Below are 458,399 nucleotides of genomic sequence, written 5' to 3'. Positions count from 1 at the left end.
CAAAAACCAACAGCGACAACCCCGTCCACACCGTGATCGGCGGCAGCCAGCCGTACACCAGGATCACCAGCCCATACGCGACGACCGTGGCCAGCGCCGTACCGATCGCCAGATCGCGCTTCCGCGTGGGCCCCATCAGGGCACCAGCACCAGGTCCGTGCGGCGCACGCCGTCGCGATCGCCGGCAGCCAGCGCAGCCAGCAGATCGGCGACCGGCACCGGCTGCCCGGCCACCGTCAGCACCGCGTCGGGTGCGGCGGCCAGCCACGGCACCAGCACGAAGGCGCGTTGATGCGCCAGCGGGTGTGGCAGCGTCAGGACCGGATCGTCAGAGCGCACTTCGGCATCGCCGTCGTGGCAGCTCACGATGTCGACATCGAGAGTGCGTGGGCCCCAACGTTGTTCGCGCACCCGGCCCGCGGCGTTCTCGAACTCGTGGGCCCGGCGCAGCCAGCCCGGACCGTCGAGGTCGGGAGCGTCGGCCAGTAGCACGGCATTGAGGAACGGCCCCTGCTCGACGCCGCCCCAGGCGTCGGTCTCGTAGACCGGGGAGACGGCCCGGACCGCGCCGCGCAGCCCAGAGACCACCGACTGCAGACGGGCGAGCCGGTCGCCCAGGTTGGAACCGATGGAAAGCACGACGCTAGCCACGACCAGCCCGCCTGGACCGGCGCGCCACTACTGCAACATCGTTGAACGTCAACGGGATCGGCGCACTGGGCTTGTGCAGCACCACCTCGACGGCATGGACGCGCTGATCGGTCATCACCGAATCGGCGATCTCGGCGGACACCGTCTCGATCAGATTCCGCGGCGGCCCCGCGATGATGTCCGCCGCCTGCTGCGCCAGCGCGCCATAGTCCAGGGTGTCCGACAACTCGTCGCTCAGCGCGGCGGCAGCCAGGTCGATCCACACCGTGATATCGACGACGAAGTCCTGCCCATCCCGGCGCTCATGGTCGAAGACCCCATGATTCCCGCGAACGGTCAAGCCCCGCAGTTCGATTCGATCAGCCATGCCAGGCCCCCACCACTTTCACCGCGTCCACCGAGGCTTGCACATCATGTACCCGCACCCCCCATGCACCGTGCTGCGCGGCCAGCGCCGAGATCACCGCCGTGGCCGTCTCCCGGCCGTCGGGCTCGCGCGGCGTGCCGTCGGCATCCGCCAGCAGGGTGCCGAGGAATCGCTTGCGAGACGCCCCGACCAACACCGGGATGCCGGTGGCGACCAGCTCGGGCAACGCCCGCAGCAGAGCCCAATTGTGTTGTGCCGACTTGGCGAAACCCAGACCCGGATCGATGATCAGGTGCTCCGGTTCCACCCCGGCCGCGACGGCGTCGTCGACCGCGGCGAGCAGTTCGGCCCGCACGTCGGCCACCACGTCGGAGTACTCCGGAATTCGGTGCGGCTGCGCGGCGTCGACCTCGCGCCAGTGCATCAGGACCCATGGCACCCGAGCGCCGGCCAGCAGCGGCGCCATGTTCGCGTCGGCCCGTCCGCCGGACACGTCGTTGACGATGTGGACGCCACATTCCAGGGCGGCCTCGGCCACGTCGGCGTGCATGGTGTCGACGCTGACTGTGATGCCCTGGGCGACAAGCTCTTTGATCACCGGTAGCACCCGGCCGCGTTCGACCTCCGGGTCCAGCCGGGCCGCACCGGGCCGCGTCGATTCCCCGCCGACGTCGATGATCTGCGCGCCCTGGGCAGCCAACGCCAGACCGTGCTCGATCGCCCGATCGTGGTCGAGGAACCGTCCCCCGTCGGAGAACGAATCGGCGGTGACGTTGACCACGCCCATTACGCGCGTGCGGACGGGATTCACTTCCGCAGGATCAGGTCCAGCGCCTCGGCTCGTGACGAAGCGCAGGTCTTGAACTGGCCGCGCACAGCCGAGGTGGTGGTCACCGCGCCGGGCTTGCGCACCCCGCGCATCGCCATGCACAGGTGCTCGGCCTCGATCACCACGATGGCGCCCTGCGGGTTCAGCTTGCGCATCAGGGCGTCGGCAATCTGGCCGGTCAGCCGCTCCTGCACCTGCGGCCGCTTGGCGTACAGGTCGACCAGGCGGGCGATCTTGGACAGCCCGGTCACCCGGCCGTCCTCACCCGGGATGTACCCGACGTGCGCGACGCCGTGGAACGACACCAGATGATGCTCGCAGGTCGAGTACATCGGGATGTCCTTGACCAGCACCAGCTCGTCGTGACCCTCGTCGAAGGTGGTGTTCAGCACCGAATCGGGGTCGGTGTAGAGCCCGCCGAAGATCTCCTCGAAGGCGCGCGCCACCCGGCCCGGCGTGTCCCGCAGCCCGTCCCGGTCGGGATCCTCGCCCACCGCGAGCAGCAGCTCGCGCACCGCGGCCTCGGCTCGATCATGATCGAACTTCGGGGCGGTGAGCCTGGCCGAATGGATCTGCGACCGCGTCATCTGTGCGCCTACTCGTCGTTGGGCTTGGCCGCCGGCGGCGCCGGTTGCTGCGGGTAGGGCTGGTAGCCGGGCGGCGGAGTGGGCTGGCCCCAGCCCTGCTGCGGGTACCACTGGCCCTGCTGGGGGTGGTGGCCATGCTGAGGCGGTCCCTGCGGCGGCCAGCCCGGGGCCTGCCAGCCCGCGGGTGCGCCGTAGTTCGGCTGGGTCTGGCCGTGCTGCGGCTGACCGTTCGGCGCGGCATGCACGCCGTTGGTGCCGTTCACGGTGCCCGCGGCCTGGCTGGCCGCAGCGATCGCCGCCTTGAACGCCGGCTCCTCGACGGGCGGCGGCCACGGCTCACCGCGCTCGATGGCCAGCTCGCCGGGCGTCTTGATCGGCGGCTTGTCGGACGGCACGCGGCCACCGAAGTCGTCGAACAGGGTCAGGCGAGGACGCTTCTCGACGCCGGCCAGAATGACCTCGAGATCAGCCCGGTGCAGCGTCTCCTTCTCGAGCAGCTCGCCGGCCAGCTTGTCCAGGACGTCGCGGTAGTGGGTCAGCACATCCCAGGCCTCGGTGTGGGCGGCCTCGATGAGCTTGCGCACCTCGTCGTCGATGAGCTGTGCCACCTCGTGGCTGTAATCGGCCTGGGTGCCCATGGTGCGGCCCAGGAACGGGTCGCCGTGTTCGGTGCCGTACCGGACCGCGCCCAGCCGGGCACTCATACCGAACTCGGTCACCATGGCGCGGGCGATCTTGGTGGCGTTCTCGATGTCGGACACCGCGCCGGTGGTGGGCTCGCGGAAGATCAGCTCCTCGGCGGCCCGTCCGCCGATCGCCATCACCAGTCGGGCGATCAGTTCGGAGCGGGTCTGCATGCCCTTGTCGTCCTCGGGGACGGCGACGGCGTGCCCGCCGGTGCGGCCGCGCGCCAGGATCGTCACCTTGTAGACCGGGTCCAGGTGCGGCATGGCCCAGCCGGCCAGAGTATGCCCGGCCTCGTGGTACGCGGTGATCTTCTTCTCGTGCTCGCTGATGATGCGACCCTTGCGGCGCGGACCGCCGATGACGCGGTCGACGGCTTCTTCCAGCGCCGGCCCGGTGATCACCGTGGCGTTCTCGCGAGCGGTCAGCAGCGCGGCCTCGTTGATCACGTTGGCCAGGTCGGCGCCGGACATGCCGACGGTGCGCTTGGCCAGGCCGTCGAGGTCGGCGTCGGGGGCAATCGGCTTGCCGGCCGAGTGCACCCGCAGCACGGCCTTGCGGCCCGCCAGGTCGGGTGCGGACACCGGGATCTGCCGGTCGAAGCGGCCGGGACGCAGCAGCGCCGGGTCCAGGATGTCGGGCCGGTTGGTCGCGGCGATCAGGATGACGCCCTGGCGGTCGCCGAAGCCGTCCATCTCGACCAGCAGCTGGTTCAGCGTCTGCTCGCGCTCGTCGTGGCCGCCACCCAGGCCGGCACCACGCTGACGACCGACGGCGTCGATCTCGTCGACGAAGATGATGCACGGGCTGTTCTGCTTGGCCTGCTCGAACAGGTCGCGCACGCGGGAGGCACCGACACCGACGAACATCTCGACGAAGTCCGAGCCGGAGATGGTGAAGAACGGCACGCCGGCCTCACCCGCGACGGCACGCGCCAGCAGCGTCTTACCCGTTCCGGGCGGGCCGTAGAGCAGCACGCCCTTGGGAATCTTGGCGCCCAGGGCCTGGTAGCGACTCGGGTTCTGCAGGAAGTCCTTGATCTCGTACAGCTCTTCGACTGCCTCGTCGACACCGGCGACGTCGGCGAACGTCGTCTTCGGCATGTCCTTGCCGAGCAGCTTCGCCTTCGACTTACCGAAGCCGAAGCCCATCCGGCCGCCGCCCTGCATGCGGGAGAACATGAAGAACAGGCCGACCAGCAGCAACAGCGGCAGCAGGTAGATCAGCAGCGAGCTGAGGATGCTGCCCTGGTTGACCACCGTCTTGGTCTTGACGTTCTTGCCGTTGAGCGCGTCGAACAGCGGCACCGCGTAGCCGGTCGGGAACGACGTGATGATCTTGTTGCTGTTGTCCGTGTCCGGGGTGACGCTCTTCAGATCAAGCCGGACCTGCTGTTCCCGGTCGTCGATCTGGGCGCCGGTGACGTTCCCGGAGTTGATCTGGGCGACCGCCACCGAGGTGTCGACCTGGTGATAACCACGGGTGTCATCACTGAAATAAAAGAAAGACCAACCCAGCAGCAACACGACCGCGACGACGGTCAGGGTGCGGATGACGTTTTTTCGCTTCATCGACATATTTCGGCCGGCGAATACTCGTCGGCCAGGTCCTTCCGATACACAGATGCGGGATAGTTCACAGGTTACCGCTATGCAAACGATCGGCAGTTCCCGGCAGGGATACCTCCTTCCGGCCGGACCGCCGCTGTGCTTTGGTGAGACCGTGATCACGTCCACCAAGCGGTTAGTCGAAACCAACGGCGTGCAGTTGCAGGTCACCGAAGCCGGCGAGCGCGGCGCCCCGGTGGTCGTGCTGGCGCACGGCTTTCCCGAACTCGCGCATTCGTGGCGGCACCAGATCCCGGCCCTGGCCGGGGCCGGCTACCACGTCCTGGCCCCCGACCAGCGGGGCTACGGCGGCTCGTCACGCCCGCCGGCGGTCGAGGACTACGACATCGTCCACCTCACCGCAGACCTGGCCGGGCTGCTCGACGACGTCGGGGCCGAGCGCGCGGTGGTCGTCGGACACGACTGGGGCTCGCCGGTGGTGTGCAACTTCGCGCTGCTGCACCCCGACCGGGTGAGTGCGGTCGCCGCGCTGAGCGTGCCGCCGGTGCCGCGCGCGGCTGCCCCGCCGACCGAGATCTGGCGCCGGCGCGTCGGCGACAACTACTTCTACATGCTGTATTTCCAGGAACCCGGCGTCGCCGACGCGGCGTTGGGTCGCGATCCGCGGAGCACGATGCGCCGCATGATCGCGGAGGAGGGCTTGTCCGCACCGCCGGACGCACTCGCCGATGACCCGCTGCCGCCGTTGCCGGACTGGCTCACCGCAGACGAATTCGAGCCGTACGTAACAGCTTTCACCGAGAGCGGCTTCACCGGTCCGCTGAATTGGTACCGCAACTTCGACCGGAACTGGGAGCTGACGGCGACCACCCCCGCCCCGGACATCACCGTTCCGACGCTGTTCCTGGCCGGCACCGCCGACCCGGTGCTGAGCTTCACCCCGCGCGACCGGGTGCGCGACGTGGTCGCCGGCGACTACCGCGAGGTGATGATCCCTGGTGCCGGGCATTGGTTGCAGCAGGAGCGCCCCGACGAGGTCAACGCCGCACTCATCGAATTCATCGAAGGACTGAAATGACGGGTCGCCCACTGGATTTCGGCGCTTTCATCACCCCGTTCCACCCGGTCGGCCAATCTCCCACCACTGCACTGGAATACGACCTGGAACGCACCGTCAAGCTGGACCAGCTGGGTTACGACGAGGTGTGGTTCGGCGAACACCATTCCGGCGGTTACGAATTGATCGCCTGCCCCGAGGTGTTCATCGCCACGGCAGCCGAACGCACCAGGAACATCCGGTTCGGCACCGGCGTGGTGTCACTGCCCTACCACCACCCGCTGATGGTCGCCGACCGCTGGGTGCTGCTCGATCACCTGACCCGCGGCCGCGTCATGTTCGGCACCGGTCCGGGGGCATTGCCGTCGGACGCCTACATGATGGGCATCGACCCGGTGAACCAGCGGCCGATGATGCAGCAGTCCCTCGAAGCCATCCTGGCCCTGTTCCGGGCCGCGCCCGACGAGCGAATCTCGCGGGAGACCGACTGGTTCACCCTGCGCGACGCCGCGTTGCACATCCGGCCGTACACCTGGCCTCATCCCGAGATATCCACGGCGGCAATGGTTTCCCCGTCAGGGCCCCGGCTGGCCGGGCAGTTGGGCACGTCGCTGCTGTCGCTGTCGATATCGGTGCCCGGCGGTTACGCCGCGCTGGAGACCACCTGGGACCTCGTGTGCGATCAGGCCGCGAAGGCCGGCCGGCCCGAGCCGGACCGAAAGGGCTGGCGGGTGCTTGGTGTGGTGCACCTGGCCGACACCCGCGAGCAGGCCATCGAGGACTGCACCTATGGCCTGGAGGACTTCTCGAACTACTTCGGCGCGGCCGGGTTCGTGCCGCTGGGCAGCCAGACCGGCCCGGCGCCGACGTCCCGGCAGTTCGTCGAAGATTATGCGGCCAAAGGCAATTGCTGTATCGGCACACCCGCCGACTGCATCGGCTACATCCAGGACATGCTGGACCGCTCCGGCGGCTTCGGCACGTTCCTGATGCTGGGCCACGACTGGGCGCCACCGGCCGCCACCATGCACTCGTACGAGTTGTTCGCCCGCGAGGTGATCCCCCACTTCAAGGGCCAGCTCACCGCGCCGCACGCCTCGCACGAATGGGCCAAGGGCATGCGCGACCAGCTGTTCGGCCGGGTCGGCGAAGCCGTCATCAACGCGATCGCCGAGCACACCAGCGACTCCTGAACGATGGGTACGGTGGACGTCATGCCACTTGCGACCCGACGTACCGCCGCCCTCACCCTCGCCGGACTTGCTATCGCCGGCGCCGTCGGCGTGGCCGGCTGTGGCTCCGACTCCGATGCCAAACCGGCCACCCGCGAAGTCACCGTCGTCGGCAGCGGCAAGGTGCAGGGCACGCCGGACACGCTGAACGTCACCGCCTCCATCGAGGCGACGGCGCCGGACGTCACCGCCGCGATGAACCAGACCAGCAGCCGCCAGCAGGCCGTGATCGACGCACTGGCCGGCGCCGGCATCGACAAGAAGGACATCGCCACCAAGCAGGTCGAGCTGCAGCCCGACTACCGCGACTCCGTCATCACGGGGTACCGGGCCAGCAACACCATCGACATCAAGGTCCGCAAGCTCGACACCGCATCACAGGTGTTGGCGAAGATCGTCACTGCCGGTGGCAATTCCACCCGGATCAACAGCGTCGCCTACTCGATCGACGACGACTCGCAGCTGGTCAAGGATGCCCGCACCCGCGCCTTCAACGACGCCAAGGACCGCGCCCAGCAGTACGCCCAGCTGTCCGGGCTGAACCTGGGCAAGGTGGTCTCGATCTCCGAGGCAACCGGCGGCACCACCCCGACGCCCATGCCGGCCCCGAGGATGGCCATGGCCGAAGCCGTGCCGCTGTCCCCCGGCCAGCAGACCGTCAACTTCTCGGTGACGGTGATCTGGGAGCTCGCTTAGCGCGTCAGTTCGCCAGTGATGTCGGTGGCCGTGAATGCCGACCGATCAGTTCGGTGGTCGAAGGTGTCCTGGCACTCGGTGTAGACGTCGATCATCACGTGGGAGTTCGGCGGTTCGCCCGGATCGGGTGGCGGTATCACCCACACCTTCACCTTCAACCCGTCACGCTTGAACGCCATCGCATGCGTGTGATAGTTCGGGTCGACATCCCAACCGTGTTGGCGCAACCGCGTCACCACCGACTCAGCCGTCACCTCGCGCGACCGATCCGCCCCCGGCATCCACACCCCCAGGTGGGCATGGCCCTGGAACGGCGGCGTGCCATTGACACCGCAGGAGTCGTAACCGAACTGCGCATCAGCCACCTGGCCACCGAGATCAGACACGATCTGCCGGGAAACCTCGATGGCCTGACGGCGCGTCTCCTCAGGAGAAACCGAATTCCTCACTGGCTCAGAACACCCCACCAACGTCAGTAGCACTGTCCACAGCACAGCGAATCGAATTCTCAATAGTCCCAGCCCCCGTCATCTCGACCTCATCGCTAGTGGTGGTGTTCATTGTTCGAGGGGTGCACCAACTCCGGATCGACCACCACCGAAGGCGGCCCCGGAAAGGGGAACGGCAGACTCGGCGTCTTCACCCGATGATCGGCCGTCATCCCGTGCTGCTGCAGCTGGTCGCCGTGGCCGGACACGATGTCGGCGATGCTGTACAACGACTCCGACCCCTCCACGAAGTACGAGGTGTGCTCATCGAGCGGGTTGAAACCGACCTTGGCCACCTCGGCATGGAACCGCGTCGAGCCGTACCCGTCCATCGAGGGATCGTTGCCGAGCCCGACCCCTGGAATGTTCATGTGCTCGCGGCCGAGACCCGTGACGAAATCCGTGGATGCCGAGCCCACATACAGATGGCCGTCGGGCGGCAGGTGGAAGTCGGCAGCCGAGCGCGCCAAATCCGTTCCCGGACAACCCACCAGCACGATGTCGTCGGCCCGCATCCCGTAGCCGGCGGCGGCGTCGGCGACCGTCGTCGAGCCGTAAGAATGCCCGATCACCGTGGTATGCGCGGGATTTCCCTCGTGGGTGACAGCGAGAGCATTCACATCGGGGGCCAGCAACTGTGCACCCGCACGCGCCATGAACGGCTCACTGACACCGATGGCATTGGTGTCCAGGTCGAGGTCGATGTCCGGCGCGTTGTAACCCATCCACTGCACCACCGCGGTCGAATTGTTCGGATCGGCGAGATTCGCCTCGTTGTACACATTGACCCCGCTGCCATCGGACAACGTCCCGCCCGCGACCGATGTCGTCAACCCCGACACCATCACCGTGGTGTTCGCGGCCTTGTCCGGATTGCCGATCGCGATGGCGGCGGCGCCCTCGCCGTCGAATGCCTCCGGGTCGTACTTCATCAGCAGAATCTCGGGGCGGCGATTCTTGGCGTCGCGCGCGTCCTTGGCATCCTTGTCTAGGGCCTCTTGAACCTTGAGTGCATTGTTGTACCTGGTCATCATCTGCCCAGCCATGCCGTACTTCTCGGGGTGGGCCAGCACTTCCTCTTTGGTCACCCCACGCGCGGCCGCCACCTGAGCGGGGCGATCGAGATCCTGCTGCAGGATGGTCTTGTTCGCGGTGCTCCGATCAGCGACCGGAACCCCGTTGAGGTTGCCCAACTTGTCCGGCCAATGTTGCAGGTAATAGTCCTTCTTGTCCTGCGGCAGCGACTTCCACCACCTATCGACCTCCTCAGCGCTCTTACCCTCGGGGATCTCGGCGCCGGTGTCGTAAGGCACGTCCTGCGGGAGATCACCGATCCCCGACGACCGGGGCATGTCCCCCAAACCCGCGACCGCGCGGCGCAAGTTCCGGTCGAGTTCCCGGTCGGTGGTGTCGAACTCCGCCAACCGCATCTTGAGGTCCACGGAGTTGGCCGCGGCCAACTGCAACACCTGCATCGCGGCGACCGGACTCATCCTGGCGAACTGGTCGAGCGGACCACCTGGCCGCACCGACACGGAGCCGTCCGGCGAAACCTGCCAACCCTGGCTCTGCAACTGCGAGACGGCACCGAGCAGGCCGGTCCGGGTCTGGCCGAGTCGGCCGCCACCGTCACGCAGCACCGGTTGGGCCCGGCTCAACGCATCGTGCACCTGCCGCATCCGTGCCAGTGTCGGTTCGGCTTTCGCGGCCGCAGCGTCCGACGCGGTGCCGCGCCACCGCGTCCGCAGCCCGTCGATCGTGGCGCGTTGGGTGTCGATCTGCGTGGCCAAACCCGAAGCCTTCTGACCGAGTTCGCCGGCCGCTTCGGTCAGGGCCTCGGGGCGAGAGGCTTTCACCTGGGGAATGGTCACCGGCATGACACCGGACCCGTCACCGGATGAGCCTGCCGATGCGCTGACCGCCTCGCTCGTCGCCCTGCTGATAGAGATCGGCGGCGCGCAGCAGTTTCTCCGAATGGACGGTCAACTCGTCGCCGACGGTACCCAGCGCAGTGTCGATGACTGTCCCCACGAACTCGCAGGCTCCCGCACATGCCAAACCGGGCACCCCGGTCCCCGCGGCGGACATCGACGTCCCGACACCCATGCCCGAGACAGCCGCACCGACGTCTGTCTGTGCCCGCGCCGCGTCACGCAGCGAGCCCGGGTCGACACGCAAAGTTCCCCCCATGCAAGCAATTTACCCGCGTCGGTACTCAGCCAGCTGCAGAAATCTCCACCGGAATCCCGTTGAGCACCGCGGTACCCGACAGCCGGTCCAGGTGAGTACCGTCGTTGAGCTGGTTCACGTTGACCCCGGGATGGCTGTTCGCGAGCTGCTGACCGGTGCCGCCACGGTTGTGGCCCCAGCCGTGCGGCAGCGACACCACGCCGCGTCGCATCACGTCGGTCACCTCGATCGGGGCAAGCAGTTCACCGCCCGGACCCTTGATGATCGCGATGTCGGTGAGGCCCAGGTCGGCGGCATCGTCGGGGTGGATCTGCAGCGTGCACCGGTTGGACCCGCCGGACAGCGCCGGCAGGTTGTGCATCCAGCTGTTGTTGGAACGCAGATGCCGCCGGCCGATCAGCAGGAAACCACCGGCCGAGCGGCTGAGCGCATCCCGGAGCCGTGCCACGTCGGTGACGACGGGCTCGGGCGCGAGTTCGATTCTCCCGCTTGGGGTTCGCAGCACTTCCGGAATCCGCGGCCGCAGCGGCCCCAGATCGATGCCGTGCGGGTTGGCCTTGAGCTTCTCCAGCGTGAGCCCGTCGGGCCTGGTACCGAACCCATCGCCGTAGGGGCCGAGCCGCAGCATCATGTCGAGCCGGCGTTCATATCCGGGGCCGGTACCGAGCATCGCGGTCAGTTCGTCGACGTCCCGTCCGGCGACCGGAGAATCCGGGTCGGACACCTCCTTGGTCAGCGTCATCACGATCACCTGGGCGTCGACCAGGACGGGATCTGCTTGTACCCCAATGCCGTACAGCACCAGCGCGACGCGCGACAGGATCTCCGCCTCGTCCGGCCGATCCGCGAGGGGCAGCACTGGCGGTGAATAGCGCACGTTGTTGCGGACCGCCAGGTTGTTGAGCGCGAAGTCGAAATGCGGGCTCTGCGCGGGCGGAGGCGGCGGCAGGATGACGTCGGCGTGCCGCGTCGTCTCATTGAGGTAGGGGTCGACCGACAGCATGAATTCGACACTGTCCAAAGCCTTGTCGAGCCGGTCGCCGTCGGGCGCCGAGAGCACCGGGTTCCCGGCGATGGTGATCATCGCCTTGATCTGCCCGTCGCCCGCGGTGTCGATCTCCTCGGCGAGCGCGGCAGCCGGCAACTCGGACAGCACCTCGGGGTAGCCGGAGACCCGGCTGGCCCACCGTCCCGTCCGGAACCCACGACCGGGCTTGGGCGGCCGCGGCGCCGCTACCGCCGCGCCGAGCGGGAACATCACCCCGCCCGGCCGGTCCAGATTGCCGGTGAGCACGTTGATCACGTCGACCAGCCAGCTGCCGATCGTGCCGAACTCAACGGTGGACGTACCGATCCGGCCGTACACTGCCGCCGTCGGCGCTGCCGCGAGATCACGGGCCAGCTCACGAATTTCGTCGGCGCCGACCCCGCAGGCCTGCTCGACGGCTTCCGGCGCGAAGTCGACGGCCAGCGCCCGGACCTGCTCGACGCCGACGACGTGCTCGGCGACGCCACCGAGGTCCACCAGGTCCTCGTCGAACAGCACGTGGACGACGGCGAGCAGCAGCGCCGCGTCGGTTCCCGGGCGCGGGGCGAGGTGGCGGTCGGCGAGCTTGGCGGTCTGGGTGCGGGCCGGGTCGATGACGACGAGCTTGCCGCCGCGCTTCTTCAGCGCCCGCAGCTTACCGGGGAAGTCGGCGGCGGTGGTCACGCTGCCGTTGGACACCAGCGGATTGGCGCCGATGATCACCAGATAGTCGGTGCGGTCCAGGTCCGGCACCGTGAACGCGATGGGGCTGCCGTACATCAAGCCCAGCGCAACATGTTTCGGCATCTGGTCGAGGGTGCTGGCGCTGAACACCTGACGGGTGCCCAAACCTTTGAGGATCAGCGGCGCGTACAGGGCGCCCGCGACGGTGTGCGCGTTCGGATTGCCGAGGTACACCCCGACCGCCGCACCGCCGTGCGCGGCGATCACCGCACCGAGCCGTTCGGCGACGACGGCGTAGGCCTCGTCCCAGGTGGCCTCGGTGAGCACGCCGTCCCGGCGCACCAGCGGGCGCGTCAGCCGGTCGGGGTCGTTGTCGAGCTCACCGAAGCTGGCCCCCTTGGGGCAGATGAATCCTGCGCTGAACACGTCGTCGTGATCACCCCGCGCGCCGGTGACGCGGCCGTCGTCGATGGTGAGGGTCAGGCCGCAGGTGGCTTCGCAGAAGGGGCAGATCCGGAGCGCGGTAGGCATGGTTGCGATTCTGCGCCCCGCCGCGCCCGTTGGTAAGTGCCCGTTGGGATACCTGCGGCTCAGCCGGCTCGGCGAAGCTCGTACTCGCCGCCGAATTCGATCGACTCGATCCGATCCCCGCCGGCCCGTTTGGCTGTGTACATCAGCTGATCGGCGACTCGCAGCAGGTGTTCGGTGAACCATTCGGTATCACCGGTCTGACCGTCGAGCAGCGGGGCCGAAGCGATACCGAAGCTGGCCGTCAAGCACCACCGGGTATCGAGGAGCTGGCGGCGCACGTGTTCGGCGATGGTACAAGCAACGCTGCGATCACCCGCGTAGGCGACGATGAACTCCTCGCCGCCGATACGCGCGAATGTTGCGCTGCCGCGGCAGGCCCGCCGCAGAATCTCGCCGACCATGATGAGCACCTGATCGCCGACGGTATGGCCGAAAGTGTCGTTGATCGACTTGAAGCGATCCAGGTCGATCATCACGAATGACAGATCCGTGGTCCGGTCCGCAGTCGGGGCGCCGACCATCTGCCGTACCGCCCGATCGAACCCACGCCGGTTGAGCAGTGCGGTCAATGGGTCGAAGTCCGAATCGTCGGCGTCACTGCTGAGCAGATACACCATGTACTGAAAGCACAGTGGGGTGACCACGATCGCCACCAGGTAGAAGGCGCAATCGCTGAGTGCCCGGATCAGATCACCCTCCGCGGTCACCCGCACGAAGTACACGCCCGTGACCGCCACCCCGATCGCGATCGGCGCAGCCAGGAACCGGCGGGTGTGCACGCACGCCGCATAGCTGTTGACGAACAAGAAACCGACGATGCCGGCGCCGTCCACCGGGTGGGCCCGCTGGGAGAGAAACAGCAACGCGCCCAACACCGCCAATGCCAGGACAAAGGCCTTCGACATGGCGGCGCTGGGCCAGCACACCGCCCACAGGATGCTGAAACCGGTGCAGGTGATTGCGCTCCCGATCGCGACAGCGATCCCGAGCGGTGCCATGGCACGCGTCTCGCCGAACACCATCAGCGACCACAGCAGGGCGCACGCCAGGCACAGCGCTGCCGCCGAGTGCCGCGCCATCCGTTCCAGGCCGCGGGCTTCCAGGTAGTTACGCAACCAGTCGTACCGAATCGGCAGGCTGAACCAGTCCCGGAGCCAGGCCAGGCAGGTAGTCAGCCGCACATCTGGATGCTAGTGGAACAGCCACATCCAGCAAAGGATCATCTTTTTACGCTAACTGTTCACAGCGGGCACTTAAGTGCGTTGATGCCGAGAACAGTGCCTCAACCGCTAACTACGGCTAACTCAGCCGAGCGATGTTTCCGGGCTGTAGACCTTCGGATCGAGCGTGCCGATGTAGGGCAGGTCGCGGTAGCGCTCGTCGTAGTCCAGGCCGTAACCGACGACGAACTCGTCGGGGATGTCGAACCCGATGTGCGCGACGTCGATGTCGGCGCGCATGGCGTCGGGCTTACGCAGCAGCGTGCACACCCGCAGCGAACGCGGACCGCGCGTCGCCAGGTTGCGCAGCAGCCACGACAGGGTGAGCCCGGAGTCGATGATGTCCTCGACGATCAGCACGTCGCGGCCGTTGATGTCACGGTCGAGGTCCTTGAGGATGCGCACCACGCCCGACGACGAGGTCGACGACCCGTACGAACTGACGGCCATGAACTCGAGCTGGGTCGGCAGCGGGATCGCGCGGGCCAGGTCGGTGACGAACATGACCGCACCTTTGAGCACGGTGATCAGCAGCAGATCCTGGTCGCCGGAGTCGGCTCGGTAGTCCTCGGCGATCAGCGCAGCCATCTCGCCGATGCGCGCCTGAACCTGCTCCTGAGACAGGAGAACTGACTTGATGTCACCCGGATACAGCTCCACGGCAACAGCGTGCCATGCCGCCTGGCCCAGCACCAAGACCGTCCCGCTCGGCGGTCGCTCACACAGGTCGGGCAGCCACTGTGAGTAGTCCGGCGCGGCGGGTGACGACCAATCGCTGATACCGCAGCGAAGAGCTGACCGCACCGCCACCCTGCCCGTGCCAGTCCCCGACCAGCGCGTCGACGGCGCGCAGTTGTACGTCGGTGAGCGCCGTCGCCCCGACGCCCAGCAGCCAGCCGCGGATCACCCGGCGGCGCAGCGCGGCGGGGAGGTCTTCGAGCCCGGCGACCGTCAGGCCGTCGCCGGTGCGCAGGGCGGCCAGGTGCCCGGCGGCCAGGGCGTCGAGGGCGTCGTTGTCCTCCCGCAGCGCGGCGGCGGTGCGGGCCAGGGCCGGCGCGACGCCGCCCGCCAGCACGTCCTCCAGCAGCGGCAGCGCTTCGGTGCGCAAGCGGACCCGGGTGTAGCGCGGGTCGGTGTTGTGCGGGTCCTGCCATGGTGTGAGCCCGAGCTCGGCGCAGGCCGCCACGGTGTCGGCGCGCCGCATCTCCAGTAGGGGCCGTCCCCACGGCGGGTCCCAAACCTGCATGCCGGCAATGGATCTCGGGCCCGAACCCCGACCCAGCCCGAGCAGTACGGTCTCGGCCTGATCATCGAGGGTGTGCGCGAGCAGCACCGGCGCGCCGTCCCGCGCAGCATCCAGTGCGTCGTACCGCGCGGTGCGGGCCGCGGCCTCCGGGCCGCCGTCGGTGCCCACGTGCACGGAAATCACCTGGGCATCAACACAACCCAACTGCCTGGCTTGAGCGGCCGCAGTGGCTGCCACATCGGCCGATCCACGTTGCAGACCGTGGTCGACGATCAAGGCGGTGGTCGGCCTGAGGGCGGCGGCGACCGCGGTCAGCGCCAGCGAGTCGGCACCACCGGAAAGCCCGACGCACCACCGGTCGGCCGGATGCCGGCGCGCGAACGCCGTGACCGCAGGGCGCAGTCGACTCAGAGCACTCGATCGATCCATCGCCGCGGCTCGTCGATTTCGGTTGGCAGCGGCAGGGTTTCGGCATCGGTCCAGATCGCGTTGAACCGCTTCATGCCGACGGTCGACACCACCTCGTCGACGAACTTCTTGCCGCGAGTGTACTGGGCGATCTTGGCGTCGACCCCCAGCAGGGCACGGACGATCCGTTGCAGCGGAGACTGTTTGCGATGGCGGCGCTCGTCGAACCGGCTGCGGATGGCGGCCACCGACGGCACCACCGCCGGACCGACGGCGTCCATCACGTGATCGGCGTGACCTTCCAGCAGCGTCCCGAGCACCAGCAGTTGATCGAGCGCACGCTGCTGCTCATCGGACTGCATGATCCGCATGACACCAAGGATGCCTTGCGAATTCGGGTCGGACTCGCCGCCCCTCTGGGTCCGCACGTACTCGGCCAACCGGCCGGCGATGTCACCGGCATCCAGACCGGATTCGTCGGTCAGCACCGCCAGCGCCTGCGACATGTGCTCGGTGAGCCACGGGTTGGCGCGGAACTGTACGCGGTGCGCCACCTCGTGCAGACACACCCAGAGCCGGAAGTCAGCGGGGTCGACCTTCAATTGCCGTTCTGCGGCAAGCACATTCGGGGCAACCAGCAACAGCTCGCCACCATTGGCAGCAAAGGGGTCGTACTGCCCGAGGATGCCCGACGATACGAACGCCAGCACCGCGCCCGTCTGCGCGCCGGTGACCCGACCGGCCAACATCGCGGCAAGGCCTGTGGCACTTGACGTTTCACCGCCTGTCATGACCCGCATGGATTCGGTGGCGGCACGGACCCAGTCCTGGCGGTCGACGACGCGGGCTTCGGGCACCTCGGCACCTTCGTTGAGCAACGTCACCTCCCGCACCGGGAGCTCGGCCCGGCGCGCGGAATCGGCGAGCTGCTCACGCACCTGGTTGCGGGTGTAGTCGGTGGTCGCCGGTTCCGGGCGGGTCAGCTTGGCGCCGACCGTGGCGGCGAAGCCCCAGTCGACGGCGCGGCCGACGGTCGGCGTCCGGCTCACGAGCCGCACCCGCAGGGCCGCAACGCCGCGGCCAGCGCATCGAGCGCGGTACGCCCCTCCGGACCGGCGTTGTTCGAGATCAGCGCGAAGGTGAGGACCCGTCCGCTCTGGTCGGTGACGATGCCCGCCAGCGCGTTGGTCCCGGTCAGCGAGCCGGTCTTGGCCCGCAGATATCCGGCAGACGGAGTGTCGACGTAGCGGTTCCACAGCGTGCCGCTGCCGCCGGCGATCGGCAGGACGTCGAGCAGCGGCCGCAGCCGGGGCTCGCTGTTGCCCGCCGCGGCGTTGACGACGTCGTCCAGGACGGCTGCGGTGAGCCGGTCGTTGACCGACAGGCCGCTGGCGTCGAACAGCGTCGCGCCCGAGGTGGTCAGTCCCGCTTTCGACAACTGGCCGAGGACGGCACGTACTCCGCCGTCGAAACTCTCCGGCTGGTTCACCGCGGCGGCGACCTCACGGCCGATCGACTCGGCCATCACGTTGTCCGACGCCCACATCATCTCGCGCAGGCGCTCGATCAGCGGCGGGGACTGCACCGCACCGATCTGCTGGCCGGCAGCCGGTGTGGTGCGGACCGTCACGTTGGTGGGGTCGACCCGCAGCGCCGCGGCGAGGGCGCGGCCGGCGTCGAGGGCCGGGGTGGTCGACCGCTTGGACTCCACGGTCGTGGGCTGGACGCGACCGGCGTCGACCATCACCGACTGGATCGGGGCCCAGTCGCCGCCCTCGATATCGGCGACGTCCCAGCCCGGCGCCATCGTCGGGCCGGAGTAGAGGCTGACGTCGACCTGAACGGCGGTGGGGGTGACGCCCGCCTTGCGGACCTGGTCGGCCAGGTCAGAAATGCGGGCCGCGTCGCCGTACCAGGTGTCGGTGCCGGGCGGCGCCGCGGACAGCGTCGGGTCGCCGCCGCCCTTGAGGACCACCACGCCCGGCGTGTCACCCGACACGACCGTGGTGGTCAACCGCGCGTTGCGATCGAGGGTGAGCAGCGCCGCGGCCGCCGTCAGCGTCTTGTTGGTGGACGCGGGCTGCAGGGGAATGTTCGCGCCTTGCGCCCACAGCTGCGTCCCGGTCAGGGCATCGGTGATCCGGCCGCCCAGCATGCCGAGATTCGGGTTGGCCGCCAGCGGCGCCAGTACGGCGGCCAGCTGCGCGGGCACCGGTTGCGCCGCGGCGTCGGAGACCGGCTGCACCCCAGGTTGAGCCGTGACGAGCGCAGGTTGCGGCTTGACGGCCGATCCGGCCGCCGGGACGGCTTCATGCCGCGTCATCACCGCGGCCGCCGCCACCAGCGCGGCAACCAGCACCAGAACTGCCACACCGATCGCCAAGTGGGTCGATCGGCGCCACCGGGTGGGCCGCATGTTGCTCCTGAACTCGTACGGGTCACTGAGCAGGGTATCGCTCGTCTAAGGTGTACCCGGTTATCAGCACAGAGCTAAGGAGCCTCCCGGTGGAGCACGAAGTCGTCATCGAGATCCCCAAGGGTTCGCGCAACAAGTACGAAGTGGACCACGAGACCGGCCGAGTGAAGCTCGACCGCTACCTGTTCACCCCCATGGGCTACCCCACCGACTACGGGTTCTTCGAGAACACCCTCGGCGAGGACGGCGACCCGCTGGACGCGCTGGTGCTGCTCACCGAGTCGGTCTTCCCGGGCTGCATCGTCGACGCCCGCCCGGTCGCCATGTTCAAGATGACCGACGAGGCCGGCGGCGACGACAAGCTGCTGTGCGTGCCCGCCGGCGACCCGCGCTGGGATCACATCCAGGACCTGGGCGACATCTCGCAGTTCGAGCTGGACGCCATCAAGCACTTCTTCGTGCACTACAAGGACCTGGAGCCCGGCAAGTTCGTCAAGGCCGCCGACTGGGTCGGCCGTAAAGAGGCCGAAGAAGAGCTGGCCCGCTCGATCGCCCGGTTCGAGACCGAAGAGCACTGAGTTTCAGCGGGCCGCTTCGATCCGGCCCGCCAGCATCGCGGTCCAGTCCGCGATGTACTCCTCATCCGGGGTGTCCGCCTGCGGGGCATGGAAGACGACGCGCGTCGCCTGCTTGCCCAGCAGCGCGTTGACCCCGACCACTGCGATGCGCCTGGCCTCGGCCTGATCGAGGCCAGGCGCGCAACCCCCGATCCAGTCGGCCAGTTCGCTGTACAGGCCGTCGACCAGGGCGGCATAGGCGGCGTTCAGCCGGTCCGACCGGTCCGCCGGCGTGCGAGCCGCGACCTGCAGGAACTGGCTTTCCTGGTTCAGCACACTGAGCACATACCGGCCGAGCAGCGTGAGTTCTGTCCGCAGCTCCCCCTCACCGGCGAACAGCGCGCTGATGTCGTGCATCGCCCGCCGCCGGTCCAGCTGCCTGTCGATGCCTGCCGCCAGCAGGGCCTCTTTGGTTTTGAAGTGGTTGTACAGCGCGCCGCAGCCGGGCACCAGGCCGGCGGCTTTCTCGATCGCAGTGATGCTGGTGGCCTGGTAGCCCTGCTCACTGAACAGCCGCATGGCCTCGGTGACCAGACGTTCCCTGGTCCGTTCCTTGATCGAGGTTTCCACCATTGACTCCCACCATTGACTGCATATAAGAAGGGTCATATATTTCGTACTAGGTCACCATACAACGCTTGGAGGCGCAATGGCCGGAAATGTGCCGCGCGGACGTATCCGCCGCACCATGCCGGTCGCCGGCTTCACCGCCCGCGCCGCGGGTGGGCGGATGGTCGCGGCGTTGCAGGAGAGGGCCGGCAACACCGGCGCGGTCGAACGGTTCCACGAGCGCACCGCAGAGCAATACGCCGAACTCCTCGGCCACTCCAAAGGCGTGCTGATGAAGGCCGGCCAGCTGATGTCCATGGTCGACGCCAATGCCATTGGCGCGGGCGAACTCTCGCCGTACCAGCGGGCCCTGACCCGGCTGCAGGCCGACGCGCCGCCGATGGATTCAGCGCTGGCCCGGCGCATCGTCGAGGACGACCTGGGACGCCCGATCTCCGCGGTGTTCGCGTCGTTCTCCGACGAACCGATGGCGGCCGCGTCCATCGGACAGGTCCACCGGGCCGTCCTGCACGACGGCCGTGACGTCGCGGTGAAGATTCAGTACCCCGGTGTGGCACAAGCGATTCGCGACGATCTGTCGAACACCGAGTTGCTGGCGACCATGTTCCGGTTCGCGGCCGGCGCGGCCAGCACGCTCGGCACAATCCTGCCCGATGTCGCCCCGATCGCCGCAGAGATATCCGAACGCATCTCCGAGGAGATCGACTACCGCCGGGAAGCCGCCCACATCACCGCGTTCAGCGAGCTCTGGCGTGACCACCCCTACGTTCGCGTGCCCGAACTGGTCGGCGAGGCATCGGGCGACCGCGTCCTGACCATGACGTACCTCGACGGATTGAATTGGGGCGCAGCGCAAGACGCCGACCAGAATACCAAGGACACGTGGTCCGAGGTGATCGCGCGGTTCGTCACCGGCTCCTACCGGCACGGCCATCTGTTCCACGCCGACCCGCACCCGGGCAACTACCGATTCGGCCTCGACGGCACCGTCGGATTCGTCGACTTCGGTTGCGCGAAGATCCTTCCCGAAGGTCAGCGCCGGCGCATCGTGAACCTGATGCGCTGCGCGGTCGAAGGGCGCCGCGACGATCTGCGGTCGAGCATGGTCGAAAGCGGCTTCTTCGCAACCGATTCGGTACTGACCGCCGATGATGCCTACCGCTGGTGGGAGGGCATCATCTACGAGATCCTGGCGCCGCAGCCGGTGACCTACACCGACGAGGCATCGCGGCGCGCCATCGCCTCGATGCTGGACGTCCGCGAGGCGGACCATCCCATGCGGCACATCAGGGTGCCCGCCGATTTCGTGTTCTTCTCGCGCCTGAACCTGTCGATGAATGCGATTTTCACCGCACTGAACGCCACCTTCCACGCCCGCGGAATGCTGGACGAAATGGATGGCGTCGCAGCGCCTGTCACCGATCTGGGCCTCGAACACGAGGCGTGGGTCAAGCGCCGCGGACTGCCACACGGGACGGACGATCATGTCGCCTAACGACGTCGCAGCGGCCCGGCTGCCCTGGGACGCCGCTGATCCCTACCTCTTCTACGAGGCCCGCCGGCGCGACGGTGATGTCGTATGGGACAGCGTCGCCCAAGGTTGGCTGGTGCTCAGCTACGACGCGGCCCGACAGGTGCTCGGCGGGTCCGGCTGGACCAGCGATCCGCTGGCCAACCCGGTGGCGCGCGCATCGATGATGATGATGGCACCGGAATTCACCAAGGCCTCAATGCTTTTCACCGACGGCGCCGATCACGACCGGCTGCGCGGCGCGGTCCGGGACGCGTTCACGCGCAGCACGGTGGCCGGATTGACCGAGGGTGTGGAGACGATCGCCGCCGAGGTCATCGCACAGGCGCCCACCGGCGAGCCGTTTGATTTCATGTCGCAGATCGCGCTGCCCCTACCGATCGCGGTGGTCGGTGAATGGCTCGCACTCGATCCGGCGCACGCGGCGTCACTGCGTGAACTGTCGCCGTCGATCATCCGGATGCTCGGCACCCTCGCCGATCCCGTGGAGGTGGCAGAGGGGTTCGGTGCGGCCGCCGCGTTGATGGCGGAGTTCCTGCCACTCGCCGCCGACCGCCGGGCGCATCCCGGCGACGACCTGTTCAGCTTCATCGCCACCGACCCCGAGCTGTCCCTCGAGGACGTCGTGGTGACAGCCATCCTGATCGCGGTCGCCGGGCACGAGACCACGGCGAATCTCCTTGGCGCGGGGCTGATTCGGCTCGTGGATGAACGGGTCGACACCGTGGACGGGGCGGTGATCACCGAACTGCTGCGGCTCGACGGTCCCGTGCAGTCGACGGTGCGTACCGCCACCGAGGACCACCGACTGGGCGGCGTCGATATCGCGGCCGGAGACAGCGTCGTCGTGGTGGTGGCGGCCGCCAATCGTGACCCGGCGGTGTTCGAGGAGCCCGGCCGCTTCCGCGTGGACCGCACCGGCCCAGCACCCGTGGCCTTCGGATACGGAGCGCACTACTGCCTGGGTTCGGCCCTGGCCCAGCTGGAGTTGACCGTGGCGCTGCGGGAAGTCATTGCCCGCCAACCTGTTATGAGCGGGGCCGTTACCTGGCGGGATACGCCGGCCATCCGCGGGCCCCAGACGTTGCCGGTGGTGTTCCGCTGATGCGGGTGTTCGTGACCGGAGGCACGGGTGCCATCGGCACCCATACCGTCCCCGCACTGGTCGCTGCCGGCCACTCCGTCACCGCTCTGGCCCGCGGTGACGCCAAGGCCGCGGTGTTGCGGAGCCAAGGCGCCGAACCGGTTTCGGTGTCGCTGTTCGACCGCCGCGGATTGGCCGATGCATTCGCCGGCCACGATGCGGTGGTCAACCTGGCATCAGCGCTCCCTTCCACAACGGCGTTCATCCGCAAATCGGCGTGGGCAGAATGCGAGCGGGTGCGTTCAGAGGGCTCCGCCACCGTCGTCGACGCGGCCCGAGATGCGGGTGTACAGAGGATGATTCAAGAGTCTGTCGTGATGATCTACCGCGACGGTGGAAGCGACTGGGTCGACGAAGACCAGCCCGTCGACCACTACCCCATCACGCGTGGCAACCACGCCGCCGAAGCCAGCGCGCGACGGTTCGGCGAGCAGTCGACGATCCTTCGGTTCGGGGTGTTCTACGGTCCGCACGCCGCACACAGTGAACAGATCCTCGAGATGGCCAAGTGGCACATCGGGTTTGTCCCGGGCCGAAGCAGTACCTATATCTCGTCGATCCACGTCGCGGATGCGGCGAATGCCGTCGTCGCGGCGCTCGCGGTCCCCGGTGGCACGTACAACATCGTCGACGACAGTCCGCTGACCAAACGCGAATATGCGGACGCCTGCGCCGCGGCCGTCGGGCACCGCATCTGGATAACTGGGCCGGGACGAGTGGGACTTCTGCTCGGCGACCGACTTACGTCCATAACGCGATCACTTCGCGTGAGCAACAAGTGCTTTCGCGACGTTTCGGGCTGGCGGCCCCGGTACCCCAGCGCCGCCGAGGGATACCGCGCGATGGCGCAGCTAGGCTGAAACACACTCCGACGGCGCGGATTCGCACCACGGCGTGACGCCACGGAAGTGGTACCGATGCGTGGCGATCCAACGGTAGACACGCTCCTGGAGCGCACCGACTCCCGGAATGGCGTAGACCCACAACGGCAACCGAGTGCCCAGGGCCGCGGACAGTGCGGCGTTGGCAGCCTTCGCACCGCCGAACACTTCGCCGGACGAATCCAGCCACCACACCGATTCCATGAGATGTTCTGGTGCCACGCCGAGCCTCTCGGCTGTGCCGGGCTTCTGGAACGGTTCGGTACGGACCCGACCGGTGCGATTCATCCGCAGCAGCGCGTTACGCGCGCGGGTACACATCCCACACTTGCCGTCGAAGAACAGCACACCGTCCATGACCTCATCATGCGCTGGCGAGCGACATCCGCGGCCGTGAGTCGCCACACACCTGGCTAGGCGGCGGGATTGATCCGCGCGATGTGGACATCGTGGGTGAAGATGCGGAGGCCTTCGGGTGTCGGTGGCGCGGTGGAGGTGTACACCGCTCCTGATGGCGTGGTCAGCGCGATGGTGTGCCGGCCGTACCGGTCATAACTCGCCGCGGCCTGCCAACCCGGTTCTTCTTTGACGTAATTGCAGTGTTCACACAACCCATCCCCGTTGTGCGCACTGGTGGGCCCACTCTTGGCATGCGGGGTGACGTGGTCGGTGTGCCGAATCCGCGCATTGCAGAACGGGGTACGGCAGATCTGATCGCGCAGGCTGATGAACGTCGCGAGCGCCTTCGGAAACGCCCGCGACCTCGACTCCATCGCCACCAACTTGTTCGTCCCGGGCTGGGCGTACAAACGCCGCAACGCCGCCCCCACCGTCGCATCGGCCGCCGCGGCCAGCACCAAATCCCGGGCCACCGCCGCCGGGATAGGTCCGTAGCCGTCCAACTGCGCGGGCTGCTCACCCCCGGTCAGCAGCGTCTCATCCGAGAGCACCAGATTCACCGTCACCGGCACCGGCGACTCGACGGGATCGCGGCCGGTGACCCGCTCCACCACCACATCGGCCATCACCTGCGCACGGCTGCGCTCCGACCCCGCCGCCACCACCGACGCCGCCTCGTGTGCGAGCGTCTGGCGCACCAACTGCCCCTGGGCGGCCGGCAGTCGCACCGTCATCGACATCATGCCGTCACCGGTCACCCGGAACCGCACATGCCGCGTAGCCTGCGCCCGCGCCATCTTCTCCACCACGCTCTGCTGATCCAGCTCATAGGCGATCCGCGCGCCCTCCGCCGTGATCTCGGCGTTGCCCAACCCCGCCAACGGGCCCGGATCCCCACACAGCTCCACATCCAGCAGCTGACGATCCAACGGCGACAGGCACGCCGCTTCTTTGGTGATCAACTCGGTCCGATACTCCGACAGCACACCCGACTCCAACGCGGCCAACGTGCGCGGCATATCCGCGACCAGGATGCGGGCCATCGCCATCAACCGCTCACCCTTGTGTGGGGACTCCTGCCGAGCCAGGCCGACCTCCGAGCCCAACGCCGCCCGCGACACCCGCGGCCCACCCGCCCGTGCGGCCGCCACCCGCCGCGCCTCCAACGCCGCCGCCAGCCGCGCCTGCTCGGCTGCCGCAGCCGACTTCGCCCGCTCGAGCTCAGCCACGCGACCCAACAACGCCGCCTCATCGGCGCCGGGACCCAATGCTTCGCTCATATGTTCGAATATGCGCGTTTCTACTGACTCAAACTTTCTGGCAGGCGCCGACTGTGGATGAATGCGGATCTGTGAATAAACAGGGTCGCCTGCTACCAGTTTTCGCGGCTTTAACATGGAGAAAATCTGCACGTACCCTGCACATTCGATGATGTCCATGTGTTGATGCATCAGGGCATTGGTCTCGACGCGTTCAACGCCATGCCAAAGCAGCGGGCGGTGCACGCACTGTACGAATGCTGCTACAGCGTGCCCCTGGCCGGCAGCCTGGCCGACGGGCGAATCTACGACGACCACGACCATCTGTATCGGCGGGCCGACGACCTGCTGTTCGCGTTGGGTGACACCTCGGTGGATGCGATCCTGCAGGCCTACCCGCAGGTCGGACGCCGGCCGGGTAGCGCCCGCTCGCAATTCGAGCAGTGCGCCGTGTGCGACCGTGACCCGGGGCTGATGGCGACGCTGCAGACCAACGCATCGACCTACCGGGACCACTTCGGGTTCGATTTCGTGATGTTCGTCGGCGCCATGAGCGCCGACGAAGTACTGACCCACATGGCCGACCGGATGCACAACGACCACGAGACCGAGCGCAAGGTGGTCCGTAACGAGCTGGCCCGGATCAATCGGACCCGGCTGGAGCGCATGCTGGGACCCGAGGGCGGCTACAACAACTGGTAACGAAGCTGCCACGGCAAGCCCGCCGCCAGGAACAGTTCGCCAAGCCTTAGTAGTTTGTACCCGTGCATCAGGAGATCCCCCCGCAGTACGTGCGTTCAGCGAACGCACCGCAGGCCCGGACACTCATCGACATCCTCTACGCCACGGCCGCTCAATATCCCGATGCGCCGGCCATCGACGACGGCACCGTCCAGCTCACCTATGCCGAGCTGATCGCCGACGTCGAGGAAAGCGTGGCCTGGCTGGCCGCACGGGGCATCGGCCGCGGTGATCGCATCGGCATCCGCATGCCCTCGGGCAGCTACGCGCTGTACGTGTCGATCCTGGCGACCCTGGCGACCGGCGCCGCCTACGTCCCGGTCGACGCCGACGATCCCGAGGAACGCGCCGCGCTGGTCTTCGGCGAGGCCGGTGTGGTCGGCGTCATCACCGAAGAAGGCCTGGTCCGGGGACCCGGCTCGACCCGCGGCTGGCAGGCAGGCAGGCCGCTGACCCGCGATGACGCCTGGATCATCTTCACCTCCGGCTCCACCGGTACCCCGAAGGGCGTCGCGGTGACGCACCGCAACGCCGCAGCGTTCGTCGACGCCGAGGCCGAGATCTTCCTGAAGGACAATCCGCTGGGCCCGGGCGACCGGGTGCTGGCGGGACTGTCCGTGGCGTTCGACGCATCCTGCGAAGAGATGTGGCTGGCCTGGCGCTACGGCGCCTGCCTCGTCCCGGCGCCGCGCTCGCTGGTGCGCAGCGGCATGGACCTGGGCCCCTGGCTCGTCTCCCGTGACATCACGGTCGTCTCGACGGTCCCGACGCTCGCCTCGCTGTGGCCGGCCGAGGCCCTCGAAGCCGTGCGGCTGCTGATCTTCGGCGGCGAAGCCTGCCCGCCTGAACTGGCCGAGCGTCTGGCTGTCGAAGGCCGCGAGGTGTGGAACACCTACGGCCCCACCGAAGCCACCGTCGTCGCGTGCCTCGCGCCGCTGGGCGGCGGGCCGGTCAGCATCGGGCTGCCCCTGCCCGGCTGGGACCTGGCCGTCGTCGACAAGGACGGCCTACAGGTCGGCTACGGCGACGTCGGTGAATTGGTGATCGGCGGCGTCGGTCTGGCCCGCTATCTCGACCCCGAGAAAGACGCCGAGAAGTACGCCCCGATGGAGACTCTCGGCTGGGGCCGCGCCTACCGCAGCGGTGACCTGGTCCGGCTGGAGCCGGACGGTCTCTACTTCCAGGGGCGCGCCGACGATCAGGTCAAGGTCGGCGGCCGGCGAATCGAACTCGGCGAGGTCGACGCCGCACTCGTCAACCTGCCCGGCGTCAGCGGCGGCGCCGCCGCAGTGCGCAAGACGGCCACCGGCACTCCCCTGCTGGTCGGTTACATCGCCAGTGCCGACCCCGAATTCGATATCACCAACGCTCGCAAGACACTTGCCGAGTCGCTGCCCGCCGCGCTCGTTCCGCGGCTCGTCCTGGTCGACGAATTGCCCACGCGCACATCAGGAAAGGTCGACCGCAACGCCTTGCCCTGGCCCGTCGACTCCGCGGGCGATGACAGCCCCGATCTGGACGGCACCATGGGCTGGCTCGCCGGGCTGTGGCGCGACGTATTGGCCTCCCCCATCGACGGGCCCGGAGCCGACTTCTTCGCCCTCGGCGGCGGCTCGTTGTCCGCGGCACAGCTGGTCTCGCTGCTGCGCCAGAAGTATCCGCAGGTCACCGTCGCCGACCTCTACGACCACCCGCGGCTGGGCTCACTGGCCGGCTACCTGGACGAGCTCGACCCGCCGCCGGCAGTCGAAACCCGAAGCGTCACACCGGTTCCGCTGACGACCCAACTGATCCAATCCCTCGTCGCGATCCCGCTCGCCACCCTGGCCGGCATGCAGTGGGTGGTCTGGCTGGCAATCCTGAACAACATCGCCGCCGCTCTGCACCTGCTGCCCTGGGCCCACACCGTCAACTGGTGGGTGATCCTGGTCGGGTTCCTGGTGTTCGTCACGCCGATCGGCCGTATGGGTATCGCCGTGTTCTGCGCCCGCGCCCTGCTGTCCGGTCTGGAACCGGGCACCTACAAGCGCGGCGGCTCCGAACACCTGCGGGTCTGGCTCGCCGAACGCCTCGGTGAGGCCAGCGGTGCCGAAAACCAGGCCGGCGCACCGTGGTTGGTGTACTACGCCCGCGCCTTGGGCAACCAGGTCGGCAACGGCGTCGACCTGCACTCCGCCCCGCCGGTCACCGGCATGCTCTCCCTCGGGGACCGCTGCTCGGTCGAACCGGAAGTCGACCTCAGCGGGCACTGGATCGACGGCGACCTGTTCCACGTCGGCCCGATCAGCATCGGCAACGACGCCACCATCGGCGCCCGTACGACGCTGCTGCCGGGTGCGGTGGTCGGCAAGAACGCCGACGTCGCACCAGGTTCCGGCGTGATCGGCAAGGTCAAGGCAGGGCAGTACTGGAAGGGCTCACCGGCGGTGAAGTCCGGCAAGGCGCACCACCCGTGGCCCGACGAACGGCCGGGCCGCGCCCCGCAGTGGATCGCGATGTACGGGCTGACGTCGGTCCTGTTGGGTGGTTTGCCGATCCTGGCCCTCGCCGCGGGGCTGGCGGTGCTGATTCTGCCGGTGCGCCATACCCATTCGCTGCCGGAGGCGATCGTGCCGGTCGCGTTGTGGACGCCCGTCGCCGCGGTGGCCGCCATGGCGGTGTACGCCGCGCTGACTGTGATCGGGGTGCGCCTGCTGGCCCTCGGCCTGACCGAGGGCTACCACCCGGTGCGCAGCCGGGTCGGCTGGCAGCTGTGGGCCACCGAGCGGCTGATGGATGCCGCCCGCAACTACCTGTTCCCGATCTACGCGAGCCTGCTGACGCCGTGGTGGCTGCGGATCCTCGGCGCGAAAGTCGGTAAGGACACCGAGATTTCGACAGCGCTGTTGACGCCCAAGTTCACCGAGGTGCTCGACGGCGCCTTCCTGGCCGACGACACCATGGTGGCGTCGTACGAACTCGGCGGCGGCTGGATTCACGTGGCCAAGGCGACCGTCGGCCGCCGCGCGTTCCTGGGCAACTCCGGCATCACGCAACCGGGACGCCGCGTCCCCGACGACGGACTGGTCGCCGTGCTGTCGGCCACCCCGCACAAGGCCAAGGCCGGGTCGTCGTGGCTGGGCAGCCCGCCGATCCGGTTGCGCCGCCAGCCAACTGAATCGGACACGCTGCGCACCTTCCACCCGTCGCTGCGGCTGAAGATCATGCGGTCGACGGTCGAGACCCTGCGGATCGTGCCGGTGATGGTGACGTTCGGCATCGGCGTCGCGGTCCTCGGCGTCCTGCAGGCCCTGGCCGGCGAATTCGGTTGGCTGTGGGCAGCATTGGGCGCCGGACTGGTGCTGCTGAACGCGGGTGCGGTCGCCGGTGCCATCGCCGTGGTCGCGAAATGGTTGATGGTCGGGCGCATCCGGGCCGTCGAGCATCCGCTGTGGTCCCCGTTCGTGTGGCGCAACGAGGTGTCCGACACCTTCGTCGAAACCGTCGCCGGGCCGTGGTTCGCCCGCGCCGCCAGCGGCACCCCCGTGATGAACCTGTGGCTGCGGGCCCTCGGAGCGGCCATCGGCCGGGGTGTGTGGTGCGAAACCTATTGGCTGCCAGAGGCCGATCTGGTGACGCTGGGCCGGGGCGCGACGGTGAACCGGGGCTGCGTCGTGCAGACCCACCTGTTCCACGATCGCATCATGCAGCTGGACACCGTGGTGCTGGAGCCGGGCGCCACGCTCGGTACCCACTGCGTGGCACTGCCCGCGGCCAGTATCGGCGCCGGCGCGACGGTCGGCCCGGCGTCACTGGTGATGCGCGGCGACGCGGTGCCGGCGTCGACTCGCTGGCAGGGCAATCCGATTGCCCCGTGGGTCGGCAAGAAACGCAAGTCCGGCGGCCGGCAAAAGGCGCAGGCCGCATGACCCGGACGAACAAGAAGGACCGCAAAAGCGTTGCGCCGGTGATCGATCCATACCTGCCGAACAACGGCAACTTCGGCTTCCGGGTGTCCCGCTACGAACTGAGCCTCGAATACCGGGTGGAGAGCAACCGGCTGACCGGCATCGCCACCATCACCGCGGTCACCCTGGCGTCGCTGCACTGGTTCACCCTGGATCTGTCCGACGCGTTGGCGGTGGCCAAGGTCGAGGTGAACGGCCGTCGCCCCGCCAAGTACCGCACCGTCCACGGCAAGCTGCACATCACCCTGCCGAGCGCGTTGCCTGCCGGGGCCGCGATGACCGTGACGGTGCGCTACGGCGGCAACCCGCGCCCGATCAAATCCATCTGGGGCACGGTCGGTTTCGAGGAGCTGACGGAGGGCGCCCTGGTCGCCGGGCAGCCGAACGGTGCCGCGTCCTGGTTCCCATGTGACGACCACCCGAGCAGCAAGGCCAGTTACCGCATCGCGGTCAGCACCGACAGCCCGTACCGGGTTGTCGCCAACGGCGAGCTGGTGAGCCGCAAAACCCGTGCGGCACAGACCATGTGGGTGTACGAGCTGGCCGAGCCGACGTCGACCTACCTGATCACCCTACAGATCGGCCGGTACGAGTCGGTGCGGCTGTCGAAGTCGCCGGTGCCGATGTCCGCGGCCCTGCCGCAGCGGCTGATCCGCAATTTCGAGTACGACTTCGGCCGGCAGCCGCAGATGATGCAGCTGTTCACCCGGTTGTTCGGGCCGTACCCGTTGTCGAGCGGGTACAGCGTCGTGGTCACCGACGACGAGCTGGAGATTCCGCTTGAAGCGCAAGGCGTTTCGATTTTCGGCGCCAACCACTGCGACGGCCGCCGCAGCGCCGAGCGGCTGATCGCGCACGAGATGGCCCACCAGTGGTTCGGCAACTCGGTGACAGTGCGGCGCTGGCGGGACATCTGGCTCCATGAGGGATTCGCCTGTTACGCCGAGTGGCTGTGGGCCGAGGAGTCGGGCTGGCGGACCGCCGACCAACTGGCCGCGCACAACCTGCAGAAGCTGCGGGGCCTGCCGCAGAATCTGCTGCTGGCCGATCCGGGCCCGGAGGACATGTTCGACGACCGCGTCTACAAGCGCGGCGCCCTCACCCTGCACGCCCTGCGGCGCACCATCGGCGATGCGAATTTCTTTGCACTGCTGCGGGATTGGACGACCCGCTACCGGCACTCGACCGCGGTGACCGACGACTTCACCGGCCTGGCCGCGAACTACACCGACCAGTCCCTGCGCGGACTGTGGACCGCGTGGCTCTACACGGTGGAACTGCCGGCGCTGTGAATCCCAGCAGTGTGGCGCGGGTCGCAGTCGCGACGGTGCTCAGCGCGCTGTGCGGCTACGCGATCCTGTACCTCGCCGCACGCGACCTGGCCCCCGCCGGTTTCTCGGTCTTCAGCGTCTTCTGGGGCGCGTTCGGGTTGTTCACCGGAGCGGCCAACGGCCTGCTGCAGGAAGCCACGCGCGAGGTCCGCATCGCCCGCACCGCCGAGCCCCAGCCGGGGCCGCACCTGCAGCCCATCCGGGTGGCCGCGCTGGTGGCCGTCGCCGCGGGGCTGCTGATCGCCGGCACCGCCCCACTGTGGGCCGGCCACGTGTTCGTCGAATCCACCCCGCTGAGCGTGACGCTGCTGAGCGTCGGCCTGGCGGGCTTCTGCCTGCACGCCACCCTGCTGGGTGTCCTTGCCGGAGCGGACGGCTGGACGCAGTACGGCACGCTGATGGTGACCGACGCGGGCATCCGGGTCGCCGTCGCCGTCGCCGCGTTCGTCCTGGGCTGGGGGCTGGACGGTTACCTGTGGGCCACCGTCGCCGGCTCGATGTCCTGGCTGATCCTGCTGCTGGCCTCCCGCGTGGCCCGGTCCGCGGTCGCCATCCACACCCCCGGCACGCCCCGGACCTTCCTGACCGGGTCGGCACATTCGATCGCCGCCGCCGGCGCCAGCGCCGTCCTCGTGATGGGTTTCCCGGTGCTGCTACAGGCCACGTCCCGGGACCTGGGAGCCACCGGCGGCGTCATCATCCTGGCGGTGACACTGACCCGCGCCCCGCTGCTGGTGCCGCTGACCGCGATGCAGGGCAACCTGATCGCGCATTTCGTCGACAACCGGCGACTGCGAGCCCTGCTCACCCCGGCCCTGGTGCTCGCCGGACTGGGCGCGTTGGCGGTGCTGGCCGCCGGGCTGGCCGGGCCGTGGCTGCTGCGCACGCTGTTCGGTCCCGAGTACGCCGCAAGCGGTGCGCTGCTGGCCTGGTTGACGGCCGGCGCCGTCGCCATCGCCTTCCTGACGCTGACCGGGGCCGCGACGGTCGCCGCCGCGCTGCACCGGGCCTACGCGGTGGGTTGGGTGAGTGCCACGGTGGCCGCGGCACTGTTGTTGTTGCTGCCTTTGGACCTGCAGACCCGCACCATTGTCGCGTTGATGTGCGGGCCGCTGGTCGGCATCGTCGTCCACCTGGCCGCGCTTGGCGCGATCAGGCGCCGCTGAGCGTGTATTTTCGGCATCAACATGTCCTTGTATCGCGACGTCTGGATCGTCATCCCCGCCTACAACGAGGCGAGCGTCATTGCCGACGTCGTCGCTGATGTGCGGGCCGTCTTCCCCAATGTCGTCTGCGTCGACGACGGAGGCCGTGACGACACCGGCGACCGGGCCTTCGCCGCCGGCGCCCACGTGGTGCGGCACCCGGTGAACCTCGGTCAGGGAGCGGCCATCCAGACCGGCGTCGAGTACGCCCGATCCCGGCCTGGGGCAGAGGTTTTCGCCACGTTCGACGCCGACGGCCAGCACCGGGTCAAGGATGTCGTGCGGATGATCGAGCGGCTGCGGACCGAGGAGCTGGACATCGTGATCGGCACCCGGTTCGCCGACCAACCGCCCGAACGCATGCCGATCCTGAAGCGGCTGTTGCTGCCGATCGTCGCCAAGCTCAGCCGGTCCAGTCGCAAGCTGCACCTGACCGACGCCCACAACGGCTTGCGGGTGTTCAACAAGACGGTGGCCGACGGGCTGAACCTGACCATGAACGGCATGAGCCACGCCAGCGAATTCGTCTCCCTCATCGTGGAGAACCGCTGGCGGGTCGCCGAACAGTCGGTGCAAATCCTGTACACCGACTATTCGATGTCGAAGGGTCAACCGCTGGTCAACGGCGTCAACATCGTCGTCGACGGGCTGCTGCGCGGAAGGTTGCGCCGATGATCTGGACCAAGGCACTGCTGATCGGCGCGGTGGTCCTGCTGCTGGCCTACCTGTTCAGTTCCCGGCGCAACGCACAGTCGCGGGCGTGGGTGAAGGTCGGCTACGTGCTGTTCGTGGTCGGCGCCATCTACGCGATCCTGCGCCCCAACGACACCACGGTGGTGGCGCACTGGCTCGGCATCGGCCGCGGCGCCGATCTCCTGTTGTACGCGCTGGTCATCGCGTTCCTGTTCACGACGATCAGCGCATACATGCGGTTCAAGGACCTCGAACTGCGCTACGCCCAACTGGCCCGGGCGGTGGCGCTGGAAGGCGCGCGCGTCCCCGAGCCCGATCCGCCGACCCGTCAGGTCTGAAGGCTTCCCAGCATCGTGGCCAGCAGCTGGATGCGGCCGTCTTCGAGTTCGGGCTGCGGTAGCACGGCACGGATCAGCGCCGCACCGTCGAAGGTGTTGACCATCACGGCGACGATCAGCATCAGCAGTTCCGGCGGCAACTGATCCGCGCCGGGCATCTCCTGCGCCGTCTCGTAGATGTTGCGGCCGTACTCGACGAGGGCGCCCTGCAGCGTCGCCCGCAGCTTCTCGTCGGTGCGCGCCGCGACCATCAGCTCGTACATCACCGCGTTGGTGGCGTTGCCGCTGATGTCCCGCAGCGCGATCAACGCGCCTTCCAGAGCCGGCCGGTCCGAAGGGATTTCGGCGATCTGCTTGCTGAACTGCTCGAGCTGTCTACGCATGACCTCGAGCGCCGTCGCGGCCATGAAGTCGCCCATGGTGGCGAAGTGTTTGAACAGCGCACCGTCGGAGACCTCGGCACGACGCGCGATCACCGCCGCCGAGGCGCGGGCGTAGCCGACCTCGACGATGGTCTCGATCGCGGCGTCGAGGAGCCGAGCCCGCGTCTCTTCCCTGCGTTGCTGTTGCGTTCTGGCCATGTCAGACCGGCTGCGCCACCGGTAGTTTCGCCCCGCGCGCCGGCAGGTAGTGGCCGGACTTCACGGTCTGGCCGTAGCCGTCACGGAACTCACCGTCGCGGAACACCACCTGGCCACCCACACCGGTCGCCACGACGGCGGCGTCGCTGCGGTTGACCATGCGGCTCAGGCCGCCGTAGAACTCGACCGAATCCTCGTGGTACGCCTCGAGTTCGGCGTTGAGCCCGGCCGGGTCGATCACCACGAAGTCGGCGCGCTCGCCCTGCCGTAGGGTGCCGGCCTCCAGGCCGAACCAGTCGGCGACCTCGCCGGTCAGCCGGTGCACGGCATGCTCGGTGGTCATGAACGGCCGGCCACTCTTGTCGGCGTCCTGTACCCGGCGCAGCATCCGCAGCGCGTAGTTGTAGAACGCCATATTGCGAAGGTGCGCACCGGCATCCGAGAAGCCCATGTGGACCGCCGGCTCCGTGGCCAGCTTGTCGAGCTGCTTGGGGCGGTGGTTGGCCACGATGGTGGTCCAGCGGGTGTTGCGCTCGCCGTGCTCCACCAGGACGTCGAGGAAGGCGTCGAGCGGGTGGCTGCCGCGCTCGTCGGCGATCTGCCCAAAGCTCTTGCCGATCAACGACTTATCGGGGCACTCGACGATGGTCGAGTCGTGGAAGTCACGGTGCCACAGGGTCGGACCCAGCACCTTCTTGTCGAACGACTTACGGAACCGGCGCCGGTACTCCGGGTCGGCCATCAGCTTGTTGCGCTCCAACTGATCCTTCAGGTGCAGCGCTGCGGTACCCGCACCGAACTCCTCGAAAACCGGGAGATCGATTCCGTCCGAATACAATTCGAACGGCACCGGCAGATGCTGGAAGCGCACCTTCGAGTTCAGGACCTTGTTGGCCAGGCGGGTCACCGGGCCCAGGAGGTACACGGCGCCGGGCGAGGACTTGGCATCGGCGGCCACCAGCAGGCTCATCCGCACGCCGGCACGACGACCGAACCAGCCGCTGCTCTCGAGGAAGAAGTTCAGTGCCTCTTGCAGTTTGGCGACGTTGGGCGCGCTCTGCAGGATGCGGCCGCGCCCCCGCAGCACCTTGATCAGGCGGCGGCGTTCCCGCCAGGTGGCGAAGGTCGACGGCAGCGCACGGGACCGGAAGCGGTCACCGTCGAGCTTGTCGATCGCGGCGTCCATGCCGGACATGCCGAGCATGCCGGCGTCCAGGGCCGCCTCGAGCCGCGACGCCATGGTCTCCAGCTCGGCGTTGGTCGGGGTGACGTTCGGGGTCGTCGCGCGGTCCAGGCCCAGCACCGAGGTGCGCAGGTCCGAGTGGCCCAGCAGCGAGCTGACGTTGGGACCGAGCGGCAGCGCTTCGAGCGCCTGCACGTACTCGGCGGGTCCGGACCACGACCGGCTCTGCTCAAGCGCGCCGACGACGAACTTGCGCGGCACCGCCTCGACGCGGCTGAACAGGTCGGCTGCGTCCTCGTTCTCGGCGTACACCGTCGACAGCGAACACATGCCCAGCAGCACCGTCGTCACGCCGTGCCGGACCGACTCACGCAGGCCCGGGTCGAGCAGTACCTCGGCGTCGTAGTGCGTGTGGACGTCGATGAAGCCCGGCGTCACCCACTTGCCCTTGGCATCGATGACGTCGGGGCAGCCCGTCTCATCGAGCGGCTGCGCCGACACCGTCGCGACGACACCGTCGCGGATACCCAGATTGCGCGGTTGCGGCGTGCGGCCGGTGCCGTCGAACCACAGGCCGTCTTTGACGATCACGTCGTAGGTCATGACGTGACGCTAACCCAGAAAGTGAGTACTTACAATCTTTTTCTGCATACCCACAGGTCAGGCGCGGAAAAAGTCCACCGTCCGGGACACGCCCTCGGTCAGCGCCACCTTGGGACTCCACCCCAACACAGCGCCCGCCCGGCTGATGTCCAGGCAGGATTTACGCAGGTCGCCAAGGCGCGGCGGGTGGAACTCGGGCGCGTCGGGCACGCCGACGGCCGCGGCGATCGCCGTGTGCAGCTGCGCCACCGACGTCTCCACCCCGGTCCCGACGTTGAACCGCTGCCCGCCCCCGGCCTCCCCGCCGGCGCGGACGAAGGCGTCGACCACGTCGTCGACGAAGACGTAGTCACGGGTGTCACTGCCGTCACCGAAAATCTTGGTGGGCCGCCCGGCCAGCAGGGCCTGGCTGAAGATCGCCACCACACCGGCTTCACCGTGCGGGTCCTGGCGCGGGCCGTAGACGTTGGCCGGCGCGATGTGCGAGCAGTCCAGCCCGTACAGGTTGCGGAACATATTGAGGTAGACCTCGCCGCACACCTTGCTGGCGGCGTACGGGGACGACGGGTCCACCGGCATGTCCTCGTTGGTCGGGTAGCCCGGCGGGACGCCGTAGATGGACCCGCCCGACGAGGTGTGGACCACCTTGCGCACGCCGTTGCTGCGGGCCGCCTCGGCCAACCGCACGGTGCCGACGACGTTGACCCCGGCATCGAACGGCGCCTCGTTCACCGACCGCGCGACGGAGATCTGCGCGGCCAGATGGAAGATCACCTCAGGCTTGACCTCGGCGACGATGCCGTGCAGATCAGCGTCGACGATGTCCGCCTTGACGAACTGGAACTGGGCGTTGCCCTCGGCATCGGCGAGGTTGTCGACCTTGCCGCTGCTGAGATCGTCGAGCCCGACGACCTCGTGCCCTTCGGACAGAAGCCGGTCGACGAGCGTCGACCCGATGAACCCGGCAGCACCAGTGACAAGTGTTCGCACGGGGCAACCATACCGACGGTCACTGCCGACTGCCCCGTACAGTCGACAAGAGTGAACTGGGTCGCCCGAACCACCGCCGCACTGGTGGTGCTGCAGCTGATACTGCGGGCGGTTCTCGCTTTCGGCGGCTATTTCTACTGGGACGACCTGATCCTGCTCGGCCAGGCCGGCACCCATTCCCTGCTGTCGCCCGACTTCCTGTTCAACGACCACGACGGGCACGTCATGCCTGCCGGGTTCCTGTTGGCCGGAGCGCTGACGCGGCTGGCGCCACTGAATTGGTTCTGGCCGGCGCTGAGCCTGGTGCTGCTGCAACTGGTCGCCTCGCTGGCGCTCGTGCGCGCCCTGCGGGTGATCCTCGGCCGGCGTCCGGTGCTGCTGGTGCCGCTGACGTTCGCGCTGTTCACGCCCCTGGGCGTGCCGGCCTTCGCCTGGTGGTCGGCCGGGCTCAACGCGCTGCCGATGGCGGCGGCCATGGCGTGGGTCTGCGCCGACGCCATCCTGTTGGTGCGCACCGGAAATCCGCGGTACGTCTGGACCGGCTGTCTCGCCTATCTCGGCGGGCTGCTGTTCTTCGAGAAGTCCGCGGTGATCCCGTTCACCGCCTTCGCCGTGTGCTGGCTATTGATGTACGTGACCGGGACCCGGGTCTCCGTGTGGCGCACGGGTCTGCGGCTGTGGCTGGGGCTCCTCACCATCACGATCGGGTGGGTCGGGGTCTACCTGCTGGTGGTCAACCAGAAGCGCTGGACCCTGGACCTGCCGATGACGTGGGAGCTGCTGGCGCGTTCCGTCACGCACGGTCTGGTGCCGACGCTGGCCGGCGGGCCGTGGGACTGGCAGCGCTGGGCTCCCGCGTCACCGTGGGCGACGCCCGGCCCGGTCGTGATGGCGTTGGGTTGGCTGGTGTTGGTCGGCGTGGTTGCGGTGTCGCTGCTGCGAAAGCGGCGACTGGGACCCGTCTGGCTGTCCGCGGTGGGATACATCGTGGCGTGCCAGGTGCCGATCTATCTGATGCGGTCGTCGAAGTTCACCGCCCTCGAACTGGCGCAGACGTTGCGCTACCTCTCCGATCTGGTGGTGGTGCTGGCGCTGCTGGCCGCGGTCGCGTTCTGTGCGCCGAACCGCAGCACCCGGTTCGACGACTCCGTGCGCCGTCGTGTCGTGGTTGCTTGTGCGGCAACGCTATTCGTGGCCAGCAGCCTGTACTCGTGGGCGACCTTCCTGCCCAGCTGGCGCGACAATCCGACCCGCGCCTATCTCGTCAACGCCGAGGCATCCTTGGCCGCCGCGCCCCGCGGCGTGCCGCTGCTCGACCAGGAAGTCGACCCGCTGGTGCTGCAACGCGTGGCGTTTCCGGAGAACCTGGCCAGTCATATGTTCGCCCTCCTCCGCGACCGGCCTGAATTCGCTGCCAGCACAACGTCTTTGCAGATGCTCACCGCGACCGGACAATTGGTGCCGGCCAAGGTGACCTGGACCCGCACCATCGCCCCCGGCCCGGCACCGAACTGCGGCTACCTGGTGCAGACCGACGCACCGGTGACGATGCCGCTCGACGGCCCGCTGCTGCCGGCAGACTGGACCGCCGAGCTCAACTACCTGGCCAACAGCGACGGGTCCCTGACCATGTCCCTGCCCGAGGGGCGCGAGGCACGGGTGCCGGTGCACCCCGGACTGAACCGGGTGTTCGTCCGGCTGCCCGGTGCCGGGGCGTCGATTCAGGTGAAGGCCAACACGTCAGCGCTGTCGGTGTGCGTCGCGTCCGGGCCGGTGGGGTTCCTGGCGCCCAAGTGAGTGCTGCCACCCAACCTGCAACCGCGCGACCGGATAATGGTGCGCGATATCGACGGCATGCGGGCAGTGCAGCACAACGACGCCGACGGCCAGATCGCCGTGGGAATCTGGCTCCTGCTACCCGGCCTCCTGATCGTCGGCGCAGTAGGCGTCGCGACGCTCATCATCAGAGCCCGAAAATCATGGAGCCACCCAGGGGAATCGAACCCCTGACCTATTCATTACGAGTGAATTGCTCTACCGACTGAGCTAGGGTGGCGTGCCCCACCGAGGCGGGGCGGGACGAGTCTACGGGACGGCCCGCACGCCGCCAAAGTCAGTTCCGCCCTCCGGCCCGCAGGGCCTGTCCCATGGTCGCCACCATGGCGTCGACGGCGAACTTCGGCTTGACGTTGGTGGCCAGCGCCTCGCGGCAGGCCAGGACCGCCTCGACGCAGCGCAATAGCTGGTCGGCAGGCACGTGGGCGGCCATCGCCGCCGCCTTGTCGCTCATGTCCGGATGGTTGGCCGCCGCCACACCCGAGGCCCCGGACGAGATCACCAACGCGTCGCGGAAGTACGTGGCCAGGTCGATCAGCGCCCGGTCCAGGGCATCGCGCGACGCCCGGGTCTGCCGCGACTTCTGCCGCTTCTCCAGGTCCTTCAGCGCACCCGCGGCGCCCCGCAGCGCGCCCGCCGCACCCTTTCCGGTGCCACCGGCGCCCAGCGCCGTCCTGAGCTCCTCGGTCTCGGTCTCGTTGCGGCCGGCCGTCAGCGCCACCGCCTCGGCCTCGGCCGACGCGACGAGCTCCTCGACCGCGGCGTATGCCCGCGCCGGCGTCGCCGCGTCCCGGGCCAGGCCCAGGGCGCGTTCCCGGCGCGACCGGGCCTGCTCATCAGTGGCGAGCCGTCGGGCCCGGCCGACGTGGCCGCCACTGACCGACGCCGCCCAGCGCGCGTCGGACTCGGGCAGTCCGTCGTTGTCCATCAGCACCTGGGCGATGGCGTCGACCCGCGGCGTCGTCAATGCGACGTGCCGGCACCGCGACCGCAGCGTCACCGCGATGTCCTCGGGGTCCACCGACGGTGCGCACAGCAGGAACACCGTCGATGGCGGCGGCTCCTCGACGACCTTGAGCAGAGCGTTGGCCGCGCCCTCGGTGAGCCGGTCGGCGTCTTCGACCACGACGATCTGCCAGCGCCCGGTGCCCGGCCGCCGGGATGCGGTCTGCACGATGGCGCGCATCTCGTCGACACCGATGGACAGCCCCTCGGGAATCACGCGACGCACATCGGCGTGGGTGCCCGCCATCGTCGTCGTACACGCCCGGCAGGCCCCGCAGCCCGGACCGCCCTCGGCGGCCCCCGCGGTGCACTGCAGCGCCGCAGCAAAGCACACAGCAGCGATGGACCGGCCCGAACCGGGCGGCCCGGTGATCAACCAGGCATGCGTCATGCTGCCGGTTGTGACGCCGCTGTGAGCCGAATCACCCCGGGCCGCTCGCGCTGCGGCCACCAACTCGGCTTCCACGGCATCCTGGCCGACCAAACGCGAGAAAACTCCGCTCATCGGGCCCCACAGTAACCGTCGCCGGCGACACGAACCTGCGCGCAGCGGCAATATCCGTCGCCCCGGCCGGATACGGTTAGCGGGTGGCCACCGATGTGAAGAACATCGGGCGAATCAGGGGGTTCGTCCGGTGGGTGGCGCGCACGCCGTGGCCGGTGTTCACGCTGAGCCTGTTGCAGGCCGACATCATCGGCGCGCTGTTCGTTCTGGGCTTCCTGCGGTTCGGTCTGCCGGCCGAAGACCGCATCCAGCTACAGGACCTGCCGGCGGTGAACCTGGCGGTGTTCCTCACCGTCCTGTTCGTCTCGTTCGTGGTGGCCGCGTGGCTGAGTCTGCGGCTGTTGATCCCGGTGATCCGCTGGCAAAGGCGGGACACCCTGCACGGCGACGCCACCGACCCGGCATTCACCGAGCTGGCCCGGACCCGGGCGCTCAAGATGCCGTACTACCGGACCCTGATCAGCGTCGGAAACTGGTTCCTCGGTTCGGTGGTGTTCATCATCGCGAGCTGGCCGGTGGCCAGCCGCTCGGCGCCCTTCGTCGCGGTCGCGAGCGCGCTCGGTGCCACCGCCACCGCGATCATCGGCTACCTGCAGTCCGAGCGGGTGCTGCGGCCCGTCGCCGTCGCCGCGCTGCGCGACGGCGTGCCGGAGAACTTCAAGGCGCCCGGCGTCATCCAGCGCCAGGTGCTGACCTGGGTGCTGTCGACGGGCGTTCCGCTGCTGGCGATCATCGTGGCCCGCCTCGCCGGCCAGTACACGCCCTTCATCACCCAGAATCACCAGCTCGACACCCCGATCCTGCTGCTGGCGATCACCGCCCTGGCGGTCGGCCTGGCCGGCAACGTGCTGGTCGCCATGTCGATCGCCGACCCGCTGCGGCAGCTGCGGTGGGCCCTGGGGGAGGTCCAGCGCGGCAACTACAACGCGCACATGCAGATTTACGACGCCAGCGAGCTGGGCCTGCTGCAGGCCGGGTTCAACGACATGGTGCGTGACCTGTCCGAACGGCAACGGCTCCGGGATCTGTTCGGCCGCTACGTCGGTGAGGACGTCGCCCGCCGCGCGCTGGAGCGCGGCACCGAGCTGGGCGGCCAGGAACGTGACGTCGCGGTGCTGTTCATCGATCTGATCGGGTCGACGCAGCTGGCGTCGACGAGGCCCGCGGCCGAGGTTGTGTCGATCCTCAACGAGTTCTTCCGGATCATCGTGGACACCGTGAACCGGCACGGCGGGTTCGTGAACAAGTTCCAGGGTGACGCGGCGCTGGCCATCTTCGGCGCTCCCATCGAGCACCCCGACGCCTCGGGCGCGGCGCTGGCCGCGTCCCGCGAGCTGCACGACGAGCTGGTGACGGTGCTGGGCACCACGGAATTCGGCATCGGCGTCTCCGCGGGCCGGGCCATCGCCGGCCACATCGGCGCGCTGGCCCGCTTCGAGTACACCGTGATCGGCGACCCCGTGAACGAGGCCGCCCGCCTGACCGAGCTCGCGAAGCTCGAAGAGGGCCACGTGCTGGCCTCTGCGATCGCCGTCAGCGGCGCGCTGGACGCCGAGGCACTGTGCTGGGACGTCGGCGAGACCGTCGAACTGCGCGGCCGGTCCGCACCCACCCAGCTGGCGCGGCCGCTGTCGCTGGCCTCACCGCGACAGCTCGCCGACGGCGCGGCCTCATAGCGGGTGTCATCAATTCGGATGACACCCGATTCATCACGCGGTTAGCTCAAATGGCGGCTGCCGCCGAATCGCCCGCGGCAGCAGGCTCATTCACATGACTACTGCCCTCGTATCTCCCGCGGTCCCGGCCGCGGTCCTCGTCTTCCCCGGCCAAGGCTCGCAGTGGGCCGGAATGGCAACCGAGCTTCTGGACGCCGAACCGGTGTTCGCCGCCCGCTTGCGTGAATGCGACAGCGCGATAAGCGAATTCGCCGATTGGTCGGTCGAGGACGTGCTACGCCGACGACCTGGAGCCCGGGGATTGGATCGGGTCGAGGTCGTGCAACCGGCCTTGTTCAGCGTGCACGTCGCCCTCGCGGAACTCTGGCAGTCCCGCGGTCTGCAGGTGCGCGCCGTGGTCGGTCAGTCCCAGGGCGAGGTGGCCGCGGCCTGTGTCGCCGGAGCGCTGACGGTGCAGGATGCCGCCCGGGTCATCGTGGGCCGGTCCCAGCTGTTCGCCGACCACCTCGTCGGACTCGGCGGCATCGCGTCGGTCGATCTGCCGGCAGCCGAACTGGAGCCGCTGCTGGTGCCCTACGCGGGCGCTCTCGAGCTGGCCGGCGTCATTGGTCCGCACACCGCGACCGCGGCCGGGGCCGCGACGGCTCTGGCCAACCTCACCGCCCACCTGATCGAGCTCGGCATCACCGCCAAGGTCGTACCGGCGTCCATCCCGTCGCACTGCGCGTTCATCGAGCCGCTGCGGGCGCGCCTGGGCGCCTTGTTGTCCGGCATCCACCCGCGGGATGCCCATCTGCCGATCTACTCGACCACGGTGGGCGGGCCGGTCACCGGAACCGAGCTCGACGCCGCGTACTGGTATCAAAACGCCCGCAGGCCCGTACTGTTCGAGCCGGTGATCCGCCGGCTGCTCGTCGAAGGGGAACGGGTGTTCATCGAATCCAGCGCCCACCCGGTCCTCACGGCAGCGGTGTCCGATACCGCGGCGCGCGCCGGCGCGGCAGCAGTGGTGACCGGGACCCTCCGGCGCGGGCAGGGCGGCGCCGCGCAGTTCGAATCGGCGCTGGCCAGCGTGCTCCCGGACTACGCGCACGACGACGGTCGCGTCGCTAGACTCCCGATGTGCGCTCGGCGGTGAGCGGGTCCCCAGTCCCCCCGGCCCCGGACGACACCGTGCGGGCGATCTTCCGCACCTTCGACCGGCAGACCCGGCGACAACGCAGCATCCTGCGCCTGGCATTGGTCGCGCTGATGGTGCTGGCGGTCTGCAGCGGCACCCCCTCGGACACCTGGCAGGCCCAGCTCCTGTTGATCGCCGGCTACGGAGCGCTATCGGTGACCGCGGCGTGGCTGTGGCTGCGCCACCCGGAGCGGGCGCGCCGGCTGCGCAAACTCGAGCCCATGGTGACGGTCGATGTAGCGGCCTTGTGCGGCCTGCAATTCCTTTCCACCGGAAGCTATTTGGTGCTGGGCCTCCTGGCATTCCTGCCGTTCTTCATCGCCACCCAGACCGGCGCCCGCGCTGCCGTCGCATCCATCGGTGCGATCATCGCCGGCGCCATCGCGGTGGTGGCGGACCCGACTTTTCGCAAAGAGCTCTCCGCGCTGGAGAACCTGACCTTGCTGAGCATGCTCAGCCTGCTGTGTCTGTGCTCGTATACGGTGTCGCGGGTCCAGCAGCGCAGGCTGGTCAGCGTCGCCGAGCTGACCGCGAGCCGGTCGCTGCTCCTGGCTGATGTGATGACCGCCGAGGAACGCGAACGCGGACGCATCGCGGAGGCACTGCACGACGGGGCCCTGCAGACGCTATTGGTCGCGCGGCAAGACCTGCGTGATGTGCTGCGCGGCAAGGACCCTGCCGGGGTCGAGCGGGCCAGCGAACTGGTGGCCGACGTATCCGAGGAGCTGCGCCAGGTCACCCGCGAACTGCACCCGGCGGTACTGCACGAAGCCGGCCTGGGCGCGGCGGTCACCACTTTGGCGCACACCTTCACCGAACGCACCGGCGTGCCAGTGGAATTGGTGGTGGACTACCCGTTCAATCATCCCGACGACGCGATGCTCTACGGCGTCGCGCGCGAGCTGCTCAACAATATCGGGCGGCATGCCGGCGCGAGCCAGGTCAGGCTCGAGCTGCGCGACCACGGCGATGACGTGACATTGGTGGTGCGCGACAACGGCATCGGCATCGATCCGCGCGTACTGTCCAAGCGCCTGAGCGAAGGCCACATCGGCCTGGCATCGCACCGCGCCCGGGTCGAGACCATCGGCGGCAGAATCGATTTCCCGGCCATCGAATCAGGAACGACCGTGCGCGTGCAGATCCCGGCACGCTACGAAGACCTCCACCGACAGGAGACGTGATGGCAGATCGCAAGGTGCGGGTGCTGGTCGGCGACGATCATCCCCTCTACCGCGACGGCGTGGTGCGCGCCCTGGCGGGCAGCGGTCGCACCGAGGTGGTCTGCGCGGTGGGCGACGGCACCGCGGCACTGGCCGGAATCCGGGAGCACCTCCCCGATGTGGCGCTGCTGGACTATCACATGCCCGGTATCGACGGGATCGCCGTCACACACGCTGTGGTCAGGGACCGACTGCCGACCCGGGTGCTGCTGCTGTCGGCAAGCACCGAGGGCGCGGTGGTCTACCGGGCCATCCAGGACGGCGCGGCCGGCTACCTGCCGAAGTCGGCCGACCGTGACGACATCGTGGCCGCCGTGATCGCCTGCGCGCGCGGCGAAAGCGTGCTGCCACCGGAGCTCGTCACCACGCTGGCCACACAGGTACACCGCCAGGCCTCCGGCGACGCACCGGTGCTCAGCGACCGCGAACGTCAGATCCTGCGCCTCATCGCCGACGGGAAGTCGGTGCCCACGATCGCTGCCGAGTTGATCGTCGCGCCTGCCACCGTCAAGACCCACATCCGGCGCCTCTACGAGAAGCTCGGCGTGGCCGACCGGGGCGCGGCCGTCGCGGTGGCGATGCGTAATCAGCTGCTGGAGTAGCTGATCAGGCCTTCTTCGCGGCGGCCTTCTTCGCCGGCGCCTTCTTGGCGGCGGTCTTCTTGGCCGCCGTCTTCTTCGCCGGAGTCTTCTTGGCAGCCTTCTTCGCCGGGCCACGAGCCCGCCTGTCGGACAACAATTCCGAGGCCCGCTCATCGGTGATCGACATGACGTCGTCGCCCTTGCGCAGACTCGCGTTGGTTTCACCGTCGGTGACGTACGGACCGAAGCGACCATCCTTGATCACCATCGGCTTGTTCGACACCGGATCGGTACCCAGCTCGCGCAGCGGCGGCGTCGCCGCACCTTGGCGCCCACGACGTTTCGGCTCGGCGTAGATCTTCAGCGCCTCTTCGAGCGTGACGGTGAACATCTGCTCTTCGGTGGCCAGTGAACGAGAGTCGGTGCCGCGCTTGAGGTACGGGCCGTAGCGGCCGTTCTGCGCGGTGATCTCCTCGTTGTTCTCCGGATCGACGCCGACGACGCGCGGCAACGACAGCAGCTTCAGCGCGTCGTCGAGCGTCACCGTCTCCAAATCCATTGAGCGCAGCAGAGATCCGGTGCGCGGCTTGGGTCCGACGGGCTTCTTCGTCTTCTTCGCCCCGGTGCCGGCGTCGGGCTCCTCCGGCGGCGCAGGCAGCACCTCGGTGACGTACGGCCCGTAACGGCCGTCCTTGGCGACGATCTCGTGCCCGCTCGCCGGGTCGACACCCAGCACCCGGCCCTCTTGCGGTGTGGCGAAAAGCTTTTCAGCCAGTTCGAGGGTGAGCTCGTCGGGCGTCAGGTCGTCGTTGAGGTTGGCGCGCTGCGGTTTCAGCTCACCGGGGTTCTCCTCATCGGCGATCATCCGCTCCAGGTACGGACCGTTGCGTCCCACCCGGACGTTGATGGCGCGGCCTTCGGCATCGTCAAACAGCTTGATGGAGTTGACTTCTCGCGCGTCGATGCCTTCGAGGTTGACGCCGACCAGCTTCTTCAGGCCACCCTCGCGGGCGACCGAACCCTCGACGCCGTGCTCGCCGCCGAAGTAGAAGTTCGACAGCCAGTTGGTGCGCTGCTCGGTCCCGGCGGCGATGCCGTCGAGCTCGTCCTCCATCGCGGCGGTGAAGTCGTAGTCGACCAGACGGCCGAAGTGCTGTTCCAGCAGCCCGATGACGGCGAACGCCACCCAGGCCGGCACCAGGGCGCTGCCCTTCTTGTAGATGTAGCCGCGGTCCTGGATGGTCTTGATGATCGACGAGTAGGTCGACGGACGACCGATACCCAGGTCTTCCAGCGCCTTGATCAGCGAGGCCTCGGTGTACCGGGCCGGCGGGTTGGTGGTGTGCCCGTCCGCGGTGAGCTCGGCGGCATCCACCCGCTGGCCCTGCGTCAGGTTCGGCAGGCGGCTCTCGGCGTCGTCGGCCTCGCCGCCGGCCTGCTCGTCGAGGCTCTCGACGTAGGCCTTCAGGAAGCCGGCGAAGGTGATGGTGCGGCCGGAGGCGCTGAATACGACCTGCTCGCCCGTGCGGGCGGTGCCGGAGATGCGCAGCGACAGCGTCGTGCCGCGGGCATCGGCCATCTGGGAGGCGACGGTGCGCTGCCAGATCAGCTCGTAGAGCCGGAACTCGTCGGTGTCCAGGGCGCCGTGCAGCTGGCCAGGCGTCTGGAAGACGTCACCGGCGGGGCGGATGGCCTCGTGTGCCTCTTGCGCGTTCTTGACCTTGCGCGTGTACTGCCGCGGCGTCGGGTGGACGTACTCCTGGCCGTAGAGCTGCCCGGCCTGCGTACGCGCGGCGTTGATCGCCGACTCCGACAGCGTCGTGGAGTCGGTACGCATGTAGGTGATGTAGCCGTTCTCGTACAGCCGCTGCGCGATGCTCATGGTGCGCTCGGAGGAGAACCGCAGCTTGCGGCCGGCTTCCTGCTGCAGCGTCGAGGTCATGAACGGCGCGTACGGCTTGCGCGTGTACGGCTTCTGCTCCACCGAGCTGACGGTCAGCGACTCGCCACGCAGTCCGGCGGCCAGGGCGTCCGCGCCGGCCTCGTCGAGCACCAGCACCTCGTCGGGCTTCTTGACCGCGCCGAGGGAGTCGAAATCGCGACCGCTGGCGACCCGTCGGCCGTCGACGGAGTTGAGCTTGGCGGTGAACTTGGGCGGCGAGGCGGTCGCGTCGGACACGCTGGCGTCCAGCTCGGCGGTGACGTCCCAGTAGCCGGCGCTGCGGAACGCCATGCGTTCACGCTCGCGCTGCACGATGATCCGGGTCGCGACTGACTGCACGCGGCCGGCCGACAGCTTCGGCGCAACCTTCTTCCACAGCACCGGGCTGACCTCGTAGCCGTAGAGGCGGTCGAGGATGCGGCGGGTCTCCTGCGCGTCGACCAGGGCGATGTCCAGGTCGCGCGGGTTCTCGGCGGCCGCCAGGATCGCGGGCTCGGTGATCTCGTGGAACACCATGCGCCGGACCGGCACCTTGGGTTTCAGCGTCTCCAGCAGGTGCCACGCGATGGCTTCACCCTCGCGGTCACCGTCCGTCGCGAGGTAGAGCTCGTCGACGCCCTTGAGCAGGTCCTTGAGCTCGGTGACCGTGGCCTTCTTGTCCGGGCTCACGATGTACAGCGGCTCGAAGTTGTCGTCGACGTTCACGCCGAGGCGGGCCCACGCCTCACCTTTATATTTGGCCGGCACGTCCGCGGCGTTCCGCGGGAGGTCACGTATATGTCCGCGCGACGATTCAACGACATAGTTGGCGCCGAGGTAACCGGCAATTTTGCGCGCCTTGGTAGGCGACTCGACTATGACGAGTCGCCGGACCCGGCTGCCGCTACCGGCACCATCGAGGTCAGCCACCGTATCTATCCGCTCCACTTCTTGGTCTGCGTTACGACACCGAATGAATGCCTAACGGTCATCCGGTCCCAAGGCAAGTCACAATTTGACACTCCGCGCGAGCCTACGCAAACCGGTTGCGGCCAAAATATACGGTGTGCACCCACTAAGTCCGGGGCCATTGGAGAAACGCCTCGGTGAACCCGGGTGGCTCCCCCACGTTCTCTACCAGGCGTAACAGCCTCCGCCGGCCGCTAATCCGCAGGGCCGGATGATGGCCTCGGGTCCCGATCAAGGTTGGCGCGATACCGACTCGCATAAGTGCCGACGCCAACGCCGAATGAGTATCCGGTGCGTGGGGATCCAAACCCAACAAGTAGCCGTTCGGTTCCGCCATGCCCGCGGCCAGCACCCAGGCGCGCAGCTCCCGAGGGCCCGGCAACCACCCTTCGGGGACGGTTTTGACGGCTCCGCGAGTCCAGTCCTCCGCCATGGGCGCCAGCCTGGCGTCGGCTTCGGTGCGCACCAACGGGGTCTTCTCGTCGGTGTGGGTGATCTCCGGCTTCAAGCCCGTTTCGGCGATCATCTCGGCGAGCGCCTCGGCCCGCCACAACGCGTCGACGACGACGGACAAGCGGACCTTTCGGCCGTCCGCCGCATCGCCGGCCTGGACCAGCTGTCCCGGCGCAGCGAGCAACCCGGTCAGGTCGGCCACCTCGGGCGGCACCGACTCGGCCGAGAAGAAGGACAGCTGGCTCACCCTGCCGACAGTAGGCCAGCCCACAAAGAAAGGCGTGGAGGCAAAGCCGCGCGGCGATCAGGCGGCGCTATGCGAAACGCCCCCACTCCGTCACAGACGATGCGGGGGCGTTTGTCAGTCTCTCAGCCTCAGATGGGGCGGACGTTGAGAGCCTGCGGGCCCTTGGCGCCCTGCTCGACCTCGAAGTCGACCTTCTGATTCTCTTCCAGGGTGCGGAACCCGTTGGACTGAATCTGCTTGTAGTGGACGAAGACGTCGCCGCCGCCGCCTTCCTGCTCAATGAAGCCGTAACCCTTCTCCGGGTTGAACCACTTCACAGTCCCCTGTGGCATTTGTCGTTCATTTCCTTCTGTTACTGCGGGTGCGATCCACCGAGTCTTCCGATGTACCGGGAGCGCAACGACGTTCGCGGGTGTTGACACACGAATACAGCAGCTGCGACCGAGTTCAGTCAACCATGTCGGGCGCTGTCGCAACAGTCACACGACGATGTGTGGTTAACAATTCATCTTGGCGCGCTGCACCGGGCAGCAGCCATGGCTGAGAAGGGATCACAGTGACACACGCGGAGTCCGATGACGCTGCAGCGCAGCCGAACTTCGGGCGTGAACTGTTGTCCTCCGCACTCGACGGCACCCCGGCCGACGAGCAGCCGCTGCGGCACGTCGCCGACCTGGCCCCACGACAGGCTCGCCGAATGCCCTGGCCCACTTGGGTCGGCGACGACGTGGTGCGCGCTTTCACCGATCGCGGTGTGGCGCAGCCGTGGTCGCATCAGGTATCCGCGGCCGAGTCGGCGCACGCCGGCCGGCACGTGGTGATCGCGACGGGCACCGCATCCGGCAAATCCCTGGCCTACCAACTGCCGATCCTGCACGCGATGCAAACCGATGTGCACGCCCGCGCCCTGTACTTGTCCCCGACCAAGGCACTGGGCCACGACCAGCTCCGTGCCGCCCAGTCGCTGTGCGCCTCGATTCCCGGCCTCGGCAACGTCGCCCCGTCCGCCTACGACGGTGACAGCTCAACAGAGGCAAGGCAATTCGCCCGGGAACGGTCCCGCTGGATCTTCTCCAATCCCGATATGGTGCACCTGTCCCTGCTACGCAACCATTCCCGCTGGGCCGTGTTCCTGCGTCAACTGAAGTTCGTGGTGATCGACGAATGCCATTACTACCGGGGCATTTTCGGCTCGAACGTGGCGATGGTGCTGCGCCGGCTGCTGCGCCTGTGCGATCGCTACGGGTCGGCACCCACGGTGGTGTTCGCCAGCGCCACCACCGCCGCCCCGGCACAGACGGCGTCCGAGTTGCTCGGCCAGACGGTCACCGCGATCACCGAGGACGGGTCGCCGCACGGCGGCCGCACGGTGGCGCTGTGGGAGCCCGCGCTGCTCACCGATCTGGTCGGTGAAAACGGCGCCCCGGTCCGGCGGTCCGCCGGTACCGAGGCCTCACGGGTGATGGCCGACCTGATCGCCGAAGGCGCCCGCACCCTGACCTTCGTCCGATCGCGCATCGGCGCCGAGCTGACGGCGCTCGGCGCGCGGGCCCGGCTCGAGAACATCGCTCCCGACCTGGCCCCGCTGGTGGCGTCCTACCGTGCCGGGTACCTGGCCGAGGACCGTCGGGCCCTGGAACATGCCCTGACGGAAGGGGAATTGCGCGGACTGGCCACCACGAACGCGCTGGAGCTCGGCGTCGACATCGCCGGACTGGACGCGGTGGTGCTGGCCGGGTTCCCCGGCACGGTGGCCTCGTTCTGGCAGCAGGCCGGCCGTGCGGGGCGGCGCGGCCAGAGCGCGCTGATCGTGCTGATCGCCCGCGACGACCCGCTCGACACCTACCTGGTGCACCATCCCGCCGCGCTGCTGGACAAGCCCATCGAGCGAATCGTCATCGATCCCGCGAATCCGTACGTGCTGTCGCCACAATTGCTTTGCGCGGCAACCGAACTCCCGCTGACACCGGCCGAGGTGCGGATGTGGGACGCCGAGGCGGTCGCCGAAGCACTGGTCGACGACGGCCTGCTGCGCAAACGCCCCGCCGGCTATTTTCCGGCGCCCGGCGTGGATCCGCACCCTGCCGTGGACATCCGGGGTTCATCGGGCGGGCAGATCGCCATCCTGGAGTCCGGTACCGGACGCATGCTGGGCAGCACCGGTGCCGGACAGGCACCGGCCTCGGTGCACCCGGGCGCCGTCCACCTGCACCAGGGCGAGACCTTCCTGGTGGACGCCCTCGACTTCGAGGCCGGAGTCGCCTTCGTCCACGCCGAGAATCCCGGCTACACCACATCCGCCCGGGAGGTCACGGATATCAGCGTGAGAGGGACCGGTGAGATTCGCCGGTTCGGGCCGGTGGCCATCGGCCTGGTCCCGGTGTCGGTGTCCAACACCGTGGTGGGTTTCCTGCGCCGCGCCATGGACGGCACTGTGCTCGATTTCGTCGACCTCGATATGCCGACCCGCACCCTGGACACCATGGCGGTCATGTGCACGATGACCCCGGAAGTATTGCTCGACAACGGGATTGACCCACTACGGGTGCCCGGTTCGCTGCACGCCGCCGAGCACGCCGCGATCGGCCTGCTGCCGCTGGTGGCCAGTTGCGACCGGGGTGACATCGGCGGTGTGTCCACCGCATCCGGACCCGCACCCGGCGATTTATCCGGTCTGCCAACGATTTTCGTGTACGACGGCTATCCGGGCGGCGCCGGGTTCGCCGACCGCGGGTTCCGGCAGCTGTCCACCTGGTGGTCCGCCACGGCCGCGGCGATCGAAGCATGTGAGTGCCGTCACGGTTGCCCCTCCTGTGTGCAATCGCCCAAGTGCGGCAATGCGAACGATCCGCTGGACAAAGCCGGTGCTGTCCAGGTACTTCGCCTGGTTGTCCGCACTTTGGCGGCCCACGGAAAGTAGGCCGCCGCCCGACATCGGGCAGAGCAAAGCGCGCTGAAACGGATAAACTACGGCCATGACGGACGACTGGCTCCTCGTCGAGACCCTCGGCGCCGAACCTGCCGTCGTCGCGCAGGGGCAGCAAACCGTAGACATGGTGCCCATCAGCGCTTTTCTGCGGCGCAACTCCAGTCTGATGGCGATCCAGTCGGCGATCGGGGAAACCGTGCGCGCCGGTCTGCCGCTGACGAGCATCACGCCCAAGAGCGACCGGGTGATCCGGACCGAAGTGGTGCAGATGACCGACGGCCGCATCCATGGCGTCCACGTGTGGGTCGGCACGCCCGACGCCGATCCACCGGACCGGATCATCCCGGGCCCGCTGAAGTGGGACCTGACCAACGGCATCGCGACCGACACCATGGAGTCGCTGGCCAACAGCGGCCTCAACCCGGCCGCCGAGGCCACCCACGGCCGTGCTTTCGCCGACGACCTGCAGACCCGCAAGCTCAAGCCGAACGAGGCGCGGGTCATCTCGGCCGTGATCAAGCCCGAGCCCGGCCAAACCTTCACCAGCACTTGGGAGATGACCGACTTCCGGGGGCGCCCGATCTCGGTCGGGTTCGCCGCGCGGGTACTGAACGAGCCCGACGAAGACGGAGAGGACCAGCTCATCTGCCGGGCCATGAACTGGCGGGCAGTCCGAGACAATTCGTCTGCCACGCCGCTCGACCGGGCACGGCAGATCATGAACGGCCCGGCAGTGCCCGGGGTCTACCGCGCCATGGTCGACCTGAACAGCTGGAAGTTGATCAAGTGGATCGACGAAACCTGTCCGCTGTTCGACTGGAGCGCCGACAACAAGCCCGAATTGGTGGTGCACCCGAACGAGCTGCCCGAAATGGCCGTCATGACAGTCGAGTTCGCCAGCGGGCCGACGTCACGGGTACTGCGACTGCGTGCGCACGACGGCGGCTGGGTGCCGATTCACGTCACCGCGCACCGACTCGAAGTCGCCGACGACACCTTCGCCGGGCTGCTGTCGCTGCGATTGCCCACCTACGGCGAACTGATGGCCGCCGAAGACCGGCTGGCCGACGACGAGGTGCCCGAGTCCTGACGGTGTCGAAACCTGTTCGGCACCTGCCTAATTCGATTCGTCGATGGGCATCAAACGCCGCGCTCCCGGCCCTTCGGCGGCGAGCTCGTCCCCAGGGTTGATGACCAGGCAGTGGTTCAGAGAGATACACCCGCACCCGATGCACTGGTCCATCTCCGACTGAAGCCGCTCCAGCTCGAGCTGTCGCTCACGCAGTTGCGCACGCCATCTCTTGTTGAGCCTGGTCCAGTCCCGCAGTGACGGCATCCTGTCATCCGGCAGCGTCCGGAAGTGCTCGGCGACCTCGCTGAGGGGAATGCCGAGACGCTTGGCCACCTGGATGACGGCGATCCGACGCTCCAGGTGCCGTGGATAGAGCCGCGTCCCGCCAGATGTGCGCTCGGGATGGATCAGCCCTTTTCGCTCGTAGAAGTGCAGCGCCGACGCGGGAACCCCCGTCCGTTTCACGATCTCCCCGATGGTGAGCAGATCGGTCGGACCCATACGCTTGATCTCAACCATAGTTGAGATTCTACGGTGGTGACATGCGAAGTGACACAGCAGATCGGGCCGCGGTCAAACCCGGGTGGGGTGATGTGTTCTTCTGCGGCCTTCTGATCGTTGTGGCCACCGGACTGCCCTCAGCCTGGCCCGGCGCGGGCCCGGCCGTGCGCCTCGCCCAGGTGCCACCGGCCGAACCGCACCGGCACCTCCACGTCGACCACCACATCCAGCCGCTGCACCGAGCAGTGGTCAACCCGGCTGTCCATTGCTTCGGCGACGGCGGCGGCCCGGCGACAGGATTGGCCGGGTCCGGCGGCCAATGCGCCTGCGGCAGCCAGCGCGGCCAGGTCGGCCGCTGACTGCGCGCGGTGTCGGCCGATCACCGCGGTGCCCACGGCGGCCGCGCCGGTCATGATCCCGACGAGCACCACGATCAGCGCGACCGCGAACACCGTCGCCGTGCCCCGGTCGTCATGCGCCAGGTTCGGGCGCCGCCACCGCCTCCGCCCCCACCGTGACGCCGGGGAGCAGCGGGGCGGGAACACGGACCCGGGCCACGACCCGCCCGCCGTCGCGCCGCACCTCGACCGAGGCGCCGTCGGGTCCGGTACGCCGGGCCGTATCGACGGCGGCACGATCGTCGCCGCGGGCCGCGAGGCGGGCCGCTTCCCTGGCCGCGTCGATACAGCGCACCTGCATCGAGACCGCCGCCAGCCCGCCGATACCGAGGACCGCGACCGCGATGAGGGCGGCAACCGCGAACGCCGCCTCGACCGTGACGCCGCCGCGGTCATCCCTTGGTGGTGAGAGCACGGGAGATGATGCCCGTCAGGGCGCTGACGATCGAGTCCCCGGTGACCACCGTGTACAGGATGGCGCCGAAAGCCGCGGCCGCGACGGTGCCGATGGCGTACTCGACGGTGGACATGCCGCTCTCATCGGTGAGCAGCAGGGTCGCCCGAGCTTCCCAGTTGCGAAAGCTGTTGATTTTCATGGTTTTTCCTCCCCTTGTTGTGATCAGAACACCCCCGACCGGAACACGTCACCGGCCAGGCCGGCGACCACCGGCACAATGCCGAGACAGACGAATGCCGGCAGGTAGCACAGCCCCAGTGGACCGGCGATCAACACGTTGGCCCGCTCGGCGGCCGCGTCCGCCGCGTCACCGGCGTCGGCCCGGGCCTGCTCGGCCAGTTCGGCGACGCCCTGAGCCATCGCGGCTCCCGACGACGCCGACCGTCGCGCCAGCCGGAGCAGCGCGACCAGGTGCGGGTCAGTACCGCCACCCGGCTCCGACCAGGCCGTCGCCGGACTGGCGCCCAGGGCCAGGAGTTCGGCCGCACGCCGCAGCACGGTGGCCAGACCGGAAGGCGCTGACGACACCGCCGCCGCGGCCGCGGCACTGGTCGCCATGCCCGCCGACAGGCAGGCCGCCAGCACGTCCAAGCTCGATGGCACCGCCAGCGGGTCGTCGCGCGGCGCCGCCGGCGGGGACGACCGGTCCAGCAGACGGGGACGGATTCGGTGCACCGCTGGGCCGGGCAGCAGCAAGAGCGCGAACGCCATCAGGAAGATTCCGCTCATCGCTGCGCCCCTGCGATGATCCGGTCCGACCACAGCAGTCCGAGGCAGCACAGCACCACCCCGACCGCCAGCACGGCCGAGCCGTCGCCCAGCAGGAAGCGCACCGGATGCGCACCGATCAGCTGCCCCAGGACAATTCCGAGCGCGGGCAGTCCGGACAACACCGCCGCCGTCGTTCGGGCTCCGGCCATACCGGCCCTGATCCGCGATGAGAAACGTTCGCGCGCAACGACATCACGCTCGGCGGCACGCATCAGCGGGGCGATCGCCAGGCCGTGGTCGAGCGCCAGTTGCCAGTACACGGCGAGGCGCTGCCAGTGGGCGGGCAGTGCCGACGATCCCGCGACCGCGCGCAGACCGGCCGAGACATCGGCGCCCAGCCGGGCCCGCGCCGCGACCTCCCCCAACGCCGCGGCAACGGGTCCGTCCACTTCGTGGGCCGCGGCGTCGAACGCCGCCACCGGATGCGCCCCGGCCCGCAGTTCGCCGACCAGGATGCCGAGTGCGCCCTGCAGGGTCTGCGCTTCTCTGGCACGTTCCGCCGCCCGCCGCGACCGCTGCCAGCGGAGCCCGGCGGTCCCGACCACGGCCGCACCCGCCAGCGTCACCGGCAGCGGCAGGACGACCAGCGACGTCACTACGACCGCTGCCGCCACCAACCATGGCATCCGCGCTCCACCGCGAGACCCGAATTCCACCAACCGTTTTCGCTGCCCAAGGCGCCTGGCGCCGCCCGGCCCGGGCGCGACCAGCACGGCCAGTGCCAGCATCAGCGCCGGACTCACGACCGGCCCCGAGCTGCCAGCAGCTCACCCAGTGCGGGCCGCCCAGGGCCGAGGCCCCGGTCGACGTGCCATGCGGTCACGGCCGTCACGGTCCCGTCCGGGGCGCGGCGCAGCACCGCGATTTCGCTCAGGTGCCGTCGCCCATCACGGGCACGCGCGGTGTGCAGCACCACCTGGCACGCGGCTGACAGTTGCGAATGCAGCGCCGCCCGGTCCAACCCGCCGACCGCCGCCAACGCTTCCATGCGGGCAGGCACCTCGGCGGGGCTGTTCGCGTGGACCGTCCCGGCACCGCCCTCGTGGCCCGTGTTGAGTGCGGCGAGCAGATCCACGACCTCCGCACCGCGCACTTCGCCGACGACGATGCGATCGGGGCGCATCCGCAGGGCCTGCCGAACCAGGTCGCGCACCGTCACCGCGCCGACGCCTTCGACGTTGGCGCCGCGAGCTACCAAGCGAACCAGGTGCGGATGGCGCGGAGCCAGCTCGGCGGCATCCTCGACGCAGACGATCCGCTCGGCGGGATCGACGGCCCCCAGGAGCGCCGACAGCATGGTGGTCTTTCCGGCTCCGGTTCCGCCAGAGACCAGGAAGGCCAGCCGCGCCGCGACGATGTCGGTGATCAACGAGGCTGCGGGCGGCGCGATGGCCCCGGACCCGACGAGGCCGGTCAGGTCTTGGGTCGCGGGTCGCAGCACCCGCAGCGACAGGCAGGTGCCTGCCGCGGCGATCGGGGGCAGCACGGCGTGCAACCGCACATTCAGGCCGCCGCCGATCCCACCGAGGTGGCCGTCGACCCAGGGTTGCGAGTCGTCCAGCCGGCGGCCGGCAGCCAGCGCCAGCCGTTGCGCCAGGCGCTGCACGGCGGTCTCGTCCGGGAAACGGATCGTGCTGCGGCGCAACCCGTTTCCATCGTCTACCCACACTTGGTCGGGCGCGCTGACCAGCACGTCGGTGGTACCTGGTGCCCGCAGTAGCGGTTCCAGAATCCCGGCACCGGTCAGTTCGGTCTGCAGCAGCCGCATACCGGCGAGCACGTCGCTGTCGGCGAGCACACCGCCGGACTCGGCGCGGATGGCGGCAGCCACCGCGTTCGGATGCAGCGCACCGCTGGTCTGCGCGGCCAGTCGTTCCCGGACGCGGTCCACCAATGACGACGTCATGCCGCCTCCCCCGGCTGCTGGTGCAGCACCGCGAGTACGCGGCGGGCGGCCACGGCCAGCGGTGATCGACGCCGCTGACTACGACCGAGGCCGCCCCGCTCCAGCGCACCGTCGAGGTTGCTCTCCGCACGCATGGCCGCCAGCAGCGGCAGCCCCAGGATCGTCGCCATCTCGGCGGCGCGGAGGCCACCGGGCGCGGGGCCCCGGACCACCAGGCCGACATTCGGGTTGACCGCCGTCACCCAGTCGGCCACCACCCGGGTCGCCGCGCAGGACCGCAGCTCCGCCGGTGCCACCACGACCACGAGATCGGCTGCCGCCAGTACCGTCTCGGCCGCGGCCGACGACTGCCGCGGCACGTCGCAGATCACGGTGGCGCCGGCGCGGCTCCCGGCCTCGACCACCGCGGCGAGCGCCGTCGGCCTCAGCTCGACGCCGGTGCGTCCGGCCGACAGGACCACCACCCCGCGCCGGCGCGGCAGCGCATCACGCAAGGCCGGAAAGCTCAGCCGTCCGCCCGCTGCCACCAGGTCCGGCCAGCGCAGACCGATATCGCACTCGGCGCCGAGGGCCAGGTCGATGCCGCCGCCCCAGACGTCGACATCAACGAGCAGACACTCGCGGTCCGGTTCGGCCGCGGCCTGCGCCAACGCGATCGCAAACACCGATGCCCCGCCGCCCCCGCGGCCACCGATCACCGCGACGACGGCGCCGCGGCGCCCATCGGATTCGCCGGCCGCGGCGTCGGACAGGACACCGACCAGTCCGGACTCCTGGCCGGGCAAGGTGATGACCGCCTGCGCACCGATCAGCATGGCGGCCTCGAACTCGCGGGGCCCCGGCGTGTCGGCGGCGATCAAGAGCACCGCGGGCCGCCGTGGCATCCCCAGCTCGCGACAGCGCTGCGCTGCCTCCACATCGAGCAGCACCGCCGCGGCGCCGACCCATGTTTTCCGGCCGGAAGGCTCTGCCGCGTACACCACCCGGATCCCCGCCGCCGCGGCGATCCGCTCGATCTCAGCGCGCAGTCCGGCGTCGGAGATCAGCGCCAACGCCCCGGTGGTTGCCATGGGTCCACCGTGCTGCGCAGCAGGCCACAGCACCAGAGCGCGCATGCAAAATGTGGATGGATCGCAAACTGTGGACAACTTTATTGACGGACTCGTGAGAATGTCGTTCCGCAACTTTTCGCGGACTACCCGCAACGTTCGACGAACCGGGATTGCGGTGGTCGCGCCACACGCGGAAAAGAAGAGTCTGGCGCCGATACAAAGGCGCCGAAGAGGCCCCGCCTCGGGAAAATTCACCACCCCTGAAAAAGGGACGACCCCCGCCAGGGGGGGGAGGAGGCGGAGGTCGTCGTGGATCAGCCCCGGGGGGTCGGGCTGATGCACACCCGGCGCTAGCCGGGTAAACCCCACTATACACACGTCAACAGGGCTCTGCGCAACTGTTGATTGTCTGTGAAAGGGGCGTGTCAGCACGTCAATCGCCGCGACAGTCACGCCACCGGCGACCGACACGGCGACACCGTCGCCAACCCGGTACTGACGTTCCGGGGCATATGCTGGGAGCCGTGACCGCATCCGATCCGGCCGCCCAGGCCGCGGCCGCGCCGCGCCAGGAAGCTGAGTCGAGCGGTCCGGTGCGCACCGCTGCCTTCTTCGATCTCGACAAAACGGTGATTGCCAAGTCCAGCACTCTCGCTTTTAGCAAACCTTTTTTCAACCAAGGTCTGCTGAATCGGCAAGCCGTGCTCAAGTCCACCTACGCCCAGTTTCTGTTCCTGATGTCAGGTGCCGACCACGATCAGATGGACCGCATGCGGTCCTACCTGACCAACATGTGCACCGGCTGGGACGTGGAACAGGTCAAGTCGATCGTCTCCGAGACGCTGCACGACATCGTCGACCCACTGGTCTTCGCCGAGGCGGCCAACCTGATCGCCGACCACAAGCTGTGCGGTCGCGACGTCGTCGTGGTCTCGGCGTCCGGCGAGGAGATCGTCGCACCCATCGCCCGCGAACTCGGGGCCGACCACTCGATGGCCACGCGCATGGTGGTCGAGGACGGCAAGTACACCGGCGGCGTCGACTTCTACTGCTTCGCCGAAGGCAAGGTCCAGGCAATCGAGGAGCTGGCCGCCCGCGAAGGCTATGTGCTCGAGCACTGCTACGCGTATTCGGACTCGATCACCGATCTGCCGATGCTCACGGCGGTCGGTCACCCGGCGGTGGTCAATCCCGATCGCGCCCTGCGCAAGGAGGCCGTCGCTCGCGGCTGGCCGGTGCTGACCTTCACACGTCCGGTCTCGCTGCGGGACCGGCTGCCTGCTCCGTCCGGCGCCGCGGTCGCCACCACGCTGGCCGTCGGCGCCAGTGCCCTCGCCGCCGGCGCGGTGACGTACTCGCTGCTCCGCCGCCTGAACTTCTGAAAGCTACTGGCGAGTTGCTGAGTCCCTCGGAGTAACAATCACAAATCGCCGGTGATTGACCCTTGATGTGACTGCGGTCACGTAGTACAAAGGAAGCACGGAAGCCCCCAAGGCCAAGACCGAACCGGAAGAGAAGGTTCGACCTCCCGAAGCGGGCATCCCAGCACGGAATGCCGGCACCCACGCGGAGCACATACCGCGACAATGGTAAAAGCGTTGTGGGCCTGCGTAATTGCGAAGAGCGAACGGCTAAGAGAATTCCTTGGGTGGAGTTGTAGCCGCAGCGCATTGCAGGGACGCCGAGGCCACCCACACAACCCGACAAGCACGCTTGGTAACCGGGGTTCCGTGCTAGCGGGCGGCGAGCCGAGTCAGATGCACTCTGACGACGGAGCGCCGCCCGCTTTTATGTCTGCATGTTTGCTGGAGGGGCGGTCGCGCCGGGCCGCTACTTGGCGGAAGCCTGTGCGATCGACAGCGCTTCGCGAGCCCCGGAATGCAGACCGCGACTGCTGAAGATCAACCACGCGGTCAGCCCGTCAGCCGTCCCCGACGCGAAGCCCCGTGCCACGGCACGATATTGGCCGACCTCGCGCATCCAGTACATCTCGGGCACGCCGAGGCCGTGCGGATCCAGTCCACTGGACATGGTGATCAGCCGGGACACCGCGCGCGCCACCACACCGTCGGCCACCCCGAACGGAGCCAGGCTCAGGAGTTCGCCATGAGCGACGGCCGCGAGCACCGTCGCCGGCACCCGGCTCCCGCCACCCACGAGCTCGCCGAGCAGCTCCAGCCGCCGGCCCACGTCGGGGTCATCGGTACGGGGCCGGCCGAGCTGGTCCGCGTCGGTCAGATCCGCGGCCGCCAGCGAGTGCAACCGGGCCATCGCCTGCAGCGGCGCCCGCTGCCACACCCCGACCAGCGCTGTCGCGCCACCTTCGAGTGCCTCGGCCACCCGCAGCGCCCCGGCCAGCACCGCGTCGGCACGCTCGCCTTTCGCCGGGGCCTCGCCGTCTTTACTGAAACTCAGCGAGCCACCGTCGAGCACCGACGACGCCCGCGCAGCCCGCATCGAGGCCTCGGCCGCGGTGGCCGGCCAACCACGCAGGTTCACCTTGTGTCGATGGGCCCTGCCGAGCGCTTCACGCGCCTCGTCTCCGGCCTCGGCCACGCCGGGCAGTTCTGCCAAAGGAGCCAGCGGGTCAGGTGCAGCCACGACCGCACAGGGTAGTGCCACCAGGTGTCCACCACCAACGTCGTTGCAACCTGCCAGTGACTACGCTCACAGCCATGACACAAGACACCGCTGTGCCACAGGCTTACCCGCCGCCTGCCGAGTTCGCCGCGCAGGCCAATGCCACTGCCGCGCTGTACCAAGAGGCCGACGCCGACCGCCTGGATTTCTGGCGCCGCCAGGGTGAGCGGTTGTCCTGGGCGACCCCGTTCACCGAGGTCCTGGACTGGTCAGGCGCACCGTTCGCCACGTGGTTCGGCGACGGCAAGCTCAACGTCGCCTACAACTGCGTGGACCGCCACGTCGAGGCCGGCAACGGCGACCGTGTCGCGATCCACTGGGAAGGCGAGCCGGTCGGTGACGCCCGCGACCTCACCTACGCCCAACTCAAGGACGAGGTCAGCAAGGCCGCCAACGCCCTGACCGCCCTGGGCCTGAGCGCCGGTGATCGCGTCGCCATCTACATGCCGATGGTGCCCGAAGCCATCGTCGCGATGCTGGCCTGCGCCCGGCTCGGTGTCATGCACTCGGTGGTGTTCGCCGGGTTCTCGGCCACCGCGCTCGCCGCGCGCGTCGAAGACGCCCAAGCCAAGCTCGTCATCACCACCGACGGCCAGTACCGGCGCGGCCAAGCCGCCTCGCTCAAGTCCGCCGTCGACGAGGCCGTCGCGGGCCAGCCGTCGGTGCAGCACGTCCTGGTGGTCAAGCGCACCGGCATCGACGTCGACTGGACCGAAGGCCGCGACGTCTGGTGGCACGAGACCGTCGACGCGCAGTCAACCGAGCACACCCCCGAAGCGTTCGACGCAGAGCAACCGCTGTTCCTGCTGTACACCTCCGGCACCACCGGCAAGCCCAAGGGCATCGTGCACACCAGCGGCGGCTTCCTGACCCAGGCGTCCTACAGCCACCACAACGTCTTCGACATCAAGGCCGACGACGTGTACTGGTGCACCGCCGACATCGGCTGGGTCACCGGGCACACCTACATCGTCTACGGCCCGCTCTCCAACGGCGTGACGCAGGTGGTCTATGAAGGCACCCCCACCTCGCCGAACGAGCACCGGCACTTCGAGATCATCGAAAAGTACGGCGTCACCATCTATTACACCGCGCCGACGCTGATCCGCACCTTCATGAAGCTGGGCCACCAGATCCCCGAGGCGCACAACCTGTCGAGCCTGCGGGTGCTGGGCTCGGTCGGCGAACCCATCAACCCCGAGGCCTGGCGCTGGTACCGCGAACACATCGGTGCCGGCCAGACCCCGATCGTGGACACCTGGTGGCAGACCGAGACCGGCGCCATCATGATCTCCCCGCTGCCCGGCGTCACCGCCGCCAAGCCCGGCTCGGCCATGACCCCGCTGCCCGGCATCAGCGCCAAGATCGTCGACGACGACGGCAACGAACTGGTCCCCGGCGCCGACGAGGACGAGCACGTCACCGGCTACCTGGTGCTCGACAAGCCGTGGCCATCGATGCTGCGCGGCATCTGGGGCGACGACGAACGCTTCAAGGACACCTACTGGTCCCGCTTCGCCGAGCAGGGCTGGTACTTCGCCGGTGACGGTGCCCGCTACGACGCCGACGGCAACATCTGGGTCCTGGGCCGCATCGACGACGTCATGAACATCTCCGGCCACCGCATCTCCACCGCCGAGGTCGAATCCGCCCTCGTCGGGCACTCCGGCGTGGCCGAGGCCGCCGTCGTCGGCGCCACCGACGCCACCACCGGCCAAGCCATCTGCGCGTTCGTCATCCTCAAGGAATCGGCGCACGGCGGCAGCGACAACATCGTCGAGGAACTGCGGGCCCAGGTCTCCACCGAGATCTCCCCCATCGCCAAGCCGCGGGAAATCCACATCGTTCCCGAGCTGCCCAAGACCCGCAGCGGCAAGATCATGCGCCGCCTGCTGCGCGACGTCGCCGAAGGCCGCGACCTCGGTGACACCTCCACCCTGGTCGACCCCAGCGTCTTCGAGGCCATCCGCGCCAGCAAGTAGGTCCACGTGAAACGGCCCCTTCTCTGACGAGAAGGGGCCGTTTCACATTGCTGGGCTAGATGGGCTGGTAACCCGCACCCGGCCGGCTCTTGGCGTCGAGATCGGCGATCACCGCGTTGATCGACACCGTCACGGCCGGGGTGTGCAGCGGCACGTACTTGACGACGCACGTCGGCAGGTCGTCGCTGAAGGCCCCGTGGATCATGCCGACCAGCTTGTTGTTCACGGTGACCGGCGCACCCGAGTCGCCCGGCTGGCCGCACACCTGGTCCACGATGGTGCCCGGGTCCTGGCCCGGGCCCCAGGTGACACCGCAGGTGTAGCCGGTGGTGCGGCCGAGCTTGCACGCCACCTCACCGAAGGCCGGGTCGGGGCCGATGCCGTCGATCTGGAATCCGTTGACGTTGCCCAGGGGCTGCACCTTGGCCGGATCGAATTCGATGACGGCGTAGTCCAGGGGCTGGCTGCCGGCCACCATGACGCCCAGCGTGCCGCGGTTCTCCGCGCCCTCGGCCGACACCAGGTGGCCGGGACCACCGCAGTGCGCGGACGTGAAGCCGACCAGCTTGCCGCGGTTGTCGTGCCCGATCGTGGTCAGGGTGCAGAAGGTGTCGCCGTCCACGACGATGCCCGAGCCACCGCCCAACGGGACCGGTGCGTCCGCGTGGGCAGGCACCCCGACCGACGTACCGAACAGGGCAATGGCCATCCCAAACATCGAAGCAAGCACGGGTGCCGAACGCATCGGGGCAGTGTATCGCTGGCCCGGATCGTTAACCGGCGCCCTACGTGGCAACATATGCCAGGACTACACCGACGCCGGGAGGACGTGTTCGTGAGCAATGGCGATCGCAAGAATGGCGCAGTTCCAGCCACGGTGACCTCGATCCCGCTGGTGGATCCGCATGCGCCCAAGGCTGATCCGTCGATCGGCGATCTGGTCAAGGAAGCCACCGCGCAGATGTCGACGCTGGTGCGGGCCGAGGTCGAACTGGCGCGCGCCGAGATCACCGCCGATGTGAAGAAGGGCCTGACCGGCAGCGTCCTGTTCATCGCCGCACTCGTGGTGCTGTTCTACTCGACGTTCTTTTTCTTCTTCTTCCTCGGTTCGCTGCTGGAGCTGTGGCTGCCGAGCTGGGCGTCGTACCTGATCGTCTTCGCGCTCATGGTGCTGACGACCGGTGCGCTGGCGTTCGTCGGGTTCCTGAAGGTCCGCAAGATCCGCGGCCCACGGGACACCATCGCGACGGTCAAGGAGGCCAAGGTGGCGCTGACGCCTGGCCACGACAAGCCCTCGAGTCAGATCACCGCCCGCTCGGCCTCTAGCGACACCTCAGGCTGGTAGTGCCGCCACCTGATCCGTCGGTCGTCCGGATCGACGGTCCGTGGCGACACCTTCAGGTGCACGCGAACGGGATTCGCTTCCACGTCGTGGAGGCAGATCCGGGCTCAAGCCAGACCGGTTCGTCCAGCGAGCGCCCGCTGGTGATCCTGCTGCACGGATTCGCCTCGTTCTGGTACTCGTGGCGGCATCAGCTGCGCGACCTGCGCGGCGCCCGCGTGGTCGCGGTGGACCTGCGCGGCTACGGCGGCAGCGACAAACCGCCGACCGGCTACGACGGCTGGACGCTGGCCGGGGACACCGCCGGCCTGGTGCGCGCTCTGGGACACAGTTCCGCCGTGTTGGTGGGGCACGCCGACGGCGGCCTGGTCTGCTGGGCCACCGCGATGCTGCATCCGCGATCAGTGCGGGGTATCGCGCTGGTCAGTTCACCGCATCCGGTGGCGCTGCGGTCATCGACGCTGACCGATCGAGAACAGCGCGCGGCCCTGTTGCCCGCGATGCTGCGCAACCAGGTGCCATGGTGGCCCGAACATGTCCTCACCCGCCGGGGCGGCGCCGCCGTCGAGCAGCTGGTCCGCAGCCGCGCCGGCGCTGCCTGGCCGGCGTCGGAGGATTTCGCCCAGACCGCCGCGCACCTGCGCACCGCGATTCAGATCCCCTCGGCGGCGCACTCCGCGCTGGAGTACCAGCGCTGGGCGGCGCGCAGTCAGGTGCGCGGCGAGGGCCGGCGCTTCATGCGGGCGATGAAACAGCGCACCCCGGTACCGATCCTGCACCTGCACGGCACCGCAGATCCCTACGTGCTCGATGATCCGGTCCGCCGGACCCAGCGCTACGCCCCGCAGACCCGCTTCGTATCCGTCACCGGTGCAGGCCATTTCGCGCACGAAGAGCAGCCGTCGACCGTCACCTCGGAGCTGTCGACGTTCCTGCACCAGCTACCCGGCTGAGATGCACTTTCCGGTCGGCACCGCTTCGGAGTTGTCGACCTTGGCCATCTGCTTGGCCACCTCGTCGGCGGTGAGGACGAAGCCGGTATCCGCGTCGTCGACTGCGGCGCCGAACACGACACCGAGCACCTTGCCACTGCCGTCGATCAGCGGGCCACCCGAGTTGCCTTGGCGGACATTACCTCTGATGGTGTAGACCTCACGCGTGACGGTCGTGGAGTGGTAGATGTCCGGCCCGTTGAGTTTGATAACCTCGCGGATGCGGGCCGGGGTCGCGGCGAACTCGCCGCCGCCCGGGTAGCCCATCACCACCGCGCCGGTCCCGGTCGCGGCCTCCTGCATGTCGAACTTCAGCGGCGGTGCGGGCAGGTCGGGTGCGTCGAGAATCGAGATGTCGGCCTCGGGGTCGTAGGAGACGACCTTGGCGTCGTAGCTCTTGTCGTCGACCTGGACGGTGACGCTGTTGGAGCCGGCCACCACGTGGGCGTTGGACATCACCCGGCCGGGCGCGACGACGAAGCCGGTGCCCTCGAGCACTTTCTGGCAGCTCTGCGCGACACCGCGGATCTTCACGACGCTGCCCTTGGCCTCGGCCACCGCCGGATCGCCCACGAGCGCGGGATCAGGAGCCGAGACGCTGACGATCGGGGTGCGACCGAACGGTTGCAGCACCGACGGCAGGCCCGAGGTGTTCAGCAGCGCCGAGAGCCGTGTGGGCACGCGCTTCAGCCACGCCGGCGCGAGGTCGTTGACCTCCGAGAGCACCCGCGAGCCGTTCACCGCCGCAGCCAGATTCGGCTGGTCGGACGACGTCAGCGGCGTGGCCAGCAGCCAGGCGGCGACCAGCACCGCGACCAGTTGCAGGGCCATGCCCACGACCGAGTCGAGACCGCGCACCACCTCGTTGCGCATGGCGCCACGGACCGCGCGGCCCAGCACCACACCGGCGATCTCGCCGACCACGACCAGACCCAGGATCAGGAACAGCGCGATGAAGAGCTTGCTGCGGGCGCCGTCCACGTGCGCCACCACATGGGGCGCGAGCAGCACGCCGGCCACCGCGCCGAGCACCACACCGAGAAACGACAGCAGCGAGCCCAGCGCCCCGGACCGCCAGCCCGAGACGGCGGCGACGAAGGCGACGGACAGAACGGCCAGATCCAGCCATTGTGAAGATGTCATGGTTGATCCACACGGTAGCCGTTGGAGTCCCCCAGCAGCGCCATTGCCGCCTCGAGTTCGTAGTCCCGCTCGGCGTTCCAAGGCTGTGCCCAGCCCGCCACGTCCAGGATCGCCGAGATCACCTGAGCGGTGAAGCCCCACACCAGCATCTGGTTGAGCAGAAATGCCGGTCCGGCGAACCGCCGGGTGTTCTCCTTGCGGTACACCATCAACCGGTTCTCCGGATTGACGAAGGCGCGCACCGGAACCCGCGCCACGATCGCGGTCTCCGCCGGGTCGACGGCGAGGACCGGACCGGGATCGGGCGAGTACGCGAGCACCGGGACAACGTGAAAACCCGAGGGCGGGATGAACATTCGGTCCAGTGTCGCCAGCACCTGCAACCGGGACGTGTCGATACCGGTTTCCTCGGTCGCCTCGCGCAATGCGGTTCCGACGGGACCGTCGTCACCCGGGTCGGACGCACCGCCCGGGAACGCGGCCTGCCCGGCATGATGCCGCAGCGTCGAGGCGCGCACGGTGACCAGCAGGTCGGCATCGGGCGGCAGCGCACCGGCCGGGGCGTCCGGCGCCCCGGAGAACAGCACCAGGACGGCGGCGTCGCGCTTGTTGCCGGTCAGTGTCGCGGTGGCACCCGCTGCGGTGATCGCCGCGAGCACGGTCGCCGGCACCCGGCGGCGGTAGGCCTGCGGCAGGTCCGGTGCGTTGTCGACGAGTGGCCGCAGCCAGGCCGGGGCGGCCTGCGGGTTCGGCACGTTCACCCCGAAACTCCTAACTGTGGGTTCACTGCACTGGCGATCTCGTCGGCACTGGTGAACGGCCGGGGCAGGACCTGCGCCACGCTACCGTCCGGACGCAGCAGCACGGTCGCAGGCATGACGTTGGGCACGCGCAGTGCGGCCGCGATCAGCCGCCGGCCGTCCTGCAGCATCGGCAGCTTGACGCCGAGGTCAGCCAGCCGCAACAGGCCGGCGGTCTCGTTCTCGTCCTGATGAACCGTCAGCACCGTCACCTTGGCGCCCATGCGGCGCTGATACTCGGCCAGCGCGGGCAGTTCGTCGGCGCAGGGGCCGCACCAGTACGCCCACAGGTTCAGCACCACCGCGCGGCCGGCGACGGCCTTCGCGACGTCGACCGGCACACCGTCACCCGCGCAGTCGACGGTGATGCCCTGCAGGGCCTGCGGTCCCGGCCCCGTCTGCGGCGCGGGACACGGCGGCAGCGCCGCCGTGGCGCGCGGTCCGGCCAGTGCCGCCGGGGTGTCGGCGTCGCGATGGGCGCGGGTCCCGTTCAGCTGGCCGGTCTGCCGGCCCGACGGCCCGGATGCGGTCCGGTCGTCGCCGAGTTGACGCCACAGCGCCACACCGAGAACGACGAACACCGCCAGCACGACGACGGTCCAGCGGGCGGACCGACTCACTCGGTGATCCCGGCCAGCGCCAGCAGATGCTCCGTCTCGGGTCCCTTCACCAGGTCCGCGGCGGCCGCGAGGTCCGTCGGCCCGATGCCGTAGGACGGGCAGTCGCGGGCCAGCACGCACACGCCGCACGCCGGCGTGCGGGCGTGGCAGACCCGGCGCCCGTGGAAGATCACGCGGTGCGACAGCAGGGTCCACTCCTTGCGCGGGATCAATTCGCCGACCGCGAATTCCACCTTGACCGGGTCCTCTTCGGCGGTCCAGCGCCAGCGCCGCACCAGCCGGCCGAAGTGGGTGTCGACGGTGATGCCCGGGATGTCGAAGGCGTTGCCCAGGATGACGTTGGCGGTCTTGCGGCCCACCCCGGGCAGCGTGACGAGTTCGTCGAGGGTGTCCGGCACCTCGCCGTCGAAGCGGGCCACCAATTCCAGACCCAGCCCGATGATCGAGTTGGCCTTGTTGCGGTAGAAACCGGTGGGCCGGATCAGCTCCTCGAGTTCGGTCCGGTGGGCCTGCGCATAGTCCAGCGCGGTCGGGTATTTGGCGAACAGCGCCGGCGTCGTGAGGTTCACCCTCTTATCCGTGCACTGCGCCGACAGGATGGTGGCCACCGCGAGCTCCAGCGGATTGGTGAAATCCAGCTCGCAGTAGACGTGCGGGAACGCTTGCGCGAGTTCACGATTCATTCTCCGAGCGCGACGCACCAGACCCAGGTGGGTTTCGCGGTCGTATTTTGCGGTGGATCGTCGCGCAGGCACGCCGGTAAGCGTACTGAGAGAAGTCGGTAAGGATACTTTGACCGGCGTCGTTTCGTGATCACCCTGAGACATTCGGCGTGTTTACTTCTGCGTGTGTCCTGGTTGCTGGTTGTGTGCATTCCCGGGTTGCTGATGTTGGCAACCTTCGGGTTGAGCCGCCTCGAAGCCATGCTCGATACGTCCAAGGAGACGTACACCGCAGCCGACGTCAAAGCGTTCGTCGACAAGGTCAAAACCGCGTGGTCACAGCAGGCCGCAGCCGCGGACACATTGCCGCACCGATCGGCACCCCGTTTCGAGGAACCTCGCGCGCTGGCGGCCCCGTCGCCGACGCGGGACAACCCGCTCGGAGCCTTCGGTGAACCCGAACTACCCAGCCGCACCTATGCCCACTATGCGAGCAATCCGCAATTTCGCGAGACTCGCCAGGCGAATCGTGTGTAGCGTGGCTGGTTGCGAAACGGCTTACCACTAGACTGACTTTGTTAACCAGTTCACTGGCTAGCTTGCGCGCGTTTTTTATCACTCACCAGCCTTAGGGAGCAACGTGGACGAGATCCTGGCGAGGGCCGGAATCTTCCAGGGTGTCGAGCCCACCGCGGTATCCGCACTGACCAAACAGCTGCAACCGGTCGACTTCCCCCGCGGACACACCGTGTTCGCCGAGGGCGAGCCGGGCGACCGCCTCTACATCATCATCTCCGGCAAGGTGAAGATCGGCCGCCGGTCACCGGACGGCCGCGAGAACCTGCTGACCATCATGGGTCCGTCGGACATGTTCGGTGAGCTGTCGATCTTCGATCCGGGTCCCCGGACGTCGAGCGCCATCACCATCACCGAGGTGCGCGCGGTCTCGATGGACCGCGAGGCGCTGCGGGCGTGGATCGCGGACCGCCCGGAGATCGCCGAGCAGCTGCTGCGCGTGCTCGCCCGCCGGCTGCGCCGTACCAACAACAACCTGGCCGACCTGATCTTCACCGACGTGCCCGGTCGCGTGGCCAAGCAGCTGCTGCAGCTGGCCCAGCGGTTCGGCACGCAGGAGGGCGGCGCGCTGCGCGTCACCCACGACCTGACCCAGGAAGAGATCGCCCAGCTCGTCGGCGCCTCCCGCGAAACCGTGAACAAGGCGCTCGCCGACTTCGCGCACCGCGGCTGGATCCGGCTCGAGGGCAAGAGCGTGCTGATCTCCGACTCGGAGCGTCTGGCGCGCCGCGCCCGCTAGTTTTCCCGCCGAAACGGCATTCCAGCAGGGCAGTTCTCGAACTTCTCCTGCTGGAATGCCGTTTCGGCGTTTTGGGCTAAGCAGTCCGCAGGTAATCCAGCTGGGCCTGCACCGATTTCTCGGCGGCGTCCCACAGCTTCTGGTCGACGTCTGTGTAGACGTGTTCGACGACCTGCCGCGCCGACGCCTCGTCACCGAGCACCCGCAAGGCGCCGCGCACTTGATCCAGTCGTTCCTCGCGGTGTGCGAGGTACATGGCCGTCACCTCGGCGAGGTCGGCGAGGTCCGGACCGTGGCCGGGCAGGACGGTCCGCCCGCCCAGCCCCTGCAGTCGCCGCAGCGATTCCAGGTAGTCGCGCAGGCTGCCGTCCTCGTTGTCGATGACGGTTGTGCCGCGGCCCAGGACGGTGTCAGCGGTCAGCACGGCATCGTCGACGACGAACGACAGCGAATCCGCGGTGTGCCCGGGCGTCGCCATGACCTTGATCTTCAGCCCCGCCGCGTCGATCACCTCGCCGTCGGTGAGCGGTCCGCCCAGGCCCCGCAGAAACCCGCTGCCCACCGACCGCACCACTGCCCCGGTCAGGCCGACCAGCTTGTCGATGCCGCCGGTGTGGTCCTCGTGCTTGTGACTGATCAGCACCAGCGGAATCTTGCCCAGCGCCGCGATCCGCTCCAGGTGCGCATCGTCGTCGGGCCCCGGGTCGACGACTACCATCTCGTCGCTACCCGGCCCGCGCAGCACCCAGGTGTTGGTGCCGTCGAGCGTCATGATCCCCGGGTTGTCGCACAGCAGCACCGAGGCCGACTCCGTTACCGGCCGCAGCACGCCATACGCGGGATGGGTCATGCGACCTCGACGATGAGCTCCACCTCAACGGGAGCATTCAACGGCAACTCGGAGACGCCGACCGCCGACCGGGCGTGCGCGCCGGCCGGGCCGAACACCTCGCCCAGCAATTCGGATGCCCCGTTGATCACCGCGGGCTGGCCGTTGAAGCCAGACGCCGAGGCGACGAATCCGACAACCTTGACGATCCGCACCACCGAGTCGATGCCGACCAGCGCGTGCACGGCGGCCAGCGCGTTGAGGCCGCAGATCCGGGCCAGCGCCTTGCCGTCGTCCGCGGTGACCTCAGCGCCGACCTTGCCCTCGGCGGGCAGCTTGCCGCCCTGCATGGGCAGCTGGCCGGAGGTGTAGACGAGGTTCCCGGTCCGGACGGCGGGAACGTAAGCGGCAAGTGGCGCAACAACTTCCGGCAGCTCGATGCCGAGTTCGGCCAATCGGTCCGAGACGCTCACTTGGGCCGCTTCAGGTACGCGACGTGCTGCTCACCGCTCGGGTTGGCCAGTACCGAAACCAGCTCCCACCCGTCCTGGCCCCACTGGTCGAGGATCTGCTTGGTGGCGTGGATCAGCAACGGGACGGTGGCGTACTCCCACCGGGTCGGTTCGCTCATGTCGCCGAGCTTATCGGCCGAGGGGTACCGCATGGTTAACATGCTGGGGTGACCTCCGAATCCACGGGCCAAACCCATACCGGTTGGCCCGCGCGCCTGGACCAAGCGCGCCTCCATTTCGTCACCGGCAAGGGCGGTACCGGCAAAACTACGGTCGCCGCGGCGCTGGCACTGGCGCTGGCCGCCCGCGGCCGCAGCGTTTTGCTGGTCGAGGTCGAGGGACGCCAGGGCATCGCCCAGCTCTTCGACGTGCCACCGCTGCCGTACGGGGAACAGAAGATCGCCACCGCCGAGGGCGGCGGGCTGGTCAACGCGCTGGCCATCGACACCGAGGCCGCGTTCCTGGAATACCTGGACATGTTCTACAACCTCGGCATCGCCGGCCGCGCCATGAAGCGCATCGGCGCCGTCGAGTTCGCCACCACGATCGCTCCCGGCCTGCGTGACGTCCTGCTCACCGGCAAGATCAAAGAGGTCGTGGTCCGCAACGGCAAGACCGCCAAGGAACTCAAGGGACAGCGCCCTTACGACGCCGTCGTGGTCGACGCCCCGCCGACGGGCCGCATCTCCCGCTTCCTCGACGTCACCAAGGCCGTCTCGGACCTGGCCAAGGGCGGCCCGGTCCATTCGCAGGCCGACGGCGTGGTGAAGCTGCTGCACTCGGAGCTCACCGCCATCCACCTCGTCACGCTGCTGGAGGCGCTGCCCGTGCAGGAGACCCTGGAGGCCATCGAGGAGCTCCGCGAGCTCGAGTTGCCGATCGGCAGCGTCATCGTCAACCGCAACATCCCGGCGTACCTGTCACCGGACGATCTGGCGAAGGCAGCCGAGGGCGTCGTCGACGCCGACGCGGTGCGCGCCGGACTGTCCGACGCCGGAATCACGTTGTCCGACAGCGACTTTGCCGGACTGCTCACCGAGACCATCCAGCACGCGACGCGCATGATGGCGCGCGCCGAGAGCGCCGATCAGCTCGACGCCCTCGAAGTGCCCCGCCTCGAACTGCCCGCCCTCCCCGACGGGGTCGATCTGGGCAGCCTGTACGAACTCGCCGAAGCGCTCGAGCAGCAAGGGGTTGGCACCAAATGAGCGGCAAGCCCTTGAAGCTGGACATGCACGCGATCCTGTCGGACACCGCGAACCGCGTCGTGGTGTGCTGCGGCGCCGGCGGCGTCGGCAAGACCACCACGGCCGCCGCGATGGCGCTGCGGGCCGCCGAGTACGGCCGCACCGTCGTGGTGCTGACCATCGACCCGGCCAAGCGCCTGGCGCAGGCCCTGGGCATCAAGGACCTGGGCAACACCCCGCAGCGGGTGCCGCTGGCTCCCGAGGTGCCGGGTGAGCTCTACGCGATGATGCTGGACATGCGCCGCACCTTCGACGAGATGGTGGTGCAGTACTCCGGCGAGGATCGCGCCGACTCGATTTTGGAGAACCAGTTCTACCAAACCGTCGCCACGTCGCTCTCGGGCACGCAGGAGTACATGGCGATGGAGAAGCTCGGCCAGCTGCTGGCCGAGGACAAGTGGGATCTGGTCGTCGTCGACACCCCGCCGTCGCGCAACGCGCTGGACTTCCTGGACGCGCCGAAGCGGCTGGGCAACTTCATGGACAGCCGCCTGTGGAAACTGCTGCTGGGACCGGGCCGCGGCATCGGCCGTCTCGTCACCGGGGCCATGGGCCTGGCGATGAAGGCGCTGTCCACCGTGCTGGGTTCGCAGATGCTCTCGGACGCGGCCAGTTTCGTCCAGTCCCTGGACGCCACGTTCGGCGGATTCCGCGAGAAGGCCGACCGCACCTACGAACTGCTCAAGCGCCCCGGCACGCGGTTCGTCGTGGTCTCGGCCGCCGAGCCCGACGCGCTGCGGGAGGCGTCGTTCTTCGTCGACCGGCTGTCTCAGGAGCAGATGCCGCTGGCCGGCCTGATCCTCAACCGCACCCACCCGATGCTGTGTGAACTGACCGCGGACGCAGCCGACGAGGCTGCAGCCAAGCTGGAGAAGTCCGGTACCGACGGCGACGGCCTGGCCGCGGCGACGCTGCGGATCCACGCGAACCGCACCATCATCTCCAAGCGTGAGGTTCGGCTGCTGTCACGGTTCACCGGGGCCAACCCGCACGTGGCGTTGGTGGGCGTGCCGTCACTGCCGTTCGAGGTGTCCGACCTGGAGGCGCTGCGGGCCATCGCCGATCAGATCACCGGCGACATCGTCAAAGCCTGAGCGCTGGCGCCGTTCAGGTTCCGGCGCGCTCGACGGAGATTCCGGTGAGGCACTGTTCTTTCTCGCGGATCCCGAAGTTGAGACTGCCCCAGCCGTAGCTGACGCTCCACACGAACTCTTCGTACGCGGAGTGGCCGGTCGGTGCGTGCGTCTGTTCCGCAGCCGGATACCGCGCACGCACCATGTCCGTCGTGATGCACGGGTTCGGGTCGATGTCGACGGACGCGAACAGCCACCGCCCGTCGTTGATCGCGATCACCGACGACGACACCTGCAACGTCGGGCTCAGCTGCACCGGACCGCCGTTGAGCCGTACCGGATTCGCCTTGTCGGGCTGCAGGTCGGTGCCCAGCAACTCCGCGAACTTGTCTGCGGTGAGCGGCGTTCGGGCCACCATTTGCTCGGCCAATTGCCATACGTCCTGGGGTTTCGGCGCGGCCACGGCTACTCCCTGTGTCGGGTGTGAGCATGCGGCACCGAGCAGGACGCAGCCGAGCACAGCAATGAACGTTCTCACCGCGGTAGCCCGGGGCATGGCGTGATGGGCAGCAGAAAACCGCGGGGAACTGCGGTAATGCGTTGCGCTAGAAGAAAATTAGACCGCGTTGCGGTGCTTGCGCTGGGTGGCGAAGAACTCCGCCCAGGACACCACCTCGGGGTGCTGCTTGAGGAGGGCACGGCGCTGACGCTCGGTCATGCCGCCCCAGACGCCGAACTCGACGCGGTTGTCGAGGGCATCGGCACCGCATTCGACGATCACCGGGCAGTGCCGGCAGATGACCGCGGCCTTGCGCTGCGCGGCGCCGCGGACGAACAGCTCATCCGGGTCGGCCTGTCGGCATCGGGCCTGGGAAACCCAGGCGATTCTGGCTTCAGCTTCAGGTTGGACCACACCCTGCATCGCGCCGTTTCCGGCCTGGGGAGCGATAGTCGCGCGAACTACTGGCTGTGTACCTGCCACCAGCGATCCCTTCGTCACACCGTCTCCCGACGGCTGAGTCCTCCCGAGTAGACCACTGATGCGATCTACGCCACATTGCGGCTAGTAGTGTTACCTAGATCGCATTGTGTGTTCAAGTTAGGTGGTCAGGGGCCGATTGCGCAATGGGTCTGGGGCCGCTTTTTTGGGACGTGTGTCCAAACGTTAATTTTTGCCCGTGTCGCAGCCCCCTAGATGCCGTAAGGACGTGGTAATCGACCAGCACTCGGCCGCTGGCTACCACGGTCGCTAGGCTGTACCCCATGTCCGAGCGACCGCAGAATCGTCCGCCGACCGCGGTCACCGTCATCAAGATGACGTGGTGCTGCCTGCTCGCCAGCGTGGTCCTCGCCGCGATGATGTTCCCGCTCATCGGGGGTGTCGGCCTGATGTCCAACCGGGCATCCGACGTTGTGGCCAACGGTTCGGCCCAGCTGGTCGAAGGTGATGCGCCCGCCGTATCCACCATGGTGGACGCCAAGGGCAACCCCATCGCCTGGCTGTATTCGCAGCGTCGCTTCGAGGTTCCGGGCGATCAGATCGCCAACACCATGAAGCTGGCCATCGTCTCCATCGAGGACAAACGGTTTGCCGAGCACAACGGCGTGGACTGGAAGGGCACCCTGACGGGCCTGTCCGGCTATATGTCCGGGTCCGCCGATACGCGTGGTGGATCGACCCTCGAGCAGCAGTACGTCAAGAACTATCAGCTGCTCGTGGTGTCCCAGACCGACGCCGAACGGCGGGCTGCCATCGAGACCACCCCGGCGCGCAAGCTTCGCGAAATCCGGATGGCGCTGACCCTGGACAAGACGTTCACCAAGTCCGAGATCCTGACGCGCTACCTGAACCTGGTGTCGTTCGGCAACGGGGCGTTCGGCATCCAGGACGCCGCCCAGACGTACTTCGGCGTCAACGCCTCCCAGCTGAACTGGCAGCAGGCCGCGCTGCTCGCCGGCATGGTCCAGTCCACCAGCGGACTGGACCCGTACGTCAATCCCGACGGCGCCCTGGCACGTCGAAACCTGGTGTTGGACACCATGATCCAGAACGTCCCCCAGGAAGCCGAAGCGCTGCGGGCCGCCAGGGCCGAGCCGCTCGGCATCCTGCCGCAGCCCAACCAGCTGCCCCGTGGCTGCATCGCCGCCGGTGACCGCGCATTCTTCTGCGATTACGTGCTCGACTACCTGTCGAAGGCGGGGATCAGCAAGGACCAGGTGGCCAAGGGCGGCTACCTGATCCGCACCACCATCGACCCGGACATCCAGAACTCGGTCAAGTCGTCGATCGACGGCATCGCCTCCCCCGGCATCGACGGCATCGCCAGCGTCATGAGCGTCATCCGCCCCGGCAAGGACAACCACCAGGTGGTGGCGATGGCCAGCAACCGGACCTACGGCCTGAACACCGCGGCCGGGGAAACCATGCAGCCGCAACCGTTTTCACTGGTGGGCGACGGCGCCGGGTCCATCTTCAAGCTGTTCACCACGGCCGCCGCCATGGACATGGGCATGGGCATCAACGCGCAGCTGGACGTGCCCGGCCGGTTCGAGGCCAAGGGCCTGGGTAGCGGTGGTGCCAAGGGCTGCCCGAAGGACAAGTGGTGCGTCGAGAACGACGGCCGCTACCGGGGCACCATGAACGTCAGCGAAGCCCTCGCGACGTCGCCGAACACCGCGTTCGCCAAACTGATCTCGCAGATCGGCGTCGCGCGCACCATCGACATGGCGGTCAAGCTGGGTCTGCGGTCCTACGCCGCGCCGGGCAGTGCCCGCGCCTATGACCCCAACAGCAACGAGAGCCTGGCCGACTTCATCAAGAGGCAGAACATCGGCTCCTTCACCCTGGGGCCGTTCGAAGTCAACGCTCTTGAACTGTCCAACGTTGCGGCCACACTGGCGTCGGGCGGTACCTGGTGCCCGCCCAACCCGGTGGACAAGGTGTACGACCGGCACGGCAACGAGGTCTCGGTGACCACCCAGACCTGTGAGCAGGCGGTCCCCGAGGGCCTGGCCAATACCCTCGCCAACGCGATGAACAAGGACGCCGTCAGCGGGACCGGCGCCGCCGCCGCCCAATCGGTGGGCTGGTCCCTCCCGGTGTCCGGCAAGACGGGTACCACCGAGGCCCACCGGTCGTCGGCATTCCTGGGCTTCACCAGTGCCTACGCCGCCGCCAACTACATCTACGACGACTCGACCACGCCGTCCGACCTGTGTTCGTTTCCGCTGCGCCAGTGCGGCCGCGGTGATCTGTACGGCGGCCACGAGCCGGCCCGGACCTGGTTCACCGCGATGAAGCAGTTCACCCCGCCCAACGTGGTGATGCCGCCGACCGACCCGCGCTACGTGGACGGTGGACCGGGGTCGAAGGTGCCGAGCGTCGCGGGCATGGACATCGACCTGGCGCAGACCCGCGTGAAGGAGGCCGGCTTCCAGCTGGCCCCGCAGCCGTCGTGGGTCAACAGCGCGTCGCCGTCCGGTTCGGTGATCGGAACCTCGCCGTCGGGACAGACCATCCCCGGCTCGATCGTCACGATCCTGGTGAGCAACGGCATCGCGCCGCCTCCGCCGCCACCACCGCCAGTGGGGATTCCGGGCCTCGACGGCTTGCCGCCGGTGCAGATCGGGTCGACGGTCGTGGAGATTCCGGGCCTGCCGCCGATCACCGTGCCGGTGCTCGGTCCCCCGCCCCCATAGGCCCGGCCGAAACCTCAGAACGACCTAAGCCAACCCTGTGGGCTTTCTAACGATGACCAGCGACAACGGGCGAATTGCCGCAGTGAGCAAGTAGGCTGCCTGCATGTCTGCCATCGCCCGCAACGCTGCCGTCACAGTCGCCGGATCACTTGCTGCAGGCCTCGCCTACGCGTCGCTCATCGAGCGCAACGCGTTCGTGGTCCGCGAGGTCACCATGCCGGTGCTGACGCCCGGTTCGTCGCCGCTGCGGGTGCTGCATCTGAGCGATCTGCACATGATGCCGGCGCAGCGCCGTAAGCAGGCGTGGCTGCGCGAGCTGGCCCGCTGGGAGCCGGATCTGGTGGTCAACACCGGAGACAACCTCTCGCACCCGAAGTCGGTGCCGGCCGTGGTGCAGGCGATGGGCGATCTGCTGGCAGTGCCCGGCGTGTTCGTGTTCGGCAGCAACGACTACTTCGCGCCGAAGCCGAAGAACCCGGCCAACTACCTCTTCAGCAAGCACAAGCGGATCACCGGCCGGCCGCTGCCGTGGCAGGACCTGCGCGCGGCGTTCACCGAGCGCGGCTGGCTGGACATGACCCACACGCGGCGTGAGATCGAGGTCAACGGTCAGCTCATCGCCGTGGCCGGGGTCGACGACCCGCATCTGGGTCGCGACCGCTACGACACCGTCGCCGGACGGCCCAACCCCGCGGCCAATCTGTCGCTGGGCGTCACCCACGCGCCGTACACGCGCGTCCTGGACCGCTTCGCCGATGACGGCTACCAGCTGGTGCTGGCCGGACACACGCACGGCGGGCAGCTGTGCGTGCCGTTCTACGGCGCGCTGGTGACCAACTGCGACATCGACACCTCCCGGGTGAAGGGTCCGTCCCGCTGGGGCGCGCACACGCAGCTGCATGTGTCCGCCGGTCTGGGCACCTCGCCGTACACGCCGGTGCGCTTCTGCTGCCGGCCGGAGGTGACGCTGCTGACGCTGGTGGCCGCACCGACCGGTGGCGGGCACGCCGGCATCGGCGCCGACATGACGCAGCCGGCCGTCTCGGCACGGTGACCGCACCGGTGGCGTCGCGCAACGTCGACCGGGACTGGGTGGACAACGCTGTCCGCCTGATCGAGGCCGACGCCCGGCGCAGCGCCGACACCCATCTCCTGCGTTATCCGTTGCCTGCGTCGTGGAGCGCGGGCGTCGACGTCCAGCTGTATCTGAAGGACGAGAGCACGCACATCACCGGCAGCCTCAAGCACCGGCTCGCTCGGTCGCTGTTCCTGTACGGGTTGTGCAACGGCTGGATCGGCCCGCAGACGACCGTCATCGAGGCGTCGTCCGGGTCGACCGCGGTGTCCGAGGCGTATTTCGCGGCGCTGCTGGGGCTCGAGTTCATCGCGGTGATGCCGTCGTCGACCAGCGCGACCAAGATCGAGCTCATCGAAAACCAGGGTGGCCGTTGCCATTTCGTCGAGCAGTCGTCTCAGGTGTACGACGAGGCAGAACGGCTGGCGCGCGAGACCGGCGGCCATTACCTGGATCAGTTCACCAATGCCGAACGGGCCACCGACTGGCGCGGCAACAACAACATCGCCGAGTCGATCTTCTCGCAGCTCCGCGACGAGACCCATCCGATTCCGGAATGGATCGTGGTCGGCGCCGGCACCGGCGGCACCAGCGCCACGATCGGACGGTTTCTGCGCTACCGGCGCCATGCCACCCGGCTCTGCGTGGTGGACCCGGAGCATTCTGCGTTCTATCCGTCGTGGGCCACGGGCGACCGGGACGTGTTCACCGGAGCGTCGTCGCGCATCGAGGGCATCGGCCGGCCGCGGGTGGAGCCGTCGTTCCTGCCCGGCGTGGTGGACGCCATGGTGTGCGTGCCCGATGCGGGCTCAGTGGCCGCAGCGCGGCACGTGAGCAAGGTTCTGGGCCGCCGGGTGGGTCCGTCCACGGGGACGAATATCTGGGGTGCGTTCGGGCTGCTGGCCGAGATGGTGGCGCAGGGCCGCAGCGGTTCGGTGGTGACGCTTCTCGCCGACAGCGGCGACCGCTACGCCGACACCTACTTCGACGACGCGTGGGTCAGCAGCCGCGGACTGGACTCCACCGATGCCGTGGCGGCACTGACGGAGTTCGAGCGTTCCGGCCGCTGGGCGTGACCCTGGCGGCCGACCCAGGCCGTCCGGTAGTCAGAAGTCGCGAACAGCCACAGCGCTGCCAGACCGAAGAATCCGCAGTAGAGCAGAGCTCCCAATCCGGTCATGTTCGTCCCTCGCTTCGTCGCGTTCGGCGGTTGTTTCACCACAGTTACCGGATTAAACGCACGATGCGGGTAAATGCATCCCGATATCGGACGTGATCTTCGCCGCTAGCCCCATCTACCTGCGGCTACGTCACCCGGCAAGGGCCGTTTGGCTTCTGAGGGCACCGGTGCGATACGCTGTCGTGGCTTCACACGGGGTGTGGCGCAGCTTGGTAGCGCGCTTCGTTCGGGACGAAGAGGTCGTGGGTTCGAATCCCGCCACCCCGACAAGTGAGCAAGGCCCTGACCAGGGAAATCTGGTCGGGGCCTGCTTTGTTTCAGGACCTGGTTCAGCAGCTCGCGGTGAGCCTTATCTCTATATTGGGACATCTATGTCCTATTTTCGGTCACTCGTGCTATTTTTGACGCATGGCTGAACTGAAATCGCTCGACACCGGTGTGCGTTCGCGTACCCGGAAGGCGATCCTCGATGCCGCCACCGCCGTCCTGGCGACCAACCCCGCGGCGTCGTTGAGCGATATCGCCACCGCCGCGAACGTCGGCCGCAGCACGCTGCACCGCTACTTCGCCGAGCGCTCCGAGCTGATCCGCGCCGTCGCCCTGTACGTGCACGAGATATGTAACGCCGCCATCGACAAAGCCGAGCCGACCTGCGGCCCGCCGCTCGCGGCGCTGCGCCGCGTGGTCGAATCCCAACTGGACCTCGGCCCCATCGTGCCTTTCGTCTACAACGAGCCGACCATCGTCGCCGATCCGGAGCTGTCCGCGATCCTCGACACCGGCGACGAGGCGATAGCCGAAGTGCTGGCGCGGGTTTCGGCACGACCGCAGACCAGCCCACCGGAGTGGCCGCGCCTGGTTTTCTGGGCCCTGCTCGACGCCGGATACGAGGCACTGCGCCGGAACATCGCGCCGCGGGTCGAGATCGTCGACGCCATCATGGCCAGCCTGACGGCCGGCACCATCACCCCGGATCCATCCTGATCCGCCCGAATTTGCTTTCCCCTCAACAAGTTAGGTAACTCCCATGTCCATCAGTCTCGTCACCAACGAGGTGACGAACCGGACACCGCAACGCCATTGGTGGGCGCTGGCAGTGCTGATGCTGCCCGTGCTGCTGATCTCCATCGACAACACGGTGCTGGCCTTCGCGCTGCCCAGCATCGCCGCAGAGTTCCGCCCGTCAGCCGCCACGCAGCTGTGGCTCGTCGACATCTATTCCCTGGTGCTGGCAACACTTTTGGTGACCATGGGCAGCCTCGGCGACCGGTTCGGCCGGCGCCGGCTGCTGCTCATCGGCGCCGTCGGGTTCGCCGTCATCTCGGCCGCCGCGGCGTTCGCGCCCAGCGCCGGCTACCTGGTGGCCGCGCGTGCCGCGCTCGGTGTCTTCGGCGCCATGCTGATGCCGTCGACGCTGTCGCTGATCCGCAACATCTTCACCGAAGCCACGTCGCGCCGGCTCGCCATCGCCATCTGGGCGTCGTGCTTCGCGGCAGGATCGGCCCTCGGCCCGATCGTCGGCGGCCTGCTGCTGCAGCACTTCCACTGGGGCGCGGTCTTCATGATCGCCGTGCCGATCCTGCTGCCGCTGCTGGTGCTGGCGCCCAAGCTGGTGCCTGAATCGCGGGACCCGAACCCGGGCCCGGTCGACGCGCCCAGCGTGCTGCTGTCGCTGGCGGCCATGCTGCCGGTGGTGTGGGCGATCAAGACCGCCGCGCACGACGGCATCTCGGCTCTGACGCTCGCCGCCGTCGCCCTCGGCATCGCCGCGGGCATCTGGTTCGTGCGTCGGCAGAACAGCAGTGCCACACCGATTCTCGACATGCGATTGTTCGGTCACGGCCCCTTCACGGCGTCGATCCTGGCCAACTTCCTGTCGATGGTCGGCCTCATCGGGTTCCTGTTCTTCGTCTCGCAGCACCTGCAGCTGGTACTCGGGCTCGACCCGCTGACCGCTGCGCTGGTCATGCTGCCGGGTGCGGCGGCCTCGACGATCGCGGGCATCGGCGTGGTGCGGTTGGCCAAGCGGTTCGCGCCCCAGACGCTGATGGTGACCGGCCTGCTGCTGGTGGCCGCCGGCTTCCTGCTGATCCTGATGTTCCGCCACGACCTGACCATGGTCGGGGTCATCGCGTCGTTCACCGTGCTCGAGCTGGGTGTCGGTGTGTCGCAGACGATCTCGAACGACACGATCGTAGCGTCGGTGCCGCCCGAGAAGGCCGGCGCGGCGTCAGCGGTGTCGGAGACCGCCTACGAGTTGGGTGCGGTGATCGGCACCGCCGGGCTGGGCACCATGTTCACCGCGTTCTATCGCGCGAACGTCGAACTGCCCGGGGCCCTTTCACCCGGTCAGTCGGCCGACGCCGGGGAGAGCATCGGTGGCGCCATCTCGGTGGCCCGGACCCTGCCGACCGAGCTCGGCAACCACCTGATGGAGTCGGCACGCGTCGCCTTCGATTCGGGGATCGGCGCCACCGCGGCGACCGCCGCGGCGCTGGCACTGGTCGCCGCAGCGATCGTCGCCGCCGCCTTCCGCGGCCGGCAATAGTCACTGAACGTACTGTGGCCCCAACGCCTTTCGGCGTTGGGGCGACAGTCCGCTATTCGGTTACTTGCTGCTGCCGGTCTTGCCCTTGGGAGCCTTGGTGGCACCCTTGATCGCGTTGGTGATCGACTTCGCCACCTTTGACACGGGGTTCTGCGCCTTCTTAGTCTTGGGCGCACCGTCCTTGGGTGTCGTCACCTTGTCGGTGCCCTTGGTGTCAGTGCCCTTGGCATCGGCATCCTTGGTCGCACCCTTGGTGTCGGTGCCCGTGGCGTCAGCAGACTTGGCGTCGGCGTCCTTCTTGTCGGCGTCCTTCGCGTCGGTCGCCTTGCCATCAGCGGCCTTGGCGTCGGCTTCCTTGGTCGAGGTGTCCTTGGTCGAGGTGTCCTTGGTGGAGGTGTCCTTCGCCGAGGTGTCCTTCGCCGCGTCGGTGGCCGGTGCCGCCTCGGTCGAGGTCGCCGCAGTGGCCGTGGCCGCCTTCTTGGTCGTCGCCGGAGTCGGGTCTGCCGCCGAGGTGTCCGTCGCCGTCTTCGAGCTCTCGGCCGCCGTGCCCGCCGCCAGTGCCGCAACCGGCGCGGCGGCAAGAGGAACGGTCACGCCACCCGGAGCATTCGGGTTCACGTTCAGCGCCGTGATGATCCGATTCACGATGTACGGCACGGTGCCGGTTTCAAAATCCGTGACATTCTTCTGAATGTTCTGCACGAGGCTCACCACATTGTTGAGCACGCCGTTGTAGATCGTGCCCGGATTCAGGGTGAGCACCGACTGCAGAATTCCCGTCACACTCTTGACCACCTGCTGAACTACCGGAGTTGTTCCGAGGCAGGAGCCGCAACCGATGCCGACTGTCGAAATCGCCAGGCCGGCGACCAATGCGGTGACCGAATCAAGCACCGCGGGAACCAATGCCTCACCCACTGCCAACGGTTGCTGCAGGATGTTCTGCACCGGGCCGTTGATGCCGGTGATCAACTGCAGTCCGCCGGGAAGCAGACCACCCACCAGCGAGTCGATGGCGCCGTTGACGTTGAGCGTGCCGAGGTTCCCCAGCACATTGACGAGAGTGCCCGGCAACGCGCCACCGAGGGTGAACGTCGCGCCGGTGATGTTGCCGATCAACTGCATGCCCTGTTGCACGCCGTAGTTCGCATCGAGCACCACCTGGCGCACCAGCGGATTCACGCTGGTCTCCACCATGTAGCTGGTTTGCCCGACCGTCTCGGCGAGGGCGTTGTAGATGTTCCCCAGCGCCACGATCGGGTTGACCAAGGCTGTCAGGTGCACGTCGGATACCTGCACGTGAGGAACTGCCGGCAGGTGCGTTGCCGTTTGCGGCACCATCGGCGCCACAGCAATCACACTCGCCCCCGCGAGAGCAACGCCCGCAGTGAGATACGGCTTCATGGTGAGCTGCATTCGAATCCTCCCAGTTATCGCGACACCCGTGTGACGCAGAAACTTACCCCTAGTAAATGGGTGTTTTTGACGAACGCACACATTTTCCAGCTAACCAGAATCGATCGATCGGGAAATTGTCAATTGCGTTAGATTGCTGTTCCAACAGGCAACTTAGACGTGCTACAGAATCAGCAAATTTGGCCGGCAGGACCGCCCAAATTCGAATGGACCACGTCACCGCCACTTCACAACACAACGAGACCCACGTCACACCCACAATTGAGTGGCGGACCGCAAATGCGAGCCGTCGATAGATTGCGACTTCAGCAAATTTCGCTACGCGTAATTTTCGTAAGCGTCATTCATAGCCGCGGGCAACATTCCGGGAACGCTCGACGCCGGCCCCGCGTCCACATACTGAGACGGTGCGTCGAGCCCTACGGCGTGGCGAAATTCAGGCAGCGACAGTTTGCCGACGCTTGGCGATGCTGCCGGCAACGGACGTCGCCACGACGGTCAACAATGCGCCCAGAATCAGCGCCGACGGCTCCCCCGGACTCAGCAGGTGCTGCTGGGTACCCAACGTGGCAGCAGCCACCGGAACACCCAATTGCGCTGCCGCCAGGACCCCGAGCGACAGCGGTTGCCCGAACAGCCGGCCACTGAGATGCGCAAGCACCGCCCCCACGCCCAGCGCCACGCCGAGCGCGATCAGATCCGGATGCTCCCCGAGTTCCCGCACCTGCAATGACGCGCCGAGCCAGACGAAGAACAACGGCGCGAAGAACCCCTCGGTGATGCCGAACAGTTGGCGCGCCAGCCGACGGGGCTCGCCGACCGCCGAAAGGCACAGTCCCAGCGCAAAACCCGCGAGCATGATCGAGACGTGCGTCGACTTCGCCAGCGCCGCCAGGCCGAACAGCACGATCAGGCTGATCCGCAGTTCCAGCGCCAGGTGCCGGCTGTGTGAGTACTTGTGCATCCGCTTGAGCCATCCGCGCTTGGCTTCGTACTGCAGAAAGAAGTAGAGCAGGACCGCGCACGCGGCGATCGCCAGCGCCCCCACGGCCGCACGCGCAGCACCGGCCGGGTTGATGGCCAACGGCAACAACACAATCGACGCGGCGTCGGCGATCGCGATCTGGGCGGTAACGGACAGCACCGGGGGCCCCGTCAGACCCAGCGACTGGATGACCGGCAGCGCCAGCGCGGCCGACGACGAGGCCATGAGTACCGCGTACAGCGGGGCGTGCCCGGTGCCGAAGAGATGCGCGATGACGACACCGACCACCGCCGCGAAGGCACCCACCACGATCGCCCGCAGCAGCGCTTTGGGCAGGTCCCCGCGTAATGACTTGTCCCGCACCGGCACATGCGTGCCGACGATGAACATCACCAGCGCAAACCCGATGTCTGCCAGCATCACGAACGTCGGGTTGTCCGCGTCGACGATGCCGAACCCGGTCCGCCCCACGACGATTCCGGCCACGAGTTCGCCGACGATCACCGGCACCCGCAGCTTCGGCACCGCCGCCAGCAGCGGCCCCACCAGTCCGATGACGGCCAGCAGCGCCAGGGCATGGAATCCGAAATCGCCCATCGGTCAGCCGGTCACAACGCCATGGTCAGGACTGCCACGACACGAGCCGGCACGGGATGCCGGTGTTCTCGTCGGTCAGATAGCTGGCGCACACCCGGTGGTAGCCGTCGCCGATCTGCAATGGCGCCCCGCTGTGAACATCGCCGCGTACCAACAGGATCGGCGAGAGCTTCTTGCCGTCGCTGATCTTGCTCAGGTCGGCCCGCACATGGGCGTTCGCCTCCGGCAGCAACGGCAGTTGTGCCGCACGCAGGATGTCTTTCGCTTTCCGTGTCGTCGTCTTCGCCGTTTTCAGCGCTGCGACCACCTTGGCCACCTCGTCCTTGGAGGCCAGCATGGTCAGGTAGTCGGCCGCCGCGTCGTAGTCATGATCCTCGGGTTCGTTCAGCCACTGCACCGCCATCGCCACACCCTAATCGCGGCCGCGCCGGTGCGGGCTGCGCGCGGTGAACTCTCAGCGGACGGGCAGGCATCGGCGTACATCACAGCCCGACCTGTTGCCTTCCGATACTTTCCGATATATCGTTAATGCATCGGAGGCGCGCTAGGCGCCTCCCTCCCGAAAGAAGAACACATCTATGGACACCCCATTCACTCCACCTGGCCGCCCGTTCGACGGCGGCCCTTTCAATCGCCCGTCGCACGGCGGCGGTTTCGGTTTCGCACCCGGCGATCGTTCACCGTTCGTCGGCCCCGCTGACCGGCGCGCCCGGCACGACGAGCGCCGCGCAACCCGCAGGGACATGCGCGAACAGTTCCGTGACCACGTGCGGGAACACCGCGGCGAGGGCGGCCCCGGCTTTGGCTTCGGCCCAGGCTTCGGCGGCCCCGGATTCGGTTTTGGTCCCGGCTTCGGCGCGGGTCCCTTCGGACCGGGCGGTCCCCGCGGACGACGTCATGGCGGCCGAGGACGTCCCAGTGGCCGCAGCCGGCGTGGCGACGTTCGCGCCGCCATCCTCAAGCTGCTCACCGAGCGGCCGATGCACGGCTACGAGATGACCCAGGAGATCGCCGCACGCAGCGACGGCCTGTGGAAGCCCAGCCCCGGCTCGATCTACCCCACCCTTCAGCTCTTGGAGGACGAGGGTCTGATCACGCCCGCCGAAAGTCCCGGCAGCAAAAAGACTTTCGAGCTGACCGACGACGGCCGCACGGCCGCCGATGCGATCGAGACCGCTCCGTGGGAAGAGATCGCCGAGGGTGCCGACCCCGCCGCCATGAACCTGCGCAACGCGCTCGGACAGTTGTTCGGCGCGGTCGCTCAGTCGGTGCATTCAGCGAATGCCGAACAGCAGCAACGCATCCTGGACATCGTCAACAACGCCCGCCGCGAGATCTATCAGATTCTCGGCGAGTCCGACTAGCGTTAGCCTGGCTACATGACGACGTACGCGCTCGGTCAGTACCAGGTCCACCGGGTCGGATTCGGGGCCATGCAGCTGCCCGGGCCCGGCGTCTTCGGTCCACCACGCGACCGTGACCAGGCGATCGCCGTGCTGCGACGCGCGGTGGAGCTCGGCGTCAATCACATCGACACCGCGCAGTTCTATGGCCCCGATGTGGCCAACCAGCTGATCCGCGAGGCCCTGCACCCTTATCCGCAGGGCCTCGCTCTGGTCAGCAAGGTCGGCGCCCGCCGCGACCAGACCGGCAACTGGCTACCGGCACAACAGCCCGACGAGCTGCGGGCTGCCATCGAGCAGAACCTGGCGACCCTCGGCACAGACCGACTGGCAGCGGTGAACCTGCGGGTGATGGGCCCCGACGGTGATCCCAGCGCACCGGGCGAGGTCGACCGCGACCTGTTCGACCGCCAGCTCACCGCCATGATCGCCGCCCGCGACGAGGGATTGATCGGCGGCATCGGCCTGAGCAGCATCTCGCTCGAACACCTGGAGCTCGCGCTGCAGCGCACCGACATCGCGTGTGTGCAGAACGCATACAACCTGCTCGACCGCTCTTCGCAGCCGGTGCTGGACGCCTGCGCCGCGCGCGGCATCGCGTTCGTCCCGTTCTTCCCGCTGGGATCGGCGTTCAATCCGGAGAACCCCGTGCTCGGCCACCCCGAAATACGCCAGGCCGCAAGCGAACTCGGCCGCACTCCCGCACAGGTCGCGTTGGCCTGGACATTGGCGGCGGCACCCAACATGTTGCTGATCCCAGGCACGTCCTCTGTCGCGCACCTGGAGGAGAACCTCGCGGTGGCCGATATCGAGGTACCCGCCGCGCTGACAGCCGCGCTCGGATGAGCACCGACATCGATCGCATGCCGCGCGGCGGCCCGCAGGCGTCGTGCCTCGATCGGGCGTTGCAGACCGACCTGCCCGAGTATCTCGACCGCGACGACGTCGACCCCGCCGTCAAGCGCAGCGTGGTCCGCGCTCTGGAGCTCACCGGCAACTGGTTCGGCCTCCATGAGCGCTTCGCCCACATCGCGATGGAAGAGGTCGCCGACGTCCCGGACCCGCGCATCCTCGAGCTCGGGGCCGGCCACGGCGGGCTGTCGAAGAAGGTGCTGGAGATGCACCCCACGGCAATCCTGACGGTCACCGATCTGGAGCCTGATTCGGTTGCCGCCATCACCGCAGGGGACCTGGGTTCCGATCCTCGGGTGACGGTGCGCGACATGGATGCGACGGCCATCGACGCGGCCGACAGTGCTTACGCCCTGGCCGTTTTCGCGTTGTCGTTCCATCATCTGCCCCCGTCCGCCGCGGTCCGGGTGCTCGCCGAGGGCACCCGGGTGGCGGACAAGTTGCTCATCATCGACCTGCCCCGGCCACCGTCACCGCTGCACGTGATGCGGCTCGCCGCCATGCTCCCGCTGGCCCCGTTCGTGCCGTTCGTGCATGACGGCGTCATCAGCTCGTTGCGGGCCTACAGCCCCGCCGCGCTGCGGGCGCTGGCCGAACGAGCCGGCGTCGACATCGAGTTGCGCGGCGGCCTGTGCACGCCGCAAATCGCCATCGCCACCCGCAGGTAGGTCCGCGTACGTTGGAACCCATGACGGACTCCTCCAACGAAGTGATGGACTGGGACAGCGCATACCGTGAAGAAGGCGAATTCGAGGGTCCGCCGCCGTGGAACATCGGCGAACCGCAGCCTGAGCTGGCCGCATTGATCGCCGCAGGCAAGGTCACCGGCGAGGTACTCGACGCCGGGTGCGGCTACGCCGAACTGTCACTCGCGCTGGCTGCGGATGGTTACACCGTGGTCGGCATCGAACTCACGCCCACCGCAGTGGCTGCAGCGAAAAAAGCTGCCGCCGAACGGAATCTGACCAACGCCACGTTCGTCCAGGACGACATCACGTCGTTCACCGGGTTCGACGGCCGGTTCGACACCATCATGGATTCGACGTTGTTCCACTCCATTCCGGTGGAGGGCCGCGACGGTTATCAGCAGTCCGTGTTCCGCGCCGCCGCGCCGGGCGCCAAGTACTACATCCTCGTGTTCGCCAAGGGTGCGTTCCCCGCCGAGGCAGAACAGAAGCCGAACGAGGTCACCGAGGCCGAGCTGCGTGAGGCCGTCGGCAAGTACTGGGCGATCGACGAAATCCGGCCGGCGTTCATCCACGCCAGCATGCCTGGCCGAGCACCCGCTGGTCCCGGGCAGCCCACCTTCGAGATGCCGCCACACGCCCTCGACGAGAAGGGCCGCCTGAAGATGCCGGCGTTCCTGCTCACGGCGCACAAGGCCTGAGCGTCAGGTCGACGCGGCAGTCAACGCACCGGCGAAGGACGCCAGTTCTTCGCCGGTGACGTCGACGTGCGGCGATACCCGCAGCACGGGAATCTTCATCTCGTGCGGGGCCCGATCGATTCCCGCCACGGTCGTGACGATGCCGTGGTCGGCGATCAGTTTGGCCCGCACGACGTTCGGGTCGGCGCCGCGCGTCGGCTCCATCGTCGTGATGGCCGTGGGCTCATCGGCATTCTCGACCACCCGCCAACCCGGCAGGGCCGCCAGCGCGGTCCGCGTGAGCCGTCCCACCTCGGCCAACCGCGCCCGCACCAGTTCCGGCCCGGCCACCAGATGTTCCTCGAGCGCCGTTGAAAAGGCCACGCGGGCAGCCACATTGGCTTCGCCGAGGTCCAGCCGCTTCAGCACCGGCAACGGCGTACCCCATTCCGGCAGCGGAATGCGCGGCCGAAGCCGGTGCGACACAGACGAACTGATCGCCAGCACCCCGACCCCGCGTGGCCCGGCCAGCCATTTGCGCGACGACGCGTAGATGACGTCGGGTGACACCTCACAGTCCAGATGGCCCAGCGCTTGTGCCGCGTCGACTGCCACCGGCACGCCGATCGCGTGGCACGCCGGCACGAACTCGGACAACGGCTGGGCCACACCGCGGTGGCTGCCGAGCGCCGTCAGATGGGCCAGGGCCGGCGGATCGCTCTGCAAGAGCGCGACTGCCACCTCGACGTCGAGCCGCCCTTGTTCATCGACCGGTAGCTCGCGGACAGTGAACCCGTTGGCTGCCATCACCACCAGGTTCGGGCCGTACTCGCCCGGCAGGCAGGCAATGGTCTTCTCGCCATCCCAACTGCTGAGCAGCAGATTGAGTGCATTGGACGACCCGGTGGTGAACACGACGTCACCGGCGGACATCCCGGTCAGCGCGGCCACCGCGGCCCGCCCGGCTTGCAGGACAGGTTCCGCGGATTCGGCTGCGACATAACCGCCGACCTGCGCTTCCAGTCTGGCGTGCTGGGCGGCGGCGTCGATGACGGCGAAGCTCTGCCGCGAGCAGGCGGCGTTGTCGAAATGCAGGCCCAGCGGTTTGGGCCGGGCGGCACGCCACAGGCGCGCGACGGTGGGATCGGCCCCGCTCACGTCCGCAGGTCCGGCTTGACCGCCAGTGACAGCCCGAAGTCCCCGGCAGGGTCGGTCCACCACTCGGTCTGCTGCAGCCCGGCGGCCGCCAACTCGGCCGCGACGCCCTCGGGGCGGAACTTGCACGACACCTCGGTCAACATCTCCTCACCCGCCTCGAACTCCACCGACAGACCCAACTCGCGTATCTGAATCCGTTGCGCGGCAACGGACCTCAGCCACATTTCGATACGTTCGTATTCGGTGTTCCATCGTGCCACATGTTCGAAGCCATCGAGGTCGAAATCTGCGTCCAGCTCCCGGTTCACCACTGCCAGGACATTGCGGTTGAACTGCGCGGTGACCCCGGCGCCGTCGTCGTAGGCCGCGACCAACCGGGTGGTGTCCTTCACCAGGTCGGTGCCGAGCAGCAGCGTGTCGCCCGGTCGCATCGCCTCGGCCAGGCTCGCGAGGAACTCCGCCCGCGGACCGGCCGTCAGATTGCCGATCGTCGACCCGAGGAACACGATCAGCCGGCGGCCCACGACGGGCAGCTCGCCCAGGTGCTGCTCGAAATCGCCTCGAACCCCGCTGATCTCGACACCGTCATACTCGTCGGACAGCTGGGTGAGCGCCGCGCTGAGCACGTTCTCGTCGACGTCGAACGCCACGAATCGGCGCAGCGCGTCGGCGTCCCGGAAGGCGTCGAGCAGGATGCGCGTCTTTTCCGACGTCCCACTGCCCAGCTCGACCAGCGTGTCCGCACCGGATGCCGACACGATCGCACCGGCCGCCTCATGCAGTATGTGCGCCTCGGTGCGAGTCGGGTAGTACTCGGGCAGCCGGGTGATCTGATCGAACAGGTCACTGCCGACGCCATCGTAGAACCACTTGGGCGGCAAGGATTTCGGCGACTGCGACAGGCCGTCACGGACATCCCGCCGCAGGGCACGAGGTGCCCAATCGGCGGCGAGATGGTTGGTCAGCAGCGGTGCCGTCTTGCTCGGTGTCATTGTGGTCCTCTCCAGTTCATGCCAGTGCCGTCACCTCGACACCGGCGGCCGTCACCTCGACGAGGTGCCGGTCCGGGACGTCCTGCCAGTCCGGGTGGTCGTCATAGGGCTCGCTGGCCAGCACCACTCCATCAGGTCGGCGCAATACCGACAACGTGTCGCCCCATACGGTGGCCAGCATCCGAGAACCGTTGGCCACCAGGATGTTCAGCCGCGCCGACGGGTCTGATTCCCCGACTTTGCGCACGGTGTCCGCCAGGTTGTCCAGCCCCTCGGCGAAGATGTGGGCGGCCAGGATCGCGCTGTCCACCGTCGATTCAGCGGACCGTGACACCGGCAGCACCGCCCGGTCGACGACGCCGTTGTGCGACAACAGCCACTCGCCGTCGGTGAACGGCGCCGACGCCGACGGCTCGATGGGCATCCCGACCGTGGCCGAGCGGACGGCGGCCACCACACATCCGCTGCGCAACGCCGGCGCCACCGACGCCAGTGACGCATCGCCCCACAGGGGCGCCCCACTGCGCCAGCGTCGCGGTGTCGCGCCATCGAAGAACCCGACGCCCCAGCCATCGGCGTTGAGCAATCCGTGCTTCTGCCGTCGAGGCGAATAGGACTGCACCAGCAGGCCGTTCGCAGGTTCCAGGATCAGTGACGACACCGAGACAGGGTCGCCGAGCCAGCCCAGGTGACGACACATCAGTCGGTCACCGACCAGGCCAGCCGCACACCGGAGAAAATCTGCCGGCGGATCGGGTGGTCCCAGTTGCGGAAGCTGGGCCGCAGGATGTCGCCCGCCACCGCCCAGGAACCCCCGCGCAGGACCCGGTAGTCACCGCTGCCCGTGCCTTCGAAGAACGGCTGCGAGTACCGGTCGTAGATCATCGGGGTGAATCCCGGCCAGGGCCGCAGCGGGGACGTGGTCCATTCCCACACGTCGCCCAACATCTGCTCGACACCGTAGGCCGACGCGCTGTCCGGGTAAGCCCCCACCGGCGCCGGCCGCAGCGCGGCGCCGTCGAGATTGGCCCGGTTCCCGTCGGGTTCGGTTGCACCCCAGGGATATCGGCGCCGCACCCGCACAGCGGGATCCCAGACGCAGGCCTTTTCCCACTCGACTTCGGTGGGCAGCCGCGCACCGGCCCAGGCGGCGTAGGCCTCGGCTTCGTAGAAGCTGACATGCTGCACGGGTTCGTCGGCGGGCAGTTCCTCGACATGCCCGAACCGGACTCGTGTGGTGCCGTCGGCACTCCAGAACTGCGGCGCGACCAGGCCCGCCTGCTGCCGATGCTCCCAGCCGGCGGCGGACCACCATCGCGCCTGCCGATAACCACCGTCGGCGACGAACTCGCGCCATTCTGCGTTGGTGACCGGCACCCGGCCGATCCGGAAGGACGGCACATCGACGACGTGCGCGGGTCCCTCGTTGTCGAGCGCGAAAGGCTCATCGGATGCGTCGACGCCGAGCACGAACGGTCCGCCGTGCACCAGCACCGACGTGCCCGCCACCTCGGCGCGCCCTTGCGGCAAAACGGCGCCCGGGCCCAACAGCGGTGGCCCGCTGCGCAGACTCAGGGCCTGCAGCATCGTCTCGTCATGCTGATTCTCGTGACTGATGACCAGAGCGAATGGAAATTCTGCGCCGGCCTCGTCGGGCAGCCGGTCAAGGGCGTCAAGGGCTTTGGACCGGATGGTGCGGCAGAAGGCGCGCGCATCGGTCGGCGGTAGCAGCGGCAGGGACACCCTACTGGCGCGAGAATGCACGAACGCGTCGTACAAGCTGTCGACGTCCGGCGGCAGCAGCCCGGGACGATTCGGGTCGCCGCCGCGCAGCAGCCACAGTTCTTCCTGCTGGCCGATGTGCGCGAGATCCCAGACCAGCGGACTCATCAGCGGGTCGTACTGGCGCAGCAGTTCGGCATCGTCGAACTCGACCAGGGCCAGCGTCCGGTCCCGGGCTCGGGTCAGCCCTCGGGCCAACAGCTCGCGCGTACTCACACCCCACCTTTCAGCCGGTCATCAAGTGCCAACCCGGTGATCGCCGAATCGATTCCGTGCGCGACGACCCGGTCCGCGAAATCGTCGGCCGCACTACGCCCCTGCGTCACCTGCCGCAGCAGCCGGTCCATCGAGCCCGCCACACCAGCCGGCGCAATCTCGGCAGCCGCTTGCACGCATTGCACCGCCGAGGCCCGCAGCCGCGGATCGGCCAGCCCCACCCGCGCGGCCTGGTCCCACGCGGTGGCCACCGATTCCGTTGCTTCCCAAGCGATCTGCGCCAGCCGGGCGTCGTCGAGCAAGGACACCAAGGTGAAGACCACTGCCGGCCACAGGTCGTCGGACAGGGCGTCGAGGTAGCGGATCTCTAGCCAGCGCCGCGGCCGAACCGGCGGGAACAGCGTCGTCAGGTGGTAGTCCAGGTCGGCCTCGGTCGGCCGGCGGCCGCCGAGCAGCGCGCGGCCGTCCGCCCAGTCCGCGAACGGCACCCATTCGGTGACCGGTTCCGCCTCGGGTGTGTGCACGAGCATCACCGGCGCTTTGAGCGCATAGCGCGCCCAGTCGCTGGCGGGATCGTCACCGCTGGCGCCGAGGATCGGCCCGCAGCGGGCGGTGTCCAGCTGTCCCCAAATCCGCTGCCGGGTGCTCTGCCATCCGGTGAACTCACCGCCCAGCATGGGCGAGCTCGCCGACACGGCGATCATGGTCGGGCCCAGGGCGTGCGCCAGCCGGACGCGGTCAGCCCAACCGTCACGCGGGCCCGCGTCGATATTGATCTGCAGCGAGGCGGTCGAGGTCATCATCGCCGCCCCGGCCGCACCCGTCCCGCCGGCCGCGAAGAACGCCTCCATGGCCCGATAACGACCGCCGGGGTTCACCCGGGCCTGCGGCCGCAGCGGATCCACGCCGAGCGGCAGCAAGCCCAGTCCGCGGCGCCGCAACGATTCCCGCAGCACGGTCTGATCGGCCTGCATAGCCGCGATCGCGGCCCCGGCGCCGTCCAGAGGCGGCCCTGACAGTTCGATGGCGCCGCCGGGTTCCATGGTGATCACGCTGCCGCCGGGCAGCTGCGGAACGGCCGCCACGGCTTCGCTCAGTTCATCCCACCCCGGCCGCCGCGTCACGTCGGACAGTTCGAAGCAGTGCGCCTCGATTTCGAGGCCGACGCGGCCCACCGGCCCGTCCCGCAAGCACCCGCCGCCGGCCAGCAGGGCGGCGCCGTACGCGCTGGACAACTCGGGGTATTCGGCGTGCGGTCGACGCACGGCGGTAGCGGTGCCCATCTGAACATCCCCTTCCGAGATCCGGGTCGACCCCCGCATCCGTTGGTTGGTGTTCCCTAGTGTTCGTCCGACGATGCCATGAGGTACCGACAAAAATCTGTGCAATATATCCGCGCGGCCTGACTCACCCCGGCCACCGTCATTGCCCCAAGGCGTTCTGCATGGCCCCGGCCAGTACGTTGACCGCAGGACCGGCGTTGCCGGATTGGCAGACTTTCGCCTGCAGCAGAACGTTCTCCCGCAGCCGGGTCTGCACGAAACAACGCCGATCGGTGTCTGCCTCCTGCTTGACCCAGGCGACGTCGGTCGGGCCGGCCGGTGCGCCCGCGAAACTCCAGACCTCGGTCCGGCCGTCCTCGAGGTGCATCGCGGTGGTCTGCCCCGAACATCCGACGGTCCGGTCGACGACCCGGTGGAACGCGCGTGCAGCCGCCTCGGACGTGGCGAAGACGCCCACCGCCTGCTTGGCCGAGTGCCTGTCGTCGGTGGCCGTCGTCTGCGCCACGGCTCCGTTGAACGACGCCAGGTCGGGGTCGCCGTACACCTCGGGCAGCCCGATGTCGCCCCAGTTGTTGCACACCGGGAGGTCGACGAAGAAGCCCTGGTACGGCGTGGTGAAAGTGGACTCCCAGCCCATCGGGGCGCCGACCACATTGCCGACCGAGCCCTTGCCCAGGACCGCGTACGACACCGGGGTCCGACGGTCTGGCGGCCGCGGTCGGCGCCAGGGCGAGTGCAGCGGTGACGCAGGCTGTGAACCAGATCGGGCGCGCAGTCATGGTTCCGATGATGCCAGTTGCGGCCGGCGTGACCAGTCGCGTGATGTCAGCCGGTCAACCGGGCTGTGGCCCCCGCATCGACCGGCAGCACCGTCCCGGTGATGTGGGTGCTGTCGGGGTGCGCCAAGAACATCACCGCGCGGGTGATTTCCGCCGCCTTCAGGAAGGGGACCGGCTGAAGATGCAACGAGGCAAACACCGATTCGACGTCGGCCAACGTCGGTTGTGCCAGATCGGGACGCATGGCTCCGAACAGCGCATCGTTGAAGGTCATCGGAGTTTCGACGTTGCCGGGCGCCACGGCATTGACGGTGATGCCGTACCCGGCCAAATCGTGCGCGGCGACCTTGGTCAGCCCGATCACGCCCCATTTGGACGCGGCGTACGCGGCCTGCGCGAAATTGCCGCTGCGGCCCAGCATCGAGGACACGGTGACGATCCGGCCGAACCCGCGCGCGATCATCCCCGGCGCCACCGCGGCGATCGTGTTGAACGTGCCGGTCAGGTTGGAGCCGATCACTTCATCCCACTGCGCCGACGGAACATCGGGCAGCATCGCGATCGCACTGACGCCGGCATTGGTGACGGCGATGTCCAAGTGCCCGAACTCCGACTCGACGCGGGCCACGAACTGCTCCAGCGCGCCCCTGTCGGCTGTCGACAGTTTTGCTGTCAGACAACGCCTTCCGGTTGCCTCGACGAGTTCCGCAGTGGTGGCCAGATCCGCGTCCGTCGCCAACGGGTACGCGATCTGCTCGTTGTTCTCGCACCGGTCACAGATGGCGATGTCCGCACCTGCTTCGGCAAGTGCCACCGCGTGCGATCGGCCCATTCCTCGTGCCCCGCCGGTGATCAGCGCAACGCGGCCAGCAAAGTCGCCCATGTTTCTCCTAATCCGAGTCCGGCTTGCCGGTGACCACGCAGTGGGTATGGCTGTAGATGGTGGGCATGCACAGATTGCAGTGTGTGCAGCCCGATCTCACGGTTTTGTCGGCCTGGATACGGCCCAGCAGGTCGGGTTCAGCCAGCAGAGCCCGACCCATCGCGACGAACTCGAACCCCTCGGCCATGGCCAGGTCCATGGTCTCGCGGTTGGTGATCCCACCCAACAAAATCAACGGCATCGTCAGTTCCGCGCGGAACTGACGGGCCTGCTCGAGCAGGTACGCCTCCCGATACGGGTACTCGCGGAAGAACTTGTGCCCGCTGGCCCGGATACCCCAACTCAGCGGCGGCTTGAAGTTCGCGGCGAACTCCTTGACGGGGGCATCCCCGCGGAACAGGTACATCGGATTGACCAGGGAGCTACCCGCAGTCAACTCCAACGCATCCAGCGCCCCGTCCTCCTGCAGCCATCTCGCGGTCTGCAACGACTCCTCCACGGGGATACCGCCGCGCACCCCGTCACTCATGTTGAGTTTGGCGATCACCGCGATCTGCCCACCGACGGCCTCGCGCACGGCCTGCACCGTCCCGCGGGCCACCTTGGCCCGGTTCTCGAGCGAGCCGCCGAACTCGTCGCGGCGCTTGTTGATCAGCGGGGACAGGAATGAGCTGGCGAAGTAGTTGTGGCCCAGGTGCACCTCGACGGCGTCGAAGCCGGCCTCGATCGCCAACCGCGCGGCGTTCGCGTGCGCGGCCATCACCTCATCGATATCGGCGCGAGTCGCTTTCTTGGCGAACCGCATCGACAGCGGGTTGAAGAACCGCACCGGCGCCTGCGCCCGAGCCTTGTTGGTCCGCGGGTTCGCCACCGGGCCGGCGTGCCCGATCTGCGCACTGATCGCCGCTCCCTCGGCATGCACCGCGTCGGTCAACTTCCGCAGCCCCGGGATCGCCTCCGGGCGCATCCACAACTGCCACCCATCGGTACGCCCACCCGGGGACACCGCGCAATACGCCACTGTGGTCATCCCGACCCCACCGGCCGCCGGCAACCGGTGGTAGCGGATCAGATCGTCAGTGACCAGCGCATCAGGGGTCGCCGCCTCGAATGTCGCCGCCTTGATAACCCGGTTCCGCAACGTGATCGGACCGAGCTTGGCCGGCTGGAAGGGGTCGGGTGCCATGCTTTCCGTGGTCCTTTCGGTAAGTCTTGATACCGCAACGTCTTTCGGCTCGCCCGTCGTGGCGCGTTCAACGAGTCACCTTCACCACCGCGGTCATCGGGAACCCCATTGATTAGTGATCCACTGGCACCCTAATTGAGGTTGGCGTCGATGTCACGTCGGCCCCTCGGCTCCTGTGATGATGGAAGCGTGAGCACTCAGTCAGGCCCCGGACGGCCACGCGACGCGAGCATCGACGATCGCGTCCTCGCGGCGACCCGGGAGCTCCTGTCCGAGGGCGGGTTTCAGCAATTGAGCATGCGGCTCGTCGCGCAACGCTCCGGCGTCACGCGCGCGAGCCTGGCCCGGCGCTGGCCGTCGAAGGCCGCGTTGGTGATCGACGCGGTGATGGGCACGACACCCGACCTCACGCCGTTTGCCGGAACCGATGTCTACGGCTGGATCGATTTCGTGGTTCGGGGCAGCCGCGCACTGTTCAACCACCCGGACATGAAAGCGGCGGCGCCCGATCTGAGCCTGGCCCTACTCGAGGACAAAGAGCAGGGGCGGTCGCTGTGGAATCGGTTCACCGGCCCGGCGGTCGACCTGTTCGCCGACGACGTCGACGCACAGACCGTCGACGAGCGACGCAGCGCGGAATTGGATGCGCGCGCCGTGCTGATCATGGCTGCGGGTGCGGCGATGTACGTGTCCACCATCGCCGCCGACGACGATTCCGCCGAACTCGAAGAGCGGATGGTCGAACTTCTGACGGCCGGGTATCGAGCAGTGTCAGCCAACCGCGCGACGACCGACCAACAGCCGTAGCACAGACGACAGGCCGCACCCTGTACGGGCACGGCCTGTCGCTTGATGCAGGACTGGTTGGGTCAGCGGCCGGGTTGAGCCGGGCCGGGCTGGCCGGGCGCCTGTTGTCCGGGACCGCCGGGACCTTGTCCGCCGGGACCCTGCCAGCCTCCGTTGGGTCCCTGCCAGCCGGGGCCGCCGGGGAACATCGGATGCCACATGCCACCGCCGCGCGGCCCGTTGTGCCCCTCGCGGAATTCCGACATGTCATGGCCGCGGTGGTGCTTGTGCCAGCCGTGGTGGCCACCGCCGGAATGCGAGCCGAGGATGAAGCCGGAGAAGAAGATCGTCGCGACGATGAACACGATGCCGGCGACGATGCCGACCCATGCCAGCACCTTGTTGAGCTTGCTCGGCTTGTGCTCGGCGGGCGGCGCGGCCACTGCGGTGGCCGTTGCTACGGGCGGGAAAGAGTCCGTCGGGGTATCCGGCGTCTCTGGCGTTTCTCTAGGGGTTTCGTCACTCATGTCATCGATGATCCGTCCATCAACCACTGCCGTGGCTGGGTTGCGCGTAAGAATCAGCTATGAGGCTCACGGCGCGGTAGCGTGGGCTGTGTACCGGAGCGTCGGCCGGGCTTTGGGGGCCGGCCGAAGCTCCGATATCAGAACGCGGCAGAAAAGGTGCGATGTCCAGAACCACCCTGCGCGTCGCGGCCCTCGCCTGTGGCACCACGTTGCTGCTGACCATCACCCCGGGATGTACGAAGCAGTCGGCGGTGCTCACCGGGCCGGCTCCGACGGCGTCGCCGACAGCGGCCTCGCACGCGCCGCCCGCAGGGCCTTCGACGACGACCAAGAGCAAGTCCGGGCTGCCCGTCTGTCAGCTGTCGTCGCTGCCGGCCGAGGCCGGCAGCACCGTCGATCTGATCCACCGCGGCGGGCCGTTCCCGTACTCGCGCGACGGCATCGTGTTCGGCAACTTCGAGCGCCGGCTGCCCAACCAGCAGCGCGGTTACTACCACGAGTACACCGTGCCGACGCCGGGCGCGAAGACCCGCGGCGCCCGGCGCGTCATCACCGGCGGTGAACCGCCCGCCAACCCTCCGGAGTTCTACTACACCGGAGATCACTACGAGACGTTCTGCCAGATCGGAGGAGCGTGAAGACGTTCACCGTGCGAGGTGCGCGGATCCATTCCCGCGCAGACCTTTTCACCGAGCTGGGCCACGCGGTCAATGGCACCGGCGGTTATTTCGGCAGCAATCTCGACGCGCTGGCCGACTGCCTCGGTGGCGGCTTCGGCACCCCGGACGACGAGCCGTTCCGTTTCGTGCTGACCGACAGCTCAAAAGCCAAGAAGGCCTTGGATTCCCGTACCTGGAGCGGGCTGCTCGACGTGTTCGACAGTGCCGGCATCGACTTGGTGCTGCGCTGACCGTCGCCTACGGCTTCACCGGATTCACCGCGAACTGGATGACGCGGTACGGCGCGGTGTCGCGCGGCTTGGTGTTCCACTGACTGACCAGGATGCGCAGTTCGTCGAGCGTCGAGCCCGGCGAGATGTAGCCGCCGTACGGCTGGGCCAGCTGATTGTCTTGCGGCACAGGAAGTTCGTCGGCCTGCTCCGGCCAACCGCCGGCGACGACGACGGTGGTCACGGGTGCGGCACCGAACTCGGTCGGCGCATTCGCGACCCGGACCTCCATGTTGCCGGTGCTGCTGTTGAAGTAGGACAGCACCGTCTTGCCGTCGACCTGCTTCATACTCATCTCACCGATCAGGTTGCCCCACAACGGGGTTGGCGGCTTGCCCCAGCCGGCGGCCGCGGACCAGCCCTGCCAGCTGGACCGGTCGGTGAACGACTGCGGCGTGGCCCGGTACAGGAAGGGCGCGCTGCTGCGGTCAAAGTTGTTGGCGACGATGTACACCCAGCCGCGCGGCGAGTCGGCAGTGGGCACCGGGTCGTAGTAGCCCGTGATCTGGCTCTGCGCTCCCCCGGCGTAGCCGGCCGCCCGAACGGACCCCGGCACCGTCGGCCAGGACCCGCGCGCCGGGTCGGCCTTGACCAGTCGCGAACTCGCCGGCTTCAGGTCGCGCGTGGTGGTGATCAACAGGTAGTTCTCCCGGTTGATGCTCACCACCCCGGCCGGAAGTTGAGATGTGCCAGGAACTTTGGCGTCGGCCAGCAGCGGTTTGTCGACGCCCGTGACGCCGCGGTACCGAAGTCCGTCGGGTGAGTTGATGGAGTCGGTCTCGACGTGCAGCGCGACGGGCGCGTACCAGCCGCCGAATCCGACGCCCTGTCCCGCGAAGCTGTCGCCGCAGATCTGCAGGATGCCGCTGGGGAACTCCATGAACTCGCACAGATCGGTCGCCCCGATGCCGTAATCGGCTGTCGGTGTACCGGTTCCGGCCACCGGACCGATGCGCGTCACCTCGCCGACCGTCAGCGGTTTGAGCACCGGAGTGGGCACCGGCGCAGGCGGATCAGCCTGCGCCGCAGCGACCCCGAACGCCGCCAGCAACGTCGAGATCGACGCAATGGCCGCGAGCGCGCGCAAGATCAGCGTGCAGCGAGCAGTTCGGCGATCTGAACGGTGTTGAGCGCCGCGCCCTTTCGCAGGTTGTCACCCGAGACGAACAGCGCGAGGCCACGACCGTCGGGCACGCCCGGGTCCTGGCGGATACGGCCCACCAGCGAGTCGTCGGCACCGGCGGCAGCCAGCGGCGTCGGCACGTCGACCAGCGAAACACCGGCCGCGTCGGCCAGCAGCTCCCGGGCCCGCTCCACTGAAATCGGCCGGGCGAACTCGGCATTGATCGACAGCGAGTGCCCGGTGAACACGGGCACGCGCACGCAGGTTCCGCTGACCAGAAGCTCCGGGATGCCGAGGATCTTGCGGCTCTCGTTGCGCAGCTTCTGATCCTCGTCCGTCTCACCCGAGCCGTCGTCGACGAGCGAACCGGCCAACGGGATGACGTTGAAGGCAATGGGCGCAACGTATTTCACGGGTGCCGGGAACTCCAGCGCGGATCCGTCGTGCACCAGCTGCTCGGCACCGGCGATCACTGCGCGAGCCTGCGAGGCCAGTTCGTCCACCCCAGCGAGCCCCGAACCGGACACGGCCTGGTAGCTCGACACGATGAGACGGGTCAGGCCGGCCTCGTCGTGCAGCGGCTTGAGCACCGGCATGGCGGCCATCGTGGTGCAGTTCGGGTTGGCGATGATGCCCTTGGCAAGCTGCTTGCCGCGGACGTCGCGGTCGAAGTTGACCTCCGAAACCACCAGCGGCACATCGGGATCTTTGCGCCATGCCGACGAGTTGTCGACGACGATGGCTCCGGCGGCGGCGAAGCGCGGCGCCTGCACCCGCGACATGGTCGCGCCGGCGGAGAACAGGGCGATGTCCAGACCCGACGGGTCGGCGGTCTCGCTGTTCTCGACCTCGATCTCCTGGCCGCGGAACGTCAGCTTCTTGCCCTCGGACCGCGCCGAGGCGAAGAACCGCACGCTGGTAGCCGGAAAGTCGCGCTCCTCGAGGAGCCTGCGCATGACCTGGCCGACCTGACCGGTCGCGCCCACCACACCGATGTTCACCATGACTAACGCCCTGTCCCGCCGTACACGACGGCCTCTTCTTCGCCGGCGAAGCCGAAGGCCTCGTGCAGCGCCGCGACGGCCTTGTCCAGCTCAGTGTCCTTGACCAGCACCGAGATTCGAATCTCGGAGGTGGAGATGAGGTCGATGTTGACGCCGACCTCGGCCAGCGTCTCGCAGAACTTGGCGGTGACGCCTGGGTGGCTGCGCATACCGGCGCCGACCAGCGACACCTTGCCGATGTGATCGTCGTACAGCACCTGGGAGAAACCGATCTCGTCCTTGAGCGAGGTCAGCTTCTCGACGGCGCCCGGGCCGTTCTCGCGCGAACAGGTGAAGGTTATGTCGGTCTTGCCGTCCTCCACCTTCGAGATGTTCTGCAGCACCATGTCGATGTTCACGTCGGCATCAGCAACCGCACGGAACACCTTGGCGGCATATCCCGGAACGTCGGGGACGCCGACAACGGTGACCTTCGCCTCGCTGCGGTCGTGGGCGACTCCGGTGAGGATTGCGTCTTCCATGGGGATGTCCTCGATCGATCCTTTGACAATGGTTCCGGTCTTGTTGGAGTACGACGACCGGACGTGAATCGGAACGTTGTAGCGGCGGGCGTATTCCACGCAACGCAGCATCAACACTTTGGCACCGCAGGCCGCCATCTCCAGCATCTCCTCGAAGGAGACGGTGTCCAGGTGACGGGCATTCGGCACGATGCGCGGGTCGGCGGTGAAGATGCCGTCGACGTCGGTGTAAATCTCGCAGACGTCGGCGTTCAGCGCGGCGGCCAGCGCCACGGCGGTGGTGTCCGAGCCACCGCGGCCCAGCGTGGTGACGTCCTTGCTGTCCTGGCTGACGCCCTGGAAGCCGGCGACCAGCACGATCATGCCGTCGTCGAGAGCGTCGCGCAGGCGGCCCGGGGTGACGTCGATGATCTTGGCGTTGCCGTGCGTGCCCGTGGTGATCACGCCGGCCTGCGAACCGGTGAACGATCGGGCCTGCGCGCCGAGGGACTCGATGGCCATGGCGACCAGCGCGTTCGAGATGCGCTCACCTGCGGTGAGCAGCATGTCCATCTCCCGGGCAGGTGGCGCCGGGGAGACCTGGCGGGCCAGATCCAGCAGATCATCGGTGGTGTCGCCCATGGCCGAGACCACGACGACAACGTCATTGCCGGCCTTCTTGGTTTCGACGATCCGCTCGGCGACTCGACGGATTCGCTCGGCGTCCGACACCGAGGATCCGCCGTACTTCTGGACGACGAGCGCCACTGTTCGCGTTTCCTTCTCTGAATTGGCAGCAAGCATTCGCATCAATGCTGCTCCAAGGATAAGGGAGGGCCGAAGCCAATTTTGTTGCCCGGTCGTCTGCCGGACCTGCAACGCGCGAGACGTTCGTCACTCTCGCCCGCGTCAGAAGAGGTCGGTCAGCTTCCGCTGCGCCGGGCAGGCGTCGCTCAGCGCCTTCATCTGATCGGTGATCTGCGCGTTGATCGCCGACAGCTGGTAGGCCTCGGTCGGCGCGGGGGCGCCGGGTGCCCGGCCCTGCGCGGCGATCCGGTAGGAGTCCAGCGCCGAGGCGAACTGCGACGCCAGCGTCGCCAACTGCACCGCGTTGGCCGCGACCTTGTCGCCGGTCACCTTCTGCGCCCGCTCAGCCATACCGTCGGCCCAGGCCCGGTAGGCCGTCTCTTCGGCGATGGTCGGGACCCCGCCCGAATTCTTGTCGATCTTCGACTCGATCTGCACGGCCTGGGCCTTGTTGTAATCGAGCATGTCGCGCACCGGTTTGCACTCCGGCGTCGGCCCGCGGAACTCGGTCTGCCACACCACCAGGCCGATGACGACGGCGAGCGCGACCGCGATGCCGATCTTCCAGCTGCGGTCCAGGCTCAACAACCATCTCGTCAACACGGTCGAACTGTATCGGCACAGCCAGCACCATGCCCATTACGCCTGGCCAGGAGCTTGATCCCGGACAGCGCGACCGGGTTTTGGCGAACTACTGGACGGGAGTAAACTCGCCAGTGATGTTTATCGCGCGGGTGCTCCTCCTCGGACGCCGCGACGGGGTCTGATCCGACCGGCCTCCCGTCGCGGGGGTTTGAGATGCGCCGGTCCTGACCTTCCAGGTCCCATCCAGACAGACCGGAGCAAAAAACCGTGACCACTTACTCCCCCGATTCATCTGCCGACTCCTTCTCGTCGGTACGCGCCATCACCACCCCGTCCGGCCCGCGCCGCGAAGGCCAGCCGTCGTGGAACACCCAGCGCAACTCGTCGATGCCCGTCAGCCGGTACCGCTCGTTCGCCTTGGAAGTTCCAGGGGGCGAGCCATCTACGCAGTTTGACCGCACCTGGCCCGACAAGGTCGCCACCGTCGCACCCGGTTGGTGTGCGGTCGACCTGCGCGACGGCAACCAGGCCCTGATCGACCCGATGAGCCCGGAGCGCAAGCGCCGGATGTTCGACCTGCTGGTCCGCATGGGTTACAAGGAGATCGAGGTCGGCTTCCCGTCGGCCAGCCAGACCGACTTCGACTTCGTCCGCGAGATCATCGAGCAGGGCGCGATCCCCGAGGACGTCACCATCCAGGTGCTGACGCAGTGCCGGCCCGAGCTGATCGAGCGCACCTTCGAGGCGTGCGCCGGCGCCCCGCGCGTCATCGTGCACTTCTACAACTCGACGTCGATCCTGCAGCGCCGTGTGGTGTTCCGCGCGGATCGCGAGGCCGTCAAGAAGATCGCCACCGACGGCGCGAAGCTGTGCGTCGCGGAGGCCAAGAAGTACCCGGGCACGCTGTGGCGGTTCGAGTACTCGCCCGAGTCGTACACCGGCACCGAGCTGGAGTACGCCGTCGAGGTCTGCAACGCGGTCGCCGAGATCGTGCAGCCCACTCCCGACTGGCCGCTGATCGTCAACCTGCCGGCGACCGTCGAGATGGCGACGCCCAACGTCTACGCCGACTCGATCGAGTGGATGAACCGGCACCTGGCGCCGCGCGACTCGATCATCCTGAGCCTGCACCCGCACAACGACCGCGGCGAGGGCGTCGCGGCCGCCGAGCTGGGCTACCTGGCCGGTGCCGACCGCATCGAGGGCTGCCTGTTCGGCAATGGCGAGCGCACCGGCAACGTCTGCCTGGTGACGCTGGGCCTGAACCTGTTCAGCCGCGGCGTCGACCCGCAGATCGATTTCTCGAACATCGACGAGATTCGTCGCACGGTCGAGTACTGCAACCAGCTGCCGGTGGCCGAGCGGCACCCGTACGGCGGTGACCTGGTCTACACGGCGTTCTCGGGCAGCCACCAGGACGCCATCAACAAGGGCCTGGACCAGATGAAGATCGACGCCGACGAGGCCGATCAGGACATCGACGACATCCTGTGGCAGGTGCCCTACCTGCCCATCGACCCGAAGGACGTCGGCCGCACGTACGAGGCCGTCATCCGGGTGAACTCGCAGTCCGGCAAGGGCGGCGTCGCCTACATCATGAAGGCCGATCACGGACTGGTGCTGCCGCGCCGGCTGCAGATGGAGTTCAGCCAGGCCATCCAGAAGATCACCGACGGCGAGGGCGGCGAGGTCTCCCCGAAGGTCATGTGGGACGTCTTCAACGAGGAGTACCTGGCGCCCATCACGCCGCTGGAGCGCATGCGGCAGAAGGTCGACGCGTCCGAAGAGGACGGCGGCACCGACACCATCACCGCCATCGTCAAGATCGACGGGGAAGAGCGCGAGATCGTCGGCGCCGGTAACGGCCCGCTGGCGGCCTTCACCGATGCGCTGGGTGCCGTCGGCTTCCACGTCAACGTGCTGGACTACTCGGAGCACGCCATGTCGGCCGGTGAGGAAGCGCAGGCCGCGGCCTATGTCGAGGCATCGATCGGCGGCAAGACGGTGTGGGGCGTCGGCATCGCGCCGTCGATCACCACGGCGTCGCTGCGGGCCGTCGTCTCGGCCGTGAACCGGGCCGCGCGCGGCTAACCGAAGACCGTCGCGAGCATCCGCTCGATCAGACCGGCCGGGTCCCCAAGGCCCGGCTGGTCCGCGGTGAAGGTCAGGTTGCTGTAGGCCAGGCCACCCAGTAGCCGGGCGAGTTCACCGACCTGTTCATCGGAGGGCTCCAGGCCTGCCGCTTCGAGGATGATCCGCGCGAATCGCAGTGCGCCCGATTGCATTTCGGCGATCAACGGCCTTAGCTCGGGGCGTCGCACGCCTTCGTTGAACAGTTCGTAGCGAGCCAACTGCCGACGTCCGTTGGCGCCGGCGAGATCGGTGACCATGGTCGTCATCATCGTGGCCAGGGTGTCGCGGGTGAGTGGGCCGAGGCCCGCCTGCAGAGTGCCGACGTACTGCCACTGCAGGTCGACGATGCGCTGCGCCGTCGCCTCGAGAAGCGCGCTGCGCGTGCGGAAGTAGTTGGAGGTGGTGCCGGCCGGCTCGCCGGATCGGTCGTCGACGGCACGGTGGGTCAGTCCGCCGACGCCGGCGTCGCCCAGCACCTCGATGGCGGCATCGAGAAGCCGGGCGCGTCGTTCAGGGTTGGGAGCCATTGGTTAGTTCTTGTACCGCACCCGCCACAGCATCGCCAAGAACACCGGGTAGATGGCGCACAGCAGCAGATAGCTGAACCATGGCCCGGCCATCCCGACGTAGAACGAGACGTCCTTCATGACCAGCAGCACGTACAGGTGCAGCGGGACACTCAGGCTGATGTAGGCGATGGCGGCCGTCACCGCGATCATGTGCGGCCGGTTCACGAACACCATGCGCCGTCGGGTGAGGATGCCGGTGACGGCGGCATAGGTCATCGGCACGAGCAGGATCGCGTCGGTGAGCGGTGTCATGGCGTACCGCAGTGTGGCCGCGTCACCGCAGATGACGCGGAACAGATGCAGGCAGACGCCCATGGCGATGGTCAGCATCGCCGCTTCGCGGAAGAAATAGCCGCGGCGATGGCAGGCCTGCCGAAATGATCGATGTACTACATCGGTAGTGGTTGTCATGCGCTGACATTATCACTACGAACGTAGTGGTTACAAGAGTGAGTTGCCGCAGGACGTCAGTCCGGCGCGTCCGGCCCCTCGGCCACCCGGAGCACCCGGGCGCACCAGCTGACCGCCTGCTCCGCAAAGTCTTGTGCGGTAACGGTTTTCGCCTCGTCGAGGAGCCGCTCATTGATCAGGGTCGCGACCCCGCCGACGCAGAACAGCGCCGCGTCGCAGCTCTCCCGGTCGGCGTCGCGGTCGGGCTGCAGCAAAGCCAGGATTGCGGCGGCCACACGGTGTTGCGCGATCCGGATGTGCTCGGCCACCGATTCGATATGCCGGGCATCGGTCAGGAAGATCCGCACCGCAAGCGGGTCGCTCTCGGCGTGCTCGATGAACCCCGCCAGGCCGAGCGTCAGCCGCGTCTGGACGGTCGCCGACTCGGGGGCACTCCCGCCGGCCAGCATCGCGGCGAAGGGCCCCTCCAGTACGTCGTCGATCACCGCGCCGATGAGCGCGGCCAACCCCGCGAACTGCTCATAGAAGTAGCGGTCGGTCAGTTTGGCGCGCGCCGCGACGGCCCGGACACTCAGCGCCGACAGTCCGCCCTCGCGCCACAGCGCTTCGGCCGCGTCCAGCAGCAGCCGTCGCCGATCGGCGCGTCGCTGCTCCGCGGACCTGCCGGAGTACTTACGTTCCGGCGCGCTGCCCGATCCGTTATCAGCCATCTGGCGCAACCCCTCCCCCCGACTGGCTCATGATGTCAAAATCCGAGGAAGGAAGACGGACTCCCGTTTCAAACACCATCTTCTGGCAACATTACCGACGAGTAAGGTTCAGGCTTCATCTACACAGCGGGGTGGAACATGGCAGCACAGCTCGCCGGGCAGGTCACCGTAGTGGCCGCGGCCGGAACCGAAGGCGGGGGCGCGGCCCTCGACCAGGTCCTCGGGATGTCCATCGCGACCGGCATCATCACCGCCGGCCTGTTGTGGATCGGGTATCTGCATCGGCAACGCCGCATCACCTGGCTGCAGGACCTGGCCGAGGCGGCCGGCCGCAAGATGAACCGACCCAGCTGGGTGGCCCTGCCCTCACTGCTGTTCATCTCGACGATCATCTGCGCGATGTTCGGCTTCATCTGGGACGTCAGCCTGCACATCGGCAAGGGCCGCGACGCCGGGCCGCTGGCCAACCCGGCGCACTACTTCATCCTGGTCGGTCTGTTCCTGCTGTTCATCGCCGGATCGCTGTCGATCATCCTGCCGTACGACAAGCCCGGCCCGGCCGCCATCAAGATCACCAAAACCTGGTACGCGCCCGTCGGCGGCATCCTGATGGCCGGTTGCGGCCTGTACGCGCTGATCGGTTTCCCGCTCGACGACATCTGGCACCGCATCTTCGGTCAGGACGTCACCCTCTGGGGCCCAACGCATTTGATGCTCATCGGCGGCGCGGGCCTGTCCCTGGTCGCCATGCTGCTACTGGAGCGCGAGGGCGATATCGCCATGGGCGCCGACGCACCACCCGCCCGCAACAAGGTGCTGCCGTACTTCGCCTTCGGTGGTCTGGTGATCGGCCTGTCGGTGTTCCCGGTCGAATACGACTTCGGCGTCGAACAGTTCCGGCTGGTGCTGCACCCCATGCTGATCGCCGGCGCAGCAGCCATGTCGCTGGTGGCCACGCGGCTCACACTGGGCCGGTACTCCACCTTCGGCGCCATCGCCTTCGCGCTGTTCATCCGCGGGCTCGTCGCGCTGGCCGTCGGCCCCATCCTTGGCTCGCCGTACAGCTGGTGTGCGCTCTACCTCGGCTCCGCGATCGTCGTCGAGCTGATCGGGCTGACGCCACTGGTCAACCGCCCCATCCTGTTCGGCGCCGTGGCCGGCCTGGGCGTGGGCACTGTCGGTATGTGGCTGGAGTCGTTCTGGGTCGATGCCGTGTTCCGTACCCCGTGGCCCACCAGCATGTGGGGCGAGGCGCTGGCGATGTCCACACCAGTCGCCATCTGTATGGGCATGTGCGGCGCGCTGCTGGCCGTCGTCTTGTCCGGCCAGCGCCTGCCCGCGCGTCCGATCGGTATCGCCGTCGTGGTCGCGACGGTTCTGGTCGTCGGCGGCGCCGTCGCCAACGGCCTGACCATCACCGTCCCGGAGCACGCCCGGGCGCAGATCACCCTCACCGAGGCACCGAGCCCCGCCGGTCAGCGCCTGGTGAACGCCGACATCCAGATCACGCCCACCAACCTGGTCAGCGACAACCCCGAGTGGGTCAGCCTGATGGCGTGGCAGGGCAAGCTCGCCCATGACCGCGGCCTGGTGGTCGATCATCTGAAGCAGGTCGGCCCCGGCCACTACCGGTCCACCCGGCCGATCCCGGTGTGGGGCACCTGGAAGACAGTGCTGCGCGTGCAAGATGGACGCACCATGGCCGCTGTCCCGATCTTCCTGCCCGCCGACCCCGGCATCGGCGCCGAGGAGACGCCGGCGCTCTCGACGACCCGTGACTTCATGGAGGAGATCAAGGTCCTGCAGCGTGAGCGCAACCTCGACGTGCCGTCGTGGCTGTACTCCGCGGCCTCCTTGATCGTGCTGGTGTGCTCGCTGATCCTGATCGCGTTGCTGAGTTGGGGTGCGGGACGGATCAATTCGCGTGAGCAGTTCAGCCCCGCCGAGACGAAGGAACCCGTCGGACAGCCGTGACCTATCTGGCCGATCACTCGCTATTGTTGGCACTGCCGGCGTTTGCCCCTGCGTTCGTCGTCGCCGGGGTCGTGGCCTGGGTGGCCATGAAGGATCGACGAGCAGCAGACAGCGCCGGCTCCGACGGTGACGAAACCGATTCGGAGACAGCAGTTTCGACTGATGAGGATGGTTCCGCGTGACCTTTGTGAAGACCCTCGCCGCGGCAGGCGTCGTGGCCCTGGCACTCGCCGGCTGCAGCAACAAGGAGACGGCGCCCAGCGGCTCGTCGAGCGCCTCGGCAACGGCCACAACGCAACTGAGCAACCCGCAGGCCCCGCCCGCGCGCGTCTACATCGACGTGACCATCGCCGGCGGCACCGCGACACCGCTCAACCAGCAGATCGAGGCCAAGCTGGGCCAGCCGATCATCGTCCGCGTCAACAGTGACGCCGTCGACCAGCTGCACGTGCATTCGAATCCCGAGCACACCTTCGCCATCAAAGCGGAGAAGGATCAGCAGTTCCAGTTCACCGTGGACGTGCCGGGTAAGGTCGACGTCGAACTGCACCACCTGGACAAGACCGTCGCCACCATCACGGTGCAGTGACCTCGGCCGTCCTGGCGCACGGGCTGGGCGGATCCAGTGATCTTCCGATCCCGCTGACCTACGCCCTGATCGGCGCGGCGTGGGCGTTGACGTTCACCTTCGCGGTGGTGGCGCTGGCCTGGCGCAAGCCGCGATTCGATCCCGAGACACCCGGGCGGGCATTGCCGCGCTGGGTGACGACGGCCGTGGACGCGCCCGCCACCCGATGGACGGTCGGGCTGCTGGCGCTGGCGTTCGCGGGGTGGGTCATCGTGGCGTCGATCGTCGGGCCGCCCGGCTCCGGAAACCCGCTACCCGGCGTGTTCTACGTGCTGCTGTGGGTCGGAATCGTCGCGCTGTCAGTGCTTTTCGGGCCGGTGTGGCGGGTGCTGTCTCCGGTGCGGACCATCGCCCGGCTGCTGCGACTGAGCCGGGATGCGTATCCCGCCCGCCTCGGCTACTGGCCTGCGGCCGCCGGGCTGTTCGCGTTCGTCTGGCTCGAGCTGGCCAGCCCCGACCCGGGTTCTGTTGGCGCCGTGCGTATCTGGTTACTGGCCTACCTTGCGGTGACGTTGGCCGGGGCGGCGGCGTGCGGTACCCGATGGTGCTCACATGCCGACCCGTTCGAGGTGTACAGCGTCGTGGCCTCGCGGTGTGCCCCGCTTCGGCGCAACGCCGATGGCCAGATCGCCGTCGGCAATCCGTTCAACCACCTGCCCACGCTGCCCATCCGGCCCGCGACGGTGACGGTGCTCGCGGTGCTGCTGGGCTCGACGGCCTTCGACAGTTTCTCGGCGACGCCGGCGTGGCGGGGGTTCGTCGATGCGCACACCAACGGAGCTTGGCAAGCCACGGCACTCAAAACCGTTGGGCTGGCGGTGTTTGTCACGACGGTTGCGCTGTCGTTCAGCCTCGCCGCCCGTGCCACCGGCGGGGTGGACCGGGCGCGCCGCCGGCAGCTGCCAGGATTGCTGGCGCACTCCCTCATCCCGATCGTCATCGGCTATGTGTTCGCGCATTACCTGACCTATCTCGTGGAGAAGGGCCAGCAGACCGTCTACCTGCTACTCGGCCTGCACGACGCGCGTGTCTATTACGTACTGTCCCTGCACCCTTCGGTGCTGGCCACGACCAAGGTGCTGTTCGTGGTGGCCGGGCACATCGCCGGCGTCGTCGCCGCCCACGACTGTGCGCTGCGCATCCTGCCCAAGCGGCATCAGCTCACCGGGCAGCTGGCGATGATGCTGGTGATGGTCGGCTACACGTTCACCGGGTTGTACCTGCTCTTCGGCGGCTAGCTGCCCGCCCGCTCCGCCGAGTGGCCACCTATCGCACGAATCTCCGAGATTTCCGTGTCACAGGTGGCCATTCGGCGTGAAACCTTGACATCGTCGGGGCGCGACACGAAACTGAGGACATCCGTCCTCAGATTGGGGTTTGCATGACCGCCACCGTAGAGCCGACACTCAAGCAGCTGCACGGCCGTCCGTTCGAGTCCCTCTACGACGAAATGGACTACCAGGTCAAACGCGTCGACGGGACCTTGCCGGCCGACCTGACGGGCACCCTGTTCCGCGTCGGCCCCGGAAAGTTCGAGGTCGGCGACACCGTCCTCAAGACCATGTTCGACGGCGACGGCATGGTGTCGCGGTTCGTGCTCGACGGTAAGACCGTCCGCTTCACCAACCGCTACGTCCGCACGCGCCAGTACCGCAGCGGCAACCAGATGGGCCAGCGCGGCATCACCACCAACGCCCCCACGCTGCGCGGCAATCTCCAACCGCCGGCCAACACCGGCAACACCAACATGGCCAACATCTGCGGTGACCTGCTGGCCCTGTGGGAGGGCGGCCCGCCGTACAAGATCGATCCCGACAGCCTGGAAACCCTGGGGTACAAGCGTTTTGAGGGTGATCGCTTCGGATATCTCGGGGCGTTCTCCGCACATCCCAAATGGGATCCACGCACGGGCGAGGTGTTCAACTTCGGCTTCGACCTCTTGCCCACCCCACGGCTGCGGTGCTATCGCGTGGACGCGAAAGGCCGGAATACCGAGATCAATTCACTTCCATTGTGGGACTTCGTCTGGAATCACGACTTCGCCCTCACCGAACACAACCTGGTGTTCGTCCTGGATCCGTTGCGACCCAACATCCCTACGTTTCTACGGACCCGGTCGCTGGAGCAATCCCTGAGTTACCAAGCCCGCAACGGGTCGACGCGGTTCGCCATCGTGCCGCGTGATGGCTCCAAACCTCGCGTCATCGAGCACGAACCGATGGCACATATTCACGTCACCAATGCCTTTGAAGACGGCACGGACACCGTGGTCGAGTTCGTCCGGTTCGACGACCCGGACATCTTCGGGCAGCTGGGCAAGACATGGCAGGAACCGGCGGATCCGACCAACCCACGCGCACACCTGACCATCGATCAATGGCCCTCGGGGCGGCTGTCCCGATTCCGGATCAGCAAGTCCGGGCGGGTGACCGAGACCGTGTTATCCGAAAGTGCGCCAATGGAATTCCCGCAGTACGACTGGCGTCGGTCGACGCGCGAACACAATTTCACGTACGCCGCCGCAGCCACCGAGGACGTCGGCCACTACAACGCCGTGACCAAGTTCGACCACGCCGCCGGAACGCGGACGACCTTCGATTTCGGCCTGGCCCAGACCGGCGAGCCGTTGTTCGTGCCCCGCTCCCGCACCGCTGCCGAGGACGACGGCTGGCTGCTGGTGCTCAATCACGATCTGCCGAGCCACCGTTCGCAACTGGCGATCTTCGATGCCCGCACCATCGAGGACGGCCCGCTGGCCACCGCGCATCTGGAGCACCATCTGCCGATCGGGTTCCACGGCACGTTCAGCCGGTGCATCGCGGGCTAGATTCGTCGCGCCGAAACGGCATTCCGGCAGGCCACTACTCGCACTTTCGCTGCTGGAATGCAGTTTCGGCGAAGGCTAGAACAACATGAACTGGTCGCCGGCCGGTGTCCGGTCGACGAATTCCTCGACGTCCGAGCCGCCGACCACGTGGCCGAGCAGCCCCATGAAGTCCACGTCGGAGACGAGCGGCACACCGAGCTCCCGAGCCTGGTAGCCCTTGCCCTGCGCGGGCGCCGGGTCATTGCAGATGACCAGCGAGGTCTGCGCATCGACGCTGTCGGAGTAGGACAGTCCGGCGTGCACGATGCGCTCGATCACTTCTTCGTGGGTGCGCAGCATCTCGCCCGACAGCGCCACCCGCATGCCCTGCACCAACGGCTGTCCCGGCACGAATCGGCCGGGGTTGGCATAGGCGCATGGGAGCCGGGAAGCCAGGACCTTCAGCGGCCGGAGTTCATCGTGGGTGATGGCGCCGCTGGGCCAGCGCTTGCGGCCCACGTTGCGGATCGGCAGCCAACGCCGGTGCTCGCGCGCGGCGGCCAGCGCCGGCTTGAGGATTTGGGCCAGCACCATGGCGTCGTCCAGGGCATCGTGCGGGCGGATCTGCGTCGCGCCGTAGTGGGTCGCCAGGGTCTCCAAACGCAGGTTCTCGGTGCCCAGGTTGAGGCGGCGGGTCAGCTCGACAGTGCACATGACGTTGTCGACGGGCAGCACGGCGCCGACGCGCTCGCATTCGGCAGCCAGGAAGGCGTAGTCGAAGCCGGCATTGTGGGCGACCAGAGTACGGCCGGACAGCACGGCGGCCAGATCGCCGACGACCTCACCGAAGGTCGGCTGGCCGGCCAGCATCTCGGGGGTCAGCCCGTGCACGTGTGTGGGGCCGGGATCGACGCCCGGATTGAGCAGGCTGCTGAACGAGTGCTCGACGTTCCCGTCGTCCCCGAGGGCCAGCGCCGCGACGCTGATGACCCGGGCGTGCCCGGGATCGAAACCCGACGTCTCGACGTCGACGACAGCCCAACCCGCGCCCGGCTCGGTGGCCGGTCGGCCCCAGCCGAGGTTGGTTTCGTCCACGTGGCAAGGATGGCACGGCCCCCTGACAGATTCGGTGGGCACCGCAGCGTGTCGCGGCCCGAATCAGGCGATGCTCTCCGTCGACGACGTGGTCGCGGCTATCGTCACGGTCATGACCACGATCGACCCCGACGCCCCCGTCCTCGTCACGGGCGCCAGCGGGTACATCGGCAGCTGGATCGTCCGCTACCTCCTCGAAGCCGGTCACACCGTGCACGGCACGGTGCGCAATCCGCAGAAGCCAACCGGCCTGGAGCACCTGCACAAGCTGTCGGCCGACCATCCCGGCAAGCTCAAACTGTTCAAGGCGGACCTGCTCGATACCGGCAGCTTCGACGAGGCGATGGCCGGCTGCGAGCTCGTCATGCACACCGCGTCGCCGTTCCTGCTGCAGGGCGTCACCGATGCGGCCGAGGCGCTCGTCCGCCCGGCGCTCGAGGGCACCCGCAACGTGCTGGATTCGGTCAACCGCACCGAGAGCGTCAAGCGCGTGGTGCTGACCAGCAGCGTGGTGGCCATATACGGCGATGCCCGTGAATCACGCGAGGTGCCCGGCGGCGTCTTCACCGAGGACCAGTGGAACACCACCAGCAGCGTCGACCACCAGCCGTATTCGTATTCGAAGACCGTGGCCGAGCAAGAGGCCTGGCGGTACCAGCAGGCGCAGGACCGCTGGGACCTGGTCACCATCCACCCGGGCCTGGTGCTCGGGCCGTCGCTGACCAGCGCCAGCGACTCGGCCAGCCTGGCCACCATGAAGCAGTTCGCCGACGGCACCATGCTGACCGGCGCGCCGGAGCTGACCTCCGGCATCGTGGATGTCCGCGATGTCGCCGACGCCCACGTGCGCGCCGGCTTCACCCCCACGGCGCACGACCGCTACCTCGTCAACGCCGCCTCGCTGAGCCTGCTGGAGATCGGCCAGATCCTGCGCGGCAAGTTCGGCGTGCTGTATCCGTTCCCCTGGCTGAACGTGCCCAAGGTGGCCGTGAAGGCCGTCGCGCCGGTCATCGGGTTGACGCGCGAGTTCGTCGACACCAACGTCGGCTACCCGTTGGTCTTCGACGCCAGCCGCAGCCAGAGCGAGCTCGGGCTGGTGTACCGGCCCATCGAGCAGACCGTCACCGACCACTTCCAGCAGATGCTCGATGACGGCATCGTGCGGCGGCGGCCCAGCATCCGTCTGCCATAGGAGCGCGAGTGGGCGCCCTCACACGTGTCGTCACATCCGGGGCGGTCCTCCTAGAATTCCCGGGATGATCACCGCACGAGGACACGTCGCGCTGGGCGCGGGCGCCGCCGCCCGCTGGGCGTCGCGCGTGACGGGCCGCGGTGCCGGCGCCATGATCGGCGGGCTCGTCGCCATGAAGCTGGATCCGTCGATCCTGGGACAGCTGGGTTCCGGGCGGCGCTCGGTCGTCGTCACCGGCACCAACGGCAAGTCCACGACGACGCGCATGACTGCCGCCGCGCTGTCGACCATCGGGCCGGTGGCCTCCAACAGCGAGGGCGCTAACATGGACGCCGGGCTGATCGCCGCACTGGCCGGGTCGCGCAAGGCGACGCTCGCCGCGCTCGAGGTCGACGAGATGCACGTGCCGCACGTGTCGGACGCGGTGGACCCGTCGGTGATCGTGTTGCTCAACCTGTCCCGCGACCAACTGGACCGCGTCGGCGAGATCAACCACATCGAGCGGACCCTGCGGGCCGGGCTGGCCCGTCACCCTTCCGCTGTGGTGGTCGCCAACTGTGACGACGTGCTGGTGACGTCGGCGGCCTACGACTGTCCCAACGTGGTGTGGGTCGCCGCCGGCGGCGGCTGGTCCGGCGACTCGGTGAGCTGTCCGCGCAGCGGTGAGGTGATCGTCCGCGAGAACGGGCAGTGGCATTCGACCGGTACCGACTTTTCCCGGCCGACTCCGCAGTGGTGGTACGACGAGACGAATATCTATGGGCCGGAAGGCTTTACCGCGCCGATGACGCTGGCCCTGCCGGGCACGGTGAACCGTGGCAACGCGACGCAGGCCGTCGCCGCCGCGGTGGCGCTGGGTGCGTCGCCTGCGGCCGCGGTGGCTGCGGTGTCGACGGTCGACGAGGTCGCCGGCCGCTACCGGACCCTGCAGGTCGGCGAACACACCGTGCGCATGCTGCTGGCCAAGAACCCCGCCGGCTGGCAGGAGGCACTGTCCATGGTCTCCAGTGATGTTGCAGGAGCGGTCATTTCGGTGAACGGCCAGGTGCCCGACGGCGAAGACCTGTCCTGGCTGTGGGACGTGAACTTCGAGCACTTCGTCGACTTCCCGGCGCCCATCGTGTCGGCCGGCGAGCGCGGCACCGACCTCGCGGTGCGCCTGGGCTACGCGGGCGTCGACCACACCCTGGTGCACGACACGTTGGCCGCCATCAAGTCGTGCCCACCCGGGCATGTCGAGGTGATCGCCAACTACACGGCGTTCCTGCAACTCAATCGGGAGCTGGCATGACGGTGCAGATTGGCCTCGTCCTCCCCGACGTGATGGGCACCTACGGCGACGGCGGCAACGCCGTCGTGCTGCGACAGCGCTTGCGGCTCAGGGGAATTGACGCCGAGATCGTCGCGATCACCCTCAACGACCCGGTGCCGGACTCGATGGATCTGTACACGCTCGGCGGTGCCGAGGACTACGCGCAGCGCCTGGCGACCCGGCATCTGCTGCAGTACCCCGGCCTGCAACGCGCGGCCGAGCGCGGCGCTCCGGTACTGGCGATCTGCGCGGCGATCCAGGTGCTCGGGCACTGGTATGAGACGTCGTCGGGCGAGCGCGTCGACGGCGTCGGCCTACTCGATGTGACCACGTCGCCACAGCCCGAGCGCACCATCGGTGAGGTGACCTCGGTCCCGGTGATCGACGGGTTGTCCACCAAGCTCACCGGTTTCGAAAACCACCGCGGTGGAACCGATCTCGGCCCGCTGGCCAAGCCGTTGGCGCGGGTCGAGAAAGGCGCCGGCAACCGCGCGGGCTCGGGCTACGACGGCGTCGTGCAAGGCAGCGTGGTCGCCACCTATCTGCACGGCCCGTGCCTGGCCCGTAATCCGGAGCTGGCCGACTACCTGCTGGCCCAGGTGGTCGGCGACCTGCCGCCCCTGGAACTGCCCGAGGTCGACCTGCTCCGCACCGAGCGCCTCGCCGCGCCCCGTCGGGCCTGATCTCCGCCGAAACGGTATTCCAGCAGGCCTCTACTCGCACTTTTCCTGCTGGAATGCAGTTTCGGCGCGCGGCTAGCCAGCTTGATGCTCCTATTCATGTCAAGCCGCGTTGAGCCAGTTTCTGTAGGTGTCTGCGAAGGTGTCGTCGCGTTGTAGTCCGCGTTCGATGCGGGAGATCACGGTGGGCCAGACCCCGAAATGGTTGGCTGCGGCGGTCACGGTGATGTTCTTGGCTTGCCGAGCCGGGCGCAGGTCGGTGTACTCGGGCACGTCGATCTGGCGGGTCAGCAGGGTGAATATTTCTCGGGCGATGGCTCGTTTGAGCTTGCGCAAGATCTCCTTTTTGCTGTGCCCTTTTGTGACCTGGCGTTGCACGTAATCGCGGGTCCGATCGTGGTTGGACATCCGTACTAGTGCGATGCGGTGCAGTGCGCTGTTGGCGGCGCGGTCACCACCGCGAGAGAGTCGGTGTCGGTTGGTCTTACCCGAGGACGCCGGTACCGGCGCGGCCCCACACAACGCGGCGAACGCAGCTTCACTGTGCAGCCGGTGCGGGTTAGCCCCGGCAGTGATCAATAGCTGAGCGGCGGTGTCCGCGCCGACGCCGTGGGCCGCGCGTAGTGCGGGATTGGCCGCGGTGACGAATGCGTCGATCTGGGCGCCGAGTGCCTCGGCTTGGGTTTCGAGGAATTGCACGCGTTGGGCGAGCAGCTTGGCTGCGCTGAGCATCGACTGCGCCCACGGCTCGGGCTGGGTGTCGGGGCGGCAGCGGGCGATCGCCTCGACCATCTTCAATGTCGTTAAACCACGGTATTTTTCGCGTATCACATCGGGCGCCGATACCAGCATGGCTTTGATCTGGTTGATCACCGCGGTGCGGTGCTTGACCGCCGACCGACGAGCGACATGCAGGGCCCGCAGGCCGGCGGTGGTGTCGTCTTTCGGGGTGGCCAGCCCGTCACCGGCCAACGCGGTCCGCGCGGCGCTGTAGGCATCGAGCGGATCAGATTTGCCTCTGAGGCGGCGAGTGGATTTAACCGCCCGGGTCACCTCGACGACCTCAACGCCAGCCGCGGTCAGCACCCGGGTGAATCCGGCACCATAGCTGGCGGTGCCTTCCACACCGATCCGTTCAACCTGACCCAGTGAGGTCAGGAAGCCGATGGCCGCGCTGTATCCGGCGCGCGTGGTCGGGAACTCCCGATCATCAACAGCGGCACCAGTCATGGTGATCGCGGCGACATGGATCGTGTCGGCATGGGTGTCCGCACCGGCAACGATGCGCGCAGATTCTGTCAAGATGATGGTGTCCCTTCTGACCAGCATTAGGTGGGGCACACCGGCCAGGGCGGGCAGACAAGACATTGGTGAGGAACGGCCAAGCTCCTGATTAAGTCATGTCCGTCCTGTCCGGCGTGAACAAGACGCGCACCACACAGGCCGGACAGATCAAGTTAAAGACAACCCAGCAGAGCGTCAGTCAGACCCAGGGTCACGACCTGCGCGGTAACGCTCTTTCATCATCAATGTCGGACCCTGGCGCCAATATCGCGCCATGGGGGAAGTAATTATCGGGTCAGAGGCGATCGCCAACGGCGTCGTCACCAAGCACGCATTGCAGCGGTGGTATCGGCCGATCTATCCGGACGTCCACGTACGGAAGGACGCTGAACCGTCACTGGAGGACCGCACGATTGGCGCGTGGTTGTGGACCCGCCGCGCGGGCATCGTGACGGGAGTAGCGGCGTCAGCCCTGCACGGTGCGGAATGGGTCGAAGACGACGTCACCGTCGAGTTGATCGCGCCGCACAACCGGTTGCCGCGCGGGTTGGTGGTCCGTGATGAACGGATCTCCGACAACGAAATAACCTGTGTCGCCGGACTTCCTGTAGCGACACCGGCCCGGACGGCCTTCGATCTCGGCCGGTTCCTTCCGCGCGGTAAGGCGCTCGAGCGATTGGACGCGTTGATTCGTGCGCGCCCGTTTCAGCTCGGCGATGTCATGCGTCTCGCCGAGCGATACAAGGGCGCCCGTGGGGTGGCCAAGTTGAAGGAAATCCTGCCGCTGGTAGACGGCGGTGCGGCGTCACCTCCCGAAACTCGGTTGCGGTTGCTCTATATCGACGCGGGTCTGCCGCGGCCGACGACGCAGATCCCGATCCGCGACGAGTGGGGCCGTGTGGTCCGCACGGTCGACATGGGTTGGGAAGAATTCATGGTGGCCTCGGAGTACGACGGCGGCCAGCACCAAACCGACCGCGACCAGTACGTCAAGGATCTCCGCGTGCTGCCGAAGCTGGCTCGGCTCGGCTGGGACGTGATGCAGGTGATCAAGGAAGACCGGAAGGCCGACGTGGTTTCGCGTGCCGTACGAGCTCTGCATGCGCGAAGCTGGGACGGGACGACCACCGAAACCGCATTCCCGCAGAGAAAGTGCGGGTAGCAGCCTGCCGGAATGCCGTTTCGCCGGGACCTACGACAGTAGGCCGGCGCCCTTCGCCACGAACGCCAGGCCGACGAGCGTCATGATCGCCACCACGATCTGCTGCTGATAGCCGCGCGCCCAGTCGTGCACTTTCCGCAGCGCTGCTTGGGTTTTCGCCGGGGTGACGACGTTGCAGAGCAGCACCACCTCGACCACGGCGAGGCTCACCACGATGAACACCACCGCGACGCCGAGCTGCGTGCCGATCGCGGCGCCCGACGCCAGGATGGTCGTCAGGGCGAACAGCACCAGCGACGGGTTCGGGCCGGCCCAGAAGCCGATCACCGCCGCGACCCACAGCGCCCCGCTCTCCCAGGCTCTTTGAGCGCGTCCCAGCAATCCGCCCCGCGCAGGCGCGTCCGGGTCCCGCTGCAACAACTTCGAGATGGGTGAGACGTCCGCGTCCGCTGCGCGCTTGCGCGTCACCATCCGCACCGCCATCACCGCCGCGATGGCCAGGAGCACCACCCCGACAAACACTTGTACGTACCGCATCGTGGCGCTGGCGGTGGTCCGCGGGTTCGCCAGGTCGTGCACCCATGCGACATCGGTGACGTGCAACGCCAGCAGCGGAAGCAACAGCAGCATGACGCTCGCGGCCACACAGCCGACCCAGTACACCAGCAGGTTCTGCGCCGGCCGCGGCCGGGAGATCAGCAGCAGGTTGACGCCCAGGCGCACCGGGTCGAACGCGATCGGCAGCGCCAGCACCGCCACAGAACCCCACATTGCCGCCAACTTACCGTCCCAGCGAAGTAGCCCGTCACGCCGAAACGGCGTTCCAGCAGGAAAAGTACGAGTAGAGGCCTGCTGGAATGCCGTTTCGGCGGAGGGGTGGGACCCGGCGCCGCGGGTTACGAGGTCGGCCGCAGCACCGGGATCAGCGCGTCGATCACCGAACTGTCCTCGATGGTGGACGGGACGACGTAGTCGACGCCTTCGGCGATCTGCCGCATGGTCTTTCGCAGGATCTTCCCCGACCGGGTCTTGGGCAGGGCGCCGACGACAGTGACGTCGCGGAAGGTGGCGACCGCCCCGATCTGGTCGCGCACCATCGCCGCGAGTTCCTGTTGCAGTACCGCGCCGTCGATGTCCGCGCCGGCTTTCAGGACGACGTAACCGCTTGGCCGTTGCCCCTTGAGGTCGTCGTGGATACCGATGACGGCGCACTCGGCCACAGCCCGGTGCCCGGCGATGACCGCCTCGATACTCCCGGTCGAAAGCCGGTGTCCCGCAACGTTGATCACGTCGTCGGTGCGGCCCAGCACGGTGAGATATCCGTCGTCGTCGACGTAGCCGAAGTCGCCCGTCAGGTAGTAGCCGGGGAACGCGGTCAGATAGGACTGCACGAATCCCTTGGGGTTCTGCCACAACCCGGCGAGGGTGCCGGGCGGCAGCGGCAGCTTGATGACGATGTTGCCTTCGACGCCGGACGCGACGGGGTTACCGGAGGCGTCGACGATGCCGACCTGGTAGCCGGGCACCGGCACGGTCGGCGATCCGGCCTTGATGGGCATCGGTTCGAGCCCGCGCAGGTTGGCGCAGATGGCCCAGCCGGTTTCGGTCTGCCACCAGTGGTCGACGACGGGGCAATGCAGCACCTCCGACGCCCACTCATAGGTGTCGGGGTCCAGCCGTTCGCCCGCGACGAACAGCGTGTGCAAGGTCGAAATGTCATGTCCCGCAAGCATCGACGCGTTCGGATCGGCCTTGCGGATGGCGCGCAGCGCGGTCGGTGCGGTGAACAGCGCTTCCACCCCGTGCTGTTCGATGACGCGCCAAAAGGCGCCGGCGTCGGGGGTGCCGACGGGCTTGCCTTCGTAGAGCACCGTGGTCGCACCGGCAATAAGGGGTCCGTAGACGATGTACGAGCTGCCGACGACCCACCCGATGTCCGAGGCGGTCCACATCACCTGGCCGGCGCTGATGTCGTAGACGTTCTTCATCGACCAGGCCAGCGCGACGGCGTGCCCACCGTTGTCGCGCACCACGCCCTTGGGCTTCCCGGTGGTTCCGGAGGTGTAGAGGATGTACAGCGGGTCGGTGGCGGCGACGGGGACGGGAGCGACCGGCGCGGCGTCCGCGACCAGCTCGTCCCAGTCCAGGTAGCCCGGGTAGTCGGTGGCCTCGCCGGCGATATCGCCGCGGTTCTTGACGATCACCGTCGCCGGCGCCGACGACGACAACGCCAGCGCCTTGGCCACGGCGGGCAGGTACTCGACCGTCCGCCCCGGCTCCAGACCGCCCGAGGCCGTCAGCAGGGCCACCGGCCGCGCATCGTCGATGCGGGCCGCGAGTTCATTGGCCGCGAATCCACCGAAAACCACCGAGTGGACGGCGCCGATGCGGGCGCACGCCAGCATCGCGATGACCGCTTCGGGAATCATCGGCATGTACACCACGACGCGGTCGCCCTTGGAGACGCCTTGTGCGGCAAGCGCTCCGGCGAAGCGTGCCACACGGTCGAGCAGCTCGGCGTACGTGAAGGACCGCTGCACGCCAACCATCGCCGAGTCGTAGATCAGCGCGGTGCGGTCCCCGTTGCCGGCCTCGACGTGCCGGTCGAGGGCGTTGTAGCAGGTGTTGAGCTGTCCGTCGGGGAACCAGCGGTAGTGCGGCGCCGCGGAATCGTCGAGCGCTCGGGTCGGCGGAACGGTCCAGTCGATGGCCTCGGCGGCTGTCAGCCAGAAGTCGTCGGGCCGCTGCGCAGCGGCCTCGAACGCCTCGCGATAGGCGCTCACGAGACCTCCTTGGCCACGGCGGAAAACACCGTCATGAACCAGTCCAGGTCCGACATCGAGAACACAAGAGGTGGGCGCACTTTGAGGATGTTGCCATGTCCACCGCATACAGAGATCAGAACCCGGTTTTCCCGCATCAAGTCGACGATGCGCTGCGCTCGGGCCCGGTCGTGTTCCTTGCTCGCCGGATCGGTGACGATCTCGACGCCGGTGTACAGCCCGGTGCCGCGTACGTCACCCACGAACGGGTGGTCCTTGGCCAGCGCGCGCAGTTCGGCGCGCAGTTGATCGCCGACCTCGACGGCGTGCGCGGCGAGTCCGTCACCCTGGATGACGTCGAGGACGGCCTGCGCCGCGGCCATCGACACCGGGTTTCCGCCAAAGGTGTTGAAATACGGGGTCTCCCGCGCGAAGGCATCGAGAATCTCCGGGCGGGCGGCCATCGCGGCGACCGGAATGCCGTTGCCCATGGGCTTGCCCATCGTCACCAGGTCGGGGACGACGCCGTGCCGCTGGAAACCCCACATCGCCTCTCCGGTACGCGAAAAGCCCGGCTGGACTTCGTCGGCGATGAATACGCCGCCGGCGCGGTGGACCACCTCGACGGCCGGACCCAGCACTGTCGGGTCGACGTAGATGCCGTCGGAGGAGAAGATCGAATCCAGCAGCAGCGCACTGAACTTGTGGCCGTGCCGTTCCAGATCGGCGATCGCGCCGCTGACCTGGTCGGAGAACCAGCGGCCCAGTTCCGCCGGATCGACACGGTAGGAGTCCGGGGCCGGCACGGTGCGGACATTGGAGCCCAGCGGCAGCCCGACGCCCAGCGAGGGCGACATCGCCGAGATCAGCGCGCTGTTGCCGTGGTACGCCTCCTCGGTGACGATGATCCCGGTCCCGCCGGTGTACTGCTCGGCCACCCGGACGGCCAGGTCGTTGGCCTCAGATCCGGTGCAGGTGAACATGATCGAGGAGATTTCCGCGGGGAACGTGGCGAGCAACTGCTCGGAGTAGTCGAGGATGCCGCCGTGCAGATAGCGGGTGTGGGTGTTCAGTTCCGACATCTGGCGGGTCACCGCCTCGATTACCCGCGGGTTGCAGTGCCCCACGCTGGCCACGTTGTTGTAGGCGTCGAGGTACTTGTTGCCCTCGGCGTCGAACAGGTGGGCGCCGGCGCCTTTCACCAGGTGCACCGGCCGGCTGTAGAAGAGCCGGTACGACGGACCCAGCGCCCTGCGCCGCTTCTCGACCATGGCATCGGTGGCGGGGTCGAGCGCTTCCCCGCCGGTGTAGCTGTTGGAGTCCATGATTGTGGAGAAAGCCATGTTCGTTGTCCTTGCGATAGTGGCGATCGGCGCTGGATGACGATGCGGCGGCCGATGTTGATTGACGCCTGCGGCGTTCAGCGTTCGTCGTCGAGTACGACGCGGCCCAGCCGGTCGTAGCGCTGCGGGGATCGGGCCCGCAGTACGAGGGCGATGACGATTCCGACGGTGGCGGTGGTGCCGACCACGTACGGGATCGAGGTGAAGACGACGTCCTCGGATGCAGTGCCGGCGGCGAAGGACGCGTTCTTGATCAGCAGGTAGATCACATAGAGCATCCCGACACCGCCCAGTCCGGGCGCCACCAAGGTGCGGAACCAGTGCGCAGTCTCCGGATGTTGTTTGCGCACATGGAAGTACGAGACCACCGAGAACGCCGCCAGCGCCTGCACGATCAGGATGGCAGCGGTGCCCAGGAGGGCGCCGAGGCCGTACAGCCCGCTGTAGGGGTCACGGCCCGAGACGGCGAACCATACGACGATGAGCAGCGCGAGGCCACTCTGCACGAAGCTGGCGACGTGCGGCGAGCCGTGGATGTGGTGGGTGCGCCCAACGGTTTTCGCGGTCCCGGGGATGATGTCTTCGCGGCCGATCGCGTAGATGTAACGCGCCGCGCAGTTGTGGAAGGCCATGCCGCACGCGTAGGAGCCGGTGGCCAGCAGGATCTGGAACATGGTCACCGCCCACCCGCCGAGGTGGTCGCGCACCGGACCGAAGAATATCTCGCCGGCCGTGTTCGTATCCTGCGCCAGCGCAATGGCTTTGGCGGGTCCGGTGCCGACGATCGCGAGCCACGACACCACGACGTAGAAGGCACCGATGCCCAGCACCGACGACATGATCGCGATGGGGATGATCTTCTTGGGGTTCTTGGATTCCTCGCCGTACATCGCGCTGGATTCGAACCCGACCCAGGACCAGAACGCGAAGAACAGGCCAACGCCGGCCGACCCCACCACGGCCATGGTGCCCACACCGTTGACGTTCGGCACGACGGCATTGAGGCCCTTCAGGCCGTTGATCGGGTTGAGCGACCCCAACGACCAACCCTCCGGGCCGCCGCCGCTGACGACCACCGAACCGGCCATCAGGGTCAACATGACGATCTCGGTAACCAGTAGTCCGCCAAGCACTTTCGCGGCCAGGTTGACGTCGAAGTAGGTCAGGACGGCATTGGCGACGATCATCGCCACCGCGAACATCAGCCACGGCAGCTTGACGCCGAAGAGCGAGGTGAACAGGTCTCGGGAGAAGAACGCGAAGATGCCGACGAGAGCCGGTTCGAACACGACGTAGGCCAGCATGGTCAGGAAACCCGCCGACAGGCCAACCACCCGGCCGAGGCCGTGGGAGATGTAGCCGTAGAAGGCGCCGGTCGCGGTGATGTGCTTCGACATCGCCGCGTAGCCGACGGAGAACAGCCCCAGCACGATCGTCGCGATCAGGTACCCCGCGGGGGCCGCCGCGCCGTTGCCGAACCCGATGGCGATCGGCACATTGCCGACCATCGCGGTGATGGGGGCGGCAGTGGCCACCGCCATGAACAGCACGCCGACCAAGCCGACGGCGTCGCGTTTGAGCCGCTGCACTCCGGGGGCGCCATCCGGCGCCGCCGTGACTGGGGCAGTTCGTGGGTAATCGTCGATCTCACTCATGGGTGCCAACCGATCCGGATCTGGTTTTGGTTTATTTGGTCTGCTCTATCGAGCGGCAGTTCAGCTATCCAGTGGACCAATGGACCCCCAGGCCATCGGCACAGCGCTATTGGTACCAGACCGGTTTAGCGTGGTCAATACCCCAATCTTGCCGCGTTTCCGGCGCGTAAATCCGTCGTTACCAATTTTTGGATTTGGTTCACTTTCGGCCCGAAGTGCGGTACAACTGACCAGACCAAAACGTGACCGTGCCCACACCGCCAGTTCAGGAGAGCCACAATGAGCGACATGGCCGCCGCCGACTACGAACGTTTCGCGCGTGCCGCGCTCCAGCACTACGGGCTCGACGCGGCGACCGTCACGCTGCTCAGCTACTCGGAGAACGGCACCTTCCTGGTGGAATCAGAGGATGAGCGACAGGTCCTGCGCGTGCACCGACCCGGCTACCACTCGCTGCCCGCCATCGAATCCGAACTCGACTGGATGGAGAGCCTGCGCACCGACTCGTCCATCACGACGCCGCAGGTGATCGCGGCTCCCGACGGCCGCCGCGTGGTGGAGGCGCGGATCGACGACGAGAGCTGTCTGGTCGATCTGTTCACGTTCGTGGAGGGCACCATCGCCGAGGACGACGCCTCCGACATCAGCTTCAGCGAGCTGGGCGCCATCACCGCGACACTGCACGAGCACGTCCAGCGCTGGCAGCGACCGGAGACCTTCACGCGGTTCCGCTGGGATCTCGACACCATGCTCGGCGCCGCCGGCCGGTGGGGCAACTGGCGTGACGCCCCGGCCCTGACGGCCGAGGACGCCGCCGTCATCGAAGAAGCCGAACGCAAGGTCATCGACCGGCTCACCGAGTACGGCATGGGGCCCGAACGCTTCGGGCTGGTCCACGCCGACCTGCGGATGTCGAACCTGATGGTGCACGGCGGCAAGATCACCGTCATCGACTTCGACGACTGCGGCTGGTCGTGGTACCTCGCCGACCTCGGTGCCGTGGTGTCGTTCGTCGAGGACTCCCCCGGCGCCGCGCGCATCGTCGACGAGTGGCTGTCGGGGTACCGCAGTGTCCGCGACATTCCCGCCGCCGACCTCGTCGAGATCCCCACCTTCGTCATGCTGCGCCGCCTGATGCTCACGGCCTGGATCGGCTCCCATCCCGAATCCGCGCCTGCACAGACCCTCGGCGGCCGATATGCCTCCGGCACAGCGCAATTGGCGCAGGCCTACCTCACCGACCCATCCTGGTTCCGGGTCGACGTTCCCGCCGCTGCACCGACTCTCATCCACTGACGACAGGACAACCCGTGTTCGATCTCACCAACAAGAACGTCATCGTCACCGGCGGCACCAAGGGCATCGGCTACGGCATCGCCGCCGTCTTCGCCACCGCGGGGGCCAACGTCGCGGTCGCCGCCCGGTCGCTGCACGACCTCGACACCGCAGTCGCCGGCCTCGACGGCCTGGGGTCCGGCAAGGTCATCGGCGTCTCCGTCGATGTCGCCGATCCCCGGTCCTGCCAGGCCATGGCCGCGGCCGCCGTCGACGCCTTCGGAGGCATCGACGTGCTGTGCGCCAACGCCGGCATCTTCCCCGAGGCACCGCTGGCCACCATGATGCCCGAGGACCTGGGCACCGTGCTCGACGTCAACGTCAAGGGCACCGTCTACAGCGTGCAGGCCTGCCTCGAGGCACTGACCAAGAGCGGCTCCGGACGCGTCGTCATCACCTCGTCGATCACCGGCCCGGTCACCGGGTTCCCCGGCTGGTCGCACTACGGCGCCTCCAAGGCCGCGCAACTGGGCTTCATGCGCACCGCCGCAATCGAACTCGCCGCCAAGCGAATCACCGTCAACGCCGTCCTGCCCGGCAACATCCTCACCGAGGGACTGCAGGAGATGGGCGAGGACTACCTCGCCGGCATGGCCCGGTCCATCCCGGCCGGCACGCTCGGTACCCCTGAAGACATCGGCCACCTCGCCGCGTTCCTCGCCACCGACGAGGCCCGCTACATCACCGGGCAGTCCATCGTCGTCGACGGCGGGCAAATCCTGCCCGAATCCCTGGACGCCCTCGCGGGCTGACAGTCGGTCGGTACGGTGAACGACATGGACGAGTCCGAGGGCGGCCCGGTCGCCGAGGATGTGCGGCGCCGCATCGTCAGCATGCTCGATGCAGGTGCCCTCCGGCCCGGTGACCGCCTCGGCTCCGAACGCGAGATGGCCGAGCGGTTCGCTGTGTCCCGCGCGACGCTGCGCAGTGCCCTGGTTCCCCTGAGCCGCGCCGGAATCCTGGAACGACGGGGCGGCCGCGCGGGCGGCACCTTCATCAAGACCGTGCTCGTCGAACGCAATGTCGCCGAACTGTCCGGCCTGCCGAACCGGCTCAAACAAGGCGGACATTCCACCACCCGCAGCCGGGTGCTCGCCACGGCGTTGCGCGGCGCCACCGCCACCGAAGCACAGCGCCTGGGCGTCAAACCGGACACCGAACTCGTCGTCGTACAGCGGCTGCGCTACGCCGACGGTTTCCCGCTGTCGGTCGACTGCGCGCACCTGCTCGCCGAGCGGGTGCCCGACCTGCTGGAGCAGCCCCTCGGTGGCTCGATCTACGACATTCTGGCGGTCCGCTACAACCTGGCCCCGGCGTCGTCAGTAGAGAGCATCGAGGTCGTCAGCGCCAATCCGCGTGAGGCCGCGTGGCTCGAAATCCCCACGCGCACTCCTCTATTGGCGATGACGCGCGTCACAAGCGACGCCGACGGTCAGCCGTTCGAGTACTCCGAGGACCTGTTCCGGGCGGACCGCGTCCGGCTGGTCGCCAAGACGACGGTGACGTCCGAGCGCGAAACCCTCGGCACCGACGGCCGCGTCGAGCTCACCGTTACGGCGTAGCAGCCGTCCGGCGCGACGGCCACCAATTGTACTTGCCGACCAGCACGGCGAGCGCCGGCACGGTGACGGTGCGCACGATCAGGGTGTCGATGAGCAGGCCGACGCCGATGATGAAGCCGCCCTGCACCATCGAGCCGATGCTGCTGAACAGCATGGCGAACATGGGCGCGGCGAAAATCATTCCGGCAGAGGTGATCACGCTACCGGTGCTCCGGACGGTGCGAATGACGCCCGAGCGGATACCGTTCGGGGATTCGTCGCGGATGCGGGAGATCAGCAGCATGTTGTAGTCCGCGCCGACGGCCACCAGCACGATGAACGCCATACCCGGCGTGCTCGCCGCCATCGGCTGGCCGCCGAAGATCTGCAGCACGATCACCCCGATGCCGAGCGACGACAGGCACGAAAGGATCACGGTGCCAACGAGGTACAGCGGTGCGACGATGGCGCGCAGCAGCAATACCAGAATCAGGAAGACGACGATGACGGTCATCAGCACGATGTACCGCAGGTCCTTGTTGAAGTAGTCCCGCAGCTCCGCGTAGTACGGGGTCATGCCCGACATCGCGATCTTCGCGTCGGCGAGCGACGTATTCGCCTGTGAGCCTTGCGCGGCGGCGAGGATCGCCTTGACCTGATCCATGGCCTTGGTGTCGTACGGGTTCAGCGTCGACTCGACCAGGTACCGCGCCGAATGCCCGTCCGGCGACATGAAAACCCGTGCCAGGTCTTTGAATTTGTCGTTGCCCAGGATTTCCGGCGAGATGTAGAAACCCGCCGCGCCTGGCTCGGATGCGTGCAGCTTCATCGCGAGCAGGAACGCCGAGGCGTGCGACAGACCCTCGCCCAATTGCTTGGTCTGGTCGTCGAGGACCCGCAGCCCTTCGGCGATCTTCCGGCTGCCCTCGGCCAGCGCGTTGGCGCCCTCCTGCAGAGCCGCCATGTTCTGCTTCATCCCACCCGGGCTACTGCTCGCACCGCTTCCACCGCTCCCGCCAAGGGAGCGAAGGGCCTTGGCCGCCGAGTCCAACGAGGGCTGCATCTTGTGCAGGCCGTCGGACAGCCGCTGCAGTTGGTCCCGCTGTCCCGCACAATCCGGATCACTGTCGCAACCGGGGTTGTCCTTCCGCTGCGCCAGCAGCGCATCGGCCATCGCGACCATGTCCTGGAAGTTCTGACTGCCCGACCTGGGTGGGATGTTCGGCACGTCGCCGGAATTGCGCACGCTGTCCAGCTGTCGCTGCGCGTCCTGGAACTCCTCCGAGCTCTCGAGCTGGTCCTTGATGCTCGCCATGCTCTTGTTCAGGTTGTCGATTACGCCCATGGTCTTGGTCAGTTGGGTACGCACGGTGGCCAGGCTGTCGGCGAGCTTGCCGGCCCCGCCGACCAGAGCCTCACGTTGGTCGACGCTGCCATTGATCTTCGACGTGGCTTCGGCGAGCTTGTTGCCGATCTCGCCTGCCTGGAAGCTCAGCGTGGCCTGTTCCAGCGGGGCGCCGGTCGGCCGGGTGACACCGCGGACTGCGGCGATATCAGGCAGCTGCGCGACGCGTTGCGCCATCTGTTCGAGATCGGCGAGCCCCTTGGTGGTCCGCAGGTCGTGCGGAGACTGGACGAAAAGGTACTGCGGTGCAGTCACACTCGCCGGGAAATGCCGTTCGATCGCGGCCATGCCGATGTTGCTCTCGGCCGAGGCCGGCAGCGCGGTGCGCGCGTCGTAGCTGGTGTGCAGCCAGGCCACGCCGGCGGCCAGCGCGATCAGCACGACGAGGCTGCCGACCAGGTGCACGACCGGGCGCCGCACGATGTTGATCCCGGACCGGTGCCAGAAGCGGCTGGTCAGTTCCTTCCGGGGCCGGGCCCAGCCGCGCCGTCCGACGAGCGTCAGGATCGCCGGCAACAGCGTGATCGACGACAGGAACGCCACCGCGATCGTGACGGCCAGCGCCGGCCCGGTGGTCGAGAACACCTTGAGGGTGGTGAAGCTCATGCCCAGGAACGTCACCGCGACGGTGGCCGCGGAGGCCGCGATCACCTTGCCGATGGCGGTCAGCGCCCGTGCGACGGCGTCGTCGGAAGTCAGTCCCTGCCTGAGGTATTCGTGGTAGCGGCTGATCAGGAAGACGGCGTAGTCGACCCCGGCGCCGATCATCATGGCGCTCATGAAGACGACGGTCTGCTGCGAGATGGGCAGGCCCCACGTCGCGAGGGCCGCCACCCCCTGCGTCGCGGCGGCCTGTGACAGCGTGATGGTCGCCAGCGGCACCAGGATGGTGACGATATTGCGGTACACCACAAAGAGAATCAGCAGCACCATGGCGATCGTGGCGGTCTCGATGACCCGCAGGTCGCGCAACCCGAGTTGTTCGCGTTCGGCGACGGTGGCGGTCAGGCCCGTCATGTGGACCGTCAGGGTGGAGCCCGCGACGGTGTGGTCGACGATGCCGACGACGCGTTTGTAGGCCTCACTGGATTCCGGTGAGCCGAGCTCGCCCCGGATGCCGACGGGGATGAACCACGCCTTGTTGTCCTTGCTGGCCAACACCTCTCGCATCGGCGGCTGGGAGATGAAGTCCTGCACCATCACGACGTCGTGCGTATCGCGATGCAGGCTGTCGACCAGGGTGCGGTAGACGTCTTCGTCGGCTTTGGTCAGTCCGCTCTCGTCGGTGAGCACCACCAGCGCGATGTTCTGAATCCCGGGTTCGTGGAACGCGGACGTCATGTCCCGGGTCGCCGCCATCACCGCCGAGTTGGCCGGCAGCAATTCCTGGTTGCGGTCGCTCGCCAGCTTCATCAACGGCGGCACGGCCACCGACAGCGCCACGACGAGCAGCAGCCAGGCGCCGATCACCGCCCACGGCCGGCGCAGCACCAGCCGCGCCAGCAGCTCGAAAGCCCCGGTGAACACACCCATGCCCGACCGAACCTTCACTTTGCCTCACCGCCCAGATGCTCGCCGTACTCGGCAAGCGCTTCGACGGTCAGCATCTCATGGTGGCCGCACGCCACCGCGCGCACGGCAACGTCGCCGGTCACCCGCTCGCGCCAGCTCTGCTCGAGGAACGTGCCGCGATCAGCGTCGTCCCGGGCGGCCGCGACCACCACGACATCACCGTGGAACTGCCCGGCCTCGTGCTCCCGGTACAGCGCGACGTTGGTGTCGAAGTTGTGCACCAACAGGTCCAGCAACCCGCCGTCCACAACACCGGTGAGCTGATCCCGGTCGACGGCCTGGTTGGCGACGCGCAGGCTCGGCTCGGCGTCGAGCAGTAGGAGCCGGGCGACCACGGCACCGCGCCGCTGCAGCTCGACCGCGACCGCGTGCGCCACCACACCGCCGAACGACCAGCCGAGCAGGTGGTACGGGCCCGACGGCTGCTCGGCCTGAATCCGGTCGGCGTACGTCGCTGCCATCTCGCCGATGGACCGCGGTTGGTCGGTGACGGGTTGCTGGATGCCGATGATCGGGGCGTCGACGTAGCCGCCGAGCACCTGGTACGGCCAGCTGACGCCGCTCACCGCATGCAGGCAGAACAGTGGGACGCCCGTACCGGTCTTGAGTACCTGCACCGGCGCGATCTCGGGTGCGGCCGCACTGTCCGTCGTCACGCGCTCGGCGAGCGCCTGCACCGTGGGCGTCTCGAACACGGCCGACACCGACAGCTCGATGCCGAGGTCCGCGCGGACCGCCGCGACCAGGTGCATGGCCGAGATGCTGTCGCCGCCAAGGTCGAAGAACGACTCGTCGACACCGACGCGCTCGACGCCGAGCACAGTTCCGTAGCCGGCGGCCAGCGCTGCCTCGGTGGCAGTGCCCGGAGCGCGGTAGGCCCCGGCCCGGTATTCGGGCGCCGGTAGGGCGCGGACGTCGAGCTTGCCGTTGGTCGTCACCGGCAGCGCAGACAGCACCACGATCGCGGCAGGGACCGCGTGGGCCGGCAAGTGCTCGGCCAACTGGGTGCGCAGCGTCGCGGGATCGGCAGTGCCGGTGACGTACCCGACGAGACGCTTGTCGCCGCTGCGGTCTTCGCGGGCGATCACCGCCGCCTGTTCCACGCCGTCGAGGCTCGCCAAAACCGTTTGTACTTCACCGAGTTCGATGCGGAAGCCGCGAATCTTGACCTGCTCGTCGGCGCGGCCGACGTAGTGCAACAGGCCGTCGGTATCCCACCGCACCAGGTCCCCGGTCCGATACATCCGCTCGCCCGCGCCGTGGAACGGGCAGGCCACGAAGCGGCCGGCGGTCAGCGCCGATCGGCCGGCGTAGCCGACGCTGACGCCGTCGCCCGCGACGTACAACTCACCGACGACACCCGCGGGTACGGGGCGCAACCAGCCGTCGAGCACGAACAACGTCGTGCCGGGCACCGGCGCACCGATGGGCACCGAACCTGTTCCCGGCGTGAGGATTCCCGTCATCGCCGCGTACACCGTGCTCTCGGTGGGACCGTAGGCGTTGACGACTGAGTGCCGGCACGCTGTCCACCGGTTGATCAACTCGACCGGGCACGCCTCGCCGCCGAGCAGCAGCGCCAGCGGTCCCAGCTCCTCGGGCACCAATACACCTGCCGCGGAGGGGGTTTGGGTGAGCACATTGACGTGTTCGGCGGCGAGCAGTCGCTGGAACTCATCCGCTGCGGCAGTCACAGACTCTGGCACGATCACCAGGCGGCCGCCGTGCAGCAGCGCGCCCCAGAGCTCCCACACCGAGAAGTCGAACGCGTAGGAGTGGCACTGCGTCCACACCGGGTCGGCGGGCAGACCCGCGAGCGGAACCCCGAACTGCCGGGCCACGTTCCCGTGCGCCACCGCGACACCCTTCGGCACGCCGGTGGTGCCGGAGGTGTAGATCAGGTACGCGACACTGTCGACGTCCGGTAGCGGAAGTCGTGTGGCGGGCAGGTTTTCGTCCGCCTCACCGACGAGGACCGCACCGCCGAAGCCGTCCAGCCGGCCGGCCAGATCTGCCGTGGTGACCGCGACATTCGGCGCCGCGTCGGACAGCTGGAACGCGAGCCGCTCCACGGGCAGTGCCGGATCGATCGGCAGGTAGGCCGCCCCGGTTTTGAGGACCGCGAGGATCGCCACGACTGCGTCGATCGACCGGCCGAACAGCACCGCCACCGGCTGGCCGGCGCCCGCCCCGTGGCTGATCAGCCGGTGCGCCAACCGGTTCGAGGCCTCGTCGAGGTCGCGGTAGGTCAGCGAGCGGCCCGCGGCAGTGAGCGCGACAGCGTCCGGTGTCCGGTCGACCTGGGCGGCGAACAGCTCCGGGATCGAAGCCGGTGCAACAGAAGCGGCCGCGGCGGCACGGTTGCCGGCCTGATCCAACTGCGAGTGCTCTTCGGCAGCAAGCAGATTGACCGACGACAGGTATTGGGTGGGCGTGGTCGTCATGGCCACGAGCACCCGCTCGAACCGTTCGACCAGCGCGTCGACGGCGGCCGCGCCGAACACCTCGGTGTCGTACTCGACGCGCAGGCCCAGTTCCTCGCCCGGCATGGCCTGCACCGTCAGCGGGTAGTGATTCTGCTCATGGCTGCTGAATTCGGTGATGGTCAGCTCGCCGACACCGCCTGACGCAGCGGCGCCCAGCGGGTAGTTCTCGTACGCAAACAGCGTGTCGAAGAGCCTGTCCTGACCGGTGATTCGGTGCATCTCGGCCAGCGCCAGGTGCTGATGATCGAGGGTCCGATTGTGCGCACCCTGCAATTGGTCGAGCAGGTCCGCAGCGGTGGTGGTCGCGGTGGCCGCGGCCCGCACGGGCACGGTGTTGATCATCAGACCGACCATCGAGTCCGCCCCGGCCACATCGGTCGGACGACCGGAGACGGCGGTGCCGAACAGGACGTCGTGCCGGCCCGTCAGCTGCATGAGCAGTTGTGCGTAGGCGCCCTGCAGGACGACGTTGACGGTGGTGTGACGCGAGCGTGCCAGCTCGCCGACGGCCTGGGTGGTTTGGGCCGACAGCGCAACGGATTTCACGCCGCGGGCACCTGCTGCCGTTCGTGGCGCGACCAGCGTCGGGTCGTCGACGCCGGCCAGCACCTCGGCCCAGGCCGTGCGTGCGGCATGGAGGTCCCGCCCGGCCAGCCACGTGACGAAGCGGCGGTACGGCACCGCCGCGGGCAGCCGGTACTCGTGATAGCAGGCGAAGATCTCGCGCAACAGGATCGGCAACGACCAGCCGTCCATCACGACGTGGTGGTTGGTCAGCACCAGCCGGTGCCGGTGTTCTCCGATGCGGATCAACGCAACCCGGAACGCCGGCTGGTCGACCAGCTCGCAGACAGCCGCGCGTTCGGCGGCGCGGATGCGCTCCACCTCGGCGTCTGCGCCGACCGCTGCGGTCAGATCGATGACGCGCCAGGCGATTTCCGGCGCCGTCGGGATGACCTGCACATCGAGTCCGGGGTAGAAGCGGGCGGCGAGGTTCGGGTGACGTTCGGCCACCATCTGCACGGCATCCCGCAGCCGGTCGGGGTCGAGCGGTCCGGCCAGGGTCAGGTCTAGCTGCACCGCATACAGATCGGCGTCCACACCGGACTGCGCCGCGTGGAACAGCAGTCCCTGTTGCAACGGGGTCACCGGCAGGATGTCGGCGACCGGGTACTCGCGCTCGAGCTCGTCGATCTGCCGCTGGCCCAGGAGCGCCGGTGCGATATCCGACGGCGTCAGACCGCCGCCACCGGAGCGGACCAGTGCGCAGATACCTGTCAGCGCGTCGAACCACAACCAGCTCAGCCGCTCGACCTGCTCGCCGTCCAGCGCTGACGGCGCCCACGTCCAATTGGCATGCAGCTGCGGGCCGGCTTCGGTGTCCACGGTCCCCGCGTTGAGCTCCACGGTGTGCATGAGCGGCATCGATACCGCAGTGGCCGCGCCGGTGATCTCGGCTGCTGTCGAACTGTCCCGGCCGACCTGCCACAGCTCGTCGGACAGCTCGGACCCACCGAGTCGGCCGAGGTAGTTGAATCCGATTGCGGGATCGGCGGTTTCGAGATCGACAGCGTCGTTGAGGTATCGCAGCAGACCGTAGGTCAGCCCATCGGGCAGGGCCCGCAGCTGCTCCTTGGCGTTCTTGAGCACCGCGGCCAGCGCGGCGTCACCGGATGTCACCTGCGCCCACGACACGTCAGCGACCGTGACGGCCACCGGGTACTTGGTGGTGAACCAGCCGACGGTGCGTGACAGGTCCAGCTGATCGGCGATGTCGTCGTGGCGTCCGTGGCCCTCCACGTCGATGCCGATGGTGCGGCCGCCACCCACGAATTCGGCCACGGCCAAGGCGAATCCGATCAGCAGCACGTCGTTGATGCCGACATGGAACGCCGCCGGTGCCTCGCGCAGCAGCGTCTGCACGGTGTCGACATCGTCCAGCGTGACCGACAGCTGCCCGGCCGTGGCGAACGTATCCCGCTCCGGCTGAACGGCCGGCAGCAGCGCCGGCGTCGCCGCCACCTGTCGCCAGGCCTCCGCCTGTGCAACCACCTCAGGCGCGGCGGCGTGTTCGACAAGCACCTGCGCCCAGCGCTGGAACGAGGTGCCGTTCGCCGGAATCTCGATCGACTGGCCCGCACGGGACTGCAGCCAGGCGACGTTCAAGTCCTCCAACAGGATTCGCCACGACACCCCGTCGACCGCCAGGTGGTGGATGATCAGCACCAGCTGACGCGCCGGCGCCACCCACAGCGCGCTCAGCATCACGCCGGCCGCCGGGTTCAACCGCGACCGCGCCGCGACCACGGCGACCTCGGTCAGCTCGTCGACCGTGCGCAGGTAATCCGGGGCATCGACCGAGCCCACTTCGGGCACCTGCAGTTCCCAGCTCGCGTCGGCCTGCAGGCGCAGCATCGCGTGCCGATCCATCAAGGCCTGCAACAGCATTGCGACGTCGGTCTCGGTGACGCCCGCCGGAGCCTGCACCACCATGGTCTGGTTGAACTGGCCGGTCGGGCCGTCCACGCCGGCCAGCCACCGCATGATCGGCGTTGCGACCACCGGCCCCACCCCGTCGTCGATGACATCGGCCGCATCGCTGACGGCCCCGACGACCAACGCCAGTCGGGCCACCGTCTGCTCGACGAAGACGTCGCGCGGCCGGCAGGTCAGGCCGGCCGCCCGCGCCCGGGCCACCACCTGCATCGACATGATGCTGTCGCCACCAAGCTCGAAGAACGAGTCGTCCACACCGACCCGCTCGACGCCGAGGACGTCGGCGTAGACCGCGGCCAGCGTCTCCTCGACCGGCGTGCCCGGCGCCCGGTATTGGTCGACGTTGCCGTAGGTCGGAGCGGGCAGTGCCCGCCGGTCCAACTTGCCGTTGGGGGTCAGCGGCAGCGTCGCCAGCCCCACCACGGCGGCCGGAACCATGTACGCCGGAAGGTGTTTGGCCACTGCGGTCCGCGCCTCGGCCGGGTCCGCGGTGCCGGTGATGTAGCCGACCAATCGCTTGTCCCCGGGACGGTCCTCACGCACGATCACCGCGGCCTGCCGGACGCCGTCCAGACCGGCCAACGCCGTTTGCACGTCGCCCAATTCGATGCGGTAACCGCGAATCTTGACCTGCTCGTCGGCACGGCCCAGGTACTGCAGTTGACCATCGCTGCCCCACCGCACCAGGTCGCCGGTGCGGTACATGCGTTGTCCCGGTGCGCCGAACGGGCACGCCAGGAAGCGCGAGGCGGTCAGCCCACCGCGCCGCACGTAGCCCGCCGCGACACCTGAGCCGGCCACGTACAGCTCACCGACCACACCGACCGGCACCGGACGTAACCGCTCGTCCAGGACGAAAGCTGCGGCCCCTGAGGCCGGCGTGCCGATCGGCACGGTGGGTGAACCCGACGTGAGCGGCGCACTGACTGCCGCGTAGATCGTGGCCTCGGTCGGGCCGTAGGCGTTGATCATGACGGGGCCCGTGTTGTTGCTGTCGGTCGCCCAGCGGTCGACAAGTTCGGGTGGGCACGCCTCGCCCGCCACCACCAGCGACGTCGATTCCAGCCCCTGCGGGGACAACATCATTGCGGCGGAGGGGGTTTGGGTCAGCATCGTGACGCCCTCGGCCACCAGGAGTTCGTGTAGTTCCTCGGGCGAACGGGCCACCGTCTCGGACACCACGACCAGGCGTCCGCCGTGCAGCAGGGCTCCGAAGATCTCCCACACCGAGACGTCGAAGGCCAGCGAGTGCCATTGGCTCCAGACGCGGGACGTCGGTAGTTGGTCGTGCAGCTGCCCCAGTAGTCCGACGACGTTGCGGTGCGTGATGGCGACGCCCTTGGGCACGCCGGTGGTGCCGGAGGTGTAGATCAGGTAGGCGACGTCACCCGCGTCGGGCGCGGGAGGCGTTGTGGTGGGCTGGTTTTCGATGTCGGCGTCGGCCATGTCGATGACCGGTCGGCCGAACCCGGCCAGCCGCTCGGCCAGATCACCGGTGGTGACGGCAGCGACCGGCGTGGCGTCGTCGAGCATGAAATCGATACGGGCCGACGGCAGCGCCGGGTCGATCGGCAGGTAGGCCGCGCCGGCCTTGAGTACCGCCAGGATCGAGACGATCGATTCGGCCGACCGATGGCACAGCAATGCCACGGTCTGGCCGGGGCCGACGCCGTGCGCGATCAACCGGTGCGCCAACTGATTTGCCGCAGTATCCAGCTCCGCGTACGTCAGGGTCCGGCCCTGCCAGGTGAGCGCCCCGGCGTTCGGGGTGCGGGCGACCTGGGCGGCGAACAACTCCGGGACGGACCCGGATGCTGCGGCCGGCGCGGTCAGGACCGCGCGGTGGCCGAGCGTGTCGAGGTACGCCTGTTCGGCGTCGTCGACCAGACTCACCGACGACAGCGGCCGCTGTGGGTCGGCGGTCATCGCCGCCAGCAGCAACTCCATCCGGTTGATCAGGGCCGCAACGGTTTCGGCGTCGAACACGTCGGTCCGGAACTCGACCTCGCCGCCGATGCCGGCGGGTTGCCCTGTCGCAGTCCAACGTTCGGACAGCGAGAAGGTCAGGTCCATACGGGCGGACTGGGTGCCCAAGGGGATCGACGTGACGTCGACACCCTTCAACCCCGAACCGGCGGCCGGATCGGTCAGCCCGGTGAAGTTCTGCCAGGACAGCATGACCTGCACCAGCGGATGGTGGGTGAGGCTACGTGCGGGGTTGAGCCGCTCCACCAATACCTCGAACGGCACGTCCTGGTGCTCGAAGGCCTCCAGACTGCGGGCCCGGACCTGGTTGAGCAGGTCGGTGACCGTCGGGTCGCCGGTCAGGTCGGCGCGCAGCACCAGGGTGTTGACGAAGAAGCCGACGAGATCGTCGAGAGCCGGATCACGCCGTCCGGCGATCGGGAAGCCCACGGCGACATCAGCATTCGTACTGACCTTCGCGAGCGTCGCCAACAGTGCGGCCTGCACAACCATGAAAGTGGTCGCGTTGTGCTCCCGCGCCAGCCGGGCCACCTGCTCCTGCAACTCGGCAGACCATTCGACGGCCACCGTCGCACCGGCCATGTCGGCGACCAGCGGGTAGGGCCGATCCGTGGGCAGCTGCACGCGCTCGGGCAGCCCGGCCAGCGCGTCCTCCCAGTACGCCAGCTGCGCGGCCACCCGGCTGCCGCTGTCGTCGAGACGGCCGAATTGCGCACGCTGCCATAGCGTGTAGTCGATGTACTGCACCGGCAACGGCGCCCAGTCCGGCGCCTGACCGGCGCATCGGCTGGCGTAGGCCAGGCCCAGATCGGCGACCAGCGGCCGCAGCGACCAACCATCGGCAGCGATGTGATGCACCACGGCCACCAGCACGTGCTCGTCACCGGCGACGCGGAACAGGCGCGCCCGCAACGGGATATCGACGGCCAGGTCGAAGGTGCCGCGCGCGGTGGCCTCGAGGGCGTCCTGCAGTCGGCCGGCCGACCACTCCGTCGCATCGACCACGTCCCAACCGAAATCGGCACGCGTCGCGGGGATCACCACCTGCTGCGGGGTGCCGTCAGGTGCGGTGAGCAGCGTGCGCAGGCTCTCGTGCCGGCCGACGACGTCGGCCAGCGCGGCGCCGAGCGCATCGACGTCCAGCGTTCCGCCCAGCCGCAAGGCCGTCGCCATGTTGTAGACCGGCGAGGGTCCCTGCACCTGGTCGACCAGCCACAGCCGGTTCTGCGCGAACGACAACGGCACCACGTCCGGACGTTCGCCCGCGGTCAGCGGCTGTAGGCCGCGCTCACCCGCGACGCTGCGCGGAGCCAGCTGCGCGATGGTCGGTGCCTCGAACACCGCGCGGACCGGAAGATCAACGTCCAATGCGGAATTGATCGCCGCGACCAGCCGCATCGTCGACAGTGAGTCTCCGCCGAGATCGAAGAACGAATCATCGACACCGACCCGCTCGATGCCGAGCACCTGCGCGTACACACCGGCGAGGATCTCCTCGGTGAGACTGGCCGGGGCCCGGTATACGCCCGCAACGTATTCCGGTTCCGGCAGCGCGCGGGTGTCGAGCTTGCCGTTGACCGTGACGGGCAAAGCGGTCAGCCCGGCCAGACTGACTATGGCGGCCGGGACCATGTAGCCAGGCAGGCGCTGAGCCAGCGTCGCGCGCACCTGCGCCGGATCCGCGGACCCGACGACGTAACCCACCAGCCGCTTGCTGCCGGCCTGGTCCTCGCGCGTGATCACCACCGCCTGCTCGACGCCGGCCACGGCGGCCAGAGCCGAACGCACTTCGCCCAATTCGATCCGATGCCCGCGAATCTTGACCTGTTCGTCGGCGCGGCCGAGGTACCGCAGCTGCCCGTCAGGGCCCCAACTCGCCAGGTCGCCGGTCCGGTACATCCGGGTTCCCGGTGCGCCGAACGGGCACGCCATGAAACGCGTTGTGGTCAGCGCCGATCGGCCCCAGTAACCGACGCCGACACCGCGGCCCGCGACGTACAGTTCGCCGATCGCGCCGGGGCGCACAGGACGCAGCCAGGCGTCGAGCACGAACAGCGCGGCGCCCGGAACCGGCGAACCGATCGGTGGCGCACCAGAACCCGCCGCCAGTGGCGTGCTCTTGGTCACCCACATGGTCGTCTCGGTCGGACCGTAGACATTGCGCATCACACGACCAGGCGCCCACCGGTCCACCAGCTCCGGCGGACAGGCCTCGGCACCGATCAGCAGCGCCATCGATTCCAGGCCTTCCGGCGACAACACACTCACCGCGGACGGAGTCTGTGCGAGCACCGTCACGTGCTCGCGAACGAGCAAGGCATGGAACTCATCTGCGGAGCGGACCACCGCGTCGGGCACCACCACCAGGCGCCCGCCGTGCAGCAAGGCGGCCCAGATCTCCCACACCGAGAAGTCGAACGAATAGGAGTGGAACTGCGCCCACACCTGATCGGGACCGAGCTCGAATCCGAGGTCCAGCCCCGCGAAGAGTTGGGTCACGTTGCGGTGCGTGACCGCGACGCCCTTGGGCAGCCCGGTGGTTCCGGAGGTGTAGATGATGTGCGCGATGTCGTCGGGTCGAGGTCCCGAAAGTGGTGCCGCGACGTCGTTTTCGCGATCTCCGGCGGCGGCGACGTCCAGCACTGGCACGCCGAGGCCGGCGATCTCGTCGAGCAGTTCCGCGGTGGTGACGACTGCCACCGGTGCCGCGTCGGCGAACATGAACTCGACGCGGTCCGCGGGCAGCGCCGGGTCGATCGGCAGGTACGCCGCCCCGGTCTTGAGCGCCGCCAGGATCGCCATGACCGCGTCGGCCGAGCGGCCGAACACCAGGGCCACAGCCCGGCCCGGGCCCGCACCCTGGGCGGCCAACGCGTGCGCCAACCGGTCTGACGCCTCGTCCAGTTCCCGATAGGTCCACGCCGACGCGTCGTAAGTCAGCGCCACGGCATCGGGCGTGCGCGCCACCTGCTCGGCGAACAGCCCCGGAACCGTCTCGCCGGCAACGGGTTCCGCCAGGACACTCCGCCCACTCCACTGATCCACCGTGCGCTGCTCGTCCGGCTCGAGGGCAGCGAGGGCCGAGACCGCTTGTCCCGGTTCGGTGGTCATGGCCACCAGCACCGTCTGCAGCCGCTCGATCATCGCCGCGATGTCGGGCGCGCCGAACACCGTGGTGTCGTACTCGACGCGGATGGTCAGTTCACGGCCTGGCTGCGCCTGCACCGTCAGCGGATAGTGCGTGGATTCGTGAGTCGCGACATCCGTGACGGCCAGCTCGGAGTCGCTCGACAGCGCCGCGGTATCGACCGGGTAGTTCTCGAACGCGAACAGCGTGTCGAACAGCTGGTCCTGACCGGTGATGCGATGAATCTCGTTGAGCGCCAGGTGCTGATGGTCGAGGGTGTCGTTGTAGCCACCCTGCAGCTGATCGAGCAGGTCCGCCGAGGTGGTCGTCGCGGTGAGGTGGGCGCGGACCGGCACGGTGTTGATGAACAGGCCGACCATGGATTCGACGCCGGAGACTTCCACTGGCCGCCCCGACACCGTGGTGCCGAACACCACGTCGTGGCTGCCGGTCAGCCAGCACAGCAGCTGCGCGTACGCCGCCTGCAGCACGGTGTTGACGGTGGTGTGCCGTGACCGCGCCAATTCACCGACGGCCGTGGCGATTTCCGCGGGCAGCGTGACGGTCTCGACGGACCGAGGCCCCGACTCCGTGCGGCCGGTCGGCCCGACCAGCGTCGGGGTATCGATACCGCGGAGCAGCTCGCCCCAGGCGGCGGTGGCCGCGTCGTGGTCCCGGTCCGCCAGCCAGCTGACGTAGTTGCGGTACGGCGTGGCCGGCGGCAGCCGGTGGCCGTGATAGCCGGCGAAGATCTCCGCCAGCAGGATCGGCATCGACCAGCCGTCGAGCACGATGTGGTGGTTCGTCAGCACGAACCGGTACCGGTGGGCTGCGACTCGGATCAGCGCGGCGCGGAAGACCGGGCCCGTGGTCAGGTCGCACACCGCGGCACGCTCGGCCGCGCGGATGTCTGCCAGGTGCGCTTCGGAATCGAGTTCCAGGTAGCGCCAATCGGTTACGGGATCAGCCGGGATCACCTGCACTGGCTGTCCGAACCGCGGGTGGAAGCTCGCCACCAGGTGCGGGTGCCGGGCGATGACGCCGCGCACGGCATCGTGCAGCCGGTCGACGTCGATTTCCCCGGTGATCCCGATGTCCAGCTGTCCGGCATACAGGTCCTCGCCGCCCTGGGCGGTGGTGGCGTGGAAGAGCAGACCCTGCTGAACCGGGGTGAGTGGCAGCACGTCGGCGACGCCGTGGTGCTGCTCCAGCTCATCGAGCTGCTGCTGGCTGAGGCGCGCCGGCGCGATGTCCGACGGGGTGAGTCCGCCCCCACCGTCGGACACATGGGCGCAGATGCCGGACAGCGCCTCGAACCACAGCCGGCTCAGGCGGGTCACCTGTTCCTGATCGAGTGCCGACGGAGCCCAGGTCCAATTGGCGTGCAGCCGTGGGCCGTCGGGGGTTTCGATGGTTCCGGCACCCAGTTCCAAGGTGTGCATGAGCGGCATGGGGATGGCCAGCGCTGCGACGGCCGACGTGCCGTCGCCAATGCGCCAGAGGTCCTCGGAGAGTTCGGCGGTACCACCCTGGCGCCCGAGGTAGTTGAAGCCGATGGCCGGATCCGGCCCCGCGACAACCACATCCGAGTTCAGGTAGCGCAGCAGCCCGTAGGTCAGGGGATCCGGTAGCGCGCGCAGTTGCTCCTTGGCGTCCTTGATGACAGCGCCCAGCGCCGTGTCACCGGTGATCACCTGCGCCCAAGTGAGGTCCCCGAGGGTGATCGACACCGGGGACTTCGCGGTGAACCAGCCGACGGTCCGGGTCAGGTCGACGTCGGAGCCGAGTTCTTCCTGACGCCCGTGTCCCTCGACGTCGATGCCGATCGGCGCGCCGTGGGTACCGGCGAATTCGGCCAGCGCCAAGGCGAATCCGATCACCAGGATGTCGTTGATGCCGGCGTGGAACGCCGCGGGGGCGGCGCCGAGCAGCGTTGCGGTGGTCTCGGCATCCAATTCGGCCGCCAGGTGCCCCGCGGTGGCGAAGGTGTCGACCGCGGGCTGCACAGCCGGCAATACGGCCGGAGCCTGCGCCACCTGTTGCCACGTGGCGACGTGTTCGACGACGCTCGGATCCTGGGCACGCTCGACGAGGACTTCCGCCCAGCGCCGGAACGACGTGCCGCCCGCCGGCAACACCACCGGCTGACCGGCCCGGTGCTGCGCCCACGCGATGTTCAGGTCTTCCAACAGGATTCGCCACGACACCGCGTCGACGGCCACGTGGTGGATGATCACCGCGAGCTGCCGGGTGTCCGCCACCCACAGCGCGGCGAGCATCGTCCCCGCAGTCGGATTCAGCTGCGCGCGAGCCGCTGCCAGTGCAGCGTCGGACCAGGTGTCCGCGGTGTGCAAGCACTCCCGCGCGTCTACGGTGCCCGGTTCAGCCGTGGTCAGCGACCAGCCACCGGCACCGTCTTCGTCGACCCGCATCCGCAGCGTGGCGTGGCGATCCAGCAAGGCTTGCAACAGGTATGCCGCGTCGGCCTCGGTGGCAGCCGCCGGTGCTTGCACCACCACGGTCTGGTTGAACTCGTCGGTGGGCCCGTCGACACTGCGCAGCCATTCGATGATCGGGGTGGCCGGCAGTGGCCCGACGCCCGAGTCCGAATCCCCGCCTGAGGTCTCGCTGACCTCGACCACCCGGGCCAGTCGGGCGACGGTCTGCTCGACGAACAGGTCCTTGGTCCGGCAGGTCAGGCCTGCCGCCCGCGCCCGCGTGACCACCTGCATCGACGAAATGCTGTCGCCGCCAAGGTCGAAGAACGAGTCGTCGATGCCCACGCGCTCGACGCCGAGTACCGCGGCATAAATGCCGGCAAGGATCTCTTCGATCGCGTTGCCGGGCGCCCGGTAGTCGCCCGCGGCGTACTCGGGCGCCGGCAGAGCACGGATGTCGAGCTTGCCGTTGGCCGTCAACGGCAGCTCCGGGACCACGACCACAGCGGCCGGAATCATGTACGCCGGCAACCGATCTGCCAGCGCGGTACGGACTGCTGCCGGGTCGGCCGATCCGGTGAGGTAGCCGACCAGCCGCTTGTCCCCCGGCCGGTCTTCGCGGGCGACGACGGCGGCCTGCTCGACTCCGGCGAGGTCCGCCAAAGCTGCTTGGATATCGCCCAATTCGATGCGGTAGCCGCGAATCTTGACCTGATCGTCTGCTCGGCCCAGGTAATCCAGCTGACCGTCGGCGCGCCAGCGCACCAGGTCACCGGTGCGGTACATGCGGGCGCCGGGCCCGCCGAACGGGCAGGCCACGAAGCGCGAAGCGGTCAGCCCGCCGCGGCGCAGATATCCCGCGGCGATGCCGCCACCGGCCAGGTACAGCTCACCGACTACACCGATCGGCACCGGCCGCAAATGGCTGTCCAGTACGAACGTCGAGCCGTTCGGTACCGGCGAGCCGATCGGCACCGTCGGCTGCTCGGGCGTCAGTGGCGCACTGATCGCGGCGTAGATGGTGGCCTCGGTGGGACCGTACGCGTTGATCATGACGCGGCCCGGAGACCAGCGCTCGACCAGTTCGGTGGGGCATGCCTCGCCTGCGACGACGAGCGTGACCCCGTCCAGGCCCGCGGGCGAAAGTGCGCCTGCTGCAGAAGGAGTCAGGCTCAGTACGGTGACCTGCTCGGCCACCACCAGCGCGTGCAGGTCTTCCGGTGCCCGCGCGACGGACTCGGGCACGACGACCAGTCGGCCGCCGTTGAGCAGTGCGCCGAAGATCTCCCACACCGACACGTCGAACGCCAGCGAGTGCCACTGGCTCCAGACGCCCGCGGTCGGCAGGCCGGAGTCCGGGGCGCCGATCAGCTGGGTGACGTTACGGTGCATCACCGCAACGCCTTTGGGGACACCGGTGGTGCCGGAGGTGTAGATCAGGTACGCGACATCGTCTGCGGCGGGCCCGGCCAGTGCCGTGTCGGGCTGGGCGTCGGCGGGGTCATCCACATCGACGACGGCCACGTCCAGGCTGGAGACCCGGTCCGCCAGGCCACCCGTGGTGACCACCGCGACCGGCGTGGCATCGGCGAGCACGAATTCGACGCGGGAGGCCGGCAGCGCCGGATCGAGCGGCAGGTACGCCGCACCGGTCTTGAGCACCGCGAGGATCGCCACGATCGCTTCCGCGGACCGCGGAAGCAGAAGTGCCACGGTCTGTCCCGGCCCGGCTCCGTGTCGAGCGAGCAGGTGCGCAAAGCGGTTGGCTCGCTGATCGAGTTCCGCGTAGGTCAGCGTGCGGCCTTCGCAGCTCAGTGCCATGGCGTCCGGGGTCCGAGCGACCGCTGCCGTGAACCGCCCCGGAATCGTGGCATCGTCGGCGCGCCGGGTCAGTGCCGCTCGGTTGCCCATGGCGTCGATACGCGTGCGCTCGGCGTCGTCGAGCATCTCGATCGCAGACACCGGCGCAGTGGGATCGGCACTGAAGGCGGCCAGCACCCGCTGCAACCGTTCGATGAGCGTCTCGATACTGCCGGCGTCGAACACGTCGGTGCGATATTCGACCGTTCCCGCGATACCGGCCGGCGCACCGTCGTCGGTCCAGCGCTCGCCGAGCGAGAACGTCAGGTCCATGCGGGCGGTCTGGGTGTCCACCGGGACCGGCGTCACCTCCAGGTCGCCGAGGGTCAGCCCGGCACCGTGCTGTCCTTGGCCGGGCAGGTTCTGCCACGCCAGCAAGACCTGCACCAGCGGGTGGTGCGTCAGGCTGCGCGTGGGGTTGAGCCGCTCGACCAGCACCTCGAACGGCACGTCCTGGTTCTCGTATGCCGCGAGGCTGCGCTGCTGTACCTGCGCCAGCAGGTCGATGAAGGTCGGATCGCCGGTGAGGTCGACGCGCAGCACCAGGGTGTTGACGAAGAAACCGACCAGGTCGTCGAGCGCCGGGTCGGTGCGGCCCGCGATCGGGAAGCCCACGGCGACATCGGAACTCGCGCTGACCGTGGACAGCAGCAGGGCCAGCGCGGCCTGCACCATCATGAATCCGGTGGCGTTGTGCTCACGCGCCACCCCCGCGATCTGCTGCTGCAGCTCGGCCGGCCAGTCGATGGCGACGGTCGCGCCGTGCTGATCGGCCACCAGCGGGTAGGGGCGGTCGGTCGGCAGCTGCAGCCGCTCGGGCAGCCCGGCCAACGCATCCTGCCAGTAGGCGAGCTGCGTCGCGATCGGACCGTCACCATCGTGCAGATCGCCGAATTGCGCACGCTGCCACAGCGTGTAGTCGACGTACTGCACCGGCAGGTCGGACCACGGCGGTGCCTGTCCGGCACAACGGCTCGCGTAGGCGATGCCGAGGTCGCGCGCCAGCGGCGTGATCGACCAGCCGTCGGCCGCGATGTGGTGCACCGCGGCCACCAGCACGTGCTCGTCCGCGGATACCCGGAACAGGCTGGCACGCAACGGAATCTCAGTGGACACGTCAAAGGCGTAGCGCGCAGCGGTGTCCACGGCGGCGTCCAGGCGAGCGGTCGGCCAACCGGTCGCATCGGTGCTCTCCCAACCGATGTCGGCCTGGGACGCCGGCAGCACCATCTGCTGCGGCACGCCGTCCGGTGCGACGAACACGGTACGGAGCGCTTCGTGCCGGGCGACTACGTCGACCAACGCGGCGCGCAGTGCTTCGGCGTCCAATCGCCCGGCGAGCTTCAGCACCGTCGAGAGGTTGTACGTCGCGGACGGGCCCTGCAGCTGCTCGAGGAACCACAAGCGGTTCTGCGCGAACGACAACGGGATGACCGCGGGCCGTTCTCCTGCGACCAGCGGATCCCGGCGCGGCGTGGACGTCCCGATCCGCGGCGCCAGCTCGGCGATGGTGGGGGCCTCGAACACAGTGCGCACTGCCAGGTCGGTATCCAGCGCAGCATTGATCGCCGCGATCAGACGCATCGCGGCGATGCTGTCGCCACCGAGGTCGAAGAACGATTCGTCGACGCCGACGCGGCTGTGTCCCAACAGATCCGCGAAGATGCCGGCCAGGATTTCCTCGACAGCGGTCGCCGGCGCCCGATACTCGCCCGCGGCATAGTCGGGTGCGGGCAGGGCGCGGGTGTCCAGCTTGCCGTTGGCCGTCAATGGCAAACGGTCGAGCGGCACGATCGCCGCGGGCACCATGTACCCCGGGAGTCGCCCGGCCAGCTCGGCTCGCACCGCGGCCGGATCAGCGGTCCCGGTCACGTACCCGACGAGGCGCTTGTCACCGGGTCGGTCCTCGCGCGCGATCACCGCAGCCTGCTGCACACCGTCCAGCGCCGCCAAAGCTGTTTGGATATCGCCGAGTTCGATGCGGTAGCCACGGATCTTGACCTGCTCGTCAGCGCGGCCGAGATAGGTCAGCTGCCCGTCGGTACCCCAGCGCACCAGGTCGCCGGTGCGGTACATCCGCTGTCCGGGGGCCCCGAACGGGCAGGCCACGAACCGCGAGGCACTCAGTCCGGCGCGGCGCAGATAGCCGACGCCCAGCCCGGCACCGGCGACATACAGTTCGCCGATCACCCCGGGCGGCACCGGCCGCAACGAATCATCGAGCACGAACAGTGCGGCGCCGCCCACCGGCGAACCGATCGGCACCACTGCGGATTCCGCCACCGACTCTGCCGTCAGCGGCGCACTGATCGCGACGCACATCGTCGTCTCGGTCGGCCCGTAGGCGTTGACCATCACGCGGCCGCCGGTCGCCCAGCGCTGCACCACCTCCGGTGAGCAGGCCTCACCCACCGCGACGAGCGCCGCCGACTCCAGTCCGATGGGAGACAACACTGCTGCCGCTGTTGGGGTCTGGGTCAGGACGGTGACGCCTTCGGCCACCAGGGTGTGGTGCAGATCCGTCGACGACCGGGCAACATCGTCGCCGATCACCACCACCCGGCCACCGCGCAGCAGCGGGCCGAAGAGCTCCCACACCGACACGTCGAACGCCAGCGAATGCGCATGGCTCCACACCCCAGCGGCCGGCAGGCCCGCATCGAGAGTGCCGAGCAGTTGGGTCACATTGGCGTGGGTGAGCCCGACGCCCTTGGGCACACCGGTGGTGCCCGAGGTGTAGATGACATAGGCCAGCGCGTCGGCGTTCGGCAACGGCAGCGCTGAATCCGGCTGTGCCGCAGCGTCGGCGACCGAGACGACCGCTCCATTGAAACCCGACAACAGTGCCGGGTCGGTGGTGATCGCCGCGACCGGGGCGGCATCGTCGAGGACGAACTCGATCCGCGCCGACGGCCACGCCACGTCGACCGGCAGGTACGCCGCGCCCGTCTTGAGCACGCCCAGTATCGCGACGATGGCGTCGGTCGAGCGGGAAAGCAGCAGCGCGACAACTGAACCCGGTCCGACACCGTGGCTGGTCAGCAGGTGGGCCATCCGGTTCGACGCCGCATCCAGTTCCGCGTACGTCATCGACGTGCCGGCATCGGAGATCGCCACCGCGTCGGGAGCGCGACGGAGGTGGGTCGCGAACAACTCCGGAACGGACGGCTGATCAGCCCTCCGCGTCAAGACATCCCGATGACCGATCGCCTCGATCCGGGCGCGCTCGTGCGGCGTCAGCAGATCGACCGTGGACAGGGCTCGGCTGGGGTCGGCGGTCATGGCCGCCAGCACTGCCTGCATCCGGCGCACCAGCGCCTCGACACTCTCCGCATCGAAAACGTCGGTGCGGAATTCGACGATGCCGCCGATGCCGGCGGGTTCGCCTGAGGCACTCCACCGTTCGGCCAGAGAGAACGCCAGGTCCATGCGCGCCGCCTGGGTTTCCACCGGCAGCGGAGTGACCGTCAGGTCGCCCAGGGTGCGGTTGCCCGTGCTGCCCACGTGCTGCCACGGCAGGTTCTGCCAGCCGAGCATCACCTGGACCAGTGGATGGTGGGACAGGGAGCGCGCCGGGTTCAGGCGTTCGACCAGTACCTCGAAAGGCACATCCTGGTGTTCGTAGGCCGCGAGGCTGCGCGCTCGCACCTGCGCCAAGAGCTCTTCGACAGTGGGGTTTCCGGTCAGGTCGACACGCAACACCAGGGTGTTGACGAAGAAGCCCACCAGATCGTCGAGGGCAGGGTCACGCCGCCCGGCGATCGGAAAGCCAATGGCGACATCGGAACTGGCGCCGAGCTTGGCCAGCATGACCGCCAGCGCGGCCTGCACCACCATGAAGCTGGTCGCGTTGTGTTCGCGCGCCACCCGCGCGATCTGCCGCTGCAACTCGGCGGGCCAGTCCACTTCGATCGTGGCACCGCGCAGGTCGGCGACCGCCGGGTACGGGCGGTCGGTCGGCAGGTCGATCCGGTCGGGAATGCCGGCCAGGGCGTCGGCCCAGTAACCGAGCTGGGCCGCGACCTCACTGTCGGGAGCGTCGAGTTCGCCGAGTTGCCCGCGCTGCCAGAGCGTGTAGTCGACGTACTGCACAGCCAGCGGCGCCCAGCCGGGCGCTTCTCCGGCGCAGCGGCTGACGTATGCCGCGCCAAGGTCGGTCACCAGTGGCTGCAGCGACCAGCCGTCCGCAGCGATGTGATGGACCACTGCCACCAACAGGTGTTCATCGTCGGCGAGGCGGAACAGGCTGGCGCGCACGGGGATTTCGGTGGCCAGGTCGAACGCGTACTGCGCGGCGACGCGTACCGCGTCCGCTCGTTGTGCGTCGGTCCAGGCACCGGCATCGATGGCGTCCCAGCCGAGCTCGAGCTCGTCGGCGGGCACGATCACCTGCTGGGGCGTGCCGTCCGTCGCGGTGAACACGGTGCGCAGACTCTCGTGCCGGTCGACCACGTCGGCCAGCGCCGCGCGCAGCGCCTCTGCATCGAGCTGACCCTGCAGCCGCAGCATCACCGGCATGTTGTAAAGCGCTGACGCGCCCTGCAATTGGTCGACGAACCACAGCCGGTTCTGCGCGAACGACAGTGGGATGACGGCCGGCCTCTCGACCGCCACCAGCGGCTCGCGCCGCGTCGCGCCATAGCCGATCCGCGCCGCGAGCTGAGCCACGGTGGGTGCCTCGAAGACGGTCCGCACCGGCAGCTCTGCGTCGAGCGCCGCGTTGATCCCGGCGATCAACCGCATGGTGGACAACGAGTCTCCACCAAGGTCGAAGAACGAGTCGTCAACACCGACCCGTTCGACACCGAGAAGTTCGGCGTAGATGGCCGTCAGGGTTTCCTCGATCGCGCCCGACGGGGCCCGGTATCGGGTGGCGTCCTGGTAGTCCGGAGCCGGCAGCGCCCTGGTGTCCAGCTTGCCGTTGACGGTGACCGGCAGCGCCGGCACGCCGATGACAGCAGCCGGGACCATGTAGCCCGGCAGCCGATGTGCCAGCGCGGTGCGCGCCTCGGCCGGGTCTGCCGTGCCGACGATGTAACCGACCAGGCGCTTGTCCCCGGGTCGGTCTTCGCGGGCGATCACCGCCGCATGCTCGACGCCGGGCAGCTCGGCCAATGCCGAACGGACATCACCCAATTCGATGCGGTAGCCGCGGACCTTGACCTGCTCGTCGGCACGGCCGAAGTAGTCCAGCTGCCCATCGGGGCGCCACGACACCAGATCTCCGGTGCGGTACATGCGAGCGCCCGGTTCACCGAACGGGCAGGCCATGAAACGTGTTGCGGTCAGGCCAGATCGGCGCCAGTAGCCGATACCGACGCCGCGCCCGGCGAGGTACAGCTCGCCGACCACGCCCGGCGGGACGGGGCGCAGCGACTCGTCGAGCACGAAGAACGCCGCACCCGCAGTGGGGGAACCGATCGGTGGTGCGCCAGAGCCCGCGGTCAGGGGCAGGCTCTTGCACAGCCACATGGTCGTCTCGGTGGGGCCGTAAACGTTGACCATCGTGCGGCCCGGTGCCCAGCGCTCGACCATCTCGGGCGGGCAGGCCTCGGCGCCGATGACCAGGGCGGCCGCGTCCAGCCCCTCGGTGGACAACACCGCTGCGGCAGAGGGTGTTTGGGTCAGTACCGTGACTCGCTCGCGAACCAGCAGGTCGTGGAAGTCGTCAGCGGAGCGGGCTACGGCGTCGGGCACCACCACGAGCCGTCCGCCGTGCAGCAGCGCGCCCCAGATCTCCCACACCGAGAAGTCGAACGCATAGGAGTGGAACTGCGTCCACACCTGCTCCGCCGACAGCTCGATGCCGATCTCCAGGCCCTGGAACAACTGAACGACGTTGTACTGCGTGACCGCGACGCCTTTGGGCATACCGGTGGTGCCCGAGGTGTAGATCAGGTGAGCCACGTCATCGGGCGCGGGCCCGTGCGGCGGCGTGCCCGGCTGCGCCGCCATGGCCGGGTCGGCCACGTCGATGACCGTGACGCCGAATCCGTCGAACCGGTCCGCCAGATCGCCGGTGGTCACGACGGCGACCGGTGCGGCGTCGCTGAGCATGAACTCGATGCGGGCCGCCGGCAGCGCCGGATCGAACGGCAAGTATGCGGCGCCGGACTTGAGCACCGCCAGAATCGCGACGATCGCTTCAGCCGATCGCGAAAACAGCAGCGCGACAATCTGTCCCGGTCCGGCACCCTGCACGGTGAGCAGGTGCGCCAATCGGTTCGACGCCTCGTCGAGTTCCCGGTACGTCAGGGACCGGTCACCGCAGACCACCGCGACCGCGTCCGGCGTGCGGGCAACCTGCGCGGCGAACACCTCGGGCACGGTGGTCGCCGCTGCCGGCTGACCCAGCACGGCACGGTTCCCCCAGCGGTCCAGCCGGGCCTGCTCGACCTCGTCGAGCAGATCCACCGACGACAACCGCTGCGCCGGATCGGCGCTGAACGCCAACACCATTCGCTCGAATCGGCCCACGAGCGCCTGGATGCTCTCCGCGTCGAAGATGTCAGTACGGAACTCCACCATCACGTCGAGCCCGTCGGGCTCCCCGTCGCCGTCCCAGCGCTCGCCGAGCGAGAACGCCAGATCCATGCGGGCCGTCTGGGTATCCACCGTCAGCGGGGTCACCTGCAGATCGCCGAGGGCCAGCCCGGCCGCATCCCCCGCCTGCCAGGAGAAGTTCTGCCAGCCCAGCAGCACCTGGACCACTGGATGGTGGGTCAGGCTCCGGGTCGGGTTCAACCGCTCGACGAGCATCTCGAACGGGACGTCCTGGTGCTCGTACGCCGCCAGGCTCCGCCGGCGCACCTGCGCCAGGAGATCGGCGAACGTCGGGTCGCCGCCGGCGAACTCGCCCAGGTCGACCCGCAACACCAGGGTGTTGACGAAGAAGCCGACCAGTTCGTCGAGAGCGGCGTCACGCCGGCCCGCGATCGGGAAGCCCACCGCCACATCGGAAGTCGAGCTGATCCGCGCCAGCAGCGCGGCGAACGCCGCCTGGATCACCATGAAGCTGGTGGCGTTGTGCTCACGGGCGACGCGGCGGATCTGCTGCTGCAGGGCGACCGGCCACTGCACGGTCACCCGGGCGCCGTGGTGGTCGGCCGTCGGCGGATACGGACGGTCGGTGGGCAGGTCGAGGCGCTCGGGCAGTCCGGTCAGGGTCTCCTGCCAGAAGTCCAGCTGCGCGGCGATCGGGCCGTCCGCGTCATCGAGTTCGCCGAATTGCGCACGCTGCCACAGCGTGTAGTCGACGTACTGCACCGGCAGCGGCGACCAGTCCGGGGCCCGACCCGCACACCGGCTGGCATAGGCCAACCCGAGATCGCGCACCAGCGGGGTGACCGACGAGCCGTCCGCGGCGATGTGATGCACCACGATGACCAGGACGTGGTTGTCGTCGGTGGCGCGGAAGAGCTTGGCGTGGAACGGGATCTGCGTGGACAGGTCGAAGGTGTGCCGGGCCGCCGCGGTCACCGCGTCGTCCAGCTCGCGTGCCGGCCAGCCGCCGGCGTCGATGGTCTGCCACCCGATATCGGCCTGGCCCGCCGGAATGATCACCTGCTCGGCGGTGCCCTCCGGGGCCACGAACAACGTTCGCAGGCTTTCGTGTCGGGCCACCACATCGGCCAGTGCCCGGCCCAGCGCGTCGGTGTCGAGGCGGCCGCGCAGCCGCAGGGCCACGGCCAGGTTGTAGATGGCCGACGGTCCCTGCAACTGGTCGAAGAACCACAGCCGGTTCTGGGCGAACGACAAGGGCAGTGCGGTCGGCCGCGCATCGGTCGGGACAGCCACCAGCGGCGCCAGCCGCGTCGCGTCCCCGCCGATCCGCGGCGCCAGCTGCGCCACGGTGGGTGCCTCGAAGAGTGCGCGTACCGAAAGGTCCACGGCCAAGCTCGAATTGACGGCACCGATCAGCCGCATCGCCGACAGCGAGTCGCCACCCAGGTCGAAGAACGAGTCGTCCACGCCGACGCGCTGCACACCCAGCACCTGGGCGTAGATGTCGGCGAGGATCTCTTCCACCACGCCGGCCGGAGCCCGGTAGCCGTCGGTGTCCGTGTACTCGGGCGCCGGCAGCGCCTTGCGGTCGAGCTTGCCCGATGTCGTCAGTGGCATCTCGTCGAGCACCACGATGTGCTGCGGCACCATGTAGTCGGGGAGCCACGCGCTCAGCCGGTTCCGGACGGCGCTGATCTTCGTGCTGCTGTGCGGCTCGTTGGCGTGGACCCCGGGGTATGCGTGCGGACGATACAAGTCCGTCAGCGACACCCCTGCCGAACCAGCATCGCCCGGGCTGACGAAGACGGCGTCGACACAGCCGGGCTCAGCACCCCAGGTGACGGCGACCTGGTATCCCGCGTCCTCACCGACGCGGTGCAGTTCTTCCGTTGTGGTCTCGGCGGTTTCGGCGTCCACCCGGATGCCGGCGAGTTCCTGTTCCAGCCGGACGTCGATGCGCACTCCCGCGCGAGGAATGCCGGCGACGCGGACCGCCTCCGGCCGCAGGCCGGTCAACCGCTGCTGCAGCCCGGCCAGGTCGGCGCATTCGCCCCACATCCAGGTGGGGATGTCGGCGACCGAACGGCCGGCGGCGGGCGCCTTGTGGATGGTGACGTCGTAGCGGTATCGGTTGAGCTCGTTGTCCGCGGTGCCACGTTTGATCCGGATACCAAGCCCGACAGCCGATTCCCGCCGCGCCGCCCAGGTCGTGAAGAATTCCGGCGCGAGGAGCAGTTCGGCTTCACCGAGCACGGCATGCTCGACGCGCTGGCGCAGGACCGCGGCATCGGTCTCGCCCTCACTACGGGCCACCACGATGGCGGTCTGGAAAGCGTTCTGCAGACTGTGATTACGGATGTCGCCGAGGAACAGGGTGCCGCCTGGCGCCAACAGTTCCACCGCTTTGTCGATGACCTCGGTCAGGTAGGCCGCATTGGGGAAGTACTGGACCACCGAGTTCACGATGATGGTGTCGAAATGACCACGAGGCAGCCCGTCGGTGATGTGCGCAGCCCGGGCCATGAACTCGACCCGGTCGCGCCACGGAATCTGCAACTGCTGCAACGAATGTGCCAATTTGTCGACCGCAGCCGACGACACATCAGTGGCGACATACTGCTCGCAGTGCGGCGCGATCTGGGACAGGATCAGGCCGGAGCCGGCGCCGATCTCGAGTACCCGCCGCGGATGCAGCGCCATGATGCGGTCGATCGTGGCGGCCCGCCATTGCTGCATCTCGACGAGCGGAATCGGCTCGCCGGTGTAGCTGCTGTTCCAGCCCCGGAAGTCCGAACCGAACTCGGGCGCTTCACCTTCCGCGTCGGCGGCGGCGTACAGCTCGTCGTAGATGTCCTGCCATTCCCCGACGATCTCGGCGTCATGTTCGGTGTCGCGTTTGCCGTCGGTAGCGTGTTCGAAGGTGAGGTAGCCGACCAGTTGGGCGCCGCCGGTGCCGTGGTGCACGGTGGCCGCGGCCTGACTGACCTGCGGGCAGGCCAGCAGCGCACTTTCGATCTCGCCGAGTTCGATGCGCTGACCGCGCAGTTTGATCTGGGTGTCGGCCCGGCCCAGGTAATCCAGTGTGCCGTCGGCGTTCCAGCGCGCCAGATCGCCGGTGCGGTACATGCGGTTGCCGGAATCATCCGGCCCACCATGGGGATTCGCGACGAACCGTTCGGCGCTCAGGGTGGGTCGGCCGACGTAGCCGAGCGCCACCGCTGGGCCGGCGAGGTACAGCTCGCCGGTGACACCCGGCGGCACGAGGTTGAGCTGTGCGTCGAGCACCAGGGTCCGGGTACCCGCGATCGGCGTCCCGATGTTCACCTGCCGGCCCGGCAGCAGCGGGGTGCCGGTGGCCCAGATGGTGGACTCGCTAGGCCCGTAGGCGTTGAACATGCTGCGACCTGGCGCCCAGGCGTGCACCAGTTCGTCGGGGCAGGCCTCACCGCCGGTGATCAACGTCGTCAGGCCGTCGAGCCGCGTGCGGTCCAGGGACGCCACCACCGTCGGGGTGAGCAGTGTCGCGCTGACCCGCTGCCGTTGCATCAGGTCGACGAGCGCCTCGCCGGCGTACACGTCCCGCGGTGCCACCACCAGCGCGCCTGCCGCGCCCGTCGCCATCAGCATCTCGAACAGGGACGCGTCGAAGGTCGGCGCCGCGACCATCAGCACGCGGTCGTCGGTGGCCAAGCCGTACGAGTCACGCTGTGCCGCAGCCGCTCCCAGCAAGCCGGCGTGGCTGACGGCGACGCCCTTGGGCTCGCCTGTGGAGCCCGACGTGAAGATGACGTAGGCGGTGTTGTCGACCGTCAGCGGCAGTGCGCGGTCGGCGTCGGTGATCGGTTCGGCACGGTAGCCGGACAGGTCGACGTCCGCCCGGATCACCGGGCGCGCGCCCGCGCCACCGACCTGGTCGACGTCTCGCGTGAGAACGCAGGTGGCGGCGACCGAATCCAGCACCGTGGCAATGCGTTCGACGGGATGGGTGCGGTCCACCGGCACGTACACGCCGCCGGCCTTGAGCACGGCCCACCACGCCACCACCAGGTCGGCGCACCGATCCATGGCCACGCCCACCGCGCGTTCCGGACCGACACCGTGGTCGATGAGCAAGCGCGCCAAGCGATTCGAGGCTTCGTCGAGTTCGCAGTACGACATCTCGCGTGCCCCGTCGACGACGGCGACGGCGGCCGGATCGACCGCGACGGCAGCGGCCAGCAGCTCGGGCCCGAGTCCGACCGGTGCCCGGGTCCCGGCCCCGGACCAGTGCAGCAACCGGTCCTGCTCGGCCGCGTCGAGCAGGTTGATGGACAACAGCTTCCGCGTCGGATCCTCGGTCATCGCGACCAACAGCCGGCGCAACCTGCCGATCATCGCCTCGATGCCGGCCTCGGTGAACACCTCGGTGTCGTATTCGATGTGCAGCCCGAGCTCATCGCCCGGGAACGCCTCGACCGTCAGCGGGTAGTGGTTGAACTCCCGGTTCGCGAACGACGAGATCGTCAGCTCGGCACCATCTTCACCGCCGACCGACACCCCGGCTTCGACCGGATAGTTCTCGTACACGAACAACGTGTCGAAGAGTTGGTCGTGACCGGCGACGCGGTGAATCTCGCCCAGCGCCAGGTGCTGATGATCGAGTGTCTCGTTGTGCGCGGTCTGCAGCTGATCGAGCAGGCCGGTCACCGTGGTACCCGCGGCGAGGTTGGCGCGGACCGGCACGGTGTTGATCAGCAGGCCCACCATCGATTCGGTGTCGCCCATGTCCAGCTGACCGAGCCGGGACCGCGCGGTGCCGAATGCCACGTCCTGCTTGCCCGTCAGCGACGTCAACAGCACGGCCCAGGCCCCTTGCAGCACAGTGCTGACGGTGGTCTGGCAGGAACGCGCCAGCTCCCCGAGTGCGCGAGTGGTCTCTGCCGGAATCTCGAACGACGCAAAGCCGCGCCCGCCCCGCCCCAGCCGGTCCTGCAGCCGGTCCTGTGGGCCCACCAGCGTCGGCGTATCGAAGCCCGCCAGCACGGCGCCCCACGCCGCACGTGCCGCATCCAGGTCCCGATCGGCGAGCCAGGTGATGAACTTCCGGTACGACGCCGCCGGCGGCAACCGGTGCCCGGCATAACCGGCGAAGATCTCACGCAGCAGGATCGGCAGTGACCAGCCGTCGAGCACGATGTGGTGGTTGGTCAGCACGAAACGGTGCCGGTCCTCGGCGATGCGGATCAGCAGGGCCCGGAACGGCGGCTCACCGGCGAGATCGCCGACGGCGATGCGTTCAGCGGCACACAGCCGTTGAATCTCGTCTTCCTCGAACGCCCCAGTCACGCCGAAATCGAGGAACTTCCAAGAGATTTCGGGTTCGGTCAGGATCACCTGAACCGGCTCGTCGAACTGCTGGCAGAACGTGGCCGCCAGGTGCGGATGCCGGTTGACCGTGCGTTGCACCGCATCGCGGAGTCGCTGTGGATCCAGTGCACCAGTCAGCGTGAAATCGAGCTGTACCGAATACATTTCGGCCGCGACGTCAGCCCGCTCATGCGCGGTGCTGCTGTGGAACAACAGGCCCTGCTGCAACGGCGTCAGCGGCAGGATGTCGGCGACGCGGTACTGCTGCTGCAACTGGTCGATCTGCTGCTGGCCCAGGCGCGCAGGTGCGATATCCGACGGTGTCAGCCCGCCACCACCGACCCGCACGTGTGCGCAGATGCCCGCCAGCGCCTCGAACCACAGCCGGCTCAACCGGTTCAGCTGGGCGTCGTCGAGGACGGACGTCGCCCACGTCCAATCGGCCTGCAGTTGCGGACCGGCATCGGTGTCGACGGTTCCGGCGTTCAGCTCCACGGTATGGAACAGCGGCAGCGGTGCCGCGGCGCCGGCCAGGGACAGTTCGTCCCGCCCCAGCCGCCACAGCTCGTCGATCCCGGCGATCTGCGGGAAGCCAAGGCGCCCCAGATAATTGAACCCGATGCTCGGATCGGCGCCGTCCAGATCGATGTCGTCGTTCAGGTACCGCAGCACGCCGTAGGTCAGACCGGCGGGCTGGGCCCGGAGCTGTTCTTTGGCCGCTTTGACAACTGCGCCGAGCGCTTCGTCGCCCGCGATGATCTGCGTCCAGGTCAGCTGACCCATCGAGAGCGCCACCGGGTACTTGGCGGTGAACCAGCCCACGGTCCGCGACAGGTCGACGTCGGCCGCGATGTCTTCGTCACGCCCGTGGCTTTCGACGTCGATGCCGATGGGGGCGCCGGTGCTGCCCAGGAATTCCGCAACCGCGAGGGCGAACCCGATCAGCAGAATGTCTTGCACCCCAGCGTGAAATGCCGCCGGGACCTCGCCGAGGAGCGCATGCGTGTGGTCGGCGTCCAGGGTGACCGACAACTGGCCCGCGGTGGCGTAGGTGTCCGCAGCATGGTCCGCCGCCGGTAAGGCCGCGGGTACCGAAGCGACGTGGCGCCAGGCCGCCGCCTGCGCCAGCACGTCCGGCTGGTGCGCGTGCTCGGTGAGCAGCGCGGCCCACTTCTGGAATGACGTTCCGGTCGTCGCCAGCTCCACAGGCTGGCCGGCGCGGTGCTGAGCCCACGCGATATTGAGGTCTTCCAGCAGGATTCGCCACGACACCCCGTCGACCGCGAGGTGGTGCACGATCAGCACCAGCTGTCCGGTGGCGCCGACCCACAAGCCGCTCACCATCAGCCCGACATTCGGGTTCAGCCGGGTACGCGCCGCAGCCACCGCTGCTTCGGACAGCTCATCGACCTCGATGACGCACTCATGGGCAGCGACCGAACCGGATTCGGGTACCTCCAGGGTCCCATCGGCGCCGACGCACAGCCGCAGCATCGCGTGCCGATTCAGCAAGGCCTGAAACAACATCACCGCGTCGGCCGCGGTGGCGCCATGCGGCGCCTGCAACACCAAGGTCTGGTTGAACTGGTCGACCGGGCCCTCGACACCAGTGAGCCACCGCATGATCGGGGCGGTCTGTACCCGTCCGATACCTTCGTCGACCACATCATCCGCGCCATCGGTGACGGTCACCGTCTGCGCCAGGCGCGCCACCGTCTGCTCGACGAACACGTCACGCGGGCGGCACGCCAGACCGGCGGCCCGAGCCCGCGCCGCCACCTGCATCGCGAGGATGCTGTCGCCGCCCAATTCGAAGAACGAGTCGTCGACGCTGACGGCTGCCGATTCCAGGCCGAGGATCTCGGCGTAGATGGCGGCCAGGATCTCCTCGACCGGGCTGTCGGGCGCACGGTAGTCGTCGCCCGTGTACTCAGGGGCCGGCAGGCTGCGGGTATCGAGCTTGCCGCTGGTGGTCAGCGGCAGTTCGGGCAGCGCCACCACCGCGGCGGGGACCAGGTACGCCGGCAGCCGATCCGCCAGGGCGGCCCGCACTTCGACCGGATCGACGGTGCCGGTGACGTAGCCGACGAGGCGCTTGTCGCCGGGACGATCCTCTCGGACGATCACTGCCGCCTGCACGACGCCGTCGAGCGCCGCCAAAGCTGTTTGTACCTCGCCCAATTCGATGCGGTAGCCACGAATCTTGACCTGCGCATCAGCGCGGCCGACGTACCGCAGCTGGCCGTCGTCGCCCCAGTACACCAGGTCTCCAGTGCGGTACATGCGCTCGCCGGGCTTACCGAACGGGCATGGCACAAAGCGGGATCCGGTCAATGCGGTCCGGTGCAGGTACCCGACACCGACGCCGCCGCCGGCCACATACAGTTCGCCGACGACGCCGGGCTGCACCGGCTGCATCCAGCCGTCCAACACGAACAGGGCCGCGCCGCTCGGTGGCGATCCGATCGGCGCCGCGCCGCCGCCGGCCGCCAGCGGCGCACTGATCGCCGCGTAGATGGTGGTCTCGGTCGGGCCGTAGCCGTTGACCATCACGCGCGCGGGGGCCCACTGGTCGACCACCTCGGCCGGGCACGCCTCGCCGCCCATCACCAGAGCGCACGACTCGAGGCCCGTCATGTCCAATATGCCGATGGCAGAAGGGGTTTGGGTGAGGACCGTGACCTTTTCGGCGATCAGGAAGTCATGGAACTCGGCCGGATCAGCGGACACCGACTCGGGCACCACCACCAGTCGGCCGCCGCGCAGCAGCGCGGAGAAGATCTCCCACACCGAGAAATCGAAGGCGTACGAATGCCAATGGGACCAGGCCTGCTCGGACGGCAGGCCGGCGTCCTGCGACGCGATCAGCTGGGTCAGGTTCTGATGGGCGATCGCAACGCCCTTCGGCGTGCCGGTTGTTCCCGAGGTGTAGATGACATAAGCGACATCGTCGGGCTCGGGCCCGGCCGCGGCCGGCCAGTCGTCGGTCTCGTCGAATGCGTCGCGCTCTCGCGCATCGACGACGATGCCGTCGAACCCGTCGAACCGGTCTGCCAGCGTAGCGGTGGTGACGGCCGCGAACGGCTGAGAGTCGTCCAGCATGAAGGTGATTCGGGACGCCGGCAGCGCCGGGTCGATCGGCAGATATGCCGCACCGGTCTTGAGCACGCCCAGGATCGTCACGATGGCCTCGGTGGAACGCGGCAGCATCACCGCCACGCGCCGACCCGGACCCGCGCCGCGGTCGGCAAGCAGCTGAGCCATCCGGTTCGACGCGCGGTCGAGTTCCCGGTAGGTCAGCGCCCGTCCGTCGCCGCTGAGCGCGACCGCCTCGGGCACGCGAGCCACCTGATCGGCGAACAGCGCCGGAATCGATGCCGGCGGGTCCGTCTCGGTGGCGAGCGTCGCCCAGTTTCCGAGTTCAGCCAGCCGTTCCTCGGCCGGTGCACCCAGCACCGGCAACGACGAGAGGCGCTGAGCTGGATCTGCCGTCATCGCGGTCAGCACCCGGTCCAGCTGGTCCGCCAATTCGACGACGTCGAGCTGGCGGGTGCCGAACGTCGTGACGGACAGCTCGTCGCCCGTGCCCGAGAACGCGAGTCCGGAGCCTCGCCCAAGACCTGAGATCAGTTGCGCTGCCGCGGTGGCCTCGCCCAGCGGCACGGTGAACCCCGACGGCAGAAAGTCCACCACGATCCGGTCGGCGCCCACGCCGTGCATCTTGCGTTCGAGGGCCTGTACCGGAAATCGCTGATGGCGCACCGCTTCTCGGGTGCGAGTGTGTACATGCGCACAGAACTCGGCGACGGTGGCATCGGGGGAAACCTGCAGGACCAGCGGCACCACCCCGGCGACCATGCCGGGCAACGTCTTCGACACCTGCAGCACGCGCCGGGTCACCGGTAGGTCCAGCACCACCTCGTGGCCGTCAGCTGACCGGCCACGCAGGACCAGCGCGCAGGCGGCGATGAGCACCGTCGACCGGCGCACATCCCAGGCCTCGCACAGTTGTTCCACCTGAGCCAACAGTGCAGGGGCGAGCTGGATCGGCTCCGACGAGCCGTCCTCGGCATCCGCCGCGTCGCCGAGCCGGAGCTCACGGGTGGGCTCTGCCGGCAGGTTCGCCGTCCAGTACGCCTCGTCCTCGGCGTAGTCCGCGGAGGCTTCGTACGCTGCTTCACAGTCGAGCAGATCCCGCAGCGAACTGAAGTACGACGGCTGAATCGCCACGCCCGCAACGGTTTCCGAGTATACGGCGGCGATCCGCTGCAGGACCAGCGCCAGTCCGATGCCGTCGGCGACGATGTGGTGGCAGCACGCGAAGAAGAACGATTCGGCCGGACCGGCCTGGAAGTACGCGAAACGCAGCAGCAGGCCGTCGAGCGGCATGGGGGTGCGCTGCAGCGCCGAGGACATGGCGCGCGCCTCGACCATCGGCTGGTCGGCGTGGGTCAGATCGACGAAAGCCACATCGAAATCGGCGGCATCGAGGACCCGCTGGCGGACCTGACCATCGGTCTCCGAGAAAGTCGCCAGTACCGGATCGGCTTCCCCGACGACGCGACGGATCGCCTGCTCGAACAGCCCAAAATCGACTGGTCCATCAATCTTTGCGAAGATGCCGAGTTGCCACTCCGCAGCCGATTGACCCGTTTCCTGCGCGAGCCAGATATCCAACTGCCCACGCGTGACCGGCCACGACGAATCGCCGAGATCCATCCCTAACCCTGAAATACCGAATTACCCTCGATCTAACGAACGATCAGAGCCGCTGCCCCACCGCCAGTCGGTCGCGCAAGCTCTTCGGACGGATGTCGGTCCACTCCCGCTCGATGTATTCCAGGCATGAGGCGCGATCTGCCTCGCCAAAGACCACTCGCCAACCCGCTGGAACATCAGCAAACGTCGGCCACAGACTGTGCTGCTCTTCGTCGTTGATCAGCACGAAGAAAGATCCATTGTCGTCATCGAACGGGTTGGTGCTCATGGTGCTCCCAAAAGAATTGACGCTCAAGATAATTGGGCGTTGCGATTTCCGCTCGACCCGTGGGCGAATGCTACATGCCCGCGCTATGTCTACAAACGGGCGTCAATAAACTGGCCCCGGCGCGCCGCGATCGAGCAATCCGTCCGAAATCACCGATGGCGTAACGAGTTTCGCGACATTCTTTGCCTGATGCCAACGGTGGTACCGACTTTGCTGGCCGCGCTACCTAGTTGGCATTTCCGATAGTTAGCTGATTCCGTCGAAACGGTATTCCAGCAGGAAAAGTACGAGTGGGCGCCTGCCGGAATGCAGTTTCGGCGAGCGGAGAGTTAAACCGAGTAAAACCACCGCGGCCGAGCCGCGAATCAGACCATGGCGCGGCGGCCGGCCAGGGCCCGGCCGAGCGTCAGCTCATCGGCGAACTCGAGGTCGCCACCCATCGGTAGACCCGACGCGATGCGCGTCACCGACAGCCCCGGAATGTCCCGCAGCATGCGCACCAAGTACGTGGCAGTGGCCTCGCCCTCGGTATTGGGGTCGGTCGCGATGATCACCTCGACGATGTCCACACCGTCGACCCGCTGCCCAATCCTGTTGAGCAGCTCACGAATTCGCAATTGATCCGGGCCAACCCCGGACAGCGGATCCAGCGCCCCACCCAGCACGTGGTAGCGCCCGCGGAATTCGCGGGTGCGCTCCACCGCCTGGACGTCCTTGGGCTCCTCGACGACACACACCAACGTGCCGTCGCGGCGCGGGTCGCTGCAGATGCGGCACCGGTCGTCATCGGACACGTTGCCGCACACCGCACAGAACTTGACGCCGTCGCGCACCCGGTTCAGCACCGCGGTCAGCCGGTCGATCTCCGGCGGCTCGACCGACAGCATGTGGAACGCGATGCGCTGGGCACTCTTCGGACCGATACCCGGCAGCTTGCCGAGCTCGTCGATCAAATCCTGTACGGGTCCTTCAAACACATCAGAACCCGGGCAGGCCCATGCCCTGCATGCCGCCGGCCAGCGGGCCGAGGCGCTGCTGCGCCATCAGCGTCACCTGCTCGGAAGCGTCACCAAGGGCACCCACGATGAGGTCCTGCAGCGTCTCGATGTCATCGGGATCGACGACCTTCGGGTCGATGGTGAGCGCGGTGATCTCACCGCTGCCCATCATGGTGACCTTGACCAGACCACCACCGGCCTGGCCGACCACCGACGAGGTGGCCAGCGATTCCTGCGCCGCCATGAGCTGCTGCTGCATCTGCTGCGCCTGCGCAAGCAGCGCGGACATATCAGGCTGGCCACCGGGTTGCATGGTGATCCCCTCAGATTTCGATGATCGGGTTTACGCGCCAGCCTAGTCGCCCGACAGAAAGTCGGGCGACCGACTGGCCGCGAAAAAATCTGCGCGCGCCGAAGAACTAGCCTTCGGTATCTGACCGAAGGCTCAGCCTTCGACGACCTTCTTCAGGTTGCCCAGCACCTCGTCCTGGATCTTGCGCAGGCCCAGCGGGGCGAAGGTCTTCTCGAAGAAGCCGCCGATACCGCCGGCACCCTGCCAAGCGGTCTTGACGGTGACGGTCGAGCCGGTGCCCGCCGGGGCGACGGTCCAGGTGGTCACCATCGACGAGTTGGCGTCCTTCTCGATGACGCTCTTGCCCGCGACGTCGACCGTGGCCTTCACCTCACGCGAACGCTTCTTGGTGGCCTGCAGCTTCCAGGTGGCGACGGTGCCGGCGCCCTGGCCGCCTTCGAGCACCTGGTACCCGCTGTAGTTCGACGAGAGGATCTTCGGGCGCACCGTCTGGTAGTCGGAGACCGCAGCCAGCACCTTCTCCGGCTCGGCGAGAATCAACACGGTGCTGGACGCACTGACCTGTCCCATCAGGCAAAACTCCTGTTCGTATGGCATCACTGTGCGGTCGCGAGGACCGCTGTCTCGGACTAGCGTATAGGTGTGACAGCTGTCACGACCGACGCGCAGGCCGCCCACGAGGCGGCCGTTCAGCGACTGCTGGACAGCTACCGCGCCATCCCGCGGGGCAAGACGGTGCGGTTGGCGAAGCCGACATCGAACCTGTTCCGGGCGCGGGCGCGCACCAAGACCAAGGGTCTGGACGTCACGGGGCTCGACGGCGTGCTCGCCGTCGACAGCGAGTCCCGCACAGCGGACGTGCAGGGCATGTGTACCTACGAGACGCTGGTGGCGGCGACGCTGCCGTTCGGCCTGGCGCCGTTGGTCGTGCCGCAACTCAAGACCATCACCCTCGGTGGCGCGGTGACGGGGCTGGGCATCGAATCGACGTCGTTCCGCAACGGCCTGCCGCACGAGTCCGTGCTGGAGCTGGACATCCTCACCGGCGCCGGTGAGCTGGTCACCGCATCCCCGGACACTCACTCGGATCTCTTCTATGCCTTCCCGAATTCCTATGGGACGCTGGGCTATTCGGTGCGGCTGCGCATCGAACTGGAGCCCGTGCGGCCGTTCGTCAAGCTGAGGCACCTGCGCTTTCACCGTGTGGCAGACCTGGTCGACGCACTGCAGCGCATCCTCGACACCGGCGGATATGACGGCGTCCAGGTCGATTATCTCGACGGCGTCGTGTTCGGTCCCGACGAAAGCTACCTGTGTCTGGGGATGAAGACCGGAACCGACGGCCCGGTCAGCGATTACACCGGCCAGCACATCTTCTACCGCTCCATCCAGCACGACTCCGGAGAGCGGCACGACCGGCTGACCACCGGCGACTACCTCTGGCGCTGGGACACCGACTGGTTCTGGTGCTCCGAGGCGTTCGGCGCGCAACGTCCGCTCGTGCGGCGGCTGTGGCCTCGCCGGTACCGGCGCAGCAGCGTCTACTGGAAGCTCGTCGGCCTGGACCAGCGATTCCGCATCGCCGACCGCATCGAGCGGCACAGCATCCTTGCCCCGGATCAGCCCCTGCGCGAGCGGGTGGTGCAGGACGTCGAGGTGCCGGTCGAGCGCGTCGTCGACTTTCTCGAGTGGTTCCTCCAGCACGTGCCCATCACCCCGATCTGGTTGTGTCCGTTACGGTTACGCGGCGACACCCGTTGGCCGCTGTATCCGATCGAGCCCCACCGCAGCTACGTCAACCTCGGGTTCTGGTCATCGGTCCCGGCCGGACGGGTGGCCGGCGAGACGAACCGGCTGATCGAGGACAAGGTCGACGAGTGCGGCGGCCACAAATCCCTGTACTCCGAATCGTTCTATTCGCCCGAGGATTTCGACCGGCGCTACGGCGGCGCCGAGTACCAGAAGGTCAAGGACGTTTACGACCCTGAATCGCGGCTATTAGGTCTCTATGCGAAGGCGGTACAACGGCAATGACGACAACTGACGACCGCGGCACGACCGACGGCAAGCTGACCTTGGCCGAGGTGCTGGAGAGCTTCTCGAGCGGTCGGCTGCCCCTGAAATTCGAAGCGTACGACGGCAGTTCGGCCGGCCCCGAGGACGCTGAACTGGGACTGAATCTGCTCACGCCACGCGGCACCACGTACCTGGCGACCGCACCCGGCGACCTGGGCCTGGCGCGCGCCTACGTCGCGGGTGACCTCGCGGCCCTCGGCGTCCATCCGGGCGATCCGTACGAGCTCATCAAAGCCCTGGGCGACAAGGTGGAGTTCAAGCGTCCGCCGCTCCGGGTGCTGGCGAACATCGTGCGGTCCATCGGATTCGAACACCTGCTGCCCATCGCCCCACCGCCGCAGGAGGCCCTGCCGAAATGGCGCCGGATGGCAGAAGGGCTGCGGCACAGCCGAATCCGGGACGCCGAGGCCATCCACCACCACTACGACGTGTCGAACGCCTTCTATGAGCGGGTGCTCGGCCCGTCGATGACGTACACATGCGCCTGCTACCCGCACCCGGACGCCACGCTCGAGGAAGCCCAGGAGAACAAGTACCGGCTGGTGTTCGACAAGCTGCGGTTGCAGCCCGGCGACCGGCTGCTCGACGTCGGCTGCGGCTGGGGCGGCATGGTCCGGTACGCCGCCCGCCACGGTGTCCACGCCATCGGGGTGACGCTGTCCGCGGAGCAGGCCGACTGGGCCCAGCGCGCCATCGCCGACGAGGGCCTGTCCGACCTCGCCCGCGTCCTGCACGGCGACTACCGCGACGTGCGGGAGGGGCGCTTCGACGCGGTGTCCTCGATCGGCCTGACCGAGCACATCGGCGTCGCCAACTACCCGGCGTATTTCCGGTTCCTGCGCGATCGGCTGCGCCCGGGCGGGCTGCTGCTCAACCACTGCATCACCCGGCCGCACAACCACGCCGGCAGCATCGGCGGATTCATCGACCGCTACGTCTTCCCCGACGGGGAACTCACCGGCTCGGGCCATATCATCGCCACCGCCCAGGACGCCGGGCTGGAGGTGCTGCACGAGGAGAACCTGCGCCAGCACTACGCCCTGACGCTACGCGACTGGTGCGCCAACCTGGTGCGGAACTGGGACGACGCGGTCGCCGAGGTCGGCCTGGCCACAGCCAAGGTCTGGGGCATGTACATGGCCGGTTCACGCGTGGGCTTCGAGACCGATGTGGTTCAGCTGCACCAGGTTCTCGCCGTCAAACTCGACGAGCACGGCGCCGACGGCGGGCTGCCGCTGCGGCCGTGGTGGACGCCCTGATCACTCCCCGATCGGCCGGGCGCCCAGCTCGCTCTTGAGCAGTTCCAGCGCCACTTCTTCGGGATCGCGCCGTGGCACGTCCGTGCCGCGGTCGTTGGCGGCGTCGGCCAGCATGTCCTCTTCTTCGGCACGCTCCACGGCCGCCTGCTGCTCGGGCGTCGGGGCCGCGGCGCGTGGCGCCGACGCGGCAGGCGCGGCCCCCACCGCACCCGCGGGCGCGGCACCGGCGTCGCACCGCACCCGCCAGTTCACCCCGAGCGCGTCCTTGAGCGCCTCGCGGATGACGTCCGCGTTGTGCTGCTCGCTGAGTCGTTTCGCCAACGGCGGGGCCGGGTGTGCCAGCACCAGGGTGTCGCCCTCGATACCGCGGACCGTCGCCTCCATCAGCATGGCTTCCAGTGAGCGGCTGCGGGCACGGACCTTCTCGCGCACCGTCGTCCACATGGCCCGCACCGCGGCCGCATCGGGCTCACCGGGCGTCCCCGTAGCGGCCGCGGCCGGCTGCTCGGGCGCCGGGGCTGCCGGTTCGGCCGCCGGCGGCGCGACGGGTTCCGGTGATGTTTCACGTTGAACCGGCGCAGGTTCAGGTGCCGGACGTGGCTCGGGCCGGGGAGCGGGCGGCGCCGGGGGCGCCGGAGCGGGCTCGGGTTCCGGCGCCGAAACCGACGGCGACGCTTGACTTCTCCGCATGAACTGCCGATTGCTCGCCGCGGCAGATGCGGCCGACGGAGCAGGCGAGGCGTCCGTGAAGGACTCGGCAACCGGCGCCGCACTCGGCGCCGCAGCCGGGGTCGGGGCCGCCACGGGCGCTTGCCGCGGCGCAGCAGCGACCCCGCCCTCAGACGCCGGGATCGAGACGTTCATCCGTGTCTCGATGCGCTCGATCCGTTGCAGCAGCGCGGCTTCGGTGTCGCTGGCCGACGGCAGCAGCAGCCGGGCACACACCACTTCGAGCAGCAGCCGGGGTGCCGTCGCGCCGCGCATCTCCCCCAGCCCGGCGTGCATCACCTCGGCGTAGCGGGTCAGCGTCGCGGTGCCGATCTGGGCGGCCTGGTCCCGCATGCGCTCCATGATGTCCTCGGGGGCGTCAACCACACCGCGGGCCGCCGCGTCCGGAACTATTTGCAGCACAATCAAATCCCGGAAGCGCTCCAGGAGATCGGTACCGAACCGCCGCGGATCGTGGCCGGCGTCGATCACCGACTCCACGGCCCCGAAGAGCGCCGCACCGTCGCCGGCGGCCAGCGCGTCGACGGCTCGGTCGATCAGCGCCATGTCGGTGGCACCCAGCAGCGACAGCGCCCGCTGATAGACGACGCGATTCTCCTCGGCACCGGCCAGCAGCTGGTCGAGCACCGACAACGTGTCGCGGGGCGAACCGCCGCCCGCGCGGATGACCAAGGGGTAGACCGCGTCGTCGACCTGTACGTCTTCTTGCGTGCAGATCTTCTCGAGCAGGCCGCGCATGGTCTTCGGCGGCAGCAGCCGGAACGGGTAGTGGTGGGTACGCGACCGGATGGTCGGCAGCACCTTCTCCGGCTCCGTGGTGGCGAACACGAAGATCAGGTGCTCCGGCGGCTCCTCGACGATCTTGAGCAGCGCGTTGAAACCGGCATTGGTCACCATGTGCGCTTCGTCGATGATGAAGATGCGGTAGCGGGACTGCGCCGGCGCGTAGAACGCCCGGTCCCGGAGTTCACGGGTGTCGTCGACGCCACCGTGGCTGGCCGCGTCGAGCTCGACGACGTCGATGTTGCCCGGCCCGTTGGGCGCCAGCGCCACGCACGAATGGCACTCGCCGCAGGGGTTGGCCGTCGGGCCCTGCTCGCAGTTCAGCGAGCGGGCCAGGATGCGCGCCGACGACGTCTTACCGCAGCCACGCGGCCCGGAGAACAGGTAGGCGTGGTTGATCCGGCCCGATTCCAGCGCGTTGCACAGCGGCTCGGTGACATGCTCCTGCCCGACAACCTCAGCGAAACTTGCCGGTCGGTACTTGCGGTAGAGAGCCACGGGAGAAGGCTACCGAGCGGGTCCGACTGACGCTCTGCTGCCCGTTGACTGCGAATCCACGCACACCGTCACTCGCACAACTGGGGCGTCAGTTCGCAGTCAACGGAGTGTTCTGCACAGAGCGGGATTCATCCACAGCCGGGGCCGCAACGTACGGCACACTCTCGATTCCGTCCCCGTCGGTCGCGACGCTTCCGGCATGACCGAACCATTCATCGGCAGCGAAGCCCTGGCGGCCGGTCTGATCAACCGTTACGAACTGCGCCGCTACCACCGCCCGGTCCTGCCGAACGTATACGCGGACAAGCGGACTGCTCTATCGCTACAACAACGCACAACAGCGGCATGGTTGTGGTCGGGTCGCGACGCGGTGATCGCCGGGGCCGCCGCGTCTGCGCTACATGGCGCAAAATGGGTAGCCGACGACGTTCCGATCGAGTTGATCACCACCAAGACCAAGCCACCGAGGAACGTCATCGCCCGCCGAGAGTTGATCTGCGACGGTGAGATCACCCGGATCGGCGGGCTGTCGGTCACGAGCGCAGAGCGCACCGCCTTCGATCTGGGGCGGCGAGGATTGATCGGTGCCGCCGTCGCTCGACTCGACGCAATTGCGCGGGCCACCGGATTCAAGGCCGACGACGTCCTCGCACTGGCGGAACACCACCGCCACGCGCGCGGCCTGCGACAGCTCGAGCAAGCGCTGGACTTGTTCGACGCCGGTAGCCAGTCCCCCAAGGAAACCGCCCTACGGCTGATGCTGATCCACGCAGGCTTTCCGCCGCCACAGACGCAGATTCCCGTGCTGGGACCCGATGGCCACCCGATGTACTACCTCGACATGGGTTGGAAGGAGCTGACCCTGGCGGTCGAATACGACGGAATGCAGCACGCAAATCAACTGGGCTACGACATCAACCGGGGCGACTACCTCACAAGAATCGGCTGGACCCACATCAGGGTTGCAGCTGGACATCGGCGGCCCAGCATCATCGCCCGGGTGGAGCGTGAATGGGATCGCCTCTGGCTACCGGGGCTCAGGATCAGCCCGCGCCGGGTGCCCCTCGACGGTCCCCCACTCGAACGCGGTTGTTGACTGCGAATCCACGCACACCGTCACTCGCACAACTGGGGCGTCAGTTCGCAGTCAACGCAGGAGGGGAGAGCCAGGAAGTCTGGCGGCTGGCGGCCTCCGGACAGAAGATCCAGGCCATCAAACATCTGCGCGAGGAAACCGGGATGGGCCTGAAAGAGGCCAAGGACGTCGTCGACCGGCTGTAGCCGACTACCAACCGGAGCAGTTGACCCTGACGTGGCGGCGCATCCCACTCGCACTATTGCGCCCTGGGTACAGGGTCAACGCAAGGACCTCAGTCCTTCAGCAGCACCTCGGTCGCAGCCAGCAGCGCGCACGTCGCCAGCCCATCGATGGCGACCCGCAGGTCGGGCAGTGACGGGAAGGTCGGTGCGATCCGGATGTTCTTGTCCTCCGGGTCCTTCTTGTACGGGAACGACGCGCCGGCCGCGGTCACCGCGATGCCGGCGTCCTTGGCCAGGGCCACGGTCCGCTTGGCGGTGCCCGGCCACACATCCAGGCTGACGAAGTAGCCGCCCTTGGGGTCGGTCCACGATGCGATCTTCGACTCGCTGAGCCGGTCGTCGAGAATCTCGGCGACCGCCGCGAACTTCGGCGCCATCAGCGCCTGGTGGCGCTGCATGTGCAGGCGCACGCCGTCGGCGTCACCGAAGAACCGGACATGCCGCAGCTGGTTGATCTTGTCCGGGCCGATGGTCTTCTTCTCGGCGTGCTGCAGGTACCACGCGATGTTGCCGAGCGAGCCGCCGAAGAAGCTGACCCCGGCCCCGGCGAAGGTGATCTTGGACGTCGAGGCGAACACGTACGGCCGGTTCGGGTTGCCCGCGGTGGCGGCCAGGCCGACGACGTCGATGTTCGGTACCGATTCGTGCGTCAGTGTGTGCACGGCGTAGGCGTTGTCCCAGAACAGCCGGAAATCCGGTGCCGCCGTTTGCATCTGCACCAGGCGCCGGGTGACCTCCCAGGAGTAGGTGACGCCGGTCGGGTTACCGAAGACCGGGACGCACCACATGCCCTTGATCGCCGGGTCGGCCGCGACCAGTTCCTCGATGAGGTCGACGTCGGGCCCGTCCTCGAGCATCGGCACCGGGATCATCTCGATGCCGAAGCTCTCGGTGATCGCGAAGTGCCGGTCGTACCCGGGCGACGGGCACAGGAATTTCAGAACGGCTTCTTGGACCCACGGCCGCGGCGAGTCGACGCCGCCGTACAGCAGCGAGAACACGATGACGTCGTGCATCAGCTCCAGGCTGGCGTTGTTGCCGGCGATCAGGTTCGACACCGGCAGGCCGAGCAGTTCACCGAAGATGGCCCGCAGCTCGGGCAGACCATGGAGGCCGCCGTAGTTGCGGGTGTCGACACCATCGGCGGACCGGTAGTCCTCGCCGGGCAGGCTCAGCATCGCGTTCGACAGGTCGAGCTGCTCCGCCGCCGGCTTACCGCGGGTCAGGTCGAGCGTCAGGTTGCGGGCCTGCAGTTCGGCGTAATTGCGCTGTTGCAGATCGTGCTGGGCCTGCAATTCGTCACGGCCGAGGGACAGAAACGACACGGCGCGCCTTTCGCATCAGATCGCGAAAACATAGGGGACCCCGCGCACCCGCCAGAGCCCATTGACCCTTGCTGCCTTCCGGCCCTGGGGGAGTTCACAGGATGGACGCCGCGCGGGGTCCGGCCATGAGTGTAGTACCCACCCAGTGGCACGCCGGTAGGGCGTCGGATTCGGGTCGGGTACCCTTGTCGACGGAGGATTCGCCTAGTGGCCTATGGCGCTCGCCTGGAACGCGGGTTGGGTTAACAGCCCTCAGGGGTTCAAATCCCCTATCCTCCGCACTCGGTCCGGGGTGCGACCAGCTGATCAGCAGGTCGCACCCCGGCCGCACATCGAAGCAAAAACCTCAAGGAGCAGCATGCGGCGGCCGGTAGCGATCCTTTGGCACGCGTCGTTCCTGGTGCTCGCCGGGCTGTTGTACTTCTTCTTCGCACTGCCTCGCTGGAATGAGCTGACCGGCGACTGGTCGCACGGCCTCGGCACCTCGATGCGCATCGTGTGCGGCCTGCTCGTCGCGTTGTCGGCATTGCCGGTCCTGTTCACCCGCCAGCGCACCGCCCTGCCCGAGTACGCCACCCCCGAGTTGGCGCAGTCCTTGCGCACCTGGTCGATCGTCCTGCACATCGTGGCCGGCGTCCTGATCATCGGCGCTGCCATCAGCGAGATCTGGCTGACCCTGGATCAGGCCGGCACCTGGCTGTTCGGTATCTACGGCGGCGCGGCCGGCCTGGCCCTGCTCGCCGCCCTGGCGTTCTACCTGGCGTTTGTCGCCGAACTGCCGCCGCCGCCCCCGGCGCCGCTGAAGGTCAAGGACGGCACGCGCCGCGGCCGCGGCAAGGACGACGCGGCCGGCGATGCGGCCCCCGCCGTCACCGCCGATGCCGACTCCGAGTCCGGCGAAGAGACCACCGCTGAGGCCGACGAAGACGCGGCCGAGGCAGCTGAGAGCGACGACGCCGGTAACGCCGACGAAGCCGAGTCCGATGAAGACGCCAAGACGTCCGGCGAAGAGACCGCCGACACCAACGAGGACGAGGCTGAAGAAAAGGCGACTGACGACGCCCCCGCCGGTAAGCTGCGCAACCGTCGCTCCGGCAAGGGTTCCGGCTTGTTCGGGCGCGGAGCCTAAGGGCCTACCTTCAGGGCCATCACCTCGCAGTCCGGAGGACAGCACATGGGCGGGTTCCGCTTCTGCGGTCGGTTCGGCACCGCGGTCACCGCGGCAGCTGTTGCCATGGCCGCCATCAGCCTTGCCCCGCTCTCCCACGCTGACCCGTCCGCGGCCGACACCGTCGAACCGGCGACCGCACGCGTCGACACCGTCATCAACTACCAGCACGCCATCGGCGCCGGGACCGGTTTCGTGCTGGATTCCAACGGCGCGCTGCTGACGAATTTCCACGTCGTGCAGGGTGCCGACAAGGTGACCGCGACCGTCGGCGGGCGACCGTTCCGCGCGGATTTGGTCGGCTACGACCGGCACCGCGACATCGCCGTGCTGCAGTTGCGCGGCGCAGCCGACCTGCCGGTGGCCTCGCTGGGCGACTCGTCGACGTTGGCTGTCGGCGACGAGGTCGTGGCGCTGGGCAACGCCGACGGCAGCGGCAGCTCACTGACTCACGAGGCCGGCCACATCATCGGGCTGAACCGCACCATCACTGCCAGAGATGAGCTGACGGGCAGTTCTGAGCAGGTGACGGGCCTGATCCAGTTCGCGGCCCCGGTCCGGGCCGGTGATTCGGGCGGCCCCTTGGTCTCCACCGACGGCCGGGTGGTCGGGATGACGGTCGCGGCGACGTTGAACTTCCGCATGGGCCCGGGCGGCGAGGGTTTCGCGATCCCGATCAACGAGGCGCTGGCGACAGCCGCGCAAATCCGGGCGGGTACGGCGTCGAACAACATTCACATCGGGCAGCCGACGCTGCTCGGTGTCGGGGTGGGCGGCACCGATGAGCATTCGCAGCTGCCCGGCGTGCTGATCCGCGACGTGATCAGCGGCGGGCCCGCGCAAATCGCCGGAATGGTTCCGGGCGACGTGCTGGTGAGCATCGACGCCGTCACCGTCAGCTCGGCCGGCGCGCTCACCAGCGTGCTGGACCGGCACTACGCGGGTGACGTCGTCGAACTGTTCTGGATCGACCGCGCGGGCCAGCAGCACACCGCCAAGACCACGCTGACGTCCTGACACGCAAATTTCTGGCAACAAATTCGACTAGCTCGTCAAAGTAGCTGGCTACAGGTGTTAACCGGGTACTTACCCGTATGACAATTTGCCACTGCTACGCGGCGTCCCGCAATGGCGTTCCGCAGGCCGGTGAAGCCCTTGGCGGGGGCCGCGTCGAGGGTTAGATTGGCGACATCAGAGACGGAATGAGCCTTCGGTCACAGCTGTTCACGCGGCGGTTACCCGGTCAAAGGGAGTAGCCAAGTGGTCCACCTCTACGTGGAGGCGTACACAGCAATTTGGGCTGTGGTGACACTGGCGACGTATCTCCTCGGCCGCCGATTCAGCAACGACGAACGGCCGGACCACCAAGCCCTCACCAGCGTGCTGGCCGGAGCGATGTGGCCCGTCGTCGTGGTCGGCGTCCTGGAAGCGTTCACCGTTGCGTTGATGTCCGGCAGCCACGCCTGGCGCGACCCGGCTCCTGTCGAGCCGGCCTACGTCGCCACTGTCGCGCCGCTGACGTAGCGCTCAAGCCACCCCGCGCAGGTGGGACGCGGACGCCCCGATGCTGGCGCGGTCCTCGCCGATCATGGTGTGCAGCAGAGCTTTCTGCTCACGCGATCCACGGTCGGCAGCGCGGTCCGAACCGCCCGGCAGGACCAGCGCCGCGACGCTGCGGACGCCGTTGACGGGGATGCGGAGCAACGGATACCACGGCGGCATATAGGCCGGCAGCCCCAGCGTGCGCATCACCCGCGGCCCCAGGAAGGCCGTCGTCACCGACAGGTGCTGCGCCCAGGCCAGCCGCCGGCGAAGGCCTGCCGCACCGCGGTAATGCCAGCTCAGCGGGTCGCGCGCCATCGGTACCGACAGCTGCTTGGTGGTTTCGTCGGAGACCGCCAGCGCGGTGGACGTGTGATAGAGGATGCGCACGCTGTCGCGGAAGGACCGCGGCAGCCATTCATCCTGCACACCCATCAGCCAGCCCACGTACCGGGTGAGATGGGCGATGCTGCTCAACTCGGCGGGAGTGGCCACGATGCCCATGGCCAGGCCACCGAGGGTCGGCGCGATCAGCGCACCGACCAGCGTGGCCGCCATGTCGGTCTGATTGACCGGCAGGCCCCACTGCTCGGCGCGCCAATCCGGCAGCGCCTGCACGTGCCGGCGCACCATGGCATGGACGAACCGGACGCGGATCGTGGACCGGTACCCCGAACCGAACTTGTCCAGCCCACCGGCAGCGATCACGTCGAGCGCCCATTGCATGGTCTCGGCGAACCGCTGGTTGGAGCCCTTTTCCAGGGCTCCGGTCCGCAGCAGGGTCTGGTTGAACCCGGAGAACTGGTAGCCGCCCAGCAGTGCCACATCCCGCGCGATGTACATGCCGTCGGCGCCGCCACGACGCAGCGCCCGCTGCCCGATCCGCAGCGCTTCGTGGTCAACCCAATCGGGCGTGGCCTCGATCGATTCGAAGAATTGGCGCAGCGGTTCCGGCGCCTCCGGCACGCTGGCGATACCGTCGGCAAGGGCGCGGTCGAACAACGGCCGCAGCTGCTTCGTTCCCGCCTCCGACATCCAGGCGACCAGTGAATCCATGGGCTCGTCGCCGGCGTTGAGACGCTCACCCAGCCGCTGCCACCCCGCCGAATCGGGTTTCCCGATGGCCAGCATGGTGGCGAACGAACTGATCGCCGCGGGTACCGGTTGCGGCCGGTCGGGATGGCGTGCCGGGATCGGCAGGGACATCAGGCTCAACTCCTTGTCATCATTGACAACGTATGTAGTCAAAACTAGGCGGTACCCGGGGTCTCGTCAATGGCGAAACGGATGCGAGCGCATAGGCTGGCCCTCATGTGGCGGGGAGAACAGTCCAAGCATCAGGGTCGGAACACACTGGCAGCTGCGATCACGGCGCTCGGAATCGGCGCCGGCGTCGCACTCGGCGCGGCGCCGGCCGCTACGGCGGCCGACGCCCCCGATCAGGTGGCGATGACGACCATCGACGACATCGCGGCCGGCAACTACGCTGCGGTCAGCGCCCGGTTCGACCCGGAGCTGCAAAAGAAGCTGTCGGTCAAGGCATTACAGCAGGTGTGGGACAGCTACCAGCGCACGTTCGGGGCGTACCAGTCCCACGGCGGTCCCGAGGACACGCCCCGCGGCGACCTCACCGTGGTGAACATCCCGCTGCAGATGGATCGCATGCCCGGCCAGTTCCGGGTCAAGATTCACCCCGACGGCACCATCGCGGGCGTCTACTTCCTCCGGGAAGGCGTGCCGGTCCCCTGACCGTCAGGGCAGGCGCGGGTCGATCAGCGTGACTCCGACGGGGCTGGCGGCACCGAACTCCGGCAGCAGGCGCGCGCCTTCGGCCAGCCCCACCACCCGCTCGACCAGCGTCTGCGGGCGCAGCGTGCCCGCGGCGACCAGATCCAGCATCTCGGGGTAGTCGGCGCTGGCCATGCCGTGTGAGCCCAAAACGTCCAATTCCCAGGCGATTACGCGGTCCATGGGCACCTGCGGATGCCCGTCGATGTTGGGTAGCAGGCCCACCTGGACGTGGCGGCCCTGCCTGCGCAGGCTGTGAATCGCGTCGGCACACGTCCCCGCGGTGCCCACCGCGTCGACCGCGACGTGGCTGCCGCCACCGGTGATGTCGTGCACCGCCGTGGCCACGTCGGCGCCGTTGGCGAGCACGGTTTCGGTCGCGCCCAGACTGCGCGCCAGTTCCAGCGCGGCCGGGGTGCGGTCGACGGCGATGACGTTGGCACCGGCGGCGGCTGCCACCTGGACGGCACTCAGCCCCACACCGCCGACGCCGATCACCGTGACCCACTCGCCGGGCCGGACGTCGGCACGGGCCCGCAGTGCGCGGTACGCGGTGGCGAACCGGCACCCCAGCGCCGCTGCCGCGGCGTCGTCGATATCTTCCGACACGGCAACAAGATTCGTGTCCGCAGCGTGCAGGGCCACGTATTCACCGAATGAGCCCCAATGGGTGAAACCCGGCTGGGTCTGGTCAGGACACACCTGCGCCTGACCGCCGGCACACCATTCGCAGCGGCCGCATCCACACACGAACGGCGTGGTGACCCGATCACCGACGTGCCAGCGCCGGACGCCGGCGCCCACCGCGACCACTTCCCCGACCAGTTCATGTCCGGGCACGTGTGGGAGCGCGACACCGTCGTCGTGGCCGGCCCAGGCGTGCCAGTCGCTGCGGCACAGCCCGGTCACGTGCACCTGAACGACCACGCCACCGGGCGTCGGCGTGGGGTCCGCGACCGACCGCACGTCCACCGGCCCGCCGAACTCTTCGAAGATCACCGCACGCATCAGGCCATCGTCGCACGCCCCGGACGAGCCGGTGGCACAGCAGCGAGCAACGTGCGGGTGTAGTCGTGTTCCGGATGCGCGAACAGCTCTGCGGCAGCACGATATTCGACCGATTCACCGCCACGCAGCACCAGGACGTCGTGGCTCATCCGCTCGATCACCGCCAGGTCGTGACCGATGAACAGGTAGGTCAGGCCGCGTTCGCGCTGCAGCCTGGTCAGCAGATCCAGCACCTTGGCCTGCACCGACACGTCCAGCGACGCCGTGGCTTCGTCGAGGATCAACAGCTCGGGCGCCGCGGCCAGCGCCCGGGCGATGTTGACGCGCTGACGCTCGCCGCCGGACAGTTCGTGCGGATACCGCGCCGCGTAGTCGGCCGCAAGCTCGACGGAGTCCAGCAGCTCATGTACCCGCGCCTGCCGCTCCCCGGCCTGCGCCGTCAACGGCTCGGCGATCGAAACACCCACCGGGATACGGGGATTCAGCGACGAGAACGAATCCTGGAAGACCAGGGCGATCCGGCGGCGTACTGCCTTGCGGTCTCGGCGTTTGACTGCCAACAAGTCGGTGTCGCCCAACAGTGCTCGACCGCCGTCGGGTTTGAGCAGACCGGTCAGCGCCGCTGCCACGGTCGACTTCCCCGAACCCGACTCGCCCACCAGACCGAGCGTCGTCCCGCGCCGGATCTGGAACGACACGTCCTTGACCGCGTGGATCACCATCGGGCCGGTCGGCGTGCTCACGGAGAACTTGACGTCCAGATCGGAGACGTCGAGCAGCGTCGCGGTGTCCGGTACGGCGCGGATAGGCTGCCCCAAAACCGGCCTGGCGTCGAGTAATTCGCGGGTGTACGCCTGCCGGGGTGCGTCGAAGATCGAGTCGACCGGCGCCTGTTCGACGGCCTCGCCACCGCGCAGCACGGTGACAGTGTCCGCGACTTCGCCGATCACCCCGAGGTCGTGACTGATCCACACCACAGCGGTACCGAACTCGCGCTGCAAGTCCCGCACCAAGGCGATGATCTGCGCCTGGGTCGTGACGTCCAGCGCCGTGGTCGGCTCGTCGGCGATCAGCAGCTCCGGGTCGCAGGCCAGGGCGATCGCGATCATCACCCGCTGGCGCTGGCCTCCGGAAAGTTGATGTGGATAGTTGCGCAACCGGTGTTGTACGTCGGGTAGGCCCACGGCTTCCAGCAGTTCCAGCGCGCGCACGCGGGCCTGGCGGCGAGTCAGCTGTCGGTGCGTCTCAAGCGATTCGGTGATCTGCCGTTCGACGGTCAGCAGCGGATTCAGCGAGGTACCCGGATCCTGGAAGACGAAACCGATTCGTCCGCCGTGCACGCGACGTAACGTCCGCGCCGGAGCACCGACGAGTTCCTGTTGTCCGGCAAGGACACTCGAGCCGGCGACGACCGCACCCGGCGCGTCGAGCAAGCCGGTGGCAGCCAACACGGTCGTCGACTTCCCGGAACCTGATTCGCCGACGATGCCGAGAGTCTGCTCGGGCTCGACTCCCAGCGAGACCCCGCGCACGATCTCACGACGCCCGATCCGAACCGACAAGTTGTCGACCGACAGCACGCTCATGACCGCCGCCGTGCTTCGATCATGGTGCGCTGCTTGGGATCGAGCACGTCACGCAGCCCGTCTCCGAGCAGGTTGCAGGCCAGCACGATGACGACGATGGCCGCCCCGGGGAACACCGCCATCCACCACGCCAGCGTGACGAAGCCCTGCGAATCGAAGATCATCCGGCCCAGGGACGGCTGAGGCGGCTGGATGCCCAGCCCCAGGAAGGACAGCGCAGCTTCGGACAACATGGCGAACGCCAGCGACAGCGAGGTCTGGACGACGAGCGGGCCGGTGATGTTCGGCAGCACATGCCGGGCCAGGATGTAGCCCGTGCCGGTGCCCATGGTCCTCGACACCGCCACGTACGGCTCCTCCCGGACCGCCAGCGTGCTGGCCCGCGCCACCCGCGCGAAGATCGGCACGTAGACGACGCTGATCGCGGCGATCGTCGTGGCCAGGCCCGGCCCGAGCACCGCGACGATCGCCATGGCCAGCAGCAACACCGGGAACGCGAACATCACGTCGACGACCCGCATCACCGCGGTGTCCAGCCACCCACCGCGGTACCCGGCACCGACGCCCAGCACGGTGCCGACCACGGCCGCGCCTGCCACGCTGACCACCGCGACCGTCATCGACGCCTGCAGCCCCGTCAGGACCCGGGACAACACATCGCGCCCCAGTTCGTCGGTGCCGAACCAGTGCGCGCCGCTCGGTGGCCGCAGCGCGTGCGGTACGTCGACGTCGTTGATGCCGTACGGCACCAGCCACTCGGCGCCCACAGCGATGACGACGGCGGCGACCACGACGACGGCGCTGAGCACCGTGACGGGATTGGCGGCCAGTCTCATGACAGCCGAATCCGCGGATCGACAAGGGCGTACAGCGCATCCACCAACAGGTTGACCGCCAGGAACAGCACCGCGATCAGCAGCACCGCGCCCTGGATCACGGGATAGTCGCGCGCGGCCACCGAGAGGTAGACCAGTCGGCCCAACCCCGGCCAGGCGAACACCACCTCGACGACGATGACACCGCCGAGGATCGTCGCCAGCTGGATACCGGCGATGGTGAGGATCGGCACCAGGGCATTGCGCAGGACGTGCCGCAGCGTGACCACCCGTGGCGGCAGGCCTTTCGAGCGCGCCGTCCGGACATATCCCATCGCGGACACCTCCAGCACCGCGGAGCGGACGTAGCGGGTCATGATCGCAGCGGCCACCAGACCCACGGTCAAGCCGGGCAAGATCACGTGCCGCAACCAGCCGACAGGGTCGTCGAACAGCGACCGGTAGCCCGACGTCGGTAGCCAGCCCAAGGTCGTGGAGAACAGCGAGATGAGCAGGATGCCCAGCCAGAAGTCCGGGATCGACACCCCGAATTGGCTGGTGACCCGGACGATCACATCGCTGAGCCGCCCCTCGCGTGTGGCGGCGTAGATACCGGCTGGCAGCGCGATCACCAGTGCCGCCGCGATCCCGACGACAGCCAGCGACACGGTGGCCGGCAACCGCTCTGCCAGCACCTGAGCCACCGGGTCGCCGCTACGGAAGCTGACGCCGAGATTCCCCGTCGCGGCGTGACCGAGGTAGCTGAGGAATTGGTCGGGCAGCGGCCGGTCCAGGCCGCTCGCGTGCCGCAGCGCGTCATACGCCTCGGGCGTGTACCGCGTCCTCAGGGCAATCCGCACCGGATCACCGGGAACCAGATGCGCCAGGGCGAACACCACGATCAGCACACCCACCAGAACCACCAGCGAGTAGACGAGCCTCCGGGCCAGGAACCGCAGGATGATCATGGCCGGCCACCGCCGAGCACCACATCGCGGAACCGAATCGCCTTGTCGCGCCTGGCCTCATACCCGGTGAGCTTCGGCGACCAGGCTTGCACGACCGCAGGGTTGTACAAGTACAGGTAGCTGACCTGGTCCGCGATGAGTGTGGCGGCCTGCGCGTAATCCTGGTGCCGCAGGTGCTGGTCGGTTTCGGTGCGGCCGGCGTCCAGCAGCGCGTCGACGCGCGGGTCGGAGAATTTCTGGGCGTTACTGGCACCGCCGGTGTGGTGCTGCGCGTAGTAGAAATCGTCGGGGTCGATGTTGCCGAGCCAGCCCATCATCAACATGTCGAAGTGCCCGGTGTGTTGTTCGTCGAGCCACGTGCCGAAATCCACGGTGCGGATGGTGACCCGGATACCCAGCGGCGCAAGGTTGTCGGCGATCACCTGGGCGGCGGTCACCGTCTGCGGGTACTCACTGGTGACCAGCAGGTCCATGGCAGCCGGCGCCGAGCCGGCCTGCGCCAGCAGGTGTTTGGCGTGGTCGATGTCGTAGCGATAGCGGTCGTACGCCGTGTACCACGGGTTGCCCTGCGGGATCGCCAGCTGATTGGCCTGCGCCGCAACGTAACTGGTGGCCTGCACGATCGACGGCCGGTCGATGGCGTACGCGACAGCCTGCCGCACGCGCACGTCCTGCCATTGCGGCCGGGCCTCGTTGAGCGCCAGGTACCAGTAGTCGTTGCTCGGCGTCACCGCGAGGTGGATCGAATCGTCGCCCCGCAGCTGAGCGACCCGCTGCGGAGGCACCGCATCGGTCCAGTCGATCTCGCCGGCCTGCAGCGCCGCCAGCGCCGTGGACGGCTCGCTGATGAAGCGGAACGTCACGCCCGGAATCCGCGGAGCACCGGCCCAGTAGCGCGGATTTGCGCGCAACGTGATCGCATCGCCGCTGCGCTGGCCGGCGAAGGCGAATGGCCCGGTGCCGATCGGGTGGCTCGCGATCTGCCCGTCCTCCACGTTGCGGCGCTGCACGATGGCCATGCCTTTGAAACCGCCGAGATTGGTCAGCAGGTTCGGTGTCGGGTGGGCCACGACGATCCGGACCGTGTGGTCGTCGGTCGCGGTGACGCCGGTGACAGCGCTGAGCTTGTCGGCATTGGCCAGCTTGCCGTCGATGATCCGACGGTACGAGTAGACGACATCGGACGCGGTGAGCGGGCTGCCGTCGTGGAACGTCACGCCGGGCCGCAAACGGAACGTCCATGACAGCTGATCAGGCGAGGTGGTCCACGACTGCGCCAGACCGGGCCGCATGGTCAGATCGGCGTCCGGTTCCACCAGGGTGTCGAAGACGTTCTCAAGGACCTCGAACGAGAAGTACGCGCTGGTCTTGTGGGGGTCGAGCTGGTCGGGCTCGCCGGAGATCGCGGCGATCAGGTAGCCCGCGTCCCGGCCCAGGTCAACGCGGTGCGCGGGCGTACAGGCGACCGCGAAAAGGACGAAAACCGCTGCGCACACGGCCGCAACCAGTCGCATGTCCATCACTTCCCGGCCGGGCCGGCAAGCAGCGGAGGCCGGCGTACTCCTGTGCGTTTCCCATACCCGCTGAACTACCCATTCACACCTGACATCGATATCCGCTGTTCAGGGTGCACACACGCAACTGTCTGAGCTAAGATTCCGGGCGGACGTTTCTTCCTAACGTCCTGCTCTACATGAGAGAAGTTGGTATATGCCACAGGGAACTGTGAAATGGTTTAACAGTGAGAAGGGCTTCGGCTTCATCACTCCGGACGACGGCAGCAAGGATCTGTTCGTCCACTACTCGGAGATCAAGAGCAACGGCTTCCGCACCCTCGATGAGGGCCAGCGGGTCGAGTTCGAGGTGGGTCAGGGCAGCAAGGGCCCGGCTGCGACCGGAGTTACTGCGGTCTAACTGAGCTGCAAAGCTCAGAGGGCTGGTGCGGAACGCTTCGCGCCAGCCCACAATTCTTTCTCCACGCTGTCGGCGGATGCTCAGGCCTCTGACCTGGGCATCCGCGCGACGGTGCCCACGGTGCATCTCATGCCGCGCGCACCACGGCCAGGCTGGGCGCCGGTCTAAAGCCACCCGAGCGCACGCGCGCCGTTGTGGAGCACCATCGCGCCGATGACGACCATGATCACGGCCATCAACGCGGCGTTGTTCTTCTCCATCCAGTCTTTGAGTCGTCGCATGGTGTCATCGAGTCGGGCACCGGCAATCGCGTAGGCCAGGGTCGGAATCGCCACCGTCGAGGCGGCGACGATCACGAAGAAGGCCGCAGCCAACCAGTCACCCTCGAGCCCGAGTCCTGCGGTGCCGATCGCCAATCCGGCTGGCACACAGATCAATACGACATCCGGGCGCACCACCACCAGCGCCACACCCATCGCCGCAGCCCGCGCCGGGGTGACGGTCGCGACCTTCCTCATCCAGCCCGGCGAATCGGAGCTGTTGTCGCGCGTGAACCAGCGATAGACGCCGAAGACGATGAGCCCGGCACCCAGCACGACTCGCAACCATGACGCCCACTCTGGCGGTGACTTGTGCACGTCGCTGAGCATGTGCGAGGCCTGGACGCATACCGCGATCACCGCCGCCAAGCCGACCGTCCAGCCGGCGAGGAACGCCAGTCCCGTCGGTCGGGGCTGCGGGGCCTGCAGGACCAACACCGCCGGGATGACGGTGATGGGCGACAGTGCCACCACCAGTCCGAGCGGAACGAGCCCGGTCAACACGGTGCCCCAGCTTCCAGTCATGGGCAGCAATCTACCCAGTGGATCGCCCTGGAGCCCGCACGATCGTCAATATGCGCCGATGTACGATCTCAGCGAACTTGTTCGATCATTTCTGGCTACCAAATGGCAGTCGCCGGTAGGTTGCCATTTACTAGGTGATATTCACGCTAAGGAGGTGTCATCGTGCGACGGCAGCAAAATATTTTGGTCTGCGTCAGCGACTCATCGGGACACCAGGTGAATACCCATCCAATGCGCGGAAAGCCACTCCGGTACCTCGCTGTGCTGGCGCTTCTGATCTCGGCAACGGCACTCGGGTGCGGTACTGACGATCTGCAGGCACTGCCCAGCCCGCAGGGTGCGGCGCACACCTGCTCACCGTAGGTCCCGGTCCTTGCTCGGCTGCACCCGCTTCGGCTCCCCTGGCATCTTGGGATAGTTCGGCGGGTACGGCAGATCGCCCAGTCCCCGATCCTCGTCGGCCTCCACCATCTCGAGCAGCGGCTCCAGTGAATACGCGACATCGTCGATGCCGGCCCACGGATCATCGCGCTGCGCAAGCAGATTCGGCACGGTGGCCATGGTGTAGTCGTCGGGATCGGCGTCGGCGAGCTCGGCCCAGGACAGTGGCGTCGACACCGTGGCGATCGGAGTCTTGCGCACCGAGTACGCCGAGGCGAAGGTCCGGTCCCGGGCGTTCTGGTTGTAGTCGATGAACAGCCGCTCGCCGCGCTCTTCCTTCCACCATGACGTCGTCACCTCGTCGGGCGCGCGCCGCTCGACTTCGCGGGCCAGCGCGATACCGGCCCGGCGCACGGCGATGAAGTCCCAGTCCGGCTTGATCCGGACGAAGACGTGGACGCCCCGACCGCCGGAGGTCTTGGGATACCCGGTCAGGCCGAGTTCGTCGAGGATCGGTTTGAGCACACCGGTCGCGATCTCCCTCGCCTCCTTGAAGCCGGTGCCCGGCTGCGGATCGAGGTCGATCCGCAGCTCGTCGGGATGCTCGACGTCCGGACAGCGCACCTGCCACGGATGCAGCGTGATGGTGCCCATCTGCGCGGCCCAGATGATGGCCGACGGGTGCGTCACCTTCAGCGCGTCGGCGGTGCGGCCTGACGGGAAGGTCACCGTGCAGGTCTCGAGATACTCGGGATGCTTTACCGGAACTCGCTTTTGGTAAATCTCTTCGCCTTCGATGCCGTCGGGGAACCGCTGCAGGTGGGTGGGCCGGTCGCGCAGCAGGGTCACCATCCGGTCGGCGACGGCCAGGTAGTAGTCGACCATCGTGCGTTTGGTGCCCTTGCTGCCCAACTGCGGGAAGTACACCTTGTCGGGGTTGGTGAATCGGACGGCGACGCCGTCAACGTCGAGTTCTTCTGCGGCGCTTGCCATCAGTTCTTCTCCAGGACGTCGTACAGGTCGTAGTTCAGTGGCACATCAAGCTGGTCGAAGGTACAGCTCTCCGGATCCCGGTCCGGGCGCCAGCGCCGGAACTTCACCGTGTGCCGGAATCGTCTGCCATGCACGGTGTTTCCCTCCATCTGGTCGTATGCCACCTCACATACCCGCTCCGGGCGAATCGGAATCCAGGTCTTGTCGGCCGCGGAGTTCCAGCGGCTCGGCTCGCCATCCTGGGCGTCCCCGGTGGCCAGCGGCTCCAGCTCGGCCAGCAGCGCGATCCGGTCCTTGACGCTGAAAGACGCTGCGCCACCGACCATGTGGACGTTGCCATCGCTGTAGAGACCCAACAGGATCGATCCGATGCCCTCACCGCTCTTGTGGATGCGGTAACCGATGGCCACACAATCCGCATCGCGGGCGTGCTTGACCTTGACCATTTCCCGCTTGCCCGGCAGGTAGGCGCCGTCAAGGCGTTTGGCGATCACACCGTCGAGCCCGGCGCCCTCGAACGTCGTCAGCCAATGCGCGCCATGCTCGGGATCCTCGGTGGTCCGCGTGACGTGGCACCACTGCTTCTCGCTCACCAGGTCCTGCAACGCGGCCCGGCGGACGCGGAACGGCTCGGCCAGCAGGCTGCGGTCGCCGTCAGCCAGCGCGTCGAATCCGATGAAGTGCGCCGGCGTCTGTTCGGCCAGCATCTGGACCCGGCTCGCCGCCGGATGGATGCGCTGGCTCAGCGACTCCCAGTCCAGCCGAATCCGGCCGTTGATCTCCCGCGGCACCACCACTTCGCCGTCGAGCACGCAGCGCGGCGCGATCTCGTCCCGCAACGCCGCGAGCAACTCAGGGAAGTACCTGCCCAACTCCTTGCCGTTGCGCGATTGCAGCACCACCTCGTCGCCGTCGCGGAACACCAGGGCGCGGAACCCGTCCCACTTGGGCTCGTAGGACCACAGCCCCGCCTCCTCCGGCACTTTCACGGCGGCCTTGGCCAGCATGGGGTCTATCGGTGGCTGCACGGGTAAGTCCACGGTTTCCATACTCGTGCAGACCAGCACGGGTGGGCAATCTCATCGCACGGCGCGTTACATTGCGGTCGTGCCCCATTCCTCCGCCGGCCGCTTCGCGCCAAGTCCGTCCGCCGACCTGCACATCGGCAACGTGCGCACTGCGGTGCTGGCGTGGCTGTTCGCGCGATCGGCGGGTCGCCGGTTCCTGGTCCGGGTGGAGGACCTGGATGACCGCACGTTCCCCGAGGTGGCGCAGCGGCAACTGGACGATCTGGCTGCCGTCGGACTGACGTGGGACGAGCTCCCCGAGTACCAGGCCTCGCACGAGGCCCGCTACCTCGCCGTCGTCGACGAGCTGACGGAACGCGGCCTGACCTTCGAATGTTTCTGCAGCAGAAAGGACATCCTGCAGGCGCCGCGGGCACCGCATGCCCCCGAAGGCGCGTACCCGGGCACCTGCCGCGATCTCAGCGACGACGAACGCACCCAGCGCCGCGCCGCGGGCCGGCCACCGGCCATCCGATTGCGTTCGGACACAGCCGAATACACCGTCACCGATCTGCTGCACGGCACTTACACCGGCGTGGTCGACGACTTCGTCCTGCGCCGCGGCGACAACGTACCGGCCTACAACCTGGCCGTCGTGGTCGACGATGCCGCCCAGGGCATCGACCAGGTGGTGCGCGGCGAAGATCTGCTGCCATCATCCCCGCGGCAGGCGTATCTGGCTGCGCTGCTGGGCTATTCGCAGCCCGTCTATGCCCACGTCCCGTTGGTGCTCAACGCCTACGGTAAGAGGCTGGCCAAACGCGATGGCGCGGTGACGGTTTCCGAGATCGGCGCAGAATCAGCAATGGCGCAGATCGCGGCGTCACTCGGCTACATCGCGACGACTCTGGACGGCATGCTCGTCGAGTTCGATCCCGCCAGACTGCCGCGGGAGCCCTGGATTTTCCGGCCTTAGCCCAGGCACGTTGACTGTGCATCTACGCACATCGCTACTCGAACTTTTGCTGCGTCAGCGCAATCTCAACTGCCGCAGGGGATTTGCTAGTCGAGTGCTCAGCGGGTGGATTGGAAGACCCTCTAGCTGCCGGGGGACCCGGCGAGACAAGTACGCGGCGGCAATCACGAGGTCCTAGCCGCCACCCTGATTGAGTTCAGGTACCTTTTGCAGCCGCCAGATCTCCCCCGGTGCAACAATCACCGGCAGATCGCGACCGCGACTGCACTCAGGTACTTCAGCAGAGCCTCACACCCGGCGCGGCACTCCAAAGACCTTGGCCAGCAAGAACCCTCGCACTGACGCGGGGATGTTCGTCATCAGCGCCGCCTGAAGCTTGGGCCCCAATCCGACGATGTACCGCGCCTTGGGCCGCCGTGCGGTGAGCGCTTCCTCTACCACCGCAACAACTTTCGCCGGGTCGACCGCCATCTTCTGCGACAGCGGCACCATCTTCTTCATGCCGGCGATGTGCCCGCCGTACAGGGCGCGGTGCGCGGGGGAGGTCGCGGCCTCCAACTCGACGACCATGTCGTCGGCCTTGCGCCACATGTCCGTATCGGTCTGCGCGGGTTCCACGACCACCACCGGAACACCCCAGGGCCGCAGTTCGATTCGCAGTGCTTCGGCACCGGCTTCCAGCGCGAACTTCGACGCCGCGTAGGCACCCAGCATCGGCGTCGACAGCTGGCCGTTGACACTGGAGATGAACACCACCCGGCCGCGCGACTCCCGCAATTTGGGCAGCACCGCCGCAGTCACGGCGAACTGGCCAACCACGTTGACGTCCAACTGCTTCCGCCAGTCCGCGGGGGTCAGCGTCTCCACGGGACCGGCGACCACGATGCCCGCGTTGTTCACCACCGCGTCCAGCCGGTCCGGCAGAGTCGCCGCCAGTGCTTCGACATCATCTTCGGAAGTGACGTCGAGGATCACGGCCGAGATCCGCTGCGGGGCCAGCGCCACGACAGCGGCCGCGTCCGCCTTGGAGCGCACCCCGGCGATGACGTCCCATCCGGTCGCGGCGAGGTGCTGGGTGATGGCCAGCCCGATGCCACGTCCGGCACCGGTGACGAGAACTGAAGGCATACGCGCGAGGGTAGCTGGGATCAAACGGAGACCGGCAGCGTGGCCAGGCCCCGCAGGGTCAGGTTGGGCTTGTAGACGGGCCCACCCGCCAACTGCGCGTGCGGGAATCGGGCCGCCAGCGCCGACAGCGCGACAGTCGCCTCCAACCGGGCCAACGGCGCACCGAGACAGAAGTGCGGACCTTTACCGAAGGCGAGATGCTTGATCGCCCCGCGGTCCGGGTCGAATTCGCCGGGCCGGTCGTACATGCGCGGATCGCGTTGCGCGGCAGCCAGCAGCAGCATCATGATGTCGCCCTTCGGCACCGCGACGTCGCCGATCTGAATGTCCTCGACGGCGACGCGGCTGGTCAGCTGCACCGGCGGATCGAAACGCAGCGTTTCCTCGACGATCGCCGACGCCCGCGAGGAATCCGCCGCCAACGCCGCCCAGTGCTGCGGGTGCCGCAGCATGGCCAGCGCCGCGTTGGCGATCAGGTTCACCGTCGTCTCGTGCCCGGCGATCAGCAGCAGATTGCAGGTCGCCACGATCTCTTCGGAGGTCAGCTGGTCGCCGTCCTCTTCGGCGGCGATGAGCGCGGAGATCAGGTCCTCTCCGGGCGAGCTACGCCGTTCCTCGATGAGGTCGCGCAGATACCCGCGCAGCCAGAGGCCGGCCTCCATCAGGTCGGCGGTGTCGTCGGCCGTTTCGTCGTTCACTGCAACGAAGGGGTCGAGTCCGCCCGCGAGTAGCGCCGACGCCCGGCTGAACAGCGGCTCGTCCGCCATCGGTACCCCGAGCAGCCGGCAGATCACCGCGACCGGCAGCGGATAAGCCAGGTCGGCCACCACATCGATCGTGCCGGTCGCGCCCTCGAGCAGCCCGTCCACCATCGTCACGATGTCGGCCTCGAGTGCCTTGATCACCTTCGGCGCGAACGCCTTCTGCGCCAGCCCACGCAGCCGGGTGTGATCCGGCGGATCGAGGAACAGGAAGCCCGGTTCGCCGAACGGCCGGGCCTGCCGCTGGCCGGCGGCGATCTGCTTCTGCGACACCGTCGACTTCAACCGGTCGTTGGCCGACGCCGGGTGCCGCAGCACCTCGTCACACTCGGCGAAGCCCGGAAACACCACGAGATTCGCGTCGGGCATCGCCAGCGGGCCGCAGTCCAGGAATCGTTCGTACAGCGGGTACGGGTCCGCCCGATTGCCCGGATCCATCAACCCGAGAAGCAGCGTTTGCGGGTCGATCACGCCAGGTCCACCAGTCATCCCGCCATTCTGCACTCGCCCGCATCGGTGCAGGTGGTGCCCTATGAGCTCCCGTAATAGCGGCCCAGCACGTGGTCCCGCAGCTCGTCGAACTCGCCCGCACCGATAGCGGCGCGAATCTGGTCGATGAGCCGGATGATGAACCGCTCGTTGTGGATCGTGCCCAGCGTGGACGCCAGGATCTCCTTGGCCTTGAACAGATGGTGCAGATACGCGCGGGTGTAGTTGGCGCAGGTATAGCAATCGCATTCGGCGTCAATGGGATTGAAGTCGCGCTTGAACCGGGCGTTGGTGACGTTGAAGCGGCCGGTCGCCGAGTACATCGCGGCGTTGCGAGCAACCCGCGACGGCGACACGCAGTCGAAGGTGTCGGCTCCGGCCTCGATGGCGGCGAACAGATCGTCCGGCTCACTGATGCCGAGCAGATGCCGGGGCTTGTCGTCGGGCAGTTCGTCGGTGACCCAGCCGACGATCGTCGCCAGATTCTGCTTCTCCAGCGCGCCTCCGATGCCGTAGCCGTCGAAGCCATGCCCGTCCTCGTCGACGATCCCGACGAGCCCCTTGGTGGCCTGCCTGCGCAGGTCCTCGTACTGCGCTCCCTGCACCACGCCGAACAGCGCCTGAGCCGGCTTGCCCGCTCGTTCGATGCTCAAGCGACGGTGTTCGGCCAGGCAACGCACCGCCCACCGGTGGGTGCGTTCCACCGAACGTTCTTGGTAGGCACGGGTATTCACCAGGGTGGTCAACTCGTCGAAGGCGAAGATGATGTCCGCGCCCAGCTGGTGCTGAATGCCGATCGACACCTCCGGCGTGAAGCGATGCTTGTCGCCGTTGAGGTGCGAGCGGAACGTCACCCCGTCCTCGTCGACGTGCGCCAGTCGTTCCTTGCCTTCGGCGATGATGTCGTCGGCCTGCAAACGGGCCGTGTCCATGGCCAGCACCTTCTTGAAACCCACGCCGAGTGACATCACCTGAAAGCCACCGCTGTCGGTGAACGTCGGACCGGGCCAGTTCATGAAGGCGCCGAGGCCACCTGCCTCGTCCACCACATCGGGGCCGGGCTGCAGGTACAGATGGTAGGCGTTGGCCAGAAGCGCCTGCGCCCCAAGTTCTTTCATGGTCTCCGGTAGGACACCCTTGACCGTGGCCGCGGTGCCGACGGCAATGAACGCCGGGGTCTGGATATCACCGTGCGGGGTGTGGATCACCCCGGCACGGCCACGCCGGCCCGGCAGCTGTGCGGTGACCTCGAAGAACTGCTGATTCACCGCTGTATTCAATCAATTCCCCGGCCCGACACCCGAATGCCGGCTGACGACGCGGAAACAAACAGGTCAGGACGGTTATAGGGATTTTCTGTGAATACCATGAACAGCCGGTTGGCGAACCCCATAATGCACTGGATGACCCGCCGTTCGGGACGGTTCGCATTACAGAGGAGCACAAGTTATGAAACGTGGTTTGGTTGTCGCGGTCGCAGGTGCCGCGGTTCTGGCCGCCGGCCTGACCGGCTGTTCCAAGGATGACAAGAAGTCGTCGGGTTCGTCCGCCACCGCATCGGCCTCGGCATCGGTGCCGGGCGGCGGTAACTCCAGTGCAGGCTCCGGCACCGCGAAGGTCAGCATCGACGGCAAGGCCCAGGATGTCCAGGGCCAGATCGGCTGCACCACGGCAGCCGGCAACGTGGTCATCGCCATCGGCAACGCCTCGGGCGGCCTGGGCGTCACCCTGACCGACGCCGACCCGCCGGTCGTCAAGACCGTCGGCCTGGGCAGCGTCGGCGGTATCACCCTGGGCTACACCGACGGTGTGCCCGGCGGCGAAGCCAAGGCCACCAAGGACGGCAAGACCTACAAGATCAGCGGCACCGCGACCGGTGTCGACATGGCCAACCCGATGGAGCCCGCCAAGAAGCCCTTCGAGATCGAGGTGACCTGCCCCTAGCAGGTATCCGCACAGCACGGGTGGTGTTCCGGTTCGCCGGAACACCACCCGTTCTGCGTTCCGGGGAAGTTGCAAATTCCCGTCTAAAGCCCTGGTCCCGGGAGTAGCGTCCGGTTCACGCCTAGTCGGGGGAGCGTCGATGTCAGTCCAGATATGGCCGACCACCAGTCCTGCCGTGCGCGGAGTGCCGCGCGTCTTCCTGTTGGTCGCGCTGTGCTGCGCGCTGCTGATGAGTCCGGCCACCAACATCACGTCGAGCTTCGTCGTCGGCCTGATGAACACCGTGATCGGCATCGGCGGACGCGGCGACCCCACGTCGGCCAACATCCCGGCCAAGCTCAACGGCACCGTGGTGCCGCCCGGCTACACCTACCTGCCGATCAACTACCCGGCGTCCATCCAGTTGTCGGCGAGCACCACCGTCTCCGGGCCGAAGGTGTACAACGCCATCACCTCGCGACCCGGTGAGCAGTTGATCGTCGCGGGCTATTCGGAAGGCAGTCTGGGCGCCGAGTGGGCCAAACGTCGGCTACTGGCCAATGGCACCGGCCCCGCGCCGTCGCAGCTGTCGTTCGTGATGATCGGCTCGCCCTTCGCCGGCAACGGCGGCATCTTCGAACGCTTCCCGGGCATCAACGTGCCGTTCATCGTCAACAACCAGGGCCCGGCCGCGCCATCGCCATACGACACCACGTTCTACACCCGGGAATACGACCCGTACGCCGATTTCCCGGCCTACTTCAACCCACTCTCGTTGGCCAACAGCCTGCTCGGCGTCATGTACGCCCACCCGGACGCGTACTACGACTCGTACGTCCCCGGCACCACGCCCGCGATCATCACGGTCGTGCCCGACAACGGTGCGGGCGGGACGGACACCTACGTCTTCATCAACAATCCCGACCTGCCGCTGTTGGTGCCCCTGCGCATCGGCGCCGGCGCCATCGGGTTGACGCCGTTGGTCAAACCGCTGCTGGACGCAGTCGAGCCGCTGCTGCGGGTATTGGTCGACATGGGATACACCGACCGCGGGAACCTGAATCCGGCGAAGAAGACGCCGTTCTCCTTGTTCACTCCCCTGTCGAAGATCATCGAGACGCTCAACGCGATTCCCGGCGCGCTGCAGGAAGGCGCCAACAACTTCGTCACCGATATCCAGTCCCAACTGCACCTGCCGGGCCTGGCTGCCACGCCGGCGAGCTCGCCGCCGGTCACGCCGCTGGACGTCTCCGCCAAGAAGCCGGCGGCCCTGGCGCCGGTGGCAGCGACGGCCGAGGACAAGCCGACGGCGAACACGAAGGCCGACGAGAAGACGGATCTGAAGACCGACGTGAAGGCCGACGTCAAGACGGAGCAGCCGCAGTCCCCCGTCTCGACACCGAACACCGACACCGACCAGAAGCCCGCCACCCCGGATGAGCCGCAGGTGAAATCGCCCAAGCCGCATGATGATTCGGATATTCCGCCGGTCAACTCCACCAAACCGAAGACCGATCCCGACGCACCGCCGGTGAAACCGGCCAAGCCGAAGAAAACGAAGAACACGCCGAAGACGGACGCCGGCGACCCGAAGCCGGCGACGTCATCCGACAACGATGCCAAGGACACACCGAAGACGAGTCCGAAGGGCGGCGGGTCCAAGGCTGCCGCGCACTCGGAGACGTCGGCGGCGGCCTGACGCAGTGCCCGACATCGACGGTGCGAACAGATCGCGATCCCCCGCTAACCGCGATCTGCCCGCTCGTTCGGCGGCGCCGATCTGACTCTCAGCAACCGCCAAGGAACACTTTACATACCATTGGTCTTGAATTACGATTTCTGCAGTGCTTGCGGCGCTACCGCAGGTAGATCACGTCGCGAGAGGCGCAAGGCGTGAGCCCTACATTGGTCAGGGAGTACCGACCGTGGTCACGGTCGAGGCCTTTTCACGCGTAGTCTCATCGATCTACGATTCCGCGGTCCAACCCGAGCAATGGACCGCGACCATGGCCGAGCTCCAAACCACGTTCGGTGCGACCGGCGGGGCCGCTCTGGTGTTGGCGGACAGTGTGAGCCGGGCGCCCCAGAGCGTCACCATCCCGACCGACGCCCTGACCGAGTATGCGGACTACTACCGCCACATCGACTACATCCTCGAGGCCGTCGAGAACGGGCCTGTCGGGCTGGTACACGGCAGCCAAGAGCTCACCGCGCTGCAGCCGAACGCCGAGTTCCACATGGACTGGATGCGCCCGCACCGACTCGAAGACGGGCTGTTCGTCCGGCTGACGGACGGGCCCGACCCCGCGACCTGGCTGGTGGCCACCGAGAAGCGTGCCGAGCCGTTCGACACCACCGAACGCGTACGACTGGCCGAGGCGCTGGTTCCGCATTTCCAGCGCGCGATGCGCATCCAGCACGACCTCAGTGAGGCCACCCACCAGATCCGCAACATCTCGTCGGCGATGGACAACGTCACCCGCATCGGGATGGCCGTGGTGGACTGCTTGCTGTCGGTGCGCTACCTGAACACGGCATCGGAGAACATCGTCCGCCGCCACGACGGCTTGACCATTCGTGACGGATCGTTCGAATTCGCGCATCCGCCCGCTGACGCCGCTCTGCGGCTCGGCATCAACGCCGCACTCGGACAGACCGGGGCGGTCGTGCGCGGCACCACCTCGCTGCTGTGCCCGCGACCATCCGGCCTGCGGCCCTACGTGATTCACGTCCTGCCGTTCCAGCACGTGACGGCTCCACTGGCCGAATCACGGGCCCTGGTGCTCATCCTGGATCCCGAGCAGCACCCGCAACCGGACGTCGAGATGCTGCGCCGCCTGTACGGGCTGACGACGGCCGAGGCTGCGGTGGCCATCAGGCTGATACAGGGTGACGGAATCAAGCCGATCGCCGAGAGCATGTGCCTGTCCGCCGGCACCGTCAGAACCCACGTCCAGCACATCTTCGACAAGACGGGCACCCACCGGCAGGCCGAGCTCGTCCGAACGCTGCTCGCCATATCTCTGTAGTGCGCCAACCAAATACGCCGATCAGCTGATGCACTGCGCGCAACGGAGGCCGAAGCCGGGCACGTCTACTCGGCCAGTGACAACTCCGGTGGCGGAACGCGCAGACCACGGGTGAGGACCAGGAGATACCCCACGCCGATCAACATCCAGATGACCCCGAGGGTCAGTGCGGCACTGCCGAGTTTGGTGAGCAGGTAGACGTCGACGACCGCGCCGATCAGCGGAATCACCAGGTACGTCAACGGATTCAGCCGTTGTTGGTGGCGATGCCGGACGTAATAGCCGATCACCGACAGGTTCACCAGAGTGAAGGCCGTGAACGCGCCGAAGTTGATGAACGACGTCGACGTGGCGACGCTGAGGAACACCGCACCCAACCCGATCAGCCCGCACAGCACGATGTTGAAGACGGGTGTGAAGAACCGGGGCGATACCCGGCCGAAGAACTTCTTGGGCAACACCGAGTCCCGGCCCATGGCGTAGAGCAACCGGGACACGCTGGCCTGCGCTGCCAGGCCCGAGGTGAACTGACCGATGATCAGGCCGGCCACGAAGAACGCCGCGAACAACGCCCCGCCGATGGTCCTGGCCGTGTCCGCGGCCAGCGAGTCGGCGTTCGCGAACGTGCCGCCTGGCTGTACCAGCGTCAGGGTGTAAGCCACCGCCACGAAGACCACCCCGCCGATGAGCGCGACGAGCATGATCGCGCGCGGGATGTTGCGCTGCGGATTCTTGGTGTCCTCCGTCAGCGTGCTGACGGCGTCGAACCCGAGAAAGGAGTACGCCGCGATGGCCGCACCCGCGGCGATCGCCGAGAAACCGCCGCTGCCGGTGATCGGCGTGACGGACAACAGCGAGCCACTGCCGTGGTGAGACACCATGTACGCCACCGCGAACCCGACGAACAGGGCGATCACCAGGAACTGCAAGACCATCAGGATCAAGTTGGCCTTGTCCGCCACTTTGAGTCCAACGATGTTCAGGGCGGTCGTGATGACGATGAACGCCACGATCCACACCCACGCCGGCACCGACGGAAACTCACCGGTGAGGTATGCAGCGCCGATCAACCAGATCACCAAGGGCAGGAACAGGTAGTCGAGCAGAATCGTCCAGCCGACCAGGAATCCGAGCCGCGAATCCAGGGCCTTGCGGACATAGGTGTACGACGACCCCGCGACCGGATAGTGCACCGACATCTTCGCGTAGCTCGCGGCCGTGAACAGCATGGCCACGGTGGCCAGGAGATACGAGCCGGCGCTGGCGCCCGCGGACGCCTCGGCGATGACGCCGAAGATGCCCAGCACGATGATCGGCGCCATGTAGGCGAGGCCGAATAGCGTCACTCCGCCCAAGCCGAGGGTTGCGTTGAGGTGGCCGGTCTCACCGGGCAGCTTGGTGGTTTCGGTCATGAGCGTCCTTCGAGGTTGACGTGCTGAGGCTGCCACCGGCGGTGAACCAGCTGGCCGCCGTACGCGGGCAGCTCGATGGGGTCGTCGTCGGCGTACAACTGTTCCCACACCCGATTGACCCCGGCGGTGCCGTGGGTCCGCACTGCTGTCACCCGGTCGAGGTCGATCGCCAGATGCGTGACCTCCGGCTCGGCGTGTGCCACCTGAGCGAGCACCTCGCCCTCCGGTCCGACGTAGATGCTCTGCCCTCGCCCGAGTGGCCCGGCGGCATTGACGCTGAGGTAGTAGACCTGGTTCGTGATCGCGTTGGCACGGGCCAGGACCAGTTCCTGCTCGCGGTCGTCGGACGTCGTCTTGACGATGTTGAACACGACCTCGGCACCGAGCCACGCGATCTGCCGGGTCGCCTCGGGAAACCAGCTGTCGTAACAGATGTTGACGCCCATCCGGCCGACACCGGGTACGTCGAAGGCCGTGAAGCCGGCGCCTGACGCCCACGGCTCGTGCGGACGCCAGGGGAACACCTTGCGGTACGACGAGACCAGACGACCGTCGGGATCGAAGACGACGGCGGTGTTGTACACCCGGCCGTCTTCGCCGCGCTCGGCGATCGAGCCGGGCACCAGCCAGACCCCGGAGTCTGCGGCCATGGCGCCGAGCGCCTGCACGAGCGGTCCGGTGAGTGGCTCGGCGACGGTGTCGAAATAGGTACGGAGGTCGTCCTCGCCGTCGCTCGCGCCCAGCAGGTGAATCTCGGGGAACACCACCATCTGCGTTTCGGGGTGCTCGGCGAGGATCGCAGCGAGGTCGGCGGCCATCTCGGCCACCGGATCGTCGCCCCGCAATGGGCTGGCCTGGACAAGGGCAACCCGCCACTGTCGACTCATCTCACCCCTCAGCAAGTCTCTGGAGGCCCCAGTGTGCGCCAGGACACACCCGCCATCATCGGACAATCCGGGGATTTTCAGCGGAGCTTATCGACATTCTGTACATCTACGCCGGTCACGATGCCGGACGAGTTTCAGCGGTGTTGCGCCGCGAAGAACTGCCAGATGGTGTCGGTCGCGTTGAGCGCGGTCGACGGCGGCGGTAGGTCGCCCAACCGTTGCGCCAGCGGGCTCGGGACCCCGCCTGGCCACTGATGGCCGGCTCCGGCAACGCTGATCAGTTCGACGGTGCGCCCGCCAGGGCAGCCTGCCGTCTGGGTGCTCACCGAGCCGGCAGTCGACGTCGTCGGCGGCCCGCAGCCATCGATACCGCGCCACGTCGCATTCACCGCCGGCACCGCCGGCCCGTCGACATTGGGTGCGCCGGACAGTGTCTTGGCTTTGCCCGGTCCGCCGTCGAAGGGCACACGATCGTCCGCGGTGCCGTGGATCTGCAGCACCGATGTCGGAGTGGCGTGCGAACAATCGGTCAACAGCGTCCCGGCGACCGGGGCGACGGCGGCGAACAGGTCCGTCTGGCAGCCGAGGCGCAGCGCCATCATGGCGCCGTTGGACATCCCGGTGACATAGACGCGGGCGGGGTCGACAGACATCTGCGCTTCGATCGCGGCGACCATCGCGGTGATGAAACCGACGTCGTCGACATCACGATTCTTCGGTATGCCACAACAGGTTCCGGCGTTCCAGGCGCGATCCAGGCCGTCGGGATAGGCGACGAGGAAGCGGCCCGCATCGGCCTGGCCGTCCCAGTTGTAGGCACGTTCGGCCTGCGCCCCGTCGCCGTAGCCGCCGTGCAGCATGACCACCAACGGCGCCGGGCCACCGAGGCCGTCGGGCCGGTAGAGATGGAAGGTGCGGTTCAGCCCGCCGGCCTGCACCGACTGGTCGGACCGTCCCACCGGGATGCCGTTCGTCGGCGCACCGGCCGCCCGATGTCCGCCGCAACCTGCCAGCGCCAGCAGCGCGGCGGCCACCAGCACAGCCATCGATACCCGCAATGACGAACGGATCATGCTCCCATGGTGCACCCTGCCAGAATTGAGCGGTGAACCAAGCGACAGCCACGCCCGTCCGCGTCATCCGCGCTGCTGAGCGCTGGCACTGGCGGAACGAGTGGCTGGAATCGTGGCAGTCGTTTCCAGCGACCGGCAACTTCGATCTGGCGGCCAATGCCCACGGCCTGCTGATGATCAACAACGAGGACACCGTCAACGGCGGTGAAGGCTTCGACTCGCACGACCACCGGGATATGGAGATCATCACATGGGTACTGGAAGGCTCACTGGTGCACAAGGATTCGCTGGGCAACGAGAGCGTCATCTACCCGGGACTGGCGCAGCGGATGAGTGCCGGCACCGGCATCCGGCATTCTGAGCGCAACGGCGCGGGACGCCAGGAACGTCAGCCGTTGCGGGTCGTCCAGATGTGGATTCCGCCCGATGAACTCGGTGGCGCACCGAGTTATCAGGAATCCGATATCGGCACCGAGCTCACCGGCAACGCCCTCATCCCGATGGCCTCGGGCATGCCCAAGTACCGCGACGACGCCGCGATCACGTTCGGCAACAGCTACGCCACCCTGCACGTCGCCCGGCTGGATGCCGGCAGCGCGATCGAGGTACCCGACGCGCCGTACGGCCACGTCTTCGTCACTCGCGGGCAAGCCGAGTTCGAAGACAGCGGTCCGCTCTATACCGGTGATGCCGTGCGGCTCACCGCAACTGGTGGACAACGCATCACCGCAGCCGACGCGGGTGCCGAGCTGCTCGTCTGGGAGATGCACACCATTGCGGTGAACGTGTAGCTACCGCCCCAACCGGGCCAGTGCGACGGCGGCGGCGTTGGCGCCGCACATGCCGTGCCCACCCGGTCCCGGCGGGGTGGCCGCCGAGCAGATGTACATTCCCGGTACGCCGATGGTGTACGGCGACAACGTGGTTCGCGGACCGAAGGCCAGCTGGCGAATGTCCTTGGCGCCGGTGTTGATGTCGCCGCCGACGTAATTGGTGTTGTAGACCGACATCTCGGTGGTGGACCGCACGGCCTGCCCGACGATGCGCTCACGGAACCCGGGAGCGAAGCGCTCGATCTGCGCGATGATCGCCTCGGTGGCGTCGCCGCTGTAGCCGTTCGGCACATGCGCGTACGCGGAGACGGGGTTGACCGTGCCGACGGAACGTCCCGGATCGGCCAGATACTGCTGGAACGCCAGCACGAACGGACGCTGCGGCATCCGGCCCGCATGAATGTCCCGCTCGGTCGTGGCGATCTCGGCGAAATCACCACCCAGGTGGACGGTACCGGCCTGCCGGGCTGCCGCGTTGGTCCACGGCACATCACCCTCGACGGCGAAGTCGACCTTGAAAGCACCTGGGCCGTACCGGAATCGGTCGAAGGCGCGGCGCACCCGCGTGGGCAACCGGTCTCCGAGGATCCCGGCGATGGCGGTGGGCGACAGATCGAAGACGGTGACGTCGGCGGGCGGCAACTGTGACGCGGAGGTGACCCGCACACCCGTCTCGATCTTGCCGCCGAGTTCGGTCAGCACGGCCTCGAACGCGTTGGTGATCGCCTGCGATCCCCCGGCCGCCACCGGCCAGCCGTTGGCGTGCCCGGCGGTGATGATGCCCAGCCCGATCGCCGAGGTGAGCGGGTGGTGCAGTGGCTGAAAGGTATGTGCGGCAACGCCTCCGAAGAGGGCGCGGGCCTGCGGTGTGCGGAAGGCCCGGGCCAGTGCTGCTGCGGGCAGCACCGTCGGCGCCCCGAACCTGACCAGTTCCAACGGGTGCCGCGGCACCCGGAGCAGCGGGCCCATGATGTCCTCGGACAGTTTGTCGAACCGGCGCGACGGTCCACCGAACAGCAGCTGCCACCGCGACCCGTCGACCCCGAGCCCGTCGGCCGTGGTCTCGACCGATCGGTAGAGCGCCCCGGCGGTGCCGTCATCGAGCGGGTGGACGCAATCGATCTCGGTCCAATTCCACTGCAGGCCATAGCGATCCAGCTCAAGGCCCTTGATGAACTGGGAACCGGCAGGCATCACGTGGATGGCGGCGCAATCGTCGAACACCAGGCCCGGGAGGACGTACTCGCTGGAGCGGACGCCGCCGCCGATCCGGTCGGTGGCCTCCAGCACCGTGACGTCGATCCCCTTGGCAGCCAAGGTGATGGCGGCGGCGAGCCCATTGGGCCCGGCGCCGACCACAACCGCGGTACTCATTACTGGTGGACTCCCGCACGCTGCCAGGTGACGTTGAGCGGGATCGGCCCGTTGGGCAGCCACGGCTGCTCGTCGACCAGGTCCTTCACGTTCCAGGTACCGCGCTCGATCACACCGAGGGCCGCGTCGATCACCTTGTACTCCTGAGTCATCTTGTGGATCGGCTGCGATTCCACCCAGGCGATGACGAACTCGCCCGGCTCGAACTGCGCCTCGGACTGGATAGCCCGGATCAGGTCTTCATTGTGCAGGTGCCCGTCGCCGAAGTTGAAGCCGATGATGGTGTTGCACGACATCTCGCCTTCCCGGACCACGCGAGTGTCGATGTCGGGCAGGCACTTCAGCAGCACCGAATACAAGCCGCGGCCCTGGCTGTGCATGGCCCGCCATGCCGTCACCTGCTGGGTGAACACCTCGGCGGTGATCGGGTCCCAGCCGAAGGCGACGTACTGGTCAGCCGAGTTGGGCGACGACCGGGTGACCCGGTTCAGCTTCTGCTCCGCGCCGGGCGTGAAGGTCCACACCGCCGAGGCCCAGTTGCCGGCGTACTGGCGCATCGCCGGCAGGAACGACACCAGGTCGGGGCGCAGGTTGCCCAGGATCGGGAAGAACGACAGGGCCGCGGCGAGCACGATGGCCAGCCACCCAGGGTTCATGTCCCACACCGCGTAGCCGTCCCCGTTCGGGAAGCCCAGGAACAGGAAGATGGTGGCGTAGGCGAACAGCACGTTCCATTCCACCGGCACCGCCAGCGGGAACGTCGAGATGATGAACAGATGGAAGCTGACCATGATGGCGGCGGCGGCGATCGACAGCCACGGCCACGGCGAGAACAGCAGGGCCAGCGGCGCGGCGATCTCCACGATGCTGCCCGGGCCGTGCGCCATGAAGGTCGCCAGATGCGACGGACGCAGGTCCTCGGGGAAGTTGCGGTAGTGCGCCCGCTTGAGCCACTTGAACGGGATCGCGGGGCTGTTGCTCACCATCGGCGGAATGACGTTGGTGAAGTGCAGGCCGAACTTCGAGATACCTGCCCAGAACCACACCGTGCCGATCAGCAGCTTGCCGGCGATGATCATGTTGACGAACGGCAGCGCGGAGAAGAAGATCAGCGCGGGCAGGTACTGCTCACCGCGGCCGGCCAGGAAAATCGTCTTGTCCCGCAGTCCGATGAGAATGAACAGGATGATCGGCGCGATCAGCAGCGCCGGGTTGACCAAGCCGGAGGTGTTGTCCGGCAACGCTTTCGACAATGAATCGCTGGGCACGCCGGGCAGCACCATCGCGACGAGCACGGTGGCCATCAGCGCCAGGTACACGATGATGTCGAACCAGGTGCGCCGGTCACCGTTCGTGAACGGCACTGCCTTCCATGGCCGCAGCCGAATGGTGTTGGGCTTGGCCCAGAACCGGAACCCACCCGTCATCGGCTTGGTCTTGCCGGCCAGCGGACCCCAGGAGCCCGCGAACCCGACGAGTTCCAGCAGGACGGTCCACAGGATCACCTTCTGGTACACGATGGGCTGGTTCCACCATTCCGACACGTGCCAGAAGGCCGGCAGGTGCGACGTCGCGGTAGCGATCACGACGCCGCCCAGAGCGTAGAAGAACACGAGTTTGACGATGTACAGGACGTGGATCATGCGCGGCGCGCCGTATCCGTCGTCCACCCATTTCAGACACATGATCCGCAGCCGCTCCTGCAGCGGCATCCGGAGAAACTCTTCCAGGTCGACCTTCGGCAAGGTCGGTTTGATGAATCCCATGAGGTGAGCTCCTTTGCTGGTATCAGGCTAGATTCGCGGATCGGTGGTGGTGAGGGTTTTGCGCAGCGACGGCTTGTCGATCTTGCCGACGGGGTTCTTCGGCAGTGCCGCCAGAACGGTGATGTCCACGGGCAGTTTGTATTTCGACAACGACGCCTTCAGGTGCGCGGCGATGTTGTCGACGTCGAGTTCGGCGCCAGGATGCGCGGAGACGAACAGCACCGGCTCTTCGCCGTAGAGTCCGCTGGCCCGTCCGACCACCGCGGCCTCGGCGACCCCGGCCAGCTGGTGCACGACGGTCTCGATCTCCTTGGGGTAGATGTTCTCGCCGCCGCGGATGATCATGTCCTTGGCCCGGTCGACCAGGACCAGGTAGCCGTCCTCGTCGAAACGGCCGACGTCGCCGGTGTGCAGCCAGCCGCCCTTCAAGGTCTTCTCGGTCTCCTCGGGGCGGTTCAGGTAGCCGCGCATCACGTTGGGGCCCTTGATGACGACCTCGCCGAGCTCGCCCTGCGGGACTTCGGCACCGGCGACGTCGACGATGCGAATCTCCTGACCTGGCAACGGGATTCCGACGGTGCCGACCTTGCGCGGCCCGCTCAGCGGGTTGCCTGTACTGGCGCACGATCCCTCGGACAGTCCGTAGCCCTCGACCAGGCCTATGCCGTAACGCTTTTCGAATCCGTCGAGCAGCTCGACGCTGGCCGGCGCCGCCCCGCACACGGCGAACCGCACCGCGGACGTGTCGGGCCGCACCTCCGGCGGCAGACCCAGCAGCATGGTGTAAATGGTCGGCACCGCGGAGAAGTAAGTGGCGCGGCTGGATTCCAGGCGCTCGAAGAAGGTCGCGGGATTGAACCGGCCGGCAATGGTGGTCCGGCCGCCGGCGAGCAGTGGCGAGAGCACGCTGACCACGATGCCGTTCACATGGAACAGCGGCAGGATGAGGAGGCTGTGGTCGGCGTCGGTCAACTCGAAACCTTCGATCACCATGGCGCACATGGCGTTCAGGTTCGAGTTGTCGAGCATGACGCCCTTGGGCCGGCCGGTCGTGCCGCTGGTGTAGATCAGCAGGGCCAGGTCGTCGTCGTTGCCGACCACCGGCGCGTCGGTCCGGGGCTCGCCACCCAGATCATCGACGTGCAGCACGGTGATGTCGGAGTCGACGTCGTGGTCGACGACGAGCACGACGGCCCCGGCGTCAGCCACCTGGTAGGCGACCTCGGCAGGTACCAGGGTGGGGCTGATGGGGGTCGCGACGGCGCCGAGCCGCCAGGTGGCGAACAACGCCACCACGAAGGCCACGCGGTTCGGGAGCATGATGCCGACGACGTCGCCGGCGCGGACACCGCGCTGGTGTAGCGCCCCGGCGGCGCGCTGGACGGCGTCGAGGAATGCGGCGTTGTCGAGGTCGGTGTGGTCGTCGGCGACGGCCGGGGCGTGGGGTGCCGCAGCAGCGCGACGGTCGGGCAGGGTGGCGAGGTTCATGTCATAAAGGTAAGAGTTTGTGGCGTGCGCCACTCCGTCGCGCGCCGATCAAATTTGTCGCGTGATTTGTACGCTCAACACAAATCTTGGCTCTACAGTCGGCACATGGATCCGGCGGTCAGCGAGGCCAACACCACGATCATGGCCCGTCTGATCGCGCGCCAGGCTGAAGTGGCCCGCTCGGTTGGGCACCGCCTGGCCAGCGATATCACCGAACTCCGCGGCGATTCCGAGATCATCGAGCTGCTCCGCGCCAGCGTCGCAGGCAACGTCGACACCATCTTCCACGCGCTGCGCTACGACATATCTCTGGACAACATCGAAGCGCCGACCGCTGCGCTGGAGTACGCCCGTCGGCTCGCGCAGCGCGGAGTGCCGATGAACGCCCTCACTCGGGCCTATCGCATCGGCCACGCGCTGGTACTCGACGTCGCAGGCGAGGAGATCAACCGGGCCGGCTTCGCACCGCAGACCAGCCTGGCGATCTTCGAGCGGCTGACGTCGGTGACGTTCCGCTACATCGACTGGATCTCACAGCAGGTCGTCACGGTCTACGAGGACGAGCGCGATCGCTGGCTGGCCAACCGCAACAGCACTCAAGCGCTCCGGGTGCGGGAAGTCTTGTCCGGCAACGACTCCGACCCCGAAGCCGTGACGGCCGCGATCCGTTATCCGATGCGGCGCCACCATCTGGCTGTCGTGCTGTGGTGGCCTACCAGCGGTGGGTCCGTCGCCGGGCACGACGATGCGCTGGCCAAGCTCGAACAGTTCCTGCGCGCGGCCGCCGATCATGTTGGCACGCAAGGCAGTCCGCTGTTTTTGGCCGTCGACCAGCGGACCGGCTGGGGCTGGCTGCCGCTGTCCAGCGCCGGCGCACCCGGGGCATCTGCACAGCTGACACAGTTCGCGAACTCCCATCCGGGCGCCCCCGCCGTCGCCGTGGGGACGCCGCTACCCAGTGTCGAGGGCTTCCGGCGGTCGCACCGGCAGGCCCTTCGCGCGCACGGCGTCGCGGTGACCGCCAACCTGGCGGGCGTCACCTCAGCCGACGCGGCAGGCTTCGCCGCGGCGGCGTTGATGGGCGAGAACCAGGACAACGCCCGCGAGTTCGTCCACGCGGTCCTCGGGCCGCTGGCCGGGTCCGGCGCCAACGACGCCCGCCTGAGGGAGACCCTGCGCGTGTTTCTAGGGCACGGCGGTAGCTACACTGCCGCAGCCGACGAGCTGGTGGTGCATTTCAACACCGTCAAGTACCGCGTCGGGCGGGCACTGGAACGCCGGGGTCGGCCGCTCGGCGACGACCGGCTGGACGTCGAGATGGCGCTGCTGCTGTGCCACTGGTATGAAGCGGCAGTCCTGAATAGCGAGTAGCGGATCACCTGGCAGCGAATACAACCTCAATCGATATATCCGGCATATTCACGGGTTAAGTGTCCGTATCGAGACCGTTAGCAAATCGCTATGTGTTAACCAGCTGGTTCACTGCTGTAACGGATACACCGAGGCCGGCGATATCAGGGTAGTGGTCGGATGAACCGAGTACGACCTAGTAGGGTCCACCGGCCATACGCGAGAGAACCACGATTGGAGTTTCACTAATGCGCAACACAGGACGTTTGGTCGGATTTGCTGCGGCATCGGCCCTCGCGCTGATCCCGCTTGCCGTCGCCGCCCCGGCATGGGCCGACGACGAGGTTTCCGGCGAGACCGGCGCCGCGGTCGCTACCCCGGTCGGCAGTGGCAACGCAGATGGCGGAGCAGGCTTCAATGTGGAGAACCCGTTCTGGCACCCGTTCGACGCCTCCAGCAATGCCGGCGGTGGCGCAGGTATGAACACCCCGCTCGGCGGCGGCGAGTTCAACACCGCCACGGGCACCGAAGCCGGTTTCGGCGGCGCGGGCTTCGACTCGAACACCGGAGCCGCGGTCAACACCCCGATCGGCGCCAGCAGCTTCAACACCGGTGCAGCCACCGACTTCAACCTGCCCAACCCGGTTGACTTCTTCCCGACCTTCGACGGCGGCGTCAACGCCGGCGGCGGCGCGGGCGTGAACACCCCGGTCGGCGGCAGCGGCTTCAACACCGGTGGCTCGAGCGAGATCGGCCCCGACGGCGCGAGCACCAGCACCAACTCCGGTGCCGGCGTTGCGACCCCGGTCGGCGGCTCCAACTTCAACAGCGGATCGGCCTTCACCTTCGGCCGCTAGTTGTACTGACCACGGACGTTAGGTACGGCGTGGCGTGGTGACATGAAGAAGACCTCCGAGTGAAGTGCGAGCTGTCTAGGAACGCACCAACTCAATCTCGGAGGTCTTCGTGTCCCACCGTAATGCTCCGCTGTCGGAAACTGGTCGTCTGCGCTTGGCCCGTTGTGTCGTCGAGGACGGCTGGTCGCTGCGCCGCGCAGCCGAGCGATTCCAAGTCGCGGTCACCACAGCGGCGCGTTGGGCGGGTCGCTACCGCGAGCAGGGCCCAGCCGGCATGGTCGATCGCAGTTCACGTCCACAGCGAAGCCCCAACCAGACACCGACTCGTACCGAGCGCCGGATCATCAAAGTGCGGGTCATCCGGCGTTGGGGGCCAGCACGAATCGGCTATCTGCTGGGAATTCATCCCTCGACCGTGCACCGGGTGCTAACCCGTTACGGGGTGGCCAGGTTGCGTTGGCTCGACCGGCCCACCGGCACGGTGATCCGCAGAATTCACGCCGCGCGACCCGGCGAACTGGTGCATGTTGACGTCAAGAAGCTGGGCAAAATTCCTGCCGGCGGGGGCTGGCGGATGCTGGGCCGAACCGCAGGCAATCACAACACGCGCGCCGATAAGAGTTCCGGACGCGTCAGCAAGCACGGTCACCCGATCAAGGGCCATCACTTCCTGCACACCGCGATCGATGCCTACTCACGGCTGGCCTACTCCGAGCTCCTGGCCGACGAGCGCAAAGAGACAGCGTCAGCGTTCTGGGCCCGGGCCAACGCATGGTTTAACCAATGCGGGTTCACGGTGTCGAAGGTGTTGACCGACAACGGATCCTGCTATCGATCTCACGCGTTCCGTGACGCACTCGGGGCCATCGAACACCGCCGAACACGTCCCTACCGGCCCCAGACCAACGGCAAGGTGGAGAGATTTCACCGCACCTTGGCCGATGAATGGGCCTACGCCCGGCTCTACACCAGCGACGCCGAACGCTGCGCCGAGTACCCCCGATGGCTACACACCTACAATCACCACCGCGGCCACACCGCACTGGGCGGTCAACCACCCGCCAGCCGCGTACCTAACCTCTCAGGTCAGTACAGCTAGTCCGTGATCACACCGGCCAGGCACCCCGCTGGGGTGTCTGGCCTTTGTGTTTCAAGGATCAGCGGGTGGGTTCCTGCTGAGTGGTGCAGTGGATGCCACCGCCGCCGGCGGCGATGGCGTCGATGTTGATCTGGACGATCTGACGGCCGGCGAAGAGCCGTTCGAGGGTGGCCTTGGCAGCAGCGTCCGACTCGGCGTCGCCGAACTCCGGCCCGATCACCGCGCCGTTGCAGACGTAGAAGTTGATGTAGCCGGCGGCGAAGTCGTCGTCCTCGAACTTCTCTCGCACCGTCGACGGGCCTTCGATCACCTCGACCTGTAGCTGTCGACCGTGCGCGTCGGTCGCCGCGTGCAGGACGTCCAGGTGACGACGGGTGACGTCGTAATCGAAAGACTTCGGGTCGGTGTCGAGGCCGGCGACGACGACGCCGGGGCTGGCGAAGCGCGCGTAGAAATCGGTATGGCCGTCGGTGATGTCATGCCCGGCGATACCCGGCAGCCAGATCACCTTCTGCACCCCGAGCACACGACTGAGTTCTGTCTCGACATCGTGCTTGGCCCGGCCGCGGTTGCGGTTGTCGTTGAGCACGCAACTCTCGGTGATGATCGCGGTGCCCTGGCCGTCGACCTCGATGCCACCGCCTTCGAGCACCAGGTCGGTGTGCACGGTCGCCACGCCGGCGCGCGCGGCCACGAACTCGGCGACCTTGCCGTCGCGCCGGTGCTCCTGCTTGCCGCCCCAGCCGTTGAAGTTGAAGTCCACCCCACCCCAACCACTGGCGCCCTTCACGAACACCGGGCCGGTGTCGCGGATCCACAGGTCGTCGATCGGGGCGGCGATCAGCTCGACGTTCGACGCTCCGATCAGTTCGCGCGCCAGGTCCATCTCTTCCGAGCGCACCAGCATCGACACCGGCTCGAACCGGGCGATCGTGGTCGCGATGGTCGCGAGGTCGCGACGCACCTGCGGCAGCAGCCGTCGTCCCCAGATCCGTTCACTGGCCCCGAACGCCATCCACGTTCGCTTGTGCGGGTCGCCCTCGTCCGGCATCACCCACGGGCCGGTGTCGTCTTTGTGTGCCGAAGGCGGCGCCGACGAGTCCGTCTCCTCGCAACCGGCGAGCACCACCGCCCCTATCGCCGCCATCCCCGCCTGCAGGAGCCGTCGCCGCATCATGCGGTTGACGCTAGCTCGGATGGGACGAGAAAACTCGGCCCGAGAAATCCATGGCGTCAATCGCCAAGCGCGCAGAGCTACCCCGACTGAACCCAGGTACTTCTTCCGGGCGTCAGAGGTCCCTGACTGCAAAAACCACCGCAAATCGCAACCACGATTGCACTCACGTACGTTCCAACAGGATCCCGGGAGCTCGCGATCGGCCGGCAGCCGCGAAACCCGAGGCCGGGAAAATTCGCAAAAAAGCCCCTCACCTGCGGTGACAGGTGAGGGGCTTATGGCGGTGGCGGAGGGATTTGAACCCTCGGTGGGGGGTTACCCCACACACGCTTTCGAGGCGTGCTCCTTAGGCCGCTCGGACACGCCACCGTGTGGCAGCTTACCGGCCGCAGGCTGCCTTGCCCTAATCGGGCTCTGACCAGCGGTCCTACCGCTGGCGGGCGAAGAACTGCTCCATCAGCGCCGCGCACTCGGCCTCGAGGACCCCGCCGCGGACCTCCGGCCGGTGCGTCAGCCGGCGGTCACGGACGACGTCCCACAGCGAGCCGACGGCGCCGGTCTTGGGTTCCCAGGCTCCGAACACCACCCGCGCCACGCGGGACATCACCAGCGCGCCGGCGCACATGGTGCACGGCTCGACGGTGACCGCCAGGGTCGCGCCTTCCAACCGCCAGCCGTCGCCGTGCACCGCGGCGGCCGCCCGCAGCGCGAGGATTTCGGCGTGCGCGGTCGGGTCCCCCAGTGATTCGCGGGCATTGGCCGCCCGGGCCAGCTCTACCCCGTCTGCCGAGAAGACCACCGCACCGATCGGTACGTCGTCGGCTCCGGCCAGTTCGGCGGCCTCCAGCGCCAGCCGGATCAGCCGTTCATCAGCGGAGCTCACCGCCCCAGCTTGTCCAATACCGCCACGAGTTCGTCGTTGAAGCCCATCTCCTGGGCGATGCGGCTGAGTTGTTCGTCGGCGTATTCGTCGTCGGCGAGGATCACGCCGAGCACCGCCTCGGGCAGACCCAAATCGGCCAGCAGCCCGAGGTCGCCTTCCTCGAACGGGTCGTCCTCTTCGAGCTCTTCCAGGCTCAGGTCGGCGTCGAGTTTCTCCAGCACGTCGGCCGCGATGTCGTAGTCCAGCGCCGCAGTGGCATCCGACAGCAGCAACCGGGCACCGGAGGGGGCCGGGCGGACGATCACGAAGAACTCGTCGTCGACATTCAGTAGGCCGAAAACCGCACCGGCAGAACGGAGTTCACGAAGTTCAGTCTCAGCGGCAGTCAGGTCCACCAGCGCCGAGCGCTTCAGCGGCGCGCAACGCCATGCGCCGTCCTCCCGGACGACCGCGACACCGAAGCCGTCGGGGAGATCGGCCACCTGCTGCTGAGCCTGCGCGCGCTGTACTCCCATGCAGATAACGCTAGTCCGCGCTCTGCAACTTGACCAGCGGTCCCATATGTACCCGGCCTGGGCAGTGTGCAAACCTTGGAAGGTGACAACTCCGGTGTGTGTGCTGGGTTTGGGCCTCATCGGCGGTTCGCTGATGCGGGCCGGGCAGGCCGCGGGCCGCGAGGTCTTCGGATACAACCGCTCCATCGATGCGGTGAAGTCTGCGACGGCAGACGGCTTCGACGCGACCGACGACCTCACTGCCGCCCTGAAACGTGCCGCGCTGAGCGAGGCGCTGATCGTCCTGGCGGTGCCGGTGCCCGCGCTGCCGATCATGCTCGAGCACATCCGCGACACTGCGGCGGACTGCCCGCTCACCGATGTGGTGAGCGTCAAAGGCAATGTGCTGCAACAGGTTCAGGAGTACGGCCTGCTCGACAAATTCGTCGGCGGACACCCGATGGCCGGCACTGCGCATTCTGGCTGGACGGCCGGTGCCGCCGATCTGTTCGCCGGCGCGCCGTGGGTGGTCAGCGTGGACGATCACGTCGACCCACAGGTCTGGGCCCAGGTGATGCATCTGGCGCTGGACTGCCGCGCGGTGATCGTGCCGGCCCGCTCCGACGAACACGACGCGGCGGCCGCCGCGATCTCCCACCTGCCACATCTGCTCGCCGAGGCACTGGCCACGACGGCCGGCGAGGTCCCGCTGGCGTTCGCGCTGGCCGCGGGCTCGTTCCGGGACGGCACCCGGGTCGCGGCCACCGCACCCGACCTGGTCCGGGCCATGTGCGAGGCCAACGCCGCCGAGCTGACGGTCATGCTGGACCGGGCCATGGAGCTGCTGAGCCAGGCCCGCTCGTCGCTCGTCGAGGCCCAATCGGTGGCTGAGCTGGTGGACGGTGGCCATGCCGCCCGGGTCCGCTACGACAACTTCCCCCGGCCACAGATCATGACGACGACCATCGGGGCCGACGGCTGGCGCGAAGAGCTGGCCGCGCAGGGCCGGGCCGGTGGGGTGATCAGATCCGCTCTGCCAGTCCGGGGTAGCCGAGGATGAAGCCGTCGTCGTCGACGGTGATGGAGGTGTCGGCGACGGGCGAGTCCAGCTTGATCGGGTTGCCGGGACCTGCGCTGGTGTAGCCGATGGTCACAGATTCGACCGTCAGATCCGGCACCCGGACGTAGACGACGGGCAGCGACACCGACGCGGTGCGGTTGTGCAGCCCGGTACGCCGGATGGGCAGCGCATTGAAGAACGGGCTGAAGACCACGTCGACGTCCAGCGCTCCGTTGTAGGCGGCGCGGCGCGTCTGGTTCTGGTGGTCCTGCACCAGCCACATGTTCTCTTCGTCGCGGGCGATCGATAGCTGCCGCTCGCGCTGCGCGAGGGTCACGGTCAGTGACAGCCGTTTGGTCGCGCCGCTTTCGTCGGTCACCAGGTCATAGGACGCGCTGAACGCGGGATGTATGTCGGTGGCAGCGGCGACGATCCGGCCATAGGCCTTGATCCGGTTGCCGGACAACTGGACCCGGACCGACTCCATGCGCGACACATCCTGCGCGCGCCAGGTCAGAATCGCCGGCCAGGCGGGTTCGGTGGCATCGGACTGGGCTGCGCTCACCCGTCTACCGTAGGCGACGAAGGCCCGGCTTTGCAGCCGCGATGGCAAGTCCGGACGGTCCCGGCCGCGATGCCCGCACCGCCAACGCCAACGCGGCGTCGAGAGCCAGGGCGAGCACTGCCACGAGCAGGGCGCCGACCAGCGCGAGATAGAACTGCCGAACCTTGATGCCGTCGATCAAGAACCGTCCGAGCCCACCCAGACTGGCGTAGGCCGCGACAGTCGCGGTGGCCACCACCTGTAGCGTCGCGGTCCGCAGCCCGCCGACGATCAGCGGCATGGCGTTCGGCACCTCGGTGCGCAGCAGTACCTGGCGCTCGGTCATGCCCATGGCGCGGGCGGCGTCGACCACCACCGGATCGACGTTGGCGATCCCGGCGTACGTCCCGGCCAGCAGGGGCGGAATGCCCAGCAGCATCAAGGCGACGGTCGGTGGCAGCAGGCCCAGGCCCCACAGCAGGACGCCGAGCAGCAAGACACCGAGGGTGGGCAGGGCGCGCAAGGCGTTGACGCCGCCGACCACCAGGGCCGTGCCGCGGCCGGTGTGCCCGACGTACATGCCCACGGGAATGGCGACGAGGGCACTGCAGAGCACCGCGATGCCGGTGTACTCCAGGTGTTCCAGCATCCGCATGCCGAGGCCCGCCGGGCCGGTCCAATTGGCCGCGGTGAAGATGTAGGCGAGGGCCTGGTGCAGGAAGTTCATGCCGGTGCCTTCGCCCGGGTCCATGGCGTGGCCAGGCGGCCGGCGGCCAGGATGAGCAGGTCGACGACCACTGCCAGCACGAAGATCGCGATGATGCCGGCGACGATCTGGTCGCTCTTGTCGGCCTGATAGCCCTCGGTGAACCAGGTGCCGAGCCCGCCGATGCCGATCACCGAACCGACCGACACCATCGAGATGTTGGTGACGGCGACCACGCGCATCCCGGCCGTGAGGACCGGAATCGCCAGGGGCAGTTCGATTCTCAAGAAGCGGGTGCGTGGCCGGTAGCCGATGGCGGTGGCCGCCTCCCGGGTCTCCGCCGGGACGGCATCGAGCGCTTCGGGCACCGTCCGCATCAGCAGCGCCACGGTGTACAGCGTCAGGGCGACCAGGACGTTGGCTTCGTCGAGAATCCGCGTCGGGATGATCAACGGCAGCACCACGAACAGCGCCAACGACGGGATGGTGAAGATGATGCTGGCTGTGATGGTGCTGACCCGCCGCAGCCGTGGCCGCTGCCGCACATAGGCACCCAGTGGTACCGCGATGAGCACCCCGATCAACAACGGCAGCAGGGCCAGCCGCAGGTGAATCTGCGTCAGCACCCAAGCGGTCTCGAGGTGGGTCAGCAGGTATCGCATTGGGGGCCTTTACGGCTCTTGATGAGAGCCATCACATCATCGAGGCCCACGCCACCGATCACGCGGCCCTGCTCATCGACCGCCACCCCCAGCCCGGACGGGGACGACAACGCCGAGTCCAGCGCCAGTCGCAGGGTGCCGTCGGGTCGGAACAGTGAGCCACCGGCGATGGTGCTGTCGTACAAGGACTTTCCGATGCGATGCAGGCGCACCCCGTCGGCGTTGATCCACGCGTACGGGGTGCCGTCGGCGTTGACCACCAGCGCCCATTGGCCGTCGCCGAGTTCCAGTGCGTCGACCGCGGGTTCGGCGACGGTACGAATGTCGCGCAGGTGAAGTCCGGTCGTGTCGCGGAACTGCAGGCCCCGGTAGCCGCGGTCGGCACCGACGAATCCGGCGACGAATGCGTTGGCCGGGTTGGACAACAGCCGCTGCGGTGCGTCGTACTGCTGCAGCGTGCCGCCAGGTCCGAACACCGCGACACGGTCGCCGAGTTTGACGGCTTCATCGATGTCGTGCGTGACGAACACGATGGTCTTGCGTAGATCGCTTTGTAGCCGCAGGATTTCGGCCTGCAGATCTTCACGAACCACGGGGTCCACCGCGCTGAACGGCTCGTCCATCAGCAGGATGGGCGGGTCGGCGGCCAGCGCCCGGGCCACCCCGACCCGCTGTTGCTGTCCGCCCGACAATTGGGCCGGGTAGCGGTCGGCGAGCTTGACGTCGAGTCCGACGCGCTCCAACACACCCAGCGCCTTTTTCCTTGCGCTGCGGCGTGATTCGCCTTTCAGCACCGGCACGGTGGCGACGTTGTCCACCACTTTCAGGTGCGGCATGAGCCCGGCGCTCTGCAGCACGTACCCGATGCCGAGGCGCAGCCGCACCGGGTCGACGGTGGCGACGTTGGCACCGTCGACGGTCAAGGTGCCGGATGTCGGGTCGATCATCCGGTTGATCATCCGCATGGAGGTGGTCTTGCCGCAGCCGGACGGCCCGACGAACACCGACAGTGTGCCCTCGGCGATCTCGAGGCTCAGCTCGTCGACAGCGACGGCGCTGCCGTAGCTCTTGGTGACCTTGTCGAACGTGATCATCGGCTCACCGGCTTGTCGAACCCGTTGTCCTGCACCCATTTTCTCGCGGCCTGGTCCGCGTCGACACCGCTGTTACCGGATACCGCGGTGTTCATCTCGATCAGCGCTTTCGTGGTGAGTTTCGCGCTGACGCCATCCAGCACCGTCTTGAGCAGATCGGATTTCTTCTGCGACGCCACCAGGGGCACCACGTTGGCGGCCAGGAAGTTGTGCTTCGGATCGTCGAGTACCACCAGGTTGTTCTGGACGATGGCGGGCGAGGTACTGAAAATATCTGCCGCGGTGACGGTTCCGTCGACCAGTGCCCGGACCGTGGCCGGTCCCCCGCCGTCGCTGATGGCGATGAAGTTGACCGGTGCGATGTCGAGGCCGTACTTGGCCTTCAGCCCCGGGAGGCCTTCGGTCCGCTGCAGAAATTCCGACGGCGCACCGAATTTCACCTGGGCAGAATGCTGCGCCAGGTCACCGATGGTTTTCAGGTTCCACTTCTTGGCGGTCTCCGCCGAAACGGCCACAGTGTCGGTGTCGGCGGCCGGGGAGGGGGTCAGGATCGACAGATCGCCGGGAAGCGCTCGCGCCAGCGCCAATTCGACGTCATCGGCGGCCGTGGCCGTGGTCTTCGGATCGAAGTACTGCAGCAGATTGCCGGTGTATTCGGGGATGAGGTCGATCGAATGATCTTTCACCGCAGGGACGTACGTCTCGCGGCTGCCGATGCCGAACTGCCGGCCGACGGTAAAGCCGTTGGCGGCCAATGCCTGCGCATAGATCTCGGCGATGATCTTCGACTCGGGGAAGTCGGCGGACCCCACCACGATCGACTTGAGATCACCCGAGATACTGCCCCCGCCGAGGGGATTGGCGCTGCCGCATCCGGTCAGCAGGACAGCGAGCAGCAGGACCAGAGCGGCGAGAAGTCTGCGCGGTGCGGCAGTGCGCGCCCCGGCTCCCCCAAAGTCCATCCGAACGTCCTTTCGGCGTCGTGCACTCAGGCCGACCCTAGCGTTATTCGAAAATTGGTGCCGCAGTTCCCGGCATCCTGCCCGCAGAACAGTCAAGATGGTGGCTATGAGTAGCGATCACGCGTCGACCCCCGAGCCGACCGAGCCGACGCCCGAGGCCGCGCCCACCCACGCCGAACCTGCGGCGCCCAAGTCGCCCAAATCGTCGAAGTCGCCCAAGACTCCCGAGTCGGCGGTGAAGTTCACCCGAACGGCGGCCCTGTGGTCAGCGCTGGTTCTCGGTTTCCTGATCCTGATCCTGCTGCTGGTGTTCGTCATCCAGAACGACACCCCGGTCGACATCGTCCTGCTCGGCTGGAAGCTGCACCAGGTGCAACTGGGCGTGACCATCCTGCTCGCGGCGATCGCCGGCGGCCTGCTGACCTTCGCGGTCGCCACCACCAGGATCCTGCAACTGCGGCTGGCCGCGAAGAAGAACCTGAAGGCCGGGCTCTAAAGGACCGCCAGCCCGGCGGCGATCAGCGGCGCGACGGCCTCACCGACGGGGTCGTCGTGGCCCGCCCCGCCGGCGGCCATCCGGGCCCGGAAGTCGATACCGGCCGCGATGATCGCCAGCTTGAAGTACGCCAGCGCCAGATAGAACTCCCAATGATCCAAAGGCTGCCCGGCCGCAACCGAGTACTTCTGGGCCAGCTGGTCCATCGGCGCAATCTTGTCCGAGGACCAGGCCGCATCCGAATGCACCATCGAGAACATCGGGTGCCGGTAGACGCACATCAACGCCGCATCCGACAGCGGATCCCCCAGGGTCGACATCTCCCAGTCCAGCACCGCCCGCACCTTCGTGGCGTCGACGGCGTCGAGCATGGTGTTGTCGATCCGGTAGTCCCCGTGCACGATCGCCGCCCGGCTCTGCGGCGGCAGCTTCTCAGCCAGCAGGCCATGCAACCGACGCACATCGGCATCGCGCGGATCGTCGGGCAGCCGCACCAGATCCCACTGCGAACCCCAACGCCGCACCTGCCGCTCCAGATACCCGTTGGCCTTACCGAAGTCCCCCAGCCCGACAGCTTCCGGATCCAGGGCATGCAGATCGGCCAACACCGTGATCAGCGCTTCCACGCAAGCGTCGATGGCCTGCTGATCCCCCAGCGCGTCCAGCTCCGCCGAATACCGCACCACCCGGCCAGGCACGAAATCAACCATCTGGAACGGCGCACCCAGCACCGAATCGTCGTTGCGCATCGTCACCGCATGCGCCACCGGCACCGTCGTACCCTCCAGCGCCGCAACGACTTTGTACTCACGAGCCATGTCATGCGCCGACGGCGTCAGACCGTGCAGCGGCGGCCGGCGCAACACCCACTTGGCAGCATCGTCGAACACCAGGAACGTCAGATTCGACCGGCCCCCGGCAATCAGCTCAGCACGCAACTCACCACTGCGGGCCACCCCGATGTCACGCAGGTGCGCGTCGAGGGCAGTCAGATCCAAACCGTCGAGACTGGTCACCCGATCTGTCTACCACCGCTGATTTCTCGGCAGCAGGTCCCACACGTGGTCGACGCTGTTGACGCCGGCGACCGCGAGCCGGCCACTGCGCGAGGACAGCAGCCGGGTGATGCCGGTGTAGTCGACCTGGAACGACAGGATGCGCTCGGTCGGCAGGATGTCGTGCAGCAGCCCGTTGATGACGCCGCCGTGGCTGAAGATCGCGACGGTGTCGTCGGCCTCGGCTTCGCTCGCGATGTCGGCGATGGCCTCGGCGATGCGGGCCAGGAACGCGTCTTCGTCGACGCTGCTGGGCAGGTGGCCGGACATCAGCCGGGCCATCTCCTCGGGGTGCTCGGCCGCGATCTGCTCGATCGGGATGTACTGCTCCATGTCGCGGTCGTACTCGGCGAGCCGGTCATCGATCTCGATGGGCAGCCCGAGCGCGTCCGCCATCGGCTGGCCGGTCTGGATGGCGCGCTTCTGCGGGCTGCTGATCAGCCGGGTGATCGGGTACCGCTTGAGCGCGTCGGGCAGCCGGCCGGCCTGGGCGATGCCTTCCTCGGACAGGTCGGGGTCGGCACCTTCGCCGGGCTCATTGCGCAGCGGCAGGGCATGACGGATCAGAAGCAGTTGCATAGCGGTTTCCTCCACAGCGGTTGTGCGCTGACGGGCAATACTATGCAGCTAAGTTGTCATGACAAGACACCGAGAGGTGGTACACCAATGGTCGGCTCCAAGTCGCGCCATGAGCATGTCGCGGCGGTGCTGCGGCAACGGATCACGCGACACGAGTACCAGATCGGTGAGTCACTGCCCGCCGAGAGCGCGCTGTGCGCGGAGTTCGACGTATCCCGAGGGCCGGTCCGTCAGGCCCTCGCGACACTGAAAAACGAAGGCCTGATCCGCATTTCGCGGGGCAAGCCCGCCACCGTCCGCAGCCACGACGTCCGCCAGACGCTGGACACGTTCACGCCGTTCACCCAGTGGGCCGAACGCAATGGCCGCACCGCAGGGAGCCGGACCCTGGAGGTCTCGCGCAGACGCGCCGGCGAGACCGCAGCCGCCGCGCTCAGCCTGACCACCGACGACTTCGTCGTCGAAGTGCTGCGCGTGCGACTGCTCGACGGCGAGCCGGCGATGATCGAACGGAGCAGTTTCACCGACGCGGTGGGTTCGCTGCTGTTCGAGTTCGACACCGACTCCGGATCGATCACCGACTATCTGACCGACCGTGGTGTGCATTGGGAGGCCATGGAGCACGTGCTGGACGCTGTCGCCGCGGACGGCGTCGATGCCGAGAATCTGCACATCGAGCTGGGCAGTCCCCTGTTGCGTGAGCGTCGGACCTCACGCGACCAGTTCGGGGTGGCGTTCGAATACTCCGACGACCGCTACCGGCCCGACGTGGTGGCCTTCAGCATCGTCAATGCGCGCACGATCGACGTCCGTATCTGACGCACAGTCCCCCGCAAGCGAACTCGCGGGGGACTGTGCGCGGTTGCCTAGTCGGCCGCGGGCATCCGGCCCCAGTGCGGGACCAGCAGCAGCAGCGCGATGAACGCGGCTCCGGCGAAGCCGTAGAACAGCGTCGAGGTGCTCAGGTAGCCCGGCAGCAGGCCGCCGAGGATCGCGCCGACCGAGCCGCAGCCGTTGATGATGCCCGTGGCGGTGCCGGCGTGCTTTGTGGTCCCGAAGTCGACGGCCGCGACACACGAGATCATGGCGTCGGCACCGTAGACGGTCAGCCCGATCATGCCGAGCACGACGACCATGACCCAGACGTTGCCGGTCGCAGTCAGCGGCGCGAACAGCGCGAGCGACGCAACCAGCAGGCCCAGGCTGATCACACTTGCGGGTATCCGACGGGCCTTGAACACCTTGTCGGAGACGCGGCCCAGCAGGATCGGGGCGGCGATGCCGGCGACGCCGAACGCCACCGGAACAGCAACGGCGGTGAACTTGTCACTGTCGTGCAGCCGCTCGGCGACGATCACAGGGCCCCACAGCAGGATCGCGTAGCGCGCCGGCTTGAGCAGAAAGTACGCTGCCCCAAGGGTTCTCACCATCGAATCCTTCAGCACCACGGCGAGCGCCTCACGCCAGGTCGAGCTGGGCTCGGCAATGGCCTCGACCGCATGGGAGTCATCGAGCTCGATACCCTCCTTGGCGTCCTGCGCTGCCCGGTACTCCTCGATCGGCGGCAGGCCGATGTCTTCGGGCCGGTTGCGCTGGAAGACCAAGAACAGCACGAACACGACGGCGACGATGCCCGCACCGCTGAAGAATGCTGCGCGCCAACTGCCGAACACGTGGTAGGCGAACCACCCGACCACCGGTGCGGCGACCAGGCCGCCGAAGGCGTAGTTGGTGCTCCACAGTCCCAGAACGCGGCCGCGTTCCCCGATGGAGAAGAACTGGGCCATGTTGGTCAATGTGCCAGACCAGCCGGTCGACTGCGCCAGCCCTTGCACGACCATCAACGGCAGCAGAAAGACCACTGCCGGTAGCAGGCCCATGAACATGGTGGCAATCGCCGAGATGGCCAGGCCGCCGAGCACGACCACCCGTGGGCCGAACCGATCAGAGACCTGTCCCCAGACGAATTGGCCGACGGCGTAGGCAGTGAGGTAAGCGGCGTCGAGATCGGCCAGGACGCTCTTGGTCAGGTGAACGTGCAGGACAGGGTCTTCGAGGATGCCGAGTTTGGCGACGGAGAACGCCTGACGGGTGAAATAGAAACCGGCATAGGCGATCCACGTGATGGCGAAGATGCGGATACGCCAGCGTTCGTACATCGGATTGGTGGTGCGCGACTTGGAGAGCACGGTCTGCGACATGGCTGTTCACTTCCACTGGGTGCGGTTCGAGAATGCGGGGTGTGGGAAAGCACAAGGGCCGACTGGAGGCGCGGATCGCGGCATTGAGATCGTCGGCGAGGCAAGAGTTTTGAAGCGAGAAGCAGAGGCGGCGAAGATGGCGGCGGTCGGGACCGAGGGTGCGATACCAGACCGCCGCGGAGAATATCGTCGGAATCAGCCCAAGCCGGCCACCAAACCGGGCAGGTCGGCGACGCTGTCCACGATGTGAGTGGCGCCGGCCTCGGCCAATTGAGCGGCGTTGTGGGCACCGGTGAGGACGCCGACGGATGCGCGCGCACCGGCACGCAATCCGGTGATGACGTCCGATGAGGTGTCACCGACGACGAGCATCGACCGCACCGAATCGGTCTCGGTTTGCATGAGGGCTTTGAGCGCCATGTCGGGGTAGGGACGGCCGCGGACCCCGGGCTGGGGGCAGAGCACCACGTCCGCGATGCCCTGCCAGCCCAGCGCATCGATGATGGCGTTCTGGGTTTCCTTGGCGAAGCCGGTGGTCAGCGCGACTTTGATGCCCGCGGATCGAAAAGATGTAATGACATCTTCGGCTTGCGGGATAGGGCTGCACTGGCCGTCTGTCACCAGCTGGGCGTAGCAGCGCTCGAACTCCTTGTTGGCTGCCTGCGCCTGCTCTTCATTGCCGCGGCTGAGGTGGCGGAACACCACGATCTTCGACTGCCCCATCGTGTCGGAGACGTAGCGCAGCATTTCCTCGCGGTCCGCGTCGGTCTTCGACAGCCCGGCGTAGCTGTCGGCGGCAAGGAACGATTGCTGTACCAGGCCGGTGTCCTCGACCGTCGTACCGGCCATGTCGAACACGACCAGACTGATTCCTGATGCTGATTGGTTGGTCACTTCTCGGGTCCTTTCCCGTTGTGGTGATTGGGTTTTGAGGTGGTTCAGACAGCAGCCGGGATACCCGTGGCCGACAGCGCGCGTTCGACGCTGTCGGCCGCCAGGCCCATGCTCGTGGTCATGCCGATCCCGGTGGTGACGGTCACGACGTGTGTGCGGTCCACCGGCTCCTCGAGGAGGAACTCCTGCCCGGGGGCCGCGCAGTAGACGCCCTGCCAACGTTCGCCTATTTCGATATCGTTGACGCCGAACAACTTTCGGGTGTGGTCGAGCAGGATGTCGAAGCCCTGCTCGGACTGGAAGGGCTCTGCCGCGACTTCCCGGATGTGGGTGTCGCCGATCAGCAGCGAGCCGTCCGGTTGCGGTGTGTACATCAGGTGCAGATCGATGTCGGAAGCGTCGGGATGCTCGGCCCGCAGTCGCTGCGCGACGGCGCCGACGCCCGGCAGGTCCTCGAAGCCCGCGTAGCGCACCAGCGACCAGCCGGTGAACAGCGGCGCGGGCAGCGCGAACTCCAGCGGCACCCTGGCCCGGATCATGTGCAGCCGGCAGCGCAGCAGACCATCGCGTTCGGCGAGCTCAGGGAACAACCGGTCGATGTCGTAGTTGACGGTGATGAAGGTCGTCTCGGCGCGCAGCGGGCCTCGAGAGGTGTGCACGATGCCCGGCTCGAAGCCGGATGCGGCTGTACGCCAAAGGAATTCGACACCCACCGATTCCAGCCAACGCGCGATGGACGGCGCAGCGGTACGTGGGTCGACCTGTAGATCGTTGGGCAGATACATGCCACCGACCACGCGCGGGTCGCGCACCGGGACGCGTTCGAGCATCTGCTGACGGTCGAGCACCCGGACGTCACCGCTGGGCCGGACGTCCTCGAACTCACGCATGACGGCCAGCTCGTCCTCATGGCGGGCCACACAGTACGTACCGGCCTCCTTCGACCAGAACCCGGCTTGCCGAGATAGGTCGAGCCAGTGCTCACGGCCGACTCGGGCGTAGTCGAGAGCGAGGCCGGCCTGTGCGGTGATGCACGCATGACCGAAGTTCTGCACCGAAGCGCCGACCACTCCCGCGGCATGGTCCACCACGGCGACCGAGAGCCCGCGGCGGTGGGCGTGATAGGCGTGCGCGAGACCGACGATTCCGGCTCCCACGACGACGACGTCGTAGCTTCGTTGATTTGGCATGGCAACAACAGTGCGGCACGTCAGGTCAGTTGTCAATACAAGTTATGGCGAATTCAGTACTCGTATATATAAGTAGAACGGAGAGTGAACTCGCGGGAAACGACGCCGTCGGCCCACTGCCCGTGACATCCCGACTGCCATGGCAGCATGGGGCACCAGCACCCGGCCCAGCACCGAAGGAGCCGCCATGGGGTACGCCGACGAACTCTTCGACCTCACCGACCGGGTCGTCCTGATCACCGGGGGCAGTCGCGGACTCGGCCGCGAGATGGCGTTCGCGGCGGCGCACTGCGGCGCCGACGTCATCATCGCCAGCCGGAACCTCGAGTCGTGTCAGACCACCGCCGACGAGATCGTCGAGGCGACGGGACGCGCGGCGCTTGCCCACCAGGTGCACGTCGGACGCTGGGACGAGCTCGACGTGCTGGTCGATGCCGCGTATGCCCGGTTCGGCAAGGTCGACGTGCTGGTCAACAACGCCGGGATGTCACCGCTGTACGAGTCGTTGGGCTCGGTGCCGGAGAAGCTGTTCGACGCGGTGGTGAACCTGAACTTCAAGGGGCCGTTCCGATTGTCGGCATTGGTCGGCGAGCGCATGGTGGCCGACGGCGGCGGGTCGATCATCAACATCAGCTCGTCGGGCTCGCTGCGCCCCGATGCCTACATGCTGCCGTACGCCGCCGCCAAGGCCGGATTGAACACGCTCACAGAGGGTTTCGCGAAGGCATTCGGCCCGACTGTGCGGGTCAACACCCTGATGGCCGGGCCGTTCCTCACCGACATCAGCAAGGCCTGGGGTGCGGATACGTCCAGCGCCTTCCGGTCACTGCCTCTGCGACGCGCCGGTAACCCGCGCGAAATCGTCGGCGCCGCACTGTTTTTGATGTCCGATGCATCGAGCTTCACCACCGGTTCGATCTTGCGGGCCGACGGCGGTTTCGCCTAGCTGGATCTGGCCGCCACCAAGGCACTGATGGCGGCGGCCAGCGATGCCTCCACTCGCGCGCGCTCGTCACCCATCCCGACCAGAACGTCCACGATGAGCGGCGTCAGGATTTCCATCAAGCCGTGCCCTTCATGGCCGAAAAACCCTGCCATCTCCAGCATTACGCCGCCGTGGATGACGCTCCAGATACGGCCCGCGATCGCCGCGTCATCGCCGTCGCGAATACGTCCGGCCTCGATCATCCGGCGAACCGAACGACGCAGCGTCTGGAACGACGCGTCCGAGCTTCCGGCGTGCCCGGTGACGGTCAGATCATTGCGCTGAGTCAGCAGTGCCGCCGGCGCGACAGTGCCGAACATCAGCTGGTAGCGCTGGGGTTTGTCCATCGCGAAGCGGTGATACACGGACCCCATCGAGATGAAGTCGGCCACCGGATCGTCGGTCTCCGGCACCCCGGCCAGCACCTGGGCGAACCGGTCGAACGCCTCGCTTGCGATGGCGTCGACCACGCCCGTCATCGAGCCGAAGTGCGTGTACACCACCATGGTTGACGTGCCGACCTCGGCGGCGAGCTTGCGCACGCTCAGCGCCTGGATGCCGTCGCGCTCCAGAATCGCGATACCGGCTTCGATCAATTGCCGACGAATTTCATCGCTCACCCTTGCGCACCTCTCATAACAGTGTTATACCAGTAACCACAGCCAATAACACTGTTATGGAGGTTCTGGGATGACCAACCGCTACTTGGAAGGCGCGTTCGCGCCACTGCACGACGAATTCACCCTGACCGACCTGACCGTCACCGGCACGATCCCGGACTATCTCGACGGTCGCTATCTGCGCAACGGCCCGAACCCGATCGGCGAGATCGATCCGGAGCTCTACCACTGGTTCATCGGCGACGGCATGGTCCATGGCGTCCGCATCCGCGACGGCAAGGCCGAGTGGTACCGCAACCGGTGGGTCCGCGGCCCGATGACCGCCCACACGTTGGGCGAGCCGGCCCCCGAAGGACATTTCGGCCCGTCCGGCATCGGCGCCAACACCAACGTGCTCGGCCACGCAGGCAAGACGCTGGCGCTGGTCGAAGGCGGCCTGGCCAACTACGAACTCAGCGAGGAGTTGGACACCGTCGGCGTCTGCGATTTCGACGGCACCCTCAGCGGCGGCTACACCGCACACCCGAAACGCGACCCGGAAACCGGTGAGCTGCATGCTGTTTCGTACAGCTTCGCGCGCGGCAACACCGTGCAGTACTCAGTGATCGGCACCGATGGTCGCGCCAAGCGCACCGTCGACATCGAGGTGCACGGCAGCCCGATGATGCATGATTTCTCGCTGACCGAGCGGCACGTGATCTTCTACGACCTGCCCGTGACGTTCGACGCCCGGATCGTCACAGAGATGGCAGTGCCCAAGGCACTGCGGGTGCCCGCGCGACTTCTGTTGTCCTCGTTGATCGGTCGGGTCAAGATCCCCGACCCCGTCACCGCCCGGCAGCCGAACCTCAACCAGCGGGACCGCCGGATGCCGTACTCGTGGAACCCGAAATATCCGGCACGCGTTGGCGTCATGCCGCGCGATGGCGGCAGCGCCGACGTCCGCTGGTTCGACGTCGAGCCGTGCTACGTCTTCCACCCGCTGAACGCGTACGACTCCCCTGACGACAACACGATCATCCTCGATGTCGTGCGGCACCCGAAGATGTTCGACACCGACCAGCTGGGGCCGAACGAGGGGTCGCCCACCCTCGAGCGCTGGACCGTCGACCTGGGCGACGGCAAGGTCCGCGAGGAACGCTTCGACGATCATCCGCAGGAGTTCCCCCGCCTCGACGAGCGCCTGGTCGGCAAGCGCCACCGCTACGGCTACGCACCCACCGTCAGCGAAGGCGCGGGCGGCAGCGACACCCTGCTCAAGCACGACCTGATCGCCGGCAGCACCGCAACGCGCTTCTTCGGCGCCGGGAAGATGCTGGGCGAGTTCGTCTTCCACCCGTCATCGCCGACCGCGGCCGAAGACGACGGGGTGCTGATGGGCTACGTCTACGACCAGCCGACCGACCGCAGCGAGCTCGCGATCCTCGACGCACAGACGTTGGAGGACGTCGCGAGCATCAAGATTCCGCACCGGGTACCGGCCGGATTCCACGGCAACTGGGTGCCGACCGCCTGATCGCCGAAAGGCCAGTTGCGGCACGCTTTTCACGAAATTGCGTGCTGTAGCTGGCCACTCGGCGTCAGGGGGTGATGATGTTGAACGCCGGGTCGGGCCGGTCGACGACGCTCAGCAGTGTCGGGAGTGCGGCGGTGTCACCGGCCACCTCCACGCCTGGCGAGCTGGTGTCTCCGGCGGCAAATGCCAAGAGCCGCAACTTGTTCGCCAGGGTGACGGTGGCCTGCGCGGTGCCCGGGTCAGCCGTGACCTTGCGGTGCACCAGAACTCCATTGCGCAGCGCCAGCCGGTAGTTGGTGGCCACGTCCTGGAACGTCACGTCGATGGCGAGGTTCAGGTCCCACGCGCGCGGGCCGTTGACGTTGATCGCGAAAGTGTCGAACATCTGCTCAGGCGTCAACTGCGCCAGCATCGTCGGTGATGCCGACTGGGTCGGGGTGCCGAAGTTGCCGACGCGCAGTTCGGTGGCGCCGGACAGGAAGAAGTTGCGCCACACCGCGTTCTCGGCGCCGTAGGCCAGCTGCTCCAGGGTGTCCGCGTACAGCTCCCGGGCGGCGGCGTGGTGCTCGTCGGTGAAGATCGCGTGATCCAACAGGGTTACCGCCCAACGGAAGTCACCCTCGTCGAACGCGGCCTGCGCCAGCTCGACGACCCGGTCGATACCGCCCATGGCCGCCACGTAGCGGGGCGCCGCCGCAGCCGGCGGATGCTGCCAGAGCCGGCCCGGGTTGCCGTCGAACCAGCCCATGTAGCGCTGGTAGACCGCTTTCACGTTGTGGCTGACCGAGCCGTAGTAGCCGTGGGTGTGCCAGGCCTGCTCCAAAGCCGGTGGCATCTGGAAGGTTTCGGCGATCTCGATGCCGGTGTAGCCCTGGTTGAGCTGCCGCAGCGTCTGGTCGTGCAGGTAGGCGTACAGATCCCGTTGCACCGAAAGGTAGTCGATGATGTTGTCCTGGCCCCAGGTCGGCCAGTGGTGGGATGCGAAGACGACGTCGGCCCGGCCGGCGAAGGTGTCGATGGCCTCGGTCAGGTAACCGGCCCAGCCGTGCGGGTCGCGCACCAGTGCGCCACGCAGCGTCAGTAGGTTGTGCAGGTTGTGGGTGGCGTTCTCGGCCATGCACAGTGCCCGGAATTTCGGGAAATAGAAATGCATTTCGGCGGGGGCCTCGGTGCCGGGCGCCATCTGGAACTCGATCTCGACGCCGTCGATGGTGTGCGTCTCACCCGTCGCCTTGATATCGAGGGTCGGCACGATCAGTGCCACCTCACCCGTCGACCCGACCTGCCCCAGGCCGCAGCCGACCTGCCCCTGCGGACCGCGATCGAGTGCCGCGCCGTACATGTAGCCCGCGCGTCGGGCCATCGCCGTTCCGGCGTAGACGTTTTCCTGCACAGCATGCTCGGTGAAGCCCTCGGGAGCGATGATCGCGACGGCACCGGTATCGACCTCGGCCTGTGAGGTCACGCCGAGCACGCCACCGAAATGGTCGACGTGGCTGTGCGTGTAGATGACCGCCCGGACTTCACGATCACCGCGCTGGGCGCGATACAGCGCGAGCGCCGCGGCGGCGGTCTCGGTGGAGATCAGCGGGTCGATGACGATGACACCGGTGTCGCCCTCGATGAAGCTGATGTTCGACAGGTCCAGACCGCGGACCTGATAGATGCCCGGCACCACTTCGTACAGGCCCTGCTTGGTGCACAGCTGGGACTGCCGCCACAGGCTCGGGTGCACGCTGTCCGGCGCGTCGCCGTTCACAAAGTTGTAGGAGTCGTTGTCCCACACCACTCTTCCGTCAGCGGCAGTGACGACGCACGGTTCCAGCGCGGCGATGAATCCGCGGTCGGCATCCACGAAGTCCCGGGTGTCCGCGAACGGAAGTGACGCGGTGTGTGCGCGGTTGGCGGCGGCGATGGCATCGGTTGGCGGCTTCTGCTCCATGCGCCCATTCTTGCCGAAACGGCATTCCAGCAGGCCACTACTCGCACTTTCCCTGCTGGAATGCCGTTTCGGCGGGTTACAAGCGGTGCAGGGTCACATCGGTGAGTGCGCCGGCGGCGACCGTTGCGGTCATGTAGGTGCAGTGCGGTTGGCGCCGGCGGTCGGTGGGTGAGCCGGGGTTGAGGAGCCGCAGTCCGGTGGCCGCGGTGCTGTCCCAGGGAATGTGACTGTGCCCGAACACCAACACGTCGGTGTCGGGGTACAGCCGGGCCATGCGGGCAGCGCGTCCGGCGGACGCGCCGGTCTCATGTGTGATGGTGAACCGCACGCCGTCGAGCGTGACGTCGGCCCGCTCGGGCAGCCGGGCGCGCAGATCGTCGCCATCGTTGTTGCCCCAGCAGGCGACCAGGCGCGCTGCCCGCTGCTCGAGTTCGTCGAGCAACGGGCAGCGCGCCCAGTCGCCGGCGTGCAGCACCACGTCGGCGCGGGCCACTTCGTCCCAGACCTGCGCGGGCATATCCCGGGCCCGCTTGGGCACGTGGGTGTCAGAGATCAGCAGTAGACGCATCCCGCTGCAGCTCAAGCTATCTCGCTGCTGAAATACCGGCGCGGATTGTCCACCAGCATGGTGGTGAGCTGTTCGTCGGTGACGCCACGCTCCCGCAGTGCGGGCAGCACGTCGTCGCTGATATGGGTCAGCTTCCAGTTGGGCACAGCGGCCAGTTTGCCCTCATGCGAGAACCAGTCGATGAAGCACGACGTGTCATGCGCCAGCACCATCTTCTCGGCATAGCCGCGTTTGGCCAGCGCCGCCACGGTGTCGACCCGCTGCTCGAACGGCAGCAGGATGTCGAGCCCGAAGCGGTCCATACCGAGGTACGACCCGGCATCGGCGAGCGCACACAGGTAGTCGAGATCCGTGCTGTCGCCGGAGTGCCCGATCACGACCTTGGTCAGGTCGACACCTTCCTCGGCGAACACCTGCTGCGCGACGAGGCCGGAGCGGCTGTGCGCGTCGGTGTGCACGGTGATGGGAGCACCGGTCTCCACGTGGGCCTGGCCGACGGCGCGCATCACCCGCTCGACGCCCGGCGTCAGCCCCTGGTGCTCGATGGCGCATTTCAGGAACGCCGCCTTGACCCCGGTGCCGGCGATGCCCTCGCGGATATCTCGGACGAACAGTTCGACCATCGGCTCCGGAGTGTCGAACAGCCGGCCAGGGCCGGTGTGCAGAAACTGGAACGGCACGTCGTTGTAGGTGTAGATGCCCGTCGCCACTACGATGTTGATGTCGACCTGCTCATTGACCCGCTGGATGCGGGGCAGGTAGCGGCCAAGACCGATCACCGTGGGGTCGACGATCGTGTCGATGCCACGTGACTTGCATTGGCGCAGTTGGTCTATCGCGTCGGCGACGCGGGTCTCCTCGTCCCACGGCGACGGATAGTCGGGGAAGTTCTGCCGAATCTCGTCGCCCAGGATGAACACGTGCTCATGCATGAGCGTCGCCCCGAGTCGGTCGACAGGCACCGGGCCCCTGACGGTCTCCACGTTCGTCATCACCGCCAGTCTGTGCCATCGACGGTCGGGCATCAAGAACCCCATGTCAATCGAGTTGACACCGCCCACATGTTCCCAGTTAGCTGAGGTAACGTCCCACACATCCAGAACCGCAAAGGAGTGTCCGCATGGATTGGAACTTCCTCGGCACCGACTGGCACCTGTTCGGCAAGCTGGCCGACGTTGCCCTCCTGACGCTGCTGTTCGCCGCCACTGTGATGTTCTTCTACATCCAGCGCCTCCGAAAACAACCCCAGTTGCCGATGGCCGAGGGCGTGCGGGCCAAGCAGACGGTGCTCACCAAGGTCCGAAAGCGCCAGCCGATGACCCCTGAAGAACTGGAATATGCGACCCAGGTGGTCAACAATCAGCGGACCCTGATGACTTTCGCAATTCCCCTCGCAATCTTTTCGCTGGGCTGTTTCTACGTGCTCGGCAGCCTGGAACAACTGCACGGGGCAACCCCTTCGGAGCGCACCTTTCTCGGGATCATCGCCATGATCTCGTCCATCAATGTGACGACGCAGATCTTCCGGGTGGTCAAACTGAAAAAGCGCCTCGCGACCGTCACCTTGGTGAATTCTGGGAATTAGCTGGACGCTCTCACCTCGCCTTTCTATGGCGCGGAATATGTGGGACTTCTCCGGCGTCGATTGACTGATAGTCTTTACGCCGACTCATCTCAATCTAGTTGATATAGAACTCTGATGTCGAAAGGTGATCGAGTGAGCCAGCGCTCTACCGGCAGACGATTCCTCGCACGCGCCTGGATGCCGTTGGTCGCCCTCATCGCGATCGCCGTCGGCGTGCTGTGCATGGTCAAGGTCCACGAATTCTCCGAGCCGGGACCGGTGCTGGCGGTCAACCCGCCGCAGGCTCCTCCGGAGTTCACCCCCAAGACCCTCACCTATGAGGTCTTCGGCACCCTCGGCTCCGGCGGCCTGCTGTCGTACGTCGACATCAGCGGGCACCCCCACAAGGTCGACCTCACAGAACTGCCGTGGTCACACACCGAGACCACCACCCTCACCGTGGTCTCCGGCAGCATCTCGATCCAGGTGCACGGCGGCACCGTCGGCTGCCGGATGAAGGTGAATGACGTAGTCCGCGATGAACAATCCGACGACCACGGCAACGCCGACGTCGCCTGCCGGGTGAAGTCCGCGTGACCGATACCGACACCGCCCCGATCACCCGCCCCGCACACAGCGCGGCGAAGCGCCCCTTCGTCGCCAGAACCGTTCGCTTCCTGGCCATCCCGATCATCGTCTTCTGGGCGCTGCTCGCGGTGATCACGAATACCTTTGTGCCGCAGATCGAACGCGTCGCCGAGGAGCTCGCCGGCCCGATGGTGCCGACCTACGCGCCATCCCAGGTCGCGATGCTGACCATCGGCAAGGAATTCCACGAATCCACCTCGACCAGCTTGACCATGCTGGTGCTGGAGGCCGACCGCGGCCTGACCGAGCAGGATCGTGACTACTACGCCGGGCTGGTCAACACGCTCAAGGCGGACAGCACGCACGTGCAGTACGTCATGGACACCTGGGGCAAACCGATCACCGCCGCCGGCGCGCAGAGCCTCGACGGCAAAGCCGCCTACGTCCTGCTCCGCCTGGCCGGCGACATCGGGCAGATGGAGGCCAACAACTCGGTCAACGCTGTCAGGAAAATCGTCGACAGCTCCAATCCGCCTGCCGGACTGAAGGTTTACGTCAGTGGCGCGGCGCCACTGGCCGCCGACACCGTCCTCATCGCGAACTCGAGCCTGAACAACATCACCATCGCGACGATGTTCCTGATCATCTTCATGCTGTTGCTGGTCTACCGCTCCGTCGTCACGATGCTGGTGCCGTTCTTCGGGGTGATCCTGCTGATGCTGTCGGTCAAGGGCGTGATCTCCGCGTTCGGGCACTACGGCTTCATCCCGTTGTCGTCGTTTGCCACCAACATGGTCATCTCACTGACCCTCGGTGCGGGTACCGACTACGGCATCTTCCTCATCGGCCGATATCACGAAGCCCGCCTGGCCGGCGAGAGTCGTGAGGACGCGTATTACACCGCCTACAAGGGTGTTTCGCACGTCATCGTCGGCTCCGGGCTGACCATCGCGGGCGCCTGCGCCTGCCTGACGTTCGCCCGGCTGAACTACTTCCACACCATGGGTCCCGCTGTGGCGGTCAGCATGCTGATCACCATCGCCGGTGCCCTGACCATCGGGCCCGCACTGCTCAGCGTCGGCAGCCTCTTCGGGCTCTTCGACCCGAAGCAAGCGGTCAAGGCCAAGTTGTACCGACGCATCGGCACCGCCGTGGTGCGCTGGCCCAAGCCGATTCTCGTGGCCAGTGTCGCCGTCGTCTCGGCGGGCGCGGTGTTCGTCCCGACGTACCGGGTCAGTTTCGACGATCGCACCTACCAGCCGTCAGATGCTCCGGCCAATCAGGGATTTCAGGCCGCTGACCGGCACTTCCCCAAGAGCAAGCTGTTCAGCGAGATGCTGATGGTCCAGGCCGACCACGACATGCGCAACTCGGCGGACTTCATCTCGCTGGACCGGGTGGCCAAGGCCCTGATCCGACTACCCGGCGTGGCGATGGTGCAGAGCATCACCCGCCCCATGGGCCGGGCACTCGAACACGCCTCCATCCCTTACCTTTTCACCACGCAGGGCAGCGGTAACGGCCAGCAGTTGCCGTTCACCCAGCACAACAACGAGAACACCGCGAAGCAGGCCAAGATCACCGCGCACAGCATCGAGGTGCTGCAGAAGACGGCGGACCTGACCCAGCGACTCGCCGACGAACTGCACAACACGGTGTTGACCCTGGAGGACATGGAGCAGGTCACCAACGACATGCGTGACGCGGTCGCCAACCTCGACGACTTCATGCGCCCGCTCCGTGCGTATTTCTATTGGGAACCACACTGTTTCGACATTCCGGTGTGCTGGTCGTTCCGGTCGCTGTTCGACGTGATCGACAAGGTCGACAACCTGGCCGCCGACATCGGCAAGGCGGTCGGCTCATTTCAGGTGATCGACAGCCTGATGCCGCAGATGGTCTCACTGCTCCGGCAGACGGTGTCCGACAATCAGGCGCTTCTGGCGTTGGTCGTCAACAACTACGGCCCCACCGACATCCAGAACAAGAACACCGACCAGACGTTCGACGACATGATCAACGTCGGCAACGACTTCGACGCGTCGCGCAGCGACGACTTCTTCTACATCCCGCGCGAAGCCTTCGACAACGACGACATCAAAACCGGTATGGCACTGATGATGTCGCCCGACGGACATGCCGCGCGCTTCATCGTCACCCACGAGGGCAACGCCATGGGCCCCGAGGGCATCGAGCACGTCGAACTGTTCCCCGACGCGATCAAGATCGCCTTGAAGGAAACGTCGCTGGCCGGGTCGAAGATCTACATCGGTGGCTCGGGGTCGAACAACAAGGACATCCAGCTGTACTCGAAGAACGACCTGATGATCGCGGCCATCGCGGCCTTCGTCCTGATCTTCCTGATCATGATGATCATCACCCGATCGCTGGTGGCTGCCCTGGTCATTCCCGGCACCGTGGCCTTCTCCTACGCCGGCGCGTTCGGTTTGTCGGTGCTCATCTGGCAGCACCTGATCGGCCTACATCTGCACTGGCTGATCCTGCCGCTGACGTTCATCGTGCTGGTGGCCGTCGGCTCGGACTACAACCTGCTGCTGGTGGCCCGACTCAAAGAAGAAGTCCACGCCGGCCTGAACACCGGCCTCATCCGCGCGCTGGGCAGCACCGGTGGCGTCGTGACGTCCGCGGGCCTGGTGTTCGCGTTCACCATGCTGGCCATGCTCTCGAGCGATCTGCGCACCATCGGCCAGATGGGATCGACAGTCTGCATCGGCCTGCTGCTGGACACTCTGGTGGTGCGGTCGTTCATCGTGCCGTGTCTGGTGCGGCTGCTGGGTCCGTGGTTCTGGTGGCCGACGTTCGTCCGGCAGCGACCGCTGCCGCCGTACCAGGCTAGGTGGCTGCCCGCCGGAACAGCTGCGGGTCGTGAGCGTTGACCAGCAGTAGGTCGGGTTGCCGTGCAACCCAAAGTTCGCTCAACCGTTGATGATTGGCCTGAACCTTCTTCCAGTCGAACGCGACTGAGCGTTCCATCAGGCGCAGGGCCCTTGGTGCGCTACCGCTGCCGTCGAGCTGGCCGTGGTGGTAGAAGCTGTCGCCGGCGTGCAGGATCCAGTGGTCCCCCGCGTCGACGGCCACCGCGGCGTGTCCACGCGTGTGCCCAGGGAGGTTGATCAAGACGATGCCGGCGGCGATCTCGGTCAGTTCTTTGGCGCCGGCGAAACCGCGCCAGGACTCGGCGGCCGCGGGGGCATGCTCGACCAGGATCGGGCCGTGTGCGTAGCCGGCCGGTAGGTACCGCTGCTTCTCCACGAGGGTCTTGGGATGCAGCGCCGCAAATGCTTCGGCGCTGGTGAGATGCACCTGGGCCCAAGGAAAGTCGGCCAGACCACCCACATGGTCCGCATCGAAGTGGGTCAGGACGATGTGCCGGACATCGGTGGGCTGAAATCCGAGCTCGCGGATTTGGTTGACGGCGGCTTCGGCCGGGTCGAAGACCGGGCGGACGTAGAAACGGGCCGGGCCGAAGCGGCTGGCCGGAGACTCTGCGTCCCGCAGCCCCAGTCCGGAGTCGACGAGCACGAGACCGCCCGGCGTTTCCACCAGCAGCACGTGGCACACCAACCCGTCGGGAACGAAGCGCGGGTGCATGGTGCCGCAGTTCAGGTGGTGGACCTTCATGGCGACGCGGTCAGATCAGCGGGCGGGGTGTCGATGAGCCCGGCATCGGGCCGGCTGGACATGGCCAACAACCCGCGAAGCCCCCGAATGACGACGGGCCAGTTTCGCGGATCACGCAGATTCAGGCCTCCCACAAGCTGTTTCAGCATCGTCAGCGTGTCGAAGTAGATGCGTTCGGCGACCAGGTTCTCGTTCTCGTCGAAGACGAAATACGCCGTCATCCGGGTCCGGTGCCGCGAGCCCGTGGCCGGGATTCCGCCCAGCGGCCCCAGATGCGTTCCCAGTAGCCAGAATTCGACGATCACCGCGTCGGCGCTGTGCCGCAGCGCGATGATCTCGTGGTCCTGGTCGGGAAACGCGACCCGGGTGTCGTGGTAGTAGCCGCGCACGTCGGCGTCGCCATCGTGAACAGTCAGCGTCGGGATGATCTCGTAGTGCGGATGCGGGAAGGTGGCCAGCACGTCGTCCCAGTCCTGGCGGACCTCGTCATGAAAGTGGTCGAGGACAAGCTTTTCGCGGGCCCGCAACACCTCGACGGACGGGATGGCGAAACGGAGCGTCATGGAGTCCTCCTGGAACTGCGATCTATTTCCACACCGTGGGATTAACTGACAATAATCCCACGGTGTGGAAATTTGCAAGGGTCTGCGCAAGAATGGCGCAATGAACGCGGTCACCCCAGCTCCTCGCCGCGGACGGCCACCAAAAGCACTGGCACAGTTGACGCGATCGACTATTCGGGAAGCGGCGCTGCAGGTCATCGACGACGACGGCATCGCCGCGGTGAGTATGCGATCGGTCAGCCGACTGCTCGGCGTCGACGCGAAAAGCCTCTACCACCACGTCGCCGACAAGGACGATCTGCTCGACGCCGTCGCCGAACATCTGCTCGGACAGCTACGGCCACCGACGCCGACGGGCGACCTGCGGACCGACCTGAGAGCCCTGGCCTACGAGTTCCGGCGGGTGACCCTTGCCCATCCCGAGGCCGCGACGCTCGTGCTGACCCGGCAGATGTCGACGCTCGCCGGGCTCACGCCCGTCGATGCGCTGCTGTCGATACTGCGGCAGGCCGGCGCCAACCCCGAGCAATCCGTGCGACTCACCCGCGTCCTGGTGGCCGCAGTAGTCGGGATGCTGCTTCGCGAGGTGTCCGCGGGCCCTACGTTCGGCAGCGGGAACCCTGCCGACATTGCCACCCGGCACTCGGAACTCGAAGGGTCCGCATTGCCGGAAGTCGTTGCCTGCGCCCCGTTTCTCGCCCGGTTCGACCGGGACGAAGAATTCGCGTCGGGAGTGGACTTGATGGTGGATTTCGTCGCGGTCCAGCTGGCGACCCTGTCATAGTGCTGCCATGCGGTTGTTGAGTGCTGTCGACACGATGTTCTACCGCATGGAGTCCGACCGGACGCCCATGCACATCGGCGCCCTGCTGACGTTCCGGCTGCCCGACGGCGCAGGCCCGGACTACGTCCGCAAGCTGTACGAGGCGTTCTCCACACTCTCGTTCCTGCCGTTCCCGTTCGACAGCGAAGTCGCCGAAGGCCTGCTGCCCGAGTGGCGCACTGTCGACCCCGACCCCGAGTACCACGTCCGGCTGTCGGCACTGCCCTATCCGGGAAGTGAGGCCGATCTGGGCACGCTCGTCGCCCGGTTGCACGCGCACCCGCTCGACATGCGCCGGCCACTGTGGGAGGCGCACTTCATCGAGGGCCTGTCCGACGGGCGCTTCGCCATGTACTTCAAGGCCCACCACTGTGCGGTGGACGGCATGGGCGCGATCAACACCATCAAGAAATGGTTGAGCACCGAACCCGACCGCTACGTGCCACTGTCCGAGGCCGGGCCAAAAGCCGAGGTGCCCGACCGCAACCGGGTCGCGTCGGTTGCGTACGAACTGTGGAACCGGACAGCCGACGGTGTCACCGGCTCCGCCGAATTGGTGAAGAGCCTGGTCGGCATGATCGGCGGCGACAACAGCCACGTGGGCGCCACGTTGGGCACACCGCGGGCGCCGTTCAACGCGACTCTCACCCCGCAGCGTCGACTCGCCGTCGAGATTCTCGAACTGTCCCGCCTGAAGGCGATCGCCAAAGCCACCGAGACGACCGTCAACGACGTCACCCTCGCCGTTTGTGGCGCGGCCCTGCGCCGCTACCTGGAAGAGCAGGGCGAGCTGCCCGACCAAACCCTGACCGCCTCGGTGCCGGTCGGCTGGGAGCGGGACGAGGACACCTTGAATGCGGCCGCCGGTTTCGTCTGTCCTTTGGCGACAACAGAATCCGACCCGCTGCAGCGGCTGGCGGTGATCAACGCCTCGACCACCCGCGGCAAGAAGGAACTGCTCGCGATGTCACCGAACGCGTTGAACCACTACACGCTGATGGGGCTGCTGCCGCTGACCATCGGCCAGAAAACCGGTGCGCTGACCAAGATTCCGCCGCTGTTCAATCTCACGGTGTCCAACGTGGTCCTGACGAAGGACCCGCTCTACCTCGGCGGTGCGCAGCTGGAATTGATCGCCCCCGTCTCCTTCCTGTGCGACGGCTACGGGCTCAACATCACCTTGGTGGGCTACACCGACAAGGTCATCCTCGGGTTCGTCGGCTGCCGGGACACCGTGCCACACCTGCAGCGCCTGGCGGTCTATGCCCGCGATGCACTCGATGAATTGGAGCAGGCCGCCGCCTAGTCCCGGCGTCCGACCAGGTACCAGGTGTGCATCACGCCCTTGCCCTTGACCTCGACCGGCCCACGTTCCTCCAACACGAAGAAGTCCTTGAGTCGCTCATAGACGTTCTGCGGCACCTGGATTCGGCCTTCGACGTCGGTGGTCTCCATCCGTGCCGCGACGTTGACGGCGTCACCCCAGACGTCGTAGAAGAACTTCCGCGCGCCGACGATGCCGGCGACCACCGGGCCGGCCGCCAGCCCGATGCGCAGCGGCACCGGCCGCCCGTTGGGGTCCGTCAACTCGGTCACCGCATCGACCATATCCAGGGACAGATCGGCCAGCGCCTCGAGGTGGTCGGGGCGGGGTTCCGGCACCCCGCTGACGACCATGTAGGAGTCGCCACTGGTCTTGATCTTCTCCAGACCATGCCGATCCACCAGGGTGTCCAGGTCGGTGTACAGGCCATCGAGGAAACGGACCAGTTCGGTGGGCGTGGTATCGCTTGCGCGCTGGGTGAATCCGGCGATGTCGGCGAACAACACCGACGCGTCGTCGTACCTGTCGGCGATGACATCCCGGTACGGATCCTTCAACCGCTGCGCGATCTTCGCCGGCAGGATATTGGCCAACAGCGACTCGGAGCGTTCGTACTCACTCGCCAAAGCGGTTTCCGCACGGCCGATTTCGCGCATCGCATACCAGATGGTCGCGACCACCAGGATCCACGACGACACCACCGAGATGACGAACCCGAGGGCCGTCGCCCATGTCGGCTGTACCCCGGTGTCGACGGGCGCCAGGAACTGCAGCGCAATGGTGAGCCCGGCCCCAACTGCCGCCACCACTGATGCCAGCACGATGTGCTCGATTCCGAGAATCAGCACGACGAGCGACGCGGCGACCAGAAAGTACAGCTGCTGCCCCGATCCGCGCCCTATATACGCCGTCACGAGAGTGGTCAGGGAGTACGCGATGCCGATGAAGATCAACGGAGCGTGGAGTTCACCAAAGCGATACAGCCTGGGGAGCACGAGATAGACCGGGGCGCACACGACGGCAAGTGCCCCGATCCACAGGCCATGCTCGCCGGCGAGCATGGCCAATCCGCCGAGGAATACAGCGACCACCGCACCGATGCGGGCGGCCACGGTCAGCACCCGTCGACGGCGCGCGAGGCTTTCTGCGGACGCTGTCCCGGGCGACATGTCCGGCAGCGTATCGCTGAAGGCGCACGTCAGCTGTCGATTCCGCCCCGAAGCGAACCCGCTGAGTCAGTCCGTAGCGAGGGCTCGAAAGTGCGCGGTGACCTGTTCACGCAATTTCGACTCGGTGTACTTGATGCCGGGCTCGAGTATGGAATCAATGACCTTGGATAGAGCACGGCCTGCCAAGCCACCTCCGACCTGGTACCTGATCTCCGCGGAAGTCGAACACCGTTCGGCGTCGACCGGCGTCACACCCCACACCACGGTCCCGGTGATCAGGCCATCGTCGAGTGACAGAGCGATGATCCGACCTTCGGCGTACTCGGATATGTGACCGTTCAGGGTGAACTTGATCGGACCGAGTTGCATGCGCAACAGAAATCTGGCGCCGAGCCGCGGCTCGGTGGGCACCAGATAGTCAAATGCCTTGGCCCCGAACACGAACTTGGGAACGTTGTCGGCGCTATCGATGTATGCAAAGCACACGTCGGCGGGTACCGAGAACTCGGCGGAATGTTCAACTGTCGGCATTCATGCTCCTAGATACCTCGTCTCACCCGCGACCAACCCATCCGTGCTTCTTCGTGCCAACGCCATGGCCTGGGCACCAGCGGCCAGCCGTGTCGGATGGTTGCCCGGATGGCACGGTACGCCCGCTCATCGGTGCGGGTCCATCGAATCTCGAATCGTTCTCGCACAACCTCAGGCAGCCCACCAAAGATGGTCAATCGCATCGGCGGCGCGAGCACCGTTCGGGTCGAGCGCATCGGCAGCAGGCGGTCGGTCACCGCAGTCAAGCCGGGCAACGCGGGGAAGAACGGCGAAGCGCTCATGTCAGGGATGGCTTGCCGCTTGATGAAGGCAATCAGGTAGTCCGACGCTGGATTCGGTTCCAGCACTTGGGCGCAGTAGCGCTCGAACTCTGCCTCGAACGCCTGGCGGTCGGCGGGCAACGGTGCGTCGCTGACACCGTATCGGTGATACCAGAGGCAGCCCTCGTCGTAGAGCTGCTGTAGCTCGGTATCGGTCAACGGGTAGGTGTCCCAATAGGTCGCCACTCGGTCGACCATCCGCTGGAAGGTGGCGTGCGCCCACCAGTAGGTTTTCGGATTCAGCGCGTGGTACGGCTGCCCGTCGGGCATCTCGCCTTTGATCTCTCGGTGGTAGTCACGGACCCCCAACCCCGTGGCGGCACCGTCGGCGCGATAGACGGTGCCGAGAATCCCTGGCAGGGAACGGAATACTCGGTCCACCGGGTCATCGAAGAAGTTGGAATGCTCGATCAGTGCGTAGCCGATTGCCGGATGCATCGTCTGCAGTAGCCCTGCCGCACCGCCTTCGAAGGCGATGCGCATATCGCCGGCCCATCGCCACAGCAGCGAATTCTGGTCCAGCACCGGGGTCATCGGGTTGTCAGTCGAGTCAGCGCTCGCATGATCGGGGAAGCTACCGAAGCCGTACGAATACCGATTTTCTGCAGGCGCTCGCTGTGGACCAGCGAGCCGAGCCCGGCGAGTTGCGCTGCGCCATAAAGCATGTCCCAGTCGGTGTCGATATGGCTGATCTTGAAATCGTCGGTCAGTGTGTAGCGGTCGATACCGATGAAGTTGAGGCAGCGACCTGTGCCGCGCAGCGTCACCTCCAGACCGGGTAGGACGGTTTCGCCGGTCATCCGGCCGATTCCACGCCACGGGATGGTGATGCGCCACTGTCCGTCGAAATAGTCGGCATAGGGCAGCGATCGGATGGTGCCGTCCTGCGGGTAGAACGCGAAGTCCGGGAAGATGTCGAAACTGGCCTGGCAGTTGTCGATCGTGAACTGCCGGCCTTCCTTGTTCACCTGGAATGTCGAGCTGTCGATGTAGCTGCACTCGTCGGCGAGGCAGTAGTCGATCTTCTTGATGTCCTGTTCGGCCCAGGCGGAGAACCAGACCTGCGCGAAGTCGAACATCCCCTCGGCGGGCAGACCGCGCTCGACGGCGAGCCTCTCCTGGTGCGCGACGCGTTCCCAGAATTTGGGCATCAGCGTCTGGTACTTGGCGTGCTCTGGTGACGGCCCGAGTTCACTGATCTTGGTCATGAAAATGTTTCCTTTCAAGGGTTTTGGTTGGTTTGCGATTTCAGCGGGCGTAGAGGCGCACAGGCAGGCCGCCGGCGAGGCCGGTGGAGACCCGCGCCAGGTGGCGCGGCGTCCAGCCGTCGCGCACCTGGAAGGCGAAGCGCTGCAGGATGGTTCCAAGCACCAACGTGCCTTCGATGTAGGCCATTCGGGTGCCCATGCATTTGCGCGGCCCGATGCTGAACGGCAGGAAGGCATTGCGATTGACCTTCTCGGTCAAGAAGCGGTCCGGCCAGAAGTCGTCGGGCCGCGTCCAGAATCGCGGATCACGGTGTAGCGCATAGGGTGTGATCAGTACTTGCGATCCCTTGGGTATGCGATACCCACCGATCTCGTCGTCCACCACCGCCGTGCGGATGTTCGCCGGTGCGGCCTGGAACCGCTGCGCTTCATCGAAACAGGCGCGTAGATACGTGAGGTTCTGCAAATCGTCGTACACCAACGGTTTTTCGCCCAGCGCGTCAACCTCGGCATACGCCTTGCCCAACGCACCGGGGTTGCGGCACAACAGCGCGATGGTCCACGCCAGTGCGGCTGCGGTGGTTTCGAATCCGGCGAACACCAGGCCGGCGGCTTCTGATCGCCGCCGCCTGTCTTGTTGTTCTGGGCATCCCTCGAACTCCATGCCGATCAAGGTGTCGACCAAGTCGGGCGCACCCGAGACTGGACAACCCCGCCGCTCGTCCACGAAGCGGTTGAGCATGCCGAACAGTTCATCCTTCGCCGCTTCACCCTTGCGCCGCAACGGGTTCGGCACCCAGCTCGGCAGATAGTGGAAGCCGACCCGGCTGATCACATATGCGCCGTATTCTCGCGCGCCATCGACCGCGACGTCGATTTCCGCCGGGGTGAGCTCGACCTTGAACATCGAGCGCATGAGGCCGTCCATGACGACGGCACCCAGCTCGTGCTCGAGATTGACCTCGCGCCCGTCCGCCGCATACCCAGACCAAGCATCGACTCGATCGGTGATCCCTTCCATCATCAGCGGGGTCGCGGCAGCCAGGGCCTTCTCCCCGAAGAACGGATTGAAGGTGGTGCGGACCCGCTTCCACTCCGCCCCTTCGAGCAGCGGCAGGGCTGCCGGTTCTCCCGATACCAACTCGTTCGCGGCCTCATGCTTGACGTACCGGTCGTGATGCCGCGTAAAGACGTGGTCGATGTGCTCCGGGTGATTGATCAGCGTCACTGTGAACTCGGGCCGGCGTGAGTTGTGCAGCCGCACCACGTCTCCGTACTTGGCCGCGATCTTGGGCAACAGCGTGTAGGGCAGGCGCATCGGATCACCCACGCACGACGCGGCGAGCCTGACCGCGTCCCGCCTGGGCAACGTCGGCGGGTCCGGTGGCCGTGGCGCGTTCATCGACTCAACGGACCGGTCTATCGATTCTGGTGCAACCATGTGAATCAGTGAATCAAAGATCATTCGCTGATTCAAGGACCGCCGATGCTCTAACATCTGAGACATGGTCGACCTGCCGTCACTCGCGGCCGCGGTATTGGCCGGCGGCCACGGAGATGCCAACGACGGCCGTGACCGCATGCTCGACGCAGCGCGCACAGAGTTCATCAACCACGGCATCGCGCGCACCTCGGTCGCCACCATCGCCACCCGAGCCGGCGTTTCCCGGCCGACGCTCTACCGTCAATGCGGCGACAAGGACCAGATAGTGGCGTCCGTCGTGCAGCGGGAAGTGATCGACTTCTTCACCCGCGGCGCTGCCGCCATAGCGACTCAGCAGACCACCGAAGACAAACTGGTGGAGATCTTCGTCATGGGCATGCGGGAATGCCGCGAACACCCATTGGTGCAGGCGCTCAAAGACTTCGAGAACGAGGCGTTCACCCGGCGCCTGTTCACCCTGGATACGCCGGGATACCGCAGCATGATCAGCGTGCTCGCCATGTTCCTGGCCGACAGCGACTATCCAGCGGCCGCTGCCGAACGGGCGCTCGACTTCTCGTTGCGCGTCACCGCGACATTGCTGATCGCGCCATCGGAATTCCTGCCTACCGATGACGACGAGAAAACCCGCGAATTCGCCCGCCGCTACCTGATTCCGGTACTGCAGGCCTCGCGCTGAGGATTGTGTCCGAAAACGACAACAGGCCAGAAGCTTCAGCTTCTGGCCTGTTGTGTGTTGTGCGCCCGAAGGGACTCGAACCCCTAACCTCCTGATCCGTAGTCAGGTGCTCTATCCATTGAGCTACGGGCGCATGGCTACAACTATTCAGTTATGTGGCGGAGGCGAGAGGATTTGAACCTCCGGTCCCCTGTAAGGGGGACAACTCATTAGCAGTGAGTCCCATTCGGCCGCTCTGGCACGCCTCCTGAACGCTCCGAGGTTACCGGGCTCTTGCACCCCGGAACCGCCGAGGGCATACGGTACACAGTCAACACCGCCAAAGGCAAAGCGCGACGCCAGAGGGCTATCTGCCGTCCACCTAGACTGTCCCGGGTGACCGCCCGCCTACGCCCCGAGATGGACGCTCTGCCCGCCTACACCCCCGGCCGCACCGTGCCCGGCGCCATCAAGATCGCCAGCAATGAGACCGTCGACGGCCCGCTGCCCAGCGTCCGCGAAGCCATCGTCGCGGCGATGGACAACATCAACCGCTACCCGGACAACGGCTACGCGGCGCTGCGCGAGCGGTTGGCCGCCTACGTCGGGTTCGCACCGAACCAGATCTCGGTGGGCTGCGGGTCGGTGAGCCTCTGCCAGCAGCTCATCCAGATCACCGCCGCGGCCGGCGACGAGGTGCTGTTCGCGTGGCGCAGCTTCGAGATCTACCCGCTGCAGGTCCGCACCGCCGGCGCGACGCCCGTCCCGGTCCCGCTGACGGACAACACGCACGACCTGGACGCCATGCTGGCGGCGATCACCGACCGCACCCGGCTGACCTTCGTCTGCAACCCCAACAACCCCACCTCGACGGTCGTCGACCCGGCCAAGCTGGCCGAGTTCGTCGCCAAGGTCCCGCCGCACATCCTGGTGGTCCTGGACGAGGCGTACGTCGAATACATCCGCGACGGCCTGCTGCCGGACAGCCTGGCGCTGGTGCGCAAGCACCCGAACGTCGTCGTGCTCCGCACCTTTTCGAAGGCATACGGGCTGGCCGGACTGCGGATCGGCTACGCCGTCGCGCACGAGGACATCGTCACCGCCCTGGGCAAGGTGTACGTGCCGTTCACCGCGACCAGCGTCAGCCAGGCCGCGGCCATCGCCTGCCTGGACGCCGCCGACGAACTGCTGGCCCGCACCGACGCAGTGGTGGCCGAACGCACCCGGGTCAGCGCCGCACTGCGCGACGCCGGCTTCGAACTACCTGATTCCCAGGCCAACTTCGTCTGGCTGCCGCTGAGCCCCGAAGACACCGTCGACTTCGTCGACGCGGCCGCTGACAACAAGCTGCTGGTGCGCCCCTACGGACAGGAGGGCGTGCGCGTCACCGTCACGGTGCCGCGCGAGAACAACCTGTTCCTGGACTTCGCTGTCAGTTGGCGCGGCGGCCGGTGAAGCCGATCAGCTGATCCAGCGGGCTCGCGTCCGCCGGGACCTCGACGGGCTCGTCGAACCCGACGGCAGCCCGTGCCGCGGGACTGACCGCGGCTTTGGTCATACCGAGGACGTACTCGGCCAGATCGTCCGGGGCATCCACCTGGCGACCGACCGCGGTGGCGTAGTCCCAGGCATGGACCAGGAATTCCAGCGACAGGATGCCCGCGATCTGCACGGCAGGCATCTCACCCGGCCCTGCCGACACCGTGCCGTCCAGGCCGCGGCTGCGCCACGCCGCCAGCGCGGGGCGCGCCGCAGCGGTCACCTGGTCCAGGATCGGCGCTGCGGCATCACGATCCGGCAGCTGCGCACCGGCGATGCCGCCGATGACCGTGATCGAGTTCATCAGGTGGTCCGTGAGGCCTGCCACGTCGAACTCGGTGCACGGGGTCTGCCGGCTCGCGTCGTCGGGGCACAGACCTGCCAACACCTGCTCGAGGACATCCAGACTGGCCTCGCCGGCCTCGATCACGTCAGACGGAATTGCCATGGGCGAGACGCTACGCCCAGGTTCACCGGCTAGCCTGCCGATCATGGCTGAAACCTACAAATCGCTCACCGTCGAGATCGACAACAACGTCGCTCAAGTGACGCTGACCGGCCCCGGCAAGGGCAACGCCATGGGCCCGGACTTCTGGGCCGAACTACCGGTGGCCTTCGCCGCCCTGGACGCCGATCCGGACGTGCGGGCCATCGTGCTCACCGGCTCGGGCCGCAACTTCAGCTACGGGCTGGACCTGCCCGCCATGGGCGGCATGCTGGCGCCGATGTTGGGCGGTGGGCTGGCCAAGGAGCGGGCCGAGTTCCACACCATGGTGCGCGGCATGCAGAACGCGATCACCGCCGTCGCCGACTGCCGGACGCCCACCATCGCCTCGATCCAGGGCTGGTGCATCGGCGGTGGCGTCGACCTGATCTCCGCGGTGGACATCCGGTACGCCAGCGCCGACGCCAAGTTCTCAGTGCGCGAGGTCAAGCTGGCCATCGTCGCCGATGTGGGCTCGCTGGCCCGGTTGCCGCTGATCCTGAACGACGGGCATCTGCGCGAATTGGCGTTGACGGGCAAGGACATTGATGCGGCACGTGCCGAGAAGATCGGCCTGGTGAACGACGTGTTCGCCGACGCCGATGCCTCGCTGGCCGCCGCGCACGAGACCGCCTGGGAGATCGCCGCCAACCCGCCATTGACCGTGCAGGGCGTCAAGGACGTGCTGGACGAGCAACGCACGGAACGGGTTTCGGCCAGCCTGCGGTACGTGGCGGCCTGGAACTCGGCGTTCATCGCGTCCAAGGATCTGTCCGAGGGCATCACCGCGATGTTCGAGAAGCGTCCTCCGGAATTCAAGGGCGAGTAAGGCCAATCACCTTGAGTCTCAACTACATCGAAGCGATCGTGGTCGGCGCGTTCCAGGGTGTCACCGAGCTGTTCCCGGTGTCGAGCCTGGGCCATTCGATCCTGGTGCCGGCCCTGGTCGGCGGTCAATGGGCCCAGGATCTGAGCATGACGGCCGAGAAGTCGCCGTACCTGGCGTTCCTGGTGGCCGTGCACGTCGCGACCGCCGTGGCGCTGCTGGTGTTCTTCTGGCGGGACTGGGTCGCGGTCGCCGGCGGGTTGGTGACGTCGATCAAGAACCGAAAGATCACCACCTCCGCCGAGCGGCTGGCGTGGCTACTGATCCTGGCCACCATCCCGGTCGGCATCGCCGGACTGGCGCTGGACCACGCGCTGCGCACGTCATTGGGCAAGCCGATCCCGGCGGCGGCCTTCCTGGCGATCAACGGCGTCGTTCTCTTTGTGGGCGAACGACTTCGGCATCGCACAGCGTCGGCGGTACCGGCCGCCGCGCATACGGAGGGGCTGTCCGCGTCCGACGAACGACTGGCCCGGCTGCCCATCGCCGAAGGCATGGGTATCGGCGCGGCCCAGATTCTGGCCCTGCTGCCCGGCATCAGCCGATCGGGCGCAACCATGGTCGCCGGCGTGCTGCGCGGGCTGTCCCACGAAGACGCCGCGCGGTTCTCGTTCCTGTTGGCGACCCCGGTGATCCTGGCCGCGGGGGCCCTCAAGATTCCGGAGCTGTTCGGCCCGGCCGGCGACGGCATCGGCGGCCAGGTGCTGGCCGGCAGTGCGGCGGCGTTCGTCGCGGCCTATCTGTCGGTGCGGTTCCTGGTGAAGTACTTCGAAACCCGCACACTGACGCCGTTCGCGATCTACTGCGCGGTGGCCGGCCTGGGCAGTCTGGCCTGGCTGACGCTGCGCTGAAACGCAGCGAATGTGATTGCTGTGCACGCAAATCAGCGAATCTGCGTGCATAGCCCTCACCCTGGCGATCTCCACCTGTAACTGCGCAACGACAACGTCGATTCGTCCGGCGCCATCATCGACCGCACGAAGATGACCACGGTGTGGGTGGACATCTCATGTAAGGGCGGCTAGTTCAGGGACCCGTGCAGGTTCTTCGCCGTCGGGCTGGTCTCGACGGTTGCCGGGTCCGGGTAGGTGCCGAGCACCCGGTCGGAAGTGCCTGAGGTGGTGACCGAGAACCAGTAGTGCTCGTTCTTGAAATGGTGCAACCGGTGGTTGCGCCACACCGCCTTGTAGAACCGGTGGCGCGGCTTGTAATCGGTGTGGACCAGGTAATGCGTCCACTCATAGCCCATCAGGATCAGCGACTCGACCACGATGAATGACAGCGTGGCCGACATCGGTACACCCGCGACGGCGCCAATACCGAGAGGCAGCGCCACAATTGCCGCGATCAGCCATCGCAGCGTCGGCGTCGGGATGAACACCAAGTCGATGTCGCGAGGATTCGCGTGGTGGCGTCGATGGTCACGGGCCACCAGGGTGTCCACCGTGATCCGGCCGATATCGCGCGGTCGCCAATGCAGGATGAAAACGTGAATCACCCACTCCACGAACGGAAATAGCAGCGCCAGCACCAGCGGCGCCCATAGGTCGCGTAACGCCAGCCCGCCGACGACGGTCCGCGCGCCCACCGCTCCGACCACCAACGCCAAGATCATCCATGGCGTCGGATGACGCCAAAACTCGCGGCCCGCCTGGCCGAGCGTCACTCCTCGCGTGCCGGTGGTCGTCACTGCGCCTCCATCTGGTCGAGAAATTCGGTCAGCACCGCCGTGGCGCCACCGAGCACTGTCGATGCGGCTCGGCGGGCTTTCAGTGCGGCGCCCGACGTCACCGCATCCGCGAGCTTGCGATACGCGGACGCGGGTTCAGCGGCCGCGACGGCGTCGGCGACCGCCGCGAGCATCGGTTCGTACACCCGGCGCATCCCGTTGAAGATGAGCGTCATCGCGATCGAATCCGCGCCGGTGACAAGGCAATCCCAGAAATCGAGCGCGGCCAATTGCTGCGTTGGTCCGCTCTGCGCGCGCTCGATGTCGGCAAGCGCGCGTGCCAGCGGTTCGGCGAGCTTGCCCGCGGACCGCGCCGCCGCGCGTTCCGCGATCCACGGTCCGAGGTACTCGCGCACCTCCAGGACGCTGCGCACCACCGCCGGGTTCACCATCGCCCCGTCGGGTGCATCGACCAGCAGATGCGGCAGCAGATCGAGCCCACCCGTGCGCGTGATGTCGTTGACGACGGCGCCGTCGCCCTGCCGCACGTCGAGATGACCGGACGTGACCAGACGCTGGATCGCCTCGCGCACCACGGGCCGCGATACACCCAGCACTTCGGCCAGCTTGCGCTCACTCGGCAGGCGCGAACCCGGCGGCTGGGCGCCCGCGACGAGCTGCTTGAGCAACTGGTCATGCACCTCATCGGCCGCCGAGCGCCGCTTGATCGACGTCAACTCCATGCCGACGACACTAACCCGTCAAAGGTAAGAGGTCTAGTGGTAATACCAATATTGATAGATCAGGACGCACTTGCCGGCGCAGGCGTGATCTCGATGTAGCCCATCGGGATGTCGAAAGCGGAACTGCTCTTCTCGAGGGTCCGCTCGAACACCTTCATGGCCGGCGACCAGTTCGCGGCGATCGCGGCGTCGGCGTGCGCGTGCTCGGCCTCAGGCAGGACGCGGGCGATGCCGGCAACCGGCGGTCCCATCGGCTTGCCCCGAAGGTTGCACGGCACCACAACCACCCGCGGATTGTTGCGAATCCGCTTCACCTTGCCCGTCGACGCATCGGTGCGGACGTACAGTTTCCCGTCGGCGACACCGTGATTGATCGGGCTGGGCATGGCCTCACCGGACCGCTTGAACGTGACCAGGACGATCTGCCGCGCCCGGTCGAAGCCGGTGAAATCGGTTGCGGTCGGCTCCCCGATGTCGAAGGCCTCGCGGTGGCGCAGCATGTCCATGCCACGAAACATCAACTTGCTCATGGCCGAAACGGCATTACTAGGCATCTATTCGTCCAATCGTTGTTGGTCAAGCGTAGTTCGCAAGTTGAATTCATCGTGGGCACAACGGTGGAACCCCGACGCCAGCGCAAATAACATCGCCACTGTGACTGCTCCTGTGACTTCCCTCAACGCGATCACCGACGCCACCCGGGCTGCGGTTGCCGACAATCCCGCCGCGGCCACCGTGGTGTTCAAGGCTTCCGCTCAGCCCGAAGGCACCGTCGGCAGTGAGATCACGCTCGGCAAGTACCAGGTGCGCGTCGACGAGCCGCCCGCCCTCGGCGGGCAGCTCACCGCACCCAACCCCGTCGAGTACTACCTCGCATCACTGCTGTCCTGCCAGGTGGTGACCTACCGGTTCTGGGCGGAGCGGCTCGGCATCCAGGTGGATTCCCTCAGCGCCAGCGCCGAAGGCGATCTCGATGTGCGCGGTTTCTTCGGACTGGACGACACCGTCCGCCCCGGCTTTCAGCAGATCCGGGTCACCGTCAATGTCACCGGCCCGGAGACCGCCGAACGGTACCGCGAACTGCAGGACACGGTGGACGCGCACTGCCCGGTGCTGGATCTGACGACCGGCGCAACCCCGGTGCATACCCAGCTGATCATCGGGGCCTGACGGCTTCGAGCCCCAGCCGCGGCCTCAACACCAACAGCCGCCGAACGACGAGGTGTGCTCGTCGGTGTCGATCGACTCCTCGCGCACCACGGTGGACCCGCCCCGCGGGTCGAAGTGCAGCACCTTGCTGACCGGGTCGCTCCGGATCCATACGGCAACCGACAACGGATATTTCGGGCGGAGAATGTAGGAGACCAGTTGGATCTCGCCAGGCTTCCCGAGACTGCGGACATCGGACACCGCCGCGCGCATCCGCTGCCCCGATAGATCTGCCGCTGTGAATGCCGTCTCCCCGGCGTGCAGGTCAGTGATCGAGTCCATGTCGTCCACCTCGCCGTCGCGCACCCAGTAGAGGTGGAGTTGACCATCGGCAGAGACGGCCTCAACCGAGATCAGGTTGGAGGTCACATCCACTCGCCGCATCGGCAGGTCGCCGAGCCGGGCACGCACCACATCCAGTTCCGCGTCCAGCCTCTGCGAGGAGAACAGGTCCTCGTGCGCCGCGCCGCTCAACGCGCGGCTGATCCGACCCGGCGCGTCGATGATTACCGCCATCACCGCGATGATCGCGACGGCCGTCGCGGCAGCTACGACCACGACGTACTTCACCCGATGGCGCGGGCGAGGTGCGTCCGGTTCGGCTCCCGTCGTGCTCATGGGACGAATGGTTCCACAGCGCGGTGGCCTGGTGGCGCTCCCCGGCGCCTCAGCCGCTCCCGTCCACTTGGGCTGGACGGTGTACCGCTTATCTCAGTCCCACCAGAAGTTCCAGTAGGGCCACTCGGCCAGGCCGAGGCGGAACGCATCCGGGGACATGCCCTGGTCGATGTTGTCGGGGCAGAACGCGTAGTGCTCGGCGAGGGCACGGACGAGTTCGATCAGGCGATCTTCGGGCAACGCCGCGGAACTGACCCAGGCCACGGGTGCGCCGGCGCCCTGCGCAGCCGTTACGATCCGGCCCGGCGGAAGGGCGATCCCCGCGAGGTCACGGGTGTCAGCGGCGGGCAGGTGCCCGGGGACGGCACGAAACAACTTCTCCGGCTCCTTCGACGGTTGTGGTGGGGCGGCGAATTCCTACGGCGGCGGGCCGGTCACGACACTTCCGTCGGCCCGGTACCCCTCGATCGGCTGCAGGTCGTACTCGGCAGGGATGTCACCGGTCTTGTAGTAGGCGAAGAACAGCCGCGCGGTCTCGTCAGCGTCGAACACCTGCGACCGGCTGATCATCTTGACACCGTTGGCCACACGGATCGGAACATCGCTGAGATCTGGTCCGGTCTGCGGATGCCCGACGGTGTACCGCATCCACGCAGCGCCCCACTGCTCACCGCCCGGCTTGCGAATCTCCACGGTCATCGCGTCGGGAAGGCCGCCAGCCTGGATGTACTCGGTCGACAGCTGACCAGCCCGGAGCATGTCGCTGTAGCTCTTGTCCGGCGGCAGCTGTGCCAGGCCGAGCCCCCACTGGTCGTCACCGTTGAAGTGGCGCAATGGGTTCAAGAACGTCGAGATATCTTGGCGCGCAGAGATTTCCGCGGTCTGGACACCGCCGTCGTAGGTGAGGACGTGGGTGAACCCGTTCATCACAGGCGCCCACTCACCGCGCTGCCGTCTCGTCGTCTTCGTCGTTGCGGTCTTCAAGCGGCGGGCGCGGTTTCCGCATCACCATCACCGCCCAGATCACGCCGCCGAGTACCGCTGCGGCGACCGCCAAGAAGACCAATTGCCCCGCCATGTAGCCCACCGCCATACCTCCCCCTCGTAGCTGCTCAGGCTACGCGTCGCACCCAGGGGCGGAGCGGACAATTACAACTATAGTTGTGATACTCAAACTTTAATTGGAAACCTAGAGGTGCTGGCGATGCAGTTGAACAAGCCGTTCGCGACGGTGACCCCAACGCTGGACGGTGCCGTGCTCACTGTCCTCGCAAGCGCGGATGTGACGTTCACGATCAGCCAGATCCAGCGCATCCTGACCACCGCATCGGGCGAAGGTATCCGCAAGGTGCTCACTCGCCTAACAACCCAAGGTGTGGTGCTGCGCGATCAGGTGGGCCGAACCAACACCTACCGGCTCAACACCGAACACCTTGCAGCCGAGCCGATTATGGCGCTGTCACAGCTGACCTCGACGTTCTTGAATCGCCTCGAAGAGCACCTGGGCAGATGGGGCGCCGAGCTAAAGTACGCCGCACTGTTCGGCTCAGCGGCGACCGGCCAGATGACTCTCGACAGCGACATCGACCTGTTCCTTGTACGCGCCGCCGTCTCCGACCACGACGACGTGTGGGAGCAGCAGGTGGCCGAACTCGCCCGACAGGTCACAGCGTGGACCGGGAACGACGGCCGCATCGTCGAGTACACCGAGGACGAACTCCGTGCCGCGGCTGCGGCTGGCGAGCCGCTCCTCGAAGACGTGTCCAAGCAGGGGCTGACCATCGCCGGAACGCAGGCCTGGTTTAACAAGCAGCTGCGCGCGATCGGCAAGGCTGCCCCGGCGGGGAGGTCCTGATGTCGGATCAACGCCCGTGCAACGCCACCGTCACCTCAGGGCGACTGGCCAAGGCGAACGAGTTCTTCGACGCGGCTGAACATCTGGAAGACGAGATGCCTAGCGCGGCTGGTGACCTGTATATCGACGCCGGCATCGCTGCTGCCGACGTGATCTGCTGCGCGCGACTCGGCGTGCACTCGAACACCAGTAACCACAGCGATGCCCGTGCGCTACTAAAGAAAGCGGACAGCGGGTCAGAGAGGCACCTCGCCACCTTGCTGAGCCTCACAAACAAGGCTGCATACACGCACGAGCCGATCTCCTCCGCGGAGTGCAAGAAGATGAACCGCGCGGCGGGTCGTCTACTCGAGACTGCGAAGCGGGCGGCGGCAGGAAGCTGACCCCGGACAGCAACACACGGCCCGGCTTGCCGCCGGAAACCCCGTGAAACTTGGCGGAGGCAAGTAGAGGATTTTCGAACCTCTCCCCAGAGACAAAGCGCCAGTTTGACCGCGGAATCACCCTGCTCGGAGACGAGCGAAGCCTCCCCTAACGCGTTCCACGAATCCAGTGGCCGGACAGGTTGGCCAGCAAAATCGTAGACCGCCTCATTCCCCTCGAAATCCGTCACTCGATGTCCACCCAGCCAAACTCCCTTACCGCGCTAACAAGCTCAAGCACCATCGGAATGGATTGAAGTTCTGTGTGCTTATCCATTGCCGATTGGAGCAATTCGCGCGCATCTTCGCCAGCTTGATACTGCAGAAGGATCAGGACCTTGTATGCGACATCGTCATCCCGAACCGCCACAGCTCGCGACAAAGTCCGAGCGAAGAGGTCGACGACGTCGGGTAGCCAGCCTTCAGAGAGGAGGAGGTAAACATGTTCACCCAGTGTCCCTCGCCGGAATAATTCCTCAGAATCCACGGCGCGCAATAGCAAGAATGCGTCGTCGAGCGTCCAGTTGAACTCCCTGCATACTTCTGCCTTAACTGAATACAACACCGTGTTCATAGAGTGCCACATTATGTCCGGGTGAAACGGGACGCAGTGCGCGAGAGCGTCAATGGCATACGGCAGCGTTCGCTCATCCAGCTCGCACAAGGATCGCCGAAGCATGATCATCGCGCGCGCATCGTGCCGACCAATCGCGAACGCGTCTCGGATAGCAACTAGCTGTTGATCCGGATCGCGCGAGTAAATACCCAAAAGGCCGGCTCCGCGCCGTTTGGATTCGTGCAGCGCGTTCGAAAGGAAATCATGCCAAGTGTCGCTGGCGAGCCGACCGTCAACCGCGATCTTTCCCTTGCCAGGCACGTTGGGCTTCGAAAGGACGTCTGTCAAACAAACCCAATAGAGCGCACGGTCCTCAAGATCACAGACGATGCCGAATACGGGAACCGATGAATTAGCCCACAGCTCCTTGTCCGCCGCGCCATACGGTATGAAATAACCAGCTCTGGACTTGTACGAAGGTCCCCCCTTCACTTGCAGCGCGATCACATCGCCGGTAACGCCACCGTTCAGAACGACGTCAACGTATGCGTCCTTGCCGTAGTCGTTCGCCTGATCGACCTCGTGATATATCTGGCCGCGCTCCTCGAGAAATGAACGAACGACATTAACTGCGACTCGTGCCGTGACGTGTTGTCGCGCTCGCATCTTACGGTCGGCCATGCTCTTCTCGCGGGTCGTTCAGACTCTGCAATCGGCAGCAGTCCTACACGTTTTCAAAACTGGTTCATACCCCGACAGTGCGAAACGAGTCGCGCGGACAAGTTGACTCCAGGGGTACATCTCAGTCACGCTGGATTTAGCCGACTCTTTTCGGCTTGATTTCAAGCGCCTGCAATTTTCCCACGTCCACGCTGTAGCCGTTACGCATAGCTCCATGCATTGCGGCCTTCAGCTTCTCGAGGAATTCATTCGTTTTTTCGGGGTTTGTTTGAATCCAATGACCCCACGGGTTATACGGTTTCGCAGTGGCCGCGATCACCTGGCGGAACTGTTCACCCTGGTAGAACTTTTTAAAGACCTCACGTGGCTTCTTGGTGCCGGCATAAGCACGCAAACGTTCTTTGACATCAACTACAGCGCCTGTAACAGCGAACTCCCTGATCACGTCGCGAGCAGCATTTGTGAAGACTTGGCGCGTAAACTGCAGGTCATTATCCCAGTAAGGATCACTACTCGGAAGATTGTAGAGATGCTGGAATATGAGCTGGTCCGGCGGCAGCTCGCCAGGCAGCACAACCACCGTTTTTGCCACTACCTCAGTCTGATCACCATCAAGACAAACGATGCTGTTTTGCGCGAATTCCGGAATCTTATTTTTGATCAATTGGACATAATTCGAACAACCCATGGTAATTTGTGGCAATGGAGCTGTAAATTTCTTGATCGGCTGCCTATAAACAAGGGCCGCGAAGAAATCTGCGGCTTCCTTGTCCTCAAAATAGACACGAACATGAGGCAGCGAGATTCCGGGCTCAGCCACAATAGTCTTCATCGAGATGTCGGCGCTTATTTTCGCCCACGACCAATCAGACATGACCTGAACATCGCCATATGTGTCGGTAAGATAGATCGTCTTATACCATCTTCGATATTGTTGGCTCTGCTCATAGGCGTGCTCTATTAGTACTGGAGAATGCGAAGTCATAATGACCTGCAGGTTCAGATCGCCGCACTCACGCGCAAGAACCTTCCATAGGTTGATCTGCGCCGACGGAAATAGCCCAGCGTCAGCCTCATCGATCAACAACAGGCCGCCTTTGTAATCGGCATATTCCTCCTTCAACTTCCGGAACGACATCAACGCTAGCGCAATTTGACCTGCATTATCTTCGCCCGCCGACACGGATTCCTGATCGTAGTCAATACCATGCGCTACAGCGGAGCTGATGGTTCCATCTGTTCCAGTGACATGCGCGGAATCTTTATTAAGGAGTTCGTTGGTGAGCTGAATAAAGTCCTGTGAATGGTCGTTCAGATATCTGAAGTTCCCAACGTTGTATTCGCGGGCCGCAATGGGATATAGACGTTTCAAACTCAAGAAAACGACGGGATGCGTGAAGTTTCTGCTGGCATTTTGCTTGCCATATGCCGTACTGTTATTCCTAACCACCGGCCGCGGCTTGTTCTGTCGCCGCACAAGCCCGAGTTTGGCTGTAGCAGCTTTATCAGTATAGCCGTCGTGCAGTTCAATATTTACGGTCATCGATCCAGGAACGTCAAATGTGTCAGACATTCGAAAATGTTCGCTGTACAGTGATTTGAATGCACCACCGGCGATTTGCTGAAATGAAAGCGGGGTATCTGTGACATAGTCCTTTTCGAAGCTGAAAATCTGCGCTGCGATACCCAAAATCGAAGATTTTGATGTACCATTCTTCCCGCATACGACAGTGATGCGGTCCCCCAACTCGACTTCAACATTGCGAAGTGCTCGGAAACGCTCGATCAACAACTTCTTGAGTTGCGTCTTAGGCATCAGCGAGCTCCGAGTGAGTGCTGCGGCACGGGTTCACGTAGATGCGCACCTTTCGTCAGGATGATCCCCGACACGGGGCGCATGCCAGGCCAATCATCACCGCCGCGCCGGATGATGATCGGCGAGACTGTGTGAGAGAGCATAAACAGATTTTGCTCCTACGTATCGCAACAGTGCCGTTCATAACGACCGAGTCTTGTCTGACTGGCCTTGTGACGAGCGCAAATTCATACGCTATGTCTGGCCTACGGCACCTTACTTCCCGGCAAGCCGTATCCCGCAACAGGCGATTCGCGTAAGCAACGCAATAAAGTGGCCGCGGGAGACCGCCTGCAAACATCCATTGAACTGGAATGAGCTTCGGCGACACACTCTGGTCTGAGCCTGCGCGCCGTCCTCGAATGGCCGACGGTGCCGTGACCATGCTGGTTACACTCGCAGCTCACGCATTCGACATTGGGGCAGACTCGGCGGGAGCAGGATGTCTAGTGAGGCAGCGCCGCAGGTCGCGGAACTCGGACACATTCGGCTGGTCGTCCTTTCGTGGGCGGACTTGGTCCTGGATGAAGAGAATCCACGCCTGGAGGAGGGCGGCGAGACCACACGGGAATCAATCAACGCCCTGATCGAACTCGAACCGACAAAGCAAATCAACATCGCGCGTGACATCGCCGAGTCCGGAACCCTCAATCCGTTCGAGCTCCCCGGGGTGATCCTCGAAGCGGGCGTGTACATCGTGGTAGAGGGGAACCGTCGGGTGGCAGCGTTGAAGATGCTCAAATCCCCAGAGCTCATTGATGACCAGCGGATTCGCCGCCGCGTCGAGGCGATCATTTCCGCAAACGGTGACGGACCCAACGACGTTGCCTGCTCGCTGTTCGAGAACCGAGAATCGGCAAGACGATGGATCGAACTACGCCATACCGGCGAGAACGAAGGTCGCGGTCTGAGCCCTTGGACAACTGATATGTCCGAGAGGTTCAACCCCACTCCAGGCTCGCAAACTGGCCTCGCGTTGCAGCTTCGCGATCTGATGGCAAACGCATACCCCAACGATGCCCAGTTGCTAGGACATCTCACGACGATCTTCCGTGGCGGGTACAACACAGCCGGCACTCGGGTGCGGCGCCGTGTCACAACCCTGGGGCGTCTCATTCTGCCCAAGCAAATGCAAGAGGCGTTCGGTTACAAGATCGAGCGTGCAAGCGGTGCGATCCGCGTAGTCGGTCCGGAGCAGGCAGTGCACGCGGCCTTCCGCCGCATTATCTTCGATGTGTCCGAAGGCATGACTGCTCGCGACATCAACAATCAGGACCTGGTCGGCAACTACATCGACAGCATCGCGCACCTGAAGGTACCCGATGGCTCGAGTCCCCCGAGTTTGCCCAACTCCGCACCGCCGCCAGCTGGTCAGCCATCGCCGACTACCGGCCCAAGCACACCATCTGCGCCCATCGGTGGTCCACAGCCGACACCACCATCACCTCCAGCCGCACCCGCCGGGCGGCGGCAGCGACCACGATCCGAACAACGTATCTTCCAGGGCTTACGCCTCACGAAGTTCCAGCTCCGCACTTCCGACACCCTCATTCAGGCACAGCGGCTCGACATTGATGAAATGACGTTAATCGCTGGCGTCATGACACGCGTTATCGTCGAACTCTGCGTCACTGAGGCAATCGACAAACTCGGCCTGACCGTGGTCGGCCGTTCTTCATTACGGAATAAGCTAAAAACCGTTCTGATATATCTTGACCCACAGATCGAACATTCACAGAACCGCGGGCCGCGCCTCGCAGCCGCGTGGATGGATAGTCAGAAGGACAACGCCGCCAACGGGCTGGGTGTCGACATGATGAACGCGTATGTGCACAGCTTCACGCAGCGAGGGGGACCAGCCGACGTACGGGCACTCAGCCAGCACTATCGGCCACTTTTGGAGGACCTGGACGCAGCACTGTGAGCGTGGTGGCCACGACCGAACTGACGCGATATCATCAACACGTGTATAGCGGTCGGATGCGTTGCCTATCAAGGCCATTGCCATTATGAGGTACATCAGCCCACTCCGATACCCTGGCGGTAAGGCTCGCATCGCTCCGTTCGCCGCGGAACTCTTGGCATCGCAGAATCCCCGACCGCGCCGCTACGCTGAGCCGTTCGCCGGGGGCGCAGGAAGTGCGCTCACACTCCTTGTCGGAGAGCATGTCGATGCCATCCACATCAACGACCTCAATCCCGGGATAGCAGCGTTCTGGCGATGTGTCTTCAATCAGACCAAGCGGCTAATCAAGCGAATCGAGGATACCGACGTAACTCTGGAGACCTGGTATCTGGCCCGCGAAATCTATGATCACCCAAAGCGGCATTGCGATCTGGAATTGGGATTCTCGACCTTTTTTCTCAACCGCTGCAACCGATCTGGGATACTCAATGCCCGGCCCATTGGCGGCCTAGAGCAGACTGGCCAATGGAAGATTGATGCTCGCTTCAACCGCCAGAATCTCACAGAGAGAATCGCTTACATCGGTTCATATCGGCGCCGTGTCGAGCTGACCGAACTTGATGCCCGAGACTTCCTCGCCACCTTGTCCCCCCACCGACGTGACGTGCTCGTGTACGTTGACCCGCCGTACCTTGGTCAAGGTGATGACCTTTATCTCGATCGGCTCAGCGCCGAAGATCATCACGACCTGGCGACTAGGTTGCAGCACTCCAAGTTGAAGTGGTTCCTGACCTACGATGCCGACGATCGCGTGACGGACGAACTCTACGTCAACTTCAGATGCGCGGAATTCGACATAAAGCACACCGCCCAGGTCAATCATGTCGGCACAGAATTTGTAGTGTTCGCAGACACTCTCACTGTCCCCGACGACTTACAGATTTTGTCCACCGCCAAAGGTCGGTGGGTTGTTGCCTAACAGGCAACTCTCGCGGCTACTGGGCCGCCTCGAACGCCTCGACGATCTCGGCCTTGATCCGTCCACGGTCGGACACCTCGTAGCCCTTCTTACGGGCCCAGGCACGAATCTCTGCCAGCTGTTCCTTCGAAGTCGAACCAGATACGCTGGCAGACTTGGCCCCTCGGCGGCCGCGTCGTCCACCAACCTTAGTGGCAGCATCAGCGTAGGGCTTCAGTGCCTTGTCCAGCTTCGCGACATTCGCCTCCGACAGATCAATCTGGTAGTCGACGCCGCGCAACGAGAATGTGACCCGCTCTCCTGCGCCGTCCGGAATATCGGAGCCACTGATATCGTCAATCAGTTGGCGAAGAATACGCTCGGCCATTAATCAATCCTTTTTCCGCTGGCAGTTTTTTGACACTGTACCAGCGAGATTTAATGAGCACCTTTGAATCTAGGTGCGGAGCTGCGGCGGAACATAGAACTCCTCATGCGGTATCTCGCGCCCAGTTGGCGTATCAACGATATGAATACCTCGGTCATCGCGGATGATCTGGAGTTCAGACCCAACCGGGAAGTCGTAGATGCCAATCAATGCCGGCTCAATGTTGCAGACGTCGTTGAAGGCCACAAACCGCCAGTTGCTCCTGTCGTCCAGGTATTCGCTGGTGTCGATGTCGCTCATGATGGCCCAGCCGTTGTCGGCGCCGCCGGTCGACGGGTAGCGCACCATGTATCGCACCTGACCCCGACGCTCCAGCACGCTTTCCGTTGCTAGGCAGGCGCCCGATTTGGGGATGAACTCGATGTAGTCGGCCATAATTCGCTACGCCTCAGGAACTCTCGGGTACCAGGGCGGAGTCGCTTCCGGCGGACGCGGATACTTCTTCAAGTCCTCGATGTACAACGCATCCTCGACCGGGGCGAACCAGGCTGGCTTATCGTCGTAGTTGAACGAGAATCTGAAGTTTCCCCCACTAGTGACGCTCAAAACGGTTGATAACCAAGCACCTTTGCCCAGGCTCGCCATTTCGTGACGCAGCTCGTTCATCACACGAATGAGTTCACTCGGGACCTCCAGCGACTCGGTTCGGCCATCGGGGAAGGTGACCGTGAGCAGTGATTCACCAACTGGACCAGCCTTCCGATACTCCAAAGTCCGGTGCGTCCAGCCGTCCTCGGGCAGCATGTAGAACAGTAGCTTGCCAGCGTGTTCCTGGATGAGGCCTATTCGTACCAGGTACGGCGGTTGGTCAGTCATGGAGCCGCTCACTGTGGCACTTCGTCGAGCGCGTTCGCGGGCACGGCTTCGGTCCGACCGCCTCATCGACCTCAACAATCCGCAAGAGCGTAAAACCCACAGCGCCTCCTAAGTGTTCGCTCGTCTGACGTGCGGCGGTGGCGAACCGGGTCCGTGTTCGTTCCCGTGGTCCCACAGCTGCCTGGTGAAGTGCAGGTAAACCTCGATCGGATCGTGGTTCAGGTTAGACAGTTCACGTTTCCCACCATAGAAAGCCGGAACGTTGGCACCGGCACACCAGTCGAATTCGAGGCGATCGATGACAACCTTGACCAACCACTCTTGAAATAAGTTGGGCAACAAGAAGTCTTGGGCCATCGTCGTGCCGAGCGCCTGTTCAAATCGATGAACATCAACCCACGGCGTCACCGAACCATCGAAGGCGTCCAGGACCACGACCGTTCGAGCTGATTCGGTGCGGTCAGGCATGCCTTCGGGGGTGAGCCGACTCGTGACGGCATACTGCCGAGCCAGCCAGTCGAATGCAAACACGTCTGCGACAAGGCCTCTCGTGCGAAACATCGCATCGACTAGCTCCTGGCCGATCGGCGCTGACATCGCATCGTGGAACCGGAGGAGCCCACCATTGAGCGAGCGACCACACCAACCTTGATCGGCGAAGTAGCCGCCGAAGAGGTTCGGCCGCCAATCGTCCGACGACCGGACCAGCGGGTCGAAGGAATAATCCACGTCAGGTCCTCGAGTCCCGCGTCACCAATCGTCGTCATCTTCTTGCAGAGGAGGGCGAGGCCTTCGCTTTACCACCACCGCCCAGATCACGCCGCCTATCAACGCAGCGACCACCAACAAAAAGAACAGCTGCCCCACCAAGTAGCCCATGTCATCCCTCCCTTCGGAGCCGCTTAGTGCGGCACTTCGTCCAGCCCGTTCGCAGCCAGCGTCTCCGTCAACGCAGCCACCACGCGCTCAGCGGGCCAATCATCGGGCGCTGAAATCAATGTCCCCCCAGCCAGTTCCGTTGCCGTGACTCCCTCGGCAACGTGATTGACCGCCCCGACCTCGGAACCGATCCAGGTGCGGTAGCCAGCTCCGATCTTCCAGTTGCCACGCCGCGCAAGGCGATTGGCCGCAGAGTCGGTAAGCGTCAGCGTCGCCGGCTGCCACGTGGACGCCGCAGCCCCACACACCGCGTCAGCGGTTTCGCTGGTGACGCTGCCGGGCGTCGTCTCCCACAAATCGATGTGGAGGTGACGCGCAGGCAATCGCCGGCCGAGACCGAGGTGCCAAGCATGTATCGCGACCTTGGCACTCATGGCGGGACCGACACCCATCAAGACCAGCGAGTAACCCTCCCCGGGCAGAGGCTCACCTCGCTCCCCATCGGGTAGTGCCTCACGTACCGGGTTTCTGCGAACGATGTCGGCCAACGCTTCGGGGGTGCCCTCCCAGCTCTCCCAACGGTGCCCCTCGGCATGTCCCAGTGTGTGATCCGCAGATTCACACCGAGCTGCGCCACCAGTGCATCGGTGCGCGTAGCAATCCATTCAGGTGTCTCGCCGATAGCGATCCAGAACGCGTTCATGAACGACTTGCTTGCCCAGACGGGGGACGCCGCTATCATGTTAGAGAACTATGTCCTGCGGACCGACTTCGGCGACCTTCTCATCGACGAACTTCGCAGCCACGCCCAGCTCTGGTTCCCACGTGCAGTCGAACAACAGCCCGATCACGCGCTCATCGGAGTTGCGAACAGGAACCGGAACGAAAAGCGTGGTCGGCATGAACAATTGGGTCAAGCCGCTTTTGTCACTGATGATCGGCATGAGTTTGTCCGCAGCGTCACCGAACTGTTCACGCAAGCCGGGACGACGCTCAAGGTATTCGGCGTACAGCGCATCCTCGGCCTGGGCGCACAGCTCGTCCTTACGCGAGTTGAACGCTTGCACCGCTTCTCGCTGCAGTGGTTCGACCGGCTCGGCCTCATGCCAACCGCCGAGCACGAGCGGCACTGTCACTTCGCGTCCCAAGCAGGCAAAGGTGTACACACCTTCCCACCCGCGGGCTTCGGTAAAGGCAAGATTTCCGAGCACGGCGTCAATCACGGAACTCGTTCCCAATACTTCTCGGCGTGTTCCTCCACATATCGACTCAGCACGTCGGAGAGTGACTCGAACCGATACCAGTTGTCACGGGCATACGAACCCGTTGAAATCAGCACCGCACCGTCGCCGTCAATGACCAGCATGTCGGTGTCGCCAACGAATTCGCCCAGTACCCAGTCTTCTGCCGAAATCTCGTAACCTGCCTCCGCACGTTCAATTGCGCGGTTCCTCGACTCCTCTGGGCTATACAACATCAACCCGCAGATGCCGAACTGTTCGTCCACCAGGAGTGGGCCGCCGGATGTCCGCGACCATAGCTCGCGCAGCTGCGCAGGGGCATCCTGCGGGACGCCGTCGCCAGCGATGCCGTCGGCAAGACGGCATGTCAGTACGACGCCGTCCATCTCCGGTGCCGGGACGACGACATTTCGGTAGTTCTCTAGGAACTCGAACATGTGCTGACTGACCCACGCAAGTCTTGCGGCCATCTGCATTCCTTCAGGCTAGTGCGGCACTTCATCAAGTTCGTTCGCGGCGAGCGTCTCCATCATCGCTGCGACTACGCGCTCAGCAGACCAGTCATCAGGCGCGGAAATAGCCGGGCACTAGTTTTGGACGGCTACTTCGGTGGCTTGCCGATACCAGCAGCTTGAAGCACTTCGGCGGGTGTTCCACACGCCTTTGCGTCCGTGATTGGTGGCAGGTTGTGTTCTCGCTGACGACTCGACGGAGGAGATGGCGGCAGCGCTGATGTCGGCGCTGCGGCGGAGGCCGTCTGGTTTGGCGTAGAAACTGACGAAGGTGGTAGCGCAGGTGCTTCCGTTGGAAGGTCGTCGGCCGACGCATGGCTGGCGGCGTAATCAAGCACGTGCTGTATCTGCTCGGGCGTATAGCCATTGTGGGCTTGGGTTAGCACAAAATCGCTGTAGGCCATGCACGCCACCTGATGGAGAGGGCGAGCTGCGCCGCCAAGACCACCAACTATCCCGTCGATTGCCGCCGGTAACACCCAGGCCGCGCAGGCGGCCCCGAACGCGGCAGCCGTTGCTGCCAGGGCTGCTAGAAAAGTGCCGTACGCCGTCCAGTGCGGTCGCTGATTCCCCGAGTCCAGATTCCCCATGCGAGGAACTTAACACGGCTAAATCACGCCATCTTATGCTCGTACCAGTCAATCCAGATGTCGTGACGCCAGCTCCGCGTCGAGAAAACTAATGAGTGCAACGCATCCGACGCCGATAATCATCCCCAGCACATCTGGTAATTGAAAAGCCGGGGGAAGGAAACCGACAGCGATACCTATCGCGATGACGGCAACGGCGTGAGCAGAGCGCTGCGCTCCACGCAACTTGCTAAACAGGATATTTTGATCCAGTGACGCCGCTCCCACCCAGCCCGCGGTCAGCATGCTGACACTTTCCAGATTTTTCAGCAGCCTCTTGATGAGAAGAACACCAAATAGCGCGTAGCCTGAAATGCATACAAAACTGACAAGTAGGGCAAAATAACGAGAGTCACCCCCGTCAACTTGAAGGGCTTCACGCAGATGGAATGTATTTAGATTACATAGCAACGTGATGGCAAGAACTACGGGCGCGACGGCGTATATCAATCCGGCAGCTTTCACATATTTATGTAGTTGTTCGATCCCCAGCACGAGTCGCAAGACGAAAAACAATGACCCTGCGTAGAGAGCGAACAGAAGGACCATGATGACTAACACAGCCAGCCCCGAGGTTCGGTCACCCGACCAAAATAATGTCGCCACGCCGACGAAGCCGACGAGAATCGGCTGTATGCGCATAATGAGCGCTACGCCGTATTGAAAAGCGGTTGCGTCCTTCTTATTTTCTAGGATATGACCCATCCGTTCCTGCGCCGCCGCAGTGTTCATCAGGAAAGCCAGCAGTCCCACCGCGGCCAGCGAAGCCGCCATCGGTATCCACGACCTTAATCCCCGCGCCAGGTCGCCACACGGCGCGAGCCCCTGTCCGCACAGACTCGGAGCCGCAATGCTCTGGCTGGTGACCAGCACCGCACCGCATCCTCCGGTCACTGCAAAGAGGGACCCAATAGCGATGATTCCTTTGCGTAATTCCGTATCGCGTGCTCCGAACCAGATGGCAAGCCACAGGCATGCACCCAGACCAGCAATCAAGACGGGATCAGTGTGAGAAGGCAGCATGGCACGGCTTCCTTATCCGAGGTTAGGAACGCGGGTGGCCTGTTCCACGCTGAGCCGAATGATCGGCGGTCGGCGTTTGGCGTGGCTGGCCAGCCAACGCTGTCGGGGCGACGCGTCATCGAGGGCGACAACGTCGGTAGGCAAAAGGTTCAACATCGTCAAATACCGACGGAATTGACGTGGAATCCATACGGCAGGATCATCCTTAACGAACTCCACTAGCCATATTTGAAGGTCGCCCCGTTCAATGACTAACTGCGGAATATCACCGTCAGACGTGCGAAATCCGACTTGAGCGGCGTCCGCGCGCCTCGCATAGAGACTGACGCGCAGAGGTCCATCATTCCATGGCAGAGAAATTCCTTCTTGATTGAGATAATCAAACCACCAGCTCATCTGGTGGAGTGCAGAATCATTCCAGCTGAAGCCACGAATAACTACGACTAGAGTGCCGTCATTCGCCATTTTTGGCAGGCCGGGCGGGCATTCTTGAAATTCCCGTTCCCGAACCGCGCCATTGTCATCGATGTCATAGTTGATGCCCACTTCAGAGAAGACAGTCTGTGCGGCTTTTTCTGGCAAGCCCGCTAGCTGTAATGCTCGGAATGCGGTGGTCGGTCCCACGCCACCATATCCGTACTCGGTTCCCTTGATCTGGACCCATGCATTGTCACCGAAACGCATGAGCATATGTTCACAATGCAAGTACCCGTTGATACGTTCGGAGGACCGACGGAAAGGCAGTATTCCCAACTCCGACTCGTACAGAACCAAATCCGATCCTTTATGCCCAATCACGCGGGTTACCGGGCCATAGCGCTTGGCCATTTCAGGGATTCCCCAATAGTCTATTGACGGAATCGTTCCGTCAATATTCACGGCCGTATTTTTCCCCCGGCAATGACTTTGCAACTCCACGACCGTTGACTCCCGAAGCCCAAACACGCTCGCCAGTTCTTTACCTGATACCGCATACGACTCGGCGTACAACGCCAACTCACGACCAAGTTGCAACTCCGCCAAGTCCGCCGCCACCATGCACGACCGTCGTTGTTCGACAAGAGCCCGGATGCCGTGGAGATTTCGCCCTCGTCCGGCTTCATCCCGATGTTCGCCCACATGCCCTCCCCTGGATGCGACTACTGCCAGCGTGACATTAGCTCGCGGGTCCGACATGGATGAGGGCGTGCGTTTACCGCTGAGTGGACGATTCAGTTTGGCGTGTGAGCGGCGTAGGCGATCGCCTCGCAAACAGCAGGTGGTGAGAAACATCCGGGACCAACCAACGCAGAGCTCAGGGGCGTCTATCAAGGAGGCACGCACAAACCGCTGATATCCGTCGACACCTGGTTGCGCGTTCAAGACGTCTTGAAGGCCCACAACCACGCAGGCGAAAAAGAAAGCTGCCACTCCCAATATTTGAAAGGCGCGGTTTGGTGCAGTAACTGTCGCCAACGTCTAATTTTTTCGAGGAACACGGGGCGCGGCGGCACCTACGATTACTTCTTCTGCATGGGCCGTCGGGACAAACAAAACCGGTGCTCCCGACCATATGTCGCGGTCAAGCAAGTGGAAGATGGCGTCATCGATTTCTACCGCTCGCTGCAACTCAGCGAAGACCGAGCGGCACTCATCCGACAGCCGATCCTCCGCGAACTCGCCACACAAACCGAACAGGCGGCGCGCGACGTCGCCGAAGCCCGCCGCCAGCACACACAGCTCGAGAACGAACGCCAGAAACTCCTCGAAGCCCACTACGCCGGCGCTGTACCCCTCGACATGCTCAAACGCGAGATGGGTCAACTCACCCTGGAGCTACACGAAGCGGACACCCGGGCCAACACGGTCGCGCAGTCCGAAGAAGAACTCACCCGTCTTCTTGATGCCGCTCTCATGCTGACGCACTGCTATGAGCTCGACGAAACGGTGGAGAGACGTGAACGACGTCTGTTCAACCAAGGCTTCTTCACCCGGCTCTATCGCAGAGGGCGGCAGCGTCGACTACGCCGAACTGCAAGAACCATTCGTGCAGCTGATGGCACGTGGTGAAGGTTCCAGCGTGAAGCGCAACGAACAAGCTGCAGTCCGGCCCGAGGACGCGCTACACGCCGATCTTGCACACACCGGCACCGACGGACGCCTACCGATCCCTGGGTTGCTATCACGCGGCGAGAAAGCGGTCCAGGAGGCAAAGCGGCACGCTCAGAACGCCGTTCTGATCAGTTTTGATGAAAAAGGCGAACCCAGCTGACGCTGGGTTCGAAGGTCGAGCATTTGGCGGTGGCGGAGGGATTTGAACCCCCGGTTGGGTTTAACCAACTCTCGCTTTCAAGGCGAGTGCATTAGGCCGCTCTGCCACGCCACCGCCGAACAGCCTAAGGGGTCCAGCCCCGCGCGAGCCTGTCGGGTCCGTGTGTAGCGTTGCGGCCATGCGCGCCATCGTCGTCGAATCCCCAGGTCAACTGGCATGGTCCGAGGTACCGGACGTGACGGCCGCGGTCGGCGAGATCGTCATCGACGTCACAACCGCGGGAGTGAACCGGGCTGATCTGCTGCAAGCCGCCGGCCTTTATCCGCCGCCGCCGGGGGCCAGCGACATCCTGGGACTGGAGGTTTCGGGCGTCGTCTCCGAGGTCGGCGCCGGCGTCGGGAACTGGGCGGTCGGCGACCAGGTGTGCGCGCTGCTGGCCGGCGGCGGTTACGCCGAGAAGGTGGCCGTCCCCGCGGCCCAGGTCATGCCGATCCCGGCAGGCGTGAGCCTGCATCACGCGGCGGGCCTGCCGGAGGTCGCGGCCACTGTGTGGTCCAACCTGGCCATGACCGCCCACCTGCAGGCCGGACGGCTGGTGCTGCTGCACGGCGGCGCCAGCGGCATCGGCACGCACGCCATCCAGGTCGCGCACGCGCTGGGCGCCCGCGTCGCGGTCACCGCGTCACTCGAAAAACTGGAGCTCTGCCGCGAACTGGGTGCCGACATCCTGATCAACTACCGCGACGAGGACTTCGTCGAGCGAATGACGGAAGTGGGCGGCGCCGACGTCATCTTCGACATCATGGGCGCCTCGTACCTGGATCGGAACATCGACGCGCTCGCGCCCGACGGCCGCGTGGTGATCATCGGCATGCAGGGCGGCGTGAAGGGCGAACTGAACATCGCCAAGCTCCTGGGCAAGCGGGCCGGCGTCATCGCCACCGCGCTGCGCTCCCGCCCCGTCGACGGGCCGTCCGGCAAGGCCGCCGTGATTTCCGAAGTGGTACAGCATGTTTGGCCGATGATCGCCGACGGGCGGGTGCGCCCGATCATCGGCGCCGAGCTACCCATCGATCAGGCGGCGGCCGCCCATCAGCTCCTGCAGGCTGGTGCGGTATCAGGGAAAGTGCTTCTGCAGGTGCGCGATTAGGTTCGCGTAGTGACGTTCACCTACACCGCGCCCGTCCGCTATCTGGAGGTCGACCAGCAGGGCGTGGTCTTCAACATGTGGTACCTGGCCTACATGGACGAGGCCTTCGGCGCGTTCGTCGCCCAGACGGCTTCCTGGCACGACGTCTTCGACGCCGGCGTCGACGCTCAGGTGGTCCACACCGAACTGGACTGGTCCGGTTCCCTGAAGTGGGGTGACCAGATCCACGTCGACGTGACCGTCCCCGCCCGGGGCTGTACCTCGTTCACCGTCGAATTCCTCATCCACGCGGGCGATGCCACACAGCCCATCGTCACCGCACGCACCGTCTACGTCTGCATCGCCACGGACGGTTCCGGCAAGATCGAGCCGCCGCAATTGCTGCTCGATGCGCTGGACTACAAGTAACTAACCCAGCGACGCCAGCGCGCGAACGAGCTGATCGACTTCGGCGGTCGTCGTGTAGTGCCCGAGACCGACCGTCACGGCGCCACCGATGTCGTTGACGCCGATGGCCTCCAGCACCCGAGAGTTGCTGTCCGACACGGCCAGTACGCCGTTGTCGGCGAGCCGGCTGATCACGCGGTCGGCAGGCACGCCCTGGACGGCGAAGCTCAGCACCGGAATGCCGGCCTCGGGCGCACCGAGGACCATCACCAGCGGCAGCGACCGCAGCGAGTTGCGCAGGTACCCGAACACCCGGCTCAGGTAGGCCTCGGCCGATTGCGTTGAGCGCGCGAGCCGTTCGCGGCGGGAGCCGGTTGCGGCGTCGTCGAGGTTGGCCAGGTATTCGATGCTGGCGACGACCCCACCGAGCAGTCCGAACTGGTGCGCACCGACTTCCAGGCGCGCGGCTCCCGTGGCGTTCGGATCGAGCGAAACGGTCGTCAAGGTGTCGATCATCGCGGGGTCGCGGAACACCAGCGCACCGATCGGCGGGCCACCCCACGCAATCGCATTCAGCGCCACCACATCGGCGTCGACGTCATTGATGTCCAGCAGGCGGTAGGGCGCGGCCACAGAGTGGTCGACCACGACCATGCCGCCGTTCTCCCGCGCCATCTTTGTCACGGGCCGCAGATCGGTGACGGTGCCGAGCTTCGACGATGCCGACGTGATCGCGATCAACCGGGTCGGCCGGGTGATGAGCGTCTCCCACTGCCAGCTGGGCAGTTCGCCGGTCTCGATGTCGACCTCGGCCCACTTGACCTTGGCGCCATAGCGGTTTGCGGCCCGCAACCACGGTGCGATGTTGGCTTCGTCGTCCAGACGTGTGACAACCACTTCGTAGCCCAGGCCCGACCGCGATGCCGACGCCTCGGCCAGCGAGTTCAGCAGGACGGCACGGTCGGCACCGAACACCACGCCGCGCGGATCGCCACCGACGAGATCGGCGACGGCCTGGCGCGCGGCGGTCAGGACCGCGGCGCTGCGCTGCGCGGCCGGGTGCGGTCCGGCGGCCGACGACATGGAACCGCGGAAAGCGGTCGAAACGGTGGTCGCTACCGAGTCCGGCAGCAGCATTCCGGTCGGCGCATCGAAGTGCACCCACCCGCCGCCCAGTGACGGGTGCAGACCGCGCACCCGGGCGACGTCGTATGCCATGCCATGCCAACCTTCGAGCGATTCAGGCCTGCCAGCCAAATTTTTCCGGCGGGCGTGCCCCGCTGCACACGCCGGCGAAAGCCGGGCCACCCGAACAGCCATACTAGTGCAGTGAGCTTGGCGTCCGGCGTCCTTGTCGCCCTGTTGATCATGGTGATCCCTGGAGCAATCACCGCCCGTGCAGCACAGCTAACCTGGCCCGTTGCCATCGCAGTCGGCCCCGCAGTGACCTACGGCATCGTAGCTTTGGCCGTCATCCCACTCGGTGCCGTCGGCGTTCCGTGGAACGGCTGGACAGCGTTGCTGGCATTCGTCATCGTGGTGGCGGTGGTTGCCGGGCTTCGTCGTGCCCTGAGACGCTTCGGCGACACCGCGGCGGAAGCACTCGCCATCACCCGCGGCCCGGCCCTGTTCGTGGCTGCCGGCATCGGCGTCGGTGTGGCGGCGATCGCAATTTCAGCAATCGTCGGCATGCCGCATTGGCAATCCATTCCGAGCACCTGGGACTCGGTCTGGCACGGCAACACCATCCGCTGGATTCTCGACGTCGGTCAGGCCTCGCCGATGCACATGGGCGAGCTTCGCAATGTGGAGACCCACGCGTTGCTCTACTACCCGTCGACGTTCCACGCTCTCGCCGCGGTTTTGTGCCAACTCACCGGCGCCGCCCCCGCGACGGCCTACACCGTGTCCTCACTGGCGGCCTCGGTCTGGCTGTTCCCGGTCAGCGCCGCGAGCCTGACCTGGGCCGTGGTTCGGCCCTACGCCTGCCAGCGCTGGAGCGCCGGAGCTGCCGCCGCGGCGGGCGCTCTGGCCGCATCATTCACCGCACTCCCCTACGTCGAGTTCGACGTCGCCGCCGTCCCCAACCTGGTGGCCTACGGTCTGGCCGGGCCGACGACGGTGCTGATCATGTCGTGCCTGCGGCACCGGGACCGGATTCCGCTGGCGGTCATCGCCCTGATCGGCGTGTTCTCCACCCACATCACCGGCGGCGTCGTCGTCGTCACCTTCGTCGGCGCGTGGTGGCTGTGCGACACCCTCCGACATCCGGTGCGCGGCCGGGTCACCGACTTCGTGAGCCTGCTGGCCGTCGCGGTGCCGTCACTGCTGTTGTTGATTCCCCAGTTCATCGCGGTGCTGGCGCAAGCGGACATCATCGTCGGGCATGCATTCGTCACTCATCAGAGCCGACTTCGGGTGCTGTTCAACGCCGTCGTACAGCACACGCGGCACCTCAACGACTACCCGATTCAGAACTTCCTGATCGCGCTCGGCGGCATCGGCGGGCTGATCCTGCTGCTCAAACGAGTCTGGTGGCCGGCGGTGGTCTGGGCGGTGCTGATGATCGCGATCGTGCATTCCGGCGCGCCCTTCGGCGGACCGATCGGTGCGCTGATCGGGACATACGCAGACCTCTACTACAGCGACCCGCGCCGCCTGTCTGCCGTGGTGACCTTGCTGATCACCCCGTTCGCCGGGATCGCGTTGTTCGCCATCGTCAAGTTCGTCGTCGACTGGCTGCAGAAGCGGGCACCCCGCACCGAACGGTTCTGGGCCGTCACCACCGTGGCGCTGCTCCTCGTCTCGACCCTCGTGCTGGCCTGGCACTACTTCCCCCGGCACCGCTATCTGATCGGCCAGAAGTACGACCGGATCATGGTCAACGACAAGAACCTCGAGGCCTTCGCCTATCTGGCGACGCTGCCCGGCGCCAAGGACACCCTGATCGGCAACGCGAACACCGACGGCACGTCCTGGATGTATGCGGTCGCAGGCCTGCACCCGCTGTGGACGCACTACGACTATCCGCAGCAGCAGGGCCCGGGCTACAACCGCTTCATCTTCTGGGCCTACGCCGACGACGCCGACACCGATCCGCGGATCGCGCAGGCCGTGCGTGCCCTGAACATCCGATACGTGATCACCAGCTCGACCATCGTCAAAGGGTTCGTCATGCCCGACGGACTAGTGTCGCTGGATAAGTCGAAGTCGTGGGCGAAGATCTACGACAATGGGCGGTCCCGCATCTACGAGTGGCGCGGCGACACCGCCGCACCGGCGAACAGATAGGAACAGTGCAGGCATGACGCTGAAACCAGAAGACGACGACAACATCGAGGTCATCGGCGGGGACCTGGCATTGGGCGGGGACCTCGGGCAGGACCCCGACGAGGGTGACGAAGGCAAATCGCTGACCGACCTGGTCGAGCAGCCGGCCAAGGTGATGCGGATCGGCACCATGATCAAGCAGCTGCTGGAGGAAGTACGCTCCGCGCCGCTGGACGAGGCCAGCCGAAACCGCTTGCGCGACATCCACCGGTCGAGCATCCAGGAGCTCGAAGACGGCCTGGCTCCCGAACTGACCGAGGAGTTGGAGCGGCTGTCGCTGCCGTTCTCCGAGGACAAGGTGCCGTCGGCCGCCGAGCTGCGCATCGCGCAGGCCCAGCTGGTCGGCTGGCTCGAGGGTCTGTTCCACGGCATTCAGACGGCCCTGTTCGCCCAGCAGATGGCGGCCCGCGCGCAGCTCGAGCAGATGCGCCAGGGCGCACTGCCGCCCGGAGCCGACGGCGGTCGTGGCCCGTTCCACTCCGGCACCGGCCAGTACCTGTAGACCGTGTCCGAGCCGCATATCTCCACACAGAACGCGTGGGTCGAATTCCCGATCTTCGACGCGAAGTCCCGATCGCTGAAAAAAGCCTTCCTCGGTAAGGCCGGCGGCGGGATCAACCGCAATGAGTCGAATGTCGTTGTGATCGAAGCACTTCGGGACATCACCATGTCGCTCAACATGGGCGACCGGGTGGGTTTGGTCGGGCACAACGGCGCCGGTAAGTCGACGCTGCTGCGGCTGCTGTCGGGCATCTACGAACCGACGCGCGGTTCGGCGACGGTGCGCGGCCGGGTGGCCCCGGTGTTCGACCTGGGTGTCGGCATGGACCCCGAGATCTCCGGATTCGAGAACATCATCATCCGCGGACTGTTCCTCGGCCAGACCCGCAAGCAGATGGAAGCCAAGGTCGACGAGATCGCCGAGTTCACCGAACTCGGCGACTACCTGTCGATGCCGCTGCGCACCTACTCGACGGGTATGCGCGTGCGCTTGGCGATGGGCGTGGTCACCAGCATCGATCCCGAGATCCTGCTGCTCGACGAGGGCATCGGCGCCGTCGACGCGGAGTTCCTGAAGAAGGCCCGCACCCGGCTGCAAGCCCTGGTGGAACGGTCCGGAATCCTGGTCTTCGCAAGCCATTCCAACGAATTCCTGGCCCGGCTGTGCCAGACCGCGATGTGGGTCGACCACGGCACCATCCGGATGACGGGCGGCATCGAGGACGTCGTCCGCGCCTACGAGGGCGACGACGCGGCACGGCACGTGCGCGAGGTGCTCGAAGAGAACGAGCGCGAGCGCCAGACGTGACCGACATGTTGTGCGCGGTGATCGTCACCCACCGGCGTCCGGAGTTGTTGGCGAAATCCCTTGCCGTGGTGTGCTCTCAGACGCGACTGCCCGATCACGTGATCGTCGTCGACAACGACAACGACCCCGCGGTGCGGACCTTGGTGGAATCCCAGCCGGTCGCGACCACGTACCTCGGTTCGGCCCGAAACCTCGGCGGCGCAGGCGGTTTCGCGCTGGGCATCCTGCATGCGCTGGCGCTGGGCGCCGAGTGGGTGTGGCTGGCCGACGACGACGGGCGTCCCGCTGATTCGTCGGTCCTCGCGACACTGTTGGACTGCGCGGCGAAGCACGACCTGGCCGAGGTGTCGCCCATGGTGTGCGACCTGAACGAGCCTGCGCGGCTGGCCTTTCCGTTGCGCCGCGGGCTGGTGTGGCGGCGGCACGTCTCCGAGTTGCAGGTCGATAAGAATGCCGGGGTCGACTTGCTCCCCGGCATCGCGTCGTTGTTCAACGGCGCGCTGTTCCGGGCCGCGACACTGGAAGCCGTTGGCGTACCGGATATCCGGCTGTTCGTCCGCGGCGACGAGGTCGAGGTCCACCGCCGGCTCGTCCGCTCCGGCCTGCCGTTCGGCACCTGTCTGGGCGCGGTGTACCTGCACCCGCAGGGCTCCGACGAGTTCAAGCCGATCCTCGGCGGCCGCATGCACACGCAGTACCCCGACGACGCCACCAAGCGCTACTTCACCTACCGCAACCGCGGATATCTGCAGTCCCAGCCGGGTATGCGCAAGCTGGTCCCCCAGGAGTGGGTGCGGTTCGGTTGGTACTTCCTGATCACCCGGCGGGATCCGTCGGGGCTGCGCGACTGGATGCGATTGCGCCGCTTGGGACGAGACGAGAAGTTCAGCAGGCCCGGTTCGGGCGGACCCATTTCAGGAGGACAGCGATGACGTTCACCGACGCGGCCGCGCAGTCCAAGACGCTGCGCCGCGCTTGGGGCGACCTGGTGAGCGGCTTCGGCAAGCGCGAACTCTGGCTGCACCTGGGCTGGCAGGACATCAAGCAGCGCTACCGACGCTCGGTGCTCGGTCCCATCTGGATCACCATCGCTACCGGCACCATGGCCGTGGCGCTGGGTGGCCTGTACTCCCAGCTGTTCCACCTCCCGCTGGCCGAGCACCTGCCCTATGTGACGCTGGGCCTGATCATCTGGAACCTGATCAACGCGTCGATCCTCGAAGGCGCTGATGTGTTCATCGCCAATGAGGGCCTCATCAAACAACTTCCGACGCCACTGTCGGTGCATGTCTACCGCTTGGTGTGGCGCCAGGTGCTGCTCTTCGCGCACAACATCATCATCTTCGTGATCATCGCGATCATCTTCCCGAAGCCGTGGTCCTGGGCCGACCTGTCGGTGATCCCGGCCCTGGCCCTGATCGTCGCCAACTGCGTCTGGGTCGCCCTGTGTTTCGGCATCCTGGCCACCCGCTACCGGGATATCAGCCCGCTGCTGGCGAGCCTGGTACAGCTGCTGTTCTACATCACCCCGATCATCTGGAACGACCAGACGCTGCGCCTCCAGGGCGCGGGCACGTGGGCGAAAATCATTGAGCTGAACCCCCTTCTGCACTACGTGGACATCGTCCGCGCGCCGTTGTTGGGCGAACCTCAGGAACTGCGGCACTGGGTCGTGGTGATCACGTTGACCATCCTGGGCTGGGTCGTCGCCGCGATCGCGATGCGGCAGTACCGGGCCCGCGTGCCGTACTGGGTGTAGGCCCACCGGCGTCATGGGTCCGACTCGGCCTCAGCGTTGTCGAGTAGGTGCGGCTGCAGCCCGAACGCCTTCCAAATTCGCCCCACCGTGGATCTGGACAGCCCGTACGCGTCGGCCATCGATGCCCTGGACCACGGCTCGGCGCCGGACGACGAACCGCTCAACGTCGCAGCGACCACCTGTTCGATCTGCTCGTCGCTGATCCGGCGCGGCGCGCCCGGGCGTGGCTCATCGGTCAACCCGTCGAGCCGCTTCAACAGGAACCGCCGCCGCCATTTCCCGACCGTCTGTTGCGAGATACCCAGTTCGGCGCTCACTTGTTTGTTGGACTTACCTGCAGCACAGCCCAATACGATCTGACATCGCTGGGAGAGCGCGCGCGGCGAGTGCGCGGACCACGCCCACTGGGTGAGCGTTCGGCGTTCCTCGTCGGTCAACGTCAGCTTGTCAACCGGCCTGCCGCCGCGCGCCGTCATCTCCACAGCCACCATTACCGTTGAAGTATTCGGCAGTGCCAGTTCCCGCGCACACGACATGGTTACCATCCCCAAACCCCGTGCAAAGGACTCGTCCCGATGACCGGACGGGTCATCGAGGTGCCGCAGTGGTGTCGGAATCGGCCTCGCGGTGCAACTCACGAATCTCGGACTTGAAGATGCGCAGCGACTTGCCGACCGCCTGCGCGGCATCCGGGAGCTTCTTGGCGCCGAACAGCACAACCACCACCACCGCCAGAACCAGCCAATGCCATGGACCGAAATTGGCGATCATGATTGCCTCCTGATTGGAAAATTGACGCGGCCGCAGCCGAGTTGCCGTGCGCGGCAGATGGTTCCCGCCGCGCACGGCGAACAGCGCTACGCGATGACCGAAGAGGTGATCGGGCAGAACGTGTTCATCAACACCGGGTCCACGAGGAACTCGGGGTACTCGGGGTCGAACCACCGGTCCACATGTGCGAAGTGGTCCGGGTGCATCAGATACGTTCCGACGAGGCCGGGCAACTGGGCGTACTCCTGCTCCCACACATGGGTCCACGGATTCAGGCCGGTAGCCGTGTCCGGCTTCGAGACCGTCGACAGCTGCCAGCGCTGAATCGTCTTGATGTACTTGGGCATCGACGACGTTTCCTTGCTCCACTGATCAAGCCGCTCACGCGTCGGGTTGACGTTCGCGCAGAAGAACGCAACCCGGTAAATCGTCGGGCCGTTGGCAGTGCCTCCCGACAGTCCGCCGTTGTAGGTGACCTCGTTGAGCGACGCCACCGTGTTCTTGTCGTTCAGCAAGGCTCGTAAGTCCTTGCCCTGCTTGCTGTTCGACGCGGATTCATATCCGCCCCGGTTCGCAAAGGAGGCGCGGCACACCAGGTCGCCACCGTTGAGTTTGAACTGGTTCTGCGGTGACGCCTGCGCGATGGGCGCTTTGACCCTGGGCAGGCCCTGCATCAGCGACTGGAACTTCGCCGTCGCCGCCGTTCGCCCGGCGGGATCCATTCCCTTGGGGAACTCAATTACCAACACCCAGTTATACATTCGCGAGCCCCGCAAGATCGTCGACGTCGGCCAGGATCATCCGTGACCGGGATTTACACAGTTTCGGCGCCTTGTCGCGCCACCAACTCAGTACCGCCGGATCATTCCGGCCGGCGAACTTGAAGCCCCAGACGCCGAGGGCGTCCGGCACGGTCCACACGAAGAGAATTCGATTCGAACTCGGCTCGCCGTCGACCAACCACTCACACGGCAGAACCATCCGATTCGCGAGGGTCATGCCACGCTTCTGCGCTCCTGGCACGTACTGCTTCATATAGGCGTCGACGAACGCCGGCCCCTGTCCCGGAGCTACCGTGATGTCGTCGATTACCCAGATTGGTTTAGCCATTCACCGACTCCTTTCTTGTTGTGAGACAGCAGCTCTGGCTCACTGCTGACGAATCCGACGTCACCAGACACGCACCGAGTCGACGAGCATCTGCGCCGGATACACGGCTCCCGAACTGGGCGCCGTGAGACTGAGGATCGGAACGATCCGGGAATTGGGAACCGAGGGCGCGGGGACTACGAACGACGGCTGCGCACCCTTGGCGTAGTCGGACCAGACGTACATCTGGTCCTGGTGCAACTGCCCACGCCAGGTGTGCCACTGGTCATCGACATCCATCCGATACGAATCGGATGAACCTGCGCCCATCCATTGAATGTGGCCGTACCACCCAGACAGCCGCAGGCGGTCCGACGTGTCGGGAAGGGCTTGCAGCCTCACCCGCGCTTCCCAGGTGGTGCCGGCCCCGCCCTGCCAGTTGGCCACGACGGTCCCGCCGACATACCGGTCGCCCTCGCGGGTAGCGCGAACGACGAGGTTCGAATTGCCGTCGAGGAAGGCACTGGGCGAAACCTCCCATTTCGCACCGTCCGGACGAGTTCCGGCCGGACCGTCGAACTCGTCCGCGAAGAGCGGGTGTCCTTGCGCGCCGCCCAGCGACAGGGCGCTCGCAAGCGAGCCACCCCCTGTCCTCTCGGCGTGAGCAACGGAGACAGGGGCCGCGGCTACGAGCAAGCCGAACCCCGCCATTTTCATCAAACTGCGGCGATCGATCTCAGACATGCCGGCGAATATAGCCATCGAACATTTGCAGATCGGCCTATCGCTATCGGCGTGTCTGAATATATTGGCGGCCTCAATAATTGTTCAATGCATTTAAATTCGTATTATTACAGGTATTATTGGCGCACTTATTCAAGCAACTTATGGAACCTATATACGCAGGTAGAAGACTTTCGCTGCGGCTCCAGGGGCAATTCTGTGAACTCATCGCAATTGTTTCGAGCCAAAGTAGTGATATCGATGGTCCAAGGTGCTCCATGTGACTCGAATTCCCTCGTGTTCATTTCTATCCAGATAGGGAGAAACCATATGTCTATATTGCCGCTGAATTCGCGGGACGCCTATCTGGCGACAATGGTTACCGGCCTCGCCGCAACCATGCTGAGCTTCACGAGCGGAGTTGCCGGCGCTGACAACTCCGTCATACCCACGCCCGATCCGGGAGCATTCACCTCCCAGTCCACGGCCGATTCGGCCTTGACCACTCCGTCCGAAACTCTGCCGGCCATGGCCGACTCAACTCTTGCCACGCCGTCGCTGGTCACGCCCAGCCCGTTGACACCCACAACCGCAATGCCTGGGTCCACCGCGGCACCGACCAATGGCGCTTTGTTACCAACGCTTTTAGTGGAAACTGGTAACTTCCTCGGCCAACTGGGGAATGCGCTGGCGGCGGGCACCCCCGCGACGGTCCCAGCCTCCTAGTCGCACCAGCTGAAGCAGCGCGTCGTTGGGTCTCCGCGGCAGAGTGTCGCGTAGGTCACTACCCCGGGCTCAGCTCGTTGTCTCCGGGGTTCCTGCCGGCCACTTGACCGTCACCTCGGGTTCGGTGGCGCGGAGTTCAATTGCGGCTACCGGCTTTCCGCGTCCCCCAGGAGCAATCATGACCATCACCGAAACCCCCACCACCAACGACACCGCGAACGGGCAGGTCATCGAGGCCGAGCTCGTCGAGGCCGCTGACGCCGCCGAAGAGGAGGCCAACACCGGCCTCGCCATCCGCGAGGTGCTGAGCGGTGTGCTGGAGCGTCAGCTCGACGCCGGCCACAGCCTCACCCGTCAGCTCGTCAGCGCCACCTCCGCGGCCGCCGAGGCCGTCGTCGAGTCTCCGGCCAAGGTCCTCTCGTCCGTCCGCGACGGCGCCACCCTGCCGGATGCGGTGACCGAGACCGGCTCGGCCGTTCAGGACGTGCTGGCCGAATCGGGTCGCGACATCCGCAGCGCCGTAGGCGAATACGTCGGCCGCAACGCCGTCGGCCCGAACGCGATCATCGCCGGCGCCTCGCACGTGGCCGGCTCGCTGGTTCGCGCCCAGGGTGCTTTGACCGCGACCGCCGTGGACGGACTGTTCACCGTGGCCGGCACCGCCACCCAGGGCGCCGACGACGTGCGCGAGGTCACCAGCCGCGAATGGAGCGAGCTGCGCACCACCGCCACATCGGCCCGCGAAGCGGTCGAAGCGCAGATCACCGTCACCCGCGAGAGCATCCGGGACGCTTTCGACACCACTGCTTGATTCACCGCGACGCTCGGGGTCGGCTGCATTCCGCAGCCGACTCCGATGCACCCCCTGTAGCGAGTTATCCACAGGCTCGTCGAACTCTGTTGCGATGACCCAGATCCACGAGTAAACTCGAACACATGTTCGATCACTGTGGCATCAGCGGCACGGGAGTCCTCGTGCACGATGTCTCAACGGTCGATGCCATGACGCACTACGCGCGGGTCGAAGCGGTGGCCGCGTCAGGCCGGTTCGTGGCGATCGCCGACCTGGTCGCGCTGCGCGTCGACAATCAGGGTGATCGGCAGTGGTGGGCCTGCGATGGCTGGGACGCTGCCTGCGCGGAAGTCGGCGCCGCGCTAGGGATCGGTCCCAAGGAAGCGTCGGGGCAGTTGTCGATCGCCGTCGCGTTGCGGTACCGGCTCCCGCGGGTGGCGGCGGCGTTCGCCGACGGCGGGGTGTCCGCGCGGACGGTGGGCACCATCTGCTGGCGCACCCGACTGGTCGAAGACCCCAACCTGATGGCCGTGATCGATGCCGCGCTGGCCGGGGCACTGTCCGAGTGGGCGGGCCTGTCGCGCAAGAAGATCGAGAAGAAGATCGACGGTTGGGTGCACAAATTCGATCCGGCCGCGGTCCTCAAAGTCCGGTCCGCGGCCCGCCGCCGTGGGGTCGGGGTCGGCAAACCCGACGACGACACCGGGGTGGCCTCCATCTGGGGTGCGCTGCTGGCCACCGACGCCGAACTGCTGGATCGGGTACTGACCGAGATGGCGCGGCAGGTGTGCGCCAACGATCCCCGCACGTTCGGGCAACGGCGTGCCGATGCTCTGGGTGTGCTGGCGGCGCGCGGTGACCGCCTGGCGTGCCAATGCGGTGCGCCGGATTGCCCGGCCGCCGGGCCCGATGCCCGGGCGACCGCCGTGGTGATCCACGTCCTGACCGACGCGCTACCGGCGCCGGTGGCGGATCCGCTGCTCAGCGGTGACCCGGCCGCGCCCCTGGCTCCCATACCGCCGGCGCCCCAGCGTGAGCCCGACGCCGCGCTGGCGCCGGCGTCGGAGCCCGCACCGGTGAGCGATCCGCAGCCGGCCACCACGCCGTACAACACCCCGGCCCCAACACCAGCACCGGAGTCGGAGTCGGCGCACGAAACCGCGCGCGAAGCGGCACCGATGCCGGTGCCCGCCCCCGCGTCGGCACCTGTCCGAGCCCCTGCTCCGGTACGCACGCCCGTCGGCTACATGGTCGGCGGGGCGGTGGTGCCACCGGCGCTGTTGGCTGACCTGGTGGCCCGCGGCGCCACAGTCCGCACCGTCGCCTCAGCCAATGGCCTGGCCGCGGTGCCGCGGTACCGGCCATCGGTCGCCATGGACGAGTTCGTCCGGATGCGGGCGATGACGTGCATGTTCCCCGGCTGCGACCAACCCGCGACCGCCTGCGACCTCGACCACACCATCCCGTGGCCGGCCGGGCCGACCCATCCGGGCAACCTCAGCCCGAAATGCCGAAAACACCACCTACTCAAAACCTTCTACAGCGGGCCCGAGGGGTGGCGGGACCGCCAACAGCCCGACGGCACCATCGTGTGGACCGCACCCACCGGCCACACCTACACCAGCGTGCCCGAAAGCCGAATCCTGTTCCCCCACAAGCAGTGTGATACACCACTGCCGGACGGGCCACCGCCGAACGTCACCGACCTCGACACCCCGCCGGCACCCGGACGCGGCATCATGATGCCCATCCGGCAGCGCACCCGCGCCCACAACCAAGCCCAACGCATCGCCTACGAACGCGCCCTCAACGACGCCGACCTCCAAGAAATCGCCGCGGCACAAGAAGCCGCCGACCGCAGACACGCAGCCCGCGAAGCGGCCGAAAACGACATGTCACCACTGTCCGAGTCAATCCGCAAAGACTGATCGGACGGCGGCCTCATCGCCGTCGACTTCGACGAGTCCGAGTGCACGGGCATCGCTGAGGGCGAGAGCACCCGCAGCGAGACCAAGGATGCAGGCGGGGCCCGCGCTGATCGAGGCATCGAGCTTGCGGCCGTCGGGCGGACCGACCTCGAAGCCGGATCGGGTCGCGCGCAGCTGCAAGGACTGCTCGCCCATCACGAGACCGATCGTCACCGCGGAGCGGACCTTGACCCGGCCGTCGAGCAGGGCCGGGACGGCGAGGGTGAGCCACTCCGGCCGGAAGGAGTCACTGCCGGCGGGACCATTGATCATCAACGGCGTGGACCAGCGGAGCAGGCTCTCGATCGGCTGACGCAGCTCCGCACCCCACGGAGTCAGGGTGTACTCGACCACGCTGCCCTCGCCGGCCACCCTGCGCTCGACGACCCCTGCCGCTTCGAGATCGCGGAGCCGGTCAGCGAGCAGGTTGGTTGCGATACCCGGGAGACGATCGATCAGGTCGCGATAGCGGGCGGGTGCGATGAGCAGTTCCCGAACGATGAGCAGGTTCCATCGGTCGCCCACGATTTCGAGGGACCGGGCGAGCCCACAGTATTGGTCGTAGCTGCGCATCACTCCGCCCTTCTACTTGAATTTCTCAAGTGACTATGAGATGTTCAAGCATACCCGGAAGCTGATTCGACGAGGGGTCGCCATGACCAACACCGCTCAAACCACACGGCCTGTCTGGGTCGACGACGATCTGTTCCCGTTCGAGAGCCACTTCATCGAGATCGACGGCCACACCGTGCACTACGTCGATGAGGGTTCAGGCCCAACGCTGCTGATGCTGCACGGCAATCCGACCTGGTCGTTCCTGTTCCGCGAGGTAATCCTCTTGCTGCGCAAGGAATTTCGGTGCATCGCGCTCGACTACCCAGGCTTCGGGTTGTCCACACCGAGGCCCGGCTACCGCTACCTACCCGAGCAGCACGCGGAGGTGGTCACCGTGTTTGTCGACACTCTGAACCTGAAGGACGTCACGCTGGTCGGGCAGGACTGGGGCGGCATGATCGGCCTTGCGGTGGCGCAGCGGCGGCCGGGCGTCTTCCATCGGCTGGTACTCGCCAACACCTGGGCGTGGCCGGTCAACGGGGACCTGCATTTCGAAGCCTTCGGTCGCATCATGGGTGGGCTGCCGATGCGCTTCCTGGTCCGGCAGTTCAATCTGCTCGTCAATGCCTTCATTCCCACCGGCCACCGGCGACGAAAGGTCACCGACGCCGAGATGGAGCACTACCGCCGGGCGCTGGACACCGCGGACCGGCGCCAGGCATCTGCCGTGCTCCCCGGCCGGGTGCTCGCGAGCCGGGACTTCTTCGCCGAGGTCGAGGCCGGGCTGCCGGATGTCGCCCACCTGCCGACACTCATCGTCTGGGGTGACGCCGACATCGCCTTCCGGACCCAGGAGCGTGAACGGCTGGAAGCGACGTTCCCCGACCACACGACCGTCATCGTCGAGGGCGCCGGCACCTATGTCGAGTCCGACGCCCCCGAGGAATTCGCCGCTGCGATCCGCACGTTCAGCGACGGCGCGCGACAGCCTTCCGAGTAGCGGCGTTCAGCCGGTTCCACGAGTTGATGACGGTGGCCATGCCGACGACGTGCGCCAGCTCGCGCTCGGTGAACACCGCGGCGGCCTGGGCGTACACATCGTCCGGAACCGGGCCGTGGCTCAGATCGGTGATGGCCTCGGTGATGGCCAGCGCCGCCCGCTCACGGTCGGTGAACAGATCGCCGGCTTCCTCCCACGCCGCAACCAGGGCCAGGCGCTGCTCGGTCTCGCCGAAGCGGCGCGCGTCGTGGACATGCATGTCGAGGCAGAAGGCGCAGTGGTTGAGCTGCGAGGCGCGAATCTTGATCAGCTCGCCGATGGTCGAATCGAGCTCCTTGGACGCGGCATTGCTGAAGGCCATCATCCCGGCGTAGAGCTCGGGAGCGACGTCGTAGATATCGATGCGCTTGACGTGGGTGGTGGCGGTCGGTGCATTCAGTGTCTCGGTCATAGCATCCACGTTAGCCACCAAAAACCCGCGAACATGGTTCAATTTGTACGTGGTTTCATGGGCCAATTCTGCGGCGGACGGCACCGGGTTGGACCTGCATCTGGACCTCGGCCACACCGTCCACCCGGGCCGACGCGGCACTCGTGACCAGCTGATCAGGGCGCTGAGAGACGCGGTCCGCTCAAGTCGATTGACGGCCGGCACCATGCTGCCGCCATCCCGATCGCTGGCCACCGACCTCGGATTGGCCCGCAACACCGTTGCCGAGGCCTACGCCGAATTGGTCGCCGAGGGCTGGCTGGGCTCGCGCCAGGGCGCGGGCACGTGGGTCATCGGCTCGCACACCGAATCGGCGCCGGTCACCCAGCGCGCCCAACCGGGCACCCCCACGCACAACCTCATGCCGGGTTCGGGAAACGTCGCGGCGTTTCCTCGGCAGGCCTGGCTGGCGTCGGCGCGTCGGGCCCTGACCAACGCCCCGACCGAAGCGCTCCGCACCGGCGACGCCCGCGGGCGCCCGGAACTGCGCGCCGCGCTGGCCACCTACCTGGCCCGGGCCCGCGGCGTCCGCACCACGGCCGAATCGATCGTCATCTGCGCCGGCACCCGCCACGCCGTCGAGCTGCTGTCGAAAGTGTTCGCACCGGGCACCATTGCCGTCGAGGACTACGGACTGTTCCTGTTCCGGGACGCCATCGCCGAGAACGGAGCCGGCACGGTGCCGATCCGGATCGACGACCACGGTGCCATCGTCGAGGACCTCGAAACGACCAGCGCGGCAGCTGTTCTGCTCACCCCGGCGCACCATTTCCCGCACGGCGTGCCCCTGCATCCCGCACGGCGCACCCAGGCCATCGACTGGGCGGTCCGCACGAAAAGCTATGTCCTGGAAGACGACTACGACGGCGAGTTCCGCTACGACCGACAACCGATCGGCTCCATGCAAGGGCTGGATCCCGACCGAGTGGCCTATCTCGGCTCGGCCAGCAAGAGCCTGTCGCCCGTGCTGCGGTTGGGCTGGATGGTATTGCCCGACAACCTGATCGACCCGGTGCTGGCCGCGGCGGGCGGGCAACAGTTCTACGTCAATGCCATCGACCAACTGACCATGGCCGACTTCATCGAATCCGGCCAATACGACAAACACATTCGCCGGATGCGCAACAGCTACCGGCGACGGCGAGATGCGCTGGCGGCCAAGCTGTCCGGGCTGGATGTCGAAATCAGTGGCCTGTCAGCTGGACTGCATGCCTTGATCCGGCTGCCGGACGGCACCGAACACGAGGTCATGCGGCGTGCAGCCGACGCCGGAATCGCGCTGTCCGGGCTGGCGCTGCTGCGGCACCCGGACGCCCCGCCGGACACCCCGCACCAGGACGGCGTGGTGGTGAGCTTCGGCACGCCGGCCGACCACGAGTTCAACGCCGCGCTCGACGCATTGCATGCCGTGCTGGCAGCCGTCAGCCGATGAGCGACGCCAACTCCGCCTCGAGATTGGCCCGGGCGGCGTCCTCCCACAGCCGCTGCCCCTCGACCGTGCGGTACAGCGACGGCCCGGCCAGCATCGCCGCGATCATCCGGCCCCGCCACATTCCGAAGTCCGCGTCGCTGACGTGGCGGTACTCGGCCCGCACCCGCGCGGTGTTGTGTTGGTAGTCCGCCGGCGGCACCGCCAGCACCGCCAGGTCGGCGTCGGACAGCACCTGGCCGTTGTGGTCGTCGGCCGCCGGGTCGTGGGTGATGGTCACCCGCACCAGGCGCCCCACCTCCGCCACGAATGCCGGTTCCACGCCCAGATCAGCCAGGTCCGACTCGGCAAGCAGGGCGCTGTTCTCCTCATCATCAGACTGCCCGGCGTACACCGCGTCGTGGTACCACGCGGCCAGGCGCACCGCGTCAGGATCGTCCGCGAAGCCCTCCAGGGCGTCCACTCCGGACAGGATGCCGCGCAGGTGACTCAGGTCGTGGTAACTGCGGTGCGGCTCGGCCCAGCGACCCAGCAGCGACGCCCCGACGTCGTCGACACGCGGCGACACAGAATGCCGCGCCAGCAGTGTGTGCCATGCCTGGAGCAAATCGGTCACGTGTCCATGGTGCACGTAAGCTGCCCGGGTGGCCGAGCCAGTCGAGATCCCCGCCGAACACAGCGCCGAGAAAGCCGTCGAGGCATCCTTGGGCCTGGTGACGCAGGCGTGGCGGTTCGTCGTCACCGGCGGCTTGTCCGCGGTGGTCGATTACGGCCTGTATGCGCTGCTCAGCGCCGTCTTCGTGGCGAACGGCATGCCCGACGCGCGGGCCACGCTCATCGCGAAGACGCTCAGTTTCATCGCCGGCACGACGACGGCCTACCTGATCAACAGGCGCTGGACCTTCCAGGCCGAACCCAGCCGGGCGCGATTCATCGCGGTTGTGATGTTGTACGCAGTCACCTTCGGACTGCAGGTCGGCATCAATCAGCTGTTCTATCTGCAATTCGAGGGCGAGTCCTGGCGACGGCCTGTGGCCTTTGTCATCGCCCAGGGCACGGCGACGGTGATCAACTTCGTGGTGCAGCGAGCCGTGATTTTCCGGTTGAAGTGACGTTGCCCGGTACCCTTTGACCGTTATGTCTACCCAGCCTGACGCCACGCTGCCCTTGACGCGCCGCGCCCTCACCGGGTTCGGCCGCACGGCACCGTCCGTGGCAAACGTGCTGTCCACACCCGATGTCTCAGTGATCGCCGAGGCGGTCAAGCGGGTTGCGGACGCAAACTCTTCCAGCCCCGCCCACCTCCGCCGCGGCATCCTCGGCCGCGGTCTCGGCCGGTCCTACGGTGACCAGGCCTGCAACGGCGGCGGCATCGTCGTCGATATGACGGCGCTGAACCGGATCCATTCGATCAGCTCCGAGACCGCCGTCGCCGACGTCGACGCCGGCGTCAGCCTCGATCAGCTGATGAAGGCCGCGCTGCCGTTCGGGCTGTGGGTCCCGGTGCTGCCGGGCACCCGGCAGGTCACCGTCGGCGGCGCGATCGCCTCGGACATCCACGGCAAGAACCACCACAGCGCGGGCAGCTTCGGCAACCACGTGCTGTCGCTGGATCTGCTGATGGCCGACGGTGAAGTGCACACGCTGACGCCGGACGGACCGGACAGCGAGTTGTTCTGGGCCACCGTCGCCGGAAACGGGCTGACGGGCATCGTGATCCGGGCGCGCATCAAGATGACCCGCACGGAGAGCGCGTACTTCATCGCCGACGGCATCGCCACCGCGGATCTGGAAGAAACCGTCGCGGTGCACCAGGACGGCAGCGAGGACAACTACACGTACTCCAGCGCCTGGTTCGACCTGATCAGCCCGGAGCCCAAGCTCGGCCGCGCCGCGGTGAGCCGGGGCAGCCTGGCCAAGGTCGACCAACTGCCCGCCAAGCTGGCGAAAGACCCGCTGAAGTTCACCGCGCCGCAGTTGCCGTCGATCCCGAACCTGTTCCCGGTCAGCTTCATGAACAAGCTCTCGCTGTCGGCGATCGGCGAGGCGTTCTACCGGATGAGCGGTAACTACCAGGGCAAGATCGTCAACCTGACGCAGTTCTACCACATGCTCGACATCACCTCGGGTTGGCAATATGCCTATGGCCCAGCGGGTTTCGCGCAGCACCAGTTCCTGGTTCCGCCCGACGCGCTCGAAGAGTTCAAGGGCATCATCCGCTGGATGCACACCCAGAAGCAGTACTCGGCGCTGAACGTCTTCAAGCTGTTCGGCCCGGGCAACAAGGCGCCGCTGAGCTTCCCGATGCAGGGCTGGAACGTCGCCCTGGACTTCCCGAACCGGCCGGGTGTCAACGAGTTCCTCAACGAACTCGACAAGCGCGCAATGGAATTCGGCGGCCGTGTGTACACGGCCAAGGATTCCCGCGTCAGCGCCGAGAGCTTCCACCGGATGTACCCGCGGATCGACGAGTGGATCGCCACCCGCCGCAAGGCTGACCCCAACGGCGTGTTCGCCTCCGACATGGCCCGCCGCCTCGAACTTCTCTAGGAGATTCATGATTGACGCAACCGGCAACCCGCAGACCATCCTGCTGTTCGGCGGTACCTCGGAGATCGGCCTGGCCATCGTCGAGCGCTACCTCAAGAACGCCAAGGCGCGGGTGATCCTCGCCGACCTGCCGAACGCCCCGAAGCGCGACGCCGCGATCGCACAGATCGAGGCTGCCGGCGCCAAGGAGGTCGTGTACCTCGATTTCGACGCGCTGGACACCAAGTCCCATCCGGAGATCATCGAATCCGCTTGGGCGCAGGGCGATGTCGACGTCGCGATCGTCGCGTTCGGCATCCTCGGTGACGCCGAGGAGCTGTGGCAGAACCAGTCCAAGGCCGTGCTGACCGCCCAGATCAACTACACCGCGGCGGTTTCCGTCGGCGTGTTGGTCGGCGACAAGATGAAGGCGCAGGGCTTCGGGCAGATCATTGCGATGTCGTCGGTCGCCGGTGAACGGGTCCGGCGCTCGAACTTCGTCTACGGCTCGACCAAAGCCGGCCTCGACGGCTTCTACCTGGGTCTCGGAGAAGCATTGCGGGAGTTCGGGGTTCGCGTACTGGTCATCCGCCCGGGCCAGGTCCGCACCACCACGACGCTGGATCACTGGAAGGCCACCGGCGCCAAGGAGGCACCGTTCACGGTCGACAAGGAAGACGTCGCCAACCAGGCCGTCGCTGCCGCCGCCAAGGGCAAGGAGCTCATCTGGGCGCCCAACCCGGTGCGCTACCTGATGGCCGTCATCCGGCACATCCCGCGGTCGATCTTCCGCAAACTCCCGCTCTGATGCGCAGCGCACTGGCCGCGGGAGCCAGGGTGAGCGGCCAGATGCTGGCCGCCATGGCACTGGCGGTGCTCATCACGGTCATTGCGCTGCAAGCGATTGCCCGCGTCCAGTGGCCGGCGTTCAACTCGTCGAACCAGTTGCACGCCCTCACCACCGCGGGCCAGTGCGCCGTGCTGATCGGACTGCTCCTGACGGGGTGGGCCTGGCGCCGCGGCTGGCACAAGAGCGCCAAACTGGCGGCCACGTCGCTGCTGGCTGCGTTCTCGGTCGTCACCCTCGGCATGCCGTTGGGCGCCACCAAGCTGTACCTGTTCGGCGTCTCGGTGGACCAGCAGTTCCGCACCGAGTATCTGACCCGCCTGGCGGATACCGCTGTGCCGCACGACATGACGTATCTGGGCCTGCCGCCGTACTACCCGTCGGGCTGGTTCTGGCTGGGCGGCCGGGTGGCCGCGCTGACCGGAACCCCCGCATGGGAGATGTTCAAGCCGTGGGCGGTCGTGTCGATCACCGCGGCGATCGTGGCCGCATTCGTGTTGTGGGCGGCCATGATTCGCTTCGAGTACGCCCTGGCCGTCACCACGGCGACCGCCGCCGTGACGCTGGCCTACTCGTCGACCGAGCCGTACTCGGCGGTCATCGTGGTGCTGCTGCCGCCGGTGTTCGTGCTGGCCTGGTCGGGACTGAAAGCGACCGGCCGGGGATGGGCAGCCGTCATCGGCACCGGGGTTTTCCTCGGCATCGCCGGATTGTTCTACACCCTGCTGCTGGGCTACGCCGCGTTCACGCTGACTCTGATGGCGTTGCTGCTGGCCGTCAGCCGCCGTCAGTGGCAGCCGTTGGCCAGGTTGGTCGTCATCGCGGTCACATCTGCCGTCATTGTCCTGATCCACTGGGGCCCCTACTACCTAGCGATACTGCGTGGCCACCCCAAGGACAAGGACACGGCGCTCCACTACCTGCCGATGTCCGGTGCACAGCTGACCTTCCCGATGCTCGACGCCACCCTGCTGGGCGTCATGTGCCTCATCGGCACGCTGTGGCTGGTGGTCAAGGCTCGCAGCTCGACCCGCGCCGCGGCGTTGGCGATGGCCGTCGGGTCGGTGTACGCGTGGTCGCTGCTGTCGATGCTGGCCACCCTCGCGCGCACCACGCTGCTGTCGTTCCGGTTGCAACCCACCCTGCTGGTGCTGCTGGTCGCGGCCGGCACCTTCGGCTTCCTGGAAGCCGCCCGCGGGCTGGCGCACCACTATGCGCAGCCGACCACCAACCGCGTCATCGCCGTGGCCGCCACCATCGGCGCGATCGGCGCGGTGTCGTTCAGCCAGGCGATCCCCGACATCCTGCGGCCCGACATCGCCGTCGCCTACACGGACACCGACGGCTCCGGCCAGCGCGCCGACCGTCGTCCGCCCGGCTCCGAGCGCTTCTATCAGGAGATCGACCGGAAGATCACCGCGGCGACGGGCCGGCCCCGCAACGAGACCGTCGTGATGACCGCCGACTACAGCTTCCTGTCCTACTACCCCTATTACGGGTTCCAGGGCCTGACGTCGCACTACGCCAACCCATTGGCGCAGTTCAAGGAACGCTCCGGCGCCATCGAGAGCTGGGCGACCATGACCAGCCCCGACGAGTTCGTCAAGGCCCTCGACACGATGCCCTGGCAGGCGCCGACGGTGTTCCTGATGCGCCACGGCGGCACCGGCACCTACACGCTGCGACTGGCCGAGGACGTCTACCCCAACCAGCCCAACGTGCGCCGCTACCAGGTGGCACTCGACGAGCGGCTGTTTCACAGCAAGCACTGGCAGGTCACCGATATCGGCCCGTTTGTGCTGGCCATCCGTAGCGGCCACTAACATCTAGGCCCGTGGCCGGGGAACCTGAGGTAGAGCGCAATCACCGTACGGCTCGGTGGATCGCGATCGTCGCCGGACTGCTCGGCGCGTTCTTGGCGATGGCGACGCCGCTGCTGCCGGTCACCCAGACCACGGCACAGCTGAACTGGCCGCAGGCAGGCGTGCTGAAGAGCGTCGACGCGCCCCTGATCGGCTATGTCGCGACCGACCTCACCATCACGATTCCGTGCTCGGCGGCTGCCGGCCTCACCGGCCCCGCCACCACCCTGCTGTCCACGGTGCCCAAACAGGCGCCCAAGGCCGTCGACCGCGGCCTGCTGATCGAGCGCGTCGGCGGCGACCTGCTGGTCATCGTGCGCAACACCCCGGTCGTCAGCGCGCCGTTGACGCAGGTACTCAGCCCGGCCTGTAAGGAACTGAAGTTCACCGCGCACGACGACAAGGTCACCGGCGAGCTGGTCGGTCTCGTGCAGGGCCCGAAGGACAAGAACCCCGGCAAGCCGCTGCGCGGCGAGCTCAGCGGCTACGACTTCCGCCCACAGATCGTCGGCGTGTACACCGACCTGTCCGGCGCGGCGCCGGCCGGACTGACGTTCTCAGCCACCATCGACTCGCGCTACAGCACCTCCCCGACGCTGCTGAAGATGCTCGCGATGATCTTCGGCGTGGCGCTCACCGTCGTCGCACTGGGAGCCCTGCACGTACTGGACCGCGCCGACGGCGTCCCGCACAAGCGGTTCCTGCCACCGCGCTGGTGGTCGGTGAAGCCGCTCGACGGCGTCGTGGCAGCGACCCTGGTGTGGTGGCACTTCGTCGGCGCCAACACCTCCGACGACGGCTACATCCTGACCATGGCCCGCGTCTCCGAACACGCCGGCTACATGGCCAACTACTACCGCTGGTTCGGCACCCCGGAGGCGCCCTTCGGCTGGTACTACGACCTGCTGGCGCTGTGGGCGCACGTGTCCACGTCGAGCATCTGGATGCGCCTCCCCACCCTCCTGATGGCACTGGCGTGCTGGTGGGTGATCAGCCGCGAGGTGCTCCCCCGCCTCGGCCACGCCGTCAAGAACAGCCGCGCCGCCGCCTGGACCGCCGCCGGGATGTTCCTGGCGTTCTGGCTGCCACTGAACAACGGCATCCGACCGGAGCCGATCATCGCGCTGGGCATCCTGCTGACCTGGTGCTCCGTCGAGCGCGGCGTCGCCACCAGCCGGCTGCTGCCGGTGGCCATCGCCATCATCATCGGCGCGCTGACGTTGTTCTCCGGCCCGACCGGCATCGCCGCGATCGGCGCCCTGCTGGTCGCCGTCGGACCGCTGAAAACGATTGTGGCGCGGCACACTTCGCGCTTCGGCTACCTGGCTCTACTGGCACCGATCCTGGCCGCGGGCACGGTGACGGCGATCCTGATCTTCCGCGACCAGACCCTGGCCGCCGAGATCGACGCCAGCTCCTTCAAGACCACCGTCGGCCCCGCGCTGAGCTGGTTCGACGAGCACATCCGCTACGAGCGACTGTTCACCACCAGCCCCGACGGCTCGGTGGCCCGCCGGTTCGCGGTGCTGACCCTGCTGCTCGCGCTGGCCGTCTCGCTCGCAATGTCGTTGCGCAAGGGGCGAATTCCGGGCACCGCCGCCGGTCCGGCCCGCCGCATCGTCGGCATCACCATCATCTCGTTCCTGGCCATGATGTTCACGCCCACCAAATGGACGCACCACTTCGGCGTGTTCGCCGGGCTGGCCGGATCGTTGGGCGCGCTGGCCGCCATCGCGGTCGGCACCGCCGCCATGCGCTCGCGCCGCAACCGGGCGATGTTCGCCGCGACGGTGCTGTTCGTCCTGGCACTGTCGTTCGCCACCGTGAACGGCTGGTGGTACGTCTCCAACTTCGGGGTGCCGTGGTCGAATCAATTCCCCGAGTGGCACTTCGGCTTCACCACCTTCCTGTTCGGCCTGTCGTTCCTGACTCTGCTGTGGGCGGCGTGGCTGCACTTCTACGACCACACACCCGACCGGCCGGTGAGTCGCTGGGTTCCCCAGGCGCCCTTGGCAATTGCGTCGTGGATCGTGGTGTTCTTCGAAGTACTGTCCCTCACCCTCGGGATGACGCAGCAGTGGCCGGCCTGGTCCGTGGGCCGCTCCAACCTGCAGGCACTGACCGGTAAGACCTGCGGCCTGGCCGACGACGTCATGGTCGAGCAGGACCCCAACGCCGGGATGCTCGTCCCGCAGTCGACGACGCTCGCCGACGCGCTGGGCGCCGGCGGCGCAGAAGGCTTCACCCCCAACGGAATTCCCTCGGACGTCTCCGCAGACCCCGTGATGGAACCGCCGGGCGGCACCAACTTCGCCGACAACGACGGCGGCCCCACCAGCGGCGCGGAGCCGGGCACCGAGGGCGGCACCACTGCCGGAATGGGTGTCAACGGCTCGCGTGCCAAGCTGCCCTACAACCTGAACCCGGCCACCACCCCGGTGCTGGGCAGCTGGCGCGGCGGCGTCCAGATCCCGGCACGCATGCGTTCGGGCTGGTACAAACTGCCGCCGCGCGATCAGGCCGGACCGCTGCTGGTCGCCGCCGCCGCGGGCCGCTTCAACCAGGGCGAGGTTCGGGTCGAATTCGCCAATGACGCTCAGGCCGCGGCCGGCAAGATCGCCGGGGCCGTCGGCTTCGCCGACGTCGGCGCGGCACCGGCCTGGCGCAACCTGCGCGCCCCGATGGCCGCCATCCCGCCGGACGCCACCGTGATCCGCATCGTCGCCACCGACGACGATCTCGCGCCCCAGCACTGGATCGCCCTGACGCCGCCGCGGATCCCGAAGCTGCGCACCCTGCAGGACGTCGTCGGCTCGAAGGACCCGGTGATGCTGGACTGGCTCGTCGGTCTGGCGTTCCCGTGCCAGCGCCCGTTCGGCCACGACAACGGCGTCACCGAAGTGCCCAAGTGGCGCATCCTGCCGGACCGCTTCGGCGCCGAAGCCAACTCGCCGGTCATGGACTACCTCGGCGGCGGCCCGCTGGGCATCACCGAGCTGATGTTCAAGGCCACCCCGGTGCCGACATACCTGAAGGACGACTGGTTCCGCGACTGGGGCTCGCTGCAGCAGTTCACCCAGTACTACCCGGACGCACAGCCGGCCCAGATCGATCTGGGCACCGCCACCCGCAGCGGGCTGTGGAGCCCGGCGCCGCTACGCCATTCCTGATCAGCGGCCAATGACGCTGGTGTTCAAGGCGTCCGGATGGTCACGCCGGTCGCGAGCAGTGCCGTCGCCGACAGTCCGAAGGTCGACTTGAACCGGTCGGACAGGTGCGACGGGCTGGTGAACCCGGCCTCGACCGCCGCCACGGTCAGGCTCTGCCCGGCAGCGATCTCGGCGCCGGCGCGGGTCAGCCGACTCCACAACCGGTAGCGGCGCAGGCTGGATCCGGTCTCCTGGCGAAACAGGTGCAAGAACCGGGATTCGGACAAACCGACCGCGGCAGCCAGGTCGCCGGCCGACTCGACGTGCGTGGGGTCGTCGCGAATCTGCTTGGCCACCAGTTCAATCCGCGGATCCATCCGCTGCACCTGGGTAGGTGCGGCGGTATCCAGCCAACGCAGGGCGGCGATATCGTCGGGCGGCACGTTCAGCAGCGCGCGTTCGGCGCGGTGCCGCACGCCGATGCCGTCGGTGTCAGTGTCGGTGAACAACTCCCGGCATGACGCGGTGCGCGCCGAGGCCGGATCCAGGTAGCAGGACACCAGCGTTCCCTGCACCGTCAGCTGGTGGCGTACCCGCGGCGGGATCAACACCGTGCGGGCCACCGTCGTCGCCTGATCCGTCTGCACCGACAGTGGCGCATCGATCCCGACGGCCAGGCAGAACACCGATCCCGAATGAGGTTGCAAGCCCAGGCCAGGTCCGGCGTACAGGGCCTGGCCCGGCCACAGCCACACCGTCGGGCAGCAGGTTTGTGGAAGCGGGGCAGGTGTACGGGACGACATGCTGGACTCCATGGTCAATCTCGACTGGAGGCTACCGTGCAGATCGTCATCATCGCCGTCGTAGGCGTGTTCTTCCTCGGCATGGGCGTGTACGCGCTGGCCGCCCCCGCCGCGATCCTGCGGCCGTTCGGCTTCACGCTCGGCGGTGCCGCGGCGCGTGCCGAAGTGCGCGCCGTGTACGGCGGTTTCGGCCTGGCGATCGCCGGCATCCTCGGGTACGCCGCGGCCACCCCGGGGGCTGTCCGCACCGGCGTCCTGTTCACCGTGGCCGCGGCCCTGGCCGGCATGGCGTTGGGCCGCATCGTGTCAGCGGTGATCGACGACCGGACATCGTTCTACCCCAACTGGTTCTACTGCCTGGTGGAACTGGCGGCCGCGGGCGTGCTGTTCTGGGCTGCCCGTTAGGCGCGGATCGCGTGATTCCCTGCGCGGAATTCGCGTCCGCACGGTGCTGTGACCGGGTTTATCCTGGAAATGGCACTACAGGGGGCGACGTCAGGTAACAGCTTGCGACACAGGGGAATTCACCTCCATATCGCAGCGGTGATGGCCGTCTGCGCAACCGGCTGCTCATCGACAGCCAAGGAGCCGGACCACACCGCGCAACCGCTATCCGACTGCGCGGCCGTCGATAGCGCTGCTGCCGCAGCGCCTCCGGCGAAGCCACTACCCGCTGCGACCATCGGATTCGACGATTACACCGAAGTCCGCACCTGCGACTACCCCGGTCCGAGTCACTACGGCTGGTCATCGCTGCGGTTCAAGACCGCCGACGGCGTGCACTGCGAGCTCTATGACGGGCCCAACTCGTTCCAGTACTACTCGAGCATCAATTGCTGGGGTCCGCTGCCGGGCGTGCTCGGCGGCGCCACCCTGGTGACTCTCGAACCGGGATCCGTCCCCGTCTACGGTAAGGCCGACCTGGAGAACCTTGAGACCCAGTACGAGGTGGGCTTCAAGACCTCACCGGTGGACCCGGGCAGGTACCGCGAACTGGCACCAGGCCAGAAGATCATCGTGCCCGGCTCTCGCCGCGGCAGTGGCGTCGATATGAACGACGAAGTGTGCGCGGTAGGCCGCGACAGCTCGTTGATCTGCGAAATCCAACATTCCGAGTTCGAGGACTTCAAGACCCACGGCTTCCGGCTGTCTGCCCAGGGCAGCAAGCTCTACTGACGGTCACATTCCGGCCAACTACCTCGACATTCCCAGTCAGTGCGCCAGGCCACATATAACTGTCGCCTAGTCTTGAGCCTCGTGCCTGCCAGGACTGCCCGTCTCGTCGCGATCATCGCGGGCCTAGCGGGTCTGCTGCTTTGCGCGCTGACCCCACTGCTGCCCGTCAAACAGACCACCGCGACCATCCTGTGGCCTCAGGCCCCGGGTGTGAGCGGAAATGTCTCCGATCTCACCGCCCCGCTGGTGTCGGGTGCGCCGCTGGCGCTGGATGTCTCCATCCCGTGCTCGGCCATCGCCACGCTGCCGGCCGCCGGCGGTCTGGTGTTCTCGACGATCCCGCCCGACGGTATCGACGCCAGCCGCAACGGCCTGTTCGTCCGGGCCAACGCCACCGACGTCGTCGTCGCCTTCCGCGACACCGTCGCTGCCGTCGCCAAGCGCGCCGACATCGGGAAATGCAGCAACCTGCATCTCTGGGCCACCAACAGCGGCGTCGGCGCCGACTTCATCGGCCTGCCCGGAGCCGCAGGCACCGGCAGTGTGGAGAAGAAGCCCCAGGTGGCCGGCATCTTCACCGGCCTCAAGGTCCCCGCACAGCCCGGCCTGTCGGCACGCGTCGACATCGACACCCGGTTCATCGTCGTCCCGACGTTCGTGAAGTCGGCCGCGATGGCACTCGGCGTGCTGCTGACGCTGGTCTCGATCCTCGCGCTGGCCCTGCTGGACCGGCTGGACGGCCGCCGCGTGCACGACGCGTGGCAGCGCTTCTGGAAGGTCAGCCGCTGGCACTGGCTCGCCGACATCGCGGTGTTCACCGGCCTGGCCGGGTGGCACCTGATCGGCGCGATCTCCTCCGACGACGGCTACAACCTCACCATCGCCCGGGTCTCCAGCCAGGCCGGCTACGTCGCCAACTACTTCCGCTACTTCGGCACCTCCGAGGCGCCGTTCGACTGGTACCAGTCGGTGCTCGCGCACCTGGCCACCGTCAGCACCGCCGGCGTGTGGATGCGCCTGCCCGCACTGCTGGCCGGCATGGCCACCTGGACGCTGCTGTCCCGCTGGGTGTTGCCGCGCCTGGGCCCCGGCGCCCGCGGGGTGTCCTCGAACGCCATCGCCATCTGGACCGCGGCCGCTGTCTTCCTGGCCGCCTGGTACCCGTTCAACAACGGCCTGCGCCCCGAACCGCTGATCGCCTTCGGGGTGATCGCGACCTGGGTGCTCATCGAATACTCCATCGCCACCCGGCGCCTGGCCCCGGCGGCCGTCGCCATCATCGTGGCGGCCTTCACCGCGACCACCGCACCGCAGGGCCTGATCGCGCTGGCACCGCTGCTCATCGGCGCCCGCGCCCTGGTCCGCACGATCCGCAGCCGCCGGGCGGGAACCGGCCTGTTGGCCCCGATCGCGACGCTGGCCGCGTCGGCGTCGCTGATCCTGACGGTGATCTTCCGGAACCAGACCCTGGCCACGGTCGCCGAGTCGGCGCGCATCAAGTACACCGTCGGCCCGACCATCTCCTGGTACCAGGAATTCCTGCGCTACTACTTCCTCACCGTCGAGGACAGCGTCGACAGCTCGATGACCCGCCGCTTCTCGGTGCTGATCCTGCTGGTGTGCCTGTTCGGCACGCTGACCCTGCTGCTGCGCAAGGGCCGGGTGCCCGGCCTGGCCAGCGGTCCGGTGTGGCGCCTGCTCGGCAGCACCATCCTCGGCCTGCTGCTCCTGCATTTCACCCCGACCAAGTGGGCGGTGCAGTTCGGTGCGTTCGCCGGGCTGTCGGGTGCGTTCGGCGCGATCATCGCCTTCGCGTTCGCGACCGTCGGCCTACACAGCCGACGGAACCTGGCGCTCTATGTGACGGCCCTGCTGTTCGTGCTGGCCTGGGCGACGTCCGGCATCAACGGCTGGTTCTACGTCGGCAACTACGGCGTGCCGTGGTTCGACCGGCAGCCCGTGCTGGCCGGCCACCCCGTCACCTCGATGTTCCTGGTGCTGGCGATCATCACCGCGCTCCTCGCGGGCTGGCTGCACTTCCGCATCGACTACGCCGGCCACACCGAGGTCGCCGAGACCCGCCGCAACCGGGCGCTGGCGTCGACGCCGCTGCTCATCGTCGCGGTGATCATGGTCATGCTCGAGGTCGGCTCGATGGCCAAGGGCTTCGTGCAGCGCTACCCGCAGTACACGACGGCCCGCGCGAACCTGAACGCTGTGACGTCCGGGCTGTCCGACAAGAGCTGCGCCATGGCCGACGACGTGCTGGTCGAGGCCGATATCAACGCCGGCACCCTGCAGCCCGTGCCCGGTCAGACCTGGGGCAAGTACGGGCCGCTGGGCGGCGAGAACCCCGTCGGCTTCACCCCCAACGGCGTCAGCGACTCGCTCGCCCCGCCGCACCCGGTGGTCGCCAACCCCGGCACCGTCAACTCTGACGGCTCGCCCAACAAGCCCAACGTCGGCGTCGCCTTCGCGGCCGGTACCGGCGGCGGCTACGGCCCGACGGGCGTCAACGGCTCCAACGTCTTCCTCCCGTTCGGTCTGGACCCGGCCCGCACCCCGGTGATGGGCAGTTTCAAGGAGAACGGTGTCGCCGCCAAGGCGACGTCGGCCTGGTACGAACTCCCGCCGCGCTCCGCGGACCGGCCGCTCGTCACTGTCGCGGCCGCCGGCGCCATCTGGTACTACGACGAAGAGCACGAGTTCCACTACGGCCAGTCGCTCAAGCTGCAGTGGGGTGTGCACCGGCCGGACGGCAGCTACCAGGCCCTCGGCGAGGTGCAGCCCATCGACACCTTCGCCCAGTACGCCTGGCGCAACCTGCGTTTCCCGCTGGCGTGGGCACCGCCGGAGGCCAACGTGGCCCGGATCGTCGCCGACGATCCGAACCTGTCCGAGGACCAGTGGTTCGGCTTCACCCCGCCGCGGGTGCCGACGCTGCAATCCGCGCAGCAGTTCCTCGGGTCGCAGACGCCCATCCTGATGGACATCGCCACCGCCGCGAACTTCCCGTGCCAGCGCCCGTTCTCCGAGCATCTCGGCGTCGCGGAGCTGCCGCAGTACCGCATCCTGCCCAACACCAAGCAGGTCGTGGTGTCGTCGAACATGTGGCAGTCCGCGCAGAAGGGTGGCCCCTTCCTGTTCATCCAGGCGCTGCTGCGGACGTCGACCATCCCGACCTACCTGCGCAATGACTGGTACCGGGACTGGGGCTCGATCGAGCGGTACGACCCGGTGGTGCCGCCGTCAATGGCACCGCCCGCAGCGATTGATCAAGGCACCATGACCGTCAATGGCTGGAGCCGCCGCGGCCCGATCCGGGCCCTGCCATGACCGGGACGGGAATGAACGCACAGCAAGTGAAGGTCACCCGGTGGGTGGCGATCGTCGCCGGCCTGATCGGCTTCGTGCTGTCGGCGCTGACGCCACTGCTGCCGGTGGTGCAGACGACCGCGCAGTTGAATTGGCCGCAGCAGGGCCAGTTCGGCAATGTGACCGCGCCGCTGATCTCGCAGACACCGGTGACGATGAAGGCGACGATTCCGTGCGACGTGCTGCGGACGCTGCCACCCTCGGGCGGGCTGGTGTTCGGCACGGTACCCAAGGACGGCAAGCAGGCCGCGCTGAACGGCCTGCTGGTCAACGTCTCGAGCAGCCGCGTCGACATCACCGACCGCAACGTGGTGATCGCCAGCGTGCCGCGCCTGAAAGCCATTGGTAATCCGGGTTGTTCACGCATCGAGATCATCGCCGACAAGAACGGGACCTTCGCGACGTTCGTCGGCCTGACCGGGACCGACGGCAAGGAACTGCGTACCGGGTTCGCCGACCCGAACCTGCGTCCCACCGTCGTCGGCATCTTCACCGACCTGAAGGGCGCCGCACCGCAAGGCCTTTCGGTGTCCGCGACGATCGACACCCGGTTCATCAACCGTCCGACGATCATCAAGTACACCGCCATGTTCGGTGGCATCGCAGCGACCATCGTTGCGCTGCTGGCCCTTTGGCGCCTGGACCGGATGGACGGGCGCCGCATGCAGCGCCTCATCCCCAGCCGCTGGCGGACCTTCAGCCTGGTCGACGGCGTCGTGGTCGGCGGGTTCCTGCTCTGGCATGTGTTGGGTGCCGGGTCATCTGACGACGGCTACATCCTGCAGATGGCGCGCGTCGCGCCGCACGCGCAGTACATGATCAACTACTTCCGCTGGTTCGGCAGCCCCGAGGATCCGTTCGGCTGGTACTACAACGTGCTGGCCCTGATGACGCACGTCAGCGACGCGAGCATATGGATTCGCTTGCCGGACTTGCTCTGTGCGCTGATCTGCTGGCTGCTGCTGTCGCGTGAGGTGCTCCCCCGGCTCGGCCCGGCGGTCGCGGGCAGCAAGGCGGCCATGTGGGCCGCGGGCCTGGTCCTGATGGCCGCCTGGATGCCCTTCGACAACGGCCTGCGCCCCGAGGGCCAGATCGCCACCGGCGCCCTGATCACCTACGTCCTGATCGAACGGGCCATCGGCACCAGCCGGCTGACCCCGGCCGCCCTGGCCATCATCAGCGCGGCGTTCACCCTGGGCATTCAGCCGACCGGACTGATCGCCGTGGCGGCCCTGCTGGCCGGTGGCCGCCCGATCCTGCGCATCCTGGTCCGTCGGCGCCGAGAGGTCGGCACCTGGCCGCTCGTGCTGCCGCTGCTGGCCGCCGGCTTCGTCATCCTGACCGTGGTGTTCGTCAACCAGACTGCGGCAGGGGTGTTGGAGGCCACCAGGATCCGCACCGCGATCGGCCCAAGTCAGGCCTGGTACACCGAGAATCTGCGGTACTACTACCTGTTCCTGCCGACCGTCGACGGCTCGATGACCCGGCGCTTCGGCTTCTTGCTGACCGCGCTGAGCCTGTTCACGTCGATGTTCATGATCCTGCGGCGCAAGCGGGTGCCCGGCATCGCCCGCGGCCCCGTGTGGCGCCTGATGGGCATCATCTTCGCCACCATGTTCTGCCTGATGTTCACCCCGACCAAGTGGGTGCACCACTTCGGGCTGTTCGCGGCCGTGGGCGCGGCGATGGCCGCGGTGGCCACCGTGCTGGTGTCCCGGTCGGTGCTGAAGTCGGCACGTAACCGCATGGCCGTCACCTCCGCGGTGCTGTTCCTGCTGGCGCTGGTTTCGGCCACCACCAACGGCTGGTGGTACGTGTCGAGCTACGGCGTGCCGTTCAACAACGACATGGTGGCGGTCGGCGGAATCAAGCTCAGCACAATCTTCTTGGCGCTGTTCGTGATCACCGCGCTGTGGGCGTTCTGGCTGCACTTCAACAGCGACCGCCCCGAAGGCCGGCTCACCCGGCTGGTCACCGCGGCACCCATCCCGCTGGCCGCCGCGTTCATGGTCGTGGTCTGCGTGGCATCGATGGCCATCGGCGCGGTGCGCGAATACCCGACGTACTCGAACCTGGCCAGCAATCTGCGGGCGCTCAAGGGCGGCTGCGGGTTGGCCGACAATGTGCTCGTCGAGCCCGATTCGAACGCCGGGTTCCTGACCCCGCAGGCCGGCGACTACGGGCCGCTGGGCGCGCTGGGAGGCGTGGGAGCGGCAGGCTTCACGCCCAACGGGGTACCGGATCACATTGTCGCCGAAGCGATTCGGCTCGACTTCCCGATGCCGGGCACCGACTCGGACTGGGACGCCGCGGTGAAGCTCAAGACGCCGGGCATCAACGGCTCGACGGTGCCGCTGCCCTACGGCCTCGACCCCGCACGGGTGCCCGTCGCCGGGACCTACACCACCGGTCCCCACTCGCAGGCCAAGCTCACGTCGGCCTGGTACGGGCTGCCCGCCGCCGATGCCGCGCAACCGCTGGTGGTCGTCACCGCGGCCGGCACCATCACCGGCAACAGCTCCCTCAAGGGCCGCACCGAAGGCCAGACCGTCGAGCTGGAGTACGGCCGCACCGGTCCGGACGGCCACCCCGTCGCGGGCGGACGCGTCGTGCCCTACGACATCGGTCCGACGCCGTCGTGGCGCAACCTGCGGTTCGACCGTCGTCAGATTCCGGCCGATGCCACGTTCGTTCGTGTTGTGGCAGTGAACCTTTCGCTCAACGAGGGCGACTGGATCGCGGTCACCCCGCCGCGGGTGCCCGAGCTCAAGACCCTCGAGCAGTTCATCGGCAAGACGCAGCCGGTGCTGATGGACTGGGCCGTCGGCCTGGCGTTCCCGTGTCAGCAGCCGATGCTGGTGCGTAACGGCGTGACCGAGGTGCCGAAGTTCCGCATCACCCCGGACTACACCGCCAAGAAGCAGGACACCGACACCTGGCAGGACGGCATCAACGGCGGCCTGCTGGGCATCACCGACGTGCTGCTGAAGGCGCACGTGATGTCGACGTACCTGTCCGACGACTGGGGCCGGGACTGGGGCTCGCTGCGCGCCTTCACGACCGTCGTGGATGCGACGACGGCCGAGCTGGACCTGGGCACCGCCGTCCACAGCGGGCTGTATTCGCCGGGGAAGATGCGCATCAAGCCCTAACCCGTTCCGCCGAGTGGCCAGTTATGACACGCGCTTTTCGAAAAGTTGTGTCGTAACTGGCCACTCGGCGTTTTGGTCGCGTCTCACGATGCCCGGCCAGCTCCCAGGTCGGCCGACCCCTTGACAGATTCCCAATCAAACACAATGATTAGCAATCAATTCCAAGTGGTATAGATCACAACACATGGGAGGTGTGATGCCGTCCACAGGGCCCGCTCAGCGCGATACGACGGGCGCCCTCTACGCCGACCAGCGCAAACAACACCTGCTCGAGGTGCTGCGCCGGGACGGCCGGATCGATGCCGCCGGCACCGCCGCCGAACTGGGCGTTACGGGTGAAACCATCCGCAAGGACCTCATCCTCCTGGAACGCCAGGGCCTGTTGCGACGGGTGCACGGTGGAGCCGTGCCGGTCGACTACCTCTCCTACGAACCGGCCGTCGAGACGCGGACCGAGTTCCTTGCCGAAAAGACCCGCATCGCCAAAGCCGCCCTGGCACATCTTCCGGAACGCGGATCTGTTCTGATCGACGCCGGGTCCACCACCGCACAGCTGGTCGACATGTTTCCCGGCGACCGCGAGCTCACGGTGTACACGAATTCACTGACACAGGCGCTGACCCTGCTCAGCCGGCCACTGCTGACGGTATACACCCTGGGCGGCCGGGTACGCTCGAAAACCTTTGCCGAAGTTGATGATTGGGCCGCCCGCGCGCTTGCTGAGATCAACGTGGACGTCGCATTCCTGGGAGCCAACGGAATCAGCGCACACCGCGGACTCACCACACCCGCACCGTCCGAAGCAGCCGTGAAACGACGGATGCTCGCCTGTGCCCACCGACGCATCCTGCTTGCCGACCACAGCAAGTTCGGGACCATCACCGGAGCCCAATACGGGCGGTTGGCAGACATCCACCTCTTGATCACTGATAGCGGCCTGGACGATCTTCAGCTCTCCGAACTGTCCGCACCCGGCTTGATCGTGGAGCGGTCGTGATATTCCGCGACGTTCCAACCACTTTCGCAGATTTCTAAGTTCACCTTCAGCCGTCGGTGATCCCATCACGTGTCGTCGCGTGCTGTCCGAAAGGAGCCCACATGGCCGATCCGAGAGTCCTCGGCATCGTCCTGGCCGGCGGTGAGGGCAAGCGTCTGTCACCACTTACGCTCGACCGGGCCAAGCCGGCGGTGCCGTTCGCCGGACTGTATCGATTGATCGACTTCGCCCTATCGAATCTGGTCAACGCCGGAGTCCTTCGGATCGCCGTACTCACGCAGTACAAGAGCCACAGCCTCGATCGCCACATCACCACCACCTGGCGGATGAGCAGCCTGCTCGGAAACTACGTCACCCCGGTGCCCGCCCAACAGCGCCTCGGCCCGCAATGGTATTCCGGCTCCGCGAACGCGATCCACCAGTCGCTGAACCTGATTCACGACGAAAAACCCGATCTGGTCATCGTTTTCGGCGCCGATCACGTCTACCGCATGGACCCGCGGCAGATCATCGCCCAGCACCTCGACAGCGGTGCAGGCGCCACTGTCGCCGGCATCCGAGTGCCACGACATGAGGCCGGCGCCTTCGGCGTCATCAAGACAGCCGCTGACGGCCGAGAGGTGGAAGCGTTCCTGGAGAAGCCTGCTGATCCGCCTGGCCTGCCCGACTCCCCTGACGAATCGTTCGTCTCGATGGGCAACTACGTGTTCTCGACCGAAGTGCTCATCGACGCGTTGCACGCCGATGCCGCCGACGAGTTCAGCAAGCACGACATGGGTGGCGACATCATGCCGATGATGGTCGAACAGGGCCTCGCTCAGGTGTACGACTTTCAGAGCAACCAGGTGCCGGGTGCCCGTGCCGGAAACAACGGCTATTGGCGTGACGTCGGAACCCTGGACTCTTACTACGACGCCCACATGGACCTGTGCGCCGTGGTACCCGCTTTCGACTTGTACAACAGCGCATGGCCGATCCTCACCCATATCCCGCCGCACCCGCCGGCGAAGTTCGTCCACGAAGACGGTGAACGAGTCGGCCGCGCCGTCAACAGCGTGATCTCCAACGGGGTGATCATCTCCGGCGCGCTGGTGCGCGAATCGGTGCTGTCACCCGGTGTCCGAGTCGAGGAACACGCCACAGTGGAGCGATCGGTGATCATGGACAACACCATCGTTGGCGCGAATGCCTTGGTACGCAACGCCATTATCGACAAGAACGTCGTGATTCCACCCCACACGCAGATCGGTGTCGACAAAGAGCATGACCTGGCGCGCGGCTTCGCCGTATCCGAAGGCGGAGTGACCGCCGTTGGCAAGGGCCAGCAGGTAACCCGGTAATCAACAACCAGGAGGTTTGAGTCACACCATGAGCGGTAAGCGAACGGCATTGCCGCTACCCGCGCCGTCCATCCGACCGATGGCCGACGAATGGGAGTGGCAGCAGTCAGCCCATTGTCGCACAATGGATTCCAGCATCTTCTTCCATCCAGACAACGAGCGGGGCCGCGCTCGCAGGCAACGCGAACAACAGGCCAAACAGATCTGCTACCAATGCCCGGTGAAGGCCCCGTGCGCCGCCTTCGCCCTGCTGTCCCCTGAGCCCTATGGCACCTGGGGCGGAGTTTCCGAATCCGAACGCGTTTCTGCACTTGGCATTTCCGGCCGGACCAAACTGGCCGCCGCCAGCGGCGAATGACATCGGCCGCAAACCAACCCTCACCGTGACCACTGCGGGAAACACCAGGCGCTGCCGGAGATCGGCGTCAGGCGACGCTGACGGCCTCAGCAGTCCGCACGGGAGGCGCGGTGGCGAGCGGGGTGCGGATGTAGCGCATCCACGTCAGGGTCAGCGCGGCGACGTAGAAGGTGACGAAGACCCAGAACGCCGCGGTGGCCGAGCCACTGGACAGGTAGGACTGCCGCAGCGCCAGGTTGATGCCCACTCCCCCGAGCGCGCCGATGGCGCCCGCGAAACCGATGAGGGCACCGGACATCCCGCGGGACCAGTTCTGGCGGTCGGTCTCGCTGCCCACCAGCGAGCGACTACGGGCCTCGAAGATCGACGGGATCATCTTGTACACCGACCCATTGCCGACGCCCGATAGCACGAACAGCGCGACGAAGCCGACGATGAAGCACGTCAGCGTAGCCGCATCCACGGCCCCGCCGGTGTGGTCGTGGTAGGTCGATGCCGAAATCAGCAGCGCACCAAAGAGAATCATGCCGGTGAAGGCCGCCATGGTGACCCGGGCGCCGCCGATACGGTCGGCGAGTTTGCCGCCGTAGACCCGCGCGATCGAGCCGAGTAGTGGTCCCACGAAGGCGATCTGGGCCGCATGCAGCGCCGCCTGCGCCGCACTCTGACCACCGGCGACGAAGTTGATCTGCAGGATCTGACTGAAGGCGAAAGAGAAGCCGATGAAGGATCCGAAGGTGCCGATGTACAGGAACGCGACAGCCCAGGTGTCTGGCACGGTGAGAATGGAACGCATTGCGGTGGAATCGATTCGGTGCTGCGCGAGGTTGTTCATGAACATCGCCGCACCGACCGCCGCGACGGCCAGCAGCACCAGGTAGATCGCGCACACCCAGTAGGGCGCGCGGTTACCGGCGACGGCGATCACCAGCAGGCCCACGACCTGGATGGCCGGCACGCCGAGATTGCCTCCGCCGGCGTTGATTCCGAGCGCCCAGCCCTTGAGCCGCTGCGGGTAGAACGCGTTGATGTTGGTCATCGACGACGCGAAGTTGCCGCCACCGAGGCCGGCGAGGGCCGCGCACAACAGGTACGGCCACAACGGCAGTCCGGGGTGCGCCAGCAGCCACATGCTGCCCAGCGTCGGAATCAGGAGTACGAGCGCGGAGAAGACGGTCCAGTTGCGGCCACCGAAGGTGGCAGTCGCCATGGTGTACGGGATGCGCAGGCAGCCGCCGACGAGCGTCGCGGTGGCAGCGAGCAGGAACTTGTCACCGGCCGTGAAGCCGTACACCGACTGCGGCATGAACAGCACCATGACCGACCACATGGTCCAGATCGAGAGGCCGATATGCTCCGCGATCACCGACCACAGCAGGTTCCGCCGGGCGACGTTCTTGTTGCCGGCTGCCCAGGCAACGATGTCTTCCGGATCCCAGTCGGTGATGGTTCGCGATCGAAACATGCTGCAAATCTAGAAATTACATGTTTCCCGCAGGCGCTCAGTGATGTCCCGATCGTGAAGATTCACTCACCGATCATGCAGCAGGGCTGTGAAGAGATGCGGCTCACACCCAGCGGCTACGGGGTGGCGGTGCCTGCGGCGTCTCCCAGGCCTTCGCGTACCGACTGCTGCTGCCGCGCTGCGGATCCCGGCTCCGGTACACCACATACGGCCGCACCAAGTAGCCGATCGGGGCGCTGAACATGTGCACCAGCCGCGTGTAGGGCCAGATGGCGAAGAGCGTCAGGACGATGATGACGTGCACCTGGAAGGACAAGGGCGCCGTCGCCATCAGCTCGGGTGTCGGGTGCGGCGTGAAAAGGCTACGTAGCCAAGGTGACACCGTCTCCCGGTAGTTGTAGGCCGACACCACGTTGCCCAGAGTGTTGACCATGCCGGTCACCAGTGCACCGACCAGCAGCAGATACATGAGCTTGTCACTGATGGTGGTAGCGCCACGCACCGCCGGCACCGTGACCCGGCGGTACAGCAGGATGGCGGCCCCCGCGATCACCGCGAACCCCGCCGGCGCGCCCATGCCGATCGCCATCAGGTGGTAGGTGTGTTCGGAAATCCCGATCGCCGAGGTCCACGACTCCGGAATCAGCAGGCCGACAACGTGTCCGCCCAGCACACCGAGGATCCCGAAGTGGAACAGCGGGCTGCCCAGCCGAAGCAACCGGCTTTCGTAAATCTGCGACGACCTTGTGGTCCAACCGAATTGGTCGGTCCGGTACCGCCAGATGTGGCCCAGCACGAACGACGTGAAGGCGATGTACGGCAGCGTCATCCACAAGAGGTTGGTCATCGTCGGCCTCCGGTCATGGCCGGATCCATCATCATCGGATCCATGCCGAACGGGTCCAGACCGACGTCTTCGTCGGGTGGGCCGTCGGCGGCGAGTTCGGTGATCCGCCGACGGTCGGCGGTGTTGATCGGCGGCAAAGTCGCGAGGACCGCGGCCAGCAAGCCGGAGTACGGAGAATTACTCTCTTGCAGGGAAAGTCGCAGCAGCTCGAGCACCGGTACGTGCTCGGCCAGCAGTCGCTCACCGCGCGCCTGGTCGATGGTAGCGGCGAATTCGAGTACCAGCGGCAGGTAGTCGGGCAGCTCTTCGTCGCCGATGGTGATGTCCGCCTGCCGGTAGGCATGCTTGAACCGCAGCAGCGCCATCCCCCGCTTCCGGGTGTCACCGTAGGCGTAGTACGTCAGGTGCAGGCTGGCCCGCCGGCGCATGTCGAACGTCTCGACGTACCGGCAGGCGCGTTCGGTCGCGTCGGTCTCGCAGAAGTACCGGAGGAAGTCGGTCACCTGCGTGCGGATCGGCTCAGGCAATGTATCTGCCGCCGACGCCAATTCGTCGGTAAGTGCGCAGGTTTGAGCGGTCGGGTAGTCGAGCAACAGCGCCGTCACGCGCCACACCAAGCGCTGCTGATGGTCGGAGAGGTCGGGACCGGTCGCCGTCCGGCGCCCGATGGACAGGAGCTTCATCGGGTCGGCACCAGCCCGTCGGGGCTGCGGCCGTCCCAGTTCAGCAGGTTGACCCGCTTCGGATCATCCTTGGGCACAGCGCTGTTGGTGTCGACCAGGTGGAACTTGTCGGCCATCGTGTCGAAGGCCGTCATACCCGGACCACCGTCACCGTCGAGGCTGCAGCCGGTCGCGATCGCGTCCAGCCGGTGCGCGTCGGAGCCCGCACCGCTCGGAATGACGTACCGGTCTTGGTATTTGGCGATGGCGAGCAGTCGGTACATCGACTCGATCTCCTCGCCGGTGAGGCGCACCGACTCGGGGATGGTCTCGTCGAACTCCTCGCCGAGATTGGCCGACCGCATGTAGGCGCGCATCGCCGCCAACCGTTGCAGCGACGCCCGGACCGGCCCGACCTCACCGGCGGTGAACAGCTCGGCCAGGTACTCGATCGGGATGCGGAGGGTGTCGATGGCACCGAACAGGTTGTTCTTGTTCTCGCCGTCGTGGCCGGTCTCCTTGAGGATGTCGACGACCGGGGACAGCGGCGGGACGTACCAGACCATCGGCATGGTGCGGTATTCCGGGTGCAGCGGCAGCGCCACCTGGTAGTCGACGATCAGCCGGTACACCGGTGAATTCTGCGCGGCTTCAATCCATTCCGGCGAGATACCGGCACGCTCGGCTTCGGCGACCACGCGCGGGTCGTGCGGGTTGAGGAACACGCCGAGCTGCGACGGGTAGAGGTCCTTGTCATCGGTGACCGAGGCAGCTTCCAGCACCTTGTCGGCGTCGTAGAGCATGACGCCGATGTACCGCAACCGGCCGGTGCAGGTTTCGGAACACACGGTGGGGATGCCCACCTCGACGCGCGGGTAGCAGAACGTGCACTTCTCGGCCTTGCCGGTCTTGTGATTGAAGTAGATCTTCTTGTACGGGCAGCCGGTGACGCACTGCCGCCAGCCACGGCACTTGTCCTGATCCACCAGCACGATGCCGTCCTCGGCGCGCTTGTAGATGGCGCCCGAGGGGCACGCTGCGGCACACGCCGGATTCAAACAGTGCTCGCAAATCCGCGGCAGGTAGAACATGAAGGTCTGCTCGAATTCGAGCTTGACCTTCTGGCTGACCTCTTCGACCTTGGCCAGCAACGGATCCCGGCCCACCTGTTCAGGGCCGCCACCGAGGTCGTCATCCCAGTTGGCGCCCCAGGTGACCTTGGTGTCCTGCCCGGTGATCAGCGACTTCGGCCGCGCCACGGGTGTGGTGTCCATCAGCGGGGACGACAGCAGGTTCTCGTAGTCGTAGGTCCACGGGTCGTAGTAGTCGCTGACCGTGGGCAGGTCCGGGTTGGCGAAGATGTTCAGCAGCCGCTTGAACCGGGAGCCCGACTTCAGCGTGAGCTTGCCGCGCTTGTTGAGCGTCCAGCCGCCCTTCCAGCGTTCCTGGTCCTGGTACTGCCGCGGATATCCCTGTCCGGGACGGGTTTCCACGTTGTTGAACCAGACATACTCGACACCGCTGCGGTTGGTCCACGCCTGTTTGCAGGTGACGCTGCAGGTGTGACAGCCGATGCACTTGTCGAGGTTCATCACCATCGCAAGTTGTGCCATGACTCTCATGTCAGTACTCCACTTCTTGCGAACGGCGACGGATAGTCGTCACCTCGTCGCGCTGATTTCCCGTGGGGCCGTGGTAGTTCAGCGCAAAGGACTGCTGGGCATAGCCGCCGATCAAGTGGGTGGGCTTGATCATGATGCGGGTCAGCGCGTTGTGGATACCGCCACGCTTGCCGGTCTTTTCGGTACGCGGCACGTCCACCGCCTTGTCCTGAGCGTGGTACATGAAGACCAGACCCTCGGGCATCCGGTGGCTGACGATGGCTCGGGCATTCACCACACCGTTGCGGTTGGTGCACTCGATCCAGTCGTTGTCCTTGACCCCGATCTTGGCGGCGTCGACATCAGACATCCAGATCGCCTGTCCACCACGGGAAAGTGTCAGCATGTACAGGTTGTCCTGGTACGCCGAGTGGATCGACCACTTGGAGTGCGGGGTCAGGTAGCGCACCGTGATGGAACGACTGGTCGCGTCACCGGCTGTAGCACCCACGACGGGCTCGTCGAACAACGCCGTCATATCCAGTGGCGGGCGGAACGTCGGCAGCTGCTCGCCCATCTCGTCCATCCAGTCGTGGTCGAGATAGAAGTGCTGGCGACCGGTGAGGGTGTGCCACGGCTTGAGCCGCTCGGTGTTGATCGTGAACGGCGAGTAGCGGCGGCCACCGGTCTCCGACCCCGACCACTCGGGCGAGGTGTTGACCGGCATGGGCCGGGACTGCGTATCCGCGAACGTGATTCGCTTGCCTTCGTTCTCCGCTGCCAGGTCCACGAGTTCGGTTCCGGTGCGGCGCTGCAGGGCTTCGAAGCCTTCCACCGCGAGGCGTCCGTTGGTCGTGCCGGACAGCGCCAGGATGGCTTCGGCCGCATGGGTGTCCTTGGCCAGCGACGGCCGACCCGCGGCCACGCCACGGTCCGACACGCCGTTCATGCCGCGCAGGTACTCGACCTCCTCGTCGGGATGAGTGGTGACGCCCTTGACCGTCAGACCGAGGGTTTCCACCAGTGGGCCGAGGGCGGCCATCTTGTCGGCCAGTGCCGGATAGTCGCGTTCGACCGTCACCAGTCGGGGCATGGTCTTGCCTGGAATCGGTTCGCATTCACCGGCTTTCCAGTCCAGCACCTTGCCGCCGGGCTGGGCCGTGGCATCGGAGCTGTCGTGCTGCAGCGGCATCGCGACGATGTCTTTGCGCTTGCCGAGGTGCTTCTCGGCGAGCCAGGAGAAGCCGCGGGCAATCCGGTGGAAGGCGTCGAAGTCGGTCTTGGTCTCCCACGGCGGCGAGATCGCCGGGGAGAACGCGTGCACGAACGGGTGCATGTCGGTGCTGGACAGGTCGTGCTTCTCATACCACGTCGCGGCCGGCAGCACGATGTCCGAGTACAGCGTCGTGCTGGTGTTGCGGAAGTCCAAGGACAGCAACAGATCCAGCTTGCCCGCCGGCGCCTGGTCGCGCCAGCGCACCTCCTGCGGCCGGACCCCGTCCTCGTCGCTTGCCGCGACGTTGGAGTCGGCACCCAGCAGGTGCTTGAGGAAGTACTCGTTGCCCTTTGCCGACGAGCCCAGCAGATTGGACCGCCACACCGTGAGGCAACGCGGGAAGTTCTCCGGGGCGTCAGGGTCCTCGCAGGCGAACTGCAGATGCCCGGACTTCAGGCCGTCCAAGACATGCTGCGCCGCGTCCTTGCCGAGCCGGTCGGCCTCGTCGGCCAGATCCAGCGGATTGCGGTTGAACGTCGGGTAACTCGGCATCCAGCCCAGTCGACTGGCCAGGGCGATGTTGTCGGCCGCGGTCCGGCGCGCCAGCGTTCCCGTGGCGAGCGGTGACGTCATCGGCTCGGTGGTGAACCGGTCGTAGCGCCACTGGTCGGTGGCCAGGTACCAGAACACGGTGCCCTGCATCTGGCGCGGCGACCGCTGCCAGTCCAGCCCGAATGCCAATGTGCCCCAGCCTGTCACCGGCCGGCACTTCTCCTGGCCGACGTAGTGAGCCCAACCGCCACCGTTGACGCCCTGGCAACCGGTCAGAATCACCAGGGACAGGAACGTGCGGTAGATCTGGTCGGAGTGGAACCAGTGGTTGGTACCGGCGCCCATCAGGATCATCGAGCGCCCCTTGGAACGCTCTGCGTTGTCGGCGAATTCGCGGGCGATGCGCTCAGCGGCCTGCGCCGGCACCCCGGTGATGGCCTCCTGCCACGCCGGCGTGTACGGCTCGGTGGCGTCGTCATAGCCGGTGGGCCAGGTGCCCGGCAGGCCGTCACGGGCCACGCCGTACTGCGCCAGCATCAGGTCGAAGACCGTCGTGACACGCTGTCCCGCAACGATTCTGGTCGGCACTCCGCGCTCCAGGACACCGGGTTGGTCGGTATCGAATCGCGGTAGTGCAACGGTAGCGGCATCGTTGGCGCCACCGTGCAGCGTGAGGAGGGGGTCTATCCCCTGCAGGTCCAGGTTCCATTTCCCTTCACCGGAGGCGGTGAAGCGATGACCCAGGGACCCATTGGGCACCACCGGGGTGCCGTCGGCGTCGAGCAGGACGGGCTTGGATACCGCGGCTTCGGTGTCTGCGTACTCGCCGCCGAGATCGGCTGCGGTGAGGAACTTTCCGGGTACCAACCGTCCGTCTCGCTCGGTCAGCGAAACCAGGAACGGCAGATCGGTGTACTTCTTCACGTAGTCGGTGAAGTACGGGGTGTTCTTCTCGAGGAAGAACTCCTTGAGGATGACGTGGCCCATCGACATGGCCAGGGCGGCGTCGGTGCCAGGGTTGGCCGGCAACCATTCGTCGGCGAACTTGGTGTTGTCTGCGTAATCCGGCGACACCACAACGACTTTCTGGCCGCGGTACCGCGCCTCGGTCATGTAGTGGGCGTCGGGCGTGCGCGTCACCGGGACGTTGGAACCCCACATGATGAGGTAGCCGGCGTCGAACCAGTCGGCGGATTCGGGCACGTCGGTCTGGTCACCGAACACCTGGGGTGATGCCACCGGCAGGTCGGCGTACCAGTCGTAGAACGACAGCATCGACCCACCCATGAGCGAAATGAACCGTGCCCCAACGGCATGGCTCACCATCGACATGGCGGGAATCGGCGAGAAGCCGGCGACGCGGTCCGGGCCGTAGGTCTTGACGGTGTAGACGTGCGCAGCCGCGGCGATCTCGGCGGCCTCCCACCATTCGGCGCGTACGAAACCACCACGGCCGCGGGCAGACTTGTAGGCCTTGGCCTTCACGGGATCCTCGACGACGTCCGCCCACGCCAGCACCGGGTCCTGCAGCCGCTCCTTGGCTTCGCGGTAGAAGTCGAGCAGCAGGCCGCGGACATACGGATACCGCACGCGCGCAGGCGAATACGTGTACCAGGAGAACGACGCGCCGCGGGGGCAGCCGCGCGGCTCGTATTCGGGCTTGTCGGCGCCGATCGACGGATAGTCGGTTTGTTGTGACTCCCAGGTGATCACGCCGTCTTTGACGTAGATCTTCCACGAGCACGAGCCCGTGCAGTTGACGCCGTGGGTGGAGCGCACCACCTTGTCGTGCGCCCAACGGTCGCGATAGAAATCATCCGCCGACCGCCCACCGACCTTGTGAATGGTGCGCTGGTCACCGGAGATCTCGCCGCGGTGAAAGTACTTGGACAATCGCAGCAACGCGTCACCTGACGCCTTGTTGTCGACCCGTGGTTCGGCCACAAAGCCCTCCTTTCGAGCCGTCGGAACATGAGGCTAGAACCGGTCAGACAGCTGTCAAAAGAACGCACAGGCCCCTTTCGAGCCTGTGCGACCGCGTTAACAGCGCCGTCATGTCATGAAACAAGCGCGATCTCAGCATCGCGGTTCCTACCTGCGGCGATTTGTGGATTTGGGGCGAAAGCGAAGCAGCGGGCTGCGTCGCCGGTCACAATGCCGCAGGGTTGCGACCGGAATTCTTTTCAGCGCGGTAACAAACCGCGGCCGGTGTCCGGAACGACAGATTCCCCCGAAGGACAGACCACCGGCATTGTCACCGACGTCCTGATTCATCACACAACGCAGCAGATTCACCCTTGCATGTTCGAATATTTGTTCGAAACAATTTGCTATGGGAATCGCACCGGATCTCAACCCTCTTCTTGATCAGCTGCGTGAGGTGGTTGTCCCTGAGGACATGGCAGGGGATGACGCTTTCAACGCGATGCGGATACTGCTGATGCTCCGGGGCGTGGTTGATCATCTGGCCGCGACGGTGAGCGGGAAACTGGACCGCTTGGGCGTAGCCGCCGCGCAGGGGCGGACGACGCGGGAGCTGCTGATCAGTCTTGGTTGTGCGCCAGGTGTGGCGGAGCGGCTGGTGCGTGTCGGTACGGCATTGCCGATGCTGCCGACACTGGCCGCTCATGCCGCCGATGGGGCGGTCTCGGGTGAGCATGTCGATGCGATCGTCAAGGACATCAACCACATTCAGACACGTGCACCCGGTCCGGTGGATGCAGAAGCCCGGTTCCGGCAGGTGACCGACCTGTTGGGTCAGTTCTTCTCGGGGGCCACGCCGGCCCAGATCGGTGACCGGGCCCGCCGGTTGGGGAATCGGGTGGCCGCCGCCGGGGGTGGGTTGCCGGCGGCGGAGGACCGGTCGATCAACACCGTGGACCATCGGGTGACCAGTGACGGGCGGTTGCAGGTGCGTGCGGATCTGGATGCCGAGGTCGGTGCCAAATATGTGGCGGCGATGGAGGAGTTGTCGGCGCCGCGACCCGAGCCCGACGGCAGCGCGGATGTGCGGTCGGCGGGGCGGCGGCGTGCTGATGCGTGGGAGGCGGTGTTGGATATCGCGGCCCGCGGTGGTGACGTCGCCAGTGCGCCGCGTACGCAGTTGTTGGTGACGGTGCCTGCTGATACCCCGAATCTGGCGGAGTTGGAGTTCATGGGGCCGATCAGTGCCGGGACCCTGGGTCGGCTGACCTGCGACACCACGGTCACGACGGTGCTGGTGGACGGCGAGCAGGTGCCGCTGGATATGGGGCGGGAGAAGCGCCTGTTTCCGGCGCATCTGCGCAAAGCGTTGTACCTACGGGATCAATGCTGCATCAAATGCGGCGCACCACCGGGACGCACCCACGCCCACCACATCGTGCACTGGACCCACGATGGCGAAACCAGCCTGGCCCACAACCGACGCACCATGCGACTCGACGTGGCCGCCTAGCCAACACAGATGTGTCCTCAAACATGCTGTGCACCTTGATAACTCAATAGTGTACCTGGCCCTCATGCTCGGGCGGCGGGTGGAATTCGCATCCGCCGCGCGAACATCAAGGCCCCCGCATTCAGCAACGCCCTAGGGCGTGCCGATGAACTCGACGCCGGCGGTGATGGCCGGGCGGTGCCGCAGAATCCGGTAGTGCGCCAGCCGACCCAGACCTTTCGTGGTCTCCAGCCGCGCGTCGGGCCAGACCTGCGCGATCTCCGTGCTGGAGGAGTAGGGGCTGTCCGGATCGTCGGGGTCGTGGATGAGCAGCAGCGGCCGGTCCCCGGCATGCTCGGCCGACGCGGTGATGTCGGTGTCCAGCAGTGGCATTCCGATCCTGCGGTCCAGGCGCCGGTGCAGGCGGTCCCGGATCCGCCTGCCGAAGTTGTGCCGTTCGGCGAAAACGTCCAGATACCAAGTGAAATCGCCCATCGGCGCAAGGAACACCAACCGATGGGCCGCGGCGCCCCGCGCCGCGGCAAGCGCGGCCGCCTTCGCACCCAGCGAATGACCGATGACGGCGTGTGCCGGACCGTGCTTGGCGATGACGGCCCGCACCGCTTCCGCGCACTCGACGATGGTGGTGCGCCCCGGTGCCAGCGCCCCCGGCTCCGAGTCGTGGTGGCTGGGGAGGTCGAACGCGATGACCCGATATCCCGCCACAACAAGGGGTTTGACGAACACCGCCATGTGCGCACGGCACCCACCCCACCCGTGCACCAGGTAAACCAGCGGACCCGAGCCCCACGATTGTCCGGCGATGCGGTGCCCATCCCACGACGCTTCCAGCGGCGTGCTGTCCGGCAGACCGGGCGGCATCTTGGTGCTCAGGTCGACATCCGGCACCGTGCACCACAATTCGGTTGCCCAGCGCGCACCGATCGCCGGCGCGAAGCGCTCCAGCCACCAGAAGGCCCGGCGCACCCGCGGCGAGACCGGTGGCAGCACACTGTCGTCGGGACTCGATTCCGTTACTGCCATGCGTAAACCACCTTGGTACGAAAAATTATGTCCTGCAACGACCTTCGACGCCGGTCCACCATTACCCACAGCAGTCCCACCGGAAACAGCACACAGGCCACGGCGCGCAGCAAGGCCCGAAGCGGAGCCAGCCGTTCCCGGCGCAGACCGGTGACCCGCAGACCCATCACCACCGCGCCCACCGTACTACCCGACACCACCCAGCACCCGGTGAGATACAGCACCGAGACAACGCACGTCGCCGCCGTCGAATAGACAAAGGACAACGTCGGCACGTGGAACATGACAGGGCGAAACATGAACTCGCACAGGCGTAGTCCGCCGTAGATCAGGCCGAGCAGCGCGCCGACCACCATCAGGTCGATGACGGCAGCCACACCTCGGCTGACGATCCCGGCAGGCCGGTCACTCATCGGCGGTCCCGGCCCAGCAACCGGTCGACGAATCCGGAGATCGCATCGTCCGCCCGCTCCCCCTGTGTACGGACATCCGACATGACCTCGTTCGTCATCGTGTCGGTGGACTCCCGGATGACGGACTGCAGATCGATGCCGTCGATCACCTCGTTGGCCAGCCCGACCAGATCGACACGCTGACGCACCAGTTCGTTGAGGTCCAGCTCATCGAGGACGAGCTCGACGACCTGGGCTGCGACGTCGGCGATCAACGTCTTGATGGGCCCCAACGCGCGCTCACCGCGCGCCACCAGATCGGATTGGGTGCGTCGCAACACATCTCCGACGACCGGCAGCCGCTCCGCGCCGCGGTACACCGCGACCGCGCCGCCGGCTACCGTCGCCGCCACCCCGGCGACGAGCAGCACCGCAGAATTCTGGGGGCTGCCCGCCGGCTCGGTCACAGGGTGTCCGACGAAATTACAGCGGGGTCAGGCCGTGCTTGCGGGCAATGCGGTCGTGCTTCTGCTTGTCGCGCAACAACTTCAGCGACTTGCGCAGCAGCAGCCGGGACTCGTGCGGCTGGATGACCGCGTCGATGTAACCGCGCTCGGCCGCCGTCCACGGGATCGCCAAGTTGGCGTTGTAACCCTCGATGAAGTCTGCCTTGATCTTCAGCACCTCAGGCGCCGTCGGATCGGGGAAGCGCTTCACCAGCAGCTGCGCCGCGCCCTGCGCGCCGATCACCGCGATACGGGCAGTGGGCCAGGCGAAGTTCAGGTCAGCCGTGAGCTGCTTCGAGCCCATGACCGCATAGCCACCGCCGTAGGCCTTGCGGATCACGAACGTCACCTTCGGCACGTCGGCCTCGACGATGGCGTTGAAGAAGCGGCCACCGCGCTTGATGATGCCGCCGGTCTCCTCGGCGACACCGGGCAGCGCGCCCGGGGTGTCGACGACGAAAACCAAAGGCAGGTTGAAGGAGTCGCAGAACCGGATGAACCCGGCCGCCTTGTCGGAGGCCTCGTTACCGATCGCACCCGCCATGAACAGCGGCTGGTTGGCGATGACGCCGACCGGCCGGCCGTCGACCCGCGCGAACGCGGTGATCATCTCCGGAGCGCGCTGGTCGGCGATCTCGAAGATGTCGCCGTCGTCGAACATACGGAGCAGGATGTCGTGCATGTCGTAGCCGGCGTTGTCGGCGTCCGGCACGATCTTGTCCAGCTCGAAGTCGCTCGGGGTGAGCTCGGGCTCCAGACCCGGGTTGACGATCGGCGGAGAGTCCCAGGTGTTGGCCGGCAGGAAGCTCAGGTAGTCACGGACGTACTGGAAGGCGGCAGCTTCGTCCTCGACCACCTTGTGGATGTTGCCGCGCTGAGCCTGGACGTCCGCGCCACCGAGCTCGTCGAACGACACGTCCTCGCCGGTGACGTCCTTGATGACGTCCGGCCCGGTGATGAACATGTAGCCCTGGTCGCGCACCGCCACCAGCAGGTCGGTCTGGATCGGCGAGTACACCGCACCACCGGCGCACTTGCCCAGGATGATCGAGATCTCCGGCACAGTGCCGCGGAGCATCTCGTGCCGGCGGCCCAACTCGGCGTACCACGCCAGCGACGTCACAGCGTCCTGGATGCGGGCCCCGGCGGAGTCGTTGATGCCGATGATCGGGCAGCCGACCATGGCCACCCACTCCATGAGCTTGGCGACCTTGCGGCCGAACATCTCGCCGACCGAGCCCTGGAACACCGTCTGGTCGTGACTGAAGACCGCGACCGGGCGGCCGTCGATGGTGGCGTGGCCGGTCACCACACCGTCGCCGTACAAGGCGTTCGGGTCACCGGGCGTCTTGGCCAGCGCGCCGATCTCGAAGAAGCTGCCCGGGTCGACGAGCGCGTGGATGCGGGCGCGAGCCGAAGGGATGCCCTTCTTGTCGCGGCGCGCCTTGGCCTTCTCGTCGCCGGGATCGGCTGCCCGCTCCAGCTTTTCGCGAAGCTCGGCGAGCTTCTCAGCCGTGGTGGAAGGGCTGCGCGTTTCGGTAACTTCGGTCACGGTTCTCCTACTACTTCCCGGCCTGGATCTCGTTGATGGCTTGGCTCATGTGCGCCCCCACCTTGGCAATGTACGGCTCGTCGATCGCCTGGATGTGCTCGCCGCCGATATTCACGACCTCCAAACCGGAGGCGAACTCCCCCCAACCGCCGTCAGGCTGGCGGGTGGCGTACGCGGGTTCGAACACGATCGCGTCGTCGTGGTAGCGGTCCGCCATGTAGAGCACGACATGGCCGTCGTACGGCTGGATGTCGATGGTGTCCAGCGCGCGGTTGTCGAGATACGACGTGCGCTGGTGCTCGATGATTCCGCCAGGAATCTGCACTCCGCTCTGCGCGACGATGTCCAGCACGAACTTCACCTGGCCCTCGTCGTCGAGCTTCTCCAGTTCCTCGTACGGAATCTCTGGAACCTCGACGTTGAAGGTGCGCTCGGCGAAGCGGGCGTACCGATCCCAGCGTGCCCGCATGCCGGCCTGGGTCTTATCGATCGGCACACCGGGCCGGACACAGTCGATCAGCCCGACGTACCGGACGTCGGCGCCTGCCTGCTTGAGGCCGATCGCGCACGCGTAGGCCAGCGCCCCACCCAGCGACCAGCCGGCCAGGATGAACGGGCCCTTGTGCATCGCCAGCAGCTTGGGCACGTACTCGGCAGCGCGCTCCTCGATAGAACCCTCGACGCGCTCGACGCCGTAGACCGGGATGTCCTCCGGCAGGCGCTTCAACAGCGGCTCGTAGACCACCGTCGATCCACCGGCAGGGTGGAAGACGAACAGTGGCACCGCAGGGCCACCCTCCTTCACCGGCCGCAGCGTACGGACGAACCCGTCGACCACGCCGTCCTCCAGCTGATCACGCACGATCGTGGACAGCTGCTCGATGGTCTTGGCCGAGCGCACCTGCTCGACCGTCACGATGCCCTCGGCGCGCTCGGAGAGCCGCTCGGACAGCTTGGTGGCGATCGCATCGTCGACGGCGGGCAGTTCGTTGAAGATGCCGCCGGGCGACTTGCCGGTAACGATCGCCCACGTCGCGAAGGTGACCCGCTCAGCCGCGTCGCGCGGTGGTACGTCTGCGCCCAGCGCCTCGGTGACCGCCTCCTGCGTGAGCACCTTGGCCGCAGCCGCGGCCGCGGTCGCCTGGCTCGTTCCGGCGGGTCCCGACGGGTTGGTCGGCGGCGGCGGGACTGCCGGGCCGGAGGGGTTCGTGGGCGGTGCCGGAATCTCCAGCGCGGCAGCGGCATCCGTGGCGATCTCGACTGCCGGCTTCGCCTCGTCCTTGGCGGCGAGGGGGTGCCCGGCCTCGGCCAGCTTGGCCTCCAGCTCGGCGACGGTCGTAGCGCCACCCAGCATTTCGGCCTGCGCGGCGGCGATCTCCTCGGAGCTCTGCCCCTTCTGCGCCTCGGCGAGCTGGTCAACCTCGTCGCGGTGTTCGATCGCGTACTCGATCAGCTTCTGCACCGCATACAGGTTGGCGTCGCGGACCGCAGTCAACTGGATCGGCGGCAGGTCGAAGTCGTACTCGACGCGGTTCTTGATCCGGACCGCCATCAGCGAGTCCAGACCCAGCTCGATCAGCGGCACCTCCCACGGCAGGTCCTCGGGCTCGTAGCCCATTGCGCCACCGACGATGGCACCCAGCCGGTCGGCGATGGTCTCGCCGGAATCCGGCGACCACTTCTTGAAACCGGCAGCCAGGCCTGCGCCTGCAGTCAGATCGTCCTGCAGGATGGCGGCGTCATCTTCGACGGGTTCCGGTGCGGCAACAGCGGTTTCGGCCACCGAAGCGCCGACGGCCGCAGGCAGCGCCGTACCACCGAGAGCGACCGGCAGAGCCGCGCCGTCACCGCCGCGGCTGACGACCGCGTCGTAGACGAGGGTGAAGGACTCGCCCATGCGGGCGTGCACCTGCACCGTGCCGCCGCCGGGGTGGCGGGTCAGCGTGGTGACCAGGCGGGCACCCTCACCCGGAATGGCGCGCTGCTCGAAGGCGGTCAACCGGGCGTCCGGAAGCACCTGTGCCGCAGCGGCTTTCACCAACGCAGACAGCGCGGCAGCGTCGACCTCGCCGCGCGGGCCGTACTCCCACACGTGCTTGCCGTCCGGGGTGGCGACATGGCTACCCGGCGCGATGGCCGAGCTGTCGGCGGTGAAGTGTGCGTCCAGCCAGTGCGGCTTGCGCTTGAAGCGCGTCGGCGGGATCGGCGCGTAGTCGGTCGCCGGATCCTCGGCGGGCGAGAACAGCGTCCGGAAGTCCAGGTCATGGCCATGCACGAACAGCTGAGCCATGGCGTTGGTCATGGAGTCGACCTCGTCCTGCTTGCGGGCGAGGGTCGGGATCAGCTGACCGTCGTGCAGACCGGCCGACATGGTGGTGAGGCCAACCTGCATGAGCGCCACCGGATTCGGGGCCAGCTCCAGGAAGGTGGTGTGCCCGTTGTCGACGGCGTTGCGGATACCATGGGTGAAGTAGACGCTGTGCCGCAGCCCCTTCTTCCAGTACTCGACATCGTGGATCGGGTCGCTGCCGGCGCGCAGGAAGCTGCCCTCGTGGACCGTCGAGTAGTAGCCGGTGGCCAGTGGCTGCGGCTCGATGCCCTGGATTTCCGCCAACAGTTCGCCGAGCAGCGGGTCCATCTGCTGCGTGTGGCTGGCGCCCTTGGTCTGCATCTTGCGGGCGAACTTGCCCTCGGCTTCGGCACGGGCGATGATCGCGTCGACCTGCTCCGGCGGGCCGCCGATGACGGTCTGGGTCGGGGCGGCGTAGACGCACACCTCGAGGCCCGGGAAGTCGGCGAAGACTGTCTTGATCTCCTCGGCCGAGTACTCGACCAGTGCCATCAGGCGGATGTACTCGCCGAACAGCATGGCCTCGCCCTCACCCATGAGGTGGGCGCGCGAGCAGATCGTGCGGGTGGCGTCGGCCAGCGAGAGGCCACCTGAGAAGTACGCCGCGGCCGCTTCACCGAGCGACTGGCCAACCACCGCACCGGGTTTCGCACCGTGCGCCTTGAGCAGCTCACCGAGCGCGATCTGCAGGGCGAAGATCACCGTCTGGACGACCTCGATGGGGTATTCGCAGGTCTCGTTGGTGTAGTCGATGGCGTCATCGAGGATCAACTCGACGACCGAGTAGCCGCGCTCGTCCTGGATGTGGGCGTCGACCTTGTTGATCCACTCCGCGAAGATCGGATCGTTCAGGTACAGGCTCTTGCCCATCTTGCGGTGCTGCGCACCGAATCCGGCCAGCACCCACACCGGGCCGTTGGTGACGGGGCCGTCGGCGGCCAGCACCAGCGGGTTCTGCTTGCCCTCGGCCAGGGCGCGCAGACCCTTGACCGCTTCGTCGTGGTCGTGCGCCAGGATCACTGCGCGCGAACGGCCGTGGTTCCGCCGCGACAGCGAGCGACCGATGGACTCCAGCGAATGGGACCGGCCCGCCTCGCTGTCGATCCAGTCCGCCAGCTCAGCAGCGGCGGACTTCTTGCGCGAGGTCAGGAAGCCCGAAACCGCCAGCGGCACAATGCGCTTGACGGGCTCGGCCGCCTCGAGTTCGGTGCGTGCCGCCTCGATGAGCTCCAGCGCCCGCTCTGTCAGACCGGGAAGCTCGGGCTCGTCGTCGGTCTCGTAGCCGTAGAAATCCGCGTCGCCACGCTTGTCGTCTTCATCGTCGATGAACTCGCCGTACTCGTCCATCTTGACGCCGCCGACGTACACGGCATTGGCGTCATCCGACGACTTCTCTTCAATCACAACCTCTTTGGGCTCCGGCTCGACGAGGTCGCTGGGCAGCACCTGGCGCATGACCAGGTGTGCGTTGGCGCCACCGAAACCGAAACCGGACACCCCGGCGACGGCGTGACCGCTGTATCGCGGCCAGTCCGACAGCTCGGCGTTGACCTTGAGGTGTTCCTTGTCGAAGTCGATGTACGGGTTGGGGCCCGCGTAGTTGATCGAGGCGGGCAGCTTGTCGTGGTACAGCGCCAGCGTCATCTTCGCGACGCTCGCCGCACCCGCGGCCGACTCCAGGTGTCCCACATTGGATTTCACGGCACCCAGCAGCGCGGGCTTGTCGTCGGCGCGGCCACGACCCACGACGCGGCCGAGCGCGTCGGCCTCGATCGGGTCACCCAGGATGGTGCCGGTGCCGTGCGCCTCGATGTAGTCGACGGTCTTGGGGTCGATGCCGGCGTCCTTGTAGGCCTTGCGCAGCACCGCTTCCTGAGCGTCAGGGTTGGGGGCCAGCATGCCGTTGGAGCGGCCATCGTGGTTGATGGCCGAACCGGCGATGATGGCGAGGATCTCGTCACCGTCGCGGCGGGCGTCGGCGACGCGCTTGAGCACGACCATGCCGCCGCCCTCGGAACGGGCGTAGCCGTCGGCGTCCGAGCTGAACGACTTGATGCGGCCGTCCGGCGCCAGGACGCCGCCGACCATGTCGAAGCCGACCGTCACCATCGGGGTCACCAGGGCGTTGACGCCACCGGCCACGACGACGTCGGCCTCGCCGGAGCGCAGCGCCTTCACACCCTCGTGCATCGCGACGAGCGACGAGGAACACGCGGTGTCGATGGTCATCGACGGCCCGCGGAAGTCGAAGAAGTACGAAACCCGGTTGGCGATGATGGAGCTCGCGGTGCCGGTGATGGCGTACGGGTGCGTGATCGACGGATCGGAGACCGACAGGAAGCTGTAGTCGTTGGTCGAGCTGCCGACGAAGACGCCGACCGCCTCACCGCGCAGCGCCGACGCCGGGATGCGGGCGAATTCCAGTGCTTCCCAGGTCAATTCGAGCGCCATCCGCTGCTGCGGATCGATGTTGTCGGCTTCCATCTTGGCCAGCGCGAAGAACTCGGCGTCGAAGCCCTTGATGTCCGACAGGTACCCACCGCGGGTGCGGGCCTGGGCCACGCGTTCGGCGATCCGCGGCTCGGCCAGGAACTCTTCCCAGCGGCCCTCGGGCAGATCGGTGATGGCGTCGCGGCCTTCCAGCAGCGCCTGCCACATCTCGTCGGGGGTGTTCATGTCACCCGGGAAGCGGGTGGCCAGACCGACTACCGCGATGTTCATCGCGTCGTCGTCAGCGTCGCGGGACCAGTCCTCGGCGTTCGCGGCGGCGGTGTCCACCTCCGGCTCGCCCTCGACGATCACCTGCGCCAGCGTCTCGATGGTCGGGTGCCGGAACAGCACCGTGGCATTCAACGTGACCCCGGTGAGGTCCTCGAGATCACTGGCCATGGCCACCCCGTCGCGCGAGGAGAGGCCGAGTTCCACCAGCGGTGTGCTCTCGTCGATCGAGTCCGGCGACTGACCGGTGGCCTTCGCGACCGCGTTGCGCAGCCAGTCACGCACCTCCGGCACGGACATGCCGTTGGCGCGCGACACAGGCGCGCTGTCACCCTCCTGCGGCGAAGTGTCGAGTTCGTTCGAATTGTCTTCGGTGTCAGTCATTTTCACTGTTCACTTTCGCCGCCGGACGGGATGGTTCGGGCCCGGGATAGAGGAGTTCAGTTCAGATCGTCGGGGAACGCGTTGGCCACCTTGCCGCTGCGCAGCGTGCCGTCCAGGTAAGCCGAACGGGTGGCGCGGCGGCCGATCTTGCCGCTGGAGGTACGCGGGATGGCGCCGGCCGCGGTCAGCACCACGTCGCGCACGGTGACGCCGTGACGCACCGCGATGGCCGCGCGGATGTCGTCGATGATCGGCTGGATCTCCAACTTGTGGGCACCGGCGGCACGCTCGCCGACGATGACCAGCTGTTCGGAGGTGTCGTCTTTGTCGCGCTTGAGGCCGGCGTGCGCGTCGGCGAAGACCTCGTCGGGCAGCTGGTTGGCCGGCACCGAGAACGCCGCCACGTAGCCGACGCGCAGTGCCTTGCTGGCCTCCTGCGCCGAGTACTCGAGGTCCTGCGGGTAGTGGTTACGGCCGTCGACGATGACCAGGTCCTTGACACGGCCGGTGATGTACAGCTCGCCGTCGTGGTAGGCGCCGTAGTCGCCGGTCCGCACCCAGGTGGCGCTGTCTTCCGCACCCTCGGCGTGCGACGGGCTGGTGCGCGACTTGAGGGTGTTCTGGAAGGTCTCGATGGTCTCTTCGGGCTTGCCCCAGTAGCCGGTGCCCATGTTGGCGCCGCTGATCCAGATCTCACCGATCTGGCCGTCGGCCAGCTCGGTGGCGGTCTCGGCGTCCACGATGACGGCCCACTCGTCCACGCCGATCTTGCCGGCGCCCGCCTGGGCGACCGCCTTCGGCGAGTCGTCCGGGACCACCACGAAGGTGCCGGTGTTGAGGCAGTCGCGGTCCACCGACACGATGGTCGGCTCCGCGGCGGACGGGGTCGTCGACACCATCAGCGTGGCCTCGGCCAGGCCGTACGACGGCTTGATGGCCTTGGACGGGAAGCCGAACGGGCCGAAGGCCTCGTTGAACCGGCGCACGGTCGCGGCCGAGATCGGCTCGCTGCCGTTCAGCACGGCCTTGACGTTGGACAAATCGATGGAGCCGGGGCCTTCCTTCGGCACACCGCGGGCCGCGGCGTGATCGAAGGCGAAGTTCGGGGCCACCGAGATGACGCCGCCGGTGTCGGTGTCCTTGCGGGCCATCTCGCGAATCCAGCGCTCCGGCCGGCGCACGAAGGCCGCGGGCGTCATGAAGGTGAAGCTGTGGCCGATCATCGGCGCGATCAGCGCGGTGATCAGACCCATGTCGTGGAAGAACGGCAGCCAGGACAGGCCGCGGTCGCCTTCTTCACCCTCCAGCGAGTCGACGACCTGGACCACGTTGGTGGCCAGGTTCATGTGGGTGATCTGCACACCGGTCGGGATGCGGGTCGAGCCCGAGGTGTACTGCAGGTAGGCGACGGTGTTCTCGTCGATGTCGTCGAACGGGATCCAGGTGGCGGCGACCTCTTCGGGCACCGCGTCGACCGCGATGACGCGCGGACGCTCGTTGGCCGGGCGGCTGCGGAAGAACTTGCGCACGCCTTCGGCGGCGGCGGTGGTGGTCAGGATGGCTGACGGCTTGCAGTCGTCCAGGACGGCATGCAGGCGGCCGACGTGGCCCGGCTCGGACGGGTCGAACAGCGGCACGGCGATGCGGCCGGCGTACATGGCGCCGTACATCGCGACGAGGTAGTCCAGGTTCTGCGGGCACAGGATCGCGACACGGTCGCCGACCTCGGTGACCTGCTGCAGGCGTGCGGCCACGGCCTTGTTGCGGGCGCTGAACTGGGCCCAGTTCAGATCGCGGGCGACGCCGTCGCGCTCGGTGGAGTAGTCCAGGAACCGGAACGCCAGTCGGCCACCACGGACCTTCGCCCAGCGCTCGACGTGTCCGACGATGCTCGCGTTGTCCGGGAAGCTGATCTTCCCGTTCTTGATGAACGGGTTGTGGAACGCCATCAAAATCTCCTGTCACAGCCTGCCGCGCTGGCTACGTCGTGTGCGGCCAGTCACGCCAAATCCCGGCAAATGGTACCGGGCAGTAGCGATATGCCACCCCAAGATGCACCGGTCAATGATAAGGCCGTGCTCTTAGCTATCTCTTAATGTTAGGTGACGCGTATTCGCAGGCCAAATCACCCCACCGATTTTGTACTCGCCAGTAGCCAACCTGTGATGTCAGCCGTGTTTGGGATGCGGCGCGTTGTCCACCAACTGCTTGGCCCAGTCCAGCGTCCACTGTGTCGAGGTCTGACCGTCGAGGGTCCAGAACTGCGGGGTGTTGTACAGCGCGTGCACCGGTCCCGCGGCGCTGCCGGACAGGGTGGCGAGCGTGCTGGGCAGGTTGACGACGTTGAACGCCTCGGTCGGCGCGGCGCAGATCAGGTCGCCCTTTCCGCAGATCTCGTTGACCCGGTCGTTGAGCTCGCCGAAGCCACCTACGCGCGGTCCCGTCATGTTCAGGCCGAGCATCCCGAGCGGCAGTTCGTGCAGCGTGATCTCGGCGCCCTGCCCCGGCGGGTTCGGGCCGACGTCCTTGCCGACGTTGGGCTGGCGCCGGCCGTCGGCGATCAGCGTCACGCCGAGCACCAGGTCCTGGTCGATGGGACCGCGCCCGTTACCGATGTCACTGGCGATGTCGCCGGCGATGACCGCGCCCTGCGAGAAGCCGATGATCACGAAGCTGGTCAGTGGGCACCTGTTGTTGATGTCGGTAATCGCTTCGACGGCCTTCTTCTTGCCCTCTTCGCGGCTGTCGTTGTACGACATCTGGTTGTCCGCGGCCAGCGGGTTATGGAACTGCGCGGTGTAGGGCACCGTGTACTGGGCCAGCCGGTCGGCACCGAAATCCTGGCCGAGCGGGTTGCTCACATTCAGCAGCAGCGCGATCGGGAACGACGGCGTCGGGTTCAGCGGGTCGAGCACCCGCGACGACTCCCAGGTACCCGGGATCGAGATCAGCTGCACATCGGGGCAGTCGGCCGACTGGTAGGCCGGCCGCGGCTTGGACGGCTTCGTGGTGGGCCCTGAGGTGGGCGGCTGCGCCGACGGCGGAGTCGGTCCGGGAATCTCGCCCGGCTGACGCAGCCACACCACGATCGCGAAGGCGACCACGATGACCAGCAGTGCTACAGCGCCCGCCGCGGCGATGGCAAGGATGCGGTGGCGGCGACGCCGATTGTTGGTGGCCATGTGGTGTGAGGTTCTCCCGCTTGCAGAGTCGATCCGGTTGCGATCCGAATGTACTCAGCGCTCGTCACGTCGAGGTCACGCCGACGGGTTCCGTCGGCAAGATCACTCCGGTGAGAGCTAGCGGATGACGCTCACCAATTCGCCTGACATGGCGCCGAGCTGACCGCTCCAGCTGCCCCAGTCGTGCTGGGGGCCGTCCGGGAAGTCGAAGTGCCCGTTGTGGCCGCCGACGCTGCGGTAATGCGCGTAGAACGCCCGGTTGCTGCCCTGCGCCTGGTCGCAGTAGCCGATCATGGCCGCCGGGTCACTGCAGGTCACCGTCGACGGGCTGAACACCCAGATCCGGGTGTTGTTCTGGTTCAGCAGGCTGACGTGCACATCGGGGTCGTGCCACTTCCAGCGGCCCAGCTGCGGGGCTCCCCACATGCCGTAGGTGTCCACGCCACCGAACTCCCGCATCCCGGCGGTGATCGCGCCGTTGAACGTCGTCGACGACGGGGTCAGGAAGCCCGAGAGCGAGCCGGCGAAGCGGAACCGGTCCGGGTGGAACTCGGCCAGCGACAAAGCGGCGGTGCCGCCCTGGGCCGCACCGACCACACCGTGGCCGTTCGGGGCCAGACCCTTGGTGGCGGCCAGATAGTCCGGGAGCTCCTGGCTCAGGAAGGTCTCCCACTGCTTGGAGCCGTCCTGCTCCCAGTTGGTGTAGAAGCTGAACGCGCCACCGGCCGGGGCCACGACAGAGATGCCCTTACCGGCCAGCGTGCCCATGGCATTGCCGGCGGTGACCCAGTTGCTGACATCCGGGCCGGCATTGAAGGCATCGAGGAGAAAGACCGCGTGCGGACCGCCGGCCTGGAACGACACGGGGATATCCCGGCCCATCGCGGCAGAGGGCACCATCAATGTCTCCACACCCGCAGCGTGGGCGGTCCCGGCGCCCGTCAGCATGCCGCCGGCGAGCACCACAGCAGCCGCGGTGGCGGCCATCGTCCGGAACATCCCCCGCATTGCCTGCAGCCCCATAACCAACCTCACCTGTCGTGTGTCGTCCGAGCGTCTGAACCCGCGTTGTAGTGAACCACATCACCTCGACAGATGGTGACCGAACAATGGGAGGGAACGTTGCCAGCGGCTGGGGTGATGTGCGTCTACCTCGACACAAACGACTGGCGGCGACGACCCGTGAAGGTCGCCGCCGCCAGTGCGAGTTGTTGCCGGAGGATTTACCTCAGGTTCAGGGCTTACGCCTGTCCCGAAGCACCCAGCACACGCTGCAGGTCAGGCTTCATGGCCTGCAGCTGCTGGCCCCAGTAGCCCCAGTCGTGGGTACCGCTGTTGGGGAAGTTGAACACACCGTTGGTGCCACCGGCAGCCAGGTAGGTCTCCTGGAAGGTCCGGTTGGTGCGGATGGTCAGGCCCTCGAGGAACTTGGCCGGCACGTTGTTGCCGCCGAGGTCGCTCGGGTTGCCATCGCCGCAGTAGACCCACAGACGGGTGTTGTTGGCAACCAGCGTCGCGATGTTCACGAACGGGTCGTTGCGCTTCCAGGCGTTGTCCGGGGAGCCCGTCGAGCCCCACATGTCGTCGGCCTTGTAGCCACCGGCGTCACCCATCGAGATGTTGACCAGGAACGGCCACCAGCCCTCGGACAGGTTCAGGAAGCCCGACATCGAGCCCGCGTAGATGAACTGCTGCGGGTGGTAGATCGCGAGGGTCATCGCGGCCGAACCGGCCATCGACAGACCGATCGCAGCGCCACCGGTCGGCTTGACCGACTTGTTGGCCTGCAGGTAAGCGGGCAGCTCCTGGGTCAGGAAGGTCTCCCACTTGTAGGTGGAGCAACCAGCCTTACCGCAAGCCGGCTTGTACCAGTCGCTGTAGAAGCTGGACTGGCCGCCGACCGGCATGACCATCGACAGGCCCGAGCCGTTGTACCACTCGAACGCGGCGGTGTTGATGTCCCAGCCGTTGTAGTCGTCCTGCGCACGCAGACCGTCGAGCATGTAGACGGCGGGCGAGTTGGCGCCACCGCTCTGGAACTGGATCTTGATGTCGCGACCCATGGCCGCAGACGGAACCTGCAGGTACTCAACCGGCAGACCGGGACGCGAGAAAGCCCCTGCCGTCGCCGTTTCACCGACAACACCGACGAGACCGGGCAGCGCTGCCGCGGCAACGGCCGCGACCGCCATCCGGCGCGGCATGGCCTTGGCCATGGACCGCATCTTTCCAACGAAACTCATACCGCTCCCTAATATTTCCAATGACGGCGTACGGACAACCCTCACCACCGCCTCTGCCGTTGAGGTGACGATCAGGCCGGGCGCAGTCGCCCGAGTGGTTATCGCCGCATGGTTCCCCGGCGTTACCTACGCTTCAGGCCGTGTCAGCGCTGATGCGCCCAAACTACGGCCCGGTAGCCGGTAAGCCAGTGTAAGGGGTCGACAGCCTCGGAGGCACATCGAGCTTGCAGCGATACAGCTCGTATAACGGCACGCGATCAATCCGGTAACGCGTAAATGTGAACGCGTGTACCAGATTTGACATGAACCGATGTACGCCCATCGGAGCGCGTACCGAACTCAGCATCGTCTCGGTCTCCGGGCACGTCAGGGCGACCGCCGCCTGCGCCACCCAGTCCTGGTCGAGATACGTCGGAATCCACGGTGGCTTCCGCAGGAACGGACCCTCGGCCACCGCCCAGTCCGGGAACAGCTCTTTGTCGTGACCGATGCGCGCATCGTCCAGCCGCGCCGTGTGGGCGGCCAGCGGATTGGCCAGCCCGATCTGGTCGATCACCCGGACCTCGAGCGGCAGGTTCATGCCCATCATGCCCAGGTTGGTGAAAAAGACTGTGTGCGGCCCTTTTTCGAACCAGTTGGGCGGCGCCGGAAAGGTCGGGTCCGGCACCGGGGGCGGCATCGCCGGCACCACGTCCCACTGGTCGTAATTGCCCGACGGCAGCAGCAGCGCGCCGACCGGGGTGTTGTCGATGGCCGCGAGCACCGCCCGCATCCGCGGGTAGTCCAGATAGTCCGCGGCCGTCAGCGGGTGCGCGTGGCCGGTGGCCTGCGAGTAGAAGCGCCGCTCGTCGACGATGCCGGAGTAGGTCACCCGCGTGGCGTCGGATCCGAGGCCCGGTGAGTTGGCCGCCCACAGCGACCAGCCGACGACCGCCAGCCACAGGGCCGTCGTCGTACCGGCCAGCGCGTAGCCGACCTCGCGGGCGATGTTCTTGCCGTCAGGAAGCACGATCGGAATCACCGCAACAGGCGTGACCAGGCAGAACAGCGGTACCAACAGCACCCGGCCATGCATGAAGTCGCCGCCCTGGCGGATCCAGTACAGCCCCTGCACCAGACCACTGCCCACCATGAAAATCACTACCGCGGTAGGACTTTGGACCCGACGCGCCAAGGTGCTGTAGCCGCGCGGCGCCGCCTGGCCCCACCACGGCCGGCTGTGAGTGACGAACAACACAATCGCGAGTGCCGCGGTCAGCACCGCCGGGACCCACAACAAGTACGGCCCGTTGAAGTTGCTGAGGTAGACGAATCCCTGCTGCCACTTGGATCCGGTGGCGTCCTTGGCCAGGGCGGTGATCGGCACCAGCAGGCCGTAATAGCCCATGCGGAAGATCTCGTAGCCGATCGGCAGCAGACCACCGGCCACCACGATGATGAGCCGCCGGCGCCGGCCGCGGGCGGCGACCAGCTGCATGACCAGCGCCACCCCGCCGATCAGCGCCAACTCGGGGCGTACCAGGACCGACAGCCCGGCCAGGCAGGCCAACGAGCCGTCGAACCGGGCGCTGGTGACGTTGGCGTCGGCTTCGCGGTCTTCGGCACCGGGCGCGCGCACCGCACCGCGGACGCGAGGAGCAATCGGGCCCTGACCCCAGCACACCAGCATCCACCAGAGCAGTCCGAGGTAGGCCATGATCAGGCCGTTCTCCAGGCCCGACGTGGCGAAGTCCCGCGCCGGCGGCACCGCCATGTAGACCAGGGCGCCGGCCGGGACCAGCAGTGCACGACGGCCCCGCAGCCCGGGGGCGTACAGCCGGCCGGTGCCGAGCATCGCGAAGACCAGGCCCGCCACACTCAACGTCAGGGCCAGCGCCAGGGCCACGTACTCGAGTTGCACCGAGCCGCCGATCCAGGCGCCGAGCGTGACCAGATAGGTCCACAGCGTCGAGGTGTTGGACTCGACGCGCTCACCGGCGTTGAAGACGGGGCCGTTGCCGACCAACAGGTTTCGCACCGTGCGCAGCACGATCAGGCCGTCGTCCGCGATCCACCGGCGCTGCCAGGCGCCCCAACCGAACAGGGCGGCAGACACCGCGACGCTCAGCCACAGGCTGATCCGCGCGGCCCGGCCATACGGGAAGACCGGCCCGCGCAGCAATTGCTGGGCGGGCGAGTCACTCACCGGATCAGTCCGGGCAGAATCGCGGCGACGAGTGTTGCGACCAGGGCCACGCCCAGCAGCTGCAACACCCGGTCGTTCAGCACGATCTCCTCGGGTTCACCCGCCGCGCCGCTGTCGACGTCGACGGCGTAGCGCAGGATCGCGATGGTGAACGGCACCATCGACACCGCGAACCACGGGCCCTTGTTGCCCTCGAAGGCCCACAGGCCGTAGCAGAGCACCACCGCGGTCGCCGACAACGTCCAGACGAACCGCAGGTAGCTGCTGGTGTAGGACTCCAGCGCCTTGCGGATCTTGGCGCCGGTGCGTTCGGCGAGTTGCAGTTCTGCGTAACGCTTTCCGGCCGACATGAACAGCGAACCGAACGCGAACACCAGCAGGAACCACTTGGACAGCGGGATCCCGGCGGCGACACCACCGGCGATGCCACGGAGTGGGAATCCGGAGGCGTTGATGCAGATGTCCAGCACCGCTTGATGTTTCAGGCCGAAGCAGTAGGCCAGCTGGGACGCGATATAGACGGCCATGACGATCGCCAGGCTGGGCGTGAGCCACCACGAGATGGCCAGCGAGCCGACACCCAGTGCAGCGGCCAGTCCATAGGCCATGGTCACCGGGACCACGCCGGCCGCGATCGGCCGATACTGCTTGGTCGGGTGCAGGCGGTCCGCTTCCACATCGCGGGCATCGTTGATCAGGTAGATGCACGACGCGGCCATGCAGAACACCACGAACGCGACGCCGACGTGCTTGAGCACATCGGCGTAGCTGTAGTGCGCCCCGCCACCAAGGGCCGCCAGCGGTGCGACCAACACCAGGACGTTCTTCACCCACTGGCGCGGCCGCAGCGCCTTGACGAGGCCGGCGGCCAGGTTCTTCGGCGGCCCCAGCTCCTGCGTCACTTCGGTCATGCCCCAGCCTTTGGTTCGCGCTTTGCGGTTCGCTCGGAAATCGCGCCGACTGATTCGGCGACCGCGGTTCCCACCACGACACCGGTCAGCACGTCAGTGGGATAGTGCACGCCCAGAACCAGCCGCGACAACGCCATCGGTGGCACCAGGAACCACGGCAGCGGCAGGCCCGTGGCCCGGCCGATGAGGATCGCGGCCGCAGCGGTCGACGTCGCATGCGCCGACGGGAAGCTCAGCCGGCTCGGGGTGCCGACGTTGACGGCGATGGCCGGGTGCTGCGGGCGCTCCCGCTTGACCACACGCTTGATCAGCACGGCCGCCGCATGGGCCAGGAAGGTGCCGACACCGGCCGTCACCCAGGCCCGGCGACGCTGCGGCTGCAGCACCGCACCCAGACCGCAAACGGCGAACCAGCCGAGGCTGTGCTCACCGAAGTACGACAGCACGCGGGCGCCGGCGAGGACCCCGGGACGTCCGGTCAGCGCGGACTGCACGCCGACCAGGATGGCGTCCTCACCGTGCGGAGCACCAGGGGCGGCATCGCCCTCGATACCTTCGAAGCTCATCTGGCACCGGCCGATTCGGTTTGGGAGGCCAGCAGCACGGACTCCCACCGCTCCTTGCTCGTCAGCTCCGGCAGTGCGTTGCGGTACACCCGACGCATGCGGTTGAACTTGCGGGCCAACAGCACCTGGCGCTTGAGCGACTCACGCAGCAACTCGAACATCTTCTCGCGGTCGCGCTGCCGGTAGACCACGCCGCGGCCGTCGGCGGTGGTGACGGTGACACCGTCGACCATGCACAGCGAGAACCAGCGCGCATCCTGCGTCGCCACGTTGATCTGCGGCCGCACATGGTGTTCCGGATCGTGCGGCTTGAGCTGGTTCACCACACCGCGGGTCAGCCGTACGGCGATGGCGGGCAAGCTGGTGGGAATCTTGACCTTCCGGCGCCACTTCTTGTCCGACGGAGCGGGCAGCGTGGTCGCGCTTTCCAGCACCACCGCGTCCGGGTACTCGGTGCGCATGGCACGCACCGCGGGCAGCGCGGACTCGAGGATGGTGAACAGGTTGTCCGGCCCGGCGAGGAAGTCGTCCATGGCCCGGTTCTGGATCGCCACCGTCGAATACTCAAGGCACAGAAGGTGTTTGACAGTCGCCTTGAAGTGGCTCGCAACCAGGCCGCGGATGTTGCCGTCCCAGTGCAGCGCCGCCACCACGAGGCGGTTGCGCAGGTGGAAGTACGCCTGCCAGTCGATGGCGTCGTCCTTGTCGCTCCACGCCATGTGCCAGATCGCCGCGCCGGGGAGGGTCACCGTCGGGTAGCCGTGTTCACCGGCGCGCAGTCCATACTCGACGTCGTCCCATTTGATGAACAGCGGCACCGGCTGCCCCAGTTCCTCGGCCACCGCGCGCGGGATCATGCACATCCACCAGCCGTTGAAGTCGACGTCGATGCGGCGGTGCAGGATCTTGCTGCGGTACTCCTCCTCGTCGGCGAGGGGGTACTTCGCGAAGTTGTGGTCGTACTCTGTATTGACCGCGCCGCTCCACATGAAGTTCGCCGCATCGACCATCTCACCCATGACGTGCAGGTGCGAGGGCTCCTGCAGGTTGAGCATCTGGCCGCCGACCAGGGTCGGCGTCTTGGCGAACCGGTTGAATGCCAGCGCCCGCAAGATCGAGTCGGGCTCGACGCGGATGTCGTCGTCCATGAACAGAATCTGTTCGCAGTCAGTGTGTTTCAGCGCCTCGTACATCACCCGGCTGTAGCCGCCGGAGCCACCGAGGTTCGGCTGGTTGTGGATCGACAACCGGTCGGCCAGCGGGGCTGCCGCGGCCGCGAAGTCGGGGTGGTCCTTGACCTTGTTGGCGCCCTGATCGGACACGATGACCGCACCGATCACCTGGTCCACCAACGGATCCGAGGTCAGCGCCGCGAGCGCGTTGACGGCGTCCGCCGGGCGGTTGAAGGTCGGGATGCCGATCGTGATGTTCGCCCGGCCAGGCGCTGCCACCGGTGCGTACCACCCGGCGTTGTGCACCGTCACCGCGCTGTCGGTGGTGATGTCGAACCAGATCCAGCCGCCGTCTTCGAACGGCTCCAAGCCGATCTCGAACTCGACCACTGCCGGGAGGCCGTCGTCACCACTGGCAATTTCACTGCCGCCCACGGTGATTCGCGCACCGGTCGCCTTCGACCGGTAGACGTCGACACGGGCGCTGCCGGTCAGCTCGACCCGCAGCACCACCGAGGTCAGGATCGACCAGCGGCGCCAGTAGCTGGCCGGGAACGCGTTGAAGTAGGTGGCGAACGAAACCTCGGACTCCCCACCGATTTCCAGCGTGGTGCGGGTCGGGGCGTGCGCACGCCGGGCGTTGGTGGACGACTCCTCGATGTACAGCTTGCGGACGTCGAGGGGCTCACCCGGCCGGGGCAGGATGACCCGAGACAGCAGGCTCACGGCGCGGGACTGTCCCGACGCCAGCGCGCCGGACGGAATGTCGCTCATGGTTTTTCAGCTACTTTCTGCAACGGCGTCGCCGAGGGCCGCGCCGTCACGCAGGTGCGGCATCAGGACGTTGTCGTACATGTTCAGCGCACTGGCGATGGCCATGTGCATGTCGAGGTACTGGTAGGTGCCGAGGCGGCCGCCGAACAGCACGCGGTTCTCATCGGTCTCGGCCTTGGCCCGGGCGCGGTAGGCGGCCAGGATCGCGCGATCCGAATCGGTGTTGATCGGGTAGTACGGCTCGTCGTCGTCGCCCGCGAAGCGCGAGAACTCCCGCATGATGACGGTCTTGTCGGTCGGATACTCCCGCTCGGGGTGGAAGTGCCGGAACTCGTGGATCCGGGTGAACGGCACGTCGGGGTCGTTGTAGTTCATCACCGGAGTGCCCTGGAAGTCACCGATGGGCAGGACTTCCATCTCGAAGTCCAAGGTGCGCCAGCCCAGCCGGCCCTCGGAGTAGTCGAAGTAACGGTCGAGCGGACCGGTGTACAGCACCGGGGCGTCCGGGCTCTCGGCGCGCAGCGAGTCCCGCACGTCGAACCAGTCGGTGTTCAGCACCACGTCGATGCGCTCGTCGGCGGCCATGTTCTGCAGCCAGGCGGTGTAGCCGTCGACCGGCAGACCCTCGTAGGTGTCGTTGAAGTAGCGGTTGTCGAAGTTGTAGCGCACCGGCAGGCGGCTGATGATCGACGCGGGCAGGTCCTTCGGATCGGTCTGCCACTGCTTGGCGGTGTAGCCCTTGACGAAGGCCTCGTAGAGCGGCCGGCCGATGAGCGAGATGGCCTTCTCTTCGAGGTTCTGCGCATCGTCGGTGTTGATCTCGGCGGACTGCTCGGCGATCAGGGCGCGGGCCTGCTCCGGGCTGAAATAGCGCCCGAAGAACTGCGACACCAGACCCAGCCCCATCGGGAACTGGTAGGCCTGGCCGTCATACATGGCAAAGACGCGATGCTGGTAGCCGGTGAAGTCGGTGAACTGCCGCACGTAGTCCCACACCCGCTGATTGGAGTTGTGGAACAGGTGGGCACCGTACTTGTGCACCTCGATGCCGGTTTCCGGCTCGGCTTCGGAGTAGGCGTTGCCGCCGAGGTGGTGCCGGCGCTCGACGACCAGCACCCGCTTGTCGAGTTGGGTTGCCGCGCGCTCGGCAATCGTCAGGCCGAAGAATCCGGAGCCGACGACGATGAGGTCATATGGGCCGGAGGACTGGGTCACAGCGCCCCGGGAATCAGCGGAGGTCATCGGCGTTCAGGGTATCCGACAGAGGCCGTTCGGCCCGAAAACACCCTGTCGGCCCAGCCAGTGCGCGGGCCGGTCGCAATTCGCTCACGATTCCGCATCGTCACTCTAATCCCACCAATCACAGCTTTAACATCGAATCCGTCAGTACCGACGACTCGGCAAGCCAGCTCGAGCCGTGCCCCACACGACCCGAGGAGACTTCCGTGCCTAACCGACGTCGACGCAAGCTCTCGACAGCCATGAGCGCAGTCGCCGCCGTGGCCGTCGCAAGTCCGATCGCACTCGTGGCGGTCGCCCAGATGACCCCGGCAAACCCGACTCCGCAGCACCGCGAATTCGTCCAGGCCGCGCTGGTCACCGACCTCCCCAACGAGGTCATGTCCGCGCTGTCGCAGGGCCTGTCCCAGTTCGGCGTCAACCTGCCGAACCTCATGGGTGGCGCCGGCGGCTCCACCAGCCCCCTGACCGGACTGTCGCCGCAGACCAGCCTGACCCCGGGACTGAGCTCTCCGGGCCTGACCCCCGGTCTGAGCACCCCAGGCCTGACGCCGCCGACCGGCCTGACGCCCGCTGGTGGGCTCACTCCGCCGGCCGGCCTGACCCCTGGCCTGGGCACCACCCCGTCGACCGGCCTGACCGCACCCGGTCTGACCCCACCGACCGGGGCGACCGCACCTGGCCTCACCCCGCCGACCGGCCTGGGCACCACCAGCCCATCGGCGCTGACCCCGGGACTGGGCGGCCTGCCCAGCGCCGGCCTGACGACCCAGGGCGCCACCCTCCCGAGCGTGAGCACGCCCGGGCTGACGGCTCCCGGTCTCAACGCCACTGGCCTGACGACGCCGTCGATCAGCGCGAACCCGGCAGGGCTCGGCACGGCAGGGATGCCGATGACCGATCCCAACGCCAGCCTGGGCCTCGGCCCGGGCCAGGGACTGGGCGGTAGCTACCCGATCCTCGGCGACCCGTCGGTCGGACTGGGTGGCGGCGACGGCCTCGGCCTCGGCGCAGCTCCGAGCGGCGGCGGCGGGCTGATCAGCGATCTGACCAGCGCGGCCAACCAGCTGGGCGCGACCCAGGCGATCGACCTGCTCAAGGGCATGGTCATGCCGGCCATCACCTCCGCGGTGAAGTCCGCTCAGGCCGCCCCCGCGGCAGCCGCCGCGGCCGCACCGGCATTGCCGGCACCCGCGGTCTGACATCGCGTCACACACAACTGAAGACCTGTAACCAAGACGGCACCGCAGAAGCCCCACGGCTCTGCGGTGCCGTTGCGGCGTCTCGCCGAGAATTGACAGTTCAGTAACCCGTGTCGAAACACTGGTAACAGCTGACACATACGTAACATTCGCGCTGTGCCGCGCCGTCGACCCGCACCGTCAATACTGTTGTCCGCCCTGGCGGCGACCGTCGTGATGGTGCCGTTGGCCGTCAGTGGTATCCCCGGCATCCCCGGCATCCCCGGCCTGACGGACGACAAGCCGTCGGCACCGGAGCTGCGCACGCAGCCACTGGCCGGTGTCGGAGGCGGACAGACCGTCCGGGAAATCCACCAGGACACCCCCTTCTCCCTGGTCGCGCTCACCGCATCGGACTTCACCGGCACCTCGGCCCGCGTGCGCGCCCAGAAAGCCGACGGGTCCTGGGGACCCTGGTACGAAGTCGAGGCACCCGACGGCGTCGGCGAGGCCCGCGCCACCACTCGCGGCACCGAGCCGGTGTTCGTCGGCCGCACCACGACCGTCCAGATCGCGGTGACCCGGCCCGCCGAAGCGGCCGCCACACCGCCGGACGCCGGCCGACCGCAGGGTCCCGGACTGGGGTACCGCCCCGTCGATGTCGAAAAGCCGTTGGGCCCCAGCATGAAAGCGGTGCTCATCAGCCCGCCGGAGGCGCCGGCCGACGTCCAGTTCCAGCCGACCGCGGTTTCGGCACCGAACCAGCCGCCGAACATCATCAGCCGCGCCCAGTGGGGCGCCAACGAGGGCGTCCGCTGCGGCCAGCCGGTCTACGACAAGGGTGTGCGCGCCGCGATCGTGCACCACACCGCCGGCAGCAACGACTACGCACCGGAGGATTCTGCGGGCATCGTCCGCTCGATCTACGAGTACCACACCCGCGAATTGGGTTGGTGCGACATCGCTTACAACGCGCTCGTCGACAAGTACGGTCAGGTTTTCGAAGGCCGCTTCGGCGGGATGACGAGGCCCGTCGAGGGGTCGCACACCGGTGGATTCAACGTGGACACCTGGGGCGTGGCCATGCTCGGTGACTTCGACGTCGTGCCCCCGACCCCGCTACAGCTGAAGATGACCGGCCGGCTGATCGGCTGGCGGCTGAGTCTGGACCACGTCAATCCCCTGGGCAGCGTGGTGCTGACCTCGGGCGGCGGCACCTTCACCCACTTCCCCGCCGGCGCGACGCCGACCCTGCCGACCATCTTCACCCACCGCGACGTCGGCAACACCGACTGCCCGGGCAACGCCGCCTACGCCGCCATGGGCGAATTGCGGGACATCGCAGCATCTGTCACCGCACCGCCGGGCGCCCTGAGCGCCATGGACATGCTGCGCGGCGGCGCCATCTTCGACAAGTGGCAGGCCATGGGCGGGGCGGCCAGCCCGCTCGGCGTCGCCACCTCGCCGGAGGCCGCGGCCGACGGCCACACCCGCTACGCGACCTTCGACCACGGCGCCATGTACTGGTCGCCCGCCACCGGCGCCCAGCCTCTGACCGGATCCCTCTACGACGCCTGGGGCGCACTGGGTTTCGAACGCGGCGCCCTCGGACTGCCGACCAGCGGGGAGATTCCGGAACCGCAGTGGATCGTGCAGAACTTCCAGCACGGCACCCTCAACTTCGACCGCGAGCACGGGACGGTCACCCGCGTCATCGACGGTGTGCCACAAGAACTTCCGCCGCTACCGCAGCAGGAGCCGGTGCAGCTCGAGCGGTTCAGCCGGATCGAGATGCAGAGCTAGGGCTACAGCCACCAGCGTTCGAGGACCCGCGCGACGCCGTCGTCGCTGTTGGTCGTGGTGACCTCATTGGCGGCCGCCAGGGCCTCCGGATGCGCATTGCCCATCGCCACACCGAGCCCGGCCCAGGTCAACATCGGGACGTCATTGGGCATGTCGCCGAATGTCACGACGTCCTCGGCGCTGATCCCCAGCGGGCGGATGACCTCGGCCACGCCGGTGGCCTTGCTGATACCCAGCGGCACCACTTCGATCAGCCCGTTGTTGGTCGAGTAGGTCAGGTCGCCAGTGAGGCCGACATGTGGCGCCAGCGCCGCCGCCAGATCCGCGCTGTGCGCGCCGGCCTTGCGGATCAACAGCTTCACCGCGGGCACGCTCAGCATGTCCTCGACCGAGACCTCGGTGTTGTCGGGGTTGTGCCAGGCATGCTCGTAGCCAGGCGAACTCGCGAACTGGGGTATCGATTCGTCGAACGCGGTACGGCCCACCCGCTCGACCGCCAGCCCGACGCCCGGGATCACCCGGGCGGCGATCTCGGCCAGCTCGCCCAGCGCGTCGGGCGACAGGGTGTGCGCCGACACGACGCGATCGGTCGCGGCGTCGTAGACCACCGCACCGTTGGCGCACACCGCCATCGGGGCAAACCCGAGGCCCTCCGCCACCGGTGGAATCCAGCGCGGCGGCCGGCCGGTGGCAAGCACGAACCTGGCGCCGTTCGCGACCGCGGCCTGCACCGCGGCGCGGGTCCGCGGCGTCACCCGCTCATGGGTGTCGAGCAGGGTGCCGTCGACGTCGGTGGCGATCAGCGCGGGCAGCATCACCGGCCCTCGGCTTCCCGACGGGCCCGTTCGGCCTTCTCCAGCAATTCGGCCTCCTCAGGCGTCGGGGCGCTGCCGCCCAGTCGGCGCGGCACCCAATACGCACCTTCGGGGTGCGGGTATTCCTCCTGCGCCGTGTGCAGCTGATCGGTCATGGTCTGCTGCAGTATCGCCATCACCTCGGCGACCGGACCGGTCGCCAGGATCGGCGTACCCACCCGAACGATGACCGGAATCTTCTTGCGTCCCAACCGCTTCGGGTGGTCCTTGGTCCACACCCGGTGCACGCCCCAGACGATCACGGGAATGATCGGCACCTGCGCGTCGAGCGCCATCCGCGCCACCCCGGTCTTGAATTCCTTGAGCTCGAAACTACGGCTGATCGTGGCTTCCGGATACACCCCGACCAGTTCCCCGGCGCGCAGCCGCTCCACGGCGACCGGATACGCGTCACCGCCGGAACTGCGGTCGACCGGAATCAGCCCCGCCCGTTTGACCAGGAAATTGCCCATCGGCACCTGCTGGACCTCGGCCTTGAGCATGAAGCGGACCCGGCGCTTCCGATGCGTGGCGGCCAGCCCTACCGGCAGAAAGTCGACGTAACCGGTGTGGTTGATCGCGATCACCGCGCCACCGGTATCCGGAATGTGTTCCAGCCCTTGGTAAGTGATCCGAGTCCCGGTGGCGGCAACCGCCGCCTTGGCGGCAATCTCGATGCCGCGGAAGACTGGCTCCATGGCGCTACTCCGGCGCCCCTTCCGCCTGCCGCGCCGCCCGGCGGGCCGCTTTCTCGCGGGCTTCGTCGAGATCCATCTGGTCGGCCTCGGCCAGCGTCGGCGCCCCGCCACCCAACCGGTGCGGCACCCAGAATTCGCCGGCCGGGTGCTCTCCGTACGCGTCCTGAACTTCCGACAGCAGATGCTGCATGCGGGCGTGCAGCAGCGCGGTCAACTCGGCCGCGGGCAGCGTCGGATATATGGGCTCACCGACATGGATGTGGATGGGCACCTTGGGGCGGCGCATGTTGCGCGGATGGCCCTTGGTCCAGATCCGCTGGGCACCCCAGATGATGTGCGGCACGATCGGCACGTCGGCCTCGATAGCCATCCGCGCCGCGCCCGATTTGAATGCCTTGATCTCGAAGCTGCGGCTGATCGTGGCTTCCGGATAGACGCCGACGAGCTCGCCGAGTTTGAGTTGCTTGACCGCCTCGGAGTACGAGTCGGCGCCGCTGCCGCGGTCGACGGGGATGTGGCGCATCTTGCGCATCAGCCACCCGCCGTACTTGTTGTCGAAGACTTCCTTCTTCGCCATGAACCGCACCTTGCGGCCCCGCTTCTGCAGGACGGCGGGCAACCCGGCGAAGGTGAAGTCGAAGTAGCTGGTGTGGTTGATGGCGACCACCGCACCACCACTGACCGGCAGGTTCTCTGTGCCCGTGACGGTGAACTTCAAGCCCTGCACGCGCCACACCGTGCGCGCCAGCTTGATTGCCGTGCCATATACCGGTTCCACGAGCACCAGCCTAGTGCGGACCGTCGGTACCGCGCCTACAAAGGTAGGCCAGGCTGTAGGGGTGACCTTCCCGACCGGCCCCGTACCGATTCCCGACGTCGTCGACGCGCTGGCCGTCGGCCGTCCCGTGACCGCGGTGTGGGAGAACGAACTCGGTGGCGTGACGTTCGCCATCGGCGCCGGCGACGAGTACGTGAAGACCTACCCGGCCGAGCACGCGCCATTGCTGACCGCCGAAGCGGTCCGGCTGAGCTGGGCCGGGAAGTACATCGCCGTGCCGATCGTGCTCGGCGAGGGCGCGGGCTGGCTGCACACCGCGGGCCTGCCCGGGCGCTCCGCCGTCGACCCGCTGTGGTCCGACGATCCCGAGACCGCGGCCCGCGCGATCGGCGCGGGCCTGCGCGTCATGCATGACGCGTTGCCGGTCGAGGACTGCCCGTTCGGGCGTCCGTCCTGGGTTGCCGACGTCCCCGATCCGGACCGGCTCGTGGTCTGCCACGGCGACGCCTGCGCACCGAACACCCTGATCAGCGACGACGGCGCGTTCGTCGGGCACGTCGACATCGGGGACCTCGGGGTGGCCGACCGGTGGGCCGACCTGGCCATCGCCACCATGTCGCTGGACTGGAACTACCCCGGCAACTACGAGGCCGCCCTGCTGGACGCCTACGGGGTGACGCGGGACGACGCACGCATCGACTACTATCGCGCGCTCTGGGACGCCGGCTGACACACCTCGACATCCAGTTAGACTCGCTGGCGAACTCTCCACCGCCAAAAGGGGCATTTGTGCAGGTCACAAGCGTTGGACACGCAGGATTCCGGATCGACACCGCTGCGGGCAGCATTCTGTGCGACCCGTGGGTGAACCCTGCCTACTTCGCGTCGTGGTTCCCGTTCCCGGACAACAGCCGACTGGACTGGGACGCGCTCGGCGACTGCGACTACCTGTACGTCAGCCACCTGCACAAGGACCACTTCGATCCCGAGCACCTGCGCGCCCACGTCAACAAGGACGCGACGGTACTGCTGCCGGACTACCCGGTGCCGGACCTGCGCCGTGAGCTCGAGGCCCTCGGCTTCCACACGTTCTTCGAGACCACCGATTCGGTGAAGCACCGCGTCAGCGGCCCGAAGGGCGACCTGGACGTGATGATCATCGCCCTGCGCGCCCCGGCGGACGGCCCGATCGGCGACTCGGGCCTGGTGGTCTCCGACGGCGAGACCGTCGCGTTCAACATGAACGACGCCCGCCCGATCGACCTGGACATGGTGGCCACCGAGTTCGGCGACGTCGACGTGCACATGCTGCAGTACTCGGGCGCCATCTGGTACCCGATGGTCTACGACATGCCGGCCCGGGCCAAGGAGGCCTTCGGCACCCAGAAGCGGCAGCGGCAGATGGACCGGTCCCGCCAGTACATCGCGCAGGTCGGGGCCACCTGGGTGGTGCCGTCGGCCGGTCCGCCGTGCTTCCTGGATCCCGAATTGCGTTGGCTCAACGACGATCACGACGATCCGGCCAACATCTTCCCGGACCAGGCGGTGTTCCTGGACCAGCTGCGCCGGCACGGCCACGACCGCGGGCTGCTGATGATCCCGGGCACGGTGGCCTCGTTCACCGGTTCGACGCTGGACTCGCTGACGCACCCGATCCCTGACGCCGAGGCCGAAGCGATCTTCACCACCGGCAAGGCCGAGTACATCGAGGCCTATGCCCAGCGCATGGCACCGGTGCTGGCCGCAGAAAAGTCCTCGTGGGCAACGGATTCCGGCGATTCGCTGCTGGAGCCGCTGCGGGCCAAGTTCGAGCCGATCATGGTGCAGAGCGACCAGATCTGCGACGGCATCGGCTACCCCGTGGAATTGAAGATCGGCACTGGGGTCGATTCTCAGACCGTCGTCCTGGACTTTCCGAAACGAGCTGTGCGGGAAGCGATTCCGGACGAGAAGTTCCGCTACGGCTTCGGCATCGCGCCCGAGCTGGTGCGGACCGTGCTGCGTGACGACGAGCCGGACTGGGTCAACACCATCTTCCTGTCCACCCGCTTCCAGGCGTGGCGAGTCGGCGGCTACAACGAATACCTCTACACGTTCTTCAAGTGCCTGACCGACGAGCGCATCGCCTACGCCGACGGCTGGTTCGCCGAGGCGCACGACACGTCGGCGTCAATCGACCTGGGCGGCTACGAGATTCAGCGCCGCTGTCCGCACCTGAAGGCCGACCTGTCGAAGTTCGGCATCGTCGAGGGCAACACCCTGACCTGCAACCTGCACGGCTGGCAGTGGAACCTCGACAACGGCCGCTGCCTGACCTCCAAGGGTCACGAATTGCGGAGCGCCAAACGGTGACCAGCGCCCACTCCGGCGCTCGCTCGGACGCGCACTACGACGACGGCCAGATTTTCCTGGATCGGCAGGCAATCACGTTGCGCCGCTACCACTTTCCATCGGGCACGTCGAAGATCATCCCACTGAGCGCGATCCGCGGCTACAAGTCCGAATCACTCGGATTCATCATGGACCGGTTCCTGATCTGGGGCGGCACCGATCCGCGGCGCTGGCTGCCACTGGACATCTGGCGGCCCATCAAGTCGACGCTGGTGACCCTCGACGTCGTCGGCACCACCCCGGCGCCGGCCTGTACCCCGTTGCGACCCAGGGAGTTTCTGGCGACGCTCGACGTGTTGCTGAAGGAACAAGCGGGCCGTTGACGGCCGCCGTTACCAGGTAGTGCCGGCGAGCCCGGGAATCACGCACCGCCCGTCCGCGGCGACGCGGCCGATGAGCATCCCGTCGTAGCCGGTGCAGGACGAATTGAGCGGCTCGCAGGTGTTGATGGACGTGATCACCTTGTCCCCGCCGCACGGGGTACCTGGCGCTGGGGGATCGGCTGCGGCGACAGCACTGCTGCCGCTCAACGCCAGAATTGCCGCCGACGTGATGACGAACGAACGGGTCGAGTTGAGCATCATGGATACCTCCGGCCGATGGCCCCGACGTGCACCAATGCTACGCCGGGTTCGGGTAGCAATCCGAGCTACTGCGCGGCCCGCACCGTCTGCCGCAGCACCGAGGCGTCGTCGGAGGCGGTGTCGTACACGCGCACGATGGCCTGGTCGCCCGGCTTGAGGTAGGTGGACTCCCCCAGCTCGGTGTACCGCGTCGCGCCGATGCCGACGAGCAGGTGCGACGGGTGGCCGCTGGCCACCATCAGGGCGCCGACATCCTCCAGAGGCGTGTCGTCGGAGCCCTTCTGGTTGGCCAGCCGGTCGACGATCCAGTCCAGCAGCTGCGTGCCGTAGTACGAGTAGCCCAGCAACGGGCTGTCCTGGCCGTACGCGTGCTCGGTGCCAGCCCCATCGTCACTGCCGTCGTCCAGGAAGCTGGCCAGCCGCAACGACGACGTCGGGCCGTCGGGGCTCAGGTCACTGATCTCGAAGAACTGCGAGGCCACGCCCTTGGACGCCGGACCCCAGTTCTTCTTGTGACTGATCTTCGGGGCATTGGGCCGGCGGATCGAGCAGTCGTTGAACGCGCCCAGCGCGAACGGCCGCAGCCCGACCACCCGGTCGCCCGACCACGACACCTCACACGCCAGCCCGACCTCGGGTTCGATCTGCAGATTCAGCGGGGTGTCACTCACGGGCAGCTGGACGGCGTCCGTCGACAGCGGGAACTCACCGAGGAAGGTGTCACTGCCCGGCGCGTACCACGGGAAAATGCCCTTGGGCGCCCCGCCCTCCGACCTGACGTTGACGAAATCGACTGCCTCCCCGGCCTGTTCGAGGTGCCCGGCGAAGTTGCCCGCCACCCCGAAGCCGAACCAGCCACGCATGTCGTCCAGGTCGAGATCGATCATGGCAGCCACCCTACTTCGGCCGTGACCAGCCCCGACAAGCCACAACCAAGTCGCGCTTAAGTCACGGGCACCAGGCTGTGCACAACCTGATCACAAGGAGTCCGCTGTGCCCACCTCCGTCCACACCACCACCGTCGCACCGCGCCAAGCCGGCGAACCCAAGCCCGATCTGCTGGGTATCACGCTGGCGCACCGCGCCATGCTCGTCGACCTGGTCCGTCTCACCGAGCTGGCCAGGGCGGTGCGCGACCGGGACGTGATCTGCACGCCCGCCCGGGCCCGCGCCATCTCGCAGTACATCGAGATGCTGTGCGACTCCATCCATCACCACCACAACACCGAGGACACCGTGCTGTGGCCGGTGATCCAGGCCAGCGTCGGCGATCACCTGGATCTGAGCGAACTCACCGACGACCACGCCGCGCTCGACCCGCGCCTGGACCAGCTGCGCGCCCGCGCCGCGGCGTTCCGGCTGTCGAACGGTGACCGCAAGGTCGCATTCCTGATGGCCTTCGAGCTGGCGGAACTCACCGCGCTGCTGACCGAGCACATCAACGACGAGGAACTGGACTTGTTCCCGCTGATCACCGAGCACGTGTCGGTCGCGGACTGGGAGGCGGTGGAGGCGGCCGCGCGCGCCGGCAGCCGGATGTCGTTCGACGGTCCGCGCTCGCTCGCGGTGATGACCGACGACGAGCGGGCCTCGATGGCAGGGCAGCTGGGCATCGGGCTGCGGGCATTCCTGGCGGTGCTGGCGCTGCGGCACCGGCGCGTGATGCGCGCGGTCTTCGGCGACCTCGCGGAGAGCCGGCTCGAGGCCCTGGCCGACTAGTCGATGAAGCTGCGGGCCTCGGCCGCCAGCCGGTCCCGCAGCGTTTCGGCGGCCTTGCGGTAGTCGCGGGCCTCGTCGGGCCGGTCCAGCACGTCGGCGGCCGCGGCCAGCGCGTCGTCGACGGGGCCGACCATCAACCCGTCGACCCCGAGCCCGGCGATACTGCCGGAGTAGCGCGCCAGTTCGGCCGAGCGGGCCCGCACCTCGTCAAGGTCACCCATCGCCACCGCAGCGTTGACCCGCAGCACGGTGAACGGCACCCAGAAATAGGCCCGCTCGATGGGCTTTCGGTCCGGCCACAGCTCCCGGGCCTCGGCCTCGCGGCCCCGCGCGACCAGCGCCAGCACCGCCGCGTCCAGCGCGGCGACGGAAATCTCCCGGTAGAAGAACAGCAACTCGTCGGCCAGTGTGCCGAGGTCGCCGAGGCAGAATTCGCCCGTCGTCCGGCCGACCATCGCCAGCTTGGCGCCGTTGGCGGCGCCGTTCTCGGCCATGCGTGCGGCCAGGTCGGTGTAGGCGCTCACTGCCTCGTCCAGGCGGCCGGCCAACAGGTACATCCGGGCGCGGAACAGACCCAGCACCCCCAGCAGGTGGACCAGCTGACCCGTGCTCGCGCGCGCCACCGCGAGGTCGACGTGGCGCTTGGCCGTCGCTAGATCGCAGCGGTTGCCGGCCGCCAGCGACAGCAGCCAGTGCGCCACCGCCTGGTAGTCGGCCTGCTCGGCGGCTTCGGCGGTCTGCAGTAGTTCGGCGGCGAGCACGTCGCGCTCGGTGTCGAGGTCGGGTCCGAGGGCACAGAACGCGTGGACGTTGAGGGCAGTGCACAGCAGGCGGCCCGCCCCGGGATCGTCGGCGTACACCTGCCGCGCCAGCGCAAGCATCTCGGTGCTGGCCGCCAGCGCACCGTCCGGGTCGTTGCCCTCCAACTCGACGTAGAGCGCTTTGAGCAGCCGGATGCGGTCCGCGGCGGCAACGTCGCCGGCCAGCACGTGGCGCAACAGCCCGATCATCTGGCCGTCGGATTCGTCGTACTCGCGGTCGCGCCACACGAGCGGGGTGTCCCACGCGGTGAGGATGCGCACCACCAGGTCGTCGCGCGACCGGCCGGAGACCAGCTGCAGCGCGCACTTCATCTCGCTGCGCGCGGTGACGGCGTCGCCGGACTGCGCCAGCGCGGCGATCAGTCCGCAGCGGACCTCGATGTCCTGATCCAGGATTGCCACGCTCGGCGCCAGCTGCCGGCCGGCCGCGAGTTCGAGCATCTGGACCGCGGCGCGCCACTGCCGGGCGGCTTCGGCGTGGGCCCCGACCGAACCGGCGTCCCGCGCCGCGGCGGTGGCGAAATCCGCTGCCGCCGAAGCGGTTTCGGCAGTCGCCGAGGCGACGGCGTGGTGGGCCAGGGCAGCTTGGTCGACCGAGCGGCCGGGTGCGCGCAACAGCTCCAGCGCGGCGCCGTGCAACCGGGACCGGCGCAGCTTCGAGGTGTCCTCGTAGAGGGTGTCGCGGACCAGCCCGTGCGCGAATTGCAGCCGGCCCGGCGACGGCTCGTCGAGCAGGCCCAGCAGGACGGCCGGTTCCAGCGCATCGAGCAGATCGTCGGGGTCGCTGCGACCCAGCTCGGCCAGCAGGTCGACGTCGATGTCGCGGCCCAGCACGGCGGCCTGCCGCAGGGCGGTGACCGTCGGGCCGGGCAACCGGGCCAGCCGGCGCCGCAGTACGTCGCGCACCCCGACCGGCACCGACGCCCACACCGCGTCCGGCCCCTCGGCGGCCATCAGCCGGGCCAGTTCGCGCACGAACAATGGATTGCCACCGGTGCGTTCCCGCAGCAGGCGCAGGGCCTCGCCGCTGGTCGTCAGTCCGCAATCGGCGGCGACGGCAGCGGTGGCCGCGGCGTCCAAACCGCCGAGGATCAGATGCGCGGACGTATGCACCGTCAGAGCCGCCCGGGCCACCTCCAGCTCGCCGCGATCCTCCGACGGGCGGTACGTCGCCATGACCAGCACGCGGCGGTCCTGAACACGGTCGGCCACCAGCCGCAGCAGCTCCAGCGTCAGGCCGTCGGTGCGGTGCAGGTCGTCGAGCACGACGGCCAGGGGCTGGTCGTCGGCGACGGTGCCGAGCGCGTCGGCCACCGCCTGTCCCAGCCAGAACGTGCCCTGCTCGGCGGCGGCGCCGTCGTGCAGCAGCGGGGCCAGCGCCTGCCGGTCGTGATCGGTCGAATCAACCAGCTCGCGGAGCACCTCGGTCCACGCCCAGCCTGCGGGCGCGCCATGGACCTCCTGGCACCGGCCGTGCACCGTCCGCCAGCCGGCCGCCCGCAACCGGGCCGCGGCGGCCGCGGCCAGCGTGGTCTTACCGGAGCCCGCTTCGCCGCCGATCCACAGCACCGCGCTGGCACCCGCGGCGACGCCACGGGCGGTGGCGTCGATCGCCGCGAGCTCCTCGGCCCGGCCGTATGCGACGTGACCCACAGGTTCCCGCGGCGCGGCAGCCGGGGCCGCCGGCGTCGTCGACCGCACCGGCGCGGGCCGCGACGGTTCCAGATGATCGGCCTGGCGCAGGATGTCGCGCTCGAGATCGCGCAGGGCCCGGCCCGGTTCCAGACCGAGCTCGTCGATCAGGTGCTCGCGGGTGCGCCGCAGCACCTCGAGCGCATTAGCCTGCCGCCCGGTCCGGTACAGCGCGGTCGCCAGGACCGCGGCGGCCCCTTCGCGCCCCGGATGCTCGGCGACGTGCCCTTCCAGCGCCGCGATGGCGCTGCTGTACCGGGCGAGGTCGACGAGTGCGGCGGCCTGGCTTTCCACCGCCGCCAGCCGGAGTTCGGTCAGCCGCGAGACCTCCGGCGCCGCCCACAAGGCGTCACCGGCCCCCGCGAACGGTTCGCCCGCCCAGCCCGCGAGTGCCTCGTCGAGCAGTTGCACACGGTTTCGCGAATCCGATTCCTCTTGTGCCGCAGCAACTTTTGCTTCGAAACGCCAGGAGTCGACGGCGTTGTCCGGCAACCGCAGGCAGTACCCGGGCGCGGCGCTGACCAGGATGCGGGCCGGCGCCCGGCGCTGCCGGTCGGGTTCGAGCACGCGGCGTAGATGGGAGACGTAGACCTGCAACGCCGACAGTGCCTTCGGTGGCGGTTCGCCTTCCCAGAGGTCGTGGATGAGCCGGTCGACGGACACCGTGTGGCCGCGCGCGGCGACCAACCGGGCCAGCAGCGCCCGCTGCATCCGCGCACCCAGGTCCACCGGATCGTCACCGACCCACGCCTGCACCGGACCGAGCACCGTCACCCGCACCGGGTATTCCACCGTCATGCCCCCGCCGACGTGGTTTCTACTTGGGCTGTAACACCGAAGTGCCGACGTACGGCACCAGGGCTTCGGGTACCCGGACGCTGCCGTCGGGCTGCTGGTGGTTCTCCAGGATCGCCACCAGCCAGCGGGTGGTGGCGAGGGTGCCGTTGAGGGTGGCCGCCGTCTGCGGCTTGCCGTTCTCGTCGCGGTAGCGGGTCGAGAGCCGCCGGGCCTGGAACGTGGTGCAGTTCGAGGTCGACGTCAGCTCGCGGTAGGCCTGCTGCGTCGGCACCCACGCCTCGCAGTCGTACTTGCGCGCTGCCGACGAGCCGAGATCGCCTGCCGCGACGTCGATCACGCGGTAGGGCACCTCGATCATGGCCAGCATCTGACGCTGCCAGGCGAGCAGCTTCTGGTGCTCGGCCTCGGCGTCTTCGGGCTTGCAGTAGATGAAGGCCTCGACCTTGTCGAACTGGTGCACGCGGATGATGCCGCGGGTGTCCTTGCCGTAGCTGCCGGCTTCCCGGCGGAAGCACGACGACCAGCCGGCGTACCGCAGCGGTCCCTCGGACAGGTCGAGGATCTCGTCGGAGTGGTAACCGGCCAACGGCACCTCCGATGTCCCGACGAGGTACATGTCGTCGGCTTCGAGGCGGTAGATCTCGTCGGCGTGCGCGCCCAGGAATCCGGTGCCGCGCATGATTTCTGGGCGCACCAGCACCGGCGGGATCATCAGGGTGAACCCGTTCTCGGTGGCCAGCCGGACGGCGAGCTGCAGCAGCCCGAGCTGCAGCAGCGCGCCCTGGCCCGTCAGGAAGTAGAACCGCGAGCCGGACACCTTGGCGCCGCGCTCCATGTCGAGCAGGCCGATGGCCTCGCCCAGTTCCAGGTGGTCCTTGGGAGCCTCGAGGGTGGTCGGTGTGCCGACCACCTCGAGCACCTCGAAGTCGCTCTCGCCGCCGGCGGGCACGCCGTCGATGATGACGTTGCCGATCGCCATGTGTGCGGCGGTGAACGCCGCCTCCATCTCGGCCTGCCGGGCCTCGATGGCCTTGATCGCCGCGGAGAGTTCCTTGGCCTTCTCCAGCAGGGCGGGCCGCTCTTCGGCGGAGGCCGCACCGACGAGCTTGCTCGCTGCTTTCTGGTTGGCCCGCGCCGTGTCCGCCTCAGCGATGGCGGCGCGCCGGGCCGCGTCTGCATCCAGCAGCGCATCCACGAGGCCAGGGTCTTCGCCACGGGACCGCTGCGACGCCCGCACCCGGTCTGGATCTTCGCGCAACAGCTTGAGGTCGATCACGGGCGTCAGACTACTTTTCTCACCGCGACCGTGGAATGTCGAGGGGCCACTAGCCGGGCCCGGCCACAACCACATAACGGTACAACTGCAACTCTTGTCACAGCTCCAGCTACGGCTGTCACAATAGAACCGATGTTGGACGCACCCGCGGCGGTCGAACTGGGCCTGGACACACCCCCAGACGCGCCGAAGACGACGACCACCTGGCGACAACGCATGCACGGCATGCATGTCACCGGGACTCAACGTGCGCTCGTCCTCACCGCGCTCGGCGGACTGCTCATCGCCGGTGTCCTCACCGTCCTGCCTGAAGGCTCACTCGGCCCGACGGGGCTCGGCTTCAGCACCGGGCGCGTCAACGCCGGCCGCGTCAGCGACACCCTCGACCACGCCAAACCCGGCGACTGCCTGAACTGGCCGGAGCGCTCGCCGGACGCCGTCGAGATCGTCGACTGCAAGAACGAACACCGCTTCGAAGTCGCAGAGTCCCTGGACATGCGGACGTTCCCGGGCAGTGAATACGGTCCCAACGCGGCGCCGCCGTCGGACTCCCGGATCAAGCAGATCAGCCAGGAGCAGTGCCAGAACGCAGCGCGCGACTACCTCGGCCCGCGCTTCGACCCGAACGGCAAGTTCGCGGTGAGCCTGGTCTGGTCGGGCGACAAGGCCTGGAAGACCAAGGGGCAGCGCCGCATGCTGTGCGGCCTGCAGCTGCTCGGCCCGAACAGCCAGCAGCTGGCCTACAAGGGCAAGGTCGCGGACGTCGACCAGTCGAAGGTGTGGCCGGCCGGCACCTGCCTCGGCATCGATCCAGCGACCAACCAGCCCATCGACATCCCGGTCGACTGCTCGGCGCCGCACGCCATGGAGGTCACCGGCGCGGTCAACCTCGCCGACAAGTACCACGACGTCATGCCCACCGAGCCCGACCAGCTGGGGTACATCAAGGACGAGTGCACCAAGGCCACCGACGCCTACCTGGCCCCGGTCCAGCTGCGGGGCACCACCTTGACCCTGATCTACAGCTCGATCGCGCTGCCCAGCTGGACGGCCGGCAGCCGGCAGGTGTCGTGCAGTATCGGCACGTCGCTCGGCAACGGCGGCTGGTCGACGCTGATCAACAGCGCCAAGGGACCGCTGATGGTCAACGGGCAGTCGCCCGTCGCGCCGCCGGCCATCCCGGAGGAACGGCTGAACCTCCCGCCGATCCCGGTCATCGAGCCGCCGGTGGACACGTCGTCGCAGGGCTCGTCGTCATCGTCGTCATCGTCGTCGCAGGGTTCGCAGTCCGGTCAGTCCGGGCAGAACCAGCGCGGCCAGCAGACCTCGCAGACGCCGCAGGGCAACCAGCACATGCCTGGTCAGCCCGACACCTCGAACCAGCACGGCAACACCACCCCCGGTACGCCTCAGCAGCAGCAGGGCAACACGTTCCTCAACGGCCCGCCGCCCGCTCCGCCGGTGCCCGGCAGCGGCGCTCCCCTGGAGGGTCCGATCGAGGACGAGCCCGCAGCACCGGCGCCCCCGGCCGGACCGGTGGGGGCGGGTGCGCCACCCGGACCGGCCGCACCGCCCGCTCCGTAACCATGGCAGTACGCATGGGGCAGCAGCGGTTCGAGGAACTGGTGTCCGACGCGCTCGATCTCATCCCACCCCGACTCGCCGCGGCGCTCGACAACGTCGTGGTGCTGGTGCAGCCGCGCAATCCGGACGACCCCGACATCCTCGGACTGTACGAAGGGGTCGCGCTCACCGAGCGCGATTCCTTCTACGCGGGCGCGTTGCCCGACACCATCTCGATCTACCGCGACGCCCTGCTCGACATGTGCGACTCCGAGGAGCAGGTCGTCGACGAGGTCGCCATCACGGTGATCCACGAGATCGCCCACCACTTCGGCATCGACGACGATCGATTGCACGAGCTGGGCTGGGGCTGAGCAGCGCGGCACCGCGAGTTTGTCGGACCGCGGTGTTACAACTGAGTCCATGACCACCGCCTGCCGCAACTGCGTGGACGGGCTGGCGCACTGCCACGGCACGGTCATCGTGCACGCCGGTCTGCCAGCCGAGTGCACCGACGAGACCTGCGCGCTACCTGAGTCCGAGCACACTCTGCGCATCGATTGCGACGTGGTCGCCTGCGGCTGCGCACAACCCGCGGTTGGCCTGCGCGCCGCGGGGTAGTCAGCCCATCGGGTCAGGCGCCGGCGGCGCCTCGGGGTCGTGTCCCGGGTAGAACGGCGGCAGCACCGAGCCCCATTGCACGCAGCTCCACCGGCCATCGGTGATCGGGCTCAGCACCACGCACTCGGCGTTGACCAGGTGATGCTCCGACGCGAAATCGGCGTCCACACCGGCCATTTGGGCGGCCACCAGCCGGATGGCCGCACCGTGGCTCACCACCAGGATGTCGCCCGCCCACTCGTGGTCGTCCAGGTACCGCACCCGCAGATGCGTCAGCACCGGCAGAAACCGGTCCAGCACCTCGAGACCGGTCTCACCGCCCGGCATGGCGACATCGAGGGTGCCGCGCTGCCACTCGTCGTAGATGGCGTCGAACTGCGCGATGGCGTCGGCGTCACTGCGGTCTTCCAGGTCACCCACCTGCACCTCGTGGATGCCGTGGACCTCGGCCGGGTCCAGACCCAGGCCGTCCGCGATGTCGGCGGCCGTCTGGACGGCCCGCTGCGCCACCGAATGCACCACCAGGCCAACGGGATGCGCCCAGTCGATCCCGAAATCGCGAGCCTGCTGATGACCGAGTTGCGTCAGCGGCGCCCCCGGCGGCCGGGTGTCCAACCGTTTGGCGACGTTCGCCTCCGACTGCCCGTGCCGCACCAATACCAAGCGCCCGCTCATGCGCGGTTCCCCTCTCTCAACCCCGCCAACCACTGTGTCGCCTCATCGGTGACCGGCGGCGCCGCACCTGCGGCCACCCCGGTCGGCCACGACCCCAGGTACCGCACCTCGGCCACCCGCCGGTGCAGCGCCTTCAGCGCCTCGGCGACCGGTACGTCGTCGATGTGCCCGACGCAGTCCAGGAAGAAGATGTAGGTGCCCAATTCCGTTCTGGTGGGTCGAGATTCGATGCGGGTCAGATCGATGTCCCGGATCGAGAACTCAGTCATGGCAGACACCAGGGCGCCCGGTTCATTGCGCAGCCGCAGCACGACGGACGTCCGATCGGCACCGGTGCGCGGCGGCGGCGGGCCGGGACGGCCGACGAGCACGAAACGTGTTCTGGCATTGGGCTCGTCGACCACGCCGTCGGCCAGCGAATCCAGCCCCCACCGCACGGCGGCCAGCGCGGTACTGACACCTGCATCCACCAGGCCTTCGGAAACCTGCTGCGCCGCACCGGCATTCGAGATCGCAGGCACCAGGGTGGCGTGCGGCAACCGTTCGGCCAGCCAGCGGCGAACCTGAGCCGCGGCCACAGGAAACGCCGCAACGGTCGACACCGCGTCGGCGGCCACTCCCGGACGGACGACGATGCTGAACGAGACGTCGAGCGTGTGCTCGGCGAAAATCTGTACTCCACTGCCGGACGACAGGCTGTCCATGGTCGGCAGCACCGAACCCTCGATGGAGTTCTCGATCGGCACGCACGCGTAATCCGCGGCCCCCATGCGAACGGCTTCCACCGCCGCGCTCGAACTGTCACAGGCGATCGGTTCGAAATCCGGGTCGCCGGCGACCAGCTGCAGCATGGCCGCTTCAGTGAAAGTGCCTTGCGGCCCGAGATAGGCGATGCGTGCCACGCCGCAACCCTACTGGCTGCCCGCCCGCCAGAGCCCGCGACGCGGGCCTTTCGATAGGCCTTGCGCCAACACCCGTCGGTAGTTAACTTAGGCTTACCTCACTTACTAGCGAAGGCGGGACATGCGCGACCTCACGACGACAATCGCAGCACCGACCACGGCCGAACGCGTCCGCAGCGCGTGCACCCGGGCCGCCGACGCGACGCTGGCCGCCGACGGCGTCACCCCGACGACCACACCGGTGCACCACCTGCTGGCCGACGGCTCCGTCGTCCTGACCGTGCCCGCCGCCGGACTGCTCGCCGCCACCGTCACCGCCGCCGGAGCCGGCGGGGTCGCCGCCATGCTGGAGCTGACCGACCTGGCCGCCCTGCCGCTGCGCGAACGGGTGCGCTCGCTGGTCTGGTTCCGCGGCCGCCTCTACGACGTGCCCGCGGCACGCGTCCCGGCCATGCTCGACCTGGTCGCCTCCGAGAATCCTCACCCCGCATTGCTCCAGGTGAATGGCGCCGGCCACGATGAAACCGACACCCCGTACATGCTGGTCCGTCTCGAGGTCGAGTCCGTCGTGGTGGCCGACGCCACCGGCGCCGAATCAGTGCCCGTCGGCGCACTCCTGGACGCTCGCCCCGATCCGTTCTGCGCCATGGAATCGCACTGGGTGCAACACATGGAAAGCTCACACCGCGACATGGTCGACCGGCTCGCCAGCCGGCTGCCGATCACGCTGCGCCACGGCCACGTGCGCCCGCTGGGCCTCGACCGCTACGGCGTACAGCTGCGCATCGAACGCGAAGACGGCGACCACGACGTCCGACTGCCGTTCAGCAAGCCCGTCGACGACGTCACCGGCCTCAGCCAGGCCATCCGCACATTGATGGGCTGCCCGTTCCTCAACGGGCTGCGCGCGCGCAAGCTCTGAGCGCACCGATGAGCCGCTTGCGCGAAGAGCATTAGACAAGCGCGGTTACCGTTGCTGCGATGACCGGACCGCAGCAGGACCACGAACGACGCGCACTGCGCATCGAGGTCGCCGTGGTGCTGGCGGTGACGTTCGGGCTGTCGGCCTACACGGCCGTGGTCAGCCTGGCCGAGGCCGTCATCCTCGGGCTGTCCGGGCAGAAGGTGGCGCTCAACCACCGTCGCTCCCCGATCGACTTCATCGACTTCCTGCTCAACCTCAGCCCGGTCTTCACCCTGGTCGGCTGGGGCGCCCTGGCCCTGTATCTGTTGTGGCGCACCGGCTTCCGGCCCTCGGCGATCGGGCTTGGTCGCTTCCACTGGCGGCCCGATCTGCTGGGCGGCCTGGGACTCGCCGCGCTGATCGGCCTGCCCGGACTCGGGCTGTACGTGGCCGGCCGGGCCCTGGGCATCGGCGTCGACGTCGTGCCGAGCACGCTCGGCGACACCTGGTGGCGCATTCCGGTTCTGCTGCTCATGGCGTTCGCCAACGCCTGGGCCGAGGAGATCATCGTCGTCGGATTCCTGCTGACCCGATTGCGCCAATTGGACGTCTCGGCGACCAAGTCGCTGGCGCTGTCGGCGCTGCTGCGCGGCTGCTATCACCTGTACCAGGGGTTCGGCGCCGGACTCGGGAACATCGTGATGGGGCTGGTGTTCGGGTACACCTGGCGGCGCACCGGCCGGTTGTGGCCGCTGATCATCGGGCACGGCGTGATCGACACGGTGGCATTCGTCGGCTACGCGTTGGCCGCCCGCCATCTGGGCTGGCTGCACTCACCCTAATTCTGGCGACGCCAGCCAAGGCTTACCTTTATTCCCATTCAGCAATTCGAATTTGAATATATTGCGCCCGTCACACCGGGTAAGGATATCCTTTCCTGAATTAGGTTGACCTTGCATGACAAGGCCCTTTGACCTGCATTATCTTGAATTCCATGACCGAAGTGACGCGCCTCGAGACGAAATTCCACCAACTCCTCCAGGAACAGATCCGGAGCGAATTCGGCGCCTCTCAGCAATACATTGCGGTCGCTGTTTACTTCGATGGAGAAGACCTCCCGCAGCTGGCCAAGCACTTCTATGCGCAGGCCGTCGAGGAGCGCAATCACGCCATGATGCTGGTGAAGTATCTGCTCGACCGCGACATCGAGGTCGAGATTCCCGGCGTCGACCCGGTGCGTAACGCCTTCACGTCGCCGACCGACGCCCTCAAGCTCGCGCTGGCGCAGGAACGCGTCGTCACCGAGCAGATCAGCCGGCTGGCCAGTGTGGCCCGCGAAGAAGGCGACTACCTCGGCGAGCAGTTCATGCAGTGGTTCCTCAAGGAGCAGGTCGAAGAGGTCGCGACCATCACCACTCTCGTGAAGATCGCCGACCGGGCCGGCGACAACCTGTTCAACCTCGAGGATTTCGTCGCCCGCGAACTCGCCGGTGCTGGCGCCGTCGACCCGACCGCTCCCGAAGCCGCCGGCGGCAATCTCTAGCCTTCGGCATCCTGGCCGGTGTCCCGGCCCGCGCCGGTCAGCCCGTTCTGCACCCAGTCCTTTGTTCGGCCCGGGTGATTGGTGGCGATCCAGCCGACGCCGAGATCCGCGCAATAGCGCACGTCCTCGTAGTGGTCGACGGTCCAGCAGTACAGCGCACGCCCATGCGCGGCGGCGTGGTCGACCAGTTCGGGATGCTCACGCAGCGTCGTGATCGACGGCCCCACCGCCGTCGCGCCGACGGTCGTCGCCGCGCTGCCACCCAAGTACCGCGACGTCTCGCCGAGTAACACCGTCGGCAGCATCGGCGCGGCGCGGCGGATCCGCCATACCGCGGCGGCCGAGAACGAGATCACCACGGCGCGAGCGAGATCCGCGGAGGCCGGCGCGGCGATGCCGTACCGGTGCAGCAGGGCAAGCACCTTGCTCTCGACCAGCGCGCCGTACCGCACCGGATGCTTTGTCTCGATGAACAGCTTCACCGGGCGGGCCCAGTCCAGCGCCAGCCGGATCAGCTCGTCGAGGGTGAGCAGGCCGGCCGAACTCTGACCGCCGTCGGTCCGGCTCGAATGCCATGCGCCGTAATCCAATTCGCGAAGCTGCGCCAGGCTCATCTCGCTCACCAGCCCGGTGCCATTGGACGTGCGATCCACCTTGCGGTCGTGCACACACACCAGGTGCCCGTCGCGGGTCAGACGGACATCGCATTCGAGGCCGTCCGCGCCCTGGCTCAGGGCCAGCTGATAGGCCGCCAGCGTGTGCTCGGGCCGCTCGGCCGACGCGCCACGGTGTGCCACCACGAATGGGTGACCGAGTATGCCGTCCTGCCCGTCCGAGGCCATGGTCCTATGCTGCCGGTTCCTCCGGTGCGGCCTCAACCGGAACGGACGAATCCGCGGCCGATGCCTCCGCTTTCCCAACGCTTTCCTCGGCGCCCGCGACGACCCAGCGCCGTGCCGGTGCGTCGGCCTGCGTCCGCTCGAAGGCGTGATAGACGCGTAGGACCATCGCCAGCGCCAGCATGCCCATCAGGTACGCGATGATCGTCACCTCGGTGCTGTCGGCGATGCCCTGCGGATCGGTCGCGAACATGCCCCAGATGGACCACGCGACGACGAGACCGGAAACGGCCCAGATCGCCCACCAGATGCCGATCGGGCGACGCAACGCGTTCATGCGGTTCTCCGCCGTCGCCATCTCGGTGACGAACACCGGCGCGAGGAACATGTTCACCACCGGGACGAGGCAGCCCACCCACAGCACCCAGCGGCGGCGTGGCTCGGAAGTGCCCGCCCGGTGATAGGCCGCCGAGCGGCGGGCGATCAGCCAGTTGGTGAACACGATGGCCATCGCCAGCACCGTGAACAACGCGACGACGCTTGCCGCGACGCCGAGCCAACTGCCCGCGATCGCGACCCACGGATTGAGCAGCACGGTGCGGTTGATCAGCAGCAAGATGTAGCGCACGACGTGCATCAGCGCCGCGGCCCCGAGCGCGATCATCGTGACGGCCGCGACCGTCTGCACCACCGCGGTCGACGGTCCGCGATGCGATGCGTCCGGCCCAACGGCTTGCCCAGGGTCCTGTTCGGTGAACTCGTCGGTCAGGCCCCAGCGCGGGATGTGGTCGTAATGGGGCGTCGGCCCCAACGGCGGTTGGTGCCGACGCGGCTTCGGCGCCGGGCCGGGCCGCACCGCGATCCAGCGGTATCCGCGCGCCGACTTCGCCTGCCCGGCGGCCGGCAGCTGCGCGACGGGCGCCAACAGCGGACCGCGGCAGCGCGGGCACCACTGGCGCTGGCGATCACGCACGTTCCAACGCGTCGAGCACCGGGAACAGACCTGGATCACGGGACCAGCCTACGGGCCGTCAGACGGCGCCGGGGGCGCCGTCGTCGGTGACGATGGCCCGGCCGGACCCGGCCCAGGCCAGCATCCCGCCGCTGACGTTTGTCGGTTCGAACCCGTTGCGCGCCAGGTAGTGCGAGACCTTCAGCGATCGGCCACCGGCGTGGCAGATGACGTACAGCGTGGCGTCACCGTCGATCTCGCCCAATCGGGCAGGCACCTCGCTCATCGGGATGTGCTGCGCCCCGGAGGCATGGCCACGGGCCCACTCGTCGTCTTCGCGTACGTCGAGCAGGACCGCGGTCGAGTCGAACTCGGCGGGCAACTGATCGACGTCAATCTCTGGCACGTGCACATCGTCCATGGGTACATGCTGGCACGGGGAGCACTTGCGCCACCACGGCACGCCACCACAGCAATCGCCGAACTATCCACAGTTTCCACAGGTTCATCCACAGGGCACCGGCCCGCCAGCGGATGCCCGTACCGGCGGTAGCGCGCCAAACCCGTAATTGACTGGGGATAAACGCGTGGCCGCTCGACCCGATTGATCAACAGGCCGACACGCGGACTGAGCGAAAAAGCTTGTCGAGCTAAGTACTTTTGGGGCCGCGGACCCGACCCGCCGCCGATGGCGCCCGATTTCCCCGTCCCGCCGGCAAATGGTTATGATCGGCGTCACAACATCCGGTTGTGACAATCCTCACTCCGCTCGAAATCGGGAACCCAGGATTGTTCTGGCAGGTCAGGGAGCATGCAATGGCGGCACATCCGTTGCGTCCAGGTTCGGGCGCATCGCCGGAGTGGCATTCCGCTTTCCCATCCCGCACCAACAGCCAACTGGTCGCCTGCATCCGCGCCGGCATCATCGCGCTGGTCCTGCTGCTGGTGCTTGTTCTGATCGTTCTGGTCTAAAGCCCCAACGGGCATCGATCCCACCCCTGTTACGGGGGTGTCCTTGCGGTGCGCGCAGCGATGGAGCAATGTGGTCTCGGATCTGTGGACGAACCCCGACTAGGGTCGTTGATCCCGCACGCGATCATCTAAGGAAGGAATCCTGTGGCTGAGTACACCTTGCCGGAACTGGACTACGACTACGGCGCTCTGGAGCCGCACATCTCCGGTCAGATCAACGAAATCCACCACAGCAAGCACCACGCGGCCTACGTCAAGGGCGTCAACGATGCGGTGGCCAAGCTCGAGGAGGCGCGGGCCGGAGACGACCACGCTGCGATCTTCCTGAACGAGAAGAACCTGGCCTTCCACCTCGGCGGCCACGTCAACCACTCGATCTGGTGGAAGAACCTGTCCCCCAACGGTGGCGACAAGCCGACGGGCGAGCTCGCACAGGCGATCGACGATCAGTTCGGTTCGTTCGACAAGTTCCGCGCGCAGTTCACCGCGGCCGCCAATGGCCTGCAGGGCTCGGGCTGGGCAGTGCTCGGCTACGACAGCCTCGGCGGCCGGCTGCTGACCTTCCAGCTGTACGACCAGCAGGCCAACGTGCCGCTCGGCATCATCCCGCTGCTGCAGGTCGACATGTGGGAGCACGCCTTCTACCTGCAGTACAAGAACGTCAAGGCGGACTACGTCAAGGCCTTCTGGAACGTCGTCAACTGGGCCGACGTGCAGGAGCGCTTCGCCGCCGCCACCACGAAGACCAATGGTCTGATCTTCGGCTGATCTCGCGTTTGAAGGGCAACGGGGCGTCGCGCTTGTGCGCGGCGCCCCGTTCTCGTTACCACCGGAACTCCAACTGCGCGAGCCGAAATCCACTTTCGGCTCACGTGACACTTCTGGCACTCGGGCACTCTTGCGTGCTAACCCGCCACTGCCGCACCCTGGAATCAGCGATCCACTGTCGTATCGATGGATTGTTGTTTGAGCACCCGGAGGCAGCCATGGACAGCGGGTCTGGTCAAGCGGTCGAGATTGCACCGTTCCATTCCGGCGGTGCACTGAAGGGGTTCGTGGTCTCCGGGCGGTGGCCGGATTCCACCAAGGAATGGGCCCAGCTACTGATGGTCGCCGTGCGGGTGGCCTCACTGCCCGGCTTGCTGGCAACCACCACCATCTTCGGGGCGCGCGAAGAACTTCCAGAACATCCGCAGCCGGGAACGGTCGGCCTGGTTCTCGCCGAAGGCCCCGTTGTTGGCGAAGCCGCGGTGCCACCCGGATACTTCGCCGACCACCAGCCGACGGCACTGCTGATGCTCCATCCGCCCGCCGAGACGACGCCTTCCCTCCCGGAGTGCCGCGGTGCCGCATCCGGCTGCCTGCTCCTGCCCGGACTTCCTTACCTGGGACTCGACCACCGGGCCGCCTGGGTCGAAGCTGAAGCGGATGGCACCATCACATCGATGGTGAGCAGGGTCGGAGTGGACCCCATCAGCCACCCCGATACCGCGATTCTCGCGATGCTGCTTGCCGCCTAACCCAACAGTGGGTTAACAGCAAAGAAGTACGCATTATTGCCGCGTCGGCGCCATGCCGCCCAGCGCACTCGACCATCAGCGCGGGCGGTTGCCACGTCCTGCCGCCATGGTTAATGGCCGGTAGGCTAACGGCAAACACTGAGGACGATTCCGACTGCACTGCCCCCGGATTGCTGAATCGTCCACCACCCGACAGAGACTGCGGTGCGTCGCGCGGCCGAGGTCCGGGCAAAATAGCACACGCGTCAAAATTTGCCTCCTCCGACTGCAGGCAGGCCCTGAGATCCGCGCTTAGAATCCCTGTTCGGAGGCCTTTAGGTCGACAAATTTGGTAGCTGGATCGAGTTTTCCGTGGTTTGCACTTGGCTCCCGGCGCAACTCTCGCTACGATAGTCAGCAAATAGTGACACTGACGCCTAGAGATATCGTTAAGTGGAGGAAGAACCGATGAGCATGACGTTCGCCGCTCGGCTGAACCGGCTGTTTGACACCGTCTACCCGCCAGGACGCGGTGCACACACATCTGCCGAGGTCATCGCTGCACTCAAGGCCGAAGGTGTGACCATGTCCGCCCCGTACCTGTCGCAGCTGCGTTCGGGCAACCGGACCAACCCGTCCGTCGCGACCATGGCCGCGCTTGCCAACTTCTTCAGGATCAAGCCGGCCTACTTCACCGACGACGAGTACTACGAGAAGCTCGACCGGGAGCTGACCTGGCTCGCCAACATGCGCGATGAGGGCATCCGCCGCATTGCCGCTCGTACCGTCGGCCTGTCCCCGGAAGCCAAGAAGGACATCGCCGACAAGGTCGACGAGCTGCGTCGCCAAGAGAACCTCGACAGCTAATCCGGTTAGCCTGACCGGGCTAGACCACATTACGACCAGCGGATTCCGTTAATCCGCTGGTCGTACTGCTTTAACCCGACTTACCGGCGCCTTGGCGGCCGCTCCGGTCGCGTCAGCCTTACCCTGCCGCTCCAGCCCGCGGAACTCCGCGGCAATCGCCAGAATCCACTCCCGATCCGAATACGTCGCGGGCTGCCTCAGCCAGCTCGGCCCGGGAAACTTCGTGCGCGACGCGCCCTTCGGCCGGTCGCTGCGACCGTCGTAGATCCAGCTGGCCACCCGCCGTGCCTGTGCATCGGGCGCGACGTCGACGCGTTGACTGCCCCCTGCGCCGCCACCGTCCAGCACAGCGGTGGCCTCCAGGTACAGCGCGTCCGAAATCAGCGACATCTGCTCGGCAACCCGAAACAACAGTGGCCCGCGCGGGCGCACGCCGATCCCGATGTTCGGGTGACGGCGACTCAGCTCGGCGAGCAGCGGAGCGATGGTCCGCAGTTCCCGCCGGGCCCCGAACCAGTCCTCGACGCTGGGCAGCAGTGAGCCACTGGCCACCACCAGCATGGCGCAGCCGAGGATCGTCGCTGCCGCGCCGACTCCGACCAGCTGGGTGCTGCCCACGGCGCGCAGCAGAATGAACGCACTGGCCAGCACGATCAGCACGATGCCGATGCTGAAGACGAACAAGGCCCGGCCCCGCCGGGTCCGGTTGGAGTTACGCACCCCTGCCCAGGCGACCAGCGTCAGCGCCAACAGCACATACAGCAACGGCAGCAGCCACGACAGCGAGTTGCCGCCCGAACCGAGATTCCGGCGCAGGTACTCCTCCGGCGCCATCTCGGGCTGCCGCGGGGTCAGGAAGAACAGCACCAGCGTGAGCACCGCGATGGCCGCGGCGACGCTGTACTGGGCCATGGCGATGCGCCGGATCGCCAACGGTTTACGGCTCGACGACGCCGAGGTGATCATGACGCAGCTGCCGGCGGCACACGCGATCAGCGCCACCTGGCTGAGCATGCTGGACACGTTCGGCCAGTGCAGGATGGTGTCGAGGAGCAGTGTGAGCGGCTCCCAGTTCAGCGCCGCGACCAAACCCAGACTGCCGAGTGCGACGATCATCGCTGCGCTGACGAGCGACTGTTTGTTGACCAGTGCCCAACCGATACGAAGGCCGGTCGCCAGGCCGAGCAGGCCGGCGATTACCCAGATGATCAACCAAACGCCTCGCCGAGACGGATCTGGACGATCGAGGACCGGTCAGAGGGCAGACGACCCAGCCGGTGGATCAGCAGCGCGGCGAAGTCCTCGGCTTCCTGTTCGGCTTCCTCACCGGCCGGCCCCATGCAACCGGTCCGCTGATTCAGCATGTAACCGATGAGATCGGAACTCGCCAGCTCCATGGAGTCCCGGGCGGCCTCGACAACGGAGACGCCGTCATGGCCGAGAACGAGGTGGCCGAGTTCGTGGGCGAGGGTCCGGTCACCGGCCGGGAGTCCCTTCTGCAAGAGGAACACATCGCGGTCGTTGTACTGGCGCCACTGTCCGCACACACCGGCGGGCAGGTCGGCCATGGTCACCTCGATGGGGCGGCCACGGTCCTCACTGACCGCGTCGACGAGACGGGCGAGTGAGACCTCACCACGTCGCGGGGCAAGATCCAGCACCGAATTGACTGCGCGTGTGACGCGGCGGCTCGCGGGCATGCCGAACCCCCTTTCACTGCGATTGGCACGGTTGCCATCAATTGTGCCGCAGACCCGTTCTGTCAGGTCATAAATCGCGCAGTGCCGCTGCGGCGGACCACGTGACCAGCGCGCGCTTGCCGGTACCCGACCAGCCCACCGGCGCCCGTCAGGATGAGGATGCCGGTGAAGCCGGGGACGGCCACCGCCGCCACCTCACTGAGACCGGCTGCGCGCAGGTAGTCAGGATATCCGGCGCGGAATGCGGGTTCGGCGACGATCTCGTTCTTTGTGCCGAAAGTGGTCGGTTGCGGTGACCGCACCGCCGGAACTTCGGCCGGCGCGCTGACGACGACCGGGCTGTCCAGTTTCAGCGCGGGAAATGCCGGCGTATCCAGTACGGGCGCCACCGGCAGGCTCCCCGTCGGCACGGGCATGCGGTTCGGGCGTCCGAGATTCATGCCCGGCACGACTTGCTCGCTCAGCATCGAAATCGACGTCTGCATGAACGGCAGCGACGTCGCGGCATCGAGCGTGGCGTTGGTGAGCCCTGCGACGAAGTCATAGACCGGCTCGATGTGGGCGAGGACGAAAACCGGAATCGCGGCGAGCTGCGCCAGCACCGGGATGTTCGACATGTCGGGCAGCTGCGGGAGCTGATCCCACCGCGGCAACCGCGGTACCAGTGCCGCCAGCGGGATTTTCGTCAGGTCCACGCCCTGCACGGCGCCGGTCGGCGACGTGTGGACCGCCGCGGACGGCAGGGAGAACGTCAGACCCCCCAGGTTGATGGTGGTCGTCGCGGCGGCCGGCTTCGGTTTGGCGGGAGTCTTGGTGGGCGACGTCGGCGACGCGGGACTTGCCGAGCCGCTGCCTGGGCTGACACCGCCCGGAGCGGGCAGACCGGGCAGGTGCGGAAGGGCCGGTAGACCAGGAAGTCCGGGCAGGCTCGGCAGGCTGGGGAGCTTGATACCGGGGAGGCTGATGCCAGGGAGGTGGATGGCGGTGGCAGGCGCCGGGCCCGACGTGCCAGCCGGTTCCGGTTGGCTTGTCCCGCCCGTTGCGGCGGGCGCGGTGGTGCCGGTGGTCGTTCCGGTTTCCGTCTGCTGAGTCGACGAGCCGGCCGACGGCTGATGTTCGCCAGCGGCCGGGTTTGATGTTCCAGATTCCTCGGATCGACTCGGCGAAGTTGCATTGTTTTGTTTGCTGGAAGGATTGCTTTCGGACGTATCCTTGCCCGATTCACCAGTATTGCCGGGGCCGTGAACACCCGCTTCGGAACCACCCTTGGCAACGCCGCCCGATGCGCCGCGCTTATCTGTTTTCGCGCCCGAACCCGTACTACCGGTCGACGGCGTCTGCGACTGGCCGTCCGTCGGCTTGGTCGGCCGCCCAGGGGCCTTGTGCCCGCCACCAGCGGTTGAGCTGCCGCCGGGCTTGTCAGCCTGGTGCGAAGCTCCGCCACTGTGGTCACTCGAGCCACTACCGGAAGCCGCAGAGTCAGCGAAGGCGTTTGCACCGCCCATGCCAGCGATCAACAGCCCAGATGCCGTCAGAGCGGCAGCTGTAGCTATTCGTTGGCGTGGCGCCATCGTCCCCTCCGCTTTCATGGCATCGAAAACCCGCTCTGCTGAATTCTGAATAATTGTCGCACAACTGCCCGACTTTGTTTGCTGGATAAAGTAGTCAGAAATGTGGGATATTCCACCTTGGAATTGCGGCGTAATTCGACCTGCGACCCGGTGCCCGATTCCAGCCCACGGACGATAGGGTGGCGTCACCATCGCAGCAAGATCGTGCACACGTGTCGAGACGACCGGGAGGTCAGCCGGAATGGGCCTGTTCAAGCGACGCAAGAGCCGGGCAACCCGCCGCGCCGAGGCAAAGGCGATCAAGGCGAAGGCAAAACTCGAAGCGCGGCTGTCTGCCAAGAACGAGGCCCGGCGCATCAAGGCGGACGGCCGCCGGCAAACCAAGCGGGACCGGGCCGGCGTCAAGGCCCAGCGCGACAGCGACAAAGTGGCACTCAAAGTTGCTGAAACGCGGCTGCAAGCAGTCCGCGAAGGGAAGCTGCTCTCGCCGACCAAGATTCGCCGGCTGTTGATGGTGTCGCGAATCCTCGCGCCTGTCGTCGTGCCGGTGGCCTACCGGGCGGCGATCTCCGCGCGCGGAGTCATCGACCAACGTCGCGCGGACCAGCTGGGCGTTCCGCTGAGCCAGATCGGCCAGTTCTCCGGCACCGGCGGCGCGCTGTCCGCTCGGATCGCCGGCGCAGAGCGCTCGCTGCGCCAGGTGGCCGAGAACAAGCCCAAGGACGCCGAGACCAAGCAGTTCGTGACGACGCTGACGGGCAAGCTGGCCGACCTCTCTGCCGCGGTGACGGCGGCGGAGAACATGCCGGCCCCGCAGCGACGGACCGCGCACGCCGCCATCGACAACCAGCTCAACGGCATCGACGCAGACGTCCTGGCCCGCCTCGGGGTGTCCTGACCGCTCGGAGGAGCACCCGTATGGCAGACGAGCAGAATTCCCCCGACGAGTCGCAGCCCAGCGTTCCGGCGAATCAGACGCCGGCCAACAAGACTCCCGCCAAGAAAGCGCCGGCGAAGAAGGCCGCTGCCAAGAAGGTGCCCGCCAAAAAGGTGCCGGCGAAGAAGACACCCGCCAAGAAGGCCGCGACCACCGCCCCGGCCAAGAAGGCCCCCGCGAAGAAGGCTCCGCCGAAGGTCGCGCCACCGGCACCGCCGGTCCCCGAACCCCCGGCTCCCCAACTCCCGGCCCCCGAACCGCCGACGCCCGTCGAAGCGGCACCTGCCGTACTGCCCGTCCTCACGCTGGCCCCGCCTGTTCCCCAACGCTCCGGGGTGCCGGCGGCCGCGGTGATCGCCGCGGCCGTGCTGGCCCTGCTCCTCGTGCTGCTGGTCCGACGCCGCGCCGCCGACTGACAGCGCCCCTGAGATAATCGGCGGGTGACCATCGAACCCCGCGCCACCGCTGACCTCGTCGACGAGATCTATCCCGATGTCCGCAGCTGCGATCTGCAGTTGCAGAATTACGGCGGTAGGACCATGTTCGCCGGCCGGATCACCACGGTGAAGTGCTTCCAGGACAACGCCCTGCTCAAGTCGATCCTATCGACGCCTGGCGACGGCGGCGTCCTGGTGGTCGACGGCGACGGATCACTGCACACCGCCCTCGTCGGCGACATCATCGCCGGTCTCGCCCACGACAACGGCTGGTCGGGCGTCATCGTCAACGGCCCGGTGCGCGACGCGTCGACGCTGCGCACCATCGACGTCGGCATCAAGGCGCTGGGCACCAACCCCCGCAAGGGCACCAAGACCGGAGCGGGCGACCGCGACGTCGAGGTCACCTTCGGCGGCGTCACTTTCGTCCCCGGCGACATCGCTTACTGCGACGAGGACGGCATCGTCGTCGTTACCCCGTAATCACGAACAAACGCAAACTGCCCCTTCTCGTTCGAGAAGGGGCAGTTTGCATCTGCTGGGCAGCGAACTAAACGTTCACGGCCACACGGTGTTTGGTGAACTGTAGGGACTGCTCGTCGACCTTGCCGTACCGGATGGTCCGCATGTCGAAGAAGTAGTTCTGCTTCAGCTTCCAAGGCGCTTCCGAGCCCGACTTGGGCAGGCTGTCCATGGCGCGCTTGAAGTAGCCGGGGGTGAAGTCCATGAACGGCAGTTCGTCGACGCTGCCACCGGGGTGCTGCGGCTCGACGCGGTCAAAACCGTTGGCGTCCATGTAGTTCAGCACGCGGCAGATGAACTCGGACACCAGGTCGGCCTTGAGCGTCCAGGACGCATTGGTGTACCCGAAGGTGATCGCCATGTTCGGCACGCCCGAGAGCATCAGGCCCTTGTAGGTCATGCAGCCGGGCAGGTCGATCGGCTCACCGTTGCGGTGAGCGGTCGCGCCACCGAACAGCTGCATGTTCAAACCCGTTGCGGTGACGATGATGTCGGCCTGCAGCTCCTCGCCGGAGGCAAGCTTGATGCCGTTCTCGGTGAAGGTCGCGATGGTGTCGGTGACGACGCCGGCCTTGCCCGAGCGGATGGCCTTGAACAGATCGCCATTGGGCGCCAAGCAGACTCGCTCGTCCCACGGGTTGTAGCGCGGGCTGAAGTGCTTGTCGTAGTCGAAGCCTTCGGGCAGTCGACGCTCAGCCATCTGGCGCAGCGCCTTCTTGAACACGGCCGGGAACTTGCGGGCGAGCTGGTACTGCCCGGTGCTGTAGCCGATCTGCTTCCAGCGGTTCACGAAGTGCGCCAAGTGCTTCGGCAGGAACTTGTTGGTCTGCTTGGCCACCGGGTCTTCCAGCGGCAACGCGCCGATGTAGGTGGGTGAACGCTGCAGCATCGTCACGTGACCGACGCCGCCGTTGACGAGCGACGGGATCAACGTGACGGCCGTTGCGCCGGAACCGATGACGACGACGTTCTTGCCGGTGTAGTCGAGGTCCTCGGGCCAGTGCTGCGGGTGGATGATCTGTCCCTTGAAGTCGGCGGCGCCGGGGAACTCGGGCGAGTAGCCCTGGTCGTAGTTGTAGTAGCCACTGCACACCGACAGGAACGACGCGGTGATCTGCTTGGCTTCGCCGCCGGCCACGATGTCGATGGTCCAGCGGTTGTCGGCGTCCGACCAGTCCACCGAGGTGACCTGCTGACCCGTGCGGATGTGCTGGCGGATGCCGTTCTCGTCGGCGGCCTCGTTGATGTAGTCCCAGATGTGCTGGCCATCGGCGATCGACTTGGCCGACTCCCACGGCTTGAACCGGAAGCCGAGGGTGAACATGTCGGAGTCCGAGCGGATGCCGGGGTACTTGAACAGGTCCCAGGTGCCACCGATGTTCTCCCGGCGTTCCAGGATCACGTAGCTCTTGGTGGGGCAGCGGTCCTGGAGGTGCCAGGCGGTGCTGATGCCGGAGATGCCGGCGCCGACGATGACAACATCGAAGTGTTCGATCATGGTACCGACGGTATCAACACGGTGTTGAGTCGGTCAACAGTGTGTTGAAAAGTTCGACAAACTGTTAGGCTCAGCTGCATGAGTACCGCCGCACAGACCCGGACACCCCGGGGCAGACGCGCGGCTCGACCCTCGGGCGACGACCGCGAAGCGGCCATCCTGGCCACCGCGACCACCCTGCTGCAGCAGCGCTCCTTCGCCGAGATTTCTGTCGATGACCTGGCCAAAGGCGCCGGCATCTCGCGGCCGACGTTCTACTTCTACTTCTCGTCCAAGGAAGCGGTGCTGCTGTCGCTGCTCGATCCGCTGATCAAGCGGGCCGACACCGGCTTCGACGGCGCGCTCGAAGACATGCCGGCCGACCCCAGGGAGGCCATCCGGCACGGCATCGAGATCTTCTTCAGCTCGTTCGGCTCCCACCCGGCCACCGCCCGGGCCGGCGTCGAAGCCGTCAGAACGGTTCCGGAATTCCGTGAGGTCTGGGCCGGCTTCATGCAGAAGTGGATCAACCTGACCGCCGCCCTGATCACCGCGGAGCGCACGCGCGGCGCCGCACCCGAGACCCTGCCCGCCCGGGACCTGGCGACCTCGCTGAACCTGATGAACGAGCGCATGATCATGGCCACTCTGGCCGGCGAGCCCGGGGCCGTCGCGCACGACGACGTCGTGAACACCCTCACCCACATCTGGCTGAACAGCATCTACAGCTGACCCGTCTCGCGGGCGCTACATCACGTAGTCCGGCAGTTCGATGTCGTCGCGGAATTCTCGTCGGATCGCCCAGGTGGCCAGTGCCGGGATGTCCAGCAGCCGGCTGACCCGGTTCCGGATCCGGAGGCCGGCCGAGGTCCGGGGCGCCAATACGCCGGCGAACACTCGGGCCGACGTCTGCTTGCCCTCGATCAGCGGTCGGAGCAGGTGCTCATAGCGGTGAAACGCCGTTCGGTGGTCGCCGTCGGCCCTGTCGAGTTCGCCGGCGAGCACGTACGCCTGCAGCATCGCCAGTCCGGTCCCCTCGCCCGCAAGCAACGACACGCACGACGCCGCGTCCCCGATCAGCGCGACGCGGCCCGCCGACCATCGGTCGACCTTGACCTGGCTGACGCGATCGAAATACAGATCCTCGGCCCGATCCAGCGCGGCGAGGATCGCCGGGCACTCCCATCCGTCGCCGCCGAACACCTGGCGCAGGGCTCGCCTGGCAGCCGTGTCGTCAGTCGGCTCGATTCCGGTCAGCTGATCGTCGGCCACCACAAACAGGAACAGGGTCCGGTCGTTCCGCTGCGCAAACCGGGCCACCATGCGCCCGGGCTTGCCGTGGGCGAGGTAGACGAGTTCATCGCGCGGGCGGTACCCGTCGGATTCGAACGCCGCGACCCAATAGCCCAGTTGCCTCTCGAGGGTGGGTTCGGCGCCAAAAGCCAAGCCGCGCACCGCCGAATGAATGCCGTCGGCGCCGATCACCAAGTCGAACTCGCGGTGCCCGCCGTGCTCGAACCCGACGTGCACTCTCTCGTCATGTTGATCGATCGCCGTGATGCTGTCGCCGAACACCGTCTCGACGTCGCCGTCGACAGCCCCATGGATCAACCGCGCAAGCTCGCCGCGCGGCAAGCTGATGTATCGCCCGCCGAAAACCCGCCGGAACGGGCTGACGGCGAACCCGCCCGCCTTGCGACCGCGTCCGTCGACCAGCCGGACCTGCTCGATCCCGTAGCCGGCGCCCTGTATCGCTTCCGCCAGGCCCATCCGCTCTGCGATCGCATAGCCGACGCCCCAGAAGTCGATGAGGTAGCCGCCGGTGCGCAACTGCGGCGCCGTCTCGATCAGCACCGGCTCGTGGCCGGTGCGAGCCAACCAGTACGCCAGTGTCGGTCCGGCAATACCGGCACCACTGATGGCGATCTTCATGAGCGGGTCCGCAGTCCGTCGCGGTAAATGGCGAAAACCTCGGTGGCCCAGCGCTCCATGCCCGTGGCAGTCAGCGGGTCGACACCGAACACTTCGGTGAGGCGCCGACGCAGCATGAGCACCGCCAGGTCGTTGATCATCAAGAAGGCTGCCCGCATCGCGGGATCGTCGCCGGCGTCTGCGGTCCCGTCCGCCACCATCGCATCCAGCGCGTCCCTGCTGATGTCGTACAGCCGCGCGAACAGGGCTGATCCCACCGCCCCGCCGGCGATCAGCGACCTGCCCAGGTAGTCCGGTATCGGCGACTGCGGCGGCAGATGGACGGCAAACGCCTCGAGCATCGTCGGCGTCGCGGACGGCTGCGGGTCGTCGGCGCGGCCCTGTCCCGTCACCTGGATCAAGAGCGCCTCCAGCGTCTGGACGACGTGACCGTCGACCGCCTCTACGAGTCCGTCTTTGGAGCCGTAGTGCCGGATCAGCAGCGCCGGTGAGACGCCGGCCGCGGCGGCGATATCGCGCATGGTGACCGCGTCGGGACCGCGCTCGGCGAACAGGCGCAGGGCCTCATCGCGAATCCTTGCCCGCGCTGTCCGATCGTCGGCCGAAAGTAAATGCATGTTCACCAATGTAAACAATTGTTTAGTCGAGTGCCAGGCCTACGCAAAATGCGAACGTATGTGCGAACATTGATCGGTGTCGGACGCCGAAGCAGCTGCGATCCTGCATGCCGACCTCGACTCGTTCTACGCCTCGGTCGAGCAGCGGGATGATCCCGCGCTGCGCGGCCGACCGGTGATCGTCGGCGCCGGTGTGGTGCTCGCCGCCAGCTATGAGGCCAAGGCGTTCGGCGTCCGCACCGCGATGGGCGGGCATCAGGCCCGCAGCCTGTGTCCGCAGGCCATCGTCGTGCCGCCCCGGATGTCGGCCTACTCGGCAGCCAGCAAGGCGGTGTTCGAGGTCTTTCACGACACCACCCCGCTGGTCGAGCCGCTATCGGTCGACGAGGCCTTCCTCGACGTCAGCGGCCTCGGCCGGGTGTCGGGCACCCCGGTCCAGATCGGCGCGGCGCTGCGTGAGGCGGTTCGCGAGCGCGTCGGGCTGCCGATCACCGTCGGCATCGCTCGTACCAAGTTCCTGGCGAAGGTCGCGAGCCGCGAAGCGAAGCCCGACGGACTGCTGCTGGTGTCGCCGGACCGCGAGCTGGCCTTCCTGCATCCCCTTCCGGTGCAACATCTCTGGGGCGTCGGAGCCAAGACCGCGGACAAGCTCCGGACACACGGCGTCGACACCGTGGCCGATGTCGCGGCCCTGACCGAGTCCGAACTGGGCACCATGGTGGGCGCGGCCATGGGACGCCAGCTGTTCGCGTTGTCGCACAACATCGACCGCAGGCGGGTGACGACCGGCGTCCGGCGCCGTTCGGTCGGCGCCCAGCGGGCGGTGGGGCGGCGTGGAAACACGATGTCCGACAACGAGATCGATGCCATGGTGATCAATCTGATCGACCGCATCACCCGCCGCATGCGCGGCAGCGGTCGGACCGGACGCACGGTGGTCCTGCGCCTGCGGTTCGACGACTACAGTCGCGTCACGCGCTCGCACACCATGCGTCGCGCAACGGCGTCGACCGAGGAAATCCTCACGGCCGCACGTGGATTGGTGGCCGCTGCGGTTCCAGTCATCGCCGAGCGGGGGCTGACCATGATGGGGTTCTCGGTGTCGAACGTCGACAACGCCGGCACCGAACAGCTCGAGCTGCCGTTCGACGGCGAGCCCGACACAGCGGCGGTGGACTGCGCCGTCGACCTGGTGCGTCAGAAGTTCGGCAATGCGTGCCTCACCCGCGGCGTGCTGGTCGGCGCGGACCCGGGCTGGGACATGCCGATGCTGCCGGAATAGCGCGGGGCAACGTGGTGTTGCCGGGGTCATGCCGAGAAACCTGACCAAGACAGAGCGCGAACAGTTCCTCGCCGACAAGCATGTAGCGGTGCTGTCCGTGGCCGCCGAAGATGGCCGGCCGCCGTCGAGCGTCCCCATCTGGTACGACTACACCCCTGACGGGTTGATCCGGATCAACACCGGTGCCGGCAGTCGCAAGGCGAAGCTGATCGAGCAGGCGGGCGTGGTGTCCCTCGTGGTCCAGCGGGAAGAGCCGCCCTACCAATACGTGATCATCGAAGGCTCGGTCATCGACACCGCCACTCCCGCACCGGAGGACGCGCGTGAAGAAATCGCGGTCCGATATCTGGGCGAAGAGGCCGGGCGCGAGTTCGTCCGCTCGATGGCAGGTGTTGCCACTGTCTTGTTCACCGTCCGTCCCGACCGGTGGCTCACCGCCGATTTCTCTGACGAGGTGTGACCGGGTGACCCCGACGGCCCGCTAACCCACGCGGTACGTCCACCCCGCGTCGGCGACGCACTGTTGGATCGGGATCTTGATGTCGTCGGTGGTGATCAAGTGGTGCATGCAATTCGAGTTGCCTGACCAGAACAGCTGCAGGTCGCCGGTGTCGTGGCATTCGATCCACTGGCCCTCGGCGTCTTGCCGCCATTCGACCAGGTGATCCACCGCGTGCAGGAGTCGGCCCTCGGCGTCCAGCCGCAGGTGAATCTGGAAGGTCAGCGCCACCGCGAGATCGTCGAGCACCTGTCGCCAGTCCGGGTCGTCGGACTTCCATTCGGCCACCAGGTCGACGCCCTCCGGTGCACCGTCGCGGATCAACCATGGGCGCGCCGGGCTGTTCAGCTGCAGCAGGCAGTCGTGAAGTGTCACTTGCCCGGGATGAGCTCGATACTGAGACCGATGTCGGACCCTCGGATGTCGGCGACTCTCACCGATGCCCGGCGACTCGTCTTGCCCGTCACGACGGTGCAGGTCTGAGCCGCGCCCACGGTCGCCTCGAGGCCACCATCACAGACCACGGAATCAATGTTCGATGTGGTCTTGGTGCTCAGGTTGTTCTTGACCGCGGCCTCCAGCTTGTCTTTCGGCATGGTGGTCGCCTGAGTGCCGACATGGAAGGAGCATGAGGTCAGCAAGCCCACGGCGGCCACCGCGGCGACCCACTGCGTCTTCGATCGACCGACCATGTCGAACTCCCTCGGCTCAGAGTTGCGCAACCACGAAACCCGATAGCAGCACCAGAAAACCACCGACCTCACCGAGGATCAGCGCCACCATGCCGGCGTGCAGACCGCCGCTCGGGTGCTCGAACTGATTGGTGGTGTCCCGCCGAAATCCGTGCTGGATGTACGCGGCGATCGCGATCACGAAGAAGAACACCAAAACCATTGCGGCCGTGAGATTCACCCACATCGACCAGGCACTGAGCTGCACGAACACCGCGACCAGCAACGTGGAGAACGAGTACATCAGCGCGGCCCGGTGCGCGATGTCGACGTAGGGGTGCGCCAGATGATTCGGGTTGACGGCCATCTGCCGGTACTTCCAGATGCCGAGGATCAGGGCCAGCAGGAAGATCAGGCCGGCCGCAAAGACCGTGACGACCGTGGCGGTACCGAGAACCATGGTTCCGACGCTACGCGGTCCACGCGAGCAGGCGCTCGACCGGCCAGGTGTTGACGATCCGCTCCTGCGGCACACCGGCATCCAGTGCGCGCTGCGCCCCATAACCCAGGAAGTCCAGCTGGCCAGGCGCATGGGCATCAGTGTCGATCGAGAACAGGCAACCGGTGTCCAATGCCAGATTCAGCAGCCGGGTCGGCGGGTCACGCCGTTCGGGACGCGAATTGACCTCCACCGCAACATTATTGGCGGCACACGCCGCGAACACCGCTGCCGCGTCGAACTTTGACTCCGGTCGGGTGCCGCGCGACCCCTCGACCAGACGGCCGGTGCAGTGGCCCAGCACGTTCACCCGGCCACCTGACACCGCGCGGACCATGCGCCGGGTCATCGCGGCGGCATCCATGGACAGCTTCGAGTGCACGCTGGCCACCACCACGTCCAGCCGCTCCAACAGCTCGGGTTCTTGGTCCAGCGAACCGTCGTCGAGGATGTCGACCTCGATACCGGTCAGGATCCGCATCGGTGCGAATCGGTCACGGATTTCGTCGATGACGTCCAGCTGCTGACGGAGCCTGTCCGCGCTCAGGCCGTTGGCCACGGTCAGCCGCGGCGAGTGGTCGGTCAGTGCACAGTACTCGTGGCCCAAACGTTGTGCGGTAGCCATCATTTCGCTGATCGGCGCCGATCCGTCGGACCAGTTGGAGTGTAGGTGCAGATCCCCCTTCAGCGCCGTTCGTAGCGCTCCCCCACCCAAATCGGCTGCCGCAGTGCGCAGTTGGACGAGTGCATCGGGCTCACGGTCTGCCCACGCCTGGGCGATGACCGCGGCGGTCTTGGGTCCGACACCCGCGAGTGTCTGCCAGCCGTTGGTCCGGCCCAGCTTTTCGCGCTGCTCGGGAGTCAGCGCCTCCACCACGTCCGCGGCTCTGCGATAGGCCATGACGCGGCGGGATTCCTCACGCGCACGATCCTTGTAGAAGGCGATCTCTCGCAGCGCGGCCACCGGGTCCATGGGTCCAGTCTGCCAACGCGTCGAGGAAACTCACAGGAATTAGTCGACGGTCCTGACTAGTTTCAGTAAGTGTGCGATTCGCCTTCAAAACCTCACCGCAAGACACCACCTGGTCGGACATGCTCGCCGTTTGGCAGGCCGCCGACGACATCGACGCATTCGAGTCCGGCTGGACCTTCGACCACTTCTATCCGATCTTCTCCGACTCGACCGGACCCTGCCTGGAGGGCTGGGTCACGCTGACCGCGCTGGCGCAGGCCACCAAACGGCTGCGGGTCGGAGTCCTGGTCACCGGCATCCACTATCGACACCCGGCAGTGCTGGCCAACATGGCGTCCGCGCTGGACATCGTCTCGAACGGCCGGCTGGAGCTGGGCATCGGCGCCGGCTGGAACGAGGAGGAGTCCGGCGCCTACGGCATCGAGCTGGGCTCCATCAAAGAGCGGTTCGACCGCTTCGAAGAGGCCTGCGAGGTGCTCAAAGGCCTGCTCAGCCAGGACACCACGACCTTCGACGGCAAGTTCTATCAGCTGAAGGACGCCCGCAACGAACCGAAGGGGCCGCAGCAGCCGCATCCGCCGTTCTGCATCGGCGGTAGCGGCGAGAAGCGCACCCTGAAGATCACCGCCAAGTACGCCGATCACTGGAACTTCGTCGGCGGGACGCCGGAGGAGTTTGCCCGCAAGCGCGACGTGCTCGCCGCGCACTGCGCCGACATCGGCCGCGATCCCAAGGAGATCACCCTGTCGGCGCATGTCCGGCTCGGCCAGGACCGCGACTATCGCAAGGTGGTCGACGAGGCGGCGGGCCTGGGCGCTGAAGGCCTGGATCTGGCGATCATCTACATCCCACAACCGCACGACCCGGCCGTGCTGGAGCCGTTGGCCGAAGCCATCCGGGACTCCGGGCTACTGACCGCCTGAGACACGGCAACCGCCCGGAGCCGAGAGATCGGTTCCGGGCGGGCTAGGTTCTTAATTATCGCGGAGGTCACAAATTGATAACGGTCAGCAAAGCAGCTGACGTTACCGCCGAATACGGTCGGCCAGGACGGTCGATCTGGCGCTAGACGCCGAAGCGGACCATGTCCGCGGCGGTGACCAGACGCTCGTTCTTGGCCGGAAACTCGCGGCTCTTGACTGGGTGGCGAAACAGGGACCAGGCAATACGTCCCATACGCGTGCGCGCTAGCGGGTTGTTGTACACGGTGATCACTCCTGCGGTCGGCGTTTGGTTGCACCGTGGGGCCAGACTATCGCAAGGCCCTCGCGATTTCATTACAACGCCGGTCACCGGCAAACCTCCGGGGGCGCGCCGAAAGTAACATTCGCGTTTCTGGTGTGACTGATGTGATTCATGTTGCGCGAGATACCCTTAACGCCTTCTTAATTTAAGAGTGGCGCGCCGACCAAAGTGACCTACCAGACAATATGAGCTACGTCACCATGCGGATCAGACGGGCAGTTCGCGCGGCTTCCGGAACACGTCGTCGAGCGTGACCGTCCGCAGGTTGCGTTCCTTCAACAGGTCGACCAGTTGGCCGTACACGTGCGTCACCGGCAGGTGGTTCAGGTGACCGATGACCACGGTCTGCTCCGTGAAGTACTTGCCCGCCATTTTGAGGATGTAATCCTCGGTGACGATGTTCTCGTCACCCAGCGATCCCGTCCACATGGTCGGCGTCGAGTAGCCGAGTTCCGCGGCGATCCTGTCGACGATCGCATTGTGGCTGCCATAGGGCGGCCGGAAGTACGGCCGGGAGTCGATCCCGAAGGTCGACTGCAGGAACTTGTGGTTGCGCTCCAGCTGATCGACGATCTCGTCCTTGGAGAGTTTCGCCAGGTCCGGATGCGACCAGGTGTGGTTACCCAGCTGAATCTGCCCCGACTCCACCAACGGCAGCATCAGGTCCCGATTCTCGGTCCACGACTGGTACCTGCCGTTGACGAAATAGGTGAGCCGCATCCCGGTGTCCCGCGCGAGCTTGGTGTACGCGCGCACCACCTCGGAACTCACGCCGTCGTCGAGGGTGATCGCCACGCGGTTGCCGGCCACGTCGGGCAGGCTGCTGAGCTCACCGCCACCAGGCAACGCCAATCCCATGCCGTGCCGCACCGGCTCCGACGGAGACGTCGGTGGTGCCGCGGCCACAGCGGCTGTCGGCCCGTCGACGGCGCACCGGGCCAGGCCCACCCCGGCCACCACCGAGGCGGACAAGCCCACCAGAAAGCGTCGCCGGCTCAGCTCGGAGCCGGCGAACAGGGATCCGGGGGTAGTGGAGTAGTTCGCCATAGATATTCAGTTCTGGTCGATCGGGACCCGAACCGATCCATTGTGCAACTCCAGTCCCATCAGCCTCATGCGACACACCCGGTGGTATCGAGCTGTTACCAATGCCATTCACTGGACGCCCGCGCCAGGAAAACTGTGAGCCGGCCGTGAATAGGCCCCACGCCCGATCAGCCGCGCGATGTTCGCCCGGTATATCTCGTCGGCCTCGGCGTGCAGCACCGGTTCCTGGTCGAGCCACAGATTCTTCGGGTGGATCGGTGCGTCGTACATGTCACGGAAGAGTTCGGTGCGCAGGTCTTTGAGCCAGTTGGAGTTCAGGTTCATCACCCGGAACTGGCGCAGCGCCTCGATGTCGATCACGCCGGCGACGACCGAGTTGAATCCGGAGGCGGTGTGGCCGAGGACGGCCCCGTTGTAGTCCACGATGTGCGAATTGCCGCCGGCGATGTCGAAGGGGTGCGCCGAGTCCTGCGTCGCATACACCGGGCCGGTGTTCGGGCAGACCATGTAGAGGCTGTTGAAATGCGCGTGCGCGCGGTTCTGTAGCAGCCACGTGCCGCCGGGATCGGGACCGGCCTGCGTCATGGGTACCGCCTCACTCGGCCGATACACCACCTCCGCGCCCTGAAATGCCAACGCCCGTACCGCTTCCGGATATTCGCCATCGCTGCAGCAGATGGTCCCGATCGTCCCGATGTCCGGCGTGCGCAGCACGGGGTAGAACGCATCGAGCCCGTCGCCGAACAGTTCAACCCAGCGGTCGTACACGTCGTGCGGCGTGCAGGAGCGTTCGCGGCACCAGACGTGATTCTTCGTCGCGCGGTGCACCACCTCGCCCGTCGGCGAGATGATGATCATGGAGTTGAAGTAGCGGTCCGGCATCACCTCGGGCCATCGCGCCTTGCATTGCGCGATGAGGTAGACGCCGTGCTCTCGGGCCAGTGCGCCGAGGCGCTCGGTCTCGGGACCGGGGATGTCGATGAACATCTCGCGCGCGGCTTGCACGTGGGGAATGTCGAATGCCTCGTCACCGAAGCCCGTCAGCGCCCCCTCCGCGAGGGCGACCAGCTTGACCGGCATATTGATCGAAACCGTCGATACCGCAGCATGAATCGTGTCTTCGATGACATCGAGGTTCGCCTGGATCTGCGAGCGTCGTTCGATGTTACGGACCACCGTCGACAGGCCCACGGCCAGATACGGGGCGGTCGGCGTCCTGCGCTCAGTAGCCACCGGCGTTCACCCCCGGCATCCGATCAGCCCACGGCATCACCGACTCCAGTTGGGACGCAACAGCAATCAGCGTGCCTTCGTCGCACATGGGCGCGGCCAGCTGCACGCCGATCGGCAGGCCGGACCGGGTCCACCCGAGCGGCAGGCTGATGGCCGGTCCCCCGGTCACGTTGAACAGCGGCGTGAAGGAACACACCCCGAGCAGCTTCTGCATCCACTGCGCAGCCATGAGCGACGCGTCGTTGGAGTCGAGTTCCCCCAACAGCTGCGGCGGCGCACTCAGCGTGGGCGTCAGCAGCAGGTCGTATTCGGTGAAGAACGAACCGACGGAGCGAGAAATCTGATTGAAGACGGCGAGGGCCCCACCGAGTTGTGTGGCGGTCACCTCACGGCCGTACTGGGCGCAGGCCAGGGTTGCCGCTTCGAGGTTGTGCGGGCCAGGCGTGGTGCCGAAAGCCGCTGCAAGGGCGTCGATTCCCTCGGCGAGCGACACACTCCACACCGGGAGGTTGGCGTCGACGAACTGCCCCCAGTCGAACACCGGCGAGTCCGGAACCACGTGGTGCCCCAGACCTTCCAGCGCGGCCCCGACGGCGGTGACCGCAGCGACAACCTCCTCGTCGACCGGGCCGTCGGCCCAAGACTCGGTATGGATGGCGATACGCAGTCGCCCGGGATCTCGGCTGAGCTCCTCGACGTACTGTCGCACCGGATCACGAACGACGTACTTGTCGCCGGGAACCGGACCGCTGACGGCGTCGAGCAGTGCTGCGCAGTCACGTACCGACCGGGTCAGCCCGAACTCGACACCCAGCCCCGACAGCGGCTCGCTCTCATCCGGCCCCGGAGACACGCGTCCGCGGCTCGGCTTCAATCCGACCAAGCCGTTGGCAGAAGCGGGAATTCGGATCGACCCGCCGCCGTCGGTGGCGTGTGCGACCGGCAAGGCGCGGGCGGCGACGAGCGCCGCCGAACCGCCACTGGAACCGCCGGCGCTGCGCTTAGGGTCCCACGGATTTCGAGTCGACCCGTGCGCCACGGGCTCGGTGTTTCCGTTGAACGCGAACTCCGGTGTGGTGGTCGACGCCACGGTGGCCAGGCCGGCCGCGCGGAACCTTGTCATCAGCGCGGTGTCGTGGGGAAACACCACCCCCGCCCCGGCAAGGCGACTGCCGAAGTAGGTCGGCACCCCTGCCGCGTGGATCGCGAAATCCTTGAGCGCGAAGGGAACCCCTGCGAGTGTCCCCGCGGAGTCGTAGGCAAGCGGCGCATCCCATGGCCCCGAGACGACGGCGTTGAGCGTCTCGTCGACCGCCTCGATCGCGGCTCGGGCAGCGTCATGCACCTCGGCCACCGAGACCTCGCCGGCACGGATCAGGGCAGCCAGTCCGGTCGCGTCGTATCCCGCGTACTCACTCGCCTTCACGCCAGGCCTCCGTCATCGTGAACAACGTTCCCCGCCAACAGGGTTCGATGGATGCGAGTCTCCTTCAAATCCTCGAGGTCACAGGTCAACGGATCCCGATCGATGAAGATCAGATCTGCGTGGTTGCCTGGGCGGATGGACCCGATTTCGTTCCAGCCCAGGACCTTCGCCGCATTCGTCGTCCACATGGCCAGCGATTCCGCGCGCGTGATGACCTGATCGGGCCCGTCGTTCCGTAGATCGGTACCCGCGATTTCGTGTGTCTGCGCCAGGGCGATCTGCTCCCACGGGTTCTTGGGCCCCCAATCCGATCCACCGCATACATCGAGACCCGCGTCGAGCATCCGCCGCAGCGGCACCATGTCGCGCCAGATGTGCCGACCGATGCGCTCGTCGTACATCGCGCCTTTGCCCCACGCGAATCCGACGGACGTCGTGACCTGAAAACCGAGGGCCTGGTACCGGCGCACATGATCGGGACTGATTGTGATGGCGTGCTGCAGAATCCACGCCTTGTCCCGGAAGTCGTACTCGCGCACCACGCGTTCGGCGATCTCGAGGAAGTCGTCGTGCTCCCGGTACGAGCCGACACAGATGTTCGCCCTGATGCCGTGCTGCGCACAGAACCGGACGAACGACTCTTCCTTCTCCAGCGAGACGAAGCGATTTCCCTTGGTCGGCCGCCCGAACGGATCCGAATACGCCTCGTGCATCGCGAAATGGCCTGCGAAGCAGGGCCCGCCCGGACTGATGGTCATGCCGGCGATGCGGAACAGGTCATCGGAGAGGTCCAACGACTGCGGCGCCAGGGAATTCAGGCGCTCATTGAAATCCGCCAGCGACAACGGATCGAAGGGATAGAAGATGGCCGACTCCACGTCGTGCGTCGCCTGCACCCGCATGGTGAGCATCCCGGCAGCACGGAGCTGTTGATACCCCGCGAGATGAACCGGCTCCATCGCGTGCCCCTCGTACAGCGTGGTGACGCCGTTGGCGGAGAACCGCGCCATTTCATCGACGACGCCGGGTATGGCGTGGGCCGGATCCATCGGCGGGAGCTTGAGCAGAATCTGACCCCAGAAGGGGTCGTATGTGTAGTAGTTGTTGACGGGCCCGCGCAGGATGCCGGTCAACCGGCCGGCCTCGTCCTTGTCGATCTCGACGTCACACACCTGATCAGGGATGAAGTCCGACAGCCCCACGGCGCGCAGGCCGGCGCTGTTGAACGCCACGATGTTCGGCGTACGCGGCGCCCACGCCTGGATGAGCACCGGATGCTCGCTTGTGGCGAGGTCGAGGACATGACGGTCGGGCAGACGCCGTTCGGCAAGATCACGCCAGGACCGACGGATGAAGTAGTGGGCCTCACCGACGGGCGTACAGAAGATCCATTCGCCGGGCGCGGTATCGGCGGCGCGGGCCCGGATCCGTTCCACGATGTCCGCGTGGTCGACGGCGTCGCTCAGATCGACGAGGCCACCGCGCAGCGCCCCGAAATGCATGACGTGCGGATGAGTGTCGATCAGGCCCGGCATGACCACCGCGTCGCCGGCCTCGATGATCTCGGCATCGCCCTGGGCCAGCTCCGCGAAGCTGCCGACCTCGCGGATGACGCCGTCCTCGATGACGACAGCCTCCGCGGTGGGCCTGGTCTCGTCGAAGGTCAGAATCTTCGACGACCGGATCAATGTTGTTCTGCTCACACGCGAAACTCTATGAGCGGCCTACCCTGGGGAGAATCATCCCAAAGGATGAAGTACGGGTATCGAGGAGTGCGAGATGTCGGTGGTCGCCGCGGATTTCACCGATCACCCGGTCCAGCGCAACATTCAGTTCAAGCGCAACACCATGGGGTTCCTGTCCCGGTTCGTCCGGGTCTCGGGCCTGGTCTTCTACTCGGTGGATCACGGCATGAACGCCGGCGAGCACGTGTTCGACCGAATCCACCCCGAGGAGAACGGCCGCTACAACGGCTATTTCCACGAACTGGACCCGTTCCATCCCCGCAGATTCGCCGCGACCGGCGCGGACCTCGCCACCTCGAACGACCTCGCACAGCGCCTGGACCGCACCGACTACTACGCGGAGTTCTTCCGCCCCATGGGCTACCGGTACGAAGCCGAGCTGTACCTCCGCCATGCCGGCCGCATCGTGGCCGGCATCTCGCTACTCAAGAGCGCGAAGGACGGCGACTTCACGAAGGACGAGATCGGGTTCCTGCAGAAGTCTCACGCATTCGTCGAACAGTCTTATTGCATGCTCGGTGAACTGCCGAGTCCGCCGAATCCTGCTGCGGTGCCAGAACATTGGGGCTTGTCGGCCCGCGAGCGCGACGTCGTCGAACTCCTGGCGCAGGGCGCGAGCAACAGCGATATCTCCCGCGCGCTGTTCATCAGCGTGCCGACAGTGAAGAGCCATCTGCAGCACATCTACCGGAAGTCGAACGTGCGCTCACGAACCGAGTTGGTGAGCCGGCTCAAATAGCAGTTCGCCGGCCCCAGGCAACCTGGGACCGGCGAACGAAATGCCTAGCGAACTACCGCTGCGGAGCAGCCGTCGGCCGGATCGGCTTCGGCAGCGCCGACTCGCCCATCAGGTAGCGGTCCACGCCGGCGGCCGCGGCGCGACCTTCGGCGATGGCCCACACGATCAGCGACTGGCCGCGGCCCATGTCACCGGCGACGAAGACGCCGGGCACGGTGGTCTGGAAGTCGTTGTCCCGGGCCACGTTTCCGCGGTCGGTCAGCTCGACGCCCAGCTCGTTCAGCAGGCCTTCACGCTCCGGGCCGACGAAGCCCATGGCCAGAAAGACGATGTCTGCCGCGAGTTCGAAGTCCGAACCCTCGACCTTCTCGAACTTGCCGGCCTTCATGACGACCTCGTGCACCTTGAGTGCGGTGAGCTTGCCGTCGGCGCCGACGAACTCCTCGGTGTTGACCGAGAAGACGCGCTCGCCACCCTCTTCGTGTGCCGAGGACACCCTGAACATGAGCGGGTAGGTCGGCCACGGGGTCGACTCGGCGCGCTCCTCCGGCGGACGCGGCATGATCTCGAACTGGTGGATGCTCTCGGCACCCTGCCGGTGGGCGGTGCCCAGGCAGTCGGCGCCGGTGTCACCACCACCGATGATGACGACCTTCTTGCCCTTGGCCGTGATCGGCGGCTGGCCGTCGGCGTCGACGACGTCGTCGCCGAGCTGCACCCGGTTACCCCAGGGCAGGTACTCCATGGCCTGGTAGATGCCCTCGAGCTCGCGGCCTGGGATCGGCAGGTCACGCCACGCGGTCGCACCGCCGGCCAACACCACTGCGTCGAAGTCTTCCTGCAGCTGCTCGACGGTGATGTCCACACCGACGTTCACGCTGGCGCGGAACTTCGTGCCCTCGGCCTCCATCTGCTCCAGACGGCGGTCGATGTGCCGCTTCTCCATCTTGAATTCCGGGATGCCGTAACGCAGCAGACCACCGATGCGGTCGGCCCGCTCGAAGACGGTCACGTCGTGGCCGGCGCGGGTCAGCTGCTGGGCAGCGGCCAGACCGGCCGGTCCGGAACCGACGACGGCGACCGTCTTGCCGGTCAGCACGTCCGGAACCATGGGCTTGACCCAGCCCTGGTCGAAGGCGTTGTCGATCAGCTCGACCTCGACCTGCTTGATGGTCACCGGGTCCTGGTTGATGCCGAGGACGCACGACGCCTCACACGGCGCCGGGCACAGCCGCCCGGTGAACTCCGGGAAGTTGTTGGTTGCGTGCAGGCGCTCGATGCCGTCACGCCAGCGGTCCCGGTACACCAGGTCGTTCCACTCGGGGATCAAGTTCCCCAGGGGACAACCGTTGTGGCAGAACGGGATACCGCAGTCCATGCAGCGCGAGGCCTGGACCTGCAGGGTCTCCTTGGAGAACTCCTCGTAGACCTCTTTCCAGTCCTTGAGGCGCAGGTCGACCGGCCGGCGAACCGGGGTCTGGCGGTGGGTGTGCTTGAGGAAGCCGTTCGGATCAGCCACGAGCCGCCGCCATGATCGCGTGCTCGACGTTCTCGCCGGCGGCCTCGGCCCCGGCGATCGCCTCCAGTACCCGCTTGTAGTCGCGAGGCATCACCTTGATGAACTGCTCCTTCTGATTCTGCCAGTCGGCCAGAATCCGCTGTCCCACAGCCGATTCGGTCCCGTCGACATGGGCCGTGATCATCTCGTGCAGCCACAGTTCGTCAGTGGCGTCGAGCGCATCGAGATCGACCATCTCGCCGTTGATGTTGCCCGGCAGCGCACCCTGCGGGTCGTAGACGTAGGCCATACCGCCCGACATACCCGCGGCGAAGTTACGGCCGGTTGCACCGAGGATGACCACCTTGCCGCCGGTCATGTACTCGCAGCCGTGATCGCCAACGCCCTCGACGACCGCCTGCGCACCCGAGTTACGCACCGCGAACCGCTCGCCCACGACACCGCGCAGGAACGCCTGGCCGCTGGTGGCACCGAACAGGATCACGTTGCCGCCGATGATGTTCTCCTCGGCCACGTAACCGGCCGGCGCGTCCTTCGACGGGCGGACCACGATGCGGCCACCCGAAAGACCCTTGCCGACATAGTCGTTGGCGTCGCCATTCACCCGGAGAGTGATGCCCTTCGGCAGGAAGGCGCCGAAGCTGTTACCCGCCGAGCCGTCGAACGTGATGTCGATGGTGCCGTCCGGAAGCCCTTGGCCGCCATGGACCTTCGTGACCTCGTGGCCCAGCATCGTGCCGACGGTGCGGTTCACGTTGGTGATCTTCATGGCGAGGCTCACCGGAACCTTGGACTCGATGGCGTCCCGGCACTCGGCGATCAGCTGCTGGTCGAGCGCCTTGTCCAGACCGTGGTCCTGGCCCGACGTGCAGTACAGATCCTGCTTCATGAAGGCCGACTCCGGTTCGTACAGCACCGGGGTCAGGTCCAGCTTCTGCGCCCGCCAGTGCTCGACGGCCTTGCTGGTGTCCAGCGCGCCGACCTGGCCGACCATCTCGTTGATGGTGCGGAAGCCCAACTGCGCCATGAGTTCGCGGACCTCTTCTGCGATGAACAGGAAGAAGTTCTCGACGAATTCGGGCTTGCCGGTGAACCGCTCGCGCAGCACCGGGTTCTGGGTGGCCACACCCACCGGGCAGGTGTCGAGGTGGCAGACGCGCATCATGATGCAGCCCGAGACCACCAGTGGCGCGGTGGCGAAGCCGTACTCCTCGGCGCCGAGCAGCGCGGCGATGACCACGTCGCGGCCCGTCTTGAGCTGGCCGTCCACCTGCACGACGATCCGGTCGCGCAGACCGTTGAGCAGCAGGGTCTGCTGCGTCTCGGCCAGGCCCAGCTCCCACGGGGCACCCGCGTGCTTCTGCGAGGTCAGCGGGGTGGCACCGGTGCCACCGTCGTGCCCGGAGATCAGCACCACGTCGGCGTGTGCCTTCGAGACGCCGGCAGCGACCGTACCGACACCGTTCTCCGACACCAGCTTCACGTGGATGCGGGCCTCGGGGTTGGCGTTCTTCAGGTCGTGGATCAGCTGCGCCAGATCCTCGATCGAGTAGATGTCGTGGTGCGGCGGCGGCGAGATCAGGCCGACACCCGGGGTCGAGTGCCGGACCTCGGCCACCCACGGGTACACCTTGTGTCCCGGCAGCTGACCGCCCTCACCGGGCTTGGCGCCCTGGGCCATCTTGATCTGGATGTCGGTGCAGTTCGTCAGGTAGTGCGACGTGACACCGAACCGGCCCGACGCCACCTGCTTGATGGCACTGCGTCGCCAGTCGCCGTTGGCGTCCCGGTCGAATCGCTCGACGTTCTCGCCGCCCTCGCCCGAGTTCGACCGTCCGCCAAGGCGGTTCATCGCGATCGCGAGGGTCTCGTGCACCTCGGCCGAGATCGAGCCGTAGCTCATCGCACCAGTGGAGAAGCGCTTGACGATCTCGCTGGCGGGCTCCACCTCGTCGATCGAGATGGGCTCGCGCACACCGTCTTTGAACGTGAACAGGCCACGCAGCGAGGCCATGCGCTCGCTCTGGTCGTCGACCAGCTTGGTGTACTCCTTGAACACCGAGTACTGCCCGGTGCGGGTGGAGTGCTGGAGCTTGAACACCGTGTCCGGGTTGAACAGGTGGTACTCGCCCTCACGACGCCACTGGTACTCGCCGCCGACCTCGAGCTCGCGGTGAGCCCACTCGTCGGGCCGGTCCAGGTAGGCCAGGCTGTGCCGCGACGCGACGTCGGCCGCGATGTCGTCGAGGTCGATACCGCCGGTCGGACAGGAGATGCCGGTGAAGTACTCGTCGAGCACGCGCTGACTGATACCGACGGCCTGGAAGAGCTGGGCGCCGGTGTAGGAGGCCAGCGTCGAGATGCCCATCTTGGACATCACCTTCAGCACACCCTTGCCGGCGGCCTTGACGTAGTTGGCCTTGGCCTTGTCACTGGTCAGACCGGAGATGACGCCGCGGTCGACCATGTCGTCGATGGTCTCGAACGCCATGTACGGGTTGATGGCGGCAGCGCCGACACCCACCAGCATGGCCATGTGGTGCACCTCACGGGCGTCACCGGACTCGACCACCAGGCCGACCTGGGTGCGGGTGCGTTCCCGGACCAGGTGGTGGTGGACGGCCGCCGTCGACAGCAGCGACGGGATCGGCGCGAGCCATTCGTTGGACTCACGGTCCGACAGCACGATGATGCGGGCGCCGTTGCGGATGGCCTGCGACACCTTGGTGCGCACGTCCTCCAGGGCGCGGCGCAGGCCGTCACCGCCGTCGGCGACGGGGTACAGGCAGCTGACGACCGCGGCCCGCATTCCGTGCTTGCGGCCCCGGATCTCGTGGTCGGGGTCGACGCAGATCAGCTTGGACAGGTCACCGTTGCGCAGGATCGGCTGCGGTACGACGATCTGCCGGCACGAGTTCTCGTCTGGGTTCAGCAGGTCGCCCTCGGGGCCGATGACACCCGAGAGGCTGGTCACGACCTCTTCCCGGATGGCATCCAGCGGCGGGTTGGTGACCTGCGCGAACAGCTGCTGGAAGTAGTCGTAGAGCATCCGCGGCCGCTGCGACAGCACAGCGATCGGGGTGTCGGTGCCCATGGAGCCCAGCGCCTCGGCGCCGGTGCGTGCCATCGGCACGATCAGCTGGGTGACCTCTTCGTTCGTGTAACCGAACGCCTGCTGCCGCAGCACCACGCGGTGGTGCGGCATCTTGACGTAGTCACCCGGGGGCAGGTCGTCGATGTGGAACAGGCCGTTGTCGAGCCACTCCTGGTAGGGGTGCTCGGCCGCCAGCTTGTCCTTGATCTCCTCGTCGTCGACGATCCGACCCTCGGCCATGTCCACGAGGAACATGCGGCCGGGCTGCAGGCGCAGCTTCTTGACGACGGTCGACGGGTCCAGGTCCAGGACGCCGGCCTCGGAGGCCATGACGACCAGGCCGTCATCGGTGACCCAGATGCGCGACGGACGCAGGCCGTTGCGGTCCAGGACCGCGCCGACGATGGTGCCGTCGGTGAAGCACACCGACGCCGGGCCGTCCCACGGCTCCATGAGCGACGAGTGGTACTGGTAGAACGCCCGCCGCGCGGGGTCCATGGTCTCGCTGCGTTCCCACGCCTCGGGGATCATCATCAGCACCGCGTGGTGCAGCGGACGACCACCGAGGTGCAGCAGCTCGAGCGCCTCGTCGAACCGTGCGGTGTCCGAGGCGCCCGGCGTACAGACCGGGAAAATCTTGTTCAGGTCGTTGTGGAACCCGAACACGTCGGTGTGGATGAGCGCCTCACGGGCCCGCATCCAGTTCTCGTTGCCGTTGACGGTGTTGATCTCACCGTTGTGGGCGACCCGCCGGAACGGGTGCGCCAGCGGCCACGACGGGAACGTGTTGGTCGAGAAGCGCGAGTGCACGATGCCCAGCGCGCTCTTCATCCGCTCGTCCTGCAGGTCCAGGTAGAACGCCTTGAGCTGCGGGGTGGTGAGCATGCCCTTGTAGACGATGGTCTTGCCGGACAGGCTGGGGAAGTACACCGTCTCGCGGCCGGGGCCGTCCTGGCCCGGGCCCTTGGTGCCCAGCTCGTGTTCGGCCCGCTTGCGGATGACGTAGGCGCGGCGCTCGAGCTGCATGCCGTCAGCGCCGGCGATGAAGATCTGACGCAGGGTCGGCATGGCGTCACGCGCCAGCGCACCCAGTGACGACTCGTCGAACGGGACGTCGCGCCAGCCCAGGACCTGCAGGCCCTCGGCTTCGACGATCTTCTCGACGGCTTCGCACGCCAGCTTGGCGTCGCGGGCCGACTGCGGCAGGAATGCGATACCGGTGGCGTAGCTGCCCTCGGCAGGCAGCTCGAAGCCTTCTTCCGCGCAGACGGCGCGGAGGAACTCGTCCGGAACCTGCAGCAGGATGCCTGCGCCGTCGCCGGTGTTCGGCTCGGCACCTGCAGCACCGCGGTGCTCCAGGTTCAGCAGTGCCGTGATCGCCTTGTCGACGATGTCGCGGCTCCGACGTCCGTGAATGTCCGCGACCATGGCGACGCCACAGGCGTCGTGCTCATGCGCGGGGTTGTACAGCCCGACCTTGCTGGGTCCGCCGTGCTGCGGCGTCATTCCCACCTAACCCTTCACCATCTTCATTACGAAGCATCGCTTGACCGCCGCTTATGGCGGCGCCAGCGGACTGAGCGACGGTATGCCAGCGTGCAGCACTGAACGACGGGCCGTCCCGCTCGCCTCGATTGAGACAAAACGATATGACAAACCCGGCCTGACATGCCAACTTAGGTAGGCCTAATGAGGTTGCTGCGAACGTGGTTCACAACACTCGAAAGCTACCGGTCGGTAGGTCCAATTTTATTGGAGCACTTGCATTTTCGCTAATCGATTCGCGTCACACCCGGGCGACACTCACCCACACCACTGGTCACTAAGCCCCATCTAAGTTTGCTACAAATCACATTTCCGCAGGCTGTTATCAAATGGTTATTTGCTACAAAGATTGCTCAGATTCTTAGATTCGCGGGCTCCCGCGGGGCAACCTCCGGTCACCTTTGAGCCGCTGTTCAGCAACGACGGCGGGCTGCGCAGTCTATGGGTGGGACGCTCGAATGGCGGTTTGCTGACCCGGCTTTTCGACTCGAACTGGAGGGTTTCACCAAATGAGTGCTCCCACGATGACACACAAATTGGCAGCGGAGGCCGTCGGCACGTTCTGGCTCGTCCTCGGCGGCTGCGGCGCAGCGGTCTTTGCCGCCAACCCCAGCGAACACACCTCTGTCGGCATCGGATTCCTCGGCGTCGCAATCGCTTTCGGCCTCACGGTACTGACAGGCGTCTACGCATTCGGCAGCATTTCCGGCGGTCATTTCAATCCGGCAGTCACGCTCGGTGCGGCGCTGGCCCGCCGGATCGAGTGGAAAGCGCTGCCCGCCTACTGGGTCGCCCAGGTCGTCGGCGGACTGATCGCCGGCGGGGTGATCTACTGGATCGGCAGCGGCCAGCAGGGCTGGTCCGCAACGGGAAACATGGCGGCGAACGGTTTCGGTGACCACTCACCGGAACATTTCGGCCTGGTGTCCGTGCTCATCACCGAAATCGTCCTGACCGCGATGTTCCTGTTCGTGATCTTGGGCTCCACGGACGCCCGGGCACCCAAGGGGTTCGCCGGCCTGTCCATCGGCCTGTCCCTGACCCTGATCCACCTGATCTCGATTCCGATATCCAACACCTCGGTCAACCCCGCCCGCTCCACCGCCGTGGCGTTCTTCAACGGCAACGGGGCGCCGACGCAGCTGTGGGTGTTCTGGTTGGCACCGCTGGTCGGAGCCGCGGTCGCCGGTGTCGCCTACCCGCTGCTGTTCGGTAAGGCCGACGAATAGAACGGGACTAGATTTCCTTCAGGCTTGGAATCGCCTGGCGCGCACCGAATCTCGGGTTACGCGCCAGGCCACTGACCTCCAGCAGCCGCACTGCCCGATGCCGGTGCGGCCGCAGGGGTGCCAGCAGTTCGACCATCTCGGCGTCATCGATCGGGCGCCCCAAGAGGGTCCAGCCGACCATCTTGGCCAGGTGGTAATCGCCGACCGAGAGGGCGTCGGCGTCGCCGAAAGCCCGTTGCACGGTCTCGGCCGCCGTCCAGACCCCGACGCCCGGCAGCGACATCAGTGCCGTCGTGGCGGTATCCGGCGTCAGCCGCTCCAGCGCATCGGCCCGCTGCGCGCAGCCGACCAGGGTCCGCGCCCGGCCGGGATCGACGTTGGCCCGGTGAAATTCCCAGGACGGAACACGCCGCCAGGCGTCGGCGGTCGGGGGCAACCGCATCCCGGCCGGCGCCGGGCCGGGCGGCGGGGCGCCGTACTTGGTGGCCAGCTTGCGGAACGCGCTCCACGCATCGATGCCGTGCACCCGCTGTTCGAGGATCGCGGGCACCAGCGCCTCCAGTACCCGGCCAGTCCGGCCCAACCGCAGGTGCGGAGCCCGGCGCCAGGCTTCGGCGATGGTCGGTTCGGTCGGCGCGAATCCCGTCGGGTCGTCGTCGGCGCCGATCAGTCCCGGCAACCGGTCGAGGAACTCGGCGGCGCCGTCGCCCCAGACTTCGCAGTCGACGGTATCGAGCCGCGGCGAGCTGAGCCGTGCCGTCACCCCGCCGGTGCGCATCAGGCTGGTGCGCCAGATGACGCCGTCGACGGTCCGGAAGGTCGGGTCGGACCCGCCGCGGCGCAGTGGCGACAACGTCAGGCCCAGGCCGGCCGGGCCGTCCAGGACCAGGCTGGCGGTGGGCACGGGTTCAGGTTAGGCGGGGCGCACCACGATGTCGGCCTTCTGCGGATAGAACGCCACCCGGCCGGCGATCTCTGCCACCGCCGGGTACGGCTGTTCGTAGGTCCAGATGGCGTCCTCGACGTCGCCGACGTGGTAGTAGCCAGCGTCACCCTTGTATGGACAGTAGCTGGTGGTGGCGCTCCGAGTGAGCACCGAATGGTCGACATCCGTCAACGGAAGATATTGCACCGCTGGATAATTCGACTCTTGCAATGTGATCGCGTCAGTCGTGTCGGCAACCACCCGGCCGTCGACCGTGACGGTGACGCGCCCGCCGGTCGGCGTGATCGTGATGGGGTGAGCCGCACTGGGCTGCAGCACGGGGCGCTCGGTCATGCTCATTGCAACACCTTTCTCGGCAGCGCCGATTCCCGACATGACGCTGGGCCTGTCACCAGTGACAGGCCCAGTCATCAGACGGCAACTACTGACGGATTACAACGCAATCCAGATGCCGAAGAACCAGAAACCCCACGCCACGAATCCTGGGTCCCACACCGGGTACACGGTGTAGCCCCAGTAATCGAATGGCGGAGGCGGTGGTGCCCACGGCGGCGGCGCCACCCAGATGATGTTCGGCCGTGGCGGTGGTCCCCAGCCCCACGGCCCCGGACCATGGCCCCATGGTGGCGGGCCATGGCGCCAGTGCCAGTCGTCAGGACCCGGATCGCCGGGGCGGGGATGCCAATTGCCCTGGTCCCCCGGATGCCAATTCCCCTGGTCCCCCGGATGCCAATTCCCCTGATCACCTGGGTGCCAGTCGTCGTGATTGCCCGGATTACCGGGCGGCGGCCCACCGGGACCGCCAGGACCGCCCGGGTTTCCAGGCGGACCGCCGGGGTTTCCGGGCGGACCGCCACCACCCGGCCCGTGCCCATTGCCCGGGCCATTGCATACCTGCATGGGCGGGCAAGGCGGTGCAGGTTTCGCCTGCGCGATATTGACTCCTAATCCCACAATCGCCGCGCTCACCCCGCTGGTGAGCGCCGTCGTAATGACGAACGCTTTTTTGCTCATATCAACCCAACTCCTTCGTTGGAAGGTGCCGTCACGCGGTATATCGCCGGGATACCCCCAAACGGTTACCCGCAAGATCGGGCATTCTTGTTGCGCCGCCGACAATTACCGCTTGCCAGAACCCCTGGCGGTCTGTCTACGATCGCCCCATGACCGCACAGGGCCCCGCCTCCGTCACCGCCGCCATCGAGATCGCCGCCAGCCCCTCAGCTGTGTACGCGTTGCTGACCGATCTGCCCACCATGGCGTCGCTGGCCGAGGAGGCCCACACCATGGAGTGGCAGAAGGGGTCGTCAGCCGTACCGGGCGCGGTGTTCAAGGGATACAACCGCAACGGCTCGAAGACGTGGACCACCAGCTGCACCGTCACCGAGGCCGAACCCGGTAAAACGTTCGGCTTCGCCGTGAAGTCCTCGATCGTGCCCATCGCGCACTGGCGCTACGACATCACCGAGACCACGAATGGCTGCCGGGTCGCCGAGTCCACCTGGGACAACCGGCCCGGCCTGTTGAAGATGTTCGCCGCCTCGCTGACCGGTGTCCAGGACCGCGACGCGGCCAACGCCGAGAACATCCGATTGACGCTCGAACGCCTGAAGGCCCGCGCCGAAGTCGCCTAGCCATCGGACTCAGCGGTCAGCCCCACGAATACCGGTGGTACTGCGACATATAACGCATACCGGGCACAGCGCGCATGACGGCAGCCATCACGCGCAGCCCCGTCGGCAGCAGGTCGTAGCCGTCGGTGTCGAAGGCCGAGACCCACGACAGCAACCGCAGCCCCGGCACCGCTGACAGCACGTCGCCTGGGCCGTCCATCGCCCACTGCAACGTGGCACCCGAACGTCGGACCACGGAGTTCGTCCACTGCAGCTTGACGCCCAGCCGGCTGAAAGCGTCGAATTGCAGTTCGCCGCTTGGGAATTGATCGACGATGCGGCGCAGCAGGGCTTGCCCGTCGGCCTCACTCAGGTACATCGTGAGCCCCTCGGCGAGCATCAGCACCGGGCGATCTGTGGGGATATCGGCCAGCCACGCCGGGTCCGTCACCGACGCGGACACGATGTGGCAGTGCTCGCGGGCCGGATACAGCTTGCGGCGCAGGTCGGCGACCTCCGGGTAGTCGATGTCGTACCAGTCGACGCCGGGTCCCGGGTCCAGCCGGTAGTACCTGCTGTCCAGCCCGCAACCCAGGTGCAGCACAACGGCTTCCGGATGCACGGCGAGGAACTGCCGGGCCGTCTTGTCGAAATAGGCGGACCGCAGGGTGACCCCGGGTGAGCTGGCCGCCGTGATCGTGGTCTTCGACCAGTCGTAGTCGATGCGGGCAACGACGTCCCTGGCGTAGGTGTCGTGCAGCACCGACTTCGGCAGGTCGGCGTCGAGCGCCTTGCCGTACAGCGTGGCCAGCATGGTCTGCGGCGCACCGGTCAGGTCCACCTGCAATCTGTCCGTCATGTATTCGACGCTAACCGTGACCCACACCGCTGCGCCACGACTTAACGCCGTACGGCGCGTTGTTCAGCCCTTGGACTTCTGGGCTTGACGGGCCTTCCGGAGACCGACCCAGAACCGCGCGGCCTCACGCACCGCATCCTCCACCGGCCTTGGCTCCCAACCCAATTCGGTCCTGGCCTTCGAGCAGTCGACCGGCGCCTCGGCACGCATCAGGCGCAGCGATGCCAGCGACATGTGTTCGTCGCTGCCTTTGAGCCGGCCTTTGATCGTGCCCATGGTGGCCAGCGCGTACGTCACCGGCAGCGAGAGCGACTTGGCCGGCGCCGGTACCCCCGCCTCGGCTGCGGCGATCCGCGCCACCTCGGCATTGCTGATCAACTTGTCGGAGATCAGGTATCGCTCGCCGGGCCGGCCCTTGTCGGCCGCCAGGATCAGCGCGCGTGCGGCGTCGTTGACGTCGACCGCTTCCAGCTCGATGCCGCTCATCACGAACGGCAGCTTCCCGAACGCGGCGCCGGCGATGATGGCGCCGTGCGGTGTGCGGCCCCAGTCCATGCCGCCGTAGGTGGTGGACACGCACATCGCGACGGCCGGCAGCCCGCGTTCCCGGGCGTACTCCAGCACCAGTTTCTCGGCCTGCACGCGCGAGCGCACATACGGGGGCAGTGTGCGCTCGTCGGCGATGTCGTCCTCGGTGGAGACGAGACCACGCTTGCGTCCCACCGTGGCATAGCTGCTGGTGAAGACGAATTTCTTGAGGTCCGAGGCGATTTCGGGTTCTACCGCGACCTTCAGCACGTTCCGGGTGCCCTCGACGTTGGTGCGGAACAGCGGCGCCGGGTCCCGGAGCCAGCCGCGGGTGTCGACCACGCAGTAGTAGACGACGTCGACTCCGGTCATCGCGGCCAGGAGGGTGTCGTTGTCCCAGATGTCGCCCTCATACCGGGTCACGTCGAGGTCGTCGATGCCGATGGTGTTGGCGCCGGCCCGCACCATGACCCGCACATCCTCCCCGGCCGCCACCAGCTGCCGAGTCACATGCGAGCCGAGGTAGCCGTTGGCCCCGACGACGAGGACCGTCACCGGCGTCCCCTGCCGCCGAACTTGCGCATCCACTCCTGCGCCACCTCCGGCAGCGTGCCCAGCGCTTCCGCTTTCATGCACCACGCCATGGTGGTCTCGAGGAACTTCATGGGGTTGTAGATGTCTTCTTGCTTGCTCCACAGGCCATCACCGGCGTAGGTCATGATCGAGATGTTGGTGGCGCCGATGATGGTGCCGTCGCCGGGATCACGCATGGGGTTGTCCAACTCGCAGATGACGCGGCCGGTGGCCTCGTCGTAGACCTTCCACAGCGACGGAAACGACGTCATGTAGCTGCCGGGGAAGTTCTCCATGGTGTTCCAGATCCAGGGCCGCACCTCCTCGCGCCCGTGCATGGTGCCCATGGCGTGCTCGATGTACAGCACGTCCTCGGTATAGTGGTCGGTCCACGGATCCCAGTCGCGAGTCTGGGCCGCGCGGTCCACGGTCTGCTCGAAGACGTCGAATGCCGCGATGAGTTCCTCACGGCTGAAGGTGTTGCCCGTCACAGGAAAACTAGAACACGTTCTAGTGACGTTTGTCGAGCACTTGCGCAGTCGCCGGGAGTTCGGTTCTCTGGAGTCATGACCGACACCGAAACCGCCATCCTGGCCGGCGGCTGCTTCTGGGGCATGCAGGACCTGATCCGCAAGCAGCCGGGCGTGCTGACCACGCGGGTCGGCTACACCGGCGGCACCAACGATCACCCGACCTATCGCAACCACCCCGGCCACGCCGAGGCCGTCGAGATCGTCTACGACCCCAGCCAGACCGACTTCCGGGCACTGCTGGAGTTCTTCTTCCAGATCCATGACCCGTCGACCGTGAACCGGCAGGGCAACGACGTGGGTACGAGCTACCGCTCGGCGATCTTCTACACCGACGACGAGCAGAAGCGCGTCGCTGTGGACACCATCGCGGACGTCGACGCGTCAGGCCTGTGGCCCGGCAAGGTGGTCACCGAGGTGACGCCGGCAGTCCCGTTCTGGGACGCCGAACCCGAGCATCAGGATTACCTGGAGCGCATCCCCAACGGCTACACCTGCCACTTCCCGCGGCCGGGCTGGAAGCTGCCCAAACGCGCGTGATCAGGTGGCGGCGCGCTCGGTGATCAGCCGGGCGACCAGCTCGGGATGCTGATCGGGCAGCCAGTGGTTGGCACCCGCCACGATCTCGAACTTGTACGGCGCGTGGACGAACTGCTCGGTCAGCAGGGCGCCCTTGCGGCCGAGGGCGATGTCGCCGTCGCTCCAGATGTAGGTGGTGGGCCGGGTCACCGGGGTGAACGCCGATTTCGGATTCACGAACGGCATGGCGCGGTACCAGTTGAGTGCAGTCGTCAGCGCCCCGCTGTCGAACACCTCGGCGCGCGTGACGGCCAGCGCCGCATCGGTCATTCCGCTGCGCGGCATGGCGAACTGCGCGAACCGCTCGCCGAGCCACGGCAATTGGAAGATCAGCATGTAGTACGAGTGCAGCGCCTGCGTCCCGACGGCCATCGCCTTCAGGAAGGCACCGGTGTGCGGCACCGACACCGCGGTCAGGGTGCGCACCAGCTCCGGTCTCGTCGCGGTCAGCGCCCAGGCGATGGCTGCGCCCCAGTCGTGCCCGACCACGTGCACCGGTCCACCGACCAGGTCGATCAGCGCCGCGACGTCACCGGTCAGTTTGGGAATCGTGTACTGCCGCCGGCCCCGCGGGCGGGCGCCGGCCGAATAGCCGCGCTGATTCGGCGCCAGGGTGCGGAAACCGTTGGCGTGCAACAGCTCCGACACCGCCGACCAGGACTCGGCGGTCTGCGGGAAGCCGTGCAACAACACCACGACGTCGCCGTCGATGGGGCCGGAGTCGACCACGTCGAAGGTCAGTCCGTCGTTGCGATACTGCGAAATCCGTTCGGTCACAGCATGAATCTACAGCGGGTTGACGCGGCGGCGTAGGGTCACGCGACCACCGTCTTTCGGCGTATAGGCCACGCCACGCGAGAAGATCTTCTCCCCCGGTGCGCTGTTGACCTGAATCGCGAAATGTCGCAGCACCGTCCGTAGCACGACGTCCATCTCGACCTGCGCGAACACCGCTCCGACGCAGCGTCTGGTGCCCCCGCCGAACGGCAGGAACGCCGGCGGCGGCCGGTGCCCCACGAAACGCTCCGGGCTGAACCGCTCCGGGTCGACGAATTCCTTTGCGTCCTCATGCATGTGGTCGATGGCGACGATGATCGAGAAGCCGCGCGGGATGACCCATTCTCCGAGCTGGAACGCCGGGGCGTACACGTGCCGGCCGGCGAAATCGATGATGGTGCGGATGCGTTGCACCTCCAGCAGCACGGCCTGACGGTACTCGTCGGTCTCGCCCGTCTTTACCTCGTCTTCGAGCCGCCGCAGCACCTCGGGGTGCCGGGAGATCCGTTCGAAGGCCCACGCCAGGGTGGCCGCGGTGGTCTCATGGCCGGCGGCGAGCAGCGTCAGGAGTTCGTCGGCAATGTCGCTGCGGGACATCGCCGTACCGTCCTCGTAGGTACTGCGGAGCAGCAGCGCCAGTACGTCGTCGCGGCTCTCGAGACCGGGATCGGCGGCCACCGCGTCGATCAGTCTGCCGACCACCTCGTCGTACTGGCGTCGGTACTCGGCCAGCCGGCCCCACGGTGAGAATCGGCCGTAAGTCCGCTGCGGCATGGGCAGCACGGCGAGCCGCGACCCTAAGGTCACCCACGGCGGGATGATTCGCCGCAGCTCGTCGAGATGGTGACCGTCAGCCCCGAACACCGCGCGCAGGATGGCGTTGAGGGTGATGTGCATCATCGGCTCGAGCGTCGGGAACGACTTCCCCTCGGGCCAGGACGCGGCCGCGCGCAGCGTCTCCTCTTCGAAGATGCGCTCGTAGTTCTTGATGCTCTTGCCGTGGAACGGTGGGGTGAGCAGCTTGCGGCGCAGCCGGTGCTCGGAGCCATCGAGCGCGAACACCGATCCGCTGCCGAGTACCCGGGACAGGTTCGGCTGGATATTGCCGACGTCGGTGGGGTTCGCCGCGAACAGCTGCTTGGCCAGTTGCGGGTCGGTCACCATCACGGCGCGGCCGAAAACCGGTACATCACAGGTGAATACCGGGCCGACCCGCGGGACCATGCGGTTGACGAACGTGCGCCGATTGGTCGCGAACGCCACGCCCTGGAAGAACTTCGGGACTCCGGTCGCCGGTGGCAGGTGGATCGCCGGGGCACACTCGGTGAGTTCAGCGGTGACAGTTTCGGTCATGGCACGCTCCAAGCCACTGATTACGCGGTACCACGGTGTACCACGGGGTTGTCCGGTACGGTACCGGCTAGTACCACAGGTAGGCAAGGGTTTTGGGAGACAGATGGCAGTCGGCGAGGTCAACGCGGCACAATCGGGTGCACAGCCGTTCCGCGGGCGGCTGCTCGACGGGCTCGCCACCTCGCTGGCCACCCGCGGCTACCGGGACACGACCGTCGCCGACATCGTCCGCAACGCCAAGACCTCCAAGCGCACGTTCTACGACCAGTTCGCCAGCAAGGAAGAGTGCTTCGTCGAGCTGCTGCGCTCCAACAACGAGGACCTCATCGCGCGAATCCGCGCTGCCATCGACCCCGACGCCGACTGGGAACAGCAGGTGCGCAACGCAGTCGACGCGTACGTCGCGCACATCGCCTCCCGGCCTGCGATCACCCTGAGCTGGATCCGCGAAGCGCCGGCCCTCGGCGACGTGGCGCTGCCGCTGAACCGGCACGCCATGGAGCAACTCACCGACATGGTCGTCGACCTCAGCAGCGGCGCGGGATTTCAGCGCGCGGGCCTGTCCCCGATCAGCCGTCCAGTGGCCCTGATCCTGCTCGGGGGTTTCCGCGAACTCACCGCACTGCTCGTCGAGGACGGCCGCGACGTCGCGGATCTCACCGAGCCCGCGCTCACCGCAGCGCTCGCGATCCTGGGTGCCAGGTCGTCAGCGCAGCATCAGCCGGGCTGACTTCTCCAGCCGCTCGGCGATCTCGTCGTACGACGTGAACCCCATCCCAGCGCGGACCAGCGCGCCTGAATACAGCATCTCCAGCGATTCGATGACGTCCTCGTCCACGTCCGGGCCGAGCGCAACGGCGAGCCGGGAGCGAATGTCCCCGGCGATGCGCTGGCGCAGCACCTCGACGTCCGGGTCGCGCCCGAGCAGCGCGTTGGTCACGGCCCCCGCGAACTCCGGCTCATCGATCACCAGTAGCGCGATGTGCCGCAGCACCTCGGTCACCCGGGTGGCAGGATCATCGGAGTCGTGCGCCGCGGCCGGCGAGGCCGCCAACCGGCGCCAGAACACCTCGGCGACCAGGTGTTCCTTCGATGAGAAGTAGGTGTAGGCCGTCGCGGCGCCGACCCCGGCGTCGGCCGCGACCCGGCGGACCGTCAGACCCGCAAAGCCGTCGCGGCGCAGCAGATCGAGGGCGGCACGGCTCAGCCGGTCGACCGTATCGGCCTGTTTGGCCGTCAAACGGCGCCGGGTGGGCTCAAGCGCCTGTTCAGACACGTGTCCGGACGCTACGGCACCGGACGTTGCGCAGCAACCGGTCTACCGTGGACACATGCGGGCGTTGATCGTCGTCGACGTGCAGAACGACTTCTGCGAGGGCGGTTCCCTCGCGGTGTCCGGCGGCAGCGCCGTGGCCCGCGCGATCACCGGGCTGCTGGCCGCCCGCGAGTATCAGCACGTCGTGGCCACGGCCGACCATCACATCGACCCGGGCGCGCATTTCTCCGACGAACCCGACTACCTGACGTCGTGGCCGCCGCACTGCGTCGCCGGAACCCCGGGCGAGCAGTTCCACCCCGACCTCGATGTGGCCACGGTCGAGGCGGTCTTCCGCAAGGGCCGCTACTCGGCGGCGTACAGCGGATTCGAAGGCGCCGACGGGGCCGGGACCGGACTCGCGGACTGGCTGCACGCCCGTGGCGTCGACGAGGTCGACGTGGTCGGTATCGCCACCGACTACTGCGTCAAGGCGACGGCTGCCGACGCCGCCAAGGCCGGGTTCCGCACCCGGGTCCTGCTCGACTACACCGCCGGCGTGTCTGCCGACGGCACCGCGAATGCCGTTGCCGCCCTGAAAGATTCCGGCGTGACGGTGGTCTAGTCCGTCGGATCTACCGGCCGGCCCGACCACCGCGGCAGCCGCCCCGCCTGCATGGCCCGCACGCCCTCCTTCGCGTCGTCGTGTGCCATCACCGCGCGGTGAATCTCGGTCTCGCGCTCGCCCACGTCGTCGCGTGACAGCTCGAAGGAATCCCAGAGCAGCCGCTTGCTGGCCGCCACCGACATCGGCGCGGTGTTGTCCGCGATGTCACGGGCCACCGCCAGCGCCGCCGGCAGCACTTCATCGGCGGGCAGCACCCGGCTGGCTATGCCCAGCTCCGCCGCGCGGTGACCATCGAAAGTCGTTCCGGTCAAAAGAATTTCGGCGGCCCGCGCAATGCCGACCAGGCGCGGCAGCGCCCAGTGCGAGTAGGCGTCGCCGACCACGCCGCGGCGCACCTGCACGACGCCATACCGCGCGTCGGCGGCGAAAATCCGGATATCGCACTGCAGCGCCAGCGTCAGCCCCAACCCGATCGCGTGCCCGTTGACCGCCGCGATCACCGGCTTGCTCAACGACCACGCCGGGACCGGGATGCCGGCCGCACTGAACTCCGGGCCTGGCTCGGCGAACGTCTGGTCACCCGCGGCCAGGTCGGCACCGGCACAGAACGCCGGCGGCGCCCCGGTCAGCACGATGACGCGCACGTCGTCGGCCTCGTTGCTGCGGATATAGGCGTCGGCGAGTTCGTCGCGCATCCCGTCACCAAAAGCGTTGCGCCGCTCCGGCCGGTTCAGCGTCAGCGTCACCACACCGCTGTCGAACTGGGTCAGCAGCGTGCGGTAATCAGGGAACACCGCCCGAGTAAACCACGCCGCTGCAATACCTCTGTAACAGAGGTATTGTGGACATGTGCCCGCCCGCGTTGACCTCACCGCCGACCTCGCCACCGACCTGTTCCACACCGTCGGCCGGTTCCGCAGGCAACTGCGCCGGACCGCCGGAGGGAGCTTCGCGGGCGTCACCCAGTCACAGGCCGAGCTGCTCCGGCTCGTCGGCCGCCAACCAGGCATCTCGGTACGCGAGGCTGCAGAGGAACTAGGCCTGGCCGCCAACACCGCATCGACGCTGGTTTCGAAGCTGACCGCCGACAACCTCCTGGTCCGCAGCACCGACCCCGGCGATCGCCGGATCGGCCGGCTCCAGCTGACCGAACCCGCCCAACAACTCGCCGACCAGACCCGTGCCGCCCGCCGGTCGGCACTCGGCGCTGTGCTGAACCAACTCGACGACGAGCAGATCGACGATCTGACAAAAGGATTGAGCGTTTTGGCCGAGATGACCCGCATGCTTCAGGAGAGTCAGCCATGAGCACTCCCGCCATCGAATGCGACCACGTCACCCACCACTACGGCGACTTCACCGCGATCGACGACCTGAGTCTGACCGTCGCCGTGGGCGAAACCATGGGGTTACTGGGTCCCAACGGGGCCGGCAAGACCACGCTGGTGCGGCTGCTCACCACTCTGACGCCGGTGCAGGACGGGCAGGTCCGCATCTTCGGACTCGACACGAGACGCCGCACCATGGATATCCGCCAGAACCTCGGTTATGTGCCACAACAGCTTTCGATCGAGTCTACCCTCACCGGGCGCCAGAATGTCGACCTGTTCGCGCGCCTGTACGACGTGCCCCGGCGGGAGCGCCGAGCCAGGGTCGACGACGCGCTCCGTGCCATGCAGCTGCTCGATGTCGCCGACCGCCCCGCCAAGACGTTCTCCGGCGGCATGGTCCGCCGACTCGAGCTGGCCCAGGCCCTGGTGAACCGGCCCTCGCTGCTGATCCTCGACGAGCCGACGGTCGGCCTGGATCCCATTGCCCGCGACAGCGTTTGGACCCAGGTGGCGAACATGCAGCAGGAGTTCGGCATGACGGTGCTGCTCACCACTCACTACATGGAGGAGGCCGATGCGTTGTGCGACCGGGTGGCCCTCATGCACCGCGGCACGCTGCAGGCCGTCGGTTCCCCCACGGATCTGAAAACACGACTCGGCCCGACGGCCAGTCTCGAGGACGTGTTCCGGCACTATGCCGAGTCGGACCTGTCCGGGGAGAGCGCGGGAGACGACGACCGTCAGTCCCTGCGGGAGGTCCGCGCCGGCAGGAAGACGGCCCGCCGTGTCAGTTGACGTCGAACTGGTCCTCGCGCCCCGCGGCGCCAAGCGTGTCGCCGGCCTGGCCCGCCGCATGGGCGCTTTCGCGCTGGTCGAACTGCAGAAGCTCCGCCACGACCGCACGGAGCTGGTCACCCGGACGATTCAGCCTGCCTTGTGGCTGTTGATCTTCGGCCAGACCTTCTCGCGACTGCACGTCATCAATACCGGCAACGTGCCGTATCTGTCGTTCCTGGCGCCGGGCATCATCGCGCAGTCGGCACTGTTCATCTCGATCTTCTACGGCATCCAGATCGTGTGGGACCGCGACGCCGGCATTCTGGCCAAGCTGATGGTCACCCCGTCGCCCGCGTCGGCGCTCATCACCGGCAAGGCCTTCGCGGCGGGAGTCCGATCGATAGCCCAGGTGATCGGGGTGCTGGTGATCGCGCTGCTGATGGGCATCCACCTGAGCTTCAACCCACTGCGCATCCTGGCCGCCATGGCGGTGGTGATGCTCGGGTCGGCGTTCTTCGCCTGCCTGTCAATGACTTTGGCGGGACTGGTCCGCAACCGCGACCGCCTGATGGGCATCGGCCAGGCCATCACCATGCCGCTGTTCTTCGCCTCCAACGCGCTGTATCCGGTGGACATCATGCCGGGCTGGCTGCACGCGCTGTCCACCGTGAACCCGCTGTCCTATGAGGTGAATGCACTGCGCTCACTACTGCTGGGTACCCCGGGCAACACCCTGCTGGACGTCACGGTCCTCGCCGTCGCGGCAGCGCTCGGCATCGCGGCTGCATCGGCGCTGCTGCGCCGCCTGGTCCGCTGAGCTTTGGCCGTCACCGCGGCACGACCGTCATCGGCAATCCGCCCTTGAGCCCCATCGACATCCGGTACTGGCGGCGTAGCCGGTATCCCGGTTCGAGCGTCAATCGATACCGCCGATAGGCGGTCGCGATGGTCAGCACACCTTCGATATAGGCCATGTTCTTACCCAGGCACATGCGCTGCCCGCGACCGAACGGGACGAGCGCGCGCACGTCGTTGTTGGCGGCATCCTTGAAGCGGTCAGGGTTGAAGCGGTGGGGTTCCGACCAGAATCTGGGGTCGTGCTGCATCGCCAGTGATGAGTACAGAACCGTTGTCCCGCTTGCGATGTGGTAGCCACCGATCTCATCGTCGACCACGGCGGTCTTGGGATTGATCACCAGACCACCCTGCATGCGTTGCGCTTCGTCGAAACAGGCCCGCACGAACGGCAGCTTGCTCATGTCGTCGATTGTCACGCGGCCGGAACCGAGCGCATCGACCTCGGCGATCACCCGCTCCTCGATGCCGGGATGCTGGGCCAGCAGCGCGAACGTCCACGCCAGCGCGGCTGCCGTCGTCTCGTGGCCGCCGACGACCATGCCCATCATCTCCGTGGCGATCTTCTCGTTCTCCAACGGTGTGCCGTCGTCGTAGGTGGCGTTCACCAACAGACTGAGGATGTCCGCGCGTCCCGTGGGGTGCCGCCGGCGGGTCTCGATCACGTGGTCGGCGGCAGCCAAACCGGCGTCGAGCATTGCCGCGGCCTTGCGCTGGAACGGGCGCGGCACCCAGCCCGGCAGTGACGACATCACCACGCGCACCGTGGTGGCCAGCATGACCGGTATCGCAATGCCGCTGGACAACCCCAGGAGCCGCGGCGACAGGTACTCGTCGAACATCGCATTGAACAGTGCCGCCAAGGCAAGCTCGCGGGTTTTCTCTTCGATGTCGACGACGCCGTCGCAGCCGGCCGCATCGGCCCACCCGCCGACCTGCTCGCTGATCGATTCGGTGAACAGATCGCCGAGCGCACTGAGGTTCTTGTGGGTGAAACTGGGGCGGTACAGCGACCGTCCCCGCTGCCATTCCGCGTCGTCTGCGAAGGCGAAGAAGTTGTGTCCCAATTCCGGCGGCACCATCTGCGCGGCGACCATGTCCGAACGTCGGTACCTATCAGCATGTTTGACCAGAATGTGATCGATGTGGTCCGGATGGCCGATGTACACGACCTTGGCAAATGGCGCGGGAACGGTGACGACGTCGCCGAACTTCTTGGTCAGCTCCAGCGGGTAGAACCACGGGTCGCGCAGCAGGTGCGCGAGAGCCGCGTACTTTCCGACGCCGGTCGGCCCGGGCGGCGGAGCGCTGAGTCCAGATATATTCTGCGGCAACATAACTGACATGCCTCAGACCCCGCTGACCGACAAGACGCCGTGGCGGCCGCGCGCGTGTTCATCGCGGAGTTGTCGCAGTTCCGGTATCTGCAGCAGCGCATAGGCGGCGCTGATCGAGGTGGCGATCACCATCACGGCGGCGGCCCACACGACCGGTGCCGGCGCGGACGACTGCACGGCCTGGTAGGCAGGCCAGCTCACCCCGACGATGTACCCGATGGTGGTTGCCGGAATGAACAGCACCAGCCACCAAATCCGGGCACCCGTAAGGTATTTCGCGGCGAAGTAGATGACCACGCCGTACACCGGCAAAAGCGTCGTGTTCTGCACGATCGAGTACAACGGAATGCCGAGCACCCGCGTCGGATTGTCGCCGTAGTAGGCGATGATGCCGAAATGGTGCCAGGCCATTTCCAGCACGATTTCCGGAAGCCCGACATACACCGCGGACAGCACGAAGATGTCCCGCAGGGATCTGCCGTTCTGCAGATACCGATACGCCAGGTAGCCGCCGAACGCCACGTAGGTCGATGCGCCCACCAAGATGAATGCCGGCATGCGATGGCCCATCACCGTGTAGCCGAACCACGGGATGTCGTTGGCATAAACGATGGCGCCCACGAAATCGCCGAGCGGTTCGATATTGGCCGCGACCGTGCCGGCGATCACCAGTACCAACGGTAGGACCTCGCGTCGCCGGGCCAGGCGCCACAATGCCCACCCCAATGCGGCGGCGAAGCCGCCGTACGCCGCGACGTGAATCAACCACGCCATCGCCTGATTCGCGTGGAGTACCGGCGCGACCGGTACTCCACCCTCACCCGGCGACAAAGCACCCGCCAGTTTGACTACATCTGTTGTCACCATGAACATGTCCCTAGAGTCACTCAATGAGGGACATTAGTCAATAGCGGATTCGCGCGCGTTCAGGTTCTGGCGGAAAGCGCCGTGACATCATCGGTCGCATGCCCGCTGACGAGTCATCTGACGGACCGGAGGCGCTGATCGCCCTGGCTCTGTTGGGCGACACCGATGCCACCGAGCCCGAATTGACCCCGTCGGACGTCAAGATCCTGGACGCCACGATGTATGTGCTGGGCACACACGGAGAACAAGCGCTGACCATCGATCTGGTCGCCAAGCGCGCGCAGATGTCGCGCAAAACGGTGTTCCGGCGCTTCGGGAGCAAACAGAATCTGCTGCATGCCGCCAACCGGCGCGGCGTCGCCACGGTGCTGCGTGACGTGGCGAAAAAGGCCCAAGCAGCAGCCACCGCGCTGGAATGCGCGACGGCCGTGGGCGCCAGCCTGGTCGTCCACTCGACGAAAATGCCTGCGGTGCTTCGCTTCGTCCAAGTGGAGCCCGAGGCGGTCATCCAGCTGTGGCGCGACGGCGACCGCCCCGGCCAGACGCTGGGGCGGGTTTTCCTCTCACACCTGCTGCAGGATCAACATCTCGACGACCCGTTGTCGCCGGGCCACGCCGATTTCGTCGCCGATGTCGTGATTCGCGTGGTCATGTCGTTGGTTCTCGTACCGGACGCCGGATATGTCGACTCCGCTTGCGGTGGGCGCGAGCGCTACCTCGAAGCGATCATCGGGCCACTCGTCGAACGCTGTTCGAGCACCTAGTCGGTTCTCATCTGACACCTAGGTGGCGCGAGTTGACTCGTTGTCATGAAGCACGACATCGTCGCGGTCGTCCTGGACGCCGGCACCGACGCGGGACTGGCCACCGCCCACAGCCTGCTGGCTGACGGACACCGCGTGGTGGTCACCGCCCGGCAGCCCGGCGCACTGGTCCGCATCACCCACGGCTACCCCGCCGATCGCGTCTACGCGCTGGCCGCCGACACCCACGATCGGCGCCAGTTCGATCAGGTGCTGGCCCTGACCCGTGCCCGGTTCGGCCGCGTCGACATGATCGTCGACCCCAAGCTGTATCGATCAGTCCTGCCGGCGTCAGCCTGAATCCTGTTAGGTTCGAGCCAATCGGCCAAGCACGGCCACAGATTGGAGCGAACGTTGCGTAACGCCCTCAAGATCGCGGCAGCCGTCTTCACCGTCGCCGCGGTCTCCGCCGCCGCGACCGAAACCCTGGCCAGCTCACCGGTCACCATTCCGTTCATCCCGACGGGCATCAGCCAGTCCGCCAGCAGCGTCGGCTTCGCCGACTCCGACGTCTACGGCATGAACGCCGACGACATCAACCACACGTTCGATCTGATGTCGGCGACCGGTGTCCACTCGGTCCGGATCATCATTCCGTGGGCGGGCGTGGAGCCGACCCAGGGCAACTTCGACTGGGGTCAGGTCGACACCGTCGTCGGTGCGGCCAACGCGCACGGCCTGTCGGTGGTCGGCGCTTTGGTGGCGACGCCGGGCTGGGCCGTGGCGCCCGGCACCAACGCGATCAGCAGCCCCCCAGCCTCCGCCGGGGCATTCGGCGATTTTGCCGGCGCTGTGGCGAGTCATTTCCGCGGCCGCGTCGGCGCCTACGAGATCTGGAACGAACCCAACGCCGTGATGTCCTGGACCTCCGGCCCGCAGGGCCCCCAGCCGGACGTCTACGCCGGGATGCTCAAGGCCGCATACCCGAAGATCAAGGGCGCCGACGGAGGCGCCGTGGTGATCGGCGGGGTCGTCGGCGCGGTGGTGTCGTTCTTCGCGCTGACGATGGATCCCGTCACGTTCGTGCAGAAGATGTACGCCGCCGGTGCGGCCGGTTCGTTCGACGCACTGTCCTTCCACCCGTACCACTACAACCTCAAGTTCTCGGCCGGTGCCGGCGTGCCCAACTCGCCGCTGAGCCAGACCGACGGCATCCACCAGGCCATGGCCGCCAACGGTGACGGCGGCAAGAAGATCTGGGCCACCGAGTACGGCGAGCCCAACTCCGCCGTCGACGAGAGCACCCAGGCCGACTACATCCGCGACTTCCTCGCCAAGTGGCGCACCCTGCCCTACGCCGGCCCGGCGTACATCTACACCACGCGCGACCGCGTCACCGGCAGCTCGAACCCCGAGGAATCCATCGGTGTGTACCGCTCCGACTGGACCCCGAAGCCGGCTCAGGCGGCCGTGAAGGCCATGGCCTAACCGCTGACGATGTTCGCGATGGCCCCCAGCGGCAGGTCGAGCCAGTGCGGCCGGTGCCGGGCCTCATACCCGGCTTCGTACACCGCTTTGTCGAGTTCGTAGGCGGCCAGCAACTCAGCATCGGCGTCCATGCCGCCACCCTCGGCGTAGCCCGCGCAGAACGCCGTCCGGTTCCGGTCGGCCCACTCGCGCGCCCGCGCGGCGAGCTGCTTGCGCCGCTGTTCGTTGCCGCCGCCTTCGGTGAGGCGCTGGAACGCCGCGTATTGATAGGACCGCAGAACACCCGCGACGTCGCGCAGCGGTGAGTCCGGTGCCCGGCGCTGCTCCAGCGACTGTCCGGGCTCGCCTTCGAAATCGATCAGCAGCCAGGTCTCGGGGGTGCGCAGCACCTGGCCCAGATGCAGATCGCCGTGAATCCGCTGCACCGTGATCGGCTGGCCCTCGAGCGCGCGGTAGCGCGCCTCGATCGCCGCGGCGAACTCGCGGACCTGCGGCACCGACGCCGTCACCTCTGCCAGCCGCTCCAGCATCGTCGCCACCGGGAACAGCGCGGTGGCGGTGCCCAGCTCCGCGGCCAGCGTGGCGTGCACCGCTGCGACGGCCTGCCCCAGCCGTTCCGACTCCCCCGCGAAGTCGCCGCCCACCTCGTCGGCGTACAGGTCCCCCTCGGCGTACAGATCGCGAGTGCTGGCGACGGCCATGTCCCAGCCCTCGGCGGCATTGTCGGCGAATCGGGCCACCATGCCCAACGCCGTCTCCGGGCCGCCCTCCAGCGACATCGTCCCCAGCAGCGGCGCCACATGCGGACTGCCGGCCCGGGTCAGCACCCGGGTCAGCTCGATGTCGGGATTCACCCCGGACGCCACGCGGCGGAACACCTTGAGGATCGCGGCCTCACCGAACACCACGCTGGTGTTGCTCTGCTCAGCGCTGACCACCCGCGACGGTGCCCCCACCGGCAGCTCCGCTCCCGGCTCCGCGGCGAAAGCAACGGGACCGACCGTCGCCGACTCCGCGATCAGGCCCAGCAGCAGGTTCGCGACCTCGGGGTCACCCATCGCATCGAACGCCGTATCGCCGTCCAGCAGCCGGCGCAACAGCAACTGGTACCGCTCGCCGGGACCGTCGTCGTAGCTGACATCGAGCAGCACGAGGTCCACGTCGTCGCGCAACGCCACCACCAGCGCCGGTTCGGCACCGGTCAGCTCGCGGTTGCGGCCGGCGTACCAGCGCTGCTGGGTCAGGTACTCGATCAACTCTGGATCCATCACGGCTCCTCACCGACGGGCGCGCGCAACGAGAACCAGTAGAAGCCGTGCCCGGGCAGCGTCAACAGATACGGCAGTTCCCCGATTCGGGGAAACTCAACCCGGCCGGTCAGTTCGACCGGGGTGTAGCCGTTCCAATGCTGCAGGTTGAGTTCGATCGGCTGCGGAAAACGGGAGAGATTGTTGACGCAGAGCACGGTGTCACCGTCGAGTTCGCGCACGTAGGTCAGTGCCGACGGGTTGGACCCGCCGAGTTCCCGGAACGATCCGACGGCGAACGCGTCGTGCCGCCGCCGCACCGAGAGCATGGTGCGCGTCCAGTTGAGCAGCGAATTCGTGGTGTCGCGCTGGGCTTCGACGTTCACCGCCTGATAGCCGTACACCGGGTCCTGACTCGGCGGCACGTACAGCCGGCCGGGGTTGGCGGTGGAGAAGCCGGCATTGCGGTCCGGCGACCACTGCATCGGGGTCCGCACGCCGTCGCGGTCACCCAGCCAGATGATGTCGCCCATCCCGATCTCGTCGCCGTAGTACAGCACCGGCGAGCCGGGCAGTGACAGCAGCATCGCGGTGAACAGTTCGGTCTGGTTGCGGTCGTTCTCCAGCAGCGGCGCCAGGCGCCGGCGGATACCGACGTTGGCCTTCATCCGCGGGTCCTTGGCGTACTCGGAGTACATGTAGTCGCGCTCTTCGTCGGTGACCATCTCCAGGGTCAGCTCGTCGTGGTTGCGCAGGAAGATGCCCCACTGAGCGAGGTCCGGTATCTCCGGAGTCTGCGCCAGGATCTCCGAGATCGGGAAGCGGGACTCCCGGCGGACCGCCATGAAAATCCTTGGCATCAAAGGGAAATGGAAGGCCATGTGGCATTCGTCGCCACCGGTCTCCGGATCGCCGAAATATGCGACGACGTCCGCCGGCCATTGATTGGCCTCCGCCAGCAGCACCCGTCCCGGGAACTCGTCGTCGATCACCTTGCGGCAGCGCTTGAGGAAGGCATGGGTCTCGGGCAGGTTCTCGCAGTTGGTGCCCTCGCGCTCGAACAGGTACGGCACCGCGTCCAAGCGGAAGCCGTCGATGCCCAGGCCCAGCCAGAAGCGCAGCACGTCGATCATCGCTTCCTGCACAGCGGGGTTGTCGTAGTTCAGGTCGGGCTGGTGGGAGAAGAAGCGGTGCCAGTAGAACTGCTTGCGCACCGCGTCGAAGGTCCAGTTGGATTCCTCGGTGTCGACGAAGATGACGCGCGCGTCGGTGTACTTCTCGCTGGTGTCGCTCCACACGTAGTAGTCGCCGTAGGGCCCGGTGGGGTCGCGGCGGGACTCCTGGAACCACGCGTGGGTGTCCGAAGTGTGGTTCATCACCAGGTCGGTGATGACGCGGATGCCGCGCCGGTGCGCGGCGTCGAGCAGGGCGACGAAGTCCTCGACGGTGCCGAATTCGGGCAGCACCTTGTAGAAGTCGCGGATGTCGTAGCCGCCGTCGCGCAGTGGTGAATCGTAGAACGGCGGCAACCAAATGCAGTCGACACCAAGCCATTTCAAGTAGTCGAGTCGTTCGGTCAGACCCCGGAGGTCGCCTGAGCCGTCAGCGTCTGAGTCGTAGAAGGCGCGGACCAACACCTCATAGAAAACCGCGCGCTTGAACCAGGTGCGGTCCTCGGGGAGGACCCGCGCATGTCCGAAGTCCGCGGCGCTTGGATGTTCCACGCCACCGTTGGAGGCGTCCATCGACAACCAACGTACCCGTGCCGCAGTAGGGTGCAAGCGTGGCGACACGCGATCATGGTGACCCAGGTGATGCCCCGACGATCCCGCCGCCGTTGGCTGAAATCGTCAATCCGACCCGGCCCTCGGCCGCCGAAGAGGCCCGCACCATCGCAGCCTCGACCAACACCGGAACCCTCGCGACCCTGACCGCGGACGGCGATCCGTGGGCGTCGATGGTCACCTATGGGTTGCTCGACGGCGCACCGGTGCTGTGCGTGTCGAATCTGGCCGAGCACGGCCGCAACCTCGCCGGCGACCAGCGGGCCAGCATCTCGATCATCGCGGCCAGCACCGACAAGGACCCCCTCGCCGGTGGTCGCGTCACATTGGCCGGACGGGTGGCGAGGCCAGCAGGCGCCGAGCGTGACGCCGCCCGGGACGCCCATGTGGCTGCGGTGCCGGCCGCGAAGTACTACATCGACTACAGCGACTTCGCGCTGTGGGTGCTGCACGTCGATCGCGTCCGGTGGGTTGGCGGCTACGGTCGCATGGATTCGACCACGGGCGCGGATTACGCTGCGGCCCAGCCGGATCCGGTGACGCCGTCGGCCGCCGGGGCCGTCGCGCACCTGAACGCCGACCACGCCGACTCGCTCGCGGCGATGGCCCGGGTGCTGGGCGGATACCCCGACACCGAGTCCGCGACCTGCACCGGCGCCGACCGGTACGGCCTGGATTTGCGGGTCGACACCGCTCGCGGCATGGCCTACACCCGCATCGGATACGCACAGCCGCTGCAGTCAATCGACGAATTACGTTCAGCGACAGTCGAATTGGCTCGACTGTCCCGCCAGGTTTAGGATTCGCATCATGTCTGATCGCCCGCAGAGCTGGGAAGCCGCATTCGACCTGATCCGCACCCGCGGCTACGAGCGCCGTGAAGAGCCGTTCCGGCTGGCCAGCGGACAGCTCAGCCACGACTACATCGACGGCAAGTTCGCCATCGACAACGGCGTCAGCCTGACGATCGTCAGCAAGGCCGTGGCCGAACTCGCCGCCCTGCGCGGCATCGAGTTCGACGCCGTCGGCGGCCTGACCATGGGCGCCGACCCGCTGGCGCACGGCGTCGCGATGGTCACCGGCAAGGCCTGGTTCTCGGTCCGCAAGGAACAGAAGGCCCGCGGCCGCGAGCAGTGGATCGAGGGCACCCGCATCGAGCCCGGCACCCGGGTGCTGCTCGTCGACGACGTGATCAGCACCGGTGGCTCGACCGAAATCGCCTACGAGCGCGTCACCTCCGTCGGCGCTGTCGTCACCGGTGTCATCCCGATGGTCGACCGCGGCGACATCGCCACGGAGCGTTTCGCCAAGCGTGGCGTGCCGTTTGCCGCACTGGTCAGCTACCGCGATTTGGGCATCGAACCGGTCCAGGACGTCTAAAGCTTGGGACACGCGCGCCGATACCGAGCAATTGGCGCGAGCCACCCCTAGCATCTGGAAGGTGGCTGACAGCGACGACCCAGAGCGCGATCCATCGCCGGGTGGCGTGCTGGAATCACCCGCTGAGGCGGCCGGCGGCGACCCGGACACCGATCCGTTCCGCGCCGTCGACCCTGGCCCGCACGGCACCGGACCGTTTGCCGGCCCGACGACCGGCTCGTTCGTCATCCCCGAACCGGAGCCGACCGGCGACACGTTCGACGCCTTCAACACCAATACCTGGCGTTTCCGCGAACCGCCGCCGCCCTGGTATCGCACGAAAGATGCCCGGACGCTGCTGATCGTGGTGGCGGTGGCCGTGGTCGCCCTCGTCGTCTCGCTGGTTGTCCTGGCCACCCGCAAGGATTCCGATTCTGACCAGCCGGCACCGGTGGAACCGGCGACGACAACCACCACGACGACAACCACGACGACCGTCAGCTCGACGCCGAGCCCGGTGCCGCCGCCTCCCCCACCCCCGACCGAGGCGCCGCCCGCCGCGGCGCCCCCGGCCTACCACCCGCCGGCCGAGCCGGCCGCACCTACCCGTCCACCCGAGATCAACGTGACCCGGATGCCCATGAGCGTCGCCCCGAACCCGCGGCATCGCTGATGTCCGACGCCGCCGCCGAGTTCGCCGCCGCGCCTGTCGCGGTGCTGGCCACGGTTTCCGCCGAAGGCCAGCCACATGTGGTCCCGGTCGTCTTCGCGGTCAGTGGGGACCTGCTCTATACGGCGGTGGATGCCAAGCGGAAGTCGACGCAGCATCTGCGGCGGCTCGACAACATCGCGGCCAACCCGCGCGTGAGCCTGCTGGCCGAGGAATATGACGACGACTGGGCCCAGCTCTGGTGGGCCCGCGCCGACGGCAACGCCACGGTGCACCCGAGCGGCGACGAGATGGCCATCGGCTACTCACTGCTGCGGGCCAAGTACCACCAGTACGACCGGGTGGCGCTGGACGGCCCGGTGATCCGGGTCGCGATCACCAGATGGAGTTCCTGGCACGCCTGAGTCTTGCGCTTGAGTCTTGTGCCGACGGTCGCGACAGGAGCATGGTGGACGTGAGTCGTCGATAGGGGCACGCCATGGCGGACAAGTCGAATAACTCATCCGGCGCCGCGCCCAGCGCGGACAATCCGGCGTCGATCCGAAATGTGGTTCTGGTCGGGCCATCTGGCTCCGGCAAGACCACTCTGGTCGAGGCGCTGCTGCTGCATGCGGGCGTGCTGACGCGGGCGGGGACGGTGCTCGACGGCACCACGGTCTGCGACCACGAGCCTGCCGAACTCGAGCAGCAGCGGTCGGTGGGACTGGCATTGGCGTCTTTGGTACTGGCCTCACCGCTGCACGGGCCGGTGAAGGTCAACCTGCTGGACACCCCGGGCTATGCCGATTTCGTCGGTGAGTTGCGGGCCGGGCTGCGGGCTGCCGACTGTGCGTTGTTCGTGATGGCGGCCAACGACGTGGTGGACGCTGCCACCAGGTCTTTGTGGCGGGAATGCGCCGACGTCGGGATGCCGCGCGCCGTCGTGGTGACCAAACTCGACCACGCGCGCGCCAGCTTCGCCGGTGCAGTGGAGTCCGCGCAGGAGTCCTTCGGGGACAAGGTGATTCCGCTGTATCTGCCCGACGGCGACGGGCTCGTCTCCCTGTTGGCGGACGACGCGACCCTGATCGAGGGCATCATCGAGGAGTCCGAGGACGAAACATTGATGGAGCGGTACCTGAGCGGCGAACAGATCGACAACGCAGTGCTGGTTGCCGACCTCGAGCGCGCGGTGGCCCGCGGTTCGTTCTTCCCGGTGATCCCGATGTGCAGCACGACGGGGACCGGGGCAGCCGAATTGCTCGATGTCATCGCCCGTGGATTCCCCTCTCCCCCAGAGCATGTGCCGCCGCAGGTGTTCACGCCGGCCGGTGTGGAAAAGCCCGCGCCCGCCTGCGATCCGGCCGCACCTCTGTTGGCAGAGGTGGTGAAGACGACGTCGGATCCGTATGTCGGCAAGGTCAGTTTGGTCCGGGTATTTTCCGGCACCATCAGGCCCGACACGACGGTTCACGTGTCGGGCCATTTCAATTCATTCGCCGATTCGGCCGACGGGTGCGCCGAGCACGAGGACCACGACGAGGACGAGCGCGTCGGGGCACTGTCGTTTCCGTTGGGCCGCAAGCAGCGCCCGGCCCCCGAGGTGATCGCCGGGGATATCTGCGCCATCGCACGACTGACCTGCGCCGAGACCGGAGACACCCTGTCGGACAAGGCTTCCCCGTTGGTGTGCCGGCCGTGGACCATGCCGGCGCCGCTGCTCCCGATGGCGATCGTGCCGCACGCCAAGACCGACGAGGACAAGCTGTCGGTGGGGCTGGCGCGGCTGTCCGCCGAGGACCCGACGCTGCGCATCGAGCAGAACCCGCACACCCACCAGATCGTCTTGTGGTGCATGGGCGAAGCCCATTCCGCGGTGGTGCTCGACGCACTGTCCCGACGGTTCGGGGTCGCGGTCGACACCACGGAACTGCGGGTACCGCTCCGAGAGACGTTCGGCGGCAACGCGAAAGGGCATGGCCGGCACGTCAAGCAGTCCGGTGGGCACGGACAGTTCGCCGTCTGTGACATCACCGTCGAGCCGCTACCCGAAGGCGCCGGGTTCGAGTTCGTCGACAAGGTGGTCGGCGGTGCGGTGCCGCGCCAGTTCATCCCGAGCGTGGAGAAAGGCGTTCGCGCCCAGATGGATCGGGGCATCTGCGGCTACCCGATGGTCGACATCCGCGTCACGCTGCTGGACGGCAAGGCGCACAGTGTGGACTCGTCGGACTACGCCTTCCAGCTCGCGGGCGGGTTGGCGCTGCGTGAGGCCGCTGCTGCCGCGTCGGTGAATCTGCTCGAACCCATCGACAGCGTGCACATCGTGGTGCCCGACGAAATGGTCGGCGCGGTGATGAGTGACCTCTCGGGACGGCGCGGCCGCGTACTGGGCACCGACACCGCCGGCGATTCCTGCACAGGCATCGATGCCGAGATTCCGGAGATCGAGCTCACCCGGTACCCGATCGAACTGCGGTCGTTGTCCCACGGCGCCGGGTCGTTCACCCGTTCTTTCGCCCGGTACGAACCGATGCCGGAGGCGGCGGCAGCGCGGGTCCGCTGACCTCGCTCGGTGATCCAGGTATTTGGCAAACCTGATCGTGACTGACATCACCCGATGTCATAGTGTCGTCAGATTCGTGCGCGCGTCAGCGGGCACCTGGGATGTCAAAGGGGACACCTGTGGGGACACGGTCGGGGCTCAGTCAGCGCAAATCCAATCGATACCGCCTCGCGGTGCTTGCCGCCGCCGTGGGTATCGCGGCCGCGACCAGCCAGAACGTTGCCTGGGCAGAGACCGGGGCCAACGATTCGAACGGCAGTCCGACCAGCCAGTCCGGACCCCAGAAGCCCGGCCCCGCCAAGCCCAAGCCGGCGAACACGGGCAAGAAGGACACGAAGAAGTCCGGTAAGAAGACCGGCAAGGACGCCGACAAGGACGCTGACAAGTCCGGCACCAAGCAGGACACCGCCGCTGATACGTCCGCAACCGACCCCGACAAGTCAGGCGTGGAGCCGGAGGCCAAGCCGGACACAAAGCCGGACGTCAAGGATGCCAAGCCCGCGACCAGGCCGGCGAAACCCCCTGTCGCGCAAAAGGGCTCCGACGCGATCAAGCCCGCCGGCGACGGCAAGAAGGCACCGAAGCTCAAGCCGGCCACCGCGACCGCCCCCGCCAAGGACGCCGCGGTCAACGCCACCGCGGCCACTGCGGCCACGCCGCCGGCCGCTGCGACCAACACCCCCGCGCCGGTCAAGACGCCCGCACCGACCACGCGCCTCGCGGCCATGTCCGCCACCAACAGCACCGTCGGCACCCTGACGACGCCGACGCCACCGCAGCCGCTGAACCCGATCGCCAAGATCATCCAGCTGCCCGGACGCATCATCAACACCGTCCTGCAGGTGCTGGACCTGACGGTCGCGCAGACCGGCCCGAAGAGCCCGTTCAATTGGTCGCCCATTTCGGAGGCGCTGTTCGCGGGGTTCCGGCGCATCGAGGACATGCTCGGGCTGAGTAAGACCCCGACCGCTGCGCCCGTGGTGCCGGAGCTGACCTACACCGGCCCGACCAGCGGCGACACCCCGACGGTGGAGCAGTTCCTGAATGCCTCGGCCAATGCCTACGTGCTCGGGGCCCAGCCGGGTGATCTGAAACCGTTCACTGTCAACGGCTTTCAGATGCAGACCTTCAATCCGCTGTCGGGCGCCGTCGGCAAGGCGTGGGTGACGCCGGAGGGCCAGATCATCGTCGCCTACCAGGGCACGACGGGCGGCACCAATCTGCTGTTCCATCCGCTGATCGCGCTGTCGCAGATCTTCACGGACATGCAGGTCATCTTCACCCACACCACGCCACAGGCGTTCTGGGACTCCCTGGCGTTCGAGCAGAAGGTCGAAGCCGCAGCTCTCGAACAGGGCTACACCACCGACGACATCTTCGTCACCGGCCACTCGCTGGGTGGTTGGGAAGCTCAGTTCGTCGCGCAGAAGACGGGCCGTGGCGGCATCGGCTTCGAGGGTCCCGGCCTCAACACGTCGGTCCCCGGCAACGGCGTCAACTCGAACTTCGTCAACGTCGAGACCTACGGCGACACCGCGGCGTACTTCTCCACCGACCTGCCGGGGCTGCAGCCCTTCATGCCGGCCTACGACCCCACCGGCGGCAGCAAGCCGCACTACGGCAACATCGTGATGATCGGTGACCCGGAGGCGGTGAACCCGCTGTTCAACGCTTCCGCGCTGTGGGGCCCGAACCCGATCAACGGCATCATCTTCGCCGTCGACATCCTCGGTAACTTCTTCGAGCACCACCTGCCCGGCATGCAGGCCTACAACCTGGGCGTCGCGCCGGATCCCGGTGTGGTGCCGTGGCTGGGCTCCTACACCGGGGCGATCAACGACTGGGGCGACCTGGACATCTACGAGCTGCAGCACGCTGCGTCCGATGCCGGTGTCCTGATCGCCCCCTAGCCCTTGAGCGATTTGTGCACGATTTTCCGCCGCTGCCGCGGAAAATCGTGCACAAATCACCGGGTCAGAGCAGGCCGAGCAGCTGCAGATCGGTGATGTACTTGACGATCACCGGCGCAGTGACATGCGGAATGTCCTTGTCCGGGCCCAGCTTTGCGTCCTGCACCGCCTCGCGGAACACCACCACCGGCGCGATGGACCCGTTGTGCGGGTGCTCCGGCTTCTGGTAGTTGTGCAGCAGCGGCAGCAGTGACGCCTGGCGCTGCCGGTCCGGCAGGGCGCGCAGGGTGGTCTCGAAGCGGGCCAGCCATTCGGCGTAGTCATCAACGCGGGCAATGGAATACCCGGCGTCGATCAGCCAGTCGACGAACTCGTCCATGCCCAGGCCGTCGGAGTGCGGGTTCATCACGTGATAGGTGACGAACTCGCCTGCGGGCCGCACGCCCAGGGTGTCGATGGCCTCGGCAATGAACTCGACGGGCAGCCCGTCGTAATGCGCGTCCTGCCGCTTGCCCTCGGCGTCCCGCTCGTAGAACGAGTACGGGGCGATACCGGTGGCCACCAACGAGAACATCATGCGGGTGAACATGTCGGGCAGGTTGAGCTGTCCGGCATAGCTGGTGTCGGCCAGGATCATGTCGCAGCGGAACACCGAAACCGGCAGGCCGCAAAGATCATTGGCCTCACGCAGCAGCACCTCGCCGGCCCACTTGCTGTTGCCGTAGCCGTTCGCATACCCGTCGTGCACGGCACGCACCGGGCTCATCACACGGACGTCCACCTCTTCGGTGAACGTGCCCGGTGCCAACTGGTCACCGACGCCGATGGTCGAGACGTAGATGTACGGCTTCTGCCGGGTGGTCAGGGCGATGCGGATCAGTTCGGCGGTACCGAGCGCGTTGGGTCCGAACAGTTCGCTGTACGGCAGCACGTGGTTCACCAGCGCCGCCGGGTCGACGATCACGTCGACCTCGTCGGCGAGCCGCTGCCAAACCTCCGGCCGCAGACCGAGATTCTCGTCGCCCTTGTCACCGGCGATCACCTCGAGGTGGTCGGCGGCCAGCGCCTGGTAGTGCGCCAGCAGCTTCGGGTCACCGGAATCGAAGGTGGCGTCGAGACGGGCCCGGGCCTCTTCGTCGGACTTGGCGCGCACCAGGGCGATGACCTTGCCGTCGACCAGGTCCATCCGCTCCAGCCACTCCAGCGCCAGGTAGCGGCCCAGGAATCCCGTTGCGCCCGTGAGCAGTACGGTCCGCACCTCCGACGCAGGCGCCGGTAGCGACGGCGCCGCCGCCAATGTCGCGGCGTCGATGAACTTGTCCAGCGTCAGGTCCGCGGCGCGCACCTCGACGGCGTTCTTACCGTGCACCGAGCTGAAGCTGGGCCGCTTGGCGCCACCGCTGCGTTCATTCTCGATGTAGGCCGCGAGCGCCGCCAGATCGTTGGCCGGGCTGACGATGATGCCGACCTGGACCTCGACGCCGAAGATCTCTTCGAGCAGGTTGCCGAAGGTCAACGCGGACAACGAGTCTCCACCGAGATCGGTGAAGTGGGCATCGGCCGACACCTCGCCGGACGCACCGAGCAGTGCACTGGCCGCGCGGATGACGGTCGGCAGCGCGGGGCCCTCGGCGCCGTGCTGGCGCAGCGCACGCAGCTCATCAGCCTGTCCCGCAGCAAGACTCACGTACAGGTCTTCCAACACCGGGCCGTAGTGCGCCTTGAGCTTCGGCCAGGCCAGCTTGCGGATGCCGGTCAGCAGTCCGTTCTCCAACGAGAACGGTTCGGTCTCGACGATGAAATCGCGGGGAATCTCGTAGGACTGCAGTTCGGCCGCCCTGGCGACCTCCTGCAATGAGTCGCTGATCTGCTGCTTCAGCTCGGCGGAATCCCAACGGGCCAAGGCATCTTCGGTCGGGACGACGACGGCCAGCAGGTACGGCTGGGCGCTGTTGCCGTAGACGTAGATCTGCCGGACCAGCGGGCTGTTGTTGCTGAATGCCGCTTCCAGCTTGGCCAGCGTGACGAACTCGCCCTGCGCCAGCTTCAGCACATTGTTGCGACGATCGACGTACTGGATCTGGTCCGGGCCGATCTCGGCGACCACGTCGCCGGTGCGGTAGAAACCGTCCTCGTCGAACACGCTCGCGGTGACCTCGGGCCGCTTGTAGTAGCCCGGGAACAGGTACTCGGTCTTCACCAGCAGCTCACCGCGCGGGTACGGCTGGTCGGTCAGGTAGTAGCCCAGGTCGGGCACGTCGACCAGCTTGTAGTCGAGGGTCGGCGGGCGCTGGATGACGCCGTCGAAGAAGACCATGCCGGCCTCGGTGGAGCCGTAGCCCTCCAGCACGTGGATGCCCAGGAACTTCTCGACCCAGGCCTTGAGCTCGTCGGTGATGGGCGCAGAGCCGGTCATCGCCTTGATGTAGCGGCCACCGATCAGGTTCTCCCGCATGTCGGCCATCACCTGCTGCTCGATGCCGTCGCGCTCGGCCTCGCCGGCACCAGCCGGGACCAGCTTGTCGACGCGGCTCTGGAATTCCAGGTACAGCATCTCCCAGACGCGGGGCACCAGGTTCAGCTCGGTGGGGCGCGCCAGCGCGAAATCGTCGAGGAGAGTGGACAAGTCGCTCTTGGCGGCGAAGTAGACGATGCCGCCGTTGGCCAGGCTGGAGTACAGGATGCCGCGGCCCATGACGTGGCTCATCGGCATGAAGGCCAGGTTGATCGACGCCTCGCTCGGGCCGAACCACGCCGAGCTGGCCCGCCGCCAGAAGCTCGTCATGTTGCTCTCGGGGTACATCGCGCCCTTGGGGGCACCGGTCGAGCCGGAGGTGTAGATCAGCAGGGTCAGCGGGTCGGCCTCATCGAAGACCGGAGTCGGGACGGACGGCAGATCGCGGCCGCGGGCCAGTACCTCGCCGAAAGTCTCGACCGTGACGTTCAGACCCGACAGCGCGGCCCGCGCCTCCTCGACAGCCTCGCGCTCGTCGTCGACCTCAGCGTGGTGGTCGAACACCACGAACCGGGCCGGGGCTGGGCCTCCGACCGCGAGTTCGACCGCGTCGGCGACGTAGCCCGCGCTCACCGCGATCAGCACCGGCTCGGTCTCGGCAACGATCGGCAGCAGCGACGACGCCGCGGAGCTGGTCTGCAGCGGCACCGACACGGCGCCGATCAGTCCGAGCGCCGTGTCGATGACGGTGTAGTCGGTGCTGGTGAAGCCGAGGATGGCGACGCGGTCGCCGGCCTTGACGCCGTCCGCGTGCAGCGCGGCGGCGACGGCGCGGATGCGGTCCCACAGTTCGCGGTAGGTGATGGTGTCGTATTTCGGCAGCAGCCTCGCGACGGTGCGGCCGTTCTCGGTGACGAACTCGACGGCGCGCTGCCCGAGGGCGGTCCGGTCGGCATAGCCCTCGAGAACGGTCTGCACGATCTCGGGCAGTCGCATGCCGGGCATTTCGACCGACTGGGCCACCGACTGCAGCGGCGCAGCCGCGGCGAACTGCGGATCGTTGGCGGACAATTCGGTGATCCGGCGGGCAAGAGCGCTGTCGGCATGGTCAATCGACATGAAGAAACCTCACGAAAAATCGAAATATCGAATGGGTACGCCCCGTTGCATCCCCACTAATTGAATGACGCTGGCGCGGCCGCCGTTGTTCCGGCGATTTCCTGCCAGTTCCCTGTGATTTGTGCACGATTCTCCGCGGCCATCGCGGAAAATCGTGCACAAATCGCTCAAATCAGAGCAGGCCGAGCAGCTGCAGATCGGTGATGTACTTGACGATCACCGGTGCACCGATGTGCGGAATATCCTTGTCTGCACCGATTTTCGCGTTCTGCACGGCGGCCCGGAACCGCTCGACCGGGGCGATGGACCCCGGTACCGGGTAGCTGGGCTGCTGGTAGTTGTGCAGCAGCGGCAGCAGCGACGCCTGCCGCTGACGGTCCGGCAGGCCGCGCAGACCCGTCTCGAACCTGGCCAGCCAGTCGGCGTAATCATCAACGCGGGCAATGGAATACCCCGCCTCGATCAGCCAGTCGACGAACTCGTCCATACCGATGCCGTCGTCGTACGGGTTCATCACGTGGTACGTCTCGAACGTCGAGTCGGATGCACCGGCCGCGACCTGCACGGCCAGCGTCGAGATGGACTCGGAGACGAACTCGACCGGCAGCCCGTCGTAGTGGGCGCGCTGGCGCTTGCCGTCGGAAGCCAACTCGTAGAACGAGTACGGCGCGATGCCGGTGGCCACCAACGAGAACATCATCCGGGTGAACATGTCGGGCAGGTTGAGCTGGCCCGCGTACGTCGTATCGGCCAGGATCATGTCGCAGCGGAACACCGAAACCGGCAGGCCGCAAAGGTCATTGGCCTCGCGAAGCAGCACCTCGCCGGCCCACTTGCTGTTGCCGTAGCCGTTGGCGTAGCTGTCGTCGACCGACCGCACCGCGCTCATGACGCGCACATCGGCGTCCTCGACGAACTTGCCGGGCGCCACGCCACCGCCGACCGCGATGGTCGAGACGTAGGCGAACGGCTTGATCCGCGTGGTCAACGCGATCCGGATCAGCTCGGCGGTGCCCAGTGCGTTGGGCCCGAACAGCTCGCTGTAGGGCAGCACGTGGTTCACCAGCGCGGCCGGGTCCACGATGAAGTCGACGGTGTCGGCCAACCGCTGCCAAACATCCTGCGGCAGACCGAGATTGGCCTCGCCCTTGTCGCCGGCGATGACCTCCAGGTGGTCGGACAGCGACCGGTAGTGCTCCAGCAGCTTCGGATCGCCGCTGTCGAACGTCGCGTCCAGGCGGGCCCGGGCGTCGGCGTCGGACTTGCCGCGGACCAGGCAGATGACCATGCCGTCGACCAGGTCCATCCGCTCCAGCCATTCCAGCGCCAGGTAGCGACCCAGGAATCCGGTTGCGCCCGTGAGCAATACGGTCCGTACCTCGGACACCGGCCCGGGCAGCGACGGTGCCGCGGCCAACGTCGCGGCGTCGATGAACTTGTCCAGCGTCAGGTCTGCAGCGCGTGCCTCGGTGGCGCCGCGGCCGTGCACCGTGGAGAACGTCGGCCGCTTGCTGCCGGGCGCGCGCTCCCCTTCGATGTAGGCCGCCACACCGGCCAGGTCGGTGGCCGGGCTGACGATGACGCCGACCGGCACCTCGACCTCGAAGATCTCCTCCAGCAGGTTGCCGAAGGTCAACGCCGACAACGAATCTCCGCCCAGGTCGGTGAAGTGGGCGTCGCCCGCGACGTCGGAACTGGCAGCTCCGAGCGTGGCGCCGACAGCGCGCAGCACGGTCTCGAGCACCGGAACGTCGGACGCCCGCAACGAACGCAGCGCTCGCAGTTCGGCGGCCTGGCCTTCGGCCAGTTCGGTGTACAGCTGCTCCAGCTCGGCGCCGTAGCGGGCCTTCAGCTTCGGCCAGGCCAACTTGCGCACACCGGTCAGCAGCCCGTTCTCCAGCGAGAACGGTTCGGTCTCGATGATGAAGTCGCGGGGAATCTCGTACGACTGCAGCCCGGACTCGCGGGCCACTGTCTGCAGTGCGTCGGCCAGCTCGGGACGCAAGGCCTCCGCGCCGGAAACACCCGCCAAGGCCTCCGAGGTAGGCACAATCACCGCCAGCAGGTAGGAGCGAGAACTGTTGCCGTACACGTAGATCTGACGGATCAGCGGGCTGGTGCCGAAGGCCGCTTCGAGCTTCGACACCGTCACGAACTCGCCCTGCGCCAGCTTCAGCACATTGTTGCGGCGATCCAGATACTGCAGGTGATCGGGGCCGAGTTCGGCAACGATGTCGCCGGTGCGGTAGAAGCCGTCCACGTCGAAGACGTCAGCGGTGACGTCGGGCCGCTTGTAGTAGCCCGGGATCAAATCTGTTGATTTCAAGAGCAATTCGCCACGCGGATGCGGCCGGTCGGTCGACAGGTAGCCGAGCTCGGGTACGTCGATCAGCTTGTAGTCGATCACCGGCGGGCGGCTCACGTGGCCGCTGATCATGACGCCGCCGGCTTCGGTCGAGCCGTAGGCCTCCATCAGTTCCAGCCCGAGGAATTTCTGCACCCAGGCCTTGAGCTCCGGCGAGATCGGCGCAGACCCGGTCATCGCGACGAGCTGCCGCCCGCCGATCAGGCTGACGCTGCGTTCGTCGAGCACCTGCTGCTCGGAGACGCCGCCCATCACCCGGCGGTCGACCTCGCTCTGCACCTCCTGGTGGATCATCTCCCAGACCCGGGGCACGAAGGTCATCTGCGTCGGCCGGACCAGCGCGATGTCTTCCAGCAGGGTGGACAGGTCGCTCTTGGCCGCGAAGTAGACCGTGCCGCCGTGCGCCAGCGTGCGGTAGACGGTGCCGCGGCCCATCATGTGGCTCATCGGCAGGAAGCTCAGGACGATCGACGGCAGCGCGGGCTGCTGATGCGTCAGCCCGGTCCGCCAGGCGTTGGCGACGAGCCGCTCGGGGTACATGGCGCCCTTGGGTGTGCCGGTGCTGCCGGAGGTGTAGATCAGGACCAGCAGCGGGTCCGGATCCGCTGAGACGACGGGCTCGACGGTCGGGAGCGCGGTGCCGCGCGTCACCAGGTCGGCAAGAGTCTCGACAACGATGCCGCGCTCTGCCAACTGCGTCGCGGCCCGTTCGACGGCCTCGCGGTCGTCATCGACCTGGGCGTGGTGGTCGAATACGAACACGCGCTTGACGGCAGCACCCGAGCCCGAGACCAATTCGACGGCCTCGTCCAGGAACTTCACGTCGGCGAACAAGGCGACGGGCTCGGTCTCGTCGAGGATGGGGCGCAGCTGCTCGGCGGGTGCGCTGGTCTGCAGCGGGACGGCGACGACGCCGGCGCGCGCCAGCGCGGTATCGATGATCGTGAATTCGGCGCTCGTGAAACCGAGCATGGCGACCCTGTCGCCGGCGGCGACGATTGACTGACCGCCGCCGGGGACGTTGTCGTCTGTGCCGGTGAGCAGGGCGTTGCCGATGGCCTTGATCTGCCGCCAGGCCTCGCCGTAGGTGATGGTGTCGTAGCGCGGCAGCAGCCGGGAGACGGTGCGGCCGGCGTCATCGGTGACGTATTCGACGGCGCGCTGCCCGAGAGCGGGCCGGTCGGCGTAGGCCGCCATGACAGCGCTGATCATGTCGGGCAGCCGGATTCCGGGCTCGTCGAGGGCGGCGCCGACCGCGGCGAGCGGCCGGGCGGCGGCAAGTTGCGGGTCGGTGGCGCAGAGGTCAGCGATGCGCTGCGTCAGCTCGTCAGTAAGTGCGGTTTCTTCGTTCGACATAACAACCTCATCAATTAGTTCACCAGCGTCGCCATATACAACGTTAGCAAAACTAACGATATGCCCGAGTCGGCTGTGTGACAAACCACACCACTGAGGTCAGCGTTCTGAAGTCGGTTGCACCTGCTGCGGTGCGATCGGCGGCGCCACCTTCGCGCCCGCCTGCGTTTCATACGCGCCCTCGTCCCGGCCGAGGGCAATGGTCGCCGCCGCCATGGCGCCGATGGACACCACGAGCGCGACGGCCTCGACTCCAGTTGTGTCGAAGCCCTCGCCGAGAACCAGGGCACCGAGGAGAACGGCCACCACCGGTTCCAGCACGAGCATGGTCGGCACCGAGGTCTGCAACGCGCCGGCATGGAATGCGGACTGCTGCAGCACGGTCGCCACCGCGCCCAAGATGATGAGCAGGTATGGCGCCGGCGTCGTCAGCAAGCCGAGCCAGCCCCGGTTCTGCAGAATCGCCATGAAGATCTTGGTCACCACCGCGACGACACCGAACAGCACGCCGACCCCGACGGCCAGCAGTACCGCACGCTGCCAGCCGCTGCACCGCACCGCCAACAGCACGCAGCCGACGATCACCGCGACACACACCGCAGCGACCAGAACGATAACCCCTGGTGAGGCCAGGTGTTCGTCGCGCTCAGGCCGGGCCAGCACGACGAATCCGGCGAGCCCGATGGTCAGCAATCCGGCCCAGAGCCATTCGCCGCGGGTCACCCTGCGGTGCGCCTGGTGCGCGCTCAGCGGCAGCGCGAAGAGCAATGCCGAGACCAGCAGTGGCTGGACCAACATCAGCGATCCGTGCGCCAGGGCCAGGGCCTGGAAGACATAGCCGGCGACGGCCGCGCCGGTGCCGGCCCACCACAGTCTCCGGCTCAGGAGCGTCGACAGCATGACGACGCTGACGCCATGTTCGGGCGGCACGTCGATGGTCGCGCGCTGGCGCACCACGATGCCGACGGCGGCACAGACGGCCGCGCACAGTGCGAACAGCACCACAAGTGCGTGTTCGATCAACGGAGGCGTCCGATCAGCGTGGCCGCGTACCGCGCCACAGGCGTCACCGGAAACGTCACGCCCAAAGGGTAGTCGAGCGGGACTGTCCGTCCCAGTCGCGAGCCGCGTCCAGCCAAAGCGCCCGACAACACATTTACCGTTACCTTAGATTTCTCTTACCTTTCTTAATTTTGGGGTACGGTCGAAGCCATGCACCCCAGGATCGCGCTCGTCACCGGAGCTTCCCGCGGCATCGGAGCCGCCGTGGCTCAACAGCTCGCCGGACCGGACACCCATGTCCTGGTGAACTATCGGGAGAAGGCCAAGCGCGCCAACGCCGTCGTCGACGGCATCCGCGCGGCCGGCGGTCAAGCCTCCACGATCGGCGCCGACGTGTCCGACGCCGCTGCCGCCAAAGCCATGCTCGACCGGATCGACAGCCGGTTCGGGCGCCTGGACATGCTGGTGCTCAACGCCTCCGGTGGCCTCGAGTTCGGCGCCGCGCCCGACTACGCGATGCGGCTGAACCGCGACGCGCAGCTGCGGCTCGTCGACCTGGCGCTCCCCCTGATGCCCGCCGGTGCGCAGATCGTGTTCGTCACCAGCCACGAGGCCCACTGCTATCCGCACCTACCCGTGCCCGACGACTACGTGCCGATTGCCGCCAGCAAGCGCGCCGGTGAAGACGCGCTACGGGCACTCCGACCCGAATTCGACCGGTGCCGAATCGGATTCACCGTCGTCTCGGGCGACATGATCGAAGGCACGATCATCGCCCGGTTGTACGAACGTCGCGATCCCGAGGCGGTCGGCGCCCGCCGCAGCCAGGGACCGCTGCCGACCATCGAGGAATTCGCCACCGCGATCACCATCGCCGCCGCCGGACGCGACCTGCGCGACACCGTGTATGTCGGAGGCGAGGACCATCTGGTCCGGCCGGCCTGATCAGGGCTCGAGCAGAACCTTGATGGCCGTGCGCTGATCCATCGCCGTGTACGCGTCGGCCACCTGAGCAAGTGGCAGTGCCAGATCGAAAACCAGGCCAGGCTCGATGGCCCCGGACAGCACGTCCGGCAGCAGTTCGTCGAGGTACGGCCGGACGGTGGCCATCCCACCCGCGACATGGATGTTCGTGTTGAACAGTTGCCGCATCGGCAATTCGGGCGCGCCGGCCGGCACGCCGACGAAACCCAGGTAGCCGCCGGGGCGGACCGCGCCGAGCGCCTGGCGCATCGAATCCTTGGTGCCGACGCATTCCAGCACCGAGTCGGCCCCGACACCGCCGAGCAGTTCCTCGATGGCCGCGATGCCATCGTCGCCGCGTTCGGCAACGATGTCGGTGGCGCCGAAGGTCCGGGCCAACTTCTGCCGGTCTTCGTGCCGCGACATCATGATGATCCGTTCCGCACCAAGGCGTTTCGATGCGAGCACAGCACACAGCCCGACGGCGCCGTCGCCCACGACCACCACGGTGGCGCCGGGGTGGACGTTCCCGGACCGCGCGGCATGGTGGCCGGTCGACATGACGTCGGCCAGGGTCAGCAGGTGCGGGTACAGGTCTGCGTCAGGCGCTTCCGGCACCGTGAACAGGGTGCCGTCGGCGAAGGGCACCCGGACGTATTCGCCTTGGGCCCCGTCGAGTGCCTCGCCCGATCTGGTGGCGCCGCCCCAGACCCCGAAGTTCACGCACGAGGTGGTGATCCCGTTGCGGCAGTGCACGCAGGTGCCGTCGCTGTCGGTGAACGGGGAGATGACGAAATCCCCGACGCGCACCTGCTTGACCTCGGAGCCGACGGCTTCCACGATCCCGATGAACTCATGCCCGATCGGGTGCGGCGCGTTCGTCGGTGCCACACCGCGGTACGGCCACAGGTCCGAACCGCAGACACAGGTCCGCACCACCCGGACCACTGCGTCGCCCGGTGACTGAATCTGCGGATCAGGGCGCTCCTCGAATCGAATATCGCCCGGCCCATGGATGATCGTGGTCTGCACGGTTGTCCCGCCCTTTCAGGAGTCGAATCCGACCCCTGAGTCTTGCCGAATCAGCCCGTCGGCGCGAGCACCAGTCCTTCGGTAACCCGGATCAAGTGCCGGATCCTGGTGGGAAAGTCCGCCAGTGCAATCGTCGTAGCGATAGGCCGGTGGTTATTGCACTCAGGGACGTCCTAGCGCCCGGAAAAGTACCTGGTTTCAACCACGGTGGCTGCGCGCGCTTGGTGATTGACGCTACGTATTTCTCTGGCCGGTTGACCTCCAGGCCAGCGGCAGTGCGGAGATTGAGTGTGAACTGAGGTCGCAAAAGGTCGAGTGACCATGTGCGCAGGTTCGCAGTCAACGTAAGCGGCCGCCAGTGAGCGCTCACCAAAAGCGATCTAGCCCGTCGGCGCGAGCACCAATCCGCCGGTGACCGGCGGAGCAGCTGCCGCAGCAGGCGCCGGGACCACAGCCGGAACCGCAGCCGGAACCGCAGCGGGAACGGCGGCAGGAGCGGCAACAGGCACAGGCGCAGGGGCCGCAACAGGTGCCGCCATCGCAACGGGCGCTGGCACCGCGGCGGGAGCGGGCACGGGTGCAGGCGCAGGAGCCGGCGGCGGAACCGGAGCACCCACACCCAGCACGCGCAGCAGGTCAGGCTTCATGGCCTGCAACTGCTGGCCCCAGTAGCCCCAGCTGTGAGTGCCGTCCTTGGGGAAGTTGAAGACCGCGTTGCGGCCACCGGCCTGCTGGTACAACCGCTGGAAGTCCCGGTTCGAGCTGATCGTCAGGTTCTCCAGGAACTGGGCGCTGTAGAGAATCCCCATGTCACCCGGGGTGTCGAGATCGGACGGCATGCCGTTGCCGCAGTACACCCAGATGGCGGTGTTGTTGGCCACCAGCTGCTGGACGTTGACGGTCGGGTCGTTGCGCCGCCATGCCGGGTCGCTGGCGATGCCCCACATCTGGGTCGGGTTGTAGCCGCCGGCGTCCTTCATGGCGAAGCCGATCAGGGTGGGCCACAGGCCTTGCGACGGGTTGAGGAAGCCCGACAGCGAGCCGGCGAAGATGAACTGCGCCGGGTGCCAGGTGGCCAGGGTCAAGGCCGAGCCACCCGACATCGACAGACCGACGACGGCGTTGCCGGTCGGTTGTACGCCGCGGTTCGCCGCGAGCCAGGCCGGCAGCTCCTGCGTCAGGAACGTCTCCCACTTGTAGGTGATGACGCCATTGTTGTTGGTCGCAGGCTGATACCAGTCGGTGTAGAAGCTGGACTGTCCGCCGACGGGCATCACCATCGAGATGCCCGACTGGTAGTACCACTCGAACGCGGCGGTGTTGATGTCCCAGCCGCTGGCGTCGTCCTGGGCGCGCAGGCCGTCGAGCAGGTAGACCGCGTGCGGCCCGCCGCCCTGGAACTGAACCTTGATGTCGCGCCCCATCGCGGGTGACGGAATGTTCAGCACCTCAACCGCTTTCGCGGCAGCATGCGCCTGCGGCAGCGCCGCGGGCATCGCCATTCCCGGGACCGCCAGGGCAGCGACAGCCGCCACCGCGAGTCGCCGCAGTTTCACGCCGAAATTCCTGCCAACCAGAGTCGCCAACACGAGTGAAAACTAACGCCGAGCCGAAGAGGCTCCGGTGACCAACGCGCCACGTGATCGCCTTGTTATCAATGCGTTTGACTATCGAGTCCAGAACGGGTCACGCCATGCCGTGATCGGTGCCATCGCCGACGACGGTCACCTCGCCGGTCGTGCACGGCTCCTCGTGCCAGTCGCCGAACGGATCCGGGTAGCCGGACCAGGCGTCCTGCGCAGCGAACTCCTCGTCGGTGAGCAGGGCGTCGTTCAGCGCGGCGGTCACGTCAGCGGACCGCGCACCGCACACCAGGATCGCCATCGCGGTGTGCCGGTCGCCGAATTCGTTGTCCCACATGAGGTCTGCCAGGGCTCGTCGCTCGCGGTCCAGGTAGGCCGCTTCACTGACGGTCATCGCGGCGATCCATCGGCCGGCGTTGCTGACGCGCAGGCCGCCACCGGCCGACTCCAGCCACATGACGTGGTCGGGCCGGTTGGCCAGCCACATCCGGCCGCGGGTCCGGATCACGCCGTCCAGGAGGTGATCGATGGCGTCATGCAGCCGTTCGGGATGAAACGGCCGGCGCGCATTGAACTCGACAATCTGAACGGGCCCTTCAGGATTCAAGCTGGGCTGCCCGGCCAGCAGCGGCCCGTGCGGCTCGTCCGCGCGGCCCAGCCGGGCGTCCGGCCACACGGTGCGCAACGCTTGATCGACCAATGCGGGCTCGGTGATGAGCTGCGCTCGCGGCGCCAGCCGGCGGCATACCGCGAGCAGGACGGGTTCGGCGTGGGTCACCACCAGGACGTCGGCGAATTCGGCCTGCCCCACCGCCACCTGAGCGACGGTCCGACCGTCGGGCAGCTCGTCGTCGCCCAGCGCGTCGGTGAGCCAGTCCGCGGATTCGATGCACGTCACCACGCCGGCGATCGCCACGTCCCGGGCGGCCGGCCCGTCGATGTACCCGGGGCCGACGTGGACCCGAACGTGGTTGATGGCCCAGCAGATCGGTTCGGGTTCCATCCACGGCTCCAGGTGGACGACGATCCGGTGGACGTCGTCGCGCCGGTGCAGCAGGCGCAGGTAGATCAGCAGGTCGTTGCGCACGGTGCAGGACACGCAGCCGTGGGCCAGTTCCAGGGCAGCTTCCGTCTCGTTGACGATGCCGTGCGGTGCCGTGATGGTGCGACGGCGCACGACGTGACCGTCGAACTGATGCTCAACGAGCACCGTGCCCGGCACCTTCACTAGCTCCTCGGTCACGTATCCGGTCGGTCCCTGACCAGCCACGACGATCACCGGCGTCCTCATCGCCACCCCTTATCGACAATCATTTTCAATTCTGTTGCCGTCACGCTACAGTGGCGACCGGCACTTGTCGAAAATGATTTTCATTAAGGATGGAGCATGTCAGCGCACTGCCAGGTCACCGGGCGCCAGCCCGGCTTCGGCAACACGGTTTCGCACTCCAATCGGCGCACCTCGCGTCGGTGGAACCCGAACATCCAGAGCAAGACCTACTACCTGCCTTCGGAAGGCCGGCGCATCCGGCTCCAGGTCAGCGCCAAGGGCATCAAGGTGATCGACCGGGACGGCATCGAAGCCGTGGTGGCCCGGCTACGCCGGGACGGGGTGCGAATCTAGATGTCCCGCACCGATATTCGCCCCGTGGTGAAGCTGAAGTCCACCGCGGGCACCGGCTACACATACGTCACCCGCAAGAACCGGCGCAACGATCCCGATCGGTTGGTGCTGCGCAAGTACGACCCGATCGTCCGCCGGCACGTCGACTTCCGAGAGGAGCGCTGACCATGGCCAAGAAATCCAAGGTCGCCAAGAACGAGCAGCGCCGGCTGACCGTCGCCCGCTACGCCGAGCGCCGGGCCGAGCTCAAGGCCATCATCAAGTCCCCGTCGAGCACTGTCGACGAGCAGTCCACCGCCATGCGGGAGCTGGCCCGCCAGCCGCGCGATGCCAGCGCGGTGCGGGTGCGCAACCGCGACGCGGTCGACGGCCGTCCGCGTGGTCATCTGCGCAAGTTCGGCCTCTCTCGCGTCCGGGTGCGTGAAATGGCGCATGAAGGACAGCTGCCCGGCATCCGGAAAGCGAGCTGGTGATGGCCAAGCGCAAACCCACCCGGCGCCCAACCGAGGCGAAGCGTCCGGTCAAGAACATGCTGACCAAGCTCGGCGTGGACCATCTCGATTACAAGGACACCGCGAACCTGCGGTTGTTCATCTCCGAGCGCGGCAAGATCCGGTCCCGGCGGGTGACGGGCCTGACGGTCCAGCAGCAGCGACAGGTTGCCACCGCGATCAAGAATGCCCGGGAGATGGCGCTACTGCCCTACCCCGGGATCAACTGAACATCGTCAGCAAGGTCTCGGTCCGCCACATCGTCAGCCCGGCGAACAGCACCAGGAGCACCGCGGTCACCGAGATCAGCGCGAGGAGTCGTTGCCGCGCAGGCACATACGCGAAGACCGCCGCCACCAGGGTGCCGGTGACCAACCCGCCGACGTGCCCCTGCCAACTGATCGACTGCGAGCTGACCGCGGGCAGCACGAAGGTGATCACCAGGTTGATGACGATCAGGCCGACGATCCCGCGGACGTCGAGCTGCAGCCGGCGGAACAACACGAACGTCGCGCCGAACAGGCCGAAGATCGCGCCCGACGCACCTGCTGTCGCCGAATTCAGCGGCGACAGCAGGTACACCAGCACCGAGCCGCCCAGGCCGCTGAGGCCGTACAGCACCCCGAAACGCAAGCGCCCCAGCCACTGTTCCAGCTGAGGCCCGACGGCCCACAGCGCCCACATGTTGAACACGATGTGCGCCAGGCCGTAGTGCAGGAAGGCCGACGACGCCAGGCGGTAGTACTGGCCGTCGGCCACGGCGGGCGGCCACAGCACCAGGTCCTGCTGCATCTGCGTCGAGGTGTGCTGCAGCACGAACATCACCACGTTGACCGCGATCAGCGTGTAGGTGACCAGCGCGCCCTGGGTGATCCGTCCGCCGAAGTGGGTCCGGGCCTGACGCACCGACCGCTTGCCTTCGTTGACGCACTCCGGGCACTGCTGGCCGACGGCGGCTGCGGTCATACAGTCCGGGCAGATGGGCCGCGCGCAGCGGCTGCAGCTCACATACGTCGGGCGGCTGGGGTGCCGATAGCAGGTCGGCGTCGGGACGGTCATCATCTTCTCCGGACTACAGCCGCCACAGGGCTTCCTGGCTGGTGCTGGCGATCAGCACCCCACCAGTGTCGTACAGGGCTCCGGTCACCAGCCCGCGGGAGTCGGTGTTGTTCAGCCGGGTGACCTCGTAGCGGTGCCAGTCCAGCGGGACGAAGGGCCGGTGGAACCACACCGCGTGGTCCAGGCTGGCGGCGAAGCCCTGACGCAGATCGGTGCCGTCGGGCCGCGCGACAGGCACCGGCCCGAAGTCGGACATGAAGGTCAGCGTGCACGCCCGGATCAAGGCGTCGTCTTCGATCTCGTCTTTGGTGCGGATCCAGAACGGGGGCACCGCGAAGGCTCCGACGTCTTCGGGCCGTACCCGAATGTCGAAGAAGTCGGCGACGGTCAGGCTCGGCGCTTTGGGCACTGCCGCGTCGAACTCGACGCCCAGGACTTCGGGACGCTGCCAGTCGGCGCCGGGTTCGGGGACGTGGAACGACGCGATCATCTCCAGGATCGTCTTGCCGTTCTGCTTCGCGGTGACGCGCCGCGTGTCGAACGACCGGCCGTCACGGGTTCGTTCCACGTGAAACTCCACGTCGATGCCGTACTGGCCGCCGCGGACGAAGTAGAGGTGCAGCGACTGCGGCAGTTTGTCCGGTTCGACGGTGCGGCCGGCCGCACCGAGCGCCTGCGCGGCGATCAGCCCGCCGAACAGGGACCGTCCCGGTCCCTCGGTCGGTTGCGGTGCGACGAAGGTGTCACCGTCGCGCGCAAAATCGAGGAGCTGGGCAATCCAGCTGGGCGCAGTAGAACTCATAAAGCGGCAGCGTATCTATCCGCATGCGATCTGCCGCGCCGCCTAGGCTGAAGCCATGGTTCAACGCAGGGGATTCAATGACACCGTCACCCGTTTCTGGGGCTTCGCCGCTCCTGCCTACGACACCGAGGTGCTGCAGCGATTCGTCTACCAGCCCGCACAGGACGAGGTCCTGGCCCAGCTGCGCGCGCACGACTCCCTGACCATCGCCGATATCGGCTGCGGCACGGGTATTTTCGCCGACCGGATCGAACGTGAGCTGCATGCCGTCGTGACCGGCGTGGACATGTCCGAGGGCATGCTGGCCCAGGCCAAGGCCCGGTCCTCGAAGGTCAGCTGGCTCACCGCACCCGCCGAGGAGCTGCCGTTCAACGACGGTGCGCTGGACGCGGTCGTGACGACGTCGGCGTTCCACTGGTTCGATCAGCCCGCGGCCCTGCGCGAATTCCACCGGGTGCTCAAGCCGGGCGGTATCGCCGCCGTCACCACCATCAGCCCGCGGCAGGTGCTGCCGCTGCACGCGCTGTCGTCGCACCTGCTGAACCCGGCGCACAACCCGTCGCCGGCGGAGATGAAGGAGCTGTTCGAGGGGGCCGGGTTCACGGTCTCGGAGCAGCACCGGGTGAAGCGGCCGGTGTGGACGCTCATCGTGTCCGACCTGCTGACCGTCGGAACGAAGTAGCCGACCATGCCCGATCTGCATCCCGACGTCGCGGTCCTGGCCCCGCTGCTGGGCACCTGGGCGGGCACCGGCTCCGGTGAGTACCCGACCATCCCCTCGTTCGACTACCTCGAAGAGGTCACCTTCGGCCACGTCGGAAAACCCTTCCTGGCCTACAGCCAGCGCACCCGCGCCGCCGATGACGGACGTCCGCTACACGCAGAAACCGGATACCTCAGGGTGCCCGCGCCCGGTCGCGTCGAGTGGGTGCTTGCGCATCCCACCGGCATCACCGAGGTGCTGCAGGGCACGCTCAGCACCGACGACGAGTTCGTCCTCGATCTGGCCACCACCGACATCGGGCGCACCGACTCCGCGAAAGAGGTTGACGCCCTACGTCGTTGGTTCCGGCTCGACGGAGACACGTTGAGCTACAACGTTCGGATGGCCGCCGTGGGGATACCGCTGCGCCACCACCTCGCGGCAGTTCTGCATCGGAAGGACGCATGACCGAGCCTCAAACCGGCCGCATTCGGGTACCAACCGACCTCGATTCGGTCACGGCAATCGGAGTCGAGGATCACTCGGGCGTCGATCCCCAAGCGGTGGAACGGATTTGGCAGTCCGCACAGCACTGGTACGCGGCGGGTATGCACCCGGCCATCCAGGTGTGCCTACGCCAGAACGGCCGGGTGGTGCTCAACCGCGCGATCGGTCACGGCTGGGGCAACGGGCCCGACGATCCGGTTGACGCCGAGCAGATCCCCGTCGGCGTCGACACCCCGTTCTGCGTGTATTCGGCGGCCAAGGCGATCAGTACGACCGTCGTGCACATGCTCGTCGAGCGCGGCGAGCTCGATCTGGACGCCCGCGTCTGCGACTACCTGCCGACGTACACCAGCCACGGCAAGGACCGCACCACCGTGCGGCACGTCGTGACTCACAGCGCTGGGGTTCCGCTGGCCACCGGCCCGCGGCCGGACCTCAAGCGGATGAACGACAGCGAATACGCCCGCGAGATGCTGGGCAATCTGCGGCCGATCTACCGACCGGGTCTGGTGCACATGTACCACGGGCTCACCTGGGGGCCGCTGATTCGCGAAATCGTCTCGGCCGCAACGGGTCGCAGCATCCGCGACATCCTGGCTACCGAGATCCTCGACCCGCTGGGCTTCCGCTGGACCAATTATGGCGTTGCGCCGGAAGATGTTCCGCTGGTCGCGCCGAGCCACGTCACCGGCAAGCCATTGCCCGCACCGATGGCGGCAGCCTTCAAGAAGGCCGTCGGCGGCACCCCGAGCCAGATCATCCCGTTCAGCAACACCCCGGACTTCTTGACCAGCGTGGTGCCGTCATCGAGCACGGTGTCGAATGCGGTCGAACTGTCCCGCTTCGCCGAAATGCTGTGTCGCGGCGGCGAACTCGACGGGGTTCGAGTGGTGCAGCCGGAAACGCTGCGTGTCGCGACGACCCCGTGCCGACGACTGCGGCCGGACATCGCCGTCGGACTGATGCCGATGCGCTGGGGTACCGGATACATGCTGGGCTCCAAGCGATTCGGCCCGTTCGGCCGGGGCGCCCCCGAGGCCTTCGGACACACCGGGCTGACCAACATCGCGGTATGGGCCGACCCGGAGCGGAACCTGGCCGCGGCCGTGGTCAGCAGCGGCAAGCCGGGCGGGCATCCCGAGGCCAACCGGTACCCGGCGCTGCTCGACGCGATCGCCAGGGAAATCCGCTAGACGCCGAACGGCCAGCTATCGCACGCAGATCATGAAAATCCGTGCGATAACTGGCCGTTGGGCGTGGACTAAGCCTTGGAAGCGGCCTTCGCGAACAGTCGCAGCAGGACCTGGTTGATGGCCGTCAGCGCCAGCTTCACCGGCGGGAACGACGCGGTCGAGTTCAGCGTGTAGTCGATGCGGGTGCCCGACCCTTCGGAGGTCAGCCGCACCTCACCCGAGTAGCCCGGGAACGGCACGCCGGAGCGGGCCTTGTAGCCGAACACGTTGGGGGCGTCGAAGGTCACGACCTCTTCGACGATCGCCGGTGCCGGTCCGGGCGCCGAGATACGGCGGACGGCGCCGAGGCCGTTCGGCGCCGGGGTGCCGGGCTGATCGATGGTCACGGTGACGCCCGGACCCCAGTTGGACATGCCCTCGTGGTCGATCAGGGTCGCCCAAACAACGTCGATCGGGCGGGCAACAGTGGTGGTTGCTGTGGATTGCATGGCTCGATCATGCCCCACCCCCACCTGCGCCGCCTGGCAGGCTGTCCCCATGCCCGACGAACCGTTGCGCGACGACCACACCGAACTCCTGCGCCGCCGCGCGCTCACCGACGACGCGGCCCGGCCGGACGCGGTGCAGCGTCGGCATGACGCCGGCGGACGCACGGCCCGGGAGAACGTCCTCGACCTGGTCGACGACGGCAGCTTCGTCGAATACGGGCGCTTTGCGATCGCCGCCCAGCGCGCGCGTCGTGAGCTCGACGACCTGATGGCCCGCACCCCGGCCGACGGCCTCGTGGCCGGCACCGCGCACGTCGACGGCCAGCCCTGCGCGGTGCTGTCGTATGACTACACCGTGCTGGCCGGCACCCAGGGCGCTCTCGGGCACCTCAAGAAGGACCGGCTGTTCGAACTGATCGACCGGATGAAGCTGCCCACGGTGTTCTTCGCGGAAGGCGGCGGCGGACGCCCCGGCGACACCGACCATCCGACGGTGTCGTCACTGGACGTCCGGGCGTTCGCGCTGTGGGCCGGCTTGTCGGGCGTCGTGCCACGGATCGCCGTGGTAAAGGGCCGCTGTTTCGCGGGCAATGCCGTGATCGCGGGCTGCTCGGATTTGATCATCGCGACCGAGGACACCTCGATCGGCATGGGTGGCCCGGCAATGATCGCCGGCGGCGGCCTCGGTGACATCGCACCAGACGACGTCGGCCCGATCTCGGTGCAAGCTCCCAACGGCGTCGTCGACGTGGTGGTACCCGACGAGGCCGCCGCGGTCTCGGTAGCCCGGAAACTGCTCGGCTACTTCCGCGGGCCGGCCACACCCGGCATCGCACCGGACCAAACCGCCTTGCGCACAATCATTCCCGAGCGTGCCCGGCGCGCCTACCGGGTCGCGCCCATCGTCGAGACACTCGCCGACGAGGGGTCGGTCACGTTCCTCCGGGAGAAGTTCGCACCCGAGCTGGCGACCGCGCTGGCCCGCATCGAGGGTCGGCCGGTTGGGGTGCTGGCCAACAACACCATGGTCATGGCCGGGGCCATCACAGCGGCGGCGTCCGACAAGGCGGCCCGGTTCCTACAACTCTGCGACGCTTTCGGGATTCCCGTGGTGTCGCTGGTCGACTGCCCGGGGTTCATGGTGGGACCTGCGGCCGAGGCCGAAGCGCTGGTGCGGCGCGGATCGCGGCTGTTGGTCGCTGGCGCGGCATTGCGGGTCCCACTCATCGCGGTGATCCTGCGGCGCGGTTACGGCCTTGGCGCACAGGCGATGTGCGGTGGCAGCCTGCATGAGCCGCTGCTGACGGTGGCCTGGCCGGGGGCGCATCTCGGGCCGATGGGGCTGGAAGGTGCGGTGCGGCTGGGGCTGCGCAAGGAACTGGAGGCGATCGCGGACGTCGACGCCCGCGAGCAGGCAGTGCGGGACGCCACCGCCGCCGCGCAAGCCAATGCCGCCGCGCTCAACTCGGCGTCGATGTTCGAGATCGACGACGTCATCGACCCCGCCGAGACCCGGTCCCTGATCGCCGCGACGCTGGCGACGGCCGAGCCGGCAGGGCTGCCGCCGCGCCGGGGTTTCGTCGACACCTGGTGAGCCTCGTTGACCCTGAAGTGAGGGCGCAAAAGCGCGAGTAGCGAGTGCCCTGGTTACAGAGTCAACGGCGGCAGCTGCACACGGTCGTCAATCCCGCACGCCCCGGTACAGCTGACGGCGCACCACGAAGCGCTGCAGCACCCGGTCGACCGTCCACGCCGGGAACCGGACCGCCTGCCCCCACGGGGTGAACACCTCCAGCCCGTCGGGCTGCGGGCCGAGCACCGACCCCCAGCGCACGGCCGGCGGCCGATAGGGCCGCAACTTCCGAGACTTGATCTGGGCCAGGATGTTTCGCGCCACCAGCGCGCCGCCACCGTTGCGCGCCGACGTCCGCAGCGGATCGGTGGCCGCGACATCGCCGACCGCGAAGACCCCTGGATGTCCGGGCACCGTCAGTTCCGGGGTGACGGTGACGAAGCCGTCATCGTCGAGAATCTCAGCCGGCAGCCACGCGGTGTTGGGTCGAACCCGGCCGACGGCCCACAGCACCGCATCAACGTCGGCGTCCGGTTGGCCGGTACTGAATTCGATTGACCCGGTGGTTATTTCGTCGCGGTCCGGGGGCAGGATCGCGCGGTGGCCGAGGTGCAGCCGGACGCCCAGTTCGGCCAGCCGCTGCGCGACGCGCACCTGGGTTCCGGAGTGGTAGCCCGGAAGTATCTGGGCGCCAGGGAAATACAGGTCGATCACCTTGTCGGGCCAGGTGCGAGCCAGATTCCCCGCACTGCTGACCGCGGTCGCGCCGCCGCCGACTACGGCGATGCGCCGCGCACCGGCCAGCTGCTCATGCGTCTTTCGCAGGTCCGCCGCGACGTCGTCGGCCGTCTGCAGCGTCGACCGGCGCCAGAAACCGTTGGTGGTACCGGTGGAGATCAGCAGCACGTCGAACGGCTCGACGGTCGCGGTGCCGTCGGCTGCCACCACCGTGACCGTACGCGCGCCCAGGTCGGCACCCGTCAGGACGCCGTGCACGATCCGCACCGAATCCAGGCCACGGAACCGCCGGAAACCGATGAAGTAGTCGCGGGCCCAGGCATCGGGCCGCGAGACGCGCATGCCAAGCTCCTGACCGCTGACCAGGCCATCCTTGACCGAGATACCGACCACGTCGGCGTGCGGCGCCAAGCGAACCGCGGCGAGGATGCCACTGTCCCCCAACCCGGCAATGACGATGCGTTTGCGGTCCACGGCACCGACACTACGACCCATCGTCCACGAACTTGCGATTTGTCCCGAGCACGCATACCGATGTTATCGAACGCTCTCCACTCAAAGCCCCCGAAACAAGCGTCGACCAAACGCATTCCGGTCGAGCTGGCTGTGCGTACTACGAACGACTCGACTACCCCGGCGCCCCAAGACCATATGTGTAGTTCTCGGTGTCCCAGTTCATCGTGGCGTGGTATTTGCGTCCACTCAGCGTGCCATCGCCATTATCCTTTGTCGCTGCGAAGCACTCAAAGACAGTTGTTTTCGCCGTAAGATCATCGGTTGATCCGCCGCTGACGGGATCACAGGAAACGGACAAGACGGGACCATCGAAAAGTCCTTGATCAATGTGCTTCTGCGCCATCGTCTTTATCGCCGCTTCGATCGAAGTTACAGCTAGCTTCCGTGCGGCGCGTTTCGAATCGTTCTCTTCCTTCCGTACTCTTTCAGCGTCCGCGGCCACCGCGGCCGCGGACGCAGATGCCTGTGAAGAAGAAGACATTTCGGCATTACGCATCGCCGTATCGTTGCTAGTCTTCCAATAGAATGCGATTCCGCCTCCCACCGCGAGAACGGCAAGAGCCACACCCGCAATGATCAAATTCTTTCTGGGAAGTCGCGACTTCGAACTCGAGCCAGTCGGGTCAGGGAGATCCAACCACTGAGTGCCGTCCCAATACTTCTGACCGCCACCCGGCGTCGGGTACCAACCCGCTGGCGTATTTCCCGATACTTCACTCACTTCCCCCGCCTTCCTCTCCGCCCTAAGCGCGAGAGAATACCGACCTCACGACCAATCGCGAGGTTGTTCGCAGGAAGTTACGTCATCCGACCGACATGAGTTGACTGATCGATCACCTGGCAGGCCCTCTGACCAATGCCGCCATCCACCCGCAAGCATCAGGGCAGGATCGAGTCGACGTAGCCGCCGTCGGCGCGCACTGCGGCACCGGTGGTCGCCGACGACTGCTCCGAGCTCAGGTACACGACCATGTTGGCGATCTCCTCGGGCTCAATCAGCCTGCGCAGCAACGACTGCGGCCGGTACTTGATCATGAACTCACGCTGCGCCTCGTCCCACGGCAGGTTCTTGTCGACCAGCTGGTACACGAAGTCCTCGACGCCGCCGGTGTGCGTCGGGCCGGCGATCACCGAGTTCACCGTCACGCCGGTGCCTGCCGCGTCCTTGGCGAAACCGCGGGTCACCGCCAGCAGCGCGGTCTTCGACGTGCCGTAGTGGATCATCTCCTCCGGGATGACGATCGCCGAGTCGCTGGCGATCTGGATCATGCGGCCCCAGCCGCGTTCCGTCATCCCCGGTAGGTAGGTGCGGATGAGCCGGACCGCGGACAGCACGTTCACCTCGAAGTATCGCCGCCACTCGTCGTCGGTGATCTCCTGAGCCGGGGTCGACCCGAAGATGCCGAGGTTGTTCACCAGGATGTCGACACCCGGAAGTTGTTGTGTGAGTTGAGCTACGCCCTCGGCGGTCGTGACGTCCGCGGCGACACCGACGACATCGGTGAGGCCCTTGCCGGCCAGCTCCGCGACCGCCGCCCGGACGCGTTCCTCGCTGCGACCGTTCACCGCGACGCGGGCGCCGCTGGCACCCAGTCCCTCCGCGATGGCCAGCCCGATGCCCTGGGTGGAACCGGTTACCAGCGCGGTTTTGCCGGTCAGATCAATGTGCACAATCAGCCTCCAATGAATACTCCGGTCACACAACGCTAGCGACCCCGCTGAATAATCCGGGGCATGACCGAACTATTGGTGCTGCACATCGCCAAGCGCGAGATTCAGGCCGTGTCGCTGGACGGTTCGCGGGTCCGGACGGTGGTCGCCGACGTCGATGAGACGCCTGACGGGATCGTCGTCGACCAGGCACGGGGCCACATCTACTGGACCAACATGGGCACTCCCGACCCGGCGTCCGGACGCGGTGCCTTCTCCACCTTCTTCACCCGCAACGGTTCCCTCGAGCGCGTGAATCTGGACGGTTCGGACCGGCGGACCATCGTGCCGCGGGGTGCGTTCACCACGGGCAAGCAGCTGACGGCCGACTTCGATGCAGGGTTGCTCTACTGGTGCGATCGCGAAGGCATGCAGGTGCTGCGCTGCCGGCTGGACGGTTCGGGCATGGAGACGCTGGTGGTCGCGGGCACCGACGCGCAGGATGAGCGCAATCACTGCGTGGGTATCGCCGTCGACCCCGTCAACCGCCTGGTCTATTGGACGCAGAAGGGCGCGCCCGACGCCGGTCAGGGCCGAATCTTCCGGTGCGGCAGCGAAATTCCGGCCGGGCAGACGGCCGCCGACCGTCAAGACATCGAGCTGCTGTGGCAGGACCTGCCCGAGCCTATCGACCTGGATCTCGACAGCGCCGGGAACCTGGTCTGGACAGACCGCGGCGCCGAACCGGACGGCAACACGCTCAACCGCGGCCGGGTCCAGCCTGCGGTCGGGAGCTACGACATCGTGTCCCGCGGCTATCACGAGGCGATCGGTCTGGCCACCCTCGACTACACGACGTACTACGTGAGCGAGCTGCGCACCGGCGGCATCCGCGTGGTGAACCTCGCCGACGGGACCGACCGCGAGCTGGCGCAGCTGGGCCCTGGTGTCACCGGGGTCGCGCTGGCCGAGCTCTAACCAGCCTGGATGAACGCGGCGATGCCTCGAGCCACCGCGTTCGCGATGGCCTGCTGCCCTTGCTCAGAGCTCAGCATCGCCGCATCCTGCGCGTTCTTCATGTTGCCGCACTCGACCAGAATCGATGGGTACTGTGCGAGATTCAGGCCGGTCAGGTCGGACCGGCCGTACAGACCATTGCTACCGATATAGGTCGACGGCGTCAGCCCGCCGGCCACCAACTGATCGCGCATGATCTGGGCGAATCGGACCGACGGCCCCGCCTGCACCTGGTTGAGTGGCGGCGCCGAGTAGTTGACATGGAAACCATGGCCGCCGGGGGGACCACCGTCAGCGTGGATCGACACGACGGCATTCGGCCGCAGGGCATTCGCCATCGCGGCCCGCTGGTCCACACACGCAGCCAGGGCATTGTCGTTGTCTCTGGAGAGGCCCACCTGCACGCCGGCGTTGATGAGCTGCTGCCGTATGCGCAGCACTACGTCCCACGTAAAGGTGTGCTCAGGAAAGCCGGCGTTGGTGCTGGTGCCGGTGGTCTGGCAATCCTTGGTGCCACCGCGTCCGGTGGGCACCTGTTTGGTAATCGACGCGTCGTTGGCCCCGTTGTGTCCCGGGTCCAGAAACACGATCGCACCGGCAAGACCCTGTGCCTTCGCCACCGGTGCGTCGAGCGACGACATCACGGCAGGCATGCCGACCAGAACCGGCGCCGCCGCAGCCATTCTCAGCATGCGCCGGCGCGAGATGCAGCCGACGCCCTTGGCCTCGTCGTCTCTTTCACACGGACTACTGGTCACTGACTGGATGCTACGGACCGACCCTGGGAACGCCCCCGAGCGCCCAGACACGGTTCCGTCACGAAGCCATAACTTCTTTCGGGTTCGGCGTACGGTCGAGGCGTGGAGACGAATGTCGAGACAGCAGGCGTGGGCGCACGTATCAAGGCCATAGCCGGTTGGGCCGCAACCCGCACACGCAAGACCAGCCCATCGCCGCTACTGCCATCGTGGGAAGCCCCGCCGGCGCAGTACGGCGTCGGTATCCACCACAACGTGGCGGTGCCGATGAGCGACGGCATCTTGCTGCGGGTGGATATCCACTATCCGACCGATCCGGGGACGGGCGAACCCGCTTCCGGCCCATTCCCGGTACTGCTGTCGATGACGCCGTACGGCAAGAAGGCGCCCCCTCCGGCTGCCCAGATCGGCGGCGGCGCAACACCGTATCTGATTCGCCGTGGCTACATCGAGGTGATGGCCGACGTGCGGGGCACCGGTGTGTCGGGCGGCTCCTTCGAGATGCTGGGACCCGAGCAGGTCCAGGACGGCGTCGATCTGGTCAATTGGGCTGCGTCGCTGCCCAATTCGAATGGCCGGGTCGGCATGTTCGGTATCTCCTATCTGGCCATCAACCAGCTGATGACGGCGGCTGCCGTGGGCCCTGGGTCGCCGCTCAAGGCGATCTTCCCGTCGATGGCCGCCAACGACTTCTATCGCGACGCCGTCACCATGGGCGGCGTCCCGCACATGCGTACGGTCCGCGCCTACGGCGCCACCTACTCGCTGCTGAACGTGGTCAACCCCGCGCTGGAGTTCGCGCACCGCGGTGGGCACGAAAGGCCCAGGGCCGGCGGCATTTCCGCCGTACGGCAGCGCGGCCGCGACCAGCGCGGCTACTTCAAGAACTTGATCAAGGACGCGATCGCCGGCGGCGACACCGCATTCGACGGAGCCTTCTGGGACACCATGCGCCCGGCGGATGTGGTACCGAAGATCGCCGAGAACGGTGTCGCGGTCTTTCTGGTGGGCGGGTGGCACGACGCGTTCCAACGCGGTGCGCCGCTGAACTACGCCGCACTGCAGAACACCTTCGCCGGCCGTCCCGCCGACGCTGCCATGACTGCCGACCAGCCCGTCTCCGACAAGTTCCAGCTGATGGCCGGCCCGTGGTACCACGTCTCAGACTTGGACGGGCAGCATCTGCAGGCCTTGCAGCTGCGCTGGTTCGAATATTGGCTCAAAGACGACGACACCGCGGCCGTCGCCGGCCAGCCCGTGCGGTTCCGGGCCATCGGTAGTTCAAAGTGGTTCCACACCAAGGCCTATCCGTTCCCGGAAGCAAAGCCGACCCGGCTTTACCTCGGTCTGGGCGGCGGCCTGCATGCCACGCCGTCGACCGACGAGTCGACCGCCACGCTGCAATACCTCTCTCGCGGACCGGTTTCCGGGCGCAGCCTGGAGCAGTGGAGCCTCGGCATGGGCAGTTTCATGGTCTCGCAGACGGGCCGGAGCGTCCGCTACGACCAGGACAACAGCCGGTTGCAGCGCCAGGCCCTGACGTACACGAGTGAGGCGTTCGACACCGAACAACTGCTGGCCGGTCCGGTCGGGCTGACGATCTTCGCCACTGCAGATCGCACCGAAACCCTCTGGGTGGCCCACCTCGACGACCTCTCCCCTGATGGCGTCAGCCGGCCGCTGACGCAAGGGGCACTCCTCGGTTCGCACCGCGCCCTCGACCCCGACACCAGTTGGTTCCTGCCCGACGGCACCGCGCTGCGGCCGCACCACATCAGCACCAAGTCGGCGGTAGAGCCCGTCGTGCCCGGCAAGCTGACCCGCTACGACATCGAAATCTTCCCCACCGCAGCGATACTCGCCCCGGGCCACCGGTTGCGGTTGACCGTCACCACCTACGACTTCCCACATCTCGTGCCGACCCGCCCGCAGCGGGCAGCACTGGCCGGTGGGGTGTACCGGATTTCGCAAGGCGGCGTCCACGCATCGCACCTGGTGGTGCCCCTGGCCGACCCGGCAACCATGGAGCAGCCCTAGCTGAGGAACCGCTGGGTGTAGGGCGCGAAGCGGGCCTTCAGATCGTCCGGATCGAGCCCGAACATCTCGCAGGACGTCTCGACCCGGCCCAGCCGGCCGCGCTGGTGACCGGCTAGGTAATCCGTCATCTTGTTGCGTTCAACTTCCGAAAGTTGTTCCTCCGCAACGGCGAACACGCTTTCCGCAGTGCCGAGGTCGTCCGCCATGAAATCGTTGAAACGGATATCGATGGAACGATCGCGACCGATGATCTCGCGGTCGCGGACCAGCCCGGCGAGCATGTGTTCCAGCCGCTCCACCCAGTACGCCGCGATGTGCTCGACCGGCACGCGGCTACGGTGCATGCGCGCCGAGTAGGTGATCATCGCGATCATCGACAGCACCACCGGAATCGGGTCGCGATGCGTGAACACCCCGACCACGCCGGGCAACGCGGCATTGAGCACCGGCAGTTGCTCGAGGTGCTGCGGCGACTTGAGCAGCCAGCGCCGGCCCCCGCGCAAATACTGCAAAGCCTTGAGTTGGGTCACCATGTGCCGGTAGTGCGGCGCCTGGTCGTGCGACTCGTAGTAGTCACGCCACGCGGGAATGTCCGCCAGCGTCTCGAAGTACATCGTGGAAAAGTCGTTGGCCAGCAGCTGAATCTCTTCGTGGACGTGCTCGGTGGTCATCTCGTGCATCAACGCGAAATGCGGCATGACGATGTTCATCACGTTCACCGCGACATCCATCCGGGCTATCCGCGGATCGGGCTCGATCCCGGTTTCCGCCGGTAGCGGAAACGGCTCGGCCGCTTCCCAATACGGCAGCGTGCGGAACGTCCCGGCCGCCGCCAGCAGGTTGTGCAGATGAGTGGTGCCGGTGCGGGGCAGCCCGACGATCGCCACCGGAGGCAGCAGCTCGATATCGTGAATCTCGGGGCGCCGCTTCAACAAATCGGTCAGCAGCAGCCTGTTCTTCAACAGCTGCAGCAGCTGGCCGTAGAAGTTCACGACGCCTGGCCCGTTGAAGTCGTCGATCTCCCGCAGCGCGCCGAGCAGCACGTCCAACCGTTCCCGATAGTCGGTTGGGCCGAAATCATCGAGGCCGGTGTCGGCACGTGCCTTGGCGTGCAGCGCGGCCGCGTCGAGCGGACAGTCGGCCGCCATCATCGTCATCATGTCCCGGAACTGCTGCGCCTCGGCCGTGAAAGTGGGTTCGGCCAGGTCATCGAGCCGGACAACATCTGTGGTGTCAGTCACATGACTTATGTTACTATGAGTTTCGTAATGATGAAAGAACTTGGCCGTCCCCGTGATTCACGCATCGACAACGCGGTGCTCACCGCCACGGCACAGTTGCTCGGCGCAGTGGGCTATGCCGCGCTGTCGGTGGACGCCATCGCCAAGCAGGCCGGCACCAGCAAGCCGGCGATCTACCGGCGCTGGCCCAGCAAGGCACATCTCGTCCACGAGGCCGTGTTCCCGGCCGGCATCGCCACCGAGTTGCCCGACACCGGGTCGCTGGCCGGAGACGTCCGGGCCATGGTCCGCGGCACCGTGACAGTGCTCAGCACTCCCGCAGCCCGAGCCGCCCTACCCGGACTACTCGGCGAAATGACCGCCGACGCCACCCTGCACAGCGCTCTGCTGGACCGGTTCGCCGATGCATTGGGACCCGAACTGCACGCCCGCCTCGACGCCGCCGCACAGCGCGGCGAGCTCCGCGCCGACGTGACCGCCGCTGACCTGACCGAGGTCATCACCGGCATCGCACTGCTCGCCGCACTCACGCGGAGCGCTGCCCCCGATGACGACTGGATCGACCGAAACACCACATTGATTCTGAAAGGCATTGGTAAATGAGCGAATCCGAGATCATCTCTGACCACGAATCGGCCGCTGCATGGCGGGAGCTACTGGACACCCTGCGCAGCCTGGACCGCTCGTTCCTGGAAGGAGATCGTGCAGTCACAGATGACCGACAGGTGGCCGACGGCTACCGGATGCTCGCAACCGGACTCGGAGTGGCGCTCGACTGCTACCTGTATCCCGAGCCCGGCCGACCCCAGTTCATTGTGGTCAACTCCCCGACCCGGCATGACCGTCGCTGGGGCGGCGACAACACCGATGCCCACTACTACATGTGCCCGGTCGACCCGCAAGGCCGCTACCGGATCACTGGCAACAAGGGTGACAGCGTCTATCTGTCGCTGACCGCATACAACGAACCCTCCCCTGGCGCCTGGTCCAACCGTGTGGTGGCGATAATCCGGGACGACGACATGGATTTCGACGACGAGGGCAACTTCTCCTTCGAGATCGGCCCGTTGCCCGACGCCGCGGTCTTCTTCACCCGCGACTATCAAGCAGACCCCGACACCGGCCGAGCTGCCACCTGGCACATCGAGGCACTCGACGCGCCTGAGCCATTGCAGCACAACGATATTGCCACGGCGGCCGCGCTACGGGCCAGCGCCACCTGGCTCCGAACACTGTTCGCGATCATGCCGATGCCGGTGGGCACCCGGCCCGACGAAAGCTCCCTGGGCCACTCCGTCGCCCACTTGGCCAACGAATTCGCCGCGCCCTACCAAGTGCCGGACGCCAACTTCGGCTGGTCGGCGCGCGATGCCTGCTATTCCTACGGCAGCTTCGTGCTGGCCGAGGACGAAGCACTCGTCATCACCCATCGACCACCGGCGTGCCGGTTCTGGAACCTGGTGGTGTGGAACCAGTTCATGGCCAACCCTGGTGTCCGTGACGCCCGCAGTTCGGTCAACGGGTACAGCGCGGTGCCCAACTCGGACGGCACGGTGACGGTAGTCCTGTCCGGCGGTACCACCGCGCACCCGAATTCATTGACCACACTGGACTATCCGCAGGGCATTCTGGCATTCCGGTGGTTCCTGACCGACCAGGTGCCGGACCGGCCCGAGGTGCAGCTGGTCAAGATCGCAGACGCCCCGACCTCGCCTTCCTGAGCGATTTGTGCACGATCTTCCGCGCCGACCGCGGAAAATCGTGCACAAATCACGGGACGACGGCGTCGATCGCCCGGTAGATCCGTTGCTCGCTGACCGGCCGCGGGGTCCCCAACTGCTGGGCCCACAGGCTGACACGCAGCTCCTCGATCTGCCGGGCGATGTCGCGGACGTCCTCGCCTTGACAGCGCAATGGCGAAAGCGCCTGCCGCAGTTCGTCGTACGCGTCTTCGACGGCATGAATCCGATCCATCCGTTCGCGGTCCGCGGCCGGGGCCTGGGGCAACCGCTCCAGCCGCCGGCCGACCGCGGTCAGGTACCGGGTCAGGTCAGCCAGATGCGTGACGCCGGTGGCCGCGACGAAGCCGACCGGCAGCAGTCGCGCCAGTTGGGCGCGCACATCGGCAATCGCATCGGCCTGCACCGCAGACGGCTTGTCGGGCAATGCAACCTGTGCCGCATGCGCCGCGGTCAGGACCCGTTCGACGCGGCCGACGACGTCAAGCGTCGTCGGGACCAACTTGGCAGCGACGGCGTCCCGCAACGCTCCGAAGTCGGTGGCGGTCCAGACCAGCTTGGACGCCAACACCCGCACCGCGGCATCAGCGCAATCCTCCAGCAGCGCCGCCAGACTCCCATCGGGGTTACTCGAAAGTGCCAGTCGCGCTCGGGGATTCAACCCCCGTTCGGCTGCCTTCACCGGAGATGGCGCGGCCAGGCGCAGTAACCGTCGCAGCCCCGGGCCCATGGCCGCGGCCTGTTCGGCCGGTGTCGGGAACACCCGGATGTCCACCGCCGCACCGGTATCCACGAATGCCGGGAATCCGCGCACCGTGTGGCCGCCGGCCGAACTCTCGACGCTGCGGGGCAGCTCATCGAGGTCGTCGGGCCAGGCCCGCAGGCCGGTTCGCTGCAAGTCGCCCGCCACAGCACCGGCGACCGCCTGCCGCACCGAGCCGGCCAGGCGATCGTGCAGCGCGCCCAGGTCCTTGCCGCGCGCCACCTCGGCGCCGTCCTTCTCGACAGCGAATGTGACCCGCAGGTGGTCGGGAACCTTGCTCAGATCAAAGGCGTCGATCGGCACCAGAATGCCACTGCGCCTGCGCAATTCACGCTGCAATTCCTCCAGCAGCGAGCCGTCGCCGGGGTTCAGGTCCGGCAGTACCGCCCGTGCGGTATCGGGTGCCGGCACGAAGTTGCGCCGCAGGTCCTTGGGCAGCGACTTGATCAGCGCCGACACCAATTCCTCGCGCAGCGCGGGCACCTGCCAGGCGAAACCGTCGCCCCCGAGCCTGGCCAGCACCTCGACCGGGACATGCACCGTCACACCGTCGTCAGCAGCCCCCGGCTCGAACCGGTAGCTCAGCGGCAGCGACAAGTCGCCCGTCTGCCAGGTGTCAGGCTGATCGGCATCAGTGTCCGCACGCAGCAGGTCGGCGCGTGTCATGGTCAGCAGGTCCGGCGTCACATGCCGCTGCTTCTTCCACCAGGCATCGAAATGCTTGGCGGACACCACACTTTCGGGGACCCTCTGGTCGTAGAAGGCGTAGACCTCGTCGTCGCCCGCCAGCAGATCACGGCGCCGGGCGCGTTCCTCCAGCTCCTCCAGCTCAGCCCGCAGCCGGGTGTTGTCCCGGAAGAAGTGGTGCCGCGTCTGCCAGTCCCCTTCGACCAGCGCGTGCCGGATGAACAGATCACGCGCGGCCACCGGGTCTACCTGTGCGTACCCGACTCGACGGCGTGGCACCAACGGCAGCCCGTAGAGCGTCACCCGTTCGAAGGCCATGACGGCACCGCGGCGGACATCCCAATGTGGCTCACTGAACGTGCGCTGCACCAGATCTCCGGCGACCCGCTCGACGGTCTCGGGTTCGATGCGGGCCGCGATGCGGCCGAACAGCCGGCTGGTCTCCACCAGATCCGCGACCACGATCCAGCGCGGCGGCTTCTTGGTCAGCACCGATCCCGGCGCCAACACGAACCGGGAATTGCGGGCCCCCTGGTAATCCCGCGTCTCCCCTTCCCGCAGCCCGACATGCGACAGCAGACCGGCGGTCAGCGCTGTGTGGACGCGCAGCGCGTCCGCATCGTCGCCGGATTCCCGGATGCCGAGGTCCGCGGCGATGCTGCGCAATTGGCCGACCAAGTCCTGCCATTCCCGGATCCGCAGATAGTGCAGGAACTCGTCGCGGCACATCCGGCGGAAAGCGCTGCCGGACAACTGGTTCCGCTGCTCTCGCAGGTAGTTCCACAGGTTCAGGTAGGACACGAAGTCCGAATGCTCATCGGCGAAGCGGGCGTGCTTCTGCCGGGCCGCTTCTTCCCGGTCCGACGGCCGTTCCCGCGGGTCGGGAATCGACAGCGCGGCCGCCAGGATCAGCACCTCGCGCACGCAGCCTTCGGTGTCGGCCTGCAGAATCATCCGGCCGACCCGTGGGTCCAACGGCAGCCGGGCCAGCCGGCGTCCGACGTCGGTGATGGCACCCTTGGCATCGAAAGCGCCCAGTTCCTGGAGCAGCTGGATGCCGTCGCGGATGCTGCGGGCATCCGGCGGGTCCAGGAACGGGAAGGCCTCGATGTCGCCCAGCCCCAAGGCCGCCATCTGCAGGATGACCGCGCCCAGGTTGGTGCGCAGGATTTCCGGATCGGTGTACCGGGGCCGCGATGTGAAGTCGTCCTCCGAGTACAGGCGGATACACACACCGGGGGCCGTGCGGCCGGACCGGCCGGACCGCTGGGCGGCCGAGGCCTGTGAGATCGGTTCGATCGGCAGCCGCTGTACCTTGGTGCGCCGGCTGTAGCGGGAGATGCGGGCCGTGCCCGGGTCAATGACATACCGGATACCCGGAACCGTCAGAGATGTCTCGGCGACGTTGGTGGCCAACACAATCCGGCGCGGGCCGCCGGGTTTGGCGTTGAACACCTTCTGCTGGTCCGCGGTGGGCAGCCGGGCGTACAGCGGCAGGATTTCCGTCGGGAACACGTCGCCGGAGAACGCCTCGCGCAATGCTTCTGCGGTGTCCCGGATCTCGCGTTCGCCGGACAGGAACACCAGCACGTCACCGGCCGGTTCGGATTCCAGTTCGCGCACCGCGTCGACGATCGCCTCGGTCTGGTCGCGCGTCTCGGTACGCACGATCTCGTGGTCCGGATCGTCGGGATCGTCGCTATCGTCGGCAACGACGGGAACTTCCAAAGGGCGGTAACGGATTTCGACCGGGTAGGTACGGCCGGAGACCTCGACGATCGGGGCACCGCCGAAGTGCTTGGCGAACCGCTCCGGCTCGATGGTCGCGGATGTCACGATGACCTTGAGGTCGGGGCGCCGCGGCAGTAACTCGCGCAGATATCCGAGCAGGAAGTCGATGTTGAGGCTGCGTTCGTGGGCCTCGTCGAGGATCAGGGTGTCGTACCGGAGCAGCCGCCGGTCCCTCTGAATCTCGGCGAGCAGAATGCCGTCGGTCATCAGCTTGACCAGGGTCGAGTCGCTGGCCTGGTCGGTGAAGCGCACCGTGTAGCCGATGGCACCGCCCAACGCGGTGCCGGTCTCGTCGGCGATCCGCTGTGCCACGGTGCGGGCCGCCAATCGGCGCGGCTGGGTGTGCCCGATGGTGCCGCGGATGCCGCGGCCGAGCTCCAGGCAGATCTTGGGCAGCTGTGTCGTCTTACCCGACCCGGTCTCGCCGGCGACGATCACCACCTGGTTGTCGGTGATGGCCTTGGCGATCTCGGCCCGACGGTCGCTGACCGGCAGATCGGGGTAGGTGATGGCAGGTACCGCCGCAAGGCGGCTGGCGATCACGCCTTCCGCCGCCGCGATTTGTTCGGCGATCTTCTGGGGATTGTCACCCCGCAGATTCTTCAGCCGACGATCCAGCCGCGCGGCATCGCGGATGGTCAGACCATCGAGACGGTCACGCAGATCGCGCAGCTGAAGGTCGGACACCGGTCCCAGGATAGGTGGTGACCTGCAGCACGGTCGGTTGGCTTCAGAGTTCGCGGACCTTGCCGACTTTCGAATTCACCCCGACGTCCGCTGTCATGCAACACGGCTGACGTGCGCGGCGGATTCTCCGATCGTTGCCGCACTGTCGCCGATCATGGTGCGTAGCAACGCTTCTTGCTCGCGTTGCCCACGCATGTCGGCGCGGGCCATTCCGCCCGGCAGAGTCAGGGCGGCCACACTGAGAGCCAGGTTTACCGGAATGCGCATTATCGGATACCACGGCAGCACGTAAGTCAGGCCCAGGTTCCGCATCGCGTGTGGCCCCAGGAAGGCACTGGTGACCGACAGATGCTGGACCTGTGCGATGCGGCGACGCAGGCCAGGTAGGACGCGGTAGTTCCAGGCCAGCGGATCCTCAGCCATCGGCATCGCCAACTGCTTCGTTGATTCATCGGGCTCGGCCAATGCGGTGAGCGTGTGATACAGAATTCGAATACCGTCACGGAAACTGCGGGGCAGCCACTCGTCCTGCACACCGATCAACCAGCCGACATACCGGGTCAGGTGCGCGAGACCGTCGAGTTCAGCTGGCGAGAACACAAATCCCATGCCGATCGCCGCGGCAGGCGGAGCAATAAGTGCGCCGATAAGGGTGGCGGCCATATCGGTCTGGTTGACCGGCACACCCCATTCATCGGCCTGCCAGTCCGGCATCGCCGCGACGTGGCGGCGCACGAACCCGTGGATCAATCGCACCCGGACCGTGGACCGGTAACCAACCCCGAGCAGTTCCAGGCCATCTTCGGCGACGACATCCAGCGCCCACTGCATGGTCTCGGCAAAACGCTTGTTGGACCCTTTCTCCAGCGCACCCGTGCGCAGCAGCGTCTTGTTGAAGCCGGAGAACTGATAGCCGCCCAGCAGGGACACATCACGCGCGATGTACATCCCATCAGCTCCGGCTCGACGCAAGGTCCGCGCACCGACACGCAGTTTGTCCTGGTCCACCCAGTCCGGTGTGTCTTCGATCTGAGTGAAGAACTCCCGCAACGGTTCCGGCGCGTCATGCACGTTGGCGATGCCCTCAGCCAGGGCCAGGTCAAACAGGGTCCGGGCTTGCTGCGTCCCAGTGGTCACCATCCAATCGACAAGATGATCCGCCGGCTCGTCGCCGACCGTGAGCCGCTGCCCGAGCCGCTCCCACTCCTCCGCGTTGGGGTTGCCAATACCCAGCAGCAGCGCGAAAGCCCGCACGAGCGCCGGGACATCGCGGGGCTGGTCAGGGTGCCGACCAGGAATAGAACGACGTTGTTCTTGAGTCGATGAGGCCATGTTCAAATGCTGACACGAGCATTTACTCGCATACAATTCGTTTCGTGACAGCCCAATGAGCAGCACCTCGGGCGTTCCGCGACGCACACCGCGACAGGAACGCTCGCGTTTGATGGTTGAACGCATCCTCGTCGCCGGCCGAGAAGTGCTGATCGAGCGCGGCTACGACGGCACCACGACGAATCGGATCGCGGAGGTCGCCGGTATCAGTCCGGGGTCCCTCTACCAGTACTTTCCCAACAAGGACACCATCGTCGCGGCGATCATCGATGACTACACCGACCAGGTCCTGCGCACGGTGACCACGCGCCTCGTGGAGCAGGTCGGTCAACCCGAAGACATCGGCTCCCTGCGCGAAGTCATCGCGATCCTGCTCGACGCGATGATGGATCAACCCGAGATGCTCCGAGCGCTCATCGAACACACTCCCCGACTCGGCCTGGGTAGCAAGATCGCCGATTTCGAACAGCGCGTCGGTGAGCTCGCGATCGCCCACCTGCGGATGCGCCCAGAGCCCACTCGCCACGCCGACACCCGGGTCTGGATCGCCGTCCGTGCTGTTGAGCATCTGACCATCCGATATGTGCTCGACCGTCCGGCGATCGACCACGACGAATTCCTCGACGAACTCGCCGCGCTCACGTCTTCCTACGTGATGGTCCGCAACACCACCGCGAAGACCGACCAGACAGCCAACTAGGCTGGGGCTGAACGAGTTTCAGCAACCAGCAACACACTCCGACATCACGGGGTGAGCAGATCGCGGCCGGAGCCCATCGCGGCACCGGCGAGCCGATGCCCCAAACCTTCGACGACGCGCAGGACCGTGTCCCGCTCCTGATCGTTCAGACCGCCGACGGTCATCTCCTCGAGCTGCCTCCACACGTCTTCGATCTGTTGCTGCAATCCGCGGCTCGCGGGCGTTGCTTCCACCAGGTGGGCACGCTTGTCCTCGGGACTCGGGAACCGACGCACGAACCCGGCGTGCTCCAGGCGCTGGATCATGCGCGTCATCGTGGGGGCGTCGGAGCTGGTGAGGCGCACCAGATCCGTCTGCCGCAGCGGGCCGCGGTCCCACAGGTACATCATCACCAGCTCCTGGCCCGGATACAGACCGAGTGGTCGCAGTAGCGTCGCGACGATCGTTCGGGTCAGCCGCGTGAGCTGGAAGACCGCATGACTGACGGGGCCACTGCGGGCCGCCGTCGGCGATGCCAGCGCCTCACACGTCTCCTGGCCTTCAACGCTCTTCGTTGCCATCAACGCACCCCCAGTTTTCATTAGTTGTCCAACCAGCATAACCCCTCCACCTCGCGCGGTAACCCCAGGTGGAATAGCTGTCACTAGATACTTGTTCAAGCAACTATCTAGGAAGGCGACACCATGAACACCACCCACAACCAGCACAGCGGCACTGAGCTCCGTCGTTCCATCGTTCGCCTCGTGACAGCGGGCGCCATTGGAGTCTCGGCATTGTCGATCGCATTCGCGGCGCCCGCCGGCGCGAAGGGGCCCCATCCCGGCCCCGTGATCGACCGCCCCGAGCCGACCAGTTCACTCAGCGCGCAGAACAATGACGGCCGCATCTCTACCGCTCCGGTGAGCCCCGCTCAGCGGATGGCGCCCGGCGCCATACCGCGGTCGCAACCGGCGACGTCGATCAGCGCGCAGCAGACCGCCGGCGGTACTCCACAGTCATCGACGAATCGTGCCGAAAGCCCGGCGGCCCGCCCGGATCCGGCCAGCGGGGCGCGCGACACCGCACATCGTGCGGAACCGAGGACTCCCTCAATGCCAAGCGGTATGACGCCCGCCGATGCTGTCCGTTCGTCCGGAGGCATGGGCGCAGCTACGTAGTCTCAAAGTCGCCACCCGTTGCGCACCCGAATGGAGAACTCCATGGCCGACCGCGAAGACATCATCGACCTGCTGACCAGTTACGCCACCGGCATCGACCGGCAGGACTGGCCACTGTTTCGCTCGGTGTTCACCGCTGACTGCGTGCTGGACTACGGCCAGATCGGCTCGTGGCATGGAGTCGATGGCGTCACCGATTACATGATCCAGGTGCACGTGCCGTTCGAGCACACGCTGCACCGGCTGAGCAATCACGCCATCGAAATCAATGGCGATACCGCCACTGCCCGTACTTACGTCGACGTGTTGCTGATTGCCCGGGACGCCAAGCCACACAAGACATCTGACGTCAACGCAACCGGCTTCTACGACGACGAACTGGTCCGCACCGACGGAGGGTGGCGCATCAACCGCCGAAAACTCACGCTGGTCCGGAACCGCTCCCTCTGAGCGCCAAAGGTCTGCCGAAGAAGGCTAGGGCTGGTCGGGTGCCCAGTAGTCCAACATCGCCGCGAACGTCTCAAACGCCGGCTTGGACACCCCATACGCCGCTTCCAGATGGATGCTGATCGGGAAACCCAACTCACCGACCCCATCGATAACCCGCTTGTACAAATCGAGCATCAGCGTCCGCTTGGCCGCGGGCTCCTCGCCCGCCAGCCGCGTCACGAACTCCTGCTCGGCGGCGACCAGAGGATTGCCCGGATCCTGGATCAGCCAGTTGATCAAACCGACCTTGGACTCCATCTTCGGCACGAACCCGAACGACAGCAGAATCTCCGGCCGGTGCTCGGTGCTCGCCGCGAACTCCTTCAAGAACCCCACGATCGTGTCCGAGTACAGCAACTGGGTCATCCCGTAGGTGGCGCCCTGCTCGATCTTGAAGTTGAAACGTCCCCGCTCGCCATCACGCGTCGGAATCAGAATGACGCCGCGGTTGGGCACCTGATCGCGGTAGATCGTCAACGCATCGGTCGGGGCCACACCCGAACCGTCACCGTCGCTCATGGTGCGCGGCACACCCACGAAAGCGATGCCATCGAAGTCCGCATCCTGCAGCACGCTCAGGCGCTTGCCGAGCGCATCCTCGTCCAGGAACGACGTCACCTGCGTGCACAACCCGCGCATCCCCGGCAGCTCGGGCTTCATCAACTGCCAGAAATCCAGGACGTCCATCTTCGGCTTCATCTCGACAGGCCGGTCGCCGTCTTCCTCGATCATCCCGGGGATCATCACGTGCCGGATACGGCCCTCGAGGCCGACGGCCGCGGCGTTGAGCAGCACCTTGTGCGCCTCGTCGACCGCAAACTGGGGACCGCGCTCAATATTGGGCGGGACCAGTTCGAAGGCGATGGTGTTCAGGGTCACGACTCTGCTCCGGATCTCAGGACTACATACGGGGCGCAGGCGTCACTGACCGCTACGACCCGCAGGCCGTGTTTCCCGTGAAACCTCCACCCTACCGATGGCCTCCAGCAAAGAATCGGCCACGTCCGGCTTGCCACACGTGATAAACCCGTCCCGTGGCTGAACGCGTCAAGTTCCAGAGTTCCACCGGCCCCATGCTGGCCGGGATCATCGACCTACCTGAAGGCACCCCGCGCGGTTGGGGCGTCTTCTCCCACGGCTTCACGCTCGGCAAGGACTCCCCCGCCGCGGCACGCATCTGCAAGCAGCTGGCATCCGACGGCATCGGGATGCTTCGCTTCGACGCCATCGGGCTGGGCGACTCGGAAGGCCACTGGGGCGACGGGTCCTTCACCCACAAGACCAACGACGTCATCGAGGCGTGCAAGTTCATGACCGAGCGCGGCACGCCTTCGGCGTTGTTGGTCGGGCACTCGTTCGGCGGGGCGTCGGTCCTGTCCGCTGCGCGGCAGGCGCCTGGCGTCCGCGCGGTGGTGACCGTCGGTGCGCCCATCGACCCATCGCATGTCGAGAAGCAGTACGACGACATTCTCGACTGCGTGCTCGCGAACGGCAGCGCACAGTGGATGGTCGGCGGGCGTGAACTGACCCTCAAGCGCGACTTCGTGGAGGATGTCCGCGCGGCCAAGCTGCACAGCAAGATCAAGGAGCTGCACCTGCCGCTGCTGATCCTGCACTCGCCGACCGACAACACCGTGGGCATCGAGAACGCCAGTGAGATTTTCCGGACTGCCCGGCACCCGCGCAGCTTCGTCTCGCTGGAGGGCACCGAGCACCTGCTCACCGGACCTGGCCAGGCCAAGCGAGCGGGACGGATCATCGGCGCCTGGGCTGACGCCTATCTGGGCGCTAAGTAGCCTCGTTCGCCTTGGCGATTGCCTCGGCGAGTTCCTCCAGTAGCGGCGGCACATCCAGCGCGGTCACCACGGCTTCGATGAAGACCAGATCGTTCGGATGTGCTGCCGCGTCGGCCAAGGCGGCGTCCAGCTCTCCGCAGGTGGTGGCGCGGTGGGACAACGGGTTTCGGATGCCGAGAGCTGCCGGAATGTCGCGCCACCGCCAGCTGACGATGTCGTTGTACTCTGCGGTGGGACCGTGGATCGCGCGCTCGACGGTGTAGCCGTCGTTGTTCACCAGGATCACCACCGCGGGCACGCCTTCGCGCCCGAACTGGCCGAGTTCCTGGATCGTCAACTGCGCCGCACCGTCCCCGATCAGCAACACCGGACGACGGCTCCGTTCGGCCAGGCCCGCGCCGAGCGCGGCCGGCAGGGTGTAACCGATGGACGCCCACAGCGGCTGACCGATGAACGCCACGCCGCTGGGCAGTCGGTGTCGGGCCATGCCGTAGTACGACGTGCCCTGCTCGGCCAAGACCACGTTGCCCGGGGTGAGGGCGCCACAAACCTTGTCCCACAGGGCTTTCTGCGTCAGTGGCTGATCCGGCTCGAGCACCGGATCAGACCCATCGGGTATGGGCTGGGGCACCGCCGGCGACCGGGTGGGCCGGCCCTTCAGGATGCCGGTGATCGCATCGAGTGCCGCCGACATCTCCAGTGGCGCAAAGACTTCACCCGCCACGACGCTCTGATTGGGGCCGATGTCGATGGTCCGCATGGGGTCGATCTGCTGCGTGAACGATGCGCTCACCATGTCGGTGAACTGAACCCCGGCGGTGACCAGCACCGGGGCCTCTTCAATGGCCCGACGGACCGACTCCTGACTGGAGGTGCCCGCGTAGATGCCGAGGAACTCTGGCGCCGACTCGTCGACCAGGCTCTTGCCCCACATCAGCGTGGCGTGCGGGACGACGTCGGCCGCCAGCAGTGCCTCCAGCTGCGGGACGGCTTCCAGTCGGTGCACCAACAGATCCGCCAGCACGGTCAACTGGTGCTCGCCGATGAGACGGGCGGCCGCCGCAGTGAACAGCGCCAGCGCCCGTGGGCTGGTGCCACTGGTGTACCGCGGCAGGGGTCCGGTCGGCGGTTCGACGGGGAACCGGGCAACGTCGGTGGCCAGCATCAGGTAGCCGGGCAGCTTGCGCTCATGCACCTCGGACAGCACCCGGTCGATCTCGCGAGTGGCGGTGGCCGGCACGAGTTTGGCTTGTGCGCAGGTGATTTCGCGGGCGATGCGGAGGAAGTGGTCGAAGTCGCCGTCCCCGAGCGAGTGGTGGATCACCCGGCGGGAGCCCTGAACGTCGATGGATGGCGTGCCGACGATGTGCACCACCGGCACGTGCTCGGCGTAGCTGCCCGCGATCGCGTTGGCCGCGGACAGCTCTCCGACGCCGAACGTGGTGATCAGAGCCGCCATGCCCCGCAGCCTCCCGTAGCCGTCGGCGGCGTATCCGGCGTTGAGCTCGTTGGCGCTGCCGACCCACCGGATATCCGGATGCGCGATCACATGGTCGAGCAGCTCCAGATTGAAATCACCTGGGACCCCGAATATTTCGGTGGCGCCGAGTTCCGCGAGCCGGTCCAGCAGGTAGTCACCGACGGTGTATTCGGGCATGCCGGCCTCCTGGATTCGCGGGTACTGCGATGGTATCGGCCGATCATCGCCGGCGTTCGATGCACAGAGGCTGGGCGAGATCGCGGACATCGACGGGGAGTCGCTCTACAGTTGCGGAACTGTCTTGTTCCACTGAAACGAGGAGCGTCCCATGCCGACCAGTCGAGCTCCCAAGCGTGCGGCCGGTCGCTGGGATCCGACGCTGGAGGCCACGATCCTCGACGCGACCCTGGCGGCGGTCACCGAGTTGGGCTACGACCGGATGACGATGGATGACCTGGCGGCGCGCGCCGGGGTCGGCAAGGCGGCGATCTACCGGCGCTGGTCGTCGAAAGGCGAGGTCGTGGCACAGGCCATCGCGCACTGGCGACGCTCGCTCGGGACGCCACCCACCCCCGACACCGGCTCGTTGCGCGGCGACCTGGACGCCCTGGTGGATGCTGTTCCCGACTACGACGCCAAGGACATCGACACGATTCGCGTGGTGGTCGGGGTCGCGACGGCGGCGATGCGCGACCCCGTACTGTCGGCAGCCCTCGACGATCTGGTGCTGAGCGTGCCGCGCCAAGTGCTGCGCTCAATCCTCGATCGGGCCGTCGCCCGCGGTGAGATCTCCACCGCGCGCGATCTGACGCTGTTGCCCGACGCAGTCCTCGGGCTCAACATCCTGCGGATGATCTCCGGGCGCCCCATCGACCGCATCTACGTCCGGCGGGTGCTGGACGACGTGGTGCTGCCGCTGGCCACTGCGTCGCCTTCCTGACTGTTAGGGCTTGCGCCCGGTCGGAAACCGTGTCACCGTTGAACGGAACTAATTAGTTCCATTCAATTCGGGAGGCCCCGATGACTACCCAACGCACGCCCGTTCTGATCGTCGGCGCCGGTGCGGCCGGGCTGGCGACCGCCGCCCTGCTGGCCAAGCACGGTGTCGAGTCCCTCGTCGCCGAGAAGCGCCCAGAGCTCTTCCGCTATCCGAAGGCCCGCAACCTGAGTTTCCGCACGCTGGAAATCTTGCGCGGGTTGGGACTGTCCGACGAGGTGCACGCGGTCGGCGCCCAGACTGCGGACATGGTGATCAAGCCGGCCCTGAACAGTTCGGAAGAACTGCCCGCCCTCGACATCGGCGCCATCTTCGCCGGGCTGGACCGCCTCAGCCCCGAACCGGCGATCCAATACTGTCCACAGAGTCGGCTGGAGCCAATCCTTCTGCGCCACATCAGAAATCGTGACGGCGAAGTCCGGTACAGCACCGAACTGGCGTCCCTCGACCAGGACGCATCGGGAGTCAGCGCTGTGCTGCGTGACATCGCGTCCGGCCAGAGAACCGCGATACGCGCCGACTACCTCGTCGCCGCCGACGGTGTACACAGCAGCATCAGAAGCACCCTTGGCGTCCACACGACCGGCCTCGACACGCTGCCGATCTACGTGGTGTTCATCTACTTCCGCGGCCCCTGGCTCCAGTTCGTCCCGCACCTCGGCGACGGTGCCAGCGTGCAAGTGAAAAGCACCGGGGTGGACGGCATCTTCGTCCCGGCGGACGGTGATCTCTGCCTGTTCATCACCACCTATTTTCCGCAGCGTGGGCAGTCCGCCGACCAGTTCACCGAGCAACGCTGCCGTGACCTGATCCTGGCGGCAGTGGGCGAGCCGATCGACATCGAGATCATCGACGTCACACCGTGGCAGCCGCACCAAAGGGTGGCCGCGTCATTCTTGTGCGGCCGCACCTTCTTCGTCGGCGATTCCGCCCATGCGATGCCGCCTTTCCGGGCCGGTGGTGCCAACGTCGCGATCCAGAGTGCCGACAATCTGGCCTGGAAACTGGCCGCTGCGCTGCAGGGCCGCGCCGACCCTGCACTCCTGGCCACCTATCACGACGAACGGCATCCGGTAGGGATGTTCAGCAGCCGGCAGTCGCTGACCGGACCGATCCTCGCGACCCTGGACTTCGATGCCCCCTCGGGCTTCGACGTCGATGAAGAACAGCCGATGTTCGCGCTGTTGGCGGGGTATCGGTACCGGTCGACGGCGGTCATCGCCGACACCCCACCCAGCGGGGCGCAACCCGAGCTCGTGACCGAGTTGCGCGGACAGCCGGGTACCCGGATGCCACACGTGTGGCTGCAAGGCGGCCGCGTTTCCACGTTGGATCTCGTCGGCACCGAGTGCGCCCTCCTGATCTCGGACGACACCGGCAACTGGAATCGTGCTGCACCGGAAGGCGTTGCTGTGCAGACGATTCCAGCAGATGATCGGCCGGCGTGGCTCGCCGCGACCGGCTTGCAAACCGACGGTGCCCTGCTGATCCGACCGGATGCGTTCGTCGCATGGCGTGCCGAGACATTGCCACCCGATCCTGCCGCGACGCTGTCGGGGGTGCTGGCCGAAATATTCGGGATCCGATCCGGCTGCGGCAAGTGACCTTCACTCCACGGCAATCACGTTGGATATCAACGTGATTGCCGCCCCGAAGCACTAACATGATCAGCATGACAGTTCGCCGACATAGGCTCGTGTGGCAGGTCGCGGCAATGTCGCTGCTCGCGGCCTGTGGTTCGAATACGTCGGCGACGCCGTCGGCGAGCACATCGAGCCCGGTACCTTCGCAGACCACGACCGCGGCCCCGCTACCCTCACCGGTCCCCATCGTGCCGATCAAACCGAATGCGCGGCAGGCCAAGTGGGTCGATCTGCAGGTCGGCGACTGCCTGAACACGCCCCCGCCCACCGACCCGAGCGTCGTGGAGGTGACCCTGGTCGACTGTTCCGCACCACATATCGCCGAGGTCTTCCTCCGGGCCAGCGTCGCGGTCAACGACGCCGTCTCCGGTGTCGCCGATCAGCGGTGCGCGGCGGGTCTGACGCAGTACACCGGCCAGAACGGCGGGTACACCTCGACCTACCTGATCGACTCCAACATGGACCGGACGGGACACACGCCGCTACCGAGCACGGTCATCTGCCTCTTGCAGTCGACCACCGGCCTGTCGCTGAACGGCTCCGCTAAGGCTTAGCTGTCAACAGAATGTATTGCGCGGCAACCTGTTCGTGTACGTCTTTCAGTTCGGCGCCACGCGCCTCGATGGCGTAATTGCCCGCCGGCGCGACACAGTAGAACTGCTTCGGGTTGGCCAACAAGATGCAGCGGCTGAGCGTCAGTGCCGGCACCGGATCGGCCGTCTCGGTCCCGTCGACCGACACCTCTTTACCGAAGGCGTTCGCCACGTTCACCGCTGACGACGGGTCCTTGGCCTGATACACACTGGTCTTCCCCCGCGCGAACCCCGTCACGCCGTTGTCCTGGAACACCTTGCTCGAAGTGATGGGGTTGCTCTGGAAGTGCAAGGCGCCGGTACCGGAGTAGACGGCGTTCTGGGAGTTGCGGGGCGAATCGGTCAGCAACGTCAACGCTAGGAGTCCCGTCGGGTCGACCCGCACCGCCGCCAGCTCAGGTGCCGGTTTGAACGGCTCGATCGCACCGACCTGGGCGCCTATCGCCTTGGCCACCAACGCGACGGCCGGATCCGGACCGCCTGTCGACTGCGCCAGTTGGATCAGGACATACGGCCCGCGCGCCGTGAACGACCGGGCGGTGGTCACCTTCGCGCCACGGGAATCGACGTCATAGGTCGACGCCAGCGCATCCGGATGCTCGGGGAGTGCAACAGGTTTCGGCTCCGCGCCGCGGATCTTGAGCTGCAGGGCCGCCGCATTCATCTCACTGGCCGCGGCGGTGGCATCCGCCGGTCCGGCGAACCGCAGCACGCCGTTGATCAATACGGACTTGGTCGCGGACTCCCGCGCCGAGGCGAATCCGTCGATGAAGTTGTGCCGACCGGCAGCGGAGGCAATGCTCTCGGGTCCGAACTGCGCCAGCGCACCCGGCGTGTCGATCACGAAATACGTTGACAGATAAGGCTCGGTGAGGGTGCTGTCGACCTCCCACGGCCCTACCACGTAACCGGCCAACTGTTGCGCCTCGACCTTCGCGCCGACCTCGGGGGCACCCGCGGTGCCGTAGGGCTCATGGGCCTTGGCCGGGTAGGACCCCGGCTTCAGCTGCGCCGGGGCGACGATCGCCGGCGGTGGCGGTGCCGTCGAGGTCGCTGGTTTGGCAGACGAGGTGGTGCCTGGGCTGGACTGTGTAGACCCGCCGCCGCAGCCCGCAGCCAGCACTGCCACCGCGAGTGCCGCTCCGCAGTTGACCAGACCCCGCATGTGTTCCTCCCCCGCCGACTGCAGACCAACCTACTCACTGTCAGGTCTTGGTGGCACTGAACTGCATCACGTGCCCAAACACCTTGGTACTCGTATCGATACGGAGCCCATTGCTCCGCCCCTCGACAACCAGCTCATCGGGGTTCACCAGCCGGAACGGCGACCGGTCCACCCGGTGCACCGCGGTAGCGACCGGTGTCCGCGTGAGGTCGTAGCCGACGAACAGTCCGCCGGGTTTGAGTACCCGGGCGATCTCGGCGACCGCGGCCTCCCACTCGATGACGTGGTGCATCATCAGGCAACTGACCACCGAATCGAATTCATCGTCGTCGAACGGCAAGCGGGTGGCATCGGCGCTCTGCACGGTGACGTGCGGATTGTCTTTCAATCTGTGCGTCGCCGCGTCGACCATCACGGGGTCCAGATCCGTCGCCGTGATCGACAAGCCGGGACGTGCCGAAGACAGCCCCTCCGCGATCGCGCCACTGCCTGAACCGATTTCGAGCAGCTGCTCCCCGAGCCGATCGGTGGGCAGCATGTCGAGGACGGCACGGGTGGTGGTTCGCCACATGGCGCCGCAGCAGAATGCCCGCTCGACTTTGGACATCACCGGCATTGCGGTCTCCTCCTCGTAGGGTGCTTCGAGTATGGAGCCGCCGACGGCATCACTGCTTGGACGGATCCGTCGAATTCCGCAGCGCCCGGGCGATCTCCGACGGCGCAGCGCCGGTCATCTCGCGGCACACCCGGTTGGCATGGGACCCGTCGGCGAATCCCGCCAGGTGTGCGGCATCGGTGACCTGTTCGCCGTCGGCGAGATGCTTCAGCCCGGAAATCAGTCTGGCCCAGCGGGTGGCTGCCGAGAAGGACACCCCGGTCTGCTGCCGGCACAGGCGGCCGAGGTAGTCGGGCGACACCGCCACCTCATGGGCGACCGATGCCAAATCCACGGAATCAGTTGTGCCACTGTAAATCAGGTCCATCGCCTGCCTCAGCTGGGGATGTAATCCCGGCTGTTCCTCGGGGGCACCGCACAGACTGTCGACCAAACACGCGGCGGCCGTTTCGGGACCGGCATCGAGCGCCGATTCGACAGCGCGAGCCAGCTGCTGGCCGCCGGACGGAAACCAGATGCCGTCGCGGGACTCGCTGCGGCTCAGGGCGTGCAGTGCCGCCCCGGGCCAGCTGTGTGGCGCCAGGTAGAGCGCCAACGTCAGATCGGTGGGTTCAGACCAGACCGCGTGGCCGGCGCCGCTCGCGATGACGACGACGTATCCGTTCCGGGCCTCGACATCGTCCGTTCGGACAGTCAGCGGGCCGGTCAACCCGACGCCGACCTGCACCGCGGGATGGTGGTGAAGGTCCAGGTCGCCGAAGGTGCCGACGACCATCATCTGCGCCGGACCCAGCTCCCAGACGGGCATACCCGATGTTAACGCCGCGGCGGCCGCCGCTCGATGACCGCCAGCGCCGTTTGCGCCCATCGCAGGTTCTCCTGCTCGAACGAGATACCGCGCATCAGCGTCAAGTAGGGCCCGACCCGATCCGCCTCGGCCAAGAACACCGCTTCGCTGCGGCCACCCAGTATCCGGGTGCGGATTCGCTCATAGAGGTCGAGTTGCTTTGTGGACCACTGGATTCGATCGCGCAGGCCCGCACACACCGCCACGTCATTGCCGCTGTCGACGGTGGAGACCTGGACCAGCAGGTCGTCGCGCATGGCCAGCGGCTTGGGCGTGGCTTCGGTGAAATCGTGCACGGCGGCCCGCCCGGCGTCGGTCAGGGTGAACATCCGCTTGTTGGGCCGGCGTTCCTGTTCGACGACGCGGGCCTCGATCAGCCCGTCGGCGGCGAGGCGGTCCAGTTCCCGGTACAGCTGCTGCGGGGTGGCCATCCAGAAGTTGGCGACGGACGCGTCGAAGCCCTTGGCCAGGTCATATCCCGAGGCCTCACTGTCGAGCAGGGCCGCCAAGACGGCGTCACGCAGAGCCATGCTGGAGAGTCTAGTAGTCAACAAAGTGATTAGTCACATATAGACATGCCGACCTTGTCCCGCTAGCGTCACCGATACCTAATCAACAAATTGACTATGCGAGGTATGCGATGCAGGCATTCCGCAAGGCCGTCGAAGCCCACGACCCCGCGGCGATGGTGTCGTGTCTGGCCGACGACGTGGTGTTCACGAGCCCCGTTGCCTTCAAGCCCTATCCCGGCAAGCCGATCACCGCCGCGATCCTTCGCGGCGTGATGCGGGTTTTCGAGGATTTCCGCTACGTCCGTGAAATCAACGATCCCGAAACGGGCAGCCACGCACTCGTTTTCGAGGCCACCGTGGCCGGCAAGACGGTCAACGGGTGCGACTTCATCCACGTCGACGACGAGGGCCTGATCGACGACTTCATGGTTATGATCCGGCCGCTGTCCGGCGCCATGGCACTCTCCGAGGCGATGGGCGCCCAGTTCCCCCAGATCCAAGCGGAGGCCGCTGAAGAGATGGCGGCCCTCGCAGCGAAGGAGCAATGAGCATGAAGATCGGTCTGGGCATCAACTACGCCGGCGGCTTCAAGGAGGTCGTGGCCGAGGTCGCCGAACTCGAAAAGGCCGGACTGGACGTCGTTTTCGTCCCCGAGGCGTACTCGTTCGACGCCATCAGCGCGCTCGGCTACCTCGCCGCCGCCACCGAGCGGGTCGAGCTGGCCTCGGGCATCCTGCAGCTCTACACGCGCACCCCGACCCTGACGGCCATGACCGCGGCCGGTCTCGACTACGTGTCCGACGGCCGCTACATCCTGGGCCTCGGCGCATCCGGCCCGCAGGTGATCGAGGGCTTCCACGGTGTCCCGTACGACAACCCGATCGGACGCACCCGCGAGGTCGTCGAAATCTGCCGTCAGGTGTGGCGCCGTGAGCGACTCCAGTATCAGGGCAAGCACTACACCATCCCGCTCCCCGAGGGCCAGGGCACCGGCCTGGGCAAGTCGCTCAAGCTGATCAATCACCCTGTCCGCGAACGTATTCCGGTGCTGTTGGCGGCGCTCGGCCCGAAGAACGTCGAGCTGGCAGCCGAGATCGCCGAAGGCTGGCAGCCGATCTTCTACCTGCCGGAGAAGGCCAAGGACGTCTGGGGCGATGCCCTGGATGCCGGCTACGCCAAGCGCGACGGGACGCTGCCGCCCATGGACATCTATGCCGGACCGGCGCTCGCCATCGGCGACAACGTCGAAGGCATGCGAGAGTTCATCAAGCCCCACATCGCGCTGTACATCGGCGGCATGGGCGCCAAGGGCAAGAACTTCTATCACAACGTGGCCACCAAGTACGGCTACGGCGCCGAAGCCGACCGCATCCAGGAGCTATACCTGGCCGGCGACAAGGACGGTGCCGCGAAAGTCGTTCCCGACGAACTGGTTCGGGACATCTCGCTGATCGGTAGCCGCGAGTTCGTGAAGGAACGCGTGGCCGCATTCCGTGAATCCGGCGTGACGGTGCTCAACGTGGTGCCGATGGGTGCGACGACCACCGACCGGGTGAAGCTCATCGAGGAGCTGCGCGACCTGGTCTAGATCGGGGACAAACTGCGGGCCGCCACGGGAAGATGGGCACACACTCCTGAGCCGGAGGGCGCCCTTGACCACCTACGACCCGCGACGCCGTCTGGTACTGCTGCGCCTGCTGGCGCGGCCGTACCGGTACGGCGGAATCCGTCTGCAGCGGCGGGCAATCCTGCTCGTCTACATCGTCGCGTCTCTGGTGTGGGCATTCGCCGGACCGCAGTTCGTCCGGCTCTTCGCGCCCAGCCTCACCCGCACCGACCTACTGATTCTCACCTGCCTCGGCGCGACCATCTACCTGATCGACGACCTGGTGACCTTTGCGGCGATCACGCCGCATCTGCGCAAGCTGCAACGGTGGTTCGACGAACCGGGTACTGCCGAAGCCGCCGATAT

The 458,399-nt window shown here is 66.9% G+C and carries 411 protein-coding genes, 7 tRNA genes, 1 other RNA gene and 2 pseudogenes (2 of these 421 only partly in view); 182 read left to right on the top strand and 239 right to left on the bottom strand.

The window, feature by feature from the left end:
* The 6 genes in view from ACNO8X_RS06060 to ftsH are tightly spaced (at most 20 nt apart) and all read right to left on the bottom strand, a layout consistent with a single transcriptional unit that may run on beyond the window.
* Window positions 1-136: the 5' end (the start) of a DUF3180 domain-containing protein gene (locus ACNO8X_RS06060; RefSeq protein ID WP_071287396.1), read on the bottom strand. 341 nt of this gene lie to the left of the window's left edge; 136 of the gene's 477 nt are visible here — the first part of the coding sequence; it begins with the start codon at window positions 134-136; its stop codon lies beyond the left edge, outside the window.
* Entirely contained in the window at window positions 136-651 is a 516-nt protein-coding gene (folK, locus tag ACNO8X_RS06055; protein ID WP_418004570.1) for a 2-amino-4-hydroxy-6-hydroxymethyldihydropteridine diphosphokinase, read from the bottom strand. The genes ACNO8X_RS06060 and folK overlap by 1 nt, the downstream gene beginning before the upstream one ends.
* A complete protein-coding gene (folB, locus tag ACNO8X_RS06050; RefSeq protein WP_043397382.1) occupies window positions 644-1,018 on the bottom strand; it encodes a dihydroneopterin aldolase in 375 nt (124 codons plus the stop codon). The genes folK and folB overlap by 8 nt, the downstream gene beginning before the upstream one ends.
* Window positions 1,011-1,805, bottom strand: coding sequence for a dihydropteroate synthase (gene folP / locus ACNO8X_RS06045; protein WP_418005796.1), 795 nt, complete (start codon window positions 1,803-1,805; stop codon window positions 1,011-1,013). Before folP ends, folB begins: the two co-directional genes overlap by 8 nt.
* A 20-nt stretch (window positions 1,806-1,825) precedes the next feature.
* Complete coding sequence (folE, locus tag ACNO8X_RS06040) at window positions 1,826-2,434, bottom strand: GTP cyclohydrolase I FolE (RefSeq protein ID WP_043397380.1); 609 nt, start codon at window positions 2,432-2,434, stop codon at window positions 1,826-1,828.
* 8 nt (window positions 2,435-2,442) lie between these two features.
* A complete protein-coding gene (ftsH, locus tag ACNO8X_RS06035) occupies window positions 2,443-4,689 on the bottom strand; it encodes an ATP-dependent zinc metalloprotease FtsH (protein WP_418004569.1) in 2,247 nt (748 codons plus the stop codon).
* Between the two features lie 151 nt (window positions 4,690-4,840).
* Between ftsH and ACNO8X_RS06030 the strand changes: the two genes are divergently transcribed.
* The 3 genes from ACNO8X_RS06030 to ACNO8X_RS06020 are packed head-to-tail and all read left to right on the top strand — an operon-like array spanning window position 4,841 to window position 7,671.
* Window positions 4,841-5,764, top strand: a complete 924-nt coding sequence (locus ACNO8X_RS06030; protein ID WP_418004568.1) for an alpha/beta fold hydrolase — start codon at window positions 4,841-4,843, stop codon at window positions 5,762-5,764.
* Window positions 5,761-6,936: an LLM class flavin-dependent oxidoreductase gene (locus tag ACNO8X_RS06025; protein ID WP_418004567.1), complete on the top strand. Its 1,176-nt coding sequence runs from the start codon at window positions 5,761-5,763 to the stop codon at window positions 6,934-6,936. The genes ACNO8X_RS06030 and ACNO8X_RS06025 overlap by 4 nt, the downstream gene beginning before the upstream one ends.
* A gap of 21 nt (window positions 6,937-6,957) precedes the next feature.
* On the top strand, window positions 6,958-7,671 hold the full coding sequence (locus ACNO8X_RS06020; RefSeq protein ID WP_418004566.1) for an SIMPL domain-containing protein: 714 nt from the start codon (window positions 6,958-6,960) through the stop codon (window positions 7,669-7,671).
* On the opposite strand, the gene ACNO8X_RS06015 is transcribed toward ACNO8X_RS06020, so the two are convergent.
* The 9 genes from ACNO8X_RS06015 to dacB form a co-directional block, all read right to left on the bottom strand.
* Window positions 7,668-8,120: a hypothetical protein gene (locus ACNO8X_RS06015; protein WP_418004565.1), complete on the bottom strand. Its 453-nt coding sequence runs from the start codon at window positions 8,118-8,120 to the stop codon at window positions 7,668-7,670. The two genes, ACNO8X_RS06020 and ACNO8X_RS06015, sit on opposite strands and share 4 nt — an antisense overlap.
* A 95-nt stretch (window positions 8,121-8,215) precedes the next feature.
* The gene (locus ACNO8X_RS06010) at window positions 8,216-10,015 is read right to left on the bottom strand and encodes an alpha/beta hydrolase (protein WP_418004564.1); all 1,800 of its coding nucleotides are present in this window, start codon (window positions 10,013-10,015) and stop codon (window positions 8,216-8,218) included.
* Window positions 10,016-10,049: 34 nt separating this feature from the next.
* Window positions 10,050-10,349: a type VII secretion target gene (locus ACNO8X_RS06005; protein WP_418004563.1), complete on the bottom strand. Its 300-nt coding sequence runs from the start codon at window positions 10,347-10,349 to the stop codon at window positions 10,050-10,052.
* 25 nt (window positions 10,350-10,374) lie between these two features.
* Complete coding sequence (locus ACNO8X_RS06000; RefSeq protein ID WP_418004562.1) at window positions 10,375-12,591, bottom strand: molybdopterin-dependent oxidoreductase; 2,217 nt, start codon at window positions 12,589-12,591, stop codon at window positions 10,375-10,377.
* 59 nt (window positions 12,592-12,650) lie between these two features.
* Complete coding sequence (locus tag ACNO8X_RS05995) at window positions 12,651-13,772, bottom strand: GGDEF domain-containing protein (protein WP_418004561.1); 1,122 nt, start codon at window positions 13,770-13,772, stop codon at window positions 12,651-12,653.
* A gap of 123 nt (window positions 13,773-13,895) precedes the next feature.
* Window positions 13,896-14,507 carry a hypoxanthine phosphoribosyltransferase gene (gene hpt, locus ACNO8X_RS05990; protein ID WP_418004560.1) on the bottom strand — a complete coding sequence of 204 codons (612 nt, stop codon included), beginning with the start codon at window positions 14,505-14,507 and terminating at the stop codon, window positions 13,896-13,898.
* 22 nt (window positions 14,508-14,529) lie between these two features.
* Window positions 14,530-15,486, bottom strand: coding sequence for a tRNA lysidine(34) synthetase TilS (gene tilS, locus ACNO8X_RS05985; protein WP_418004559.1), 957 nt, complete (start codon window positions 15,484-15,486; stop codon window positions 14,530-14,532).
* Window positions 15,465-16,514 (bottom strand): zinc-dependent metalloprotease, encoded by a 1,050-nt coding sequence (locus ACNO8X_RS05980; RefSeq protein ID WP_418004558.1) that lies wholly within the window; start codon window positions 16,512-16,514, stop codon window positions 15,465-15,467. The genes tilS and ACNO8X_RS05980 overlap by 22 nt, the downstream gene beginning before the upstream one ends.
* Window positions 16,511-17,881: a D-alanyl-D-alanine carboxypeptidase/D-alanyl-D-alanine-endopeptidase gene (gene dacB, locus ACNO8X_RS05975; protein WP_418004557.1), complete on the bottom strand. Its 1,371-nt coding sequence runs from the start codon at window positions 17,879-17,881 to the stop codon at window positions 16,511-16,513. Before dacB ends, ACNO8X_RS05980 begins: the two co-directional genes overlap by 4 nt.
* Before the next feature lie 89 nt (window positions 17,882-17,970).
* On the opposite strand from dacB, the gene ACNO8X_RS05970 reads away from it, so the two are divergent.
* Window positions 17,971-18,459: an inorganic diphosphatase gene (locus ACNO8X_RS05970; RefSeq protein ID WP_043397358.1), complete on the top strand. Its 489-nt coding sequence runs from the start codon at window positions 17,971-17,973 to the stop codon at window positions 18,457-18,459.
* Window positions 18,460-18,462: 3 nt separating this feature from the next.
* On the opposite strand, the gene ACNO8X_RS05965 is transcribed toward ACNO8X_RS05970, so the two are convergent.
* Complete coding sequence (locus ACNO8X_RS05965) at window positions 18,463-19,071, bottom strand: TetR/AcrR family transcriptional regulator (protein WP_418004556.1); 609 nt, start codon at window positions 19,069-19,071, stop codon at window positions 18,463-18,465.
* A gap of 76 nt (window positions 19,072-19,147) precedes the next feature.
* Between ACNO8X_RS05965 and ACNO8X_RS05960 the strand changes: the two genes are divergently transcribed.
* From ACNO8X_RS05960 to ACNO8X_RS05950, 3 genes are read left to right on the top strand one after another with little or no spacing between them, the layout of a single operon-like run.
* Window positions 19,148-20,563, top strand: coding sequence for an ABC1 kinase family protein (locus ACNO8X_RS05960; protein ID WP_418004555.1), 1,416 nt, complete (start codon window positions 19,148-19,150; stop codon window positions 20,561-20,563).
* Window positions 20,553-21,704, top strand: coding sequence for a cytochrome P450 (locus ACNO8X_RS05955; RefSeq protein WP_418004554.1), 1,152 nt, complete (start codon window positions 20,553-20,555; stop codon window positions 21,702-21,704). Before ACNO8X_RS05960 ends, ACNO8X_RS05955 begins: the two co-directional genes overlap by 11 nt.
* Complete coding sequence (locus tag ACNO8X_RS05950) at window positions 21,704-22,603, top strand: NAD-dependent epimerase/dehydratase family protein (RefSeq protein ID WP_418004553.1); 900 nt, start codon at window positions 21,704-21,706, stop codon at window positions 22,601-22,603. Before ACNO8X_RS05955 ends, ACNO8X_RS05950 begins: the two co-directional genes overlap by 1 nt.
* On the opposite strand, the gene ACNO8X_RS05945 is transcribed toward ACNO8X_RS05950, so the two are convergent.
* Window positions 22,595-22,981, bottom strand: coding sequence for a thiol-disulfide oxidoreductase DCC family protein (locus tag ACNO8X_RS05945; RefSeq protein WP_418004552.1), 387 nt, complete (start codon window positions 22,979-22,981; stop codon window positions 22,595-22,597). The genes ACNO8X_RS05950 and ACNO8X_RS05945 overlap by 9 nt on opposite strands.
* Before the next feature lie 56 nt (window positions 22,982-23,037).
* A complete protein-coding gene (locus ACNO8X_RS05940) occupies window positions 23,038-24,315 on the bottom strand; it encodes an HNH endonuclease (protein ID WP_418005795.1) in 1,278 nt (425 codons plus the stop codon).
* A gap of 153 nt (window positions 24,316-24,468) precedes the next feature.
* On the opposite strand from ACNO8X_RS05940, the gene ACNO8X_RS05935 reads away from it, so the two are divergent.
* The 6 genes from ACNO8X_RS05935 to ACNO8X_RS05910 all read left to right on the top strand — a co-directional run bounded on the left by ACNO8X_RS05935 (window position 24,469) and on the right by ACNO8X_RS05910 (window position 32,537).
* On the top strand, window positions 24,469-24,984 hold the full coding sequence (locus tag ACNO8X_RS05935; protein ID WP_418004551.1) for a 2-oxo-4-hydroxy-4-carboxy-5-ureidoimidazoline decarboxylase: 516 nt from the start codon (window positions 24,469-24,471) through the stop codon (window positions 24,982-24,984).
* Between the two features lie 62 nt (window positions 24,985-25,046).
* Complete coding sequence (locus tag ACNO8X_RS05930) at window positions 25,047-28,931, top strand: Pls/PosA family non-ribosomal peptide synthetase (RefSeq protein ID WP_418004550.1); 3,885 nt, start codon at window positions 25,047-25,049, stop codon at window positions 28,929-28,931.
* Window positions 28,928-30,262: a M1 family metallopeptidase gene (locus ACNO8X_RS05925; RefSeq protein ID WP_418004549.1), complete on the top strand. Its 1,335-nt coding sequence runs from the start codon at window positions 28,928-28,930 to the stop codon at window positions 30,260-30,262. The genes ACNO8X_RS05930 and ACNO8X_RS05925 overlap by 4 nt, the downstream gene beginning before the upstream one ends.
* On the top strand, window positions 30,259-31,467 hold the full coding sequence (locus ACNO8X_RS05920; RefSeq protein ID WP_418004548.1) for a hypothetical protein: 1,209 nt from the start codon (window positions 30,259-30,261) through the stop codon (window positions 31,465-31,467). Before ACNO8X_RS05925 ends, ACNO8X_RS05920 begins: the two co-directional genes overlap by 4 nt.
* A gap of 21 nt (window positions 31,468-31,488) precedes the next feature.
* On the top strand, window positions 31,489-32,181 hold the full coding sequence (locus tag ACNO8X_RS05915) for a glycosyltransferase family 2 protein (protein WP_043397334.1): 693 nt from the start codon (window positions 31,489-31,491) through the stop codon (window positions 32,179-32,181).
* Window positions 32,178-32,537, top strand: coding sequence for a DUF2304 domain-containing protein (locus ACNO8X_RS05910; RefSeq protein ID WP_043397331.1), 360 nt, complete (start codon window positions 32,178-32,180; stop codon window positions 32,535-32,537). Before ACNO8X_RS05915 ends, ACNO8X_RS05910 begins: the two co-directional genes overlap by 4 nt.
* On the opposite strand, the gene ACNO8X_RS05905 is transcribed toward ACNO8X_RS05910, so the two are convergent.
* The 3 genes from ACNO8X_RS05905 to ACNO8X_RS05895 are packed head-to-tail and all read right to left on the bottom strand — an operon-like array spanning window position 32,528 to window position 35,894.
* Window positions 32,528-33,118 (bottom strand): TetR/AcrR family transcriptional regulator, encoded by a 591-nt coding sequence (locus ACNO8X_RS05905; protein WP_418004547.1) that lies wholly within the window; start codon window positions 33,116-33,118, stop codon window positions 32,528-32,530. The genes ACNO8X_RS05910 and ACNO8X_RS05905 overlap by 10 nt on opposite strands.
* Window position 33,119: 1 nt before the next feature.
* A complete protein-coding gene (locus ACNO8X_RS05900; protein WP_418004546.1) occupies window positions 33,120-34,904 on the bottom strand; it encodes an N-acyl-D-amino-acid deacylase family protein in 1,785 nt (594 codons plus the stop codon).
* A gap of 57 nt (window positions 34,905-34,961) precedes the next feature.
* A complete protein-coding gene (locus tag ACNO8X_RS05895) occupies window positions 34,962-35,894 on the bottom strand; it encodes an NAD-dependent epimerase/dehydratase family protein (protein WP_418004545.1) in 933 nt (310 codons plus the stop codon).
* 51 nt (window positions 35,895-35,945) lie between these two features.
* On the opposite strand from ACNO8X_RS05895, the gene ACNO8X_RS05890 reads away from it, so the two are divergent.
* Both ACNO8X_RS05890 and ACNO8X_RS05885 read left to right on the top strand, forming a co-directional pair.
* Complete coding sequence (locus tag ACNO8X_RS05890; RefSeq protein ID WP_418004544.1) at window positions 35,946-37,691, top strand: hypothetical protein; 1,746 nt, start codon at window positions 35,946-35,948, stop codon at window positions 37,689-37,691.
* On the top strand, window positions 37,692-37,904 hold the full coding sequence (locus ACNO8X_RS05885; protein ID WP_418004543.1) for a hypothetical protein: 213 nt from the start codon (window positions 37,692-37,694) through the stop codon (window positions 37,902-37,904). It abuts the gene before it with no gap.
* On the opposite strand, the gene ACNO8X_RS05880 is transcribed toward ACNO8X_RS05885, so the two are convergent.
* Together ACNO8X_RS05880 and ACNO8X_RS05875 are read right to left on the bottom strand one after the other, a co-directional pair.
* Window positions 37,875-37,950: transfer RNA gene (locus ACNO8X_RS05880), tRNA-Thr, on the bottom strand. The two genes, ACNO8X_RS05885 and ACNO8X_RS05880, sit on opposite strands and share 30 nt — an antisense overlap.
* A gap of 57 nt (window positions 37,951-38,007) precedes the next feature.
* Window positions 38,008-39,240 (bottom strand): DNA polymerase III subunit delta', encoded by a 1,233-nt coding sequence (locus ACNO8X_RS05875; protein ID WP_418004542.1) that lies wholly within the window; start codon window positions 39,238-39,240, stop codon window positions 38,008-38,010.
* 83 nt (window positions 39,241-39,323) lie between these two features.
* Between ACNO8X_RS05875 and ACNO8X_RS05870 the strand changes: the two genes are divergently transcribed.
* From ACNO8X_RS05870 to ACNO8X_RS05855, 4 genes are all read left to right on the top strand, one after another.
* On the top strand, window positions 39,324-40,916 hold the full coding sequence (locus ACNO8X_RS05870) for an adenylate/guanylate cyclase domain-containing protein (RefSeq protein WP_418004541.1): 1,593 nt from the start codon (window positions 39,324-39,326) through the stop codon (window positions 40,914-40,916).
* A 94-nt stretch (window positions 40,917-41,010) separates the two neighbouring features.
* Entirely contained in the window at window positions 41,011-42,054 is a 1,044-nt protein-coding gene (locus tag ACNO8X_RS05865; protein WP_418004540.1) for an acyltransferase domain-containing protein, read from the top strand.
* Window positions 42,051-43,280: a sensor histidine kinase gene (locus ACNO8X_RS05860; protein WP_418004539.1), complete on the top strand. Its 1,230-nt coding sequence runs from the start codon at window positions 42,051-42,053 to the stop codon at window positions 43,278-43,280. Before ACNO8X_RS05865 ends, ACNO8X_RS05860 begins: the two co-directional genes overlap by 4 nt.
* Entirely contained in the window at window positions 43,280-43,921 is a 642-nt protein-coding gene (locus ACNO8X_RS05855; RefSeq protein ID WP_418004538.1) for a response regulator, read from the top strand. Before ACNO8X_RS05860 ends, ACNO8X_RS05855 begins: the two co-directional genes overlap by 1 nt.
* A 4-nt stretch (window positions 43,922-43,925) precedes the next feature.
* Here the strand turns inward: ACNO8X_RS05855 and topA are convergent, their stop codons facing one another.
* The 3 genes from topA to ACNO8X_RS05840 form a co-directional block, all read right to left on the bottom strand.
* Window positions 43,926-46,760 (bottom strand): type I DNA topoisomerase, encoded by a 2,835-nt coding sequence (gene topA / locus ACNO8X_RS05850; protein ID WP_418005794.1) that lies wholly within the window; start codon window positions 46,758-46,760, stop codon window positions 43,926-43,928.
* A gap of 136 nt (window positions 46,761-46,896) precedes the next feature.
* Window positions 46,897-47,490: a hypothetical protein gene (locus tag ACNO8X_RS05845; protein WP_043987667.1), complete on the bottom strand. Its 594-nt coding sequence runs from the start codon at window positions 47,488-47,490 to the stop codon at window positions 46,897-46,899.
* 128 nt (window positions 47,491-47,618) lie between these two features.
* Window positions 47,619-47,822 (bottom strand): cold-shock protein, encoded by a 204-nt coding sequence (locus ACNO8X_RS05840; protein WP_043397302.1) that lies wholly within the window; start codon window positions 47,820-47,822, stop codon window positions 47,619-47,621.
* 224 nt (window positions 47,823-48,046) lie between these two features.
* Between ACNO8X_RS05840 and ACNO8X_RS05835 the strand changes: the two genes are divergently transcribed.
* Window positions 48,047-50,410, top strand: coding sequence for a DEAD/DEAH box helicase (locus tag ACNO8X_RS05835; protein WP_418004537.1), 2,364 nt, complete (start codon window positions 48,047-48,049; stop codon window positions 50,408-50,410).
* A 55-nt stretch (window positions 50,411-50,465) separates the two neighbouring features.
* The gene (locus ACNO8X_RS05830; protein WP_418004536.1) at window positions 50,466-51,509 is read left to right on the top strand and encodes a PAS domain-containing protein; all 1,044 of its coding nucleotides are present in this window, start codon (window positions 50,466-50,468) and stop codon (window positions 51,507-51,509) included.
* Between the two features lie 27 nt (window positions 51,510-51,536).
* Here ACNO8X_RS05830 and soxR read toward each other — a convergent pair whose 3' ends face one another.
* The 8 genes from soxR to ssd all read right to left on the bottom strand — a co-directional run bounded on the left by soxR (window position 51,537) and on the right by ssd (window position 56,594).
* Window positions 51,537-52,010 (bottom strand): redox-sensitive transcriptional activator SoxR, encoded by a 474-nt coding sequence (gene soxR / locus ACNO8X_RS05825; RefSeq protein WP_081936734.1) that lies wholly within the window; start codon window positions 52,008-52,010, stop codon window positions 51,537-51,539.
* Between the two features lie 119 nt (window positions 52,011-52,129).
* Window positions 52,130-52,537, bottom strand: a complete 408-nt coding sequence (locus ACNO8X_RS05820; RefSeq protein ID WP_418004535.1) for an Rv3654c family TadE-like protein — start codon at window positions 52,535-52,537, stop codon at window positions 52,130-52,132.
* Entirely contained in the window at window positions 52,464-52,805 is a 342-nt protein-coding gene (locus tag ACNO8X_RS05815; protein ID WP_418004534.1) for a TadE family type IV pilus minor pilin, read from the bottom strand. The genes ACNO8X_RS05820 and ACNO8X_RS05815 overlap by 74 nt, the downstream gene beginning before the upstream one ends.
* Window positions 52,783-52,986, bottom strand: a complete 204-nt coding sequence (locus ACNO8X_RS05810; RefSeq protein WP_043397293.1) for a DUF4244 domain-containing protein — start codon at window positions 52,984-52,986, stop codon at window positions 52,783-52,785. Before ACNO8X_RS05810 ends, ACNO8X_RS05815 begins: the two co-directional genes overlap by 23 nt.
* Before the next feature lie 23 nt (window positions 52,987-53,009).
* Window positions 53,010-53,576, bottom strand: a complete 567-nt coding sequence (locus tag ACNO8X_RS05805; protein ID WP_418004533.1) for a type II secretion system F family protein — start codon at window positions 53,574-53,576, stop codon at window positions 53,010-53,012.
* Window positions 53,573-54,346 (bottom strand): type II secretion system F family protein, encoded by a 774-nt coding sequence (locus tag ACNO8X_RS05800; protein ID WP_418005793.1) that lies wholly within the window; start codon window positions 54,344-54,346, stop codon window positions 53,573-53,575. Before ACNO8X_RS05800 ends, ACNO8X_RS05805 begins: the two co-directional genes overlap by 4 nt.
* Window positions 54,347-54,357: 11 nt before the next feature.
* Window positions 54,358-55,524, bottom strand: coding sequence for a TadA family conjugal transfer-associated ATPase (locus ACNO8X_RS05795; protein WP_418004532.1), 1,167 nt, complete (start codon window positions 55,522-55,524; stop codon window positions 54,358-54,360).
* Entirely contained in the window at window positions 55,521-56,594 is a 1,074-nt protein-coding gene (ssd, locus tag ACNO8X_RS05790) for a septum site-determining protein Ssd (protein WP_418004531.1), read from the bottom strand. Before ssd ends, ACNO8X_RS05795 begins: the two co-directional genes overlap by 4 nt.
* Before the next feature lie 506 nt (window positions 56,595-57,100).
* On the opposite strand from ssd, the gene ACNO8X_RS05785 reads away from it, so the two are divergent.
* On the top strand, window positions 57,101-57,958 hold the full coding sequence (locus ACNO8X_RS05785) for an HAD-IB family hydrolase (RefSeq protein WP_234711387.1): 858 nt from the start codon (window positions 57,101-57,103) through the stop codon (window positions 57,956-57,958).
* Window positions 57,959-58,406: 448 nt separating this feature from the next.
* Here ACNO8X_RS05785 and ACNO8X_RS05780 read toward each other — a convergent pair whose 3' ends face one another.
* Window positions 58,407-59,177: an oxidoreductase gene (locus ACNO8X_RS05780; protein ID WP_418004530.1), complete on the bottom strand. Its 771-nt coding sequence runs from the start codon at window positions 59,175-59,177 to the stop codon at window positions 58,407-58,409.
* 74 nt (window positions 59,178-59,251) lie between these two features.
* Between ACNO8X_RS05780 and acs the strand changes: the two genes are divergently transcribed.
* Complete coding sequence (gene acs, locus ACNO8X_RS05775) at window positions 59,252-61,198, top strand: acetate--CoA ligase (RefSeq protein WP_418004529.1); 1,947 nt, start codon at window positions 59,252-59,254, stop codon at window positions 61,196-61,198.
* 55 nt (window positions 61,199-61,253) lie between these two features.
* Here acs and ACNO8X_RS05770 read toward each other — a convergent pair whose 3' ends face one another.
* Window positions 61,254-61,907, bottom strand: a complete 654-nt coding sequence (locus ACNO8X_RS05770; RefSeq protein WP_418005792.1) for a S1 family peptidase — start codon at window positions 61,905-61,907, stop codon at window positions 61,254-61,256.
* A gap of 126 nt (window positions 61,908-62,033) precedes the next feature.
* On the opposite strand from ACNO8X_RS05770, the gene ACNO8X_RS05765 reads away from it, so the two are divergent.
* Together ACNO8X_RS05765 and ACNO8X_RS05760 are read left to right on the top strand one after the other, a co-directional pair.
* On the top strand, window positions 62,034-62,543 hold the full coding sequence (locus ACNO8X_RS05765; protein ID WP_043397457.1) for a phage holin family protein: 510 nt from the start codon (window positions 62,034-62,036) through the stop codon (window positions 62,541-62,543).
* On the top strand, window positions 62,543-63,493 hold the full coding sequence (locus tag ACNO8X_RS05760) for an alpha/beta fold hydrolase (RefSeq protein WP_418004528.1): 951 nt from the start codon (window positions 62,543-62,545) through the stop codon (window positions 63,491-63,493). Before ACNO8X_RS05765 ends, ACNO8X_RS05760 begins: the two co-directional genes overlap by 1 nt.
* On the opposite strand, the gene marP is transcribed toward ACNO8X_RS05760, so the two are convergent.
* From marP to nth, 4 genes are read right to left on the bottom strand one after another with little or no spacing between them, the layout of a single operon-like run.
* Entirely contained in the window at window positions 63,482-64,675 is a 1,194-nt protein-coding gene (marP, locus tag ACNO8X_RS05755) for an acid resistance serine protease MarP (protein ID WP_418004527.1), read from the bottom strand. The two genes, ACNO8X_RS05760 and marP, sit on opposite strands and share 12 nt — an antisense overlap.
* Window positions 64,672-65,436 carry an NUDIX hydrolase gene (locus ACNO8X_RS05750; protein WP_418004526.1) on the bottom strand — a complete coding sequence of 255 codons (765 nt, stop codon included), beginning with the start codon at window positions 65,434-65,436 and terminating at the stop codon, window positions 64,672-64,674. Before ACNO8X_RS05750 ends, marP begins: the two co-directional genes overlap by 4 nt.
* A complete protein-coding gene (locus ACNO8X_RS05745) occupies window positions 65,433-66,095 on the bottom strand; it encodes a TlpA family protein disulfide reductase (RefSeq protein ID WP_418004525.1) in 663 nt (220 codons plus the stop codon). The genes ACNO8X_RS05750 and ACNO8X_RS05745 overlap by 4 nt, the downstream gene beginning before the upstream one ends.
* Complete coding sequence (nth, locus tag ACNO8X_RS05740; RefSeq protein WP_418005791.1) at window positions 66,092-66,778, bottom strand: endonuclease III; 687 nt, start codon at window positions 66,776-66,778, stop codon at window positions 66,092-66,094. The genes ACNO8X_RS05745 and nth overlap by 4 nt, the downstream gene beginning before the upstream one ends.
* A 165-nt stretch (window positions 66,779-66,943) precedes the next feature.
* Here nth and ACNO8X_RS05735 point away from each other — a divergent pair, with 165 nt between their 5' ends.
* On the top strand, window positions 66,944-67,294 hold the full coding sequence (locus tag ACNO8X_RS05735; protein WP_043985070.1) for a hypothetical protein: 351 nt from the start codon (window positions 66,944-66,946) through the stop codon (window positions 67,292-67,294).
* Between the two features lie 103 nt (window positions 67,295-67,397).
* Complete coding sequence (gene crp, locus ACNO8X_RS05730) at window positions 67,398-68,072, top strand: cAMP-activated global transcriptional regulator CRP (protein WP_020100982.1); 675 nt, start codon at window positions 67,398-67,400, stop codon at window positions 68,070-68,072.
* A gap of 76 nt (window positions 68,073-68,148) precedes the next feature.
* On the opposite strand, the gene ACNO8X_RS05725 is transcribed toward crp, so the two are convergent.
* The 3 genes from ACNO8X_RS05725 to ACNO8X_RS05715 are packed head-to-tail and all read right to left on the bottom strand — an operon-like array spanning window position 68,149 to window position 69,532.
* Window positions 68,149-68,922, bottom strand: coding sequence for an MBL fold metallo-hydrolase (locus ACNO8X_RS05725; RefSeq protein ID WP_418004524.1), 774 nt, complete (start codon window positions 68,920-68,922; stop codon window positions 68,149-68,151).
* Window positions 68,919-69,374 carry a RidA family protein gene (locus ACNO8X_RS05720; protein WP_418004523.1) on the bottom strand — a complete coding sequence of 152 codons (456 nt, stop codon included), beginning with the start codon at window positions 69,372-69,374 and terminating at the stop codon, window positions 68,919-68,921. The genes ACNO8X_RS05725 and ACNO8X_RS05720 overlap by 4 nt, the downstream gene beginning before the upstream one ends.
* Window positions 69,371-69,532, bottom strand: coding sequence for a DUF4177 domain-containing protein (locus ACNO8X_RS05715; protein WP_090562576.1), 162 nt, complete (start codon window positions 69,530-69,532; stop codon window positions 69,371-69,373). Before ACNO8X_RS05715 ends, ACNO8X_RS05720 begins: the two co-directional genes overlap by 4 nt.
* Before the next feature lie 48 nt (window positions 69,533-69,580).
* Here ACNO8X_RS05715 and ACNO8X_RS05710 point away from each other — a divergent pair, with 48 nt between their 5' ends.
* Window positions 69,581-70,621 (top strand): ArsA-related P-loop ATPase, encoded by a 1,041-nt coding sequence (locus ACNO8X_RS05710; RefSeq protein WP_043397254.1) that lies wholly within the window; start codon window positions 69,581-69,583, stop codon window positions 70,619-70,621.
* Window positions 70,618-71,754 carry an ArsA family ATPase gene (locus ACNO8X_RS05705; protein ID WP_260935858.1) on the top strand — a complete coding sequence of 379 codons (1,137 nt, stop codon included), beginning with the start codon at window positions 70,618-70,620 and terminating at the stop codon, window positions 71,752-71,754. The genes ACNO8X_RS05710 and ACNO8X_RS05705 overlap by 4 nt, the downstream gene beginning before the upstream one ends.
* A 13-nt stretch (window positions 71,755-71,767) precedes the next feature.
* Here the strand turns inward: ACNO8X_RS05705 and ACNO8X_RS05700 are convergent, their stop codons facing one another.
* Window positions 71,768-72,196 carry a hypothetical protein gene (locus tag ACNO8X_RS05700; RefSeq protein WP_418004522.1) on the bottom strand — a complete coding sequence of 143 codons (429 nt, stop codon included), beginning with the start codon at window positions 72,194-72,196 and terminating at the stop codon, window positions 71,768-71,770.
* A gap of 153 nt (window positions 72,197-72,349) precedes the next feature.
* Window positions 72,350-72,655, bottom strand: coding sequence for a WhiB family transcriptional regulator (locus tag ACNO8X_RS05695; RefSeq protein ID WP_020100988.1), 306 nt, complete (start codon window positions 72,653-72,655; stop codon window positions 72,350-72,352).
* 341 nt (window positions 72,656-72,996) lie between these two features.
* Here ACNO8X_RS05695 and ponA2 point away from each other — a divergent pair, with 341 nt between their 5' ends.
* From ponA2 to lfrA, 6 genes are all read left to right on the top strand, one after another.
* Window positions 72,997-75,432: a transglycosylase/D,D-transpeptidase PonA2 gene (gene ponA2 / locus ACNO8X_RS05690; RefSeq protein ID WP_418004521.1), complete on the top strand. Its 2,436-nt coding sequence runs from the start codon at window positions 72,997-72,999 to the stop codon at window positions 75,430-75,432.
* A 103-nt stretch (window positions 75,433-75,535) separates the two neighbouring features.
* On the top strand, window positions 75,536-76,486 hold the full coding sequence (locus ACNO8X_RS05685; RefSeq protein ID WP_043397248.1) for a metallophosphoesterase: 951 nt from the start codon (window positions 75,536-75,538) through the stop codon (window positions 76,484-76,486).
* Complete coding sequence (locus ACNO8X_RS05680; RefSeq protein ID WP_418004520.1) at window positions 76,483-77,583, top strand: PLP-dependent cysteine synthase family protein; 1,101 nt, start codon at window positions 76,483-76,485, stop codon at window positions 77,581-77,583. The genes ACNO8X_RS05685 and ACNO8X_RS05680 overlap by 4 nt, the downstream gene beginning before the upstream one ends.
* A gap of 297 nt (window positions 77,584-77,880) precedes the next feature.
* Window positions 77,881-77,954: transfer RNA gene (locus ACNO8X_RS05675), tRNA-Pro, on the top strand.
* A gap of 141 nt (window positions 77,955-78,095) precedes the next feature.
* The gene (locus ACNO8X_RS05670) at window positions 78,096-78,671 is read left to right on the top strand and encodes a TetR/AcrR family transcriptional regulator (protein WP_043985015.1); all 576 of its coding nucleotides are present in this window, start codon (window positions 78,096-78,098) and stop codon (window positions 78,669-78,671) included.
* A gap of 43 nt (window positions 78,672-78,714) precedes the next feature.
* The gene (gene lfrA / locus ACNO8X_RS05665; RefSeq protein WP_418004519.1) at window positions 78,715-80,235 is read left to right on the top strand and encodes an efflux MFS transporter LfrA; all 1,521 of its coding nucleotides are present in this window, start codon (window positions 78,715-78,717) and stop codon (window positions 80,233-80,235) included.
* A gap of 60 nt (window positions 80,236-80,295) precedes the next feature.
* Here the strand turns inward: lfrA and ACNO8X_RS05660 are convergent, their stop codons facing one another.
* From ACNO8X_RS05660 to ACNO8X_RS05650, 3 genes are all read right to left on the bottom strand, one after another.
* Entirely contained in the window at window positions 80,296-81,651 is a 1,356-nt protein-coding gene (locus ACNO8X_RS05660) for a hypothetical protein (protein WP_418004518.1), read from the bottom strand.
* A 436-nt stretch (window positions 81,652-82,087) separates the two neighbouring features.
* Window positions 82,088-83,233, bottom strand: a complete 1,146-nt coding sequence (locus tag ACNO8X_RS05655) for a cation:proton antiporter (protein ID WP_418004517.1) — start codon at window positions 83,231-83,233, stop codon at window positions 82,088-82,090.
* 25 nt (window positions 83,234-83,258) lie between these two features.
* Entirely contained in the window at window positions 83,259-83,636 is a 378-nt protein-coding gene (locus ACNO8X_RS05650; protein ID WP_418004516.1) for a hypothetical protein, read from the bottom strand.
* A gap of 175 nt (window positions 83,637-83,811) precedes the next feature.
* On the opposite strand from ACNO8X_RS05650, the gene ACNO8X_RS05645 reads away from it, so the two are divergent.
* The 4 genes from ACNO8X_RS05645 to ACNO8X_RS05630 are packed head-to-tail and all read left to right on the top strand — an operon-like array spanning window position 83,812 to window position 86,935.
* On the top strand, window positions 83,812-84,597 hold the full coding sequence (locus ACNO8X_RS05645; protein ID WP_418004515.1) for a PadR family transcriptional regulator: 786 nt from the start codon (window positions 83,812-83,814) through the stop codon (window positions 84,595-84,597).
* Between the two features lie 15 nt (window positions 84,598-84,612).
* The gene (locus tag ACNO8X_RS05640; protein WP_418004514.1) at window positions 84,613-85,482 is read left to right on the top strand and encodes an oxidoreductase; all 870 of its coding nucleotides are present in this window, start codon (window positions 84,613-84,615) and stop codon (window positions 85,480-85,482) included.
* Window positions 85,479-86,216, top strand: a complete 738-nt coding sequence (locus ACNO8X_RS05635; protein ID WP_418004513.1) for a class I SAM-dependent methyltransferase — start codon at window positions 85,479-85,481, stop codon at window positions 86,214-86,216. The genes ACNO8X_RS05640 and ACNO8X_RS05635 overlap by 4 nt, the downstream gene beginning before the upstream one ends.
* A 20-nt stretch (window positions 86,217-86,236) precedes the next feature.
* Window positions 86,237-86,935: a class I SAM-dependent methyltransferase gene (locus tag ACNO8X_RS05630; RefSeq protein ID WP_418004512.1), complete on the top strand. Its 699-nt coding sequence runs from the start codon at window positions 86,237-86,239 to the stop codon at window positions 86,933-86,935.
* Between the two features lie 3 nt (window positions 86,936-86,938).
* On the opposite strand, the gene egtE is transcribed toward ACNO8X_RS05630, so the two are convergent.
* The 8 genes and pseudogenes from egtE to ACNO8X_RS05590 all read right to left on the bottom strand — a co-directional run bounded on the left by egtE (window position 86,939) and on the right by ACNO8X_RS05590 (window position 95,193).
* Complete coding sequence (egtE, locus tag ACNO8X_RS05625; protein ID WP_418004511.1) at window positions 86,939-88,072, bottom strand: ergothioneine biosynthesis PLP-dependent enzyme EgtE; 1,134 nt, start codon at window positions 88,070-88,072, stop codon at window positions 86,939-86,941.
* On the bottom strand, window positions 88,069-89,064 hold the full coding sequence (gene egtD, locus ACNO8X_RS05620; protein ID WP_418004510.1) for an L-histidine N(alpha)-methyltransferase: 996 nt from the start codon (window positions 89,062-89,064) through the stop codon (window positions 88,069-88,071). The genes egtE and egtD overlap by 4 nt, the downstream gene beginning before the upstream one ends.
* A 16-nt stretch (window positions 89,065-89,080) precedes the next feature.
* Window positions 89,081-89,764, bottom strand: a complete 684-nt coding sequence (gene egtC, locus ACNO8X_RS05615; protein ID WP_418004509.1) for an ergothioneine biosynthesis protein EgtC — start codon at window positions 89,762-89,764, stop codon at window positions 89,081-89,083.
* Window positions 89,764-91,062, bottom strand: coding sequence for an ergothioneine biosynthesis protein EgtB (gene egtB, locus ACNO8X_RS05610; RefSeq protein WP_418004508.1), 1,299 nt, complete (start codon window positions 91,060-91,062; stop codon window positions 89,764-89,766). Before egtB ends, egtC begins: the two co-directional genes overlap by 1 nt.
* Window positions 91,059-92,345, bottom strand: coding sequence for an ergothioneine biosynthesis glutamate--cysteine ligase EgtA (gene egtA, locus ACNO8X_RS05605; protein WP_418004507.1), 1,287 nt, complete (start codon window positions 92,343-92,345; stop codon window positions 91,059-91,061). The genes egtB and egtA overlap by 4 nt, the downstream gene beginning before the upstream one ends.
* A gap of 139 nt (window positions 92,346-92,484) precedes the next feature.
* A pseudogene (locus ACNO8X_RS05600) lies at window positions 92,485-93,039 on the bottom strand (sensor domain-containing protein); the annotation flags it as partial.
* A 131-nt stretch (window positions 93,040-93,170) separates the two neighbouring features.
* Window positions 93,171-94,007 (bottom strand): mycofactocin-coupled SDR family oxidoreductase, encoded by an 837-nt coding sequence (locus ACNO8X_RS05595; RefSeq protein WP_418004506.1) that lies wholly within the window; start codon window positions 94,005-94,007, stop codon window positions 93,171-93,173.
* Window positions 94,008-94,014: 7 nt separating this feature from the next.
* Complete coding sequence (locus ACNO8X_RS05590) at window positions 94,015-95,193, bottom strand: NADH:flavin oxidoreductase (protein WP_418004505.1); 1,179 nt, start codon at window positions 95,191-95,193, stop codon at window positions 94,015-94,017.
* A 189-nt stretch (window positions 95,194-95,382) separates the two neighbouring features.
* On the opposite strand from ACNO8X_RS05590, the gene ACNO8X_RS05585 reads away from it, so the two are divergent.
* Window positions 95,383-96,000, top strand: coding sequence for a TetR/AcrR family transcriptional regulator (locus ACNO8X_RS05585; RefSeq protein ID WP_418004504.1), 618 nt, complete (start codon window positions 95,383-95,385; stop codon window positions 95,998-96,000).
* A 62-nt stretch (window positions 96,001-96,062) separates the two neighbouring features.
* On the opposite strand, the gene ACNO8X_RS05580 is transcribed toward ACNO8X_RS05585, so the two are convergent.
* Complete coding sequence (locus ACNO8X_RS05580) at window positions 96,063-96,422, bottom strand: hypothetical protein (RefSeq protein ID WP_418004503.1); 360 nt, start codon at window positions 96,420-96,422, stop codon at window positions 96,063-96,065.
* A 335-nt stretch (window positions 96,423-96,757) separates the two neighbouring features.
* Here ACNO8X_RS05580 and ACNO8X_RS05575 point away from each other — a divergent pair, with 335 nt between their 5' ends.
* Window positions 96,758-97,144 (top strand): ribonuclease domain-containing protein, encoded by a 387-nt coding sequence (locus tag ACNO8X_RS05575; protein WP_418005790.1) that lies wholly within the window; start codon window positions 96,758-96,760, stop codon window positions 97,142-97,144.
* Window positions 97,141-97,416 (top strand): barstar family protein, encoded by a 276-nt coding sequence (locus ACNO8X_RS05570; protein ID WP_418004502.1) that lies wholly within the window; start codon window positions 97,141-97,143, stop codon window positions 97,414-97,416. Before ACNO8X_RS05575 ends, ACNO8X_RS05570 begins: the two co-directional genes overlap by 4 nt.
* Window positions 97,417-97,423: 7 nt before the next feature.
* Here the strand turns inward: ACNO8X_RS05570 and ACNO8X_RS05565 are convergent, their stop codons facing one another.
* The 4 genes from ACNO8X_RS05565 to ACNO8X_RS05550 all read right to left on the bottom strand — a co-directional run bounded on the left by ACNO8X_RS05565 (window position 97,424) and on the right by ACNO8X_RS05550 (window position 101,492).
* Window positions 97,424-98,515 carry a DUF4185 domain-containing protein gene (locus ACNO8X_RS05565; RefSeq protein WP_418005789.1) on the bottom strand — a complete coding sequence of 364 codons (1,092 nt, stop codon included), beginning with the start codon at window positions 98,513-98,515 and terminating at the stop codon, window positions 97,424-97,426.
* A 29-nt stretch (window positions 98,516-98,544) separates the two neighbouring features.
* A complete protein-coding gene (locus tag ACNO8X_RS05560) occupies window positions 98,545-99,582 on the bottom strand; it encodes an aspartate-semialdehyde dehydrogenase (RefSeq protein ID WP_418004501.1) in 1,038 nt (345 codons plus the stop codon).
* A gap of 2 nt (window positions 99,583-99,584) precedes the next feature.
* Complete coding sequence (locus ACNO8X_RS05555; RefSeq protein WP_418004500.1) at window positions 99,585-100,850, bottom strand: aspartate kinase; 1,266 nt, start codon at window positions 100,848-100,850, stop codon at window positions 99,585-99,587.
* A gap of 141 nt (window positions 100,851-100,991) precedes the next feature.
* On the bottom strand, window positions 100,992-101,492 hold the full coding sequence (locus ACNO8X_RS05550) for a hypothetical protein (protein ID WP_260971830.1): 501 nt from the start codon (window positions 101,490-101,492) through the stop codon (window positions 100,992-100,994).
* A 249-nt stretch (window positions 101,493-101,741) separates the two neighbouring features.
* Here ACNO8X_RS05550 and leuA point away from each other — a divergent pair, with 249 nt between their 5' ends.
* Window positions 101,742-103,565: a 2-isopropylmalate synthase gene (leuA, locus tag ACNO8X_RS05545; protein WP_418004499.1), complete on the top strand. Its 1,824-nt coding sequence runs from the start codon at window positions 101,742-101,744 to the stop codon at window positions 103,563-103,565.
* On the opposite strand, the gene ACNO8X_RS05540 is transcribed toward leuA, so the two are convergent.
* From ACNO8X_RS05540 to ACNO8X_RS05530, 3 genes are read right to left on the bottom strand one after another with little or no spacing between them, the layout of a single operon-like run.
* Entirely contained in the window at window positions 103,562-104,134 is a 573-nt protein-coding gene (locus tag ACNO8X_RS05540; RefSeq protein WP_418004498.1) for a TetR/AcrR family transcriptional regulator, read from the bottom strand. The genes leuA and ACNO8X_RS05540 overlap by 4 nt on opposite strands.
* Before the next feature lie 3 nt (window positions 104,135-104,137).
* Complete coding sequence (locus ACNO8X_RS05535) at window positions 104,138-104,587, bottom strand: hypothetical protein (RefSeq protein WP_418004497.1); 450 nt, start codon at window positions 104,585-104,587, stop codon at window positions 104,138-104,140.
* Between the two features lie 56 nt (window positions 104,588-104,643).
* Complete coding sequence (locus ACNO8X_RS05530; RefSeq protein ID WP_418004496.1) at window positions 104,644-105,297, bottom strand: TetR/AcrR family transcriptional regulator; 654 nt, start codon at window positions 105,295-105,297, stop codon at window positions 104,644-104,646.
* 138 nt (window positions 105,298-105,435) lie between these two features.
* Here ACNO8X_RS05530 and ACNO8X_RS05525 point away from each other — a divergent pair, with 138 nt between their 5' ends.
* From ACNO8X_RS05525 to ACNO8X_RS05505, 5 genes are all read left to right on the top strand, one after another.
* Window positions 105,436-107,271 carry a hypothetical protein gene (locus tag ACNO8X_RS05525; RefSeq protein ID WP_418004495.1) on the top strand — a complete coding sequence of 612 codons (1,836 nt, stop codon included), beginning with the start codon at window positions 105,436-105,438 and terminating at the stop codon, window positions 107,269-107,271.
* A complete protein-coding gene (locus ACNO8X_RS05520) occupies window positions 107,268-107,453 on the top strand; it encodes a hypothetical protein (protein ID WP_418004494.1) in 186 nt (61 codons plus the stop codon). Before ACNO8X_RS05525 ends, ACNO8X_RS05520 begins: the two co-directional genes overlap by 4 nt.
* Complete coding sequence (locus tag ACNO8X_RS05515) at window positions 107,450-107,860, top strand: hypothetical protein (RefSeq protein WP_418004493.1); 411 nt, start codon at window positions 107,450-107,452, stop codon at window positions 107,858-107,860. The genes ACNO8X_RS05520 and ACNO8X_RS05515 overlap by 4 nt, the downstream gene beginning before the upstream one ends.
* Complete coding sequence (locus ACNO8X_RS05510; protein ID WP_418004492.1) at window positions 107,857-109,137, top strand: hypothetical protein; 1,281 nt, start codon at window positions 107,857-107,859, stop codon at window positions 109,135-109,137. Before ACNO8X_RS05515 ends, ACNO8X_RS05510 begins: the two co-directional genes overlap by 4 nt.
* Before the next feature lie 143 nt (window positions 109,138-109,280).
* A complete protein-coding gene (locus tag ACNO8X_RS05505; RefSeq protein ID WP_418004491.1) occupies window positions 109,281-110,726 on the top strand; it encodes a carotenoid oxygenase family protein in 1,446 nt (481 codons plus the stop codon).
* A 75-nt stretch (window positions 110,727-110,801) separates the two neighbouring features.
* On the opposite strand, the gene ACNO8X_RS05500 is transcribed toward ACNO8X_RS05505, so the two are convergent.
* Window positions 110,802-111,800, bottom strand: coding sequence for a DEDDh family exonuclease (locus tag ACNO8X_RS05500; protein ID WP_418004490.1), 999 nt, complete (start codon window positions 111,798-111,800; stop codon window positions 110,802-110,804).
* Window positions 111,801-111,912: 112 nt separating this feature from the next.
* Between ACNO8X_RS05500 and ACNO8X_RS05495 the strand changes: the two genes are divergently transcribed.
* The 3 genes from ACNO8X_RS05495 (at window position 111,913) to ACNO8X_RS05485 (ending at window position 114,987) form a co-directional block, all read left to right on the top strand.
* Window positions 111,913-112,992 (top strand): SDR family oxidoreductase, encoded by a 1,080-nt coding sequence (locus ACNO8X_RS05495; RefSeq protein ID WP_418004489.1) that lies wholly within the window; start codon window positions 111,913-111,915, stop codon window positions 112,990-112,992.
* A 64-nt stretch (window positions 112,993-113,056) separates the two neighbouring features.
* Complete coding sequence (locus ACNO8X_RS05490) at window positions 113,057-114,283, top strand: MurT ligase domain-containing protein (protein WP_418004488.1); 1,227 nt, start codon at window positions 113,057-113,059, stop codon at window positions 114,281-114,283.
* The gene (locus ACNO8X_RS05485) at window positions 114,280-114,987 is read left to right on the top strand and encodes a type 1 glutamine amidotransferase (protein WP_418004487.1); all 708 of its coding nucleotides are present in this window, start codon (window positions 114,280-114,282) and stop codon (window positions 114,985-114,987) included. The genes ACNO8X_RS05490 and ACNO8X_RS05485 overlap by 4 nt, the downstream gene beginning before the upstream one ends.
* 99 nt (window positions 114,988-115,086) lie before the next feature.
* Here ACNO8X_RS05485 and ACNO8X_RS05480 read toward each other — a convergent pair whose 3' ends face one another.
* Window positions 115,087-116,286, bottom strand: coding sequence for an IS110 family transposase (locus tag ACNO8X_RS05480; protein ID WP_418004486.1), 1,200 nt, complete (start codon window positions 116,284-116,286; stop codon window positions 115,087-115,089).
* 256 nt (window positions 116,287-116,542) lie between these two features.
* Between ACNO8X_RS05480 and ACNO8X_RS05475 the strand changes: the two genes are divergently transcribed.
* A complete protein-coding gene (locus ACNO8X_RS05475; RefSeq protein WP_418004485.1) occupies window positions 116,543-117,430 on the top strand; it encodes a hypothetical protein in 888 nt (295 codons plus the stop codon).
* Between the two features lie 30 nt (window positions 117,431-117,460).
* Here ACNO8X_RS05475 and ACNO8X_RS05470 read toward each other — a convergent pair whose 3' ends face one another.
* The 4 genes from ACNO8X_RS05470 to ACNO8X_RS05455 form a co-directional block, all read right to left on the bottom strand.
* Window positions 117,461-118,201, bottom strand: a complete 741-nt coding sequence (locus tag ACNO8X_RS05470) for a GAP family protein (RefSeq protein WP_133759350.1) — start codon at window positions 118,199-118,201, stop codon at window positions 117,461-117,463.
* 125 nt (window positions 118,202-118,326) lie between these two features.
* Entirely contained in the window at window positions 118,327-120,213 is a 1,887-nt protein-coding gene (locus ACNO8X_RS05465; protein WP_418004484.1) for a propionyl-CoA synthetase, read from the bottom strand.
* The gene (locus ACNO8X_RS05460; protein WP_418004483.1) at window positions 120,210-121,535 is read right to left on the bottom strand and encodes an aspartate aminotransferase family protein; all 1,326 of its coding nucleotides are present in this window, start codon (window positions 121,533-121,535) and stop codon (window positions 120,210-120,212) included. Before ACNO8X_RS05460 ends, ACNO8X_RS05465 begins: the two co-directional genes overlap by 4 nt.
* A gap of 77 nt (window positions 121,536-121,612) precedes the next feature.
* Complete coding sequence (locus ACNO8X_RS05455; protein ID WP_418004482.1) at window positions 121,613-123,190, bottom strand: APC family permease; 1,578 nt, start codon at window positions 123,188-123,190, stop codon at window positions 121,613-121,615.
* A gap of 279 nt (window positions 123,191-123,469) precedes the next feature.
* Here ACNO8X_RS05455 and ACNO8X_RS05450 point away from each other — a divergent pair, with 279 nt between their 5' ends.
* From ACNO8X_RS05450 to ACNO8X_RS05440, 3 genes are read left to right on the top strand one after another with little or no spacing between them, the layout of a single operon-like run.
* On the top strand, window positions 123,470-124,486 hold the full coding sequence (locus tag ACNO8X_RS05450) for a phosphotransferase enzyme family protein (protein WP_418004481.1): 1,017 nt from the start codon (window positions 123,470-123,472) through the stop codon (window positions 124,484-124,486).
* Between the two features lie 14 nt (window positions 124,487-124,500).
* The gene (gene fabG / locus ACNO8X_RS05445; protein WP_418004480.1) at window positions 124,501-125,277 is read left to right on the top strand and encodes a 3-oxoacyl-ACP reductase FabG; all 777 of its coding nucleotides are present in this window, start codon (window positions 124,501-124,503) and stop codon (window positions 125,275-125,277) included.
* 24 nt (window positions 125,278-125,301) lie between these two features.
* Entirely contained in the window at window positions 125,302-126,087 is a 786-nt protein-coding gene (locus ACNO8X_RS05440; protein WP_418004479.1) for a GntR family transcriptional regulator, read from the top strand.
* Here ACNO8X_RS05440 and ACNO8X_RS05435 read toward each other — a convergent pair.
* The 6 genes from ACNO8X_RS05435 to ACNO8X_RS05410 all read right to left on the bottom strand — a co-directional run bounded on the left by ACNO8X_RS05435 (window position 126,077) and on the right by ACNO8X_RS05410 (window position 162,154).
* Window positions 126,077-129,022: an RND family transporter gene (locus tag ACNO8X_RS05435; RefSeq protein ID WP_418004478.1), complete on the bottom strand. Its 2,946-nt coding sequence runs from the start codon at window positions 129,020-129,022 to the stop codon at window positions 126,077-126,079. The genes ACNO8X_RS05440 and ACNO8X_RS05435 overlap by 11 nt on opposite strands.
* The gene (locus ACNO8X_RS05430) at window positions 129,019-160,005 is read right to left on the bottom strand and encodes a non-ribosomal peptide synthase/polyketide synthase (protein ID WP_418004477.1); all 30,987 of its coding nucleotides are present in this window, start codon (window positions 160,003-160,005) and stop codon (window positions 129,019-129,021) included. Before ACNO8X_RS05430 ends, ACNO8X_RS05435 begins: the two co-directional genes overlap by 4 nt.
* A gap of 43 nt (window positions 160,006-160,048) precedes the next feature.
* On the bottom strand, window positions 160,049-160,273 hold the full coding sequence (locus ACNO8X_RS05425; protein ID WP_071286520.1) for an MbtH family protein: 225 nt from the start codon (window positions 160,271-160,273) through the stop codon (window positions 160,049-160,051).
* A gap of 365 nt (window positions 160,274-160,638) precedes the next feature.
* Window positions 160,639-161,250, bottom strand: a complete 612-nt coding sequence (gene recR / locus ACNO8X_RS05420; protein ID WP_043399537.1) for a recombination mediator RecR — start codon at window positions 161,248-161,250, stop codon at window positions 160,639-160,641.
* A 1-nt stretch (window position 161,251) separates the two neighbouring features.
* Window positions 161,252-161,584 carry a YbaB/EbfC family nucleoid-associated protein gene (locus ACNO8X_RS05415; RefSeq protein WP_029119043.1) on the bottom strand — a complete coding sequence of 111 codons (333 nt, stop codon included), beginning with the start codon at window positions 161,582-161,584 and terminating at the stop codon, window positions 161,252-161,254.
* A 132-nt stretch (window positions 161,585-161,716) separates the two neighbouring features.
* Window positions 161,717-162,154 (bottom strand): SRPBCC family protein, encoded by a 438-nt coding sequence (locus tag ACNO8X_RS05410; RefSeq protein ID WP_133759341.1) that lies wholly within the window; start codon window positions 162,152-162,154, stop codon window positions 161,717-161,719.
* Between the two features lie 72 nt (window positions 162,155-162,226).
* On the opposite strand from ACNO8X_RS05410, the gene ACNO8X_RS05405 reads away from it, so the two are divergent.
* Together ACNO8X_RS05405 and ACNO8X_RS05400 are read left to right on the top strand one after the other, a co-directional pair.
* Entirely contained in the window at window positions 162,227-163,618 is a 1,392-nt protein-coding gene (locus tag ACNO8X_RS05405; RefSeq protein WP_418004476.1) for an FAD-binding oxidoreductase, read from the top strand.
* On the top strand, window positions 163,615-164,919 hold the full coding sequence (locus tag ACNO8X_RS05400) for a class I SAM-dependent methyltransferase (RefSeq protein ID WP_418004475.1): 1,305 nt from the start codon (window positions 163,615-163,617) through the stop codon (window positions 164,917-164,919). The genes ACNO8X_RS05405 and ACNO8X_RS05400 overlap by 4 nt, the downstream gene beginning before the upstream one ends.
* Here the strand turns inward: ACNO8X_RS05400 and ACNO8X_RS05395 are convergent, their stop codons facing one another.
* Window positions 164,920-166,929 (bottom strand): DNA polymerase III subunits gamma/tau, encoded by a 2,010-nt coding sequence (locus tag ACNO8X_RS05395; RefSeq protein WP_418004474.1) that lies wholly within the window; start codon window positions 166,927-166,929, stop codon window positions 164,920-164,922.
* Between the two features lie 199 nt (window positions 166,930-167,128).
* On the opposite strand from ACNO8X_RS05395, the gene ACNO8X_RS05390 reads away from it, so the two are divergent.
* A complete protein-coding gene (locus tag ACNO8X_RS05390; RefSeq protein ID WP_418004473.1) occupies window positions 167,129-168,025 on the top strand; it encodes a DUF559 domain-containing protein in 897 nt (298 codons plus the stop codon).
* Window positions 168,022-168,210, top strand: coding sequence for a ribosomal protein L7/L12 (locus tag ACNO8X_RS05385; RefSeq protein ID WP_418004472.1), 189 nt, complete (start codon window positions 168,022-168,024; stop codon window positions 168,208-168,210). Before ACNO8X_RS05390 ends, ACNO8X_RS05385 begins: the two co-directional genes overlap by 4 nt.
* Before the next feature lie 89 nt (window positions 168,211-168,299).
* Here the strand turns inward: ACNO8X_RS05385 and ACNO8X_RS05380 are convergent, their stop codons facing one another.
* Both ACNO8X_RS05380 and ffs read right to left on the bottom strand, forming a co-directional pair.
* Window positions 168,300-169,574 (bottom strand): aminotransferase class I/II-fold pyridoxal phosphate-dependent enzyme, encoded by a 1,275-nt coding sequence (locus ACNO8X_RS05380; protein ID WP_418004471.1) that lies wholly within the window; start codon window positions 169,572-169,574, stop codon window positions 168,300-168,302.
* A gap of 28 nt (window positions 169,575-169,602) precedes the next feature.
* An RNA gene (gene ffs, locus ACNO8X_RS05375) (signal recognition particle sRNA small type) lies at window positions 169,603-169,699 on the bottom strand.
* 68 nt (window positions 169,700-169,767) lie between these two features.
* Here ffs and ACNO8X_RS05370 point away from each other — a divergent pair.
* The 4 genes from ACNO8X_RS05370 (at window position 169,768) to ACNO8X_RS05355 (ending at window position 172,266) form a co-directional block, all read left to right on the top strand.
* Window positions 169,768-169,853, top strand: a tRNA-Ser gene (locus ACNO8X_RS05370).
* Window positions 169,854-169,932: 79 nt separating this feature from the next.
* Window positions 169,933-170,703 (top strand): hypothetical protein, encoded by a 771-nt coding sequence (locus tag ACNO8X_RS05365; RefSeq protein ID WP_418004470.1) that lies wholly within the window; start codon window positions 169,933-169,935, stop codon window positions 170,701-170,703.
* 45 nt (window positions 170,704-170,748) lie between these two features.
* The gene (locus ACNO8X_RS05360) at window positions 170,749-171,759 is read left to right on the top strand and encodes a S1C family serine protease (RefSeq protein WP_418004469.1); all 1,011 of its coding nucleotides are present in this window, start codon (window positions 170,749-170,751) and stop codon (window positions 171,757-171,759) included.
* Between the two features lie 243 nt (window positions 171,760-172,002).
* Window positions 172,003-172,266, top strand: a complete 264-nt coding sequence (locus ACNO8X_RS05355) for a hypothetical protein (RefSeq protein WP_043402880.1) — start codon at window positions 172,003-172,005, stop codon at window positions 172,264-172,266.
* Window positions 172,267-172,269: 3 nt separating this feature from the next.
* On the opposite strand, the gene ACNO8X_RS05350 is transcribed toward ACNO8X_RS05355, so the two are convergent.
* Window positions 172,270-173,490: an oxygenase MpaB family protein gene (locus tag ACNO8X_RS05350; protein WP_418004468.1), complete on the bottom strand. Its 1,221-nt coding sequence runs from the start codon at window positions 173,488-173,490 to the stop codon at window positions 172,270-172,272.
* A gap of 105 nt (window positions 173,491-173,595) precedes the next feature.
* Between ACNO8X_RS05350 and ACNO8X_RS05345 the strand changes: the two genes are divergently transcribed.
* Window positions 173,596-174,033, top strand: coding sequence for a DUF3887 domain-containing protein (locus ACNO8X_RS05345; RefSeq protein ID WP_166651090.1), 438 nt, complete (start codon window positions 173,596-173,598; stop codon window positions 174,031-174,033).
* 3 nt (window positions 174,034-174,036) lie between these two features.
* Here the strand turns inward: ACNO8X_RS05345 and ACNO8X_RS05340 are convergent, their stop codons facing one another.
* The 5 genes from ACNO8X_RS05340 to ACNO8X_RS05320 are packed head-to-tail and all read right to left on the bottom strand — an operon-like array spanning window position 174,037 to window position 179,963.
* Entirely contained in the window at window positions 174,037-175,080 is a 1,044-nt protein-coding gene (locus tag ACNO8X_RS05340) for a zinc-binding dehydrogenase (protein WP_418004467.1), read from the bottom strand.
* On the bottom strand, window positions 175,080-176,666 hold the full coding sequence (locus tag ACNO8X_RS05335; protein ID WP_418004466.1) for a dipeptide ABC transporter ATP-binding protein: 1,587 nt from the start codon (window positions 176,664-176,666) through the stop codon (window positions 175,080-175,082). Before ACNO8X_RS05335 ends, ACNO8X_RS05340 begins: the two co-directional genes overlap by 1 nt.
* Complete coding sequence (locus ACNO8X_RS05330; RefSeq protein ID WP_418004465.1) at window positions 176,663-177,502, bottom strand: ABC transporter permease; 840 nt, start codon at window positions 177,500-177,502, stop codon at window positions 176,663-176,665. The genes ACNO8X_RS05335 and ACNO8X_RS05330 overlap by 4 nt, the downstream gene beginning before the upstream one ends.
* Window positions 177,499-178,449, bottom strand: a complete 951-nt coding sequence (locus ACNO8X_RS05325; protein ID WP_418004464.1) for an ABC transporter permease — start codon at window positions 178,447-178,449, stop codon at window positions 177,499-177,501. Before ACNO8X_RS05325 ends, ACNO8X_RS05330 begins: the two co-directional genes overlap by 4 nt.
* Complete coding sequence (locus tag ACNO8X_RS05320) at window positions 178,446-179,963, bottom strand: ABC transporter substrate-binding protein (protein WP_418004463.1); 1,518 nt, start codon at window positions 179,961-179,963, stop codon at window positions 178,446-178,448. Before ACNO8X_RS05320 ends, ACNO8X_RS05325 begins: the two co-directional genes overlap by 4 nt.
* A gap of 196 nt (window positions 179,964-180,159) precedes the next feature.
* On the opposite strand from ACNO8X_RS05320, the gene ACNO8X_RS05315 reads away from it, so the two are divergent.
* Entirely contained in the window at window positions 180,160-180,363 is a 204-nt protein-coding gene (locus ACNO8X_RS05315) for a cold-shock protein (RefSeq protein ID WP_043402873.1), read from the top strand.
* A 164-nt stretch (window positions 180,364-180,527) separates the two neighbouring features.
* Here the strand turns inward: ACNO8X_RS05315 and ACNO8X_RS05310 are convergent, their stop codons facing one another.
* The 3 genes from ACNO8X_RS05310 to ACNO8X_RS05300 all read right to left on the bottom strand — a co-directional run bounded on the left by ACNO8X_RS05310 (window position 180,528) and on the right by ACNO8X_RS05300 (window position 183,631).
* Window positions 180,528-181,208 (bottom strand): GAP family protein, encoded by a 681-nt coding sequence (locus ACNO8X_RS05310; RefSeq protein WP_418004462.1) that lies wholly within the window; start codon window positions 181,206-181,208, stop codon window positions 180,528-180,530.
* 354 nt (window positions 181,209-181,562) lie between these two features.
* On the bottom strand, window positions 181,563-182,582 hold the full coding sequence (gene ligD / locus ACNO8X_RS05305; RefSeq protein WP_418004461.1) for a non-homologous end-joining DNA ligase: 1,020 nt from the start codon (window positions 182,580-182,582) through the stop codon (window positions 181,563-181,565).
* Window positions 182,582-183,631 (bottom strand): ATP-dependent DNA ligase, encoded by a 1,050-nt coding sequence (locus ACNO8X_RS05300; protein ID WP_418004460.1) that lies wholly within the window; start codon window positions 183,629-183,631, stop codon window positions 182,582-182,584. The genes ligD and ACNO8X_RS05300 overlap by 1 nt, the downstream gene beginning before the upstream one ends.
* Before the next feature lie 58 nt (window positions 183,632-183,689).
* Between ACNO8X_RS05300 and gluQRS the strand changes: the two genes are divergently transcribed.
* Window positions 183,690-184,565 (top strand): tRNA glutamyl-Q(34) synthetase GluQRS, encoded by an 876-nt coding sequence (gluQRS, locus tag ACNO8X_RS05295; RefSeq protein ID WP_418004459.1) that lies wholly within the window; start codon window positions 183,690-183,692, stop codon window positions 184,563-184,565.
* 288 nt (window positions 184,566-184,853) lie between these two features.
* On the opposite strand, the gene ACNO8X_RS05290 is transcribed toward gluQRS, so the two are convergent.
* Genes ACNO8X_RS05290 through tgt form a run of 3 tightly spaced genes read right to left on the bottom strand, consistent with a single transcriptional unit; the run spans window position 184,854 to window position 188,211 of the window.
* Window positions 184,854-185,693, bottom strand: a complete 840-nt coding sequence (locus ACNO8X_RS05290) for an SDR family NAD(P)-dependent oxidoreductase (RefSeq protein WP_418004458.1) — start codon at window positions 185,691-185,693, stop codon at window positions 184,854-184,856.
* A gap of 20 nt (window positions 185,694-185,713) precedes the next feature.
* Window positions 185,714-186,943 (bottom strand): cytochrome P450, encoded by a 1,230-nt coding sequence (locus ACNO8X_RS05285; protein ID WP_418004457.1) that lies wholly within the window; start codon window positions 186,941-186,943, stop codon window positions 185,714-185,716.
* A 41-nt stretch (window positions 186,944-186,984) separates the two neighbouring features.
* A complete protein-coding gene (gene tgt / locus ACNO8X_RS05280; protein ID WP_418004456.1) occupies window positions 186,985-188,211 on the bottom strand; it encodes a tRNA guanosine(34) transglycosylase Tgt in 1,227 nt (408 codons plus the stop codon).
* Between the two features lie 181 nt (window positions 188,212-188,392).
* Between tgt and ACNO8X_RS05275 the strand changes: the two genes are divergently transcribed.
* From ACNO8X_RS05275 to ACNO8X_RS05265, 3 genes are all read left to right on the top strand, one after another.
* Entirely contained in the window at window positions 188,393-188,887 is a 495-nt protein-coding gene (locus tag ACNO8X_RS05275; RefSeq protein WP_071287538.1) for a lipoprotein LpqH, read from the top strand.
* Window positions 188,888-189,026: 139 nt separating this feature from the next.
* On the top strand, window positions 189,027-190,565 hold the full coding sequence (locus ACNO8X_RS05270; protein ID WP_418004455.1) for a PE-PPE domain-containing protein: 1,539 nt from the start codon (window positions 189,027-189,029) through the stop codon (window positions 190,563-190,565).
* A 307-nt stretch (window positions 190,566-190,872) separates the two neighbouring features.
* Window positions 190,873-191,895 (top strand): helix-turn-helix transcriptional regulator, encoded by a 1,023-nt coding sequence (locus ACNO8X_RS05265; protein WP_418004454.1) that lies wholly within the window; start codon window positions 190,873-190,875, stop codon window positions 191,893-191,895.
* A 65-nt stretch (window positions 191,896-191,960) separates the two neighbouring features.
* Here the strand turns inward: ACNO8X_RS05265 and ACNO8X_RS05260 are convergent, their stop codons facing one another.
* From ACNO8X_RS05260 to ACNO8X_RS05250, 3 genes are all read right to left on the bottom strand, one after another.
* A complete protein-coding gene (locus tag ACNO8X_RS05260) occupies window positions 191,961-193,307 on the bottom strand; it encodes an APC family permease (protein WP_418004453.1) in 1,347 nt (448 codons plus the stop codon).
* Window positions 193,304-194,194: a carbon-nitrogen hydrolase family protein gene (locus ACNO8X_RS05255; RefSeq protein ID WP_418004452.1), complete on the bottom strand. Its 891-nt coding sequence runs from the start codon at window positions 194,192-194,194 to the stop codon at window positions 193,304-193,306. Before ACNO8X_RS05255 ends, ACNO8X_RS05260 begins: the two co-directional genes overlap by 4 nt.
* Window positions 194,195-194,328: 134 nt before the next feature.
* Window positions 194,329-195,267 carry an alpha/beta hydrolase family esterase gene (locus tag ACNO8X_RS05250; RefSeq protein WP_418004451.1) on the bottom strand — a complete coding sequence of 313 codons (939 nt, stop codon included), beginning with the start codon at window positions 195,265-195,267 and terminating at the stop codon, window positions 194,329-194,331.
* Window positions 195,268-195,299: 32 nt separating this feature from the next.
* Here ACNO8X_RS05250 and ACNO8X_RS05245 point away from each other — a divergent pair, with 32 nt between their 5' ends.
* On the top strand, window positions 195,300-196,058 hold the full coding sequence (locus tag ACNO8X_RS05245; RefSeq protein WP_418004450.1) for a pirin family protein: 759 nt from the start codon (window positions 195,300-195,302) through the stop codon (window positions 196,056-196,058).
* Here ACNO8X_RS05245 and ACNO8X_RS05240 read toward each other — a convergent pair whose 3' ends face one another.
* Genes ACNO8X_RS05240 through ACNO8X_RS05230 form a run of 3 tightly spaced genes read right to left on the bottom strand, consistent with a single transcriptional unit; the run spans window position 196,059 to window position 200,728 of the window.
* On the bottom strand, window positions 196,059-197,474 hold the full coding sequence (locus ACNO8X_RS05240; protein ID WP_418004449.1) for a phytoene desaturase family protein: 1,416 nt from the start codon (window positions 197,472-197,474) through the stop codon (window positions 196,059-196,061). It abuts the gene before it with no gap.
* Window positions 197,474-199,240 (bottom strand): DUF3556 domain-containing protein, encoded by a 1,767-nt coding sequence (locus tag ACNO8X_RS05235; RefSeq protein WP_418004448.1) that lies wholly within the window; start codon window positions 199,238-199,240, stop codon window positions 197,474-197,476. Before ACNO8X_RS05235 ends, ACNO8X_RS05240 begins: the two co-directional genes overlap by 1 nt.
* A 27-nt stretch (window positions 199,241-199,267) precedes the next feature.
* Window positions 199,268-200,728 (bottom strand): class I adenylate-forming enzyme family protein, encoded by a 1,461-nt coding sequence (locus ACNO8X_RS05230; protein ID WP_418004447.1) that lies wholly within the window; start codon window positions 200,726-200,728, stop codon window positions 199,268-199,270.
* 105 nt (window positions 200,729-200,833) lie between these two features.
* Between ACNO8X_RS05230 and ACNO8X_RS05225 the strand changes: the two genes are divergently transcribed.
* The 3 genes from ACNO8X_RS05225 (at window position 200,834) to ACNO8X_RS05215 (ending at window position 204,034) form a co-directional block, all read left to right on the top strand.
* Window positions 200,834-202,099: a PucR family transcriptional regulator gene (locus tag ACNO8X_RS05225; protein WP_418004446.1), complete on the top strand. Its 1,266-nt coding sequence runs from the start codon at window positions 200,834-200,836 to the stop codon at window positions 202,097-202,099.
* 227 nt (window positions 202,100-202,326) lie between these two features.
* Window positions 202,327-202,935: a hypothetical protein gene (locus ACNO8X_RS05220; RefSeq protein WP_418004445.1), complete on the top strand. Its 609-nt coding sequence runs from the start codon at window positions 202,327-202,329 to the stop codon at window positions 202,933-202,935.
* A 109-nt stretch (window positions 202,936-203,044) separates the two neighbouring features.
* The gene (locus ACNO8X_RS05215; RefSeq protein ID WP_418002682.1) at window positions 203,045-204,034 is read left to right on the top strand and encodes an IS481 family transposase; all 990 of its coding nucleotides are present in this window, start codon (window positions 203,045-203,047) and stop codon (window positions 204,032-204,034) included.
* 58 nt (window positions 204,035-204,092) lie between these two features.
* Here the strand turns inward: ACNO8X_RS05215 and ACNO8X_RS05210 are convergent, their stop codons facing one another.
* The 4 genes from ACNO8X_RS05210 to ACNO8X_RS05195 form a co-directional block, all read right to left on the bottom strand.
* The gene (locus tag ACNO8X_RS05210) at window positions 204,093-205,211 is read right to left on the bottom strand and encodes an agmatine deiminase family protein (RefSeq protein ID WP_418004444.1); all 1,119 of its coding nucleotides are present in this window, start codon (window positions 205,209-205,211) and stop codon (window positions 204,093-204,095) included.
* 278 nt (window positions 205,212-205,489) lie between these two features.
* Window positions 205,490-205,580, bottom strand: a tRNA-Ser gene (locus ACNO8X_RS05205).
* Window positions 205,581-205,638: 58 nt separating this feature from the next.
* Complete coding sequence (locus tag ACNO8X_RS05200; RefSeq protein ID WP_418004443.1) at window positions 205,639-206,094, bottom strand: nucleoside deaminase; 456 nt, start codon at window positions 206,092-206,094, stop codon at window positions 205,639-205,641.
* Complete coding sequence (locus ACNO8X_RS05195; RefSeq protein ID WP_418004442.1) at window positions 206,091-206,609, bottom strand: tRNA adenosine deaminase-associated protein; 519 nt, start codon at window positions 206,607-206,609, stop codon at window positions 206,091-206,093. The genes ACNO8X_RS05200 and ACNO8X_RS05195 overlap by 4 nt, the downstream gene beginning before the upstream one ends.
* Window positions 206,610-206,703: 94 nt before the next feature.
* On the opposite strand from ACNO8X_RS05195, the gene ACNO8X_RS05190 reads away from it, so the two are divergent.
* Window positions 206,704-207,648, top strand: coding sequence for a prephenate dehydrogenase (locus ACNO8X_RS05190; RefSeq protein ID WP_418005788.1), 945 nt, complete (start codon window positions 206,704-206,706; stop codon window positions 207,646-207,648).
* Here ACNO8X_RS05190 and ACNO8X_RS05185 read toward each other — a convergent pair.
* The 5 genes from ACNO8X_RS05185 to ACNO8X_RS05165 are packed head-to-tail and all read right to left on the bottom strand — an operon-like array spanning window position 207,611 to window position 211,616.
* Window positions 207,611-208,213 carry a putative glycolipid-binding domain-containing protein gene (locus ACNO8X_RS05185; RefSeq protein ID WP_418004441.1) on the bottom strand — a complete coding sequence of 201 codons (603 nt, stop codon included), beginning with the start codon at window positions 208,211-208,213 and terminating at the stop codon, window positions 207,611-207,613. The genes ACNO8X_RS05190 and ACNO8X_RS05185 overlap by 38 nt on opposite strands.
* A gap of 4 nt (window positions 208,214-208,217) precedes the next feature.
* On the bottom strand, window positions 208,218-208,919 hold the full coding sequence (locus ACNO8X_RS05180) for an ABC transporter permease (protein WP_082067979.1): 702 nt from the start codon (window positions 208,917-208,919) through the stop codon (window positions 208,218-208,220).
* Window positions 208,916-209,560 (bottom strand): ABC transporter permease, encoded by a 645-nt coding sequence (locus ACNO8X_RS05175; RefSeq protein WP_418004440.1) that lies wholly within the window; start codon window positions 209,558-209,560, stop codon window positions 208,916-208,918. Before ACNO8X_RS05175 ends, ACNO8X_RS05180 begins: the two co-directional genes overlap by 4 nt.
* Window positions 209,545-210,654 carry an ABC transporter ATP-binding protein gene (locus ACNO8X_RS05170; RefSeq protein ID WP_418004439.1) on the bottom strand — a complete coding sequence of 370 codons (1,110 nt, stop codon included), beginning with the start codon at window positions 210,652-210,654 and terminating at the stop codon, window positions 209,545-209,547. The genes ACNO8X_RS05175 and ACNO8X_RS05170 overlap by 16 nt, the downstream gene beginning before the upstream one ends.
* Window positions 210,651-211,616: an ABC transporter substrate-binding protein gene (locus tag ACNO8X_RS05165; RefSeq protein ID WP_418004438.1), complete on the bottom strand. Its 966-nt coding sequence runs from the start codon at window positions 211,614-211,616 to the stop codon at window positions 210,651-210,653. Before ACNO8X_RS05165 ends, ACNO8X_RS05170 begins: the two co-directional genes overlap by 4 nt.
* A gap of 106 nt (window positions 211,617-211,722) precedes the next feature.
* Here ACNO8X_RS05165 and ACNO8X_RS05160 point away from each other — a divergent pair, with 106 nt between their 5' ends.
* A complete protein-coding gene (locus ACNO8X_RS05160; RefSeq protein WP_260935479.1) occupies window positions 211,723-212,112 on the top strand; it encodes a lipopolysaccharide assembly protein LapA domain-containing protein in 390 nt (129 codons plus the stop codon).
* On the opposite strand, the gene ACNO8X_RS05155 is transcribed toward ACNO8X_RS05160, so the two are convergent.
* Together ACNO8X_RS05155 and ACNO8X_RS05150 are read right to left on the bottom strand one after the other, a co-directional pair.
* Entirely contained in the window at window positions 212,109-213,128 is a 1,020-nt protein-coding gene (locus tag ACNO8X_RS05155) for a phosphotransferase family protein (protein ID WP_418004437.1), read from the bottom strand. The genes ACNO8X_RS05160 and ACNO8X_RS05155 overlap by 4 nt on opposite strands.
* Before the next feature lie 9 nt (window positions 213,129-213,137).
* Window positions 213,138-213,746: a histidine phosphatase family protein gene (locus tag ACNO8X_RS05150; RefSeq protein WP_418004436.1), complete on the bottom strand. Its 609-nt coding sequence runs from the start codon at window positions 213,744-213,746 to the stop codon at window positions 213,138-213,140.
* 87 nt (window positions 213,747-213,833) lie between these two features.
* Here ACNO8X_RS05150 and ACNO8X_RS05145 point away from each other — a divergent pair, with 87 nt between their 5' ends.
* Window positions 213,834-214,565: a GntR family transcriptional regulator gene (locus tag ACNO8X_RS05145; protein WP_418004435.1), complete on the top strand. Its 732-nt coding sequence runs from the start codon at window positions 213,834-213,836 to the stop codon at window positions 214,563-214,565.
* A 47-nt stretch (window positions 214,566-214,612) separates the two neighbouring features.
* On the opposite strand, the gene ACNO8X_RS05140 is transcribed toward ACNO8X_RS05145, so the two are convergent.
* The 3 genes from ACNO8X_RS05140 to ACNO8X_RS05130 all read right to left on the bottom strand — a co-directional run bounded on the left by ACNO8X_RS05140 (window position 214,613) and on the right by ACNO8X_RS05130 (window position 218,031).
* Window positions 214,613-215,947 (bottom strand): MFS transporter, encoded by a 1,335-nt coding sequence (locus ACNO8X_RS05140; RefSeq protein WP_418004434.1) that lies wholly within the window; start codon window positions 215,945-215,947, stop codon window positions 214,613-214,615.
* Between the two features lie 195 nt (window positions 215,948-216,142).
* On the bottom strand, window positions 216,143-216,796 hold the full coding sequence (locus ACNO8X_RS05135; protein WP_418005787.1) for a phosphonatase-like hydrolase: 654 nt from the start codon (window positions 216,794-216,796) through the stop codon (window positions 216,143-216,145).
* 89 nt (window positions 216,797-216,885) lie between these two features.
* Window positions 216,886-218,031 carry a TIGR03364 family FAD-dependent oxidoreductase gene (locus tag ACNO8X_RS05130; protein WP_418004433.1) on the bottom strand — a complete coding sequence of 382 codons (1,146 nt, stop codon included), beginning with the start codon at window positions 218,029-218,031 and terminating at the stop codon, window positions 216,886-216,888.
* A 187-nt stretch (window positions 218,032-218,218) separates the two neighbouring features.
* Between ACNO8X_RS05130 and ACNO8X_RS05125 the strand changes: the two genes are divergently transcribed.
* A complete protein-coding gene (locus tag ACNO8X_RS05125; RefSeq protein WP_418004432.1) occupies window positions 218,219-218,977 on the top strand; it encodes an SDR family NAD(P)-dependent oxidoreductase in 759 nt (252 codons plus the stop codon).
* Here ACNO8X_RS05125 and ACNO8X_RS05120 read toward each other — a convergent pair.
* Window positions 218,974-219,636 carry a TetR/AcrR family transcriptional regulator gene (locus ACNO8X_RS05120; RefSeq protein WP_418004431.1) on the bottom strand — a complete coding sequence of 221 codons (663 nt, stop codon included), beginning with the start codon at window positions 219,634-219,636 and terminating at the stop codon, window positions 218,974-218,976. The genes ACNO8X_RS05125 and ACNO8X_RS05120 overlap by 4 nt on opposite strands.
* 70 nt (window positions 219,637-219,706) lie before the next feature.
* Here ACNO8X_RS05120 and ACNO8X_RS05115 point away from each other — a divergent pair, with 70 nt between their 5' ends.
* The gene (locus tag ACNO8X_RS05115) at window positions 219,707-221,152 is read left to right on the top strand and encodes a carotenoid oxygenase family protein (RefSeq protein WP_418004430.1); all 1,446 of its coding nucleotides are present in this window, start codon (window positions 219,707-219,709) and stop codon (window positions 221,150-221,152) included.
* A gap of 64 nt (window positions 221,153-221,216) precedes the next feature.
* On the opposite strand, the gene ACNO8X_RS05110 is transcribed toward ACNO8X_RS05115, so the two are convergent.
* The 3 genes from ACNO8X_RS05110 to ACNO8X_RS05100 form a co-directional block, all read right to left on the bottom strand.
* Window positions 221,217-223,094, bottom strand: coding sequence for an alkyl/aryl-sulfatase (locus ACNO8X_RS05110; protein WP_418004429.1), 1,878 nt, complete (start codon window positions 223,092-223,094; stop codon window positions 221,217-221,219).
* 76 nt (window positions 223,095-223,170) lie between these two features.
* Window positions 223,171-223,662: a metallophosphoesterase family protein gene (locus ACNO8X_RS05105; RefSeq protein ID WP_418004428.1), complete on the bottom strand. Its 492-nt coding sequence runs from the start codon at window positions 223,660-223,662 to the stop codon at window positions 223,171-223,173.
* Window positions 223,663-223,673: 11 nt separating this feature from the next.
* Entirely contained in the window at window positions 223,674-224,654 is a 981-nt protein-coding gene (locus ACNO8X_RS05100) for a phosphotriesterase family protein (protein ID WP_418004427.1), read from the bottom strand.
* A gap of 128 nt (window positions 224,655-224,782) precedes the next feature.
* Between ACNO8X_RS05100 and ACNO8X_RS05095 the strand changes: the two genes are divergently transcribed.
* The 3 genes from ACNO8X_RS05095 to ACNO8X_RS05085 all read left to right on the top strand — a co-directional run bounded on the left by ACNO8X_RS05095 (window position 224,783) and on the right by ACNO8X_RS05085 (window position 228,711).
* Window positions 224,783-225,247, top strand: a complete 465-nt coding sequence (locus ACNO8X_RS05095; RefSeq protein WP_418004426.1) for a hypothetical protein — start codon at window positions 224,783-224,785, stop codon at window positions 225,245-225,247.
* Between the two features lie 177 nt (window positions 225,248-225,424).
* Entirely contained in the window at window positions 225,425-225,823 is a 399-nt protein-coding gene (locus tag ACNO8X_RS05090; protein ID WP_043402709.1) for an MmpS family transport accessory protein, read from the top strand.
* Between the two features lie 20 nt (window positions 225,824-225,843).
* Window positions 225,844-228,711: an RND family transporter gene (locus ACNO8X_RS05085; RefSeq protein ID WP_418005786.1), complete on the top strand. Its 2,868-nt coding sequence runs from the start codon at window positions 225,844-225,846 to the stop codon at window positions 228,709-228,711.
* Here ACNO8X_RS05085 and ACNO8X_RS05080 read toward each other — a convergent pair.
* Window positions 228,668-229,456, bottom strand: a complete 789-nt coding sequence (locus ACNO8X_RS05080) for an MBL fold metallo-hydrolase (protein WP_418004425.1) — start codon at window positions 229,454-229,456, stop codon at window positions 228,668-228,670. The genes ACNO8X_RS05085 and ACNO8X_RS05080 overlap by 44 nt on opposite strands.
* Window positions 229,453-230,019, bottom strand: a complete 567-nt coding sequence (locus ACNO8X_RS05075) for an ester cyclase (protein WP_418004424.1) — start codon at window positions 230,017-230,019, stop codon at window positions 229,453-229,455. The genes ACNO8X_RS05080 and ACNO8X_RS05075 overlap by 4 nt, the downstream gene beginning before the upstream one ends.
* A gap of 157 nt (window positions 230,020-230,176) precedes the next feature.
* Here ACNO8X_RS05075 and ACNO8X_RS05070 point away from each other — a divergent pair, with 157 nt between their 5' ends.
* Both ACNO8X_RS05070 and ACNO8X_RS05065 read left to right on the top strand, forming a co-directional pair.
* Complete coding sequence (locus ACNO8X_RS05070; protein WP_418004423.1) at window positions 230,177-230,803, top strand: TetR/AcrR family transcriptional regulator; 627 nt, start codon at window positions 230,177-230,179, stop codon at window positions 230,801-230,803.
* A 7-nt stretch (window positions 230,804-230,810) separates the two neighbouring features.
* Window positions 230,811-232,148, top strand: coding sequence for a WS/DGAT/MGAT family O-acyltransferase (locus ACNO8X_RS05065; RefSeq protein ID WP_418004422.1), 1,338 nt, complete (start codon window positions 230,811-230,813; stop codon window positions 232,146-232,148).
* On the opposite strand, the gene ACNO8X_RS05060 is transcribed toward ACNO8X_RS05065, so the two are convergent.
* The 5 genes from ACNO8X_RS05060 to ACNO8X_RS05040 all read right to left on the bottom strand — a co-directional run bounded on the left by ACNO8X_RS05060 (window position 232,145) and on the right by ACNO8X_RS05040 (window position 236,817).
* A complete protein-coding gene (locus ACNO8X_RS05060) occupies window positions 232,145-233,335 on the bottom strand; it encodes an adenylate/guanylate cyclase domain-containing protein (RefSeq protein WP_418004421.1) in 1,191 nt (396 codons plus the stop codon). The two genes, ACNO8X_RS05065 and ACNO8X_RS05060, sit on opposite strands and share 4 nt — an antisense overlap.
* Before the next feature lie 66 nt (window positions 233,336-233,401).
* On the bottom strand, window positions 233,402-233,866 hold the full coding sequence (locus tag ACNO8X_RS05055) for a hypothetical protein (protein WP_418004420.1): 465 nt from the start codon (window positions 233,864-233,866) through the stop codon (window positions 233,402-233,404).
* A gap of 8 nt (window positions 233,867-233,874) precedes the next feature.
* Window positions 233,875-234,741 (bottom strand): oxygenase MpaB family protein, encoded by an 867-nt coding sequence (locus ACNO8X_RS05050; protein ID WP_418004419.1) that lies wholly within the window; start codon window positions 234,739-234,741, stop codon window positions 233,875-233,877.
* A complete protein-coding gene (locus tag ACNO8X_RS05045) occupies window positions 234,738-235,358 on the bottom strand; it encodes a nuclear transport factor 2 family protein (RefSeq protein WP_418005785.1) in 621 nt (206 codons plus the stop codon). The genes ACNO8X_RS05050 and ACNO8X_RS05045 overlap by 4 nt, the downstream gene beginning before the upstream one ends.
* A 97-nt stretch (window positions 235,359-235,455) precedes the next feature.
* Complete coding sequence (locus ACNO8X_RS05040; RefSeq protein WP_418005784.1) at window positions 235,456-236,817, bottom strand: cytochrome P450; 1,362 nt, start codon at window positions 236,815-236,817, stop codon at window positions 235,456-235,458.
* A 103-nt stretch (window positions 236,818-236,920) separates the two neighbouring features.
* Here ACNO8X_RS05040 and ACNO8X_RS05035 point away from each other — a divergent pair, with 103 nt between their 5' ends.
* A complete protein-coding gene (locus ACNO8X_RS05035; protein WP_418004418.1) occupies window positions 236,921-237,538 on the top strand; it encodes a TetR/AcrR family transcriptional regulator in 618 nt (205 codons plus the stop codon).
* Window positions 237,539-237,598: 60 nt separating this feature from the next.
* Here ACNO8X_RS05035 and ACNO8X_RS05030 read toward each other — a convergent pair.
* Window positions 237,599-237,671, bottom strand: a tRNA-Arg gene (locus tag ACNO8X_RS05030).
* A gap of 23 nt (window positions 237,672-237,694) precedes the next feature.
* Window positions 237,695-237,786: transfer RNA gene (locus tag ACNO8X_RS05025), tRNA-Ser, on the bottom strand.
* A 127-nt stretch (window positions 237,787-237,913) separates the two neighbouring features.
* On the opposite strand from ACNO8X_RS05025, the gene hisC reads away from it, so the two are divergent.
* Window positions 237,914-238,972: a histidinol-phosphate transaminase gene (gene hisC, locus ACNO8X_RS05020; protein WP_418004417.1), complete on the top strand. Its 1,059-nt coding sequence runs from the start codon at window positions 237,914-237,916 to the stop codon at window positions 238,970-238,972.
* Here hisC and ACNO8X_RS05015 read toward each other — a convergent pair.
* Window positions 238,950-239,504, bottom strand: coding sequence for a TIGR03086 family metal-binding protein (locus tag ACNO8X_RS05015; RefSeq protein ID WP_418004416.1), 555 nt, complete (start codon window positions 239,502-239,504; stop codon window positions 238,950-238,952). The genes hisC and ACNO8X_RS05015 overlap by 23 nt on opposite strands.
* Before the next feature lie 43 nt (window positions 239,505-239,547).
* On the opposite strand from ACNO8X_RS05015, the gene ACNO8X_RS05010 reads away from it, so the two are divergent.
* Together ACNO8X_RS05010 and ACNO8X_RS05005 are read left to right on the top strand one after the other, a co-directional pair.
* Window positions 239,548-240,369, top strand: a complete 822-nt coding sequence (locus ACNO8X_RS05010; protein WP_418004415.1) for a crotonase/enoyl-CoA hydratase family protein — start codon at window positions 239,548-239,550, stop codon at window positions 240,367-240,369.
* Between the two features lie 5 nt (window positions 240,370-240,374).
* Window positions 240,375-241,277, top strand: coding sequence for an undecaprenyl-diphosphate phosphatase (locus ACNO8X_RS05005; protein WP_418005783.1), 903 nt, complete (start codon window positions 240,375-240,377; stop codon window positions 241,275-241,277).
* A 170-nt stretch (window positions 241,278-241,447) separates the two neighbouring features.
* Here the strand turns inward: ACNO8X_RS05005 and ACNO8X_RS05000 are convergent, their stop codons facing one another.
* From ACNO8X_RS05000 to ACNO8X_RS04990, 3 genes are read right to left on the bottom strand one after another with little or no spacing between them, the layout of a single operon-like run.
* A complete protein-coding gene (locus ACNO8X_RS05000; RefSeq protein ID WP_418004414.1) occupies window positions 241,448-242,116 on the bottom strand; it encodes a sterol desaturase family protein in 669 nt (222 codons plus the stop codon).
* Window positions 242,113-242,838 (bottom strand): FadR/GntR family transcriptional regulator, encoded by a 726-nt coding sequence (locus ACNO8X_RS04995; protein WP_071287510.1) that lies wholly within the window; start codon window positions 242,836-242,838, stop codon window positions 242,113-242,115. Before ACNO8X_RS04995 ends, ACNO8X_RS05000 begins: the two co-directional genes overlap by 4 nt.
* A gap of 59 nt (window positions 242,839-242,897) precedes the next feature.
* The gene (locus ACNO8X_RS04990) at window positions 242,898-243,368 is read right to left on the bottom strand and encodes a PPOX class F420-dependent oxidoreductase (RefSeq protein ID WP_418004413.1); all 471 of its coding nucleotides are present in this window, start codon (window positions 243,366-243,368) and stop codon (window positions 242,898-242,900) included.
* A 124-nt stretch (window positions 243,369-243,492) separates the two neighbouring features.
* Between ACNO8X_RS04990 and ACNO8X_RS04985 the strand changes: the two genes are divergently transcribed.
* Window positions 243,493-244,008, top strand: coding sequence for an OsmC family protein (locus ACNO8X_RS04985; protein ID WP_418004412.1), 516 nt, complete (start codon window positions 243,493-243,495; stop codon window positions 244,006-244,008).
* Window positions 244,009-244,032: 24 nt separating this feature from the next.
* On the opposite strand, the gene ACNO8X_RS04980 is transcribed toward ACNO8X_RS04985, so the two are convergent.
* The 4 genes from ACNO8X_RS04980 to ACNO8X_RS04965 all read right to left on the bottom strand — a co-directional run bounded on the left by ACNO8X_RS04980 (window position 244,033) and on the right by ACNO8X_RS04965 (window position 245,758).
* On the bottom strand, window positions 244,033-244,665 hold the full coding sequence (locus ACNO8X_RS04980) for a hypothetical protein (protein WP_418004411.1): 633 nt from the start codon (window positions 244,663-244,665) through the stop codon (window positions 244,033-244,035).
* A 93-nt stretch (window positions 244,666-244,758) separates the two neighbouring features.
* Entirely contained in the window at window positions 244,759-245,040 is a 282-nt protein-coding gene (locus ACNO8X_RS04975; protein ID WP_418004410.1) for a DUF4253 domain-containing protein, read from the bottom strand.
* A gap of 42 nt (window positions 245,041-245,082) precedes the next feature.
* Window positions 245,083-245,592 carry a hypothetical protein gene (locus ACNO8X_RS04970; protein WP_418004409.1) on the bottom strand — a complete coding sequence of 170 codons (510 nt, stop codon included), beginning with the start codon at window positions 245,590-245,592 and terminating at the stop codon, window positions 245,083-245,085.
* A 13-nt stretch (window positions 245,593-245,605) separates the two neighbouring features.
* Window positions 245,606-245,758, bottom strand: coding sequence for a hypothetical protein (locus ACNO8X_RS04965; protein WP_418004408.1), 153 nt, complete (start codon window positions 245,756-245,758; stop codon window positions 245,606-245,608).
* A gap of 111 nt (window positions 245,759-245,869) precedes the next feature.
* On the opposite strand from ACNO8X_RS04965, the gene ACNO8X_RS04960 reads away from it, so the two are divergent.
* Together ACNO8X_RS04960 and ACNO8X_RS04955 are read left to right on the top strand one after the other, a co-directional pair.
* The gene (locus tag ACNO8X_RS04960; protein ID WP_418004407.1) at window positions 245,870-246,520 is read left to right on the top strand and encodes a nucleotidyltransferase domain-containing protein; all 651 of its coding nucleotides are present in this window, start codon (window positions 245,870-245,872) and stop codon (window positions 246,518-246,520) included.
* Window positions 246,520-246,903 (top strand): hypothetical protein, encoded by a 384-nt coding sequence (locus ACNO8X_RS04955; protein WP_418004406.1) that lies wholly within the window; start codon window positions 246,520-246,522, stop codon window positions 246,901-246,903. The genes ACNO8X_RS04960 and ACNO8X_RS04955 overlap by 1 nt, the downstream gene beginning before the upstream one ends.
* Before the next feature lie 226 nt (window positions 246,904-247,129).
* On the opposite strand, the gene ACNO8X_RS04950 is transcribed toward ACNO8X_RS04955, so the two are convergent.
* Both ACNO8X_RS04950 and ACNO8X_RS04945 read right to left on the bottom strand, forming a co-directional pair.
* Entirely contained in the window at window positions 247,130-248,179 is a 1,050-nt protein-coding gene (locus ACNO8X_RS04950; protein ID WP_418004405.1) for a DUF4365 domain-containing protein, read from the bottom strand.
* 136 nt (window positions 248,180-248,315) lie between these two features.
* Window positions 248,316-249,995, bottom strand: a complete 1,680-nt coding sequence (locus ACNO8X_RS04945) for an ATP-dependent nuclease (protein ID WP_418004404.1) — start codon at window positions 249,993-249,995, stop codon at window positions 248,316-248,318.
* Between the two features lie 481 nt (window positions 249,996-250,476).
* On the opposite strand from ACNO8X_RS04945, the gene ACNO8X_RS04940 reads away from it, so the two are divergent.
* On the top strand, window positions 250,477-251,958 hold the full coding sequence (locus ACNO8X_RS04940) for a hypothetical protein (protein ID WP_418004403.1): 1,482 nt from the start codon (window positions 250,477-250,479) through the stop codon (window positions 251,956-251,958).
* An 85-nt stretch (window positions 251,959-252,043) separates the two neighbouring features.
* A complete protein-coding gene (locus tag ACNO8X_RS04935; protein ID WP_418004402.1) occupies window positions 252,044-252,919 on the top strand; it encodes a DNA adenine methylase in 876 nt (291 codons plus the stop codon).
* Between the two features lie 16 nt (window positions 252,920-252,935).
* On the opposite strand, the gene ACNO8X_RS04930 is transcribed toward ACNO8X_RS04935, so the two are convergent.
* The 9 genes from ACNO8X_RS04930 to ACNO8X_RS04890 all read right to left on the bottom strand — a co-directional run bounded on the left by ACNO8X_RS04930 (window position 252,936) and on the right by ACNO8X_RS04890 (window position 259,484).
* Window positions 252,936-253,286: a histone-like nucleoid-structuring protein Lsr2 gene (locus ACNO8X_RS04930; protein WP_418004401.1), complete on the bottom strand. Its 351-nt coding sequence runs from the start codon at window positions 253,284-253,286 to the stop codon at window positions 252,936-252,938.
* A 69-nt stretch (window positions 253,287-253,355) separates the two neighbouring features.
* Complete coding sequence (locus ACNO8X_RS04925) at window positions 253,356-253,721, bottom strand: DUF2185 domain-containing protein (RefSeq protein ID WP_418004400.1); 366 nt, start codon at window positions 253,719-253,721, stop codon at window positions 253,356-253,358.
* A gap of 6 nt (window positions 253,722-253,727) precedes the next feature.
* Complete coding sequence (locus ACNO8X_RS04920) at window positions 253,728-254,162, bottom strand: hypothetical protein (RefSeq protein ID WP_418004399.1); 435 nt, start codon at window positions 254,160-254,162, stop codon at window positions 253,728-253,730.
* Window positions 254,163-254,270: 108 nt separating this feature from the next.
* A complete protein-coding gene (locus ACNO8X_RS04915; RefSeq protein WP_418004398.1) occupies window positions 254,271-254,891 on the bottom strand; it encodes a hypothetical protein in 621 nt (206 codons plus the stop codon).
* A gap of 173 nt (window positions 254,892-255,064) precedes the next feature.
* Complete coding sequence (locus ACNO8X_RS04910) at window positions 255,065-255,475, bottom strand: hypothetical protein (RefSeq protein ID WP_418004397.1); 411 nt, start codon at window positions 255,473-255,475, stop codon at window positions 255,065-255,067.
* A 309-nt stretch (window positions 255,476-255,784) separates the two neighbouring features.
* Window positions 255,785-256,264 carry a DUF6985 domain-containing protein gene (locus tag ACNO8X_RS04905; protein ID WP_418004396.1) on the bottom strand — a complete coding sequence of 160 codons (480 nt, stop codon included), beginning with the start codon at window positions 256,262-256,264 and terminating at the stop codon, window positions 255,785-255,787.
* Window positions 256,261-256,758, bottom strand: coding sequence for a hypothetical protein (locus tag ACNO8X_RS04900; RefSeq protein WP_418004395.1), 498 nt, complete (start codon window positions 256,756-256,758; stop codon window positions 256,261-256,263). The genes ACNO8X_RS04905 and ACNO8X_RS04900 overlap by 4 nt, the downstream gene beginning before the upstream one ends.
* A gap of 674 nt (window positions 256,759-257,432) precedes the next feature.
* Complete coding sequence (locus ACNO8X_RS04895; RefSeq protein ID WP_418004394.1) at window positions 257,433-258,446, bottom strand: hypothetical protein; 1,014 nt, start codon at window positions 258,444-258,446, stop codon at window positions 257,433-257,435.
* A gap of 12 nt (window positions 258,447-258,458) precedes the next feature.
* Window positions 258,459-259,484, bottom strand: a complete 1,026-nt coding sequence (locus ACNO8X_RS04890; RefSeq protein ID WP_418004393.1) for a hypothetical protein — start codon at window positions 259,482-259,484, stop codon at window positions 258,459-258,461.
* 312 nt (window positions 259,485-259,796) lie between these two features.
* Between ACNO8X_RS04890 and ACNO8X_RS04885 the strand changes: the two genes are divergently transcribed.
* Both ACNO8X_RS04885 and ACNO8X_RS04880 read left to right on the top strand, forming a co-directional pair.
* A complete protein-coding gene (locus tag ACNO8X_RS04885) occupies window positions 259,797-260,495 on the top strand; it encodes a zinc ribbon domain-containing protein (protein ID WP_418004392.1) in 699 nt (232 codons plus the stop codon).
* Between the two features lie 10 nt (window positions 260,496-260,505).
* Window positions 260,506-260,697: a hypothetical protein gene (locus ACNO8X_RS04880; protein WP_418004391.1), complete on the top strand. Its 192-nt coding sequence runs from the start codon at window positions 260,506-260,508 to the stop codon at window positions 260,695-260,697.
* Window positions 260,698-260,721: 24 nt separating this feature from the next.
* Here the strand turns inward: ACNO8X_RS04880 and ACNO8X_RS04875 are convergent.
* Window positions 260,722-260,811: transfer RNA gene (locus tag ACNO8X_RS04875), tRNA-Ser, on the bottom strand.
* A gap of 64 nt (window positions 260,812-260,875) precedes the next feature.
* On the opposite strand from ACNO8X_RS04875, the gene ACNO8X_RS04870 reads away from it, so the two are divergent.
* Both ACNO8X_RS04870 and ACNO8X_RS04865 read left to right on the top strand, forming a co-directional pair.
* On the top strand, window positions 260,876-261,847 hold the full coding sequence (locus ACNO8X_RS04870) for an NAD(P)H-quinone oxidoreductase (RefSeq protein WP_418004390.1): 972 nt from the start codon (window positions 260,876-260,878) through the stop codon (window positions 261,845-261,847).
* Window positions 261,848-261,856: 9 nt separating this feature from the next.
* Window positions 261,857-262,255: an acyl-CoA thioesterase gene (locus tag ACNO8X_RS04865; RefSeq protein WP_418004389.1), complete on the top strand. Its 399-nt coding sequence runs from the start codon at window positions 261,857-261,859 to the stop codon at window positions 262,253-262,255.
* Here the strand turns inward: ACNO8X_RS04865 and ACNO8X_RS04860 are convergent, their stop codons facing one another.
* Entirely contained in the window at window positions 262,256-263,452 is a 1,197-nt protein-coding gene (locus tag ACNO8X_RS04860) for a cysteine desulfurase-like protein (RefSeq protein ID WP_418004388.1), read from the bottom strand. It lies immediately after the preceding gene.
* A 111-nt stretch (window positions 263,453-263,563) separates the two neighbouring features.
* Here ACNO8X_RS04860 and ACNO8X_RS04855 point away from each other — a divergent pair, with 111 nt between their 5' ends.
* Genes ACNO8X_RS04855 through ACNO8X_RS04835 form a run of 5 tightly spaced genes read left to right on the top strand, consistent with a single transcriptional unit; the run spans window position 263,564 to window position 268,632 of the window.
* Window positions 263,564-265,525, top strand: a complete 1,962-nt coding sequence (locus tag ACNO8X_RS04855) for a DUF6541 family protein (RefSeq protein WP_418004387.1) — start codon at window positions 263,564-263,566, stop codon at window positions 265,523-265,525.
* Between the two features lie 13 nt (window positions 265,526-265,538).
* Window positions 265,539-266,066 (top strand): bacterial proteasome activator family protein, encoded by a 528-nt coding sequence (locus ACNO8X_RS04850; RefSeq protein WP_418004386.1) that lies wholly within the window; start codon window positions 265,539-265,541, stop codon window positions 266,064-266,066.
* 3 nt (window positions 266,067-266,069) lie between these two features.
* A complete protein-coding gene (locus ACNO8X_RS04845; RefSeq protein WP_043402619.1) occupies window positions 266,070-266,873 on the top strand; it encodes an ABC transporter ATP-binding protein in 804 nt (267 codons plus the stop codon).
* Window positions 266,874-266,878: 5 nt separating this feature from the next.
* The gene (locus ACNO8X_RS04840; protein WP_418005782.1) at window positions 266,879-267,805 is read left to right on the top strand and encodes a glycosyltransferase; all 927 of its coding nucleotides are present in this window, start codon (window positions 266,879-266,881) and stop codon (window positions 267,803-267,805) included.
* Window positions 267,802-268,632, top strand: coding sequence for an ABC transporter permease (locus ACNO8X_RS04835; RefSeq protein WP_418004385.1), 831 nt, complete (start codon window positions 267,802-267,804; stop codon window positions 268,630-268,632). Before ACNO8X_RS04840 ends, ACNO8X_RS04835 begins: the two co-directional genes overlap by 4 nt.
* 11 nt (window positions 268,633-268,643) lie before the next feature.
* On the opposite strand, the gene ACNO8X_RS04830 is transcribed toward ACNO8X_RS04835, so the two are convergent.
* From ACNO8X_RS04830 to ACNO8X_RS04810, 5 genes are all read right to left on the bottom strand, one after another.
* On the bottom strand, window positions 268,644-269,123 hold the full coding sequence (locus tag ACNO8X_RS04830; protein WP_418004384.1) for a helix-turn-helix domain-containing protein: 480 nt from the start codon (window positions 269,121-269,123) through the stop codon (window positions 268,644-268,646).
* A 97-nt stretch (window positions 269,124-269,220) separates the two neighbouring features.
* On the bottom strand, window positions 269,221-269,400 hold the full coding sequence (gene tatA / locus ACNO8X_RS04825) for a Sec-independent protein translocase subunit TatA (protein ID WP_418005781.1): 180 nt from the start codon (window positions 269,398-269,400) through the stop codon (window positions 269,221-269,223).
* A gap of 89 nt (window positions 269,401-269,489) precedes the next feature.
* Entirely contained in the window at window positions 269,490-270,152 is a 663-nt protein-coding gene (locus ACNO8X_RS04820) for a Dabb family protein (protein WP_418004383.1), read from the bottom strand.
* A 4-nt stretch (window positions 270,153-270,156) separates the two neighbouring features.
* Window positions 270,157-270,513 carry a hypothetical protein gene (locus tag ACNO8X_RS04815; protein WP_418004382.1) on the bottom strand — a complete coding sequence of 119 codons (357 nt, stop codon included), beginning with the start codon at window positions 270,511-270,513 and terminating at the stop codon, window positions 270,157-270,159.
* Window positions 270,514-270,573: 60 nt separating this feature from the next.
* Window positions 270,574-271,236: a hypothetical protein gene (locus tag ACNO8X_RS04810; protein ID WP_418004381.1), complete on the bottom strand. Its 663-nt coding sequence runs from the start codon at window positions 271,234-271,236 to the stop codon at window positions 270,574-270,576.
* A gap of 276 nt (window positions 271,237-271,512) precedes the next feature.
* Here ACNO8X_RS04810 and ACNO8X_RS04805 point away from each other — a divergent pair, with 276 nt between their 5' ends.
* The 3 genes from ACNO8X_RS04805 to ACNO8X_RS04795 all read left to right on the top strand — a co-directional run bounded on the left by ACNO8X_RS04805 (window position 271,513) and on the right by ACNO8X_RS04795 (window position 274,662).
* Complete coding sequence (locus ACNO8X_RS04805) at window positions 271,513-271,941, top strand: hypothetical protein (RefSeq protein WP_418004380.1); 429 nt, start codon at window positions 271,513-271,515, stop codon at window positions 271,939-271,941.
* A 178-nt stretch (window positions 271,942-272,119) separates the two neighbouring features.
* Window positions 272,120-272,752 (top strand): hypothetical protein, encoded by a 633-nt coding sequence (locus ACNO8X_RS04800; RefSeq protein WP_418004379.1) that lies wholly within the window; start codon window positions 272,120-272,122, stop codon window positions 272,750-272,752.
* 125 nt (window positions 272,753-272,877) lie between these two features.
* Window positions 272,878-274,662 carry a DUF222 domain-containing protein gene (locus ACNO8X_RS04795; protein WP_418004378.1) on the top strand — a complete coding sequence of 595 codons (1,785 nt, stop codon included), beginning with the start codon at window positions 272,878-272,880 and terminating at the stop codon, window positions 274,660-274,662.
* On the opposite strand, the gene ACNO8X_RS04790 is transcribed toward ACNO8X_RS04795, so the two are convergent.
* Complete coding sequence (locus ACNO8X_RS04790; protein WP_418004377.1) at window positions 274,645-275,274, bottom strand: winged helix-turn-helix transcriptional regulator; 630 nt, start codon at window positions 275,272-275,274, stop codon at window positions 274,645-274,647. The genes ACNO8X_RS04795 and ACNO8X_RS04790 overlap by 18 nt on opposite strands.
* A gap of 82 nt (window positions 275,275-275,356) precedes the next feature.
* On the opposite strand from ACNO8X_RS04790, the gene ACNO8X_RS04785 reads away from it, so the two are divergent.
* A complete protein-coding gene (locus ACNO8X_RS04785) occupies window positions 275,357-276,256 on the top strand; it encodes an alpha/beta fold hydrolase (protein WP_418004376.1) in 900 nt (299 codons plus the stop codon).
* Here ACNO8X_RS04785 and ACNO8X_RS04780 read toward each other — a convergent pair.
* The gene (locus ACNO8X_RS04780) at window positions 276,225-276,707 is read right to left on the bottom strand and encodes a carboxymuconolactone decarboxylase family protein (protein WP_418004375.1); all 483 of its coding nucleotides are present in this window, start codon (window positions 276,705-276,707) and stop codon (window positions 276,225-276,227) included. The two genes, ACNO8X_RS04785 and ACNO8X_RS04780, sit on opposite strands and share 32 nt — an antisense overlap.
* Before the next feature lie 49 nt (window positions 276,708-276,756).
* Here ACNO8X_RS04780 and ACNO8X_RS04775 point away from each other — a divergent pair, with 49 nt between their 5' ends.
* Window positions 276,757-278,178, top strand: coding sequence for a PLP-dependent aminotransferase family protein (locus tag ACNO8X_RS04775; protein ID WP_418004374.1), 1,422 nt, complete (start codon window positions 276,757-276,759; stop codon window positions 278,176-278,178).
* On the opposite strand, the gene ACNO8X_RS04770 is transcribed toward ACNO8X_RS04775, so the two are convergent.
* Window positions 278,168-278,791 carry a metal-dependent phosphohydrolase gene (locus ACNO8X_RS04770; RefSeq protein ID WP_418004373.1) on the bottom strand — a complete coding sequence of 208 codons (624 nt, stop codon included), beginning with the start codon at window positions 278,789-278,791 and terminating at the stop codon, window positions 278,168-278,170. The two genes, ACNO8X_RS04775 and ACNO8X_RS04770, sit on opposite strands and share 11 nt — an antisense overlap.
* A gap of 28 nt (window positions 278,792-278,819) precedes the next feature.
* Between ACNO8X_RS04770 and ACNO8X_RS04765 the strand changes: the two genes are divergently transcribed.
* The 5 genes from ACNO8X_RS04765 to ACNO8X_RS04745 are packed head-to-tail and all read left to right on the top strand — an operon-like array spanning window position 278,820 to window position 286,583.
* Entirely contained in the window at window positions 278,820-279,287 is a 468-nt protein-coding gene (locus tag ACNO8X_RS04765; protein WP_418004372.1) for a GtrA family protein, read from the top strand.
* 25 nt (window positions 279,288-279,312) lie between these two features.
* Window positions 279,313-280,725: an FAD-binding oxidoreductase gene (locus ACNO8X_RS04760; protein ID WP_071286341.1), complete on the top strand. Its 1,413-nt coding sequence runs from the start codon at window positions 279,313-279,315 to the stop codon at window positions 280,723-280,725.
* Between the two features lie 7 nt (window positions 280,726-280,732).
* Complete coding sequence (locus ACNO8X_RS04755; protein WP_418004371.1) at window positions 280,733-281,512, top strand: decaprenylphospho-beta-D-erythro-pentofuranosid-2-ulose 2-reductase; 780 nt, start codon at window positions 280,733-280,735, stop codon at window positions 281,510-281,512.
* On the top strand, window positions 281,512-283,374 hold the full coding sequence (locus ACNO8X_RS04750; RefSeq protein WP_418004370.1) for a galactan 5-O-arabinofuranosyltransferase: 1,863 nt from the start codon (window positions 281,512-281,514) through the stop codon (window positions 283,372-283,374). The genes ACNO8X_RS04755 and ACNO8X_RS04750 overlap by 1 nt, the downstream gene beginning before the upstream one ends.
* 11 nt (window positions 283,375-283,385) lie before the next feature.
* Window positions 283,386-286,583, top strand: a complete 3,198-nt coding sequence (locus ACNO8X_RS04745; RefSeq protein WP_418004369.1) for an arabinosyltransferase domain-containing protein — start codon at window positions 283,386-283,388, stop codon at window positions 286,581-286,583.
* A gap of 23 nt (window positions 286,584-286,606) precedes the next feature.
* Here the strand turns inward: ACNO8X_RS04745 and ACNO8X_RS04740 are convergent, their stop codons facing one another.
* The gene (locus tag ACNO8X_RS04740) at window positions 286,607-287,365 is read right to left on the bottom strand and encodes a helix-turn-helix domain-containing protein (protein ID WP_418004368.1); all 759 of its coding nucleotides are present in this window, start codon (window positions 287,363-287,365) and stop codon (window positions 286,607-286,609) included.
* Window positions 287,366-287,401: 36 nt separating this feature from the next.
* On the opposite strand from ACNO8X_RS04740, the gene ACNO8X_RS04735 reads away from it, so the two are divergent.
* The 7 genes from ACNO8X_RS04735 (at window position 287,402) to ACNO8X_RS04705 (ending at window position 297,763) form a co-directional block, all read left to right on the top strand.
* Window positions 287,402-287,770, top strand: coding sequence for a DUF4345 family protein (locus ACNO8X_RS04735; protein WP_418004367.1), 369 nt, complete (start codon window positions 287,402-287,404; stop codon window positions 287,768-287,770).
* A gap of 141 nt (window positions 287,771-287,911) precedes the next feature.
* Complete coding sequence (locus tag ACNO8X_RS04730; RefSeq protein ID WP_418004366.1) at window positions 287,912-288,541, top strand: hypothetical protein; 630 nt, start codon at window positions 287,912-287,914, stop codon at window positions 288,539-288,541.
* 81 nt (window positions 288,542-288,622) lie between these two features.
* Window positions 288,623-291,877, top strand: coding sequence for an arabinosyltransferase domain-containing protein (locus tag ACNO8X_RS04725; RefSeq protein WP_418004365.1), 3,255 nt, complete (start codon window positions 288,623-288,625; stop codon window positions 291,875-291,877).
* Window positions 291,878-291,888: 11 nt separating this feature from the next.
* A complete protein-coding gene (locus tag ACNO8X_RS04720) occupies window positions 291,889-295,068 on the top strand; it encodes an arabinosyltransferase domain-containing protein (protein WP_418004364.1) in 3,180 nt (1,059 codons plus the stop codon).
* A gap of 196 nt (window positions 295,069-295,264) precedes the next feature.
* Window positions 295,265-296,065, top strand: coding sequence for a DeoR/GlpR family DNA-binding transcription regulator (locus tag ACNO8X_RS04715; RefSeq protein ID WP_418004363.1), 801 nt, complete (start codon window positions 295,265-295,267; stop codon window positions 296,063-296,065).
* Between the two features lie 101 nt (window positions 296,066-296,166).
* Window positions 296,167-297,405, top strand: a complete 1,239-nt coding sequence (gene glgC, locus ACNO8X_RS04710) for a glucose-1-phosphate adenylyltransferase (protein ID WP_418004362.1) — start codon at window positions 296,167-296,169, stop codon at window positions 297,403-297,405.
* A 49-nt stretch (window positions 297,406-297,454) separates the two neighbouring features.
* Window positions 297,455-297,763: a WhiB family transcriptional regulator gene (locus ACNO8X_RS04705; RefSeq protein WP_418005780.1), complete on the top strand. Its 309-nt coding sequence runs from the start codon at window positions 297,455-297,457 to the stop codon at window positions 297,761-297,763.
* Between the two features lie 67 nt (window positions 297,764-297,830).
* Here the strand turns inward: ACNO8X_RS04705 and ACNO8X_RS04700 are convergent, their stop codons facing one another.
* The 5 genes from ACNO8X_RS04700 to ACNO8X_RS04680 form a co-directional block, all read right to left on the bottom strand.
* Window positions 297,831-299,228, bottom strand: a complete 1,398-nt coding sequence (locus tag ACNO8X_RS04700) for a nitrate/nitrite transporter (RefSeq protein ID WP_418004361.1) — start codon at window positions 299,226-299,228, stop codon at window positions 297,831-297,833.
* Window positions 299,229-299,331: 103 nt separating this feature from the next.
* Complete coding sequence (narI, locus tag ACNO8X_RS04695) at window positions 299,332-300,075, bottom strand: respiratory nitrate reductase subunit gamma (RefSeq protein WP_418004360.1); 744 nt, start codon at window positions 300,073-300,075, stop codon at window positions 299,332-299,334.
* A complete protein-coding gene (narJ, locus tag ACNO8X_RS04690) occupies window positions 300,072-300,758 on the bottom strand; it encodes a nitrate reductase molybdenum cofactor assembly chaperone (RefSeq protein ID WP_418004359.1) in 687 nt (228 codons plus the stop codon). Before narJ ends, narI begins: the two co-directional genes overlap by 4 nt.
* Window positions 300,755-302,350 carry a nitrate reductase subunit beta gene (gene narH, locus ACNO8X_RS04685; RefSeq protein WP_418004358.1) on the bottom strand — a complete coding sequence of 532 codons (1,596 nt, stop codon included), beginning with the start codon at window positions 302,348-302,350 and terminating at the stop codon, window positions 300,755-300,757. The genes narJ and narH overlap by 4 nt, the downstream gene beginning before the upstream one ends.
* Window positions 302,351-302,360: 10 nt before the next feature.
* Entirely contained in the window at window positions 302,361-306,050 is a 3,690-nt protein-coding gene (locus ACNO8X_RS04680; protein ID WP_418004357.1) for a nitrate reductase subunit alpha, read from the bottom strand.
* A 388-nt stretch (window positions 306,051-306,438) separates the two neighbouring features.
* On the opposite strand from ACNO8X_RS04680, the gene ACNO8X_RS04675 reads away from it, so the two are divergent.
* Window positions 306,439-307,542: a DUF222 domain-containing protein gene (locus ACNO8X_RS04675; protein ID WP_418004356.1), complete on the top strand. Its 1,104-nt coding sequence runs from the start codon at window positions 306,439-306,441 to the stop codon at window positions 307,540-307,542.
* Window positions 307,543-307,674: 132 nt separating this feature from the next.
* Here the strand turns inward: ACNO8X_RS04675 and ACNO8X_RS04670 are convergent, their stop codons facing one another.
* The 14 genes from ACNO8X_RS04670 to glf form a co-directional block, all read right to left on the bottom strand.
* On the bottom strand, window positions 307,675-308,565 hold the full coding sequence (locus ACNO8X_RS04670) for an alpha/beta fold hydrolase (RefSeq protein WP_418004355.1): 891 nt from the start codon (window positions 308,563-308,565) through the stop codon (window positions 307,675-307,677).
* Window positions 308,556-308,978 carry an RDD family protein gene (locus ACNO8X_RS04665; protein WP_418004354.1) on the bottom strand — a complete coding sequence of 141 codons (423 nt, stop codon included), beginning with the start codon at window positions 308,976-308,978 and terminating at the stop codon, window positions 308,556-308,558. Before ACNO8X_RS04665 ends, ACNO8X_RS04670 begins: the two co-directional genes overlap by 10 nt.
* Window positions 308,975-309,424: a hypothetical protein gene (locus tag ACNO8X_RS04660; protein ID WP_418004353.1), complete on the bottom strand. Its 450-nt coding sequence runs from the start codon at window positions 309,422-309,424 to the stop codon at window positions 308,975-308,977. The genes ACNO8X_RS04665 and ACNO8X_RS04660 overlap by 4 nt, the downstream gene beginning before the upstream one ends.
* A gap of 16 nt (window positions 309,425-309,440) precedes the next feature.
* Window positions 309,441-311,015, bottom strand: a complete 1,575-nt coding sequence (locus ACNO8X_RS04655; protein ID WP_260935351.1) for an acyl-CoA carboxylase subunit beta — start codon at window positions 311,013-311,015, stop codon at window positions 309,441-309,443.
* A 10-nt stretch (window positions 311,016-311,025) separates the two neighbouring features.
* Window positions 311,026-316,467 carry a polyketide synthase Pks13 gene (gene pks13, locus ACNO8X_RS04650; protein ID WP_418004352.1) on the bottom strand — a complete coding sequence of 1,814 codons (5,442 nt, stop codon included), beginning with the start codon at window positions 316,465-316,467 and terminating at the stop codon, window positions 311,026-311,028.
* A gap of 56 nt (window positions 316,468-316,523) precedes the next feature.
* Window positions 316,524-318,416, bottom strand: coding sequence for a long-chain-fatty-acid--AMP ligase FadD32 (fadD32, locus tag ACNO8X_RS04645; protein ID WP_418004351.1), 1,893 nt, complete (start codon window positions 318,414-318,416; stop codon window positions 316,524-316,526).
* A 219-nt stretch (window positions 318,417-318,635) separates the two neighbouring features.
* The gene (locus ACNO8X_RS04640; protein WP_418004350.1) at window positions 318,636-319,649 is read right to left on the bottom strand and encodes a cutinase family protein; all 1,014 of its coding nucleotides are present in this window, start codon (window positions 319,647-319,649) and stop codon (window positions 318,636-318,638) included.
* A 117-nt stretch (window positions 319,650-319,766) separates the two neighbouring features.
* Window positions 319,767-320,636 (bottom strand): alpha/beta hydrolase-fold protein, encoded by an 870-nt coding sequence (locus ACNO8X_RS04635; protein ID WP_418005779.1) that lies wholly within the window; start codon window positions 320,634-320,636, stop codon window positions 319,767-319,769.
* Window positions 320,637-320,890: 254 nt separating this feature from the next.
* Window positions 320,891-321,892, bottom strand: a complete 1,002-nt coding sequence (locus ACNO8X_RS04630) for an esterase family protein (RefSeq protein ID WP_043985797.1) — start codon at window positions 321,890-321,892, stop codon at window positions 320,891-320,893.
* A gap of 163 nt (window positions 321,893-322,055) precedes the next feature.
* Window positions 322,056-324,077, bottom strand: coding sequence for a flagellar motor control protein ZomB (gene zomB, locus ACNO8X_RS04625; RefSeq protein ID WP_418004349.1), 2,022 nt, complete (start codon window positions 324,075-324,077; stop codon window positions 322,056-322,058).
* Entirely contained in the window at window positions 324,074-324,988 is a 915-nt protein-coding gene (locus ACNO8X_RS04620; protein WP_043985798.1) for a decaprenyl-phosphate phosphoribosyltransferase, read from the bottom strand. The genes zomB and ACNO8X_RS04620 overlap by 4 nt, the downstream gene beginning before the upstream one ends.
* The gene (locus ACNO8X_RS04615; protein ID WP_418004348.1) at window positions 324,985-325,554 is read right to left on the bottom strand and encodes a phosphatase PAP2 family protein; all 570 of its coding nucleotides are present in this window, start codon (window positions 325,552-325,554) and stop codon (window positions 324,985-324,987) included. Before ACNO8X_RS04615 ends, ACNO8X_RS04620 begins: the two co-directional genes overlap by 4 nt.
* Window positions 325,551-327,500, bottom strand: coding sequence for a glycosyltransferase (locus tag ACNO8X_RS04610; RefSeq protein WP_418004347.1), 1,950 nt, complete (start codon window positions 327,498-327,500; stop codon window positions 325,551-325,553). Before ACNO8X_RS04610 ends, ACNO8X_RS04615 begins: the two co-directional genes overlap by 4 nt.
* Window positions 327,501-327,506: 6 nt before the next feature.
* Window positions 327,507-328,742, bottom strand: a complete 1,236-nt coding sequence (glf, locus tag ACNO8X_RS04605; protein ID WP_043985801.1) for a UDP-galactopyranose mutase — start codon at window positions 328,740-328,742, stop codon at window positions 327,507-327,509.
* 203 nt (window positions 328,743-328,945) lie between these two features.
* Between glf and ACNO8X_RS04600 the strand changes: the two genes are divergently transcribed.
* Window positions 328,946-329,941, top strand: a complete 996-nt coding sequence (locus tag ACNO8X_RS04600; protein ID WP_418004346.1) for a hypothetical protein — start codon at window positions 328,946-328,948, stop codon at window positions 329,939-329,941.
* A 156-nt stretch (window positions 329,942-330,097) separates the two neighbouring features.
* Window positions 330,098-331,723, top strand: coding sequence for an N-acetylmuramoyl-L-alanine amidase (locus ACNO8X_RS04595; protein ID WP_418004345.1), 1,626 nt, complete (start codon window positions 330,098-330,100; stop codon window positions 331,721-331,723).
* Between the two features lie 2 nt (window positions 331,724-331,725).
* Here the strand turns inward: ACNO8X_RS04595 and ACNO8X_RS04590 are convergent, their stop codons facing one another.
* Genes ACNO8X_RS04590 through ACNO8X_RS04580 form a run of 3 tightly spaced genes read right to left on the bottom strand, consistent with a single transcriptional unit; the run spans window position 331,726 to window position 334,053 of the window.
* Window positions 331,726-332,538: an HAD family hydrolase gene (locus ACNO8X_RS04590; protein ID WP_418004344.1), complete on the bottom strand. Its 813-nt coding sequence runs from the start codon at window positions 332,536-332,538 to the stop codon at window positions 331,726-331,728.
* Window positions 332,538-333,275 (bottom strand): lysophospholipid acyltransferase family protein, encoded by a 738-nt coding sequence (locus ACNO8X_RS04585; RefSeq protein ID WP_418004343.1) that lies wholly within the window; start codon window positions 333,273-333,275, stop codon window positions 332,538-332,540. The genes ACNO8X_RS04590 and ACNO8X_RS04585 overlap by 1 nt, the downstream gene beginning before the upstream one ends.
* Before the next feature lie 4 nt (window positions 333,276-333,279).
* Window positions 333,280-334,053 (bottom strand): lysophospholipid acyltransferase family protein, encoded by a 774-nt coding sequence (locus ACNO8X_RS04580; protein ID WP_043402933.1) that lies wholly within the window; start codon window positions 334,051-334,053, stop codon window positions 333,280-333,282.
* Window positions 334,054-334,114: 61 nt separating this feature from the next.
* Here ACNO8X_RS04580 and ACNO8X_RS04575 point away from each other — a divergent pair, with 61 nt between their 5' ends.
* The 3 genes from ACNO8X_RS04575 to ACNO8X_RS04565 are packed head-to-tail and all read left to right on the top strand — an operon-like array spanning window position 334,115 to window position 336,767.
* Window positions 334,115-334,783, top strand: a complete 669-nt coding sequence (locus tag ACNO8X_RS04575; RefSeq protein ID WP_418004342.1) for a phosphotransferase — start codon at window positions 334,115-334,117, stop codon at window positions 334,781-334,783.
* A gap of 59 nt (window positions 334,784-334,842) precedes the next feature.
* Complete coding sequence (locus ACNO8X_RS04570) at window positions 334,843-336,405, top strand: Rieske 2Fe-2S domain-containing protein (RefSeq protein ID WP_418004341.1); 1,563 nt, start codon at window positions 334,843-334,845, stop codon at window positions 336,403-336,405.
* Window positions 336,402-336,767 carry a hypothetical protein gene (locus ACNO8X_RS04565; protein WP_051955334.1) on the top strand — a complete coding sequence of 122 codons (366 nt, stop codon included), beginning with the start codon at window positions 336,402-336,404 and terminating at the stop codon, window positions 336,765-336,767. Before ACNO8X_RS04570 ends, ACNO8X_RS04565 begins: the two co-directional genes overlap by 4 nt.
* A gap of 9 nt (window positions 336,768-336,776) precedes the next feature.
* Here the strand turns inward: ACNO8X_RS04565 and ACNO8X_RS04560 are convergent, their stop codons facing one another.
* Both ACNO8X_RS04560 and ACNO8X_RS04555 read right to left on the bottom strand, forming a co-directional pair.
* Window positions 336,777-337,028 (bottom strand): hypothetical protein, encoded by a 252-nt coding sequence (locus tag ACNO8X_RS04560; RefSeq protein WP_260972112.1) that lies wholly within the window; start codon window positions 337,026-337,028, stop codon window positions 336,777-336,779.
* Window positions 337,029-337,093: 65 nt separating this feature from the next.
* Entirely contained in the window at window positions 337,094-337,915 is an 822-nt protein-coding gene (locus ACNO8X_RS04555; protein WP_418004340.1) for a DUF5718 family protein, read from the bottom strand.
* A gap of 106 nt (window positions 337,916-338,021) precedes the next feature.
* Between ACNO8X_RS04555 and ACNO8X_RS04550 the strand changes: the two genes are divergently transcribed.
* On the top strand, window positions 338,022-338,747 hold the full coding sequence (locus ACNO8X_RS04550) for a hemerythrin domain-containing protein (RefSeq protein WP_418004339.1): 726 nt from the start codon (window positions 338,022-338,024) through the stop codon (window positions 338,745-338,747).
* Here ACNO8X_RS04550 and ACNO8X_RS04545 read toward each other — a convergent pair.
* Both ACNO8X_RS04545 and serS read right to left on the bottom strand, forming a co-directional pair.
* On the bottom strand, window positions 338,744-342,058 hold the full coding sequence (locus tag ACNO8X_RS04545; protein ID WP_418004338.1) for a BTAD domain-containing putative transcriptional regulator: 3,315 nt from the start codon (window positions 342,056-342,058) through the stop codon (window positions 338,744-338,746). The genes ACNO8X_RS04550 and ACNO8X_RS04545 overlap by 4 nt on opposite strands.
* Before the next feature lie 19 nt (window positions 342,059-342,077).
* Window positions 342,078-343,334 carry a serine--tRNA ligase gene (gene serS, locus ACNO8X_RS04540; protein WP_418004337.1) on the bottom strand — a complete coding sequence of 419 codons (1,257 nt, stop codon included), beginning with the start codon at window positions 343,332-343,334 and terminating at the stop codon, window positions 342,078-342,080.
* A gap of 123 nt (window positions 343,335-343,457) precedes the next feature.
* On the opposite strand from serS, the gene ACNO8X_RS04535 reads away from it, so the two are divergent.
* From ACNO8X_RS04535 to ACNO8X_RS04525, 3 genes are read left to right on the top strand one after another with little or no spacing between them, the layout of a single operon-like run.
* Window positions 343,458-344,918: a septum formation family protein gene (locus tag ACNO8X_RS04535; protein ID WP_418005778.1), complete on the top strand. Its 1,461-nt coding sequence runs from the start codon at window positions 343,458-343,460 to the stop codon at window positions 344,916-344,918.
* Window positions 344,919-344,920: 2 nt separating this feature from the next.
* On the top strand, window positions 344,921-345,271 hold the full coding sequence (locus ACNO8X_RS04530) for a metallopeptidase family protein (protein ID WP_418004336.1): 351 nt from the start codon (window positions 344,921-344,923) through the stop codon (window positions 345,269-345,271).
* Between the two features lie 49 nt (window positions 345,272-345,320).
* On the top strand, window positions 345,321-345,518 hold the full coding sequence (locus tag ACNO8X_RS04525) for a hypothetical protein (RefSeq protein WP_418004335.1): 198 nt from the start codon (window positions 345,321-345,323) through the stop codon (window positions 345,516-345,518).
* Here ACNO8X_RS04525 and ACNO8X_RS04520 read toward each other — a convergent pair whose 3' ends face one another.
* Together ACNO8X_RS04520 and pheA are read right to left on the bottom strand one after the other, a co-directional pair.
* Window positions 345,519-346,193, bottom strand: a complete 675-nt coding sequence (locus ACNO8X_RS04520; protein WP_418004334.1) for a histidine phosphatase family protein — start codon at window positions 346,191-346,193, stop codon at window positions 345,519-345,521.
* The gene (pheA, locus tag ACNO8X_RS04515; protein WP_418004333.1) at window positions 346,190-347,095 is read right to left on the bottom strand and encodes a prephenate dehydratase; all 906 of its coding nucleotides are present in this window, start codon (window positions 347,093-347,095) and stop codon (window positions 346,190-346,192) included. Before pheA ends, ACNO8X_RS04520 begins: the two co-directional genes overlap by 4 nt.
* 121 nt (window positions 347,096-347,216) lie before the next feature.
* Between pheA and ACNO8X_RS04510 the strand changes: the two genes are divergently transcribed.
* The 3 genes from ACNO8X_RS04510 to ACNO8X_RS04500 all read left to right on the top strand — a co-directional run bounded on the left by ACNO8X_RS04510 (window position 347,217) and on the right by ACNO8X_RS04500 (window position 349,542).
* Window positions 347,217-348,017, top strand: coding sequence for a DUF2470 domain-containing protein (locus ACNO8X_RS04510; RefSeq protein WP_418004332.1), 801 nt, complete (start codon window positions 347,217-347,219; stop codon window positions 348,015-348,017).
* A 59-nt stretch (window positions 348,018-348,076) separates the two neighbouring features.
* Window positions 348,077-348,841, top strand: a complete 765-nt coding sequence (locus ACNO8X_RS04505) for a CPBP family intramembrane glutamic endopeptidase (RefSeq protein ID WP_418004331.1) — start codon at window positions 348,077-348,079, stop codon at window positions 348,839-348,841.
* 152 nt (window positions 348,842-348,993) lie between these two features.
* The gene (locus ACNO8X_RS04500) at window positions 348,994-349,542 is read left to right on the top strand and encodes a ferritin (protein WP_043402482.1); all 549 of its coding nucleotides are present in this window, start codon (window positions 348,994-348,996) and stop codon (window positions 349,540-349,542) included.
* Here the strand turns inward: ACNO8X_RS04500 and ACNO8X_RS04495 are convergent.
* Genes ACNO8X_RS04495 through ACNO8X_RS04485 form a run of 3 tightly spaced genes read right to left on the bottom strand, consistent with a single transcriptional unit; the run spans window position 349,539 to window position 351,754 of the window.
* On the bottom strand, window positions 349,539-350,384 hold the full coding sequence (locus ACNO8X_RS04495) for a glycerophosphodiester phosphodiesterase (protein WP_418004330.1): 846 nt from the start codon (window positions 350,382-350,384) through the stop codon (window positions 349,539-349,541). The two genes, ACNO8X_RS04500 and ACNO8X_RS04495, sit on opposite strands and share 4 nt — an antisense overlap.
* 4 nt (window positions 350,385-350,388) lie before the next feature.
* Entirely contained in the window at window positions 350,389-351,354 is a 966-nt protein-coding gene (locus ACNO8X_RS04490) for a DUF4328 domain-containing protein (RefSeq protein ID WP_418004329.1), read from the bottom strand.
* A gap of 58 nt (window positions 351,355-351,412) precedes the next feature.
* Window positions 351,413-351,754, bottom strand: a complete 342-nt coding sequence (locus tag ACNO8X_RS04485) for a rhodanese-like domain-containing protein (RefSeq protein WP_043402475.1) — start codon at window positions 351,752-351,754, stop codon at window positions 351,413-351,415.
* A 395-nt stretch (window positions 351,755-352,149) separates the two neighbouring features.
* On the opposite strand from ACNO8X_RS04485, the gene ACNO8X_RS04480 reads away from it, so the two are divergent.
* From ACNO8X_RS04480 to ACNO8X_RS04465, 4 genes are all read left to right on the top strand, one after another.
* Entirely contained in the window at window positions 352,150-352,305 is a 156-nt protein-coding gene (locus tag ACNO8X_RS04480) for a hypothetical protein (RefSeq protein WP_197063891.1), read from the top strand.
* Between the two features lie 144 nt (window positions 352,306-352,449).
* Complete coding sequence (locus ACNO8X_RS04475) at window positions 352,450-353,073, top strand: superoxide dismutase (RefSeq protein ID WP_043402473.1); 624 nt, start codon at window positions 352,450-352,452, stop codon at window positions 353,071-353,073.
* Window positions 353,074-353,291: 218 nt separating this feature from the next.
* Window positions 353,292-353,825, top strand: coding sequence for a peptidase (locus ACNO8X_RS04470; RefSeq protein WP_260935301.1), 534 nt, complete (start codon window positions 353,292-353,294; stop codon window positions 353,823-353,825).
* Between the two features lie 447 nt (window positions 353,826-354,272).
* Window positions 354,273-354,671, top strand: a complete 399-nt coding sequence (locus ACNO8X_RS04465; RefSeq protein WP_043402926.1) for a helix-turn-helix domain-containing protein — start codon at window positions 354,273-354,275, stop codon at window positions 354,669-354,671.
* Window positions 354,672-354,719: 48 nt separating this feature from the next.
* On the opposite strand, the gene ACNO8X_RS04460 is transcribed toward ACNO8X_RS04465, so the two are convergent.
* From ACNO8X_RS04460 to ACNO8X_RS04450, 3 genes are all read right to left on the bottom strand, one after another.
* Window positions 354,720-355,883 (bottom strand): hypothetical protein, encoded by a 1,164-nt coding sequence (locus ACNO8X_RS04460; RefSeq protein ID WP_418004328.1) that lies wholly within the window; start codon window positions 355,881-355,883, stop codon window positions 354,720-354,722.
* Window positions 355,880-356,371 carry an ImmA/IrrE family metallo-endopeptidase gene (locus tag ACNO8X_RS04455; RefSeq protein WP_043402463.1) on the bottom strand — a complete coding sequence of 164 codons (492 nt, stop codon included), beginning with the start codon at window positions 356,369-356,371 and terminating at the stop codon, window positions 355,880-355,882. Before ACNO8X_RS04455 ends, ACNO8X_RS04460 begins: the two co-directional genes overlap by 4 nt.
* Before the next feature lie 62 nt (window positions 356,372-356,433).
* The gene (locus tag ACNO8X_RS04450; protein WP_418004327.1) at window positions 356,434-357,876 is read right to left on the bottom strand and encodes a hypothetical protein; all 1,443 of its coding nucleotides are present in this window, start codon (window positions 357,874-357,876) and stop codon (window positions 356,434-356,436) included.
* A gap of 307 nt (window positions 357,877-358,183) precedes the next feature.
* On the opposite strand from ACNO8X_RS04450, the gene ACNO8X_RS04445 reads away from it, so the two are divergent.
* Genes ACNO8X_RS04445 through rraA form a run of 3 tightly spaced genes read left to right on the top strand, consistent with a single transcriptional unit; the run spans window position 358,184 to window position 359,799 of the window.
* Complete coding sequence (locus tag ACNO8X_RS04445; RefSeq protein ID WP_043402454.1) at window positions 358,184-358,840, top strand: DUF6474 family protein; 657 nt, start codon at window positions 358,184-358,186, stop codon at window positions 358,838-358,840.
* A gap of 20 nt (window positions 358,841-358,860) precedes the next feature.
* The gene (locus tag ACNO8X_RS04440) at window positions 358,861-359,295 is read left to right on the top strand and encodes a hypothetical protein (protein WP_418004326.1); all 435 of its coding nucleotides are present in this window, start codon (window positions 358,861-358,863) and stop codon (window positions 359,293-359,295) included.
* A gap of 24 nt (window positions 359,296-359,319) precedes the next feature.
* Window positions 359,320-359,799 carry a ribonuclease E activity regulator RraA gene (rraA, locus tag ACNO8X_RS04435; RefSeq protein WP_043402448.1) on the top strand — a complete coding sequence of 160 codons (480 nt, stop codon included), beginning with the start codon at window positions 359,320-359,322 and terminating at the stop codon, window positions 359,797-359,799.
* A gap of 67 nt (window positions 359,800-359,866) precedes the next feature.
* On the opposite strand, the gene ACNO8X_RS04430 is transcribed toward rraA, so the two are convergent.
* Window positions 359,867-361,336 carry a flavin-containing monooxygenase gene (locus ACNO8X_RS04430; RefSeq protein ID WP_418004325.1) on the bottom strand — a complete coding sequence of 490 codons (1,470 nt, stop codon included), beginning with the start codon at window positions 361,334-361,336 and terminating at the stop codon, window positions 359,867-359,869.
* Window positions 361,337-361,414: 78 nt separating this feature from the next.
* Between ACNO8X_RS04430 and ACNO8X_RS04425 the strand changes: the two genes are divergently transcribed.
* Window positions 361,415-362,047, top strand: coding sequence for a TetR/AcrR family transcriptional regulator (locus tag ACNO8X_RS04425; protein ID WP_418004324.1), 633 nt, complete (start codon window positions 361,415-361,417; stop codon window positions 362,045-362,047).
* A gap of 15 nt (window positions 362,048-362,062) precedes the next feature.
* Here ACNO8X_RS04425 and ACNO8X_RS04420 read toward each other — a convergent pair whose 3' ends face one another.
* Together ACNO8X_RS04420 and ACNO8X_RS04415 are read right to left on the bottom strand one after the other, a co-directional pair.
* Window positions 362,063-363,247 carry an FAD-binding domain gene (locus tag ACNO8X_RS04420; protein WP_418004323.1) on the bottom strand — a complete coding sequence of 395 codons (1,185 nt, stop codon included), beginning with the start codon at window positions 363,245-363,247 and terminating at the stop codon, window positions 362,063-362,065.
* Entirely contained in the window at window positions 363,244-363,864 is a 621-nt protein-coding gene (locus ACNO8X_RS04415) for a TetR/AcrR family transcriptional regulator (RefSeq protein WP_418004322.1), read from the bottom strand. The genes ACNO8X_RS04420 and ACNO8X_RS04415 overlap by 4 nt, the downstream gene beginning before the upstream one ends.
* A gap of 76 nt (window positions 363,865-363,940) precedes the next feature.
* On the opposite strand from ACNO8X_RS04415, the gene dinB reads away from it, so the two are divergent.
* The gene (gene dinB / locus ACNO8X_RS04410; protein WP_418004321.1) at window positions 363,941-365,146 is read left to right on the top strand and encodes a DNA polymerase IV; all 1,206 of its coding nucleotides are present in this window, start codon (window positions 363,941-363,943) and stop codon (window positions 365,144-365,146) included.
* A gap of 28 nt (window positions 365,147-365,174) precedes the next feature.
* Entirely contained in the window at window positions 365,175-365,606 is a 432-nt protein-coding gene (locus ACNO8X_RS04405; RefSeq protein WP_418004320.1) for a pyridoxamine 5'-phosphate oxidase family protein, read from the top strand.
* A 21-nt stretch (window positions 365,607-365,627) separates the two neighbouring features.
* Here the strand turns inward: ACNO8X_RS04405 and ACNO8X_RS04400 are convergent, their stop codons facing one another.
* From ACNO8X_RS04400 to ACNO8X_RS04385, 4 genes are read right to left on the bottom strand one after another with little or no spacing between them, the layout of a single operon-like run.
* Window positions 365,628-366,020 carry a hypothetical protein gene (locus ACNO8X_RS04400; protein WP_418004319.1) on the bottom strand — a complete coding sequence of 131 codons (393 nt, stop codon included), beginning with the start codon at window positions 366,018-366,020 and terminating at the stop codon, window positions 365,628-365,630.
* A complete protein-coding gene (locus ACNO8X_RS04395; protein ID WP_418004318.1) occupies window positions 366,017-366,337 on the bottom strand; it encodes a DUF4333 domain-containing protein in 321 nt (106 codons plus the stop codon). Before ACNO8X_RS04395 ends, ACNO8X_RS04400 begins: the two co-directional genes overlap by 4 nt.
* Window positions 366,338-366,353: 16 nt before the next feature.
* Window positions 366,354-366,776 (bottom strand): hypothetical protein, encoded by a 423-nt coding sequence (locus ACNO8X_RS04390; protein ID WP_418004317.1) that lies wholly within the window; start codon window positions 366,774-366,776, stop codon window positions 366,354-366,356.
* A gap of 10 nt (window positions 366,777-366,786) precedes the next feature.
* On the bottom strand, window positions 366,787-367,788 hold the full coding sequence (locus ACNO8X_RS04385; RefSeq protein WP_418004316.1) for a PHP domain-containing protein: 1,002 nt from the start codon (window positions 367,786-367,788) through the stop codon (window positions 366,787-366,789).
* A 71-nt stretch (window positions 367,789-367,859) separates the two neighbouring features.
* Between ACNO8X_RS04385 and ACNO8X_RS04380 the strand changes: the two genes are divergently transcribed.
* Window positions 367,860-368,711: an LLM class F420-dependent oxidoreductase gene (locus tag ACNO8X_RS04380; RefSeq protein WP_418004315.1), complete on the top strand. Its 852-nt coding sequence runs from the start codon at window positions 367,860-367,862 to the stop codon at window positions 368,709-368,711.
* A gap of 529 nt (window positions 368,712-369,240) precedes the next feature.
* On the opposite strand, the gene ACNO8X_RS04375 is transcribed toward ACNO8X_RS04380, so the two are convergent.
* The 4 genes and pseudogenes from ACNO8X_RS04375 to ACNO8X_RS04360 all read right to left on the bottom strand — a co-directional run bounded on the left by ACNO8X_RS04375 (window position 369,241) and on the right by ACNO8X_RS04360 (window position 374,442).
* A complete protein-coding gene (locus ACNO8X_RS04375; RefSeq protein WP_418005777.1) occupies window positions 369,241-370,032 on the bottom strand; it encodes a polysaccharide deacetylase family protein in 792 nt (263 codons plus the stop codon).
* A gap of 387 nt (window positions 370,033-370,419) precedes the next feature.
* Window positions 370,420-371,256, bottom strand: a pseudogene (locus ACNO8X_RS04370) (nitrilase-related carbon-nitrogen hydrolase); the annotation flags it as partial.
* A 46-nt stretch (window positions 371,257-371,302) separates the two neighbouring features.
* Window positions 371,303-372,739, bottom strand: a complete 1,437-nt coding sequence (locus tag ACNO8X_RS04365; protein ID WP_418004314.1) for an amidase — start codon at window positions 372,737-372,739, stop codon at window positions 371,303-371,305.
* Window positions 372,736-374,442: an amidohydrolase gene (locus ACNO8X_RS04360; RefSeq protein ID WP_418004313.1), complete on the bottom strand. Its 1,707-nt coding sequence runs from the start codon at window positions 374,440-374,442 to the stop codon at window positions 372,736-372,738. The genes ACNO8X_RS04365 and ACNO8X_RS04360 overlap by 4 nt, the downstream gene beginning before the upstream one ends.
* A gap of 76 nt (window positions 374,443-374,518) precedes the next feature.
* On the opposite strand from ACNO8X_RS04360, the gene ACNO8X_RS04355 reads away from it, so the two are divergent.
* The gene (locus ACNO8X_RS04355) at window positions 374,519-375,223 is read left to right on the top strand and encodes a response regulator transcription factor (RefSeq protein ID WP_418004312.1); all 705 of its coding nucleotides are present in this window, start codon (window positions 374,519-374,521) and stop codon (window positions 375,221-375,223) included.
* 52 nt (window positions 375,224-375,275) lie between these two features.
* Here ACNO8X_RS04355 and ACNO8X_RS04350 read toward each other — a convergent pair whose 3' ends face one another.
* The gene (locus ACNO8X_RS04350) at window positions 375,276-376,742 is read right to left on the bottom strand and encodes a glutamate synthase subunit beta (RefSeq protein WP_418004311.1); all 1,467 of its coding nucleotides are present in this window, start codon (window positions 376,740-376,742) and stop codon (window positions 375,276-375,278) included.
* A complete protein-coding gene (gene gltB / locus ACNO8X_RS04345; protein WP_418004310.1) occupies window positions 376,735-381,342 on the bottom strand; it encodes a glutamate synthase large subunit in 4,608 nt (1,535 codons plus the stop codon). The genes ACNO8X_RS04350 and gltB overlap by 8 nt, the downstream gene beginning before the upstream one ends.
* Window positions 381,343-381,905: 563 nt before the next feature.
* Between gltB and aqpZ the strand changes: the two genes are divergently transcribed.
* Window positions 381,906-382,610 (top strand): aquaporin Z, encoded by a 705-nt coding sequence (gene aqpZ, locus ACNO8X_RS04340; RefSeq protein WP_418004309.1) that lies wholly within the window; start codon window positions 381,906-381,908, stop codon window positions 382,608-382,610.
* A 7-nt stretch (window positions 382,611-382,617) separates the two neighbouring features.
* Here aqpZ and ACNO8X_RS04335 read toward each other — a convergent pair whose 3' ends face one another.
* The 3 genes from ACNO8X_RS04335 to ACNO8X_RS04325 form a co-directional block, all read right to left on the bottom strand.
* Window positions 382,618-383,514, bottom strand: coding sequence for a DNA-3-methyladenine glycosylase family protein (locus ACNO8X_RS04335; protein WP_418004308.1), 897 nt, complete (start codon window positions 383,512-383,514; stop codon window positions 382,618-382,620).
* A 9-nt stretch (window positions 383,515-383,523) separates the two neighbouring features.
* Window positions 383,524-383,889 carry a DUF427 domain-containing protein gene (locus tag ACNO8X_RS04330; RefSeq protein WP_418005776.1) on the bottom strand — a complete coding sequence of 122 codons (366 nt, stop codon included), beginning with the start codon at window positions 383,887-383,889 and terminating at the stop codon, window positions 383,524-383,526.
* 99 nt (window positions 383,890-383,988) lie between these two features.
* Window positions 383,989-384,570, bottom strand: coding sequence for a chitin-binding protein (locus tag ACNO8X_RS04325; RefSeq protein WP_418004307.1), 582 nt, complete (start codon window positions 384,568-384,570; stop codon window positions 383,989-383,991).
* Window positions 384,571-384,719: 149 nt separating this feature from the next.
* Between ACNO8X_RS04325 and ACNO8X_RS04320 the strand changes: the two genes are divergently transcribed.
* The gene (locus ACNO8X_RS04320) at window positions 384,720-385,190 is read left to right on the top strand and encodes an SRPBCC family protein (protein WP_418004306.1); all 471 of its coding nucleotides are present in this window, start codon (window positions 384,720-384,722) and stop codon (window positions 385,188-385,190) included.
* A gap of 16 nt (window positions 385,191-385,206) precedes the next feature.
* Here ACNO8X_RS04320 and ACNO8X_RS04315 read toward each other — a convergent pair whose 3' ends face one another.
* The 3 genes from ACNO8X_RS04315 to ACNO8X_RS04305 all read right to left on the bottom strand — a co-directional run bounded on the left by ACNO8X_RS04315 (window position 385,207) and on the right by ACNO8X_RS04305 (window position 387,620).
* Entirely contained in the window at window positions 385,207-386,028 is an 822-nt protein-coding gene (locus ACNO8X_RS04315; protein ID WP_418004305.1) for a class I SAM-dependent methyltransferase, read from the bottom strand.
* 63 nt (window positions 386,029-386,091) lie between these two features.
* Complete coding sequence (locus tag ACNO8X_RS04310; protein WP_418005775.1) at window positions 386,092-387,111, bottom strand: NAD-dependent epimerase/dehydratase family protein; 1,020 nt, start codon at window positions 387,109-387,111, stop codon at window positions 386,092-386,094.
* On the bottom strand, window positions 387,108-387,620 hold the full coding sequence (locus ACNO8X_RS04305; RefSeq protein WP_418004304.1) for a nuclear transport factor 2 family protein: 513 nt from the start codon (window positions 387,618-387,620) through the stop codon (window positions 387,108-387,110). The genes ACNO8X_RS04310 and ACNO8X_RS04305 overlap by 4 nt, the downstream gene beginning before the upstream one ends.
* A gap of 75 nt (window positions 387,621-387,695) precedes the next feature.
* On the opposite strand from ACNO8X_RS04305, the gene msrA reads away from it, so the two are divergent.
* Complete coding sequence (gene msrA, locus ACNO8X_RS04300) at window positions 387,696-388,199, top strand: peptide-methionine (S)-S-oxide reductase MsrA (protein WP_418004303.1); 504 nt, start codon at window positions 387,696-387,698, stop codon at window positions 388,197-388,199.
* Here the strand turns inward: msrA and ACNO8X_RS04295 are convergent, their stop codons facing one another.
* On the bottom strand, window positions 388,200-389,015 hold the full coding sequence (locus tag ACNO8X_RS04295; protein ID WP_418004302.1) for an alpha/beta fold hydrolase: 816 nt from the start codon (window positions 389,013-389,015) through the stop codon (window positions 388,200-388,202).
* A gap of 9 nt (window positions 389,016-389,024) precedes the next feature.
* Window positions 389,025-390,368: a cytochrome P450 gene (locus tag ACNO8X_RS04290; RefSeq protein ID WP_418004301.1), complete on the bottom strand. Its 1,344-nt coding sequence runs from the start codon at window positions 390,366-390,368 to the stop codon at window positions 389,025-389,027.
* 103 nt (window positions 390,369-390,471) lie between these two features.
* Between ACNO8X_RS04290 and ACNO8X_RS04285 the strand changes: the two genes are divergently transcribed.
* The gene (locus ACNO8X_RS04285; RefSeq protein WP_418004300.1) at window positions 390,472-391,098 is read left to right on the top strand and encodes a TetR/AcrR family transcriptional regulator; all 627 of its coding nucleotides are present in this window, start codon (window positions 390,472-390,474) and stop codon (window positions 391,096-391,098) included.
* On the opposite strand, the gene ACNO8X_RS04280 is transcribed toward ACNO8X_RS04285, so the two are convergent.
* Complete coding sequence (locus ACNO8X_RS04280) at window positions 391,075-391,644, bottom strand: TetR/AcrR family transcriptional regulator (protein WP_418004299.1); 570 nt, start codon at window positions 391,642-391,644, stop codon at window positions 391,075-391,077. The two genes, ACNO8X_RS04285 and ACNO8X_RS04280, sit on opposite strands and share 24 nt — an antisense overlap.
* A 55-nt stretch (window positions 391,645-391,699) precedes the next feature.
* Here ACNO8X_RS04280 and ACNO8X_RS04275 point away from each other — a divergent pair, with 55 nt between their 5' ends.
* Window positions 391,700-392,248, top strand: a complete 549-nt coding sequence (locus ACNO8X_RS04275; protein WP_418004298.1) for an isochorismatase family protein — start codon at window positions 391,700-391,702, stop codon at window positions 392,246-392,248.
* Here the strand turns inward: ACNO8X_RS04275 and ACNO8X_RS04270 are convergent.
* Window positions 392,245-393,045, bottom strand: a complete 801-nt coding sequence (locus ACNO8X_RS04270) for an enoyl-CoA hydratase/isomerase family protein (RefSeq protein ID WP_418004297.1) — start codon at window positions 393,043-393,045, stop codon at window positions 392,245-392,247. The genes ACNO8X_RS04275 and ACNO8X_RS04270 overlap by 4 nt on opposite strands.
* Before the next feature lie 55 nt (window positions 393,046-393,100).
* Here ACNO8X_RS04270 and ACNO8X_RS04265 point away from each other — a divergent pair, with 55 nt between their 5' ends.
* The 3 genes from ACNO8X_RS04265 to ACNO8X_RS04255 are packed head-to-tail and all read left to right on the top strand — an operon-like array spanning window position 393,101 to window position 395,176.
* On the top strand, window positions 393,101-393,559 hold the full coding sequence (locus tag ACNO8X_RS04265) for a MarR family winged helix-turn-helix transcriptional regulator (RefSeq protein ID WP_418004296.1): 459 nt from the start codon (window positions 393,101-393,103) through the stop codon (window positions 393,557-393,559).
* On the top strand, window positions 393,556-394,377 hold the full coding sequence (locus tag ACNO8X_RS04260) for an ATP-binding cassette domain-containing protein (protein WP_418004295.1): 822 nt from the start codon (window positions 393,556-393,558) through the stop codon (window positions 394,375-394,377). The genes ACNO8X_RS04265 and ACNO8X_RS04260 overlap by 4 nt, the downstream gene beginning before the upstream one ends.
* A gap of 58 nt (window positions 394,378-394,435) precedes the next feature.
* Window positions 394,436-395,176, top strand: coding sequence for an ABC transporter permease (locus ACNO8X_RS04255; RefSeq protein WP_418005774.1), 741 nt, complete (start codon window positions 394,436-394,438; stop codon window positions 395,174-395,176).
* Between the two features lie 10 nt (window positions 395,177-395,186).
* On the opposite strand, the gene ACNO8X_RS04250 is transcribed toward ACNO8X_RS04255, so the two are convergent.
* Together ACNO8X_RS04250 and ACNO8X_RS04245 are read right to left on the bottom strand one after the other, a co-directional pair.
* On the bottom strand, window positions 395,187-396,551 hold the full coding sequence (locus tag ACNO8X_RS04250; protein ID WP_418004294.1) for a cytochrome P450: 1,365 nt from the start codon (window positions 396,549-396,551) through the stop codon (window positions 395,187-395,189).
* Window positions 396,552-396,563: 12 nt separating this feature from the next.
* Complete coding sequence (locus tag ACNO8X_RS04245; protein WP_418004293.1) at window positions 396,564-397,418, bottom strand: hypothetical protein; 855 nt, start codon at window positions 397,416-397,418, stop codon at window positions 396,564-396,566.
* Window positions 397,419-397,516: 98 nt separating this feature from the next.
* Between ACNO8X_RS04245 and ACNO8X_RS04240 the strand changes: the two genes are divergently transcribed.
* From ACNO8X_RS04240 to ACNO8X_RS04230, 3 genes are read left to right on the top strand one after another with little or no spacing between them, the layout of a single operon-like run.
* Window positions 397,517-398,182: a TetR/AcrR family transcriptional regulator gene (locus ACNO8X_RS04240; protein ID WP_418004292.1), complete on the top strand. Its 666-nt coding sequence runs from the start codon at window positions 397,517-397,519 to the stop codon at window positions 398,180-398,182.
* A 45-nt stretch (window positions 398,183-398,227) separates the two neighbouring features.
* Complete coding sequence (locus tag ACNO8X_RS04235; protein WP_418004291.1) at window positions 398,228-398,521, top strand: SDR family NAD(P)-dependent oxidoreductase; 294 nt, start codon at window positions 398,228-398,230, stop codon at window positions 398,519-398,521.
* 54 nt (window positions 398,522-398,575) lie between these two features.
* Window positions 398,576-399,649, top strand: coding sequence for a cellulase family glycosylhydrolase (locus ACNO8X_RS04230; RefSeq protein ID WP_418004290.1), 1,074 nt, complete (start codon window positions 398,576-398,578; stop codon window positions 399,647-399,649).
* On the opposite strand, the gene ACNO8X_RS04225 is transcribed toward ACNO8X_RS04230, so the two are convergent.
* Together ACNO8X_RS04225 and treS are read right to left on the bottom strand one after the other, a co-directional pair.
* Window positions 399,646-400,917 carry a maltokinase N-terminal cap-like domain-containing protein gene (locus tag ACNO8X_RS04225; protein WP_418004289.1) on the bottom strand — a complete coding sequence of 424 codons (1,272 nt, stop codon included), beginning with the start codon at window positions 400,915-400,917 and terminating at the stop codon, window positions 399,646-399,648. The genes ACNO8X_RS04230 and ACNO8X_RS04225 overlap by 4 nt on opposite strands.
* Window positions 400,917-402,641, bottom strand: coding sequence for a maltose alpha-D-glucosyltransferase (gene treS / locus ACNO8X_RS04220; protein ID WP_418004288.1), 1,725 nt, complete (start codon window positions 402,639-402,641; stop codon window positions 400,917-400,919). The genes ACNO8X_RS04225 and treS overlap by 1 nt, the downstream gene beginning before the upstream one ends.
* A 38-nt stretch (window positions 402,642-402,679) precedes the next feature.
* On the opposite strand from treS, the gene ACNO8X_RS04215 reads away from it, so the two are divergent.
* From ACNO8X_RS04215 to ACNO8X_RS04190, 6 genes are all read left to right on the top strand, one after another.
* Window positions 402,680-403,480 (top strand): HugZ family protein, encoded by an 801-nt coding sequence (locus tag ACNO8X_RS04215; protein ID WP_418004287.1) that lies wholly within the window; start codon window positions 402,680-402,682, stop codon window positions 403,478-403,480.
* Window positions 403,481-403,490: 10 nt separating this feature from the next.
* Window positions 403,491-404,060, top strand: coding sequence for an orotate phosphoribosyltransferase (locus ACNO8X_RS04210; RefSeq protein WP_418004286.1), 570 nt, complete (start codon window positions 403,491-403,493; stop codon window positions 404,058-404,060).
* 61 nt (window positions 404,061-404,121) lie between these two features.
* A complete protein-coding gene (locus tag ACNO8X_RS04205) occupies window positions 404,122-404,712 on the top strand; it encodes a hypothetical protein (protein WP_418004285.1) in 591 nt (196 codons plus the stop codon).
* A complete protein-coding gene (locus tag ACNO8X_RS04200) occupies window positions 404,712-405,113 on the top strand; it encodes a TIGR03668 family PPOX class F420-dependent oxidoreductase (protein WP_418004284.1) in 402 nt (133 codons plus the stop codon). Before ACNO8X_RS04205 ends, ACNO8X_RS04200 begins: the two co-directional genes overlap by 1 nt.
* Window positions 405,114-405,187: 74 nt before the next feature.
* Window positions 405,188-407,251, top strand: a complete 2,064-nt coding sequence (locus ACNO8X_RS04195) for an elongation factor G (protein ID WP_418004283.1) — start codon at window positions 405,188-405,190, stop codon at window positions 407,249-407,251.
* Window positions 407,252-407,370: 119 nt separating this feature from the next.
* A complete protein-coding gene (locus tag ACNO8X_RS04190) occupies window positions 407,371-409,161 on the top strand; it encodes a hypothetical protein (protein ID WP_418004282.1) in 1,791 nt (596 codons plus the stop codon).
* Between the two features lie 64 nt (window positions 409,162-409,225).
* On the opposite strand, the gene car (ACNO8X_RS04185) is transcribed toward ACNO8X_RS04190, so the two are convergent.
* The 3 genes from car (ACNO8X_RS04185) to ACNO8X_RS04175 form a co-directional block, all read right to left on the bottom strand.
* Window positions 409,226-412,735, bottom strand: coding sequence for a carboxylic acid reductase (gene car, locus ACNO8X_RS04185; RefSeq protein ID WP_418004281.1), 3,510 nt, complete (start codon window positions 412,733-412,735; stop codon window positions 409,226-409,228).
* A 172-nt stretch (window positions 412,736-412,907) separates the two neighbouring features.
* Window positions 412,908-416,456 carry a carboxylic acid reductase gene (gene car / locus ACNO8X_RS04180; RefSeq protein WP_418004280.1) on the bottom strand — a complete coding sequence of 1,183 codons (3,549 nt, stop codon included), beginning with the start codon at window positions 416,454-416,456 and terminating at the stop codon, window positions 412,908-412,910.
* A 99-nt stretch (window positions 416,457-416,555) separates the two neighbouring features.
* Window positions 416,556-417,479: a DMT family transporter gene (locus tag ACNO8X_RS04175; RefSeq protein WP_418004279.1), complete on the bottom strand. Its 924-nt coding sequence runs from the start codon at window positions 417,477-417,479 to the stop codon at window positions 416,556-416,558.
* A 189-nt stretch (window positions 417,480-417,668) separates the two neighbouring features.
* Here ACNO8X_RS04175 and ACNO8X_RS04170 point away from each other — a divergent pair, with 189 nt between their 5' ends.
* A complete protein-coding gene (locus ACNO8X_RS04170; protein WP_418004278.1) occupies window positions 417,669-418,403 on the top strand; it encodes an SDR family oxidoreductase in 735 nt (244 codons plus the stop codon).
* Here the strand turns inward: ACNO8X_RS04170 and ACNO8X_RS04165 are convergent, their stop codons facing one another.
* From ACNO8X_RS04165 to mrf, 3 genes are all read right to left on the bottom strand, one after another.
* Complete coding sequence (locus ACNO8X_RS04165; RefSeq protein ID WP_418004277.1) at window positions 418,404-419,453, bottom strand: zinc-dependent alcohol dehydrogenase family protein; 1,050 nt, start codon at window positions 419,451-419,453, stop codon at window positions 418,404-418,406.
* 380 nt (window positions 419,454-419,833) lie between these two features.
* Entirely contained in the window at window positions 419,834-420,955 is a 1,122-nt protein-coding gene (locus tag ACNO8X_RS04160; RefSeq protein ID WP_418005773.1) for an esterase family protein, read from the bottom strand.
* Window positions 420,956-421,139: 184 nt separating this feature from the next.
* Window positions 421,140-422,327, bottom strand: coding sequence for a ribosome hibernation factor-recruiting GTPase MRF (mrf, locus tag ACNO8X_RS04155; RefSeq protein ID WP_418004276.1), 1,188 nt, complete (start codon window positions 422,325-422,327; stop codon window positions 421,140-421,142).
* A gap of 96 nt (window positions 422,328-422,423) precedes the next feature.
* Between mrf and rpmB the strand changes: the two genes are divergently transcribed.
* From rpmB to rpsR, 4 genes are read left to right on the top strand one after another with little or no spacing between them, the layout of a single operon-like run.
* Window positions 422,424-422,660: a 50S ribosomal protein L28 gene (gene rpmB, locus ACNO8X_RS04150; RefSeq protein ID WP_155902558.1), complete on the top strand. Its 237-nt coding sequence runs from the start codon at window positions 422,424-422,426 to the stop codon at window positions 422,658-422,660.
* Entirely contained in the window at window positions 422,661-422,825 is a 165-nt protein-coding gene (gene rpmG / locus ACNO8X_RS04145; protein WP_133759130.1) for a 50S ribosomal protein L33, read from the top strand.
* A gap of 2 nt (window positions 422,826-422,827) precedes the next feature.
* Window positions 422,828-423,133, top strand: coding sequence for a 30S ribosomal protein S14 (gene rpsN / locus ACNO8X_RS04140; protein WP_418004275.1), 306 nt, complete (start codon window positions 422,828-422,830; stop codon window positions 423,131-423,133).
* Window positions 423,133-423,381: a 30S ribosomal protein S18 gene (gene rpsR / locus ACNO8X_RS04135; protein ID WP_418004274.1), complete on the top strand. Its 249-nt coding sequence runs from the start codon at window positions 423,133-423,135 to the stop codon at window positions 423,379-423,381. Before rpsN ends, rpsR begins: the two co-directional genes overlap by 1 nt.
* Here rpsR and ACNO8X_RS04130 read toward each other — a convergent pair.
* Entirely contained in the window at window positions 423,374-424,210 is an 837-nt protein-coding gene (locus ACNO8X_RS04130) for a rhomboid family intramembrane serine protease (RefSeq protein ID WP_418004273.1), read from the bottom strand. The two genes, rpsR and ACNO8X_RS04130, sit on opposite strands and share 8 nt — an antisense overlap.
* Before the next feature lie 13 nt (window positions 424,211-424,223).
* Window positions 424,224-425,012 (bottom strand): acyl-CoA thioesterase, encoded by a 789-nt coding sequence (locus tag ACNO8X_RS04125; RefSeq protein WP_418004272.1) that lies wholly within the window; start codon window positions 425,010-425,012, stop codon window positions 424,224-424,226.
* A 55-nt stretch (window positions 425,013-425,067) separates the two neighbouring features.
* Here ACNO8X_RS04125 and ACNO8X_RS04120 point away from each other — a divergent pair, with 55 nt between their 5' ends.
* The 3 genes from ACNO8X_RS04120 to lipE are packed head-to-tail and all read left to right on the top strand — an operon-like array spanning window position 425,068 to window position 427,415.
* Window positions 425,068-425,694 (top strand): class I SAM-dependent methyltransferase, encoded by a 627-nt coding sequence (locus tag ACNO8X_RS04120; protein ID WP_418004271.1) that lies wholly within the window; start codon window positions 425,068-425,070, stop codon window positions 425,692-425,694.
* Between the two features lie 6 nt (window positions 425,695-425,700).
* Window positions 425,701-426,183, top strand: a complete 483-nt coding sequence (locus ACNO8X_RS04115) for a peroxynitrite isomerase (RefSeq protein WP_418004270.1) — start codon at window positions 425,701-425,703, stop codon at window positions 426,181-426,183.
* Complete coding sequence (lipE, locus tag ACNO8X_RS04110) at window positions 426,180-427,415, top strand: lipase LipE (protein ID WP_418004269.1); 1,236 nt, start codon at window positions 426,180-426,182, stop codon at window positions 427,413-427,415. Before ACNO8X_RS04115 ends, lipE begins: the two co-directional genes overlap by 4 nt.
* A 68-nt stretch (window positions 427,416-427,483) precedes the next feature.
* Here lipE and ACNO8X_RS04105 read toward each other — a convergent pair whose 3' ends face one another.
* Window positions 427,484-427,903: an SRPBCC family protein gene (locus ACNO8X_RS04105; RefSeq protein WP_418004268.1), complete on the bottom strand. Its 420-nt coding sequence runs from the start codon at window positions 427,901-427,903 to the stop codon at window positions 427,484-427,486.
* A 49-nt stretch (window positions 427,904-427,952) separates the two neighbouring features.
* Here ACNO8X_RS04105 and ACNO8X_RS04100 point away from each other — a divergent pair, with 49 nt between their 5' ends.
* Entirely contained in the window at window positions 427,953-429,497 is a 1,545-nt protein-coding gene (locus ACNO8X_RS04100; protein ID WP_418004267.1) for an acyl-CoA carboxylase subunit beta, read from the top strand.
* Between the two features lie 87 nt (window positions 429,498-429,584).
* On the opposite strand, the gene ACNO8X_RS04095 is transcribed toward ACNO8X_RS04100, so the two are convergent.
* The 3 genes from ACNO8X_RS04095 to ACNO8X_RS04085 all read right to left on the bottom strand — a co-directional run bounded on the left by ACNO8X_RS04095 (window position 429,585) and on the right by ACNO8X_RS04085 (window position 432,401).
* Window positions 429,585-430,688: an FAD-dependent oxidoreductase gene (locus ACNO8X_RS04095; protein ID WP_418004266.1), complete on the bottom strand. Its 1,104-nt coding sequence runs from the start codon at window positions 430,686-430,688 to the stop codon at window positions 429,585-429,587.
* Window positions 430,689-430,842: 154 nt separating this feature from the next.
* On the bottom strand, window positions 430,843-431,451 hold the full coding sequence (locus ACNO8X_RS04090; RefSeq protein ID WP_418004265.1) for a DUF2510 domain-containing protein: 609 nt from the start codon (window positions 431,449-431,451) through the stop codon (window positions 430,843-430,845).
* 158 nt (window positions 431,452-431,609) lie between these two features.
* Window positions 431,610-432,401 (bottom strand): SDR family NAD(P)-dependent oxidoreductase, encoded by a 792-nt coding sequence (locus tag ACNO8X_RS04085; protein WP_418004264.1) that lies wholly within the window; start codon window positions 432,399-432,401, stop codon window positions 431,610-431,612.
* 63 nt (window positions 432,402-432,464) lie between these two features.
* Between ACNO8X_RS04085 and ACNO8X_RS04080 the strand changes: the two genes are divergently transcribed.
* Window positions 432,465-433,358, top strand: coding sequence for a hypothetical protein (locus ACNO8X_RS04080; protein ID WP_418004263.1), 894 nt, complete (start codon window positions 432,465-432,467; stop codon window positions 433,356-433,358).
* Here ACNO8X_RS04080 and ACNO8X_RS04075 read toward each other — a convergent pair.
* Window positions 433,355-434,089: an Rv3717 family N-acetylmuramoyl-L-alanine amidase gene (locus ACNO8X_RS04075; RefSeq protein WP_418005772.1), complete on the bottom strand. Its 735-nt coding sequence runs from the start codon at window positions 434,087-434,089 to the stop codon at window positions 433,355-433,357. The genes ACNO8X_RS04080 and ACNO8X_RS04075 overlap by 4 nt on opposite strands.
* Window positions 434,090-434,422: 333 nt before the next feature.
* Here ACNO8X_RS04075 and ACNO8X_RS04070 point away from each other — a divergent pair, with 333 nt between their 5' ends.
* Window positions 434,423-436,192 (top strand): CocE/NonD family hydrolase, encoded by a 1,770-nt coding sequence (locus ACNO8X_RS04070; RefSeq protein WP_418005771.1) that lies wholly within the window; start codon window positions 434,423-434,425, stop codon window positions 436,190-436,192.
* Here ACNO8X_RS04070 and ACNO8X_RS04065 read toward each other — a convergent pair.
* Window positions 436,189-437,352 carry a sulfotransferase family protein gene (locus tag ACNO8X_RS04065; protein WP_418005770.1) on the bottom strand — a complete coding sequence of 388 codons (1,164 nt, stop codon included), beginning with the start codon at window positions 437,350-437,352 and terminating at the stop codon, window positions 436,189-436,191. The two genes, ACNO8X_RS04070 and ACNO8X_RS04065, sit on opposite strands and share 4 nt — an antisense overlap.
* Before the next feature lie 108 nt (window positions 437,353-437,460).
* Between ACNO8X_RS04065 and ACNO8X_RS04060 the strand changes: the two genes are divergently transcribed.
* Together ACNO8X_RS04060 and ACNO8X_RS04055 are read left to right on the top strand one after the other, a co-directional pair.
* Entirely contained in the window at window positions 437,461-438,036 is a 576-nt protein-coding gene (locus tag ACNO8X_RS04060) for a TetR/AcrR family transcriptional regulator (protein ID WP_418004262.1), read from the top strand.
* Window positions 438,033-439,154: a DUF1214 domain-containing protein gene (locus ACNO8X_RS04055; RefSeq protein ID WP_418004261.1), complete on the top strand. Its 1,122-nt coding sequence runs from the start codon at window positions 438,033-438,035 to the stop codon at window positions 439,152-439,154. The genes ACNO8X_RS04060 and ACNO8X_RS04055 overlap by 4 nt, the downstream gene beginning before the upstream one ends.
* 49 nt (window positions 439,155-439,203) lie before the next feature.
* On the opposite strand, the gene hrpA is transcribed toward ACNO8X_RS04055, so the two are convergent.
* Window positions 439,204-443,100, bottom strand: a complete 3,897-nt coding sequence (hrpA, locus tag ACNO8X_RS04050) for an ATP-dependent RNA helicase HrpA (RefSeq protein ID WP_418004260.1) — start codon at window positions 443,098-443,100, stop codon at window positions 439,204-439,206.
* A gap of 93 nt (window positions 443,101-443,193) precedes the next feature.
* Window positions 443,194-444,432: an oxygenase MpaB family protein gene (locus ACNO8X_RS04045; RefSeq protein WP_418004259.1), complete on the bottom strand. Its 1,239-nt coding sequence runs from the start codon at window positions 444,430-444,432 to the stop codon at window positions 443,194-443,196.
* Between the two features lie 112 nt (window positions 444,433-444,544).
* On the opposite strand from ACNO8X_RS04045, the gene ACNO8X_RS04040 reads away from it, so the two are divergent.
* Complete coding sequence (locus ACNO8X_RS04040) at window positions 444,545-445,132, top strand: TetR/AcrR family transcriptional regulator (RefSeq protein WP_418004258.1); 588 nt, start codon at window positions 444,545-444,547, stop codon at window positions 445,130-445,132.
* A 44-nt stretch (window positions 445,133-445,176) separates the two neighbouring features.
* On the opposite strand, the gene ACNO8X_RS04035 is transcribed toward ACNO8X_RS04040, so the two are convergent.
* Together ACNO8X_RS04035 and ACNO8X_RS04030 are read right to left on the bottom strand one after the other, a co-directional pair.
* On the bottom strand, window positions 445,177-445,692 hold the full coding sequence (locus ACNO8X_RS04035; protein WP_418004257.1) for a MarR family winged helix-turn-helix transcriptional regulator: 516 nt from the start codon (window positions 445,690-445,692) through the stop codon (window positions 445,177-445,179).
* A gap of 350 nt (window positions 445,693-446,042) precedes the next feature.
* Entirely contained in the window at window positions 446,043-446,192 is a 150-nt protein-coding gene (locus ACNO8X_RS04030; protein ID WP_418004256.1) for a hypothetical protein, read from the bottom strand.
* 139 nt (window positions 446,193-446,331) lie between these two features.
* On the opposite strand from ACNO8X_RS04030, the gene ACNO8X_RS04025 reads away from it, so the two are divergent.
* Window positions 446,332-446,739: a nuclear transport factor 2 family protein gene (locus ACNO8X_RS04025; protein ID WP_418004255.1), complete on the top strand. Its 408-nt coding sequence runs from the start codon at window positions 446,332-446,334 to the stop codon at window positions 446,737-446,739.
* Between the two features lie 24 nt (window positions 446,740-446,763).
* On the opposite strand, the gene ACNO8X_RS04020 is transcribed toward ACNO8X_RS04025, so the two are convergent.
* Entirely contained in the window at window positions 446,764-447,657 is an 894-nt protein-coding gene (locus tag ACNO8X_RS04020; RefSeq protein ID WP_418004254.1) for a mycobacterial-type methylenetetrahydrofolate reductase, read from the bottom strand.
* A gap of 155 nt (window positions 447,658-447,812) precedes the next feature.
* Here ACNO8X_RS04020 and ACNO8X_RS04015 point away from each other — a divergent pair, with 155 nt between their 5' ends.
* Entirely contained in the window at window positions 447,813-448,574 is a 762-nt protein-coding gene (locus ACNO8X_RS04015) for an alpha/beta hydrolase family protein (protein ID WP_043391812.1), read from the top strand.
* Here the strand turns inward: ACNO8X_RS04015 and ACNO8X_RS04010 are convergent.
* Window positions 448,567-450,231: an alpha-keto acid decarboxylase family protein gene (locus ACNO8X_RS04010; RefSeq protein ID WP_418004253.1), complete on the bottom strand. Its 1,665-nt coding sequence runs from the start codon at window positions 450,229-450,231 to the stop codon at window positions 448,567-448,569. The two genes, ACNO8X_RS04015 and ACNO8X_RS04010, sit on opposite strands and share 8 nt — an antisense overlap.
* A 151-nt stretch (window positions 450,232-450,382) precedes the next feature.
* Here ACNO8X_RS04010 and ACNO8X_RS04005 point away from each other — a divergent pair, with 151 nt between their 5' ends.
* The 3 genes from ACNO8X_RS04005 (at window position 450,383) to ACNO8X_RS03995 (ending at window position 453,248) form a co-directional block, all read left to right on the top strand.
* A complete protein-coding gene (locus ACNO8X_RS04005; protein WP_418004252.1) occupies window positions 450,383-450,994 on the top strand; it encodes a TetR/AcrR family transcriptional regulator in 612 nt (203 codons plus the stop codon).
* Window positions 450,995-451,074: 80 nt separating this feature from the next.
* Window positions 451,075-452,655, top strand: coding sequence for an FAD-dependent monooxygenase (locus ACNO8X_RS04000; RefSeq protein ID WP_418004251.1), 1,581 nt, complete (start codon window positions 451,075-451,077; stop codon window positions 452,653-452,655).
* Between the two features lie 68 nt (window positions 452,656-452,723).
* Window positions 452,724-453,248 (top strand): hypothetical protein, encoded by a 525-nt coding sequence (locus ACNO8X_RS03995; protein WP_418004250.1) that lies wholly within the window; start codon window positions 452,724-452,726, stop codon window positions 453,246-453,248.
* On the opposite strand, the gene ACNO8X_RS03990 is transcribed toward ACNO8X_RS03995, so the two are convergent.
* The 4 genes from ACNO8X_RS03990 to ACNO8X_RS03975 are packed head-to-tail and all read right to left on the bottom strand — an operon-like array spanning window position 453,238 to window position 456,445.
* Entirely contained in the window at window positions 453,238-454,452 is a 1,215-nt protein-coding gene (locus ACNO8X_RS03990; RefSeq protein ID WP_418004249.1) for a hypothetical protein, read from the bottom strand. The genes ACNO8X_RS03995 and ACNO8X_RS03990 overlap by 11 nt on opposite strands.
* 40 nt (window positions 454,453-454,492) lie before the next feature.
* Window positions 454,493-455,134 carry a class I SAM-dependent methyltransferase gene (locus tag ACNO8X_RS03985; protein ID WP_418005769.1) on the bottom strand — a complete coding sequence of 214 codons (642 nt, stop codon included), beginning with the start codon at window positions 455,132-455,134 and terminating at the stop codon, window positions 454,493-454,495.
* Entirely contained in the window at window positions 455,118-455,876 is a 759-nt protein-coding gene (locus ACNO8X_RS03980; protein ID WP_418004248.1) for a helix-turn-helix domain-containing protein, read from the bottom strand. The genes ACNO8X_RS03985 and ACNO8X_RS03980 overlap by 17 nt, the downstream gene beginning before the upstream one ends.
* Before the next feature lie 8 nt (window positions 455,877-455,884).
* Window positions 455,885-456,445 (bottom strand): PadR family transcriptional regulator, encoded by a 561-nt coding sequence (locus tag ACNO8X_RS03975; RefSeq protein WP_418004247.1) that lies wholly within the window; start codon window positions 456,443-456,445, stop codon window positions 455,885-455,887.
* A gap of 110 nt (window positions 456,446-456,555) precedes the next feature.
* Here ACNO8X_RS03975 and ACNO8X_RS03970 point away from each other — a divergent pair, with 110 nt between their 5' ends.
* The 3 genes from ACNO8X_RS03970 to ACNO8X_RS03960 all read left to right on the top strand — a co-directional run.
* Complete coding sequence (locus ACNO8X_RS03970) at window positions 456,556-456,975, top strand: nuclear transport factor 2 family protein (protein ID WP_418004246.1); 420 nt, start codon at window positions 456,556-456,558, stop codon at window positions 456,973-456,975.
* Between the two features lie 2 nt (window positions 456,976-456,977).
* A complete protein-coding gene (locus ACNO8X_RS03965; protein ID WP_418005768.1) occupies window positions 456,978-458,015 on the top strand; it encodes an LLM class F420-dependent oxidoreductase in 1,038 nt (345 codons plus the stop codon).
* A gap of 64 nt (window positions 458,016-458,079) precedes the next feature.
* A protein-coding gene (locus tag ACNO8X_RS03960; RefSeq protein WP_418004245.1) for an adenylate/guanylate cyclase domain-containing protein crosses the window boundary here: on the top strand, window positions 458,080-458,399 show its start. 1,225 nt of this gene lie beyond the right edge of the window; only the first 320 of its 1,545 coding nucleotides appear in the window; its start codon is at window positions 458,080-458,082; its stop codon lies beyond the right edge, outside the window.

Source organism: Mycobacterium sp. PDNC021 (assembly GCF_048282635.1).
Taxonomy (GTDB): domain Bacteria; phylum Actinomycetota; class Actinomycetes; order Mycobacteriales; family Mycobacteriaceae; genus Mycobacterium; species Mycobacterium llatzerense.
The sequence above is the reverse complement of the archived record's forward strand: the minus strand, read 5'-3'. Positions and strand labels throughout refer to the sequence as shown.

Bases quoted from the DNA above. Each gene is read 5' to 3' on its own strand.
- folB (WP_043397382.1), bottom strand. From the start codon at position 1,018: ATGGCTGATCGAATCGAACTGCGGGGCTTGACCGTTCGCGGGAATCAT.
- folP (WP_418005796.1), bottom strand. From the start codon at position 1,805: ATGGGCGTGGTCAACGTCACCGCCGATTCGTTCTCCGACGGGGGACGG.
- folE (WP_043397380.1), bottom strand. From the start codon at position 2,434: ATGACGCGGTCGCAGATCCATTCGGCCAGGCTCACCGCCCCGAAGTTC.
- ftsH (WP_418004569.1), bottom strand. From the start codon at position 4,689: ATGAAGCGAAAAAACGTCATCCGCACCCTGACCGTCGTCGCGGTCGTG.
- ACNO8X_RS06025 (WP_418004567.1), top strand. From the start codon at position 5,761: ATGACGGGTCGCCCACTGGATTTCGGCGCTTTCATCACCCCGTTCCAC.
- ACNO8X_RS06020 (WP_418004566.1), top strand. From the start codon at position 6,958: ATGCCACTTGCGACCCGACGTACCGCCGCCCTCACCCTCGCCGGACTT.
- ACNO8X_RS06005 (WP_418004563.1), bottom strand. From the start codon at position 10,349: ATGGGGGGAACTTTGCGTGTCGACCCGGGCTCGCTGCGTGACGCGGCG.
- ACNO8X_RS06000 (WP_418004562.1), bottom strand. From the start codon at position 12,591: ATGCCTACCGCGCTCCGGATCTGCCCCTTCTGCGAAGCCACCTGCGGC.
- tilS (WP_418004559.1), bottom strand. From the start codon at position 15,486: ATGGATCGATCGAGTGCTCTGAGTCGACTGCGCCCTGCGGTCACGGCG.
- dacB (WP_418004557.1), bottom strand. From the start codon at position 17,881: ATGCGGCCCACCCGGTGGCGCCGATCGACCCACTTGGCGATCGGTGTG.
- ACNO8X_RS05965 (WP_418004556.1), bottom strand. From the start codon at position 19,071: ATGGTGGAAACCTCGATCAAGGAACGGACCAGGGAACGTCTGGTCACC.
- ACNO8X_RS05960 (WP_418004555.1), top strand. From the start codon at position 19,148: ATGGCCGGAAATGTGCCGCGCGGACGTATCCGCCGCACCATGCCGGTC.
- ACNO8X_RS05955 (WP_418004554.1), top strand. From the start codon at position 20,553: ATGTCGCCTAACGACGTCGCAGCGGCCCGGCTGCCCTGGGACGCCGCT.
- ACNO8X_RS05950 (WP_418004553.1), top strand. From the start codon at position 21,704: ATGCGGGTGTTCGTGACCGGAGGCACGGGTGCCATCGGCACCCATACC.
- ACNO8X_RS05945 (WP_418004552.1), bottom strand. From the start codon at position 22,981: ATGGACGGTGTGCTGTTCTTCGACGGCAAGTGTGGGATGTGTACCCGC.
- ACNO8X_RS05935 (WP_418004551.1), top strand. From the start codon at position 24,469: ATGCATCAGGGCATTGGTCTCGACGCGTTCAACGCCATGCCAAAGCAG.
- ACNO8X_RS05925 (WP_418004549.1), top strand. From the start codon at position 28,928: ATGACCCGGACGAACAAGAAGGACCGCAAAAGCGTTGCGCCGGTGATC.
- ACNO8X_RS05915 (WP_043397334.1), top strand. From the start codon at position 31,489: ATGTCCTTGTATCGCGACGTCTGGATCGTCATCCCCGCCTACAACGAG.
- ACNO8X_RS05910 (WP_043397331.1), top strand. From the start codon at position 32,178: ATGATCTGGACCAAGGCACTGCTGATCGGCGCGGTGGTCCTGCTGCTG.
- ACNO8X_RS05905 (WP_418004547.1), bottom strand. From the start codon at position 33,118: ATGGCCAGAACGCAACAGCAACGCAGGGAAGAGACGCGGGCTCGGCTC.
- ACNO8X_RS05900 (WP_418004546.1), bottom strand. From the start codon at position 34,904: ATGACCTACGACGTGATCGTCAAAGACGGCCTGTGGTTCGACGGCACC.
- ACNO8X_RS05875 (WP_418004542.1), bottom strand. From the start codon at position 39,240: ATGAGCGGAGTTTTCTCGCGTTTGGTCGGCCAGGATGCCGTGGAAGCC.
- ACNO8X_RS05865 (WP_418004540.1), top strand. From the start codon at position 41,011: ATGACTACTGCCCTCGTATCTCCCGCGGTCCCGGCCGCGGTCCTCGTC.
- ACNO8X_RS05855 (WP_418004538.1), top strand. From the start codon at position 43,280: ATGGCAGATCGCAAGGTGCGGGTGCTGGTCGGCGACGATCATCCCCTC.
- ACNO8X_RS05840 (WP_043397302.1), bottom strand. From the start codon at position 47,822: ATGCCACAGGGGACTGTGAAGTGGTTCAACCCGGAGAAGGGTTACGGC.
- ACNO8X_RS05830 (WP_418004536.1), top strand. From the start codon at position 50,466: ATGACGGACGACTGGCTCCTCGTCGAGACCCTCGGCGCCGAACCTGCC.
- soxR (WP_081936734.1), bottom strand. From the start codon at position 52,010: ATGGTTGAGATCAAGCGTATGGGTCCGACCGATCTGCTCACCATCGGG.
- ACNO8X_RS05810 (WP_043397293.1), bottom strand. From the start codon at position 52,986: ATGAAAATCAACAGCTTTCGCAACTGGGAAGCTCGGGCGACCCTGCTG.
- ACNO8X_RS05805 (WP_418004533.1), bottom strand. From the start codon at position 53,576: ATGAGCGGAATCTTCCTGATGGCGTTCGCGCTCTTGCTGCTGCCCGGC.
- ACNO8X_RS05800 (WP_418005793.1), bottom strand. From the start codon at position 54,346: ATGCTGGCACTGGCCGTGCTGGTCGCGCCCGGGCCGGGCGGCGCCAGG.
- ACNO8X_RS05795 (WP_418004532.1), bottom strand. From the start codon at position 55,524: ATGACGTCGTCATTGGTGGACCGCGTCCGGGAACGACTGGCCGCGCAG.
- ssd (WP_418004531.1), bottom strand. From the start codon at position 56,594: ATGGCAACCACCGGGGCGTTGGCGCTGATCTCCGACGCCGGACTGCGC.
- acs (WP_418004529.1), top strand. From the start codon at position 59,252: ATGACACAAGACACCGCTGTGCCACAGGCTTACCCGCCGCCTGCCGAG.
- ACNO8X_RS05770 (WP_418005792.1), bottom strand. From the start codon at position 61,907: ATGGCCATTGCCCTGTTCGGTACGTCGGTCGGGGTGCCTGCCCACGCG.
- marP (WP_418004527.1), bottom strand. From the start codon at position 64,675: ATGACATCTTCACAATGGCTGGATCTGGCCGTTCTGTCCGTCGCCTTC.
- nth (WP_418005791.1), bottom strand. From the start codon at position 66,778: ATGAATCGTGAACTCGCGCAAGCGTTCCCGCACGTCTACTGCGAGCTG.
- ACNO8X_RS05725 (WP_418004524.1), bottom strand. From the start codon at position 68,922: ATGACCCATCCCGCGTATGGCGTGCTGCGGCCGGTAACGGAGTCGGCC.
- ACNO8X_RS05715 (WP_090562576.1), bottom strand. From the start codon at position 69,532: ATGAGCGAACCGACCCGGTGGGAGTACGCCACCGTCCCGTTGCTGATC.
- ACNO8X_RS05705 (WP_260935858.1), top strand. From the start codon at position 70,618: ATGAGCGGCAAGCCCTTGAAGCTGGACATGCACGCGATCCTGTCGGAC.
- ACNO8X_RS05695 (WP_020100988.1), bottom strand. From the start codon at position 72,655: ATGCAGGGTGTGGTCCAACCTGAAGCTGAAGCCAGAATCGCCTGGGTT.
- ponA2 (WP_418004521.1), top strand. From the start codon at position 72,997: ATGTCCGAGCGACCGCAGAATCGTCCGCCGACCGCGGTCACCGTCATC.
- ACNO8X_RS05685 (WP_043397248.1), top strand. From the start codon at position 75,536: ATGTCTGCCATCGCCCGCAACGCTGCCGTCACAGTCGCCGGATCACTT.
- ACNO8X_RS05670 (WP_043985015.1), top strand. From the start codon at position 78,096: ATGGCTGAACTGAAATCGCTCGACACCGGTGTGCGTTCGCGTACCCGG.
- lfrA (WP_418004519.1), top strand. From the start codon at position 78,715: ATGTCCATCAGTCTCGTCACCAACGAGGTGACGAACCGGACACCGCAA.
- ACNO8X_RS05660 (WP_418004518.1), bottom strand. From the start codon at position 81,651: ATGCAGCTCACCATGAAGCCGTATCTCACTGCGGGCGTTGCTCTCGCG.
- ACNO8X_RS05655 (WP_418004517.1), bottom strand. From the start codon at position 83,233: ATGGGCGATTTCGGATTCCATGCCCTGGCGCTGCTGGCCGTCATCGGA.
- ACNO8X_RS05650 (WP_418004516.1), bottom strand. From the start codon at position 83,636: ATGGCGGTGCAGTGGCTGAACGAACCCGAGGATCATGACTACGACGCG.
- ACNO8X_RS05645 (WP_418004515.1), top strand. From the start codon at position 83,812: ATGGACACCCCATTCACTCCACCTGGCCGCCCGTTCGACGGCGGCCCT.
- ACNO8X_RS05640 (WP_418004514.1), top strand. From the start codon at position 84,613: ATGACGACGTACGCGCTCGGTCAGTACCAGGTCCACCGGGTCGGATTC.
- ACNO8X_RS05635 (WP_418004513.1), top strand. From the start codon at position 85,479: ATGAGCACCGACATCGATCGCATGCCGCGCGGCGGCCCGCAGGCGTCG.
- ACNO8X_RS05630 (WP_418004512.1), top strand. From the start codon at position 86,237: ATGACGGACTCCTCCAACGAAGTGATGGACTGGGACAGCGCATACCGT.
- egtD (WP_418004510.1), bottom strand. From the start codon at position 89,064: ATGACACCGAGCAAGACGGCACCGCTGCTGACCAACCATCTCGCCGCC.
- egtC (WP_418004509.1), bottom strand. From the start codon at position 89,764: ATGTGTCGTCACCTGGGCTGGCTCGGCGACCCTGTCTCGGTGTCGTCA.
- egtA (WP_418004507.1), bottom strand. From the start codon at position 92,345: ATGGGCACCGCTACCGCCGTGCGTCGACCGCACGCCGAATACCCCGAG.
- ACNO8X_RS05595 (WP_418004506.1), bottom strand. From the start codon at position 94,007: ATGGGCGACTTTGCTGGCCGCGTTGCGCTGATCACCGGCGGGGCACGA.
- ACNO8X_RS05590 (WP_418004505.1), bottom strand. From the start codon at position 95,193: ATGGCACCCGACCCCTTCCAGCCGGCCAAGCTCGGTCCGATCACGTTG.
- ACNO8X_RS05560 (WP_418004501.1), bottom strand. From the start codon at position 99,582: ATGGTGAACATCGGTGTGGTGGGCGCGACCGGTCAGGTCGGCCAGGTC.
- ACNO8X_RS05540 (WP_418004498.1), bottom strand. From the start codon at position 104,134: ATGGCTCCCAACCCTGAACGACGCGCCCGGCTTCTCGATGCCGCCATC.
- ACNO8X_RS05535 (WP_418004497.1), bottom strand. From the start codon at position 104,587: ATGACAACCACTACCGATGTAGTACATCGATCATTTCGGCAGGCCTGC.
- ACNO8X_RS05530 (WP_418004496.1), bottom strand. From the start codon at position 105,297: ATGGCTGATAACGGATCGGGCAGCGCGCCGGAACGTAAGTACTCCGGC.
- ACNO8X_RS05525 (WP_418004495.1), top strand. From the start codon at position 105,436: ATGGCAGCACAGCTCGCCGGGCAGGTCACCGTAGTGGCCGCGGCCGGA.
- ACNO8X_RS05505 (WP_418004491.1), top strand. From the start codon at position 109,281: ATGACCGCCACCGTAGAGCCGACACTCAAGCAGCTGCACGGCCGTCCG.
- ACNO8X_RS05495 (WP_418004489.1), top strand. From the start codon at position 111,913: ATGACCACGATCGACCCCGACGCCCCCGTCCTCGTCACGGGCGCCAGC.
- ACNO8X_RS05490 (WP_418004488.1), top strand. From the start codon at position 113,057: ATGATCACCGCACGAGGACACGTCGCGCTGGGCGCGGGCGCCGCCGCC.
- ACNO8X_RS05485 (WP_418004487.1), top strand. From the start codon at position 114,280: ATGACGGTGCAGATTGGCCTCGTCCTCCCCGACGTGATGGGCACCTAC.
- ACNO8X_RS05475 (WP_418004485.1), top strand. From the start codon at position 116,543: ATGGGGGAAGTAATTATCGGGTCAGAGGCGATCGCCAACGGCGTCGTC.
- ACNO8X_RS05470 (WP_133759350.1), bottom strand. From the start codon at position 118,201: ATGTGGGGTTCTGTGGCGGTGCTGGCGCTGCCGATCGCGTTCGACCCG.
- ACNO8X_RS05460 (WP_418004483.1), bottom strand. From the start codon at position 121,535: ATGGCTTTCTCCACAATCATGGACTCCAACAGCTACACCGGCGGGGAA.
- ACNO8X_RS05455 (WP_418004482.1), bottom strand. From the start codon at position 123,190: ATGAGTGAGATCGACGATTACCCACGAACTGCCCCAGTCACGGCGGCG.
- ACNO8X_RS05450 (WP_418004481.1), top strand. From the start codon at position 123,470: ATGAGCGACATGGCCGCCGCCGACTACGAACGTTTCGCGCGTGCCGCG.
- ACNO8X_RS05440 (WP_418004479.1), top strand. From the start codon at position 125,302: ATGGACGAGTCCGAGGGCGGCCCGGTCGCCGAGGATGTGCGGCGCCGC.
- ACNO8X_RS05430 (WP_418004477.1), bottom strand. From the start codon at position 160,005: ATGGATCTCGGCGATTCGTCGTGGCCGGTCACGCGTGGGCAGTTGGAT.
- ACNO8X_RS05425 (WP_071286520.1), bottom strand. From the start codon at position 160,273: ATGAGCACCAACCCGTTCGATGACGACAATGGATCTTTCTTCGTGCTG.
- ACNO8X_RS05415 (WP_029119043.1), bottom strand. From the start codon at position 161,584: ATGCAACCCGGTGGCCAGCCTGATATGTCCGCGCTGCTTGCGCAGGCG.
- ACNO8X_RS05410 (WP_133759341.1), bottom strand. From the start codon at position 162,154: ATGGGACAGGTCAGTGCGTCCAGCACCGTGTTGATTCTCGCCGAGCCG.
- ACNO8X_RS05400 (WP_418004475.1), top strand. From the start codon at position 163,615: ATGACGACAACTGACGACCGCGGCACGACCGACGGCAAGCTGACCTTG.
- ACNO8X_RS05390 (WP_418004473.1), top strand. From the start codon at position 167,129: ATGACCGAACCATTCATCGGCAGCGAAGCCCTGGCGGCCGGTCTGATC.
- ACNO8X_RS05365 (WP_418004470.1), top strand. From the start codon at position 169,933: ATGCGGCGGCCGGTAGCGATCCTTTGGCACGCGTCGTTCCTGGTGCTC.
- ACNO8X_RS05360 (WP_418004469.1), top strand. From the start codon at position 170,749: ATGGGCGGGTTCCGCTTCTGCGGTCGGTTCGGCACCGCGGTCACCGCG.
- ACNO8X_RS05350 (WP_418004468.1), bottom strand. From the start codon at position 173,490: ATGTCCCTGCCGATCCCGGCACGCCATCCCGACCGGCCGCAACCGGTA.
- ACNO8X_RS05345 (WP_166651090.1), top strand. From the start codon at position 173,596: ATGTGGCGGGGAGAACAGTCCAAGCATCAGGGTCGGAACACACTGGCA.
- ACNO8X_RS05340 (WP_418004467.1), bottom strand. From the start codon at position 175,080: ATGCGTGCGGTGATCTTCGAAGAGTTCGGCGGGCCGGTGGACGTGCGG.
- ACNO8X_RS05335 (WP_418004466.1), bottom strand. From the start codon at position 176,666: ATGAGCGTGCTGTCGGTCGACAACTTGTCGGTTCGGATCGGGCGTCGT.
- ACNO8X_RS05330 (WP_418004465.1), bottom strand. From the start codon at position 177,502: ATGAGACTGGCCGCCAATCCCGTCACGGTGCTCAGCGCCGTCGTCGTG.
- ACNO8X_RS05325 (WP_418004464.1), bottom strand. From the start codon at position 178,449: ATGATCATCCTGCGGTTCCTGGCCCGGAGGCTCGTCTACTCGCTGGTG.
- ACNO8X_RS05320 (WP_418004463.1), bottom strand. From the start codon at position 179,963: ATGCGACTGGTTGCGGCCGTGTGCGCAGCGGTTTTCGTCCTTTTCGCG.
- ACNO8X_RS05315 (WP_043402873.1), top strand. From the start codon at position 180,160: ATGCCACAGGGAACTGTGAAATGGTTTAACAGTGAGAAGGGCTTCGGC.
- ACNO8X_RS05310 (WP_418004462.1), bottom strand. From the start codon at position 181,208: ATGACTGGAAGCTGGGGCACCGTGTTGACCGGGCTCGTTCCGCTCGGA.
- ligD (WP_418004461.1), bottom strand. From the start codon at position 182,582: ATGGCAAGCGCCGCAGAAGAACTCGACGTTGACGGCGTCGCCGTCCGA.
- ACNO8X_RS05300 (WP_418004460.1), bottom strand. From the start codon at position 183,631: ATGGAAACCGTGGACTTACCCGTGCAGCCACCGATAGACCCCATGCTG.
- ACNO8X_RS05290 (WP_418004458.1), bottom strand. From the start codon at position 185,693: ATGCCTTCAGTTCTCGTCACCGGTGCCGGACGTGGCATCGGGCTGGCC.
- ACNO8X_RS05285 (WP_418004457.1), bottom strand. From the start codon at position 186,943: ATGACTGGTGGACCTGGCGTGATCGACCCGCAAACGCTGCTTCTCGGG.
- ACNO8X_RS05275 (WP_071287538.1), top strand. From the start codon at position 188,393: ATGAAACGTGGTTTGGTTGTCGCGGTCGCAGGTGCCGCGGTTCTGGCC.
- ACNO8X_RS05270 (WP_418004455.1), top strand. From the start codon at position 189,027: ATGTCAGTCCAGATATGGCCGACCACCAGTCCTGCCGTGCGCGGAGTG.
- ACNO8X_RS05265 (WP_418004454.1), top strand. From the start codon at position 190,873: ATGGCCGAGCTCCAAACCACGTTCGGTGCGACCGGCGGGGCCGCTCTG.
- ACNO8X_RS05260 (WP_418004453.1), bottom strand. From the start codon at position 193,307: ATGACCGAAACCACCAAGCTGCCCGGTGAGACCGGCCACCTCAACGCA.
- ACNO8X_RS05255 (WP_418004452.1), bottom strand. From the start codon at position 194,194: ATGAGTCGACAGTGGCGGGTTGCCCTTGTCCAGGCCAGCCCATTGCGG.
- ACNO8X_RS05250 (WP_418004451.1), bottom strand. From the start codon at position 195,267: ATGATCCGTTCGTCATTGCGGGTATCGATGGCTGTGCTGGTGGCCGCC.
- ACNO8X_RS05240 (WP_418004449.1), bottom strand. From the start codon at position 197,474: ATGAGTACCGCGGTTGTGGTCGGCGCCGGGCCCAATGGGCTCGCCGCC.
- ACNO8X_RS05235 (WP_418004448.1), bottom strand. From the start codon at position 199,240: ATGGGATTCATCAAACCGACCTTGCCGAAGGTCGACCTGGAAGAGTTT.
- ACNO8X_RS05230 (WP_418004447.1), bottom strand. From the start codon at position 200,728: ATGAACCTCGCCACCCTGCCCGACCGTCGCGCTGCTGCGGCACCCCAC.
- ACNO8X_RS05225 (WP_418004446.1), top strand. From the start codon at position 200,834: ATGGATCCGGCGGTCAGCGAGGCCAACACCACGATCATGGCCCGTCTG.
- ACNO8X_RS05220 (WP_418004445.1), top strand. From the start codon at position 202,327: ATGCGCAACACAGGACGTTTGGTCGGATTTGCTGCGGCATCGGCCCTC.
- ACNO8X_RS05210 (WP_418004444.1), bottom strand. From the start codon at position 205,211: ATGATGCGGCGACGGCTCCTGCAGGCGGGGATGGCGGCGATAGGGGCG.
- ACNO8X_RS05195 (WP_418004442.1), bottom strand. From the start codon at position 206,609: ATGGGAGTACAGCGCGCGCAGGCTCAGCAGCAGGTGGCCGATCTCCCC.
- ACNO8X_RS05180 (WP_082067979.1), bottom strand. From the start codon at position 208,919: ATGAACTTCCTGCACCAGGCCCTCGCCTACATCTTCACCGCGGCCAAT.
- ACNO8X_RS05175 (WP_418004440.1), bottom strand. From the start codon at position 209,560: ATGCGATACCTGCTGACCCACCTCGAGACCGCTTGGGTGCTGACGCAG.
- ACNO8X_RS05170 (WP_418004439.1), bottom strand. From the start codon at position 210,654: ATGATCACGTTCGACAAGGTCACCAAGAGCTACGGCAGCGCCGTCGCT.
- ACNO8X_RS05165 (WP_418004438.1), bottom strand. From the start codon at position 211,616: ATGGACTTTGGGGGAGCCGGGGCGCGCACTGCCGCACCGCGCAGACTT.
- ACNO8X_RS05160 (WP_260935479.1), top strand. From the start codon at position 211,723: ATGAGTAGCGATCACGCGTCGACCCCCGAGCCGACCGAGCCGACGCCC.
- ACNO8X_RS05150 (WP_418004436.1), bottom strand. From the start codon at position 213,746: ATGCAACTGCTTCTGATCCGTCATGCCCTGCCGCTGCGCAATGAGCCC.
- ACNO8X_RS05145 (WP_418004435.1), top strand. From the start codon at position 213,834: ATGGTCGGCTCCAAGTCGCGCCATGAGCATGTCGCGGCGGTGCTGCGG.
- ACNO8X_RS05140 (WP_418004434.1), bottom strand. From the start codon at position 215,947: ATGTCGCAGACCGTGCTCTCCAAGTCGCGCACCACCAATCCGATGTAC.
- ACNO8X_RS05135 (WP_418005787.1), bottom strand. From the start codon at position 216,796: ATGGCCGGTACGACGGTCGAGGACACCGGCCTGGTACAGCAATCGTTC.
- ACNO8X_RS05130 (WP_418004433.1), bottom strand. From the start codon at position 218,031: ATGCCAAATCAACGAAGCTACGACGTCGTCGTCGTGGGAGCCGGAATC.
- ACNO8X_RS05125 (WP_418004432.1), top strand. From the start codon at position 218,219: ATGGGGTACGCCGACGAACTCTTCGACCTCACCGACCGGGTCGTCCTG.
- ACNO8X_RS05115 (WP_418004430.1), top strand. From the start codon at position 219,707: ATGACCAACCGCTACTTGGAAGGCGCGTTCGCGCCACTGCACGACGAA.
- ACNO8X_RS05110 (WP_418004429.1), bottom strand. From the start codon at position 223,094: ATGGAGCAGAAGCCGCCAACCGATGCCATCGCCGCCGCCAACCGCGCA.
- ACNO8X_RS05105 (WP_418004428.1), bottom strand. From the start codon at position 223,662: ATGCGTCTACTGCTGATCTCTGACACCCACGTGCCCAAGCGGGCCCGG.
- ACNO8X_RS05100 (WP_418004427.1), bottom strand. From the start codon at position 224,654: ATGACGAACGTGGAGACCGTCAGGGGCCCGGTGCCTGTCGACCGACTC.
- ACNO8X_RS05095 (WP_418004426.1), top strand. From the start codon at position 224,783: ATGGATTGGAACTTCCTCGGCACCGACTGGCACCTGTTCGGCAAGCTG.
- ACNO8X_RS05090 (WP_043402709.1), top strand. From the start codon at position 225,425: ATGCCGTTGGTCGCCCTCATCGCGATCGCCGTCGGCGTGCTGTGCATG.
- ACNO8X_RS05080 (WP_418004425.1), bottom strand. From the start codon at position 229,456: ATGAAGGTCCACCACCTGAACTGCGGCACCATGCACCCGCGCTTCGTT.
- ACNO8X_RS05075 (WP_418004424.1), bottom strand. From the start codon at position 230,019: ATGACGCTCCGTTTCGCCATCCCGTCCGTCGAGGTGTTGCGGGCCCGC.
- ACNO8X_RS05065 (WP_418004422.1), top strand. From the start codon at position 230,811: ATGCGGTTGTTGAGTGCTGTCGACACGATGTTCTACCGCATGGAGTCC.
- ACNO8X_RS05060 (WP_418004421.1), bottom strand. From the start codon at position 233,335: ATGTCGCCCGGGACAGCGTCCGCAGAAAGCCTCGCGCGCCGTCGACGG.
- ACNO8X_RS05055 (WP_418004420.1), bottom strand. From the start codon at position 233,866: ATGCCGACAGTTGAACATTCCGCCGAGTTCTCGGTACCCGCCGACGTG.
- ACNO8X_RS05050 (WP_418004419.1), bottom strand. From the start codon at position 234,741: ATGACCCCGGTGCTGGACCAGAATTCGCTGCTGTGGCGATGGGCCGGC.
- ACNO8X_RS05045 (WP_418005785.1), bottom strand. From the start codon at position 235,358: ATGCCCAAATTCTGGGAACGCGTCGCGCACCAGGAGAGGCTCGCCGTC.
- ACNO8X_RS05040 (WP_418005784.1), bottom strand. From the start codon at position 236,817: ATGAACGCGCCACGGCCACCGGACCCGCCGACGTTGCCCAGGCGGGAC.
- ACNO8X_RS05035 (WP_418004418.1), top strand. From the start codon at position 236,921: ATGGTCGACCTGCCGTCACTCGCGGCCGCGGTATTGGCCGGCGGCCAC.
- ACNO8X_RS05015 (WP_418004416.1), bottom strand. From the start codon at position 239,504: ATGGCAATTCCGTCTGACGTGATCGAGGCCGGCGAGGCCAGTCTGGAT.
- ACNO8X_RS05010 (WP_418004415.1), top strand. From the start codon at position 239,548: ATGGCTGAAACCTACAAATCGCTCACCGTCGAGATCGACAACAACGTC.
- ACNO8X_RS04995 (WP_071287510.1), bottom strand. From the start codon at position 242,838: ATGGAGTTGACGTCGATCAAGCGGCGCTCGGCGGCCGATGAGGTGCAT.
- ACNO8X_RS04990 (WP_418004413.1), bottom strand. From the start codon at position 243,368: ATGAGCAAGTTGATGTTTCGTGGCATGGACATGCTGCGCCACCGCGAG.
- ACNO8X_RS04980 (WP_418004411.1), bottom strand. From the start codon at position 244,665: ATGAGCACGACGGGAGCCGAACCGGACGCACCTCGCCCGCGCCATCGG.
- ACNO8X_RS04970 (WP_418004409.1), bottom strand. From the start codon at position 245,592: ATGAACGGGTTCACCCACGTCCTCACCTACGACGGCGGTGTCCAGACC.
- ACNO8X_RS04965 (WP_418004408.1), bottom strand. From the start codon at position 245,758: ATGGCGGTGGGCTACATGGCGGGGCAATTGGTCTTCTTGGCGGTCGCC.
- ACNO8X_RS04960 (WP_418004407.1), top strand. From the start codon at position 245,870: ATGCAGTTGAACAAGCCGTTCGCGACGGTGACCCCAACGCTGGACGGT.
- ACNO8X_RS04955 (WP_418004406.1), top strand. From the start codon at position 246,520: ATGTCGGATCAACGCCCGTGCAACGCCACCGTCACCTCAGGGCGACTG.
- ACNO8X_RS04950 (WP_418004405.1), bottom strand. From the start codon at position 248,179: ATGGCCGACCGTAAGATGCGAGCGCGACAACACGTCACGGCACGAGTC.
- ACNO8X_RS04945 (WP_418004404.1), bottom strand. From the start codon at position 249,995: ATGCCTAAGACGCAACTCAAGAAGTTGTTGATCGAGCGTTTCCGAGCA.
- ACNO8X_RS04940 (WP_418004403.1), top strand. From the start codon at position 250,477: ATGTCTAGTGAGGCAGCGCCGCAGGTCGCGGAACTCGGACACATTCGG.
- ACNO8X_RS04935 (WP_418004402.1), top strand. From the start codon at position 252,044: ATGAGGTACATCAGCCCACTCCGATACCCTGGCGGTAAGGCTCGCATC.
- ACNO8X_RS04930 (WP_418004401.1), bottom strand. From the start codon at position 253,286: ATGGCCGAGCGTATTCTTCGCCAACTGATTGACGATATCAGTGGCTCC.
- ACNO8X_RS04925 (WP_418004400.1), bottom strand. From the start codon at position 253,721: ATGGCCGACTACATCGAGTTCATCCCCAAATCGGGCGCCTGCCTAGCA.
- ACNO8X_RS04920 (WP_418004399.1), bottom strand. From the start codon at position 254,162: ATGACTGACCAACCGCCGTACCTGGTACGAATAGGCCTCATCCAGGAA.
- ACNO8X_RS04910 (WP_418004397.1), bottom strand. From the start codon at position 255,475: ATGAGTGCCAAGGTCGCGATACATGCTTGGCACCTCGGTCTCGGCCGG.
- ACNO8X_RS04900 (WP_418004395.1), bottom strand. From the start codon at position 256,758: ATGCAGATGGCCGCAAGACTTGCGTGGGTCAGTCAGCACATGTTCGAG.
- ACNO8X_RS04895 (WP_418004394.1), bottom strand. From the start codon at position 258,446: ATGCTGCCTTCTCACACTGATCCCGTCTTGATTGCTGGTCTGGGTGCA.
- ACNO8X_RS04890 (WP_418004393.1), bottom strand. From the start codon at position 259,484: ATGGTGGCGGCGGACTTGGCGGAGTTGCAACTTGGTCGTGAGTTGGCG.
- ACNO8X_RS04870 (WP_418004390.1), top strand. From the start codon at position 260,876: ATGCGCGCCATCGTCGTCGAATCCCCAGGTCAACTGGCATGGTCCGAG.
- ACNO8X_RS04860 (WP_418004388.1), bottom strand. From the start codon at position 263,452: ATGGCATACGACGTCGCCCGGGTGCGCGGTCTGCACCCGTCACTGGGC.
- ACNO8X_RS04850 (WP_418004386.1), top strand. From the start codon at position 265,539: ATGACGCTGAAACCAGAAGACGACGACAACATCGAGGTCATCGGCGGG.
- ACNO8X_RS04840 (WP_418005782.1), top strand. From the start codon at position 266,879: ATGTTGTGCGCGGTGATCGTCACCCACCGGCGTCCGGAGTTGTTGGCG.
- ACNO8X_RS04835 (WP_418004385.1), top strand. From the start codon at position 267,802: ATGACGTTCACCGACGCGGCCGCGCAGTCCAAGACGCTGCGCCGCGCT.
- ACNO8X_RS04830 (WP_418004384.1), bottom strand. From the start codon at position 269,123: ATGGTGGCTGTGGAGATGACGGCGCGCGGCGGCAGGCCGGTTGACAAG.
- ACNO8X_RS04815 (WP_418004382.1), bottom strand. From the start codon at position 270,513: ATGGCTAAACCAATCTGGGTAATCGACGACATCACGGTAGCTCCGGGA.
- ACNO8X_RS04810 (WP_418004381.1), bottom strand. From the start codon at position 271,236: ATGTCTGAGATCGATCGCCGCAGTTTGATGAAAATGGCGGGGTTCGGC.
- ACNO8X_RS04800 (WP_418004379.1), top strand. From the start codon at position 272,120: ATGACCATCACCGAAACCCCCACCACCAACGACACCGCGAACGGGCAG.
- ACNO8X_RS04795 (WP_418004378.1), top strand. From the start codon at position 272,878: ATGTTCGATCACTGTGGCATCAGCGGCACGGGAGTCCTCGTGCACGAT.
- ACNO8X_RS04790 (WP_418004377.1), bottom strand. From the start codon at position 275,274: ATGCGCAGCTACGACCAATACTGTGGGCTCGCCCGGTCCCTCGAAATC.
- ACNO8X_RS04785 (WP_418004376.1), top strand. From the start codon at position 275,357: ATGACCAACACCGCTCAAACCACACGGCCTGTCTGGGTCGACGACGAT.
- ACNO8X_RS04780 (WP_418004375.1), bottom strand. From the start codon at position 276,707: ATGACCGAGACACTGAATGCACCGACCGCCACCACCCACGTCAAGCGC.
- ACNO8X_RS04760 (WP_071286341.1), top strand. From the start codon at position 279,313: ATGTCTACCCAGCCTGACGCCACGCTGCCCTTGACGCGCCGCGCCCTC.
- ACNO8X_RS04755 (WP_418004371.1), top strand. From the start codon at position 280,733: ATGATTGACGCAACCGGCAACCCGCAGACCATCCTGCTGTTCGGCGGT.
- ACNO8X_RS04750 (WP_418004370.1), top strand. From the start codon at position 281,512: ATGCGCAGCGCACTGGCCGCGGGAGCCAGGGTGAGCGGCCAGATGCTG.
- ACNO8X_RS04740 (WP_418004368.1), bottom strand. From the start codon at position 287,365: ATGTCGTCCCGTACACCTGCCCCGCTTCCACAAACCTGCTGCCCGACG.
- ACNO8X_RS04730 (WP_418004366.1), top strand. From the start codon at position 287,912: ATGGCCGTCTGCGCAACCGGCTGCTCATCGACAGCCAAGGAGCCGGAC.
- ACNO8X_RS04720 (WP_418004364.1), top strand. From the start codon at position 291,889: ATGAACGCACAGCAAGTGAAGGTCACCCGGTGGGTGGCGATCGTCGCC.
- ACNO8X_RS04715 (WP_418004363.1), top strand. From the start codon at position 295,265: ATGCCGTCCACAGGGCCCGCTCAGCGCGATACGACGGGCGCCCTCTAC.
- glgC (WP_418004362.1), top strand. From the start codon at position 296,167: ATGGCCGATCCGAGAGTCCTCGGCATCGTCCTGGCCGGCGGTGAGGGC.
- ACNO8X_RS04700 (WP_418004361.1), bottom strand. From the start codon at position 299,228: ATGTTTCGATCGCGAACCATCACCGACTGGGATCCGGAAGACATCGTT.
- narI (WP_418004360.1), bottom strand. From the start codon at position 300,075: ATGACCAACCTCTTGTGGATGACGCTGCCGTACATCGCCTTCACGTCG.
- narJ (WP_418004359.1), bottom strand. From the start codon at position 300,758: ATGAAGCTCCTGTCCATCGGGCGCCGGACGGCGACCGGTCCCGACCTC.
- narH (WP_418004358.1), bottom strand. From the start codon at position 302,350: ATGGCACAACTTGCGATGGTGATGAACCTCGACAAGTGCATCGGCTGT.
- ACNO8X_RS04675 (WP_418004356.1), top strand. From the start codon at position 306,439: ATGGGAATCGCACCGGATCTCAACCCTCTTCTTGATCAGCTGCGTGAG.
- ACNO8X_RS04670 (WP_418004355.1), bottom strand. From the start codon at position 308,565: ATGGCAGTAACGGAATCGAGTCCCGACGACAGTGTGCTGCCACCGGTC.
- ACNO8X_RS04665 (WP_418004354.1), bottom strand. From the start codon at position 308,978: ATGAGTGACCGGCCTGCCGGGATCGTCAGCCGAGGTGTGGCTGCCGTC.
- pks13 (WP_418004352.1), bottom strand. From the start codon at position 316,467: ATGACTGACACCGAAGACAATTCGAACGAACTCGACACTTCGCCGCAG.
- fadD32 (WP_418004351.1), bottom strand. From the start codon at position 318,416: ATGGCGTTCCACAACCCGTTCATCAAGAACGGGAAGATCAGCTTCCCG.
- ACNO8X_RS04640 (WP_418004350.1), bottom strand. From the start codon at position 319,649: ATGGCCACCAACAATCGGCGTCGCCGCCACCGCATCCTTGCCATCGCC.
- ACNO8X_RS04635 (WP_418005779.1), bottom strand. From the start codon at position 320,636: ATGGCCGCCACCGCGGCTGCTGTGGTGCTCGCCGGCGGCATGCTGACG.
- ACNO8X_RS04630 (WP_043985797.1), bottom strand. From the start codon at position 321,892: ATGAGTTTCGTTGGAAAGATGCGGTCCATGGCCAAGGCCATGCCGCGC.
- ACNO8X_RS04620 (WP_043985798.1), bottom strand. From the start codon at position 324,988: ATGACCGAAGTGACGCAGGAGCTGGGGCCGCCGAAGAACCTGGCCGCC.
- ACNO8X_RS04615 (WP_418004348.1), bottom strand. From the start codon at position 325,554: ATGAGCTTCGAAGGTATCGAGGGCGATGCCGCCCCTGGTGCTCCGCAC.
- ACNO8X_RS04610 (WP_418004347.1), bottom strand. From the start codon at position 327,500: ATGAGCGACATTCCGTCCGGCGCGCTGGCGTCGGGACAGTCCCGCGCC.
- glf (WP_043985801.1), bottom strand. From the start codon at position 328,742: ATGACCTCCGCTGATTCCCGGGGCGCTGTGACCCAGTCCTCCGGCCCA.
- ACNO8X_RS04590 (WP_418004344.1), bottom strand. From the start codon at position 332,538: ATGCTGCCCGCGCTGATCGCCACCGACGTCGACGGCACCCTGCTCGAC.
- ACNO8X_RS04585 (WP_418004343.1), bottom strand. From the start codon at position 333,275: ATGGAGCCAGTCTTCCGCGGCATCGAGATTGCCGCCAAGGCGGCGGTT.
- ACNO8X_RS04560 (WP_260972112.1), bottom strand. From the start codon at position 337,028: ATGATGCTCAACTCGACCCGTTCGTTCGTCATCACGTCGGCGGCAATT.
- ACNO8X_RS04555 (WP_418004340.1), bottom strand. From the start codon at position 337,915: ATGATCGATCTCGACCTGGACGACATGCGTGGCTGGTTCGGCTTCGGG.
- ACNO8X_RS04545 (WP_418004338.1), bottom strand. From the start codon at position 342,058: ATGACGGTGGAATACCCGGTGCGGGTGACGGTGCTCGGTCCGGTGCAG.
- ACNO8X_RS04530 (WP_418004336.1), top strand. From the start codon at position 344,921: ATGGCAGTACGCATGGGGCAGCAGCGGTTCGAGGAACTGGTGTCCGAC.
- ACNO8X_RS04525 (WP_418004335.1), top strand. From the start codon at position 345,321: ATGACCACCGCCTGCCGCAACTGCGTGGACGGGCTGGCGCACTGCCAC.
- ACNO8X_RS04520 (WP_418004334.1), bottom strand. From the start codon at position 346,193: ATGAGCGGGCGCTTGGTATTGGTGCGGCACGGGCAGTCGGAGGCGAAC.
- ACNO8X_RS04510 (WP_418004332.1), top strand. From the start codon at position 347,217: ATGCGCGACCTCACGACGACAATCGCAGCACCGACCACGGCCGAACGC.
- ACNO8X_RS04505 (WP_418004331.1), top strand. From the start codon at position 348,077: ATGACCGGACCGCAGCAGGACCACGAACGACGCGCACTGCGCATCGAG.
- ACNO8X_RS04500 (WP_043402482.1), top strand. From the start codon at position 348,994: ATGACCGAAGTGACGCGCCTCGAGACGAAATTCCACCAACTCCTCCAG.
- ACNO8X_RS04495 (WP_418004330.1), bottom strand. From the start codon at position 350,384: ATGGCCTCGGACGGGCAGGACGGCATACTCGGTCACCCATTCGTGGTG.
- ACNO8X_RS04485 (WP_043402475.1), bottom strand. From the start codon at position 351,754: ATGGACGATGTGCACGTGCCAGAGATTGACGTCGATCAGTTGCCCGCC.
- ACNO8X_RS04480 (WP_197063891.1), top strand. From the start codon at position 352,150: ATGGCGGCACATCCGTTGCGTCCAGGTTCGGGCGCATCGCCGGAGTGG.
- ACNO8X_RS04470 (WP_260935301.1), top strand. From the start codon at position 353,292: ATGGACAGCGGGTCTGGTCAAGCGGTCGAGATTGCACCGTTCCATTCC.
- ACNO8X_RS04465 (WP_043402926.1), top strand. From the start codon at position 354,273: ATGAGCATGACGTTCGCCGCTCGGCTGAACCGGCTGTTTGACACCGTC.
- ACNO8X_RS04455 (WP_043402463.1), bottom strand. From the start codon at position 356,371: ATGCCCGCGAGCCGCCGCGTCACACGCGCAGTCAATTCGGTGCTGGAT.
- ACNO8X_RS04450 (WP_418004327.1), bottom strand. From the start codon at position 357,876: ATGGGCGGTGCAAACGCCTTCGCTGACTCTGCGGCTTCCGGTAGTGGC.
- ACNO8X_RS04445 (WP_043402454.1), top strand. From the start codon at position 358,184: ATGGGCCTGTTCAAGCGACGCAAGAGCCGGGCAACCCGCCGCGCCGAG.
- ACNO8X_RS04440 (WP_418004326.1), top strand. From the start codon at position 358,861: ATGGCAGACGAGCAGAATTCCCCCGACGAGTCGCAGCCCAGCGTTCCG.
- ACNO8X_RS04430 (WP_418004325.1), bottom strand. From the start codon at position 361,336: ATGATCGAACACTTCGATGTTGTCATCGTCGGCGCCGGCATCTCCGGC.
- ACNO8X_RS04425 (WP_418004324.1), top strand. From the start codon at position 361,415: ATGAGTACCGCCGCACAGACCCGGACACCCCGGGGCAGACGCGCGGCT.
- ACNO8X_RS04420 (WP_418004323.1), bottom strand. From the start codon at position 363,247: ATGAAGATCGCCATCAGTGGTGCCGGTATTGCCGGACCGACACTGGCG.
- ACNO8X_RS04415 (WP_418004322.1), bottom strand. From the start codon at position 363,864: ATGCATTTACTTTCGGCCGACGATCGGACAGCGCGGGCAAGGATTCGC.
- ACNO8X_RS04405 (WP_418004320.1), top strand. From the start codon at position 365,175: ATGCCGAGAAACCTGACCAAGACAGAGCGCGAACAGTTCCTCGCCGAC.
- ACNO8X_RS04395 (WP_418004318.1), bottom strand. From the start codon at position 366,337: ATGGTCGGTCGATCGAAGACGCAGTGGGTCGCCGCGGTGGCCGCCGTG.
- ACNO8X_RS04390 (WP_418004317.1), bottom strand. From the start codon at position 366,776: ATGGTTCTCGGTACCGCCACGGTCGTCACGGTCTTTGCGGCCGGCCTG.
- ACNO8X_RS04385 (WP_418004316.1), bottom strand. From the start codon at position 367,788: ATGGACCCGGTGGCCGCGCTGCGAGAGATCGCCTTCTACAAGGATCGT.
- ACNO8X_RS04355 (WP_418004312.1), top strand. From the start codon at position 374,519: ATGTCGGTGGTCGCCGCGGATTTCACCGATCACCCGGTCCAGCGCAAC.
- gltB (WP_418004310.1), bottom strand. From the start codon at position 381,342: ATGACGCCGCAGCACGGCGGACCCAGCAAGGTCGGGCTGTACAACCCC.
- aqpZ (WP_418004309.1), top strand. From the start codon at position 381,906: ATGACACACAAATTGGCAGCGGAGGCCGTCGGCACGTTCTGGCTCGTC.
- ACNO8X_RS04330 (WP_418005776.1), bottom strand. From the start codon at position 383,889: ATGACCGAGCGCCCCGTGCTGCAGCCCAGTGCGGCTCACCCCATCACG.
- ACNO8X_RS04325 (WP_418004307.1), bottom strand. From the start codon at position 384,570: ATGAGCAAAAAAGCGTTCGTCATTACGACGGCGCTCACCAGCGGGGTG.
- ACNO8X_RS04320 (WP_418004306.1), top strand. From the start codon at position 384,720: ATGACCGCACAGGGCCCCGCCTCCGTCACCGCCGCCATCGAGATCGCC.
- ACNO8X_RS04315 (WP_418004305.1), bottom strand. From the start codon at position 386,028: ATGACGGACAGATTGCAGGTGGACCTGACCGGTGCGCCGCAGACCATG.
- msrA (WP_418004303.1), top strand. From the start codon at position 387,696: ATGACCGACACCGAAACCGCCATCCTGGCCGGCGGCTGCTTCTGGGGC.
- ACNO8X_RS04290 (WP_418004301.1), bottom strand. From the start codon at position 390,368: ATGACCGAAACTGTCACCGCTGAACTCACCGAGTGTGCCCCGGCGATC.
- ACNO8X_RS04285 (WP_418004300.1), top strand. From the start codon at position 390,472: ATGGCAGTCGGCGAGGTCAACGCGGCACAATCGGGTGCACAGCCGTTC.
- ACNO8X_RS04275 (WP_418004298.1), top strand. From the start codon at position 391,700: ATGCGGGCGTTGATCGTCGTCGACGTGCAGAACGACTTCTGCGAGGGC.
- ACNO8X_RS04260 (WP_418004295.1), top strand. From the start codon at position 393,556: ATGAGCACTCCCGCCATCGAATGCGACCACGTCACCCACCACTACGGC.
- ACNO8X_RS04255 (WP_418005774.1), top strand. From the start codon at position 394,436: ATGGGCGCTTTCGCGCTGGTCGAACTGCAGAAGCTCCGCCACGACCGC.
- ACNO8X_RS04250 (WP_418004294.1), bottom strand. From the start codon at position 396,551: ATGTTGCCGCAGAATATATCTGGACTCAGCGCTCCGCCGCCCGGGCCG.
- ACNO8X_RS04245 (WP_418004293.1), bottom strand. From the start codon at position 397,418: ATGGTGACAACAGATGTAGTCAAACTGGCGGGTGCTTTGTCGCCGGGT.
- ACNO8X_RS04240 (WP_418004292.1), top strand. From the start codon at position 397,517: ATGCCCGCTGACGAGTCATCTGACGGACCGGAGGCGCTGATCGCCCTG.
- ACNO8X_RS04235 (WP_418004291.1), top strand. From the start codon at position 398,228: ATGAAGCACGACATCGTCGCGGTCGTCCTGGACGCCGGCACCGACGCG.
- ACNO8X_RS04225 (WP_418004289.1), bottom strand. From the start codon at position 400,917: ATGGATCCAGAGTTGATCGAGTACCTGACCCAGCAGCGCTGGTACGCC.
- treS (WP_418004288.1), bottom strand. From the start codon at position 402,641: ATGGACGCCTCCAACGGTGGCGTGGAACATCCAAGCGCCGCGGACTTC.
- ACNO8X_RS04210 (WP_418004286.1), top strand. From the start codon at position 403,491: ATGTCTGATCGCCCGCAGAGCTGGGAAGCCGCATTCGACCTGATCCGC.
- ACNO8X_RS04200 (WP_418004284.1), top strand. From the start codon at position 404,712: ATGTCCGACGCCGCCGCCGAGTTCGCCGCCGCGCCTGTCGCGGTGCTG.
- ACNO8X_RS04195 (WP_418004283.1), top strand. From the start codon at position 405,188: ATGGCGGACAAGTCGAATAACTCATCCGGCGCCGCGCCCAGCGCGGAC.
- car (WP_418004281.1), bottom strand. From the start codon at position 412,735: ATGTCGATTGACCATGCCGACAGCGCTCTTGCCCGCCGGATCACCGAA.
- car (WP_418004280.1), bottom strand. From the start codon at position 416,456: ATGTCGAACGAAGAAACCGCACTTACTGACGAGCTGACGCAGCGCATC.
- ACNO8X_RS04170 (WP_418004278.1), top strand. From the start codon at position 417,669: ATGCACCCCAGGATCGCGCTCGTCACCGGAGCTTCCCGCGGCATCGGA.
- ACNO8X_RS04160 (WP_418005773.1), bottom strand. From the start codon at position 420,955: ATGGCGATGCCCGCGGCGCTGCCGCAGGCGCATGCTGCCGCGAAAGCG.
- mrf (WP_418004276.1), bottom strand. From the start codon at position 422,327: ATGAGGACGCCGGTGATCGTCGTGGCTGGTCAGGGACCGACCGGATAC.
- rpmB (WP_155902558.1), top strand. From the start codon at position 422,424: ATGTCAGCGCACTGCCAGGTCACCGGGCGCCAGCCCGGCTTCGGCAAC.
- rpmG (WP_133759130.1), top strand. From the start codon at position 422,661: ATGTCCCGCACCGATATTCGCCCCGTGGTGAAGCTGAAGTCCACCGCG.
- rpsN (WP_418004275.1), top strand. From the start codon at position 422,828: ATGGCCAAGAAATCCAAGGTCGCCAAGAACGAGCAGCGCCGGCTGACC.
- rpsR (WP_418004274.1), top strand. From the start codon at position 423,133: ATGGCCAAGCGCAAACCCACCCGGCGCCCAACCGAGGCGAAGCGTCCG.
- ACNO8X_RS04130 (WP_418004273.1), bottom strand. From the start codon at position 424,210: ATGACCGTCCCGACGCCGACCTGCTATCGGCACCCCAGCCGCCCGACG.
- ACNO8X_RS04125 (WP_418004272.1), bottom strand. From the start codon at position 425,012: ATGAGTTCTACTGCGCCCAGCTGGATTGCCCAGCTCCTCGATTTTGCG.
- ACNO8X_RS04120 (WP_418004271.1), top strand. From the start codon at position 425,068: ATGGTTCAACGCAGGGGATTCAATGACACCGTCACCCGTTTCTGGGGC.
- ACNO8X_RS04115 (WP_418004270.1), top strand. From the start codon at position 425,701: ATGCCCGATCTGCATCCCGACGTCGCGGTCCTGGCCCCGCTGCTGGGC.
- lipE (WP_418004269.1), top strand. From the start codon at position 426,180: ATGACCGAGCCTCAAACCGGCCGCATTCGGGTACCAACCGACCTCGAT.
- ACNO8X_RS04105 (WP_418004268.1), bottom strand. From the start codon at position 427,903: ATGCAATCCACAGCAACCACCACTGTTGCCCGCCCGATCGACGTTGTT.
- ACNO8X_RS04100 (WP_418004267.1), top strand. From the start codon at position 427,953: ATGCCCGACGAACCGTTGCGCGACGACCACACCGAACTCCTGCGCCGC.
- ACNO8X_RS04080 (WP_418004263.1), top strand. From the start codon at position 432,465: ATGACCGAACTATTGGTGCTGCACATCGCCAAGCGCGAGATTCAGGCC.
- ACNO8X_RS04075 (WP_418005772.1), bottom strand. From the start codon at position 434,089: ATGCTGAGAATGGCTGCGGCGGCGCCGGTTCTGGTCGGCATGCCTGCC.
- ACNO8X_RS04070 (WP_418005771.1), top strand. From the start codon at position 434,423: ATGAGCGACGGCATCTTGCTGCGGGTGGATATCCACTATCCGACCGAT.
- ACNO8X_RS04065 (WP_418005770.1), bottom strand. From the start codon at position 437,352: ATGATGACGATGATGGCGGCCGACTGTCCGCTCGACGCGGCCGCGCTG.
- ACNO8X_RS04060 (WP_418004262.1), top strand. From the start codon at position 437,461: ATGATGAAAGAACTTGGCCGTCCCCGTGATTCACGCATCGACAACGCG.
- ACNO8X_RS04055 (WP_418004261.1), top strand. From the start codon at position 438,033: ATGAGCGAATCCGAGATCATCTCTGACCACGAATCGGCCGCTGCATGG.
- ACNO8X_RS04045 (WP_418004259.1), bottom strand. From the start codon at position 444,432: ATGGCCTCATCGACTCAAGAACAACGTCGTTCTATTCCTGGTCGGCAC.
- ACNO8X_RS04040 (WP_418004258.1), top strand. From the start codon at position 444,545: ATGGTTGAACGCATCCTCGTCGCCGGCCGAGAAGTGCTGATCGAGCGC.
- ACNO8X_RS04035 (WP_418004257.1), bottom strand. From the start codon at position 445,692: ATGGCAACGAAGAGCGTTGAAGGCCAGGAGACGTGTGAGGCGCTGGCA.
- ACNO8X_RS04025 (WP_418004255.1), top strand. From the start codon at position 446,332: ATGGCCGACCGCGAAGACATCATCGACCTGCTGACCAGTTACGCCACC.
- ACNO8X_RS04010 (WP_418004253.1), bottom strand. From the start codon at position 450,231: ATGCCCGAATACACCGTCGGTGACTACCTGCTGGACCGGCTCGCGGAA.
- ACNO8X_RS04005 (WP_418004252.1), top strand. From the start codon at position 450,383: ATGCCGACCAGTCGAGCTCCCAAGCGTGCGGCCGGTCGCTGGGATCCG.
- ACNO8X_RS04000 (WP_418004251.1), top strand. From the start codon at position 451,075: ATGACTACCCAACGCACGCCCGTTCTGATCGTCGGCGCCGGTGCGGCC.
- ACNO8X_RS03995 (WP_418004250.1), top strand. From the start codon at position 452,724: ATGACAGTTCGCCGACATAGGCTCGTGTGGCAGGTCGCGGCAATGTCG.
- ACNO8X_RS03990 (WP_418004249.1), bottom strand. From the start codon at position 454,452: ATGCGGGGTCTGGTCAACTGCGGAGCGGCACTCGCGGTGGCAGTGCTG.
- ACNO8X_RS03980 (WP_418004248.1), bottom strand. From the start codon at position 455,876: ATGCCCGTCTGGGAGCTGGGTCCGGCGCAGATGATGGTCGTCGGCACC.
- ACNO8X_RS03975 (WP_418004247.1), bottom strand. From the start codon at position 456,445: ATGGCTCTGCGTGACGCCGTCTTGGCGGCCCTGCTCGACAGTGAGGCC.
- ACNO8X_RS03970 (WP_418004246.1), top strand. From the start codon at position 456,556: ATGCAGGCATTCCGCAAGGCCGTCGAAGCCCACGACCCCGCGGCGATG.
- ACNO8X_RS03965 (WP_418005768.1), top strand. From the start codon at position 456,978: ATGAAGATCGGTCTGGGCATCAACTACGCCGGCGGCTTCAAGGAGGTC.